Source organism: Aeromonas sp. FDAARGOS 1406, assembly GCF_019048565.1.
Taxonomy (GTDB): Bacteria; Pseudomonadota; Gammaproteobacteria; order Enterobacterales; family Aeromonadaceae; genus Aeromonas; species Aeromonas caviae.
The window spans coordinates 230,686-692,058 of record NZ_CP077378.1 but is presented as its reverse complement, the minus strand read 5'-3'; the positions used below and the strand labels follow the sequence as shown (position 1 = coordinate 692,058).

Below are 461,373 nucleotides of genomic sequence, written 5' to 3'. Positions count from 1 at the left end.
TGCTCCCGTTGCCGCTGCGCCGGTGAAAGCCAAGCGCCGTCCCCAGCCCGGTCTGGCCCCTTTGCCGAGCATCGATCTGTTGGACAGGCCGCCCGCCAAGACCCAGATGATGAGCAAGGACGAGCTGGAGCGCATGGGCCGGCTGGTGGAGGCGAAGCTCGCCGATTACAACGTGCAGGCCAAGGTGGTGGGCGTCTATCCCGGTCCCGTCATTACCCGCTTCGAGCTGGACCTGGCGCCGGGCATGAAGGCGAGCAAGATCACCAATCTTTCCCGGGATCTCGCCCGTTCTCTCTCTGCCAGCAGCGTGCGGGTGGTGGAAGTGATCCCGGGCAAGACGTTCGTCGGGATCGAGCTGCCCAACCGGGTACGCCAGACCGTCTACCTGCGGGAAACCCTCGACTGCGAGGCGTTCGCGGCCAGTCGCAATCCGCTCACCATGGGGCTGGGTCAGGACATCGCGGGGGAACCCGTGGTGGTGAACCTCGCCAAGATGCCCCACCTGCTGGTGGCGGGTACCACGGGCTCGGGCAAGTCGGTGGGGGTGAACACCATGATCATCTCCATGCTCTACAAATCCTCCCCCGAGGATCTGCGCTTCATCATGATCGACCCCAAGATGCTGGAGCTCTCGGTCTATGAAGGCATTCCGCATCTGCTGACCGAGGTGGTCACCGACATGAAGGATGCCGCCAACGCCCTGCGCTGGTGCGTAGGCGAGATGGAGCGTCGTTACAAGCTGATGTCCGCGGTCGGGGTGCGCAACCTCAAGGGGTACAACGACAAGGTGTTGGCCGCCATCGAGGCGGGGGATCCCTTGGTCGACCCCCTGTGGCGTCCGGGTGACTCCATGGATCAGATGCCGCCGGAGCTGGAAAAACTGCCTCACATCGTGGTGGTGGTGGACGAGTTCGCCGACATGATGATGATCGTCGGCAAGAAGGTGGAAGAGCTGATCGCCCGTATCGCCCAGAAGGCACGGGCGGCCGGTATTCACCTTATCCTCGCGACCCAGCGTCCGTCGGTGGATGTCATTACCGGTCTCATCAAGGCCAACATCCCGACCCGTATCTCCTTCCAGGTGTCGAGCAAGATCGATTCGCGCACCATCCTGGACCAGGGGGGCGCCGAATCCCTGCTCGGCATGGGTGACATGCTCTACATGCCTGCCGGCACCTCCAACCCCACCCGTGTCCACGGTGCCTTCGTCGATGACCACGAGGTACACAAGGTGGTGGCGGACTGGAAACTGCGTGGCGAGCCGGATTACATCGACGAGATCCTCTCCGGCGAGTCGGACGGCGAGGGCGGCGGTGGCGACTTCGGCGGGGGCGGCGATGAAGAGCTCGATCCCCTGTTCGACGAGGCGGTGGCCTTCGTGGTGGAATCCCGCCGTGGCTCCACCTCCAGCGTCCAGCGCAAGTTCAAGATCGGTTACAACCGGGCGGCCCGTCTCATCGAGCAGATGGAAAACCAGGGCATCGTCAGCGCCCCGGGTGGCAACGGCCAGCGCGACGTGCTGGCACCGCCGCCGGTTCGTGACTAAGCCTAACTCCTGTATCATTCTGGCCATGCCCTTTGCGGGCGTGGCCTTTTATCGAGAACCTCCCTATGAAGAGCCTGATGAAAAAACAACTGTTGATGGGTTCCATTCTGCTGGTTGCCAGCAGCCAGGTGTGGGCCGATGCGGCCAGCGATCTCAAGGAGAAGCTCTCCTCCGTCAATGTCTTCTCCGCGACGTTTGCCCAGACCGTCTATGACAGCAAGGGCAAGGAGCTGCAAAAGGCGAGCGGTTCCCTGCTGGTACAGCGGCCCAACCGCTTCAACTGGCACACTACCTCCCCGGACGAGAGTTTGATCGTGGCCGATGGCAAGGATGTGTGGGTGTACGATCCCTTCGTTGAGCAGGTCACCGCCCTCAAGATGAAGGATGCGGTGCTCAACACCCCCTTCGTGCTCATCGCGGGCAACGACAACAGCCTCTGGAAGAACTATGACGTGACCCAGGAAGGGGATGTCTACACCGTCACCAGCCGCAACAAGGACGAGTTGATCGCCTCCTTTCGCATCACCTTCGACCGTCAGAACAACATCAGTCGCTTCGATGTGAAAGAAGCCCAGGGCCAGTGGAGCGAGTTCACTCTGAGCAGCTTCAACCGCAAGCCGGTGCTCAAGGGCAACGAATTTGTCTTCAAGATCCCGAAGGGGGTCGAGCTGGACGACCAGCGCTGATGAGCCAGCCGTTACCGGCGTTATCGTCTGACCGGGCGTTGTTTATGACCGGTCAGATGCAAGGTCAATGCAGATGAGCAATTTATCCCTGGATTTCTCCTCGGACTTTCGTCCGCTGGCGGCCCGGATGCGGCCGCAAACCCTCGAGCAGTACATCGGCCAGCAGCATATCCTGGGGCCGGACACGCCCCTGCGAAAAGCGATCCTGGCGGGGCACTGCCACTCCATGATCCTCTGGGGCCCCCCCGGCACCGGCAAGACCACGCTGGCAGAACTGGTTGCCCACTACTGCCAGGCGGAGGTGGAGCGGCTCTCGGCGGTCACCTCCGGCATCAAGGAGATCCGCGCCGCCCTCGACAAGGCGAAGGAGAACGGGTGGCGCGGGGTGCGCACCATCCTGTTCGTGGATGAAGTCCACCGCTTCAACAAGAGCCAGCAGGATGTCTTCCTGCCCCACATCGAAGACGGCACCATCACCTTCATCGGCGCCACCACCGAGAACCCCTCGTTCGAGCTCAACAATGCGCTGCTCTCCCGGGCCCGGGTCTATCTGCTCAAGAGGCTGGAGGAGCAGGACATCCTCGCCATGATCGATCAGGCGATGCAGGACCCGCGCGGCCTCAATGACCCTAGCCTGCGCTTTGCCCCCGGGGCCAAGGAGGCGCTGGCGAAAGCGGTGGACGGGGACGGGCGCAAGTCTCTGAACTATCTGGAGCTCCTGGCCGACATGGCCGAGGCCGACAGCTCAGGGGCGCGGGTGATCGACAGTACCCTGCTCGCCGCCGTGGTGGGGGAGCACGTGGCCCGTTTCGACAAGGGCGGCGATCACTTCTACGACCTCATCTCGGCGGTGCACAAGTCCATTCGCGGCTCGGCACCGGATGCGGCCCTCTACTGGTATGCCCGCATGGTGAGCGCCGGCTGCGATCCCCTTTACATCGCCCGCCGCTTGCTGGCCATTGCCTCGGAAGACGTGGGCAACGCCGATCCCCGTGCCATGCAGGTGGCGCTCTCGGCCTGGGACTGCTTCCATCGCATCGGCCCGGCGGAAGGGGAGCGGGCCATCGCCCAGGCCATCGTCTACCTCGCCTGCGCCCCCAAGAGCAATGCGGTCTACACCGCCTGGAAGGCGGCGCTTCACGACGCCAAGAACCTGCCGGACTTCGAGGTGCCACCGCACCTTCGCAATGCCCCTACCAAGCTCATGAGCGAGCTGGGCTACGGCGCCGAGTATCGCTACGCCCACGACGAGCCGGGGGCCTATGCCGCCGGCGAGCAGTACTTCCCCCCGGAGCTTGCCGGCAAGCAGTACTATCAGCCCACCGAGCGGGGGCTTGAGAAGCAGATAGCCCAGAAGCTCGACTATCTGCATGAGCTGGACAAGCAGAGTCCGCGCAAGCGATAGGAAAGACCTTCAAGCCCCTTGCCCGGAAAGCGCACGGCAGGGTTATCAGGGGAGGGGGGCCCGGAAAAAACGGGCGCAATAGTCCCTGTTCGGGCGGGGGGGCGGTCTGCTACACTGCCCGTCTGACCCCGGTTGTCTTGGCCTTGCACCATCTTCTTGATTTCGAAGGCCCGATTCCGAAGGCAAAGGGGTGCGCCAACCGATGTTAACTTCCGGATCTGTTTCCCAACCCGGTCACGATGACCCGGGCCCAGATCCCATTAAAAAAGTAGGTAAACCATGCTGGATCCCAAATATCTGCGCAGCGACATCACCGAAGCTGCCGCTCGTCTGGCGACACGTGGCTACGTTCTGGACGTAGCGGCGGTCAATGTTCTGGAAGAGAAACGCAAGGATCTGCAGTCCCGCACCCAGGAGCTGCAGGCCGAGCGCAACGCCCGCTCCAAGTCCATCGGTGAGGCTGCCCGTCGTGGTGAAGATGTTGCCCCCCTCAAGGCCGAGGTGACCAAGATCAACGACGAGCTCGAGACCAGCAAGGTCGAGCTGGAGGCCCTGCTGGCCCAGCTCAAGGGGATCGCCGACGCCATCCCCAACCTGCCGAGCGAGACCACCCCGGTGGGCCGTGACGAGAACGACAACGTGGAGGTCCGCCGCTGGGGTACCCCGCGTGAGTTCGATTTCCCGGTGCGCGATCACATCGATCTGGGTGAGGCGGCCAAGGGGGTCGACTTCAAGAACGGCGTCAAGCTCTCCGGCGCCCGTTTCGTGGTGATGAAGGGCCAGATTGCCCGTCTGCACCGCGCCCTGGCCCAGTTCATGCTGGACCTGCACACCCTGCAGCACGGCTACACCGAGTGCTACGTGCCCTATCTGGTCAACCCGGACAGCCTGTACGGCACCGGCCAGCTGCCCAAGTTCTCCCAGGATCTTTTCAATACCGGCATCGAAGGGGAAGGGGAAGACGAAGGCAAGGTGCGCAAGTTCTCCCTCATCCCGACCTCCGAAGTGCCGCTCACCAACATGGCCCGTGACGAGATCTTCGACGAGCAGGAGCTGCCCATCAAGATGACCGCCCACAGCCCCTGCTTCCGCTCCGAAGCGGGCTCCTACGGTCGTGATACCCGTGGCCTCATCCGCATGCACCAGTTCGACAAGGTCGAGATGGTGCAACTGGTGCACCCGGAAAAATCCTGGGATGCCCTGGAAGAGATGGTGGGTCACGCCGAGAAGGTGCTGCAACTGCTGGAGCTGCCGTATCGCGTGATGGCGCTTTCCACCGGTGACATGGGCTTCTGCGCTGCCAAGACCTACGATCTGGAAGTGTGGCTGCCGGCCCAGAACACCTATCGCGAGATCTCCTCCGTCTCCAACTGCACCGACTTCCAGGCGCGCCGCATGCAGGCTCGCGTGCGTATCGACGGCAAGCCGCAGCTCATTCATACCCTGAATGGTTCCGGTCTGGCGGTGGGTCGTACCCTGGTGGCCGTGCTCGAGAACTACCAGCAGGCAGATGGCCGCATCGCCATCCCGGCTGCGCTGCAATCCTACATGGGCGGCCTGACCCACATCGGGTAAGCGCTGGTTGCAGACGACAACGCCATGGCATGCCATGGCGTTGTGCATTCTGGGCCCGGGAAACCCGCCGCAAGGGGAAGGGATAGCTCCCTTCGGGCCTGTAACACAATTTTATCAAGCATTGCGCAATCGTTTTTGTTAGACTGCGCCGCAATTTCGCAGGACATCTTTTTCTATGGTCTGGATTGATTACGCCATCATCGGCATCGTCGGTTTCTCCGCCCTCATCAGCCTGGTGCGCGGCTTTCTCAAGGAGGCCATGTCTCTGGTCACCTGGTTCGTCGCCTTTTTCATTGCCAGCCATTTCTATCCTGATCTCGCCGTCTATTTCACCTCTTTCTCCGATGCCATGGTTCGCAACGGTCTGGCCATCGCCGCCCTGTTCGTGGCGACCCTGATCCTCGGCAGCGTGGTGAACTACGTGGTAGGCCTGCTGGTGGAAAAGACCGGGCTCTCCGGCACCGACAGGGTGCTCGGGGTCTGTTTTGGCGCCATTCGCGGGGTGCTGATCGTCAGCGCCCTGCTGTTTTTCATGGATACCTTCACCAGCCTCTCCCAGAGCGACTGGTGGGTGGCGTCCAGGCTGGTGCCGGAGTTCAAGCCGGTGATCCAGTGGTTTTTCGGGTTCATGATGAACTCGTCCAGTTTTCTTCAACAGGTACAGTGACTTCGAGGTAGCAAAGACATGTGCGGTATTGTCGGTATAGTTGGCACCACCCCCGTCAATCAGGCCCTCTACGACGCCTTGACGGTGTTGCAGCACAGGGGACAGGATGCCGCCGGGATCGTGACCATTGACAGTGGAAACTTCCGGCAACGCAAGGCCAACGGTCTGGTGAAGGATGTGTTTGAAGTGCGCCACATGCAGCGCCTGAAAGGGAATATCGGCATCGGACACGTCCGTTATCCCACCGCAGGCAGCTCCAGTGCGGCAGAGGCGCAGCCGTTTTACGTGAACTCCCCCTACGGCATGGTGCTGGCCCACAACGGCAACCTCACCAACGCCAAGGAGCTCAAGGAGCAGCAGTTCAAGGTGGCCCGCCGCCACATCAATACCACCTCGGACTCCGAAGTGCTGTTGAACGTGCTGGCCCACGAGCTGGACTTGTGCGACAAGATGGCGCTGCGCCCGGAAGATATCTTCTCGGCGGTGTGCAAGGTGCACCAGCAGATCCGCGGCGCCTATGCCGTGGTCTCTCTGGTGATCGGCCACGGCCTCATCGGCTTTCGCGATCCGAACGGCATTCGCCCGCTGATCCTGGGTCGCCGGGTCGACGAGCAGGGGCAGGTGGAGTACATGCTCGCCTCCGAGAGCGTGGCCCTCGACGCCATCGGCTTCGAGACGGTGCGTGACGTCGCCCCGGGCGAGGCCATCTACATCACCGAGCAGGGCCAGCTCTTCTCCGAGCAGTGTGCGGAGAACCCGCAGATGAACCCCTGCATCTTCGAATACGTCTACTTCGCCCGTCCCGACTCCTTCATCGACAAGGTCTCCGTCTATGCCGCCCGCCTCAACATGGGTCGCAAGCTGGGCCAGAAGATCGCACGGGAGTGGGACGATCTCGACGTGGACGTGGTCATCCCCATCCCCGAGACTTCCTGCGACGTGGCGCTGGAAATCGCCCACACCCTGGGCCTGCCGTACCGTCAGGGCTTCGTGAAGAACCGCTACATCGGCCGTACCTTCATCATGCCGGGCCAGACCCAGCGCAAGAAGTCGGTGCGCCGCAAGCTCAACGCCATCAGCTCCGAATTCAAGGGCATGAAGGTGTTGCTGGTGGACGACTCCATCGTGCGGGGCACCACCTCCGAGCAAATCATCCAGATGGCCCGTGAAGCGGGGGCCGCCAAGGTCTACTTCGCCTCGGCCGCACCGGAAATTCGCTTCCCCAACGTCTACGGCATCGACATGCCCACCGCCAACGAGCTCATTGCCCATGGCCGTGAAGTGGAAGAGGTGTGCAAGCTTATCGGTGCCGACGGCCTCATCTTCCAGGATCTGGAAGATCTGGAAGAGGCGGTGCGGGAGATCAACCCCGAGCTGCGCCACTTCGAGACCTCGGTCTTCAACGGCCACTATGTGACCTCCGACGTGGATCAGGGTTATCTGGACCACCTCAATGCCCTGCGCAGCGACGACAACAAGGCCGTGCGCGAGTGGCAGGAAGGGACCAGCAACCTCGAGATCTTCAACGAAGGCAGTTAAACGTTTTCAGATTGCCAGCGTGATGAACAACAGGGGGGCCTCGGCCCCCCTGTTGCATGGATGCGCCTTGCGGCGAAACTGAGGGGGGCCTCAGGCCAGATCCTCCCCGTTGCTCGCGATCACCTTCTTGTACCACCAGAACGACTTCTTGCGCCGGCGGGCCAGGGTGCCATGGCCGGCGTCGTCCCGGTCCACGTGGACGAAGCCATAGCGCTTGCTCATCTCGCCGGTGGAGGCGGAGACGAGATCGATGCAGCCCCAGCTGGTGTACCCCATCAGGGGCACGCCGTCCTCGATGGCGTCCCCCATGGCCTCGATGTGGGCGCGCAGGTAGTCGATGCGGTAGTCGTCCTCTATCTCCCCTTGCTCGTTCACTTCGTCCACTGCACCCAGGCCGTTTTCCACCAGGAAGAGCGGCTTCTGGTAGCGATCGTGCAAGGTGTTGAGGGTGATGCGAAGGTCCAGGGGATCGATGCCCCAGCCCCACTCGCTCACCTCGATGTGGGGATTGCGCAGGGACTTGACCACGTTGGCCTCGCTGGTGTTGCCCGCATTCATGTCGGCGGCGGCGCAGCGGGAGGCGTAGTAGCTGAAGGAGACGAAATCCACGGTGTGCCTGAGGATCTCGTCATCTTCCGGCTCCTTCACCAGAGTGATCCCCTTGTCACGAAACACCCTCTGCGCATAGGCCGGATAGGCGCCCCTGGCCTGCACGTCGATGAAGAGGAGGTTCTCCCGATCTTTCTGGAGGGCGGTCCAGACGTCGGCGGGCTTGCAGGAGTAGGGGTAGAAGTTGCCCCCCGCCAGCATGCAGCCCACCTGGTTGGCCGGGTTCACTTCGTGGGCGATCCGGGTCGCCAGGGCGCTGGCCACCAGCTCGTGGTGGGCGACCTGATACTTCACCTGATCCTGGTGCTCCCCTTGCTCGAACACCAGCCCCGCCCCGGAGAAGGGGCTGTGCAGCAGGATGTTGATCTCGTTGAAGGTGAGCTAGTACTTCACCAGGCCGTCGAACTGCTCGAAGCAGGTGCGGGCGTAGCGGGTGAAAAACTCCACCATCTGGCGGTTGCGCCAGGAGCCGTACTGGGTCACCAGGTGCATGGGCACATCGAAGTGGCACAGGGTCACCAGGGGCTCGATGTTGTACTTTCTGCACTCCTCGAACACCGCACGGTAGAAGGCGATGCCCTCGGCATTGGGCTCGCGCTCGTCCCCCCTGGGGTAGAGACGGGCCCAGGCGATGGAGGTGCGAAACACGGTGAAGCCCATCTCGGCCATCAGGGCGATGTCCTCCCGATAGCGGTGATAGAAGTCGATGGCCCCGTGGCTTGGGTAGAACTCGTCATCTTGCAGGGTGATGCGCTTCTCCTGGCCCAGTTTGACCGCCATGCGGCGCGGGCCGTGGGGGATCATGTCCACCGTGGTCAGCCCCTTGCCCCCCTCGAGATAGCCGCCCTCCGCCTGATTGGCGGCCAGGGCTCCGCCCCAGAGAAAGCCCTCGGGAAATCTTGTTAACGACATTGGTTACCTCTTGTCATGTCTGAATGGGGTGTCACAGCCCGGCCTGCGCCTGGCTGGTGGCGACGGGTTGCACGGGCTCGGCGCGGGGGGCCGGGCTCTCGACCGGGATGTCCTCGAACCCCATAACCAGGGTCAGCACGAAGGAGAGCACCACCGAGAGGGCCATCACGCCGAACACCCAGGCGATGGTCATGGGGTTGGCCGGATCGAAGAACTGCACGCTGGTAAAGAGCCCGGGGGCGGCCATGGAGTGGCTGGCGAGCCCCGCCATGCCGGCGACGGCACCGCAGACAAAGCCGCTGATGAGGCTCGCGATGAGCGGACGCTTGAGGCGCAGGGCCACACCGTAGAGCGCGGGTTCGGAGATCCCCGTCATGATGGCGGAGGCGGCCGCCGCGAGCGCCGTCTGGCGCAGTTCCGGGTTTCGGGTGCGCCAGGCCACCGCCAGGGACGAGCCGCCAAGAGAGAGATTGGCGCCGATTTCGGAGGGCATGACCATGCCTTCCTTGCCGGTCTCGGCGATGGTCTGGATGATGGTCGGGGTGAAGACGCGGTGCATGCCGGTCATCACCAGCAGGGGCCAGAGCGCCCCCATGATGGCCACCGACAGCCAGCCCAGGTAGTCGTGGACCGTGTAGACCAGGCCGGAGATGGCGGTGCCAATCCAGATGCCGACGGGGCCGATGAAGAGGATGGCGAGGGGGGCCGCGATCAGCACGATCAGCATGGGTTTGAGGAAGTTCTTGGTGACCGCCGGGGTGATGCGGTCGACCCAGCCCTCGATGTAGGAGAGGCACCAGGTCATCACCAGCGCCGGAATGACGGTGTAGGTGTATTTGACCGCGGTCACCGGGACTAGGGCGAAGGTCACCTGCTCCCTTTCGGCGGCTCTGGCCATCAGCTCGATGAAGCTGGGGTGCACCAGCACCCCGGCGATGGCGATGGCCAGGGACATGTTGGTCTTGAACTTGACGGCGGCGGAGGCGGCCACCATCAGGGGCAGGAAGAAGAAGGCCCCATCCCCGGCTACCGTGAGGATGGTGAGGGTCGAGGAGCCTTTCTCCAGTACGCCGGTCATCTCCAGCACCATGGCCAGCAGCTTGAGCATGGAGCCGCCGATGATGGCCGGGATGAGGGGGGACATGGTGCCGATCAGGGCGTCGAGGATGGCGGCGCCCATGCGGCGCAGGCTCCAGCCAGCGGAAGCCTCCGGAAGCGGAGTCTGCCCACCGCCCTGGGGCAGCAGGGCCAGCACTTCGCGATAGGCGTGGGAGACGGTGTTGCCGATGATCACCTGACACTGGTTGTCCGCCTGCACCACCCCGAGCACGCCCGTGATGGCCTTGAGGGCAGGGCCATTGACCCGGGCGGGATCGCCGAGCACAAAGCGCAGCCGCGTCATGCAGTGGGTCACGGCGACGACGTTGTCGGCGCCGCCGAGTGCGGTGATGACGGTACCGGCCAGAGCCGCATAGTTTTTTGACATCGAGGTAGATCCTTTTAACCAAGTGGGCCTGCTCGCCCCCGCCGCCGCGAAGGGCGGGAACGCGCATGAAACTGAGTGTGGAACCGGTTCCACATGGAGTGCGCGGCCTGAGCGCGGGAGACAAGCATCTTGTGCAGCGAGCGTCCGGATCCGTGAATGGCATCACTGAACCCGGGCCTGCACGCCATTCGTGCGACGACAAGCCGGGGGCGGTGCAGTACACTGCGCCCCGTTACGAGCAAGGGAGAACACAATGACGACGATGCTGGAGGTGGCAAGGCGGGCAGGGGTGTCGAAGGCGACGGTCTCCCGGGTGTTGTCGGGCAATGGTTACACCAGCCAGGAGACCCGGGACCGGGTGCAGCAGGCCATCGAGGAGTGCGGCTATCGCCCCAACCTGGTGGCGAGGTAGCTGGCGACCAGGCACACCCGGACCCTGGGACTGGTGGTCACCAACACCCTCTACCACGGCGTCTACTTCGGCGAGCTGCTCTCCCAGGTGGCGCGGATGACCGAGGATCGCGGGCGCCAGCTCATACTGGCGGACGGCAAGCACAGAGCCGACGAGGAGCGCCAGGCCATCCAGTATCTGCTCGATTCCCGTTGCGATGGCGTCATCATCTATCCGCGCTTTCTTGGGGTGGAGGAGATGGACGAGATCATCGAGCAGCATGAGCAGCCCATCTTAAATGCGAAAGGGGACTCCCTCCGACGTAGGTGGGAGGGGAATTTCGCCGGGGCGTCAGCCCCGCTGGTTTTGAATGTATTGCTTGATCACCTCCAACGGTGCTCCGCCGCAAGAGCCCGCAAAGTAAGAGCGTGACCAGAGTACGGGTTTGCTGTAAGCACCTCTCAAGTCCAGAAATTCATTACGCAGTCGCCTTGATGTGACCGCCTTTAACGAGTTCACCAGTACCGATAGCTGCACCGTTGGCGCGTACTCTATCAGCATGTGAACATGATCAGCCTCTCCGTCACACTCTTTCAGTTCCGCACCAAAATCTCTGCAAACCTCTGCCGCACACTGACCGAAGGAAGCGTGATGCAGATCCCCCAATATCGGCTTTCGATACTTGGTGATAAACACCAAATGTACGTGCAAAGCGTAGGCCGCATGGCGTGATTTATTAATTTTAGTGAATTGCATTCTGTCACTCAATCGGGCTTAATAGATATGGCGATAATGCTACACACTGAGCGCTAAATGCAAATTCTGAAAGCCTACAAATTCCGACTCGAACCGACCGAACAACAAGCGCAACGCCTGCGCCAGTTGGGCGGTTGTGCTCGTTATGTCTGGAATCACGGGCTGGCAGAAACCAAACGCATTCTGGATGCTGGCGAAAAACTGCCTTCTGCCTTTGAGCTGAACAGGATGCTCACCAGTTGGAAGAAAGACCCAGAAATGGCCTTTCTGGCCGAGGCATATACCGACAACCTCCAGCAGAAGCTCAAGGATTTGCATGGCGCGTGGATGCGCTGCTTTGATAAGAAACTCGCCGCCAAGGCACCCGTATTCAAGAAAAAAAGCGACAACCGCGACGCTATCCGGTTCGTCAACTTCGACAAGTATTGCCGCCTTGAAAAGGGTCGCGTGAAGCTGCCTGCCGGGCTGGCGTGGGTCAAGTTCCGTCAGTCCCAGCCAGTTGAAGGGAAAATTAAAAACGCGACCGTCAGCCAAGCAGCCGGGCACTGGTATATCTCCTTTCAGGTCGAGCAGGAGACGCTTGAGCCAATTCACCCCTCCGGCTCAATGGTCGGGCTAGATGCGGGGATCGCCAAGCTCGCAACCCTGTCAGATGGCACGGTGTTTGAGCCCGTCAACAGCTTCAAAACCAATCAGACCAAGCTGGCAAGGCTCCAACGCCAGTTGAGCAAAAAGGTAAAGTTCAGCAGCAACTGGAAGAAACAAAAAGCCAAGATCCAGCGGCTGCATTCACATATCGCCAATACCCGCCGCGATTACCTTCACAAGGTCACAACGACTATCAGCAAAAACCACGCGATGATCGTCATTGAGGATTTGAAGGTTGCCAGCATGTCAAAATCAGCAGCGGGCACGACCAGCCAGCCGGGGCGCAACGTCCGGGCAAAATCAGGGCTGAATCGTTCGATATTAGATCAGGGCTGGTTTGAGCTGCGCCGCCAGCTCGAATATAAGCAGGCATGGCGAGGCGGTCAGGTGTTGGCGATAAACCCGGCCTACACGAGCCAGCAGTGCGCCTGTTGTGGGCATACTGCGAAGGATAACCGCCAGACGCAAAGCCAGTTTAAATGCGCTGCGTGTGGTTATGAGGCGAACGCCGATGTGAACGGCGCTCGCAATATTTTAGCGGCGGGACACGCCGTTTTAGCCTGTGGAGGCGTGGTGCAATCAGGCCGCCCGATGAAGCAGGAACCCGGTACTGCGCGAGCAGCTATCACCCAGTAATGGGAATCCCCCTCCTGTGACGCGAAGCGCTAAGGTGGGGGAGGATGTCAACATGGTGCTCAACCGGCGTCTGAGCCGCCATCCGGCCCACTGCGTCTATGCGGATCAGCAGGCGGCGGCGGAGGCGGTGGTGGACAAGCTGGTGGCCATGGGGCACAGGGAGATCGCCTTCATCGCAGGCTCTGCGGATTCCCCCACCGGCGCCGAGCGCCTGGCCGGCTACCGGCAGGCGCTGATCCGGCACGGCATCCCGGTGCAGGAGACCTTGATCGCCCCCGGCAAATGGACCCCCGCCTGTGGCGCGGCCGCCGTCTCGACCTTGCTGGCGCGAGGCGCTCGCTTCAGCGCCCTGGTGGCCAGCAACGATGACATGGCGATCGGGGCCATCAAACGGCTGCACGAAGCCGGTGTGATGGTGCCTGACGAGGTCTCGGTGGTGGGGTTTGACGACATCCCCCTGGCCCCTTACGTCATTCCCGCGCTGTCGAGCGTCAAGATGCCGGTGAACGGGATGATCCAGGAGACCATCAACCGCCTGACCACCATGGTGGAGGAGGGGAGCCGGGACGCACTGCCCGCCTTCAGCGGCACCCTGATCCGCCGCGACTCCCTCAGGCGTCTGACGGGCGGAGCCATGATGGCGGTGGGCAGGCCGGGCGGGATCCGTTAGCATAGGCCCCCCGGCGCCAGGCGCCGCGTGTCGTATCAACAGATGAGAGTTCAGATGGATGACCTGTTAGCCCCCGTTCGCCAGTTCCTGCATTGCGAGACCCCGGATGAGTGGGTGGAAATGGCGCGGGATCCCGCCCAGTTGCCGACCCTGCTTATCGATCACGCCAACTGCGAGAACAAGGCGGCACTCACCGCCCACAGCCTGGTGCGCCGCTACTGCCTGCCCAAGGAGAAGCGTCACCTGCTGCCCAAGCTGACCTTCTACCGGGAGCTCGATGCCTTGCCGGAGAAGGCGGAGATCCTCGGCAAGCGCACCATGGGCGAATCAGACAGGAGCGTGTTTGCCGAGCTGGAGCGCAATCCCCTGCTGTTCCCCATGGTGCGCCTCATCCAGGAGGAGTTGCACCACTTCGAGCAGGTGCTGGAGATCATGGCCGCACGGGGCATCCCCTATGGTCCCGTCACCGCCTCCCGCTATGCCCGCAGCCTGCTGACCCATGTGCGCACCTACGAGCCGGCCGCCGTGGTGGACAAGATGATCATCGGTGCCTATATCGAAGCGCGATCCTGCGAGCGTTTTGCCAGGTTGGCCCCTCATCTGGACGAGGAGCTGGGCCGCTTCTATGTCTCCCTGCTGCGCTCGGAGGCGCGTCACTATCAGGACTACCTGGCCCTGGCACAGACGTTCGCAGACGAAGACATCAGCGAGCGAGTGGCCTTCTTCGGTCGCCTGGAGGCCGAGCTCATCTGTTCGCCGGATCCGCAATTCCGGTTCCATAGCGGACTGCCTGTCAGATCTGACAGTTGTTGAGGTGACGGGGGCTGCCTACCATTCCCCTGTTCCTACTACGAGCGACGCAATCACTTTTTGAGCGCAATCCCCCGGCGACTGATGAGACATCAGGCCGGGTTTTTTTATGTCTGGCGCAAGGGGAAACGCGCCGCGGGATCAGCGGCGGTATTCGTTGTTGTAGTTCTGAATGAGGCGGCGGGTGACATCGTGCTGGGGGTCGGCGAAGACCCGCAAGGTCTTGCCGCGCTCCACCACACGGCCTTCGTGCATCACCAGCACCTCGTCGCTGATGTGGCTGACGATCCCCAGATCGTTGGCCACCAGCACATAGCTCAGCCCCATGGTCTCCTGCATCTCCAGCAGCAGGTTGATGATCTGGGAGCGTACCGAAATATCCAGGGTCGAGAGCGCCTCGTCCGCCACCACTATCTTGGGATTGAGGATGAGCGCCCGTGCCAGCCCCACCCGCTGCTGCTGGCCGGCGGAGAGCATCTGGGGATAGAAGAGGGCGTGGTCGGGCAGCATGCCCACCATGCGCAGGGTCTGGATCACCTTCTCCCGGCGCTCCTCCTCGCTCAGGGCTGTGTTGAGGCGAAGGGGGGTCTCCAGGATCTGGCCGACCCGGATTTTCCGGTTAAGGGAGGTGTTGGGGTCCTGGAAGATCATCCGCAGCAGCTTGCAGCGGGTCTGGTAATCGCCGTGGACCATGGGTTGCCCCTCGATGGCGATCTCCCCGCCACTCGGTTCAATCATGCCCGCCAGAATGCGGGCCAGGGTGCTCTTGCCCGAGCCCGCCTCCCCGACGATGGCCAGGGTCTGGCCCACCTCGAGATCGAACGAGAGGGGCTTTATCGCCTCCACCGCGCGGCGCCTGAACAGGCCGGTGCGGTTCTGGTAGGTCTTGCACAGGCCCCTGACCTGCAGCAGGGAAGGTTCGGTCACGACGTGGTCTCCTTGGGTGCGCTCGCCGGATAGAGGGGCTGACGGGGCGGGCAGGTGCCCCGGATCAGGGTCTGGTGCCGGTTCATTTCTTCGGTTCTTCCATGTTGAGCGGGAAGTGGCAACTGAACTGATGCCCCTTGACCTTGATCATCAGCGGTGTCTGCACGCACTGCTTCTGGGCGTAGGGGCAGCGTGGGCCGAGGCGGCAGCCGATGGGCAGATGCTGCAGCGGCGGTATCACCCCAGGCAGGGTCTCGAGCCGGGACTTGTGGCGCACCAGCTTGTCAAAGTCCGGGATGGACTTGAGCAGGGCATCCGTATAGGGGTGGTGAGGGGATTCCAGGATCTGGTCCCGGGTCCCCACTTCCACCATCTGGCCGCAATACATGATGTTGAGGGTGTCGGTCAGGTTCGCGATGGCGGCGATGTCGTTGCTGATGATGAGGATGGTGGTATTGCCCAGCTTGTTCATCTTGTCCAGCAACCGCAGGATCTGGGAGTGGGTGGTGGACTCCATGGCGCTGGTGGGCTCGTCCGCCACCAGCAGGCGCGGCTGGTTGGCGATGGCCATGGCGATCATCACCTTCTGGCACATGCCGTCTGACAGCTCGTGGGGATAGGCCCGCATGACCTTGCGGTGATCCTTGACCCCGACCCGGTGCAGCAGGGCGATGGCCCGCTTCTTGCGCCACTGGAAGCGCTGCCAGAACTTGCCGGTGAAGGCACTGGTGGGGATGGCCTCTTCGAGCTGGGTGCCTATCTCCTCCGAGGGGTCGAGGCAGCTGATGGGATCCTGGAAGATCATCGCTATCTCCCGCCCCATGATGCGGCGCCGTTCCTTGGGCGCCATGGTCAGCAGGTCCATGTCGTTGAAGCGCATCCGGTCGGCGCGCACCGTCCAGTTGTCCTTCTGGATGCCAACGATCACCTTGGCCACCAGGCTCTTGCCCGAGCCGGATTCCCCCACCAGCCCGCGGATCTCCCCCTCGTTCAGGGTCAGGCTGACTCTGTCCACCGCCTTGACCTTGCCCTGGGGGGTGTCGATTTCGATGGTGAGGTTGCGTATATCGAGCAGGGGCATCAGCAATGTCTCCCGTTCAGGGCGCAGCCGGGTCGCTCAGGGCGTCCGGGGGCGGGGATAGATAACAAGGCTGGCAACATCAGTCGTTCCCCTCTTTGAGTGCTTCGCGAATGCCTTCGCCCACCAGGTTGGTCACCAGCACGCTGAACAGGATGGCCATCCCGGGCAGGGTCACCGTCCAGGGGGCCAGATAGATAAGATCGCTCGAATCGGCCAGCATGGCACCCCACTCCGGCTGGGGAGACTGGGCCCCGAGACCGAGGAAGCCTACCGCAGAGATGTCCAGGATGGCGGCGGAGAGGGTGCGGGTGGTCTGGGTCACCAGGGTCTCGACGATGTTCGGCAAGATGGCCAGACGCATGATCCGCTGGGGCGGAGAGCCGTCGAGGCGGCTTGCGATGATGTACTCCTTCTGCATCTCGGCGTGGACCGCGTTGTAGGTCGCCCGGATGAAAGGCGGTATCAACGCGAGCGTGATGGCGATCAGGGTGTTGAACAGACCCGGCCCCAGGATGGCCACGACGATGATGGCCAGCAGCAGGGACGGGATGGAGAGCAGGGTATCGAGCAGGTGATGGAGCACGCTCGACTTCACCCCTTTGCTCATGCCGCCGAGGATGCCGATGGCCGAGCCGATGACCAGCGCGATGAGCACCACCAGCAGGGCGTTGCCGAAGGTGAGCCTGGCCCCGGCCACCAGACGGGAGAGGATGTCGCGCCCCAGATCGTCGGTCCCCAGGAAGTAATCGATGTTGCCGCTGTTGGCCCAGGAGGGGGCGAGCAGCAGGTGGTTGCTGTGCTGATCGTCGATGCCGTAGGGGATCACCAGGGGGCCGATGAGGGTCACCAGCAGCAGCAGCCCGAAGCACCAGAGCCCCGCCATGGCCAGCGGGTTGCGTCGGTAAGAGGCCCAGGTCTGCTCCAGGGGGGAGAGGATCTTGAGCTCCGGATAGATGTTCGATTTATCGTGCATGATGCAGGCTCCCGTGCTGGTCGCAAGGGAATGGGCACGCCTGTGCGCCGGTGGCCCATGGGCCACCGTGGCTCATCCACAGACCGCAATCAATCTTGTCTTGCATAGAGTTCTTTACGCCGTGCCGGATACATGATGGTGGTCAGCAGATCGGTGCTGACGCTGATGAAGATGACGAAGCTCGCCACCACCAGGAAGGCGCCGCGGATGGCGGCATAGTCCTGCAGCGCGATACTGCTCACCAGCCAGCGGCCGATGCCGGGCCAGTCGAACACCACCTCGGTGATCATGGCGGAGGTGAGCACACTGCCAAGTTGCAGCCCCAGCAGCGGCAACACCGGGGGCAGGGCGTTCTTGAGCCCGTGACGCCAGACGATCTGGCGGCGGGAAAGTCCGCGGCTGGCGGCAGCCTTGATGTAGTTCTGTTTCATCACGTCGATGAGGGAGCTGCGCACGTGGCGGATCACCTCGGTGGTGGGCACCACGGCCAGCACCAGGGAAGGCAGTACCAGATGGCGCAGGGCATCGTGCAGGGCCGCCTCCCGCCAGGGCTCCTGGCTCATCAACACATCGACGATGGCGATCCCGGTGATGGAGGGCACGTCGTAGAGCAGGCTGATCTGGCCGGAGGAGGGGAGCCAGCCAAGATCCAGGGAGAAGAACATCACCATCAGCAGCCCCAGCCAGAAGACCGGGATGGCATAGCCGACGAGGCCGGCGGCCATGATGGAGAGGTCCGGGCTGCGCCCCTGATAGAGGGCCGCGAGGGTGCCCAGAGGGATGCCCACCAGCAGCGAGATGGCGAAGGCGGCGAGGCAGAGGGTCAGGGTCGCCGGGAAGTAGTGACGGATCTCGTCGAGGACCGGCTGGCCGGAGACGCTGGAGAGCCCGAAATCCCCGGCGGCGATGCGCTGGAGGAAATCAGGATAGCCGTGCCAGAAATCCAGCACCTGGGTGATGAGGCGAAACTCCAGGAGGTAGGCCCCCAGAGTCAGCACCAGGAGGGTGATCACCAGCAGGGTGATGCGGCGCAGGATATAGAAAAACATGCTTATGCCTCCTGGGAGCGGTGCGCCGATGGCCCGACGATGGAGTGGTTATCTGTCATGGTCACTCCCGATGTGCCTGGTTGAAGGTGGTGCCGCCAAAGGGCATCAGGGTCAGCCCCTGAATGTCGCTGCGACTCACCTGGGTTCTCAGGGCATGGGCCAGGGGAATGAGCGGCAACTGCTCGTTGAGCAGGGACTGGGCATAGTAATAGTTGCGCAGGCGGAAGGCGAGCTGCGGGGTGGTCACCGCATCGTCCAGCAGCTGATCGAAGGCGGGGCTGCACCAGCGGCTGTAGTTGTTGCCCCGCTCGACGGCGGCGCAGCTCAGCAACTGGCGGAAGAAGTTGTCCGGATCCGCGTTGTCGGCGATCCAGCCCGAGAGCAGGCTGTCATATTGTCCATGGGCGAGCCGGGTCTCGATGACCGGCCAGGCCTGCTGCACTATCTTGAGGCTCACCCCAATCTTGGCGAAATCGCTGCGCATCAGTTGCGCCGTCTTGAGGCCGTCCGGGTTGTAGGGACGGGCGCCGGGTTGCACCAGCACCTGCATCTCGAAGCCGTTGGGGTAGCCCGCGTCCTTGAGCAACTGGCGAGCGAGCTTGAGATCCGGCTTGCGCTGGGGCAGGGAGGGATTGTAGCCCCAGGAGAGGGGCGGCAGCAGGCTGGCAGCGCTCTGGCCGGTCTCGAAATAGACCGCCTGCAGCAGATTCTGCACATTGATGGCGCTGGCGAGGGCCTGGCGCACCTGCACCTTGTTGAACGGGGCCTTGCGGGTATTGAGGGCGAGGAAGGCGACGTTCATCCCCGACTGCACCGACAGATCCAGGTGGGAGTCCTTGTCGATCACCGACAGCTGGCTGGCAGAGGGGGTGCTCATCACGTCGCACTCGCCGGTCAGCAGCTTGGCCAGGCGCTTGGAGGACTTGGGGGTGATGTCGTAGATGAGCTGCTCCATTCTGGCCTCGCCGCCCCAGTAGCCGGGGTGGCGCAGGTAGCGCACGAACTCGTTGTGGCGATACTCCTTGAAGCTGAAGGGGCCGGTGCCGATGGGGCGGCTGTCCAGCTGCGCCGGGGTGCCGGCCTTTAGCATCTGCTCCCCGTACTCGGCGGAGAGCACGATGGCGTAGTCGCTGGCCAGGGTGGCGAGGAAGGAGGCATCGGGGCGGTTCAGCTCGAACACCACCTCATAGGGCCCCTTCTTGTAGACCCGCTTGATGAGGTTGCCGAGCCCCAGGCTGTAAAAATAGGGGTACTCGCCGCCGGAGACGGCGTGGAAGGGGTGGTGTTCGTCCAGCAGACGCTGCCAGGTGAACAGGACGTCGTCGGCATTGAAGTGACGGGTCGGGCTGAACCAGGGGGTACGGTGGAAGGTCACTCCCTTGCGCAGGGTCAGGGTATAGGAGAGGCCGTCCTCGCTGCTTTGCCAGCGGGTGGCGAGCCCCCCTTCGATGCCGAGGGTGTTGGCATTGACCTCGAGCAGGCGATCGTAGATGGGACGGGCACTGGCATCCAGGGTCGCATCCGAATTGGCAAGCTGCGGGTTGAAGGTTCGGGGTGCCCCTTCGGCACAATAGATGAGCCCGGTTTTGGAGGCTTCATCGCGTTTCTGACAGCCGCTGACCAGGACCAGGAGACCAAGCAGCAGGGGGGTGAGCATTCTCATGTTGGAACCATGTTTTCAGACAAAGTTGCCCGCCAGGGGGCGGGCGCGTTGCGGGGGGCGACCGGGCAGGCGCTCCCGTCGGGGGTGACGTGCGCCGCGTTATCCGCGCGCACAGACCCGGTGCCAGGCATCAGCCCGCCTCCTGGTTGCCACTGTTGTCATCCCCGTCCAGCAATTGATATTTGCGCAGCATCCCCCGGAACTGGTGATAGCTCAGGGCCAGCAACTGGGCTGCTTTGCGCTGATTATACTGGGATTGCTGCATCGCTTGCTTGAGTAAATTAATCTCGTACTCCGCCACCGCCCCTTTGAGATCCAGCGGCAAGGTCAGGGTCGGGACCGTTTCTGCCGAGGTCGGCGCGTCCGTGGAAGGGGCGGCGTCACCTCGGGCACGGGGGCGCCAGGGGGAGTCAAAGGGATTGAGCACCAGATCCGCCAGCGGCAGCTGGGGGTTGCCCTGGCGATAGAGGCTGCGCTCCACCACGTTCTTGAGCTCCCGCACGTTGCCCGGCCAGGGATAATCTTGCAGCCGCTGGGTCGCCTTGCGCGAGAAGCCGGCAAAGAGCGGATACCCCAGCTCCCGGGTCATGCCGTGGGCGAAGTGCTCCGCCAGCATCAGGATGTCCTCGCGCCGCTCCCGCAGGGGGGGCAGGGTGATGACATCGAAGGCGAGCCGGTCCAGCAGGTCGTGGCGAAACCGTCCTTTCTCTGCCAGTGCAGGCAGATCCTCGTTGGTGGCGCACACCAGCCGCACATCCACCTTGAGGGGCTTGGCACCGCCCACCCGTTCGAACTCCCCGTACTCGATGACCCGCAGCAGTTTTTCCTGGACCCGGGCGCTGGTGGTGGCCAGTTCGTCGAGGAACAGGGTACCGCCGTCGGCCCGCTCGAAGCGCCCCTGATGACGCTTGGCGGCGCCAGTGAAGGAGCCCGCCTCGTGGCCGAACAGCTCGGTTTCCAGCAGGCTCTCGCTCAAGGTGGCGCAGTTGATGGTGACAAAGCTTTGATCCCAGCGATCCGAGAGATAATGTAGGCGGTGGGCGATGAGCTCCTTGCCGGTCCCCCGCTCGCCGATGATGAGTACGGGCTTGCGCAGCGGCGCGAGGCGCGATGCCTGCTCGATGATTTCTAGAAATGCGTTGGATTCACCCAACAGACTTTCCGTGGCCGTGGTCATCCCTGCCCCTGTGAGTTGAAAAATCTGGTTAATCTTACCAAAAGTTGGTTATTTTAATCATCACTTGTTTCCCCGGGACTTGAACTGCATTCTGAGTGCCCATATAAATCAACAAGTTAAATATTGTTCCAGATTGGCACACAAGTTGCCATTGTCAATGGAGACACAACCCGATGCCTATCACAGGAGTACAATCATGAGCATTTTTTCTCGCCTGGCCGACATCATCAATTCCAATCTGACGGCCCTGCTCGACAAGGCGGAAGATCCCCAGAAGATGGTGCGTCTGATCATCCAGGAGATGGAAGATGAACTGGTGAAGGAGCGCTCCAACCTGGCCCGCTTCCTCGCGAATCAAAAAGAGATCGGCCGTCAGGTGAACCGCCATCAGGAGCGGGTCGCCGAGTGGCAGGGCAAGGCCGAGCTGGCCCTGACCAAAGGGCGCGAAGATCTGGCCCGGGCCGCCCTCATCGAGAAGAGCAAGCAGGCGGAGCTTGCCGACGCCCTGTCTCGGGAACAGCAGGCGGTGGACAGCGGCATCGAGAAGCTGGGGGAGGAGATCCGCCAGCTGGAAGCCAAGCTGGAAGACGCCCGTGCCCGCCAGAAGGCGATGGCCATTCGCAGCGAAGCCGCCAGCAGCCGCCTCAACGTGCAAAGCCAGGTGGCCCGTGGCGACAGTCAGGCCGTGGTGAGCAAGTTCGAGCGCATGGAGCGCCGCATCGACGAGATGGAAGCCCGCGCCGATCTGGGGCAGTCCGACAAGGCGCTCGCCCAGCAGTTTGCCGAGCTGGAAGCGGACGACCAGATCAGCCGCGAGCTGGAAGCCATGCGCCAGAAGCTGGGCCAGCACAATCCGGCACCGAAACAGGGAGAGTAACAGATGGAAGATCTGCTGGGTGTATTGATGGTTCCCATGGTGGTCTTCATGGTGGTGGTGGCCCCCATCTGGCTGGTGCTGCACTACCGCGCCAAGGGACGCATTGGCGCCGGCCTTGCCGATGGTGAGCGTGAACAGCTGCAGGGCTTGCTGGTGCGTGCCGAGAAGATGCAGGAACGGGTCGGCGCCCTGGAGTCGATTCTGGATGCCGAGGTTCCTGGTTGGAGAAACAAGGTATGACGGTTTTCAATGAGAGGTGTCATGACCGTGGCAAAAAGCCGGAGCGGACCGGAACCGTATTGGCGTCGATTCTGGATGCGGAAGTCCCCGGTTGGAGGAACAAGGTATGAACAGTGTCAGTCGTGAAGGGCGCAACCTGTACCGGGATCCCCAGCGAGGCAAGATTGCCGGGGTCTGTGCCGGTCTGGCAGAGTACTTCGGGGTGGAGACCTGGATCGTGCGGCTGCTGGCCATCAGTGGTCTCATCTTCGCCGGTTTCATCACCTTCACCGCCTATATTGCTGCCTGGTTCCTGCTCGACAAGAAGCCGGTCACCCTCTACTCCCAGGAGGATGCCGAGTTCGCCGAGGTGCGGATGAAGGCGCGCAGCTGGCAGGCAGGTGTCACACCTCATCAGGCCCTTGCCCGCATCGGCCAGGAGCTGGATGCACTGGAGCCCAGGGTGCAGCGCATCGAGAAGCTGGTGACCTCCAAGGAGTTCACCCTGCAACGGGAGTTCAGCAAGCTCTAATCGTGCCGGGCCGCGAGGATACCGCCTCGCGGCCGTCTCTCTGATGTGATCACAAGGAGAAGAAGACCCGCCTTGATACGCAACAAACTCGAACATTCCTGGTCGGTGCTCCAGCACAAGGCCGTTGACGCGGTGAACCGGGCTCGGGATCGCCACATCCGGCTGGCGGTCACCGGCCTCTCTCGCAGTGGCAAGACCGCGTTTATCACGGCGCTGGTCAATCAACTGGAGCACGCGGCCATCGACGGTCGTCTGCCACTTTGGGACGCCCAGCGCCAGGGACGCATCCTCGGTGCTCGCCGGGTGCCCCAGCAAAACGCCCACATTCCCACCTTTCCCTATGAACGGGGCCTCGATGCCCTGTTTGGCGATCCGCCCGCCTGGCCCGCGCCGACCCGGGGGGTGGCCGAGGTACGCCTCGAGATCCGTTATCGCACCCGCCATCCGCTGCGTCGGCACCTGGGTGAGATCTCCACCCTCTATGTGGATCTGGTGGATTATCCCGGGGAGTGGCTGCTGGATTTGCCGCTGCTGGATCTGAACTACGAGCAGTGGAGCGAGCAGGTGCGGGAGCAACTGCGTCGTCCCGAGCTGCAAGCCCTGGCGGCAGGCTGGTTGACGCCGCACTGGCAGACGGATCAAGCCTTCGAGGAGCGGGCCGCCAGCGAACTGGCCGCCCGCTACACCGATTATCTGCACGCCTGCAAGCAGGCGCTCGGGCTTCACCTCATCCAGCCCGGGCGTTTCGTGTTGCCCGGCGAGTATGCCGGTGCGCCGCTGCTGCAATTCGTGCCCTGGGTATGGGAGATGCCCACACACTCCCCCGAAGACGGCACCCTCTACGCCACCTTCAAGCAGCGCTTCGAGCAGTACAAGCAGCATCTGGTACAGGGCTTCTATGAGCAGCACTTTGCAGGCTTTGATCGCCAGATCGTGCTGGTGGACTGCCTGGCGCCCCTCAATGCCGGTGCCGCGAGCTTTGGTGACATGCAGCAGGCCATCGCCCGCATCATGGAGAGCTTCGCCTATGGCAAGAGCAACTGGTGGCGCCGCCTGTTCGCCCCGCGCATCGACAAGCTGCTGTTTGTGGCGAGCAAGGCCGATCACGTCACGCCGGAGCAGCACGGACCTCTGGTGTCGCTCCTGCAGCACCTGGTGAGCCGTGGCCGGGGTCAGGCCCGCTTCGAGGGGATAGAGACCGAATGCCTGGCGCTCGCCGCCATCAAGGCCACCGAGGTGGGCAAGGGGGTGGCAGACGGACGGGAATTTCCCGCCATTCGTGGCACTACCCTCTCGGGCGAGCCCTTGCTGCTCTTCCCGGGGGAGGTGCCTGCCCAGATCCCGCCTGCGCAGTGGTGGAAAACTCAAGGGTTTGATTTTCAGGCCTTTCGCCCGTTGCCCATGAGCGCCCATCAGGCGCTCCCCCATATCCGGCTCGATGCGGCGCTGGAATTCCTGCTCGGGGATCACCTCGAATAACGGGTGGGTGGCCCGCTGTGCTCGAGGGGCGCCCACAGGAGAGAATGCGATGAACGATCAGACAAGATGGCGCACCGATGACGCCGCTCCCCTGCAAGGCAAGGTGACGCTGGAGCCCGCGCCCTCGATGGCAAGCGAAGCGCAGCCACCGGCCCCGGCCCGGCGGCTGGAAGAGGAGAGCTTCGAGCCTCTGGACGCGCTGGACGAGCTCACCGAGGTGGAGCCCGCGCTTAACGTCAGGCCTCGGCGCCGTCATCGTCTGCTGGCCTGGGGGCTGGGCGGGGTGGGGCTGTTGTCCCTTGGCCAGTTTGGCGCTTTTCTGGTGGATCAGTTTGCCGCCTCCCCCTTCTGGGGTGGGGCCTGGCTGCTCGCCTCCGGCCTGGTGGCGGTGGGCACCGCCGGGGTGGCGGGGCGCGAATGGCTGCGGCTGCGCACCTTGAAGCGGCGCCAGGATGTGCGCTCAAGAGCCGAAGATCTGCTGGCCCACCAGGGGGTGGGTCAGGGGCAGGCCTTCTGCGAGGCCCTGGCCGAGAAGAGCGGTGACAAGGGGCGTGAAGGGTATCGCACCTGGCTATCCCAGCTTGACGAGAGCCACAGCGATCGGGAAGTGCTGACCCTCTACAGCCAGTTGGTGCTCACCGAGCGGGACAAGCTGGCCCAGGCCCGCGTCGCCAAATGGTCGGGGGAGGCCGCCGTGCTGGTGGCCCTGAGCCCGCTCGCCACGGTCGACATGATGCTGATGCTCTGGCGCAACCTGCGGATGATCGAGGACATCGCCGATGTCTATGCCATCGAGCTCGGCTACTGGAGCCGCATCCGCCTCATTCGCCAGGTGTTTCGCAACATGCTCTATGCGGGGGCCACCGAGCTGGTGACCGAGGTAGGGATGGATCTGCTGGGCGCCGAGCTGACCGCCAAGCTCTCCGCCCGCGCTGCCCAAGGGGTCGGGGCCGGGTTGCTCACCGCGCGCCTCGGGATGCGTACCATGGAAGCCTGTCGTCCGCTCCCCTGGTGTGCCGACGAGAAGCCGAAACTGGGCGAGTTGCGCAAGCGGCTGATCGGCCAGTTGGCGGGTTATCTCAACAAGTCGTGAGGTGGCTGGGATTCGATAGGGATGTCACAAATAATTTACAATTGTCAAAAGCAGCCGACCCCGGGGTCGGCTGCTTTTTTGAGGGGCAAACCGTTACAGTGATCCCATGACTCAACGACCAGTGACCGCCCGGATGGCGGCTGGCACCCGAAGGATGGGATCACTCATGGCAAGTCTCTACACGGCCCGCCAACCGGATGGGCAGGGCAGGATCCACTACACGGACGAGGAGCACGGCACCTGGCGGATCCTGATTGCACGCCAGCTTGCGGCGCTCGATGGCAAGGCCTGCGACGAATACCAGGCCGGGTTGGCACGCCTCGACCTGCCTCTGGACCGCATCCCCCAGCTAGGCGAGATCAACGCCGCCCTGATGCCCGCCACCGGCTGGTCGGTGGCGGCGGTGCCGGCCCTCATCTCCTTTGATCACTTCTTCGCGCTGCTCGCTGATCGCCGTTTTCCCGTCGCCACCTTCATTCGCCGCCGGGACGAGCTCGACTACCTGCAAGAGCCCGACATCTTCCACGAGATCTTCGGCCACTGCGCCATGCTGACCAACCCGGCCTTTGCCCACTTCACTCACCTGTATGGTCGGCTCGGACTCCATGCGAGCAAGGAGGAGCGGGTCTATCTGGCGCGGCTCTACTGGTTCACGGTGGAGTTCGGTCTCCTGCAGGGGGAGGAGGGGCTGCGCATCTACGGCGGCGGCATTCTCTCCTCCATCGGCGAGACCGCTTATGCCCTCTCAGGCAAGCCCGAGCTGCAACCCTTCGATCTGCTGGAGATCCTGCGTACCCCCTATCGCATCGACATCATGCAGCCCACCTATTTCGTGCTGCCTCGTCTCGATACCCTCTATGGTCTGGAGGGGCAGGGGATCATGGCGGCCGTGGCCGAGGCCCGTCGTCTTGGCTTGCGTCCACCCCGCTTTGCCCCCGTTGCCGGCAAGCAGGCGAGCTGACCCGTATTCATTCCCACGATGTTTCATGAAAGGAGTCCCGAATGACTGAACTGGCGAGTCAACGATGCGAGGCGTGCCGCGCCGATGCCCCCAGGGTGAGCGATCAGGAGCTGGGGGAGCTGATGCACCTTATCCCCGACTGGCAGCCCCTGGTGGTCAACGGCGAGCTGCAACTGCGTCGTGAATTTGTGTTTCGCAACTTCAAGGAGGGGCTGGCGTTCACCAACCGCCTCGGAGAACTGGCGGAGGCGGAGTTCCATCATCCGGCGATCTTGCTTGAATGGGGCAAGGTGACCGTGAGCTGGTGGACCCACAAGATAGGCGGCTTGCATCGCAACGATTTCATCATGGCAGCCCGCACCGACGGTCTGATGAAGTAACCGCCGTCTGGCGCCAACGTAGACAGGGCCTGCCCGGTGAAAGCGGGGCAGGCCCGCATTTTTGTGGGGGAGCGCTCGCACTGGCGGGATCGAGTCTGTATTATCCCGTTATTCAGAATGTTAGCTAGGAAGTGTGTGCCGAATGCGTCTTGAAGTCAGCTGTGAAGACCGTCTGGGCCTGACCCGGGAATTGCTCGACCGACTGGTGGAGCACAACATCGATCTGCGCGGCATCGAAATCGATACCTCAGGCATCATCTATCTCAATTTTCCCGAGCTGGAGTTCCGTGACTTTCAGCATCTGATGCCGGAAATTCGCCGCATTCCCGGCGTCTATGACGTCAAGACCATCCCCTACATGCCCTCCGAGCGGGAGCACCACGAGATAGAGGCCCTGCTCAAGGCGCTGCCGGACCTGGTCTTCTCCCTCGACAGCAAGGGGCGGGTGACCCAGGCCAACCAGGCCGCCCTCACCACCCTGGCGTTGCCACCGGACGAGGTGCGCGGCGTGGCGATCGCCTCCCTGGTCAAGGGCTTCTCGTTTGGCCGCTGGCTGGAGTCGGGGGAGATCAAGCCCCAGACCTGCAAGCTCAGCCTCGGCGGCGAGGAGTACCTCGGCGATCTGATGCCGCTGTTTGTGGCCGAGGAGAAGGGCAGGCAGGCTCTGGCCGGCGCCGTGGTGGTGCTCAAGTCCGCCCGCCGGGTCGGCATGCACTTCAGCGCCCTGCACGCGGTGGAAGTGGGGGGCTTTGAACACCTGCAGGCCGAGAGCCAGAAGATGAAGGAGGTGCTGGCCCAGGCGGCGAAGCTCGCGATGCAGGATGCGCCGCTGCTCATCGTCGGCGAGACCGGCACCGGCAAGGAGCTGCTGGCCCGCGCCTGCCACGGCGCCAGCCTGCGCTCCAGCCACCCCTTCATGGCCCTCAACTGCGCCGCCATGCCGGACAACGTGGCGGAGAGCGAGTTGTTCGGCTATGCCCCCGGCGCCTTTGGCAACAACACCGAGGGCAAGCGCGGGGTGCTGGAGCTGGCGAGCGGCGGCACCCTGATGCTGGACGAGATCGGCGACATGTCCCCTCATCTGCAGACCAAGTTCCTGCGGGTACTGCAGGACGGGGTCTTTCGCCGGGTCGGTGACGAGCAGGAGGTGAGGGTCAACGTGCGCTTCATCTGCACCACCCAGAAGCAGTTGCTGGATCTGGTGCACGAGGGCAAGTTCCGGGAAGACCTCTACTACCGCCTCAACGTGCTCAGCCTGGCGCTGCCGCCGCTGCGCGAGCGCAAGGCGGACATCATGGCACTGGCCCAGCAGTTCGTCGCCCGCTTCGCCAGCGAGTTGCAACGTCCCAAGCCGCGCTTTACCCGCAACATGGCCGAGTACCTCACCGCCTACCGCTGGCCGGGCAACGTGCGCCAGCTGCGCAACTGCCTCTACCGGGCCATGACCCTGCTGGAAGGGGACGAGCTCGGCCCCGAGCACGTGGATCTGCCGGTGGCGGCCGATGCCATGCCCCTCATCGACGAGTGGTTCGAAGGGGGGCTCGACGAGGCGGTGAAGCGCTTCGAGAGCCGCCTGCTGGAGCGCCTCTATCCGGCCTTCCCCTCCACCCGCCAGCTGGCCAAGCGGCTCGGCGTCTCCCATACCGCCATCGCCAACAAGCTGCGCGAGTACGGGATTGGCAAGAAGTAGCGGCTGAGCTGCCCGTGGCGTGCGCTGACGCGCACCCCGGGCGGCACTGCGACACCTCGTGACGCACCCTGCGTGCGGGCGGATGGGGCAACCCCCTCGGGCTGATAAGCTCGGTACGACTCCCTTCAGGCAATCCCTTCATGGGCGTCGGCCCACCCCATTGTCGACGTAAACATAAGTGCGGACATCATGCAGTTGTTGTCTTTCATCCGGATTTTTGTGTGGCTGTTGCCACTGGGCTGCACGCTGGTGCTGGCCAATGCGGCCGTGGCGGCGACCTCGGCCGAGCTTCGCAGCGAGCTGGTGCGCCAGACCGTGCTCGACATCCTCAGCTACACCCGCTGGCCCAAGGAGCCTGCAAAGCTTCGGCTCTGCATTGCGGCGCCGACGGAATATGCCGGCGCCCTCTTTGCCATCGAGCGGCAGGCCAACGGGCGCCCGGTGGACGTGCATCGCTACGGGCTCGACGACGAGGCACTGATCCAGCGCTGCGATGTGATCTATCTGGGGGTGCTGGCCCCGGAGCGGCGTCTCCCCCTGTTCGAGCGACTGCAGGGGCACGCCATCCTCAGCATCAGCGAACAGAGCAGGGAGTGCATCGCCGACGCTGTCTTCTGCCTTCAGCCGGACACGGATCGGGTCCGCTTTCGGGTCAACCTGGATGCGCTCGCCCGCAGCGGCGTGCGGGGGCACCCGGCCGTGCTGAAGCTCGCCAAGGCTGACGAGGGCGCACGATGACGACTGCACCCGCAAGCCCCAGGCTCACCCTGCGACAGAGCCTGGGCCGCACCCACATGATGATCTCCCTGACCGCCGTCTGCATGGCGGGCCTGTTCCTGACCATCACGGCGCTGCTGGCGCTGCGCCTCTATGCGGATCACAACCTCGAGCTGGTGGCCCGCGCCATCAGCTACACCTCAGAGGCCGCCGTGGTGTTCGATGACGAGGAGGCGGCGAAAGATGCCCTGGAGACCATCACCTCCCGGGAGGATATCGCGAGCGCCAGCATAGTGCTGCCCGATGGCCAGGTGCTGGCAAGCTGGCGCCGTGCCATCACCACCCCCTGGACTACCCTGGAGCAGCACCTGGCCCGCCTGATCCTGCCGGGGCCGGTGGAAGTGGCCATGGTGCGGGAGAGCCGGGAGATAGCCCGGGTGCACCTGGTGGGGCACGGACAATATCTGCTGCACTTCCTGCTGCAGACCCTGCTGGCGACCCTGGTGCGCCTGTTGCTCAGCATCCTCGGGGCTCTCCACGTGGCGCGCCGCATGCAGCGCTCCATCACGGCGCCCCTCAAGGCCCTGGCCGAGGTCGCCTACAGTGTCAGTCGCCAGCGCGCCCTCAAGCAGCGGGTGCCGGCGGCCAACATCGCCGAGCTGCACGCGCTCGGGGAGGACTTCAACACCCTGCTCGACGAGCTGGAGGCCTGGCAGGCCCACCAGAAGCGGGAAAATGCCAGCCTGCTGCACCGGGCCACCCACGACGCCCTCACCGGCCTGCCCAACCGGGCTCTGTTCGAGGCGCGGCTGGGGCAGGCCATCCAGGGGGATCAGGAGCGCTTCGCCCTGCTCTACCTCGACTGTGATCGCTTCAAGCAGATCAACGACACCCTGGGCCACGGGGTAGGCGACGAGGTGTTGATCGCTCTGGCGCGGCGGGTGCAGCACCAGCTCAGACCGCTGGATCTGGTGTGCCGCCTCGGGGGCGACGAGTTTGTCATCCTGCTCGCCCCGATCCGGGACGAGCACGAGGTGCACGAGGTGATGACGCGGATCCAGCAGGGGATGAGCACCCCTGTGGTATTGAGCGACGGCCGCCACCTCGGGGTGGGCATCAGCATCGGCGCCGCCCTCTACCCCGAGCAGGGGGAGACGGCGGAGGCCCTGTTGCAGTTCGCCGACGACGCCATGTATCAAGCCAAACGACAACGTAAGGAGGAAGAAGCACACAGGAGAACCACGTGAAGTTGAACCGGACATAGTGAAAGGACCATAACAATGATCATTTTGAAGGCGCTAAAAATCGGGCTTGTTGCGCTGCTGCTGGGAGTGCTGGCCGGGTGTCAGAGTGCGCCCCAGGGGCTCACGGCGGAGCAGATCGCCACCCTCAGGGAGCAGGGATTTCAGCTGACCGATGAGGGCTGGACCCTGGATATCTCCAACAAGGTGCTGTTTGCCAACAATGTCGGGGCCCTCACTCCCCAGACCCGCCTGGTGGTGGAGCGTCTTGGCAAGACCCTCATCGGCGTCGGTCTGAACCGGGCCAGGGTGGACGGCCACACCGACTCCAACGGGGAGGCGAGCTACAACGAGCAGCTCTCGCTCAAACGGGCCCGCTCCGTGGCCGATGTCCTGATGTCGGTGGGCATGCCACCTGCGAACCTGGACATCCGCGGCCGGGGTGAAGCGGCGCCCATCGCCGACAACGGCACCGCCGCCGGACGAGCGGAGAATCGCCGGGTCGCCATCGTCATCGACAACGGCTGAGCCATTTTGTCCCTGCGTCGGCATGACGAGGCTGTCTCTGATGTCCGACTGCGTGTGTGATACCACTCTCCTGCCGGGGAGTGGCTCTCTTCCTCCTCCAGCATTGTCCTTCCCTTTCTTCTATTCATCCCGCTGTTTCCGCACCCGCTTCGACGGCGTTGAACCTCCTCCGCTCCTGAGAATCCTGGCTGAGCACCCAGGTCCAGAACTTGATCCAGCACAAGGGTGGCTTTGTTGATATTGGTTATCATTTGCATTATTTGCAGATGGTAGCCACAGTGATGACCCCCCTGTTTACCCCGACCATGACGGGTCTTGCGACCCCGGATCCCCTCGCATTCGCCTTCACCGCCAAGACCTCAGCCCACGCCAGCCGCGGCGGTGCCGGGCCCCTGATGCTCGACGAGGCGGGCTGGCAGGCTTGGTGGCAGCAACCGAGCCAGGCCGAGGCGCGGGCGCTCTACATCCACGTCCCGTTTGCCGCAAGCGCTGCAGCTTCTGCAACTTCTTCGAAAATGGCGCCAATCCGGCGCGCATGAGCCGCTATATGGCGGCCCTCTGCGAGCAGCTGACCAGGGCGGCCAAGACCCCCTTGGTGCAGAGCCAGTCCTTCTCCGCCGTCTATGTGGGCGGGGGCACGCCCACCGACATGGCGGCGGGCGATCTGGCTCTGCTGGCCAATGCCATTGGTCGCTTCCCCCTGACTTCGGATGTGGAGCTGACCCTGGAGGGGCGCCTCAACGGTTTCGATGACGCCAAGTGGGAGACCGCGCTGGCGGGGGGCTTCAACCGCTTCTCGTTCGGGGTGCAGAGCTTTGATACTCGCGTGCGCCAGCAGGCGGCCCGCTTCGACGACAGGGAGACCCTGTTGGCCCGGCTAGGGGCGTTGACCCGCCACGACGAGGCCGTCATCGCGGCGGATCTCATCTTCGGTCTGCCCGGCCAGGACGACTTCGTGTGGCGCCAGGACGTTGCGGACGTGATGGCGAGCGGCGTGCACGGGGTGGATCTCTACCAGCTCATCGCCATGGCGGGCACCAACCTGGCCCGCGCCGGGGAGAAGGGGACATTGGGCTGGGCCGCCGATGGCCCGCAGCGGGCTGCCATGTATGCCCAGGGCGCCCAAACGCTGGAGGCGGGAGGCTGGCAGCGCCTCTCCTGCAGCCACTGGCGGCGCACCCCCGCCGAGCGCAGCCGTTACAACCAGATGGCGAAGTGCGGCGCCGAGATCCTTCCCTTCGGGGCGGGGGCGGGGGGCAACATTCACGGCCACGGCCTGATGCAGGGGCGGGATCTGGCCGCCTGGCACGAGGCGCTGGCCGAAGGGCGACGCCCCCCAGGCATGGTGATGGGGCAGACCCCCGATGTGCGCATCGACGGTCTGCTGCGGGGAGGCCTGGACGCGGGCTGGCTGGATCTGACGTGCCTGCCTGCGCCGCTGCGGGCCCATTTGCTGCCGCTGTTCGAGCGCTGGCAGGCGCACGGACTGGCCGAGCTCGGTCAGGAGCGCCTTGAGCTCACCCTGGCGGGACGCTTCTGGAACGTCAATCTGCAGGCCGGGCTGTTTGAATACGTGCAACGCAACCCGCTGGCGGGGGAGCAGGGGGGCGCCGGGTCATCCGGCAACCGGGCGGCGGTACACCCCACCTTGGTGTAGAGGGTGGGAGAGGGAGGTGAAGTGCAGTGCAGCGGGGGCGCCATGAGTGCCCCCGCTGGGTTAGGGGTTGTGCACCTCTTCCACGCGCACCCGCAGCTGGCCCTCGGCCAGGGTGGTGACCAGGGGCTGGCCGACGTTCACCTGAGCGGCGCGGCTGATCACCTCGCCGGTCGGGGTGCGTACGATGGCGTAGCCGCGTCCCAGGGTGGCCAGCGGGCTGACCCCGTCGAGGCGTGCGCTCAGCATGGCGAGGCGGTGTCCGGCCACATCCTGGCGCCGGGCAATCAGGGCATGGAGCCGCTCCTCCGCGAGCTGGTGGCGGCGCTTGCCGGCGGCCAGCAGCTTCTCGGGGCTTTTGGCCTGCAGGCGCAGCTCAAGATTGGCCAGGCGTCGCTCCCCCTGATGCAGGCGGCTTGCCAGCAGTTGCTGCAGGCGGGCGGACAGCTCGTCGAGGCGCTGGGACTGCTGCTCCAGCCGGCGCTTGGGATCCTGGTGGTCGAGCCGCTTTTGCAGCAGGGCGAAGCCGTGGCGGGCGGCGGTCTGGTGGCGGTTCATGGCCTGGGTGAGCCGCTGGCGCAGGTGCACGAGGCGCTGGGCGCGGGCACTCCTGTCCGGCGCCACCAGCTCGGCGGCGGCGGAGGGGGTGGGGGCGCGCAAGTCAGCGGCAAAGTCGCTGATGGTGACGTCAACCTCGTGACCCACGGCGCTCACCACGGGGATGGCGGAGCCGTGGATGGCACGGGCCACCGCCTCCTCGTTGAAGCACCAGAGATCCTCCAGTGACCCGCCGCCGCGCCCGACGATGAGCACATCCACCTCGGCGCGCCGGTTGGCAAGCATGATCGCCGAGACGATCTGGGCGGTGGCGGCGCTGCCCTGCACCAGGGTCGGGTAGATGAAGACGGGCAAGTCCGGGGCGCGGCGGCGCAAGACGGTCAGCATGTCGTGCAGGGCGGCGCCGGTGGCCGAGGTGACCAGACCCACGGCGCGGGGCTCGCGGGGCAGGGGGCGCTTGGCCCCCTCGTCGAACAGCCCCTCGGCCCCGAGGCGGCGCTTGAGCTCCTCGAAGCGCAGGGCCAGCATGCCGTCCCCGGCGGGTTGCATCGACTCGATGATGAGCTGATAGTCGCCCCGGGGCTCATAGAGGGAGACCCGGGCCTGCACCAGCACCTGCATGCCGTCCTGGGGGCGGAACGGCACCCGGCGGTTGTTGCCCTTGAACATGGCGCAGCGCACCTGGGCCGACATGTCCTTCAAGGAGAAGTACCAGTGGCCCGAGCTTGGCATCGCGAGGTTGGAGAGCTCCCCGGTCAGCCACACCAGCCCCAGATCCTGCTCCAGGATCATGCGCACGGCGCTGTTGAGGCGGGTGACGGTAAAGATCTGCTGCTTGTTCTGGCTGGATTGGTTGAGCTGATTCAAGGCTGGCCCTGCTGTGGTGTCCGCCGGGGCGGGAGAAACGATGGGGGCCATCTTACCCCAGTTGTGCCCATCTGCCGAGCCATGGGGCCCGACAGATGAGGCTTTGCCCTACTCCTGCGCCCTGGCCGGCTTGGCGTGGCTGGTCACCAGCCAGACCGCGAGGCAGACCACGGCGCCGCCGAGCACGAAGCCGCCGGTGAGGGTTTCGCCAAGCACCAGATAGCCCCAGAGGATGCCGAACGGCGGGATGAGGAAGGTGACCGTGAGGGAGCGCAGGGGCCCGATGTCGGCGATCAGCCTGAAATAGAGCAGATAGGCGAAGGCGGTGCAGAGGAGCCCGACCGCCAGCACGCTGGCCCAGACCCCAGGCTGGGCCCAGTCGACGGCGGGCCCGCTCGTCAGGCTGTAGCCGAAGAAGGGGAGCAGGAAGAGGACGGCCCCGATCTGGCTGCCGAAGGCCACCAGCTTCGCGTCCAGTCCGCCCCGCTCGGTGATCCAGCGCCTCGTCAGGAAGCCAGCGCAGCCGTAGCAGGCGGTGGCGATGAGGCAGGCCAGCACCCCGATGGCGAGCTGACCGCTCAGGTCGACCTCCCCCGTGGTGGTGATGAGCCCGATGCCCACCAGCCCCAGCATGACCCCGGCCCACTTGCGCAAGGTCAGCTCCTCGTGAAAGAAGGAGAAGCCAATGAGGGCCCCCATCAGCGGCGTGGTGGCGTTGAGGATGGCCGAGTAGCCGGCGGGCAGCCAGAGGGCCGCCACGGCGTACATCAGGAAGGGCACGCCGGAGTTGATGATGCCGAGCACCATGATGGCTTTCAGCTTGCCGTGAAACTGCATGGGGGTGCGCAGCAGCAGGAGCATGGCGGCGAGCCCGACGAGGGCGAAGAAGACCCGCAGGAAGGTGGTGTTGATGGAGCCGAACGCCGGCGCCGCGATGCGCATGAACAGGAAGCTGGCGCCCCAGATGGCGGCCAGCGCCAGCAGCCTCCCATAATCCGATGGTCTCATCGTCTCTCCTTGAATGAGCCGCCCGGTGCCCGGGATGGCAAGGGCGGCCCTGCATCATGGCGGCAAGAGCCCCCAATGGCAACGGCGCCGTGCAGAGCGCTGATCCTACCCCCCGATACGGCCGTCACGGGGAGCGCCTCTCTATCCTGGGAAGTTCGACCCCATGCCCAGAAATGAAAGCGCTATCAATCACATACAGCTTATTTCCTGGTCTATGGCGGTCACATTTCGCACCTTATGGCCACGAATCGACCACGGCGACTTCTAGACTGGTCGGGCTCATCTGAAGGCGGGACGTCGCGGATGGGGGAATGCCGGGGCACACCGGCATCACACACAACACAATGAAAAACAAAGGACTATCAATGGCTAGATGGATACTCGTGGCCGGAATGTTGGGGACCATGATCACGCCGCCCGGGATGGCGGCGGAGTGGTTCTTCCGGGGCACCGCAAATGGATGGGCGGCGACCGCCATGGCGTCGACCGACGGCGTCAATTTTGAAACCTGCCAGCGCTTCGTGAGCGGCGACGCCAGTGGCGGGCCGCGCTTCAAGATAGACAGGTACGGCAACTGGCAGCAGAGCTACCCGGCGGCCGACTACGGGGTCAATGCCAACACGGCGTACCAGATCCGCATCAACGCCACGACCCAGGCGGTGAGCACGACGGCGGTCGCCAGTTGCGAGGCCTCGGGGTTTGCAAGCACTCTGCCGCAGCTCAATGTGCGCGGCACCTTCAACGGCTGGGCCAGCCTCCCCATGACCCTGATAGGGGATCACCTGTGGCAGGCCGAGGCCTACATGGATGGCAAGGCGAGCCAGCGCCTGAAGTTTGATCAGGCCGGCGACTGGGCCATCAACTTCGGGGACAGCAACGGCGACGGCGACATCTTCTGGAACGGCACCGGCACGGTGCGCATCCAGGTCAATGACCAGACCCTGGCCTACAGCATCGTGCCGCTTGGGGATGACAACCAGCCGCCGCTTGCGGTCATCACCCCGGGGGGCACGGTGAACGTGGCCCAGGGTGCGGCGCTCACCCTGAGCGGCAGTGACTCCACGGATCCCGACGGTCAGATAGCGAGCTATCTGTGGAGCAGCGGCGAGACCACGGAGAGCATGGTCGTCAACACGGCACAGACGGGCACCTTCACCTATGGCCTCACGGTCACCGACGATCAGGGGGCCAAGGGCAGCAGCAGCGTGAGCGTGGTGGTGGCCGCCGGACAGAGCGGCGACAGCTGGTACTTCCGCGGTACCCCCAATAACTGGGGTCTCACCCCCATGACAACCGAGGATGGCACCACCTTCTGCACCGAGCAGGCGTTTGGCAGCAGCAACCCCCGCTTCAAGATTGACCACAAGGGGGACTGGACCGAGGCCTATCCTGCCCAGGATTACCTGGTCAGCGCCAACACCCGCTATCGCATCTGCTTTGACAGCCAGCGCAAGGTCGTTGAACTCGAGACCCTGGCGGGGGCAGATGTGCAGGCCCCCACGGTGACCGCTACCCCGGCGCCGGGGAGTTATGTGGACAGCCAGTCCATCACCCTGGGAGTGAGCGACGATCAGGACGCCGCCCCCGCCGTGCATTTCACCACGGACGGCAGCCAGCCCACCACGGCGTCGGCCTGTTATGCAGGCCAGCCCCTGGTGGCGAACGACAAGGGGAGCGGCACGGACCTGGTGATCCGCACCCTCGCGGTGGACGAGAGCGGCAACCAGCGGGAGCAGCGCTTCGAGTACCGTATCGGCGAGCAGGGGGTGGCGAGCGGCGATTTTCGCGCCGAGAGCATCTACTTCCTGCTGACGGCCCGCTTCTATGACGGCGATGCCGGCAACAACTACCATAACCGGGATCGCTACAAGGCGGGGGATCCCCAGTGGCGTGGCGACTTCAAGGGTTTGATCGCCAAGCTCGACTACATCAAGGATCTCGGCTTCACCGCCATCTGGGTGACGCCGCCGGTGGAGAACCGCTCCGGCCTCGACTACCACGGCTACCATCTTAAATGCGAAAGGGGACTCCCTCCGACGTAGGTGGGAGGGGAATTTCGCCGGGGCGTCAGCCCCGCTGGTTTTGAATGTATTGCTTGATCACCTCTAACGGCGCACCGCCGCAAGAGCCCGCAAAGTAAGAGCGTGACCAGAGTACGGGTTTGCTGTAAGCACCCCTCAAGTCCAGAAATTCATTACGCAGTCGCCTTGATGTGACCGCCTTTAACGAGTTCACCAGCACCGATAGCTGCACTGTTGGGCCGTACTCTATCAGCATGTGAACATGATCAGCCTCTCCGTCACACTCTTTCAGTTCCGCACCAAAATCTCTGCAAACCTCTGCCGCACACTGACCGAATGAAGCGTGATGCAGATCCCCCAATATCGGCTTTCGATACTTGGTGATAAACACCAAATGTACGTGAAAAACGTAGTTCGCATGGCGTGATTTATTAATTTTAGTGAATTGCATTCTGTCACTCAATCGGGCTTAATAGATATGGCAATAATGCTACACACTGAGCGCTAAATGCAAATTCTGAAAGCCTACAAGTTCCGACTCGAACCGACCGCCCAACAAGCGCAACGCCTGCGCCAGTTGGGCGGTTGTGCTCGTTATGTCTGGAATCACGGGCTGGCAGAGACAAAGCGCATTCTGGATGCTGGCGAAAAACTACCTTCTGCCTTTGAGCTGAACCGGATGCTCACCAGTTGGAAGAAAGACCCAGAAATGGCCTTTCTGACCGAGGCATATACCGACAACCTCCAGCAGAAACTCAAAGACTTGCACGGCGCGTGGATGCGCTGCTTTGATAAAAAACTCGCCGCCAAGGCTCCCGTTTTCAAGAAGAAAAGCGACAACCGCGACTCGATCCGCTTCGTCAACTTTGACAAGTATTGCCGCCTTGAAAAAGGTCGCGTGAAGCTGCCTGCCGGGCTGGCGTGGGTCAAGTTTCGCCAGTCCCAGCCAGTTGAAGGAAAAATTAAAAACGCGACCGTCAGCCAAGCAGCCGGGGATTGGTATATCTCCTTTCAGGTCGAGCAGGAGACGTCCGAGCCAATTCACCCCTCCGGCTCAATGGTCGGGCTGGATGCGGGGATTGCCAAGCTCGCAACCCTGTCAGATGGCACGGTGTTTGAGCCCGTCAACAGCTTCAAAACCAATCAGACCAAGCTGGCAAGGCTCCAACGCCAGTTGAGCAAAAAGGTAAAGTTCAGCAGCAACTGGAAGAAACAAAAAGCCAAGATCCAGCGGCTGCACTCACATATCGCCAACACCCGCCGCGATTACCTTCACAAGGTCACAACGACTATCAGCAAAAACCACGCGATGATCGTCATTGAGGATTTGAAGGTTGCCAGCATGTCAAAATCAGCAGCGGGCACGACCAGTCAGCCGGGGCGCAACGTCCGGGCAAAATCAGGGCTGAATCGTTCGATATTAGATCAGGGCTGGTTTGAGCTGCGCCGCCAGCTCGAATACAAGCAGGCATGGCGAGGTGGTCAGGTGTTGGCGATAAACCCGGCCTACACCAGCCAGCAGTGCGCCTGTTGTGGGCATACTGCGAAGGATAACCGCCAGACGCAAAGCCAGTTTAAATGCGCTGCGTGTGGTTATGAGGCGAACGCCGATGTGAACGGCGCTCGCAATATTTTAGCGGCGGGACACGCCGTTTTAGCCTGTGGAGGCGCGGTGCAATCAGGCCGCCCGATGAAGCAGGAACCCGGTACTGCGCGAGCAGCTATCACCCAGTAATGGGGATCCCCCTCCTGTGACGCGAAGCGCTAAGGTGGGGGAGGATGTCAAGCCTACGACTTCTACCGGGTCGATCCCCGTCTGGAGTCGCCGGGGGCGGGTTACCGGGAGTTCATCCAGGCGGCCCACGCCAAGGGGCTCAAGGTGATCCAGGACGTGGTGCTCAACCACTCGAGCCAGTACGGCCTGCGCGGCAAGACCTGGATCGATCGCCTGCCCGTCAAATACTACGTACCGGCGGGGTCGAGCCAGGGACTCATCAACAATGGTCCCTATCAGGGCAATCTTGGGGACTACGCCAGTGCCAACCGCTGTGACGACGACAACCCGGCGGCTCCCGACTGGTACAAGGCCCGCTGCCAGTCGGATCCGGCGGGCACCCAGCCCCTGGTAGATCCCAAGACCGGCGCCACCGTGCCGAGCGCAGGCTACAACCCCAACCGCTTCTTCGGCATCGACGCCCAGACCCTGGATCCCGCCTGGTATCACCTGGACGGTTTCATGTCCGGCGGTGACTGGGAGAGCCCGCTTGCCCTGCAGCGCAAGCACATGGCGGGGGACTGCATCGACTTGGCCACCGGCAACCAGAACGTCAAGGACTACCTCAACGGCGCCATTCGTCAGTACCTCGACATGGGGGTCGATGCCATCCGTATCGATACCTTGAAGCACATCGAGCGGGACGAACTGCTGACCTATGTCCACGACTGGCAGGCCCACAAGCCGGGGCTGTTCGTCTTTGGCGAAAACCTGGTCAAGGGCACCGGATGGGGCTCTGAGCTGGCCAACGACAATGCCTCGGCGGTGATCCGCCCCTGGTGGTATACCCGCACCACGGCCAACCCGGCCAATCCCCGTGCAGGGGGCGATTCCGGCCTCTCGGTGCTGGACTTCTCACTGTTCTCCACCTTCCGTGACAACGTCGCCCGGGGGAACTTTGGCGGGGTAGGGGGGATCTTCGCCATGGACTGGGTCTATGGGGATGCCACCAAGCTCATCACCTTCTTCCAGAACCACGACGTGGGGCCGGACAACGACTTCAAGTACCGCTACGGCGGGGAAGAGGGCAATGCGGCCATGACCTACAACCTGCTCTGGACGGCGCGGGGGATCCCGACCCTCTACTACGGGGAGGAGGTGATGTTCCAGGCGGGCAAGCCCCAGGACATCGACGGGGCCACCATGACGGTGGATCAGACCGGTCGTGCCTACTACGGGGAGGTGCTGGACAACCCCGCCACCCCGAGCCACCCGCTCTATCAGCACATCAAGCGCCTGAACCAGATCCGCAAGGCGGTGCCCGCCCTGCAAAAGGCGCCCATGAGCCAGGTGAACGAGTGGGGGAGCGGCATCAGCTTCGTGCGTGATCTGAGCGCCCAAGGGAGCTACGCCGCCGTGGGCCTTGCGGCCAACTCGGCCCAGCAGATAAACCTGAGTGGCCTGAAGAACGGCACCTACACGGACGCGGTAACCGGTGCGAGCCAGAGCGTCAGCAACGGCAGCCTGAGCTTTGCGGTGCCCGCCTATTCGGCGCGGGTCTGGGTACTGAACGGCCCGGGCAAGGTCGGTGCTGACGGCAAATACCTCAAGTAAGGAAGCCCTGTCACAGGGAGCAGCGAGTCGGCCTTCGGGCCGACTTTTTTATTCTGCCTTCTGCCTATGCCTGAATGGATGCCCCATCCTGATGGGACTCTGGCTGGGGGGGCTGGTGGATGGGCAGGCCTGTGGACTCGCGACCAGCACGCTCATGGGAAGGGGGCTAGAGGGAAGGGAAGTAGTGCATCCGCCGCTCGAGTCACTTCATGCTCTGCATATTGCAGTGCTCGTGGCAGTGAGCAAAGCGGTGCCCATGTCGCCTTTGCGCCGCGGTGCAAGGCAAACTGTGCCACTCGGTTGATCTATATTGGTGCAATTGCACTTTATTGGTGCGCTCCATCCACATCCGCCCCTGGAGCCCGCCCCGAAGAAACACGCCGTATGGCCCTCGGGCTTACCCCATGACAGGCATCATCCATGCTGAAAAGCGGCATCGTATCGACATGATCTGCCGAAAAAACGGGCTGTGAAGGGGATACCACGAGGCCTTTCTCGGTGACTCGGGTAAACATGCTGCGCCACTGTGATGGCCGATCACTGAAGTGGTGCATTCGATCTGCACATTGCGCATTTATCAGAATTTAAATCCGATTATTTATGGTATCGCGGACTCTTGTTTTGATTGGCGCTCTTTTTGCTGTGCCTTGTCATCCCCACGATGGCGACATAAGGGGGCGGGGGACGCAAGATTGGGGGGTGGGGACGGCAAGGTGAACGGGCCGCCGCCATCAGCCCCAACGCGGCCTGGTTGTCGGGCAACGGATGCCACCATCACATCGGATCTAAGGAGTCATATGGAAGGTGAAATGACCATGCAGCCAGCGGCTGCGGGCAGGGGGCTGGCCCATACCCTCAAGGACGATGTCTACGGCATGGTGCTCGGGGTCATGTTTATCGCCGTGGGGCTCAATCTGCTCAAGTGTTCCGGCATGATCACCGGTGGCATCGCGGGCATCGCCCTGCTGATCGCCCATGTCAGCACCCTGCCCATCGGCGTGCTCTTCTTCCTGGTGAACCTGCCCTTCATGGTGTTCTGCTACGTCACCATGGGGCGCGCCTTCACCCTCAAGACGCTGATCGTCAACGTCGCCCTCTCGGCGGCCACCCAGGCGGTGCCGCTGCTGCTAACGGTGAGCTATGTCCATCCCCTGTTTGCCGCCCTGGTGGGGGGAACCTTCCTCGGCATGGGGGTCTTGTCTCTGGCGCGCCACAATGCCTCCGTGGGGGGCACCGGCGTGGTGACGCTCTGGCTGCAACGGCGCACCGGCATCAATGCGGGAAAGAGCCAGATGGTGCTGGATGTGCTGGTGTTTGCGCTCTCTCTGCTCACCCTGCCGCTTCCCCTGCTGCTCTGGTCAACCCTGAGTGCGCTGGCCATGAACGCCATGCTGATGAACTGGCACAAGCCGGGCCGCTATCAGGGGAACTGACCGCCGGTCTGGCTGACGGCTGTGAGTGGAAAAAAGGTCGTTCCGGGAGACTGGCGGCAGAAAGGGGCTCAACGGCAAAAAAGATCATCTTGTCGGGAAAAACGGCATGGTTACGGCTGAATTTATTGGTTTTTTGCCCTGTTGGTGGCGTTAAATCGGGCTACGCCATAAAAAATTCAAAAAACTTCTTTACCACTGCCCAATGCATGAGTAAAATTTGTCGGCAATATTTTACACCCCCACTCCTCAACGGTGAGATATTGCCATGCTCAGGATTGCCAAAGAAGCGCTGACCTTCGACGATGTACTGTTGGTTCCAGCCCACTCCACTGTTCTCCCCAATACCGCCGACCTGCGTACCAAGCTCACGTCTGCGATCACGCTGAATATCCCGATGATCTCCGCTGCCATGGACACAGTGACCGAAGCCCGTCTGGCTATCGCACTGGCCCAGGAAGGCGGTATCGGCTTCATTCACAAGAACATGTCCATCGAGCAGCAGGCTGCCGAAGTGCGCAAGGTCAAGAAGTACGAGAGCGGCGTGGTCAGCGACCCCGTTACCGTGCGCCCTGACATGACCATCGCCCAGATCAAGGAGCTGAGTCACAAGAACGGTTTCGCCGGTTACCCCGTGGTGACTGACGGCAACCAGCTGGTGGGCATCATCACCGGCCGTGACGTGCGCTTCGTCATCGATCTCTCCCAGACCGTCGAACAGATCATGACCCAGAAAGATCGTCTGGTGACCGTGCGTGAAGGGGCCCCTCGTGAAGAGGTGGTGGCTCTGATGCAAAAGCATCGCATCGAGAAGGTGCTGGTGGTCAACGGCGACTTCAAGCTCAAGGGCATGATCACCGTGAAGGACTTCCAGAAAGCCGAGCGCAAGCCCAACGCCTGTAAAGACGAGCGTGGCCGTCTGCGGGTCGGTGCCGCCGTCGGTGCCGGTGCCGGCAACGAAGAGCGCGTCGCCGCCCTGGTGGAAGCCGGTGTGGACGTGCTGCTGATTGACTCCTCCCACGGCCACTCCCAGGGCGTGCTGGATCGCATCAAGGCGACCCGTGAAGCCTATCCTGACCTGCAAATCATCGGCGGCAACGTCGCCACCGCCGCTGGCGCCAAGGCGCTGGTGGAAGCGGGTGTCAACGCCGTCAAGGTCGGTATCGGCCCGGGCTCCATCTGTACTACCCGTATCGTGACCGGCGTGGGCGTGCCCCAGATCACCGCCATCTCCGACGCCGTCGACGCCCTGGAAGGCACCGGCGTGCCGGTGATTGCCGATGGCGGCATCCGCTTCTCCGGTGACGTGGCCAAGGCCATCGCCGCGGGCGCAAGCTGCGTCATGGTGGGCTCCATGTTTGCCGGTACCGAAGAAGCGCCGGGCGAGATCGAGCTCTATCAGGGCCGCTCCTTCAAGTCCTACCGCGGCATGGGCTCCCTGGGTGCCATGTCCAAGGGCTCCAGCGACCGTTACTTCCAGACCGACAACGCCGCCGACAAGCTGGTGCCGGAAGGGATCGAAGGGCGCGTGCCGTACAAGGGCCGCCTCAAAGAGATCATCCACCAGCAGATGGGCGGCCTGCGCTCCTCCATGGGTCTGACCGGCAGCGCGACCATCGACGACATGCGCACCAAGGCCGAGTTCGTGCGCATCTCGGGCGCCGGGATGAAAGAGTCCCATGTTCACGACGTGACCATTACCAAAGAAGCCCCCAACTACCGGATGGGCTGATGAAACGGGGCTCTGCGCCCCGTTTTTCCACCTTTTTTTTATCCCGTGCTTTTTGTGACAACATCAGCCTGATGCAGGAATAAAATGACTAAAGACATTCACGCCCACCGTATCCTTATCCTGGATTTCGGTTCCCAGTACACCCAGCTCATCGCCCGTCGCGTCCGTGAGATCGGCGTCTACTGCGAGCTGTGGGCCTGGGACGTAACTGAAGAGCAGATCCGCGAGTTCAACCCGAGCGGCATCATCCTCTCCGGCGGCCCGGAATCCGTGACCGAGGCAGGCAGCCCGCGCGCCCCCGAGTACGTGTTCAACGCCGGTGTGCCGGTGTTCGGCATCTGCTACGGCATGCAGACCATGTCCGAGCAGCTCGGCGGCAAGGTGCAGTCCTCCAACCTGCGTGAATTCGGCTACGCCCAGGTCGAAGTGCTGGGCCAGTCCGGCAAGACCAGCGCCCTCTTGCGCAACATCGAAGACGCCATTGCCGACAACGGCAATGCCCTGCTGGATGTCTGGATGAGCCACGGCGACAAGGTCACCGAGATCCCCGCCGGCTTCACCACCATCGCCCAGACCGCGACCTGCCCCCACGCCGCCATGGCCGACGAAGCCAAGCGCTTCTACGGCGTGCAGTTCCACCCGGAAGTGACCCACACCCGTCAGGGTGCCCGCATGCTGGAGCACTTCGTCAAGGACATCTGCGGCTGCGAGTGCCTCTGGACCCCGGCCACCATCATCGATGACGCCGTCGCCCGCATTCGCGAGCAGGTGGGTGACGACGAGGTGATCCTGGGCCTCTCCGGCGGCGTGGACTCCTCCGTGGTCGCCATGCTGGTGCACCGCGCCATCGGCGATCGCCTCACCTGCGTCTTCGTCGACAACGGCCTGCTGCGCCTGAACGAAGGCCAGCAGGTGATGGACATGTTCGGCGATCACTTCGGCCTGAACATCATCAAGGTCGACGCCGAAGAGCGCTTCCTCTCCGCCCTCGCGGGCATCGACGAGCCGGAAGCCAAGCGCAAGACCATCGGCCGCGTCTTCGTGGACGTGTTCGACGACGAGTCCAAGAAGCTCAAGAACGCCAAGTGGCTGGCCCAGGGCACCATCTACCCGGACGTCATCGAATCCGCTGCCAGCAAGACCGGCAAGGCCCACGTCATCAAGTCCCACCACAACGTCGGCGGCCTGCCGGAAGAGATGAAGATGGGTCTGGTGGAGCCGCTGCGCGAGCTGTTCAAAGACGAAGTGCGCCGTGTCGGCCTCGAACTCGGCCTGCCCTACGACATGCTCTACCGTCACCCCTTCCCGGGTCCGGGTCTGGGCGTGCGCGTGCTTGGCGAAGTGAAGAAAGAGTACTGCGACCTGCTGCGCAAGGCTGACGCCATCTTCATCGAAGAGCTGCGCAAGGCCGACCTCTACAACCAGGTCAGCCAGGCGTTCGCCGTCTTCCTGCCGGTGCGCTCCGTCGGTGTCATGGGCGATGGCCGCAAGTACGACTGGGTCATTGCGCTGCGTGCCGTCGAGACCATCGACTTCATGACAGCCCACTGGGCTCACCTGCCGTACGACTTCCTCGGCCACGTGTCGAACCGCATCATCAACGAGATCAATGGCATCTCCCGCGTGGTGTACGACGTCTCCGGCAAGCCGCCCGCAACCATTGAGTGGGAATAAAAGGCGTGGGAATAAGCGGCTAACGCCTCTCTCCCAGCGGTAACGCAAAACTGTCAAAAAGGCGCCCTTGAGGCGCCTTTTCTTTTTCTAATCGTTTGCGAGAAAATTTGACCTCGGGCGCAGGGGGTGAGGGCCCTGTTGCCAACGTTGTCGTGCTGAGTGCCCGGGTCGATCGGCAGAACCTCATCTATCGCATCCACACACGGCGGCAGGTTGTGGTTTCTCCGGGCAGAGGAAAGGCTTTGCTGCATAGCCTCTGAAGGCCATCCACGAGTGTTATGCCCAGAAAGTTAAGTGCCACTGTGTCCAGCATCAAAAGATGGGAAGGGAGCACTCCTTCAAAATCCCCCCAAGTGATAGCAGGCGTACCAGTTACCGTTTCAAATGCAAAACCATGGTGCCGCTGCCCAACCCGATCCACGGGGAAGCCGTGGTGCAGATCTTCCAATCCCTGGATGGTTCGGCCCATATCACCGCCATCACCCCGATCTGATTTGGCTACGGGGCAAAGCGGGGAGGGGTCATAGCCTCCAACCAGTTGGCTCCAACACCCAACAATAAGAATCTATGGTCACCCCCTTTTTTGCAACCTTGATTTCGGGTGTTGTGGTTGGCTTGCTTAAGGAAAGTGCGAACAAGTATCCCACGAACAAAAAATGAAAATTTTAGTCATTTAATATCAATGGGTTACCATTAAATGCTCTCGTGCCATATGACTTATTCGCACCTTCCCAAAGACACGGACTTGTTCTTGTCACTGCTCCAAACACTAAAGCGGACTTATCGGCGCGCCAAGAGCATCACGCTGATCCTGGATAACTACATCATCCACAAGAGCAAAAAAGCACAGCGATGGCTGGCAAAAAATCCGAAGTTCATCGTGCTTTTTCAGCCGGTGTATTCGCCATGGGTGAACCAGATTGAGCGGCTGTGGCATGCCCTCCATGAAACGATCACCCGGAACCACCAATGCCGCACATTGGGTGAGTTATTACGTCGCGTGTTCTACTTCCTGGATCATGCCGCCCCGTTCCCCGGTAATGGACATGGGCTTATGCAACTGGAGCGAAATTAGGATCAGCTATTTAGTGGGATAACGCTTTTTTAGGGGTTATCAGGCCAGGGCGGGGCTGGATGTGGCGGAGCAGGGCAGGGCGGCCAACTGTGCAAGGTGCTCGCCCAGGGAGACACCGGCGCCGGTGGCGTTGACCGTCTCGAAGTAGTCGTGCCAGCCCGATGCGGCTATTCCCTGGACGAGGGCCTCGATGGCTGCGGCATCCGGCCCGCGCCAGATGGCGAAGAAGGGGTGGGGCGCGCCATGGAGGGTGGCAGCATCGGTCTCGCCCAGGGCGATGGGCTCCACCCCGAGGGCGGCGAGGTTGGCCATGCCTGTGCCAATGGCCTCGAAGAACTGCTGACGGGCCGTCTGGCTCAGTGCCAGCCAGGCGGGAGTGGGGGTGTAGAGCTCTGCCAGATAGTGGGTCATAGGGGTTCCTTCGGGAGTTGGCCCTTGCGCAAGGTGCGCAAGGCGCGTTGACAAATCCGGGTTGTCGCGGGGCTGGGGCTTTCGCGAGACCAGCGCGCGCAGAGGTCAGTGACCCACTGTGGCCTGTCTTTGCTCGCATCGTTCAGCCAGTTGGCAACGGAGTCCTGCACATAGGGGGCGGGATCGGCCTTGAGGGGCTCGAGCAGCATCAGGGCCTGCTCCGGCGCTTGTCGCAGGGACGCAAGATGGGTACACCAGACGCCGCAGGGCCGGGTCGCTTCGCTGGCAAAGCGTCGCAGTCGCTCGGACGGCTCCACCGTCCAGGGCACCAGGGCGGCAATGGCCGCCTCGAGCTGCGCAGCAATAGTCGTTCGCATTGCGAGCCAGGCCCACTCGCGTACCCCAAAGTGAGGGTCATCGGCGAGGGGGCGAATGAGGGCCAGGCGCTCCCTGAGCGACAGCCCCTCGCTCGCGCCCACCATGAAACAGGCCCAGCCCCGCACGGTATCGGAGGGATGACGGCTGAGCGCCGCAAGATCCCTCGTGCCGCTCTCGGTCAGGAGCAGCCTGGCGGCCAGGGCCATGCGCCGGGTAATGCCCTCCCCGGATGCGGCGTGCATCGACGCCAGCGCCTGGGGCCCGAGCGAAGGCCAGGTGCACTGCATCAGGGCGGCAAAATCCACCGCCAGACATTCGGTCAGGTTGCTAGCCTCAGCCTCTCCCCGGTTGAGCTGGGCGAGGCGCGAGGGGGCGATATCCGTGATGAGGCTGCGTGTCATGGGTGCTCCTCTGTGGCGGCCTCAGTGCAGCCTGCCCGGGATGAGAGGACATTGAGCCAGGCCCGCTTGAGCAGGGCGCTCAGGGTCTCTCGCTCTGCCTGATCGAAGCCGGCAAACAGGGAGCCTATCCACTGGCTGTGCTCATCGAGCAGGTGTTGCGCCAGGGCCTGGCCCTGCTCTGTCAGGCGCACCGAGATCTTCCGCCTGTCCTGGCTGTCGCTGTGGCGAGCCAGCAGGCCGTCCCGCTGCAACCCGTCGAGCAGGCCGGTGATGGTGGCCCGTGTGACCCCCGCCTTGTCGGCAAGCTCGTGGGGGGCCAGCCCTTGTGGCAGGTCGCGCAGCAAAAACAGCAGCACGAACTTGCCTTCGGAGAGGCGGTGAGGAGCCAGGCGCGCCGCGCACGCCTGATCGATGGCAGCGGCGAGGGTCAACACCTCAAAGCAGACGCGTATGTTTTGGGTGTCTGCGTGTCCGCGGCGCTCTGCATCCTCGAGCAGGGCGAGGTGTTTCTGTTCCAGCGTGATCATGATGGTGAGTCTCGAATGACTTTGTATGGCGCCATACTATATGGCGCCAATCAAATGATCAACCTCCCAAGCGCGCGACCGGAATGGTTCATGGCAACGGGGAGCGGGAGTGTGGCGATGGGGGGCCTTTGCAAGAGCAGGCGTTGCAAGAAAATCGGCCATCTTTGGCCGTCATTCCCTATAATGCCCCTCCTTTGTGGTCTGGGGGGAGTGCCCCGCAGTGAGCCACCGCAAGCCCGAATGTTGATAGAGACGATCCCATGCATACCCTGGAACAGCTTCGCGCAGGCGAACTCTGTGGCGCCCGCCACCTCAAACTTGCTGAAAACCTCGCGGTGTTCCCTCCCGAGATCCTGAGCCTCAAGGAGACCCTGGAGGTGTTGGATCTCACCGGCAACCAGCTGAATCGGCTCCCGGACGAGCTGGCCGAATGCAAGAAGCTGCGCATCCTCTTCTGCTCCGAGAACAACTTCACCGAACTGCCCGAGGTGCTGGGGCGCTGCCCTGCGCTCACCATGGTGGGCTTCAAGGCCAACCGCATCGCGAGCGTCCCGGCCGCCTCCTTGCCCGCCAGATTGCGCTGGCTGATCCTGACCGACAACGAGATAGAGACACTGCCCGGAGAATTGGGGCGCTGCATTGATCTGCAAAAGCTGATGCTCTCTGGCAACCGGCTACATGAGCTTCCCGAGACGCTTGCCGGTTGCCACCGTTTGGAGCTTTTGCGCATCGCCGCCAATCGCCTGCCAGCGCTGCCGAGTTGGCTGCCCTCGATGCCGCGTCTGTCCTGGCTGGCCTTTGCGGGCAACCCTTTCTGTGATGAACAGGCGTGTCTGAACGGCACATCGGAGTTCACTACCGAGATCCCCTGGCAGGGGCTCTCACTGGGGGATGTGCTCGGGGAGGGGGCATCCGGCGTCATCTATCGCGCCGAGTGGGCGAGTGCCGAAGGGCCCGGGGCGGTGGCGGTCAAGCTCTTCAAGGGGGCCGTCACCAGCGATGGCTTGCCCCTGAGCGAGATGACTGCGTCCCTGGCCGCCGGTCGTCATCCAAACCTGGTCGGTGTGATGGGGAGAGTGAGCGATCATCCCTCCGGCATTCCGGCACTGGTGATGCCCCTGATAGACCCCGCCTTCGCCACCCTGGCGGGGCCCCCGAGCCTGGACTCCTGCACCCGGGATGTCTATGGGGCGGATCTGAACTTCACCCCGGTCCAGGTGATGGCCATGGTGCAAGGGGTGGCTGCGGCCGCCCGGCACCTGCACGAGCGGGGCATCCTCCACGGCGATCTCTACGCCCACAACCTGCTGTACTCCTTGCAGCCCGCGATGCCTCACTCGTCGCAGGAGGCGCCGGGCCGGGTGCTGCTCGGTGACTTTGGTGCCGCCTCCTGTTACGACCGCGCCGATGAGATGCTGGCCGGGCGGCTGGAGCGCCTGGAAGTGCGGGCCTTTGGCTGCCTGCTGGCCGAGCTGCTGGCGCGCTGTGATGGGGGGGACGCCGACCTCGACCCCCTTCATCGACTGGCCAGGGAGTGCGGCTTTGAGGTGCCTTCCCGGCGACCCACCTTCGCGCAGATCCTGACCCGGCTGGCTGCGATGGCGACAAGCCTGCCTGGGGTCGTGGCCTGAGGCCTGCCCATCGTGGGCTTTCTCGTGCACAGGGGCGGGATCATGGGGCTTGCGCCACTTCGGTGAAGTTGTGATAGTGATGCACCATTGCAGATGACGAGAGGAAGATGATGGAAGCGGCATTTTGGCACCAGAAGTGGAAAGAGAACCGGATTGGCTTTCATCAGGCAGATTTCAACCGCTGGCTGCAATCCTGGTGGTCAGCCCAGCAAGGGAGCGACCCCGTGCTGGTGCCCCTTTGCGGCAAGTCCCGGGACATGCTCTGGCTGCGTGAGCAGGGGCATCCGGTGGATGGCTTCGAGCTCTCGGCCCTGGCCATCAGCCAGTTTTTCGACGAGAACAAGCTGACCGCAGAGACAAGCGAGGTCGGCCCCTATCAGTGCCACCGGCACGCCGATCTGCGTATCTACCAGGGGGATTTTTTCGCCGCCCCCGAGCTTGGCCGCCGCTATCGGCTCGCCTATGACAGGGCCGCCCTCATCGCGTTGCCGACGGCCATGCGCCGTCAGTATGCGAACCTGATGAGCCGCCTCATCGAGGCGGGGGGGCAGGTGTTGCTGGTGACCCTCGAATATCAGCCCGAGCAGCAGCAACAGCCGCCGTTCTCGGTAGGGGAGATGGAGGTGCGCACCCTGTTTGAGCGCGACTTTGGTGTCGAGGTGCTGGGGCGTGGCGCCGAGCTGGATCACCCCAGGGTGCTCTCGGGGCAGCTCTCCTATTTCGACGAGGTGGCTTACCGGCTGATCCGCCGGGGCTGAGAGGGCGCGAGGCCGATGCCAAGGATGGAAGTGGCGCTTGTTTTACCTCCTTTGACATAGATCAACGTGGAAAATCAGGGAAATGCCTAAGATGAGGCTGTTTCTCAATCACTGCTGGTGCCGACCGATGAGCTCTGGTTTGAACGCCGGTCGAACATCAACCCAGTGTCTGATTTTCACGCTCATGTTCACTTTTGGCGGCTCTGGTCGCAATTGATTATGGTTTTTCCAGCCGACCCCACGGGGTCGGCTTTTTATTGCCTGCGCGTTGCCAACAGGGGAGGTCAGCCTTCTAAGGTGGCGGCGTTGAGCCGAAACGCCCTGGGATCGTCGACAAACTGGCCGGTGATCCGCTCGTCGTGCTCGTGGCCCAGGCCATAGCTGCAGAGGATGAGGCGATCCGAGGTACGGGATCTCAGCTGGGTGATGAAGCGCACCAGATCGGCACGGCTGAGCCTGCCCACCTCCTCGCGTACCCGTTCGCGCTGATCAAAACCCAGATCCTTGTTGCCGATGCTGACCCAGAGCCGCTGGCCGCGGCTGCGCAGGTTGGCATCCCGCTCGCTGAGCTGGGCCTGCAACCCCGCCTTGCTCTCCTGCCACTGCTGCTCGGTGAACTCCAGCATGGCGAGCGGGAAGAGATCGATGAACTCCTCCACCGCATCCAGCAGGATCTGCGGCCCCGCCACCGGCGACTGGATATAGAAGATGAGACCGGGATGGCGGTTGAGGGGCAGGTTGCCGGCTCCCACCACGTAACCGAGCTGCTGGCGGGTGCGCAGCTCGTGGAAGAAGGTGGATGACATGATGTGGTTCGCCAGGGTAAAGCAGGCGAGATCCCGCGCCCGGGTGGTGCGGGACTGGTAGTAGACCAGCAGCGCCGAGTCCTCGTGATCGCACCCCTGCTCGCGAATGAGGGTGCCTCTGTCCTGGATGGAGATGAGGGGGCGGCGGGTCTCGGCGCTGGGCTGGCTGTTGGCACCGAGGTGGCGCTCCAGCAGGGCCGCGAGTTCGAGGGCCTCGGCGGCCGTCCAGTCTCCGTGTACCAGGGCCTCCAGATGCACCCTGGCAAAGAGCTCGGAGACGAAGCCGGGCATCTCCCCGAGTTCGACGGTGCGCAGGTGGCGCAACAGCTGCTCGAAGGGCGGGTTGTTGGGTTGCAGCAAACTGGTGAGCTGGTTGAACAACTGGGAGATGGGGCGGGTCTTGGACTGGTTCTCCCAGTTGCGGATAAGCTGCTCCTTGATCTCGCTAAAGCGGGCCGGATCCGGATACCCCAGGGTGCGGTTGCCGAGGATCATGTCGAGCAGCAGCGGTTGCTTGTCGGCAAAGCCGCTGAGGTTGATGGTAAAGCCCCCCTGATGGGCATAAATCTGGTAGCCAAGGCCCGCGAGCTCCGCCGGGTAGGTGAGGGCGTTGAGGTGATCCGTGAGCAGTTCCACGGCCAGACGCGCCATGGCGATGTGACGCGGGCTCTTGACCGCATGTTCGCTGTCGACGGAGATATAAAGGCTGCCCTTGGGCACGCTGAACTGATGCTCATGTAGGTGCCAGAGCCGGAAACCGGGCCTGTCGATGAGGCAGGACGGCATGTCGGCGGGCAGCGCCGGCAGACGGGCGTCGAGGCGGGTGCTGATGAAGGGGTTGGGCGCCGGCAGGTGCAGGGCGGGATCCGGTTCACTCTGCTGCCAGCGGATCTTCTCGGCCTCGCTGATGCTCTGGACGCTGTAGGGTGTCTGGTACCAGCGGGCGAGGCGATCCGTGCTCGCTTCCGGGGCCTGGATGGTCACCCGCAGATTGTGGGGGGTCAGCTTGGCGAGGAAGCGCCGGATCAGCGGCTCATCGAACTCGCGCATCATGTAATCGCCGTAGAGCAGATCGTCCGGCCCGTAGCTGAACAGGTTGAGCACGAGGCCGGAGACGGTGTCGAGCGCCCGGCCCCGCTCCTGGAAGCGGAAGGCGGATTCCAGCACGCTGCGCTTCTCCTCATAGCGCCAGGCCTGCACCCCGCCCCGCTCGATGAGCTTCAGATAGCCAAACAGGGCGGCGATGATCTCGTCCACATGCTCAAGTCCAAGGGGGGTGAGGCCAAAGCTCACGCCAAAGTCCTTGAAGTTGGCGCCGCTGATCCCGCCGCCGGCGGCGAGCTGATTGACCCAGCCTCGCCCCTTGAGCAGAGAGAGCAGGCTGCCTTCCCCCTCATAGCCGATGAGGTGGCTCAGGAAGGTGAGGGGTTTTTTGTCGTAATACTCATCCACGCACGGCAGCGGGAAGGTCAGCGCCAGCTTGCGGGTCTCCTTGACCGGGGTCAGCTGGATGCGAATGCCGAGATCATCGAGCCGGTAGAGAGGATGGCTCAGTACCGGAGGGCCGAGGCGGCGATCCGGAATGGCACCAAAGAAGCGATCACACCAGGCCAGCTGGGTCTCGATGGGTGCCGGTGAAAGCATGACCAGCGCCATGCGATCCGCACTGTAGTGGGTTTCGTAGAACGCAATGAGGTCCGAGCGCAGATCCCGGCCGGGGAGATCCGCCAGGGTGTCGAGGTTGCCCACCGAGAATTTGGAGAAGGGGTGGTCCGGATTGACCGTCTCCTTGTGCACCTGGTAGCTGCGGCGCACATCGTCCTGCAGCTTGAGGCGGTACTCGGAGTCCACCGCGTTGCGCTCCTTGTCGACCCACTCCGGTGCAAAGGTGGGGCAGATGAAGAACTGGGAGAACCGGTCGAGCCCCGCCTCGAAGAAGCCGTTGTCGATGTCGAAGAAGAAGTTGGTGAACTCGGTACCGGTCCAGGCGTTGTTGCTGCCCCCGTGACGGCTCATGAATTGCTGGTATTCACCGGGTTTGGGGTAGGTGCGGGTACCGAGAAACAGCATATGCTCGAGGAAATGGGCCATGCCCTGGCGATCGGCAGGATCGTCGAAGTGGCCGGTATTCACCGCCAGTGAGGCGGCGGACTTGTCGGTCTCGGGATCACAGATCAGCAAGACCCTGAGCCGGTTTGCCAGCTCCAGATAGTGATACCGCCGATGGTCATTGGGACTGGCATATGGGCTCATTGGGGAGGGGCTCGCGGTGAATTTATTTGAATTTAAACATGATTATCGACCCCGCTATCTTGCGAGGCAAACCCTTTTCTGAGAGGTGGCGCAATTGTTTCCCCCGGCATGGCGGGGTAAGATCCCCCGGCTATTTAAACAGGCCCCCTGGGCGAGGTTGTAATGAAAATCTACATCATGCGTCATGGCCAGGCTGGCATGAACGCAAAGACTGATGAACAGCGTCCACTGACCGAACAAGGCATCGAAGAGTCCATCCACATGGCATGCTGGCTGGCTCCCCAGCTGACCGGCTCCCTGAGCCTGGTGATCCACAGCAACTACCTGCGTGCCAGACAGACCTGGCAGGCCATCGCCCCCGAGCTGCCCGAGGCCCTCAAGATCGAGGAGAGTGGCGAGATCACCCCCTATGGCGATCCGGCCTTCGTGGCGAGCTACCTCACCGCGCTGGCGGCGGAGCACGACAACATTCTCATGGTCAGCCACCTGCCTCTGGTGGGGTATCTGGTGCAGAGCCTCTGTCCGGCTGCGGGCGCCCCCATGTTCGCCACCTCCGGCCTGGCCTGCATCGAGTGGCAAGATGGCAAAGGAGTCTTGCTCTGGCTGGAAGGACCGCATACAATACGGTAAAAGTTAATAATAAGTTACAATTTGGTTTTTTGGGGAAGAGAGAGTCGATTTTTCCGGTTTTTTATATAAATTTAACGGAATTATTTCGCATAAGCTGCTGTCATACGGATACAACTTCAAGAGGTTGCAAACGATGAGAGTGTTCAAGAAGTACCTGCCACTGATGGTGGCAAAACATGTCAAAACCTTCTTCAAGGGGAGGATTTACATCCACGGCAGGGGGCGCTTCGATTTCCAGTCGGGCTTGCTGATGATGCCATTGCAAGCCGACATTCCCCATCGCCAGACGGTGCTCGAGGTCAATGAACTGATTTCAAGGCTCCAAATGGATGCCGCCTGAGGCGCCTCAGGCTGACCCTGGTCCCCCTCATGCCCGCCCCTGTGCGGGCATGATTGTTGATGGCGCCTGGGCGCGGCGCCAACCGTTCGCGTCATGGCGCTTCTTCCTGCGTTGGCAGGCTTGCTTATCCTGATTGCCTCTCTATACTCGCGCGCAATACCCGCCTTTTTATTCTGGATATCGCAATGCCCCTTGCCTTCCTGTTTCCCTTCTCCTGCATGGCCATCTGGGCCGGCAATGGCATCGTCAGCAAGCTGGCGGTCGGGGTGTTGTCTCCTGCGGCGCTCGCCTGGTCGCGCTGGATGGTGGCGGCCCTGGTGCTGACCCCGTTTCTGGCTCACCGGGCCTGGCGCGAGCGCCGCAAACTGCGGGCCGGTTTCTCGAGGCTGGCGGTGCTGGCCCTGCTCGGGATGGTCTTGAACCAGACCTTTGGCTATTACGCGGCCCAGACCCTGGGGGCTACCGAGATTGGCCTGATGATGGGGCTGACCCCCTTGATGACGGTGCTGCTCAGCATCTGGTTGCTGCGCGAGCGGCCCACCTGGGGGGCGCTGCTGGGAGGCGCCATCTCCATTCTGGGGCTGGCGATTTTGTTGGGGCAGGGGGATCCGGCCCGGCTGCTGACCCAGGGCATCCATATCGGTTCCGTCTACATGCTGCTCTCGGCGGCCACCTATGCGCTCTACAGCGTGCTGCTCAAGCGCTGGGATCTGGGGCTGGACAACTGGTCCATGCTCTACGGTCAGGTGCTGTGCAGCCTCCTGTTCCTCACCCCCTTCTATCTGCTGGTGGACGGGCACTGGCCCGATGGCAGCGCCCTCTGGCTCATCCTCTATGCGGGGATCCCGACCTCGGCCCTCTCGCCCTGGCTCTGGATGCAAGGCATTGCCCTGCTCGGGGCGAGCCGCACCGCCATCTTCATGAACCTGTTGCCGGTGATGACGGCCGCCCTTGCCATCAGCTGGCTCGGGGAGCGGCTCACCAGCTATCACCTCATCGGTGGCGGCATGACCCTGATGGGGGTGCTGCTGGCGCAGTTGCTGGTCAGGCCCGTGACGGTGCGAAGACGCGCCCGGCTCGCGGTGGCGGGCTGTCAGGAAAAGTAGGATAAAAAAAGACCGCCCTCGAGGCGGTCTTTTTGGTTCGGTGCCCAGCGTCACTGCGCCGTCAGATAGAGATCCTTGGCATAGACCAGGTCTTGCGGGTTCTGGTAGGGGTAGCCCTTGACGTTGGGTTTGAGCAGCCGTGATTTCACGTAGAAGTAGACAGGGGCAATGGGGGCCTCCTCGTCGATCAGCACCTCGGCCTGCTGATAGAGGCGGTTGCGCTCGGCCGGATCCTTGGCGTCATGGGCCTTGGCCAGGAGGGCGTCGTACTCCTTGTTGAACCACTTGCCGCTGTTGGCGCTGCTGCTGGAGGTCATGATGTCGAGGAAGGTGGAGGCATCGTTGTAGTCTCCGTTCCAGGAGTAGCGGCTCACCCCGAAGTCACCCTCGTTCAGGGCCGACACCATGGTCTTCCACTCCATGTTGTTGAGCTCCGCCTTGACCCCCAGGTTGTGCTTCCACATGGAGGAGATGGCGAGCGCTATCTTCTTGTGCCCCTCGTTGGTGTTGTAGAGGATGTCCACCGTCAGCGGCTTGTCAGGGCCGTAACCCGCCTCGCCAAGCAGCGCCTTGGCCTGCTTGATGCGCTCTTCCTTGCTCATCAGCTCGCTGGCGGGGCGTTTGAGCTCGAAGCCGTCCACGCTCGGCGGGGTCAGGCTGAAGGCGGAGAGCTGCCCCTGTCCCAGGATCTTCTCCGTGATGGTGTCCCGGTCGATGGCAAGAGAGAGTGCCTTGCGCACCCTGACGTCGTCAAAGGGTTTGCGCTGGGTGTTGAACACGTAGTAGTAGGTGGCGAGCATGGGGGCGCTCACCAGCTCCTCCGGGCTCTGGCGCTTGATCTGCTGATACTGCTCCAGGGGATAGGTGGTGTAGTGCAGCTCGCTCGCACGATAGCGGTTGTAGGCCGCGGTATCGGAGACGATCTCCAGATAGATCACCTTGTTCAGCACGGTGTGCTCGTTGTCCCAGTAGTGGGGGTTGCGCTCGGCGATGAGGCGCTCGTTCGGGGTCCACTCCTTGAGGGCGAAGGCGCCGTTGGAGACGATGTTGGCCGGTTTGACCCACTCATGACCGAACTTCTCGATGGTGGCCTTGGGCGCCGGGAAGGTGGTGTAGTGGGAGAGGGTCTTGAGGAAGAAGGGGACCGGGTTTTTCAGGGTGATCTGCAGGGTGTAGTCATCGAGCGCCTTGATCCCCAGGGCATCCGGGCTCTGCTTGCCCTGCACCACGTCGCTGGCATTGGCGACGCCGGTCAGCTCGATGAACCAGGCGTAGTTGGAGGCGTTCTTGGGGTCCGCCGCCCGCTGCCAGCCATAGACGTAGTCCGCCGCCGTCACCGGCTCGCCGTTGGACCATTTGGCATCGGGTCTGAGCTTGAAGGTGTAGACGGTGCCCGTGGCATCGAGCTCGTAGCCAAGGGCGCCCGCCGCCTGCAGCTTGCCGTTGCCATCCAGGGTATAGAGCCCCTCGAACAGATCGTTGACGACGTCGCTGCCCGCGCTCTCTTCCACCATCTGGGGATCGATGGAGGCAGGCTCGGTGCCGATGTTGCGCACGAACACTTGCTGGGTGGCTGGCAGAAGCTGGGTGCCTTCAGGCACCTGGGCGGCGAGGACGGGGAGGGTGAGCAGAGCGGCAACCGCCCCGGCGATAAGCGACTTTTTCATTGAATATCCTTATGTTTTTTTGCTTCCAAAGCGCAGCCAGTGTGCGGGATTGGGGGGCAGATCTCAAGAGGGGAGCCTCTGGCGCAACATTGCCGGGCGCCAGGGGGAGCAAGGCGGGCCGCCGCGTCGGCCCGGATGCATTCTTGTCACGAATTAACCCCCCAAAAGATGCCGGATGGCACCCTTGTTTCACGGCGAAAGCCCGTGGTGGCGCGGTTTTCTGGCGATTTAAAGAACGGCTTAATTCGCTGCAAAAACAAAAAACAGGCGTTACATTGGGTTACAAAACAACGCTGCCGGGGATCGGCACTTTTTTTGCCGACACTTGCAAACGTTTTCAACGGCCAACGGAAACGATCTTAAAGGAACAAGAATGCGAAACATGATCACCATGGGCGAGTTCATCGTCAAAAAGCAGGCGGACTACCCGACCGCGACCGGCGAGCTGACCTCCTTGCTCAGCTCCATCCGCCTGGCCGCCAAGGTGGTGAACCGGGAGATCAACAAGGCGGGTCTGGCGGACATCATCGGCTCCATCGGCGCCGAAAACGTGCAGGGCGAGGTGCAGCAGAAGCTGGACGTCTATGCCAACGAGCGCTTCAAGGCGGCGCTGGAGGCCCGTGGCGAGGTGTGCGGCATGGCCTCTGAGGAGGAGGAGGACTTCGTCTCCTTCGATTCCGAGCTCTCTCGTCACTCCAAGTACGTGGTGCTGATAGACCCCCTCGACGGCTCCTCCAACATCGACGTCAACGTCTCGGTCGGGACCATCTTCTCCATCTACCGCCGGGTCAGCAAACCGGGCGCCGGGGTCACTCTGGAGGACTTCCTGCAGCCGGGTCACCGTCAGGTCGCGGCGGGCTACGTGGTCTACGGCTCCTCCACCATGCTGGTCTACACCACCGGCTTTGGGGTCAACGGCTTCACCTATGACCCCTCCATCGGCTGCTTCTGCCTCTCCCACGAGAACATCCGCATTCCGGAGGAGGGCAAGATCTACTCCATCAACGAGGGCAACTACATCAAGTTCCCGGACGGGGTGAAGAAGTACCTGAAATACTGCCAGGAGCGTGACGAGGCGACTCACAGGCCCTATACCTCCCGCTACATCGGCTCCCTGGTGTCGGATTTCCACCGCAACCTGCTCAAGGGGGGCATCTACATCTACCCGTCCGGCACCAACTCCCCGAACGGCAAGCTGCGCCTGCTCTATGAGTGCAACCCCATGGCCTTCCTGGTGGAGCAGGCCGGTGGCAAGGCGTCCGATGGCTTTGGCCGCATCATGGACATCCAGCCTACCGCTCTGCACCAGCGCACCCCCTACTTCGTCGGGTCCACCAGGATGGTGGAGCGGGCCGAGGCCTTCATGCGGGAGTTCTCCGCCCACGAGGATCCGGCCAACCAGGGCTAAGCCCGGGCCAGCGTCCCTTCGTCACGGGAGCCGTCAAGGCTCCCGTTTTTATTGGCGTGCAGGCGGATGTAGCCAGGTTGATATGCTGACGGACTGACGGACTGACGGACTGACGGACTGACGGACTGACGGACTGACGGACTGACGGACCGACGCGGCGCCTCGGCGGTCGCGGTGCAATGGCTGGTGGCCCCTGGCCGGGATACCTGGTCTGGATACCTGGGCGGGATAAATACGGCACGGGCCATCTGCGGGGCTATCGAGGCGCGTTGAACCCGTTTTTGCCCACGATCATCCCCACATCCATCTGTTTTTCAGATGGGTTATGACTCAATGCATCGTATCAACAGATGGATTCGGCGGCAAAATGGTGCTGCCAGGAGGGCGAACCGAGGCATCGGGAGGCAAGAAGGCGGGCCGGGGGCGAGATGCCGCCCCTTGCCAGCAACGAAACGGGAGCCCTGGGGCTCCCGTTGTTGTAGGCGGCAGGTCGCGCCCTGCTGACGTCATGCTTTCCCTCAGGGGGTGGCATGGCGGGCGAGATCCGCCAGCAGGCCGTCCACCAGTTTGAGGCGCATGGCCCTGTCCTGGGTCGGTACTTGGAAGCGCAGCCGGGTCGGCCCGTCCATCTTGTAGATGCGCGGCTGCTCCGAGAGCAGCTTGACCAGATAGGCCGGGTTGACCTTGGTTTCCTGGGTAAAGTCCAGATAGCCGCCGCGCTCGCTCATCTCCACCCGGCGAATCCCCAGCGCCGTGGCGCGCTGGCGGAAGGCGGCCAGCTCCATCAGCGTCTTGGTCGGCTCCGGCAAGAGGCCGAAGCGATCGATGAGCTCCACTTTGAGCTCCCGCAGCTCCTGCTCGTCGGCGGCACTGGCGATGCGCTTGTACATGGAGAGGCGCATGTTGACGTCCGGGATGTAGTCGTCCGGGAGCAAGGCGGGCAGGCGCAGCTCCACCTCGGTGTGCTGGCTCATGAGCTGCTCCAGCGACGGCTCCTTGCCATGTTTGAGCGCCTCCACCGCCTGCTCCAGCATCTCCATGTAGAGGGTGAAGCCCACCGATTCGATCTGGCCGCTCTGATCGTCGCCCAGCAGCTCGCCCGCGCCCCGGATCTCCAGATCGTGGGTGGCGAGCGCAAAGCCGGCGCCGAGATCTTCGAGGGACGCGATGGCCTCCAGCCGCTTGGCCGCATCCTTGGTCATCAGCTTGGGATGGGGGGTGAGCAGGTAGGCATAGGCCTGGTGGTGGGAGCGCCCGACCCGGCCCCGCAGCTGGTGCAGCTGGGCCAGGCCAAGGTGATCCGCCCGGTCCATGATGATGGTGTTGGCGCTCGGCACGTCGATGCCGGTCTCGATGATGGTGGTGCACACCAGCAGGTTGAAGCGCTGGTGGTAGAAGTCCGACATCACCCGCTCGAGCTCCCGCTCGCGCATCTGGCCGTGGGCGATGCCGATGCGCGCCTCCGGCACCAGCTCGGCAAGATCGGCGGCGCACTTCTCGATGCTCTCCACGTCGTTGTGCAGGTAGTAGACCTGGCCGCCACGCTTCAACTCCCGCAGTACCGCCTCGCGCACCACCGCCGGCTCGTGCTGGCGCACGAAGGTCTTGATGGCGAGCCGCTTGGCGGGCGGGGTGGCGATGATGGAGAGATCCCGCATGCCGGACATGGCCATGTTGAGGGTGCGGGGAATGGGGGTGGCGGTGAGGGTGAGGATATCCACGTCGGCGCGCAGCGCCTTGATCTTCTCCTTCTGGCGCACCCCGAAGCGGTGCTCCTCGTCGACGATGAGCAGCCCCAGATCCTTGAAGGTGAGCTCGGCGCCGAGCAGCTTGTGGGTGCCGATGATGATGTCCACCTTGCCCTCGGCCATCTCCTTCATCACCGCGCTCTGCTCCTTGGCGGAGCGGAAGCGGCTCAGCACCTCCACCCGCACCGGCCAGTTGGCGAAGCGGTCGCGGAAGTTGTCGTAGTGCTGCTGGGCGAGCAGGGTGGTGGGCACCAGCACCGCCACCTGCTTGCCGCCGTGCACGGCCACAAACGCCGCCCGCATCGCCACTTCGGTCTTGCCAAAGCCCACGTCGCCGCACACCAGCCTGTCCATGCTCTTGGCCTGGCACATGTCGCCGAGCACCGCATTGATGGCGTTGAGCTGATCCTCGGTCTCCTCGAACGGGAAGCTCGCGGCAAACTGGCGGTAGGCCTCCCGGTCGTGTTTGAAGGCAAAACCGTGACGGGCTGCCCGCATGGCATAGACATCCAGCAGCTCGGCCGCCACGTCCCGCACCTTTTCCGCCGCCTTGCGCCGCGCCTTGACCCAGGCCTCGCCGCCGAGCTTGTGGCTGGGCGGGTTGTCGGAGCCGGTGTAGCGGCTGATCAGGTGCAAACTGGTGACCGGCACGAACAGCTTGTCGCCGCCGGCGTATTCCAAGGTCAGAAACTCGGTGGGCAGGCCGCCTGCGTCTATGGTCTCGAGCCCCAGGTAGCGACCGACCCCGTGATCCAGGTGCACCACCGGCTGGCCCTGGGTCAGCTCGCCCAGGTTTCGGATCACCGCATCCGAGCTCAGGTTCTTGTTCTTGTCCCGCTGGCGCTTGCTGCGGATCTTGCCGCCGAGCAGCTCGGCTTCGGTGATGAGGGCAAGGGGCGTCTGGCCGGGCTCTTGCAGCAGGAAGCCCCGCTCCAGGGGGCAGACCAGCAGCCCGTGGCGCTCATCGCTCGAGAGGAAGGCGTCGAGGGAGGCAAACTCCCGGGGTTGCAGGTTGATCCGTGCGAGCAGATCCCCGAGCCCCTCGCGCCGCCCCTCGGACTCCACCGCAAACAGGGTGCGCCCGGCAAAGCCTTGCAGGAAGCCGTCAAGGGCCAGCAGGGGTTGCTCCTTGCTGTGGTCGAGCTGCAGATCCGGCAGGGGGGCGAGGGGCAGATCGTGCTGATCCGCTCCGCCGTCAACGGTCGCCTCCTGCAGACGCACGGCGCCATAGTCCCCGAGGGCGGCGAAGAGCTGCTCCACCGGCAGATAGATCTGCTGGGGCGGCAGCAGGGGACGGGTGTTGTCCCAGCGCCTGTCTTCATAGCGCTGGCCGATGTCGTTCCAGAAGCGCTGGGCCGCGGGGTAGATCTCCCCCACGGTGAGCAGCAGGGTGTTGCCTGGCAGGTAGTCAAACAGGCTGGCGGTCTGGTTGAAGAAGAGCGGCAGGTAGTATTCGATGCCGGCGGGCCAGCGCCCCTTGCTCACCTCCTGATAGACGGAGCCCTCGGCCCGGGAGATCTCGAACTGTTCGCGATACTGGCCACGAAACAGCTCGATGGCCCCCTCGTCGGTGGGAAATTCCCGGGCGGGCAGGAGGCTCACCGACTTCACCGGCTCGCTGGAGCGCTGGGTCTCGGGATCGAACGGGCGGATGGAGTCCACCTCGTCATCGAAAAAATCAATGCGATAGGGGCGGCTGCTCCCCATGGGGAAGAGATCCAGCAGGGAGCCGCGGGCGGCGAATTCGCCGTGCTCCAGCACCTGTTCCACCGCCACGTAGCCCGCCTCCGCCAGACGCCCGCGCAGCTGCTGCAGGTTGAGGCGCTGGCCGCTTGTGACCATCAGGCTGTATTTGTCGAGATAAGCCTGGGGCGCCGTGCGCAGCATCAGGGTGGAGATGGGCACGATGAGCACGCCGTGGCGCATCTGCGGCAACTGGTAGAGGGTCTCGAGGCGCTGGGAGATGATGTCCTGGTGGGGAGAGAAGCTGTCGTAGGGCAGGGTCTCCCAGTCCGGGAACAGCAGCACCGGGCAATCCTGATCCGCCAGCAGGAACCCCAGTTCCTGTTCAAGGCGCAGGGCGCTCGGGGTATCGGCGGTGACCAGCAGGACGGGTCTTCGGGCTTCCCGGGTGAGGCGGGCGGCAACCAGAGCCAGGCTGCTGCCGACCAGCTGGCCGAACGTTGTCTTCTGGCCCGCTTTGGCGGGCAAGGCGGGGAGGGTCATTGGCATCATCGGAGTCTTTTACTGTTGGCGTTCTTTTGACATGGACCTGGGTTAGCGCTGACGTTCCTGGGCACGCAGCTTGAGCTGTTTCGACTGCACATGCAGGCTGGCGCGCACCAGCAGCTCCCGGTCATCCTCGCGGATGCGCACGTAGTCGAGCACCACGTGGGTGCCATGCTCTCCGGCGTCCCGCTGCACGACCTCGCCGTAGCAGTAGACGGCGGAGGCCTCTTCCCGCAGGAAGATCTTGAGCCGCACTATCTGGTGCAGGGCGGGGGCCTCCCCGTGCCCCTGGTGGGGGTGCAGGTAGGTGAGCTGCCCGGCGCCAAAGCGCAGGGTGTGGAAGCGGTGCTCGGGGTGATCCTGGGCCGCCAGCACATAGCCCATGATCATGTCGATCTTGCGGGACTGCTGGTTGATGATCTCCACCAGATCGTGCATGGACTCGTTCTGGCTGCGCAGCAACCGGCTGCTCACCAGATCGATGGAGGTGATGGCGGAGGCGATGCGAAACGGCTCGGGCAACTCGGCCTCCAGGGCCTCCAGCGTCGGCAGACGAAAGTCGGCCGGCATGGGGATCACATTGACCGGCGTGGCATGGGTGACGCTGAAGAACTGTTCCTGCATGGAGGCTATCCCTTGTTGTCATAGACGGTTTCCCTTTATTATCCGGTATCTTATTTCGTTGGCAACGTAGATATCCTTGAAGACCGGACTTTTTCAGCCACTGTCGCTGGCCATCGGCCTGCGTTATGCAGGCTCGCGACGCAGTAACCGCTTCGTCTCCTTTATCTCCCTGTTCTCCACCTTTGGCATCGCCATCGGGGTCGCTGCCCTGATGGTGGTGATCTCGGTGATGAACGGGTTCGAAGGCCAGCTCAAGGGGCGCATCCTCGGTGTGATCCCCCATGTGGTGGTGACCAATCAGGCCGGACGCATCGAGGCCGAGCCCGAAGGTCTGCCCGACCTGGCCCGCTTGCCCCACGTGGTGGCCACGGCCCCCATGCTCGACAGCGAAGGCATGCTGCAAAGCCCGGGTCAGCTCACCGGCGTGAGCGTGCAGGGGATCGATCCCGCCCGCTGGCCCAAGGATGACATCCTGCACGCCCAGATGCTGGGAGGGCGCCTTGACAGCCTGCAGGCCGGTGAATACCACATCGTGCTGGGGCAGGGGGTGGCCAGCCGACTCAAGGTCTCCATCGGCGACCAGGTGCGTCTCATCCTGACCGAAGGTACCCGCTTTACCCCCTTTGGCCGGGTGCCGGCCCAGCGTCTTTTCACCGTCTCCGGCATTTTCGGGGTCGGCGCCGACGTGGACAGCCAGGTGGCCCTGATTGCCCTGGGGGATGCCCAGCGCATGCTGCGCCTGCCCGCAGACAAGGTGGGCGGCATCCGCCTCTGGCTGGACGATCCCTTCGCCGCCGACGAGGTGGTGAAGACCGCGTTGCCGGACGGGCTGGAGTGGCAGGACTGGCGCCGCGAGCGCGGCGAGCTGTTCCAGGCGGTGGCCATGGAAAAACGGATGATGGGGCTGATGCTGGTGCTGATCATCGCGGTCGCCACCTTCAACATCCTCTCCGCCCTGGTGATGGTGGTCACCGACAAGGAAGGGGAGGTGGCCATCCTGCGTACCATGGGCATGAGCGAATCCGGCATCGTCAAGATCTTCATGGTGCTGGGGGCGTCGAGCGGCGTAATCGGCGCCCTGTTCGGGGGGCTGGCGGGGCTGGCGCTCTGCTTTGGCCTCAATCCTCTGCTCAATGCCCTTGGGCTCAACCTCTATATGGCGGCAGGGGGCAGCGGTCTGCCGGTCATCGTCGAGCCGGCCCAGGTCATGACCATTTTGCTGGGCGCCGTGCTGCTCAGCTTCAGTGCCACCCTTTACCCGGCCTCCCGCGCGGCCCGGGTCAAACCGGCGGAGGCGCTGCGTTATGAATAATTCATCTTCTGTTGTTACAGGTGCAAGTGGAGCCCCCGTTATGAATCAATCCGTCTCCTGCGAGCCGCTGCTGCGCTGTCAGGCCCTCAATCATGTCTACAAAGAGGGCAATCTGGAGACCCAGGTACTCAAGGGGATCGAGCTGGACGTCGCCCCCGGGGAGATGCTGGCGGTGGTGGGGAGCTCGGGCTCCGGCAAGACCACCCTGCTGCACCTGATGGGGGCGCTGGACAACCCTTCCAGCGGCGCCGTGCTGTTCAAGGGGCAGGACATCCATGGCTGGGACAGCCGCACCCAGGCGAGGTTTCGCAACCAGGAGCTGGGTTTCGTTTACCAGTTCCACCACCTGCTCTCGGAATTCAGCGCGCTGGAAAATGCGGCCATGCCGCTGCTGATCGCCGGTGAGTCGGTGGCCAGCGCCACCGAGAAGGCGAGCAAGATGCTGGGGCGGGTGGGGCTCTCCCACCGTCTCAACCACAGACCGTCCGAGCTCTCCGGTGGTGAGCGCCAGCGGGTGGCCATCGCCCGTGCCCTGGTCAACGAACCCAGCCTGGTGCTGGCGGACGAGCCCACCGGCAACCTGGATCATGCCAGCGCCACCGCCGTCTATGAGCTCTTGTGCGAGCTCAACCGCGAGCTTGGCACCGCGTTCGTGGTGGTGACCCATGACTTGAGCCTGGCCGCCAAGCTCCACCGCCGGGTCACCCTGGTGAGCGGCATCATGGCGGAGGTCGCCTGATGTTCAAGCCGCTGCCCCTGTTCCTGGGCCTGCGTTACAGCCGCTCCCGCCGCCGCAACGGCTTCATCGCCTTCATTTCGGCCTCCTCCCTCATCGGGATCGCCCTCGGGGTGATGGCCCTCATTCTTGGCCTCTCCGCCATGAACGGGTTCGAGCGGGAGCTCAAGAACCGGGTGCTCTCCGTGGTCCCTCACGGCGAGCTCATCGGCATGGAAGCGCCGCTGCCTGACTGGCCGCGGCTCAGGGACTACCTGCTGGCCCAGCCCGGGGTGGAGGCGGCTGCGCCCGTCATTCGCCTGGACGGCCTGCTGGAGCACGGCTCCGCCCTCAAGGGGGTCCAGCTGCGTGCGGTGCTGCCGGAGCTGGAAGCCAATCTCTCCGATGCGGGCAACTTCATGACGGGTCGGGGCCTTCGCGAGCTGCAGGCGGGTGAACACGGAGTCATCCTCGGCAAGATCATCGCCGACAAGCTGGGGGTCAAGACAGGGGACACCGTCACCCTGCTGCTGCCCCAGGCGGGTGATGCCGCCGGCATCAAGAACCCGAAACGGGAGGCGCTCACCGTGGTAGGGCTGCTCGAGATCGGTGGCCAGCTCGACGGCCTGCTCGGCTTCATGCACCTGGCGGACGCCCAGGCCATCACCGGCATGGGCAGCGCGGTGGAGGGGTTCAGCATCAAGGTGAGCGACGTGCTCAAGGCCCAGTCCATTACGGTGGCGGCGGCCCAGAAATTTCCGCACTACGTCTATATCAGTAGCTGGATGAGCCGTCAGGGTTATCTCTATCAGGACATCCAGATGGTGCGCACCGTGATGTACGTGGTGATGCTGATGGTGGTGGCGGTGGCCTGCTTCAACATCGTCTCCACCCTGGTGATGGCGGTGAATGAGAAGCGCAGCGAGATTGCCATCTTGAAGACCATGGGGGCGAGCCCGGGCCAGATCCGGCTCACTTTCGTCATCCAGGGGATGGTGAACGGGGTGGCGGGAGCCTTGCTAGGCGCCCTGCTGGGCGGCCTGCTCTCCAGCAAGCTGACCCAGATCCTGAGCGCCATCGAAGGAGTGATCGGGCACCGTTTCCTCAATCCGGACATCTACTTCATCGACTTCCTGCCGACCGAGCTGCACATGCAGGACTTGCTCATCGTGACCGGCGCCGCCATCCTGATGAGCCTGGTGGCGACCCTCTATCCCGCCTGGCGGGCGAGCGGCCTGGTGCCGTCCCGGGAGCTGGGGCATTGATACCCATGGATGTGATAACGGGCCCTGCGGGGCCCTTTTTATTGTCACTCTTTTGTGGGGAACCCCCCGAAGTGGCGGTTATCGAGGCAATACGCAGGAGGAGATGATGCCCGGTGCCGTGTTGATGGCATCAATGGGCATTCAACTCATCGAGAGGCAGTGAAAAACTCCCCACGAAGACATCGATGAAGTAGCGCATGGCGGGGTTCATCCTGGCGTCCAGCATCTGCTCGAGGCGCTTTCGCGCGGGCTCGAACTCCCGGTTGCCGACGCTCAGCTCCTCCAGACACTTGGTGTAGGCACAGAGGGTGTCTGCATCCTTCACCAGGCTGGTGAGGGCCTCGTCCTGGGCGCCGGAGTCGAGCAGGGGGCGAAAGTCCTCGACCAGCTCAGGCGGCAACATGCCCAGCAGGCGCTGCTCGGCGGCAAGCTCAATCTTCTTGTATTCACGGGCGATTTCGGGATTGAAGTACTTGACCGGGGTGGGCAGATCCCCGGTCAGCACCTCGCTGCTGTCGTGGTAGAGGGCCATGACGGCGGCCCGGTCTGCATCCACCTGAGCGCCGAACAGGCGATTGCTGATAAGGCCGAGGGCGTGGGCCACCATGGCAACCTGCAAGCTGTGCTCGGCGATGTTTTCGGGCTGGATGTTGCGCATCAGGGGCCAGCGGTAGATGAGGCGCATACGGGCGAGGTTGGCAAAAAAATGGCTGGGCAGCATGAAAGACCTCGAATGGGGCAATGAAAAAGGGCAGACCCTAGTCTGCCCTTTTTTCCACCCGCAAGGATAGTCTGAGATGGGCTGTCAGCGGATGTAGCGGCCCGATTCGGCCTCGTGGTTGGTCACTATCATCTGGCCGATGGGGGCAAGGCTGATGAGGGCCAGCTTGAGGTGCTGGATGCCGAACGGGATGCCGACGATGGTGACGAAACAGGCCAGCGCCGAGGCGATGTGGCCGATGGCCAGCCAGACCCCGATGAGCACAAACCAGAGAATGTTGCCAATCAGCCCCAGGGCACCGGTGCCGATGTCGCTCTGGCCCGTCATGCTCTTGCGGCTCACCGCCTGCTTGCCAAACGGGAAGAAGGTGAAAGTGCCGATGACGAAGCAGGCGCGTCCCCAGGGGATCCCGATGAGGGAGATGAAGCAGAGCAGCCCCGCCAGCCACCAGGCCAGCCCCATGAAGACGCCTCCCAGCACGAACCAGAGCAGATTGAACAAGAAGCGGAAAAAGGACATGTGGGTGACTCCAGCAGCACGTAAATTGGTTGTCACCATAGCGAGCCCTGCCGGGGGACGCAATGGCGCAGGCGAGAAGGTGGACAATTTGGGTCGCAGCACGCCATTTTTGTGCCTGATTGGCGGCGGATGGCGATCAAAATGGCCCGTTCGCCGTGAAAAAGAGTGAGCCAGTGCAAATTATTGCGGATGGAATGCTTGAACTCGGTGCAAGGCTTCCCCATATAGGAGAAAGTCTTGCGCAAATTGTGCTGTCTGTGCCCCGGATGGGGGATGTGCGGCTCGACGCGACCACTGCACGCCGCTATAATGTCGCGTCATATTTTCTCATCACAAAGACAGTCGTTGTCTTTATAAACAGGAAGACTCCGGGCTTGCCCGGGGGCAATAAAGGGTCAGCACGCAGTGCTGAGTTGAACGAGGTAAAAGAATGCAAGTTTCTGTAGAGACAACCCAGGGTCTGGAACGCCGTCTTACCATCACTGTACCGGCCGCTACCGTTGACGCCGCCGTGCGCAAAGAATTGAATGGCCTGGCCAAAACCCGTCGCATCGACGGTTTCCGTCCTGGCAAGGCTCCGGTTGCCATCATCAAGAAGATGTTCGGTGCCATGGCTCACGCCCGCGTTGCCGATGAAATGATGCAGAACAACTTCATCAAGGCCATCATCGAGAACAAACTGAGCCCGGCTGGCGCCCCGACCATGGATCCGAAAGAGATCAAAGAAGGTCAGGATTTCGAGTTCACCGCCACTTTCGAAGTGTATCCGGAGTTCGAAGTTGCCGGTCTGGAGAGCATCAAGGTCGAGAAGCCGGTTGCCACCGTTAAGGACAGCGACCTGGAAAACATGATCGACACCCTGCGCAAGCAGCACGCCACCTGGACTGAAGCCGCTGTGGCTGCCGCCAACGGCATGCGTGTGACCATGGACTTCGTCGGTTCCATCGACGGTGAAGAGTTCGACGGTGGCAAGGCTGAAGGCTTCACCCTGGAACTGGGCGCTGGCCGCATGATCCCGGGCTTCGAAGACGCCATCCAGGGCAAGAAAGCGGGCGACGAGTTCACCATCGAGGTGACTTTCCCGGCTGACTACCACGCCGAAGCCCTGAAGGGCAAGGCTGCCAAGTTTGCCTCCAAGCTGCACAAGGTTGAAGAGCAAGTGCTGCCCGAGCTGACCGAAGAGTTCGTCAAGCGTTTCGGCATCGAGAGCGGCAGCGTTGAAGAGCTGAAGGCTGAAGTGCGCAAGAACATGGAGCGCGAACTGGCCCAGGCCCTGAAAAACAGCGTGAAAGAGCAGGTACTGAACGGCCTGGTTGAAGCCAACCAGATCGATCTGCCGAAGGCTGCTGTTGCCCAGGAAATCGACACCCTGCGTCAGCAGGCTCTGCAGCGCTTCGGTGGCTTCCAGGGCGGCAACGCCCCCGAGCTGCCGGCCGAGCTGTTCCAGGCCCAGGCCGAGCGCCGTGTCCGCGTTGGTCTGCTGCTGGGTGACGTCATCCGCACCAACGAGATCAAGGCTGACGACGCCCGTGTGACCAGCATCATCGAGTCCATGGCCACTGCCTACGAAGATCCGAAAGAAGTGATCGAGTACTATCAGCAGAACGAGCAGATGCTGAACGGCGTGCGCAACCTGGCCATTGAAGATCAAGCCATCGATCTGATCCTGTCCAAGGCGCAAGTCACCGAGAAAGAAGTTGCCTTCGACGAAGTGATCAACAAGTCCGGTGCCGCTGCCTAAGAACATTTGACTTAAGGTCAAAACTGTTAAGTATAATGGCTCGTGTGATCTCCACTCGGGCCATTTTATTTTAGGGACAATGCCTTATGTACAAGAACTATAACGATGTGACTGAATCCCCACGCAATGCGCTCATCCCGATGGTGGTAGAGCAAACCGCGAAAGGGGAGCGTTCCTACGACATCTATTCCCGTCTGCTGAAAGAGCGGGTGATCTTCCTGACCGGTCAGGTCGAGGATCACATGGCGAACCTGGTGGTGGCCCAACTGCTGTTCCTGGAGTCCGAGAACCCGGATCAGGACATCAGCATCTACATCAACTCGCCGGGTGGCGCCGTCACTGCGGGTATGTCCATTTATGACACCATGCAGTTCATCAAGCCGGACGTGAGCACCGTCTGCATGGGGCAGGCCTGCTCCATGGGGGCCTTCCTGCTGGCCGGTGGCGCCAAAGGCAAGCGTTTCTGCCTGCCCAATGCCCGAGTGATGATCCACCAGCCGCTGGGCGGCTTCCAGGGCCAGGCTTCTGACATCCAGATCCATGCCCAGGAGATCCTGAAAATCAAGAATACCCTGAACGATCGTCTGGCGTTCCATACCGGTCAGGACATGGCCACCATCGAGCGCGACACCGACCGTGACAACTTCATGTCCGCCGAACAGGCCGTTGCCTATGGTCTGGTTGACGGCATCCTGAGCCAGCGCGGCTGAGCAGGGTACCCCGTCCTGTTGTAAACTCAACAGGACGATCCATCCTCTATTGATAAAACGAGGTCGCTGAATGACAGAGAAACGCAAGGGTGAGGGCGACAAGCTGCTGTATTGCTCTTTCTGCGGCAAAAGCCAGCATGAAGTGCGCAAGCTGATCGCTGGCCCTTCCGTCTACGTATGTGATGAGTGTGTCGAGCTGTGCAACGACATCATCCGCGAAGAGATCCGCGAGATCTCTCCCAAGCGCGATGGTAGCGAGCTGCCGACCCCTCATGAAATCCGCGCTCATCTGGACGACTACGTGATCGGTCAGGAGTACGCCAAGAAGGTGCTGGCAGTGGCTGTCTACAACCACTACAAGCGTCTTCGCAGCGGCAGCGAGTCCGGTGGCGTGGAGCTGGGCAAATCCAACATCCTGCTGATTGGCCCCACCGGCAGCGGCAAGACTCTGCTGGCCGAGACCCTGGCTCGTCTGCTGGATGTGCCCTTCACCATGGCCGATGCCACCACCCTGACCGAAGCCGGTTACGTGGGCGAGGACGTGGAGAACATCATCCAGAAGTTGCTGCAAAAGTGCGACTACGACGTGGAGAAGGCCCAGCGCGGTATCGTCTACATCGACGAGATCGACAAGATCTCCCGCAAGTCGGACAACCCCTCCATCACCCGCGACGTCTCCGGGGAAGGGGTGCAGCAGGCACTGCTGAAACTGATCGAAGGCACCATCGCCTCCGTGCCGCCCCAGGGCGGTCGCAAGCACCCGCAGCAGGAGTTTTTGCAGGTCGACACCTCCAAGATCCTCTTCATCTGTGGTGGTGCTTTCGCGGGGCTGGACAAGGTGATCGAGCAGCGCTCCGTCAAGGGCACCGGCATCGGTTTTGGCGCCGAGGTGAAATCCAAGAATGCCAAGGCAACCCTGAGCGAGAACTTTGCCAAGGTGGAGCCGGAAGATCTCATCAAGTACGGTCTCATCCCCGAGTTCATCGGCCGTCTGCCGGTGGTCGCGACCCTGACCGAGCTTGACGAGGCTGCCCTCATCCAGATCCTGAAAGAGCCGAAAAACGCGCTGACCAAGCAGTATGCCGCGCTGTTCGCCCTGGAAGAGGTGGAGCTGGAGTTTCGTGACGACGCGCTCAATGCCATTGCCCGCAAGGCCATGGAGCGCAAAACCGGTGCCCGGGGTCTGCGTTCCATTGTCGAGGCCGTACTGCTCGACACCATGTATGACCTGCCCTCCCTGAAAGGGGTCAGCAAGGTGGTGATCGACGAGACGGTGATCAAGGGAGACTCCGCGCCCCTGATGATCTACGACAATCCCGAGACTCAGGCCGCAGCCTCAGAGTAACTGTCTGATTTTTAATCACATAAAGGGGCTTTTTGCCCCTTTCATGCTTTTTACGGCCAAGGCGATTGAATCTCATCTTTGCGCCCCCATATACTCAGCCAAGCCTTTGCCAACGGTATAACAAGCCGAGAGGACATATATGAACCTAGAGCGTTCAGAACGCATCGAGATTCCCGTCCTGCCTCTTCGTGACGTGGTGGTCTATCCCCACATGGTCATTCCACTCTTTGTGGGGCGGGAAAAATCCATTCGCTGTCTGGAAGCGGCCATGGAGCAGGACAAGAAAGTCCTGCTGGTGGCCCAGAAGGATGCGTCGACTGACGAACCGACGGTGGAGGAAATTTTCTCCGTCGGGACAGTGGCCAATATTCTGCAGATGCTCAAGCTGCCGGACGGCACCGTCAAGGTGCTGGTGGAGGGGGGCCAGCGTGCCCGCCTTGAGCGGATGAACGACGATCGCGACTTCTTTGTCGGGGAGGCCCAGTACATCGCGTCCGCCCCCATCGAGGAGAAGGATCAGGACGTGCTGGTGCGCTCTGCCATCGGCCAGTTCGAAGGTTACATCAAGCTCAACAAGAAGATCCCGCCCGAGGTACTCACCTCGATTTCGGCGATTGACGATGCGGCGCGCCTGGCCGATACCATGGCTGCCCACATGCCGCTCAAGCTCGAAGACAAGCAGAAGGTGCTGGAAATCGCCTCCGTGTCCGAGCGCATCGAGTTTCTGATGGCCATGATGGAGTCGGAGATCGACCTGTTGCAGGTCGAGAAACGCATCCGCTCTCGGGTCAAGAAGCAGATGGAGAAGAGCCAGCGGGAGTATTACCTCAACGAGCAGATGAAGGCCATCCAGAAAGAGCTGGGTGAGCTGGAAGACAGCCCGGATGAATTCGAAGCCCTCAATCGCAAGATTGAAGAGGCCGGGATGCCGGAGGATGCCCGCGAGAAGGCCCAGGCCGAGCTCGCCAAGCTCAAGATGATGTCCCCCATGTCGGCGGAAGCCACCGTGGTGCGCAGCTATGTGGACTGGATGGTGCAGGTGCCCTGGAAGACCCGCTCCAAGGTCAAGAAAGACCTGGGCAAGGCCCAGGAGGTGCTGGATGCGGATCACTATGGCCTGGACAAGGTCAAGGATCGCATCCTCGAATACCTGGCAGTGCAGGCGCGGGTCAACAAGCTCAAGGGCCCCATCCTCTGCCTGGTCGGGCCTCCCGGGGTGGGCAAGACCTCCCTGGGCCAGTCCATCGCCAAGGCCACCGGCCGCAAGTATGTGCGCATGGCCCTGGGTGGGGTGCGTGACGAGGCGGAGATCCGTGGTCACCGTCGTACCTACATCGGCTCCATGCCCGGCAAGCTCATCCAGAAGATGGCGAAAGTCGGCGTGAAGAACCCGCTGTTCCTGCTCGACGAAATCGACAAGATGAGCTCGGACATGCGTGGCGATCCCGCTTCCGCCCTGCTGGAGGTGCTGGATCCCGAGCAGAACAGCAGCTTCAACGATCACTATCTGGAAGTGGATTATGACCTGTCGGACGTGATGTTCGTGGCCACCTCCAACTCCATGAACATCCCGGGTCCGCTGCTGGACCGGATGGAAGTGATCCGTCTGTCCGGTTACACCGAGGACGAGAAGCTCAACATTGCCAAGCAGCACCTGGTTGCCAAGCAGATCCAGCGCAACGGCCTGAAGCCTTCCGAGATCACCATCGAGGATTCGGCGCTGATCGGAGTGATTCGCTACTACACCCGCGAGGCGGGTGTGCGCAGCCTGGAGCGTGAAATCTCCAAAATCTGTCGCAAGGCAGTCAAACGCATCCTGCTGGACAAGAGCATCAAACATGTTCAGGTCAACCAGGAGAACCTCAAGGAGTTCCTGGGGGTACAGCGCTTTGACTATGGCAAGGCCACCGACCAGAACCAGATTGGTCAGGTGTGCGGGCTGGCGTGGACCGAAGTGGGGGGCGATCTTCTCACCATCGAGACCACCAACATGCCAGGCAAGGGCAAGCTCACTTACACCGGTTCCCTCGGTGACGTGATGCAGGAGTCCATCCAGGCGGCCATGACGGTGGTGCGTGCCCGCGCCGAGAAGCTACGTATCAACGGCGACTTCTACGAGAAGCGCGACATCCACGTGCACGTGCCGGAAGGGGCGACCCCGAAAGACGGCCCGAGCGCCGGTATCGCCATGTGTACCGCCCTAGTCTCCAGCCTCACCGGCAACCCGGTGCGCGCCGACGTGGCCATGACGGGTGAAATCACCCTGCGTGGCGAGGTGTTGCCCATCGGTGGTCTCAAGGAGAAACTGCTGGCGGCCCACCGTGGTGGCATCAAGCGTGTGCTGATCCCGAAAGAGAACGAACGTGACCTCGAGGAGATCCCGGCCAACGTCAAACAAGATCTTGAAATCTATCCGGTTCGCTGGATTGATGAGGTGCTTGCACTGGCGTTGCAGGACAATCCGCAAGGTTTCGAACGCGTTTCTGTCGTGTAAATGTTGATGCGCCGCAAATTTGGCGCATTCGGGGGGTGGTTAAGGCTTGCATGCACCGGACAACGGAAGTAGCCTTGACCACCGATCGGGTACTCATGATGAGTCGCAATGCGTGATGTGGCGCGGGTTTGCGCCAGATTGTCACTTGCAACTGATCAGGAGGCTTGTTATAAAACCTCCACTTGTTGTGGCCAGGGAAATCAGCGCCGCAGCGATGTTCGATAAAAGGGGAATATAAGAGTGAATAAATCTCAACTGATTGACAAGATTGCAGACGGTGCTGATATCTCCAAAGCTGCCGCTGGTCGTGCGCTGGATGCCTTCATCGATGCCGTGGGCGAAGCCCTGAAAGAGGGTGACCAGGTTGCTCTGGTTGGTTTCGGTACTTTCGCCGTTCGCGAGCGTGCAGCCCGTTCCGGCCGCAACCCGCAAACTGGTGCGACCATCGAAATCGCTGCCGGTAAAGTTCCTGCCTTCAAAGCCGGCAAGGCCCTGAAAGACGCGGTCAACTAAGCCGGTCGCTGATATCTATCGGCACCGTCCTTGGTCTCTGACCAGACAAGTGAGAGGGCTCTCCCTCATACTGCTTGACCAAGGCGCATCGCAATCGGTGCGCCTTTTCATTATTTACGCCCATCGAGTTCGGGAGCATAAGTACAAACATGATGTTGGATAAACTACGCGAAGGGGCGCAGGGCAAGGTAGCCAAGGTTATCTTGGGCCTGATCATCCTCTCCTTTGCCTTGGCCGGCGTAGGCAGCTACCTCAATGGCCCGGCACGTACCGCCCCCGCCACCGTCAACGGCAATGACATCAGTGCCCCCGCACTGGAGAATGCCTACCGCAATGAGCGGGCCCGCATGGAATCCCAAATGGGTGAGGCCTTCAACCAGCTGGCCGCCAATCCCGATTACATGAAACAGTTCCGCCGTGGCGTGCTGGACCGTCTGATCGATCAGGCGCTGATCGATGACAAGGCCCGCTCCCTGGGTCTGCGCGTCAGCGATGAGCAGATCAAGCAGGCCATCGTCGCCATGCCCGAGTTTGCCGAAAACGGCAAGTTCAGCAATGACCGCTACCTGCAGCTCATTCGCCGAGCCGGCATGACCCCCGAGATGTTCCGCGACTCCCTGCGCCAGGACATGGTGCGCCAGCAATTGATGGGCGCCGTGCTGGGATCGGAGTTCGCCCTCAAGGGTGAAGCCGAGCAACTGGATCGTCTCTACAACCAGACCCGTGACCTGCGCCTGATCCGTCTGGCCGCTTCCGCCTATGTGGACGGGATCGAGGTGAGCGATGCCGAGGTGGAGCAGTTCTACAAGACCAACAGCGCTCGCTTCATGAACGACGAGACGGTCAAGGTCGACTATCTGCTGCTCGATGCCGCGAACCTTGGCAAGAACATCAAGGTCACCGAGCAGGATGCCCAGGATTACTACGACCAGCATCAGGATCTGTTCCAGCGTCCCGAGCGCCGTCAGGTGGCTCACATCCTGATCCCGTTTGGCAAGGATGAAAAGGCCGCCGAGCAGAAAGCCGAGGCCGTGCTGGCCAAGGCCAAGGCAGGTGACGATTTCGCCGCGCTGGCCAAGGCCGACTCCTCCGATACCTTCTCTGCGAAGAAGGGCGGGGAGCTCGACTGGTTCGAGAAAGGGGTGATGGATCCTGCCTTCGAGAAAGCCGCGTTCGCGCTGGCCAAGGCCGGCGATCTCTCCGCCGTGGTGAAGAGCCCGTTCGGCTTCCACATCATCAAGCTGCTGGGAGTCGAGCCTGCCAAGACCAAGCCCTTCGTGGACGTGATGAGCGATACCATCGCCCGTCTGCAATCTGAGAAGGCCAAGGAGCAGTTCTTCGCCGAACAGCAGAAGATGGCCGACAGCAGCTTCGAGAACCCGGACTCCCTGGACTTGACCGCCGAAGCCATGGGCCTCCAGGTGCAGTCCACCGGCTATTTCAGCCAGGCCGATGCGCCGGCACCGCTCAATGATCCCAAGGTGCTCTCCGTGGCGTTCTCCGAACAGCTGCGCGATGACAATACCAACTCCGACGTGATCGAGCTGGCCGACGGCAAGGCGCTGGTGCTGCACATCATGGGTCACCAGCCGAAGGCGGCCAAGCCGCTTGCCGAGGTGAAAGAGCAGGTGATCACCGCCATCAAGCACGACAAGGCCAGTGAAGTGGCCCGTGGCAAGGCCCAGGGTCTGCTGGACAAGCTCAAGGCCGGTGAGAACGTTCAGGCCGACCTGACCGCGCTGGGTCTGAAAGTGGATACCCATACCGGCGTATCCCGCTTTGCCCAGGAGATGGATCAGAACCTGGTGACCCAGGCGTTCCGCATGCCCCATCCGACCGATGGCAAGCCGAGCGTCGAGTTGGTGACCGAAGCCAACGGTGATCGTGTGGTGGTGGCGCTGGACAAGGTCAACGTCATCAAGGAGCCGTCCCAGATGGTGAGCCTGCTGCAAGGTCAGCTGGGTCAGGGCAAGGCACAGGCTGACTACAAGTCGCTGATCGACGAGCTGCGCAAGGCGGCCAAGATCGAATACTTCACCGACGTGGAAGCCACTGTCGAGTAAGTCAGCCTCACGGCCGCAAGTGTGAAAACGGCTCCATAATGGAGCCGTTTTTTTGTGCCATCGACAGCCCGGCAGAGCGGGCGGGCGCAGGAGGGAAGGGCCAGGCACGGGCTTGTGCTGCCTATCCTGGCTGGGGATGAGCGGGACAGGTGTATGACAGCGCGCTGTACTCTTGCTTTCCCTATCCCCAATTCTTCTCTTGCTGTGGGGCGTGATTAAGGAGGCATAAAAAAAACCGGCGCACGAGGCGCCGGTTCTGATCGCTTTGCTTGAAAGCGGAGGATTACACCACACCCTGGGTGCGCAGGTAATCCTCGTAGGTCCCGCCGAAGTCGCGGATGCCGTCTTCGGTCAGCTCCAGAATGCGGGTCGCCAGGGAGGAGACGAACTCGCGGTCGTGGGAGACGAAGATCAGGGTGCCCTTGTACATCTCCAGCGCCAGGTTCAAGGATTCGATGGATTCCATGTCCAGGTGGTTGGTCGGTTCATCCATGATCAGGATGTTGGGGCGCTGCATCATCAGCTTGCCGAACAGCATCCGGCCCTGTTCACCACCGGAGAGCACCTTGACCGGCTTCTTGATGTCGTCCTGGGAGAAGAGCAGACGACCCAGCACGGAGCGCACCGCCTGCTCGTCTTCGTTCTCCTGCTTCCACTGGGCCATCCAGTCGAACACATTGAGATCGGTGTCGAAATCTTCGGCGTGATCCTGGGCGTAGTAGCCGATCTGGGCGTTCTCGGACCACTTGATGGTGCCGGTATCCGGTGCCAGGGCACCGACCAGCGTCTTGATCAGGGTGGACTTACCGATCCCGTTGGTACCCAGGATGGCGACCTTCTCGCCCACTTCCAGCATCATGTTGAGCCCCTTGAACAGGGGACCGTCGCCATAACCCTTGGAGACGCCTTCGATTTCCAGGATGTTGCGGTAGAGCTTCTTGTCCTGCTCGAAGCGGATGAAGGGGTTCTGACGGCTGGAGACCTTCACTTCCTCAATCTTGATCTTGTCGATCTGCTTGAGGCGGGAGGTAGCCTGGCTGGACTTGGAGGCGTTGGCGCTGAAGCGGGAGACGAAGGATTGCAGATCGGCGATCTGGGCCTTCTTCTTGGCGTTGTCGGCCAGCAGGCGCTCGCGGGCCTGGGTGGCAGCCAGCATGTACTCGTCGTAGTTGCCCGGGTAGACCCGCAGCTCGCCGTAGTCCAGATCCGCCATGTGGGTGCAGACGGAGTTCAGGAAGTGACGGTCGTGAGAGATGATGATCATGGTGCTTTCACGATCGTTGAGCACCTGCTCCAGCCAGCGAATGGTGTTGATGTCCAGGTTGTTGGTCGGTTCGTCCAGCAACAGGATGTCGGGGTTGGAGAAGAGCGCCTGCGCCAGCAGTACCCGCAGTTTCCAGCCCGGGGCCACTTCGCTCATCGGGCCGTTGTGCTGCTCGATGGGAATACCGGCACCCAGCAGCAGCTCGCCTGCGCGGGATTCGGCGGTGTAGCCATCATATTCGGCGACCAGGCCTTCCAGCTCGGCGGCCTTCATGTAGTCGTCGTCGGTGGCCTCCAGGTTGGCGTAGATGGCATCGCGTTCAGCGATGGCGGCCCACAGCTCGGTGTGGCCCATCATGACCACGTCCAGTACGCGCATCTCTTCGTAGGCGAACTGATCCTGGCGCAGCTTACCGATGCGCTCGTTGACATCCAGGCTCACATTGCCGCCGGTGGGTTCGAGATCGCCACCGAGGATCTTCATGAAGGTGGACTTGCCACAGCCGTTGGCACCGATGAGGCCGTAGCGGTTGCCGCCGCCAAACTTGACGCTGATGTTCTCAAACAGCGGCTTGGCGCCGAACTGCATGGTGATGTTGTTGCTTGAAAGCACTGGAATGTCCCGGTTGGTCTGTCAAATGGCGCGCATTATGGCACAGATCCCCCGAAAGTTTTAGCAGGAACTGTGATCTGGCTCCATTGCGGGGGGGGGGGGAAGGTTTCACGACCAGGCCGGCAACGGGCTCCGGCTTCTCTTGCAGAGGGGAGGCGAGGGGCGGTCATGAAAAAAGCCGGCACTGGGCCGGCTTGGATGCGTGGGATGCCACTTAGTGGGCGGAGGCGCCGGAGGCACCGAGCCCGGTCTGGGATCTGACGAACTGCGGGAAGAACTTCGCATGCTCGTCGGAGGCTGCCTGGGACTTGTCGGTGACCGAGAAGAACCAGATCCCGATGAAAGCCAGCCCCATGGAGAAGAGCGCCGGGTATTCGTAGGGGAAGATGGCCTGGGCATGACCCAGCACCTTCACCCAGACGGTGGGGCCCAGGATCATCAGGGTCACGGCGCTGATGAGACCGAGCCAGCCGCCATAGACGGCGCCACGGGTGGTCAGGCGCGACCAGAACATGGAGAGGAAGAGCACCGGGAAGTTGCAGCTCGCCGCGATGGAGAACGCCAGGCCCACCATGAAGGCGATGTTCTGCTTCTCGAACAGGATGCCAAGGCCGATGGCGACCACACCCAGTACCAGGGTGGTCATCTTGGAGACGCGCAGCTCGTCGGCCTCGTTGGCCTTGCCTTCCTTGATGACGCAGGCATAGAGGTCGTGAGAGACCGCGGAGGCCCCCGCCAGGGTCAGCCCGGCCACGACCGCCAGTATGGTGGCAAACGCCACGGCGGAGATGAAGCCCAGGAACAGGCTGCCGCCCACCGCATCGGCCAGATGGACCGCCGCCATGTTGGTGCCCCCCAGCAGGGCGCCGGTGGCGTCCTTGAAGTCCGGGTTGGTGCTGACCAGCAGGATGGCGCCAAAGCCGATGATGAAGGTGAGGATGTAGAAGTACCCGATGAAGCCGGTGGCATAGAACACCGATTTACGGGCTTCCTTGGCATCGCTCACGGTAAAGAAGCGCATCAGGATGTGGGGCAGACCTGCGGTACCGAACATCAGGGCCAGCCCAAGGGAGATGGCGGAGATGGGGTCGGCGACCAGGCCGCCCGGGCTCATGATGGCCGCACCATTGGCATGCACCTTGACCGCTTCGCTGAACAGGGTACCGACGTCGAAGTTGACGGACTTCATCACCATGATGGCCATGAAGGAGGCACCGGAGAGCAGCATCACCGCCTTGATGATCTGTACCCAGGTGGTGGCCAGCATGCCGCCGAACAGCACGTAGAGCACCATCAGGATGCCGACCAGCACCACGGCCACGTGGTATTGGAGGCCGAACAGCAGCTCGATGAGCTTGCCGGCACCGACCATCTGGGCGATGAGGTAGAGGGCGACCACCACCAGGGAGCCGCTGGCGGAGAGGCTGCGCACCGAGGTCTGCTTGAGGCGGTAGGAGGCCACGTCGGCAAAGGTGTACTTGCCGAGGTTGCGCAGCCGCTCCGCGATCAGGAACAGGATGATGGGCCAGCCCACCAGGAAGCCGATGGAGTAGATGAGACCGTCGTAGCCCGAGGTATAGACCAGGGCGGAGATGCCGAGGAAGGAGGCGGCGGACATGTAGTCACCGGCGATGGCCAGACCGTTCTGGAAGCCGGTGATGCGCCCGCCGGCGGCATAGTAGTCGGAAGCCGAACGGTTGCGCTTGGAGGCCCAGTAGGTGATGAACAGGGTGGCGGCCACGAAGACCACGAACATCACGATGGCCGAGATATTGAGGGGTTGGCGTTGCACCTCGCCGCTGATGGCGTCGGCCGCCAGCAAGGGGGTGGAGATCAGACCTGCCAGCGGCAGCAGAAACTTGCCTTTCATGATTGCGCTCCCTTGAGGATCTTCTGGTTCAGCTCGTCGAACTCGCCGTTGGCACGAAATACGTAGATACCGGTCAGCACGAAGGCCGATACGATGAGACCAATCCCGACCGGGATGCCACGGGTGATGCTGGAGCCTTCGCTCAAGGGGGTGCCAAGCCAGCCCGGTGCAAAGGCGATGAGCAGGATGAACGCCAGGTAGAGCCCCAGCATCAGGATGGAGAGGGTCCAGGCAAAACGCTGGCGTTTGGCGACCAGTGCCTGGAAGTTGGGATCTTGCTGGATCCGAAGATACGGTTGCTGTTCCATTGCAGTTCTCCATGACAGTGAATGTCAGCGGTGGATGAGGGGTTCCCTACCGGACAGCACGGCTGTCCATGTAAGCAAAATGTGAATTAAATGTTATCTCCGAACAATTAGACTTTGGGATAAGCCAGCGGGCCGCCCTGATGCAGGCGTACAAAGACAAGGGCGGCGGTGACGGCATCGCTCAGGGCGTCGTGGGGGGGCAGGGCTGGCAGCGCCAGATGGCGACAGATCGCGGCCAGGTGCAGATCGATGGCGGCATCGGGATAGCGGCGATAGAGGTGATCGTGATAGAGGCGGCTCACCTCGATGCCGCGCTGGGGCAGGGTGAGCCGCCACAGCCGTTGGCAGGCGAGGTTGAGAATGCGCAGGTCATAGGCGATGTGATACCCCACCAGCTCACGGGGGCCGATGAACTCCAGCAGCGCGCGCAGCGCGGGCTCCAGTGCCATTCCCTGTTGCAGATCCTGATGGCGCAGGCCGTGGATCACCACGGACCCGGCGTTCAGGCTGGCGGGAGCCTGGACCCGGATGGCAAGGGCATCGCCCGTCTTTATCCGGTTGCCCCGGATGCGCACCGCCCCGATGGAGACGATCTCCGCCAGCGCCGGATCCAGGCTGGTGGTCTCGAAGTCCAGCGCCACCCACTCGTCGCCAGCAGGGCGGGCAAAGAGCGGGGCAAACTCCCCCTCCCGAAACGTCCTGCCAAGCCAGCGGCGGCGCCAGTGCATCCACATCGCTATTGCCTAAGACGAAAGTGCAAGGTGAGCCATTGCTGGAACTTCTTCACCTGGTGCAGGGCATGGCGCAGCAGATCCCGCTCTGCGGGGCCGAGGTCTGCCACCCGCACCCGTCCGTCTCCCTCCTGCAACTGGCTGCGCAGCCGAAGCCGCATGAACAGCCGGAAGGCCTCCGCCAGATTGGTGCCATAGTCCCGGCTGAGGCGTCCCTGGCCCACCAGGGCCTCGATGCGCCCCGTGGTCGAGGTCTCCAGGATCCCCGCCTCCAGGGAGAGCACCCGGACGCCGTGGACAAGGGGGAAGAGGCCGCCCCGCTTGAGATCCAGCCCCTCCGGGGCTTGCTCCAGCCTGCCAAAGAGGGTGAGGGGGGCGTGAAAGGCGACGGCGGCCCTTGCCATCTCCGCCAGCAGATCCGGCCGGTCGGCGAGGCAGGCCCGCAGGTGGCGGGCGACGGGGGCGAGCCGGGCGCGATCTCCCGTGATGGCCTGGGCATCGGCCAGGGTGGCGAGCCAGAGCAGATCCGCTTCGCTGGCGCGCACACAGGCCTGCTCTATCCCTTGCAGCCAGCCGTCAAGCGGCTTCACCCAGGCCGGGTTGTTGACCATCACCCTGCCCGGGCAAGGGGGATAACCCAGGCGCGCCAGCAGGGCGCTGAAGGCGGCCAGATCCGCCGACTGGGTGGGCCACGGCAGGCCATCCGGCAGGATCAGGGCATTATCCTGATCGGTTTTCTGGATCTGCTCGCCACGCCCCTCCGACCCCAGCATCAGCAGGCACACCTGCTCTTGCTGCGCCGCGGGGATCACCAGGGAAAAGGCCTTGGCGATCAACTGCTCGTTGATGGTGGCGATGAGCTTCATCAGGAACAGGGTGTGGATCCCCTGGGCAAACAGGGAGCGAATGAGCTGCTGCTGCTCCCGGGCGACCGCCTCGAGGGCGGCCGGGGAGTCGGCGCGGGCGATGCGCAGGGTCAACACATGGGAGTGGGTGGAGAAGAGCCCGAGCACCTGGGTCAAATGCAGGATGCCTGCCACCTCCTGCCCCTGCCAGATGACCAGGCGCTTGATGCGGTGGCGGGTCATCAGCAGCAGGGCATCGAACAGATAGCTCCCCAGTGGCAGACCCGTCAGCGGGGTGGGGGTCAGCACCGCCAGCGGCGCACTGAGCGACAATCCCTTGAGGGTGAGGGCGTGGAGCAGGGTCTTGCGGGTGGCCAGGCTCAGGCTGCCGTCTGCTCCGGGATAGAGCAGGCAGTCGGTGCCCCTGGCCACCATGGCCTCGGTGGCGGCCAGGAGCGAGAGGCTGCTTTCCACGATCAGCGGCGCCTGCAGATGGTCGGGAGCGATGCGGGTCAGGATGAACTCTGCCAGGTTCTGCTGTCCGAGCTGGCCGCGGCGCTCCTGCTCCCGCTGGCGCTCCGCCAGGGTGGCGGTGAAGTAGCGGGCGATATGGGGGTGCTCGTCGCACAGGGCCAGAAAGACGGGGCGGGGAATGAGCTGGCAGAGGGTATCTTCCAGGGCGGCGAAACGGTGGCGGCAGTGCCCGTCAAACTGGGCACGGACGTCGAACATGTCCCCCTCGCCATAGTCGCCAAAGGATTGATGGGGGGCAGACTCTTCCACGGCCCCCTTGATGATGAGGTAGAGCCCGGCGGGCTCCTCCCCGGCGTGCTGCACCGTCTGGCCCGCGCGAAAGTAGCAGATGCTGAGGTGCTGACCGAGCCGCTGGCGTGCCTCCTCGTCCAGGCCGTCGAACGGTGGACGGGCAAAATTGAACAGAAGTGACATGAGAGGCTCCACCGTGACCATGGGGCCAGTCTGACAAAGGCTCCACCACCGGGCCAGCCGACTTTAGTCGCAGGCCTGGGGCGGCCTCCCTGTACCTGCCCATAACACTCTGGTAACGTTGTGGTATGACCAGTTGAATCAAAGGACGAAGACGGAGATGGAAAAGCCAAGGGTCAAATGGGTGTTTCAGGAGGGGATCGCCGAGGTGATGCTCTGCCGGGGGGACAAGCTCAACGCACTGGATCGGGCCATGTTCGACGCCATCGACGAGACGCTGAACGCGCTATCCCGGCAAAAAGGGCTGCGGGCCGTGATCCTGCACGGGGAGGGGCGGGCGTTCTGCGCCGGGCTGGATGTGAAATCCATGCTGAGGCAGCCGGTGGCGGCGCTGGAGATCCTCAAGCGCGAGGCGGACGAGGCGACCAACCTGGCCCAGCGGGTGGCCTATGGCTGGCATCAACTGCCGGTGCCCGTGATTGCGGTGACCCAGGGGGTCTGTTTTGGCGGCGGCCTGCAGATAGCGCTCGGCGCCGATTTTCGCTTCAGCACCCCGGATTGCCGCTTCTCGGTGATGGAGATCAAGTGGGGCATCATCCCCGACATGAGCGGCAGCGTCACCCTGCGCAACCTGATGGGGATGGATACCGCCATGGAGCTTGCCATGAGCGGGAGCGAGCTGGAAGCCAGCGAAGCCAAGTCCCTCGGCCTGGTGAGCCGGGTGTGCGCGGATCCTCTGGAAGAGGCGCGGGCCTTTGCCCGGACCCTGATCACCAAGTCGCCGGATGCGCTGGCGGGGATCAAGCAGCTCTACACCCAGGCCTGGGCTCGCAGTGACGAGGCCATGCTCAAGGAAGAGACCCGGTTGCAGAGGCAGATCCTGGGGCGCCCCAACCAGTGGCGGGCGACCCTCAACAGCCTGTTTCGCTGGCGCCTGCCATTCGGACCGCGCCGCAACGCGCTTTGAACCCCTCATCCATCCAACACAAATGAAAATGGCAGCCTAGGCTGCCATTTTGCATTGTGCCGTCTGATTACTTGGCAACGGTATCCGGGTCCGCCTCGAAGGGGTGGCCGGTTTGCTCGCGCATCAGGTTTACTTCGGCGCGGTTTTCAATCCAGTAGTCCGCGTTCTTGATGCCGAGCTTTTCCGGGTGGAACACGGGATCCAGACCCTTGGCCAGCTGTGCCTCGTAGTCCTTGAGACAGGCGAAAGCCGGCTTTTGCAGCATCAGGATGGCACCGATGTTGAGCCAGGCCATCAGGCCGACGCCGATGTCACCCAGGCCCCAGGCCAGATCGGCGGTCTTGACGGTGCCGTAGACGGTGGCAGCCATCAGCGCAATCTTCAGCAGGAAGGTGAGCCAGGGGCGGTTAATCTTGCGGTTGACAAAAGCGATGTTGGTTTCGGCGATGTAGTAGTAGGCCACGATGGTGGTGAAGGCGAAGAAGAACAGGGCGATGGCGACGAAGTAGTTGCCAAAGCCTGGCATCATGCTTTCCATGGCGGTCTGCACATAGCCGGGGCCTGCCGCGATGCCGGCGATGCCGGTGTAGAGGGCGGCACCGTCCGGACCCTGCACGTTGTACAGGCCGGTGATGAGCAGCATGAAGCCGGTGGCGGAGCAGACGAACAGGGTGTCGATGTAGACGGAGAACGCCTGCACCAGGCCCTGCTTGGCCGGGTGGCTCACCGCCGCGGCGGAGGAGGCGTGGGGACCAGTCCCCTGGGCGGCTTCGTTGGAGTAGACGCCGCGCTTGACACCCCACATGATGGCCAGACCCAGAATGGCGCCGAAGCCGGCTTCCATCCCGAAGGCACTCTTCCAGATGAGCAGGATCACGCCCGGCAGTTGGCCGATGTTCAGGGCGATGATGACGCAGGCGACGATGATGTAACCCAGCGCCATGAAGGGCACCACGGTACTGGCGAAATTGGCGATGCGCTTGACGCCGCCGAAGATGATGAAACCGAGCAGCAGCGCCAGACCGGCGGCGGTGACGTTGGGATCGATGTCAAAGGCGGTCTGCAGGCTGGAGCCGATGGAGTTGGCTTGTACGCCCGGCAGCAGCACGCCGCAGGCGAAGATGGTGGCGATGGCGAAGGTCCAGGCATACCACTTCATGCCCAGGCCCTTCTCGATGTAGAAGGCCGGGCCGCCGCGGTATTCACCGTTGATCTTCTCCTTGTAGACCTGACCCAGGGTGGACTCCACGAAGGCGGAGCTGGCGCCGAGGAAGGCGACCATCCACATCCAGAACAGGGCGCCTGGGCCGCCGAAGGTGATGGCAGTGGCCACACCGGCGATGTTGCCGGTACCGACGCGACCGGCCAGGGTCATGGAGAGTGCCTGGAAGGAGGAGACACCGGCATCGTTGCCCTTGCCCTGAAACATCAGGCGTATCATGCCTTTCAAGTGACGCAGTTGCAGGAAACGGCTGCGCAGGGAGAAGTAGAGGCCCACCCCCAGACACAGATAGATGAGCGCAGGGCTCCAAATCACGCCATTGATGGCATTGACGATCTCATTCATGTACAACAACTCCTTTGTTGCGCTGTCTTGGCGAGGTCTGTGCCTCGCTGCCCTAACATTGAAATATATGGTGACCAAGGGGGTCACTCAGGATTGTGCGGGACTTTCGACTGGTTAGTCCGCGGGATTTAACATATCGGTTTGTTCAGGGCCTTCCTAGTGAAAAGTGTTGTGACTTTGTTAATTTGTGAATTGACATTAACAAATGGTGAATGGAACTGGACAAGATTCGGTACATACCCATCATCTGCCGCTTTGCCATGCCCAGAGGGCTGATTGAGGTAATGCAAATAGGAGGCCAGGAGTGGCAACAAGGGAAAACAGATACATCATTCGCCTCGCCGGGGAGGCGGATGGGGCCGGATTGACGGGGTTGTTTGCCCAGCTGGGCTACCCCAACCCTGATGGGGCGGTCAGCGCCAGGCTGGCCCAGCCCGATCCGGCGCGGGAGGTACTGCTGGCCCTGTGCGAGGGGATCCCGGTGGGGGTGCTGGTGTGGCATCGCCTGCAGCCCATGCACCTTGCACCAGCCTGGGGCCTGATCTCGGCGCTGGTTGTCGATGAGAGTGCAAGGGGAGGGGGCATCGGGGCCCTGCTGCTGGTGGCGGCAGAGCAGCGGGCGGCAGCCCTGGGGTGTGGCCAGCTGGAGCTCTCCAGCAGCCTCAAGCGCGAAGGGGCGCACCGATTTTATCTGGCGCAAGGGTATTGCGAGCGTCCGAAACGTTTTGTGAAAGCTGTCTGATTGGCAAGAGGAGTCCGTGTGTTCTGGTCCAGGTTGAAAGAGGTATTGGGTGGTGCATCTCCCCGGGAGCCCCGTCTCCCAGAAGAGCAGGAGTGGCGCGAGGCGCTGGCGGCGGTGCCCATCTTGCAGGGGCTTGAAGAAGAAGAGGCGCAGAAGTTGATGGAGCTGGCGCGCCATTTTCTCTCGCGCAAGACCCTCACCCAGATTGGGGTGGAACTGACGCCCCGCCAGCAGGGGGTGCTGGCCCTGCAGGCAGTGCTGCCCATCCTGCACCTGGGGTTCGATTGGTATCGAGGTTTCCACGAGGTGATCATCATCCCCGAGCCCGTGACCCGTCGTCAGGAGGTGCAGGACGAGTTCGGGCTGGTGAGCGAATTTGAAGAGGAGAACGCCGGTGAATCCTGGCCCCAGGGGCCGCTGGTGCTGGCCTGGAGCGAATTGCAGCAGGACGGGGACTGGGACGGATTCAACCTGGTGATCCATGAGCTTGCCCACAAGCTCGACATGCTGGGAGGGGATGCGGACGGTGCACCGCCCCTGCCGCGGGGCATGGATCCCCAGAAATGGACCCGGGCGCTGCAAGGTGCGTTTGACGAGATGAACGATCAGTTGACCAGAGAGGAGGTGACCGAGATAGACCCCTACGCCGCCTCGCATCCCGCCGAATTCTTCGCGGTGTGCAGCGAGAGCTTCTTCACCGATCCGTTGCGTCTGCGCGCCGTCTACCCCGCGGTCTATGATCAGTTCGCCCGCTTCTACGGCCAGGATCCCGCAGGCCGCTACCCGGCCACCCGGTTGCTGGCGGGAGATCCCGGAGCGCAGGGCTGACCGGCACTGCGTCCGGGCGGCAGAAACACAAAAGGCACCCGAGGGTGCCTTTTTCGTGACAGCGATGTCGCCGGGTGCTTAGGCAGCGGCTTTGAGCTCGACGGGAGCGGCTTTCTTCTGCTCGCCGATGGGCAGCACGGTGCGACCGAACTGCTCGTTGATCACGGTGGCCATGGCCAGGTAGATGGCGCTGGCGCCGCAGATGATGCCTTCGAAACCGGCGATGGTGCCGATCAGGGTGCTGCCGGTGAAGTCACGGGCGGCCAGCAGGAAGAACAGCACGGTCAGGGAGGCGAACACGAACTGCTTCACGCGCGGGTAGTTGACGGTCCCGATCAGCATGAACAGGGTGAACATGCCCCACATCAGCAGGTACCAGCCCATGTAGGCGTGCGGAGTGGCTTCGGCCAGACCCATGGTCGGCATCACCAGCAGGAACACCAGGCTCCACCAGAAGGTGCCGTAGGAGATGAAGGCAGTCACACCGAAGGTGTTGCCGCGCTTGTACTCCATGATACCGGCGATGATCTGGGCCAGACCGCCATAGCACAGGCCCATGGCCAGGATCATGGCGCTGATGGGGAAGAAACCTGCGTTATGGATGTTCAGCAGAATGGTGGTCATACCGAAACCCATCAGACCCAGAGGGGCAGGGTTGGCCAATTTTTCGCTCACGTGGCGTTCTCCAAAAATAGAGGTGGGGGTTGATAAAAGACGCGCGATTTTAGGCAGGCTCTTGGCCCCGGGCAAGAGGCGGAAGGGACGAAACAGTAAAAAAATAACGGAATTTTTTACCCGGCTAACCATTCGTGCGATCCAGGTAGATGGCAGGTAAATGAATGGTGCGGACAAGGTTGATAAATTGTATTGAGCAGAACGTTTCTGAAAGTTTCATACAGCTCGAGGCGATGGGCTGAGCCGCGCTGTCTACCGTATTTTCATCGCCAAACCTGAGCACCCCTGAGGCCAAAAAATACGCCAATATGCCATCAGACAAGAGGTATCAATAACCGGTTCAATGCAAGCAGCCTGACTGCCTGTCCGCGGCTTCGGCATGGTTGAGCAAGGGGCATTGCGCCGGGCTAGCGAGCTGACGAGGTGGATATCTGAAACAAAGGGTCAGGATGGGGGTGATAAAGTGTTGAACGCGAGCTTGGGTTCTGCAGTTGGCCTTATTCAGTGACGCAGATTGTTGCTGGATAGCCGAGAGGGCTGGCCGGATGAAGGGGGAAAGAAGGAACGCGGGCATGTGCTTGGCAACAGCCCTCGAAAGAAGGGCTCAATCCCAAAGAAGAGGGGGAATGGCATCCCCCTCATCCTGCTGATGTCACCGGCTCAATCGTCCAGGGTCAGTACCACCTTGGCCTCCTTGTCGGCCTCCTTGACCTGGCTGTCCAGCACAAACAGCCGCTCCGGCGCGATCCCCTGGCGGTCTACCAGAAACTCCTTGGTGTTCTGGGCACGGCGCATGGCCAGATTGCGCAGGGACTTGGCGGTGATGAGCTGCTGATCCCGCAGCAGGATAACCGCCTGGGCGCGCAGGGCCGGACTCGCTTCATCGAGCTTCAGCCGATCGGCCAGATCCCCGAGATCTTCGTTGAAACGGGCCTCATAGGCCTCTGCCAGTGCCGATTGCATGGCGGGGTCCTGCTCCAGCAGATCGAGATCCACCGGGTTGCCGGTGATCTTGGCCAGCACCCGCTCGAGCTTCTGGCGCTGTAAGATGGGGCGCTCCTCATTGAAGTTGACCTTGCCGCGAATGTTCATGCTGAGCTTGGGTCTGTCCTTGAGGGCCTGTGCCAGCTTGGTCAGCTTCTCCTGCTGAGTGGGAGTGAGATCCGGCTCACCAGGCAGGAAGGGCAGCTCGTCCAGATCCTCGCTGCCGCCCGCTAGGGAGGCGAGCAGCGAGAAGGGGGAGGTGACCGCCTTGCGCAGGGTGTTGCCTAGCACGTCCCAGAAGATGTTGCCGAGGCTGAAGTCAGGCTGATCCAGATTGCCCTTCACCTTCAGGTTCATCTGGATGACGCCGTTGGCATCGCTCAGCAGAGCAACCGCCAGCCCCAGCGGCAGATCCTTGGCCTGCTCGCTCTTGACCTTTTCCCCCAGTTGCAGCTTCTTGATGGTGATGTCGTTGTCCCCCTCCAGACGGTTGCCGTGCAACTGGTAGTTGAGCTTCATGGAGAGCTGGCCCTTGTCGATGGCGTAACCGGCGTAGGTGCTGGAGTAGGGGGTGAAGGTGGTGAGCTCCAGGTTGTTGAAGGTGACGGCCACGTCCAGCACCGGCTGCTCGATCAGCAGGTTGGTGCCGCCGCGAATGGTTACCGGGGCGTAGCGGTCCACCTTGCCGTTGAAGGCCAGCTCGGAGCGTTGGCCCGGGATGTTGCTGATGTGGCGACTCTGGCCACTGAGGGAGGCGATGTCCACCACGAATTCCGGGCTCAGGCTGCGATCGGCAAAGCGCAGGTTGCCCTGCTCGGTGCGTACCTGGGCGATGCTGACGCGGGGGGCCGGCCCGCTGCTGGCGGGCTTGGCCGTGGCCGGTTGCGGCAGCAGCAGTTGCTGCACGTTGGTGACCCTGTCCTCGTTGATCTCGATGCGGGCGAAGGGTTTGCGCAGCAGGATGTCGTCGATCTTCACCTGCTGGCTGATGCCGTCGTAGTGCAGGCCGCTCAGTTGCAGTTGCTCAATTTGCAGCAGGCGCTGGTTGTCGGCCCGATCCAGCACGTTGAGCCGATCGATATCGAGCCCGCCGCTCAGCTCCAGCTTGCTCAATGCCCCCTTGGCATCGGTGGCCAGCGCCAGCTTGGTGCGGCTGGCAAGCTGGCCGTCGCGCACACTGATGCGCAGCAGATCTTGCAGATAGGGCTGGGCCCAGCTGAGCGGCAGACCCTGTTGCTTGATCTCGCCGTTGAGGCTGAAGGGCGCCAGGGCGAGGTCGCCGTCAAAGTCCAGTTTTGCCTGGTTGTTGAGCGCCCCGCTCAAGGTGAGCGGGCTGCTCTGTCCGCTCTGACTGCCCAACGGACCCAGGGCCAGCGTCAGGGCAGAGAGCTCGCGCAGCAGCGGCTTGCCGCTGCTCGATTCGGTCAGCTTGAGCTGGCCCTGTTCGATGCGGGTCTGCTTGAGGCTCCAGCGCCAGGGTTTGGCCGGGGCGGCCGGTTTGGCGGCTTTACTGGTTTTGACCGGCGGCTGCAGGATCAGCAGGGTCGCCAGATCCAGCTGCTGGTTGGCATCGAGCATGGCACTGACGGCCGGGGCCTTGAGCGTCACCCGGTCGATCTGCAGCGCCTGCTTGCTGCCGTCGAGCGTGATGCCGGTCAGCGCCAGCTGCTTGAAGCGGGCAAATTCGCCGCCCTTGCGGCGCTGAAGCTGCCAGTCATTGAGGGTCAGCTTGCCCTTGGAGAGTTGCCAGCCTAGCCCCTGCTTGCCCTCGGCAATCTGGTAGGAGATTTCGGCACTGGCCTCGCCTTTGGCCAGCTTGACGTCGAGATAGGGGGCCCAGAGGGGGGCGAAGGGGGCGATGGCCACCTTGCCAAGGCTGAGGTTGCCCTTGCCGGCACCGCTCATCATGTCGAACTCTCCTTCGGCCTTGAGGGGGCTCTTCTCGTTGACGGTGGCGCTCAGGCGATAGGGGTTGAGCACCCCCTCTGCGCTGGAAAATCCGGGCAGGTGCAGGGTGAGCTTGTCCAGGGTGAGGGGCGGCACCCACCCCGGACTGTTGGGCTTGCGGCTGTCCCGGTAGCTGAGCCGGCCCTGCTCGACGGACAGCTTGCCGATAGTCACCAGCACGGGCTCGGCGCTAGCTGGCGGTGTTTGCTCCGGCGCAGGGGCGAGCAGGGAGGCCAGTGCATCGGTCAGGTTGAAGCGTGCCTCCCCCTTGAGATCCTCGAGGCGCACCAGATCTGCCCTGGGGGCGGTCAGGGTGGCCTCTTCCAGTACCAGGGCGCGCTGCTGCCAGCTCGCTTTCAAGGCGGGAATGAGCTTCAGCTCTTCAAATGACACCAGTGCTTGCTGCTGGTCATCGAGCAGGGCGCTGGGCCCCAGCACGAGGGAGGGGGAGCGGATCCCCACCTCTATCTTGCCAAGGGAGAGGTGCAGACCGTAATGGGTGGCAAGCCAGCCGGGGAGATGGCGCTGGATGAGGGTCGGCGCCTGCCAGAGCAGGATGGTGATGCCGATGAGCAGGAGCGCGAGAAGATAGAGGGCATAGCGCAGCAGACGAGCGGGCAGAGGCTTGAGCATGATGGTCTCCATTTGATGCGCATATGGTAGCAATTAATCGTGCCCGGTTCATGGGAAGGACTCATGAGGTGCGCCGCACTCTGACCGGGCTGGGGAATTATTGTGCGACCAAGGCCGGATTTCCCCCGTTTGCCCCACCTCGCCGCTTGCCCAAACCGCCCAGTCTGTCCGGCATGTCGCGATGGGCGATGTGGGGAACAAGGGGGTTGCCGGGTCAGGGCTTGCCACTGCGAATATCCACTGGAAAATCGGGATACCGGGGGCGAGATACCCCCAGAGTCTGTCAATCCCCGTCGGTTTTCAAGCCGCCGAGGGAGTGGATGCAGCGCTGCTCGGCGGCATCGAGCTCGGCCATCACCATCTGGATGTCCTCTAGCTGCTGGCGCAGGGAGTGGCGTCTGGCTTCGATGAGCTGGATCATGGAGTGAAGCTGCATCCGGCTGGAGCGGTCGGTGTCGTACATGTCGAACAGTTCGCGGATCTCCGCCAGGCTGAACCCGAGGCGCTTGCCGCGCAGGGTCAATTTCAGGCGGATCCTGTCCTTGTGGCTGTAGATGCGGGTCTGCCCCTCCCGGGTCGGGGTGATGAGCCCCTCGTCCTCGTAATAGCGGATGGTGCGGGGGGTGATGTCGAACTCCTGGGCCAGCTCCGAGATGCTGTAGGTCCTCTCCTTGCCACTGGCGTGTCTGGCTCTCATGGTGCGCCCTCCTGATGAGATGGCGGGGTCCTGGCACAGCGGCAAGGGCCGGGTTCATGATGCATGATGGCCTCCCGGGGTGCGCTGCTCGCGCTCTTGTGCGAGGCGCAGTCCCCTCCCGTGCAGGGCCTGGCCGACCCGTGAGCCGTTGGGGCGCCCCAGCAGCTCGCTCACCCACTGGCCGGTGGCGGCCAGCTGGTCGAGGTCGACGCCGGTGCTCATGCCAAGGCCGTGCAGCAGATAGACCACCTCTTCCGACGCCACATTGCCGGAGGCGCCGGGGGCATAGGGGCAGCCGCCGAGCCCGGCCACCGAGCAGTCGATGGTGCGGATCCCGCGCTCCAGCGCCGGCAGCAGGTTGGCCAGCCCCTGGCCATAGGTGTCGTGAAAATGAACCGCAAGCCGGCCCGCCGGGATCTCGTGCAGTACCGCATCCAGCATGGGAGCCACGGTGCCCGGGGTGCCGACGCCGATGGTGTCGCCGAGGGATATCTCGTGGCAGCCCAGATCCAGCAGCCGCTCGGCCAGGGCGGCGACCCGTTTCGGGCGGGTCGGGCCGTCGAACGGGCAGGCGATGACGGTGGAGAGGTAGCCGCGCACCTTGATGCCGAGGCTGCGCGCCTCCTGCACCAGGGGGGCGAAGCGTACCAGGGACTCTTCCACGCTGATGCCGATGTTGGCCCGGGTGAAGCCGTCCGAGCAGGCGGTGAAGAGGCCTATCTCGTCGGCGCGTGCGGCGATGGCGGCCTGCAGACCCTGCAGATTGGGCACCAGGGCACCATAGCGGGTCGGCCCCCTGCGCGGCAGGGCGTTGAAGAGTGCGGCGGAATCCGCCATCTGCGGCACCTTTTTGGGGGAGACGAAGGCCCCCACCTCGATGCGCTGCAACCCGCTCTCGGCTAGGCGGGCGATGAACGCCAGCCGCTGCGCCAGGGAGAGGGTCGCAGCTTCATTTTGCAGGCCGTCCCGCGGCCCCATCTCCACCAGGCTGACCTTGTCGTCCCGGTTCTCGTGCGTGTGGCTCATGAGCGCTCCTCCTGCGCGGTATGGTCCTCGACAAAGCGCACCAGCACGGCGCCCTGGCTCACCTGTTCCCCCTGGCGGCACTGCAGGGCCTCAATCACCCCGTCCCGGTCGGCCTTTAGGACGTGCTCCATCTTCATCGCCTCCAGCACCAGCAGGGGTTGCCCCTTGCTGACCGGCTGGCCGGCCTCGACCTGCAGCGCCACCACGATGCCGTGCATGGGGGCCAGGATGCCCGGGACATGGCTCGTGTCATGATCATGGTGGAGCTGATGATGCTGATCATCGAGCGAGAAGCGGATGCGCCTGCCCGCCAGGTGCAGCAAATAGGCGCCCTCGCCGAGGGGCTGCACCGGATAGCGCTGCCAATGTCCACTCTGGCACAGGCGGATCTGATCTGACCCGAGTTCAAACGGGATCTGCTCGCCCTGCCAGAGCAGGGCGCCCCCTCGCTCGGCGAGGGTGAGAGTGCGGGTCTCCTCGCCGATGCGCACCGTGGCGCAAAAGCGGCGGGTGGGGCCCAGCCGAAAGCCTGCGGCCTGCTGCCAGGGGGAGGCATCGCGCTTGCAAGTGGCGAGCCAGAGGGTGGCGAGGGGCCAGGCGAGCGCCGGAACGGGCAAGGTGTCGGTGGGAATGGGCCACTGGGTGTGGTGGCGCATCGCCAGCACCTCTGGCGCTTCGCACAGGCGCTGCAGGAGCGGGCCGTTGTGCACCAGAGGGCCGAGATCCAGGGCTGCCAGGGCATCGGCCAGGGTGGCAAAGGCTTCGCTGCGGCTCGGTGCGTGGGCGACGAGCTTGGCGATCATGGGGTCGTAATAGGGGCTCACCTCATCGCCAGCGGTGACGCCGGTGTCGATGCGCACCCCCTTGGGCCAGGTGAGCCAGTGGATGGGGCCGCTCGCTGGCAGAAAACCGGCGGCCACGTCCTCGGCGTAGAGGCGCGCCTCCACCGCGTGGCCACGCAGCACCACTTCATCCTGGGTGAGGGGCAGCGGTTTGCCCTCGGCCACCGCCAGCTGCCAGGCCACCAGATCCTGACCTGTGATGGCCTCGGTAACCGGATGCTCCACCTGCAACCGGGTGTTCATCTCCATGAAGAAGAACTCCTCCTTGCAGAGCAGAAACTCGATGGTGCCGGCCCCCCGATAGGCGATGGCCTTGGCCGCCGCCACGGCCGCCTCGCCCATGGCGCGGCGCAGGGCAGGGGAGATGTCGGGGGCGGGGGCCTCTTCGATCACCTTCTGGTGGCGGCGCTGCAAGGAGCAGTCCCTGTCCCCCAGATAGATGGCGTTGCCAAGGGCATCGGCAAAGACCTGCACCTCCACGTGGCGGGCGCGGGGGAGATAGCGCTCCAGCAGCACATGGTCGTCGCCAAAGGCGGCACTCGCCTCCCGCTTGACCGCCGCCAGGGCGTCGTCAAAGTCGGCCAGCTGATCGACCCGGCGCATCCCCTTGCCACCGCCGCCGCTGGCCGCCTTGATAAGGAGCGGGAAGCCCACCTGGCTCGCCTGATCGCGCAAAAAGCCGGGGTGCTGATCCGCGCCGTGATAACCGGGCAGCACGGGGACGCCGGCTGCCTGCATCAGCGCCTTGGCGCCCGACTTGTCCCCCATGGCGAGGATGGCGGCGCCGCTTGGGCCGACAAAGCGCACGCCCCGCTGCTCGCAGGCGGTGGCAAAGTCGCTGTTCTCGGAGAGGAAACCGTAGCCCGGGTGGATGGCGTCGGCATTCGCCTCTTTGGCAATCTTGAGCACCTTGCCGGTGTCGAGGTAGCTCTCCCGGGCGGGGGCCGGCCCCAGATGCCAGGCCTCGTCGGCTTCGCGCACGTGCATGGCGCGGGCGTCGGCGTCGGAGTAGAGGGCGATGGTGTGAATGCCGAGGCGTCGTGCTGTCTTGATGATGCGCACGGCGATTTCACCGCGATTGGCGATCAGCAGGCGCTTGATGGGAGTGTGATGGGTCATGCTTCGTCCTTGAAACGGGGGCGCCAGGTGGGGGGGCGTTTGTCGAAGAAGGCCTGGATCCCCTCCTGTGCCTCGAGACCGACCCGTACCCGGGCGATGGTCTCGACGGTCTGCTCTTCGTGCTGGTGGCCTGGGCGCCCTTCGAGGGCGGCCAGCAGCCGCTTGGTCTCCTTCATCGCCTGGGGGCCGTTGCGACATAACCGCAGGGCCATGGCGCGTCCCTCCGCCAGCAACTGATCAGGCTGGCTGAGCCTGTGCACCACGTTGAGTCGGCAGGCGGTGATGGCATCGAAGGGCTCCGCGCTCAGCATGTAGCGGCGGGCCTGGCGCATCCCCATGGCGCGCACCACGTAGGGGCTGATCACCGCAGGCACCAGTCCCAGGGTCACCTCGGAGAGGCAGAAGCGGGCATTTTCGCTGGCCAGCACGATGTCGCAGGCGCAGACAAGGCCTAAGGCTCCGCCGTAGGCGGCCCCCTGCACCAGGGCCACCGTGGGGAAGGGCAGCTCGTCCAGTGCCTGCATCAGGTGGGCCAGCACCCGGGCGTCCTCGCGATTCTTGTCAAAGGCGCGGGGGTCGAACGCCTCCCCGGCCATCTTGCGCATCCACTCGAGATCGGCGCCCGCGCAAAAATGCGGCCCCTCGGCGCGCAGCAGCAGCACGTGGGGGCGGTCGGCCAGCGGCTGGCCGTGGGCCAACTCGTCGAGACAGTCGAGCAGCCCCTGCATCAGGTCGGCATCGAGGGCGTTGTGACGGGCCGGGCGGGCGAGCACCAGCTCGATCACCGGGCCGTGGCGCTCAAGGCGAAAATGGGCAAGGGGATCGTTGAAGAGCGGGTCTGACATATGAACTCCTTACATCCGGAAGATGCCGTACTGCCCAGGGCCAGGCTCGGCCCCCTGGCAGGCCGCCAGCGCCAGGGCCAGCACGGTGCGGCTCTGGGCCGGGTCGATGACGCCGTCATCCCACAGGCGAGCACTGGCGTAATAGGGGTGACCCTGGCGCTCGTATTGCGCGATCACCGGGGCGCGAATGGCGGCCGCCTCCGACTCGCCCAGAGTCTTGCCCTCGGCGGCCAGCTTGTCCCGGCGCACCTGCACCAGCACCCCGGCCGCCTGCTCGCCCCCCATGACGGAGATGCGGCTGTTGGGCCAGCTGAAGAGAAAATCCGGTTCATAGGCGCGCCCGCACATGCCGTAGTTGCCAGCGCCGAAGCTGCCGCCGACGATCAGGGTGATCTTGGGCACCCGGCTGCAGGCCACGGCGGTCACCAGCTTGGCGCCGTGCTTGGCGATCCCCTCTTTCTCCGCCGTACTTCCTACCATAAAACCGGTGATGTTTTGCAGAAACAGCAGCGGGATCCCCCGCTGGTTGCAAAGCTGGATGAAGTGGGCTCCCTTCTGGGCGCTGTCGCTGTGCAGCACGCCATTGTTGGCGAGGATCCCCACCTGCATGCCCTCAATGCGGGAAAAACCCGTCACCAGGGTAGTGCCGAACAACGCCTTGAATTCGTCAAACACAGAGCCATCCACCAGCCGGGCGATCAGTTCTCGTGCGTCATAGGGGCGCTTGAGACTGGTGCCCACCAGGCCGTAGAGCTCCTCGATGGGGTAGTGCGGCTCATCATAGGAGGGAGCGGATGGGGCCGGTGACGCCGCCGTCTGGCTGTCACCCAGGTTGCTTACCAGGGTGCGGGCGATGGCCAGGGCATGGGCATCGTCCCGGGCCATGTGATCCGCCACCCCGGAGTGGGCGCAGTGTACCTCGGCGCCGCCCAAGGCTTCTGCGCTGATCTCCTCGCCGGTGGCGGCCTTGACCAGGGGTGGGCCCGCCAGAAAGAGGGTGGCCTGCTCCCTGACCATGATGGACTCGTCCGCCATGGCGGGCACATAGGCGCCGCCGGCGGTGCAGAGCCCCATCACCACCGCCAGCTGGGGGATGCTCTGGGCCGACATGCGAGCCTGGTTGTAGAAGATGCGGCCAAAATGCTCCCGGTCGGGGAACACCTCGTCCTGCATCGGCAAAAAGGCGCCGCCGGAATCCACCAGATAGAGGCAGGGGAGGCGCAGCCGCTCGGCAATGGCCTGGGCGCGCAGGTGCTTTTTCACCGTGAGGGGGTAGTAGGTGCCGCCCTTCACGGTGGCGTCATTCACCACCAGCATGCACAGGCGCCCCGAGACCCGGCCGATGCCGGTGAGGATGCCAGCGGCGGGCACCGGTTCGTCATAGACCTGCCAGCCGGCCAGGGCCGAGAGCTCGAGAAAGGGGGAACCCGGGTCCAGCAGCTGGTCGATGCGCTCCCGGGGCAGCAGCTTGCCACGGGCCTGGTGGCGGGCGTTGTTGGCCGCGCCCCCGCCCTGGGCTATCTCCTCCAGGCGGGTATTCAGATCGTCGACCAGTGCCTGCATGGCGGCCCGATTGGCCTCATAGTCGGGGCTCGCGGTGTCGAGACGGGAGTGGATCCTGCTCATGCGCTCTCTCCCATCAGCTCGCGGCCGATGAGCCAGCGGCGGATCTCCGAGGTGCCGGCGCCGATTTCGTAGAGTTTGGCGTCCCGCAGCAGGCGGCCTGTGGGGTATTCGTTGATGTAGCCGTTGCCGCCGAGCAGCTGGATGGCATCGAGGGCCATCTGGGTGGCGTTCTCGGCGGCAAACAGGATGGCGGCGGCGCAATCCTTGCGGCTGGTGCGGCCCTGATCGCAGGCGCTCGCCACCGAATAGACCAGCGCCCGGCTGCTGGCGAGACGGGTATACATGTCGGCGAGCTTGCCCTGCACCAGCTGGAACTCGCCGATGGCCTGACCGAACTGCTTGCGCTCGCGCACATAAGGAAGCACCACGTCCATGCAGGCCTGCATGATGCCAAGGGGGCCTGCTGCCAGCACCACCCGCTCGTAGTCGAGCCCGCTCATCAGTACCTTGACCCCGCCGTGCAGGGGACCCAGCAGGTTCTCCTGTGGCACCCGGCAGTTGTCGAACACCAGCTCGCAGGTACTGGAGCCGCGCATGCCGAGCTTGTCGAGCTTCTGGGCGGTGGAAAAACCGGGAGTCCCCGCCTCGACGATAAAGGCGGAAATCCCTTTGGGCCCGGCGGCGGCATCCGTCTTGGCATAGATGACGAAGGTGTTGGCATCGGGCCCATTGGTGATCCACATCTTGTTGCCGTTCAGCACGAAGTGATCTCCCTCGCGCACCGCAGTGAGGCGCATGCTCACCACGTCGGAGCCGGCACCCGGCTCGCTCATGGCCAGCGCCCCCACGTGTTTGCCGCTGACGAGGGAGGGCAGATATCTCGCCTTCTGATCAGGGGTGCCGTGGCGGTGGATCTGGTTGATGCAGAGATTGGAGTGGGCGCCGTAGGAGAGGCCGACCGAGGCGCTGGCGCTGCTCACCTGCTCCATCACCAGCACATGGGCCAGATAGCCGAGGTTCACCCCGTCATACTCCTCCGCCACCGTGATGCCGTGCAGCCCCAGCTCACCCATGCGGGGCCAGAGATCCCGGGGGAAAGCGTTGCTCTGATCGATCTCGCTGGCGCGCGGTGCGATCACTTTCTGGCAGAAAGCCTCGACCTGTTCGGTCAGGGCCTGGAGGGTTTCATCCATCAGGGCATGCATCCGTGCTCTCCTTGGTGCAGTGGACTGCCGATTTCCCCTGCCATCAGGGTGATGACTGGTCAGTCCATTCGTGATTCAAGTTTACGTTAGCGTAAACGTAAATGAGTTGTTAGTCTAAGGTAAATTCGATGGCAGCCCGCCGCAAGGGGCTACCCGGGCAGAGGAGCGCAAGGAGTGAACAGGATGTGCAACAGCAACATGGATGTGGCCGGCCCAGGGTGGCCTGCCATCGCCTGCCAACGGGCTAGGAGGGGGGCATGAGCCAGCATCGCACCCAGTACGGGGATCTGCCGCTCTACATCGGTGGCGAGGCGTGTCCGTCCGCAAGCGACGAGTGGATAGAGGTGACCGACCCGGCGGACCAGCATCTGCTGGCGCGGGTGCCGAAAGCTACCTCTGCGGAAATTGAGCTGGCGGTGCGCACCGCCCACGACGCCTACCTGCAGTGGCGGGAGGTGCCTCCCTCCGAGCGGGCTCGGGTGATGTTCAACTACCAGCATCTGTTGAAAGTGCATCATGACGAGCTGGCGACCCTGCTGGCCCAGGAAACCGGCAAGAACCTGGCGGATGCCAAGGGGGATGTGTGGCGCGGCATCGAGGTGGTGGAGCAGGCCTGCGCCATCGCGAGCCAGACCCTGGGGGAGACCATGGGCAACGTGGCGCGCCGGGTGGATGGCCACTCCTGGGTGCAGCCCCTCGGGGTCTGCGTCGGCATCACGCCGTTCAACTTCCCGGCCATGATCCCGCTCTGGATGTTCCCGCTGGCGGTGGCCTGCGGCAACGGCTTCGTGCTCAAGCCCTCCGAGCAGGATCCTCTCACCCCCATGCGCCTGGCCGAGCTGTTTACCGAGGCGGGGGCCCCCAAGGGCATTCTGTCGGTGGTGCATGGCGGCGCCGAGCAGGTGGATGCGTTGCTGGCCCATCCCGATGTCAAGGCAGTCAGTTTCGTGGGCTCGGCCCGGGTGGGCGGTCACGTCTATCGCAGCGCCACGTCGCAGCTCAAGCGCGCCAGTGTTTTGTCGGCGCCAAGAATCACATGGTGATCATGCCGGATGCCAACAAGGCGCAGGTGCTCAGCAACTTGGTGGGAGCCGGAGTCGGCGCCGCCGGTCAGCGCTGCATGGCCATCAGCGTGGCGGTGTTCGTGGGGAGCGCCCGGGAGTGGATCCCCGAGCTCGCCGCCGAGTTCGCCAAGGTGAAACCCGGCGTCTGGCACGACCCCGAGGCGGCTTATGGCCCCCTCATCAGCCCGGAGGCGAAAGTCAGGGTGGAGGGGCTTATCGAGGCGGGGATTGCCGAGGGAGCCGAGTGCCTGCTGGACGGCCGTTTTTGCGACGTGCCCGGTTACCCGGTGGGCAACTGGGTGGGACCGACCCTGTTTCGCGGCGTGACCCCCGAGATGCGCATCTACCAGGAGGAGATCTTCGGGCCCGTGCTGGCCTGCCTCGAGGTGGGGAGCCTGGATGAGGCGCTTGCCCTCATCAACGCCAACCCCTATGGCAACGGCACCTCCCTCTTCACCGGCTGTGGCGCCGCCGCTCGCAAGTTCCGCCACGAGGTGGCGGTGGGCCAGGTGGGGATCAACGTGCCCATCCCGGTGCCGCTGCCGTTCTTCTCCTTCACCGGCTGGCGTGGCTCCTTCTACGGGGATCTGCATGCCTACGGCAAGCAGGCGGTGCGTTTTTACACCGAGACCAAGACGGTCACCGAACGCTGGTTCGACGAAGACATTCCCAGCGGCCCCAATATGACCATTCAGCTGCGCTGATGGCAGGTTGCCCACTTTGCCCTGGTGCCCCCATTGACAGCAACGGATCGACGGAACAAATACAAAGGAAGCGAACAAGATGGATTTTACCCTGACCGAATCCCAACGGGCCTGTGTCGAGTCGGCCGGCGCCTTCTCCGATCTGGCGCTCAAACCCCACGCCGCGCGCTGGGACAGGGAGCACGAGTTCCCCATCCCCACCATCAAGCAGGCGGCGGCGCTGGGCCTGTGCGGCCTCTATACCCCGGAGCAGTATGACGGCCTGGGCCTGAGCCGGCTCGATGCCAGCCTCATCTTCGAGCGCCTCGCCATGGGCTGCACCTCCACCACCGCCTATCTCACTATCCACAACATGGTGAGCTGGATGCTGGGTAGCTGGCTGCCTGCCGAGGTGGCCGAGGAGTGGGTACCGAGGCTCGCCAGCGGCGAGCTGCTGGGATCCTACTGCCTCACCGAGCCGGGGGCGGGCTCCGACGCCGCGGCCCTCAAGACCCGTGCCGTGCGCGATGGCGAAGATTACCTCCTCGATGGCAGCAAGGTGTTCATCTCGGGCGCCGGCTGCACCGACGTGCTGGTGGTGATGGCCCGCACCGGTGGCGAGGGGGCCAAGGGGATCTCCGCCTTCATGGTACCGGCCCAGACCCCCGGCGTGAGCTACGGCAAGGCGGAGGAGAAGATGGGCTGGAACAGCCAGCCGACCCGGGAGGTGAACTTCAGCGCCGTGCGCATTCCTGCTCGCTTCCGGCTGGGGGAGGAGGGGGAAGGGTTCAAGTTCGCCATGCGGGCGCTCGATGGGGGGCGAATCAACATCGCCAGCTGTTCGCTGGGCACTGCCCAGCAGGCTCTCAACGATGCCCTGGCTCATGTGCAGCAGCGCCAGCAATTCGGGCGTCCGATCAGCGAATTCCAGAGCGTGCAGTTTCGCCTGGCCGACATGGCCACCGAGCTCGCCGCCGCCCGCCTGCTGGTGCGCCAGGCGGCCGCCAAACTCGATGAGGGCAGCCCGGACAAGAGTGCCTGGTGCGCCATGGCCAAGCGTTTTGCCACCGACGTGGGGCACCGCATCTGCGACGACGCCCTGCAACTCTTTGGCGGCTATGGTTATATCCGCGAGTATCCGCTTGAGCGCTATCTGCGCGATACCCGGGTGCACCGCATTCTGGAAGGGACGAATGAAGTGATGCGGCTCATCATCGCCCGCCGCCTGCTGGCCGACCCCGGCCTGGCGCTGGAGTAGCGGGAGTAGCCTGCCCTGAGGACGCAGTCGGCACGTCCTCAGGCTTTGTGAGCCAGGTGCAGGTTGGCTCCATTCAACCCTGTCATCATGGGGCAGTTTTTTTGACAAGGACAACGCAATGACAAGGATCAGGCTCGAATATCACGGCCACGTGGCCTACATCACCCTCGATCACCCACCCGCCAACACCTGGACGCTCGCCAGCCTGAAAGCCTTCTTGCAGATGATGGTGGAGCTGGATGGTCGCCCCGACGTGGTGGCCCTGGTGATCCGCGGTGCCGGAGAGAAATTCTTCTGCGCCGGCGCCGATCTCAAGATGTTCGCCGACGGCAGCCTGGCGCATGCCCGCGAGGTGGCCGAGGCCTTTGGCCACGCCTTCGAGGCGCTGGCCCGCTTTCACGGGGTCAGCATCGCCGCCATCAACGGTTATGCCATGGGAGGGGGGCTCGAAGTCGCGCTGGCCTGCGACATCCGCATCGCCGAGCAGCAGGCCAAGCTGGGCCTGCCGGAGGCCTCGGTGGGCTTGCTGCCCTGCGCCGGCGGCACCCAGCGCCTCACCGAGCTGGTGGGGCCGGGCTGGGCCAAGCGGATGATCCTCTGCGGCGAGAAGGTGAGCGCCACCCTGGCCTACGAGATGGGGCTGGTGGAGGAGGTGGTGACCGAGGGGCACGCCTGGGAGGCGGCGCAGCAGATGGCCCAGCTGGTGGAGCGCCAGAGCCCGAGCGCCCTGCGCGCCTGCAAACAGCTCATCAATCAGGGGCGAAGCACTCACAGGGACGCGGCGCTGCCGCTCGAGCGCAGCCTCTTTCTCGCCCTGTTTGACGATGCCAACCAGCGCGAAGGGGTGGCGGCCTTCCTGGAGAAGCGGGCCCCGCGCTGGCGATACGACCAATCCAAACCGAAAGAGTGAGGGAGTGAAGGATGAATGAGGTAATGATGGCGGCCCGCCATGTCGCAGGGGCAGATACCCGGTCTGCGGGGGCTGCCCATGAGTGAGCCCGTGCGCATCGAGACCCACCCCACGGCGGATGGCCGCTACATCGGCATGCTGACTCTGGACAGCCCCGCCTCCCTCAACGCCCTGAGCCTTGAGATGATCCAGTTGTTGCAGGGGGCGTTGACCCGCTGGGAGCAGGATCCGGCCATCGTCTGCGTGCTGCTGCAGGGGGCCGGCGAGAAGGCATTCTGCGCCGGTGGCGACATCCGCTCCTTTTATTACCGCAAGCAGGAGGCGAGCCACTCTGAGTTGTTCGGCTATGCCCGCGACTTCTTCCTGCAGGAGTACCGGCTCGATCATCACATCCACTGCTACGGCAAGCCCCTTGTCTGCGTGGCGGACGGCATCTGCATGGGGGGCGGCATCGGCCTCTTTGCCGGGGCCGCTTTTCGGGTGGTGACGGAGAAGAGTCTGTTCGCCATGCCGGAGGTGACCATCGGCCTCTATCCGGACGTGGGGGCCAGCTGGTTTTTGAGCCGGATGCCGGGGCGGCTCGGACTCTGGCTCGGCCTCACCGGTGCCCGCTTCAACGGGGCGGACGCCATCGGCCTGGGGCTCGCGGGTCACGCCATGGGGAGCCGCGAGCGGGCCGAGCTGCCGGCGCGCCTCGCCGCCCTCGACTGGTCCGCAGGCGACCCCTGCGAGCGGATCGAGGTGCTGCTCACCGGTTTGCAGCGATCCCTTGGCCAGACGCTGCCGACCCCCGTGCTCTTGCCCCACCAGGCCCGCATCGATGCGCTGTTGACCGGCCGCTCCCTGCAAGGGGTGCTGGCACGCCTCGAGGGCGCCGAGCTGGACGAACCGGCGCTGGTTCAGGGGCGGGAGACCTGCCTTCGCGGCAGCCCCATTAGCCGCGCCATTCTCTGGCGCCAGTTCTGGCAGGCACGGCGCCAGTCCCTGGCCGAGGTGTTTGCCGACGAGCTGACGCTCTCGGTCAACTGCGTGCTCAGGGGGGACTTCGTGGAAGGGGTGCGGGCGCTGCTCATCGACAAGGACAAATCCCCCCGCTGGCAGGCGCCGCAGGCAGGCGAGGCCTGGCTGGATGCCTTCTACCGCTGGCCCGAGGGGAAAAATCCCCTGAGCCCTGCCTGCTGAGGCGCGGGACCCACGAACGGAACATATCAAGGAGCAGATCATGACAAGGATTGGATTTATCGGGCTTGGCAACATGGGGGGGCCCATGGCCGCCAACCTGGTCCGGGCGGGGCACAGGGTACAGGTGTTCGACCTGGTGCCGGAGAGCCTGAGCCGGGCGATCGCCGCCGGCTGCATCGCGACCGCCGATGCCCGGGAAGCGGTGAGCGACTGCGATCTGGTCATCAGCATGCTGCCCGCAGGGGAGCATGTGCGCAGCCTCTGGCTGGGCGAAGGTAGCGGTGAGCAGGGCGGCCAGGATCTGCTGGCGGCCCTGCCCACGGGCACCCTGGTCATCGACTGCTCCACCATAGACGTGGCCTCGGCCCGCCGGGTGGGGGAGGCGGCGAAGTCGCGCGGCATCCGCTTCATCGATGCCCCTGTCTCGGGGGGCGTGGCCGGCGCTGCGGCAGGGACGCTGACCTTCATCGTTGGCGGCGAGGCGGCGGACTTCGAGGCGGCCAGGCCCGTGCTTGCCTGCATGGGGCAGAACCTGTTCCACGCCGGGGCGCTCGGGGCGGGCCAGATCGCCAAGATGTGCAACAACATGCTGCTCGCCATCCACATGGCGGGCACTGCCGAGGCCCTTGCCCTCGGGGTGAAAGAGGGGCTGGATCCCGCCGTCCTCTCCACCATCATGGGCAAGAGCTCGGGCAACAACTGGAGCCTGGAGCGTTACAACCCCTGGCCCGGGGTGATGGAGAATGCCCCGGCGTCGCGCAACTACCAGGGGGGCTTCATGACCCGGCTGATGGTGAAAGACCTGGGGCTCGCGATGGCGCTTGCCGAACATGCCCACAGCGCCGTACCCATGGGAGCCCTGGCCCGCAACCTGTTCAACCTGCATGCGGCCAAGGGACCGGACACGCGGGATTTCTCCAGCATCGTCGAACTCTATCGAGATGCGGAGCTGGATCAGACCAAGGTGGGTTGAGCCGGCGCGGCCATCCCCTTTATCCACCCATTTATGGCCGGGCAACCGGCAAGGAGCATCCATGGATATCACGCAGAAGGTCATCGCCATCACGGGGGCGGGCAGGGGGCTCGGCCGCGCCATCGCCCTGAGCCTCGCTGAGCAGGGCGCGGTGCTCGCGCTCATCGACGTCAACCGCGCGGATCTGGAGGTGACCGAGGCCGAGGTGCGCAGCCGTGACGGCCGCTGCGCCCTCTTCGTCTGCAACGTGGCGAGCGAGCCCGAGGTGGAGGCGACCTTCGCCGCCATCGACGAGCAGTTCGGCGTCCTGCACGGCCTCATCAACTGCGCCGGCATCCTGCGGGATGGCATGCTCATCAAGGTGAAGGAGGGAGAACTGCTGGAGAAGATGAGCCTGGCCCAGTGGCAGGCCGTCATCGACGTCAACCTCACCGGCACCTTCCTGTGCGGGCGCGAAGGGGCGGCGCTGATGGCCAGGGGGGGTCAGGGGGGCGTGATCATCAACATCTCTTCCATCGCCCGGGCCGGCAACATGGGCCAGAGCAACTATGCCGCCAGCAAGGCGGGGGTAGCCTCCCTGGTAGTCACCTGGGGGCGGGAGCTGGCCCGCCACGGCATCCGGGTGATGGGCATCGCCCCCGGGGTGTTTGCCACCGACATGACGGCGGCCATGAAGCCCGAGGCCATGGCCCGCATGCAGCAGGCCATCCCGGTGGGAAGCCTGGGGGAGGCGGCGCAGCTGGCCCACACGGTACAGTTCATCCTCGCCAACGACTACCTGTCGGGTCGGATGATCGAGATAGACGGGGGGCTGCGGCTCTAGCTCGCCACTCGCTCATGGTGACCACTGCGCCCCGGATCCCGGGGCGTTTTCATGAGCCGTGCCAGCAGCCCGCAGGGATGAATAGCCATGCAGCCTTTTTCCTAAAAACCCCGGGTCACATCATGGAAAAACGTGAAAGATCAACGGGTCTCTCTTAATTTGAACCAGCTCACAGGCGAGGTGAGTGAGTGCTGTAGAATTGCGCGCGGTCAAGACGGTGCGTGATTGGCGCTGCGAAGGATTGCGGTCGGAATAGTCATGCAATATAGTTGCCGCCTTTTTCACGGGGTACGGATCTTTCGCCCCTCCCATGTCGCGCGCTGTATGAATACGGATGCTCAGCCGCCGCCTAAGAAAACAGGTTTGAGATGGACAAGAAACTGGGGCTCGGTGCCCTCATTTCGCTGGTGATCGGCTCCATGGTCGGTGCCGGGGTCTTCAGTCTGCCACAAAACATCGCGGCGCATGCCAGTGCCGGGGCCGTCGCCCTAGGATGGACCATCACGGGGATCGGCATGATCTGCCTCGCCCTGGTGTACCAGAACCTCTCCATGCGCCGTCCGGATCTCGATGGCGGCATCTTCAGCTACGCCAAGGCAGGGTTCGGTGACTTCGTCGGCTTCAACGCAGCCTGGGGCTACTGGCTGTGCCAGCTGCTGGCCAACGTCTCCTACGCCATCGTGGTGTTCAGCGCCCTGAGCTACTTCTTCGATACACCGGACAACGTCATCTTTGGTGACGGCAACACCCCGATCGCCATCACCCTCGCGTCCCTGCTCATCTGGTCGGTGCATGCCCTGGTGCTGCGCGGCATCCAGGTGGCGGCGCTGGTGAATATCGTCACCACCATCGCCAAGATGGTGCCCCTCATCGTCTTCTGCGTCGCCATCCTGCTCGCCTTCAACATGGAGACCTTCACCCTGGATCTCTGGGGGCAGGGGAGTCCCGAGCTCGGCTCCGTGATGGATCAGGTCAAGTCCACCATGAAGGTGACCCTCTGGGTCTTCATCGGCATCGAGGGGGCCGTGGTGGTCTCCGCCCGTGCCCGACACCGCAAGGACGTGGGCCGCGCCACCGTGCTGGCCCTGCTGGGCGCCCTGGCGCTCTATGTCATGGTCACCCTGTTCTCCCTGGGGGTCATGAATCAGCCGCAGCTGGCGGCCCTCAAGAACCCCTCCACCGCCATGATCCTGGAAGCCGTGGTCGGTCCCTGGGGCGCCTGGCTTATCAACATCGGCCTGGTGATCTCGGTCATGGGGGCCCTGCTGAGCTGGACCGTGCTGGCGGCGGAAGTGCCTTACATCGCGGGCAAGACCGGCGTCTTCCCGGCGTGGTTCGCCAAGGAGAACAAGAACGGCTCGCCCCAGGTGTCGCTCTGGTGCTCCACCTGCCTGGTGCAGATCTTCCTCATCATCATCTACTTCCAGAGCAGCACCTACCTGGCGCTGGTCAACATCGCCACCTCGGCGGCCCTGGTGCCCTATGTCTTCTCCGGCGCCTACGGGCTCAAGCTGGCGATCCAGGGCACCACCTACGAGCAGCAGCCCCATCAGCGCAAGCGTGACCTGCTGCTGGCCCTGGTGGCCACCGCCTACGGCTGCTGGCTGGTCTATGCGGCGGGGGTGGAGTACCTGCTGCTGGTGGCGCTGCTCTACAGCCCCGGCATCTTCATCTACTGGAAGGCGCGCCAGCACCACGGCCTGCGCAGCCTCAACCGGCTGGAGCAGGGGATGACGGCGGCCCTGCTCGGCTGCGCCGTGCTGGCCTTCTACAAGGTGATGGACGGTACCATTCCCCTTCATTAATCGGCACAATAAAGAGATGGCCTGGCGCCATCTCTTTTTTTATGGGCATTGGCGGTCGAGTTGACCGCCAATTTATTAGCGAAGGAAATTTTATGCTGTTTGTGGGGTATCTGGTGTTGGGGGCCTTCGCGGGCATGCTGGCCGGGCTGTTCGGGATCGGAGGCGGGCTCATCATAGTGCCCGTGCTGGTGCTGAGCTTCCACGCCCAGGGCGTGGCCCCGGAGATCATCACCCACCTGGCACTCGGCACCTCGCTTCCCACCATGATCTTCACCGGTTTCAGCTCCCTGCGAGCCCATCAGGAGGCGGGGGCCGTCGACTGGGTGATGATACGGCGCCTCGGGGCGGGCATGCTGCTCGGGGCCTGGCTCGGCGGCATGACCGCCAACCTGCTCAGCGCCAGCACCCTCAACATCATCATCGGCTGCTTCGCCTGGGCCATGGCCGTGCAGATGGGGCTCAACCTGAGGCCCAAGGCGGAGCGCCGCATGCCGGGACCGGTCGGCACCGGGATCGCGGGCAGCCTCATCGGCTGGATGTCGGCGCTCTTTGGCATCGGCGGTGGCTCGCTCACCGTGCCTTATCTGAGCTGGAACTCGGTGCCCATGCGCAACGCCGTGGCGGCCTCCGCCGCTTGCAGCATGCCCATCGCCCTGGCGGGCAGCCTGAGCTACCTCTACGCCGGCTGGGGGAACCCGGATCTGCCCGAGTGGAGTGCCGGCTTCATCTATCTGCCGGCCCTGGTGGGCATAGTGCTCACCAGCACCCAGTTCGCCCGGTTTGGCGCCAGGCTGGCACACCGGCTGTCACCCGCACGGCTCAAGCAGGCCTTCGCCCTCCTGATGCTGGTGGTGGGGGCCAAATTCATGCTGTTTAGCTGAACCCTTGGCCAGATTGTTGAAAAATAAGGCGAACGGCTCGCGCTGCGGCAGAAAGCCGTTGCATTGACCGGCCAGTTTGCCTATTCTCCTCGCCGGTGGTCCTATTGGTCCTCTCGCATTGATAACCCGTCGACCTGGTCAGGACCGGAAGGTAGCAGCCAAGGCGGGGGACTCGAGTGCCGGGATGTGGCTGGTAGGGCCACCACTTGTTTCTGCAATTCAATAAGTTACAGCTAATACCCCCCTTCAGACCTCTTGGTAATCCACTTTGTGTGGATGGATCAGGAGTCTTCTAAGTGAATCTCTGGCTCTCTCCGCAAGGTATCTGGTACTACCGCAAGGTGACAGTGCTCCCCTGTGGCCGCCGCAAAGACATCAAGAAATCTCTCCGTACTCGGGACAAGCTGGTCGCTCGTGAACAGGTGGCTAAGATGCTTGCCTGTGCGCGTTCTCGGGTAAAACCAGCGGTTGTCCAGCCAGAACCTCAGCCAAACTCCCTGCCGGAGCCTCGGCGGCTACCGCAACAGACACCCTCAGCGGCCAATCCAGCCCCTCAGTGAATCTCTGGCTCTCTCCGCAAGGTATCTGGTACTACCGCAAGGTGACCATGATCCCGTTTGGACGTCGTCACGAGATCTGACAATCCCTTCGCATCGCCCCAGGCGTGCTGCCGTCTCACAAGCACCGCCTGTTCGCCAGCGCTATGCTCGCGTCACGCCAGTGGCTGCCCAGCGACTATCCCCGCTCTCTTCGCTGTCGGCGATACCTCAGTCGTCACGACCGCCCTCAAGCCGTCGCCGTGATGGCCCGTCTGCGGCCAGAAGCGATCCATCGAGGGATGACCCAGCGCTTTTAGCGCTTTTTGAACTGCGCCGGAGATGGTTTATCGGGGGCAGCAGGCGATTGAGCCGTGCTTGATCCCCAGAGCTGCAGACAGGTGTCTCGCAGGGCGGCCGCCTTGCGGGTGAGCGTCAGTTCCTGTGGCCAGGCCAGCACGATGGGGAGTTGGGGAACATCGTCGACGATATCCAGGCACGCCAGTTTGCCACCGTCGTAACTCATATCCACCTGGGGCTGCAGGTTGAGCAGCGCATAGCCGAAATGGGCCGCCACCAGCCCGCGAACCAGCTCGAAGTTGACCGTGCGGTGCCCGACTCTCGGCTCCAGCCCCAGCTGGCGGAACAGCCCCAGGAAATATTCGCGGCTGTGCGGGCGGTCCAGCAGCACCAGCGGCTCATCGACCAGTTCGGCCAGAGAGACTTGGCCGCGCGCGGCGAGCGGGTGATCGGCGGCCACCAGGACGTAAGGGCGGGCGCCGGACAGCGGCTGCTTGTGCAGCGTCTCCGGCAGTCCCAGATCGTACAGCAGGGCCAGCTCTATCTGTCCGCCCAGCAGCGCCGCCTGCAGTTGCTGGGTGTCGCCCTCCAGCAGGTTCACCTCCAGCTCAGGGTAGGCATCGCGCAGCGCACTGAGCAGGTCGGGCAGGAGGATGGGGGCCATGGTGGTGAAGCAACCCAGAGTGATCGCGCCGCGCAGCGACTGGCTGATCTCCTGGGCCTGCTGCTCGAGATCCTCGGCATGGAGCAGCAGGTTGCGGGCGGCGGCGATGAAGCTCTGTCCGGCCGGGGTCGGCGATACCCCGCGGGCATGGTGGCGCACGAAGAACTGCAGGCCGAACAGCGCCTCCAGCTGGGCGATGGCATTGGAGACGCCGGGCTGCGAGGTATAGAGCGCGTTGGCCGCCGCGGTCACACTGCCGTGATCGGCCACGGCCACCAGATAGGTCAGCTGCCGCAGGGTGTATTGCATAGTTTAAAGTTATCCCTTGAAAAAGATTTATATATTTTATGTATTCAGCGTGAGGCTCTAGATTGCCCTTGTCAACCCGCTCAACAGGAGAGAGCAAGATGGCAATGGAAAAAACGGACACGCTGGTCATCGGCGCGGGTCAGGCCGGTGTGGCCATGAGCGAGCACCTGAGCAAGCTCGACATCCCTCATATCGTGCTGGAACGCAGCCGCATCGCCGAGCGCTGGCGCACCGAGCGTTGGGATTCACTGGTGTGCAATGGTCCTGCCTGGCATGACCGCTTTCCCGGCCTCGCCATGGAAGCCGATCAGGATGCCTTCGTCGCCAAGGACAAGGTGGCGGCGTATTTCGAGGCTTATGCCCGCAAGTTCAAGGCACCGATCCGCACAGGTGTGGAGGTGACCAGGGTCACCCGCAACCAGGGGCGTCCCGGATTTACGGTGGAAACCTCGGCCGGGGTGTTCGAGGCCAATCGCGTGGTGGCGGCCACAGGCCCGTTCCAGAAACCGGTGATCCCGGCGGTGGCGCCGCAGGCGGGCAGCCAGCTGCAGATGCACTCCACCCAGTATCGCAACCCGGATCAACTGCCGGCCGGTGCCGTGCTGGTGGTGGGGGCTGGCTCCTCCGGCGTGCAGATCGCCGACGAGCTGCAGCGTGCCGGTCGCCAGGTGTACCTGTCGGTCGGGGCCCACGACCGCCCGCCGCGTGCCTACCGTGGTCGCGACTTCTGCTGGTGGTTGGGTGTGCTGGGGGAGTGGGACGCCGCGACCGTCAAGCCAGGCACCGAGCACGTCACCATCGCGGTGAGTGGTGCTCGCGGTGGCCACACGGTGGACTTCCGTGCCCTGGCGCAGCAGGGCATCACCCTGGTGGGGATGACGAAGTCGTTCGACGACGGCGTGGTCAGCTTCCAACCGGATCTGGCCGCCAACGTGGCGCGTGGGGATGCGAATTACCTGGCACTGCTGGATGCCGCCGATGCCTACATCGCCCGCAACGGGCTGGATCTGCCGCCTGAGCCCGAGGCGCGGCGCATGCTGCCGGACCCCGCCTGCCTCACCGAGCCCCTGTTGTCGCTGGATCTGGCCGCAGCCGGGGTGGGCACCATCATCTGGGCCACCGGCTTCGTGCAGGATTACGGCTGGCTGCAGGTGAACGCCTTCGATGACAAGGGCAAGCCACAGCACCAGCGCGGCGTGTCCAGCGAGCCCGGGGTCTACTTCCTCGGCCTGCCGTGGCTGTCTCGGCGCGGCTCGGCATTCATCTGGGGGGTCTGGCACGACGCCCGCTTCATTGCCGACCACATCGCCATCCAGCGCACCTACGCCGCCTACCGTGAGGCGGACCAGAGCGTGCACGCCGACACTGCCGTTCCGGCAGAAGTCTGACCCCCAACAAGCGTGGGTCGCCACGGGCGACCCCAATAAACCCTCAAGGTGACCAACATGATTCACAAGCGCATTCGTCCGTTCAATACCAAGCAGACCTACCCGGAACAGAACCTCAACAACGATCTCTGCCAGGCCGTGGTGGCCGGCAACATGGTCTTCCTGCGTGGCCAAATAGGCCAGGATCTGGACACCCGGGAATCGGTGGGCATAGGGGACGTCGCCGCCCAGACGGAAAAGGCGATGGCCAACGTCAAGATGCTGCTGGAAGAGTCCGGCAGCTGCCTGGGGGATATCTGCAAGATAGTGATCTACCTGGTCGACCCCCGCTACCGCGAGACCGTCTATCAGGTGGTGGGCAAGTGGCTCGAGGGGGTGTTTCCCGTGTCCACCGGTCTGGTGGTGTCGGCGCTGGCCCGCCCGGAATGGCTGGTGGAGATCGACGTGACCGCCGTGATCCCCGAGGAGCGCCGCTGATGACCTTCTCCATCGCTGCCCGCTGCCCGCAAAGCGGCATGGTCGGCGTGGCCGTCGCCTCGTCCAGCATCGCCGTGGCCAGCCGCTGCGCCAATGTGTGTGCCGGAGTCGGTGCCGCGCTGAGCCAGAACGTGACCAACCCCATGCTGGGCCGGCTGGCACTGGCCCAGATGGCGGACGGAGAGGATGGCGCCGTGCTGCGTGCCAGCCTGTTGGCCGCCGACCCCCACAGCGACTGGCGGCAGTTGGTGCTGGCGCCGCTGGACGGCACGCCCCAGGTGATCACCGGCAGCCATGCCCTGGGGGTCTATGGCGCCGCCACCGGGCGAGACTGCGCGGCCGGCGGCAACCTGCTGGCCAGCCCCCTGGTGCCCCAGGCCATGGTCGATGCCTTCGAAGCCAGCCGCGGCAGCCTGCCTGAACGGCTGCTGGCCGCCCTGCAGGCGGCGGTGGATGCCGGCGGAGAGGCCGGGCCCATACATGCCGCCGGTCTGCAGGCCACCCTGGATACCCAGTGGCCCAGCATCGACCTGCGCATCGACTGGAGCGAGGGGGCACCGGTGGCCGAGCTGGCCAGGCTGTGGCAGCGCTATGAGCCGCAGATGGCTGCCTATGTCACCCGCGCCGTGTCGCCGCAGGCGGCCCCGAGCTACGGCGTGGCAGGAGATCCGTGATGGAACAACACTCTTCGCTGGGTCTGCTGCAGACCCTGGTGGGTTTCGATACCGTCAGCCAGCACTCCAACCTGGCGCTGATCCACTTCGTGCGCGACTACCTGGCGCAGTACGGCATTGCCAGCCAGCTGGTGGGCAATGAAGAGGGGACCAAGGCCAACCTGTACGCCACCATAGGCCCGACCGATCGGGGTGGGGTCATGCTGGCCGGGCACACCGACGTGGTTCCCGTCGCCGGTCAGCACTGGAGCTGCGATCCGTTTCACCTGACGGTGCGCGATGGTCGCGTTTATGGCCGCGGCGCCGCCGACATGAAGGGCTTCATCGCATCTGTGCTGGCCGCGGTGCCGGCATTGGCGGCGGCCAGGCTGCACACCCCGGTGCACATCGCACTGACCTACGACGAGGAGATCGGCTGCATCGGCGTGCGCCGTCTGCTGGACGTGCTGGGCGGGCTGCCGGTGTTGCCGCAGATGGCCATCGTCGGCGAGCCCACGCTGATGCGGCTGGTGGCGGCGCACAAGGGCAAGGTGGCCTACCGGGTCAGGCTGCGCGGCAAGGAGGGTCACTCCAGCAACCCGGCCGCCGGGGTGAACGCGGTGGAGTATGCCGCCGAGCTCATCACCTTTATCCGTCAGCTGGCCCGAGATCGGGTGGCGAGCGGACCGTTCGACCCCCTGTACGAGGTACCTTACACCACCTTGCACGTGGGCAAGATGCAAGGCGGCACCGCGCTGAACATCATCCCGGCAGAGAGCGCGTTCGAGTTCGAGATCCGCCACCTGCCGGAAGACGATCCCGAGCCGCTGCTCCATGCCATCTTCAGCCACGCCCGGGAGCGACTGCTGCCGGCGATGCGGGCCGTTGACGAGGCGGCCGACATCGAGTTTGTCGAGCTCAGCAGCTACCCAGGCCTGCTGACCGCGCCAGACGCCACCGTGGTGCGCTTCATGCAGTCGCTGCTGGGGGATGAGCGGGCGCCCGCCAAGATCGCCTTCGGCACCGAGGCCGGCCTGTTTTCCCAGCGTGTCGGCATCCCGGCTGTGGTGCTGGGGCCGGGTTCCATCGACCAGGCCCACAAGCCGGACGAATGGCTGGCGCTGGAGCAGCTCACCGCCTGCGATGCCTTGCTCGCCACTCTGGTGAAGCGTCTCGGCGCGTAATTAAAATAGGGGTGACAACGTCGCCCCCGATACCCCTGTATAGGGCCCGCCTCGGCGGGCTTTTTTATTTTCCGGGCTGCATGGGCCCAAGCCCAAGAAGCTGATCGGAGCCAGCAGGGGCGCAGGTTCGGCAGGCGTCAAGGGGGATTATTCCGGCAAACGGGGCATGAATCCAGCTGCGACGAACAGGCCGCAGTCTCTTGTCGCTCGAGAGCGCTCTGCAGAGCCTCTCTTTGGGTCATCGAAAGGCGGTGGGCCGTACCACGAGGCGCTCAGGCCTATGGAGGGGGCAGAACCGTGGGAAGGCCAGATCCGCTGGCGATATACACGGCGCCCTTCACATCAGACGTCTCTGGCCGGCCTTCAGCCACATCACTCGGTCGTCGAGCTCCCGTCATCTTCCCTGGCTATAGTCTCGCCTGAGCCAGGGAAAGTGCGCGCCCTTGCTAGGGGAGTGTGCGTCATATCGGCGCTGTCCGCTGGCTATCGGCCATGCACGGCAAGCCAGTGGGGAACAATGGTGTTATCTGGAAAAAGGGCCGGCTACGGCGGATCCCCTGGTGCCCTAGTGGTTGGTCTGACTGACCTCAGTCTGGCTATTCAGTGACTACCCGATCAGCGTTCACATCGAGCGGAACGATGGGGCAGGAGCCGGGCGCCTGAGAACGTTGCACGGATCGCATCTGGCCTGGCAGACCGGCGCTGCGGTGATGGAGGGGTTGGATCCTGGTCGGCACACGAGGTCTGGCAAAGAGGGAAAACGACAGGGGGATAGCCGCCGGGCGAGAACGCCCGGCGGGCAGGGGTTAGAGTAGGCCGATCTCTTTGGCGGTGCGGTCCACCGCCAGCTTGGTCTTGGCGATCAGCTCGTCGATCTCGGCGTGGCTGATGACCAGCGCCGGGGCCATGATCATGCGGCCCTGGGTGGAGCGGATGATCACGCCCTCTTCGAAGCCGATGGTGCGGCAGCGCCAGGTCAGATCGCTCTCGTTGGCAAAGCGGGTGCGGCTGGCCTTGTCCTGACAGAACTGCAGCGCGGCCACCATGCCGGTCCCCTGGATCTCGCCGATCAGCGGGTGCTTGTCGAACACCTCGCGCAGGCATGTCTGCAGGTATAGGCCTGTGTCGTTCTTCACCCGAGCCACTATGCCTTCCTGCTGCAGGGCATTCAGGTTGGCCAGCGCCACGGCAGCGGCGACCGGGTGGCCGGCATAGGTGAGGCCGTGGGCGAACACCCCGCCACGCTCCACCAGGGCCTCGCCCATGCGGCGGGACAGCACCAGCCCGCCCATGGGGATGTAGCCGGAGGTCAGCCCCTTGGCGATGCTGATGGTGTCCGGCTGGAAGCCGAAGTGTTCGTGTGCGAACCACTCGCCGGTGCGGCCAAAGCCGCCGATCACCTCGTCGGCACACAGCAGCACGTCGTACTGGCGGCAAATGCGCTGGATCTCCGGCCAGTAGCTCTCAGGCGGGAAGATCATGCCGCCGGCCCCCTGGAACGGCTCGGCCACGAAGGCGGCGACGTTGTCAGCCCCCAGGGCCAGGATCTTGGCTTCCAGCTCTTGTGCGCACTTGTGGCCAAATTCCGCCGGGCTCAGCTGACCGCCATGGGCAAACCAGTAGGGCTCACCGATGTGCACCACATTGGGGATCGGCAGGTCGCCCATCTCGTGCATGAAGGCCATGCCGCCCAGGCTGGCGCTGCCCACGGTGGAACCGTGATAGCCATTGTGGCGGCCGATGAAGATCTTCTTGCCGGGCTTGCCCATCACGTCCCAGTAGCGGCGCACGGTACGGATCAGCACCTCGTTCGCTTCCGAGCCGGAGTTGGTGTAGATCACGTGGCTGTAGTCACCGGGCAGCAGGGAGAACAGCTTGTCCGACAGCTCGTTGACCGCCGGGTGGGTGGTGTGGAAGAAGGTGTTGTAGTAGCTCAGCTGTTCCAGCTGGCGGGTGGCGGCGGAAATCAGATCCTGGCGGCCATAACCGATATTGGTGCACCACAGGCCGGACATGCCGTCGAGATACTGGTTGCCGTCGGTGTCCCACAGGTAGACACCTTTCCCCTCGGCCATCACCCGGGGGCCTTCCTGATTCAGGGCTTTCTGGTCGAGGAAAGCGTTGATGTGGTGGGCGGCATCCAGCTGCTGGTACTCGCGGGTGCTGCGGTTGTCATCGTGGGATCTGGTCATTGCGAAAACCTCGTTTGTGTAGGGTGTGACGCCGGGGCCTGCCCCGGCGGTGAATAAGGTTGGAGACTTACTTGCGCGCCAGCACTTCATTCAGGGGTTCTGGGCGGAACAGGGGTTTGCGCATCACCAGCTTGATCCAGAGGACGGCGATGAGCGACACCAGCCCCAGCACGGCGCCGGCATAGCCGAAGATGGACGGAGCCATTTCCGGGGTAGGGGACACGTAGTAGATCGACACCAGCATGCCGGCGATGCCCACCAACTGGGTCAGCGGGTAGAGGGGGGACTTGAACGGCCGCGCCAGCTGCGGGTAGCGGCGGCGCAGGGCAATCACGTCCAGATGGCAGATGATGTAGGCCAGCAGCCAGGCGATGGCGGCAGCCAGCAGCAGGAGACCGATGGTGGCCGGGTCGTCCCCCATCAGCAGCACGGGGGCGCCGGTGATCAGTGCCACGAACAGCACCGCCACCCAGGGGGTGTTGTAGCGCTTGCTCAGCAGCTTGAACTGGGGGAAGACCTGACCGTTGAGCGCCATGCCGTACAGCATGCGCGGCACGGCAGCCAGCGAGCTGTTCAGGGTGCTGCAGGTGGCGGTGATGGCGGCCACGACCAGCAACACTTTACCGCTTTCTCCCAGCAGGGCGGTGGCGTACAGGTAGTGCGGCAAGGCCGAGCCGGCCAGCTGTTCCTGCGGCACATAATAGAGGGCGCCGATGCTGTAGAGCGCCGTGGTCACGAAGATCACCACGATGCCGAGGATCATCGCGAGCGGGATGTTGCGCTGCGGCTTGTCTGATTCCTCGACCAGGGGGCAGGTGAATTCGGCGCCCACAAAGCCCCAGATCGCCAGCGCCACCAGGGTGAGCACGCCGGCCCCCATCGGGTTCCAGTCGTTGTTGACCGCCTGCACCAGCTGCGGATGGCTGTCGCTGCCGGACATGGCGGTCAGCCCGAGCGCCAGCAGCACGACCACCATCACCAGCGCCAGGGCTGACTGCAACTTGGCAAACACGTCGATGCCGAGCAGGTTGAGCAGGGTGAAGGCCAGCAGGACGCCGTATGCGACGCTCATGTGCGGGAAGGCCCCGGGGTAGACCTGGTTGATGATCTGATCGAGCAGCAGCAGTTCGGCCGACAGCGCGAACATGGCTACCACCACGTAGCCGGAGAAGGTGGCGAGAATGGCCGGGAACTGGCCCAGCGCCACCTCGGTGTAGCTGCTGAGGCTGCCGGCACGGGGGATCATCAGCGCCAGCTCGGAAAAGGACATCACATAGGTGAGCGCCAGCACGAAGGCCAGGGTCAGCGGAATGAGAAAGCCCAGTCCGGCGATGCCGGCACCTTGCAGCATCAGCACCATCACGCCCTGCGAAACCACGAGGCCAATGGCCACGGCGAGCAGGGCGCCGAGCCCCAGGCTGGGGCCGGACTTTGCGGCTGGCGTGGTGGTGGCCGCCAGCGGTGAGGTGGAGTAGATAAGGGGATCGTTCATGATGTGTCTCCTACTGTCCTTGTTGGGATGGAACATCTCGGGCGCGGCAGACTAGTCGCGCAGTTGTACCCAGGTGGTCTTGAGCTGGGTGAATTTGTCGATGGCGTGCAGCGACAGATCGCGGCCGAAGCCGGACTGCTTGAAGCCGCCAAACGGAATGCCGGGGTCGAGCGCATCCACGGTATTGACCGAGACGGTGCCGGCGCGCAGCCGGCGCGCCACCCGGTGGGCGCGGGACAGCTGCTCCGTCCATACCGAGGCGGCCAGGCCATAGATGCTGTCGTTGGCTAGGGCGATGGCCTCGGCCTCGGTGTCAAAGGTCATGACCGCGAGCACGGGGCCGAACACCTCTTCGCGCGCCAGCGTCATCTCGGGGGTGACGTCGCTGAAGATGGTGGGGCGGATGTAGCAGTCGCTGCCGTCGATGGCGGTGCGCTCGCCGCCGCACAAGAGGTTCGCGCCCTCGCGGCGGGCAACATCGATGAAGGTCATGATGCGATCGGTCTGGCGGGCATCGACGATGCAGCCAGTGCGGGTGGCGGGATCCAGCGGGTTGCCGGGTTGCAGCGCGTCCACCTGCGCCAGCAGCTTCTGCAGGAAGGCGTCCTTGATCGAACGCTGCAGCAGCAGGCGCGAGTTGGCCGAACAGACCTGACCCTGGTTGAAGAAAATGCCAAAGGCGGCACGCTGCGCCGCGGCATCCAGATCGCAATCCTCGAACACGAGGTTGGGGCTCTTGCCGCCGCACTCCAGCCACACCATCTTCATGTTCGACTCGGCGGCATAGCGCAGGAAGAGCTTGCCCACCTCGGTGGAGCCGGTGAAGCTCAGGCAGTCGACGTCCGGGTGCAGGCCGAGGGGACGGCCCACCTCTTCACCATACCCCGGCAGCACATTCAGCACGCCATCGGGCAGGCCGGCCTCCCTGGCCAGCTCGGCCAGGCGCAGTGCAGACAGCGGCGACTGCTCGGCGGGCTTGAGGATCACGCTGTTGCCGGCGATCAGCGCCGGTGCCAGCTTCCACGCCGCCATGTCCAGGGGGAAGTTCCACGGGATCACCGCCGCCACCACCCCGACCGGCTCGCGGGTGATGAGCGCCAGCGCATCGGCGGCGCTGGGGGCCACCTCGTCGTACAGCTTGTCCGCTGCCTCGGCATACCAGTCGATGACGGCGGCCGTGCCCGGCACGTCGATGGTGCGGGCGTCACTGATGGGCTTGCCCATGTCCAGGCAATCCAGCAGCGCCAGCTCGTCACCATGCTCGCGCACCAGGGCGGCCAGTTTTTGCAGCACCACCTTGCGATCGCGCGGGTGGCAGCGCGACCACACGCCGGATTCGAAGCTGGTGCGCGCGGCCTGCACCGCCAGTGCCACATCGGCCTCGCCGCAACGGGCGACATCCCCCAGGGACTGGCCGGTGATGGGGCTGACGTTGGCAAAGGTGCGGCCATCGGCGGCCGGGACGAACTGGCCGTTGATGAATGCCTGGCCGCGGGGGCGCAGGGCATCGGCGCGTTGCTTCCAGTACGACAGGTCATGCAATGACATGGCTTTCACTCCGTTGAAACGCACGACGCGGATGAGGTGGCCTGCATTGTGCTGGCCGTGTCGTGCCTGGTGAGGTCATACTAGACAGCCCCCGAAGTGACGGACATCACGCAGAAACGTTAGCGTTGGGGGGTAGACATAACGTCAATGGAGTAGGGACAGGGAAAGATGCAGTTGAACGTAGCGGATCTGGCGTTTCACCAGCGGTTGGGCCGGCTGTTGAACGACATGGGCAGTGAGACCTTCTGGCAGCAGCTGGCGGCTTTTTTGCGCGAGCAGGTGGAGTTTGATACCTGGGTGGCCATGCTGTTTCGCCAGGACATGCCGCCCCTGGTGCTGGCAGACAATGCCGTGAACTACGCCAACGACAACCTGTTCGCCGACTACATGCACGGCCTCTATCTGCTGGACCCGTTTTACAGCTTTGCGCTCAAATGCCCGGCCGCCGGGGTATATCGGCTGGACGAGGTGGCACCGGACAGCTTTCGGGACACCGAATACTGCCGACATTACTTCTCGCGCAACGTGGTCACCGACGAGCTGCAATTCCTGCTGCCGCTGCCCCAGGGCACCTTGTCCCTCTCCCTGGGGAGCCAGCGCCGCTTCAAGAGCAGCGAGATCGGCATCTGCAGCCTGGTTTCCCCCTGGCTCTTGCCGATGCTGCGCATCGCCGCGCGACTGGAGGAGCGGCTGCGCCAGCCCCAGGGCAATCCCCTGCAACAGAGTCGCCAGCAACTGGAAGAGGCGCTGCGCCTGCGGGGCACCACCCCGCTTACCAACCGGGAGGTGGAGGTGGCCCTGCTGATCCTCGGCGGCCACTCCACCAAGGGGGTGGCGCGGGAGCTGGCCATTTCGCTGGAGACCGCCAAGGTGCACCGCCGCAACCTCTACGCCAAGCTGGGGGTCTCCAGCCAGGCCGCGCTGTTTCTGCTGTTTGCCGATCTGCAGCAGCTGCTCTCCTGACCGGATAGATCCCGTCCATGTGCGTGGGGAGTCTGTCCCCGGTGTGGGCATAGGGCTGGATGCCCCGTCCCGCCATCCGGTGCGGCAAGGTCTCCACCCAGGTTCATCCCCATCAACCCTGTTCTGGCGCCATGGCCAGGCCGGCTCAGGCCGGATTGGCGTGGGCGCGGCTGCGCTTGAGCTGTTCCCGCACCACGTGCCGGTTGATCTCGCCCAACAGCGTCTCCTTGTTGATGGGCTTGGTGATATAGCCGTTCATCCCGTGGGAGAGGTAGTACTGCTTCGATTCGGGCATGGCATCGGCGGTCAGGGCGATGATGGGAATGTCGGCCCAGGGCTGGTGTGAGGTCCGGATGTGGGTGGTGGCCGCCAGCCCGTCCATGACCGGCATCTGCACGTCCATCAGCACCAGATCGAAGGTGGCTTGCGCCAACTTGGCCAGGGCCTCTTCCCCCTGTATCGCCAGGGTGACCTGGTGTCCGACGGAGGCGAGCATGGCGCCGATCACCTTGCGGTTGGTGGCATTGTCATCCACCAGCAGGATGCGATAGCGCTCCTGCACCACGGGTTTGGCGGGGAGGCAGACGATGGAGGGGGTCGTCACCCGGGCAGGCCAGCCAAAGGTGAAGGTGCTGCCGCATCCCTCCTGGCTCTCGACCGAGATGTCTCCTCCCATCAGGCGGGCGAGGTTGCGGGAGATCTCGAGGCCCAGCCCGGAGCCGCCATATTGCCGCGTGATGGAGACATCGGCCTGGGAGAAGCGCTGGAACAGGTTCTCCATCTGGTGGCGGCTCATGCCGATCCCCGTGTCCTGGATCGCGATGCGGATGGCGTGGCGATCCTTGTCCAAGGGCTGGCTGCCTACCCTGATAGTGACGGCGCCCTGGTGGGTGAACTTGATGGCATTGTTCAGCAGGTTGAACAGGATCTGGCGTACCCGCAGGGGGTCCATCATCAGCCATTCCGGCGTGTCAGGGGCCAGGGTCAGGGAGAGCTGGATCCCTTTCGCACTGCAGTTGTTCTGCATCAAGGCCCGGATGTCTTCCAGCAGCTTGGGCAGATGACAGGGAACCAGCTGCAACTCGATGCGACCCTCCTCCAGTTTTGAAATGTCCAGGATGTCGTTGAGCAGCCCCAGCAAATGGTTGGCCGATTCACGAGCCGTTTCCAGATACTCCCGCTCTCTTGGTGCCATGGTGCGGTCCGCCAGCAAGGAGAGCATGCCGAGGATGCCGTTCATGGGGGTGCGGATCTCGTGCCTCATGTTGGCCAGGAAACTGCTTTTCGCCCGTTTGCCCGCCTCGGCCTCGCGGTTGGCCTTGAGCAGCTTGTCGTTGAGCTGCTGCATCATCTTGTGCTGCAGGAACGACAGGTTCATCTGCCGCCAGATGAGCAGGGCGAGCACGAACAGCAGGGAAAACTGCAGCGCCGCGATCAGGGTGGTGGTGATGATCTGCTGGCGCACGCCGTCGCGGCGGGCCAGGTCGAACAGGGTTGCCTGCTGGTTGACCTCCAGGGTTAGCTGATGGAGCTGGGGCAGCAGTTGCTCCAGCTCCTGACTCACCTGCTGGTGGGCGGCCTGATCCAGCGGCTTGTCAGGCTCAGGACCTAGCCAGAGATCGGCCAGGGCGGTAAAACGGCGCATCGCCTTGCTGGCCTGCTGGTAGATGGGCGTGTGTTGCAGCAGGTTGCGATCCTTGCTCTCCAGCACCAGATCCATCCGGCTGATCAGGATGTCGTATCTGAGCTGGAATTTGGCTGGTGAGTCGTGCCAGAGCGCGTTTTGAAAGCGCAGTGCCTCGTTGTAGAGCTGGAAATAGTTCCACATGACGTTGTCGTCACCCTGGCTGGTGCCGCGTGGCAGTTCCTGGAATTGCCGGTACTGGATGGTACTGATGCCGGCAAAGGCCAGCAGCAGGACACAGAGCACCACCAAGAGGGAACGTTGACTCGCTGCCATGGATTTCATGGGATCTACTCCACCTTGATCCGGCTGATCTGGCAGATGGCGCGGCTGTAATAGAGCTTGTTGCGAAGCTCGGGGTACTGGTCGAACGGATAGATCAGGAACAGCGGCCCCTTGTCACGCACCGACAGCGGTTTGCCATTGATGCTGCGGGCCAGGATCACCTGGTACTGGGTGGCATCGCTGGCGGGCACCTGGATCGAATAGTCGTTGAGGGCGGTGATGGTCAGCTGCTTGCCGTTGGCGCCCACCTTGGCCAGCAGATCGCTCAGACGGGGGCCACGGAAGACCTTCTCCTCGTCATACCAGGGGGTGTGGGTCTTGATCTCGTACTCGGGGAGCGCATCCAGCATGGCGGTGTCCCACAGGGCCGACTGCTGGTAGTTGGGCTGGGTGTTGAGGCCGGCGTTCTTGGCCGCCTTGATGTTGATCCCCACCGCCTCGATGAAGAGGCCGAGGGCGGTGCGTTTGGTCAGCAGCCAGATGAACAGGGCCATCCCCAGGGTGATGATGACCGGGGTGGGCAGATAGAAGAGGGCGCCGCTGCCGATCCAGGCCAGGGCGTCGTTGTTGAAGGTGATGATCTGCCCCTCGGTGATGAGCTGGGCGATGCCCCGGCCCGCCACCATGAGGATCAGGGTGGCGACGATGGGCTGGATCTTGAACACCGCCACCAGCAGGCCGTTCCACAGGCCGCACAGGAGGCCGACCCCGATCACGGACGCGAAGATGACGGGCAGGCTGTGGCCGCCGGTGGCCAGGCTGGCCATGGTGGCCCCGCTGATGGCCATCACGGCCCCCACCGACAGATCGATGCCGCCGGTGGCGATCACCAGCGTCATGCCGAGGGAGAGCAGGGCCACCGGGGCGCAGCGGTTGAGGATGTCGATGAGGCTGCCAAACAGCCGGCCATCCTGGATGTGGATGGCGAAGAAGTTGTCGGCGACCAGGGCATTGATGAGCAGCACGCACACCAGGGCGACACATTGGGCCGAGCCCGTGGGCCAGGGCCTGCGGGGGCGGCTGGCCCCCTTGGAGAGGGGGAGAGTGGATGACGTCATATCAGGCCTCGCATGCAATGGCGTTCATGATGGCAGGGACGCTGAGGGCGTCCGTCGCAAGCTCTGCCACCTGTTTTCGATCGCGCAGGACGATCACCCGGTCGGCGTAGCCCACCAGCTCTTCGAGTTCCGAGGAGATGACCAGCAGGGCCAGCCCGTTGGCGCAGAGGGATTCGATGAGGCGGATGATCTCGGCGTGGGCCCCCACGTCGATGCCCCGGGTGGGTTCGTCCAGGATCAGGAGCTGCGGCTTGGTCAGCAGCCAGCGGGCCAGCAGCACCTTCTGCTGGTTTCCCCCGGAGAGAAACTGGATGGGCTGCTCCGGCCCCGGGGTCTTGATCGCCAGCTGGGCGATGAGGCGGGCGGTGATCTCGTCCTGCTCCTTGCGGGACAAGGGACGCAGCCAGCCCCGTTGGGCCTGCAGGGCCAGTACCATGTTCTCCCGCACCGAGGCCGAGGCGATGATGCCGGCGCTCTTGCGATCCTCCGGGCAGAAGCCGAAGCCGTGGGCGGCGGCCTGGCGCGCACTGCGGATGGTGACCGGCTTGTCCCGCACCCGGCACTCGCCGCTGTCGCTCGGCACTATGCCGAACATCAGCTCGGCGGTCTCGGTACGACCGGACCCGAGCAGGCCGGCCAGGCCCACGATCTCCCCGGGCATGACGTCGAGGCTGAAGGGGGCGATGACCCCGCGCTTGCCATAGTCCCTGAACGACACCATGGGCTGGCTGCTGCGCAGGGTCTTGCCCGCCCGCTTGAGGGCGTTGTCGTCCAGCTCGCGCCCCAGCATCATCTTGACCAGCTCCAGTTGCGGCAGCGCCTGGGTGTCGCGGGTGCCGACCAGCTCGCCGTTGCGCAGCACTGTGATGCGATCGCTTATCTCGTAGACCTGGTCGAGGAAGTGGGTGATGAAGACCAGGCTCACCCCCCGATCCCGCAGGCTCTTCATCAGGGAGAAGAGCATCTGGACCTCGCTGGTGTCGAGGCTGGCGGTGGGTTCGTCCAGGATCAGGATCTTGGCGGACAGGGAGACCGCCCGGGCGATGGCCACGATCTGCTGCATGGCGACCGAGTAGTGATCGAGGGGCAGGGTGACGTCCATCTCGAAGCCGTGGCTGGCCATGATGGCGCTGGCCTGACGGGTCATGGCGGCCCGGTCGATGAAGCCGAAACGGCGGGGTTCGTGGCCGATGAAGAGGTTGTCGGCTACCGACATGTTGGGCAGGAGGTTGACCTCCTGGTAGACGGTGCCGATCCCCAGGCGCTGGGCGTGGGCGGTGTCCGTCGGGGAGATGGGGACGCCATCGAGCTCGATGCGGCCCGCATCACGCTGATAGACGCCGGTGAGGGTCTTGACCAGGGTGGACTTGCCGGCACCGTTCTCGCCGAGCAGTGCCATGATCTCCCCCCGTCGCAGGGAAAAATCCACCTGATGCAGGGCCCGTACCCCGGGAAAGGCCTTGCAGATCCCCCGGGCGTGCAACACGACATCGCGATTGTTTTCTGACATGGAAATGGGCTCTCCGATATAACGCACCATATAAGCACTCGGGCTTATATGGCGCGTTATTTGATTGGCTGACTCAGAGGGCGGTCGGTATTAATAGCCCATGTCTTTTTTCAGCTCGAGCTGGGACTGGGCACTCTCCGGCTCAAACAATTTGGACTCTGTCTTGATCTGTTTGGGGGGCAGGGTGCCATCCTTCTTATATGCCAGCAGGGTGTCGAAGGCGGGGCCCGCCATATTCGGCGTGAGTTCCACCGAGGCGTTGGCTTCACCTGCGATCATCGCCTTGAATATATCCGGCACGCCGTCGATGGAGATGATCTTGATATCCTTGCCCGGTTTGAGGCCGGCTTCCTTGATGGCCTGAATGGCCCCGATGGCCATGTCATCGTTATGGGCATAGACGGCGCAAATATTCTTGCCGCTGTTTTCCGCCTTGATGAAGCTCTCCATCACCTCCTTGCCCTTGCTGCGGGTGAAGTCGCCGGACTGGGTGCGGATGATCTTGATGGTGGGCACGGCCGCGACGGTATCGAGGAAGCCCTTTTTGCGATCCAGGGCCACGCTGGCCCCGACGGTGCCTTGCAATTCAACGACATTGCAGGGCTTGCCATCCTGCTGCTTGATGAGCCAGTTGGCCGCCACCGCCCCTTCGTGAACGCTGTCCGCGGCGACGCCCGTCATGAAGAGAGAGTCATCCTTGACCGTGATATTGCGATCCAGCAGGAACACGGGGATCTCGGCCTCTTTTGCCTCCTGCAATACCGGGTCCCAACCCGTCTGCACTACGGGCGCAATAAAGATGGCGTCCACGCCCTGGGCAATAAAGGAGCGAATGGCCTTGATCTGGTTCTCCTGTTTCTGCTGGGCATCGGCAATCTTCAGGGTAATGCCGCGTTTCTGTGCCTCGCTCTTGGCTACCGATGTTTCTGCCGCCCGCCAGCCGGACTCAGACCCTATTTGGGAGAACCCCACCGTCATGTCCGCAGAATAAGCGGAGGCAGAGAGAATAAGGGAGCTGATAATGCCCGCCAGTTTCACTTTCTTATACATGTGACACTCCTTTGTGATGCATGGTGAAATAAACCGGAACGCGTCAGGTTTTTATTGTTCGGGTCAAGGTTATAGGCTCCCGGATTTAACGACGGGAGGTGGCTCACAGAAAATTTTCAGCAGCACGATGCTTCATACAAACAGCAGAAGAGTTTATACCTCAGGCGGGGGCTGCATTGATTTTTCTGCATATTTATTTTTTTCGGCGACCATTGTGTCCAGAGTCGTGCAGGGCGCGAGGCACGGCGGCGGGTCGTTTCCGCCTGAAGGAACGCCCAGGCTCAAGGACGAGGGATCGGCTCCTTGGCGGTAAAGAAACGGGCGCAGCAGCGCCCCGAACGCGGGAGAAAAAGTATGGCAGAGCGGGCATGGCTCGTGCCCGCCATATCCATAAAGCTTGCGGGCGGCCGCTGGGACCGCCCGCCGGGTTCAGGTGTCGGCCTGGGCGAGAAATGCCCGCATGGCGGGGGTGACGCTGTGCTTGCGGGTGATGAAGGCGATGGTGCCGGCGCTCGCATCGCTCAGGGGATGGCAGGGCAGCTGGAACAGCCGCCTGGCGGTGGCGGCGATGCCGGCGCTGACCACGGCGCGGCCGAGCCCGTGGCTCACCCCGTTGACCAGGTGGAACAGGGAGTCGGTCTCCAGCACCACCCGCAGGCTGATCTGCTGGCGGGCGGCGGCCTCGTCCAGGTAGCGGCGAAACTGCATGGTGGTGCTTGGCAGGATCAGGGGGAGATCTTGCAGGTCCGCCAGGGTCAGCGGCCCGGTCGAGGCGCAGTGGGCAGGCAGGGGGCCCAGCAGGGCCATGGGGTTGGGGTGGCGAAGCTGGACGTCGAGGGCCCGGCGCTGATGCTCGGTGAGCAACTCGTCAAAGCCGAGCCCGATGTCGATGCGATGCAGATCCAGCTGCTCCATCAGGGTGGCATGGGTCATCACGCAGAGGTGCAGGCCGACCTTGGGGTAGGCGTCGTTGAACCCCTTGAGCAGCGGCATGATGTCGATGCTCGACTGGGGCACTACGCCGATGCGCAGCGCGCCCGACAGCCCGCCCCGAAAGAGGCTGAGCTCCTGGCGCATGGCATCCTGCTCCTGCAGCATCCGCTCGGCGTGGTGCAGCACCACTTCCCCCGCCTGGGTCAGGGCCACGAACTGGCTGTTGCGCACCACCAGTTCGGTGCCAAGTGACTTCTCCAGAGCGGTGATGCTGGCCGACAAGGTCGGCTGGGTGATAAAGCAAGCCTTGGCCGCCTTGGCGAAGTGACGGTGCTGGGCCAGCTCGTAGAAATAGTGCAACTGCTTGATATTCATCGTGGTAATGGCAGCAGGCAAAGGCAATGAGCGACAAATTTAATCAATCGACATCCCGATGGCAATAGAAGTTATCTATCGGCGAATAGATTTGTTTCATTGGTTTTGGCGCGGCGGCTTATCTAAACTTGAGGCCCGAATACAGCTTATAAGCGTCTCGCATGATCCCTTTCAATTCACGGTTGCCCAGTCTGGATGAGCTGGTGGAGGAGGTGGCCGTGTCAGTCAACATCAACGGCATCAACCATGCCGTCATGATGGCCACCCCGGACGATCTCGACGATTTCGCCATCGGTTTTCTGTTTGGCGAGGGAATCATCGGGGGCAACCACGATGTACACGATATCCAGAGCACCCCGTCCGAGCACGGCATCGTGCTCGATGTCACCATCGCCAACCGCTGTCTGGCAATGCTTGGCCAGCGCAAGCGCCGCCTGGCCGGTGCCAGCGGCTGTGGCATCTGCGGGGTGGAGGCCATCGAACATGCGTTGCCCGTGCTCACCCCGCTGACCCCGGGTGCCCCCTTCGACACCGCCTCTTTGCAGGATCTGCGGGAGCGCATCGTCCCCTGGCAGAGCAAGGCCCGCCAGAGCGGCGCCCTTCATGCCGCCCTGGCGCTGGATGATCGCGGCGAGATCCTGGCCTGCCGGGAGGACATAGGGCGGCACAACGCCCTGGACAAGCTCATCGGCATGCAGCTGCGCCAGCCGGTGCAGGCCGCCACCCTGGTGATCACCAGCCGCTGCGGCAGCGAACTCATTCACAAGGCGGTGCAATTTGGCGCCGCTCACCTCATCAGCCTTGCTTCACCCAGCCAGCTCGCGGTGCGACTGGCCCTGAAGTACAACCTGACCCTGATCCATGTGCCCCGATCCGATGCCCCGGTCTGCTATGCCAGCCCCCGCGCCCAGGATCACGTTGGAGATTCCCATGTCCAGTCATATTGAGAAACCGGCCAAGGCCGGCGGCTTTTCCTCCCTGCAGTCCACCTTCAAGCAGGTGCTGCGCAGCCAGAAGACCCGCCAGAACATCAAGAACCTGCTGCGGGTCAACCAGACCGACGGCTTTGACTGTCCCGGCTGCGCCTGGGGTGACAACAAGCAGGGGGCCTTCCAGTTTTGCGAGAACGGCGCCAAGGCGGTGGCCTGGGAATCCACCGGCAAGACGGTGGGGGCCGATTTCTTCGCCGAGCATTCGGTGCGTCGCCTCGCCACCCAGAGCGACTACTGGCTCGAATATCAGGGGCGACTGACGGAGCCCCTGCGCTACAACCCGGCCACCGATCACTACGAGCCGGTGAGCTGGGATCAGGCGTTTGCCCTCATCGCCGACAAACTCAAGAGCCTGGCCAGCCCCGACGAGGTGGAGTTCTACACCTCGGGACGCGCCAGCAACGAAGCCTCCTACCTCTATCAGCTGTTTGGCCGTCTCTATGGCACCAACAACTTCCCCGACTGCTCCAACATGTGTCACGAGGCGAGCGGGGTGGGGCTTATCCAGTCCGTCGGGGTGGGCAAGGGCACCGTGGTGCTCGATGATTTCGACGCCGCCAAAGCCATCTTCGTCTTTGGCCAGAACCCGGGCACCAACCACCCGCGCATGATGAACGCCCTGCGCAAGGCGGCACGCCAGGGGTGCCAGATCGTCACCTTCAACAACCTCAAAGAGGTGGCCCTCGAGCGCTTCGCAAGCCCCCAGAGCCCGGCGGAGCTACTGACCCCGGCGGCAACCACCATCAGCCACCAGTACCTCACGCCAAAGCTGGGCGGTGACATGGCGGCCATTCGCGGCATGGCGAAATACATCCTGGAAGAGGAGGGGGGGCGCATCGATCTCGCCTTCATCGAGCAGCACACCGCGCACTTTGACGACTACCTGGCCCAGGTGAAGGCTACGGAGTGGACGCAGATCGAGGCGCAATCCGGCCTCGGTCGGGAGGCGATCACCCGGGCGGCGCAGATCTTCGCAAGCAGCGAGAGCGTGATCAGCTGCTGGGCCATGGGGATCACCCAGCACAAGCATTCGGTCGACACCATTCGCGAAATCGTCAACCTGCACCTGATGTGCGGCCAGATTGGCAAGCCGGGGGCCGGACTCTGTCCGGTGCGCGGTCACAGCAACGTGCAGGGCAACCGCACCATGGGGATCAACGAGAAACCCAATGCCGCCTTCCTCGATCGCCTGGAGCGCCGCTTCCCGGTGGGCTTCAAGCGCACGCCGGGGCACAACGTCTACGAGGCCCTCAAAGCCCTTCATGGCGGCAAGAGCAAGGTGCTCATCTGCCTTGGGGGCAACCTGGCAGCCGCCGCGCCGGATACCGAGTTCACCTATGAAGCGATGCGAAGGAGCGAGCTCAACGTGCAGATCAGCACCAAGCTCAACCGCAGCCACCTCATGGTGTCAAAAGATGCCCTGATCCTCCCCTGCCTGGGCCGTACCGAGCTCGATCAGCAGCGCTCCGGGGTGCAGAAGATCACCGTGGAGGACACCTTCAGCATGGTGCACGCCTCCACCGGGATGAACGAGCCGGTCTCGCCGCTCTGTCTCTCCGAGATAGACATCGTGGCCCGCATGGCCGAGGCAACGCTTGGCAGCGATCGGGTGGACTGGTTGGCGCTGCGGGATGACTACGGGCTGCTGCGGGATCTCATCGAGGAGACCATCGCGGGCTTTGGCGACTTCAACCGCCGCATCGAGGAGCCCTGCGGTTTCCATCTGGAGAACAGCGCCGCCCTGCTGCGCTGGAACACCGCGAGCGGGCGCGCCGAATTCAGGGCGAGCCGTTTGCCGGACTCCATCCTGCCCGAGTGCACCAGCCACGCGGAGCAGATGGTGGACCAACCCGTGCTGCTGCTTCAGAGCCTGCGCTCCCACGATCAGTACAACACCACCATCTATGGCATGGATGACCGCTATCGCGGCATCAAGGGACGACGCAACGTGGTCTTCATGAACGAGGAGGATGCCAGGAGGCTGGGGCTCGCCGAGGAGCAGCGGGTGGACATGAGTGCGGTGTGCAACGACGGGCGCGAGCGGGTGGTGCGGGGCTTTAGCGTCATCTTCTACGAGATCCCGAAAGGCAACATCGCCGCCTACTACCCGGAGACCAACCCCCTGGTGGCCATCGAGAGCATAGGGGAGGGCTCTTTCACCCCCACCTCCAAATCGGTGCCCGTACTGGTGACCCCGAGCGCCGCCTCGGTCGAGAGCCTGGCCGTCACGCTCTGATCTCCTGACATGGATACCGTCCGACCCCTGCCATGGCAGGGGTTTTTTTATGGCCGAACGGTGTCCGGCAAAGCCTGGGCCGATCAGCCCAGGGCCACCACCACGCAGTTTCGGCCCTGGCTCTTGGCATCATAGAGCGCCTTGTCCGCCTCCTTGAGCACGGCGGCGATGCTGGTGGCATCCGCTCCCCAGTGGGCGACGCCGAGGGAGATGGTGATGTGGCCAGCTACCTCCATGTCGTGGCTCGCCACCCGGGTACGCAGGCGCTCGGCGATCTTCTGCGCCTGTGCAAGGGAGACCCCGGGCAGCAGCAGCAGGAACTCCTCGCCGCCGCTTCGACACAAGGCGGCATCGGAACGCAGATCCTGCTGCATCAGGGTGGCGAGGGAGACGATGACGGCATCCCCCACGTCGTGACCAAAGCGGTCGTTGATGGCCTTGAAGTGATCGATGTCCAGGGCAATCACCGTCAGGGGCTGACGCTCGACCTCGTACTCGTCCAGCATTTGCTGCATGGCCCGGCGGTTGAACAGGCCCGTCATGGGATCGGTGTGGCTGTCGGTGTGCAGTTTGTCGATCTTGGTGTTGAGCAGCCCCAGCCCCTTGAGGATGGCCTGCTTCAACTGGGCCGCTTCGAAATACCAGGCGTGGATCCCCGAGATGCTGGTGGCGGCCCCCTGCTGATCCATGAGTCCGGCCCGGTTGGCCAGTTGCCGCAAGGGTCTGGCGATGATGGTGGCCGAGAGCCAGATGACGAAGAGAATGAAGAGGGTGACCGGGATCATCCCCTTGAGGATCTCCAGCATCTGTTCATCCAGGCCGGCCAGGGTGGCGCTGCGGGGGCGCTGGGCCACTATCCCCCAGCCTGCGTCCGCCACCGGGGCAAAGCCTGCCAGCATCTCGCTGCCTCGGGAGTTGAGCACGCTCTGGGCGCCATCCTGCCCTTTGAGCACCGCATCCACCACCCGGTTCTTGCCAATCCTCTGGCCGATGCGCTCCGGGTTCGGGTGGTAGATGAGGGTGCGCTGGCGGTCCACCACATAAAGATAAGAACCATCCTGGTAGTAGTGCTGCCCCAGCAGGCTGGAGAGCACGCTGGCGGACTCCAGATAAATGGTGCCGGCGACATAGCCGAGGTAGCGCTTGTCTGCCGAGAAGATGGGGTGGGAGAGGCTGATGAGGTAGTTGCCAGTGAGGGAGACCAAGGGATCCGCGATGAGGGGCTGCTGGCTGGCCAGGGTCCGGCTCGCATTGGCCGAGGTGAGCTTGACCCCTTTCACATGCAATGCCTCGGGAGAGACGGCGACGATGACGGAATCGGTGTTCACGATGGCCACCGAGTTGAAGGTGTTGGTCTGCTGGCGCAACTGGCCCGCCACCTCCTCGAGTCCATGGAGGTCGTTGCCCTGCAGCAAGGGGGCGAGCCGGGCCGCGCCATAGGCCAGCTGTCCCTGGGCCGAGCGCAGCATGGTCTCGGTGGAGGCGGCGAGCTTGGTGGCATAGACCCGGTTTGCTTCCAGGGTGCTGTCGATGAGCAGTTGCCGTTGTGCCTGATAGATGGCGTAAAAGCTGTTGCCAAAGGTAGCCAGCACGCCGATGACGGCCAGCGCAAGGATGAGGCGATGCAGATCAAACCTCAGCAGCCAGTGAGAGTGCATGAACGAAACGGATCCTTGTCGTGGCGTCGGGGCAGTGCGGCAATTTTAAGGAGGGTGTCCGCCCAATGCCATCGTTAATGTGATTCTCGAATGGTTCCCTTTCATGGGGTGTCCCAGGTGGGAGCCCCGTACCCTGCCGTCATGAGGCCGGTGAGGGCGGGATCCGCCAGCTCCGCCACCGTCTGCCAGAAGGGGGCGACGAGGGGATTGTCGTTGCCCGGCGGGCGAATGAGCCCGATGATCCAGCTCGCGTCGGCCTCCCCGAGGGGCAGGGTCAGCACATCGGGATGCTCAATGGTGGTGGAGGAGGGGACCAGGGTCCAGGCGATGCCGGCTGCCGCGGTGGCGATGCCGGCGGCGAAGTCGTTCACGTACTGGATGTCCTGAAAGCGCAGGCCGCTCTGGGCGAGGTAATGGATGAACTGATCGTAAAAAGAGGGGGCCTTGTCCCGGCGCAGGATGGCGAGCGGCTTCTCCTGCAGATCGGCGAGCCCTGCCACCCCCTGATAGCCTGCGGGCAGCACGGCGACGAAATGGGCGCGTACCACGGGCAGCACCGGCCAGCCCTTGGGGGCGGGCAGGCGGCAGAAGCCGAGATCCAGCCGGCCCTCCGCCAGCGCCAGCAACTGGTGATGGGTGGAGAGATCGTTGAGCTCGATGGCGACCCCGGGGCGGCTGGCCCGAAAGCGGGCGATGGCGGCGGGCACCAGCAGCTTGGTGGCGACCCCGAAGCCGATGCGCAGGGTACCCGCGTGGCCCGCCAGCACGTCGCGGGCGCTGCGGGCGAGCTGCTCGCTCTGGGCCACCAGGGTGCAGGCGTCGGCATAGAGGGCGCGCCCGAGCACCGTCAGCCGGGTGCTGCCGGCGTTGCGCTCGAACAGCTCGCCGCCAAGGTCCGCCTCCAGCCGGCGGATCTGCTTGCTCAGAGCCGACTGGGTGACGTGCTGGCGCGCCGCCGCCTGACCAAAGTGCAATACCTCCCCCAGGGTGACGAAGGCTTTCAGGTCTCTCAACTCCATGGTGCCTCGCTTGATTCCAAATAGGAATGATAGGTGGCCATATTTGTCATTGGACGGAATTCTAGAAGTGTTGGATGCTGGTGCCAACTCATTTCGGACCCCTGTACGGGGCCGACGTATCACAGGATGGCCCCCGCCATCCACGCAGAAGGAGCAACACCAGATGCATCATCACAAGTTCAATGACTTCCCGAACGGTTTCCTCTGGGGCGCCGCCTCCGCCGCCTATCAGGTGGAAGGGGCCTGGAACGAGGAGGGCAAGGGCCCCTCGGTATGGGACAGCTTTACCAAGTTGCCGGGCAAGACCTTTGAAGGGAGCAACGGAGACGTGGCGGTGGATCACTACCACAGGGTGGAAGAGGACGTTGCGCTGATGGCCGAGATGGGGCTCAAGGCCTATCGCTTCTCGGTGAGCTGGCCGCGCATCTACCCGACGGGGCGTGGCGAGGTGAACGAGGCGGGGCTCGCCTTCTACGACAGGCTCATCGATGCCCTGCTGGCCCACGGCATCGAGCCGGTGCTGACCCTCTATCACTGGGATCTCCCCCAGGCCCTGCAGGATGAGTACGGCGGCTGGGAAGACAGGCGCATCATCGACGACTTCGAGCGCTATTGCGTGACCCTCTATCAGCGCTTCGCCGGCAAGGTGAAGTACTGGGTGTCGCTCAACGAGCAGAACTACAACCTGACCAACGCCTACCAGCTGGGCACCCATCCTCCCGCCGTGCAGGACAGGAAGCGTTTCTTCGCCGCCAACCACATCGCGTTTCTCGCCAATGCCCGGGTCATCAAGGCGTTTCGCCAGCACGTGCCAAACGGCATGATCGGGCCGAGCTTTGCGTACTCCCCCGCCTATCCGGCCTCCTGCGCCCCGAGCGACATGCTGGCGTTCGAGAATGCCGAGGAGTTCACCAACCTCTGGTGGCTGGATGCCTACTGCTTCGGCCGTTACCCCCAGGCGGCGCTCGCCTATCTGCGGGAGACCGGCGAGGCGCCGGAGATCCTGCCGGGCGATCTCGAGCTCTTGCGCGAAGGCACCCCTGACTACATCGGGGTCAACTACTACTACACCCTGACCTTCACCGACAACCCCCTCGGCGGCCAGACGATGCAGCGCATCAACACCACGGGCAAGAAGGGCACTACGCCCTCCAGCGGCATTCCCGGCCTCTACAAGACGGCCCCCAATCCGCACCTTGAGACCAGCAACTGGGACTGGGCCATCGATCCCACCGGGATGCGCATCGCCCTGCGTCGGCTCTCCTCCCGCTACGCCCTGCCGCTGATGATCACCGAGAACGGCCTGGGGGAGTTCGACAAGCTGGAAGCCGGGGACAAGGTGAACGACGACTACCGTATCGCCTATCTGCACAGCCACCTCAAGGCGTGCCAGGAGGCGATGCAGGACGGGGTTGAGCTCCTGGGCTACTGCGCCTGGTCCTTCACCGACATCCTGAGCTGGCTCAACGGCTACCAGAAGCGCTACGGCTTTGTCTACGTGGACAGGGACGAGCAGGGAGGGTCTCTTCGTCGCATCAAGAAAGAGAGCTTCCACTGGTACAGCCAGGTCATTGCAAGCGGTGGCAAGGCCCTGTAACGGGCCCGGTGCGCCGCACCTCGTTTGCCCAATGCCGGAAGGCCCCCTCGTCGGAGGGGGCCTTCCTTGTTTGTGCAGCAGGCAACCATGACCGCCTAGATAAACATGCCGCCCGAGGCTTCGATGCGCTGGGCGGTGATCCAGCGGCAGTCATCGGAGAGCAGGGCGGCGATGGCGCCACCGATGTCGTCGGGCTGACCCACCCGGCCAAGGGCGGTCTGGCTCGCGAGAAAGTCGTTGACCCCCTTGTTGTCGCGCACCACGCCGCCGCCAAAATCGGTCTCGATGGCGCCGGGGGCCAGCACGTTGACCGCGATGCCCCTGGGGCCCAGCTCCTTGGCCAGATACTGGGTGAGCACCTCGACGCCCCCCTTCATGGCGGCGTAGGCGGCATAACCCGGCATGGCGAAGCGGGTGAGACCGGTGGAGAGGTTGAGGATGCGACCGCCGTCTGCCAGGAGGGGCAGGAGCGCCTGGGTCAGGAAGAAGGTCCCCTTGAGGTGGATGTTGAGCAGGGTGTCGAACTGCTGCTCCGTGGTCTGCTCAAAGCTGGCATGAATGCCGATCCCGGCGTTGTTGACCAGGAAGTTGAAATGGGTGCGCTGCCACTCTCGGGCGAGCAGTTGCGTCACCTCCTCTGCGAAGGCTGCGAAGGTGGCGCTCTCGCCCACGTCCAGTGCCAGGGCGTGGGCCCGGACGCCGAGGGTGCGGGCCTGGGTCACCACCGCCTCCGCCTCTGCGGCCTGGCTGCGATAGGTGATGATGAGGTCGACGCCTTTGGCGGCGAGGGCCAGGGCCCCGTGCTTGCCAAGGCCGCGGCTGGCCCCGGTGATGAGGGCGATGGGTCTGGTCATGGTATGACTCCTGTCAGGGTGGCGGACACAGGCTCGATACGAGCCGACCGGATCACTGTATTGTTCCTTTTTAACTGGATAAATAGCGTGATAATAGAATCACTGTTCCGTTTATCGAGACAATCAGACCATGGATCAACTGGATGCGATGAGAGCCTTCGTGCGGGTTGCCGAGCTGGAGAGTTTTACCCGCTGCGCCGAGCAGACGGGCATCCCCAAGGCGACCCTCTCTGCCGCCATCCGCCGGCTGGAGGAGCGCATGGGGACCCGGCTCCTGCTGCGTACCACGCGGCGGGTGCAGCTCACCACGGACGGCCAGCTCTGCTATGCCAGATGCCGGGAGCTTTTGGCGGACATGGAGGAGTTTGACGGCCTGTTTCGCCAGGGGGGGCAGATCTCGGGACAACTGCGGGTCGACATGCCAAGCCGGATGGCCCGCCACCTGGTGATCCCGGCCCTGCCGGACTTTCTGGCGCAGCATCCCGCCCTGCAACTGATGCTGAGCAGCACGGACAGGCGGGTGGATCTGGTGCGCGAGGGGTTTGACTGCGTGGTGCGGGTCGGGGCGCTTGAGCCCTCCAGCCTGGTGGCCAGGCCCCTTGGTCACTATCGCCAGATCAACTGTGCCAGCGCAGGCTACCTGGCTCGCCACGGGGTGCCCCGCACCCTTGGGGATCTGGCGGGCCACCGGCTGGTGCATTATGGTCCCGGGTTTGGTGCCGGGCAGGGGCGCAGCGAACCCGGCTTTGAATACCTGGCAGAAGATGGCCGCCGCGCCCTGCTGCCCATGGCGGGGGCCCTCATGGTCAATGACAGCGAGACCTACCTGGCGGCGGCGCTGGCGGGGCTTGGCATCATCCAGATGCCGCGGGTGGGGGTCGAATCCCTGCTCGCGGTGGGCGAGCTGGTGAGCATCCTGCCCCAGTGGCAGCCGCCACCGCTCCCCATCCACGCCCTCTATGCCCATCGCCGCCAACTGGCCCCCAGGGTCCAGCTCTTCATCCACTGGCTGGCGGGGTTGCTCGCCGCCCATCTCGGGGGCGCCTCAGAGGCGGCTGCGCCTTGAGCGAAACTCGCGGGGGGAGAGGGCAAACGCCTCCCGAAAGAAGCGGGTAAAGCTGCTCTGGCGGGCAAAACCCAGGCGCTCCCCCACTGTCTGCAGGGGGAGGGCGGGATCCTGCAACAGGCGGCAGGCCTCCTCCCGGCGCACCCGCTCCAGCAGACCCGAGAAGTGGCACCCTTCCTCCCGCAGATGGCGGTTGAGGGTCCAGCGGGTCAGCTTGAGGTGCTCGCACACCCCATCGAGCAGAGAGGAGGCCTCGGTGCTCTCTTGCCACAGCTGCTGGCGAATGAGTGTCATCACCCTGTCCCGGTAGCGGCTGCTGGGGCGAAGCTGGGCCATCTGCCGGTCGAGCTCCCCGAGCAGCAGGGGTTGCAGGGGCAGGTTGCACTGCTCGTGGGTGAGATCGAGCAAGGCGGCGGGAAAGCGTAGCTCGAAGGCCGCCCCCTGTTGCAACCGCCCTTCCAGCCAGCCTGCCAGCTCACGCCACAGCCTGGGGCGTACCGGGGTGGGCAGCACCAGCAGCCCCTGGCCCGGGTGGTAGAACTGGAGCAGGGCATAGAGATGGCAGAGGTTGGCCAGGCTGCTCAGGGCGATGACGTCCGGATGATCGGACTCCGAATGGTAGCTGATCCTGGCCTGTCCCTCTTCTTCTTGCAGGCGGATCTCGTCGCTCTCGCCGATGAGGGGGCGGTAGGCGAGGAAGAAGTGCAGGGCCTGGCGAAGGGTGGCGGCGTTGCAGCACAGGCTCGCCAGCGACATGAAGTCGGCAAAGAGACCGGGTAGGGCGGGGGGTGTCCAGTCGAGGGCCAGATCCACGTGGGGGGCGGCCCCGGCCAGCAGCCGGAAGTGGCGCACGGTGTCGAGCCGCCCCTGAGGGATCAGCAGCTCTTCGTGGGCGATGCCGCAGGGGTGCAGGAGGGCAGCAGGATCCCGCCCGCGGGCCTGCCAGTGGTTGAGGCAGTGCAGGGCAATCCGGTTGGAGACGGTCTTCACGGCAAAAATCCTTGTCAGCGGTGGCCCACCATCATCGGCCAACGGCGGCGGATTGCCGTGAGCCAGCGCCGCTTTCATGTTTCAGATTTGTAACCAAGGGTAACCCTGCAACCCTTTTCACACTTTTCAATCCTGCTCCCAACCGGCAACTTCCTGCACCCGACGGGCAAGTGAGAGGGGCCGCTTTTGCATAGAGTGGCGACTCCTACACACACAAGGAAGATAACAACAATGAAACACCACTCGCTCTCCCGAACCCGTGTCGCCCTCGCCATCGGGGCCCTGCTGCTGGCAGGGTGCAACGACAACGACTCCACCCCCAAGCCCGAGCAGCCCGTTCTGGGCCACCGCACCGTCACCCTCATCGAGCAGGACGGCCTGCAATTCAAGGATCTCGATGGCAGCGGCACCCTGACCCCCTACGAGGACTGGCGCCTCGGCGCCGCCGAGCGGGCCCGGGATCTGGTGGGCAGGCTCACCCTGGCCCAGAAGGCAGGGCTGATGATGCACGGCACCCTGGTGCTGGACGGGGCGGGGCGGGTGAACCTCGCGGCCATGGACAAGATGCTGCGCGAGGACGGGGTCAACACCTTCATCACCCGCATGGCCGGTGATCCGGCGGCCATCGCCGCGGACAACAACACCCTGCAGGCCCTGCTGGAAGGGGTGGGATTCGGCATCCCCATGACGGTGAGCACGGATCCCCGCAACCACTTCACCCATGATCCCAACGCCACCAGCATCGGTGCCGGGGCCTTCTCCCAGTGGCCCGAAACCCTGGGGCTGGCCGCCATCGGCGATGCTGCCCTGGTGCAGCGCTTTGGCGACATCGCCCGTCAGGAGTACCGGGCCGTCGGCATCCACGAGGCCCTCTCGCCCCAGGCGGATCTTGCGACCGAGCCGCGCTGGGGGCGCATCAACGGCACCTTCGGGGAAGATAACCTGCTCGCCAAGTCCCTGGTCAAGGCCTACATCGAGGGCTTCCAGCAGGGGAGCGAGGGGATAGGCAAGGAGAGCGTGGTCACCGTGGTCAAGCACTTCGCCGGGGCCGGTCCCCAGAAGGACGGGCTGGATGCCCACAACCCCTGGGGCAAGGAGCAGGTTTACCCCGGCGGTCAGTTTGCCTACCACCTGGTGCCCTTCGAGGGCGCCTTCGAGGCCAGGGTGGCCGCCGTGATGCCCTATTACGCCATGCCCCTGGGCCTGACCCAGGATGGGCAGCCCGTCGAGGAGGTGGGGTTTGGCTTCAACCGCCAGATCATCACGGATCTGTTGCGGGGTCACTTCAAGTTTGACGGCGTGGTGCTGAGCGACTGGGGCATCGTCAATGACTGTGACAGCCGCTGCGAGCAGGGGCTGACCCAGGATGAAGTCAATGCCGGGGTGAGCCCCTGGACCGTGCCCTTTGGCATGTCCTGGGGCGTGGAGAAGCTCACCAAGGCCGAGCGTTATGCCAAGGCCATCGACGCCGGGGTGGATCAGTTCGGTGGCGTGGAAGACCCAGCCCCCTTGCTGGCGGCGGTGCAGAGCGGTCTGGTGACCGAGGCGGCCGTCACCACTTCGGCCGAGCGGATCCTGGCCCAGAAGTTTGCCCTCGGGCTCTTCGAGAATCCCTATGTGGATGCCGAGGCCGCGGTGGCCCTGGTGGGCAAGACAGAGTTCCAGCAAGAGGCCCAGGCCGCCCAGGCGGCGTCTCACGTGTTGCTGAAGAACGAGGGAGCCCTGCTGCCGCTGAAGGCGGACGGCAAGCGGGTCTATCTGCACAATGTCAACGCCGAGGTGGCCAGGGCCAACGGCTATACGGTGGTGACGAACCTGGCCGACGCGGAGCTTGCCATCGTGCGGGTCAACGCCCCGGGCGAGCAGGATCCCCGCTTCCCGTTTGGCAGCATCCACTTCGGTCAGCTCGGCTTTGCCAGCAATGATCAGGTGGTGCAGGAGACGGCCCACGAAGGGGTCTACCGCGGCGCGGATGACTTTGCCGCCATCCAGGCCATCGAGCAGGCCGGGGTGCCCCTGGTGCTCTCCGTCTATCTGGACAGGCCCGCCATCCTGACCGAGGTGGCCCCGGCGGCCCGGGTGCTGCTGGCCAACTTCGGCGCCCTGGATCAGGCCCTGTTCGATGTCATGAGCGGCACCCAGAAGGCACGCGGCAAGCTCCCCTTCGAGCTGCCCTCCAGCTGGCAGGCGGTGCTGACCCAGTCCCCGGACGTGGCCAAAGACTCACAAAGCCCGCTCTATCCCTACGGGGCCGGTCTGGCCTATTGACGGACAGGGATGTCCTGTCTCTCATCAAGGCGCCTGCGGGCGCCTTTTCCATTGCCCCCATCGACAATCCCGGTTTGGCGCAAGGGGTTGGCTTGGGCATAATGGCGCCCCGGCAACGGGTGCGGTGGCCAGCGCGGCAGGCACCCGGTCACAGTGCACAGGAGATGAGATGAAATTTATCGGAGCCCACGTCAGTGCGGCGGGCGGAGTGGAAAACACCATCGCCCGGGCCAAAGCCATCGGGGCCAACGCCTTCGCCCTGTTTACCAAGAATCAGCGCCAATGGCAGGCGGCGCCCCTCTCCGAGGCCAGCATTCGCGCCTTCAAGGCCGCCTGCGAGAAGGAGGGCTTTCGCCCCGAGCAGATCCTGCCCCACGACAGCTACCTCATCAACCTGGGTCATCCCGACCCCGATGCCCTCGCCAAGTCCCGGGATGCGTTTCTGGACGAGATGAAGCGCTGCGAGCAACTGGGGCTGTGCTACCTGAACTTCCACCCGGGCAGCCATCTCAAGCAGATCCCCGAGGCGGTGAGCCTCAAGCTCGTGAGCGAGTCCATCAACTGGGCGCTGGAGCGAAGTGAAGGGGTGACGGCGGTGATCGAGAATACCGCAGGTCAGGGCACCAACCTCGGCTGGTCGTTCGAGCACCTGGCCACCCTCATCGACGGAGTAGAGGACAAGAGTCGGGTCGGCGTCTGCTTTGACACCTGCCACGCCTTCGCCGCCGGTTACGATCTGCGTACCCCCGAGGGGTGCGGGGCGGTGTTTGCCGACTTCGACCGCATCGTGGGGTTCCAGTACCTCAAGGGGATGCATATCAACGGCGCCAAGTGTACCTTCGGTAGTCGGGTCGACCGTCACCACAGCCTGCGGGAGGGCAACCTCGGCGAGGCGGTGTTCCACCACATCATGAACGACGACCGTTTTGACGGCATCCCGCTTATCCTCGAGACCATCGACGAGTCCATCTGGGGCGAGGAGATAAGCTGGCTGCGCAGCCTGGCCGGGAGCCCGCGCCCGGCGTGATGCCGGGGTCCACCATTGGGTAGCAAGGAGAGACGATGCACGACGAGACAAGGGCGCCCCTGCGCTTTGGCATTGCCGGGGCGGGGGCCATCGCCCGGCGTTTTTGCCGCGATGTGAACGGGCACGCCAGGGGAGCCGAGGTGGTGGCCATCGCCGCCCGGGACCAGGGACGGGCGGACGAGTTCGCCCGGGATCTGGGGCTGCCCCACGCCTATGGCAGCTATGAGGCCCTGGCCGCCAGCCCCGAGGTGGAGGCCGTCTATGTGGCGGTCATCCACCCGGAGCACGCGGGCCTGGTGAGGCAGATGCTGCTGGCGGGCAAGCACGTACTGGTGGAAAAACCGGCGGTGACCCGGGTGGCGGATTGGGACGCCCTGGTGGCGCTCGCCCACGCACGGGGCCTGCTGCTGCTCGAGGCCATGAAGGTGATGTGCTTCCCCGCCATGCGCGCCCTGTTGCAGCGCCTGCCCCTGCTGCCGCCGCCGCGCGAGCTGCGGGCGGCGTTCGGTTCGGCCCAGCCGAAGGTGGGCAAGCTGTTCGATCCGGCGCTGGATGGCGGCGCCGCCTGGGACGTGGGGGTCTATCCCCTCTGGCTCCATGCCGCCCTCTGTCATCGGCTGGGGCTGGGCTGCCCCGCCCCCGAGGTGACGCTGACGCGGGCTCCGGGGGAGGTGGATCTTACCGCCAGCTTCACGTTCGATGAGCCGTTTCGGGCCGAGCTCGGGGCCTCCATCATCGAGGATCTCGAGCGGGAAGCGTCCTTGTCCGGGGAGGGGTGGAGCCTGGTCATCGAGGGCAAGTGGTGGAATCCCCAGCACATTCGCTGGCAAGGGGGGCCTGCCCCCGTCATCTGGCCGGCGGACATCTACCTGCCGGTGGAGGGGGGCGGCATGCAGCACGAGGCGGATCACTTCGCCGATTGCCTGCGCCACCGGCTGCTGGACTCCCCCTGGGTGCCCCAGGCCGTGACCCGGCAGGTGCTCGGCTGGATTGAAGGGGGACTCGCCGGCTGAGGCCGGGGAAGGGCTGAGGGCCGAGGGGAGCATCGGCTGAACGACAAGGGCGCCAATGGCGCCCTTGTCGTATCCGAAGGGTTTCTCACGCCAGGGTCTGGGCGCGGCAGAAGGCCAGGAAGCGGCGCAGGGCGACGGAGTGGAACTTCTGCTTGTGCCAGACGAGGGAGAGCTGGCGGGGGAAGCGGCGACTCGGGGTGAGGGCCACCAGGCGCCCCTGTGCCAGCCGGTCCGCCACCGCGAGGCGGGAGATGAAGGAGATGCCGAGCCCCTTCTCCACCGCCAGCATCACCGCCTCCAGGGTATTGAGCTCTATCCCCGCCTGCCAGCGGGGCAGGTGGGGCTGGAGCTGCTGCTCGAACTGCTCGCGGCTGCCGGATTGCGCCTCGCGCAGCACCCAGGTTTCCCCGGCAAGCCGGCGCAGGGGCAGCTCGAGCTGATCCGCCAGGGGGTGACCGGGGGCGGCGATGATGAGCATCTCGTCCTCCAGCCAGGGTTCGCTCACCAGGTCCGGGTGGTGGTTCTCCCCCTCGATGAGGGCGAGATCCAGCTCGAAGTGGGCGAGGGCATGGCACAGGAGGTGGGTGTTGGCGATGGTGACCCTGGGGGCGGCCCCCAGCTCCTGGGCCCCCTCCGCCAGCAGGGCGGGCAGCAGGTAGTTGCCGATGGTCTGGCTGGCCCCGAGGTGCAGCTGGCCGCTCGGCTCGGCATCGGGGCTGAAGAGCTGCTCTATCTCCTGCATCCGGGTCAGCAGCTCCTCGGCGGCCGGTTGCAGCAGGCGCCCCTCGCTGTTGAGCTGGAGCCTCGGGTGCACCCGGTCGAACAGGGGCGTGGCGAGCTGGCGCTCCAGCTCCTGCAGCGACTGGGAGACGGCCCCCTTGCTCAGGCAGAGTTCATTGGCGGCGCCCCCCAGGTTGCCGTGGCGGGCGATGGTGGCAAACACCTTGAGTTGTTGCAGGGTGAGCTTCATATCGTTTGATTTTCCTAAACGCCAAGTTCAATTCATTTAGATATCGTAAACGATAGACCCCCTTTATCCTATGCCCATCGTCATCATCAAGAGGGTATCCGCCATGATCGCAAGAACCCGCCGCTCCCTGGCCGCCGCCCCGACCCCCATGGCCGGTCTGGCTCTGGGGATCGCCAGCCTCGGCTGGTGCTGGGAAAATGCCGGTCAGTTCGATGGCCGTCTGCAACTGCTGGGGGCCGCCATCGCCGCCGTGCTGCTCCTCGTCCTGACCTTCAAGTTTCTGATCCACCCGCGCCTGCTGTGGCAGGATCTCGCCCATCCCGTGGTGGGCAGCGTGGTGCCTACCTACGCCATGGGGACCATGGTGGTCTCCAAGGCGGTCGGCCTGCTCGCCCCGACCCTGGGGCAGGGGCTCTGGCTGTTTGCGGTCATTATCCACCTCGTCTTCCTCGCCACCTTCGTCTGGCACAGGGCCAGAGCGTTCGAAATCCATCACATGGTGCCGAGCTGGTTTGTGCCGCCGGTGGGGATCATCGTGGCTGACGTGGCCTACCCGGGCGGTCCCTTCGCATCCCTGGCCACCGGCCTGCTCTGGTTCGGCATGGCCTGTTACGGCCTGATGCTGCCGCTGATGCTCTATCGTCTCATCTTCAGCCACGAGGTGCCGGATGCCGCCAAGCCCACCATCGCCATCCTGGCCGCCCCGGCGAGCCTGTCGCTGGCCGGCTACCTCACCGTGAGCCAGGATCCCTCCCTGCTGCTGGTGGCGGTGCTGCTCGGGATCGCCGTGCTGATGACCGGCATCATCTACCTGGCCTTCATCAAGCTGCTGCGCCTGCCGTTCTCGCCGGGTTACGCCGCTTTCACCTTCCCCCTGGTGATCGGGGCCACCGCCCTGTTCAAGGTGAGTCACCTGCTGTCGCAGTGGCCACAGGCGGCCCGCTATGCCGAGCAGCTCCATCAGCTGGCCTATCTGGAGCTGGGGGTGGCCACCCTGGTGGTGGGTTACGTGGTCCTGCGTTACCTGATGTTCTTCCTGCCGGCCGTGCAGGATGACCTGCCGGGGCAGCCCGCACGCCGCTAGGCACAAGGTTTTCTTACCCCCTCGTCATCGACCTCGCCCGTGCGGGGTCTGCCGTTCGTGATGCAGTGAAACAGAGAGGAATCAAATGAAGCAGATTATTTTTGTCAATCCGTGAAGTGGCTTAAATAGTTGCCCATACAGGCGACATTCAGTTGGCGTTAACTGGTAATACCTGTCACGATGTGCGCCAATTTATCTTCCCACTGTTTTGTCGTGCCCATGTCCTCATCTGATCCCGTGTTTGACGCCCGATTCCAGCCTCGTCTGCTGCACCCCCGTTACTGGTTGAGCTGGCTCGCCCTCGGCGCCATCGGTGTGCTCGCCTTCGTTCCCCCGCGCTGGCGGGATCGCCTGGCCGATGCTCTGACGCCCCTGGTATGCGCCATCTCGAAGAAGCAGATCTACATCGCCAGGACCAACCTCGCCATCTGCTTCAAGGAGAAGAGCGAGGCCGAGCGGGAGGCCATCCTGATGACCTCCATCCGGGTCGGCCTCAAGAGCCTGCTGGGCTTTGGCGAGTTCACCTGGCGCAGCCCCGCCCACGTGATGGGGCGGATCCAGGTCAGCGGCTGGGAACATATCGAGGCGGAGCAGGCCGCTGGCCGACCGGTGATCCTGGTGGTGCCCCACAGCTGGCCCATCGACGCGGCGGGCTACTACTTCGCCCAGCGGGGCCTGCCCATGTGCACCATGATGAAGAGCGCCCGCAACCCGGTGTTCGACTGGCACATCAACGGCGCGCGGGCTCGGCACGGCTGCCGCGTCTATGAGCGCAGCGCCGGCATCAAGCCGGTGATCAAGGCGGTGAAATCCGGCCTGAGCTTCTTCTATCTGCCGGATCAGGATCACGGCCGGGAGGCGAGCCTGTTCGCCCCCTTCTTCAACCACCCCAAGGCGACGTTGCCGGCCCTGCCACGGCTGGTGAAGCTGACCGGTGCCCGGGCCCTGCCGGTGCTGGCCTGCTATGACGAGCAGGCGCACGGCTACCGGCTGGAGGTCGAGGCTCCCTACGCCGACTACCCGAGCGCGGATCTGATGGCGGATACCTGCCGCATGAACGACAGCGTGGAGCGCCAGCTCTGCCGCCACCCGGGCCAGTACATGTGGTTCCTCAAGATCTTCGACACCCGTGAGGATCAGGTGGGGCCGGATGGCCTCTACGAAGAGGGGATCCGGCGCATCCGCCGGGGCCTTGCTCCCCATCCCTGAGCCTTGCGCTCACCCGGTGCAAAAATGTGGCCCCAAGCGGGCCACTTTTTATTTCTAACTTGTCTGATCAGTGACTTGGCGCGGTGGCGCTGTGCAGGGCAGGGTAGAAAAAGTTGTCAGGATCACTAAAATGACGGTCTGTTTTGATGATTCGATGGCGACCATGTCCGCACAAGATCCGGTGTTTGATACCTCTTTTCATCCGCGCCTGCTGCACCCCCGTCTATGGGGCAGCTGGCTGGCCGTCGCCCTGCTCTCCCTGCTGGCCTGGGTGCCGGCAAGGGCACGGGACAAGCTGGCCGACTACCTGGCCCCCCTGCTGCTGCGCGTCTCCAGGAAGCAGGCCTACATCGCTGACACCAACCTCAAGATCTGCTTCCCCCATCTCGACGAGGCGGGCCGTCAGGCCCTGCTGCTGAAATCCATCCGGGTGGGGCTCAAGACCTTCCTGGGCTTTGGCGAGCTGACCTGGCGCAGCCCCGACTTCCTCAAGGGGCGCGTCAAGGTGAGCGGCTGGGAGCACGTGGAGGCGGAGCGGGCAGCCGGTCGCCCCATGATCTTCGTGGTGCCCCACACCTGGGCGGTGGACATGATTGGCCGCTACTTCCCCCTCCAGGGGATCAAGATGTGCACCATGATGAAAAGCCCCAAGGATGCGGTGTTCGACTGGTACATCAACCGCGAGCGCAGCAAGGGCGGGCGTATCTACGAGCGCAGCGTCGGCATCAAGCCCGCCATCAAGGCCCTGCGCAGCGGCGACAGCTTCTTCTATCTGCCGGATCAGGATCACGGCCGGGAGGCGAGCCTCTTCGTACCCTTCTTCAACCACCCCAAGGCGACCCTGCCGGCCCTGCCCAAGCTGGTGAAGCTGACCGGTGCCCGCGCCGTGCCCATTCTGGCCTGCTACGACGAGGACGAGGGGTGTTACCGGCTGGAGATCGAGGCGCCGTTCGACCCTTATCCCACCGCGGATCTGGTGGCGGACGTCAACCAGATGAACCGCATGGTGGAGCAGCAGCTTGGCCGCTTCCCCGAGCAGTACATGTGGTTTCTCAAGATCTTCGAAACCCAGGAGCACGATCAGGGCGAGGACGGTCTCTACGAGGCGGGGGTCCGCCGCATCCGCCAGGGGCTGCCACCGGAACCTTGATCGACACGGCCCCCTTGCGGGCCGTTTCTGACAGGGGTGGCAGGCCACCAGCAAACAGGTGCAAACAAGGTGCAAATAGGGTAAAAGGGCGGTCATGAAAATTCCAAATCGAATCCAACCTCTGGTTGATGACGGCCTGGTGGACGATGTCATCAGCCGGCTGATGAGCGGCAAAGAGGCCGACGTCTATGTGGTGCGCTGCGGCGACGAGATCCGCTGCGCCAAGGTCTACAAAGAGGCGTCAAAGCGCAGCTTCAAGCAGGCCGTGGTCTATCAGGAAGGGCGGCGGGTACGCAGCAGCCGCGATGCCCGCGCCATGGAGAAGGGCTCCAAGTACGGTCGCAAGCAGCACGAAGAGGTGTGGCAGAACACCGAGGTGGATGCCCTGTTCAAGCTGGCGGCGGCCGGGGTGCGGGTGCCCAGGCCCTATGTCTGCCTCGATGGCGTGCTGCTGATGGAGCTCATCACCGACGCCGACGGCAACGTCGCCCCCCGTCTCAACGACGTGGCCCTGACCCGTGAGCAGGCTTTGGTGGATCATGGCAAGGTGATCCGCTACGTGGTGCGCATGCTCTGCGCTGGCCTCATTCACGGGGATCTCTCGGAGTTCAACGTGCTGGTGGACGAAGAGGGGCCCGTCATCATCGACCTGCCCCAGGTGGTGGATGCTGCCGCCAACAACCAGGCCAGGGCCATGCTGGAGCGGGATGTCGACAACATGCGCAACTACTACGGCATGTATGCCCCCGAGCTGCTCAAGACCCGGTATGCCCGGGAGATGTGGTCCTTGTTCGAGGATGGCAAGCTGGGCCCCGAGACCGAGCTCACCGGCCTGTTCGAAGAGAGCCGGGAGGCCATCGATCTGGATGGTGTGCTGCACGAGATAGAGAGTGCCCAGGAGGAGGCCATGGCCCGCCGGGCCAGGTTGCAGGCGGAGCAGGAAGAGGAGTCCTGACGGGCCTTCATCCCAGTCAACAAGAGCGCCATGGGCGCTCTTTTGTTTTGGAACCCTGGCTCAGAGCCCGGTCAGGGGCGGCGCTTTGAGACGGGGCCCCTGGTAACCCGTCACCTCGCCAAAGCGCGGATGACCGCTCTCCCAGTCGGCGGCGGCGGTGCTAATGGCCTCCTTGTCGACGCTCACGAAGTTCCACCAGATCTGCAGCGGTCTGGGCAGGGGCTCGCCGCCGATGAGCAGCAGCCGGGCGCCCGGGCGCAGGGTCAGCGCCACCTCCCGGTTGCCGGGGGGCAGGTAGAGCAGCTGCTCCGGGGCCAGGGCCTCCCCTGCGACGATGGTCTCCCCCGCGAGAGGAAAGAGGCCGTGCTCGAAGGCGGGATCCAGGGGGAGGGTGATCTCGCCTCCCTCGGGGGCGTGCAGATCCAGCCCCAGAATGGGGGAGAAGTGCAGAGTGGGGGCGCGCCGGCCGCCGTGCTCGCCGATGAGCAGGGTGAGGGTGATCTCCCCTTGCTGCCAGCGGGGGAGCGTCGGGTAGTGATCGAAGCGGGGCGGGGTATGCTGATCCGCCTCTGGCAGGGCTATCCAGAGCTGGGCGGCGTGCAGATCGGGCTGGTTCGGGACCGACTCCTCGGTGTGGGCGATGCCCCGTCCTGCGGTCATCAGGTTCACCTGGCCCGGACGGATCACCTGCTTGCTGCCCAGGCTGTCCCGGTGGAGGATCTCCCCCTCCAGCATCCAGGTGAAGGTCTGCAGGGCGATGTGGGGGTGGGGCCCCACATCCATGCCGGGGGCGCCGGGGGCAAAGCGGGTCGGGCCGATATGATCGAGAAAACACCAGGGCCCGATGGTGCGCCGCTCCTTGACCGGGATGGCGCGAGCCACCGGGATGCCGCCCACATCGGTGAGGCGGGAGGCAATGCGTTGCCACTGTTGTGTCATGGGGTGCTCCTTGTCGAGGAAAAGGTTGGCGCGCGCAGGCCGCAGCGTCTGCCGGAAGTTGGACATGCCGTCTCGCCCGGTGCCGGTGAGTGATGCCGAGGTTACTATGCCCCAATCCGGCGCCGGATGGCAAAGACGGGGCACAGCGCCTGCCCTGAGGGCCCAGCCCGGCAATTGCAGCCGGGTACTGTATGAACGTACAATAGTCCCATCCCACTCTTGAGCCCGACCACCTGCATGACCGACATCCAGCCCCTCCCTCCCGTGACCCCGCCGCTCGACGGCTTCATCCTGACCCGCCATGGTCGGGATGTGCAGGGGCGTACCGAGATCGTGATGTGGCTCTGGAGCGCACAGGGACCGGTACGGGTGGTGGTGCCGGGGCAGGAGCCGGTCTTCTTCCTCCCGGAACGCCACCTGGAGGAGGCGGCAGAGCTTTTCAAGGGGGCCGGGGTGAGGGGGCGTTTTCGCCGCCTCCCCATGCACACCTTCGAGGGGAGCCGGGTGGTGGGCTGCTACTTTGCCACCCTGAGCGCCTTCCACCGCGCCATCGAGCTGCTGCTCATCCGCGGATTGGAGCACTTCGAGGCGGATATCCGCCTGCCCGAGCGCTTTCTCATGGAGCGCTTCATCACCGCCGGGATGCGCTTTGACGGCAAGGCGAGGCGAAAGGGGGGCAGGCAGGGTTACTGGGAGGTAAACGAGGCGCGCTGTGCGCCGCAGGCGGTGACGCCGACCCTCTCCTGGGTCTCCCTGGACGTGGAGTGCGCCATGGATGGCACTCTCTTCTCGGTGGGGCTTCATAGCGAAGAGGACGCGCGGGTCATCATGATTGGTGCCCCGGAGCCGGACTCGCAGGACTGGGAGACCCCCGTCGAGTGGGTGGCGGACGAGCCAGCCCTGCTCGGTGCCCTGGAGGGCTGGTTCAGCCTGCACGATCCCGATCTCGTCATCGGCTGGAACGTGGTGAATTTCGACTTTCGCCTGCTGCTGCGCCGCGCCGAACTCCACAAGCGGCGGCTGCGGCTCGGGCGCGGGCGGGAGCTCTGCTTCTGGCGCTCGTCCCGAAACGACCCCCAGAGCGGCAACGTCATCATCCCGGGGCGCATGGTGCTGGACGGCATCGATACCCTCAAGAGCGCCACCTGGCAGTTCCCGAGCTACAGCCTGGATGCGGTGGCGAGCGAGCTGCTCGGGCGGGGCAAGGACATCGAGGACGTGGCCAACCGGGGGGAGAAGATCACCGAGCTGTTCCACTCCGACAAGGAGGCGCTGGCCCGCTACAACCTGGAAGATTGCAGGCTGGTGTGGGAGATCTTCGATTTCTGCCACCTCATCCCCTTCGCCATCGAGCGCGCCTCCCTCACCGGTCTTGAGCTCGACCGGGTGGGCGGGTCGGTGGCGGCGTTCACCAACCTCTATCTGCCACGGCTGCACCGCGGTGGCTATGTGGCGCCCAACCTGCCGGCAGACGGCGGGCTCGCAAGCCCCGGCGGCTATGTGATGGACTCCAAGCCGGGGCTCTATCGCCACGTGCTGGTGCTCGACTTCAAGAGCCTCTATCCCAGCATCATCCGCACCTTCTGCATCGACCCCATGGGGCTGGTGGAGGGGCTCAAACACCCGGATAACGCCATTCCAGGCTTTCGCGGCGCCCTGTTCTCCCGAACCCGCCACTTCCTGCCGGATCTCATCGCCACCCTCTGGGCGGCGCGGGATCGGGCCAAGGCCGCCAGTAACAAGGCCCTCTCCCAGGCCATCAAGATCATCATGAACTCCTTCTACGGGGTGTTGGGGTCGGGGGGTTGCCGCTTCTACGACCCGAGGCTCGCCTCCTCCATCACCTTGCGGGGCCACGGCATCATGCAGCAGACCCGGGAGTGGATAGAGGCAGAAGGGTTCGAGGTGATCTATGGGGATACCGACTCCACCTTCGTGCACCTGGGGAGCCATATCCGTCTCGAACAGGCGGACGAGATTGGCCAGCGACTGGCGAAGATGATCAACGACAACTGGGCCGCGCTGATCAGGCAGGAGTTCGACCTGCCGAGCCATCTGGAGATCCAGTACGAGACCCACTACCGCCGTTTCCTGATGCCCACCATTCGCGGGCTGGAGAAGGGGAGCAAGAAACGCTATGCGGGACTGGTGGGCGAAGGGGAAGGGGAGCACCTGGTGTTCAAGGGGCTGGAGACGGTGCGCACCGACTGGACCCCCCTTGCCAAGGCATTCCAGACCCGGCTCTACGAAATGGTGTTCCACGACCAGGATCCCAGCAGCTATGTGCGCACCATGGTGGACGAGACTCGGGCGGGCCGTCACGACGATCTGCTCATCTACCGCAAGCGGCTGCGCCAGAAACTCGAGGAGTATCAGAAGAACGTGCCGCCCCATGTGCGGGCGGCGCGCCTGGCGGATGAGGAGAATCTGCGCCGCGGCCTGCCCCAGCGCTATCAGCACAGGGGCACCATCGCCTACCTGATGACCCTGAACGGCCCCGAGCCTTTGGAGTACCGGCGCAGCGCCGTCGACTACGAGCACTACATCGACAAGCAGCTCAGGCCCATCGCCGACGCCATCCTTCCCTTTGTGGGGGAGTCGTTCGAGCGGATCTGCGGCCAGCAGCTCGATCTCTTCTGACAACGCGAGGTAAACGCGGCGGCCATGGCACGACAACGGCTGCCCGCGTGCCAGAGGAAACAGAGGGAGGCAGATGACGGGGGAGAGCGGGTGTCAGAGCCGACCAATGCAAAAAGCCCGCTATCAAGCGGGCTTTTCAAATCTGGTGCGTCCTAGTGGATTCGAACCACCGACCCCCACCATGTCAAGGTGATGCTCTAACCAGCTGAGCTAAGGACGCAGGGTGCGCAAGGCGACTTTGTGTGTCATTGCAGGGGAGTGGTGGGTTTAATTGGATTCGAACCAACGACCCCTACCATGTCAAGGTAGTGCTCTAACCAACTGAGCTATAAACCCACATCTGTGTTCAACCGGATTCGAACCAACGGCATTGCCTACGCCATGTCAAAGTACTGTTCTAACCGACTGAGCTATAAACCCACATCAAATTCATATCTGCAATTTATTCAAACTGTTATGGTGCGTCCTAGTGGATTCGAACCACCGACCCCCACCATGTCAAGGTGATGCTCTAACCAGCTGAGCTAAGGACGCATAACAGGGTTTCGTGATGGTGCGTCCTAGTGGATTCGAACCACCGACCCCCACCATGTCAAGGTGGTGCTCTAACCAGCTGAGCTAAGGACGCATCACGAAAAGTGGTGGGTTTAATTGGATTCGAACCAACGACCCCTACCATGTCAAGGTAGTGCTCTAACCAACTGAGCTATAAACCCACTTCATAAACCGGGGTGAAGACCCGTTTTATCCCGCCAGCACTGCTGGCGTGGTCGGCATACTACCCATGGCCCCCAAGGCTGTCAACAAGGGACATGCACAAAGGAGACTGTTTGCCCAGTTCTTGTGCAGCCTGTTGATTTTACAGGCGAGCCGCCCCAAAAGTGCGGCTCCCCGTGCCCCTGGCCGCGTCCTATTGCGCCCGGGAGAGAGCGGTGCAGGCCGCGGGGCTGGCGAAGCGGCCGTAGATGACGCGCAGCCGCGCGCCCAGCATCAGGGCGGCGGAGGTGAGACCGACGATGAAGCCTATCCAGAAGCCCTGCGGGCCCATGCGCGGTACCACCCAGTCGGTCAGCCCCAGGATCATGCCGGTGGGCAGACCCAGCCCCCAATAGGCGACGATGGTGACGTAGAAGATGGCCTGGGTATCCTTGTAACCGCGCAGGGCCGCCGCGGCCACCACCTGTACCGAATCGGAGATCTGGTAGATGGCGGCGAAGAAGAGCAGGGTGGCGGCAAGGCCGATCACCTGCAGGTCGTCGGTGTAGATCCCCGCGATGGGGTCGCGCAGCAGCACGGTGAGGGCGGCGGTCGCGGCGGCGACGCCCATGCCCAGTATCAGGCCGGTGCGGGCGGCGACCCTGGCCTGATCCGGTTGACCTTCCCCTATGTTGTGACCGACCCGGATGGTCACGCCGACACCGATGGAGAGGGGCAGCATGAAGACCAGGCTGGAGAAGTTGAGCGCAATCTGGTGACTCGCCACCGTCTCCGCGCCGAAGGGGGCCAGCATCAGGGCGACCACGGTAAACAGGGTCACCTCGCAGAAGATGGCCATGGCGATTGGGAACCCCAAGCGGAACAGGCGCCAGATCCGGCTGCCGTTGGGGCGTGCCAGCTGGGCGAACAGGTTGATGCGCTTGAAGTGGGCAGAGCACTTCACATAGACGATCATCGCCAGCAGCATGGCCCAGAGCACGATGGCAGTGGCCACGCCGCAGCCGACGCCGCCGAGTTTCGGCATGCCGAAGTGGCCGTGAATGAAGATGTAGTTGGCGGGGATGTTGACCGCGAGCCCCACGAAACCGATCACCATGGTCGGCATGGTGTGGGAGAGCCCCTCACTGAAGTTGCGCAGCACCTGGAACATCACGAAGGCGGGCAGGCCCCACAGGATGGCGTGCAGGTAGCCGGCAGTCTTGGCCGCCATGACGGGATCCACGTCCATGAATTGCAGTGCCAGGGGGCTGAAGTAGAGTGCCACCATGGCGATGGGCGTGACGATGAGGGCGAGCCAGAAGCCCTGGTGCACGGCGGGGCGCACCTCGTCCTGCTTGCGGGCGCCGTTGAGCTGGGAAACGATGGGGGTGAGGGCCATGATGATGCCCTGCACCAGCAAGATGATCGGCAGCCAGAAGCTGGACGCCACCGACACGGCGGCAAGATCCACGGCGCTCACCTGTCCCGCCATCACGGTATCGACGAAGTTCATGGCGATCTGGGCCACCTGGGCGACCAGAATGGGGCTGGCTAGACGAACGAGCTGCTTCGCCTCGGACCAATAACGTTGCACTGACACCTCCGAGTGGATCAGATAAAAGAGAAAGAGCGGGCAAGAGAGATGGGCTTTTGCCTCCTCGTCCTGAGGAGACAAAATGCGGGGGTGTCATTCTAGCCTGAAAAACCGCCAACGGGGAAGGTCGGCGGCAGATTTGTAGCCGGGATCAGGCGTCTTCGTGATCGCTGATCAGCAGGTTGGCCGCGGCATAGGCCGCCTGCTCGCGCAGATCCGCCGGTACCCGCTCGTCGGAGGCCACGGCGTTGAGCGCCCGTATGCTGGCGGCAATGGCCTGGGGCACATAACCCTGCTCACCGGAGCCAATCTGGTTGTAGGCGATGCGAATGGCTTCACAGCATTGATATACCTGCATTTTTGTTTCCTCGTTCAGTCTGGATTGATTGGGGTCACTATAGCGATCGCGCCTCTCCTTGTCAGCCGGCACCCTTGTCTTGCAAGGTGGCCGGGGGTAACCTGCCGACAATTTTCACAGCCTGGAGAGACTCATGTTCACCGGCATCGTACAAGGGACCGCCGAACTGGTGGCCATCGATTCACTGCCCAATTTTCGCACCCACGTGATCCGCATGCCGAGCCCGGCCTGGGGCGAGGGGCTGGCCCTGGGGGCCTCGGTGGCCCACAACGGCTGCTGCCTGACCGTCACCCGGGTGGAGGGGGATCTGGTCAGCTTCGATCTGATGCAGGAGACTCTGCGCCTCACCAACCTTGGGCAACTGGTGGTGGGTGACAAGGTCAACGTGGAGCGGGCCGCCCGCTTTGGGGACGAGATTGGCGGCCATGCCATGTCCGGCCACATCATGGGGACGGCCGAGGTGACCTCGGTCATCGACACCCCCAACAACCGCCAGGTGTGGTATCGCCTCGATCCTGCGCTCATGAAGTACGTGCTGACCAAGGGCTACATCGGCATCGACGGCATCAGCCTCACCGTGGGCGAGGTGCGCGCCAGGGAGTTCTGCGTCAACCTTATCCCCGAGACCCTGGCCCGCACCAACCTGGGCTGGGTCAAGGCCGGCTGGCAGACCAACATCGAGATTGACCCCCAGACCCAGGCCATCGTCGACACGGTGGAGCGGGTGCTGGCGGCGCGCCAGTGACCACCTGAGCGCTGCCCCCAGGGTACGAAGAGGAGGAGGGCGGCATCACGGGAAAGGCGCCCTCCTGTGGAAGAGGCGCCGCTCCAGGGCCTTGGGGACTTCTCTATGTTTGTCGTGACATTGACTTATGTGAAACCGCTGGCGGAGATCGATGCCCTGATCCCGGCCCACATTGCGTGGCTGGAGCGGCAGTATGCCGCAGGCCATTTTCTGGCGTCCGGGCGTCGGGTACCCCGAGTCGGGGGGGTCATACTGGCGCAGGGAGTGAGCCGAGACGCCCTGGAGGCGATGCTGGCAGAGGATCCCTTCAAGCAGGCAGAGGCGGCCGATTATCAGGTGGTGGAGTTTGTTCCGACCATGACGTCGGCGAAGGCGGCGTGCTTGAGGGAGGCGTGATCCAGCCTGACGATGGCACCAGAACAAACGGGACCCACAGGGTCCCGTTTGTTTTTATCTGTGTCTGGACAGGGGAATTCAGAACAGCTGCTCGTCGTCGGCATCCACGAAGAGTTGCAGGCAGTCGCGGGCTTCATCCCGGTGCAGCCGCAGGTGGATGGGGTTGCAGCAGGCCATGCAATCTTCGTAGAACTCCTGATCCCCCTGGCTGGCATCCAGCTCGACCCGGGTGTGGTGGCCGCAGTGGGGGCAGACGATACGCTTGCTGGTGTATTCGATCATGGTGACCTCCTCGGGCCCGTGGGCCGTCTCTGTGCTCCTGCTGATTCTAGTCGCCACAGGGCGGCGCAACCGCGAGCAAGCGCACGTTTATGAGCGGGCTCAAGGGAGGCAGGAGGTCAGTCCGTGTTGCCTACTTGACCCAGCCGGCCAGCATCTCTGCGTTCAGCTCGGCAAGAGAGCGCAGCTCGTGGTTGGCGATGACCAGACGGGGATCGCCGACCAGCGCCGGGTCCGGCACGATCAGCGCCGTCATGGAGGCTGCCTTGGCTGCCAGCAGGCCGGTGAAGCTGTCCTCGATGGCGAGACAGTGCACAGGCTCGACGCCGAGCTTCTCGGCGGCGTGGATATAGACATCCGGGTGGGGTTTGCCAAAGCGCTCCACCTCGGCGGAGTGGACCGCAATGAAACGGTCCTGGATGCCGAGTTTGCCGAGCACCGCCTCGACCATGGCAAACGGTGAGGAGGTGGCGAGCCCGATCTTGAGCCCTTGGGCCTCGATGAGGTCGAGCGCTTCCAGCACCCCGGCCTTGGGCTGTCCCTCTTGCAGGATGAGCGCGATCACCTGATCCAGGATGCGCTGTACTACCTCTTCCTGGCTGGGGCTGCTCCAGGGGCGGATCCGGTACCAGTGGGCCACCAGCTGATCGATGCGCACCCCTATGGTGGAGTTGCAGTCCTCCTCGGTGTGGAAGTGGCCCAGTTCGGCGAAGACGGCCATCTGTGCCCGTTGCCAGAAGGGTTCCGAGTCGATCAGAACACCATCCATATCGAAGATCACGGCAGTTAACATCTTGTACTCCTGACATAGGTGAAGGGGGGATTATAAGCCCGGTGCTTCAATGGGAAAGGGGCAGTCACCTGCCCCTTGCGCCGGATCACGCAGATAAACGTTTGTTTTTGCGTGGTAAAGCGGATTGCCTAGAACAGTACTTCTACCCGGGCTGCCACCGTCTTGGCCTGCTCCACGGCTTCCTGGCAATCCTGCCCACGGGCGAGCGCCACCCCGAGGCGACGACGACCGGCGATCTCCGGCTTGCCAAAGAGACGCAACTGGGCACCCGGCACCAGGGCCAGTGCCTCGCCAATCCCCTGATAGCGGATATCCTGGCTGTGGCCTTCCCGCAGCACCACGGCAGAGGCGCTCGGGCCGTACTGGGTGATGGTGCCGACGGGCAGCCCCAGGATGGCGCGCACGTGCAGGGCGAACTCGGAGAGATCCTGGGAGATCAGGGTCACCATGCCGGTGTCGTGGGGGCGGGGGGAGACTTCGCTGAACCACACCTCGTCACCCCTGATGAAGAGCTCGACCCCGAACAGACCGTAGCCGCCAAGGGCTTCAACCACCTTGGCCGCCACCTCCTTGGAGCGGGCCAGGGCCAGCTCGCTCATGGCCTGGGGCTGCCAGGATTCGCGGTAGTCGCCATCCTCCTGACGATGGCCGATAGGCTCGCAGAAGTGGATGCCATCGACGGCGCGCACCGTGAGCAGGGTGATCTCGTACTCGAAAGGAACGAAGCCTTCGACAATCACCTTGCCACGACCGGCACGGCCCCCCTCCTGGGCATAGGTCCAGCTTTCATCCAGCCTGGCGAGATCGCGCAGCAGGCTCTGCCCCTTGCCGGAGGAGCTCATCACCGGTTTGACCACGCAGGGGAGGCCGATGGCCTCGACGGCGGCCACAAACTCCTCCTTGCTCTGGGCAAAGCGGTAGGCAGAGGTGGGCAGCCCCAGGGTTTCGGCGGCGAGGCGACGGATCCCCTCCCGGTTCATGGTGAGCTGGGTGGCGCGGGCATTGGGCACCACCTTGACCCCTTCCTGCTCGAGGGCGGCCAGGGTGTCGGTGGCGATGGCTTCAATCTCGGGGATGATGAGGTCGGGCTTGACCTCGGCCACCAGGGCGCGCAGGGCGGTGCCATCCAGCATGTCCAGCACGCGGGCCTGGTGGGCCACCTGCATGGCGGGGGCGTTGGCATAGCGGTCGGCGGCGATCACCTCGATACCGAGCCGCTGCAGCTCGATGGCGACCTCCTTGCCGAGTTCGCCTGATCCCAGCAGCAGGGCGCGGGTCGCAGTGGGGCGGGTGGCGGTTCCAAACATCTGATCTCTCCTGAGGTCGGTGGTCAGCAGGGCTGATCCGGGTGAGCAAAAAAAGAGGCACGCATGGCGTACCTCAGGAAGTGGGTGGGTGGGCGCGCTGCTCCAGATGGGTGAGCAGGGTGATGGCGCCGATGATGATGGCCGCCCCCAGCCACAAGCGACCGGGGGGCGCCCAGCCAAATACCAGCCAGCCGGCCAGCACGTTCATGGGCAGCTTGGCAAAATCAAAAGGTTGCACGAAGGAGGCCTCCGCCACGCTGTAGGCGCGGGCGATGGACATCTGGGCCAGTGCCGACAGTACGCCAGAGGCGGCCACCAGCAGCCACTGGGTTTCGCTTGGCCACTGCCATTCAGGGATCGCCAGCATGGCGTTGAACGGGGTGCTGAAGACGAGCAGGTAGACGACGATGGTGTGGGACGACTCGCTGGCCGCCTGATAGCGCACCAGCAAGGAGTAGCCTGCCCAGAAGAGGGCGGCCGCCACCGGCAGCAGGGAGGCCAGGGTGAAGTCGTCGGTCCAGGGAGCCAGGATCAGCATGGCGCCCACAAACCCCGCCAGGGTCGCGAGAATGCGGGCCCGGCTCACCTGCTCTTTGAGAAAGAGGGCTGATCCCAGGGTGGCAAACAGGGGGGAGGTCATCAAGAGCGCGATCCCCTGCCAGATGGGGACGGGGACCGCCAGGGCCCAGAGCCAGAACTGGATGCCGGTCACCGCCAGGGCGACCCGCAGCAGGTGCAGGCGCAGCTGGTTCGTCATCAGGGACTGGCGCAGACCGTGGCGCACCAGCCAGGGCAGCAGGCAGACCAGGGCTATCAGATATTGGTGAAAGGCGACCTGGGTCGAGGGGAGGCCGAGCGTGAAGCTGACATACTGGCTCAGGCTGTTGACGGCGGCGAAGCAGAGGCCTGCCACCATCATCCAGACGGCGCCGGCAAAGGGGGAGTGCCTGCGGGAGGAGGTCATGAGATCCGGATCACGTACAAAAAGTGCGGCGGATCATAACGGCAATCGTTTGTCATGCCAAGGGTGTGGAGTTTGATGAGCCCCTCTCTGCCGAGGAAATGCACAGACATCAAATTTTTTGAATGACTTGAGCATCTATTTTCGCTATCAGGCTTTAATGCCAGTCTTTATAGTGACCTCCATCGACAGCCTGGCTGTTCAATTGACAATCAAATGGAGTTTCACCATGGCCAATATCCTCGTTCTGAAGTCCAGCATCCTGGGCCAGTATTCCCAATCCAACGCCCTGATCGACGGCTACCTGGCCGAGCGCCAGGGTGACACCATCCAGGTACGCGATCTGGCGACCCTGAACCTGCCGGTGCTGGACGGCGAGCTGGCCATGGGCCTGCGTGGTGGCGAGAACCTGAACGAGCGTCAGCAAGCGGTGCTGGCCCAGTCCGACGAGCTGGTCGCCGAGCTCAAGGCGAGCGATCTGGTGATCATCGCGGCCCCCATGTACAACTTCAACATCCCGACCCAGCTGAAAAACTGGATCGATCTGGTGGCCCGTGCCGGCGTGACCTTCCGTTACACCGAGACCGGTCCGGTCGGCCTGGTGGAGAACACCCGCGCCCTGGTGGTCAGCCCCCGTGGCGGCATGCACGTGGGCAATGCCACCGACCTGGTGACCCCCTACATGCGTACCGTGCTGGGCTTCATCGGCATCACCGAAGTGGACTTCATCTATGCCGAAGGCATGGGCATGGGTCCGGAGGCGCAAGCCAAAGGGATTGAGCAGGCCAAGGAGCAGCTGGAAACCCTGGCTTACTGATGCGACTCGGGGCCTCCCCAGTATCCTGAAACAACAACGCAGCCCTCGGGCTGCGTTGTTGTTTTTGGGCAGTCATCGCGCTCTGGCGTCGTTATTCGCGCAGGAAGTGGCGGCAGCCGCTGCCGACCATCAGAAAGACCGCCACGAGGGAGGCCAGCAGCAGGGTGGTGAGCCACTGCTCGGCGCTGTTGGGGACCTGGGGGAGGAAGAGGCTGATCACCAGTAATGTGCAGAGGGTGATCAGGCTGGTTGGTCGAATGAGGCGCATCATGGGTCATCCTTGGCTGCGGGTGGTGAACAAGAGGCTAACCGCGGTCTGTGACAACAAGATGTATCCATACCTCTTGCGAACATCAACGGACCGGGTAGCCACCACCTTAGCAGCTTTTGCCGACGGAGCCAGCGGCATGGGTCGGGTTGTGATCCGGATCCCTATCTGAACTGCTTCTGATCTTCCTGATAGTGGAAATCGCCACTGGCCAGCCTGGCGACCAGGGCCTCCTTGTCGAGATCCTGCGCCCGGCAAAGATCATCGAGATCCTCGTAGTGATCACGCAGCTGCATGTTGACCAGGCTCAGCAGCATGTTGACATCCATGGTGGCAAAGTTGTTCAGCTTCATGAGGGTTGCTCGTTGTCCAGCAGGTGAAGTTGTTCGATGGCATCGCTGACGCTCTGCAGGTGCAGGCGAATGCTCTGACGCGCCTCGGCCGGCAGATAGTCGGTGAGGGTGTGCTGCCAGCTTCCCGCCTCCGTCTTGAGCTGCTGGAACAGGGTGAGCCCCGCCGGGGTGAAGGAGACCAGGCTGATGCGCTTGTCCTGCACGCTGTTCTCGGTGAACAGGATGCCTTTCTCCACCAGACGATGGATCTCGCGGGAGATCCGTACCTTGTCCATGCCGCTCGCCTCCACCAGTTCCTTCTGGCTGATGGGGTAGTGGGGGCCGAGCACCATCATCAGGCGCCACTGGGGCACGGTGAGTTGGTACCGCTGCTGATAAAACTGTTCAAAGGTATCGCGCACCATCTCAGCGGCGTGAACCAGCTGATAAGGAGGGTAGTGCGCGAGCAGCTCAATGATCTTCGACATATGACATCCTGCTGTGGCGGCTGCATCGGGTGCAGTTTCTCTTGATACTTTGGCCTTGATGATACGTAACACAGGGGCATTTGTCTGACCAGTCACCAGAAAAATGTGCGTTTGCGCACGTGTTCTGTCATCGAATCGGCAATTGGGGTCTCAACTGGCCTGCTTGCCCGCACTCTTTCGCAGCCATATCAAGGCGTTGTGGGTCAGCCAGGCCTCGCGACTCTGCAAGGCGTAGAGCGCCGCCTCGTCACGGCTGCCTCCCTGCCAGCGGCGAGGCTCCTGCTTGGGCAAGCGGCGCTGGCCCAGCAAAGTGGCGGGCACATGGGGATTGACCTCCATTGCCGCCGCCAGATGAGGGCGCGCCGCCGCTTCCCCTTCGCAGACAAAGCTCATCAAGGCCTTGTTGTAGAGCAGCCAGCAGGAGGCTTCATCAAAGCGCACCAGCAGTTGTTGCAGGGCATCCCATTCCCCTTGCCAGGCATAGAGGGTGGAGAGGGGGTGGCGGCAAGCGGGCTCGTCGGCGCGACAGAGGGCGAGCAGGGCCAGGTACTCATCCCGTGCCTGCCCAAGCTGCCCAAGTCGCAGCAGGCAATCGGCTCGACCGGCCCTGGCCGCGATCAGAGGGCGTGCCTCGGGGACCTGCCAGCCATGGCCCGCGTGGGCTTGCCAGAATGCCTCATCGAACAGGAGGTTGGCATCGGCAATGATGCGCTCGAACCAGCCAAGGCGAGGGAGGGGATCGCGGCTCTCTGCCGCCAGCTCGAACCACTGCTGCCACTGGCGAGTCTGCTCGTTGTCCAGGGACGGGCTCTCTTCAGGCTCGGCCTCGTAGTGATCCTGGCCGAGCAGGAGGTTGAGGGCCGTCTTCATCTGCTGGCGTTGACGCTTGCAAAAATCGAGGAAGGGGAGCTCGCTGGCCGCAGCCTGGTGCAGCATCATGGCCATGGGCTTGTCGCGAAACAGGCAGAGCTCGGCCACCAGGCTGAAGCGATGGCGGGTCGCCGGATCGTTCAGGTCGGTCGGCGCCGGCCAGCAGGCTACCCCCTGACTGAAGCCATAGCTCCATTGGCCCAGAGGATGGCGCTTGTCAAACACCTGCTCCGGGTTGTCGGTAGAGAGGCGACACTGGCTCGGCAGGGCTAGCTGCGCGTCGTCGGCCTGGGCTTCCAGCTCGGCGATAAGGTGATGCAGCGCCTCGGCACTCTTCTCGTCCAGCGCTGCATCATGAGGCAGCAGGCCGGCCAGCGGATCTTGCCAGTCGGGGGCTACGGGCCCCGTCAGACGGGCGCACAGGAAGCCGTGCAGGGCGGGGTAACTCATCTCCTGCTGGCTGTGGGTCTGGATCCATTGATTGAGATGACGGGTACGAGTGGCTGGGTTCATCGACGCTTCCTCTGGATTTGACGGCCGCGAAGTCTACCTAAAAGTGGGGTTATTTGCAGCAAAGGGGGAACTGAATGCTGCTAATATCGTCAATCTGGCCGCCCGGGAGCGGGAAAAGAGGTCAGACACAGGGGGGAGGGGCTAGGTCCTGCTGCCGCTCTGGGGTAACATGCGCGCCTGCATGACATAAATCGGCCCCGTCCTCTCTCATCCGACGGAGGCGATGCACCTCTATATGACGGGTCTTCCATGAGATGGGCCCATCCGGATATTGAAAGAAGAGATCACCATGTTACAGATTGGCAAGATGAACACCCTGACCGTCGTCGAGATCGAGGAGCGCGGCGCCTGGCTGGCGGCGGGGGAATACGGCGAGCTGCTGCTGCCCAGGCGCCAGTTGCCGGAAGGCGTCGCCGAGGAGAGCGAGGTGTCCGTCTTCCTCTATCTGGATGCGGATTGCGAGCCGGTGATCACCACTGACAAGCCCTTCGCCATGGTGGGGGACATCGTCGGTCTCAAGGTGGTCAACGCCAACAAGATTGGTGCCTTCCTCGACTGGGGCATGAAAAAGGATCTCTTCGTACCAAGCCGCGAGCAGAACAAGCCGATGCAGGTGGGCCATGTCTATCTGGTGCATCTGATGCTGGACAACGAAGGGCGCATGGTCGGCACCAGCCGTCTGGAGCGCTTCCTGCGCATCGACCCTCCTTTCAAGAGCGGTGACGAGGTGACGGTGCTGCCGGGGGAACACACCCCCCTTGGCATCAAGGCCGTGGTCAATGGCCAGTACGCCGGCATGCTGTTCAAGAACGAGGTGTTCGGCCGCGTGATGACGGGCCGACCGCTGACCGCCTGGGTCAAGCAGGTGCGCGAAGATGGCAAGCTGGACCTGACCCTGCAAAAGCCGGGACTGGCCCGGATGGATGACGCCGGTGCGCGCATCCTGCTGCGCCTGCAAAAGCAGGGGGGCAGCCTTGCGGTGGGAGACAAAAGCGATCCTGACGTCATCTACAAGATGTTCAGCATGAGCAAGGGCACCTTCAAGAAAGCGATCGGCGGCCTCTACAAGCAGGGCAAGATCGTCATCGAGGAGCACAGCATCCGCCTCGTGGGCTCCGACACGCCGGCAGGGGACGAATAAGTTGCCGAGTCCCTGCATCGGTGACTGCCGGGCCAAAGAGGGGCTCTGCCTCGGTTGTGGCCGCACCCTGACCGAGATAGGCCAGTGGTCCACCATGGACAGCGAGGCCCAGCTGGCCCGCATGGCCGAGCTCGATGGCTCGAAGAGCACTCATGCCTGCCCGGGCTGCGGCGAGCCGGCGTTCTGCGCCGTGTCGGCGGGGGAACCCATCGAGCGCTGCTGGTGCAACCAGCTTCCCACGTTGCCCATGAGCGATGCCAGCGCCTGCTGGTGTCGCCGCTGTCTGGCCAAGGCCATCGCAGCACGCCCCTGACTCGGGCAGCGCAAAAAACGAAAAGGCGCCTGGGGCGCCTTTTCTTATGCCTGTTGCTGGCGGTGCCAGCGGATATGCACGTCGTGCTCGCTCTGATCCCGGGGGAGCAGGAAGGTGGCGTAGATCACCTCGAACTCGTCCTGGTGATCCAGCAAGCCGACCCAGACCTCGGCCCAACGCGCCATGTCCACCGGCTCGCCGAGCTCGGTCGACCAGTCGGCATTGGGCAGGGTTGCCTCCACCGCGCCACGTTGCTCGAACTCGAGGGTGATGTCGACGATTTGTTCGGGGGCCAGCATGTCGGCGGCCTGCTCCAGAAACTGATCATAGGCCCACTCGACCAGCTGATCCGGGCTACGTTGTTCCATGAAATCACTCCAGATACGTCCAGGTTCGCCACTTTAACAAGTATTGGGATGGGCAGCCAGCCCGGGGGCGGTGACGCCGTGCTGTCAAATGGCGGGATCAGGGGATAAGGTTAACAGAGCCGCCAGCAGGGGCGGCGTGACGGGGCGGCCTGGCAAGATGAAGCGACGACAGTACAGAAGGCAGATCAAGCGGCGGCGCGAAACCTGGTGGTGGCACTATCTGCCCCTTCATCGGGAAACCGTCGGCGGCCATCTGGGGCCCGCCTCTGATCCGCAGGATGGCGCTACTCTGTGCCGTGGACCCGGTTCAGGGTGACTTGCCCGAGTTGACCCATCTGACGACGGATCCAGGCCGAGCGCTGCTGCACATAGGGTGAGGGGGGCTTGACCCGATAACGCCAGGGATTGGGCAGGGCGGCGGCGAGCAGGGAGGCCTCGTAGCGGGTGAGGCGTATCGCCGGTTTGCCGAAGTAGTGCCTGGCGGCCGCCTCGGCGCCATAGATGCCGGGTCCGAACTCCACGATGTTGAGATACACCTCGAGAATGCGGGACTTGTCCCAGCCCAGCTCCATCAGCAGGGTGAACCAGGCCTCTATCCCCTTGCGCAGGAAGCTGCGATCGCTCCACATGAAGAGGTTCTTGGCGGTCTGCTGGCTGAGGGTGCTGGCACCGCGCACCCGCCCGCTTTGCTGGTTGTGCCTGAGGGCCGAGCTGATGGCGTCCATGTCAAAGCCGTGATGTTCGGCAAAGCGCTGATCCTCGGCGGCGATCACCGCCAGTTGCAGCTCCCGGGAAATCTGCTCAAGCGGCACCCAGTCGTGCTTCACCTCGGCCACCTTGGCAGGGGGAAACAGGGCGCGTTCGAGGCGCCAGGTCCACATGGGAGGGTCGATGAAGCGCAGCAGCGCGACCGAGACGATGGTGCTCGCAAAGGCGGCCAGCAGAAGCTTGCTGAGCCAGCCCAGCAGTCGCCGTCTGCGCGAAGGCCTCACGGGCTCGGGCCCGCCGTCCCAGTCATAGTGGCCAGGATCATCGGGATCCGGAATTATTGGGGCAGCCATTCGATGTGGCAGAACTTCTCGTCGACGCGGCGGGAGAGCAGCATGCGGGCAAACAGGTGCTCGTACTCTTCTTGTTCGTTGCAAAGACCGACCCAGATCTCGGCATAGTCGGCGTCGCTCACCTCAAACCCCACGTCGGCCGCCCAGTCGTCGGCGGGATCGGTCTCCGCCAGCAGGCCGCGGTCGTTGAACTCCTGATTGAAGCGGACGATCTCCTGCTCGGGCAGGTTGTCGGAGGCCAGCTCCATGAAGAGTTCGAGGGCGGTGTCGAGCAGTTCCTCGACGCTGTGCATTTCGTCATTCAAAGACATAAAAGCCGTGTTCCAGATAAGGGGGAGGGAAAGCCCGTCGGCAGCGCCTCGGGGTGCGCGGTATTCTAGCTGGCCCTGATGCCCTTGGCGAGATGCCGGGACGCCAGACATTAAAAAACCGGATCCTGGGAAAGGATCCGGTCTTCATTGGGGGAAGGGGTCGCGCATGGTGCGTCAGCTCATCCCTTCTTCTGGTCGTCGGCGAAGGTGATGTTGAGCTCAAGCACCGACAACTCGTCACTCTTCTGATCAAGCTGGACGGTGATCTTGTCCGGGTCGATCTGCACGTATTTGCGGATCACGTCGAGGATGTCCTGCTTGAGCTGGGGCAGGTAATCCGGCCCCCCTCTGGATGAACGCTCGTGAGCCACGATGATCTGCAACCGCTCTTTGGCCAGTTGTGCGGTGTTCTGTTTCTTGTTGGAACGAAAATAATCCAATAATGACATGCTTAACTCCCGAACAGTCGGCTAAAGAAGCCCTTCTTCTCTTCTTCCAGAAAACGGAAATCCTTGGTGTCACCCAGCAGACGGGCGACGGCGTCCTCGTAGGCCTGACCGGCATCGGACTCCTTGTCCAGAATGACCGGCTCGCCGGAGTTGGAGGCGCGCAGCACCGCCTGGGACTCCGGGATCACCCCGAGCAATTTGATGGCCAGGATCTCCTGTACGTCCTGCACGCTCAGCATGTCGCCGCGGTTGACGCGGGTCGGGCAGTAGCGGGTCAGCAGCAGGTGCTCCTTGATGGGGTCCTCACCGCGCTCGGCACGGCGGGACTTGGAGGCCAGGATACCGAGGATGCGATCCGAGTCACGCACGGAAGAGACTTCCGGGTTGGTGGTGACGATGGCCTCGTCGGCGAAATAGAGCGCCATCAGGGCGCCGGATTCGATACCGGCGGGGGAGTCGCAGACGATGTAGTCAAACTGCATCTCCGCCAGCTGATCCAGGATCTTCTCCACCCCTTCACGGGTCAGGGCATCCTTGTCCCGGGTCTGGGAGGCGGGCAGGATGAACAGGTTTTCGCAACGCTTGTCCTTGATGAGGGCCTGGTTGAGGTTGGCTTCCCCGTTGATGACGTTGACGAAGTCATAGACCACGCGCCGCTCGCAACCCATGATGAGGTCCAGGTTTCTCAGACCAATGTCAAAATCGATGACCACGGTCTTGTGGCCACGCTGGGCCAGACCGGTGCTCAGTGCCGCGCTGGTTGTCGTCTTGCCAACGCCACCCTTGCCCGATGTAACGACTATGATTCGCGCCATTCTCGCTTCCTTGTAACTCTATTTGATTCGGTCTATACGAAGTTGTTCATTGTCGAGCCGGATATGGACCGGCTCTTGTATCACGCCTGCAGGCAATGCATCGCTGAGCTGGAAGGTGCCCGCGATGGAGAGCAGCTCGGCCTGCAATTGCTGGCAATATATGCGGGCCTTGGGATTGCCCTTGGCCCCTGCGATGGCTCGGCCACGCAGGGCACCATAAACATGGATGCTGTCATCGGCGATGACTTCGGCGCCAGGGCTCACCGAACCCAGCACCACCAGCGAGGTGCCGGCCGCATAAATCTGCTGACCGGAGCGCACCGGGCCCACGTGGACCTTGCTTGCCTCCACGGGCGCTGGCACCGGAGAAACCGGTGCGGCCTCCACTGGCTTGGGCTCAGGCACTGGCGGCGTCGGTTCAGGCTCTGCCTTGCGGCTCTTGCCTGACACCATGACGGCGAGGCCTGCCGCCTTGGCGGCCGTCTTCATCGCCTCGTCCCGCGCCCCCGTGATCCCGACCAGCACGAAGTCTTCCGACTCGACCAGCTCCCTGAGCTGTTCGAAATCGGGGATCGCCTCGAGGCGTTCCACATTGAGGACGAGGGGGGCACAATTAAAAAACTGGGGGGCCTGCGCGACCTTGGCCTCCAGCAGTTGTCGGATCCGGGCCGGATTGCCATCGCTGAGATGCAACACAGAAATAGTGAAGGTGGTCCCTTTCAATTCGTTATCGCGTTCAACCATGAATCTTCCCCGAACCGAGACGGTAATACGTTATTGTTATTCAATTCCTGATGTTATAGTTTGCCACCACCAGAGGCAATAAACCCGTCGGATTATATCAATTTCCATGTTGTGTGCAGTCTATAAAAGTCGCAAAAAAGCCGAGACCTATCTCTTTATTGAACGAAGAGAGGACTTTTCCCGCGTTCCCGAGGTGCTGATGAGTACCTTCGGGCGTCCCGAACTGGTCCTGATGACCAAACTGGACCCGGCCAAGCCCCTGGGGCTGGCCTCCACGGAGCGGGTGATGGCCGCCCTGAAGAGCCAGGGCTTTTATCTGCAGGTGCCACCGCCACCGGAAAACCTGCTGGAGCAGCACAAGGCGCAATTAAAGGACGCACGATGAGGGCGGGGCGGCTGGCACTGCTGTTGTCAGGCGCCCTGTCGGGATCGCCGGTGCAGGCCGGCCCCGATTTTGACCAGTACGTGGCGAGCCTCAAAGAGCAGGCGCTGGCGGCGGGCATGTTGCCCGAGACGGTGAGTGCGGCCTTTGCGGATGTACATCTTGTTGATGCTGCCATCAGGCACGACAAAAATCAGCCGGAATTCAAACTGACCCTGGACACATATATTCCCCGGGCGGTGCCGGAATGGAAAGTCAAGCAAGCCCAAACCTTATATCGCCAGCATTTGCCGCTGCTCACAAAAATAGGCCGGGAATATGGGGTTCAACCCCGCTTTATTGTTGCCTTGTGGGGAATTGAAACCAATTTCGGCAAAATAACCGGCCATTATCCCCTTATCTCTTCTCTCTCGACCCTGGCCTGGGACGGTCGCCGTGAAGCCTTCTTCAAAGGCGAGTTGTTCGATGCCCTGCGCATTCTGGAGCAGTGACATGTGAACCCCGCCAACTTCAAGGGATCCTGGGCGGGGGCCATGGGACAGGTGCAGTTCATGCCCTCGTCATTCCTGCGATACGCGGTGGATCAGGACGGGGACGGCAAGAAGGATCTCTGGGGCAATCTGGCGGATGTATTTGGATCGGCTGCCAATTATCTGAGTCAGAACGGCTGGCGCGAAGACCAGACCTGGGGACGGCGGGTGAGGGTGCCAGAACGCCTGGACCCCGCCTTGCTGGGGCTTGATACCTGCAAGTCCCTGGCGACCTGGCAGGCCCTCGGGGTTCGCCAGCAGGACGGCTCACCTCTGCCTGCGGTCGACATGCAGGCCTCCCTCATCCGCCCCGACGATATTCACGGGCGAAGCTACCTTGCCTATGACAATTACCGGGTACTGCGTCACTGGAATCGCTCCCCCTATTTCGTGGTGGCCGTCGGCACCCTGGCCGATCGCATCGTGAAATAGCTCTCCCCCGTTATCCTGTCACGGCGAACGGGTGGAGGTGATATGCCCGTCTCTTTTTATCCCTTGTCGGCCTCCCTTTATCCACGAACGCTGCCCTTTAAATCGCGACTAAAAAAAAAGCGGGAATATATCCCGCTTTATTCATGTCATCGCGACTCGGCGTTAGTCGCAGGCAACCTGCATCACCTTGATGGCCAGGCCACCGCGGGAGGTCTCGCGGTACTTGGAGTCCATGTCCTTGCCGGTGATGTACATGGTCTCGATCACCTTGTCCAGCGACACGCGCGGCTTGGAGGTGCGACGCAGGGCCATGCGGGAAGCGTTGACCGCCTTCATGGCGGCGATGGCGTTGCGCTCGATGCAGGGTACCTGTACCTGGCCGGCCACCGGGTCGCAGGTCAGACCCAGGTTGTGTTCCATGCCGATCTCGGCGGCTTCACAGACGTGCTCGGGGCTGCCGCCCATCAGCTCGGTCAGGCCGGCGGCGGCCATGGAGCAGGAGACGCCCACTTCACCCTGGCAGCCCACTTCGGCGCCGGAGATGGATGCGTTCATCTTGTAGAGCATGCCGACGGCGGCAGCGGCCAGATAGAAGCGGGTGTACTCGTCGCGGCCCACCGGCTGGATGAACTTGTCGTAGTAGGCCAGCACGGCGGGGATGATGCCGGCGGCGCCGTTGGTCGGCGCGGTGACGACGCGGCCACCGGCGGCGTTCTCTTCACTCACCGCCAGGGCGAACATGTTGACCCAGTCCACGATGTTCATGGGATCGTTGGAGAGGTTCTCGTTGGTGGTCAGCTGGCGGTAGAGCGGCGCGGCGCGGCGCGGTACGCGCAGCGGGCCGGAGAGGACGCCCTCGGTGCGGCAGCCGCGCTCGATCCCTTCCCGCATGGTGGTCCAGATCTTGCCGAGTTTCTTGTAGATCTCTTCCGGGGTGTTGAAGCACTTCTCGTTTTCCATCATCAGGGCGGAGATGGAGAGACCGCTCTGGCTGCAGTGAGCGATGAGCTCGGCGGCACTCTTGAAGGGATAGCTGACGGACATGTCGCCGCTGTCACCCTTGCCAAAGTTCTCTTCGTCGACGATGAAGCCACCACCGATGGAGTAGTAGGTCTTGCTGTAGACGGCGTCATCTTCGATGAAGGCGGTCAGCCTCATGCCGTTTTCGTGCAGGGGCAGGGCCTCGTCATGGAAGATCATGGCGCCCTTGGGGAAGCTGACGGTATGGCAGTGCAGGCCGATGGGCAGACGACCGGTCTGCTCCACGCGGGAGATGAATTCGGGGATGGCGTCGATGTCGACGTTCTCCGGCAGGTTGCCCGCCAGACCCATGATGATGGCGGTATCCGTGTGGTGGCCTTTGCCGGTCCAGGAGAGGGAGCCATAGACATCGACCTGGATCCGGGTGATGTCACGGATCTTGCCGCCAGCACGCAGTTCATCCACGAACTGTTTGGCTGCCTTCATGGGGCCGACAGTGTGGGAAGAGGAGGGGCCAACACCGATTTTGAAGATATCAAAAACGCTGATCATGTAACAATTACCTCAGGGTAGAAGGGGGCGCCATGCCCACTCGCAGAAAAGGGATCCATGGGACGGGTCTGTCGTCACAAAGGCCAGGGAACCGGATAACCACAGTGTAACGGTTCAATGCCTAAAAAAAGTTGAAACAGATCTATTTTTGTTGAATTCGTGGCGCGAGTATAAAATTTATTTTGATGGTTATCCATTTTGTTAAGCGCCAGACAAACGTTTTGCAAAAAAATACCCGGCGATGCCGGGTATTCGAGTGCCATATGCGGCTTTATCACAGGGGATTAACACTCGGTGATGTTGACGGCAAGGCCGCCTCGTGCGGTCTCCTTGTACTTGGTTTTCATGTCGTTGCCGGTTTCCCACATGGTTCTGATCACCTTGTCCAGCGACACCTTGTGCTCGCCGGTGCCGCGCAGGGCGAGGCGGGCGGCATTGATCGCCTTGACTGCGCCCATGGCGTTGCGCTCGATGCAGGGCACCTGCACCAGACCACCGACGGGATCGCAGGTCAGCCCGAGATTGTGCTCCATGCCGATCTCGGCTGCGTTCTCGACGATGGCGGGGCTGGCGCCCAGCAGCTCGGCCAGGGCACCAGCGGCCATGGAGCAGGCCACACCGACCTCGCCCTGACAGCCGACCTCGGCCCCCGAGAGGGAGGCATTCTTCTTGTAGAGGATGCCGATGGCGGCGGCGGTGAGGAAGTACTGCATCAGCAGCTCGTCATCCACCTTGCGCACGAAACGATCGTAATAGTGCAACACCGCGGGGATGATGCCGGCGGCACCGTTGGTCGGCGCCGTCACCACCCGGCCCCCGGCGGCGTTCTCCTCGTTGACGGCCAGCGCAAAGAGGTCCACCCACTCCATCACCATCAGCGGATCCTTGTTGAAATTGGTCTCGCCACAGAGCTGGCGATAGAGGGCGGGAGCCCGGCGCTTGACCTTCAGGCCGCCTGGCAGCACCCCCTCGCTCTTGCAGCCACGCTCCACACACCCCTGCATCGCCTGCCAGATCTTGCGAAGCCCGGCCTTGATCTCCGCTTCCGAGCGAAACACCTTCTCGTTGGCCAGCATCAACCCCGAGATGGAGAGGCCGCTCTCCTGGCACTGGGCCAGCAGTTCGGCGCCGCTCTCGAAGGGATAGGGGATGGGGTGGGCTGCATCGAAGCGGGCCGCCTCTTCCCGGGCGTTGGCGAAGTGACTCTCCTCGATGATGAAACCGCCCCCGATGGAGTAGTAGGTCTGCTCGAACACAAGGGTGTCACCCTCATAGGCGCGCAGTGTCATGCCGTTGGAGTGGGCGGGAAGGGTCTTGCGCCGGTTGAAGAGGATGGCGCCGATGCGGGGAAATTCGCTGGGTTGCTCGCCGCCAAGGCAGAGGGTCTGGGTCTGCTCTACCTGGGCGAGGAAGGCGGGAATGGCCTCAATGTCCACGGATTCGGGTTCAAATCCGGCCAATCCCAGGATGATGGCCTTGCCGGTGCCGTGCCCCTTGCCGGTCTGGCCCAGTGAGCCGTAGCACTCGACGACGACGCGTCCGGTACGGGAGAGGAGTGCGTTCGCTTTGAGGGTCTGGATGAAGGCGCAGGCGGCCCGCATCGGTCCCACGGTATGGGAGGAGGAGGGGCCTATCCCGATGGAAAACATGTCGAAGACACTGATCATGACGTACTCCAATTATGGATTTCGTCTAAACATTGTAAATTTTTTGTAGTCGTTGAAAAGGGGGGAGATAGCGGGGTGTGATGGCGGTAGGGAAATGGGCGCGGGAGAGACGCGCCATGGGGGAACCGCTCGGCATCCCATGGCGCCCGTGATACATCAGTCGAGGAACTCGCACAGATAGGCGGAGGCGATCTTCACTTCCAGCTTGAAGGAGGAGTGACCGGCCACGTCGAAGGATTCTCCCTGCTGGTAGGTGTGCCACTCATCTTCGTCGGCCAGCTGGATGGTGAGGGCGCCCTTGATCACCGTCATGCGCTCCGGGGCGGCGGTATTGAACAGGTACTCGCCCGCTTCCATCACACCAACGGTAGCTTTCTCGCCTTTTTGCTCGAAACCGATGGATTTAACATTTCCGTCAAAATATTCGTTAACTTTCAGCATCTTTTCTTCCCTGTATGCACGTTTGCAGAGCCAACGTAGCACACTGTTTTGGATGTTGTCATGGTAAAAGGAGCAAAAACAGCCGTGTCTCTTTTGAGGCTTTACTTTCTCATAAAGTTATCAATGCATTTCGTTAACGGATTCTGATGTAAAACGGGGCGCAAATATGAGATAAAGCGCACCGCCAGAGCAATGGAGAGGATTTGACGCTCTGGGTGGTCATTTACGCTGTAAAAGTGTGAGTAATTGCTAAATAAAGGAACATTCTGTGTTAACAAAAGGATTAATCAAAAACATCGGCTTCCAGGTAGTGGTGGCCATGGTGCTGGGCGCGCTGGTCGGGGCACTCATGGGAGAGCAAGCCACAGTGTTTGCGCCGCTCGGCACCCTGTTTATCCAGCTGATCAAGATGCTGGTGATCCCGCTGGTGGCGGTGGCCATCCTGTCCGGGGCCGCCAACCTAGGGGCCAGCCCCGCTGCTGGCAAGATTGGCGTCACCACGCTCGCCTTCTTCCTCGGCACCTCCGCACTGGCGGTGTTCCTGGCGCTGGTGATGGGTCAGGTGTTCAAACCCGGTGTGGGCGTTGACTTTGGCGCCACCGCGGCCATGTTCTCCGGCGACTACGCCGACAAGGGTGCACTGCCCGATGCGGTGGCCACCCTGCTTGGCATGATCCCGACCAACGTGTTCAGCGCCTTGAACGAGGCCAACATCCTGCAGATCCTGGTGTTCTGCATGTTCCTCGGCATCGCCCTGGCCAAGCAGCCCCGCGAGCGCGCCAAGCCGCTGGTGGACGGGCTCAACACCCTGGTGGACGCTTTCGTCTGGATGATCAACAAGGTGATGCTGATCGCCCCCATCGGCGTCTTCGGCCTGATGGCCGACGCCATCGGCACCTACGGCTTCGACGTGCTGACCCTGGTGCTCAAGCTGTTCGTCGTCTATGTCGCCGCCATCCTCATCTTCGGCTTCGTGGTCTATCCGCTGCTGATCGCGTTCTTCTCCAACACGCCGGTACGCAAGTACTTCTCCGCGATGAAGAAACCGCAGATCGTGGCCTTCTCCACCGCCTCTTCCATGGCGACCCTGCCGGTCAACATGGAGACCTGCGAGCGCGATCTGAAGGTGACCAACGCCACCGCTTCCTTCGTGCTGCCGCTGGGCGCCACCATCAATATGAGCGGCAATGCCATCTATTACGGCCTGGTCGCCATCTTCTTCGCCCAGGTCTATAACATCGATCTTTCCATGGGTGCCTGGGCGGCGATCATCGTCACCTCCACCCTGGGTGCCATCGGTCAGGCCGGTGTACCGGGCCCGAGCTTCCTGGTGGTTGCCGTGCTGCTGGCGGCCGGGATTCCCATCGAGGGTCTGCCGCTGCTGTTCGCGCTGGATCGTCTGTTCGACATGATCCGCACCGCGCTCAACATCACCGGCGATGCGGCCTGCGCCATCATTGTCGATCGCTACAGCCCGGATTACGATCCGAACCGCTGGAGCAAGGAGGCCTGATATCGGTCGTCCACCATGCATGACAAGAGGGAGGCTTCAAGCCTCCCTCTTTCATTTGTGTCTATTTGCTGGCGGTGATCCCCGCTTGCCTCGCCCGTCTGCGTGACTCAGGGGGAGAGGTGTGCCAGGGCCTGGCGGCAGCGCTGTTCGGCCGCCTCCAGCTCCAGCAGGACCATCTGGATATCTTCCAACTGCTGCTGCAGGGTCTCCCGCTTGTCGGCCACCAGCCCCAGCATGGTCTGCAACTGGGAGCGGCTGCTCTTGTCCGCATCGTAGAGATCGAACAGCTCCCGGATCTCTGCGAGGCTGAAGCCCAGACGCTTGCCACGCAGGGTCAGCTTGAGCCGCACCCTGTCCTGACGGCTGTAGATCCTGTGCTGTCCCTGGCGGGTCGGGTTGAGCAGGCCCTGATCCTCGTAGAAGCGGATGCTGCGGGTGGTCACATCGAACTCGCGAGCCAGTTCGCTGATGCTGAAGGTGCGGGTGTCGTCCCTGGATTTGGTCATGGGGCTGTCTTGGCTGCCATCTGGTTGTCAATGCAGGCTGGCACCTTACCCAAACGTCAACTTCCCCGCAAGTCTTGTTCCTGTCGCGGTCGCGGCATATGTTATCCCGATGTAACAAGGAGAGTGCTATCGATGGATATCGTGATTGTGGCGGCCAAACGTACCCCCATGGGGGCCTTCCAGGGGGCCCTGAGCGTGCTCGGTGCCCCCGAGCTTGGCGCCTGCGCCATCCGCGCCGCGCTGGCGCAGGCCGGGATGACGGGGGAGCAGGTCAATGAGGTCTATATGGGCAACGTGCTGAGCGCAGGGGTCGGCCAGGCGCCAGCCCGCCAGGCAGCGCTCAAGGGGGGGCTGCCGGACAGCGTGCCCTGCACCACCATCAACAAGGTGTGCGGCTCCGGCATGAAGGCGGTGATGCTGGCGGCGGACAGCCTGCGCCTGGGGGAGGCCGAGGTCGTGGTGGCGGGGGGCATGGAGAGCATGAGCCGCGCCCCCTATCTGCTGGACAAGGCGCGCAGCGGTTTTCGCATGGGGCACCAGAGCGTGCTCGATCACATGTTCCTGGACGGCTTGCAGGATGCCTACGAAGGTCATCTGATGGGTCATTACGCCCAGTTGAGTGCCGATCGCAGCGGACTGACCCGGGCCGACATGGATGCCTTTGCCATCGCCTCCCTGGAGCGGGCGCTGACAGCGCAGCGCAGCGGTGCCTTTGCCGCGGAACTGGCTCCCGTCATGACCTCTGAGGATACCCTGCTGCTGGCCGAGGATGAGCAACCGGGCAAAGCCAGGCCCGACAAGATCCCCGGCCTCAAGCCGGCCTTCAGCAAGCACGGCACCATCACGGCGGCCAATGCCAGCTCCATCTCGGACGGGGCGGCTGCCCTGGTGCTGATGCGGGGCGAGACCGCTGCCCGGCTCGGATTGCCGGTGCTGGCCAGGGTAGTGGGTTACCAGAGTCACGCCGCACTGCCGGCGGAGTTTACCAGTGCCCCCGTCGGCGCCATTGACAAGTTGCTGGCCCGGGTGGGCTGGTCGGTGGAGGAGGTGGACCTGTTCGAGGTGAACGAGGCATTCGCCATGGTGAGCATGCTGGCGATGGCCGGGTGCGGCATTCCCCATCACAAGTTGAACGTGAACGGCGGGGCCTGTGCGCTGGGGCACCCTCTTGGCGCCAGTGGCGCCCGCATCCTGGTGACCCTGATCCATGCCCTGCGTGCTCGCGGGCTCAGGCGAGGGGTGGCGAGCCTGTGCATCGGGGGAGGGGAGGCAACGGCCATCGCGATCGAGGCAGGCTGAATGCGTGGGTGAGAGTGCAGCGGGTTGATGGAATGACAACGTCCCTTCAAGAGGGACGTTGTCATGTCTGGCGGGAGTGGACCGGTTGCTCTTCCATGGCCTGAAGCTGCTGGTTGACCCAGGCGGTGGCGCTCAGATAGAGGTGGCTGACCTTCTCTTCGTTGAGGCCGAGCCGGACGGTGTTGGCGGCAACCCGCTGCCAGTCGGCTTTCTCGAAATCTTCACAGAACGCGAGGTAGAACCCGAGCTTGCCCTTGCGGGTGAGCAGGGCGGCACGAATGTCGTCGGTCAGGGGAATGGAGCCGAGCAGCTGATCCAGCGGTTCGCCCATGAGCACGTCCAGCAGGGAGAAGAGGCCGGTGACAAAGGCTTGCTGTGCCTGCTCTGCGGGCGCATGGGTCTGGGCCAGCAGTTCGCAGAACCGGGCTCTGATGAGGGACATCTGATGGAGCTCGGCGCTCTTTTCACTCCCCGCACTGGTGGCGGCGATCAGGGCGACGAAGCGCTTGAGCTGGGCGTGCCCCAGGGAACTTGCGGCCTGGCGAAACGAGGCGATGGGCTGGGGGAAGCGCTTGAGGTGGTTGATGTAGCGCAGCAGCTTGAGGGAGAGGGTGAGATCCTGGTTGAGCAGTTGCTCAATCTTGTCCAGATCCGGTTCGGTCTGATTGACCACCTCGAGCAGCTGCATCACCACCAGCTGGGCCGGCGGTATGGTGGGCTGTTGCACCATCTGGGGGCGGCTGAAGAAAAATCCCTGGAACAGGGTGACACCGAGCTGCTTCATCCGCTCGAACTCGGCCTGATCCTCGACTTTCTCGGCCAGATAGGTGAGGGGCAGGTGGCGATGATTCGCCATGAAGTGCTCTATGCAGGGTTGCGGCGTGCTGCGCAGGTCGAACTTGATGATATGGATGTAGGGGAGGAACCTGTCCCAGTCTGAGACCATAGTGAAGTCATCCAGCGCCAACCGATAGCCCAGCCCATAGAGCTGGATTACTTTTTCCAGCAGCGCATCGTCGGGCTCGGCATCCTCCAGGATCTCGATCACCACCTTGTCACGGGGGAGGCACTCGGCCAATCCGTCCAGCAACAGGGAGTGGGGGAAATTGATGTAGCAGGGGTGATCTCCGATGAGCTGATCGATGTTCTGCTGCAAGAACTGCTCGGCAACCAGCCTGGAAGTGGCCTGCTGTGCGGAGACGGAGGGAAATACATTGTCCAGGCTGTCGCGAAACAGCAGCTCATAGGCTTGGGTGTTCAACTCCCGATCCAGAATGGGCTGCCTTGCTACATAGGAATACATGCATCTCTCCACCATGGTTACAGGCTTGATTCTATGGTGAAGCGGATCACTATGCCAGTGCCGACCGGTCGGGAAGGTCAACAACTGGCATACTATTTGTCAGGAAACCCGGAGTGTCAGAACAGGTAGTTGAGCTGCAGGCCGGCGAGCCAGGCATCCCCTTCCGAGGTGCCATTGAAGGTGGAGGTGGTCTGGGGGATGCCGGGCCTGAGCTGCATGGTTTCGCTCACGTCCACCTTCTTGCCGTCGATCAGGGTCAGCCCCAGATCCAGCGAGAGGTGGCGGTCAATCTGGTAGCCCACGCCAGCGCTGTACCAGACCCGATCCGAGTCGGGGATGGAGATGGTGCGGCGATCCGCCGGGACCGGGCTGCGGTCGTAGGCGATACCGGAGCGCAGTTGCCACTGGGGGGCCAGCTGGTAGGTCATCCCCAGGGCATAGCGCCAACTGTCTTCCCAGTGCTCCTCTTTAATGTGCATGGTGCCGTGGTGGTCGAGCTCGGATTCGAGCTGCACGAACTTGCTCCAGTTGGTCCAGTTGATGCTCGAATGCAGCGCCAGGGCCGGGGTGAGTTGATGGAACAGAGCTAGCTCGGCGGTGGCGGGCAGGGGCAGATCCAGGCTGCCGGTATCGGTGAAGGGCTGGCCCTTCTGATCGATGCCGATGGCGTCACCGGAGAGGGTCAGGGTCACGTCGTGGCGATAGGAGAGACCGATGCGGGTTGCCTGCGACAACTCAAGCAGGGTGCCCAGGTTCCAGCCCATGGCCCAGCCATCCCCTTTCAGGTGCTTGGCTATCTGGTTGTTGGAGGGGAAAGTACCGCCCACTTCCCCTTCCCCCTGAATGGCGGAAAGACCTGCCCCGACGGACCAGATGTTGTTGATGCGATAGGCCAGGGAGGCCCCCAGATCCATGGTCTTGATGTCGGAGACGTTGCCGAAGTGACCGGCGTTGTAGTTGTCCGGCATCTTGACCCCGAGTCCGTAATAGGAGGTGGCGGCAAGCCCGAGGCGCCATTGCTCGTTGAGGGGCACGATGAGATAGGCGTTGGGTACCCAGGCGTCACCCGCAATGTCGTGGGCTCCGGCATCCAGACTGACCGGCCCCTGGGGGGTAGGCACCCGGGTGGTGCCCTCGATGTTGACGTCGGGGTGCACGTGGATGACGCCGCCGGAGAAGGCCAGGGTATCGAATCGGGTCATGGCGGCGGCATTGCGGGAGAGCACGCTGGCATTGTCGGCGATGGCGGCCTCACCCGCGAAGGCACGCCCCATGCCGGTGGCGGATTGCTCCGCGAGCTGGAAGCCGGCAGCCTGCACCTGGCTCGACAGCAGCAAGAGGGCAATGAGGGAGGGTTTGAACGTCGGATGCATGGTCTTTCCTCGGGATGAACTGGGTGTTCATTCTGTTATTCGGTTGGGGCCGGGATTTTATATGGTATGACCAGCAAGGCAACGGGGAGAGAGGATCGTAGTGCAAAACGGGATTAAATGCTGAAAGGAATACCCATAACAGCTTGATAAAAAAAGAAAAGAGTACAGCTGTTTACTACAGCTGTGCGCTCAGATAACGAAGTTGGATAAAAAAAGAGCGCCCAGAGGCGCTCTCGATGAGGACATGAAAATCAGAATTTCATGTTGAACTGGGCGGAAGCCAGCAGGGCGTTGCCGTGGGAGGTGCCCTTCCAGCGCAGCGCATCGCTGTGGTTTCGCAGGCCTTCGTTCACGTCCACTTCCTTGCCGTCCAGATAGGCCATGCCGAAGTCGAGGCTCATGTCCGGATTGATGTGGTAGGTGGCACCGGCGCTGTACCAGATACGGTCGGAGTCAGGAATGCTCAGGCTGCGGTATTCCGGCTCGATGGGGCTGTTGTCGTAGGCGAAGCCGATACGGGCTTCCCAGGACGGGTTGACGTACCAGGTACCGCCCAGGGCGTAACGGGCAGAGTCCTTGAACTTCTCGTCTTTTTGCAGGCACACGCCGCCGGCGCAGTTGCTGCTGGTGGCCTTGAGCTCCTGGAAGGCGCTCCAGTCGGTCCAGTTCACGGAGTAGTGGACAGCGAATTGCTGGTTCAGGCGGTGGTAGCCTGCGAACTCGGCCTGGGCCGGCAGATCCAGCTTCAGGTTGCCATCGACGACGCGGTTGCCGGAGGTGGCACCCTGGAAGTCGCCGTCAAAGCTCAAGTCCACCTGGGAGCGGTAGGTCAGGGCGAGACGGTTGTTTTCGTTGATCTCGTACAGGGTGCCGACGTTCCAGCCAAAGCCCCAGGTATCGCCCTTCAGGTGAGCCAGACGGGTATCGGAGTTGGCACCTGGAATGGCGGCGGAAAGCGCACCGGCATAACGGTTCAGCTCGGCGGCGGCGTAGACGGCATTGATGCCAGCACCAACGCTGAAGCTGGAGTTGATGCGATAGGCGATGTTGGGGTTGATGTTGAAAGTCAGCAGCTCGGTGTCACCGGCGCCGGCACCGGCCGCGAAGGTCTTGGAATATTCGGTGGAGAGGCCGTAGTTGGAGAAGAGGCCGATCCCCCAGGCCCACTGATCATTCAGGGGCTGGATGAAGTAGGTGGCCGGCACGAAGGCATCGGGGGCGATGTCGCTTTCGCTTGACGGAGCCAGCTTGGTGGGGCCGGCATAGATGTCGCCAGCCACGTCCACGTCGGGCTTGATATAGGTGCCGGATACAGACAGTGCCATCTTGTCGAAGGTGGTCATGGCCGCCGGGTTGCGGGACAGCACGGCCGCGTTGTCGGCGATGGCTGCTTCACCTGCGTAGGCGCGACCCAGACCGGAGGCCGAGTGCTCGTTCAGCTGGAACGCGGCGGCGAAGGTCTGGGTGCTGGCCAGGGTCACGGCCGCAGCGATCAGGCTTTTCTTGAAAAAGGCAGTTGTCATAGTGTTCTCTCTTTGTAAGCAGATTTTCTGTCGACATCGCGGCTCTTTGGCGGCTATTGACGACATGATCTGTTGTTATGTCAGCTTCTTCCCATTCATTGCTGGCGTGATTCTATGGATCTGGTAGGAGGTAAGAAATCAGACCAGTGACAGCAGAATACATAAAAGTTTCCATTGTGTTAATCATTTGTTTTAACTTGCCGTTTTATTAGGCTGATTTATCTATTATTGGATAAATAAAGCACAAATGGTGCCGTTTGCGTCATTTAAAATAAATAGTAAAAATGTGACTTCGCGCGGGCAATGGGCGGGAACATGCGGGGATGTGGGGATGAACAGGCAGACAATGAGGATGTCTGCCTGTGATGTGGCTGAGGCGGAGGACGAGTCAGCCTGGGTCAAGGTCTGTTAAATGGACCAGTGCAGGCGTGACTCAAGCTGGCGGGCAACCGGGGCGAGGGGCTCCTGCATGTCTCCGATGAGCACCATGTTGGCCCCCTTGAGCGGCAGTATCTCCCCCTTGAGGGTCCCGTCTGCAAAATCGGACTGGATCGTCAGTGGCAGGTGCTTGGGGACGAGGAACAGGGTGACCGGTCCCATCTTGCCCTGCAGCACCATGTGCAGGGCCGGTCCCTGATAGAAGGCGCAGTGGTTGACATAGGTTACCTTCATGCCCGGCATCTCGCTCAGGGTGGCGCCATATTTCTCCATTTTCGCGTTGATGGTGTGCAGGCTGACCCGCTCATCCACCGCATGAATGAAGGGCTCTTCCCCATAAACGTGGGACATGGCGACCTGAGCCAGCGACAGGGTGTCCGGTGCCACAGGCCAGCTGATCCAGCGGGTGCTCATGCCGAGCAGGAAGGCGACCGAGGCCGCGATGGCCAGAGCGCGCCATTGCGTGCGTGCAGGAGTGGCGGGTAGCGAGACCACCTGCTCCTCTTCGGCTGCCATCGCCTGCCTGAGCAGGATCCGCTCCGCAAGACCGGCCGGTACGTCCACTTCCAGAGTGCTGCGCACCTGGCGCTCGAGCTGCTGCATCTCGTCCAGATGCTTGCGATTGGCCGGTGACGCCTCGGCGGCTTTCAAGAAGGCGGGATCCCTGTCCGAGGGGTGAGTGATGGCCCGGCGGCGAAATTCAAGCTCATCCATTGGTGTGTCCTCTCTGTTGTTTCGCAGACTCCATGGCCTCTTTTATCTGGTTGCGAGCGCGAAACAGCCTTGTCATGATGGTGTTCTTGTTCAGGCCGAGTTGCTCGGCGATCTCCTCCCCGCTGAATCCCCCCAGTACCTGCAGCAGCAGCGGCTCCTGATACTCGGCAGGCAGGCGGGCGATGTGGCGCCTGAGCCATTCGTGCTCCATCTCCTGCTCGCTTGGCAGGACACCCTGATCCCGCAGGGGGTGCTCGTCGAGGTCGACAAGATCGAACTGCTTTCGCTCAAAGCGGCGGGCATTCTCCCGCCGCAATATGGTGATGAGCCACGCCTTGGCAGCCTTGTCGTCCAGCAGGGTATCTATCGCCTTCCAGGCGCGCAGGAAAGTCTCCTGCACCAGATCCTCGGCGATTTGCGGATCCCGGCACAGCCAGTAGGCGTAGCGGTAGATGTCCCCGTGCAGGGCGTGCACCAGGGCTTCGTACTTGGTTTGTTTGTCTGCCATCTCCCCATAGACCGGAGAAGCGGAGGGATCCTTTCCCGTGTCGGCCCTTTTTCTTCTGAAAAAACCTAACGCCATAAAGGGGTGTCCTGTTTCATGAGGGGCGCATCATGCACGCATCCACGCCAGTATTCGAAGACCATAGGCTATCGCAAAGCTCTCCCAGGTGCACAACTCCCTGGCGAGCGCCTGTCTGGGCAGGTGTTCGCCAGGGGCGAGTACGGGGGCAAAACAGGCCCGATCCAGGTCGTCCAGCAGCGCTCCCATGGCGGGGTCGCGGTGACAGGGCAGTCTGGCCAGATGCAGACAGGGGGCGTCCCAGCGCAGGACGGCCCAGGTCAGCAGGGTTTCCCTGGCCTCGTCAGGAGAGCCCGTGGCGAGGGCCCGTTGCAGGCGATAGAAGGCGCGCCAGCGCGGCCAGCGGCGCATGAATGCCCGCAGCAGGATGGCCAGGAGCACCCAATAGAGATACTGGACCCCTGGTGCGGGGGAGGCGGGAGTGGCGCTCTCCCTTGCCGTGAACACCAGAGAATGTGCGGGCAGGCGCGCCTCCTCGATGCGACCGCTCTGGGTGTTGAACCAGCGCAGGGTCTGGGGGCGCAGCACATAGCGCCCCGCCTCGTCGGTGGTCAGGGCTTGGCGCCACTGGCGCTCGAAGCGAAGCGCCCCCTCGGCCACGAATCGCTCCTGTTGCTGCTCGCCGTCCGGCTTCATGGAGAGGCCGGCGGGCAGGGGCGGGGCCGGCAAGAGGGGCAGGCGGTTGCCATCCCCCCCTTCCATTACCAGGGTGAGGGTGCGGATCACCGGCTCACCCACCCTGGCCTGCGCCGGGCTGAACTGCTGGCGCAGCACCAGGCTGCTCGCCACCGGCTCCAGGGGGGCCTTGTCCACCTTGATGAAGAGGGTCGCCGCCCTGGCGGACAGCAGATCCCCCGCGTTGCCCGGCGCGGTCGCACCGGCCTGGTCCTGGTGCGACAACCGCCCCTGAAAGCGGGGGGATTCGATGGGATGGAGCCCGGGTCCTTTGGCCTGCAGCAGCCATTTTCGCGTGAGACGCCCGGGCAGGCCGGGGCTGGCGGGAGAGTCCCAGCGATCCTCGCCAAGGCGGCGGATGGTAAAGGCCGGGGTGATGGGCTCGCCGAGGTTGGGGGCCTCCAGGTTGGCAGGCAGCCAGAGGGTCAGCTCATAGATGAAGGGCTGGCCGGGGTAGAGATTCCCCTCATGGAGCACCCGGGCCTGCAGCTCGACCGGAGAGAATACCGGATCTTGTGTCGGCATCAGGGTGCCGTCCAGGGAACGTGTCGGCACCGCCAGGGAGGGGGTGAGATCGGCGCCAAGGGGCAGGGAGGGCACCTGGCGCGGGCTGGTATCGAGCAGGTGCAGGGGGATCTGCCAGCGGGTCAGGCTGCGGCTCTGGGCACTGACCCGTTGGATGCTGACCCGCCCGACCGCAAACTGGCGCAGCAGCGGTTGCAGGTTGAGATCCTCATCGCGGTGCAGCCCGTCGGCCTCGATGACGAGCAGCCAGTCGCGCTCGCTCGCCCCCGGCAACAGCTCGGCCTCGACAGGGGCGGCCTGCACCCGCATGGCACACAGGGCGAGCAGCAGCCAGCAGCCGATCCGGGGGGAGAGCAAGCGCAGCACGAGGATCACCAGGGCTCCTCCACCTTGATCAGGGGGCGGCGCAGGGCCTCCTTGCGAAGGCGCTGCTCCAGCAGCAGCACGGGGGGCGCCGGGGGGCGGGGAGCCTCTGAGGCGCGGGCGGGGTCGGGAGTGTCGGCCTGCTCCGGGGCATTTGCCGAGGGCGTTGTCTGCGGCGGGTTGGCCCGCAGCAGGGCCAGGTTGTGCAAGGCATCCCTGTGCCCAGGTTCAAGGCGAAGGGCGCTCAGATAGGCCTGCTCCGCGGCGGCAAGATCCCCGAGCCAGACCAGGGCATTGCCCCTGTTGTAGTGGGCGGTGACGCTGTTTGCCCTGCCATAGGCGGCGACGGCCCTGGCGTAATCCCCGGCTCTATACCAGGCGTTGCCTTGCCAGACCGGATCCTGGAAGGCGTTGGCCGCTTCCCGATAGTGTCCCTGGCGATAAGCCTGCCAGCCTGCTTCATCTTGTCGGGAGGCCGCCTGCAGGGAAGGGGGCGCGACGCCAATGACGAGGATCACCAGCAGCCAGTGGGCGCCGATCCGCGCCAGCAGCGCCAGGGGGAGCAAGGTGATGAGCAGCCAGGGGCCGAGATCCCGGGATTGCCCCTGCGTCAGGGCCTGGCCCATGGGCAGGGGGGCAAAGCGGGGCTGGCCGGAATCAAGCCAGGCCAGCCTGCCTCCGGTACTGGCGGCAAGGGCGGCCATGGCCTCCTCGTCGGGCGCCGGCAAGGTGTGGCCGATCGGGCTGCCGAGCTGCCAGCGCTCGGCAGCCACGCCGGGCAGCCGGGTCTCCTTGCCCCCGCTGGCCAGCAGGATGTCGAGCCGCGGGGCCGAGCCTGCCTTGCAGAACAGGTCGTTGAGGCAGGGCCAGAGGGCGGCGATGTGATCGCGCGCTGTCCCGGAGAGGCCGTCGGTCACGAGCAGCAGACGGGCGGACTGGCCCGGCGGGATCAGGGTGAGGGCCAGGGCCACGGCGCGCTCGGGGGCGCTGCCCTGGACAGGCATGATGGCCGGGCGCAGGTCCGGCAGCAGCAGGGCGATGGCCTGATGATCCCGGGTGGGAGGCATGGCGAGGTAGGCATCCCCGGCAAACAGGATGAGGGCGATGGGATGGGCCGCGTCCTGCCGCGCTATGTCGGCCAGCATCTCCTGCAATCCCAGCCTTACCCGGGTTGCCCGGTCCGGCGCCAGATCCTGTGCCAGCATGGAGTCGGAGAGATCCATCAGCCAGATATCGAGGGCCGGGCTCGGCATGGGGAGACTCTGCTGGCGCAGGGCGGGGCCCGAGAGCGCGAGGATCACCGGCAGACAGGCAAGCCAGCGCCAGGGGATGGCCCGATGGCGGCTCGGCAGCAGATAGGCCTGCATGGCCGGGGAGAGCAAGCCGGGATCGCGGCGGCGGCGCCACCCCTGCCACAGCCAGGGGAGCAGGGCCAGCAACCAGAGGGGGCGCAGCAAGATCAGCTCCATGGTGCCACCATCATGGCCTGCCTACTCATGGGATGGCCTGTGTGACAGGGGGATGTGCCGGCGGGCTGGCCAGCAGAGCAGCAGCCAGGCCAGGGCCAGTGGCCAGGGGTAGAGCTCCTGGTGGGGCCGGGAGAGGGTCTGGGGCCGGGCGAGGGGCTCCAGGGTGTCGATGGCCTGGTTGATGGCGGCGAGATCTCCCCGGTTGCGGGCGCGAAAATAGCGGCCTCCTCCCAGCGTCGCCAACTGCTGCAACAGGGCTTCATCCAGTTCGGCACTGGGATCGGCGTCCCCTGCGGGCCCGGCGAAGGTGTCGGGGTCGGCGCCCACCCCCAGGGTATAGAGACGGATGCCGGCTTTGGCGGCGAGCCGGGCCTCGGTCAGGGGATCCGCATTGCCCGAGGTATTGCGCCCGTCCGTCACCAGCAGCAGGGCGGTGGGGCGGGTGGGGTCGGCGTGCTGGCGTGCCAGCAGGGTGGCTTCCCCCAGGGCCGTGGTGCGCCCCACCAGATCGAAATCGAGCTCCCTGGCCAGGGTGAGCAGGGCCCCGGTCTCCTGGGTGAGGGGGGAGAGCAGATAGGCGTGATCGGCAAAGACGACGAGGGCGATGCGATCCCCCGGGCGGGAGGCGACAAGGTTGCTTATCTGCTGGCGCACCGCGGCAAGCCTGTCCGTTTGCTCTCCGTCATCCAGCATGTCCTGGGTGCGCATGCTGTCGGAGAGATCCACCGCCAGGATGAGGTCCCGGCTGCTCTGGTAGTGAATGATCGGGGGCTCCTGCCACTGGGGGCGGCACAGGGCCAGTACCAGGGCACACCAGCAGATCATCATGCGCCACAAGGGCTGCCCCGCCTGGGGCTGGAGCAGGGGAAAACCTCCATGAACGAGCCGGTTTCTTCCCTTGCGCCCCTTCATGGGAGGCAGGCCGAAGCGCACCAGCAGCGGCAGGGCGAGGGCGAGGGAAAACCAGGGCCAGGCGAGGATCATCGCGTACCCTCCGGGGAAGGGGCCCCTCGCTTGCTTGCCGGGAATCGCGGCGCGCTGACGCAGCGTCGCCCCCAGGCGAGATAGGCGAGACGCAATCTTTTGCGCTGCGCCTCATCGGGCACTCTGCCCCCATAGAGCCAGAGCGGCCACTGGGCGGCAAACCGGGAAAAATCGCTCCCCCCCTTGCTGTCCAGCCAGGCGAGCCAGTCCCCCCCTTGCAGGGGGGCCGCCTCGGGCCAGCGGGCCATGGCCGCTTCTCGCAGGGCATCCTGCAGCCTGGGGACGAGATCGTCTGCCTGCCAGTCTATCCGGAGCGCCCAGTGGCGCTGGCGCCACAGGGTGAGGGCCGTCATGGCGATCAGGCAAGCGGCGATCGCCGCGATCAGCAGCCCACCGAGGGCCATCAGGCGAGGATCCTGTGCAGGCTCGAGAGCGGGGCCTTGGTGGATGTCGCGCAGCTCGGCACGAATGGCTTGCAAGGCCTCGCTGGACGAGGGCTGGCGATATGCATCCGGTGCGGGCACGCCCTGCTCCCCCCTCAAAACAGACGGCATCCGCCCTCCTGCCACTGGCGTTGCAGGGTGGCGCCGTTGTCGAGGCGATAGAGGCGCGTCACCAGGGGCAGTAACTGCTGGCGACAGGCCTCGGCCTGTTCGTCGGCCGCCCTCTGATAGCGGGCGCGAAAGCGGGGATCTTCTCCCGCGAGCCAACCGCTGTGTCTGCCTGCCTGCACTGCCAGCTGCCCCTGCTCGGGCAGCGCGGCTTCCAGGGGATCGCGGATCTGCCAGTAGTGGATGTCGTGGCGCAGGCGAAGGCGTTGCAACTGCTGGCAGAGGGCCTGGTCCGGTGCCTGGTGATGGCTTATCAGGGTCAATCTGGCCCCGTGGGGCAGGGTGAGTCGTGCCAGGGTCTGGGCCAGCGTCCTAGGCTGGGGGGCGCGATCCAGCCCTGCCTCGTAATGGCGGCAGAGCGCTTCCAGCAGAGGCATGAGAGAGCCGCGCTGGTGCTCTGTGTGGGGGACTGCGCCCTGGCAGATCAAGGTATTGGCCTGTTTCTCCCCCTGCCAGAACAGGGCTGCGGCCAGCTCGCAGCCAAGGCGGGCCTTGAGCTGGGCGCGGGAGCCAAAGTACATGGCAGGTGAGAGATCCAGCAGCAACCAGTGGGCCTGATCCTGCTCTTCCCCGTAGAGGCGGGTGTGGGGGCGGCCGAGGCGGGCGGTGACCCGCCAGTCGATGTGACGCACCTCGTCACCGGCCTGATAGAGGCGAAGCTCCCTGAAATGCAGCCCGGGCTGGCGCCCGATACGCCCCTGGGCCGCCTGATGAATGCGGGCACGCTCGCCCTGGCGCGTCCAGAGGCGCACCGCCAGCAGCCGCTCGAGGGTGAGGGCGATGTCGGGGTGATCCCGGGGCTCGGCGACGGGGGTCATGGCGATAGGGCTGCCTGTGGGGGCCGGCTCAGGGGCATGGAATGGCATCCAGCAGCAGGGCGATGAGCGCCTCGCTATCGAGGTTGTCCGCCAGCGCCTGATAACTCGGGATGAGGCGGTGGCGCAGCACGGCTGGCGCCAGTTGCTGGATGTCTTCGGGCAATACGAAGTCGCGCCCGGCGAGCCAGGCCCGGGCCCGTGCGGCTCTTGCGAGGCCGATGCTGGCTCTGGGACTGGCCCCCACCGCGACCAGGGGGTCTAGCTCGGGGCACAGGCCGCTGCCGGGGCGGGTGGCGCACACCAGTTGCACCAGATAGTGCTCGAGGCGCCCCTGCATCTGTACCCCTTGAACGGCGGTGCGGGCTTTCATCAGGTCGGACTGGCTCAGGGTGATTGGCGGCGTCGGCAGGGCGTCGCCACGGGCGTTGAGTTGAAGGATGGCCAGCTCCATGGCGGGGCTGGGGTAATCCACCAGCAGCTTGAGTAAGAAGCGATCGAGCTGGGCCTCCGGCAGGGGATAGGTCCCTTCCTGCTCGATGGGGTTCTGGGTGGCGGCGACCATGAAGAGGGAGGGCAGGCGCCAGCTCTTCTTGCCCACGGTGATCTGGTGCTCGGCCATGGCCTCCAGCAGGGCGGACTGCACCTTGGCCGGCGCCCGGTTGATCTCGTCCGCCAGCACCAGGTGGTTGAACAGGGGGCCGGGTTGAAATACGAAGCTCGCATCCTGGGGATGGAAGACCTCGCTGCCGGTGAGATCGGCAGGGAGCAGATCCGGGGTGAACTGGATACGGGCAAAGCGCCCCTCCACGGCACCGGCCAACGCCTTGACCGCCCGGGTCTTGGCAAGACCGGGGGCCCCCTCGATCAGCACATGTCCTTCACATAACAGGGCGATCAGCAGCCCCTCGATGAGGGGGCCCTGTCCCAGGATCTGGCTGCCCAGATAGTCTCCAAGTGCTCTGAACTCGGCCGCTGCCATGCGATAAACCCGTTGTTTTTATGGAAGTTGATCTTTTTATACCCCAGTTGGCTCACAAGGGCGAGGGAGGGTGGCAAGATGGGGACAATTTAGTTTCAATCAGCCGTATGAAAGTTGTGATTGGATTGTTAAGATGTGGCGCAATGAGGTCAGACCTCTGCCTTTTTAACCCAAGGAGCCAGGATGAAACAGCCATTGAAACTGACGACTCGCCAGGGCGAACGGATAGCCGTCGTGGCGGGTCTGCGCACCCCCTTTGCCAAGCAGGCCACCGCTTTTCACGGCGTGCCTGCGGTGGATCTGGGCAAACTGGTGGTGAGCGAGATGCTCGCCCGCACCGATCTCGACCCCAAGCTCATCGACCAGCTGGTGTTCGGCCAGGTGGTGCAGATGCCGGAAGCGCCAAACATCGCCCGGGAGATCGTGCTTGGCACCGGCATGAGCGTCAGCACCGATGCCTATAGCGTGTCGCGCGCCTGCGCCACCAGTTTCCAGGCGGTGGCCAATGTCACCGAATCCATCATGGCCGGCACGGTGGACATCGCCATCGCCGGCGGTGCCGACTCCTCTTCCGTGCTGCCCATCGGGGTCAGCAAGTCTCTGGCCCGCGCCCTGGTGGATCTCAACAAGGCGCGCAACCTCCAGCAGCGTTTCAATATTCTGCGCCGTCTGCGCCTGAAGGACCTGCTGCCGGTGCCCCCGGCCGTGGCCGAGTACTCCACCGGTCTCTCCATGGGGCAGACCGCCGAGCAGATGGCCAAGACCCACCAGATCAGCCGCGAGGCGCAAGATGCGCTGGCCCACCGCTCCCACACCCTGGCGGCCGAAGCCTGGGCCCAGGGCAAATTGAGTGGCGAGGTGTTCACCGCCCACGTGCCCCCCTACAAGTCGCCGCTGGAGCGGGACAACAACATCCGCGAAAGCTCCGATCTGGCGAGTTACGCCAAGCTCAAACCGGTCTTTGACCGGGCTCACGGCTCGGTGACCGCCGCCAACGCCACCCCGCTCACCGACGGCGCCGCCGCCGTGCTGATGATGCGTGAAGGGCGTGCCCGCGAGCTGGGTCTGGAGCCGCTGGGTTACATCCGCAGCTTCGCGTTTTCCGCCATCGACGTATGGCAGGACATGCTGACGGGCCCCTCCTATGCCACGCCGCTGGCGCTGGACCGTGCCGGCATCACCCTTGGGGATCTCACCCTCATCGACATGCACGAAGCGTTTGCTGCCCAGACGCTCGCCAACCTCAAGATGTTTGCAAGCGCCGAATTTGCCCGTGACAAGCTGGGCCGGGATCAGGCCATCGGCGAGGTGGACATGGAGAAGTTCAACGTGCTCGGCGGCTCTTTGGCCTTTGGTCACCCCTTTGCCGCCACCGGGGCGCGCATGATCACCCAGACCCTGCATGAACTGCGGCGCCGGGGTGGGGGATTGGGGCTCAACACCGCCTGTGCGGCGGGTGGGCTGGGTGTGGCCATGGTGCTGGAGGTGGAATGATGAGTGCCAAGACTTTTTCTCTGGATATTCGCAAAGACGGCATCGGCATCCTCACCATGGATGTGCCCGGTGAGAGCATGAACACCCTGAAGGCCTCCTTTGCGGACGAGATCCGCACTCTGTTGGCCGAGGTAAAGGGGAACGGGGATCTGATCGGCCTGGTGATCGTCTCCGGCAAGAAGGACTCCTTCGTTGCCGGGGCCGACATCGCCATGCTGGCGGCCTGCACCAGCGCCCAGGATGCCGAAGCGCTGTCCCGGGCCGGACAGGAGGTGTTCGCCGAGATCGAAGCCCTGGGGATCCCGGTGATCGCCGCCATTCACGGCCCCTGCCTTGGCGGCGGGCTGGAGCTGGCGCTCGCCTGTCATGGCCGGGTGGTGACCGATCACGGTAAAACCGTGCTGGGCCTGCCGGAAGTGCAGCTCGGCCTGCTGCCGGGCTCCGGCGGTACCCAGCGCCTGCCGCGCCTCATCGGGGTGGCCAAGGCACTGGATCTGATGCTGACCGGCAAGCAGGTGCGGGCCAAACAGGCCAGGAAGCTCGGGCTGGTGGATGACATGGTGCCCCCGTCCATTTTGCTGGAAGCTGCCATCAAGCTTGCCAAGAAGGGCAAGCCGCGCCACCACCTGAAACGGGATCTGCAGGGCAAGGTGCTGGAGACCAACAAATTTGGTCGCAAGGTGCTGTTCGATCAGGCCCGCAAGGGGGTCAAGGCCAAGACCCGGGGCAACTACCCGGCGCCGGAGCGCATCATCGAGGTGGTGCGCATCGGCGTGGAGGAGGGGATGCAGGCCGGCCTGCTGGCCGAGGCCCGCCACTTCGGCGAGCTGGTGATGACGCCGGAATCCGCCGCTCTGCGCTCCCTCTTCTTCGCCACCACTGAGATGAAAAAAGAGGTGAGCTATCAGGGGGCCGAGCCGCGCAAGGTGGGTCATGCCGCCGTGCTGGGGGGCGGCCTGATGGGGGGGGGCATCGCCTTCGTCACCGCCACCAAGGCGGGGGTACCGGTGCGGATCAAGGATGTGGCGAGCGCCGGCATCGGCAATGCCATGCGTTACAGCTACGACCTCCTCGCGAGGAAGCTCAAGCGTCGCCAACTGCTGCGCAGCGAGCTGGAAAAACAGATGAGCCTGCTCACCGGCACCCTGGACTATTCCGGTTTCCACCGGGTGGACATGGTGGTGGAAGCGGTGTTCGAGGACATCAACCTCAAGCACCAGATGGTGCAGGACGTGGAGCGCGAGTGCGGCGAGCACACCGTGTTTGCCTCCAACACCTCCTCCCTGCCCATCCACCAGATCGCCTCTGCGGCGACGCATCCGGAGCGGGTGGTGGGGCTGCACTACTTCAGCCCGGTTGACAAGATGCCGCTCGCCGAGATCATTCCCCACGCGGGTACCAGCGCCGAGACGGTGGCCACCACCCTGGCCTTCGCCCGGGCACAGGGCAAGACCCCCATCGTGGTGAAGGACGAGGCCGGCTTCTACGTCAACCGTATCCTGGCGCCCTACATGAACGAGGCGGCGCGCCTGGTGCTGGAAGGGGAGCCGGTGGAGGTACTGGACGGCGCTCTGCTCGACTTCGGTTTCCCGGTCGGCCCCATCACCCTGCTGGACGAGGTGGGGATCGACGTGGGGGCCAAGATCTCCCCCATCCTCGAAAAAGAGCTGGGTGGCGAGCAGTTCCAGGCGCCCAAGGCCTTTGACAAGCTGCTGGAGGACGATCGCAAGGGGCGCAAGAACGGCAAGGGCTTCTATCTCTATGGCAAGGCGGCCCCGCGCAACAAGCTCACCGGCAAGGAGGGCAAGAAGACGGTGGACGCGAGCGTCTACGACGTGCTTGGCGTCAAGCCCCAGGCCAAGCTGGCCAGGCAGGAGATCGCCGAGCGCTGCGTGCTGCTGATGCTCAACGAAGCGGCCATGGCCCTGGATGGCGGCGTGGTGGCCTCGGCCCGGGACGGCGACATCGGCGCCATCTTCGGTATCGGCTTCCCTCCCTTCCTGGGCGGTCCGTTCCGCTACATGGACAGCCTCGGCATCGACTATCTGGTGGGGCGTCTTGAGCACCATCAGAAGCGCTTTGGCGACCGCTTCGCCCCCTGTGCGCGGCTGAAAGCGATGGCGGCGGAGCAGCAGACCTTCTACTGATGGCTCTCGACGGCATGCATCTAGCGAGGCGACCCCAAGGTCGCCTCGCTTTTTGTTGGGCGTACCTTTCGGTTTGGGGCGAGGGGCGAAGAAAAACGGGGCGGGGAGGGGTAAAACCTTGATCTGGCGCAAACTGGTGCCCCATTTATTACTTTGGTGGCATAGGACTCAGGCGCGGGTTGAGGTCAAATAGTCTTATCAGGAACGGGGGCGACCCCGTCACGAAAGGGACACCCATTTCACTGGATGAAGGACACACTATGAGTCTGCTTGAACACACCATCTGGACTGTATTGGGGTATGGGGCCATGCCCTTTATCTTCCTGAGCGGGTTCGTGGCAGTGGCAGTGACCTGCTGCCTGCTGCTCAATGCCTTCGGGGTCAAGTCCGCCGAGAAGTGAGTCACTCTCGTTCATGCCGCCAAATGCCAGTCTCACGACTGGCATTTGTTTTTTGTGTCTTCTGAAGCACTTGCCCGCCCCTGATGGGGTAAAGGGAGCGCAAGACGGTCGAACCCGGCGGCCATTTTGATTACACTGACGCCCGGCATGTCCGCCCCCTTCTCTTTTATCAGGTTTTCACGACTTCTATGGCGCTCAAGGCAACCATCTTCAAGGCCCAGATCAGCTTGTCTGACATGGATCGCAATCTCTATCAGGACTTCTCCCTCACCCTGGCCCGTCACCCCTCCGAGACCGACGAGCGCATGATGATCCGCCTCGCGGCCTTCGCCTGGCATGCCGCCGAGCGGCTGGAGTTCACCAAGGGGCTCTCTGCCGACGACGAGCCCGAGCTCTGGTGCAAGAACTACTCCGACGAGATTGAACTCTGGATTGAGCTGGGTCAGCCGGACGAGCGCCGCCTCAAGAAGGCATGTAACCGCTCTCGCCAGGTGGTGCTCTACCTCTATGGCGGTCGTGGCACCAGCGTCTGGTGGAAGCAGAACCAGGGCAAGCTCGGTCTGCACGACAACCTGAGCGTCATCGAACTCTCCGACAGCCAGACCCTGCCCCTGGCGGCCATGGTGGAGCGCACCATGCAGCTCACCTGTACCATCTCCGACGGCCAGCTCTGGGTCAGCAACGGCAGCCAGGAGGTGACGCTGGACCCCGTGGTGCTGATGGGACGCCCGGCCCGCGAACTGTAAACGGGATACCCATGTTCAGCGCCCTGCTCAATATCGTCATTCCCGTGTTTGCGGTGGTGGGCCTTGGCGCCCTCTATGGGCGGCTGCGACCGGGCGGGGCCCTGGGTTATGTCAACCGGGCCAATATCGAGCTCTTTACCCCGGCGCTGGTCTTCTCGGCCCTGGTGAAATACCCCCTGGATCTCGCGGCGCACCTGCCCCTTGTGGGGGCCGGTGCCCTGGTCATCCTGCTGCCCGGCTTGCTGCTCTCCCTGCTCAAACTCAAGGAGATAGAGCGGGCCGCACTGATCCTGCCCGCCATGTTTCGCAACACCGGCAACCTCGGCATTCCGCTGATGGTGCTCGCCTTTGGCGAGCAGCAGCTCGGCGCCATCGTCATCCTCTTTGTGCTCTCCAACCTGCTCCACTTCTCGGTGGGCATGTTCATCCTCTCGGCCAGCAGCTCCCGCTGGCTCTGGCTGAGAAGCCCCGTGCTCTGGGCCGCCTTCGCCGGGCTGCTGGTGGCCAACCTGCATATCCCGCTGCCGGAATACCTGGTGACCAGCGCCGCTCTGCTCGGCCAGATAGCGGTGCCCCTGATGCTGTTTGCCTTGGGAGTTAGGCTGATGGAAGGGGAGCTGGATCACCTGGGGCTGGCCATCAAGTGCAACCTGCTCTACCTGCTGGCGGGGGGCCTCTCCCTGGGGCTCGCCGTCTGGCTGCTGCCCCTCGAACCTGACTGGATACCACTCCTGATGCTGTCGGTGGCGCTGCCCCCGGCGGTGCTCAACTACATGCTGTGCGAGCAGTATCAGTGCCAGCCCGACAAGGTGGCCAGCATCGTGCTCGGCGGCAATGCGCTCTCTGTGGTGGTGATCCCCCTTGCGGTGTGGTTGGCACTGCATCTGGGGAGTTAACCCTATTTTGTTTTCAAGGACGCCTGATGGCGTCCTTTTTATCGCCATCGCGAAAGTCCGATTAGGCTTCGCTAATCGAACCTGCGGCCCTTGAAGGCCAACAGATGATTCTCAGAATACAAATAACTCATTGACACATTGCTTTTTATTACTAGAAATCGAAAAATAATACGGTGTGGGATTTGTTATTCTCTAAAAAGAAATTCTTCCTTCTCGTATATGGTTAACCAGCACAAGGAGATTTTAAGGTGAGTTACACTGCTACGACATTCAATGTAATGATTGCTTCGCCTGGCGATGTCGCTTCGGAGAGGGCTATCGTTCGAGATGTCATCTACGAATGGAACGCTATTAACTCTGGAGTGAGAAAAATAGTCCTATTACCAGTTGGGTGGGAAACACACTCATCACCGGAAATGGGATCGCCAGCACAGAAAATTATCAATAAGCAAGTATTGAAAAAGTGTGACCTGCTTGTGGGAGTATTCTGGACACGCATTGGAACTCCCACTGAACACCATTTGAGTGGCACAGTAGAGGAGATTGAAGAACACATAGCGTCTGGCAAACCTGTGATGTTGTACTTCTCCAGTCAACCAGTTGCCATGGATACAGTTGATTTAACTCAAGTTCAACGACTAAAAGAGTTCAAACAGTCCTGCCAGAGTCGTGGTCTTTATGAGAGCTATGACAGTCATTCAGAGTTTAAAGATAAGTTCTATCGGCATCTGCAACTAAAATTGAATGAGCACCAGCTTTTTCAAGTAGAAGAGGCTGAAGAGTTTGAAGATGTTGTCGTCGAGTCCCGTACGAAAATTCCACACATTTCACAAGAAGCAAGAATACTGTTGAAAGAAGCCAGCCAAGACCAAGGGGGAGCGATTCTCCATGTTCGATACCTCGATGGAACAGCTATTCAAACAAACGGCAAAAATTTGCTGCCTTCCATGGACCGACGGGAGATTGCAAAATGGGAAGACGCACTCCAACAACTCAGGATGCATGACCTAGTGGTTGATCGTGGCAGCAAGGGCGAAGTATTCGAGATCACGAACCTTGGCTATCAAGTTGCTGACATGATTGTGTTATGAGCGGACTTAGAGATTCTTCAAATAATCTACTATGGCGAAGACAGCGTTTTGTATATAGGTAATGAAGATGTTAGAGATACCTACATCGATTGCAACAGGTTCGCTCAGAGTTGGGCTCCAAGTTGTTAGCTCTCACAAGAAACCTGTATTAGAAGTCTATTACCAAGTTCGAAACAGATTTGGCCCTGAGCAAGAGCTCGAAATTCCCATTGGTGTAGATGGAATGAGGGAACGGTGCATAAAAATCGGCCTCAGGATATTTTCATCCAATTTACTTTAGTGAATATTGGTGGGGTACGAGCCGAGAACGTAACTTTGCGCATAAACGGCGAGTTGAAACGGCATCATCCACGAGAGGATTTTGGTGGTGTTTTTCGGTCAACAATTTCCCAGTTTGCCCCAGGGCAAAGTCAACATCTGTTTAGCTTTAGGAAGTTTGATCTATATGAATACCCTGAAGGTGGTGGAAGCCCGCTTGGGTTAAAAGCTGAGTCCCTCACAATCACTATGGAGTACGATGCGCCACCTGGGATGCTCAATTGGTTCTTGTCACTTCCTAGAAAAGTATGCGGCAAGAAAAGGTTCGCAAAAGTATTCTCATTTTCTCCGGAGATCGTAGCTGGAGATTTACCTCCAGCAGAGTATGTCTAACAAGTCAGGTAAGTCACTCACCATTAAACCTATACCATTAGCATCTATCTACCCTGTTTCGAGTTCAGTGGATAAGGTGAGGAGCAGGAAGAGTGAGATAAAAACAGGGCGGCCTTGGCCGCCCTGTTTATTGATGGGGAGCAGGTTGAACCTGGCCATCCTTGCGCAGTTGGGTATAGAGACCAAACCCGGCCAGCAGGCCGGCGAGGGCCAGCAGCAGCCAGATGGCGGTGGCGGGGCGACTGCCCGCATCCCCCAGCATAAAGCCGATGAGCAGGTTGCCAAAGAGCGCCATGCAGCCCCCGGCGCTGGCATAGAAGCCGTAGTAGCTGCCGAGCTGCTCAGGGGGGGCGTAGCGGGGCAGCTGGGCGGCGAAGAGCGGGAAGCAGAGGATGGAGCCCAAGGAAAGCAGGGCCACCTGCGTCAACACGCCTGCCGTCGGCCAGGGTGCCAGCAGGGGCAGGGCCAGGTAGCTCAAGCCCATCATGCCTATCCCCAGTCCCATGGCGAGCGGCACCCCCAGGCGGCGCTCCACCAGGCGGGAGGCCGGGAGCTGGAGCACGACACCGATCACCGCCGAGAGGGTGAAGACGCCGCCGAGCAGGTGGGTGGCGTCCGGCAGGCTCTGGATATGGGCGGGGAGGGCGAGATAGAGCTGGTGGAACAGGATCTGGTAGCTGCCTGCCAGCAGGGTGAACCCCATGAAGGGGCGCTGGCGCACTATCTCCCCCCATTGGCGCAAGATGGCGCCACGGGGGCTCTGGTTGCTCACCGGGCGTTTGGGCAGCATCCGGTATTGCAGCACTCCGAGCAGAGCGAAGAGGCTCGCCGCCAGGATCCCCGTCAGGGTATAGCTCTGCTGGGTCAAGGTGAGGCCGACCAGGGGGCCGAGCAGCATGCCCGCCTCGCTGGCCAGATTGTGCAGGGCGAAGGCGCGCTGACGCTGGCTCGGGTTGTGGCATTCGCTGGCAAGGTAGGCCTGGGCGCAGGGGGTGAACAGGGCCCCCGCAAAGCCGGTGAGGGCGGCGGCCAGCAGCAGGATGGGGAGGGACTCGGCCCAGCCCAGCAGCACGAAGCCCAAGGAACGTACTAGGCAGCCCCAGACGATGGCGGGATGGTAGCCGATGCGATCCCCAAGGGTGCCGCCCAGCAGGAAGAGCCCCTGCTGGCTGAAGACCCGCATCCCCATGACGAGGCCGCAGGCCCAGCCGGCCAGGCCGAGCCCGCTGCCCATGTGCTGGGCGAGGAAGGGCATCATCATGTAGAAGCCGAGGTTGAAGGCGAGCCCATTGGTGATGAGCAGGCGGGCGGCCGGGCTCATGCCCTGCCAGTCCCGCCAGTAGGAGGCGCCGTTCATGATCGCCTCCCGCCAGCGCGTGGGGCGGTGGTCGTCGGGGTGGCGCAGCACTGTGTCATGATGTCTTTCGCAGGGTTCTGAGGAAGGGGATGCCGTGCTGATCGTGGCTTATCTCCACCGGCACCTGGTAGAGGCGCTCGATGAGGGCCGCGTCGAGCACCCGGGCGGGGGGGCCGAAGGCCTGCAGATCTCCCCCTGCCAGCACGATCAGCTGATCGGCAAACTGGGCGGCCAGGTTGAGATCGTGCAGCACCACCAGGGTGATCCACTGCTGCTCCCGGGTCTGCTGGCACAGGTGCTCCATCAGTTGCATCTGGTGGTGCAGGTCCAGGGCGCTGACCGGCTCGTCCAGCATCATGATGCGGGGGGCGCGCAGCAGCACCTGGGCGAAGAGCACCATCTGCCGCTGGCCGCCGCTCAGGGAGTAGAGGGGGCGATCCGCCAGATGGGCGATGCCGAGCGCCTGCAGGGCCCGGCCGGCAGCCAGGATGTCCTCGTCCGCGAGGCGCATGGAGAGGCTGTCGAGGCGCCCCAGCACCACCACTTCGATGACGCTGAGATCCAGCTCCAGCTGGATGTTCTGGGGCATGTAGCCAAACTGCTGGCGCCACCTGGCCTGCGTCATCTGGCGGGCACTCTGGTCCCCGAGGCGAATGTCGCCACTGTCCGGGGTCAGTTCACCAAAGAGGGTGCGCATCAAGGAGGTCTTTCCGGTCCCGTTCGGGCCGATGATCACATGGACCTGACCCGGATGCAGAGTGAGGCTGAGATCCCGCAGCAAGGTCTGCTGGCCGAGGGAGAGGGAGAGTCGGGATATTTCAAGCACGTTTACGCCCCCTGCCGAGGATCAACCAGATGAAGAAAGGCACGCCAATGAGCGCGGTGACGATGCCGATGGGGAACAGGGCCCCCGGAATGATGGACTTGGAGAGCACCGAGGCCGCCGAGAGCATGCAGGCGCCGCACAGGGCGGAGAGGGGGATCAAAAAGCGCTGATCTTCCCCCACCAGCATGCGGGCGATATGGGGGGCCACCAGGCCGACGAAGCCGATCACGCCGACGAAGCTGGTGGCGGTGGCGGTGAGCAGGGCGACCAGCACCAGGGTCTTCATGCGCAGTCTGTCGACGTTGACCCCGAGGCTGCGGGCGCGGGCTTCCCCGAGGCGCAGGCTGGTGAGGGCCCAGGCATCCCGGTAGATGAGCAGGGTGCAGATCAGGGTGACGACGGCGGTGATGATCAGGGAGTCCCAGGTGGTGCGCATCAGGCTGCCAAACAGCCAGAACAGGATCTGCTGGTTGAGCTCGGGGGAGGAGAGGAACTGCAGCAGGGAGAGCAGGGACTGGAACAGGAACAGCAGGGCGATGCCCGCCAGGATCAGGGTCTGGCTGCTGACATGGCGCATCATGGCCAGACCAAACAGCAGGCAGGCGGCAAACATGCACACAATGAAGGCACCGGCCGGGATGGCCACCAGGGGAGGAAGTCCGAGGCCGCCGGTGTAGAGGGCCAGCGCCGCGCCAAGGCCCGCCGCCGCCGCGAGCCCGAGGGTATAGGGGCTGGCGAGGGGGTTGTCCAGCAGGGTCTGCATCTGCACGCCACCAAGGCCGAGAGAGGCGCCGACCACCAGGGCCATGAGGGCGATGGGCAGGCGCATGTCGTGGACGATGGTGCGGGTCATGGGATCGGCCTGGGCGGGGGAAACCAGGGCATCGATCACGTCGTGCAGGGCCAGCAGGGAGGGGCCGGTGGCGATGTCGAGCACCAGGGTAATGCACAGGACCAGGGCGAGCAGCAGGAGCCAGTGCCAGCGACGGCGCTCCCGTTGCCGCTGCCGGGCGAGGGTCTGCTGCAGGGCAGCCAAATCATTCATGATGTCAATCCTGAAACGGGCGCCGCAAGAGGCGCCCACACAATCCAAGAGGGTTGCTGAAGAGGGCGTGGCCGAGGTGGGCCACACCCGAATTGCCGGGGTTAGCTTGCGTCATCCTGCTTGATGCCCAGCATGAAGGTGCCCTGGGGACGGATGGGCAGGTAGTGCTGATAGAACGCCTGATAGGTGGCCAGGGGATCGAGATCCTGGAAGAGATCCGGATAGAGGGCCTTGGCCATGAACTCGATGAGGGCGGCATCCATGATGCTGCGGGTGGCGCCGTGATAGACCGCGTAGAGGCGACCCTGCTTCACCGCAGGCAGCTCGCTCCAGCCCGGACGGGCGGCAAAGCCTTGCAGACGCTGGCGCACGGTCTCTGCCGACACATCCTGGCCCACCTGCATGGCGACAGCACTGCTCACGCTCTCGTAGCCCGCCATCAGGATCACCTCGGGCTTGCTCGCCAGCAGTTGTTCCGGGTGGATGGGGCCCCAGCGATCGACGAAGGGGGCGGCCACGTTGTCGCCACCGGCCAGCAGGGCCATGGCGCCCCACATGTCCTTGCCATAGGTGTAGCTGTACTCGGCCGGACCCTTGTCACCCAGCTCGATGTAGACCCGGGGCGGCGTGCGCTTCGCGGCGGCGATGCGGGAGGTGATGGTGTCAATCTTGGCCTTGTACTCGTCGGCCATCTTCCGGGCGCGGGCTTCCTGGCCGGTCAGCTTGCCAAGCAGCAGGGTGCTCGCCATGTGCTGTGCCAGGGTCTGGGCGTTGTAGTCGATGACCACCACCGGGATCCCTGCCTGCTCAAGGCGTGGCAGGTCGGCGGCCAGGGCCTCATATTGCCACTTCGCCAGGATCACCAGGTCGGGCTTGACCGCCAGGGTCTTCTCGATGGAGAAGCTCTGATCCTGCACGTTGCCAAGGTCGGGGACCTTGGCCAGTTGTGGCTGGCTGGCCACATAGAGCGACCAGATGGCGGGACGGGACTTCATGAACCAGCCCAGGGACATGCCCACCAGGCGTTCGGCCCCGCCTTCACCGGCCACCGCCAGGTAATCTTCGGGATAGAAACCGAGCACGATGCGGCTTGCCGGAAGGCTGAGGGAGACCTTGCGGCCCATCACATCTTCCACTTCAACGGGGGGGGCGGCCTGCGCCATCCAGCTCACCAGGACGAGCTGGCCGAGCAGCAGCAACTTTGCCAGGGGGTGACGAAACATCTTGTAGCACCTCGAGAATAGAGACGGTCAAAAAAGAAAGTGAGAACTATTGCCATTCGCGAGCGCAAAAGCAACAAACGTTTGTGTCATCCCCTCTCTTGTTATTTCTGTCATTACTGGAGCCGGTTCCACAAGAGCACCAGGAGAGCGTTCCACCCCCGGTTTTCTGCCTTCTCGGGCCACGCAGGGAGTGGCGCCCGGTATGGCACCCATGGATTTGCCCATGATCCGGAGTCTGTGAGTGGTGCTGTTCACGAAATGGTACCGGGCAGAGGGCCGCCGTTTTGCTCCCCCTGCCTTGCCTCCAGAGTCGATGTCGCTCCCTGACGGAGGCCGCCAGCAGGGGCTGGGGGGGCGACAGTTTCCTGCGCAGCGATGGCAGACACTGCCCATTCGGGTATTGCCCGTCACCTTGGCGCAACATTTTGTTGTCATTGTTAGCCAGCTCGCAGCAGCCCCGGCGCCGACGGGGCAGAGTGGGCGCGCAGTTTCGGCCGGGGGCTGACATGCCTCCCGTTGATGGCTGCATCCAAGGTGCTGCGGCCCGCCTTGTGCGGGGCGCCAATAACATGATCTGCAAATAAAAAAGGAAACTGACCATGTCAGGAAGACACTCTCTGGTGGCGCTGGCCGTCGGGCTGGCGCTCGCTGGACAGGCACAGGCGCAACTGCTTATCACCGAATACCTGGAAGGGTCCGGCAACAACAAGGCGGTGGAGCTGAGCAACCTCGGCAGCGACGCCGTCGATCTCTCCCAATACCGGCTGGCCCTCTACGCCAACGGCAAACCCATCAGCGAATCCCCCACCAACAGCCTGGCGCTGCAAGGCACCCTCGCCCCGGGCGCCACCCTGGTGCTGGCCAACCCCTCAGCAAATGCCGAGATCCTGGCCAAGACGACCCAGACCAGCGGCAACCTGGTGTTCAACGGTGACGACGCCCTGGTGCTCTATCGCGGCAGCGAGATAATCGACAGCGTCGGCCAGGTAGGGGTGGATCCCGGCACGGCCTGGGTGTCGGGGAGCGTCTCGACCCTGGACATGACCCTGCGCCGCAAGGCCACCGTCACCATGGGCCGCACTGATGCGACGTCCCCTTTTGATCCGGCGCAGGAATACGTGGCCGCCCCGAAAGATGACGCTAGTGGCCTGGGGTGCAGTGGCGATGGTCCCTGCGATGGCACCCAGCCGCCCGCCTTCGTCTGCCCGGTGGATCAGTTGGTGCCGGTGCCCGCCATTCAGGGCCCCGGCACCAGCAGCCCCCTGGTGCCAGCCGGCAAGTTCGAATCGGAACAGGCCTACGCCACCCGCGGCGTGGTGACCCAGGTAGTGAGCGGCCTCTACAAGGGCTTCTTCATTCAGGACGAGCAGGGGGACGGGGATGCGGCTACCTCCGACGGCCTCTTCGTCTACACCACCAAGGCCAACGCTGCCTTCGTGCCGGGGGCCGAGGTGTGCGTTTCGGGCAAGGTGAAGGAGTATTTCAATCAGACCCAGATCAACGCCGACGAGCTGGTGGTGACTCGGCCCGCTGGGGCAGTGCCGGCGGCAGTGGATCTGGTGCCGGTGGCGGGCGAGAGCCTGAGCCAGCTGCTGGAGCGTCACGAGGGGATGCAGGTTCGGCTGGTGCCGGGTTCCAGCCTGGTGGTGACCCGCAACTTCAGCTTCGATTACGACGGCAAGCGCAACAACCTGGTGCTGGCCTATGGCGCGCCGCTCATCAAGTCGACCCAGAAATTTGCCGCCATGAGCCAGGAGGCGAGCGACTGGGCCCTTCGCAACCAGCAGAACCAGCTGGTGGTGGAGACCGACGCCAAGGCGCCGGATGGCGTGCTGCCCTGGTATCCCGGCTTCAATGCCGAGGACGGTTACCTGCGCATCGGCGACAGGCTCAACGGGCTGGAGGGGGCCCTCGGTTACTCCTACAACCTGTTCAGACTGGTGGCCAGCAACCGCATCGACGCAAGCCAGATCGATCACAGCGGCTGGGATCGGGTGGAAACCCCCGAGCTCGCCGAGGCAGGGGATCTGCGGGTCGCGAGCTTCAACGTGCTCAACTTTTTCACCACGGTCGTGGGGGGGGATGCCAACCCCACCGGCAGTAACCGGGGCGCCCTCACGGTGGCGGAGTTCGAGCTGCAGCGTACCAAGATCGTCAGCGCCATCACCCGCCTCAATGCCGACGTGGTGGGGCTGATGGAGATAGAGAACAACGGCTACGGCGACAACTCCGCCATCGCCAACCTGGTGGCGGCCCTCAATGCCGCCCAGCCGGATGAGGCGGATCACTACCGCTGGATTGCCTCGCCGGACGGCAAGCCCATCGGCACCGACGCCATCACGGTGGGCCTCATCTACCGACCCGCCAAGGTGACCCCGGAGGGGGTCGCCGGCCTCATCGCGCTGCCGGTGCAGCAGGCCGAGGCGGTGGACGCCAGCGGCAAGCCGGTGACCATCAATCAGGGGATGCGCGAGTCGCTGGTGCAGCGCTTCAGCTCCCCCAAGGGGGATGCGCCCCTGACCCTGGTGGTCAACCACCTCAAGTCCAAGGGCTCCGCCTGCTTCGAGGATTACCCCGACTACGCCAGCGCCGATCCGCTGGATGGCCAGGGCCACTGCAACGCGCTGCGGGTCTCCGCCGCCAAGGTGCTGGGGGAGCACCTCAAGGATCTGGCCGGGGATCTGCTGCTCATCGGTGACATGAACGCCTATGGCATGGAAGATCCCATCCGGGTGCTGACCGACTATGATCCGGCCGCCCAATCGCGCCAGATCATGAGCGCCTCCTTCACCACCCTGGCGGGCCAGCCCTTCGAGGAGAGCGGCAGCGCCCTTGGCAAGGGGTATGGGTTTGTGAACCTCAACACCCGCTTCCACGGCACCGACACCTACTCCTACAGCTACGAAGGGGAGCTCGGCAACCTGGATCACGCCCTGGCAAACCCGAGCCTCGCAGCCAAGGTGATCGGCATCGAGGATTGGCACATCAACTCCGCCGAGAGCAACTTCTTCGAGTACGGCAGCAAGTACAGCGGCCAGCTGGCGAAATCCGAAGGGCCCTTCAGCGCCTCGGATCACGATCCCGTGCTGGTGGCCATCCAGTACCCGCTGCCGCCCGCCGGGGTATTGAGCCTCGAGAGCGCAGCCGCCAGCGTGGAGGAGGGGAATACCTTGTCCCTGAGTGTCAGTCGCAGCGACGGCAGCCATGGTGAGGCCAGCGTGAGTTATCGCATCGTCCATGGCAGCGCGGACGCAAGCGACGTGGCGCCCCTCACCGGCACCCTGCACTGGGCAGCTGGCCAGAGCGAGCCCCAGACCATCAGCATCCCGGTGAAAAGCGACACCCTGCACGAGGGGGACGAGACCTTTACCCTGGAGCTGTTTGACCCGAGTGGCGCGACCCTGGGGGATCAGCACCAGACCCTGGTGACCATCAAGGACAAGCTGGCACCGTCCACCATCTCGCTGGCTCAGGCCAGTATCACGGTGAACGAGGGGCAGTGGCTTGCCGAGATCCCCCTGGTGCGCAGCGGCGATCTCAGCAAGCCGGCCCGGGCCCGGGTGGCCCTTGACGGGGTCACGGCGCGCTGGGGGCTGGATTTCCTGCCCTGGTTCGGGCAGACAGTGAGCTGGGCCGCAGGCGAGGGGGGCAGCAAGTCGGTCAAGGTGCTGATCATCGATGACTGGTTTGTGGAGCCCACCGAGCAGTTCAGGGTGAGCCTCGATCGGGTGGAAGGGGGCCAGCCCGGCGCCTTGCAGCAGACCCGGGTCGACATTCTGGACAACGACAAGTCCTGGTGGCCCTTCGGTCGCCACTGAGGATGATTGAGCAACAAGAAAGGGGCCTGCGGGCCCCTTTCTGTTGAGAACACTTTTGTTGGGAAGACCTGTTGCAGACAAATTGGGTTGCGAAGATGAAAAAGGCCCACCGTCATGGTGGGCCTTCTTCATGGCAGGGCGCTCCTAACGGAGTATCAACCCTGCGCGTTGCTCAGTACCAGCTTGCCATCCTTGACCGGAATGGTGGGGCCGGGTTGCTTCTCCATGCGTACCACCCCTTCCTGGCCGGCGAGACGGTAGGTGACGTCATAGCCGATGGTGCGGGTGCTGCTCTCCTGCACCGTCTTGCAGCGCTGCTCCGTGGTGGTGTAGGTATCACCCGCCTGCATGTTGCCCTGCACCTGATTCCCGGCATAACCCCCTGCCACGGCACCGGCGGCGGTGGCCACCTTCTTGCCGCTGCCACCGCCAAACTGGTGGCCGACCACGCCGCCCAGGGCCGCGCCAACTACGGTACCCAGGATCTTGTGCTCGTCCTGCACCGGCTTGCGGTGGGTCAGGGTGACGTTGCGGCACTCCTGACGCGGCGTCTTGATGGTCTCGGTCACCGGCTTGCTGGCCAGCACCTCGGCAAACTGGGGCTCTGATGAAAACAGGGATCCGCTGGCGACCGCCGACAATGCCAGCGCAGAGGCTACACCGATCCCGACACCTGCCAACATGGATTTGTTCATCACTCTTCTCCTCGTACTCATACCCGTTGAGGGCTTGGGATCATTCTTCGCATTTTGCGCCGCAGGCTCAAGGCAAGGGCCACGGGATCGCGACAGGGGCTGACTGCGCAAAAAGTGACCGCGCAAAAATAGCGTCGGCGATTGGCGACAGGGGGAGCAGGGCCGAGGGCCCCTAAGACGTTTCGCTAATACCTGGGATCTGGCCCCCTTGATACCCTTTCATCCGGTTCCAGCCGGCGTCCTGGCCCCGTATCAGGGCGCAATGCCGGTCGTGGTGAACCGCGAGAGCCACCCCGTTTTGTGTCCCTGTGAGGAAGGATCCGATGACAGAGCAGAACATGTACGACGCCGGCCTTGGCAAGACGCCCGCCAATTTCGAGGCGCTGACCCCCTTGAGCTTTCTGGGGCGGGCCGCCCGGGTCTATCCCGACTATCCGGCGCTGATCCATGGGCCCCTGCGCCAGAGCTGGGCCCAGACCGAACGCCGTTGCCGCCAGCTCGCCTCGGCCCTGCGCCGTCGCGGCATTGGCGAGGGGGACACCGTCTCCATCGTCGCCCCCAATGTGCCGGCCATGTTCGAGGCGCACTTCGGGGTGCCCATGAGCGGCGCTGTGCTCAACACCATCAACACCCGGCTCGATGCGGACGCCATGGGCTTCATCTTCCAGCACGCCCAGAGCAAGATGGTGCTGGTGGACCGGGAGTTCGGCGCCGTGGTGCGAAAGGCGCTCTCTCTCATTGACAGCCAGCCCCTGGTGATCGCCATCGACGATCCCCTCTACCGGGAAGGGGTGCTGGTCGGCGAGCTCGACTACGAGGGGTTCATCGCCCTGGGGGACGGGGACGAACCCGGCTGGCTGCCGGCGGACGAGTGGCAGGCCATTTCCCTCAACTACACCTCCGGCACCACGGGGAATCCCAAGGGGGTGGTCTATCACCATCGCGGCGCCCACCTCAATGCGGTCAACAACGCCCTCTCCTGGGAGCTGCCCAAGCACCCCGTCTACCTCTGGACCCTGCCGATGTTCCACTGCAACGGCTGGTGCTTCCCCTGGACCCTGGCGGCCACCGCCGGGGTGAGCGTCTGTCTGCGCCACGTGCAGGCGGCGGCCATCTACGGGGCGCTGCGCGAGCACAAGGTGAGCCATTTCTGCGCCGCCCCCATCGTGCTCAATATGCTCAACAATGCCGATCCGGCGCTCAAGCAGGGGCTCGACCACCCCGTCAAGGCGATGACGGCGGGGGCAGCGCCGCCCGCCACCGTGATCGCCGGCATGGAGGCCATGGGGATCGCCGTGACCCATGTCTATGGCCTCACCGAAACCTATGGCCCCTGCGTGGTGTGCGAGCCGCAAAGACGCTGGCAGGGGCAGGATGCCACCACGCTCTCCCGTCTCAAGGCGCGCCAGGGGGTGGCCTCCCCCCTGCAAGGGGAGATGCGGGTCATCAACCCCGTCAGCGGCGAGCCGGTCCCCATGGATGGCAAAACCCTGGGAGAGATAGTGCTGCGGGGCAACATCGTCATGAAGGGCTACCTCAAGAACTCGGCGGCGAGCGAAGAGGCGATGGCACAGGGATGGTTTCGAAGCGGGGATCTCGCGGTCTGGCACCCGGACGGTTATGTGGAGATCAAGGACAGATCCAAGGACATCATCATCTCCGGCGGGGAGAACATCTCCAGCCTGGAGGTGGAAGACGTGCTCTATCGCCACCCCGATGTGGAAGAAGCCGCGGTGATCGCCATGCCGGACGAGACCTGGGGGGAGGTGCCCTGCGCCTTCGTCAAGCTCAAGGAGGGGCGCGAGCTCACCCAGGCCGAGCTCATCGGGTTCTGCCGCGAGCAGATGGCCCACTTCAAGGCCCCCAAGCGCATCATCTTCACCCCGCTGCCCAAGACCTCCACCGGCAAGGTGCAAAAATTCATGCTGCGCAAGCAGTTGGCGTGACGACAAAGGCGCCGTGCCATCAACGGGCCTGCGGGTCCGTTTTGTGTTGCGCGATGCAAAGAAGCAGGGCCTCGCCGGTAGCGGTCGCCAGCCAACAAGACGTGCCTTTCGAGCCCGTCCCGGCTTACCATGCCTGCCATGTCCCGCGAGCCTGAGGATGCCTGTGAGAAAATCGGATCGACTGTTTCAACTGACCAACCTGCTGCGGGCGCATCAACCCCTGACCGCCCGGGAGCTGGCGACGCGCCTGTGTGTGTCGGAGCGCACCATCTACCGCTATATCGACGATCTCTCTTTGGCGGGCATTCCGGTTTACGGGGAAGCCGGGCTGGGCTATCGGCTGAGCGAGGGGTTCGAGATGGCCCCGTTGCAACTGAGTGCGGCCGAGGTGGAGGCCCTCATCACCGGGGTGAACCTGGTGGCGGTGCTGACGGGCAAGGGGATGGCCGATCCTGCCCGCGCCCTGCTCGCCAAGATTGAGGCGGCCCTGCCCGCCAAGGAGGCTCGGGCACCTCGCGTCCCCGTGGTGCGGGTGCCGGACTATTCCACGGCGCACCCTGCATACGCTCGCTGGGACAGGTTGCACGATGCCATCACGGCCGGTCACTGGCTGCACATTGGCTACCGGGATGCCAGCGCCAGCAGGACGGAACGCCAGCTCTTTCCCCTCGGGCTCTTCTACTGGGGCGGATGCTGGACGCTCGGCGCCTGGTGTGCGCTGCGCCTGGCCTACCGGGATTTCAGGGTGGATCGCATCGACACCCTGGCGTCGTGCCGACCGGGAGAAGGGGCACCACCTGGTGCGACCCTGGCCGATTACCTTGCCCTGCGCCAGTCGGACGCGTTCCCCCCTGGGCGCAGTGGCGCCGAAAAAGTCATTCAGGACTGACACAAGGCTGTCAGTAGCCCTTCGTTATGCTGGGTTCTCCAGACCATCCACAACGGAGAAAACGAGGTGATCATCAAGGGTGACATGCAAGAGGCAGGGGGCGTCGAATTTGCCACCTTTAGGCTCAGGGAAGGGGTGACGGAGGCGGATTTGCTCGCCCTGTCACGGCGGGTCGAGTCCGAGTTTCTTGTCCAGCAATCCGGGCTCATCATGCACTGCCTGCTGCGCGGCGCCGACGGCCTCTATGCGGACGTGGTGATGGCCCCCAGCCAGTCGCTGGTGGAAGCCTACTGCCAGCAGTGGCTGCACAACGACGTGGCAGGGGAGTACCTGACCCTGCTTGACCATGACTCGGTCAACATGAGCTTCTGGACCCGTATCGGCTGAGGGCGGCGCGGGGCCTGCCATCCCCCGGCGAGGGGACAATCATGAAATGAAACGGGCCCACAGGGCCCGTTTTGTTGAACAGAATTCAATAATTACTTGGTGTGGCGCTCATGCAGGCGCTGCACCACATCCTTCAAACCCAAGCCTTCGTTTTGCAGCAAGACGGTCAGGTGGTAGAGCAGGTCAGCGGATTCGTTGATGAGCTCTTCTCTGTCTTTCGCCATGGCGGCCAGGGCCACTTCCACCCCCTCTTCACCCACCTTCTGGGCGATGCGCTTGGTGCCTTTGCCATAGAGGCTGGCGGTGTAGCTGGTGGCGGGATCTGCCCCTTTGCGTGATGCCAGGATCTGTTCGAGCTCGGCCAGGAAGCCGAGCGGCGGCACGGGGTGGCCGTCGAAGCAGGAGGGGTTGCCCAGATGGCAGGTGGGGCCGACCGGGTCGGCGGCAATGAGCAGGGAGTCCTGATCACAATCGGTGGTGATGGCGACGAGCTTGAGCACATGGCCCGAGCTCTCGCCCTTGGTCCACAGGCGCTGCTTGCTGCGGCTGAAGAAGGTGACCTGGCCGGTGGTCTGGGTCTTTTCCAGCGCCTCGCGGGTCATGAAGCCCTGCATCAGCACTTCGCCGCTGAGGGAATGCTGGACGATGGCGGGGATCATGCCCTCACACTTGGCCCAGTCCAGGCGCTCGGCCAGCGGCAATGCATTGTCTACTGCTTGATTATTCACGGATGGCGACTCCTTCGTTTTTCAGCCAGCGTTTCAATTCGGGAATGGGAATGAGGCCCTTGTGGAACACGGAGGCGGCCAGCGCCCCGTCCACGTCGGCCAGGGTAAAGGCATCGCGAAAGTGCTCCATGGCCCCGGCGCCGCCGGAGGCGATGAGGGGCACCTTGCACACGGCGCGCACCAGCTTGAGCTGCTCAAGGTCGTACCCCTGACGCATGCCGTCCTGGTTCATCACGTTGAGCACTATCTCTCCCGCGCCCCGGCGCTGCACTTCCTGTACCCACTCCAGGGTGGTCCAGGTGGTGGTGCGGGTGCGGCTCTCGTCGCCGGTATACTGTTTGACCTGATATTGACCGAGGGCGGCATCGAAGTAGGAATCGATACCCACCACCACGCACTGCACGCCGAAGCGCTCGGCGAGCCGGGTGATCAGGGTGGGATCGGCCAGGGCGGGGGAGTTGATGGAGACCTTGTCGGCACCGAATTCCAGGATCTGGCGGGCATCCTCCACGCTTTTGATGCCGCCGGCGACGCAGAAGGGGATGTCGATGACTTCCGCCACCCGGCTTACCCAGCTCTTGTCCACTACCCGTTCGTCGCTCGAGGCGGTGATGTCATAGAAGACCAGCTCATCGGCGCCCTCGGCGGCGTAGCGGCGGGCGAGGTCGACAATGCCGCCCATCACCTCGTGGTTGCGAAACTGCACGCCCTTGACCACCACGCCATCTTTGACGTCGAGACAGGGGATAATACGCTTTGACAACATGCTCATTGCTCCATGTAAAGCACGGTTAAAGAAACGTCGTTCTGCCGCCGGCGTTGGCCCGGGCGGCGGACGGGAACAGGGTTGGCATGCCTTGAACGGGGGCCCATGAAGGGAGAAACGACAGGCCCGGCAGGCCGTCTCGTCGCCTCTGGGCACCCCACTATATGCATGACTTCATTCAGTGATTCAACCCTTTGTCGCCCTTCACCTGCCCCGGATGGCAGGCTGGCGCCTCGGGGAGGGGAGCCCGATCGTCCGGGTGGGTCTCGTCCGTTGCCATATGCTGGCGCAGGGTGAGCAGGGCGGCATCAAAATCAAACGCCTTCAGTTGCCTGGTCAGGGTGTCGCTGCGAGACCCCAGCATGAGGCGAAGGGGGCCGGCATACTGCTCGTAGAGGGGGATCACGGCGGTGTCGCTTTGCACCAGCAGGGCTTCCATCTGGCCCAGCAGTTGCTGGCGCCACTGATCTCCCAGGGGCACCAGATCGGTGGTCGGGACGGCGAGATCGTCCCCGAGCAGAGCGCAAAGGGTGGCTATCTCCTCATCGATGGATGACATGAGTCCGGTTGGCTCAGTGTCGCCGCCCGCGATGGCCTGCTCCAGGGCGAGGCAGTGGCGCGACAGCTCATGTGCCCCCAGGGTGCTCGCCACGCCGCGCAGGCTGTGGGCCATGCGAGTTGCATCGCTGTGCTCCCCGGCCTGCAAGTGGCAGTGCAGCCGGGCCATGTCCTGGCCATGCTCATGGATGAAGTAGCGAAGCAGGGCCAGGTATTTCTCCTGATTGCCGTTGAGGGTCGCCAGCCCCTGGTCGAGATCCAGACCCTGGTGTGCCTGCAGGCGGGCAAGGGGGCCTGTCACGGGATGGCGAGTGCTGTCGTCCGGGTCAATCTCGGGGACCTTGCTCTGGGGCAACCAGCGCTGCAGGGCGTCAAACAGCTTGGCGGGGGTGACGGGCTTGGCAATGAAATCGTTCATGCCGGCCGACTCGCTCGCCTTTCTGTCCTCCTCGAAGGCGCTGGCGGTGAGCGCCAGAATGGGCAACCTGTCCATGCCGGGCAGGGCCCGGATGGCGCGGGTGGCGCTGTAGCCATCCATCACCGGCATCTGTATGTCCATCAGGATGAGGTCGAAGGGATGCTGGTTGACGAGGGCCAGGGCCTCCTGGCCGTTGACGGCAGTCTCGATGACGAGGCCGCTGTGGCACAGGAGCTCGAGCACCACTTCCCGGTTGATGGCGTTGTCTTCCACCAGCAGGATCCGGGCGTGGCGAGGGAAGCTGAAGGCCTGTTGGTTCCCCTGCTCGGACGGGGTCCGGGAAGGAGCGTCCTCTTTTGCCTTGAACAGCCTGGCGGTAAACCAGAAGCAGCTTCCCTGGCCTGGCTCGCTGGTGACTCCGACCTCACCCCCCATCAGGGCGGCGATCCGGCTGGTGATTGCAAGGCCAAGGCCAGTGCCGCCATATCTGCGAGTGGTGGAGACATCCGCCTGTTCGAACGCCTGGAACAGCTTCTCGCGCTGTGCAGGGGTGATGCCGATGCCGGTGTCTTCCACCTCGAAGCGCAGCAGGTAGCCGGTGGTGAGGGGGCGGGCCAGCCTGACGCGCAGGGTGACGGTTCCCTGCTCGGTGAACTTGATGGCGTTGGTCGCATAGTTGAGCAGGGCCTGGCGCAGGCGGGTGATGTCGCCGTGCACCCAGGCGGGGGTATCGCCGATGTCCGTCACTATGGTGAGCCCCTTGGCCCTGGCCTGGTCGTTCATCAGGGCGCGGACGTTGTCCAGCATGGCGGAGAGGGAGAAATCGGTCAGCTCCAGCGTCATCTTGCCCGCATCGATCTTGGAGAGATCCAGGATGTCGTTGAGGATGCTGAGCAGGTGCTGGGCGGCAGTGTCTATCTTGGTCAGCCGTTCGAGGTCGGTGGGATCCCGGGTGTCGCGCTTGAGCAGATAGGTGAGCCCCAGGATGGCATTCATGGGGGTGCGGATCTCGTGGCTCATGTTGGCAAGAAAGGCGCTCTTGGCGTGGTTGGCACTTTCGGCCCGCTGGTGGGCCTGGGCCAGCTGCCGGGTGCGCTCGTTGACCATCTCCTCCAGGTGGTAACGATACTGGTCCAGCTCCTCGCCGAGCTGCTTCTTCTCGGTGATGTCGGCCTGGACCGTGACGTAGTGGGTGATTTCGCCGCTCTCCTGGCGGATCGGCGACACCGTGGCCAGCACCTGGTAGTGGGAGCCATCCTTGCGCTGGTTGATGAATTCGCCATGCCAGCGCTGGCCGTGGTTGATGGCATCCCACAGGGCGACATAGCTGGCATCCGGGGTGAGGCCAGAGCGCAGCAGGGACGGGGTCCGGCCTATCACTTCGTGCTGCTGGTAACCGCTGGCGGCGAGGAAGGCGGGGTTGACGTACTCGATGCGCGCCCGGGTGTCGGTGATGAAGACGCCGTCAGGGCTCTGTTCGAGGGCCAGGGACAACTGGCGCAACTGCTGCTCGGCCAGCTTGCTCTGGGTGATGTCCAGATGGATGCCAAGGAGGCGCACGGGCCGCTGCTGGGCGTCCCGATAGACGCTCCCTTTGCTCACCAGCCAGCGGATGCCGCCATCTGGCAGCAGGATCCTGAACTCCAGCTCGACGGGGGCGCCGCTGACCGCCCGCTCCGCTAGCAACTGCTCGATGCGGGGCCTGTCATCCGGATGCAGGCAGGCTTGCCAGGCGGCCAGCTCGCCGAGCGCCTCGGCACTGCGGCCATAGAGGCGGGCGCATTCCGGCGAGAAGAAGAGACGGTTGCTGACCATATCCCATTCCCAGATGCCGACATGGGCCCCTTCCTGGGCCATCAGCAGGCGCTGCTCGCTCTCGCGCAGGGCGCTGCTGACGGTTTCGGCACGCACCCGTGCACTGATGGCGTCGTCCATCAGGTTCAGGGCTGCGAGGCGAGCACGACGCTGGGTATCGAGCGCCATCTGCTGATTGTGTTGCAGGCGCTGCTCTGCGAGCTTGCGCTCCGTGATATCCTGCACGGTGCCGTAGAGCTCGAGTATGGTGCCATCCCTGTCCCTGAGCGCCGCCCCGCGGGCAATGACCCAGGCGGTCTCCCCCTGCTCCGTGATCACTTCGGCATCGCACTCGTAGGGCTGCCCGTCCATCCTGCAGCGCTCGACGGCCTGGGCCACCGTGTGCCACCCCTCCTGAGTGAAGTATTTTCTGACCTCGGGATAGACGGCAGGGGGGAGGGCCGGATCCCGGCCATAGATGCGATAGATCTCCGGTGACCAGAAGTGGCTGTCATCGGCCACGCGCCAGCGCCAGTTCCCTATCTTGGCGAGACGCTGGGACTCGCGCAGTATGGCTTCGTTGCGGCGCAGCGCCTCCTCGGTCTCCTTGTTCTGCCGGTTGTCCTCGATGATGGAGATGAAGTAGTCGGGATTGCCTTCGGCGTCGCGCACCAGGGCCACCGTCAGAGTGGTCCAGATGATCTCGCCCCCCTTGTGCAGGTAGCGCTTCTCCAGGGTGTAGTGGGGGATAGTTCCCGCCAGCACCCGGGCCACATGGGCCTCATCGAGGTAGAGATCGTCCGGGTGGGTCAACTGCTGGAACGTCATCCCGGTGAGCTCGTCGGCCCGGTAGCCCAGGATGTGGCACAGCCGCTGATTGACACGCAGCCAGTGTCCATCGGGGGAGACCAGGGCGATGCCGACCGCTGCCTGTTCGAAGGTGACCTGGAAGCGGTTCTCGCTCTGCTGCAACTGGTTCTGGGTGTTCATCAGCTCCTGCCAGCGCAGGACCTCTCTGGCCCGGGCGCGATGAAAGGCGGCACTGAGAACGCTGATGAGCAGACCGTTGGCGATGAGCAGGCACCATTGCACCAGATCCTGGCCAGCCTCGACACTCAGTGAATAAATGGGGGGGAGCATGAAATAGCTGGTGACCAGGGCGGTGATCAGGGTGCAGAGCAGACCTGGCAACAAGCCCCCCAACAGGGCGCAAACGATGATGGGCAGCATGAAGAGAACCAGCAGCGGTCGCTCACCAAAGGCGATGGGCAGCTGGACACGGATTTGCAACATCAGAACGGGCAGCAGCACGGCCAGCAGGGAGATCCCCCAGCGCTGGGTGGAGGGGCGCACATGCCACAGGGGTGACCAGCTCATCATGGGAGATCCTCCGGTGGCATGGGGGCCTGGGGATAGGGGGGCGGCACTCCGAGCCGACGGGAGAGCCCGTTGATCTGGTGCTTGAGGGCCAGCATGGCGAGCTCCCTGTCTACCATCACCTTGTTGAACCGCTCCAGCTCATGGTTCTGCTGGCGCAGCTCGCTGGCCTGGCGGGTCAGGGCCTGTTCAACCTGCTCCCGTTCGGTGACATCGAGCAGAATGCCGATGATGGCGGGCTGGCCGAGGTAGTCGACGCGCCGCCCGTACAGCTCGATCTCCAGGGATTCCCCGTGCTGATGCAGGGCACTGAAGCGGGTGTGGATATCGCGCGCGTCCTGCTCGCACGCGTGCACCAGCTCGGCAACCCTGGTGCTGTCCTTGGGAGCGGCAAGGGCGTGCAACTGGCCAACGGCGATCAGCGCCCCCGGGGTGTCATAGCCAAACAGTCGGGCAAAACAGGGGTTGATGTAGCAGAGCCGACCCTGCTGGATGATGTAGATCCCGGCAAGGGATTGCTCCACCAGTGCACGGAACAGCCCCTCCCGCTCTCGCAAGTCGGCCTCGGCCCGTTTGAAGTCCGTGATGTCCCGAGAGATGCCGAAGATCCCGATCACCTGCCCCTCGCTGTCTTGCAAGGGGCCTTTGGTTGCGAGAAACACATGCTCGCCATCGGGCAGGGTCAGGTACTCCTCCTCGGTCTGCACCCGGTTGCGCTCTATGACCTGGCGCCCGGATGCCATCAGCATCTGCGCCTGCTGCGGCGGGAAGAGCGTCAGATCATCCTGGCCCAGCACCTCGTCAACCGGCTTGCCGACAAACTGGCTGGCGGCCCGGTTGAAGAGGATGTATCTGCCCTCCTTGTTCTTGGCGAAGATGGCGTCTTCCGAGCTGTCGGCGATGGCGGAGAGCAGTTGCAACGCCTCCAGCCGCTGGGACTGGGAATGCTGAAGCTGCTCGGCCATCTGCAGCCGGGTGTGCTGGCGCAGCAGGATGATGCCGGCGTTGGTGACAAAGAGCACCAGCAGGCCGATGAGACCGATCCAGACGCTCTCCTTGAAGGTGGCCTGGTAGAGTTCCGCCTTGTCGATCTTGGCCAGCAGGTACCAGTCCGTGTTCATGACCGGATAGACAACCCCGAAGACCTCGCTGCCCCGGTAATCCTGGCCATAGAGTACCTGGGGCATGCCGCGTTCGGCGAGCCGCAAATACTGGGCAGCCAGCAGGGTGGGGTGGGTGACGGGATAGTGCAGGGTGAGAGCCGGTTCCGGGCGATAGCGCAGGCTACTCAGATAGTGGACCTGATCCCCCTGCTGGCGAAACAGAATGGCTTCTCCACTGCTGTCTGGGACGGGCCAGGACCCCAGGATCTGATCGAGCCAGCGATTTGCGCTTATCTGCATCACCAGCACGGGGGCAGGTCCTGCAGCAACCTCCAGATTGACCAGAAAGTCCAGCCTGGCGTGACCGCGATCATCGAGATAGGGACCAAGACGCATGACGTTGCCCTGCTCGAGCCGTGGCAGGGCGTCACGCAACGTGGCATTCATGGTGTCGCCACCCGGGGTATGCCACAGGGGCTGTCCGGCAGGATTGAACACGGCCGCACCGTGAAATCCGCGTACCGAGATGAATTCGAGCAGCCTTGCCAGTGGTGGCGTGATCGCTTCGGGTGAGGATGGTGCTTGTCCGGGACGATAGAAATCAGTACTGCCCAGACCCTTTATGAGCTGGTGAATATCCTGCTCGTGGGTTCCGAGCCACTCGGTGACGCGCTGGCTCTTGAGATCCGCGATGGCTTCGAGACGAGCCACCTCCTTGTTGCGTGCCAGTTCGATGTTGCGGGCGATGGCCATGGCGGTCAGGGCCAAAATGAGCCCGTTGAGCAACAGGAAGGGGATCCATTGACGCCGCGTAAAGACAGGTGTGCTGCCGGTGGTGTCAATGCGACGACGCAGCATGGCATAAAGCATGAGGGCCGTGATGAGGATGAAGAGCCAGCCCTTGATGGTGCTTGCCATGGCAAACTGGGCAGGGGTGCTGAACAGCCACTCCACCGCCTTGTCGGAGAGCAGGATCCATAGGCTTGCCACGGCGGCATAGGTGAGCACGACGTTGAGCACATGTGCCCGGGTCAGGGGAGCCTCAGCCATCCACGGCCTCGCTGCCATCCTGGTAGCGTTCGGCAATGGTGACGAACGCGTCGAAATGGCGATCGAAGGCGGTCACGACATCGGGATCGAAATGGTGGCCGCTGCCGGAGAGGATGAGGGCGCGAGCCTCGTCGTAGCTCATGGCCGGCTTGTAGACCCTGGCGCAGATGAGGGCGTCAAACACGTCTGCCAGCGCCATCAGGCGGGCCGAGAGGGGTATGGCGTCCCCTTGCAAGCCATCCGGGTAGCCGCTGCCATCCCACTTCTCGTGGTGCCAGTGGGCGATCTCCTTGGCCAGGGTGAGGAAGGCCAGGGGCTGCTCCATGTCCTGTTCGGCCTCCTCGATGGCATCGCTGCCGAGCTTGGCGTGGGTGCGCATGATCTGCCACTCCTCCGGGGTCAGCTTGCCCGGCTTGAGCAGGATGTGGTCGGGAATGCCCACCTTGCCGATATCATGAAGCGGTGCGGAGCGGCTCAGCAGATCGATGTAACCCGGGCTCAGGGTATCGGCGAAACGGGGGTGATCAGCCAGGGCGCTCGCCAGCAGACGCACATAGCCCTGGGTGCGCAGGATATGGTTGCCGGTTTCGGGGTCGCGGATCTCCGCCAGATGGGCGAGGGCGCGGATGGAGACCTGCTGGATCAGGTCGTTTTCCGCCATTCGCCGCGCGACCTCGGCTTCCAGCGCCGCATTCTGGTTTTGCAGACCGTCACGGGCCTGCTTGGCCTCCAGCTGGGTACGCACCCGGGCCTGAACGACCACCGGTTTGATGGGCTTGGTGATGTAATCAGCGGCGCCGAGGGAGAGGCCGAACTCCTCGCTCTGGGGGTCGGCGAGGGCGGTGAGCAGAACGACGGGAATACGGCTGCTGATCGGGGACTGACGCAATTGCCTGAGCACTTCATAACCATCCATGCCGGGCATCATCACATCCAGCAGGATGAGGTCAGGCTTTGGATCCGCGCTGACGATGCGCAGGCATTTTTCCCCGCTCTGCGCAGCCAGCACGCGGTAATGAGGCGAAAGCAATTCGGTCAGTACCATCAGATTTTCGGGTGAGTCGTCGACGATCAGGATGGTGGCGTTGTGAGGTGTCAACATATGTCTTCCATGACGCTATCCCTGTGAGGTCGAGTATAGAGCCAATTGCTGCCAAATCATAAGGTTCGCCCCCATCGGGGAGAAAGAGGCCTGCCCGGATGGGCAGGCTGTCTGATGCCGGAAAGGGGCGCGTCACGCAGCGCGGCCGTCACCCCAGCAGTGAATGGCTTCTGCCACGTCAAACTTGCCCTCCAGCAGGGCACGGCCGAGGATGATCCCCTTGACGCCGGTTCCCTTGAGCGCCTCGATATCCGCCAGACCGCCGATACCGCCGGACGCCTGGAAGCCGACGCTCGGGTAGCGGGCGCAGAGATCCCGGTAGAGTTCGACGTTGGTGCCCGCCAGGGTACCGTCCCGGCTGATGTCGGTGCAGAGCACATGCCTGAGTCCGGCGGGGAGGAAGCGCTCGATCAGCGCCTCGATGGAGATGCCGCTGTTCTCCTGCCAGCCAGCCACTGCGATGTGGCGGTTGCCCTGTTCATCGATGTTGACATCCAGGGCCAGCACGATGCGCTCGGGACCATATTTCTCCATCCAGCTGGCCACCAGATCCGGGGATTTGACGGCGGTGGAACCGATCACCACCCGGCTGGCGCCGGCCGCCAGCAAGTCGGCCACATCCTGTTCGCTGCGCACGCCGCCGCCGACCTGCACCGGTGCCTCGGTGGCGGACAGCAGCTGGGCGATGAGGGCCAACTGGCGGGCCTTGGCATCCTTGGCGCCGTCCAGATCCACCAGGTGCAGCTGCGCCGCCCCCTGGCTGACATAGTCATCGAAGCGGGCCTGCGGGTTGTCGCTGTAGGCGGTTTTCTGGCCGTAGTCGCCCTGGTAGAGGCGCACGACCTGACCGTTGATAAGGTCGATTGCGGGAATAATCATGCCTGTCATAGCTCCAGAAAGTTTTGCAGTAGGCGGGCACCGGCCGGGCCGGATCGCTCCGGGTGGAATTGGGCGCCAAAGAAGTTGTCCCGCCCGACGATGGCGGTAAAGGGCAGGCCGTAGTCGCAGGTCGCCAGGGTCGCGTCGGTCACCTCCAGCGCATAGGAGTGGACAAAGTAGAAGTAGCTGCCGCTGGGGATGCCTTTGAGTAGCGGGTGGGTCTCGTCGTGTTCAATCTGGTTCCAGCCCATGTGGGGCAGGCGCAGGTTGCCCACCTCCATCAGGCGGATCCTGCCAGGCACGATGCCGAGGCAGTCGATGAGCGCTCCTTCGCTGCCATCGGCGCTCATGTTCTCTTCCGAGGCCTGTGCCAGCATCTGCATGCCGAGGCAAAAACCGAGCAGCGGCTGCTTGGCGGCGCGAATGAGGGGCACCAGTTCCCGCTCATTGAGGTTCTTCATGGCGGCGATGGCAGTGCCGACGCCGGGCAGGATCAGCTTGTCGGCCTGCTCGATGTCGGCGGCCTTGCAGCTCACCCTGGGCTGCACGCCGAGGCGCTCGAACGCCATGCGCACCGAGGCGAGATTGGCGCAGCCGGTGTCGATGATGACCAGGTTCTGTTTCCCCATCACAGCACCCCCTTGCTGGAGGGAAGCTCGCTCCCTTCCACGCGAATGGCCTGGCGCAGGGCGCGGCCAAAGCCTTTGAACAGCGCTTCCACCTGGTGGTGGGTGTTGCCGCTGCCCACCTTCATCTGCAAGGTGATGGCCATGGCGTCAGAGAGGGAGCGGAAGAAGTGGGGCACCATCTCGGTGGCCATCTCTCCCACGCTGTCGCGACCAAAGCCGCTCGGGCAGTCGAACACGAAGTAGGGACGGCCGCTCAGATCCAGCGCCGTGGCCACGTCCAGCTCGGTCAGCGAGGTGTTGTCAGCCTCCTGGCGGGGACGCCCGTCGATCACCGCCTGCACCTCGTCCATCGCCAGCACGAAGCCGAAGCGGCCGATGCCGCGCTTGTTGCCAAGGGCCTGGCGCAGGGCTTGACCCAGCGCCAATCCCACATCTTCCACCGTGTGGTGATCGTCGATGTGCAGATCGCCGCTCACTTTGAGCTTGAGGCGAAAGCCCGCGTGGGTCGCTATCTGATCCAGCATGTGATCGAAGAAGCCGATGCCGGTGGCGATCTGGTTGCCACCGCTCTTGTCGAGATCCACCGCCACCTGGATGCGGGTCTCCTTGGTGTAGCGCTCCACCTCGGCCACGCGCCCCTTGGAGAGCAGCTGATCACGAATGACAGTCCAGCCGTGATCTTGCGGGTGGTAACGTATGCTGCGGATGCCCATGTTCTCGGCAAGCTGGATGTCGGTCTGTCTGTCGCCAATCACGAAGGAGTTGGCAAAGTCGATGCGGCCCGAGGCGAGATACTCCTTCACCAGCCCAAGGTGAGGCTTGCGGCAGCTGCAACCGTCGGTAGGGAAGTGTGGACAGATCAGCACTTGCTCCCAGGTAACACCCTGGGATTCGAAGAGGTGCATCATCAGGTCGTGGGGCGGCTGGAAGTGTTCAAGGGGCAGGCTGGCGGTGCCGAGCCCATCCTGGTTGGTCACCATCACCAGCACGTAGCCGGCGGCCTGGAGCTCACGCAGCACAGGTATCACCATGGGCTCGAAGCGCAGCTTCGCAAGGCTGTCCACCTGCTTGTCGGTGACCGGCTCCTCGATCAGGGTGCCGTCACGGTCGATAAACAAAAACGGGGTTTTCATCGCTACATCCTTGCTTGTCTTACAGAGAGGGTGGGGGCAGGTCACGCAGCACGGCCAGCACGGCGTCCATTTCGCCCTGATAGCCGATGGTGATGCGGATGCTGTTGTCAAGGCCAGGCTTGCTGGAGAAATCACGCAAGATGATGCCGGCGGCCTTCATGGCGGCGAACACGGCGGCGCCATCTTTGAAGCGCACCAGCACGAAGTTGCCCTTGTCCTCGAACACTTCCTTGACGCAGGGCAGACGAAGCAGCTCCGCCTTGATGAGCGCCTTTTGCTTGTTGAGTTCCAGCACCCGCTCCTGCATCAGTTCCAGCCCCATGGGAGAGAGCGCCTGGGCGGCAATCTGGGCGATGGGGTCGGGAATGGGGTAGGGCGCGATCACCTTGGCCAGCATGGCAATCACCTCGGGATCCCCCAAAGTAAAGCCGCAGCGGATCCCTGCCAGGGCAAAGGCCTTGGAGAGGGTACGGGTCACCACCAGGTTCGGGTATTGGGCGAGCAGGTCCACCACAGAGGCCTCCGGGCAGAATTCGATGTAGGCCTCGTCCACGACGATGATGGCGCGGTCCCGGGCCTTCTCCAGCAGGGCGACGAGTCCCTTGCGGCCCACCAGATCCCCGGTGGGATTGTTGGGGGAGCAGAGGAACACCAGCTTCACGTCAGAGAGGCGATCGGCGATGGCGGGCCAGTCCGGCTGACGGCTGGCGGTCAATGGCTGCTCGACAATCCCCACGCCACAGGTCTCGGCGCTGATGGCGTACATGCCGTAGGTGGGGGGGCAGATGAGGATCTGATCTTCCCCCGCCTCGCAGAAGGTGCGGATCAAGAGCTCGATGGCCTCGTCGGCACCGCGGCTTACCAGCACCTGATCCGGATTGACCCCGGCGTAGGCGGCATAGCCATTCACCACCTCGGCCGGCTGGCACTCGGGATAGCGGTTGAGGCGACTCCCCTCGACGGTGAAGGGATAGGCCAGGGGGGCCTCGTTGGCATTGAGCCAGACGTGGCCCTGGCCGCCGATGCGGCGCGCGGACTGGTAGGGAGTGAGAGCCCGTACAACGCGACGGGCCAGATTGACGATGCTCATGACAAATCCTTCTGCTGTGCTGTTTGTTGGGGCTCGGCGGCCAGGGCGTTCAACCTGAGGGTGACGGCATGCTTGTGGGCATCGAGCCCCTCGGCCTGGGCGATGCGCTGGACAATGGGGCCAAGGCCGCGAATGCCGTCTGCAGTGAGCTCTTGAACCGTGTAGCGGCGCTGATAGTCAGCAAGCCCCAGGCTCGAGCAAGTGCGGGCATAGCCGTAGGTGGGCAGAGTGTGGTTGGTGCCGCTGGCGTAATCACCGACCGACTCCGGTGTCCATGCCCCGAGGAAGATGGAGCCCGCGTTCTCGAGCTTGTCCAGCAGATCCCGGGGTGCCCGGGTCTGCACGATGAGGTGTTCCGGTGCATAGGCGTTGGAGATGGCGCAGGCCTCCTCCAGGTTGTCGCAGAGGATCACCAGGCTTGCCTTCAGGGCTTGCTCGGCGATGTCGCGGCGGCTGAGGTCGGCGAGTTGCGCCTGGATCTCGCTGCCGATGGCATCGGCCAGGGAAGCGGAGGTGGTGACCAGCACCACCTGGCTGTCGGGGCCGTGCTCGGCCTGGGAGAGCAGATCCGATGCCACGAAGGCCGGGTTGGCGCTCTCGTCTGCGATCACCAGCACCTCGGAGGGGCCGGCTGGCATGTCGATGGCGGCGCCCCGCCAGTCACGGGAAACCTGGCCCTTGGCTTCGGTCACATAGGCGTTGCCCGGGCCGAAGATCTTGTCCACCTTGGGGATGGTTTGCGTGCCATAGGCCATGGCCGCGATGGCCTGGGCGCCGCCGATGGCGAACACCTGACGGACGCCACAGGCGCGGGCGGCAAACAGGATCTCGTCGCTCGCCGGAGACGGGGTACAGAGCACCACCTCACGGCAACCGGCCAGGCTTGCCGGAATGGCCAGCATCATCACGGTGGAGGGGAGCGGCGCGCTGCCTCCCGGGACATAGAGGCCGACCCGGCTGATGGGTTGGGTGCGCAGCTCGCACAGTACCCCGGGCTGGGTTTCGACTCGGACGACGGGCTGTACCTGGGCGGCGTGGAAGGTACGGATATTGGCGATGGCGGCCTCGATGGCACCCTTGATGTCATCACCGAGTCGAGCGCAGGCGGCATCCACTTCCGCGTCGCTCACCCGAAGCTGTTCGCGGGGCGCGCGTTCGAAACGCTGGCTCAGCTCGCGCAGGGCCTCATCGCCCCGGCTACGTACCGCGGCAATGATGTCTCGCACCACGGTACCGATGTCGGCTTCGTCGCCAAGGGCGGGCCGGGTCAGGACCTCGGCTTGCCGGGCGGGGGAGAGGGTCTTCCAGATCAGGGTCTGCATGATGTGTCTTCCTTATTCCATCATCTCGGCTTATTCCATCATCTTTTCAATGGGCAGCACCAGGATGGAGCTGGCACCCAGGGCCTTGAGCTGTTCCATGGTCTCCCAGAACAGGGTTTCGCTGGAGACGACGTGCAGGGCCACCTGGTTGGTGTCACCGGCGAGCTGCATGATGGTGGGACGCTCCGCCCCCGGCAGCAGATCGGTGATGGCATCGAGCTTGTCTTTGGGGGCGTGCAGCATGATGTATTTGCTTTCGCGCGCCTGCTGCATCCCCTGGATGCGGGGCAGCAGCTTGTCGATGAGTTTCTGCTTGGCATCGTTCAGGGGGTTGGGAGCCTGCACCAGGACGGCCTTGGAGCGGTAGATCACCTCGACCTCTTTCAGGCCGTTGGCTTCCAGGGTCGCGCCGGTGGAGACCAGATCGCAGATGGCATCGGCCAGACCCGCGCGGGGGGCCACTTCCACCGAGCCACCCAGCATCACGCTCTTGAAGCCCAGGCCCTTCTCGTCGAAGAAGCGCTTGAGCAGACCGGGGTAGGAGGTGGCGATGCGCTTGTCGGCCAGGCTCTCGGGTCCTGTGTAGTTGACATCGTCCGGCACCGCCAGAGAGAGGCGGCAGCCGCCGAAGTCGAGCTGCTTGAGGGTCTTCACCGCAAAGGGCTGCCCCTGGGCTGCGCGAATGAGCTGCACCTCTTCGAGAACGTTCTCGCCGATGATGCCAAGATCGACCACCCCTTCCATCACCAGACCCGGGATGTCGTCATCACGCACTCGCAGAATGTCGATGGGCATGTTCTCGACATGGGCGATGAGGCGCTGTTCCCGCAGGTTGATCTTGAGGCCGCAGCTCTTGAAGAGGGCCTGGGAATCCTGGCTCAAACGACCGGATTTTTGCATGGCGATGCGCAGACGTTGTGTTTCCATTGCTCGATTTCCTTCTAGTCAAAAACGAAAAAACCCTCGGAAGTATGTGCTTCCGAGGGTTCATGAATCTTGCGGTCCTTTTGGAAGTCACCAGTTAAGTGTCTTCCAGCAGTCAACCTCCTGAAAGACTATTCGGGATGATGATGGTGATGATGAGTCTTCAGGGTGGTGAACTTCATGATGTAATGAATCCTTTACAAATCAGATGCCGTTGTTGACGCCCGATTTAAACTACCTGCCTTGACAGAAAATGCAACCGAAAAATGTGATCCGGACGATTAAAGTTGAGAAAACGGTTTTCTGGTCGATAACTAGACAATGAGATGCCAAAGGAGGCGACATCATGCCCAGCCAGGACCTGTTATTTCCCATCCTGCCCCGCGCACCCTCGACACCGAGCCCGGATGACATCAAGCGGGAGGTGACCCAGATCAGCCAGAAACATCAGCTGCGCAAGATAGGCACCGACAATGGCGGCGGTGGCCAGCATCACCAGCAGAGAGAGCAGCCGCCAAAGCCTGATCAACCAGCGGTGCAGGATGATGATCACAAACCGGATCCGGACCACCGGATTGATCTCTTCGTCTGAACGCATTATCAGTCCCGCTTTTTCCGCGCTTTTGGCATAATGCCCGCTTTTGCAGCGGGACATGCCTTTGACCATCATCCAGACCCTGTTCAAGCCAGACGGCCCCCTGGCCCGCCATATCGACGGCTTCAAGGCCCGTGCCCCGCAACTGGAGATGGCCGAGGCGGTGTCGCGCGCCATCAAGCAAGGTGGCCGCTTGCTGGTGGAGGCTGGAACGGGCACTGGCAAAACCTATGCCTATCTGGTGCCTGCGCTGGAATCCGGCAAGCGGGTGGTGATCAGTACCGGGTCCAAGAACCTGCAAGAGCAGCTCTTCTATCGGGATCTGCCCACCATCACGGGGGCGCTTCACTACACCCCGCCGGTGGCACTGCTCAAGGGGCGCAGCAATTATCTCTGCATCGAGCGGATGAACCGGCTGTTGAGTGAATCCCATCTGCAAAAGCCCGAGATCCTGAGCGATCTCGTGAAGGTCAAATCCTGGTCGACTGCCACCGACAACGGCGATGTGGGGGATATCCCGGGGCTACAGGAGAACGCCGAGATCCTTGCCCACGTCACCAGCACCAACGACAACTGCCTGGGTCGCGACTGCCCCTATTACGATGATTGTCACCTGGTCATCGCCCGGCGCCGTGCCATGGACGCCCAGGTGGTGGTGATCAACCACCATCTCTTTTTCGCCGACATGGCGGTCAAAGACACCGGCTTTGGCGAGCTGGTGCCCGAGGTGCAGGTCTATGTCTTCGACGAGGCGCACCAGCTGCCCGAGATCGCCAGCCACTACTTCGGCAAGTCCGTGGGCAGTCGCACCATCCAGGATTTGGCGCAGGATATCCAGCTCGCCTACCGGGCAGAGGCTCATGACATGGCCCAGCTTGGCAAGACGGCGGACAGGCTCGCCATTGCCAGTCAGGATTTGCGCCTTGCCTTCGGCGTGGAGGGGGGGCGCGGCAACACCCGGGATCTGCTGAGACAATCCCTCTGGGCCCAGGCGCTGGCCCGCCTCAACGATGCCATCGGGCTCTGTTATGAAGTGCTGAAACTGGCGCTCGGGCGAGGGGAGCAGCTGGATCATTGTTTCGAGCGCATCAGCGAGCTGCGTACCCGCCTTGGGGAGGTGCTGGCGGTCAACCAGACCGGTTTCTCCTACTGGTATGACTGTTCGCGTCTGCACTTTACCCTCAATCTGACGCCGCTGTCGGTCGCCGAGCGCTTCGGTGCCGAGGTGCAGCGCCCCGAGGTGGCCTGGGTCTTCACCTCGGCCACCTTGACGGTGGACAATCGCTTCGCCCACTTCGTCGCCGAGATGGGGCTGGCCGGCAGCGCCGAACTCATTCTCGACAGTCCGTTCGATTACGCCGAGCAGGCGCGCCTGTGCGTACCCCGTTTCCTGCCAGAGCCCAATGCCTTCGGGCGCGGGGAGCAGCTGGCGACCCTGATGATCCCCCTCATCAACAAGACGCCAGGGGGGTGCTTCTTCCTCTGCACCAGCCATCAGGTGATGCGCCAGGTGGCTGAGGTGCTGCGCCGGGAAATCGGCCGCACCGTCCTGCTGCAAGGGGAAGACAACAAGCAGCGGCTGCTCAAGACCTTCGTGGAAAACGGTCGGGCCGTGCTGGTGGCCACCAGCAGTTTCTGGGAGGGGATAGACGTGCGGGGGGCGGCATTGTCCTGTGTTATCATCGACAAACTGCCTTTTGCTAGCCCGGACGATCCCCAGCTCAAGGCACGGGTGGAGGATTGCAAGCTCAAGGGGGGGGATCCCTTTGCCGAGCTGCAGTTGCCCAAGGCGGTGATTGCCCTCAAGCAGGGGGTGGGGCGGCTCATCCGTGATCGCAGTGATCACGGCGTACTGGTTATTTGTGATCCTCGGGTGGTCAACAAGCCCTATGGCGCCACCTTCATCAAGAGCCTGCCTGCCATTCCACGGACCCGGGAGCTGGCGACCCTGGGAGAATTTTTCGGACCACGGGAGTGAGTCCGCCGCGCCGGGGCTGATTGCCCCGGCCATGCATGACGGCAGGCCTTGGCCATGCTGACGATTTAACTGACTGATGTGAAGAGAATAAAAAGAATGGATGAGTTGAAGATCCTGGCCGTGGATACCGCCACCGAAGCCTGCTCCGCAGCCCTCATGGTGGGTGACACCCTCTTTTCCCGCTGGGAAGAGGCGCCCCGTGACCATACCCGCAAGATCCTGCCCATGGTTCAGGCTCTGTTGGATGAAGCCGGTCTATCGTTGGATGAGCTCGACGCCATCGCCTTCGGTCGTGGGCCTGGCTCCTTCACCGGGGTACGGATCGGGATCAGCGTGGCCCAGGGGCTCGCCTTTGGTGCCGGCGTGCCGATGATCGGTGTCTCCACCCTGGCAGCCATGGCCCAGGGGGCCCATAAGCTGGAAGGGGCCGAGCAGGTGCTTGCCGCCATCGATGCGCGCATGGACGAGGTCTATTTCGGCCACTACGCCTTGGTGGACGGGGTGATGACGCTGGTGGGCGAGGAGGTGGTGAGCGAGCCAGCCGCACTGGTGCAGGCCCGTGACAAGCTGACTGGCGCGGTGAGCTGCGTTGGCACCGGTTTTGAAACCTATGGGGAGACCCTGGGCGGCCTGGCAGATGTGCTGATGGCAAGCCAGGTGCGTTTCCCGGCGGCCGCCGACATGCTGCCTCTGGCACGCCAGGCCTGGTTTGCGGGTGAGGCGGTGCCGGTTGAGCAAGCCACCCCTGTCTATCTGCGTGACAAGGTGACCTGGAAGAAACTGCCGGGTCGCGAATAGGCGGCAACGGCTGCCCCGGGCTGCTTTGTCGGACGATGAAGGAGAAACGAATGAGAAAATCCGTGATCATGCTGGGATTGGTGGGGCTGCTGCTGAGCGGTTGCAGCACGGTGCCCAAAGAGCTTGCCTATGAGCCTGCGGATCAGCTGGTGGCCTATCAGCCTACCCTGCAGGGGATGGAAGGCAAGCCGGCCCGCTGGAGCGGTGTCATCTCGGCGGTCCACAACAAGGCGGATCAGAGTGTCATCGAGGTGGTCTATCTGCCCCTCAAGTCCAACGGGGTGCCGGAGCAGACCGAGCAGAGCCCAGGTCGTTTTCTCGCCATCATGCAGGGGTTTGTCGACCCGACCCTCTATGCCAAGGGTCGCAGCCTGACGGTGCTCGGCACCCTCGACAAGCCGGTAGACAGCCAGATTGGCGAGCACAAGTATCGCTTCTCGGTACTCAAGGTGACGGGGAGCAAGCTGTGGCCACCGGTGAAGGAGGTGGAGATCCGATACATGGATCCCTACTTTTACGATCCTTTCTATGATCCCTTCTGGCCCAGACGGCCCCTGAGCCGCTGAGGAGCCCGGATGACGGCGACATTGCAGGAGCGCAGGCTGCGCCTGGCGGACGGGCGGCACATCGCCCTGCTGGACAATGGTCAGGAGGGCAGACCGCTGCTGGTGGCCCTCCATGGCTGGCTCGACAACGGTGCCAGCTTTTTGCCTCTGGCCCCCTGGCTGGGGGCGTTTCATCTGGTCTGCGTCGATCTGCCGGGCCATGGTCACTCCGATCACAAGTCGACTCCCTATGTCTTCGTGGACTGGCTGGATGATCTCTACCAGATCACCCAGGCCGCGGGCTGGCAGCGTTTCATCCTGCTTGGTCACTCTCTGGGGGCGCTGATTGCCTCTGCCTATGCCGGCATCTTTCCCGAGCAAATCGAGCGGCTCATTCTGCTGGAGGGGCTCGGCCCCTTGAGCCAGCCCGACGAGGAGGTACCGGGGCAGCTGCGCCGCGCCATCCTCAACCGCACTCGTACCCGTGAGCGTGCAACCAGTGGATTTGCCACCCTCGAGGAGGCAGTGGCTGCCCGCTGCAAGGTGGCGGACATCCCCCCGAGTGCGGCACGCCTTATCTGCGAGCGACAACTGGAGGCGCGGGAAGGGCGCTGGTATTGGCGCAGTGATCCCCGTCTTCGCGATCTCTCGCCCCTGCGCATGAGCGAGGGGCAGGCCCAGGCCCTGATCCGGGCCATCGTCTGTCCGGTGCTCTTTATCCGGGGAGAGCAGGGCTTCCCCGGGCTCCTGGCACAGTGGCAGTTGCGGGAGGCGGCCTTTGGCCACATTGAACGGGTGACGGTGGCAGGAGGCCATCATTTTCATATGGAAAATTCATCAGAAACCGCCGTTTATATCGAAAACTTCGCTCAAATCCGGTAGGATCGGCGGCTTTGAATCATGTCAGGTTTGCTTTCTCCCTCACATTTCCCGTTGTTAATTCACTGTTAATTGATGTTGCCTTATGTAAATATGTGCGGCATTAGAGCATGAACTTAAAACAACTGATTGAAATGGATGTGACAGGGACGGAGGCAACACAGTGAGCGCACAGGTGCGAGTTATGCAGGAGAAGTTCGTGGAAAGAGTCTGGCTGAAGCGTTATCCAGAAGGGGTGCCCGCCGAGATCAATCCAGACCAATACGGCTCTCTGGTCGAGATGTTTGAAGAGTCGGTGAACCAGTTCGCCGATCAGCCCGCCTTCGTCAACATGGGGCAGACCATTACCTACCGCCGGCTGGAGGAGCAGTCCCGAGCCTTCGCCGCCTACCTGCAAAACGAGCTGAAGCTCGGCAAGGGGGACAGGGTGGCCGTGATGATGCCGAACCTGCTGCAATACCCCATCGCGGTATTCGGCATCCTGCGGGCCGGCATGACGGTGGTGAACGTCAACCCCCTCTATACCCCGCGCGAGCTGGAGCATCAGTTGAAAGACTCCGGCGCCAAGGCCATCGTCATCGTTTCCAACTTCGCCCACACCCTGGAAAAAGTGGTGTATGACACCCCGGTCAAGCACGTGATCCTGACCCGGATGGGTGACAACCTGGGGCTGGCCAAGGGGACCCTGGTCAACTTCGTGGTCAAATACGTCAAGAAGCTGGTGCCCAAGTACAACCTGCCCCATGCCAGCACCATGCGCCAGGCCCTCGCCAAGGGGCGCTACCTGCAGTACATCAAACCCGAGATCAGCAACCAGGACATCGCCTTCCTGCAATACACCGGCGGGACCACCGGCCTCTCCAAGGGGGCCATGCTGACTCATCGCAACATGATCGCCAACGTTGAGCAGTGCCTCGGTGTCTATGGCCCCGTGCTGGAGCGCGGCAAGGAGTTCGTGGTCACGGCGCTGCCGCTCTATCACGTCTTCGCCCTGACGGTAAACTGCCTGCTGTTCATGCGTCTGGGGGGCTACAACCTGCTCATCAGCAACCCCCGCGACATCCCGGGTTTTGTCAAAGAGATCAAGAAGTATCCTTTCACCTGCATCACCGGGGTGAACACCCTGTTCAACGCCCTGGTCAACAACGACGAGTTCAAGGGCATGGATTTTGCCAAGCTCAAGCTCACCATCGGTGGCGGCATGGCGGTGCAACGGGCGGTGGCCGAGCAGTGGAAGGGGCTGACCGGCACCCCGCTGCTGGAGGGCTATGGCCTGACCGAGTGCTCGCCCCTGGTGAGCGTCTGCCCCTATGATCTGGTGGATTACAACGGCTCTATCGGCCTGCCGGTCTGCTCCACCGAGATCCGTCTGGTGGATGACGAGGGGAACCAGGTCACCGAACGGGGTGCCCCCGGCGAGATGCAGGTGCGCGGTCCTCAGGTGATGACCGGCTACTGGCAGCGCCCGGAGGCGACCGCCGAGGTGATGCAGGATGGCTGGCTCTGCACCGGCGACATCGCGGTATGCGACGAGCAGGGCTTCTTCAAGATCGTCGATCGCAAGAAGGACATGATCCTGGTCTCCGGCTTCAACGTCTACCCGAACGAGATAGAAGACGTGGTGGCCCTGCATCCCAAGGTGCTGGAGGTAGCCGCCGTCGGCGTACCCAACCCGGTGTCCGGCGAGCAGGTGAAGATCTTCGTGGTCAAGAAAGATGCAAAGCTGGCGGAAGAGGAGATAATTGCCCACTGCCGCAAACATCTGACTGCCTATAAGGTGCCGAAACTGGTAGAATTTCGCGACGAACTTCCCAAGACCAACGTGGGCAAGATCCTGCGCCGCGTGCTGCGCGACGAGGAGATTGCCAAGCAGTAACCGGCATGCACTGCTTTGCAGTCCAGCGCTGTCGTTATGCAAAACCGTGGGACATCCACGGTTTTTTCTTTCTGGATCCGACCAACGTGCAGGCAACGATGCAATATCAACTCATTTCACAGCAAGCCGAACTGGATCAGTATCTCGCTTCTCTGGCCGACGTTCCCCTGGCCATCGATACCGAATTCGTTCGCACCCGTACCTACTATCCCCAGCTCGGTCTGTTCCAGATCTACGATGGCAAGCAGCTTGCCCTGCTCGATCCCCTGACCCTGGAGCTCTCCGGTTTGTGGCAGCGCCTCGGTCGGGCCGGACAGATTGCCATCCTGCACGCCTCCGGTGAGGATCTGGAACTCATCCAGCATCAAGCGGGTCACCTGCCCAACCAGATGCACGATACCCAGCTGGCGGCAGCCTTCCTGGGTCATGGCGTGTCGGTGGGGTTTGGCGCCTTGGTCAACGAATTCCTCGGGGTCGAGCTTGAGAAGGATCAGGCCCGTACCGACTGGCTGGCGCGCCCCCTTACCCCTCGTCAGCTGGAATATGCCGCGGCGGATGTCTTCTACCTCATGCCCCTCTACGAGAAGGTGATGGCCAGACTGCGCGAGAGCGGCAAGTTCCCCTGGTTCGAACAGGAGTGCCAGAACCACTCCGCCCGCAAGACCCAGGGCAGCGATCCCCGTCAGGCCTACCTCGAGATAGTCAACGCCTGGCAACTGGGTCGCCGTGAGCTGGCCATCCTGCGCGAGCTGGCCGCCTGGCGCCAGCAGGAAGCGGTACGCCGGGATCTCGCCCTCAACTTCGTGGTCAAAGAGCTGCACCTGTTCAAGGTGGCGGAGCGTCGTCCCGCTTCGCTGCGGGATCTCAACGAGCTGGGCCTCTCGCCCATCGAGATCAAGATCCACGGCAAGCGGATGCTGGACATCGTCGCCGCCGCCCAGCAGAGCGACCCTGCTAGCTGGCCCGATCCCATCCGCCGTCTGGTGGACTTCCCCCAGTACAAGGCCGAGCTCAAGCGCATCAAGGCCATGGTGGAGGAGAAGGCCAAGGCCAGCAACATTCCGCCGGAGCTGGTGGCGAGCAAGAAGATCATCCACCAGTACTTCACCTGGAGCTGGCGCATGAGTGCCGAGGAGCGGGCCAGGGCGGACAAGCCCATGCTGCTGCAAGGGTGGCGTCATGAGCTGGTAGGCCACCTGCTGGCCCAGTGACGAGTACGCAGTACGAGAAGGGGAGTCCATGACTCCCCTTTTTCATGCCTGTGCGGCTGCCCCCGGGGTTGCCGGGATCGTCGCGCCAGGGGGTTGGTCATGTTGGGAAGCGAGAAGGGGGGGAGGAGGAAAATGGCGGGCACAAAGGGTGCCCCCATCAGAGTTCGTGAGCGTGGAACCCCTTGCGGTAGCGGGCCTCGCAGCGCGGGCAGCGTTGCAGGGTCGGATCCTGTTCCAGCTGTTCAGGGAGCAGCGGCTCCTCACAATCGGAGCAGAAGCCATAGAGCCCCAGATCCATCTGGCAGAGCGCCGCGTCGAGCCGCTTGAGGCGTGCCACGCTGTGTTCCACTCCGGGCAGATCGAGACGGCTGGTCAGATCAACCAGTTGATCTCGCTCGCAGCGCTCCACCTTCTGTGCCCAGTCATCTTGTCGATAGGCCTTGAGCTGACGGATCAGCTCCTCTCTTGTTTGCGCCCAGTCGGTCAGAAGGCGCTGATGCCATTCGGCCAACCGGGCTTGCGTCACTTCACACACAGCAGCCCCCAAAAACGAGTGATAAAACTCGGCCAGTATAGGGAAACCCGCGGTTTATCAAGATGACATGAATCAAGTTAACCGTGCTTTGACGGGTTTTTCCGGCAGGTGCTGCGGCTTGCCGGTGATGACGTAGAGCACTCCCGCCACCAGACAGACGACACCCACCAGGGTACTCATGGGGGGCATGATCCCCCGCAGCATAAAGGCGTAAAAGAGCCCCGCCAGAGTCTCGAACACGATGAGCGGCCCGACCAGCACGGTCGGCAGGCGCTGGCTCGCTTCGTTCCAGCACAGGGTGCCAAGCCAGGAGCAGAAGAGCCCCACTGCCCCCATCAGCAGCACGAAGCGCAGGGGCGTCGGCCCGAAGGGCAGGGGAAAGTCCGGTGCGCTCAGGGCAAGATGGCCGAGGCTGCCGAGATAGGCAATGAGCGCCACCGGCAGGGTCACCAGCCCCTGGGCGGTGGCCCAGACGGCCGGGCTGCGGCCCGGGTGCTCGCGCAGCCAGCGGGCGTTGCGCAGGGGATACCAGGTCCAGCACAGCACGGCGCCCACCGCCAGGGCGAGCCCAAGCAGTTGTTCGGTGCGCGCCTCGGTGTGCCAGATCAGCTCGGCGCTGTTGACCAGATAGAGGCCGGCCCCCATCAGCACCAGGGACGGGTAGAGCCGGGTGCGGGAGAGGCGACCGTCCCGTGCGCCATAGAGGCGGTTGGCAGCCAGGGCCGTCACCACCGGCAGGGTGCCGATAAACATGGCCGCCAGGGGCGAACCGATGCGCAAGATGGCCCCCGACAGGCAGAAGTAGTAAAGGAGGTTCCCCACCAGAGTGAGGGCGAGGGCCTCTCGCCAGTCGCTGGCCGAGAGGGCCGCCAGGTGTTTGCGGGCCTGCCAGGCGAGCGGCAGTACGATGAGGCCGAAGGCGAGGTAGCGGCCGCTCGCGAGCAGGGAGGGGGGATAGCCGTCCACCAAGAGGGGGGCGACGAAGATGAGCCCCCACATCAGGCCGGCCAGCAGGGCAAACAGGACTCCGATCAACATGTTTCATATCCGGTAAAGAAGAAGGAGGCCAGCCTAGCAGGGGGGAAGGGGGGCGTATTGAACCAGATTGCGCTTTAGCGGCCAGCCTGCACCTGTTTCTGGTAGCGGACCGGGGTGGTGCCATAGCGGCGCAGGAAGGCACGGTTGAGGTGGGACTGATCGGCCAGACCACAGGCGGAGGCCACCTCGGCAGCGGGCAGGCCTGCGGCCAGCCAGCCCTTGGCGCGCTGCAGGCGGATGGCCATCAACATCTGCTGGGGAGTGACGTGAAAGCGGGCCTTGAAGCTGCGCTGGAAGTGGTAGGGGCTGAGGTTCACTGCACCGGCCAGCTCGGCCAGGGTAATGGGGCGAGCGAAACAGGCCTGCATATAGTCGATGGCGCGGCCCAGAGGGTGGGCCGCTTCGCGCGGGGCCGCCAGGGCCCGGGCATGGGGGCGCAAGGTCTCGCACACCCTCAGCAGCAGGCCGTCGGCGGCGAGCTCGCTGTCACAGTGCCAGAGGGCATCCAGGGCCGCCTGCAGGACGGGGGCAGTGCGCGGATCGCTTCGCACGGCATCGGTGAAATACCAGTCGCGCTCGCCGCTGATGGCCTCGAGCCGGTCGGCGGGCAGGTAGAGCATGCGATAGCGCCACCCCTGCTCGCAGGCTGACTCGCCCGTGTGCAGCTCATCGGGGTTCATCAGCACTAGGCTGCCGGGACCGGCCAGGAGCTGGCTGCCGCGATAGCGAAAGCGCTCGGCACCGCACTCGATGACACCGAGGCCAAACCCCTCGTGACTATGGGGATCGAAGATGTGGTGCTGGATGTGGGCGCGATAGAGCTCGGTCGCAGGCTGCCCCGGCAGGGCGCGAAAATCGGCCCTGTCGTGCTGATGGGTAAAGTTGACCGGCACTCCCTGCATCCTGACCTCCTGTCAATGAGCCTTCATCATAGGGCGCCGCGGGGCGGCGGCCAAGTCTAGGCCTGTGAGGCGCACTCGCGCTCAAGGGCGGTGCGGATCTCCTCTGCGGTCTTGATGGTGCGGATGCGACGAAACAGCTCGTCGGCCTGGGGGTATTCCCGCACTATGTAGGAGAACCACTGCTTGATGCGACTGGGGTAGTAGTCGGCCTTGTCGCTCGCCAGATCCTGCTCGGTGTAGGTCACCATCAGTTGCAGTACCTCGGCCCAGCTCATGTGGGCACACCCCGTCTTCATCACGTTGGCTAGGTTGGGCAGGGAGATGGCGCCCCGGCCCACCATGAGGGCATCGCAACCGGACACCCGGGCACAGGTCAGGGCATCGGCATGGTTCCAGATCTCGCCGTTGGCGGTGACGGGGATGGGCAGGGCGCGGCGGATGGCGTCCACGTACTCCCAGTGGGCCGGCGCCTTGTAGCCTTCGCGCTTGGTGCGGGCATGCACCGCCAGCTCGTTGGCCCCCCCCTGATAGACGGCCTGGGCGTTGTCCAGATAGAGATCCTTGTCATCGTATCCCAGGCGGATCTTGGCGCTCACCGGCAGGTGGGCAGGCACGGCCTCCCGCACCGCCTTGACGATGCGATAGACGGTCTCGGGCTCCTTGAGCAGCACGGCGCCCCCCTTGCTCTTGTTGACCGTGGGGGCAGGGCAGCCGAAGTTGAGATCAACCCCGGGAGAGCCGAGCTCGATGGCCCGGATGGCATTTTCTGCCAGCCACTCCGGATGCTGTCCCAGCAGTTGCACCCGTACCGGGGTCCCTGCACGGGTCTTGCCATCCTGTTTCAGCTCTGGGCAGAGGCGATGGAAGACCTTGGCGGGCAGCAGTTGATCGACCACCCGGATGAATTCACTGACGCAGAGGTCGTAATCATTGACGGAGGTGAGGACCTCCCGCATCAGGTGATCCAGCACCCCCTGCATAGGGGCCAAAATAACGCGCATAGCTGCTTCCGAAGACAAGGGGAGAAAAAAGAGCGCAGATTGTAGTGGCAATCGCCGGGATTGTCAGCCGTCTGCCCACTCGATGGCCCCCATCGACGGCCGCAGACTGGGCCAGGCTGTCAGCTTCCGGGCCAACTCTGTTAGGCTAAAGGCAGAGAAACACTAGAGGAGTACCCATGAAACGCTGGTGTCTGATGGCCCTGGGCTGGCTTGCCTTCGCCACCGGGATAGTCGGGATAGTCCTGCCCCTGCTGCCGACAACCCCCTTCATGTTGCTGGCGGCGGCGCTGTTTGCGCGCTCCTCCCCCCGCTTTCATGGCTGGTTGCTGGCGCATCCCTGGTTTGGCCCCCCCATCCTCGACTGGCAGCAGTATCGCGGCATTCGCCGCCACACCAGACGCCGCGCCATCATCTTCATCCTGATCTCGTTCTCGGTATCGCTGCTGGTGGTGCCGTTGCCCTGGGTGAGGTGGCTGCTGGTTGTCATAATGGTGATCCTGCTCACCTGGTTGATGCGTCTGCCGGTGCTGGAGCCGGTTGCAATGAAGAAGTGAAATCCCTAAGCTATCGCGGCAATAATGCTATGGAGTTGGCTCGTCATTTTTGCGTGACGGGCCTTTTTATTGCCCCCAGGCGGAGACCCCGTGCGCCGCCATGGCTGGGCTCAAAAAATAAGCGGTCAAATAATGAATCCGGAAACCCTGAAGTTTATCGAAGCGAGCATCAAGACCATTCCCGACTATCCGAAGCCGGGCATTCTGTTTCGCGACATCACCAGCCTGATCGAGAATGCCGAGGCCTTCAAGGCCACCATCGATCTGCTGGCCGATCATTACCGTGATCAAGGCATCACCAAGATTGTCGGCACCGAGGCCCGTGGCTTCATCTTCGGCGCCCCGGTTGCCTACGCCATGGGGCTGGGGTTCGTGCCGGTGCGCAAGCCGGGCAAGCTGCCCCGCGCCGTCATCGAGGAGTCCTACGCCCTGGAGTACGGCACCGACACCCTGCAACTGCACACCGATGCCATCGTGCCCGGTGACAAGGTGCTGGTGGTGGACGATCTGCTGGCCACCGGCGGCACCGTCGATGCCACCGTCAAGCTCATCCGCCGCGCCGGCGGTGAGGTAGCGGATGCCGCCTTCATCATCTCCCTGCCGTCCCTGGGCGGTGATGCCCGCCTGACCGCCGCCGGCGTCAAGGTTGTCTCTCTGGTGGAACTCGCGGGGGCGTAAATCGCCCCTTCGCGCGGCAGGCCTCGTCACCCTGCTTTCTGCCGCAAACCGGTGCCTGAACGGGCACCGGTTTGAAATTCAAGCGATCCCTCCCAAGGCGGCGCATCCCCCATACAGCCAGCCCTCCATTTGTGTTAGCATCCAGCCTCAATGCCTCGTTTCCCAGCATCGAGATCTATGAGCTATCAGGTTTTGGCGCGCAAATGGCGCCCCCATACGTTTGAACAAGTGGTCGGCCAGCAACATGTGCTGACTGCCCTGACCAATGCCCTGGATCAGGGACGGCTTCACCATGCCTACCTGCTGAGCGGGACCCGCGGCGTGGGCAAGACCACCATCGCCCGCATTCTGGCCAAGAGCCTCAACTGCGAACAGGGGATCAGCAGCCATCCGTGCGGTGTGTGCGATACCTGCCGCGAGATCGATCAGGGCAATTTCGTCGATCTGCTGGAAATCGATGCGGCGTCCCGCACCAAGGTGGAAGACACCCGAGAGCTGCTCGACAACGTGCAGTACCGTCCGGCCCGTGGTCGTTTCAAGGTGTACCTCATCGATGAAGTGCACATGTTGTCGCGCCACAGCTTCAATGCGCTGCTCAAAACCCTGGAAGAGCCGCCCCCCTATGTGAAATTCCTGCTGGCCACCACGGATCCGCAGAAGCTCCCCATCACCATACTGTCGCGCTGCCTGCAGTTTCATCTCAAGAGTCTGGATCAGACCCAGATCGCCAGGCAGCTCGAATGGGTGCTGGACCAGGAGGGTCAACCCTTCGAGCCTCGCGCCCTGCTGGCCCTGGCCAAGGCGGCCGACGGCAGCATGCGCGATGCCCTGAGCCTCACGGATCAGGCGTTGGCCCACGGCAACGGCAGCGTGCGCCTGGAGAGCGTGCTCGCCATGCTGGGGACCCTCGATCATCACCACCTGCACCAGTTGTTGGAGGCAGTGCTGCGCCAGGATGCCCCGGCCACCATGGCCAAGATCACCGAGATTGCTACCCTGGGGCCGGATTTCGACCAGCTTCACGCCGAGCTGGAAGCTTTGCTCCATCGGGTGGCCATGGCGCAACTGCTGCCTGCGAGCGTGCAGGAGCAGGGGGCGGATGCCGATGCCCTGCTGCAGCTTGCCGGAGCCATGAGCCCGGAAGAGGTGCAGCTCTGCTATCAAATCGTGCTGGGGGGGCGCAAGGATCTGCCCTGGGCCCCTGACGGGCGCACCGCACTGGAGATGACCTGTCTGCGGATGCTGGCCTTCTCTCCCCGGCGCGAGGTAGTTCATCCCGCCAATCTGGCAGCCCAGCCTCTCATGACAGGGCACACCGGCGTGATGGCGGCTGCGAGGGAAAACTCGCAGCTCCTGCCGGGAAAGCCCCAGGGGGCTGAGCCGGCCCCGGCTGCCAGCGCAGCACCACAGGCTCCCGCCGCGCCAGCATCTGTCCTTGAGGCCGAGCACGTCGCCCCCGCACCCAAGGCGGAGGAGGGCGCAGTGCTGGATCCGCTCTTTGCCGAGCAGGATGAGCTGCTGCGCGAGGCCGAACGGATGGGTTACGAGGCCGTGGTGCCCGCCAGTCCGCCTGCAGAGCCTGCCTCTGCGCCGTTGGCGACGGATGACGCCGGGCAGACGCAGCAGGTTGAGGCCCAAGGGGAAGACGTCGCCATCTCTTCGACATCCAGCATGCAGAGCCTGCTTGGCAAGCGCAATCTGCTGCGAAGCCGCCTGCGTGGCGAGCAGAGCGCAAACGCCGCGCCTGCCCGGATCACCCCCGTCAAACCGGTGGTCGCGACCAAACCGGCCCCTGCGATGCCTGCCGTCGCGACTTCGCCCCAGGCCGAGGTGCAATCAGCGGCGCGACCCGAGATGCCGGGGCAGGGATCTGCCATGCAAACGGGGTATGACGACCTGCCCCCTCTGGATGCCTATGAAGAGGGAGCCAGTGACTACGAAGAGTATCTGAATCAGGGGTTTGACGAGGGGTTTGCCAGTGCCCCGTTGCCCACGCGGGCAGTGACTTCCGCCCTGGCAGCTCCCGCCACCATGGCTCCTCCTTCGCAGGAGGATCTGCCGCCCTGGGATCTGGGTGCTGACGTCGGCAGCGCGGATGCGGCGGCACCTGCGGTTGTCGCTATGGTGTCTGCCGCGCCTCCAGTGGCCGCCAGCGAGCCTCAGCCCGCCATTGCGTTGATGGAGACCATCGACTGGGATGCCCTGGAGAGCGACACCCAGCCCGAAGAGGAGGGGGAGGTCGCCCGTCTGATCCCCTCGTCCTTGCTGGTCAATTGCGGGGACACCTGGGCCGAGCTTATCGCCCGCACCGGGGTGGGTGGTCGGTTGCGCCAGCTCGCCATCAATGCGGTGATGACCCGGGAAGGCAATCGGGTCTCCCTGCTGCTCAAACCCGAGCAGCGCCATCTGGTGAGCGACAAGGCCCGCGCCGATCTGGCCGAGATCATCGGTCCCGAGCTGGGCGGCCCGGTTCACATCGATGTGACCCTGGGCTCGGATCCCGCGCGGGAGACGCCGCTCGAGATAGAGCACCGTCTCTATCTCGGGGTGCGTGAACAGGTGAGCCGGGATCTGGCGGCGGATCCCAACGTACAATTCTTGCAGCAGCGTTTCGGCGCCGTGCTCCATCCCGAGAGCATCGAACCCCTGAGTCGCTGAATTGCGGTGAAAAAACCGTGCCGGGTTTGTCCCCGGTTGAAAAGACCTTTGGCTGCCCCCACTTAGGGCAGATGAACCCACAGCCCGGCGCTGGATGCCGGATTTCAAGACGAGAGACGATCTATGTTTGGTAAAGGTGGAATGGGTAACCTGATGAAACAGGCCCAACAGATGCAAGAGCGCATGCAGAAGATGCAAGAGCAGCTGGCCCAGATGGAAGTGGTCGGCGAGGCGGGCGCAGGCATGGTCAAGGTGACCATGGCCGGCAGCCACAGCGTGCGTCGTATCGAGATCGATCCCAGCCTGATGGAAGATGACAAGGAGATGCTGGAAGATCTGGTGGCCGCCGCCGTCAATGACGCCGTGCGCCGCGTGGAAGAGCAGAACAAGGCCAAGATGGGCGAGCTGACCGGCGGCATGCAACTGCCCCCGGGCTTCAAAATGCCCTTCTGAGGATACTGCCCGTATCCGTTTCCCCTCCTCTGGGAAGGGGAAAAATAAAAAGGCCAGAGCCAAGCTCTGGCCTTTTGCATGTCGGCACCCCCGGGAACGGCCATGCACAGATCATGGCGGGGGCGGCGCACTTGCCTGCCCCAGGTGGGAGAAGCCCTCGACCAGATGATCGATGAGGGCGCGGATGGCAGGCAGCAGACCGCGGCGTGAGGGGAAGACCGCGTGGATCACCTCCTGGCGCGGTGCCCAGTCGGGGAGCAGACGCACCAGCCGGCCATCGGCCAGGGGCTCATCCATCATCATGGTGGGCAGTTGCACGACCCCGAGCCCGTCGATCGCCCCCTGACGCAATGTCTGCATGTCGGTGGTGGCAAAGCGGGGGCTGTGGCGCTGTTTGACTCTGGACTCATTGGGGCCCAGCAGGGTCCAGTGATGGCCTTCCAGGCTGGCGCCGTGACCGAGGCTCGGCCATGACAGCAGATCTGCGGGGGCCCGGGGTATGCCGAGTGACGTGACAAGGGCCGGGCTTGCCACCAGACACTGGGTCGCATAACCCAGCACCCGCATGGCGAGATCGCTGTCCTCCAGGGGCAGTGGTCGCACCCTGAGCGCCATGTCCAACCCCTCCGCGACCAGATCCACCGCCCGGTTGACCCCGACGAGCTGCACCTTGACGCTGGGATGGGCCAGGGCGAACGAGACCAGCATCCTCCCTACGTGGGCGTGCAGCAGATCGATGGGGCAGGCGATGCGCACCAGACCGCAAGGCTCGCTCTGGGTCGCGGCGATGAGATCCTGCGCCGCATCGGCTTCCACCAGCATGGCCCGGCAACGGGTGTAATAAGCCTGACCGAGTTCGGTGACGGTGAAGCTGCGGGTGGAACGCTGGATAAGACGCACCCCGAGTCGCTCCTCCAGCATGGCGATGCGGCGGCTGAGCCTGGATTTGGGCATGCCGAGGGCCCTGCCGGCCTGGGCAAAGCCCCCGTGATCCACCACCTGGACATAGAAATAGAGGTCGTTGAGATCCTGTTGCATGGGGTTATCGTTCACAAAATAGGACGCTGATAGCCAATTTTACGTCTACCGGACGCAGCGTTCCAGACTCACAATGCGAGCCACGACACATCCCGTGACGATCACCCAGGAGAGCATCATGAAAAGAGTCATCGGTATTTACAGCGCCCCTCGACAACACTGGGTCGGCGACGGATTCCCGGTTCGCTCGCTGTTCTCGTATCAGACCCATGGCCGCGCCTTGAGCCCCTTCCTGCTGCTGGACAGGGCTGGCCCGGCACATTTCGAGCCCGCCGATCATGCCAGGGGAGTGGGGGAGCACCCGCACCGTGGCTTCGAGACGGTCACCATCGTCTATGAAGGGGAGGTCGCCCATCGCGACTCGACCGGCCAGGGGGGGATCATCGGTCCGGGAGACGTGCAGTGGATGACGGCCGCCGCCGGCATCATGCACGACGAGTTCCACTCCCAGGGGTTCACCCGTCGTGGTGGCACCCTCGACATGGTGCAGCTGTGGGTCAACCTGCCCGCCAAACACAAGATGTCGACGCCCGGTTATCAGGGCATCACCAGCGACACCATCCCGCAACTGAGCCTCAAGGAGGGCGATGTGCGGGTGCGCATCATCGCCGGGAACGATGCCGGGTTGCAACAAGGCGAGGTAGAGGGGCCAGCCCGAACCTTCTCGCCCATGAACATCTGGGATCTGCGGCTCAAGGGCGGGGCCAGCGTGGTGCTGCCGGCGGTAGCGGGATGGAACAGCGCCTTGGTGGTGCTCAAGGGCTCTCTCATTATCAACGGTCAGGAGCGCGCGGGCGAAGCACAACTGGTGCTGCTCGATCCCAACGGTGAGGAGTTCATGTTGGAGGCGGAGGGCGAGGCCAGCTTGTTGCTGCTGAGTGGCGAGCCCATCGATGAACCCATCGTGGGTTATGGCCCCTTTGTCATGAACAGCGAGGCAGAGATCCATCAGGCGATAGATGATTTCAACAGCGGCCGGTTCGCCGTCATCGCCCCCTGAGACAATCCCGATAAAAACAAAGCGCCTGATGGCGCTTTGTTTTTTTATGAGCCCTGGTCAACCGAGCCAGCCGAGGGCCAGCGCCAGTCTACCGCACAAGGCGGCCAGCAGGATGCCAAGCAGGGTGCGCAGCAGCCAGATCACCACCAGCTGTCCCACGCTCACCGGGATCCGGGTGGCCAGGATGCAGGGGATGGAGGCAGAGAAGAAGAGCACCGAGCTGACCGAAACCACGGCCGCGACATAGCGCACCAGCAGGTCGGCATCCTTGAGCAGGATGGCGGGCAGGAACATCTCGGCCAGACCGGCAGAGAGGGCCTTGGCGGTGGCGAGCGGCTCGCCGAGATCCAGCAGCCAGGTCAGTGGCCAGAGCAGCCAGCCCAGCAGATCGAACAGGGGGGTGTGCTTTGCCAGCAGCAGGCCCAGCAGACCGACGGACAGTATGGTGGGCACCACGGCAGCGGCCATGTGAAGACCGTCCCTGAGGTTGTCCTTCAATTGCCGCAGCAGAGGATCGGCCTGGTGGGACTGGGTCAGGCCGCAGGTGAGGGCTACCTGCCAGCGGCTCATGCCAGCCGGTAGCGGCTCGTCGGTCTCCCCATGGTGAGCCAGGCGACTGATGGGAGGAACACGCGCCAGGATGGCGGTGATGACGAAAGTGATCACCAGGGTGGACCAGAAGTAGAAGTTCCAGTGTCCCATCAGGTTGAGGGTCTTGGCTACGATGATCATGAAGGCGGCCGAGACGGTGGAGAAGCCGGTGGCGATGATGACGGCTTCTCGCACCGTGTACTTGCCCGCGAGGAAGACCCGGTTGGTGATGAGCAGGCCCACCGAGTAGCTGCCGACGAAAGAGGCGACCGCATCGATGGCGGAGTGACCCGGCGTGCGCCACAGGGGGCGCATCACAGGTTGCATCAGTACCCCGATGAATTCCAGCAGGCCGAAACCGAGCAGGAAGGTCAGGGCCATGGCGCCGATAGGCACGATGAGACCCACAGACATGGCCAGTTTATCGAACAGGAAGGGGAGGCGATCCGGGGTCATCAACCAGGCAGGGCCCCAGTCTGTGACATACAAAATGGCCAGGGCCAGCCCGAGCAGCTTGAACAGGCTCAATACCCTGTCGATGGGACGGGCGCGCCAGCGGCCATCCAGCAAGGGGGTGATGGCGCCATAGGCGATGAGCAAGAGAATGAGGGTCAGGGCAAGGGGGCGCTGGGCAATCAGAAAGCCGGCCAGGTGATCCACCACTATGGTGCTGCGCCCGCCAAGCTCGAAGGGCACGAAAAAGATGGCGATGCCAAGCAGGCTGGCCAGCAGCAGCTTGATGCCGGCCCCTGATCCTGCCGGTGCAGTGAGCGTGTGTTCAGGTTCCATTTTCTCTCCTTGTGATCCGCATGGTTCAATTCCGTTGAGGGGATGATTTGTATATACAATATCGTTCGGCGCTCAAAATGGAAACACCAAAGTCACTAAAATGCAACATGTGAATCGGTGTGGATGCAGATGACCCCAAGACTGAAAAGCGTGATCTCGGGGGGAAAGAGGGGCCGGGATGGCGAGTGGGTGGTGAGGCATCAAGAGGCAAAACAGGAAGGTAAGCGACCAGCGCCAGGAAAAACATGAGCGGCTATTTACCCTTTCTGGTCATATTCATGAGCCTATATTCATGACTATTTATGAATAAATCATAAACCCTTTGTTCATTTGACTACTTTTCGACTATCCCATTGCAGAGTAAGATGCCTCTTCAATAAAAATAAGAATTAGGAGTTCGGGTGTGAAGGCATTAGAGAAAGAAAGGATATCGCCCTATATCAGCCAGTTATACGAGTGCGGTATTAATGATTCTGACATTAAGCTTGTCGTGGACCAATTTCGTGCCGACGTTTCCTGCAGTTCATCCCTGTTTTTATTGCGGGATGATGACAAGAGCGACGGAATAAAGCTTTTTTCCAGCGGTCTGACCGAGGCCCAGCAGCAGTTTTACCTGCAACATCATCGCCAGGATGTGTGGTTCAACCATTATCTGGATAAAGGGTGCAAGGGGATCGTCAGCGCCAACAGCATTTCAAGCTCGGTGGGCCTGCTGGCAAGTTTCGGCGCCCAATTCGCCGCCGGCGGCGTCTGCCAGGTCAAAGGGCGTGGGCTGAGCAGCCTGTGCAGTTACCGTGGTGCAGCGCAAGATGATTTCAGCAGTCGCGACCTCACCTCGCTCTCGGAAATCTATTCCGGACTGGCGGCCTGGAGCCACCATTATTGGAACTTGCTGGCCCTGGAAACCCAGAACTATCAGTTGCAACAGCTGGTGAAAAACCATAATAAGCCCAGCGCCATCATAGACGACAAGGGGCATATTCATTATTCCAATGTGGCCTTCAACCGTATCGCCGATGAAAATGTGGAATTGCGGGCCATCAATGGCATTTTCTCTTTGCAGAATAAGGAGCAGCAACGTCAGCTCAAGGAGATCCTCAATGGCTTTGCCTATTTGCTGCCCGGCGCCAGCGCCTATATGTCCATTCCCCGTCAGCCTAACCTGCGCCCGCTGCTGGTCCAATGCACCCTGATGAGCGGACTCAGCCGCTTTGAACGCTATGTGGAAGTGGTGCTGCGTGACCCCGAGCACGCCTTCAATCCTGACATCGAAGCGCTGGCCAGCCTCTATCCCCTCACCATTGGCGAGAAGGAGCTGCTGGTGCTGATGAGCAAGGGTTACAGCAGCAACGACATCGCGGAGCTGCGCGGTGTCAAGGTGGAAACCGTGCGCTCCACCCTGAAAGGGGTGTTCAAGAAGACCGGCTGCCACAGCCAGAACGAGCTCTTGCTCTTGCTGCAATCCATCTCCTGATCCACGCGGACTATGCTTGGAGTGAGCTGGACATAGTGCCCGGCTCTTGCCTCCCCTCGGGAGGCTCGTTGGGGGAAAGCGTCATGGAATCACTCAAGGCAAAGGACTACATGCAGACCAAGCCCATCATCTTCAGCGCAGAGATGATGGTACAGGCGGCGGTGGAAAAATTTCTCAACAGTCATCAGTTGGGCGGCCCCGTAGTGGACAGCCAGGGACATCTGATTGGCTGGGTCTCCGAGCAGGATTGCATTGCCGTCATGTTGAAAGAGGCCTACCACTGTGAACAGGTGGCCCAGGTCAGGGATGTGATGCGCAAGGAGGTGCTGGCAGTCGGCCCCGACACCAGCATCCTGGATCTGGCGGAGATGATGATGGGTCAAAAGCCCAAGATCTATCCTGTGGTGGAGGAGGGGCGCCTGCTCGGGGTCATCAACCGCCACAATGTGATGCAGGCCATCCACGCCCAGCTTGGCACCTGTTTCGTGCATCAGGCCAGAGTCTGAATGGTGTTGTCTGGTTGTTTTCAAAGAGCAGGCTCCGGCCTGCTCTTTTCATCCGTGACGGTCATGACGCCTCCGGCTTGATGTGCTGGCGCGGCGCTTTAAGGCTTGCACCGCCCAGCCTCGCTCTTTAGGATCTCCCCCAGCTATCGATATGGCCCTTGATGGGCACTCTTTTAAGGAATTCGTACCTTGTCTCTCTCTATCGAGGCGCTGCGCCGCCGTCTTACCGCCTGCATGAATCTCGACGCCCGCCGTCTCTCCAGTCGACTGCACGGGGTCAAGAAGCTGCCGGAAGCCAAGCAGGCTGCCGTGCTCGAAACCATCGCCGCTGACCTGGATGTGGCACAGACGCGCTATCAGTCCCGTCTGGCGGGCGTGCCTAAGGTCACCTATCCGGACAATCTGCCAGTCAGCCAGAAGCAAGGGGAGATCGCCAAAGCCATTGAAGAGCATCAAGTGGTGATCATCGCCGGCGAAACCGGTTCGGGCAAAACCACCCAGATCCCCAAGATCTGTCTGGCGCTCGGGCGTGGGGTCAAGGGCTTCATCGGCCACACCCAGCCGCGCCGTCTGGCGGCCCGTACCGTCGCGGCCCGTATTGCCGAGGAGATGGAGTCCGAGCTTGGCCACTACGTGGGTTACAAGGTGCGCTTTACCGATCAGGTGAGTGAGCAGACCCACATCAAGCTGATGACCGACGGTATCCTGCTGGCCGAGATCCAGAACGACCGGATGCTGACCCAGTACGACACCATCATCATCGATGAGGCCCACGAGCGCAGCCTCAACATCGACTTCATCCTGGGCTATCTCAAACAGCTGCTGCCAAAGCGCCCCGATCTCAAGGTGATCATCACCTCGGCCACCATTGACCCCCAGCGTTTCTCTCGTCATTTCAACAAGGCGCCGGTGATCGAGGTCTCCGGTCGCACCTATCCGGTGGAGGTGCGTTACCGCCCACTGTTTGTTGATAAAAAAAGCAATGACAAGAGCGAAGGGCTGGAGGAGCGCGACGAGCTGCAGGGGATCTTTGATGCGGTGGAAGAGCTGGCCCGCGAGGGGCTCGGGGACATCCTCATCTTCATGAACGGCGAGCGGGAGATCCGCGATACCGCCGATGCCCTGCGCAAGCTCAACCTGCGCGATACCGAGGTGCTGCCGCTCTACGCCCGCCTCTCCAACGCCGAGCAGAACAAGGTGTTCCAGCCACACGCCGGACGGCGCATCGTACTGGCCACCAACGTGGCGGAGACCTCGCTGACGGTGCCGGGCATTCGTTACGTCATCGATCCGGGTACGGCCCGCATCAGTCGCTACTCCTGGCGCACCAAGGTGCAGCGCCTGCCCATCGAGCCGGTCTCCCAGGCCAGCGCCAACCAGCGTAAAGGGCGTTGCGGTCGGGTGGCGGATGGTATCTGTATCCGCCTCTACTCAGAGGAGGATTTCAATAGCCGTCCGGCCTTTACCGACCCCGAGATCCTGCGCACCAACCTGGCCTCCGTCATCCTGCAGATGCTGGCGCTCGGCCTTGGTAATATGGAGGCTTTCCCGTTCGTCGAGCCGCCGGAGTCGCGCCATATCAAGGACGGTCTGACCCTCTTGAAAGAGCTGGAGGCGGTGCGCGAGCTGCCCGCCACGGGCGATCGCGAAGCCAAGCTGCAGCTGACCGAGACCGGTCGCCAGCTCTCGCGTATCCCCCTTGATCCGCGTCTGGCGAAGATGGTGATCAGTGCGGCACAGACCGGTTGCCTGAGCGAGGTGATGGTGATCACCGCCGCCCTCAGCATTCAGGATCCCCGCGAGCGGCCCATGGAGAAAAAGCAGGCCGCCGACGAGCAGCACAGACGTTTTGAAGACAAGGATTCCGACTTCCTCGCTTTTGTTAACCTCTGGAACTATCTTAAAGAGCAGCAGGATGCTCTTGGCAGCAACCCGTTTCGCCGCATGTGCCAGAAGGAGTTTCTCTCCTATCTGCGGGTACGCGAGTGGCAGGACATTCACTTCCAGCTGCGTCAGACGGTCAAGGAGCTGGGCTTCAAGGCCAACCAAGAACCGGCAGACTTCAAGACGGTGCACTGCGCGCTGCTTACCGGTCTTTTGAGCCATATCGGCAACAAGGATCTGGAAAAGCCCGAGTTTCTCGGGGCCCGCAACGGCCGCTTCCACCTCTTCCCGGCCTCCGGTCTGTTCAAAAAGCCGCCCAAGTGGGTGATGGCCGCCGAGCTGGTGGAGACCTCGCGCCTCTACGCCCGCATCAACGCCAAGATTGAACCGGAGTGGGTGGAGCCGCTGGCAGGTCACCTCATCAAGCTGCACCACAGCGACCCTCACTGGTCGAAGAAAAACGGTGCCGTGATGGCCAAGGAGAAGGTGACCCTCTATGGTCTGACTCTGGTCAACGAGCGCACCATCAACTTCAGCCGCATCGATCCGGCGCTGTGCCGCGAGCTGTTTATCCGCCGCGCCCTGGTGGAGGGGGATTTCGAGACCCGCCACCGTTTCTTCAGCGATAACCGCAAGCTCCTGGCCGAGGTAGAGGCGCTGGAGCACAAATCCCGTCGGCGCGATATTCTGGTGGATGATGAGGACTTGTTCCGCTTCTACGATGCCCGTTTGCCGGAAGATGTGATTTCCGCCCGCCACTTCGACAAGTGGTGGAAGGAGGCGCAAAAGCAGGATCCCGAGCTGCTCAACTTCGAGAAAGAGATGTTGATGAAGGGGGATGCGGCCCACATCAGCGATCTCGACTACCCCAACTTCTGGCAGCAGGGGCGCCTCAAGCTCAAGCTGACCTATCAGTTCGAGCCGGGGGAGGCGGCGGATGGCGTGACCCTGCATATCCCGCTGCCGCTCCTGAATCAGGTGGAGGTGAAGGGGTTCGAGTGGCTGATCCCCGGGCTGCGTCACGAGTTGTTGGTGGCCCTCATCAAGTCGATGCCCAAGCCGATGCGCAAGAACTTCGTGCCGGCCCCCAATTATGCCGATGCGTTGCTCGCCAGTATCAACCCCGAGCAGGGGCCGCTGTTGGACGAGATGGAGCGTCAGCTGCGCCGCATGACCGGCGTGACCGTGCCCCGTGAATCCTGGGATTGGGCTGCGGTGCCCGATCACCTGAAACTCACCTTCCGTGTGGTGGACGACAAGCACAAGAAGGTGGCGGAAGGCAAGGATCTGGAGGCATTGAAAGAGTCGCTGCGCGGCAAGGTGCAGGAGACTCTGTCACAAGTGGCGGACGATGATATCGAGCAGTCTGGCCTCACCCTGTGGAGCTTTGGCGAACTGCCGCAAGAGTACAGTCAGAAGCGCGGTGGGTTCGAGGTGAAGGCCTATCCGGCGTTGGTAGACGAGAAAGATTCGGTCGCCATCCAGCTGGTGGAGAGCCCTGTGGTGCAGCAGCAGCTGATGTGGGCAGGCCAACGCCGGCTGGTGCTGCTCAACGTGCCATCTCCCATCAAGTATCTGCAGGAGAAGTTGCCCAACAAGGCCAAGCTCGGGCTCTATTTCAACCCGTTTGGCAAGGTGGCCGAGCTGATTGACGACTGCATCGCCTGCGGCTGCGACAAGCTGATTGAGCAGCACGGCGGCATGGCTTGGGACGAGGCCGGTTTCGAGGCGCTCAAGGAGTATGTCCGCGCCGAGCTCAACGATGCGGTGGTGGAGGTGGCCAAACAGGTGGAAGCCGTGCTGACCCTCTCCCATGAGATCAAGAAACGGCTCAAGGGCAAGATGCAGCTCGACACCGCCTTTGCCATGTCGGACATCCAGCAGCAGTTGGGTAACCTCATTCACAAGGGCTTTGTCACCGAGACCGGCTGGCAGCGGCTGCCTGACTTGCTGCGCTACCTGCGGGCCATCGAGCGGCGGCTCGAGAAGCTCGCCATCGATCCCAACCGGGATCGGGTCTACATGCTCAAGGTGCACAGCGTGGAGTCGGAGTACAAGGCACTGCTCGCCAAGATCCCCAAATCCCAGCTGATCCCGGCCGAGGTGGCCAATATCCGCTGGATGATCGAGGAGCTGCGAGTTTCCTTCTTCGCCCAGCAACTGGGGACGCCATACCCTATCTCGGATAAACGGGTGCAGAGCGCCATTGCCCAGTGCTAAGCTGCTATCTATCTGTTTTCTGAGCCATAGTGTGAAAGCAACGAGACGCCAAAGGGAAGGGAGGCCGTCATATGCTGGGGATCTGGTTGGGGGTGGCACTGGTCAACATCAGCGGGTATCAACCCATTGCGGAACAAACCTGGGTGCAGCTCAACCCGGAGTTCTATCCGGTGCAGCGCCCCGTGCCGCCCATTTTTGCGGCCTGGCGGGGCAATCAGTTTCCCCCACTTGAACAGAGAAAGAAGAATGGCCGCTGGCAGATCCTCTTTCCTGCCCGGCTGGTGCCCCCCTTCGATCTGTTCGAAGGGGAGGCCCAGCTCTCCAAGGCTTACCTGGCCAGGCTGAAGCGCATCGATGAGATGGCCTATGGAATGGCTCCCCACCAATCAGTACTGCAAGCCGCCTCCTCGGCCCCCTCGTTCGAAGTCCCGGGCGCTGTCGCCTTTGTCGCCGAGTTCTCCCTGCCCCGGGAGAGGAAGATGCGGATGCCTCTGGGGGAGCCCTTGCTCGCACGGCTTGGGGGGCTGGTCCCCACACAGGCCTTGGCAAGACAGGGAGATGCACAGCCCATGGCCACCGCAGATTCTGCCCCTGAGCAGGCGACCCTGATTCTTTCCGCCACGGCGGCAGGGGAGGCATCGCGGGTTTGTCATCAGGTGGCGCCGGGAGAAACCCTGTGGCGCATTGCAAGCCAGCTTCAGTCAAAGGAGGCCGGCGGCTCGGATACTTACAGTTATCTGCTGGCGCTGGTGCAGGAAAATCGTGACAGGATGGCCAAAGGGATCCAGGTACAGGCCGGGCAGCGCCTCTATTGCCCGAAAGCGCAGACTCTGGCGCAATTCGATTCCCTGAGCCCGGCCCAGCGACAGCAGCAGTTTGCCCGTCTGGAGCAGGGGCGCTAGGGGATGGCGAGAGGCGTGGTGGAGTGCCTCTTGGCCAAAGAGGAGTGACGCGGGTTCTTTCCTTGTATCCCCTCCGGGCCCGTGCTAGTATTCGCGCTCGTTTTGCGAGGTGCTGACCGGTCGCAGTCAACACCATACATTCATCTTAAAAGAGATAATCACTATGTCTTTCGTATTCCAAGCTGAAGTCCGTTCTGACCTGGGGAAAGGTGCGAGCCGCCGCCTGCGTCATGCTGACCTGGTTCCTGCCATCGTTTACGGTGCAGGCAAAGAAGCCGTGTCCGTTACCCTGGACCACAAGAAGCTGATCCTGGCCCAAGAGAAGCCGGAGTTCTACTCCTCCGAGCTGACCCTGGTCATCAACGGTGAAGAAGTCAAAGTGAACGTGAAGGCTATCCAGCGTCACCCGGTTCGCTACAAGCTGGTTCACCTGGATTTCGTTCGCGTCTAATCGACAACGAACTTTCCTGTGAAGAGGCCACCCAATCGGGTGGCCTCTTTGTTTTTACAGCAATATCCTGCTGTTTTCACCTATTCTGCTGCTTGTCCTGGCAGGTAGCTATCTGCTGGGCAATGCACTGATCGAGCGCGAGCTCTATCGCGTTCGCAGTGATGAGAGCACCTTCCTGGCGCTTGCCAGCGGCCGCCTTGACGGCGAGCTGGCGGTGCCGCTGCGCCATGTGCGCAGCATGTCGGAAGAACCCATCCTGCTCGAAGCGGCGGCTCGCAATGACCGTGACACCCTGGCCGTCCAGTTCACCATCCTGCTGAACCGCAATCCCGACTATGCCCAGGTGCGTTGGCTTGCCCCGGATGGCATGGAGCGGGTGCGCATCGATCGCCAGGGCCAGCATCTGTGGCGTGTGACGGACGACCAGTTGCAGAACAAGGGGGAGCGTTACTACTTTCGCGATGCCATGGCGCTGCCCTGGGAGCGGGTCTACGTCTCGCCGCTCGATCTCAACGTTGAACACGGGGTGATCGATCGCCCCTTCAACCCCATCTTAAATGCGAAAGGGGACTCCCTCCGACGTAGGTGGGAGGGGAATTTCGCCGGGGCGTCAGCCCCGCTGGTTTTGAATGTATTGCTTGATCACCTCCAACGGTGCTCCGCCGCAAGAGCCCGCAAAGTAAGAGCGTGACCAGAGTACGGGTTTGCTGTAAGCACCTCTCAAGTCCAGAAATTCATTACGCAGTCGCCTTGATGTGACCGCCTTTAACGAGTTCACCAGTACCGATAGCTGCACCGTTGGCGCGTACTCTATCAGCATGTGAACATGATCAGCCTCTCCGTCACACTCTTTCAGTTCCGCACCAAAATCTCTGCAAACCTCTGCCGCACACTGACCGAAGGAAGCGTGATGCAGATCCCCCAATATCGGCTTTCGATACTTGGTGATAAACACCAAATGTACGTGCAAAACGTAGGCCGCATGGCGTGATTTATTAATTTTAGTGAATTGCATTCTGTCACTCAATCGGGCTTAATAGATATGGCAATAATGCTACACACTGAGCGCTAAATGCAAATTCTGAAAGCCTACAAATTCCGACTCGAACCGACCGAACAACAAGCGCAACGCCTGCGCCAGTTGGGCGGTTGTGCTCGTTATGTCTGGAATCACGGGCTGGCAGAGACAAAGCGCATTCTGGATGCTGGCGAAAAACTACCTTCTGCCTTTGAGCTGAACCGGATGCTCACCAGTTGGAAGAAAGACCCAGAAATGGCCTTTCTGACCGAGGCATATACCGACAACCTCCAGCAGAAACTCAAAGACTTGCACGGCGCGTGGATGCGCTGCTTTGATAAAAAACTCGCCGCCAAGGCTCCCGTTTTCAAGAAGAAAAGCGACAACCGCGACTCAATCCGCTTCGTCAACTTTGACAAGTATTGCCGCCTTGAAAAAGGTCGCGTGAAGCTTCCTGCCGGGCTGGCGTGGGTCAAGTTTCGCCAGTCCCAGCCAGTTGAAGGAAAAATTAAAAACGCGACCGTCAGCCAAGCAGCCGGGCACTGGTATATCTCCTTTCAGGTCGAGCAGGAGACGCTTGAGCCAATTCACCCCTCCGGCTCAATGGTCGGGCTGGATGCGGGGATCGCCAAGCTCGCAACCCTGTCAGATGGCACGGTGTTTGAGCCCGTCAACAGCTTCAAAACCAATCAGACCAAGCTGGCAAGGCTCCAACGCCAGTTGAGCAAAAAGGTAAAGTTCAGCAGCAACTGGAAGAAACAAAAAGCCAAGATCCAGCGGCTGCACTCACATATCGCCAACACCCGCCGCGATTACCTTCACAAGGTCACAACGACTATCAGCAAAAACCACGCGATGATCGTCATTGAGGATTTGAAGGTTGCCAGCATGTCAAAATCAGCAGCGGGCACGACCAGTCAGCCGGGGCGCAACGTCCGGGCAAAATCAGGGCTGAATCGTTCGATATTAGATCAGGGCTGGTTTGAGCTGCGCCGCCAGCTCGAATACAAGCAGGCATGGCGAGGTGGTCAGGTGTTGGCGATAAACCCGGCCTACACCAGCCAGCAGTGCGCCTGTTGTGGGCATACTGCGAAGGATAACCGCCAGACGCAAAGCCAGTTTAAATGCGCTGCGTGTGGTTATGAGGCGAACGCCGATGTGAATGGCGCTCGCAATATTTTAGCGGCGGGACACGCCGTTTTAGCCTGTGGAGGCGCGGTGCAATCAGGCCGCCCGATGAAGCAGGAACCCGGTACTGCGCGAGCAGCTATCACCCAGTAATGGGGATCCCCCTCCTGTGACGCGAAGCGCTAAGGTGGGGGAGGATGTCAAGATCCGCATTGCCAAGCGTCTGCGCCTTGGGGGACGTGATCTTGGTCTGCTGCTAATCAACGTTCAGGCTGCCCGTATGCTCAAGGAGTTTGCCGACAACCGCGGCAAGGCAGCCGATCACATCATGCTGTTCAACCAGGACGGATACTGGCTGCGCAGCCCGGACCCATCCCGGGAGTGGGGCTTCATGCTCGAGCGCCCGGATCTGACTCTGAAGCAGACTTCTCCCCAGGCCTGGCAGGCGTTCTGGGACGCATCAAACGGCCAGATGGAGTCTGCCGACGGACTCTGGAGCTGGACCACCCTGTACCCGGCACAGAATCATGATCAGCTGATCTGGAAAGCCGCGTCCCTGGTGCCGCACAGCGAGCTGCAGGCCATTCGCACTCATATCTGGGGGATCATCTTGGCCGCCAGCGCCGTGCTGCTGCTGTTGTTTGGTGCCGGTGTGGCTGCACTGGTGCGCAGCAGGCACAAGGAGCAACTGGCCCAGCAGGAAGCGGCCAGGTTGGCACAGGTCAAAGGTGATTTCATCGCCAACATGAGCCACGAGATCCGCACCCCCATGAACGCCATCATGGGGCTGACCTACCTGCTCGAACAGGGAGGGCTCGAGGATGGTCAGCATGCCCTGGTGCGCAAAATCCACCAGGCCGGGCAGGCGCTGCTCGGGATCATCAACGACATCCTCGATTTCTCCAAGATTGAGTCGGGTCGGCTCAAGCTTGAGCGGGTGCCATTCAGTCTCGAAGAGGTGCTCGATCACGTGGCGGCCATCATGTCCACCTGCGTTGGCCAGAAGCACCTCAAACTGGTGGTGAGCAGTGCCCCCGAGCCGGTTTCCCATCTGATTGGGGACGCCCTGCGCCTCGAGCAGGTGCTGCTCAACCTGACCGGCAATGCCATCAAGTTTACCGAACGCGGCGAGGTGGAGGTCAAGGTTGTGCTGGAATCAGAGCAAGACGGCATGGCCACCTTGCTGTTTCGGGTGCGCGACACCGGGATCGGCATTCCCCCCGAGCAGCAGGCCAACATTTTCAATGCATTCTCCCAGGCAGACTCCTCCACCAGTCGCCGCTTCGGGGGCACCGGGCTTGGTCTGACCATCAGTCGCCGCCTGGTGAATCTGATGGGGGGGACATCGGCGTCACCAGCGAGCTTGGCAAGGGGAGCGAATTCTGGTTCCGCGTCCGGCTGGAGCAGGGGGAGCGGCCCGAGGCCTTGAACGAGCGCCTGCAGCACATCTCGCTGCTCATCGCCGACGACAATCAGGTGACCCGCGACGCCCTGTCGATGACGGTGGGTTCCCTCGGATGGCAGTCGCGGGTGGTGGAGTCCGGTGAGCAGGCGCTGCACCATCTGCTGCGCCAGGGGGAGCGTTTTGACGTGATCCTGCTCGACTGGATCATGCCGGGCATGGACGGGCTCGAGACCTGCCTGGCCATTCGCCGCGCCTTCGAGCAGCAGGAGCGTTCACCCATCATCATCATGGCGACCGCCTATTCCCAGGATGAACTGATGCACCGCCCCGGCTCGGATCAGGTGGATCTGGTGCTGCACAAACCGGTCACCGGCTCCAGTCTCTACAACGCGGTGGCACGTCTCATCCACGAGAAGCGCGAGCATGTGGAGCCCCTTGAGAGTGGCCAGCGCCGTCTGCGCCTGCCGGGCGTGCACATACTGCTGGTGGATGACAGCGACATCAACCTGGAGGTGGCGACCCGCTTGTTGCAACGGGAGGGGGCCGAGGTGATCACCGCCATCGATGGGGAGCGAGCCCTGGCCTGCCTGGCAGATCCGGCACGGCGCATCGATCTGGTACTCATGGATGTGCAGATGCCAGTGATGGATGGCTACGAGGCGACCCGTCGCCTGCGTCTGCTGCCGGGGCGGGAGGAGACTCCCGTGCTGGCACTCACCGCAGGGGTATTCAAGGATCAGCGGGAGGCGGCGCTGGCCTCTGGCATGAACGACTTCATCGCCAAGCCGCTCGATGTGGAGCAGCTTATCGCGACCTTGCTGCGTTATCTGCCGGACTGTGTCCTGCCGCTCACAGTGAGCGACGAGCCACTCCCCCATGAGCCGGTGGCCGGCATCGATATCGATACCGGACTGCGCAACTGGGGTGAAGCCTCGGTCTATCTTAAATACCTGCGGCGTTTTCGCGATGACTACATGACGGTTGGTACCGTGTTGCCGGACTATATCGCCCAGCACGAGACCGATGCGGCCGCGAGCCTGACCCACAAGCTCAAGGGGGGGGCGGGGAGCCTGTCACTCACCGATGTGGCGCGTATCAGTGCCGAGTTGAACGAGGCCATCGAGCAGGGTGGCGACACCAGCCAGCTTATCGCACCCTTCCTCGAGGCCCTGGAGCGTGCACAACACTCCATCGATACCTATGCCGGGCGCGGTCAGTTCCCCGCTGGCCCAGGGGGAAGCGCGGGAGGTCTGCCTGCACGCCCTGCATCAGGCCCTGGTGAGCGAGGATCTGGATCTGATTGAGCCGGCGCTGAGCCAGGCAAGGAGTCACCTTCCTTGTGAACTAGTGAGCGAGATAAGCGCAGCCCTGGAGCTGTTCGATATCCCGTTCGCCACCCGCAAGCTGGAGGATTATCTGGAGGATCGGGAGGAACCTGCGCCATGAGTCGACCGCGCGTGCTGATCATCGACGACGAGCCGAGCAACCTCGGGTTGCTGCGGCAAATCCTCAAGGAGGAATACAACCTCTTCTTTGCCAAAGGGGGAGAGGAGGGGTTGGCCGCCGTGGGGCGTCACGAACCGGCACTTATCATGCTGGACGTGCGCATGCCCGACATGGATGGTTACGAAGTGTGCCGCCGGCTCAAGGCCGATCCGGCTCACGCCGGGATCCCGGTGCTCTTTATCACCGCGAGCGACAACGCAGACAGCGAGAGCCAGGGGTTCGAGGCGGGCGGAGTGGATTATATCTACAAGCCGGTCTGTCCGAGCACGGTGCGTGCCCGGGTGCGCAATCATCTCTCCCTGGTGCGCCTCGATCAGCTCGAGTGCAGCTATCGCACCGCCATCGTCATGCTGAGCGAGGCGGGCCACTACAACGACACCGACACCGGGGTGCATATCTGGCGCATGGCCGCTTACGCCCGGGCCCTGGCTGATGCGGCGGGCTGGAGCCCGGAGCAGTCGGATCTGCTGGGGCTGGCAGCCCCCATGCACGACATGGGCAAGATTGGTATCCCTGACCACATCCTCAAGAAGCCCGGTCCCCTCACCGAGGAGGAGTGGATCATCATGCGAAGTCACCCGCGCATCGGTTACGAGATCCTGAGGCGATCCGATGCCCCCCATCTTTCGCATGGCGGCGGAGATTGCCCTGCACCACCACGAGAAATGGGACGGCTCCGGCTATCCCGCCGGCGAGACCGGCGAGGGGATCCCCGAGGCGTCGCGGATCGTGGCCATCGCCGACGTCTTTGACGCCCTGAGCGTACGTCGCCCCTACAAAGAGCCCTGGCCCCTGGACCGGGTGCTGGCCACCATGCGCGATGGCTCCGGCCAGCACTTCGATCCCCGGCTGCTCTCCCGTTTTCTCGAGATCATGCCGGAGATCTTGCGCCTCAAGGCGCAATGGGATGCCCGCGAGGAGCGGGGGGATTACCAGATGGGCTGTGTCAGATAGGGATTGCTGGCCCGTTCGTGACCAAAGGTGGAGCTCGGGCCATGGCCCGGAATAAAGACGATCTCATCCCCGAGCGGCAGCAGGGTCTCGGTGATCGACTTGATCAGCGCCCCGTGATCCCCGCGCGGGAAATCGGTGCGGCCTATGCTGCCGGCAAAGAGCACATCTCCCACCCAGGCGAGGCGTTCTGCCTGGCAGAGCAGCACGATGTGGCCCGGAGTGTGGCCCGGGCAGAAATAGACATCCAGCTCGCACCGGCCCAGCTGCACCTTGTCACCCAGTGCAAGCCAGCGATCGGGGGTGAAGGCTGGTGTGTGGGAGAAGCCGAACATCTGACTCTGCTGGGGCAGCATGTCGAGCCAGAAGGCATCCTCCTTGTGGGGGCCGGTAATGGCGACACCGGTTCTCTCGCGCAGCTCGGCGGCGGCGCCCACATGATCCAGATGGCCGTGGGTCAGCAGGATATGGGTGAGGGTCAGCCCCCGTTTGGCTATGGCGGCCAGCAGCTTGTCCGCCTCGCCGCCGGGATCGACGAGGGCAGCCTGGCGGGTCTCGTCACACCAGATAAGAGAACAATTCTGGGCGAACTGGGTGACCGGGATCACCTCGAACTTCAACATGTGGGACTCTCCTGAGGGGTCTGAAGGGGGGAGCGTTTGGCGAAGAAGGCGAGGCAGGCCTCCTTGGCACCACGAAACAGGATCCGCTCGCGCTTGTTGTCCAGCTGATAGCGGTACATGGGGTCATAGTAGCGAGTCAGCAGCAGTCTGATCCAGACCAGATGGGCGCGGGTGTCCCCGCTCTGGGCCTGTTCCCTGAGGGCGGCCTGCAACAGCCCATCGAGTTCGCGATAATCCTTGTCACCGAGTCGGCGCTTGAGCCTGGCCATGGCGTCGGTGAGGTAGCCGGCAAACAGCGGCCAGCCTGCATCTGGCCCATGGAACTCCAGATAGCGCAGCCAGAGATCCTGCACGTAATCGGTGCGGATCTGCTCGGCCCGTGCCTCCTGCGGCACCTCCACCACCACCAGGGGAGCCCGGCACATGGCCTCATAAAGGTTGAGTGGCAGGGCGCAGCGACCGATGAGACGGCTCTCGTCTTCCAGTACAAACTGTGACTCTCCCCGGTTGCGACGCTGAAGCAGCTCGATGGCAAGCCGATTTTCGAAGTCGATGTTGCCGGGTTGCCCACCCGGCAGTTGGCCAAACGACGACCCCCTGTGACGGGCGTGCCCTTCCAGATCCACCGCCTGGGTGATGTGCGCCAGCATGTGGGTCTTGCCGGAGCCGGTCATGCCGGTCAGCACGGTCCAGTCGCACTCTGCACTGGCCTTCGCCTGGGTGTCGATGAGAAAGTGGCGCAGCGCCTTGTAGCCGCCCGCGACCCGGGGGCGGGTGATGCCGGCCTCGGCCAGCCACTGCTGCACTGTCTGGGAGCGCAGGCCGCCGCGAAAACAGTAGAGCAGGGCGTCGGGTTGCTGGCGCAACCTGGCCAGCCAGCCTTCCATGCGCGCGTCGCGCACCGCGCCTCCCACCAGTTGATGGCCCAGGGCGATGGCTGCGGCCTGACCCTCCTGCTTGTAACAGGTACCGACCCGGGCACGCTCCTCGTCCGTCATCAGCGGCAGGCTGACGGCGGTGGGAAAGGCCCCTTCCTTGAACTCGACGGGGGCGCGCAGATCGATGAGTGGAACCTCATCCAGAAAGATCCGGGCGTAATCCGTGGCCAGTGGCAGGGTACTCATTGGACAACCTCGATGAACTGGTTGCCGGTGCGGGCCTGCAACTGGCCGATGGGAGAGAGGGTCAGCCCTGCCTGTGCGGCAATGGCAAGGAGCTCGGCTTCACTTTCTTTACCGACGGCTACCAGCAGGCCGCCGCTGGTCTGCGGGTCGCACAGGATGCTGCGGGTGCGATCATCCATGGCGCCCAGCTTGTCACCATAGGAGTCGAAGTTGCGCAGGGTACCGCCTGGTACGCAGCCCTCACTCAGGTAGTAATCCACCTCGTCCAGCAGCGGCAGCGCCTTGAAGTCCAGACGGGCACTGACGCCGGAACCTTCGCACATCTCCAGCAGGTGGCCTGCCAGTCCAAAACCGGTCACGTCGGTCATGGCGTGCACGCCGGGTAAGGCGGCGAAGCGCTGGCCAATCTTGTTGAGGGTACACATGGCATCCGGGGCCAGTTGCTCATGCTCGGGCTTGAGCTTGCCCTTCTTCTGGGCGGTGGTGAGGATGCCGATGCCAAGGGGTTTGGTAAGATAGAGCACATCACCCACCTGGGCGGTGTCATTCTGCTTGATGGCGTCGAGTGGCACGATACCGGTCACTGCGAGGCCGAAGATGGGCTCGGGGGCGTCGATGCTGTGACCGCCTGCCAGAGAAATGCCCGCCTCGTGACACACCTGGCGACCCCCGTCGATCACCTGCTGGGCCACTTCAGGTGCGAGTATGTTGACGGGCCAGCCGAGGATGGCTATGGCGACGATGGGTTTGCCGCCCATGGCGTAGATGTCGCTGATGGCGTTGGTGGCGGCGATGCGACCGAAGGTGAAGGGATCGTCGACGATGGGCATGAAGAAGTCGGTGGTAGAGACGATGCCCTGGCCGTTGCCGATGTCGACCACGGCGGCATCATCCTTGCTGCTGTTGCCGACCACCAGGGTGGGGTCGTCAAAGCCCGGGATCTGGCTCTTCAAGATGGTGTCGAGCACCTTGGGGGAGATTTTGCAGCCACAGCCAGCGCCGTGGCTGTATTGGGTCAGACGAATGGAAGACATGCTTTCCCCTTGTGTGGGCAGACTTGTGTGTGCCAATAACTGCTGCGGCGCCGTCAAATGTGCGCGCAAAAATAGGGTGGCCCTGGCGGCCTGTGAACACAGTGATGTCAGGCTGCCAGGCAGGGCGGGAGGAGGGCAAGGATGCGCCGGCGAAGCCCCGCCGAGGACCACAGGACGGGCCATTATGCCACAGACGGCCCTCTTGATTCGAACTGTAATTCACACAAAGCGCAGGGGATTGTCGGGTTCAAAAAGAGCCGTACTCTTCGCCTTGCTCAGGCTAGTCCCACTTTGAGCCGCCCCGACGGCGTGCCGGTCTTGCATCGGGGCAGCATGTGGCGACGGAAACTAGCCAGCTTGCTCCATCACTGGTTGGGGAGCCTTGCCTAGCCGGCGCAGTCGCCGTTGCAGCGGCCGCTCCAGCAGGGTGTAGCTCAGCGCCGAGAGCCCGATCAGCACGGCGAGCATCAACAGGGTGGCCAGCACCCCCAGCAAGGGGTTGGTCTGGGCGTACCACCACGCGGTGAGCCCCGGCGCCAGAGAGTGGACAAGCTCGCAGCCGGTGAGCAACACCAGGGCGTGGAGCAGGTAGATGGAGTAGGAGAGATCCCCCAGCCAGTTGGTGAAGCGGTTGTCCAGGAGGCGCAGCAGCGGGCTCTGGCGATCGCCCTGGCAGGCGGCAATCCAGATCAGCAACACGTAGGCGCTGATCAGCAGCAGGGTCAGCTGCGGCGTCATGGTGAACTGCATCAGCGCGAAGGGGAGCAAAAAGGCGAGCAGCAGCGGCAGATCCCGCTGCATCATGGGCCACTGGCGGGCAGCCTTCACCTTGGGCAGCAGCCAGAGGCCGAGCACGAATTCACTCACCCCGCGCCCGATGGCCAGCGCTCCGCTGGTGACATCCAGGGTACCCCGGCTGTGCACGATAAAGGCCAGCACCGTCAGGGCCAGCAAAGGGGCGAGGTTGCTCCAGCGGCTGCGGGTGACGGCGAGGGAAATGAGCAGTGGAAACAGCAGATAGCTAATCCACTCCACGCTGAGCGACCAGGCGGCGAAGTTCCAGGTCAATCCGTGATCGGTCACCACCTGCAGCAGCAACAGGCTGCTTGGCAGCGCCTCGGCCGGGGTAAAGGGTGAGCCGAACGGAGGCATTCCTTCCCACTCCCACATCTTGAACAGGGGACCGGCGTAGAAGCCAATCCCGTGGTGGGCCTTGTAGAGCTCCCAGCCTACCAGCAGCAGCAGGGTCACTAGGTAGAGGGGATACACCCGGGTGAGCCGCAGCCAGAGGAAGCGACCATAACTCACGGTGTGGGGCGAGCGGGTGAAAGCCTCCCCGTAGACGTGGGCCAGCACCAGCCCGCTCAAAATAAAGAAGAGATCGACCCAGAGGTAGCCGTTCTCGATGAGTTGGGTGTGGCCGGCGATCGACTCCATCCACTGGGGAAAGAGCAGCAAGCGGGCGTGGAACAGCACCACCATCAGGGCAGCGATGTCCCGCAGCGGCGTCAACAGCGGCAATGATTGATTCATGACGGGATCCTTGATGATGTTCAGCTTGGCCTGACATCAATTTTTGTTGTGGTGCCGCTCATCAACCCTGATGAGTCGGCTGCCCCGGCTTGGCGGCCACAGGCGGGATCACCCTACCTAAAAGAGAGTCATACGAGTTTGATTGCCGTCATGAATGGGCGTTTATCATCCTAAAACCAGCATGGGATAGGGACGCATCGAAAATAGAGAGGGGATCTAGACTAGGGAAGTCATCCCTCTGAGCGTCAGGAACATCCCCATGAAACTCTATGCCCACCCCTTTTCTTCCTACAGCCAGAAAGTGCTGATCGCTCTCTACGAGAATACCACCCTGTTCGAGTACCGGAATCTCGAAGAGCCGGAGGCGAGCGCCGAACTTGCCGCCCTCTGGCCACTCAAGCGCTTCCCGATGTTGCTGGATGATGGTCGCTGCATCCTCGAGAGCAGCACCATCGTCGCCCATCTGCAGGCGCACCATCCGGGCCCCGTCAGCCTGATCCCGCCTGGCGATGCGGGTCTGGAGGTGCATATGCTGGATCGCGTCTTCGACAACTATGTGATGACGCCGATGCAAAAAGTGGTGCTGGATGCAATGCGCCCGGCCGCTGATCGCGACCGCTATGGCGTAGTGGAGGCCCGCGAGCTGCTCAATCAGATCTACCCCTGGCTTGATCAGCGACTGGAAGGACGCCACTGGATTGCCGGCGCAGACTTTACGCTGGCCGATTGCGCCGCAGCCCCCTCGCTCTTCTACGCCGACTGGGCCCACGAGATCCCGGCTGGCTATGGCCGTCTGCGTGCCTATCGCGCCCGTCTGCTCAATCATCCCTCCATCGTGCGGGTGGTGGAGGAGGCGAGGCCATTTCGACACTACTTCCCGCTGGGCGCGCCGGCGCGTGATTGAGCGGGATGACTTGTGGTGGGCGAGTATTGTCGTCCCAGGCAATGTGCGAGGCGGACAGGGGCATGGCGTGATCCATTGCAGGGGAAAACAGCAATATTCATTCAAATGAGTGGGTATGCGTTTATGGCTGATATTTCCCCGAGGATTTTTGAATGTTGATGCGTAATATTTCATGCTTTTGCATAAAAAAATGCCGGGCATGTCTCGCTGGTGGGTTGTGTAGTGAAAGAGAGATGAGAATCGGGTTAACGATGCGGCAACCTTTGATTGAAGATGGCAGTCGTCAGTCGAAGAGGAGGGATGGGGGCCGCAATCGCTGTTGGTGGCAAAGTCGGGGGGAGGTTGTCTCTTTGGCGCTGCATAAAAAAAGCCCGCTACGATCGCGGGCTTTTTGATGACTAGCAGAACCCAGTCCTGGCCCGGATCTGGAACCGGGGACAAGGGGGGCAGCGCTGGTCTGCTCGGCTTAGCGGGCGCGCACCACCAGCCCCTTGAGGTAGAAGCCTTCCGGATAGGCGGTACCGATGGGGTGATCAGATGCCTGGGAGAGCAGCTCCAGGATCTGGGCATCGCGACCGGCATCGAGGGCCGCATCGGCCACTATCTTCTGGAACAGGCTCTGCTCCATCAGGCCGGAGCAGGAGTAGGTCAAGAGCACGCCACCCGGCGCCAGCAGTTGGAACGCCAGCATGTTGATGTCCTTGTAGCCGCGGCAGGCGCCCAGCAGCTGGGCCTTGCTCTCGGCAAACTTGGGTGGGTCCAGCACGATGACATCGAACTTCTCGCCCTTCTCGCGATATTCGCGCAAGAGCTTGAAGACGTCGTGACGCACGAACTGGGTGTTGCTGGTATCGAGACCGTTCAGTTCGGCGTTCTGGCGGGCGATGTCCAGCGCATTCTGGGAGAGATCGACGTTGACTACCTCCTTGGCACCGCCCTGGAGGGCATAGACCCCGAAACCGCCGGTGTAGCAGAAGCAGTTGAGCACCCGCTTGCCTTCAGTGTATTTCGCTGCGGCAAGGCGGTTATCCCGCTGATCCAGATAGAAACCCGTCTTGTGACCGTTGCGAATATCGACCAGGATCTTGACGCCGCCGTTCTCCTCGATCACCACGGGGTCGGTCGGGGTCTCGCCATGAATGACGCCGGTGCGCTCCTTCAGCCCTTCCTTCTTGCGCACGGCCACGTCGGAGCGCTCATAGATGCTGCACTCGGGGTAGAGGGTACGCAGGGCTTGCGTTATCAGCTCACGCTGGAACTCGGCACCGGCGGAGAGGATCTGGCACACCAGGAAGTCGGCGTAGCGGTCGATGGTGAGGCCCGGCAGACCGTCGGATTCGGCGGCGCAGAGGCGATAGCCGGTGAGGCCCTGACGCTTGATGAGCCCGTCACGGGACTCCTGGGCGTATTTGAGGCGACGGATGAAGAAGTCGAGATCGACGCTCTCATCCTTGTCGAAGGTCCAGACCCGGGCACGGATCTGGGAGCTGCCGGACCAGGCACCACGGGCGAGCCATTTGCCGTCATGGGTGAAGATCTCGACGGTATCGCCGTCAACGGGGTTGCCCTGCACCCGCTCAATGCCCTTGGAGAAGATCCAGGGGTGGCGACGCAGCAGGGATTTTTCGCGGCCTTTGACGAGATAGATGGAAGCGCTCATGGGTAGTTGCCGATGGTAGAAAAGAAGGGGGCATATAGTAGGGGCTGTGAGGGTAGGCACGCAAGCCGCGTCTACCGGGATCCGTGCATCCACACGCGGTCAGGGTCGGACGGGCTGTTTAGCACGTCCCCAGCGCCTGGCCCAGACATGGCAGGCCATCTGGAGGATGGCCTGCCGGAGGGGGTCAGATCCGCAGGCCGGTGAGCGCCTGACCGAGTTCATTGGCGGTTCCCTTGAGGCCGGTGGTGCCGGCGACCGCCGCGCTGGCGGACTCCTCCACCCGGCTCGCCTCGTGGCGCACCTTGTCGAGGTTGCGAGTGATCTCCTCTGCCACCGAACTCTGCTCTTCGCTGGAGGTGGCGATCTGGGTGCTCATCTCCAGGACCGCATCGCTGTGGTTGCTGAGCCGCTCGATGTCCATGCCCACCTCGGTGATGAGCTGCTGGCTGTCGGCCGCGCGCCCCACCGTCTTCTCCATGATGTCGTTGAGCGCCCCGGTCCCGGCCTGGAGCTCCTCGATCATCTGCTGGATCTCTACCGTGGCCTGTTGGGTGCGGCTGGCGAGGGTGCGCACCTCGTCGGCCACCACCGCAAAGCCGCGTCCCTGTTCACCAGCCCGGGCGGCCTCGATGGCGGCGTTGAGGGCCAGCAGGTTGGTTTGCTGGGAGATGGCGTTGATGACGTTGACCACTTCGTTGATGCGATTGGCGTTGTGAGTCAACCGTTCGACCGCGCCCGAGGCATTGCCAATCTCGTCCGCCAGGGTGCGGATGGCGGTGATGGTGCGTGCCACCCGCTGTGCCCCGTGAGTCGCCTCGTCGCTGGACTGGCGGGTTTGCAGCAGGGTGTCATTGGCGTTGCGGGCCACTTCCCGGATGGCGGCGGACATCTGCTCCATGGCGGCGGCCAGGGAGTCCATGTGCTGTCGCTGGGCGCGGGCAAGCTGCTCGCCGTCGCTGGCATGCTCGCGAAATTCGTCGGCGGCCAGGGTAAGGGCATCGGCGGACTCTTCCACCAGTTGCACTATCTTGTGCTGGCGGTCGGTGAAGGTGTCGATACTGCCCGCCAGAATGGAGAACTCGTCCCGCACCGGAAAGAAGTTGAGCCGGAAGGTGAGATCGCCGTTCGCCACCGTCTGCAATGCCTTGTTGGTGGAGTAGAGGGCCCCCGAGACGAAGGTCATCAGATAGTGGGTGATGAGGGCCAGCAGTGCGGCCAGCACCGCGATGATGGTGAGCGTGGTGCCCTGACCATCCCAGAGGGCGTAGTGACTCGTATCCAGGGTACCGGAGACGACGCCCGCCTGACCTGCGCTGGCGCCATAGCGATAGATGTCTCCCTGCTGGCTAAGGCCGGTGGCGGCGCCAGGCGTGAGTACGAGATCCGCGGGCAGGGTAAGGGTCGGCTGCTGGCTCACCAGCTGGGCCGTGGTCTCGACCCGCCCTTTGAGCTGATCCACTCTGAGCTGCATCGCCTGATCATGGCCGTCGGCCAGCAGATACCAGGTGAGGAAGGCGATGAACACCAGGGGGCACCAGAAGGTGATGAGAAATTTCTCGCTGATCGTGAGGTGAATGAGATAACGGTCAACCCACCGAAACTTTACTTCTTTCATAATGGTATTGCGTCCTGCAAGGGGAAGAGAGTGTCGCGCTCATTATCGCCCCGGGGAAAAATTACTTAAGGGAAAGGTGTGATAAATGGGAGAGCAATCGTTTGTCGTGCGGGTGTGGGGTCAGGTTCAGGGAGTGGGGTTTCGCTACTTCACCCGGGAGCGGGCGCTGCAACTGGGGCTGCGGGGGCATGCCTACAACCTGGAAGATGGCTCGGTGGAAATCCTGATTGCCGGTCCCGAACAGAAGGTACAGATGATGCTGGGCTGGCTTGAGCACGGGCCCCGAACCGCCACCGTCACCCGAATGGAGTGCACCCAGGCGTTGCCACCCACCGGAACCGGTTTTCATACCAACTAGCCGGGAGGGTTCATGGGGGAGAGCTGGATTGCGCAGGCCAACCGGCTCGTTGGGCAATATCGGGGGGCGACCCTGGCACTGCGCGAGCACAAGGGGATGGAAGAGGTGCATGCCTACCGGATAGCGGCCCGCCGCCTGCTGGCGCTGCTCGCCCTGTGGCGACCCCTCATTCATGAGCCCGAGCTGGAGCGGCGATTGACCCGTGCTGTCGGCACGCTCTCCGCCCTGCGCGATGCCCAGGTCTATGCGCAGCATCATGGTGGCTCGCTTCGGCAGAACCGCTTGCCACGGGTCCCCCTGTTGACCGGCCCGTTGGCTGGCCCGACTGGAAGAGGTACCCGTCGGTGTCGATCTCTTGCCGCTGTTTCAGCTGCATCTGGCGCTGTCACTGTCGGATGCACTGGCTAAGACCTCCTCCCTTCCTGTGGGCATCAGGGCGAGACTTCGGTGCTGGCACCGGCTGCGTCTGGTGCTGAAACAGGCGCGCTACGGGATGGAGCTGCTGACGGCTCAGGGGGGAGGGGATCCGGCCTGGTTGTCCATGCTGGTGAGCTGGCAGGAGCGTCTTGGGCAATTGCAGGACAGACGCCAATGGCTCAGACGCCTTCGGGGCGAAACGGGGCGAGGTCAGCAACGGCGAGCCCTGAAAACAGAGATCCGCTGCCAACTACTGCAACTGGATTGCCATCAGGTGGAGCTGGTCGGCCTTCGCATGGCATTGCAGCAGAGCGGGCAGTAAGCACCCCACAAGATAAAAAAAGAGAGGCCATTGGCCTCTCTTTTCATTGGGACTGTCCGGGAAGGGGCGTATTACTTCACGCGCATGCCCGGCTGGGCACCTTCCTGGGGCTCGAGGATCCAGAGATCCTTGCCACCCGGACCTGCCGCCAGCACCATGCCTTCGGACATGCCAAAGCGCATCTTGCGCGGGGCCAGGTTGGCCACCATCACGGTCAGCTTGCCTTCCAGATCTTCCGGGTTGTAGGCGGACTTGATACCGGCAAAGACCTGACGGGTTTCGCCGCCGATATCCAGTTGCAACTTCAGCAGCTTCTCGGCTTCCGGCACCGCTTCGGCTTTCTTGATCAGCGCCACCCGCAGGTCAATCTTGGCAAAGTCGTCGTAGGTGATGGTCTCGCTGATGGGATCGTCCACCAGGGGGCCTGCCGGCTTCTTGCTCTGTTCCTTGGCGAGATCTTCCTTGGACGCTTCCACCATGGCATCCACCTTGGCGGACTCGATGCGGGAGAAGAGTGCCTTGAAGGGGGCGACGCCGTGGTCGACCAGAGGGGCGGTGATGCCATCCCAGGTCAGGGTTTCGCCAAGGAAGGCTTCGGCGCGCTCGGCCAGTTGCGGCATGACGGGCTTCAAGTAGGCCATCAGCACGCGGAACAGGTTGATGCCGACGGAGCAGACGGCTTGCAGCTCGGCATCCGCCCCTTCCTGCTTGGCGATGACCCAGGGAGCCTTGTCGTCCACATAGCGGTTGGCCTTGTCGGCCAGGGCCATGATCTCGCGGATGGCGCGGCTGAATTCGCGCGCTTCATAGGCTTCGGCGATGCTGGCGCTGGCGTTGGCAAACTCGGCGTAGAGTGCGGGTTCGGCGCAGGTGACGGCCAGCTTGCCGTCAAAACGCTTGGCGATAAAGCCGGCGTTGCGAGAGGCCAGGTTGACCAGCTTGTTGACCACATCGGCGTTGACGCGGGAGACGAAGTCTTCGAGGTTCAAGTCCAGATCGTCGATGCGGCTGTTGAGCTTGGCGGCGTAGTAGTAACGCAGGCACTCCGGATCCAGGTGCTGGAGATAGGTGGACGCCTTGATGAAGGTGCCCTTGGACTTGGACATCTTGGCGCCGTTGACGGTCACATAGCCGTGCACGTTGACCTTGGTCGGCTTGCGGAAGTTCGCGCCTTCCAGCATGGCCGGCCAAAACAGGCAGTGGAAGTAGGCGATGTCCTTGCCGATGAAGTGATAGAGCTCGGCGTCGGAGTCCGCTTTCCAGTAGCTGTCGAAGTCGATGTCGCCGCGCTTGTTGCACAGGTTCTTGAACGACGCCATGTAGCCGATGGGGGCGTCCAGCCAGACATAGAAGTATTTGCCGGGGGCACCGGGAATTTCGAAGCCGAAGTAGGGGGCGTCACGGGTGATGTCCCACTGCTGCAGGCCGCTTTCGAACCACTCTTGCATCTTGTTGGCCATCTCTTCCTGGATGGCGCCGGAGCCGCGTACCCAGTCGGCGAGCCAGGCTTCGAACTGGGGCAGGTCGAAGAAGTAGTGCTCTGAGTCCTTCATCACCGGGGTCGCACCGGAGACGGCGGATTTCGGATCAATCAGCTCGGTCGGGCTGTAGGTGGCGCCGCAAGCGTCGCAGTTGTCACCGTACTGATCGGGGGACTTGCACTTGGGGCAGGTGCCCTTGACGAAGCGATCCGGCAGGAACATGGATTTTTCCGGATCGAACAGTTGGGAGATGGTGCGGATCTTGATTTTGCCGGACTCTTTGAGGCGGCCATAGATCACGCCCGCCAGCTCGCGGTTCTCGTCGCTGTGGGTGGAGTGGTAGTTGTCGAAGCTGATGTTGAAACCGGCAAAATCCCCCTGGTGCTCCTGGGATACGGCGGCAATCATCTCTTCCGGCGAGATCCCCATCTGCTGGGCTTTGAGCATGATGGGCGTGCCGTGGGCATCGTCGGCACAGACGAAATGCACCTGATGGCCACGCATTCGCTGATAACGAACCCAGATATCGGCCTGGATGTGTTCCAGCATGTGGCCGAGATGGATGGAGCCGTTGGCATAGGGGAGGGCGCAGGTTACCAGCATTCTACGAGGATCAGTTGCCATAATACGTTCTTTATGTGCCTGTTGGGATGATACAGTGCCGTGCATGTTACCCGAATTGGGGGCGGCCTGCCTAGGGTTGTGGCCCCCGGTGCCCTGACTGGCGGCATCACGATGACGTCGGCAAGCCACTGATTTATGTGCGGTAACCGTTCACCTCAGCATAACGACAACATAATGGGGAGTTAATGGTGATTGATTCAGTAAAACAGATCCTGGCCGAATTTAAGCCGGCAGGATGGGGCAAGGATCTGGTCGCGGCCGGTTTTGTGCGTTCCGTCGAGCGGCACGAACAGACCCTGGCCATCACGCTGGTGCTGCCCTTTGCCGGCCAGTCCCTGTTTGAACAGATCAAAGAGGAGTTCGATGCCCGGCTGCGCAGCGCAACCGGTGCGACCCGCATCGACTGGACGGGGGAGATAGACGTGGCCAGCATGCCCCGCGCGCAGCAACTGGCGGCGGTACAGGGGATCCGCAATATCCTGGTGGTTGCCTCCGGCAAGGGAGGGGTGGGCAAGTCCACTACCGCGGTCAACCTGGCGCTGGCGCTGCAAAAAGAGGGGGCGCGGGTCGCCCTGCTGGATGCGGACATCTATGGCCCCTCCATCCCGACCATGACGGGGACCCTCAAGGAGCGCCCTGTCAGCTTTGATGGCAAGTTGATGGAGCCGGTGATGGCCTGCGGCATCAAGAGCAACAGCATCGGTTATCTGGTGGCTGAGCAGGATGCCACCATCTGGCGCGGTCCCATGGCGAGCAAGGCACTCGGGCAGATCCTACACGAGACCCGCTGGGGCGAGGTGGACTACCTGGTGGTGGACATGCCCCCGGGCACCGGCGATATCCAGCTGACGCTGGCCCAGCAGGTGCCCACCACGGCGGCGGTAATCGTCACGACGCCCCAGGATGTGGCGCTGGCAGATGCCCGCAAGGGGATTGCCATGTTCAACAAGGTCAATGTGCCTGTGCTTGGCATCGTCGAGAACATGAGTTACCACGTCTGCAGCGCCTGCGGGCATCACGAGCCGTTGTTCGGTACCGGCGGTGGCCAGAAGATGGCGGAGCAGTATCACGTGGCGCTGCTTGGTCAGTTGCCGCTGCATATCGACATTCGCCAGCACATGGATGAAGGCTGCCCCACCGTGTTCGGTGCGCCGGATGGCGAGCTGTCACAGACTTACCTGAAACTGGCTCGCCGGGTAGGGGCCGAGCTCTATTTCAGCGCAAAACCGATTGCGACCCCGCTCTACACGGTGGCGCTGGACGAATAATCGGCGTTCGGCCAAGAGGGACGGATTTGGGGTGGGCATGGCCACCCCTTTTTCATATAATGGATCGGTTTAAACAATCCCCAGTGCTCTTCTCTTTAGGTATTTTCAATGTCTGATACTCAACATTCCTGCGTGATCATCGGTATTGCTGGTGCATCCGCGTCCGGCAAGAGTCTTATCGCCCAAACCATCTATGAAGAGCTGGTGGCCGAGCTGGGAGCGGGTCAGATTGGTGTGATCACCGAGGATTGCTACTACCGTGATCAGACCCACCTGACCATGGAAGAGCGGGTCAAGACCAACTATGACCACCCCAATGCCCTGGATCACGATCTGCTGGTGCAGCATCTGACCCAGCTGACGCAAGGGGAGGCGGTCAACATTCCCCAGTACTCCTATACCGAGCACACGCGCATGAGCGAGGTCACCACCTTTGCACCGCGCCGTGTCATCATCCTCGAAGGGATACTGCTGTTGACCGACAGCCGCCTGCGCGAACTGATGGACGCCTCCATCTTCATGGATACCCCGCTCGACATCTGTTTGCTGCGCCGTCTGGTGCGCGATGTGCAGGAGCGCGGTCGTACCATGGACTCCGTGCTCAAGCAGTATCAGAAGACTGTGCGTCCCATGTTCATGCAGTTCATCGACCCGTCCAAGCAGTATGCCGACGTGATCGTGCCCCGTGGCGGCAAGAACCGCATCGCCATCGACATGCTCAAGGCGCGTATCCGCCATATGTTGATTGGTTGAGAGAAAACAAGCCGGGTGATGCCCGGCTTTTTTTAATGAATCTTTTGTCAGGAGAGTCGCAGAATGCGTCTTTGTGATACCGATATCGAACGGCACCTGGATGAAGGCAAGATCGTCATCGAGCCGCGGCCCGGTGTTGAGCGGATCAGCGGCGTCAGCGTCGATGTGCTGCTGGGCAACGAGTTTCGGGTGTTTCGCGATCATACCGCGCCTTATATCGACCTTGGCGGTACCAGTGCCGAGATGGCCGATGCCATCGAGCTGGTGATGAGCGAGGAGATCCACGTGCCGGACGGTGAAGCCTTCTATCTGCACCCGGGTCAGCTGGCGCTGGCGGTGACCTATGAATCGGTTACCTTGCCCGCCGATATCGTCGGCTGGCTGGATGGTCGCTCCTCCCTGGCGCGCCTCGGCCTCATGGTACACGTCACCGCCCACCGCATCGATCCGGGCTGGTCCGGTCGCATCGTGCTGGAGTTTTACAACGGCGGCAAGTTGCCTCTGGCCCTGCGTCCCAAGATGAAGATCGGTGCCCTGAACTTCGAGATGCTGTCAGGTACTGCGGCTCGCCCGTACAACAAACGGGAAAATGCCAAATACAAGAGTCAGCAAGGGGCTGTGGCCAGCCGGATCAACCAGGATTGACCCCCGCACCGTGCGGCTTGTCTATCGAGGAGGGTGCCAGGGCACCCTCTTTTATATCTGACAAAAGGAAACGGACGTGCCGAGCGGGTTGAAAGCGGCCTTTTTCGGGACATCGAGCTATGCTTAGGCTTTGATTGACGCCTATCCACAGCAATGGAATGGACTTAAATTAATCCTCGACAAGCCCCGTTCCTACAGGCCATAAGACATTTTCTGACGGAATGCCCTTTTTTTTTTTTGCTGAAATATTTCAACAACGGGTATGGCGCATCGAGCCTTCTGGCATAATCCGCCGCAACTCATAAACAGGTTCGTTTTTATGTTTGAAATGTTTAGTGGTTTGGGTTTGTGGTGGTCAATCGGTTTGGTATTGGCCGTTTTTTTTGTGCTGGCCTATGAATTCATCAACGGCTTTCACGATACCGCCAACGCGGTAGCAACGGTTATCTATACCAAGGCGATGCCGGCTCATATGGCGGTGGTGGCTTCCGGTCTGTTCAATTTCGCCGGTGTCATGCTGGGTGGATTGGGGGTGGCCTATGCCATCGTTCACCTGCTGCCCATCGATCTGCTGCTTGGCATGGACTCTACCCAGGGTCTGATCATGGTGTTCTCCCTGCTGTTCTCGGCCATCGTCTGGAACCTGGGAACCTGGTACTTCGGTATTCCGGCATCCAGCTCCCACACCCTGATCGGTTCCATCCTGGGGGTAGGCGGCGCCTATGCCCTGATCAGCCATCAACCCCTGAAAGAGGGTATCAACGTCGGCAAAGCCATCGACATCATGCTCTCTCTCATCATCTCTCCCACCGTGGGCTTCATCATTGCCGCCCTGCTGCTGTTCGCAATGAAGCGCGTATGGCTTGGCAGCAAGATCCACAAGACCCCGGAAGAGCGCCTGCTGGTGGACGGCAAGAAGCATCCACCGTTCTGGGCACGTGTCACTCTGATTTGTTCCGCAATGGGGGTGAGCTTCGTGCACGGCTCCAACGATGGTCAGAAAGGCATCGGTCTGGTGATGCTGGTGCTGATCTGCATGGCGCCTGCCTATTTTGCGCTGGACATGAACAGCCGCTCCTATGATCTGGACAGAACCCAGGATGCCAACCAGCGCATTATGGAGATCTACCAGCGTAACCAGGATCAGGTCTCCCATCTGGTGAACTTCAGTGTCCCTGCCAAAGCCCAGGAGGAGCTGATGAGCCACTGTGCGGCAGGGGAGGCCCTGCAGGCCATGGCGACCCTCGACAAGCGTCTGGGCCAAGTGCGCACCTACGAGGAGATGAATCTGGTGGATCGCCGCGAAGTGCGTCGCCTGCTGCTGTGCATCGACGACACTGCCCGCAAGGTCTCCAAATTGCCGCTGCCGGCCAAGGAGTTGACCGATCTTGCCAAATGGCGCAAGGATCTGACCGCCACGGCCGAATATGCGCCGACCTGGGTCATCGTGTCCATCGCGCTGGCGCTCGGTTGCGGCACCATGGTGGGCTGGCGTCGTATCGTCTACACGGTAGGGGAGAAGATTGGTTCCTCCGGCATGACCTACAGCCAGGGCATTGCAGCCCAGATCACGGCCGCCGCGTCCATCGGGATTGCGAGTCTGACCGGGATGCCGGTGTCCACCACCCACATTCTCTCCTCCGCGGTGGCGGGGACCATGGTGGCCAACAAGTCCGGCCTGCAGAGCCAGACCATCAAGACCATTCTGCTGGCCTGGGTGCTGACGTTGCCGCTCACCATGCTGCTCTCCGGCGGTCTCTTCCTGCTGAACAACCATCTCTTTGGCGGATAAGCGCGACAGTCATTGGAAATGAAACAAGGGCCTTCGGGCCCTTTTTTGTTGCCTGGTGAATGTCACGTCATGCGGCAATAGTTCAATGAGTAATAGCTATATGCCATCAGACAAGAAGTTGAATGACATTATCTATCACCTCTTTAGCTTCTCTACATCCCTCAACCACTCGTTGTGCACAGTGAGGGGAACCTGCCTGTGTGACGCCTTGTTACGAGCCGACCCTTGCACGTGAAGCTGAAGGGAGGGCGTTCAACGGGTCTATGATCCTCACCAGAAATGATGAGAGTGAAGAGTGCCACAGGTTGCCCTATGTCTGGCATTCCCGTTCAACCTGGGTTGTCTCAGCCACCACTGAACACACCGACTGTGCTACCAAAGGGGAACGCTGCCAGACTGTTTGCCAATGGCTTCATATGCTGTCAATGCACGGACCCTGTCGACAAAGCAGGGCATGTCGTGATGTTTTGACAGAGATGAATCCTCTGTCTGGTGTGTTATTCACGTCTTGCTTGGACTGAGTGTGTGTGGCCGCTGAACATCGTGAAAGCGGCGGATATCGAACGGGCAGGGAGGGAGAGCAAGGCGATGTCAGCCCCAATAAAGAGACAAAAAAAGAGCCACACGATGTGTGGCTCTTCATTCAGACTAACGAGTCTGCTCAGGGGCGACCGGCCGGGCTGGTTGCAACGTTGCTGGCAGCGGTGCTGCCACCGTGGCGACCGGAGGTCACGACTTCACTGCGTACCAGGGGAGCGTACTCCACGGGTTCACGGGGTGTCGGGGCAGGAGCTGCAGCCGGCGTTGCCATGGGGGCATAAGCCTTGCGGGCACGGGCCAATACACCGGCACCCTTGCTGACCTTCACTTCGGGGCTGGTTGCTGGCTCGGTTTGCACCACGGCAGCCGGCATCTCGACGACCTCCGCCTCGGCGGTGGCCGTCTCCTCAGCGATCACGACAGGTGCCGCTTCAGCAACCGGTGCAACCTCTTCTGGAATGGCCTCAACTTGTTGGGTCTGCTCGACAGCGTCGATCACGGCGACAGGTTCGTCATGAGAGGCGGTGTTGACGATAGGTTCGACCATCTCGGGTTCGACAACTGCCACTTCGGCGACGGGTTCAGCGTCTGCTTGCGCAGCCTGCTCAACTTCGTCAGTGGAGGGCGCATCCACAGCCTGGGCTGCCAGTGCTTGCTCTGCCGCTTCCTCAGCAACGGCTTCAGCCACCACGTGTTCGGTTAGTGCGGCGGAGGCCTGCAGGGCGGCAGCAACCGCTTCTGCGCTCGGAATGGTGATGACAGGCACAACCGGTTCTTCCACCTTCACCTGAGCCGCATCGGCCTGGGCCGCGGTAGTCAGCTGCACTTCACCTTGTGCTTCCTCTTCACGCTGGCCACGAGCCTCTTCGTTGATGCGCTTGCGACGTTGCCCTTCGATGCGCTGATTGCGCGGGGTACGGCGGGAACGACGCTGACCTTCGCCTTGCTCTTCTTGTTGCTCAGCAGCGGCGGCTTGCACGTCGGCGACATCGGTGATTTGCTCGTCAGTCGGCAGGGCAGGGGTGTCGGTCGCGGCGACATCGACACGGATCTGCTTGCGCAGTTGGCGACGTTCGCGGCGCTCGGCCACTTTTTGCTCTTTTTCCTGACGCGGTTCAGCGCTGGCGACCGCAGTATCAACGGTATCAACCGCTTCGACGCTCACCTCGGCACGGGGTTCGCGGGGGGCGCGAGGTTCACGAGCCGGACGCGGGGCACGAGGTTCGCGCTCCTGGCGGGGTTCGCGAGGCTCACGCTCCATGCGCTGTTCGGTGCGCACTTCGCCACGGGGTTCCCGTTCCTGGCGCGGTTCCCGCTCTTGACGAGGCTCACGCTCTTTGCGCGGGCGACGATTGCGATCACTGCTCTCGCGGCTGGCTGCGCCTTCACGCTTCTCGCCGGCCTCGGCATTGCGACTGCCGCGGTTGTCATCGCGACGGCCACGTTGACCACGGCTGCGGGATTCATCGCGCTGGTGACGGTGCCCGTCATCCTTGCGAGCTTCGCGCTGGGCGGCCGGTTTGTCGGCAGGCGCCTTCACCTCGGCCGGAGCAGCATCGGAGGAGGCACCGAACAGGCCGGAGAAGGCCTTGGCCAGCTTGCCAAAGAAGCCGACTTGTTCTGCAACCGGAGCGGGAGTCGCAACAGGAGCCGGGGCGGTGGGCGCAACCGGCTGGGGAGCCGGGGCAAACCCTTGCAGCAGCGGCTGTTCGCGCTCGACTACCTGAGCCTGGCGCGGCTGATAGACCGGCTTGGCAATCTCGGTTTTGAGCTCGTAGCTGGCCGCTTCCGGGATCTCGTTCTGACGGATGCGGGTCACTTCGTAGTGCGGGGTTTCCAGATGCTGGTTCGGAATGATGTAGACACGCACATCATTGCGCTGTTCCAGATTGGCGATGGAGGTACGCTTCTCGTTGAGCAGATAGGCGGCCACATCGACCGGCACCTGGGCATGAACCTGCTCGGTGTTGTCCTTCATGGCCTCTTCTTCGATGAGACGCAGGATGGACAGGGCGAGGGATTCGTTGTCACGGATGACCCCCTGACCCTGGCAACGGGGGCAGATATGGCTGCTGGACTCGTTGAGGGAGGGACGCAGACGCTGGCGAGACATCTCCAGCAGACCGAAACGGGAGATACGGCCCAGCTGGATACGGGCACGATCCTGATGCACCGCTTCACGCAGACGGTTTTCCACTTCGCGCTGATGGCGAACCGGGGTCATGTCGATGAAGTCGATGACAATCAGGCCACCCAGGTCACGCAGGCGCAGCTGGCGGGCAATCTCGTCTGCTGCTTCCAGGTTGGTCTGCAGGGCGGTCTCTTCGATATCGCCGCCCTTGGTGGCGCGGGAGGAGTTGATATCGATGGAGGTCAGTGCTTCGGTCGGGTCGATGACGATGCTGCCGCCGGAGGGCAGGCGCACTTCGCGCTGGAAGGCCGATTCGATCTGGCTCTCGATCTGGAAGTGGTTGAACAGGGCGACATCACCCTTGTACAGCTTCACGCGATTGAGGAAATCGGGGCGGACCAGCTCGATATGTGACTTGGCGCGCTCGAAGATGACCGGGTTGTCGATCAGGATCTCACCCACATCGCGACGCAGATAGTCACGGATGGCGCGCACGATGACGTTGCTCTCCTGGTGAATGAGCACCGGAGCGGAACGTTGTTGTGACGCCTTGTGGATGGAGTCCCAGTGATTGAGCAGAACGTTCAGATCCCACTCCAGCTCTTCCGGGGACTTGCCCACACCGGCGGTGCGCACGATGAGGCCCATGCCGTCCGGCACGGTCAGTCCGCTCAGGGCTTCCTTCAGCTCGGTCCGCTCGTCACCCTCGATGCGACGGGAGATGCCGCCGGCACGGGGGTTGTTCGGCATCAGCACCAAGTAGCTGCCAGCCAGACTGATGAAGGTGGTGAGGGCTGCACCCTTGGTACCACGCTCTTCCTTGTCGATCTGGACAATCACTTCCTGGCCTTCGCGGACCACTTCTTTGATGTTGGGACGACCCTGATAGGAGTAACCGGAGGGGAAGTAATTGCGGGCGATTTCCTTTAACGGCAGGAAACCGTGGCGTTCGGCGCCATAGTCAACAAAAGCAGCTTCGAGACTGGGTTCTACTCGGGTGATTTTGCCCTTGTAAATGTTCGCTTTTTTCTGCTCGTGTCCCGGACTTTCAATATCCAAATCGTAGAGCTGTTGTCCGTCAACCAGCGCTACGCGCAACTCCTCTTCCTGAGTCGCGTTGATTAGCATTCTTTTCATTGAGTTCTCATTATTTTGTCATTTTGATTCCTCCACTGGGTCCTGCCGGCGCCGGCCTCGGGTCTTCAGCATGCTGGGGCAACCTCCCGGTTGGGGTATGCATGAGGCGCAAACTAAGGGCACTCTGGTTCAGCCTTCTCGAGAGGGCGTGAATTAAGGATACCGATGTGGAGACAATTTACGTCGGCTCTGTTTGTGTTCTCCATGCGTTGTACCTCGCACCCGGGAACCGTCATGTTCTTGTATACACGGTGTTTCGGGATTGGGTGGCATACATTTTGGCCACTTAGTACAAGGCTTGAACACAATGACAAAACCTTGTTTATTATCCCATTTAAACCACTTTTATAGCAAGACGCCATTTTTTAACAAAGCATGGAGCCAAGGGCTGTCAGCGGTGTTAAAATCCGCGCCATGACACAGATACATCAACAAGTGCAGCTGCTCACCATCGAAGCTGAGCATGACGGGCAGCGCATCGACAATTTTCTCAAGACTCAGTTAAAGGGCGTCCCCAAGAGCCTGATTTATCGCATCCTTCGAAAAGGGGAGGTGCGGGTCAACAAGAAGCGCATCAAACCGGAATACAAGCTTTGTGCCGGTGACGAGGTGCGTGTGCCCCCCGTGCGTGTGGCAGAGAAGAATGAGTTGCCTTCTGCCAACCTCGGCAGCATCCAGCGTCTGGAGAGTCAGATCCTGTTTGAAGACGACGCCATGATAGTGCTCAACAAGCCGTCCGGCATGGCAGTTCACGGCGGCAGCGGCCTGAGTTTTGGCGTCATCGAAGGGCTGCGTGCCCTGCGCCCCGAAGCCCGTTTCCTCGAACTGGTGCACCGGCTGGATCGCGACACCTCCGGCGTACTGCTGGTTGCCAAGAAGCGCAGTGCCCTGCGCAGCCTGCACGAGCAGCTGCGGGTCAAGACCATGCGCAAGCAGTATCTGGCGCTGGTGCGTGGCCAGTGGCAACCCCACGTCAAGGTGGTCAATGCGCCACTTCGCAAAAATGATCTGCAATCCGGCGAGCGGGTGGTGCGGGTCAGCAGCGATGGCAAGCCCTCCGAGACCCGGTTCCGGATTGCCCGTCAGTTTGCCGAGGCCACCCTGGTCGAGTGCAGCCCCATCACTGGCCGTACTCACCAGATCCGTGTCCACACCCAGCACGCCGGCCATCCCATCGCCTGCGATGACAAATATGGTGAGGCCGGTTTTGATGAAAAGATGCGAGGGCAGGGGCTAAAGCGTCTGTTCCTGCACGCCTGGAAGCTCACCTTTACTCATCCGGTGGACGACCGGGAGATGCAGGTGGAAGCACCATTGTCACCGGAACTTGAGGCGTTTCTTGCCAAGCTGCCACGCTGACAGCCATGAAAAACGGGAGCCTTGGCTCCCGTTTTTCATGGCAGAGTTCTTGTTATGGCAGAGCCAAGCCGTGGCGACCCAGGAGATCAACCAAGCCTATCAGGGGAAGACCGACAAGGGCGTTGGGATCGCGCCCCTCCAGCGCCTTGAACAAGACGATGCCCATTCCCTCGCATTTGAAGCTGCCGGCACAATCCAGAGGACGTTCGGCCTCCACATAGCGACGGATGGCGGCTTCGTCGAGCGAGCGAAAATGCACGGTGAAAGGCTCGACGAGCTGCTCGGCATGGCCATTCGCAGCATTGATCACACAGAGCCCGGTGTAAAAGATGATGTGCTTGCCTTGTGCCTGCAGCAACTGCTCGACCGCCTTCTCCACCGTGCCGGGCTTGCCGAGGATCTGCCCGTCACAGACGCACACCTGATCTGAACCGATGATCAATCCTTGATCACGGTCAGCGGCAACGGCATTCGCCTTGGCAAACGCCAATCTGCTGACCAGGGCTTCTGCGGTCTCCCCGTGTCGCGCCGTCTCATCGACTTGAGGCGCAGCACAGTGGAATGGCTGACCGAGTTTTTCCAGCAAGGTTTTGCGGTAGGACGAAGTGGACGCGAGAATCAAGGAAGGCTGCATGTTTTGATGATATCCATTTATAAATCAATTGGTTGATTCTATCTGTGCAGATGGGGCCACGCAAACAGGAGATGTCTAGAGCGGGACTCGCCTAATTAGCGGGAAGCATGCATGCTGAGGGAACCACAGCGCAAACACAAGAGATCGGAATTGAGCGTGATGACACGATATGCGGCCTTGGTCATGGCACTGATCTCCTTCGCCAGCTGGGCAGGGACATGGCAACTTCGCCAGGGGGATGAGGGGGTGATGCTTTGGACTCAGCCACATCCTCCGACCTCTTTTCAGGCCTTACGTCTGGAGATGCGGGTGAATGCCGATCCTGGCGCGCTGATCACGGTGCTGCGCAACACGGCGCGCCATGAAGAGTGGTTGCCCCAGAGTCGTGAAGTCAGGGTGCTGGCCAGATCGGGTCCCGACGATGATCTGGTCTATACCCGCCTGGCATCTCCCTGGCCGGTGCAAGACAGGGAGCTCATCACCCGCTCCCATCTGAGTCGACGTATTGATTGCGGCCTGACTCTCGAGGTGTGGGCAGAGCCGAATGCCCTGCCATTGCATGCAGGGCTGTTCCGGATCCAGGAAAGCGCCGGACGGTGGGAGGCGCTACCCCAACGGGATGGCAGCACACTCGTTCGGCTCGAAACCTATACCAATCCGGGCAACAACTTGCCGGGCTGGCTGGTCAATCCCATTGCCATCAAGGCTGCCGTGGGCAGTTTCAAAGCCATACGCCGACTGATGGAAGCCGAGCCCAGAGTGGCTGCGACACCAGGCCTGCTGGGGAGCGACCCGCGCTGTTCTGCCACCTGATGAGACACCAAGGAGCACATCCGGTGGACAGACAGGGGTGGGGAACAGGATCCTGTGCCAGATCCTGCACGATATGGCATAATCGGCTACCGATGAGCACAAGTTCCTCTTGCAGGAGCCTGTGAAGGTAAAATCATCGGCGGTAAGGACTTTTTCCTTTGACTATCCCTTGTTGGACCTATAATATTCGCGCCCTATGCAAAAGGTGAAGTTGCCCGTTAAGGTTGATCCAGTCCGTAATGCCTTGAAGCTACTCGATTATGTCGGGATAGTGGAAAAGTCGCAGATGCCCAGGCTGGAGGAATCAACCGAAGGCTTGCGAAGTGATGTGGATGTCACACTGCACTTTGGCAAAGATGTCCAGAAGTTGACCGTTATGAAAGGCACTGCCCATGCCAAGGTCGACCTGGTTTGCCAGCGTTGTGGTGAGACGTTTGAACACCTTTGTGAAGCTAGTTTTATTTACACTCCGCTGTTCGAAAGAACAAACGAGGAAGAACTGCCGGAAGCTTATGAGCCCATTGAGTTGGACGAAAACGGCGAGATAGATCTTCATCAAATCCTGGAGGATGAACTCATCCTCTCGTTGCCTCAGGTAGCCATGCATCCGGTGGATGTGTGCCCCAGAGGAAACATGGAGATGACCTGGGGTGAAATCGAACCTGCTGATGAGCGGCCGAATCCCTTTGCAGTTCTTGAAGCGCTCAAACGTAAGTGAATTTTAGGAGTTAGCCTACCATGGCCGTACAACAGAACCGTAAAACCCGCGCCAAGCGTGGCATGCGTCGTTCCCACGATGCGCTGACCACCGCTGCCCTGACTGTTGATCAGACCAGTGGCGAAATTCATCGTCGTCACCACGTGACTGCCGATGGTTTCTACCGCGGTAAAAAGGTAATCGCTTAAGGATTGCCTTTGTCTACGCAAACTGTCGCGCTAGACATAATGGGGGGAGATATCGGCCCCTCGGAAACAGTGCCTGCCGCCGTGCAGGCACTGTCTCTTCTACCCCAGCTAAAACTTGTTCTGGTCGGTGATCAACACCAGACCGCCCCTCTTCTGCAGCAACATGGCCTGCTCAACCACCCTCGCGTTCGTCTCGTGCATGCCTCCCAGGTCGTGGGCATGGGCGAAAAGCCTATCGTGGCGCTGCGTACCCTGAAAGACTCCTCCATGCGCGTGACCCTGGATCTGGTCAAGAGCGGCGCTGCCGATGCCTGTGTCAGTGCAGGCAACACCGGTGCCTTGATGGCCATGGCCAAGTGCGTGCTCAAATCCTTGCCCGGTGTTGACCGGCCAGCCCTCATCAAGGCGCTGCCCACATTGAGTGGAAAGCGGACCGTGATGCTGGATCTGGGTGCGAACGTGAGCTGCGATGCCGACACCCTGTTGCAATTTGCCGTGATGGGCGCCGTAGTCGCAGAGAAGGTGGAGGGGATACCTTCACCCAGAGTGGCACTGCTCAACGTAGGGGAGGAGGAGATCAAGGGCAACGACCTGGTGCGCCACAGCGCCGAGTTGCTGCGCCAATGCTCCGCCCTGAATTTTGTCGGTTTCATTGAGGGGGACAGGATCTTCAGCGGCGAGTGCGACGTGATCGTCTGCGACGGTTTCGTGGGCAACGTGGCGCTCAAGACCGCGGAGGGGGTGGTGCGGATGATGGCCGAACTGGCCGGATATCCGCGCAAAAAACGCAGTTTTCTTGGTCGACTCGCCGGATTTATGTTCAAACGGCGTTTCTCTTACCTGAACCCCGACCAGTATAATGGCGCGAGTCTGTTAGGATTGCGCGGCATTGTGGTAAAAAGCCATGGGCGGGCCGAGCGCCGCGCTCTGTGTCATGCGATTCTGCTGGCCGCACAAGAAGCCAGACATCAACTTCCATTGCAAATTGCAGATCGCCTTGAATCTGTCTTTTCCGACAGGGATTTATAAAACTCTATGCATAGCAAAATTCTGGGTACTGGCAGTTATCTGCCGAGTTCGGTTCGTACCAACGCCGATCTTGAACAGATGGTTGAAACCAGTGACGAATGGATCGTGGAACGCACCGGGATCCGTGAACGCCGTATCGCCGGAGCCGACGAAACCGTCGCGACCCTTTCTCATCAGGCGGCCTTGCGTGCGCTTGATGCGGCAGGTCTGACTGCCGCCGATCTGGACATGATAGTGCTGGCCACCACCAGCGCAGAGAATGCCTTCCCAGCTGCTGCCTGTGAACTGCAGGGGCTGCTTGACGTACCGGGGATCCCGGCGTTTGACGTAGCCGCCGCCTGTGCCGGCTTTACATATGCTCTCGCCATCGCCGATCAGTTCGTCAAATCCGGCGCTGCTCGCCACGTGCTGGTTGTCGGTGCGGACGTGCTGTCACGTATGTGCGATCCCGAGGATCGCGGCACCATCATCCTGTTCGGGGATGGGGCAGGGGCCGTGGTCATCGGTGCCAGCGACACTCCTGGGATCCTCTCCACCCATCTGCATGCCGATGGCCGTTATGGCGAGCTGCTCAAACTGCCGCAGCCCCGTCGCGGCATGCCGGGTGCTGAGCTCGAAGCCTACATGTACATGAAGGGCAACGATGTCTTCAAGGTGGCGGTGACACGCCTTAGCGAGATCGTGACCGAAACCCTGGCTGCGGCCAACGTCGAGCCGAGCGAGCTGGACTGGCTGGTGCCCCATCAAGCCAACTTCCGCATCATCAATGCCACCGCCAAGAAACTCGGCATGGGGCTCGACAAGGTGATCCTGACCCTGGATCGTCATGGCAATACCTCCGCGGCCTCCGTGCCCATCGCCTTCGATGAAGGGGTGCGCGATGGTCGCATCAAACCCGGCCAGCTGGTCCTGCTGGAAGCCTTCGGCGGCGGTTTTGCCTGGGGCTCTGCGCTGGTTCGCCTCTGATACCGAGCGGTGCCCGGTCCTCGGGCGCCCGCTTACCGAATTCGTCTTACCTTAAAGGAATCAATGATGACCCGATTTGCCATTGCCTTCCCGGGACAAGGCTCCCAGAGCGTCGGCATGCTGGCCGAGCTGGCTGAGCAACACGCCGTGATTAAAGAGACCTTCGCCGAGGCGAGCCAGGTGCTGGGTTATGACCTGTTTGCCCTGGTGATGGCAGGCCCGGCCGAGGATCTCAACAAGACCTGGCGTACCCAGCCAGCGCTGTTGACCGCCTCCGTCGCGCTGTGGCGCCTGTGGCAACAACAAGGCGGGGCAACCCCTGCCGTGATGGCCGGCCACAGCCTGGGGGAATACTCCGCTCTGGTGTGCAGCGGCGCGCTGGCGTTTGCCGATGCCGTCAAACTGGTCGAGCTTCGTGGTCTGGCCATGCAGGAAGCCGTACCGGAAGGGACTGGCGCCATGGCTGCCATCATCGGTCTGGACAACGAGAGCATCGCTGCCAACTGTGAGAAAGCGGCCCAGGGGCAGGTGGTCTCTCCGGTCAACTTCAACTCTCCGGGCCAGGTGGTCATCGCCGGCCACAAAGAGGCGGTCGAACGTGCCAACGTGCTGATGAAAGAGTCAGGCGCCAAGCGTGCCCTGCCGCTGCCGGTCTCCGTGCCCTCCCACTGCGCCCTGATGAAACCGGCCGCAGAAAAGCTGGCCGCCGCCCTGGATGGGATCGAGATCAAGGTTCCCGCCATCGCCGTCATCAATAATGTCGACGTCTCTTGTGAGCAGGATCCTGCCGCCATCAAGCAAGCCCTGGTGCGTCAGCTGTTCAGCCCGGTTCGCTGGACTGAAACGGTAGAGCGCATGGCAAACGACGGTGTTACCCTCGAAATCGAGATGGGCCCGGGCAAGGTGTTGACCGGCCTGGCCAAGCGCATCGATGCGCGAGTGGAAGGTATTCACGCCAACGACGCCGCCTCGTTCGAGCAGGCGCTGGCTCAGATCAAGTAAACAGGAGCAAGTCATGAGTTTTACCGATAAGGTTGTGTTGGTCACTGGCGCCAGCCGTGGCATTGGTCGTGCGATTGCGGAGACGTTTGCTGCTCGTGGCGCCAAAGTCGTGGGGACCGCGACCAGCGAGAGCGGTGCCGAGGCGATCAGTGCTTACCTGGGTGAGCAAGGCTGCGGCATGGCACTGAACGTGACCAGTCAGGAATCCATCGAAACCGTCTTCGCCGCCATCAAGGCGCGTTTTGGCGACATCGACATCCTGATCAACAACGCCGGCATCACCCGCGACAACCTGCTGATGCGGATGAAGGATGACGAGTGGAACGAGATCATCGACACCAATCTCACCTCCCTGTACCGTCTGAGCAAGCCGGTATTGCGTGCCATGATGAAGAAGCGCAACGGTCGCATCATCAGCATCGGTTCCGTGGTCGGCACCATGGGCAACGCCGGTCAGGTCAACTATGCTGCTGCCAAGGCTGGTCTGGTTGGCTTTACCAAGTCGCTGGCCCGTGAAGTGGCATCTCGTGGCATCACGGTGAATGCGGTTGCTCCCGGTTTCATCGAGACCGACATGACCAAGGCGCTCAATGAAGAGCAGCGCGCCGGCATCATGAATCAGGTGCCTGCCGCCCGTTTGGGCGATCCGAAAGAAATTGCTGCCGCTGTGGTATTCTTGGCATCGGATGATGCCGCCTATATTACCGGCGAAACCCTGCATGTTAATGGCGGGATGTACATGGTGTAATCAATTTGTCGTGAGTTCTGTTCAAATTTGCGATAATACGCCGAAGTTTGGCGAATTTCGTGGTTTGACCAGCGGCAAGTCACTTGCAAACTCACGTCAATTGAATACACTACCCCAACCAGACGCAATAGCGTATTTTTAAAGGAAAATTCAGGTCATGAGCAACATCGAAGAACGCGTAAAGAAAATCATCATCGAACAACTGGGTGTTAAAGAAGAAGACGTGAAGAACGCTGCCTCCTTCGTCGACGACCTGGGCGCTGACTCTTTGGATACCGTTGAACTGGTAATGGCGCTGGAAGAAGAATTCGATACCGAAATTCCTGATGAAGAAGCCGAGAAGATCACCACTGTTCAAGCGGCTATCGACTACATCACCGCTAATCAGGAATAAGTTCCTGTTCTGAAAGAAGCGGCCCAAGGGCCGCTTCTTTTATGTTTACCCCTTTCAAAACACCTCTCGGAGACTACCTCAGTGTCAAAACGCAGAGTCGTGGTGACCGGCTTGGGGATGCTTTCCCCGGTAGGCAACACTGCCGAATCCAGCTGGCAAGCCCTGCTCAACGGGCAGAGCGGCATTTCCCTCATCGACCACTTTGATGCAAGCGAGTTCGCAACCCGTTTCGCAGGCCTGGTCAAGGATTTCGACCCCGAAGAGTTCGGCATCAACCGCAAAGAAGCCCGCAAGATGGATCTCTTCATCCAGTATGGCGTGGCGGCGGGTGTTCAGGCCCTGGAAGATTCCGGCCTGATCATCAACGAAGAGAACGCGGAGCGGGTAGGCGTTGCCATCGGCTCTGGTATCGGCGGTCTGGGTCTCATTGAGCAGAACCACAGCAGCCTCATCAATGGCGGCCCCCGCAAGCTGAGCCCTTTCTTCGTTCCGTCCACCATCATCAATATGGTGTCCGGTCATCTTTCCATCATGAAAGGCATGCAGGGCCCGAACATCGCCGTGACAACCGCCTGTACCACGGGTACCCATGCCATAGGCATGGCTGGCCGGATGATCGCCTATGGCGATGCGGACGTGATGGTCGCCGGTGGTGCCGAGAAAGCCTCCACCCCCATGGGCATGGGCGGCTTTGCCGCTGCCAAGGCGCTCTCCACCCGCAATGACGAACCACAGAAGGCGAGCCGCCCCTGGGACAAGGATCGCGACGGTTTCGTGCTGGGCGACGGTGCCGGCGTACTGGTGCTGGAAGAGTATGAACATGCCAAGGCTCGCCGCGCCAAGATCTATGCCGAGCTGGTCGGCTTTGGCATGAGCGGGGATGCCTATCACATGACGGCCCCTCCCTCGGACGGCGATGGTGGCGCACGCGCCATGAAGAACGCCATCAAGGATGCTGGCATCGCACCCGAGCAGATCGGTTACATCAATGCTCACGGTACCTCTACCCCCCTTGGGGATGTGGCAGAGCTGCGCGGCATGAAGAAGGTGTTTGGTGAACATGCCAGCGCCCTGATGGTCAGCTCCACCAAGTCCATGACAGGCCACCTGTTGGGTGCGGCTGGCGCCATCGAGGCGATCATCACCGTGCTCTCTCTGCGTGACCAGATGGTGCCTCCCACCATCAACCTGGACAACCCGGATGATGAGTGCGACCTGGATCTGGTGCCGCACGTTGCCAAGGCCGGCAGCTTCGAATATGCCCTCTCCAATTCCTTCGGTTTTGGCGGCACCAATGGCTCCCTGATCTTCAAACGCGTATAATTCGCTCTGGGCGAATGATAAGGCCCGATACGGCAGTATCGGGCCTTTTTTATCGGAGGGATCCCCTTGCTGATTAATGGAATACCCACAGAAACACTGTCAGCCAGGGATCGTGGGCTGGCATACGGTGATGGTCATTTCACCACCATGCTGGTGAGGGAAGGGAAGGTACTCTGGTGGCAGGACCATCTGGCCCGGCTGCAACATGCCAACGCCCGGCTTGGTTTTGGCGAGCACTCCTGGGACCTGCTTGCCGACGAAGCGGCGCAGCTGGCTTCTGGGCAGACACAGGCTGTCGTCAAGATAATGCTGACCCGGGGCGCCGGTGGGCGGGGATATGACGCCGCAGGCTGTGACACGCCCACTCGCATCGTCTCTCTGGCACCTTATCCTGAGCATTATCATGATTGGCAGCAAACCGGCATCAATGCCCTGGTATGCCAGCAGCAGCTTGGTGACAGTCCCATGCTCGCCGGTCTCAAGACGCTGGGGCGCCTCGAACAAGTGATGCTGAAGCGCGAACTTGCTGCGCGTGGCGGGGTCGAAGGTATAGTCTTGAACAGCCGGGGATTTCTGGTAGAAGGGGTCAGCGCCAATCTGTTTTGGCGTCGTGGCAGGACGGTGTTCACACCGGATCTCACCCGCGCCGGGATCGATGGCATCATGCGCAAGCGCGTGATGACGATGCTTAAACAGATGGGCATTGAACTGCGTGTCGTTGAGGCTCCATTGGAGTCACTCTGGCAGGCGGAAGAAGTCTGGCTGACCAATACCCTGATGGGGATTGTCCCGGTCACCCGCATCGGGGATATGCACTATCCCAGTCCGGTATTGATCCGCCGTTTACAGGAGCGCTTGGTCATTGAAGTTTAATCGGCTTTACACCCTGCTCGCAGGGGCGGCACTCTCTGTCGCCGTTGTCGGAGGGTACGTGTATCACAAGTGGCAACAGGTGGAGACGCTCACCAACAAGGGGCCAACACGCCTCTTTACCGTCGAAAAAGGCGCCCATGCGGCGCGCCTGATTGCCGAACTGGGGGAGGGGGAAACCAGCCCCTGGGCGGTGCGTCTCTGGTTGCGCGGTCATCCCGAACTGGTGGCCATCAAGTCCGGCACCTATGAAATCAAGGAAGGGGCGCCGCTCAAGGAGACTCTCTCTCTCTTTGCTTCCGGCAAGGAGTTTCACTTCAGCCTGACCTTTGTCGAAGGGTCCCGATTTGAGGATTGGCTGAAGCAACTTTCCAGCGCCCCCTATCTGGAGCGCCTGACTCTGGAGCAGAGCGAAACCGAGCTGGCTCAGGAGCTCGGCATCGAAAATGGCAAGCTGGAGGGGTGGTTCCTGCCGGAAACCTACGCCTATACCACTCATGCCAGCGATCTTTCGATCCTGCGCCGCGCCTATCAGGACATGAAAACGTTCCTAGAGGCTTCCTGGGAGAAGCGTCAGGCCAATCTGCCTTACAAGACTCCCTATGAAGCGCTCATCATGGCCTCCATCATCGAAAAAGAGACGGGCCAACCGGATGAACGGGCCCAGATTGCTTCTGTGTTCGTCAACCGTCTACGCCTTGGCATGAAGTTGCAGACCGACCCTACCGTCATCTATGGGGTGAAGGAGAGGTACGATGGCAACATTCGCCGCAGCGATCTGACCGACGTGAACCCCTACAACACCTATGTGATCGACGGTCTGCCTCCGACGCCCATCGCCATGCCGGGCAAGGCCTCCATCGAGGCGGCGCTCAACCCCAAATCGACCGACTATCTCTACTTCGTTGCCAAGGGGGGCGGTGCCCACTACTTCTCCAAGACCCTCGATGAACACAATCGGGCGGTGCGTGAATACATATTGAAGAAACCCTAATGTCTAAATTTATCGTGATTGAAGGATTGGAAGGGGCAGGGAAGAGTTCTGCGGTGCGCTATGTGACCGACTATCTGCAAGCCCACGGAGTTGCGCGGATCGAGTGCACCCGGGAGCCGGGCGGCACGCCGCTGGCGGAACGCATGCGGGCCATCGTCAAGGAAGTGCACGACGAGCGCCTGACCGTCGAGGCCGAGCTGCTGTTGATGTACGCCTCCCGGGTACAACTGGTGGAGACCCGGATCAAGCCTGCCCTGGCAGACGGCATCTGGGTAGTGGGCGATCGCCACGATCTCTCCTCCCAGGCCTATCAGGGGGGTGGCCGCGGCATCGATGCGAACCTCATCGGCGCCATCAAACGGGCGGTCCTCGGGGATTTCAAGCCGGATCTGACGCTCTATCTGGACATCGATCCTGCCATCGGCCTGCAGCGGGCCCGCCATCGCGGCGAGCTGGACAGGATTGAGCTGGAGCAGATCGGCTTCTTTGAACGTACCCGCCAGCGTTACCTCGAGTTGGCGGCCGCCGATGATTCCATCCAGGTCATCGATGCCGGGTTGCCCCCGGCGCAAGTCAAAGCCGCCATCGAGGCAGCCCTTGAGCATTATCTGGCAAGCGAGGGGCTATGTATCCCTGGCTGATCCCGGATTGGCATGCCTTGAGCGAGACGTCCCGGGCCGGACGGCTCGGCCACGCCTGGTTGCTGCTAGGCGATCCCGGCCTTGGCAAGGAGCAGCTTGCAGAGCGACTGGCGCGACTGCACCTGTGTCAGCATCCACAACGAGGTGAGCCCTGCGGTCAGTGCCACTCCTGCCAGCTTTTTGAGAAGGGGCATCACCCGGATCTTGGCACCCTGGGGCCAGAGGGCAAGACCATAGGTGTCGAAGCCATCCGGGAGATTTGCAGCCGCCTCCAGAGCACGTCCCAGCTCGGTCGCGGCAAGGTGGTGATCATTCAGGAGGCGGAGCGCATGACGGAGTCTGCCGCCAATGCTTTGCTGAAGACGCTGGAAGAGCCGGCTGGCGACAGTCTGTTGCTGCTCATCGCATCCCGGGTATCTCGCCTGCTCCCCACCATCTTGAGCCGTTGTCACAAGCATGTCTGCCAGCTCCCCTCTGAGGGGGAGACCCTTGCCTGGCTCGCCGAGCAGGGCCATCAGGCGACCCAGGCCCAGGTGCGGATCTGCCAGGGTGCGCCGCTGCGGGTGCTGAGCTATATCGAAGCACAGCAAGATGATGCCAGACGGGCATTGCTCGACGGATTTGTCTCGCTGGCATCGGCCCCCACCCGTGCGGCGAATGTCTGCGCCCAGTTGGCCGAGGATAATCAGGTCCGGCTGCACTGGTTGCAGCTCTTCTTGTGCGATGCCCTCAAGCTTCAGGCTGGCTGCGGCCATCATCAACTGGCGATGCCGGATCTTGCATCACTCAGCCAGCAACTGGCTGAGAGACACTCCAGCGAACGGCTCCTGGAAGCTGAACAGCAGCTGGTTGTGCTGAAGGAGGCTTGTCAGCCAGGGCAGCTTTCCAATCCCACCATCCATTTGATGAACTGGCTCAATCGCTGGTTATAAACAAGGTTGTCTATGTTACTCGTTGATTCCCATTGCCATCTCGATCGCTTGAGTTATGGCTCCAAGCAGACCGACATGGCCGATGTACTGGCCAAGGCGGCGCAGCAGAGCGTGGGATATTTTCTCTGCGTGAGTGTGACTCAGGCCCAGTTCCCGACCATGATGGAGGCCATCGCCCCCCATCCCCAGGTGTTTGCCTCCTGCGGTGTTCACCCGCTCAATCAGGATCCCGGGGTGGATGCTGCCTTGCTGCTGACTCAGGCGGCCGATGAGAAAGTGGTGGCCATCGGCGAAACCGGGCTCGACTACTTCTATTCACCGGAAAACAAGGATGTACAGCAAGCCTCTTTCCGCGAACATATCCGGGTAGCCCGGGCACTGAACAAACCGCTCATCATCCACACCCGGGATGCCCAGGAAGACACGCTGCGGATCATACGAGAGGAGGGGGCCGAACAGGTGGGCGGAGTGCTGCACTGCTTCACCGAGTCCCTCGAAATGGCCGAGGCCGCGATGGCCATGGGGTTCTATATTTCCATCTCGGGAATAGCCACTTTCAAGAACGCCTCAGCCCTGCAGGCAGTGGTCAAGGCGTTGCCCCTGGAGCGACTGATGGTTGAAACCGACTCTCCCTATCTGGCACCGGTTCCGCACCGGGGGAGGGAGAACGAGCCGGCCTTTGTTCGCGACGTTGCCCAATTTATCGCGGATCTTCGCCAGATTCCGCTCGCCGAATTGGCGGAGGCCACCAGCCACAATTTCTTCGAATTGTTCAAGTTGGCAAAGCGATAACAGACAACGCCCCGCATAGCGGGGTGTTTTACTATGACAATCTGCACTATCACGACCCATCCAAAAACAATAATGTCAAGTTGTTATCTCTCACTTTGTGTGGTTGATGCTGATGAGATCAAATCGCCAGTTCCTGATAAAACGGAGCAGGGATGACAGAGTGCTTGAGGAATAAATGAGGGAGCTGAAATGGGTTAAAGCACTCTTCATAAGTATCGATAATATTCATTATCGATACTTGATAGATCTGAATGATCCTGTAAGATCCACCGAAACTCCGCTTTAAATCATAGAGTTAAGTGAACTACCCAAGCCTTCAAAACCCAGTTCAGCAATCCTTGCAAAGCGTCTTCGATCCTCAGCTGAACAGCCGGGCAAGACGCTTCCTGCGCAGCGCTAAAGCCGACTCCACCCTCAATGCCTATCAGGCAGATACCCGTATCTTTGTCTCCTGGTGCCAACTCCATGGGCTGGATCCCTTGCAGACAACACATCACGACATCATGAATTTTCTGGCGGATCAGGCCGACGGCATCCTGGCCAACTGGGTCTGGCTGGACAAGGAAGAAGGAAAGGGGGAACTTCGCAACGGGGAACCTCGCAAACCGGCCACCCTGGTAAGACGGCTTGCCGGCATTCGTTATGCCTTCAAGCAGAAGGGGATCCACCCCATGCCGACAGAGCATGCGGAGATAAAGGAGATGATGCGGGGCATAGTACGGCTCGGTGATAACCGCAAACGCAAAACGGGGGCGCTGACCCTGAAACCATTGGCCTGCGTATTGGACGAGATAGACACCAGCAACCTGGCTGGGCTTCGAGATTACACCCTGTTGCTCCTGATGTTCAGTGGCGCCTTGCGTCGATCGGAAGCGGCCAGGATCGAGGTGAATGACGTGCAGTTTGTGGGGCAGGGGATACGCCTTTGTCTCAAACCAAGCAAACATCAGCTCCATGAATCGGAGATAGCACTCATTCCAGGAACCCGGTATTGCCCGGTCTCTGCACTGCAACAATGGCTGAAAAAAAGCCGGATTGCTGAGGGCCCCCTGTTTCGTCGAATGAATCGCTGGGGACAGCTGATGACAGATCCCCTGGGGCCGCAAGGTATCAACTTGATGATCAAGCGGCGAACCGGCCAGGCCATCGACGATCTCCACGTCAGTGGCCACAGTTTGCGGCGGGGGTTCATCACCTCGGCGGTGACGGCGGGCAAGCCGATGAACAAGATCATCGAGGTGACCCGACACAAGGACATGCGCACCTTGCAGGAATATTTCGACGATGCCCACAAGTTCTCCGATCACGCCCTGGATGGGTTGTTATAGAGAACCGCGCCTCTCCATTTTTTATGTTAAATGATATCCTGTTGATCTGGTGATATATTCATGTCGTCCTCCACAGACATCATAACGGTGGGAGAGTCGTAATCCGATTTACTTTCGTAGAAGATGCCAATGAAAAATGAGAGATAACATTCACGATGTAGACATGTCGGAAGGTCACGATAGCCAGGAATTGAAGAAAAGCGCTGCGCAAGAGAATGCCGAACGGCAGCGCCAGCACGTGAAGCGCAAGCAGGAAACCCACAGCCGGTTGCAATGCTGGATAAGCAATCGTCATGCAGAGAGGTTGGCCATGCTGGGGCAACAACTGGAAGACAGTCAGGCCTCCATCATCGAGCAGGCAATCGATCTGCTCTATCAGCACGAACTGCAACAAACGACCAACGCGCAGCAGAGCGATATCCCCGAGTCGGCAGACATACTCGAATAGACGATGGTATCGAACCGGCGTGATTGAAAAAGGAAGACAAAAAAAGCCAGGTACGAATTCCTTGTACCTGGCATAGGGGAATTGGCTCCTTGCAGAGCCGTGCGCTAACTGGTATGCAGATAGCCTTAAGCTTAGACAAGGCTCTAGGCATTTCAAGAACCGGATAAAAGTTCAACCAGAGTGGGGGTTTTTCAGACTCGAACAGGCGCTATTTTTGCTCGAGCGACCCCACTCTCACGCATTGAACAGGTTGTTATCCCGTACCAGCTCCCGGGGCAGGGCATTCTTGATGCGACTCCCCACCCATTTCCCCATGCCGAGCGGGTGCCCCTGGTAACGAACGATCACTTCCCCAGTCCCGGCATCCTGCTCTGGCCAGACATCTCGTCCCATCATGAATTCACGGGCATTGGAGGCATCCAGCTCGACGCATCCCTTACTCGCCTCATGGCCGTAAGCCAGAGCCCATTCATGGGTCAATCGATATCCCTTCTTGAAGGTCTCAGCCAGCTTGATGCCGATGCGATCGAAGCGCAGCTTCCCCTGTACCTGCTCGAAGGCGTGAGGGAAGAGCCAGATCTCGTCATTGCGGCCAAACAGTTGGCCATGGGGCACGATGCCAAAATTCCCTTCAATCTCCCGCAGCATGGGGCCAGCCTCTTTCTCTGGCAGCGGCGAGAAGGGGAACTTGCCGAGCTTGCCCGGTTTGAACATGGTGTTGGGCACGGAGTGATGCTTGCGCAACCGGGCGACGAAAAATCCTTCACTGTCGAAGATCTGGGGCCAAACGTGCAAGTATCCCTCCGGTGTACAGGCTTTCTCCGCTCCCGGAAAGAGATCGGCCAACGAGTCAAAGCTGAAGGCATCACCGAACTTCTCCTGCAACGACTGACAGACGGCCTGATTCTCTTGCAGGCTCAGGGTGCAGGTGGAGTAGACCAGTACGCCGCCGGGTTTGAGGGCGTGAAAAGCGCTCTCCAGCAGGCCACGCTGCACCGCGGCAATCTCGTCGATGCTCTCGAGACTCCAGTTGCGCAGCGCGTCTTCATCTTTTCGCACCGTCCCCTCGCCGGAGCAGGGGGCGTCGAGCAGGATGGCGTCGAAGGTTTCAGGCAGCCATTGGCCAAAGACCTTGGCATCGAAATGGGTCATGCCGACGTTGGTCACACCGCAGCGCTGGATATTGGCGCTCAGCACTTTCAGCCTGCTGCTGGAAAACTCGTTGGCGATCAGCATGCCGCGGTTCTCCATCAGCGCCGCGATCTGGGTAGTCTTGGAGCCAGGGGCGGCGGCCGCGTCCAGCAACATGCCATCCCCTCTGGTTTGCTCACTGGCAAAGAGCGCCGTCACCGGCAACATGGAGCTCGCTTCCTGAATATAGAAGAGGCCGCACAGATGCTCGGCCGTGTTGCCAAGGGGGACGCTCTCATCACTGCGGGTGAGCCAGAAGCCGGTTTCACACCAGGGCACGGGATCCAGCTGCCAGCCAAGCGGCGCCATGCGGGCGACAAACTCGGATACCGTGATCTTGAGGGTGTTGACCCGGATGCTGCGCCGCAGCGGCTGCCGGCAACTCGCCACGAATGCCTCCATGGAGAGATGGGATGGCATGAACTCCGCAATGTGACGCAGGAAGTGATCGGGGAGGTAGGTGTTGTCGTGCACGGCGCAATCTCGCTGACCCAAAATGAGGGGCGACATCTTACCACAGTGCGCCGCCCTTCTTGATGGGAGAGTCCATGAGGCCATAAAAAAACCGGCACAAGGCCGGTTTTTGACGAGCAGGGGAATAACTCAGGGCAAGATGCGGGGACTCCACTCCAGCCACTCTTTCTCTGCCTTGGCATGAAGCGGATAACGATGGCCCGCCTTGACGGTCGCGCCCATCTCCCGCTCCGGCGTATTGAAGGCAATCCCGCCCGCCAGCAGGCTTTGCACCGTTTCGACCTCGATGGTGCCACCGGTCAGCCCGATATCGGCCTTGACCCCGGAGACATTCCAGAACCGGCTGTTGGCGCGTATCAGATGGGCGTACTGTCCATCCACATTCACATCGATCAGCACCTCGCTGCCATCCCGGGCCAGGGTCACGCCGGTGACGCTGCCCACCACCATCTTGCGAAACAGCAGGGGGCTGCCCACGCTGATGCCATCGACGGAGGGGCTCTTGAGGGTCAGGGCAAGACCGGCGGGGCCACTCTGGCTCAAGGGGAAGGTCTCCTTGCCAGCCCCTCGGCCCGGTGTCGCCTCCACAAAGGCCCCCTTGATCAGGGTATCGAGGTGGGCAACGCCTCCCAGCCCGACCTTGGCCTGCACCAGTGCATAGCGCGCCCCGGATTGCAGGAAGCGCGCGGCATATTGCTCATTCAGCTCGGCCTTGAAGCTTACCTGGCCCAGGGTCGGATCCAGTTCCACCTGCTCCACCTTGCCGATGTCCACTCCGCGATAGCGGATGGGGCTGCCGACCCCGAGACCCGGGTTGTGATCCGCCGTGAGCGTGAGGGTACGCACCTGGGAGCTTGCCTGCTCCTTGCTGTCAAAGAGCTGATGACTGCTGCGACCTGTCCCCAGCTTGTCGAATTCGATGGCACCACGCAGCAGGGTGGCGAGGTTCCCCATCTTGACCTGCACGCCGTCGAGCCGGATCTTGCCGTCGATGGCGGCCTTCTTCCAGAACTGAGGTTGCTGCTTGAGCAAAGGAGCATAGATGGCATCGATCTCCAGGGTGATGGCCACCCCGCGATCATCGGCATCCAGCGCCTTGACCTTGCCCGCTTCCAGTCCCAGATAGAGGACGGGGGAGCCCACACCGATCCCATCAGCCTGAGCGGCACGAAGCGTCCAGCTGACCGCTTTGGCATGGCGGCTCCCAAGCAGGGCCAGCTCCTGGCTGGGGTAGAGGCGGTCAATCCTGTCACCCTTCGGGGCCTGTACCAGCTTGATGCCCCCCGCCAACCAGGCACTGGCCGGGCTGGTCTCCACCTTGATACCGCTGAGGTCCGCCTCCACCTGCAAGGGGGCGGCGCGATAGAAGCGAGCCCGTTGCAGCAGATGGCGATAACGCTCGTTCACCAGCAACTCGACACTGGCATTGCCGCCGGCATCCAGGGTCAGTGCCCCGAGCTGACCTATCTGCAACCCCTTGAACCAGAGCGGAGCCCCTTCGCTCAAACCGGCGAGATCCTCTGCCTGCAGGGTCAGCTTGATGCCGCCGCGCTGTGCCTGGCTCTCCAGGGTCATGGTGTTGACCCGTTTACCGGGTTCATAGTCCAGACGAATGGCGGGCCCGGCCAGCAGGCGATCCGCATGCTTGATCCCGGCAGGGGAGAGAGAGACCGTCTCCCACACCAGACGACTCTTGCCGGTCACCCGGAACGCCTGCTCGGGGTTGATGAGGGCCGTCACGCTCCGCCCCTGTTCGGTGAGGCGAATGGGGTCGATGCGTCCAATCTCGATGCCCTCATAGAGGATGGGCATCCCTTCCTTGATGGGCAGAGTCCCCGCCTGGATGGTGATGCGCTCACCCCGGGCGGCCTCGGCCAGCCCCTTGTAGAGGATGAAGTTGACCCCCTTTTGCGCCACGGGAGAATCCTTGGGGGAGTCAAACGCAATGCCGCCGCTCAGGATGGAGGTGAGACTGCCCGCCTCCACGCTGACGCCAGCCAGGCTGAAGGAGCCCTTGATGCCGCTGATGTTCCAGAAGCGGGTATCCGCCTTGACGAGGTGCTCGAAGCGCGGCTCGATCACCAGATCCAGGATCACGTTCTGGTTCTCTTCCCCAAGACGGGTGTTGATGACACTGCCCACCTCCAGCCCGCGGAAATAGATCTTGGCACCGATGCCCACCGACCCCAGAGAATCGGCTGTCAGGTGCAGGGTTCGCCCCTGGGCCTGATAACCAGGGGGAGGGCCATCCAGGGCATCGAACTCATCCTCCAGCGGGTTGTTCTCCCGTCCGGGTTGCAGGTTGATGTAGTTGCCGGACACCAGGGTGTCCAGGCCGGAGATCTCGGTCAGTGACGCCTTCGGACTCACCAGCCAGAAGTCGGAGCCCTTGCGTATGAGGGAGCGGGCACGGCTGTCCACCTTGGCCAGCACCGCAATCTTGCGACCATCCTGTGCCAGTTCCAGCTCCTGGACCACGCCGATGGCGACCCCCTGATAGCGCAACTGGGTCTTGCCCGGCAAGATACCGTTGCCCTGGGCAAAGTTGATGCGAATGAGTTGACCACTGCTCGTCCACTGCTGGTAGAGAAAGCCTCCCGCCAGCAAGAGGGCGATGAAGGGCAGCAACCAGACCGGTGATAACCAGCGGTGCTTCTCAATGACGGGCTCAGCCCCGACCATACCGACTCCTTACATTGGCTGTGATGCACAGCGCGTTCGACACAAAAAACATTAACGGGCCGCCTTGTCCCACAACAGGCGGGTATCGAGCATCCTGGCCGACATCATGGTGAGCACCACCACGCCGGCGAACGCCGTCGCCCCGGGGCCGGCACGCACATTGAGCAGCACGCCGCGATCCACCAGGGCCACCATCAGCGAGATGACGAACAGGTCCAGCATGGACCAGCGTCCGATGAAATCGATGATGCGGTACATGACGAGTTGGCGTTTGCGGCGCACCGGCTTGCTGCGCTGCAACTGCCAGCAGATCCAGCCAAGACCCAGGATCTTGCCGATGGGCACGATGATGCTCGCGGTCAGTACTATGGTGGCGATGCCGGACATCTTGCTGCGATAGAGCGCCATGATACCGCTGAAAATGGTATCGGACTGCAATAATCCCTTGTTGTAGAAGTGGGTGATGGGCAGCAGGTTTGCAGGCAACAACATGAAGGTGGCCAGCGCCAGCAGGCCCCATGACCAGGCGAGGGAATGGGGAATGCGCATCTGCAAGGGGGTATGACAACGAGGGCAGCTCATGCCGTGTTGATGGCGCACCAGCAACCCACAGGTATGGCAGCGGCAAAGCCCCAGTTCACGGGCGCTGATCGGGGACATGGTCCGGCTCCCGGGAGGCATGTTGCAGCGGAATCCGCTCCCAGTAAGGGGCAGGATCAAAGAGGATCAGCAACGTCATGTTGAGCAGCATCAGACAACCCAGGCTCAGCAGACCGCCTCCCAGGCGCACGTCGGCGATGTCGATAAGCTTGAACAGGGCGACCAGCAGGCTGACGATGTACACCTCCAGCATGGCCCAGTGGCGAAATACCTCGACCGCTTTGAGGGTCCACGCCAGCAGATGCCAGCGCTTGGCCAGGCCGGAGGCGAGGGCAAAGATCCCGAGCAGCAGCCCTGTCGGCGCCAGCACGGCGCACCAGAGCACCAGTGTTGCCACCCAGAGCTCGCTCTCGGCATACAGCATCATAATTCCCTTGATCAGGTTGGCGTCCGAGTTCACGCCCGCCAGACGAAGATAGATCAAAGGCTCAAAAAACGCGGAAGGCAGCAACAGGAATCCGGTGATGGTCAGCGCCATCAACTGGGAAGGGCGAAAGGCATAGCGCCCATACAGATGCTGATGACAGCGGGGGCAATGGGCGTGACGGCGCAGCGGCAGCAACTTGCGTTCGATCAGCAAGTCACAGGCCGGACAGACAATCACCGAGTGCGGATCCGACATACGATTCAACCTGTTGAAGGAATTGATGAAATTTACCTTAAAACGCCTGCCCTGTCTTGCCGCGCTGCACACCCCCCTTTGAAAAGACGTGTTTTCCGCTGTGAACTGGCCGCCGCCAGCCAAGCAGGGGCTGGCGATGCACGCCGACATGCTGAGGGTATTTGCAATACTGTATATACGTACATATACTTGCGGTCACTATCATCAGGAGGGCGCCGCGATGGCCGTTGAGATCAAGTATGTTGTGGTACGTGGGGGAGTGGAGAAGATGACCTTTGCCAGCAAGAAAGAGGCGGATGCCTATGACAAACTGCTGGACACCGCCGATGAGCTGATGACACTGCTGGCGGGTGCGCCGGTCGCGCTTGCACCGGAGCAGCAGGAGAGTCTGGCCTTTTATCTGGCCGAGCAGCGGGATCAGTTGCAGCAGGTATTGCGCGGTGGAAAAGGGCAGGGGAATTCCCCCAAAGAAGACAAGCTGGATACTGAACTGCCAAAGGGGAAGCCCCTGAAGAGCGTGGCTTGAGACGAAAGGGCGGGGAAGGGGATGTGAGGCAGAATCCACTTTCTCATTCATGAAAAGTGCAACTTAAGTCATTGTCACGCCTCTTTTCCCCGAGAATTTTCCAACCACACCGCATATTTATTGAATATGCCGATTGCTCGTTATCATGGGGTATCACAGCAAGATGCCTCAGGTCGTTGCCCCCAAGGCGCACTGCAACCCCTGATGCCGATAACCCCATTTATCGGCATCAGGGGGGTGCGGCCCCGTTCAAAACATTCAACCGACATCACACACCATCATGACTCATCCAGCACTTCCACCCGCCATGCCACTGTTCGATAGCGTGGACCACCTTGAGGCGGGCAATCCCCAGGTCAACCAGTACCTCGCCACCCTGAGTCTTGGCAAAGTCCCCGACGCGGGGATCGTGTATGAGCTGGCCGTCGACTGGCTGCTGGAGCAGCGCCACAGCGAAAACAACTACAAGACCTATCGCAGTGAGCTGACCACTTTTTTGCACTGGTGTTTTTGCGAGGTGGCCATCAGCCCCAGGGATCTCACCAGGCGCATCATGATGCGCTATCTCGACTATTGCCAGGCGCCACCGTCCAGACTGATTGCCTACCGCAACGTCGCCCAGTTCGTGCTCGACAAGGAGTGGGGGGAACGGTTGCCAAACCCCCTGTGGCGTCCGTTTCTTGGCAAGCGGGAACTGGGCCGGGAGCTACCGTATCGACTGAGTGAGCAGGCGATGAAGACAAAACTCGCCATTTTGTCCGCCTTCTTCCAGTTTCTCATCCAGGAGGAGTACATGGATCGCAATCCGGCTCTCCTGCTGCAGCGGGTTAAACGTGCGGGCCCCCAGGAGGCTGGTGAAGACGCGCAATCCTTCACTGAGCTGCAATGGTCTTATGTGATGCAAGCCGCCGAACAGCTCGCTGCCGAATGCCCGGCACAACATGAGCGCAGCCGCTTTCTCATCTGTCTGATGTATGCCTGTTATCTGCGGATTTCCGAGGTGGCGGCCAGGCCGGGTTTCAGCCCCGTCATGGGCCAGTTTCGACGTGACGCCAAAACGGGCGTCTGGGGTTATGACATTCCCCGCAGCAAAGGCGGTAAACGTCGCACCGTGGCCGTTTCTCAGGCTCTGCTCGAAGCCCTGACTCGCTATCGTACCTTTCTTGGCCTTTCGCCACTGCCGGCCCCCGGCGAGCAGACCCCGCTGTTCGTACGCCACAAGGCGGCGGCCCATGGCCGCGAACAAGGCGAACTCAATGCCAATCTGGGTATCCGCCAGCTTCGAGACCTGGTAATGGCGGTATTTGAACAGGCCGCAAGCCTCGCCGAACAAGACGGTTTTGATCAGGATGCCGCTGAAATGCGAACCCTGACGCCGCACTCCATTCGCCATACCGGTATCACCCATGACATCAATCTGCACGGCCGGCCTTTATCCCACGTACAAGCCGATGCGGGACACGACAGCATCGACACCACCTCCAAGTACCTGCACACCGGCAACCGGGAACGTCACGAGAGTGCCAGCCGCAAGCCGCTGGATCACTTGCTCGACCAGAACCGTACATATGACTGATAACCAATGGTGAACAATAAAACTGCACTCATAACCAAGACACGGGACCTAAAGGCAATCCTTGATTGATTATGCCCTGGGACTCATAAAATACGACACTGCGCATAATGCATATTATGTTAAATGAAATATCTTGGTATTCTGTCACCCTCAACCGAACTGTGTATAATGGTGGCAATTGATCCTATCCCCGACCGGATGTCTTAAGTGGCTGAATTAACATCAGAACAATTAAAACCCGCTTTCTCGATTGAGCAGTTCCCCACACTTGGCGAACTCGACCCCATTCCGTTTGCCGCCCTGCAACCCAGAGCGATTTCGGGTATCAAACGGCTGGCCAGTTTTGATGGTGACTGCCCGGTCATGATCCTCAACGGTTTCCCCGGTGCAGATTACGAGAATGTCTGCCAGACCCTGATCGCCTCTTCGAATGGCAAGGATGGCGACCTGTTCGATCTCTGTTATACCGAGAATCTCAACAACCCTTTCAAGCCCATCTGGCTGCGCCTGCAACCGGGCTCGGGTTTCGAGTTCTGCGAAATGGTCGGTGAGCTGCTCAAGCTGATGAGCCACCATCTCGACGCCGAGCGGCTGGTCACCCGGATCATCCGCAAACAGAACAACGACCCCAAGATCGTGGATTTCCTCTCCGATCTGGCCGCCCATGTCGCCCAGGGCCTCGAGTTCCAGCACCCGGTGCTCATCAACCTGCTGATCCATCATGAGGATCAGCAAGCCCCTGTCGTCTACGGCCGTGACCTGAACTGGGATACCTTGTTCGGCTCTATCAACTATCAGACGGAACAAGGCTCCGTCTACGCCAACCAGCACCTTTTGGAACCTGGTCTGCTGCGGGAAGCCAACGGTGGTTACCTGATACTTCAGCTCGATGAGCTGCTGGATCAGCCTCATCTCTGGTTCAAGCTCAAAAACGCCATGCAAAAAGGCGAGCTGGACTGGAATGCCTATCAGGAAGGCAAGACGCTGACACCGTTCTTCACCCCGGAAGCGACCCCCATCCGGTTCAAGTTGATCCTGGTCGGTGACAGGCTGGACGTGGCGGAATTCCAGATGCTGGACAGGGACATGGCGGAGCGCATCTTCCTGCGTGCCGATCTGGTCTCCGAAGTGAACATCGAGGAAGATCTCCCCGCCTTCCTGCAATATCTCGCCTGGCTGCGAGCGCGCTGGGCGCTGCTGGATTTCACGCCAAGTGCCCTCCTCGCCCTCTGTCGCCATGCCAGCCGCCTGTGTGACCACCAGGAGTGGCTATCCCTCTCCGAGGTACAGCTCGGCGCCATCATGCGCATGGCCGACAGCCTGGCCCGCGAGCTGGAAGCGACCAGCGTCACTGACGAACATATCCTGCTCGCCCTGGAAGAGCAGGATTACCGCCTCAACTATCTGGTGGAGCAATCGGATCAGGGTGTTATCGACGGCCAGATCCTGCTGCAGACCGACGGTGAAGAGGTTGGCCAGATCAACGGCCTTTCCGTCATCCAGGTGGCCGGCCATCCCTATGACTTCGGGGAGCCGGTACGCCTCACCGCGACCGTCCACCTCGGGGATGGCGATGTGGCTGACATCGAGCGCAAGGCGGAGCTCGCCGGGCACATTCACGCCAAAGCCATGATGATCATCCACGGTTACCTCTCCAACAAGTTCGGCGCAGAGAACCCCTCGCCGCTCTCGGCCAACCTGGTGTTCGAGCAGTCATACCACGAGATCGATGGTGACAGCGCCTCCCTGACCGGCCTGTGTGCCCTGCTCTCTGCCCTCGCCCGCCAGCCCATCTACCAGCACTTCGCTGTGACCGGTGCGGTCGACCAGTTCGGCAATGTGCAGGCCGTTGGCGGCGTGAACGAGAAGATTGAGGGCTTCTTCCGGGTGTGCAAGATCCACGGCCTCACCGGCAAGCAAGGCATTCTGCTGCCCGGCACCAACGCCCAGCAGCTCAACCTCTCTGATGAAGTGATCGCGGCAGTAGAGGCCGGCCAGTTCCACATCCACCCGGTGGATCACGTGGAAGAGGCTATCGAGCTGCTCACCGGCTGCGTTGCTGGCGAACCAGACATGCCGGATACCCTGTTTGGCCGCATCCAGGAGAGACTGGACGAACTCAATGGCACGGCAACCAAGAGTGGCGGCCTGCTGCGCAGCCTGCTGGATCGGCTGCTTGGCCGTTAAATGAAGTGATCGGAGTTGTTTAGCGAACATCTGTAAGCTAAATTGGCCCGGCTTTGACCCATATGAAGGATAAACAGCGTGACCCTAGATAACGACACCACTGATCCCCGCCTCTCCCTGTGCGAACAAGGCAAAGAGTCCTTTACCCGTGAAGAGCTGCTTGCCTGCAGCCGTGGCGAATTATTTGGTGAAGGTAACAGCCAGCTGCCCGCCCCCAACATGCTGATGATGGATCGCATCGTCAAGATCAACGACCATGGCGGCGAGCACGGCAAGGGTGAAATCCTGGCTGAACTCGATATCACGCCGGATCTCTGGTTCTTCGACTGCCACTTCCCCGGCGATCCCGTCATGCCCGGCTGCCTGGGCCTGGATGCTATGTGGCAACTGGTCGGCTTCTTCCTGGGCTGGAAAGGGGGTCCTGGCAAAGGACGTGCGCTGGGTGTCGGTGAAGTCAAGTTCACCGGCCAGATCCTGCCGACGGCCAAGAAGGTCACCTACAAGATCACCTTCAAGCGCGTCATCAACCGCAAACTGGTCATGGGCATTGCCGATGGCGTCGTGGAAGTGGATGGTCGCCCCATCTACAGCGCCACCGATCTGAAAGTGGGCCTGTTCAAAGACACCACCGCATTCTGATCCTGCTCCTGGGTGAGCAGAGACAACGTAAAGGGGCCACGATGGCCCCTTTCCTATTGTAATGAGTGATGAAGTATCGGTTACTTCATGAAGAGGCCTGAGCCTCGCCCTTCCATGGCATCGCGCCAACCACCAAGCCAATGGCCCCTGGCATCCAGGCACTGGTACGGACACGCTTCTTTCTGTTTGCCGACTACGCCAGCCTGATAACCACGAGCGCGAGCTCTCTCCAGACGGTCCCGTTTCTGTCTCTTCATCATCTACGACCCTCTTCGTGGAACAAAAAAAGCGACCAGTTTTTCACCGGTCGCCTTCATCTTTACCCCAGGGGGGAGGCAGGGTCAAACAAAAAATTCCATGCTATTCAGGGGTTGTGACACAAGATACTGAACTGCATTAATTTTTGATGACACTTACTTATCGCTGATAGCGACGCAGCCAGGCAAAGGGCAGCGCCAGCAGAGTCAACCAGAACAGGCTGCCACCACCGCCCTCGCCACCATCCTGACCGGTCTGGTTGTTGACCGGCGCATTGCTGACCACATAGCTGGCCGGGGCATTGCCCTGATAATCCGCCACGGCCGGCGTCAGTTTGACGGCGACCACGGTGGCGTTGGCGCGTTTGTTGAGGTCGCTCTCGCTGTCATAGCGATACGCCGTCGCGGCAATGGTGCCGTCGCTGCTGATGCCGCTGGCATAAGCGATGTGATAGTACTTGCCGTTCTGGGCACACTGCTTGTTGCCGGCGTCATCCTTGCCACAGATGAGATCGTTCAGATACCAGCTGTTGGCCGGGGCGGCCGCGTTCAGCAGGAAGGCTTCCTGCATGCGGTTGGTGCCATTGACCACCGGTTGGGTCTGATGGCGGGAGTCGCGCCAGCCAACCACCATGTTGTGCTCGTTGATGGCGGCCGCTTCCGAGCCTGCCCCCGAGACCGGCTTGTCTTGAAGAGGAAGGCTGGCCGCCGTACCCGGCTTGCTCAGGTTGAACAGGAACATCTCCACCGGGCGGTTCTGACCCTTGTTGATGCGATAGCGCTGGTTGCCGATCACGTAGCCGTTGTCGTTGACGGCCACGGCCCAGCTGTGTTGCAGCTTGGCATCGTCCTTGCCAGGCTCGCCATCCGGCAGCGGGATGATCTTGGTGGTGCCCACGGTGCCGGCAGCCGTATCCAGGGTCCAGTAGCTGGCGAGGTTGCGGCCATCCAGATCACCGGTGCCCACCTCGCCGGTAGAGCTGTAGCCCACGCCGTAGAGGGTGCCGTTGTACTTGGCCACGCCCAGTGCAGAAGCGGTTTGCAGCACCTCGTCACGCTGATGGCCATAGGTGCCGGCCTGCATCAGCTTGTTGAACCCGCCCGAGCTGTTGAGCAGCCAGAAACTCGCCTGGGTATCGACCCCGGGGCAGTAGCGGAAGTCACCGTACTGGCTGTCATTGCCCGTCTCGAAACACCACTTGTAGAAATCACCGCCCACCTTGTGGCGATACTTGTCGCTGGCCGCGGTACCGGTCACCAGATACTGACCGTTGTCCAGCTTCTTGATGGAGGTGGGTACGCTCAGGCCGTGGGTGCTGGCCGCATCCTTGAGCTCGACCGGGTTGCCGTCATTGACCACGGCAAAGGCGGTGCGCAGCTTGCCATTCATCTTGTAACCGACCCGATCCTCCGGAACATCCCCGAGGGCCGTCACCAGGCCATCGACCTCGGAGCTGGTCACGTAGCCCAGGTTGCTGCGTTGATCCACCTTGTCCAGGAAGTCGCGACGCCACTGGTAGGCAAAGCCCGAGTTGTCGCTCCAGAAGGAGTTGCAGACCGAGTTGGAGAGCATGCAACCCTGCTCGAAACGGAAACGATCCACCAGGAAGTCGGCAAACCGCACGGTGGAGAAGTATTCCGCCATGTTGTTCTTGGTGTTGAGCCCGATGAGGCCGTTGGCATCGCCGCTGATCCCGCTGGCATAGCCTTTGACTTCGTCATCGACGATGGTGAAAAAGGAGCTTTGTGCCGCCTGCGCGTTGAGGCTGGCGCCGACCAGGATGGCCAGCATGGATAATTGCTTTTTCATCTACTTCCTTAGTCTTGATGTTTCAACGCTTCCAACTCCTCCCAACGGGAGAAGGCGTGTTCCAATGCGGCCTCTGCCGCATTCAATGCATCCAGTTTGGGCTGGGTCTGCTCTGCTGGCAGGGAGAAGAAACCGGGGTGGTTAATCTCGGCCTGCAGGGCATCGAGTTCCATTTCCAACTGTTCCAGCCGGGCTGGCAGATTATCCAGCTCCAGTTGCAACTTGTAAGAGAGTTTTCGTGTTTTTTTCGCAGGCTCCGCTGCCGATGCGACAGGCTCTGCCACCTTGACCGGGGCCGGCTTGGCCGTCTGTTGGGCGGCCTGCAGGGCTCGTGTGGCCATCATGTCGGCGTAGCCCCCGACATAATCGCTGATCCGTCCATCCCCTTCAAACAGCCAGCAGCCGGTCACGGTATTGTCGATGAAACGGCGATCGTGGCTGACCAGCAGCAGGGTGCCCGGATAATCGGTGAGCAGCTCTTCCAGCAATTCCAGCGTTTCGACATCCAGGTCGTTGGTTGGTTCATCCAGAATCAACAAGTTACTGGGTTTGAGGAAGAGTTTGGCCAACAGTAGACGGTTTTTCTCGCCCCCTGACAAGGCCTTGACCGGGGTGCGCGCCCGCTTGGGCTCGAACAGGAAGTCCTGCAGGTAGCCAAGGATGTGGCGGGAGCGGCCGCGAAACATCACCTCCTGCTTGCCCTCCCCCACGTTGTCCACCACCGTCTTCTCGGGATCGAGCTGCTCACGGTATTGATCGAAGTAGGCCACTTCCAGGTTGGTCCCCTGGCGCACCGAGCCACGGCTCGCCTCGAGCTGGCCCATCAGCAGCTTGATCAGGGTCGACTTGCCGCAGCCGTTGGGGCCAACCAGAGCAATCTTGTCCCCGCGCAGCACCTGCAGATCCAGTCCCTGGAACAGGGTGCGATCACCAAAGTCCAGCCCCAGCCCCTCGGTCTCGAACACCAGCTTGCCGGAGCGGCCCGCCTCGTCCAGTTGCAGCTTGGCCTTGCCCTGCAGTTCCCGGCGCTGGGTGCGCTCCATGCGCATCGCCTTGAGGGCCCGCACCCGTCCCTCGTTGCGGGTACGACGCGCCTTGATCCCCTGGCGGACCCACACCTCTTCCTGGGCCAGCTTGCGGTCGAACTCGGCGTTTTTCAGCTCCTCGACCCGCAACCACTCCTCCTTGCCTTGCAGATATTCGTCATAGTTACCGGGCCAGGAGGTGATCACGCCGCGATCGAGATCGATGATCCGGGTCGCCAGCTTGTGGATGAACTCCCGGTCGTGGGAGATGAAGACGATGGCGCCACGAAAGTCCTTGAGGAACTCTTCCAGCCAGTTGATGGCATCGATGTCCAGATGGTTGGTCGGCTCGTCCAGCAGCAACAGGTCCGGGTCACACGCCAGGGCGCGGGCCAGAGCCACCTTGCGCAGCCAGCCGCCAGACAGACTGTCGAGCGTCACATCAGGGTCGAGATCGAGCAGGGTCAGCACCTGATTGATGCGGGTTTCGTACTGCCAGCCGTTCTGATAGTCGAGCTGCTCCTGCAACTGGCTCATGGTGCGAATGTTGGCATCGGAAGGGTCGTGCGCCAGGGCGTGGGAGACATGGTGGTACTGCTTGAGCAGCTCCCCTACCCCGGCCAGCCCTTCTGCGGCGTAATCGAACACGGTGATCTCGCTCGAGGCGGGCGGATCCTGCTCGAGGCGGGTCACTTTCAAATCTTGTTGCAACACCAGACGGCCGTCGTCCAGCGGCAGTTCGCTGGCAATCACCTTCATCAGGGTGGACTTGCCCGCCCCGTTGCGACCCACCAGACAGAGGCGCTCGCCCCGCTCTATGGTGAGCTCGGCATGGTCGAGCAGCGGAAAATCACTGAACGACAGGGACGCGCCGTGCAATGTCAAAAGAGCCATGTTTGTTCCTTGTTGCTTATGAAAAAACGGGCGGCAGCGTGAATCTGCCCCCGTTTTGTCGTCAAATCCTGCTCACCCCTGTGCCAGCCAGCCTTGCAGCTCCCCCAGGGTGAAGGGCCAGCCCAGCTCCCGGCCGGCACTGTCTTGCAGCACCGGGATGCGCACCCGGTAAGCCTCGAGCCAGGCCTCCTCCTCCAGGATGTCGCAGCGGCGGGTCTGCGCGGCCATCCCGGCCTGTTCCACCAGCGTCCACGCCTGTTCGCACAGGTGGCAGCCGTCGGTGTGAAACAGGGTCAGCATCAGCCTTGTGCCTCGGCGTGGGTGATGATCCAGCAGTTGTGGATATGCTGGTTGCGCTCGAAGTCCTTGGGCCGGGTCTTGTTCGTGATGTTCTGCGCCTTGAGACCGATGGCGTCAAGGCCGGCCAAGTCCATCTTGAAGTGGCGTTTGTTGTTGGAGAAGACCAGGGTGCCGTCCGCCGCGAGCAGGCGCTTGAGGTGCTGCATCAACAGCAGGTGATCCCGCTGCACGTCGAAGCTCTCGTCCATCCGCTTGGAGTTGGAGAAGGTGGGCGGATCGATGAAGATGAGGTCGTACTGCTCGTCGGCTTCCGACAACCACTTCAGGCAGTCCGCCTGCACGAACTTGTGCTCGCGGCCCACCAGCGAGTTGAGGCGCATGTTGTCCTGGGCCCAGTTGAGGTAGGTGCGCGACATGTCCACCGTGGTGGTTTCGCGGGCGCCGCCGAGCCCCGCGTGCACGGTGGCACTGCCGGTGTAGGCGAAGAGGTTCAGGAAGCGCTTGCCCTTTGCCATCTGGCCCAGCATGCGGCGGGTCTGGCGGTGGTCGAGGAAGAGGCCGGTGTCCAGATAGTCGTAGAGGTTGACCCAGAGGCGTGCACCGTACTCCTGCACCTCCATCCGGTGCTGCTCTTCGGAGAGCTTCTGGTACTGCTGTTTGCCTTCCTGGCGCTCGCGCACCTTCAGGATCACCTTCTCGCCGTCCATGCCGGTCACCTTGATGGCGGCCTGCACCATGTCCAGCAGACGCTGGCGGGTTTTCTGGGCGGGAATGTCCTTGGGCGCCGCGTACTCCTGTACCACCAGATAATCCTGATAGCGGTCGATGGCGGCGTTGTATTCCGGCAAGTCCGCGTCATAGAGGCGGTAGCAATCGAGGTTCTCCTTGCTCGCCCATTTCTCGAGGGTCTTCAGATTCTTGCGCAGACGGTTGGCAAAGTCCTGGGCCACCTCTTTCTGGGAAGCGACGGCATCGAGGGCGATCTGATAGTTGCGCAGCTGGCACTCGAGGGCGCCGTTGAACAGGCGATACTGCTTGTCGGCACGCAAGCGCAGGCAGCTCAGGAGTTCGGGAGAGGCGGAGAGAATGGTGACCTTCCACCCCTGGAAGCCGCGGCGCAGGGCATCGCCAAGGGCCTGATGCACTTCCAGCAACGCCGGGAATTCACCGAGACGCTCGCCATAGGGCGGGTTGGAGATGAGCATGCCGACCTGACGGCTCTCTCCTTCCACAGCCGGCATCGGCAGCGGATTTTCCAGCTTGGTGACATCGGCCTGCTTGAAGGTAATGAGATGGGCCACGCCGGCGGCCTTGGCGTTGTCACGGGCCTTCATCAGGACCCGGGTATCCGCATCGCAACCGAACAGTTTCACCTCGCAGCGCTGCATGCCGCGCTTGGCACGCACCTGGGCTTCCATCATCAGACTCTGCCACAGTTCACCATCGTGTTGCAGCCAGCGATCGAAACCGAAGCGCTCACGGCGCAGCGCAGGCGCCATGTCGGCAGCGATGAAGGCCGCTTCAATCAGCAGGGTACCGGAGCCGCACATGGGGTCCATCATGGGCTCGCCAGCCCAGCCGCTGCGGGCAATCATGGCCGCAGCCAGGTTCTCTTTGAGGGGCGCCTCGCCGGTGCCCTGGCGATAGAAGCGCTGGTGCAGCGCCGGTCCTGACAAGTCCAGCGTGATATTGGCCTTGCCTTTGCCAAGGTGCGCCATGATGCGAATGTCCGGAGACTTCTTGTCCACATCCGGGCGCACGTGGCCGCGCTTGGTGAAGCGATCGACGATGGCGTCCTTGATCTTCAGGGCGCCGTACTGGGTATTGCGAATGGAGGCGTTGGTACCGGTAAAGTCCACCGCGATGGTGGCGGTACCGGAGAAGTGCTCCTCCCAGGGAATGGTATGAGCCCCGAGGTAGAGGTCCAGATCGTCGTTCATCTGGAACTCGGAGAGCACCAGCACGATACGGGAGGCAAAGCGGCTCCACAGACAGGCCTTGTAGCCGATGGCCAGTTCGCCCTTGAAGTGGACGCCGGCCACGGTCTCACGGACCTGCTCCGCACCCAGATTGGTCAGCTCGACGGCCAGCAGGTTTTCCAGCCCCTTGGGGCAGGTTGCAAAAAATTCTTTCATCACGCTCACGGGGATGCCATAAAAATAGTGCCGCATTATACCTTATCGGCCCGCGCTCGGCACTCGAACCTTGGACAAAGGCGCCATATAAACGGCAAGAGGCGCGGCAGACTCTCCCCTCCCCCCTTGCGGGCGACAGGATCCCGCTCTTGGCTGGCAGCTGTCTACCATCACATTCGTAAAGAATTCGAAAATCTTGCCCGGACCAGGCAGAAAATGGTCGTGACGACCAGACGAAGGAAAAAGACAAATAATGGAACAAGAGAGAGACTGTGCGCTTAAATATCAGACCAATATAGCAGGTCTATAACAGACTTATTCGTCGCCATATAACGGCCCCATCGTCAGCCCACTTCCCGATATTGTGTCTGTGCCCGGACTCTGGCTTGCATCCGGTTATTCATCACCTTGATCACGGCAAAGCGCGGCAGCGTCTTGCTGTTGGTCAGCACCAGTTCGTCGGTCAGGTTCAGGCAAACGCTCGCCTGATCGCCGGCTTCGATGACCATGAATTCCCCCCGACCGTGGGGAGTATCCATCCACACCAGGGATCCCATCTCTGGAATAACATGAGCCTGCTGTTCATGAAAGAACCAGCTTTGCGGCATCAGGGGTTTATAAAAACGGCTGACGGCGATGGCATTGAGGACCAGCTGGACCTGGTGGGGCGTACTCCAGTCGAGTTCAGCAGCCTTGTCCATCAACTGGTAATAGAGGGCGGCATCATCCACACAAAAAGGCTGGGTGGTGAAAGAACAGGGAACAAGTTGTCGACCTTTATATTCGGTGGCAAATATCATGCGATCGGACAAATCCAGCATCAGGCGATCATCCTGAGCGTCATAATGCCACTGCCAATTGTCATTGGGTTGAATACACATGGTGGTGCCCTTATCTAAGCCGTCCCTCGACTTTATTCCATGTCGAGAATTTGAGCAACGTTAAATAAGGGCAACCGGTTATTTTTTAAATATGGGTAACGATCTCTTTGACCAGACTCGGCCCTTTATAAATAAAGCCGCTGTAAATCTGGACAAGACTGGCACCCGCTGCCAGTTTTTCCCGAGCCGCCATGGCGCTGTCGATACCACCCACACCGATAATGGGCAGGGCGCCGTCGAGGGCCTTGGCCAGGTGGCGGATCACCTCGGTGCTCTTGTGCTGGAGCGGACGACCGCTGAGCCCGCCAGCCTCTGCGGCATGGGGCATGTCATATATCATCTCCCGCTCCAGAGTGGTATTGGTGGCGATGACACCGTCAATACGGTTCTTGATCAAAGAGGCGGCTACCTGATCTATTTCATCGAGTGACAGATCCGGGGCAATTTTCACGGCCAGCGGCACATACTTTTTATATTTCTCGGCCAGCTCCTGTTGACGCTGTTTCAATGCGGCCAGCAGTTCATCCAGTGCATCGCCATATTGCAATTGACGCAGACCCGGGGTGTTTGGCGAGGAAATATTGACCGCAATATAACCGGCGTGGTCATACACCTTGTCCATGCAGAGAAGGTAATCATCCTTGCCCTGCTCGATGGGGGTGTCCTTGTTCTTGCCGATATTGATGCCGATCACCCCCTGATATTTGGCCTCTTTCACCTTGGCCACTAGGTGATCGACTCCCTTGTTGTTGAATCCCATGCGATTGATGATCCCCTCGGCCGGGATCACCCGGAAGAGACGAGGCTTGTCATTGCCGCTCTGGGGTCTGGGGGTCACGGTACCGACCTCGATGAAACCGAACCCCATGGCGCCGAAGGCATCAATGCACTCCCCGTCTTTATCCAGACCGGCGGCCAACCCCACCGGATTGGCAAAATTAAGCCCCATGACGGTGACGGGGCGTTTGGGCAGAGAATGGCGGAAGAAACAATCAAGCGGGGTACCGAGAAGGCGGGGCAAATATTTGATGGAGAGATCGTGAGCCTGCTCCGGATTGAGTTTGAACAGGAAATGCCTGGCGAGTGGGTACAGCATGCTTGCTCCTTAAAAAAAGCCCCGGCAACTGGCCGGGGCTTTTGGGGTTATGCCGAGGTTCGGCAATTCAACTGGAGCAGGTTCAACTCTCGCAAGGCCACCGAGAACTTGGCGAACTCGTGCGTGCTCGTGGTCTTGAAGTCGGCCAACATGTGGGTCCAACGGGACAAGAGTTGCTCATGCTCCGAAATCCAGTCGGCCAGTATGGTAGCGCATTCCCCCTGCTCTTTGCACCCTTCCAGTACCACGGAGGTGAGGCTGCGTTGCTGCCAGTCCAGATCTTCGCGGAAGGAGGCCCGCGCCATCGCCTGCCAGTGGTTGCCCACCGGCTGATGGTTGATCTGTTCAAGGAACCAGTGCAGATCCAGCTTGGCACCCAGGCGGTAGTAGACGTTGGCAACCCGCAGGATGTCGGTCTTGTGCTCCGCGGCAATCTGCGCCAGATCCAGGCAGGAGAAGAGGCTGCTCATGTGGGCCACGCGACGGGCGATGGCCTCCGGCACCTGTTTCTCCACCAGGGCGGCGACCGCCTGGCGGTGTTCGGCCACTTCGCTTTCGTCCATTACCTCGTAAAGGTGCTGACTCAGGGTCTCGAAGGCCGGGCGGAAGAAGGCGATGTTCTCGCCGATGCTCCAGCTGCGGTTGCGGGCGCGCAGGAACCAGCGGGTGGCGCGGCGTACGATGCGGCGGCTGTAGAACATCAGCTCGAGCTGGGTCTGGGCATCCACCCCGTTGTCACACCCTTCGATGTCACGCCACAGGGCGCCGAGGCCGAACACTTCCCGGGCCATGGCGAAGCAGCAGGCCACTTCCGCCACCGAGGCACCGGTCTCGTCCTTCATCCGGCTGGCGAAGTTGAGCCCCATGTCGTTGACCAGCATGTTGGCCACCCGGGTCGCGATGATCTCGCCTCGCAGCGGATGCTGGGCCAGGGCCGCGCCAAATTGCTGCTGCAACTGGGTCGGGAAGCTGGTGACCAGCATGTTGGCGAGGAAGGGCTCGTCGGTCACTTCCGGGCAGTTGAGCTGCTCTTTGAGCACCATCTTGCCGTAAGCCACCAGTACCGCCAGCTCGGGTCGGGTCAGCCCCTGCCCTGCCGCCATCCGCTCGGAGAGCTCCTCGTCGGAGGGGAGGAACTCGAGCGCCCGGTCCAGCTTGCCTTCCCGCTCCAGCCCCTGGATGAAGCGCTGCTGCTCTTTCAGCTGCTCAGCACCACGGAAGGCGGTCACCGAGATGGATTGTGACTGGCGATAGGCGTTGGTGATGACCACCTGGGCCACCGCATCCGTCATCTCGTAGAGCATCTGGTTACGCTGCTTGAGAGTCAGATCCCCGGCGGCCACCAATTGGTTCAGCAGGATCTTGATGTTGACCTCGTTGTCGGAGCAATCCACCCCGCCCACGTTGTCGGTGAAGTCGGTGTTGATGCGACCACCCTGACTGGCATACTCCACCCGGCCAAGCTGGGTGAAGCCCAGGTTGCCACCCTCGCCCACGATGCGGGCACGCAGGTCACGACCATTGACCCGCAGCACGTCGTTGCTGCGATCCCCGACGTCGGCGTCGCTCTCGCGGGCACTCTTCACATAGGTGCCGATGCCGCCGTTCCAGAGCAGGTCGACGTTCAGGCAGAGCAGCGCCTTGATCAGCTCGTTCGGGGCCATGCCGCTCTTGTCGGTGCCGAGCAGGGTCTGCATTTCCGGGCTCAGCTTGATGGACTTGGCAGAGCGCAGGAAGATGCCGCCCCCCTTGGAGATGAGCTCACGGTTGTAGTCATCCCAGCTGGAGCCGGGCAGCTCGAACAGGCGCTTGCGCTCGACGAAGCTCCCGGCCGCATCCGGGGTCGGGTCGACGAAGATGTGCATGTGGTTGAAAGCGCCCACCAGCTGGATGTGCTCGGAGAGCAGCATGCCGTTGCCGAACACGTCGCCGGCCATGTCGCCTATCCCCACGCAGGTGAAGTCGGTGGTCTGGCAGTTGATGCCGATCTCACGGAAGTGGCGCTTGACCGATTCCCAGGCACCGCGGGCGGTGATGCCCATCTTCTTGTGGTCATAGCCGACCGAGCCGCCGGAGGCAAACGCATCGCCGAGCCAGTGGCCGTATTCGAGGCTTATCTCGTTGGCGATGTCGGAGAAGGTCGCGGTGCCCTTGTCGGCGGCCACGACCAGGTAATAATCATCCTCGTCGTGACGCACCACGGATTTTGGCGGGATCACCTCGCCGCCAATGATGTTGTCGGTCACGTCGAGCAGGCCGCGGATGAACAGACGGTAGCAGGCCTTGCCTTCCTCCTGGATGACGGCACGGGGGGCGCCTGCCGGCATCTGCTTGCAATAGAAGCCGCCCTTGGCGCCCACCGGCACGATGACGGTGTTCTTCACCTGCTGAGCTTTCACCAGACCCAGCACTTCGGTGCGGAAGTCCTCCTTGCGATCGGACCAGCGCAGGCCGCCACGGGCCACCTTGCCCCAGCGCAGGTGTACCCCTTCCACTCGCGGGGAGTAGACGAAGATCTCGAACTTCGGCAGCGGCAGCGGCATGTCGGTGATGCTGGAGGGGGCCAGCTTGAAGGAGATGTAGGGCTTGATGTTGCCCGCCTTGTCCAGCTGGTAGTAGTTGGTGCGCAGGGTGGCGTCGATCATCTCCACATAACGGCGAATGATGCGATCGTCATCCAGGTTGGCGACCTGATCCAGCTTGGCGGCGAGCTGCTCATGCAGCTTGGCGGATGCCTTGGCATCTTGCGATGGCACCTTGGCATCCTGCTTGATGGCCGGATCCAGGCGCTGTTCGAACAGAGTGAACAGCAGTTGGGCGATGTCCGGATAACGGGTCAGGGTCTCCTCGATATAGGACTGGCTGAAGGAGACGCCGGTCTGGCGCATGTATTTGGCATAGGCCCGCAGCACGGATACCTGACGACCGGTGAGGCCGGCCCCCAGCACCAGACGGTTGAAGCCGTCATCTTCCAGGGTCTTGTTCCAGATGGCGGCGAAGGCCTGCTGGAAGCGCTGCTGGCTCTGCTCCAGATCGAACGGTTGCTCACCGCGCAGCAGCATGGAGAAATCGAGGATCCAGAACACCTCGCCGGTGGGGGTCCGTACCTGATACGGGGTCTCGCCGATGACGCGCAGCCCCATGTTTTCCAGCATGGGCAGGACGTCGGAGAGGTGGATGGGTTCGCTTCGGTGGAACAGCTTGAGGCGTACCCGGCGATCGTTCTCCTCCTCCTGGGCGCGGTAGAACAGCATGCCAAGCGGCTCGGCCTCGCTCAATCCATCCAGGGCCATGATGTCCGCGACGGCAGAGCCCGGCAGCACATCTTCCTTGTAGGCACGGGGGAAGGCGGTGCTGAAACGGCGGCGCAGCTCGTTACCGCGGGCCTCGCCATAGTGGGAAAGCAGCACGGAATCCAGGCGGTCATCCCAGCTGCGGGCCGCTTCAATCAGGTTGTTCTGTACTTCGTTCACATCCACATCCACGTTGTTGTTGTTGACCCGCACTATGTAGTGGGTCCGTGCCAGCACGCCCTCGGTGAAGTAGACGTTGAACTCCACATCGATGCTGCTGCCAAAATATTTCTGCAAAATCTGCTGGGTCTTGACCCGCAGCGCCGTGTTGTAGCGCTCCTTGGTGACATAGACCATGCAGGAGAAGAAGCGGCCATACACGTCCCGGCGCACGAACAGGCGCAGCATGTCCCGCTCCTGCATCTCCAGCACCCCGAGACCGGTGGCCAGCAGCTCCTCTTCACGGGCCTGGATCAGCTCGTCGCGCGGGTAGGTTTCCAGCACGTTCAGCAACGCCTTGTAGGCATGGGAGCCCGACTCAAAGCCGGAGGCGGCCATGATGCGCTCGAGGCGGTGGCTGATGAGGGGGATCTGGGTCGCACTGGTGTTGTAGATGGAGGAGGCATAAAGGCCGATGAAGCGATCCTCTCCCACCACCTTGCCGTGCTCGTCGAAACGCTTGATGCCGATGTAGTCCACATAGGCCGGACGATGCACCCGGGACTTGCTGTTGGACTTGGTGAGGATCAGCAGGTCGGAACTGAGGGCCGCGTGACGGGCGCTGGCGGGCATGGTGCCGAGGCGCTGGCCTTCGTCCTTGATGGAGTTCTTCATCAGGCCCAGGCTGGACTCGGGCTGCGGCAGGATCTCGTGATCCCCCTCCACCGCCTTGACGTCGTAGCGACGATAACCCATCAGGGTGAAGTTGTGGGCTGCCACCCATTTGAGGAAGGCGACGCAGGAGTCCACCTCGGCCTGGCTGACCGGGTTCTTGCGTTTGGGCAGCTCTTCGATGATCTCGTTCAGGCGCGCCAGCATGGGCTGCCAGTCTCCCACCGCCAGGGCCACTTCCCGCGCGACCGAGTTGAGCTCGGCAGTCAGGGCGTCCATCTCCTCTTCACCGGTCAGGTGATCGATTTCGATGAGGAAGGCGGTTTCCACCGAGGTCTGCTCTGCGGTGTTGTCCAGATCCAGGATGGCGCCAATCTTGCCGCCTTCGCCGCGGATCAGGTGCAGCGGCTGGTGCAGCATCATGTGTGCGGTGATATTGAGACGCTTGAGCGCCATGCGGATGGAGTCCACCAGGAAGGGGGAATCCTGCAGGATGATCTCGACGATGGTATGGGGAGACTGCCATCCGTGGCGGGTCAGCTCGGGGTTGTAGACCCGGATATAGGGCTCGATGCCGGTACGGTGGTTGAGGGCATTCCACAGACTGAGGGCGGCACCATAGAGATCGCTGTCATTGCGGTCATGCAGATCAGTGCTGGCCATGTTGCCGTAGAACTTGGCAACGAAACATTCGACCAGGGAGGCACTGTTTTTCGGCAATTTCTGGTGGATCAGACTGAGAACGTTTTCGAGCAGAACGGAGGTAGGGGCGTCTTTCAATGCCATTGCTAGTTTCCTTATCGGACGACATCACAGACACGGCGACATCCACCCAGGATGCCCACCGGTACAGAGTTGCAGCGAAGTGTAATGGCTTGGATCAAGGAAGGCGAGCAAAGGTGATAACGGGATGTTAAAAACAAGGGGCAGATCACGGCTTGGGTTGTGATAAATTTTGCCAAGTTGGCAAAATTCAGAAAATCGCACTGGATGCCGCGCCATTTACCGGATAGATAGTGACTTAAAGCAGATATTTACCCGGATTGATGTTCAAGTTTTGTTAATTTATGCGTTCCAGGGAAATGAAGCGATGATCGTCCTGGGTTTTCAGTCGAAAGTAGCCGTGAACGCCGCTCTCCGACACAAAACGCCGGATTTTCTCCAACCCCAGCTCCAGGGTCAGACCCTGCTCGGTACGTACCACCAGGCGGTTCACCTGCCCCTGGTACATCAACATGATCTCGTCGCGGCCAAGGGAGAGCCGAAAAGTGTATTGCCTCATGTCACCTCCTGGTCATCCATGAAAAACGGGCAGGAGAGCCAGACTCCCCTGCCCGCCGTCGTGACGCTTACTGTGCCAGCGCCTTGCTCACCTTCTCGAACAGATCCCGCGCCAGCCCGTCCAGGTTGGCCAGGCGGGTCAGCTCGGCGCGAACCAGCGCCTTGCGCCCCTCATCGAGCCGCTTGAACTGGATAAGCGGGGTGATGAGGCGGGACGCCACCTGGGGATTGACCTCGTTGAGTTCGATCAAGAGATCGGTCAGGAAGCGATAGCCGCTGCCATCGGCGGCGTGGAACTGCACCTGGTTGCTCATGGCGAAGCTGCCGATGAGCGCCCGTAGCCGGTTCGGGTTGCGGATGCTGAAGGTCGGGTGCGCCATCGCCTGCTTCACGTCATCGAGCACATCCTTGGCCGGCTTAGCCCCCACCAGCCGCAGCCAGTTGTCCAGTACCAGGCCGTCGTGGGCCCACTTGCCTTCGAAGTCGGCCAAGAGCGCGGCGCGGCACGGCAGCAGATGGCTGTTGGCCACCTGGAGCGCCGCCAGGGTGTCGGTCATGTTGTCGGCAGCCCCGTACTGCTCGCGCACCAGGGTATCGGCCTTCGCGGCATCCAGCGCCGCCAGATAACCCAGCACCACACCCTTGAGGGCCCGCTTGGCCATGTCGGCATGGACCACCTGATAAGCCGGCAGACGCAGGCTCTCGTAGCACGCCAGCAGGCGGTCGCCGAAGGCGTGGGCCAATGCGGTCTGGATCCCGTTGCGCACCTGGTGGATGGCGTCGATGTCGGCCACCTCGAACAGCTCGGCCAGGGTCGCCTCTCCCGGCAGGGCCAGGATCTCTGCCTTGAGGGCGGGATCCAGTGCAGCCTCGTCCAGAATGGCGACAAAGGCCGCCAGCAGGGTGCGGGAGAGCTCAACCCCCTGCCCGTGCTGGACCCGGGCCACCCCGTCGATCACCGCCTTGTTGATCAGCATCTGCGCCGCATCCCAGCGGGCAAACTCGTTGCGGGCATGGCGCATCAGGAAGGCCAGGGCCTCGTCGCTATAGTCATAGTGCAGCTTGACCGGGGCGGAGAAGTCCCGCAGCAGGGAGGGTACCGGTCTGACCGGCACCTGGTCGAATTCGAAAGTCTGCTGTGCTTCCAGCACGTCCAGCACATTGCCGATGGCCTTGCCCTGGTATTGCAGCGGGATGACGGCACCCTGTGCATCGTAGAGCTCGATGTCGAGGGGGATATGCAGCGGCAGCTTTTGTGGCTGATCCTGGGTCGGCGGGGTGTGCTGGCTCACGTGCAGACGATAGACACCGCTTTCGGTATCGTACTCGTCGGCCACGGTGAGCTCGGGGGTACCGGACTGGCTGTACCAGCGGCGGAAACGAGCAAGATCCACCCCGGAGGCATCCTCCATCGCCTGCACGAAGTCGTCGCAGGTGGCGGCAGAGCCGTCGTGACGCTCGAAGTAGAGGCGCATGCCCGCCTGGAAGGCGTCCTCCCCCAGCAGGGTGTGCATCATGCGGATCACTTCAGAGCCCTTCTCGTAGACGGTCAGGGTGTAGAAGTTGTTCATCTCGATCACCACATCCGGGCGGATGGGGTGGGCCATGGGGCCGGCATCTTCGGCAAACTGCGGACCGCGCACGGTGCGCACATTGTTGATGCGGTTGACGCCGCGCGACCCCAGATCGGAGGAGAACTCCTGATCCCGGAACACCGTCAGCCCCTCTTTGAGGCTTAACTGGAACCAGTCGCGGCAGGTGACGCGGTTGCCGGTCCAGTTGTGGAAATATTCGTGACCGATCACCCGCTCGATGCCGTGGTAGTCCGCATCGGTGGCAGTGGCCGGGTTGGCCAGCACGAACTTGGAGTTGAAGATGTTCAGCCCCTTGTTCTCCATGGCTCCCATGTTGAAGAAGTCCACCGCCACGATCATGTAGATGTCGAGGTCATACTCGAGGCCGAAACGCTGCTCGTCCCAGCGCATGGAGTTGATGAGGCTCTCCATGGCGAAACCGGCGCGGTCCAGGTTGCCCTTGTCCACGAAGATCTCGAGCGCCACCTGGCGGCCGCTTTTGGTAATGAAGTGGTTGCGTTCCACATCGAAGTCACCGGCCACCAGGGCAAACAGGTAACTCGGTTTGGGGAAGGGGTCCTGCCACTGCACGAAGTGGCGACCGTCGTCCAGATCGCCGCTCGCGACCTTGTTGCCATTGGAGAGCAGATAGGGGTACTTGGCCTTGTCGGCGGTGATGCGGGTACTGTAACGGGCCAGGATGTCCGGCCTGTCCATGTAATAGGTGATACGACGAAAGCCCTCGGCCTCGCACTGGGTGCAATAGGCATCGCCGGATTTGTAGAGCCCCTCCAGCGCCGTGTTGGCGGCGGGATCAATGTCGGTGACCACGGTCAGCACGCACTCGGCCGGCAGGTTGAACAGAGTCAGGCTGCTCTCTCCCTGCTCGTATTGCTGATAGGGCACGCCATCCACACTGACGCTGACAAGGTCAAGCCCCTCGCCGTCCAGCACCAGGGGCTCGTTGTGATCGCCGCTGCGACGCAAACGGGAGATGGCGGTGACCCGGGTCAGGGGCTCTTGCAGCTGAAAATCGAGATCCAGGCTGTCACACCAATAGAGGGGAGCCTGGTAATCCTGGCGATATTTGGCCGTCATGGCCTGAGATTGTTCAGTCATTATTGTGTGCTTCCACGCTTTGTTATTGACGTGTCAGAGGCTGTCACAAGGCTCGGACAGGGTCAAATAGTTTGCATTCAGGCAAAAGAAAGGGCGACCCGAGTCGCCCTTGTCATTTCGTTTCCAGCATCAGCTCTTCTTGCTGAGGGTGGCCAGATCCGCCGTGATGTTGGCCGCTTCCACCTGGTATTCGTCAGGTGCCTCGAAATCGGTCGGCAGTTCATCCAGGCTCTTCACCGTCGGCTTGCCAAGACGGGTCAGCCGCTCGTTGGCTCGCGCCAGCGCCTTCTCGTCCTGTTTGGCCTGTTCAGCCAGCCGCTCGGCTTCGTTCAGGGAGACCGACTTCTTGTCCTTGTCCGCCTGATACTCCTTGATGTCCTGCAGCACATAGGCAAATTCCGGATCCTTGGTGATCCGCGCCTCGTGGGCCGATTTCAGCTTGGGCAGCAGGCTGGAGAAGTCCCCCAGTCGCTCGTAGCTGGCCGAGGCAATCTTGTCCCAGGGCAAGGCGTTGAACTCGCGGCTCTCCCCCGTCTCACCCGGCGCCACTGCGGTCGGGAAGGCGATATCGGGAGCAACCCCCTTGTTCTGGGTGCTGCCGCCATCGATACGGTAGAACTTGGCGATGGTGTACTGCACGTGACCCAGCGGCTGCTCGTAGAAGTCATAGACCTTGGCGAGGCTGCGATGCTGCTGCACCGTCCCCTTGCCGAACGAGTTTTCGCCGAGGATCAGCGCACGACCATAGTCCTGCATGGCGGCGGCGAAGATCTCGGAGGCCGAGGCGCTGTAGCGGTCGATCATCACCGACATGGGGCCACCGTAGTAGACATTGCCGTCGTCGTCGCCATTGACGGTGATGCGACCCATGTGATCACGGATCTGCACCACGGGGCCGCTGGCAAAGAAGAGACCGCTCAGGGCGGAGGCTTCCGTCAGGGCACCGCCGCCGTTGCCGCGCAGATCGACGATGAGGCCGTCGATCTTCTGCTTGTTGAGGCTGGAGATCTCCTTGATCACGTCGTCGTGCAGGTTGACGTAGAAGCTCGGGATCTCGAGCACGCCGATCTTCTTGCCCTCGGCGGTGATCACCTTGGACTTGGCGGCTCTGTCTTCCAGACGCACCTTGTCACGCACCAGCTCCACCAGCTCGGTCTTGGCAGTCGCACCCTTGCCGCGCTGGATCTCCAGCTTCACCTTGCTGCCCTTGGGCCCCTTGATGAGCTCGACCACGTCGTCAAGACGCCAGCCAATGACATCCACAATCTTGCCGTCGTCCTGCCCCACCCCGGTGATCTTGTCATCGGGTTTCAGGTGATTGGACTTGGCCGCCGGGCCGCCGGGCACGAGGGAGCGGATGACGGTGAAGTCATCTTCCGCCTGCAGCACGGCACCAATCCCCTCCAGCGAGAGGTTCATCTCGGTGTTGAACCGATCGGCGCTGCGCGGAGACAGATAGCTGGTGTGCGGTTCGATGGCGCGGGCGAAGGAGTTCATGAAGAGCTGGAACACGTCCTCGCTCTCGGTCTGGGACATCCGCTTGATGGCGTTGTTGTAACGCTTGCCAAGCAGCTCTTTGATCTCGGGCCACTCCTTGCCGCTGAGCTTGAGGCTCAGGGCATCGAACTTGACCCGCTGACGCCACAGCTCGTTGAGCTCGGCTTCATCCTTGGGCCAGGGAGCCCCTTCCCGATCGAAGACGTAATTGTCTTTCTGGGTAAAATCGAAGGGAGTGTCGAGCAGTTTGAGGGCGTATTCGAACCGCTCGTACCGCCGCTGCTGACTCAGGTTGAACATCTCGTAGGCCGGAGCCAGTCGCCCTCGCTCGAGGTCGGTGTCAAAACCGGTACGATATTTCTCAAAACGGCTGATGTCAGAGGCCAGAAACAGGTTGCGGCTGTAGTCCAGATTCTCCAGATACTTGTCAAAGATCACGGAGGAAAAGGCGTCGTCCAGCTTGAACTGTTTGTAGTGGGAGCGGGTAAACAGATTGGCAATTCGCTTGCTGGCCGTAGCATGTTGGCTCTCTTGAGCCAACACAGGCAAATCACTTTCCTTGAGCACCGGCTCGATGGCCTGTGCGAGCCCGGCAAGCGCCAGGCTACAGGCAACGAGTGAAAAACGAATCACGCCATGCTTCAACATTCGTCTCCTTAGAGAACCAGATGCTCGAACTTGACCCGCAACATCATGCCGGTCTGCAATTGAACCTGTACGTCATCCTTGGTCACTTCCTTGATGGTCGCAGGCACAGGGGACTTGCCCAGCACGACGCGCACGCCCTGCTCGACTTTCAGGGTAGCGGCATCCACTTTCACCAGCGGCGCATCGGCGACCGGTGCAGCCTTGGGAGCAGGGGCGGACTTGGGCTTGTCGGAGCGGGGAGCGTCAGCCTTGCGCGGCGCGTTGCGACGCGGCTGCTTGGGCTTGTCTTCCTTCTCCTTGGTGTTGGTGCGGCGGCTGGCAAAGACACGTTCCTTGCTCTCCTTGAGCGCCTGTTTGGCATGCTCGATGTGCTCTTCGGTGAGCAGCTCGCCCGGGTTGCCGTCCAGATCGACACGGGCCTGGCCAGCCTTGAGGCCATGCAGGTAACGCCAGCTGGAGGTGTATTGACGCAGAGCAGAGCGCAGCATGGTCTTGGAGACTCTCTCGTCATCAGCAAGACGCGCGGCCAGATCCTGGAAGATGCCAATCTTGAGTGGCTTGGCCTCTCCTTCAGCGATGAAGCAGGCCGGGAATTTCTCGACCAGGTAGGCGACGATCTCTTTACTGTTCTTCAGCTTTTCAGTGTTTTCCATGTATAACCTTGGCTTTCATATAGACGCACGGGCATGCCCGAACACAACAAAGGCCCCATTATAGAGAGCTTGGGACCTTTTGCGAACCATCTAGCAATGACTTAGAGCATGCTTTCCAAAATTTGCACCGTTTCTTCGAGGCCAATCCGGTCCTGCTCGTCAAAGCGGTTAAAGATTGGACTGTCGATGTCCAGCACCCCGATGATCTCCCCGCCACGGCGCAGCGGGATCACGATTTCCGAGTTGCTGGCACCGTCGCACGCAATGTGCCCCGCGAACTGGTGCACGTCGTCCACCAGCTGGGTCTTGCCCTCGGCAACCGCAGTGCCACAGACGCCGCGCCCGACCGGGATGCGCACACAGGCCGGCTTGCCCTGGAACGGGCCGAGCACCAGGGTCTCGCCCTGCAGCAGGTAGAAACCAACCCAGTTGATGTCAGCCAGTTCCTGATTGAGCAGGGCAGACAGGTTTGCCAGGGTGGCGATCATGTCGGGTTCGCCCTCTAGCAATGCCTGGGCCTGCTGGTTGAGCGTGCGATAAAATGCTTGTTTTTCAATCATGATTAAATGAACTTCACTCTTTGATAATCAATGCAAGGTACCGTCCTGCCTGAAAATTTCAAATCAATTTTCATTTATCCCCCCTCCTGGGGCCCGATGAGAGTCCGTTCAACGTGCCGCGCCCAACGTCAGTTGATGGCGCTGGCCATTGCTCCACTCGATGGTCAAGAGCCAGTCCATCGCCTCTGCCGTACAACTTCCCACCTGGGTCACCCCTCGCCACCCCGCATCGCTGGCTTCAAACAGCACGGGGATGAGCCCCATGAACATCTCCTTGCCCTCGAGCCAGGCCTTGACCGGCGTAATGGCCGGCACACCCCCTTGAAGGCGCAGGACAAAGTCATGTTCAGGGCGGATCGGCAAGCCATCGATGCTGACCGTCATCGGGCGATCCCCGACGATGAGGCGGCAGGGGCTGTGGGACAGATCACAAATCTGAACATTGGAGCCCTCTGCATGGTCGCTTCCTGTGCCTGAAAACCAGGTTCGATAGGCCATCAGGGAGAGCAAAATGACCAGCACCATGGACAGGTGGACGATTTTGCGTGAAGTGAGTCTCTCTTTCATGAAAAAACAGCTCTGTAAGGTACGTAGAAAATGTAATTTTCGTGATCTGGCTCAAGGTAAAAACTGGCGGACATGAGACCCGCTGGAGCCAAATATATCACTGTTTGTACTGTTATTTTACCGGTCATTTCAGTATCATTCTCAATGGATTTTCATTTAACCACCTTTTGCTTTTCCTTTTATTAACAGATGTTAACGAGGGGATTTTGCAAAACCGGGGTGAAAATGGCCCAGGACACCGGGCAACACTAACAACAGCATCGGAAGCGGAATACAACGATGAGCCATACAACAAACCACCCTGAGTACAACTACACCGTTGTGCGCCAGTTCACCGTCATGACGATTGTCTGGGGTATCGTCGGCATGTCGGTGGGTGTATTGATTGCAGCCCAGTTGATCTGGCCTGCCCTCAACTTCGACACCCCCTGGCTGACGTACAGCCGTCTGCGTCCCCTGCATACCAATGCGGTCATCTTCGCATTTGGTTGCAGCGCCCTGATGGCCACCTCCTTCTACGTGGTGCAACGCACCTGTCAGGTCCGGCTGTTTGGTGGTCCCCTCGCCTCCTTCGTGTTCTGGGGCTGGCAGGCGATCATTCTGTCTGCAGCCATCTCGCTGCCGCTGGGGTACACCACCTCCAAAGAGTACGCCGAGCTGGAGTGGCCCATCGACATCGCCATCGCCGTGGTCTGGGTGAGCTATGCCATCGTCTTCTTCGGCACCTTGGTCAAGCGCACCACCTCCCACATCTATGTGGCGAACTGGTTCTTCGGTGCCTTCATCATCACGGTGGCCGTACTGCACATCGTCAACAACATGGAAGTGCCGCTCTCCGGCATGAAGTCCTACTCCATGTACTCCGGTGCCATGGATGCCATGGTGCAGTGGTGGTATGGCCACAACGCAGTGGGCTTCCTGCTGACAGCGGGCTTCCTTGGCATGATGTACTATTTCGTGCCCAAGCAGGCGGGTCGCCCCGTCTACTCCTACCGCCTCTCCATCGTGCACTTCTGGGCGCTGATCTCCCTCTATATCTGGGCCGGTCCGCACCACCTGCACTATACCGCCCTGCCTGACTGGGCCCAGTCGCTGGGCATGGTGATGTCCCTCATCCTGTTCGTGCCCTCCTGGGGCGGCATGATCAACGGCATCATGACCCTCTCGGGTGCCTGGCACAAGCTGCGTTATGACCCCATCCTGCGCTTCCTGATCGTCTCCCTGTCGTTCTACGGCATGTCGACCTTCGAAGGCCCCATGATGGCGATCAAGACCGTCAACGCCCTCTCCCACTACACCGACTGGACTATCGGTCACGTTCACTCCGGTGCCCTGGGCTGGGTTGCCATGGTGTCCATCGGTGCCGTCTACCACCTGATCCCGAACCTGTTCGGGCAGGGGCGCATGTACAGCATCAAGCTCATCAACGTCCACTTCTGGCTGGCCACCGTGGGCACCGTGCTCTATATCGTCGCCATGTGGATTTCCGGTGTGATGCAGGGCCTGATGTGGCGTGCGGTCAACGACGACGGCACCCTGACCTACAGCTTCGTGGAGGCGCTGCAAGCTTCCTATCCCTTCTACTTCGTGCGCTTCCTGGGTGGCTGCTTCTTCGTCACCGGCATGCTGCTGATGGCCTACAACGCCTATCGCACCGTCACTGCGCCCAAGGGTTCTCTGGAACCCGTCGCACAGCCAGCCTGATTTGAAGGGGTTTAAAGCATGAGCAACAACAACCGTCACGAGATTTTTGAAAAAAGCGTCCCCATGCTGGTGATTGGCATCATCTTCGCCATCAGCCTGGGGGGCCTGGTGGAAATCACCCCCCTGTTCTTCCAGAAGCAGACCAACGAGCCGGTGGAGGGCCTCAAGCCCTACACCGCCCTGCAGATGGAAGGACGCGACATCTACATCCGCGAAGGCTGCACCGTCTGCCACAGCCAGATGATCCGCCCGTTCCGCGCCGAGACCGAACGCTACGGCCACTACTCGGTTGCCGGCGAGAGCGTCTGGGAGCACCCCTTCCTGTGGGGCTCCAAGCGTACCGGCCCGGATCTGGCCCGGGTCGGCGGCCGCTACTCCGATGACTGGCATCGCGCCCACCTCATCAACCCGCGTGACGTGGTGCCCGAGTCCAACATGCCGGCCTTCCCCTGGCTCGAGACCAATGTGCTGAGCGGCGAGTTGACTGGCAAGAAGCTGGCTCTGTTCCGGGATCACTTCGGCGTGCCCTATACCGATGCCGACATCGCTGGCGCCGGTGAGGCCGTCAAGGGCAAGACCGAGCTGGATGCGCTGATCGCCTATCTGCAATCACTGGGCCATGCCCTGAAATAAGGAGTCGGGATATGGATTACGGCACATTTCGCGGCCTGTACACCCTGCTGCTGATGGTCATCATGATTGGCATCATCGTCTGGGCCTACAGCAAGCGCCGCAAGGCTTCTTTCGACGAGGCCGCCAACCTGGTTTTTGCCGATGACGAGCAACCCAGTGCTGATAACAAGAACGCAGGAGCGAAGCAATAATGAGCACTCTGTTTAGCATTTTTGTGACCGTCATAAGCCTTGGCACCATTCTCGGCTGCTTCCTGCTGCTGGCCTGGTGCATGAAGGACAAGATGGGAGCCGAAGAGGGCAAACCCATGGGTCACACCTTCGACGGCATCGAGGAGATCAACAATCCCCTGCCGAAGTGGTGGTCCTATATGTTCCTCTTCTTCATCGTCACCGGGCTCATCTACCTGCTCGCCTTCCCGGGCCTTGGCAACTTCAAGGGTCTGCTGGGCTGGCAGAGCTCCAACCAGGATGTGCGTTCCCTGGCCGAGTCCAAGGCGGCGGCCGAGTCTGCCAAGGCCGAAGGACGCGCGGTGGAATACGACCGGGAACTCGCCAAGGCCGACGAGATCTACGGCGCCAAGTTCCGCGAGCTGACCTATCAGGCTGACGGCAAGAGCTACAAGGAGATCACCGAGATCGCCAAGGATCCGGAAGCCCTGAAGGTGGGTCAGCGCCTGTTCCTGCAAAACTGTTCCCAGTGTCATGGCTCCGATGCCCGCGGTGGTCGCGGTTTCCCAAACCTGACCGACAGCGAATGGCAGTGGGGCGGCGCACCCGACCAGATCAAGACCACCATCATGGGCGGTCGTCAGGGGATCATGGCCGCCTGGGGCGAGATCCTGGGTCAGGACGGGGTGAAAGAGGTTGCCTCCTATGTGCTGAGCCTCTCCGGTCGTAAGGTTGATCTGGTGGAAGCCAAGAAAGGGGAAGCACGCTTTGCCATGTGCGCCGCCTGCCACGGTCCGGATGCCAAGGGCGGCATCGCCTTCGGCGCACCGGATCTCACCAACAACATCTGGCTCTATGGCGGCTCCCGTCAGGTGGTCGAACAGACCATCACCCACGGGCGCCACGGCGTGATGCCGGCCTGGAAGGACATTCTGGGGGAAGACAAGGTACACCTGCTCGCTTCCTACGTTTACAGCTTGTCCCACAACGATCGGCAAAATCAGCAGTAACATGTGATAAGCACGTGATTAATCAGCAAAAAGCCTCGACTCTTCGAGGCTTTTTGCTATCTTGTGTTGGCTGAATTACCGCCATTTCGTTAACCATTTGTTTCGGTAGCATCATGACTCAACCCTGGTATCGCCAATTCTGGCCCTGGTTCATCATCGCCCTCCCCTGCGCCGCCGTGGTAGGCAGCATCGCCACCGCCATCATTGCCAGCAAGGATGGGGTCAACCTGGTGGCGGAGGACTACTACAAGCAGGGCAAGGAGATTAACCAGGATCTCAGCAAGTTCGATCGCGCCGAGGCGCTCGGCATCCGTATCGCCCTCAATGTCAGCGACAAGGAGCTGACGTTAAATCCACTGTCCGGGGATTTCCCCCTCGGGCAGGCACTGCACCTCTCCCTGTTTCATCCCACGTTGGCGGGCCTGGACAGCGAACATCTGCTGACGGCCGATGGCAAGGGAGTCTATCGCCTGATGCTCGACAAGCCCCTCACCGGCAAGTGGCACGTGCGGGTCGATGCCTTCAACCATGAATGGCGCCTCCAGGAGACGGCACAACTGCCGACTCAGGCAGCGATTGAGCTCGATCCCAAGGGACGTTGAATCACGAAGGCAGGGTGATCGGCACGCCGGTCAGCCGCCCTTCTCCCCGACCCGGCCTGCAGGGCTGCATCAAAGAGGGATGATCACCATGACCGGCTGTTTTCACTGTGGTGAACCGGTTCCCACTGGCAGTAACTTTACTCTCGAGATCAAAGGCATCGTTCAGCCGATGTGTTGCCCTGGCTGTCAGGCCGTGGCACAGACCATTCTCGAATGCGGCCTCGCCAGTTATTACGAACACCGCACCGCTCCCGGCATCAAGGGGGAACTGGTGCCCGAAGAGCTCGCCGCCCTCACCCACTACGATCTGGCGGAGGTGCAGCAGGAGTTCGTCACCGACACCGGTACGGGTCGCGAAACTACGCGCGAGATCCAACTGACGGTGGAAGGTTTGACCTGCGCCGCCTGTGCCTGGCTCATCGAGCGGCACCTGATGACCCTGCGCGGTCTGCGTTACATCAACGTCAATACCACCACCCATCGCGCCCGCATCAAGTGGGATCCGGCCCAGCTCTCTTTGAGCGACATTCTCAAGGGCTTTGCCAGGGTCGGCTATCGCGCCTATCCCTTCCAGACTCATCAGCAGGAAGCGCTCTACGCCAAAGAGGTGCGCAGCTACATGTTCCGCATGGCGCTGGCCGGCCTTGGCTCCATGCAGGTGATGATGTGCGCCGTGGCACTCTACATGGACCTCTTCATCAGCGTGGAAGAGGAGTTCATGATCTACTTCAAGTGGATAAGCCTTCTGCTCTCCACCCCCATCATGATCTACTCGGCCCAGCCTTTTTACGTGGGGGCATGGCGCAGCCTGAAGCAGGGGCACCTCTCCATGGATGTGTCGGTGTCGCTGGCACTGATCGGCGCCTTCGTCGCCTCCATCTGGGCCACGGTCTTCAACACGGGTGAGGTCTATTACGACTCCATCACCATGTTCGTCTTTTTCCTGCTGTTGGGCCGTCTGCTGGAACTACGAGCGAGGCGCAAGGCGTCGGAGTCGAGCTCCAACCTGGCGCGTCTGGTGCCCATCATGGCGACCCGCATCGATGATGACGGCGAACACGAGGTGGCCGCCAAGACGCTGCGAGTCGGAGACAGGGTGCGGGTACTCGCGGGGGCCACCCTGCCGGCAGACGGCATCGTCACCTTGGGCCAGGCCAGCCTCAACGAATCCATGCTGACTGGCGAACAGTTGCCTCTGCTCAAGCAGGCCGGGGATCCCGTCTATGCAGGCACCATCAATACCGATGCCCCCCTGGAGATCCGGGTCAGCCATCCCATTGAAGAGTCGCGTCTGGCCCAGATCATGCGCCTGCAGGATCATGCTCTGGACGACAAGCCCGCCATCGCCCAACTGGCGGACGTGCTGTCGCGCCACTTTATCCTGGTGCTCCTGATCATTGCGGCCGCGGTCTGGACCTTCTGGCATTTTCATCAGCCCGAGCGGGCCTTCTGGGTCACCCTGGCGGTGCTGGTGGCGACCTGTCCCTGCGCCCTCTCGCTGGCCACCCCGACCGCACTGACCTCGGCCACTGCCAACCTGACCCGCAGCGGCATCCTGCTGCGCCGCGGCCACGTGCTGGACATTCTGACCCGGGCCAACCGCATCGTGATGGACAAGACGGGAACCCTGACCACGGGCAACATCAGCCTGGTGAGCACCCAGCCCCTCGGCGAGCTCGACGCAGCCCGCTGCCTCGCACTCGCCCATGCCCTGGAGACCTACTCCGAGCACCCCATCGCCCGTGCGTTTCGAAGCAAACCACTGGCGGACGGGGTGCCGCTCGCCGCCAGCGACGTCACCCCCGTCATCGGCCACGGCGTGCAGGGAGTAATTGAGGGCAAGCATTACCGCATCGGCAGTGCACGCTGGCTCGAACTGGCGCAAGAAGAGAATGCCGCTCAAGGGCTGACCATCTATCTGGCCGATGAACACGGACTACTGGCCCGTTTCATCCTGGCCGACACGCTGCGCCCCGATGCCGGTGCACTGATCCAGGCCTTCAAGGAGGCAGGCCTGCAAACCACCATTCTCACCGGCGACGGTTCGGACCAGGCGGACATGCTGGCCCGTGAGCTGGGGGTCGATGAGCTGGTAAAAGGGGTCACCCCGGACGGCAAGCTGGCCTATCTCAAGGCCCGGGAAGCGGCCGGGGATATCAGCATCATGGTGGGAGATGGCATCAACGACGCCCCTGTGCTGGCCGGCGCCCACGCGTCCTTTGCCATGGCGGGGGGCACGGATCTGGCCAAGAACAGTGCCGACGCCATCCTGCTGGCCGACGATCTCTCCCGTCTGCTGGCCGCCCGGGCCCTGGCCCTGCGCACTCGCAAGATCATCAAGGAGAACTTTGCCTGGTCCATCGGCTACAACCTGCTTGTGCTGCCGCTGGCTGCAAGTGGCTGGCTCCCCCCTTATCTGGCGGCTGCTGGCATGTCCCTGAGCTCCCTCATCGTGGTCACCAACTCCATGCGGCTCAACCGGTGAGCAGCCATCTGGCATCCTCCCGGGTGGCGGCACCTCTTGCCTCGCCGGGTTATCATCCCCCTTTCACCACAGGGTCCGCGCCATGAACATTATCTTCGTCCTCATCCCCATCGCCATCCTGTTCGTTGTCATTGCCGGCGCCGTCTTCTTCTGGGCCATCCGCTCCGAGCAGTTCGAGGATCTCGACAGGCAGGGCTCCAACATCCTGTTTGACGAGGAGCAGCGCCCCTTGCCCCCCTCTGAACAACAAGCAGAACAGGAAAACAGGCCCCATGACCAGCAGCCTTGACCTCATGGGCGCCCTGCTGGTCGGGCTTGCCGGTGCCGGCCACTGTATCGGCATGTGTGGCGGCGTGTCCGCAGCGCTCTCCATGGCCATACCTGCCGAGAAGCAGCATTTTTGGGGCAGGCTCGGTTATCTGCTCAACTACAACCTGGGGCGCATCCTGAGCTATGTGCTGGCGGGCGCGCTGGTGGGCGGCTTGCTCGCCACCACCACGGAGATAGGCGCTGGCAAACACGCCCTGGCAGGGCTTCGCCTCATCGCCGCCCTGCTGATGATAGCGCTCGGCCTCTACTTGGCTGGCTGGTGGCATGGCGTCTTGCTGCTCGAGCGCATCGGTGCGAAGTTCTGGCCTCTCATCAAGCCGCTGGCAGGCAGGTTTCTCCCGTTTACATCAGCCAGGCAGGCCCTCCCCTTTGGCATGATATGGGGCTGGCTCCCTTGCGGCCTCGTCTACTCCATGCTGACCTGGAGCGCTGCCGCAGGCTCCGCGAGTGGCGGGGCACTCATCATGCTCTTTTTCGGCCTCGGCACCCTGCCGACCCTGTTTGCGCTAGGGGGGCTGGCAGACCGATTGCGCTACTGGCTCACCCTGCGCAGCCTGCGCCTTGGGGGCGCCTTGCTGCTTATTGCCTACGGGATCCACACCCTCTGGATCGGGATGGCGTCCTTTTGAAACCCTATCCAAAACGGATGAGATGGTGGTAAACTTGTTTGATATAAATCAATTATTCATTTGAGCCTATGATCCCGGACAAGAAACCTGGCAGACGTATTCAGAGCGGTGGCTGTGCAATTCATTGCCAGGATTGCAGCATCAGCCAGCTCTGCATCCCCTTCACCCTGAACGATAACGAGCTCGATCAGCTCGACAGCATCATCGAGCGCAAAAAGCCGTTCCAGAAGGGTGAAGAGTTGTTCAAGGCCGGCGATGAGCTCAAGTCGCTCTATGCCATACGTTCCGGGACCATCAAGTCATACACCATCACCGAACAGGGTGACGAACAGATCACCGCCTTCCACCTCGCCGGTGATCTGGTCGGTTTCGACGCCATCCACAAGCAGGCCCACCCCTCCTTCGCCCAGGCGCTGGAAACCGCCATGGTGTGCGAAATACCGTTCGATGTGCTCGACGACCTCTCTGGCAAGATGCCCAAACTGCGCCAGCAGATCATGCGGCTGATGAGCAACGAGATCATGGGCGACCAGGAGATGATACTGCTGCTCTCCAAAAAGAACGCCGAAGAGCGCCTCGCTGCCTTCCTGCACAATCTCTCGGTTCGTTTCTCCGAGCGCGGCTTCTCCGCCAAGGAGTTCCGCCTCTCCATGACCCGTGGAGACATCGGCAACTACCTCGGTCTCACCGTCGAGACCATCAGCCGCCTGCTGGGCCGTTTCCAGAAATCCGGTCTCATCAGCGTCAAAGGCAAATACATTACTGTACTTGACAACGTTGCCTTGGGCGTCATGGCCGGAGCCACTCGTCCTCCCTGCGGTTAATCCCCGTTTATTCCCTTTTTTGCCGGATCGGATCACCCTGAAATTTGATCCGGCACACCTTCCCGTCTCCCCCCTTGGACTAAGCTGTAATAGCTAAAGAGTTGCCATCATTGGCCTTTTTACCAAGGAGGAGAACATGGTCAAGTACCGAAACATTCTGGTGGTGATCAATCCCGAGGAGGAGCGCCAGATCGCGCTCGAGCGCGCGGTCAAGGTCGCCGAGCTGGATGAGGGCGCCCAGCTGACCCTGCTCCTGACGATTTACGACTTCTCTTACGAGATGACCGCCATGCTCTCGGCAGACGAGCGGGAAGAGATGCGCCATGGTGTCATCGCCCAGCGTCGGGAGTGGCTCGACGAGATCCTAACTCCCTATCGGGCCAGAGGGCTGGAATGCGAAGTGAAAGTGCTTTGGCACAACCGTCCCTTCGAGTGCGTCATTCAGGAAGTGCTGGAACAGCGTCACGATCTGGTTGTCAAGGCGACTCACAAACACTCCTTCCTGCAAACCTTCATCTTCACCCCCACCGACTGGCACCTGCTGCGCAAATGCCCCTGTCCGGTTCTGCTGGTAAAAGAAGGGCACTGGCAACGGGGGGGCAACCTGATTGCCGCCATCAACTGCTCGAGCGATGACAAGGAGCAGAAGGTGCTTAACGAGCGGATCACCCGCGAGGGGATCGCCATCGCCGAGCTGCTTGGTGCCAGTCTCTATCTGGTCAACACCTACCCGGGCACCCCGGTCAATGTCGCCATCGAACTGCCAGAGTTCGATCCCAACGCCTACAACGATGCCATTCGCAAACACCATGAAGATCTGCTGCGGGAACATGCCGATCAATTCGGCATCAACCACATGTGGACCAAGGTGGCGGAAGGCTTGCCGGAGGAGGTGCTGCCGGACATGGCGGACGATCTGAATGCCACCCTGATGATCATGGGATGCGTCGGCCGTACCGGCCTCTCTGCCGCCCTGCTTGGCAACACCGCCGAGCACGTGGTGGACAGGCTCAACTGCGACATTCTCATCCTCAAACCCGACGATTACAGCAGCCCTGTGGATGACAGGCGTCATCCTGCATAAGCGTTTCTTGCCCTCCCCCGGGACATGGCTATAATAAGCCGCTTATTTTTGTCCCGGGTTTGAGGCCATGCTAGAAGAGCTTAACGCCAAAGAGAAATACAGTTTCAACAAGCTGCAGAAACGCCTGCGGCGCAACGTGGGCCAGGCCATCGCCGACTTCAACATGATTGAAGAGGGTGACAAGATCATGGTCTGCCTGTCTGGCGGCAAGGACAGCTTTGCCATGCTCGACATCCTGATGAGCCTGAAGGCCAGCGCCCCCATCCATTTCGATCTGGTGGCCGTCAACCTGGATCAGAAGCAACCCGGCTTCCCCGAGCACGTGCTGCCCGAATACCTGAGCACCCTCGGCATCGACTTCAAGATCGTGGAAGAAGATACCTACTCCATCGTCAAGGAGAAGGTACCGGAGGGCAAGACCACCTGCGCGCTCTGCTCCCGCCTGCGCCGCGGCATTCTGTATCGCACCGCCCAGGAGCTGGGTTGCACCAAGATCGCCCTTGGCCATCACCGTGACGACATCCTCGAGACTCTGTTCCTCAACATGTTCTACGGTGGCAAGCTCAAATCCATGCCCCCCAAGCTGGTGAGCGACGATGGCAAGAACGTGGTGATCCGCCCCCTGGCCTACTGCAAGGAGAAAGATCTGGTGCGCTATGCCGAGGTCAAGGCCTTCCCCATCATCCCCTGCAACCTGTGCGGCTCCCAGGAGAACCTGCAGCGCCAGGCCATCAAACAGATGATGCAGGAGTGGGATCGCCGCTTCCCGGGTCGTCTCGAAACCATGTTCACCGCCATTCAGGACGTGATCCCGAGCCACCTGCTCGATCACCAGCTGTTTGACTTCAAGAGCATCAACCGCGACTCCGGCATCATCGACGGTGGCGACAAGGCATTTGATCCGCCCGAGCTGCCCAAGGCGCCGCTGCTGGACATCGACGAGATGGACATGCTGGACGTGATTGAGGTGCGCTAAGCCCCGTCACCCACAAAAAAGGAGCGCCAGGCGCTCCTTTTTTCATTCTGGCAATCTGCGGACTCGGGTCGCTACCCCTTGTGCAGCCAGGGGGTCAGACGCAGGATCTCCCCTTGCAGTTGCAGCTTGCCCTGGGCAAACCCCTTCAGCTGCGCATTGCTGAGCAGCAGTTGCCCCTGCTGCCAGGAGACGGCCTCCTGACGGGCACCCTCCACAAGGTAGGCTGTGCCTGCGGGCGCCACCATGGAGATCCGCACCCCTTCCATCTTGGGCAGGAAATACTGGCCGACCATGCCGGCCATCTTGTCGAGCAATCGCTGCATCTGCTGCTGGCGCGAGACAAGCTCGGCCAGCGGCACCTCGGGTGTGGCGGGGGCGTCGGCCATCACCTGTACCGACAGATCGCAGGCGGCATGGGCCTCGGTGAGCCCCACCACCACGATCGCCTTGTCGAGGTTGAGATCTTCGTCATAGGGCAGACGCAGTTCGCCATCCACCGTGACCTCGGCGGGCACATCCCTGTCCGGGGTCGAGACCCGGGCCGAGGTGAGCCCGCAGCGCCGACCGTTCTGTTGACTGGCCAGATAAAAGCCCAGTCTGGCGTGGCCGAACTCCCCCTTGGCGAAGGTCTTCATCTGGCTGTAGAAGGTGCCGTAGTCGAGTTCAAGGGACGGCTCAGCCTGTCCCAGCATGGGTACCAGCAGGAGCGCCGCCATCCCGTATCGCTTGTTCATATGCCATCCTTTTGCATCACGCTCCGGGCGGGTCGACACCGGCTGACCCCCTGGTATCCCGTTATGCGTTGAAATGATCCGGGCCCTGCCCGCCGTTGCCACTGGCAACCTCGGTCACTTCGACTGCCACCCCACACAGATCCCGGTAGAGAATGCCCTTGCAGTTGAAGTAGAGCGGCGCCACCCAGATAAGTCCCAGCCCCATGGGGATGAGCGCCAGGAAGAAGAGTGCCAGCATGACCCCGTGCAGCAGCACTATGCTGGGCCATCCCCGGGCAAAGAGCTTGAGGGATACCAGAATGGCCTGAGCCGGGGAAAGACCGCGCTCCAGCACCAGAGGTACGGTAAACACCAGCCCCATGCCCACCAGGGCGGAAGGGATGAAGGCCAGCATCACCGGCACGCCCAGCAGCTCGAACAGGGGGCCAAACAGGCTGGTGATGAGGCTGCCGAGCAGACTCAGGCTGCCCAGGCGCAGGAAGTGGCGGAAGAAGTCGAATACCTGGCTCGGCCGGGCGCGCACCCCCACCGACTGCTGCAACCCCAGCATGTCGAGGGAGGAGGTCATGGGTGACATGATCACCGTGACCAGCAGGCTCAGGATCAGGGCCATATCCATACCCCCCCCTTCACGGGCGACATAGGGTGTCAGCAAGGTATTGCTCAGCAGGATCCAGATTGCCATGACCCCGGCGATGGCCAGCGCCAATCCGAAACCGGTACGACGAGTCTGTTGCCACCCCTCTTTCAACACCCCTTGCAGGTCCAGACGATATCCCTGGCTGAGGGACTGTTCGAGGGTTCCACCGATCCGCATTCTATTACTCAATTGACTGTCCAACATTCACTGACGACTGATCCAAGGTGGCACATTATAGCGGTTTGAACCGGCATGCGTAGCCGTTTTTCCTGTTATCTTCCGTTCAGAAAGCCATTGATACCAAAGGCCTTGCAGCCCTTCTTGATGAAGTTCCCCTCACCCTTGGCCCCTCTGTCCAACGGGGGTAGGATAATGGCGCGCGCTGGCGGACGAGATGTCCACTGGCTCTTCTCTCTCACACAAGGAAAACGGTCATGTCCGAACTGACGCTCTATCTTGCCCCTGGTACCTGTGCCATGGCGGTGCGCATCGCTCTGGTGGAGGCCGGTGCCCCTCACCTTGTCAAGCGCCTGGATCTGGCCGCTGGTGAACAGCGCAGCCCCGACTACCTCGCCATCAATCCCAAGGGGCGAGTCCCGGCACTGGTGACGGAGCATGGCGTGCTGACCGAAACACCGGCTCTGCTGCTCTACGTGGCCCAGCGTTTTCCTAACGCCGGGCTGGCCCCATTGGATGACCCCTTCCTCCTGGCCAGGATACAGGAGGTACACAGTTTCCTCGTCTCCACCGTCCATGTCGCCCATGCCCATGGACGCCGTCCCGGCCGCTGGGCCGACGATGAACAGGCCATGGCTGCCATGCAGGCCAAGATGCCCCAGAACATGCGCGATGGCTTTGACCAGATTGAGCGCCACTATCTGGCCGGCCCCTGGGTACTGGGGGAGCGCTTCAGCCTGGCCGACATCTACCTCTTCGTGATTGCAGGCTGGCTCGAGAGCGACGGGGTTGCCATCAGCGAGTTTCCCAAGGTGGCGGATCACTATCAGCGCATGCTGGCCCGCCCCGCAGTGCAGGCGGCGCTCGCCCTCTGATCTCCTCGCGCTGGGTACGCCTTTTTGTACGGGCAACATCCGGCGACGCCTCTCAGACGGGTGCTCTTCTGGCACCCGTTTCTTCTGAAATTGCCCTGTCACTGAGATCGTTTTCACATTTTCGTCATCACTGCCTAGACCCGTTAACGGTTAACACTTATCTTTCGCCCTAATGACGCAACCGGTTGCGTAACCGATTGCCCAACTCAATATCCATATGCGGTCCCAGGCCGCCGAGGTGCTGTATGAAACGAGGCAAGCTGCTCAATGCTCCCTTAAGCGCGCTGGTCGCGCAGATGGGCCACACCGACGAGATCACCGTCTGCGATGCGGGCCTGCCCATTCCGGCAGGCCCCGAGCGCATCGATCTGGCGCTGATGGCGGGCCCCCCCAGCCTTGAAACCGTACTGACCGCCCTACTCACCGACCTGGTGGTGGAGAAGGTGATCATGGCAAGCGAGATCAAGCAGATCAGTCCCGCCGCCCATCAGGCGCTGGTGGATCAGCTGGAGGCCCACGCAGCCGCCCAGGGCAAGCCCATCACCATCGAGTACTGCCTGCACGAAGCGTTCAAGGCTCGCTCCTGCCAGAGCAAGGCTATCGTGCGCAGCGGCGAGGTGACTCCCTACGCCAACCTGATCCTCTGCGCCGGTGTGGCGTTCTGAATTCTTCAAAGAAGGCCTCTTCAAGGAAGCTGCAAATGAGCACAACCTCCCCCCTCTCACCCATTCTGGAGCTGACCGAGATCGTCAAGACCTTCCCCGGTGTGCGCGCCCTCGACGAAGCGGGTCTTCGGGTCTATCCGGGCCAGGTGATGGCCCTGCTCGGCGAAAATGGCGCTGGCAAGTCGACCCTGATGAAGGTGCTGACCGGCATCTACCAGGCCGATTCGGGCAGCATCAGCTATCGCGGCCAGCCGGTTCACTTCAAGGGCCCCCGCGACTCCCAGGATCAGGGGATCAGCATCATCCACCAGGAGCTGAACCTGCTGCCGGAATTGTCGATTGCCGCCAATATCTTCCTCGGCCGCGAACCGCGCACCCGTTTTGGCAGCATCGACCACAAGCAACTGCGCGAACGGGCCAGCACCCTGCTGGCACGACTTGGCGTCAAACACGGCCCGGATACCCGGCTAGGGGATCTCTCCATCGGCGAACAGCAGATGGTGGAGATGGGGGCGTCTCAGAATTCGGAAAATAAAGCACGGTAAGACAACGGGAGGCCCATGCCATGCTTGGTTTTTCCGGGATGGTGTCCAGTTGGAGTAAAGCCCAACTGGGCGTCAAACGAAGTGTCATTTTCAGAAGACGACTGCACCAGTTGATTGGGCGTAATGGCTGTTGTGCAGCCAGCTCCTGACAGTTCAATATCAGAAGTGATCTGCACCAATCTCGACTATGCTCAATACTCGTGTGCACCAAAGCGAGGTGAGCATGGCGACGGAGGCTCTGTTGCAAAGATTGGCGGCAGTCAGAGGTAGGCTGTCGCTCTGCGCCGATCAGGCGGCTGCTGCGAAATGGTGGTTGAGCATGCCCATGGCCTCCGTCAGCGCCGAGGGCCCAATGCCAAAAGCTCTCTCCACAAGGCGCACCTCGCCCCTGATGCCGGGCTGCAGGCACCAGGGGCGAGCCTGTCCTTTGCGCAGGGCTCGCATGACTTCGAATCCCTTGATCGTGGCATAGGCCGTGGGGATCGATTTGAAACCGCGCACCGGCTTGATCAGTATCTTGAGCTTTCCGTGATCGGCCTCGATCACGTTATTGAGGGCTCTGTTGCAAAGATTGGCGGCAGTCAGAGGTAGGCTGTCGCTCTGCGCCGATCAGGCGGCTGCTGCGAAATGGTGGTTGAGCATGCCCATGGCCTCCGTCAGCGCCGAGGGCCCAATGCCAAAAGCTCTCTCCACAAGGCGCACCTCGCCCCTGATGCCGGGCTGCAGGCACCAGGGGCGAGCCTGTCCTTTGCGCAGGGCTCGCATGACTTCGAATCCCTTGATCGTGGCATAGGCCGTGGGGATCGATTTGAAACCGCGCACCGGCTTGATCAGTATCTTGAGCTTTCCGTGATCGGCCTCGATCACGTTATTGAGATACTTCACCTGCCGGTGGGCCGTCTCCCGGTCCAGCTTTCCTTCGCGCTTCAATTCGGTGATCGCTGCACCATAGCTCGGCGCTTTGTCGGTATTGAGCGTGGCAGGCTTTTCCCAGTGCTTCAGGCCTCGCAGGGCCTTGCCCAGGAACCGCTTCGCTGCCTTGGCGCTGCGGGTCGGCGACAGGTAGAAATCGATCGTGTCGCCCCGCTTGTCGACTGCCCGGTACAGGTAGGTCCACTTGCCCCGCACCTTGACGTAGGTTTCATCCAGGCGCCAGCTCGGATCAAAGCCACGCCGCCAGAACCAGCGCAGCCGCTTCTCCATCTCCGGGGCGTAGCACTGGACCCAGCGATAGATCGTCGTATGGTCGACCGAAATGCCGCGTTCCGCCAGCATTTCCTCAAGGTCGCGATAGCTGATCGGATAGCGACAATACCAGCGCACCGCCCACAGGATCACATCACCCTGGAAATGGCGCCACTTGAAATCCGTCATCGTTCCGTCCGTCCAATCTCCGCCAAGCATGCTCAAGCTTCACGATTTTTGCAACAGAGCCCACACGAGTATTGAGCATAGTCGAGATTGGTGCAGATCACTTCTGATATTGAACTGTCAGGAGCTGGCTGCACAACAGCCATTACGCCCAATCAACTGGTGCAGTCGTCTTCTGAAAATGACATTTGGTATCTCTCATAAACGGATGTTTTTGAGAGAACTATCTTCGGCCTTCACACGCACGAAAGGCGGCGAAGCTCCGCCGTTAATCCGTCCGCCGGAGATCTCGCCCAGGCAGGCTGAAGGCCGAGCAAGCCTGACAGGCCCGAAAAGCCCGGCACGGGCGTCGGCGGCGATGACGGCGGCGGCATTATCCAGGGTTGATGATGGAAGTGGAGGATATCGACAACCTCTCGCGCAACCAAGACATCGCGGTCGGACTGCAAGTGATCTTGAAGCCACGGGCCCGTCCCACCCCGACATGGACCTCGATGCCCGAACGGACGTTAGATTTCGAGTTCTAGGCGTTCTGCGATGAAGGTTGGATCCCAGCCGGGATTGAAAGTGTCGACGTGGGTGAATCCGAGCCGCTCGTATAGGCCACGCAGGTTCGGGTGGCAGTCGAGCCGCAGCTTGGCGCACCCCTGCGTTCGCGCGGCATGGCGGCAAGCCTCGATCAGCGCGGAGCTGACACCCCGGCCCGCATGTGTCCGTCGCACCGCGAGCTTGTGCAGATATGCGGCCTCCCCCTTGAGGGCGTCGGGCCAGAACTCGGGATCCTCGGCCGACAAGGTGCAACAGCCGACGATGCCGTCGCTGCAACTCGCGACTAGGAGCTCGGATCTCAGGACGAAGGTCTCCGCGAATGTCCGGTCGATCCGCGCGACGTCCCAGGCGGGCGTTCCCTTGGCGGACATCCACGCCGCAGCGTCGTGCATCAGCCGCACAACCTCGTCGATATCACCCGAGCAGGCGACCCGAACGTTCGGAGGCTCCTCGCTGTCCATTCGCTCCCCTGGCGCGGTATGAACCGCCGCCTCATAGTGCAGTTTGATCCTGACGAGCCCAGCATGTCTGCGCCCACCTTCGCGGAACCTGACCAGGGTCCGCTAGCGGGCGGCCGGAAGGTGAATGCTAGGCATGATCTAACCCTCGGTCTCTGGCGTCGCGACTGCGAAATTTCGCGAGGGTTTCCGAGAAGGTGATTGCGCTTCGCAGATCTCCAGGCGCGTGGGTGCGGACGTAGTCAGCGCCATTGCCGATCGCGTGAAGTTCCGCCGCAAGGCTCGCTGGACCCAGATCCTTTACAGGAAGGCCAACGGTGGCGCCCAAGAAGGATTTCCGCGACACCGAGACCAATAGCGGAAGCCCCAACGCCGACTTCAGCTTTTGAAGGTTCGACAGCACGTGCAGCGATGTTTCCGGTGCGGGGCTCAAGAAAAATCCCATCCCCGGATCGAGGATGAGCCGGTCGGCAGCGACCCCGCTCCGTCGCAAGGCGGAAACCCGCGCCTCGAAGAACCGCACAATCTCGTCGAGCGCGTCTTCGGGTCGAAGGTGACCGGTGCGGGTGGCGATGCCATCCCGCTGCGCTGAGTGCATAACCACCAGCCTGCAGTCCGCCTCAGCAATATCGGGATAGAGCGCAGGGTCAGGAAATCCTTGGATATCGTTCAGGTAGCCCACGCCGCGCTTGAGCGCATAGCGCTGGGTTTCCGGTTGGAAGCTGTCGATTGAAACACGGTGCATCTGATCGGACAGGGCGTCTAAGAGCGGCGCAATACGTCTGATCTCATCGGCCGGCGATACAGGCCTCGCGTCCGGATGGCTGGCGGCCGGTCCGACATCCACGACGTCTGATCCGACTCGCAGCATTTCGATCGCCGCGGTGACAGCGCCGGCGGGGTCTAGCCGCCGGCTCTCATCGAAGAAGGAGTCCTCGGTGAGATTCAGAATGCCGAACACCGTCACCATGGCGTCGGCCTCCGCAGCGACTTCCACGATGGGGATCGGGCGAGCAAAAAGGCAGCAATTATGAGCCCCATACCTACAAAGCCCCACGCATCAAGCTTTTGCCCATGAAGCAACCAGGCAATGGCTGTAATTATGACGACGCCGAGTCCCGACCAGACTGCATAAGCAACACCGACAGGGATGGATTTCAGAACCAGAGAAAGAAAATAAAATGCGATGCCATAACCGATTATGACAACGGCGGAAGGGGCAAGCTTAGTAAAGCCCTCGCTAGATTTTAATGCGGATGTTGCGATTACTTCGCCAACTATTGCGATAACAAGAAAAAGCCAGCCTTTCATGATATATCTCCCAATTTGTGTAGGGCTTATTATGCACGCTTAAAAATAATAAAAGCAGACTTGACCTGATAGTTTGGCTGTGAGCAATTATGTGCTTAGTGCATCTAACGCCTGGCACAGCTGCCGACAAAATTGGCGCTTGTTTTGCCGGCTTTTTGGCAAAACAAGTGACACTTTTGGCGGTCAGTTGCTGCCACTTGTTAACCCTTTTGCCAGATTTGGTAACTATAATTTATGTTAGACACGAAGTCTTGGCTAAAAACTGGCCTAAAACTACTGGGGATTTCTGGAAAATAGACATCACCTTCTGGCTCAATGTCGATTGTTGAAATATGTAAAGTATCAACTTTATCGATCAGGCTTTTGTATATTTCACCACCACCAGACACAATCACATGATCCGTTATCGTCTTCAGATGATTTAGCGCTTCATCGATAGATGGAAATACCAATACATTCTCATCACTGGAAGTGAAGCTTGAACGAGTTACAACGGCATATTTTCGGTTGGGTAAAGCCCCCATTGACTCGAAAGTCTTTCGGCCTACCAAAAGCCACTGATTATAGGTAATCGCTTTGAAGAGTAATTGTTCCCCTTTGGCACTCCATGGAATATCTGGGCCATTTCCGATAACTCCATTCTTCGAAATTGCTGCCATTAGTGATAGTTTCACGATACTTCCTTAGGGGTTAACTTTGTTTTAGGGCGACTGCCCTGCTGCGTAACATCGTTGCTGCTCCATAACATCAAACATCGACCCACGGCGTAACGCGCTTGCTGCTTGGATGCCCGAGGCATAGACTGTACAAAAAAACAGTCATAACAAGCCATGAAAACCGCCACTGCGCCGTTACCACCGCTGCGTTCGGTCAAGGTTCTGGACCAGTTGCGTGAGCGCATACGCTACTTGCATTACAGTTTACGAACCGAACAGGCTTATGTCCACTGGGTTCGTGCCTTCATCCGTTTCCACGGTGTGCGTCACCCGGCAACCTTGGGCAGCAGCGAAGTCGAGGCATTTCTGTCCTGGCTGGCGAACGAGCGCAAGGTTTCGGTCTCCACGCATCGTCAGGCATTGGCGGCCTTGCTGTTCTTCTACGGCAAGGTGCTGTGCACGGATCTGCCCTGGCTTCAGGAGATCGGAAGACCTCGGCCGTCGCGGCGCTTGCCGGTGGTGCTGACCCCGGATGAAGTGGTTCGCATCCTCGGTTTTCTGGAAGGCGAGCATCGTTTGTTCGCCCAGCTTCTGTATGGAACGGGCATGCGGATCAGTGAGGGTTTGCAACTGCGGGTCAAGGATCTGGATTTCGATCACGGCACGATCATCGTGCGGGAGGGCAAGGGCTCCAAGGATCGGGCCTTGATGTTACCCGAGAGCTTGGCACCCAGCCTGCGCGAGCAGCTGTCGCGTGCACGGGCATGGTGGCTGAAGGACCAGGCCGAGGGCCGCAGCGGCGTTGCGCTTCCCGACGCCCTTGAGCGGAAGTATCCGCGCGCCGGGCATTCCTGGCCGTGGTTCTGGGTTTTTGCGCAGCACACGCATTCGACCGATCCACGGAGCGGTGTCGTGCGTCGCCATCACATGTATGACCAGACCTTTCAGCGCGCCTTCAAACGTGCCGTAGAACAAGCAGGCATCACGAAGCCCGCCACACCGCACACCCTCCGCCACTCGTTCGCGACGGCCTTGCTCCGCAGCGGTTACGACATTCGAACCGTGCAGGATCTGCTCGGCCATTCCGACGTCTCTACGACGATGATTTACACGCATGTGCTGAAAGTTGGCGGTGCCGGAGTGCGCTCACCGCTTGATGCGCTGCCGCCCCTCACTAGTGAGAGGTAGGGCAGCGCAAGTCAATCCTGGCGGATTCACTACCCCTGCGCGAAGGCCATCGGTGCCGCATCGAACGGCCGGTTGCGGAAAGTCCTCCCTGCGTCCGCTGATGGCCGGCAGCAGCCCGTCGTTGCCTGATGGATCCAACCCCTCCGCTGCTATAGTGCAGTCGGCTTCTGACGTTCAGTGCAGCCGTCTTCTGAAAACGACACGAAGCGGCGAAAGCGCGTCAGAGTAGGGCCGTATTTGGTATTTCCTGACGCCTTCGGAGCGGCATCTATGGCCTCAACCTGACACCCCAGCCGTTAGCGTGCTTTATTTTCCGAATTCTGAGACGACCCCGAGATCGCCAAGGCGCTGTCGTTCGATGCCAGCGTCATCATCATGGACGAACCCACCGATGCCCTCACCGACACCGAAACCGAGCAGCTTTTCACCGTCATTCGCGAACTGCGCGAGCAGGGCTGCGGCATCGTCTACATCTCCCATCGCTTGAAGGAGATCTTCGAAATCTGCGATCGGGTCACCGTGCTGCGGGACGGCAAGTGGATCGGCGAGCAGGCGGTGAGCGATCTCGACGAAGACAGGATCATCGAGATGATGGTGGGTCGCCGGCTGGAAGAGCAGTACCCGCGCCTGGTGCGCGAACTCGGCCCCGTCAGCCTGCAGGTGAAGGATTTGGCCGGCCCCGGCGTGCGCGGGGTGAGCTTCTCCCTGCGTCAGGGTGAAATTCTGGGCTTTAGCGGCCTGATGGGCTCCGGCCGCACCGAGCTGATGAAGCTCATCTACGGTGCCAGCCCCATCAGCGCTGGCCAGATGACGGTGGATGGCCACGCCCTGGTACCCAGAAGCCCGGCCGATGGTCTGGCCGCTGGCATCGCCTATATCTCCGAGGATCGCAAGGGCGACGGCCTGGTGCTGGAGCTGTCGGTGCGCGAAAACATGAGCCTGTGCGCCCTCGGCGAGTTCATTCGTGGCGGCAAGATTGACGGCAAGGCCGAGCGCCAGGCGGTAGGAGACTATGTTCGTCTGTTCAACATCAAGACCCCGAGTCAGGATCAGCTGATCAAGCTCCTCTCCGGCGGCAACCAGCAGAAGGTGGCCATCGCCAAGGGGCTGCTGACCCGGCCCAAGGTGCTGATCCTGGATGAGCCGACCCGCGGCGTCGATGTCGGCGCCAAGAAGGAGATCTATCAGCTCATCAACCAGTTCAAGAAGGAGGGGATGAGCATCATCCTGGTCTCCTCCGAAATGCCGGAAGTGCTCGGCATGAGTGATCGCATTATGGTGATGCACGAAGGGCGCATCAGCGCAGAATTCAACACCCGCGATGCCAATCAGGAGAAGCTGATGGCAGCGGCAGTCGGTAAACAGTGGCAAGCAGAGCAAGAGGCAGCACAATGACAACCCAAACCCTTTCCCGCCGCGGCGTCATGAGCATGGCCTGGTGGATCGAGAACAAGTCCCTGGTCGCGCTGCTGGTGCTGATCGGCGTGGTCTCTTTCCTGAGCCCCAACTTCTTCACCGCCGACAACCTGCTCAACATCCTGCGCCAGACATCGGTCAACGCCATCATGGCGGTCGGCATGACGCTGGTCATCCTCACCGCCGGCATCGATCTGTCGGTCGGCTCGGTACTGGCCCTGTGCGGCGCCCTGGCCGCCACCATGGTGGCCATGGAACTGCCCATCGGCCTGGTGATCCCCCTCACCCTGGGGGCCGGCGCCCTGCTTGGCAGCATCAGCGGCCTCATCATCGCCAAGGGCAAGGTACAGGCGTTCATCGCCACCCTGGTCACCATGACCGCCCTGCGCGGCGTCACCATGGTCTACACCGAGGGGCGCCCCATCTCCACCGGCTTCAGTGACGGCGCCGATCACTTCGCCTGGCTCGGGACCGGCTACCTGCTGGGTCTGCCGGTGCCCATCTGGCTGATGGCAATCGTCTTCCTGCTGGCCTGGTACCTGCTCAACCACACTCGCCTGGGCCGCCACATCTATGCCCTCGGCGGCAACGAATCGGCCACCCGCCTCTCTGGTATCAATGTGGATCGGGTCAAGCTCGCGGTGTATGGTCTGTGCGGCATGCTGTCGGCACTGGCCGGGCTCATCGTCACATCCCGCCTCTCCTCCGCCCAGCCCACAGCCGGCATGGGGTACGAGCTGGATGCCATCGCCGCCGTTGTGCTGGGGGGCACCAGCCTGATGGGGGGCAAGGGCCGTATCATGGGTACCCTGATCGGTGCCCTCATCATCGGCTTCCTCAACAATGCCCTCAACCTGCTCGACGTCAGCTCCTATTACCAGATGATCGCCAAGGCCAGCGTGATTTTGCTTGCTGTGATGATCGATAACAAAAGCAACCGTTAACAAGCCACGCCACACACAAGGAATGAAATGATGAAAAAGCTCAATACCCTGCTCGCTGCCGCCATCATGTCCGTGCTGGGCACCGCCCAGGCCGCGGATCACACCCTGGCGATGGTGGTCTCCACCCTCAACAACCCCTTCTTCGTCACCATGAAGGAGGGGGCCGAAGCCAAGGCCAAGGAGCTTGGCTACGAGCTGGTGGTGCTGGACTCCCAGAACGACCCGGCCAAGGAGCTCTCCAACGTGGAAGATCTCACCGTGCGCAAGGTCAACGCCATCCTGATCAACCCGACCGACTCCGAAGCCGTGGGCAACGCCATTCGCCTGGCCAACAAGGCGAACATCCCGGTGCTGACCCTGGACCGCGGCGCAGCCCAGGGTGACGTCAAGGCCCACATCGCCTCCGACAACGTGGCCGGTGGCAAGCTGGCTGGCGACTTCATCGCCGAGAAGCTGGGCAGCGGTGCCAAGGTGATCCAGCTGGAAGGGATCGCAGGTACCTCCGCCGCCCGTGATCGCGGCGAAGGCTTCGCCCTGGCGGTCACCGCCAACAAACTGCAGGTGCTGGCCTCCCAACCCGCCGACTTTGACCGCACCAAGGGTCTGAACGTCATGGAGAACCTGCTGGCCGCCCATCCGACCGTGCAGGCAGTGTTCGCCCAGAACGACGAGATGGCGCTGGGTGCCATCCGCGCCGTGCAGGCCGCTGGCAAAGAGGTGATGATCGTGGGCTTTGACGGCACCGACGATGGCAAAGCCGCCGTGGCCAAGGGTAAACTGGCCGCCACCGTGGCCCAGCAGCCTGCCCTCATCGGCGCCATCGGCGTGGAAACCGCCGACAAGGTGCTCAAGGGTCAACCGGTGGAAAAATCCATCCCGGTACCGCTGCAAATCGTCAACAAGTAAGTTGACGGGGGGAGGTTCGCCTCCCCTCTCTTTTTCCGCCAGTGCCGCCTGGTCTGGGTCCACCCAGACCAGGATGTACTCAACCAAGGGTGATAGGAATGAATCGTCTCGTAGTCCTCGGCAGCGTGAATGCGGATCATGTGCTGCGCGTCCCCCACTTTCCCCGCCCCGGTGAAACCCTGACCGGCCACAGCTATCAGGTCGTTCCCGGCGGCAAGGGCGCCAATCAGGCGGTGGCCGCCGCCCGCCTCGGCGCCCCTGTCTCCTTCATCGCCCGCATCGGTGATGATGCCATCGGCCACCAGATGAAAACCGGGTTTGCCAACGACGGCATCGATGTCAGCGCCGTCGAACTCGACCCCAGGCTCCCCACCGGCATCGCCATCATCTATGTGAGCGACGAGGGGGAGAACAGCATCGGCATCTCCGCCGAAGCCAATGGCGCCCTCACCCCGGCCGTAGTGCAAGGTCACGAGGCGATGATCGCCGCCGCCCACACCCTGCTGCTGCAACTGGAAGTGCCGCTGGAGAGCGTGCAGGAAGCGGCCCGTCTGGCTCGTGCCCACGGCACCCGGGTGGTGCTCAACCCCGCCCCCGCGCGCCCGCTCTCAAGGGATCTGCTGGCGCTGGTGGACCTCATCACCCCCAACCAGACCGAGGCCGAGCTGCTGACCGGCGTCAAGGTGACGGACGAAGCGAGCGCCCGGGAGGCTGCCACCCGCTTCCACCAGATGGGCATCGGTGAGGTGATGATCACCCTGGGGTCTCAAGGGGTCTATTGCAGCAAGGGGCAGAAACAGGCGCTCATGCCGGGTTTTCGGGTCAAGGCGGTGGATACCACGGCGGCCGGGGATACCTTCAACGGCGCCTTCCTGGCGGCCGAGCTCGCCGGCGCCGACTTTGACGCAGCCGTACGCTTTGCCCACGGGGCGGCGGCACTCTCCGTCACCCGGTTTGGTGCCCAGAGCTCCATCCCGAGCAAGCAGGAGGTCGATGCTTTCCTCCTTGAACAGACTGCGCAGGGGCACTGATGGCCAATATCAAGGAGGTGGCTGCGCTGGCGGGGGTGTCGACCACCACCGTTTCCCACGTCATCAACGAGACCCGTTTCGTCGCCGAAGAGACCCGGGAGCGGGTCTTCGCCGCCATGCGCGATCTCAACTATGCCCCAAGCCTGGTGGCCCGCAGCCTCAAGGTAAAGGAGACCAACAGCATCGGCATGCTGGTCACCACCTCCAGCAACCCCTTCTTCGCCGAGGTGGTGCGCGGGGTGGAGCGCTACTGCTTCGAGCAGGGTTACAACCTGATGCTGGGCAACACCGAAGGACAGGCCGAGACGGCGCTCTCCTACCTCAAGATGATGCTCAGGAAACGGGTCGACGGCCTGCTCATCATGTGCAGCGAGGGGCAGCAGGAGGTGTTCAACCAGCTCGACTGGCTCAAGAGCCTGCCGGTCGTGGTGATGGACTGGGGCATGGAGAACGGCGAGGTGGATCTCATCGCCGACAACTCCCATCGCGGCGGCTACCTGGCAACCCGCCATCTGCTGGGGCTGGGTCACACTGCCATCGGTTGCATCACGGGACCCCACAGCCGCGCCCCGGCCAACCAGCGCCAGGCGGGTTTCGAGCAAGCGATGCAGGAGGCCGGGCTCACCGTCAATCCGGGCTGGATCCAGGAGGGAGACTTTGACTGCGCCAGCGGCGCCGCCGCCATGACCCGCCTGCTGGCGCTGCCAGAGCGTCCCACCGCGCTGTTTGTCTGCAACGACATGATGGCCATGGGGGTCATCAGTGCCGCCCATCAGGCAGGGCTGGTGATCCCCCGCGATCTCTCCATCGTCGGCTATGACAACGTGGCGCTGGCCCAGTTCATGTCCCCCCCGCTCACCACGGTCAATCAACCGAAAGAGGAGCTGGGCCGTCTCGCCGTCACCCGGCTCTTGGCACGCATCAACGGCGAGCCCATCGCAAACCGCATGATCACCGTGGATCCGGACCTGGTGATCAGACACTCCTGCGCTCCCTTTTCCTCACCGGACAGCAAACCAGTTTAAGTGTCAGCAAGCAGCAGAAGGGCGGCCATGAGCCGCCCTTCTGTGTATTGTCTCCTTGACATCGGCCCCGAGACTGCACAAGCCACCACTCAACTCAGCTTGAGATCATCCTCTTGCTGCGCCTCTCCCCGGGGAGCCAGGCGCAGCAGCCCCAGCGCCGTTGCCAACGGCTGGAGCAGCGCCTCGTACCCGGAGGGTGCTGGCAGCCAGTAGCGAATTGGCCAGCCCGCTTGCAGCAGTTCGGGGGCGCTGCTGCCAAGCTCGCTCAGCGCCAGCATGCAGCCACACTCGCGCATCTTCTCAAGCAGGGTGGCATCCGGTATCAGCACAGGCAATGCCAGGATCAGCCCCCCTGTGGCAAGGGGGGCAGGCTCGCCAGCAGAGGGGCCAGCTGGGCAGGCTGATGAAGCCTTACCAGCAAGGTGCCACTGCATGGCTCTTCTGTCAGCCATCGTGCCATCACGGGCCCAAGGACACCACGCTCTTGCATCCAGCCCACGTCACAGGGCTGCTGACTCACCTGCCAGCGCAGGCTGACCGCCGTCACCGGCACGCCCTGCTCGTCTCTCATCGCCTCGCAGAGGGTCTCCAGGGGGGAAGGGGCGGCCCCCGCCAGCCATTCCCGCAGTTGGTGCAGCTGCCGCTGGGCCATGTGGAGGTCAGCCTTCATCGCACTCTGATACCACACCAGTATGGTCCCCTCACGCTTGGCCTCGTTCAATGCCAATATGGCCTGCTCCAATAGCTCATCGGCATCCTCGCCACCCTCGCGCCTGGCCACTCCGAAGCGACACGCCAGATCAAAGCTGCTTTCCCGGGTCACGAACTCAAACTGCAACAGGCTCACCATAGCCGCCATGCGGGCATCGAGATCTCCCTCTTCGTCGTCCAGCACCACGGCGAACTCATCCCCCCCAACCGGTACGCACGGCCGGGGCATGCCTGGCGCAACCGGGCCGCGACCGCCTGCAACAGACGATCACCAACCTGGTATCCGAGCAGATCATTGACCTGCTTGAACCGCTTCAGATCCAGCACCGCCAGCGCCTGGACCCGAACTTGCAGCAGGGATTGCCTGAGCTGCCCCTGCAAGGCCCGACGGTTGCCAAGCCGGGTCATGGGATCGAGCAGGGAGAGGCGACGATTCTGCAGATTGGTTCGAATGAGGGCAAAGACCAGCACACAGCCCATCACCAGCAGGATCAACTGCCAGATCTGGATCCAGAACAGGCTCTGGCGCAACTGGTTGAGGGAGGCTTCCCGCTCCTGGCCGGAGAGGATCTGATCCCCAATCTGCTCCACCTGATGGGTCAAGCCGGTCAGCCGGACGAGGGCAAGATCGAGGGCTTACCCCTCTTCAGCTCCCCGGACTGCATCTGGGGATCCAGCCCCTTGAGTTCGTCAAAGAGCCGTTCAAGCACCTCCCCCAACCCATGCCTCGCCCGCGCATCGGCGGTCTCGGTACTGATCAGGAACACATCCAGCCGGTTCCACAGCAGGTCGTAATCCAGGCTCAGGGCCGCCATGTCGAGCGCCCCGGCACGGTAGAGGCGCACATCATAGAGAAATCGCTGGGACTCCTGCATTACCTGGCTGATGTTCCAGTGGGTGTTGCGGTAGAACATGTCAACGAGCTGCTCGTGCCGACTCTGCAGCAGCAGCCCCCAGAGGGACGAGAAGAGAAACAGCAGGGAAATGGCTGCAAGCAGCAGGTTATCTCGCTGTCGTCGCGTCACGGGACAACCTCGATGCGGATCACCTGCCAGACCATGTTGTTGTGGATGGCGGACACATCCATGTCGGGATGGGCCGAGAGGGGGACCAGCAGCCAGAGCGGCCCTTTATTGCGACGGGTGAGCGGTTTGTCATCCTGGTAACGCACCAGGGTCAGCGGCACCTTGGCAAACAGGGAGAGATCGACCCGCTGCTGGTAGCCATTGAGTGCGGCGACATCGATGGCGCTGGCACTATCCACCTGCTGCGCCGCCAGCACGCTCTTCAGGGTCGGTCCACGATAGCGGTGAGTGCCGAGGGTCCAGGGCGTCGCCGTCTCGAACTCCACTTGTGGCAAGGCTGCCAACGCCGCCTCATCCAGGGTGATTTCCCGCTTGTCCGGCAGGATCAGTTGCAATAGCGAAGAGGAGGAAGCCTGGGTACCGAACGAGAAAAGCACCAGCAGGAGCGAGGCCATCCCGCGCGTTGGAAAGTTCATGACATGTTGTGCCAACTGCATCTTGAAGTTAGGAGCCAGTGTGGCGATTTCAGTGGGTCAATGCAACTGTGTGAAAAATCAATAATTAGGGGCCCCGCATCTCCATCCAGTTATGGCCCTCGACGGAGAGAGGCTGATGCACTCCGCAACTTTGCAGGAGTTCATCCACAAAAGCGGGCACCAGCAAGGAAGCCGGACCATAACGTTTTTCATCAAACTGGCTGCCCACTTCGCTCGGCTCCAGATTGAGCTCCACCGTATGGGCACCGTTCAGGCCGGCCTCATGGACGAATCCGGCGGCAGGGTAGACCGCCCCGGAGGTCCCGATGGAGATGAAGAGATCGCACTGAGCCAGGGCCGAGTAGATGCGGTCAAGTCCGAGGGGCATCTCCCCGAACCAGACCACATGGGGGCGCAGCGGGTGGGGAAACTGGCAGCAGGAACACAGCTCTTCCTGATGGAGATCCCCGCGCCACTCGATCACCTGACCCGAGCCCGGGCAGCGGGCCTTGAGCAACTCGCCGTGCATGTGGATGAGGTTCTTGCTGCCGGCACTCTCGTGCAGGTTGTCGATGTTCTGGGTGACCAAGGTGACGCGCCCCGGCAGCAGGCGCTCCAGACGGGCCAATGCATAGTGGGCCGGATTGGGGTGGATCTCGGCGCGCTGCAACTGATGGCGCCGTGCATTGTAGAAACGTTGTACCAGTTCGGGATCCCGCGCATAGCCTTCAGGGGTGGCCACGTCCTCCACCCTGTGCTCTTCCCACAGGCCATCACAGGCCCGGAAGGTCTTGATACCGGATTCGGCCGAGATGCCGGCACCGGTGAGGATCACGATATGTTTGGCTGACTGCACCATGGTTGTTCTCCTCCAACGGGTAACAGGCTGACCTTAGCACAGGAGCAAGAGGCGGCCCATTCGCCCTTGGTCTTAGGCCGATGGGAGCACAAAGCTCGCCATGGGCGCGAGATCCAGCCTGGCAAAGACCATCTCCCGTCCTGTCACCAGGGTAAGCGGCAACCCGAGCCCCTTGAGCAGAGCCAGCATGGGGCGATTCTGGCCGAGCACTTCCGCCGTCCACTCCCGGATCCCCTCCCCGTATGCCAGCCGCGCAAGCGCCAGCAGGATGCGACGCCCGGCGCCGCGATGCTGAAAATGATCCGCGACGATGCAGGAGAACTCGGCCCTGTCCGGGTGCAGGCGCCGGCGAACGGACTGGGCCATGGCAAGCGGCGTCCCCTGCTCGTCGGTCAGCAGCAATCCTATCTGGGGTTCTCTGGGGTAGTCGAGAAAGAAGGCGAGCTGCTCGGCCGTCGCAGGCTGCTTGGCCCGCATGAAGCGCAAATAGACGCTCTGCTCGCTCAGGGCGTCATAGGCCGCGCTTATTCGCTTCGGGTCGCAGCCCGCCAGCTCCTGCAAGCGGCAAGTCAGCCCCCCCACCACCATCGTCATCGGCAAGGCGGCCCGTGAGGCGGGAGCCGTCCAACCCGACATTCCCTGCCACAAGCGCGGCTCATCGAGCGGCCAGCAAAGATAGCGAGCCATTTACCAGCGCCCTGCCACGCCGCGATCCTGCCACTGGGCGGCATCCTGCAGGTTGAAGGGGTCGTCGAGGTAGAGCGCGATGCCAAGCTCCCGGGAGCGCTGGATGAAGCGGGCCAGCAAGGAGTCGGCAGCCATCGCCTCCAGTTCGGGCAGCAGGTGTTGCCCGAGCAGCAAGGATTGCAACGGCAGACGCTCGATGAGATCAAACGGCAGGTGCTGGGCATGATCGAGCAGCAGCGCGAGTCTGGCCCCCGCGAGGCTCGCCTGCAGCACCAGGGCGAAACGGTCCGCCTGGCTCAGCAGGTGATCCCGTCGGTGGATGACCAGGGTGAGTTCGCTTGCTTCTCGTCCATGCTGCTCGAGCCAGAGCTTGAGCGGCTCCCAGTGAGGGGAAAGACCGCTCAGGCTCAGCCAGATCGGCAGCGTGCAGGAAGCCGCATCTGCCAGCAGCCCAAGCTGTCCTCTCGCCTCTCCCTGCCAGCTACGCACGGTGCGCTTGAGCCCGCCCAGCCTGCGCTGACGCTGGGGGCCAAGATAGAGCATCTTGAGCAGACGCAGCAGATCGTCGCTTTGCAGCGGCTTGGCCAGGGCGGCCAGCACGTTGAAACCCGCATCGTGCAGGAGACGCCGGGCGCCGTCTATCAGGGTCTGATCATGAGCGGAGAGCAGGATGATGGGCAGACCGCTGTGGTGATACTGGGGATGGCTCATCAGCAGGCTGATGGCATCCTGCTCCGCTAGGCTGAGATCACAGATAAGCAATCTCACGCCCCCCTCTTCCAGCGCCTTGAGGCACCCTTCGCCATCCTGAACCCAGTGGCAGGGCAACCCCAGTCCCTGGATCTCCTGCTGAATGCAGGCTCCCTGGAAGGGGTGATCTTCGAGCAGCAGGATCTGGCACTGGGCGAGCCAGGCACGCCACCCCTGCTCCCGTGCCTGCAACCCCTCGAGCCAGGGATCGCTGAGGCGATAGATCCCTGCCCCGGGAGCCAACAGATGAGGCAGATAGTCGGCCCCCTGATGAGAGGCAGGATCAAACAGGGCGATGGCCCCGGCGGCAAACAGTCCTTCCCATTGCCAGCCGGCATCGGGTCGGGTGCGGTGCAGATTGGCATAGGCCGGCAGGCCCGCTCCCTTGACCGCCAGATGGGAGACGGCGTCCAGGGCATAGACGCTGACCGGGTAAAACGTTGGCTCCTGGCTGTCATCAGACTCCAGCAAGGCCATCAACTCTTCATCTGTGATGATCATGTCATGCTCTCTCGCCCAGTTGTCGGCAGACCTCTTCCACGCACTGCCTCAAGGCGGCTGCAAGGGGATGTCCGGGGGCCTCCTGCCAACGGTCGATCACCTCTACCAGGGGGGTAGCCCCCACCATTTTGGCGGCCCCCTTCATCTTGTGTAAAGCCGTATTGAGGGCCTTCTCGTCCCCTTGTGTGACACACCGCTCAATGTCGGCCAGATCATGGTGAACCGATGCCAGATAGATGTCTACGAGGGCCGGGCTGAGGGACACGGGCAGGGAAAGGGCTGCCGTTGGCTGCGGTGCCTTCCCCCCGTCATGGGGGCCAAAGACGGTACGAAGCAATACGGCCAGATCCCTGAGCAAAACGGGTTTGTCCAGATGGCCCTGACAGCCGCATTCCGCCAGTCGCTGCGCCGCCTGCTCGCTGAGATCCGCGGTGATCACGTAGACGGGTAGATGCTGCCAGCGTTCATCGGCGTGCAATTGCCTGCAGAGCTCGGCGCCGTCCATCACCGGCATCTGCAGATCCGTCAGCACCAGATCCACCGACTCCGATTGCAGGATCTCCAGTGCCAGACGGCCATTGGCCGCGCTCAATACCCGGGCCCCCAGCTGACCCAGCTGCATGCTGATCAGCATTCTGTTCACCTCGTGATCTTCCACCAGCAGCACCCGCCTGCCTGCCCCCGGCAGGTCCGTGATCTCCTCGGCGCCACGGACGAGTCTGGGCTGCAGCAGGCTGACCACGGAGCCCGGGATCCAGGGTTCCCCCTGCCAGTACCAGGCGCGCAAGCCCCCATCGTCCTGCATGGCCCCAAGGCAAGGTGCCGCCGGATCCTCGGCCACGCCAAACGCTGCGAGCCAGGCCCGCATATATTCAAGTTCCCCGGGCAACAGTTGCAGGGAGACCGTCTTGACGCGCGGTTGCCAGAGCGCCTTCTCCTGCGCATGTCTTAGGGGCAAGGAACAGAGGAAACGGCTGCCCCCGCGAGCCAGAGGTTCGACCCGGATCTCGCCCCCTATCTGTTCCATCAGCTGGCGGCAGATGGCCAGCCCAAGCCCGGTCCCCTGGGCTCTGGGCTGGCCAGGCTCCTCCCCTTGTTCGAAGGGCTGGAACAACCGGGGCAACAGCTCGGCACTGATCCCGGGCCCCTCGTCATCCACCCCGCACAAAATCCACTCCCCTTGCCGCCGGGCCCAGAGTACCACCTCTCCCCGCTCGCTGAACTTGATGGCGTTGGAGAGCAGGTTGTGCAGCACCTGTTGCACCCGGTGGGGATCGAGTTCCATCAAGGCGGGCAGCGCCGGGTCGAGCGCCAAGCGCAGCTGCAGATGGCGGGATCGCGCCTTGGACCAGTGCACCGCCGCCACATGCTCGCACAGCTCCACCAGATCCGTGGGCTGCACGGAGAGGCGCAACTGGCGCGTCTCGTTGCGGCTGAAGTCGAGTACGTCGTTGAGCAATCCGAGCAGTTCATTGCCCGCCTGTCTCACATGGGCCAGAACCGAGGCCTGCTCTGCATTGAGCTCGGTCTGCTCGAGCCACTCCAGCAGGCCGAGCATGGCGTTCATGGGGGTGCGGATCTCGTGGCTCACGGCGGCCAGGAAGCGCCCCTTGGCAAGCACGGCCTGCTGGGCCTGCTCGTGGGAAAGTTGCAGGGAGTGCTCCTGCTCCACCCTGGCCGTCACATCCTGCACCACCCCGTAGATCCGCCACCCCTCTCCCTGACGGCGCCCCCTGCCGGAAAATTGCAGCCAGCGGGTTCCCTTGGCGGGGTGCTGATAGCGCAGCAGATGGGAGAAAGGTCGTCCGGCTTGCAGCATGGCCAGCATGGGGGCTCGCATCTCGCGCCTGTCCTGATGGGAGATGCGGGTCAGGGTCTCGTTGGGATTGACCCGGATCTGCTGGCTCGCCAGCCCCAGCAGCTCGTGACTGCCCCGGCTCACAAACTCCACCCGGGTGATGGCTCCCCCCAGCAGGGTGAATTGCAGCACCACACCGGGCACCGTATTGGTGAGGGCGCGCAGGCGCCGCTCCGCCTGACGCAGCAGGCGGGTACGCTCGCGCAGAGCGCTGATGTCGGAGAGGGCGATAAGATCCCCTGCCGGTGCCTGGGGCCCCAGTCGCAAGGGGATCTGGGCATAGGAGTAGACCTGCTCGTGCAGCGCCAGCTCCCCTTCGGCGCCCTGCAACTGAGGCGCGGGCAGCACCAGATCGGCGGCGTAGCGCGCCTCCATGCGCTTGGCCCGCTTGTTGCGCTTGATCACCTCCCCCTTGTCATTGCGCAAGAACACGGGAACGGGGAGCGCCTGGAAGAGAGACTCCCTGAACTTGCTTTCCAGCGCCAGCGCCTGCTCTACCTTGTGACGCTCGCGGGCCTCCTGGGCCAGTTGCTGGCGGGATCGCCAGACTGACCAGATCACCGCCATGCTGATCAGCAGTGCCAGCAACACGGAGCCAAGCCAGAAACCGTAGCTGACCCCCTCCTGCTGGTTGACCACCAGGTGGCGCCAGCGTTGCACCAGCTCGTCCACCTGCCGATCATTGAGGGTCATCAGGCTCTGATCCAGCACCCCTGCCAGGCTGGTCTGTTCCGGCCGGATGGCAAAGCCGAGGCCGAAACGCTCCGGCAATTCGGTGATGGTCAGCTCGCTCAACTGGTTGTTTCGAATGGGATATTGGAGCTGGTACAACTCCGCCAGCATGGCCTGGGCATCCCCATGCCGCACCGCCGCCAATCCCTGCAGCAGGTTGTCGGTGACCTCCCACTCATGCTGGCCGAACCGGGCAAGCAGGCCGGGATCATAGAGCATTCTCGGGACCACCACCTTGCCACTCACGTCCGCGAGGGAGACTGGCCCCCTCTTGCTGCGACTGACCAGGGCATAGCGGCTGGTCGCCACCATCCTGGTGAAGTCGAACTCCTTGTTCAGGGCGGCGGACTCCATCAGTCCGACCATCATGACGGCATCGCCACTGCGCAGCAATGCCAACGCCTCCTCCCGGCTGGCGGCGGGCACCAGCTCGAAGCGCAGCCCCGTCTGCCGACTCACTTCCCGCAAGACATCCGCACTCCAGCCAATGAGCGCTCCCTGCCGGTTGACGCCGCTGTACGGCATGAAGCCGGGATCCGCCACCATCTTGATGGTGTGGGCCTTGCCGACCAGCCAGGCCTGCTCCTTGTCGGTAAAATGCAGGGGATTCACATCCTGCTCACCCTGAGGCAGATACTTGCCCAGATCCCGGTAGAGACTGCCCGGCGGCAAATAGCGGATGGCCGTATCCACCAGCTCGAGCAACTCGGGCTGGTTGCGCATCATCAGCCGGTAGCTGATGACCAGATCGTCGCTGCGAAGACGACGAAGGCGCAGCCCTTCATCCGGGAATTCCCGCATCAGGTAGCGCAGTTGCAGATAATCACCGAGATAGGCGCTGCCCTTGCCGGCCACCAGGGCACCATACCAGTTCTCGGCATCGGTCAGCAGTTGCTGGGATGAACCAGGATAGAGACGCTTCAGGGTCTCCTGGGCCTGCCAGATGGGTGACACCAGAAACTGCGCCTGATCGAGCTCACCCCGATAGAGGATGGCGGACTCCGCTTCCATCATGGCCCGGCTCAAGACGGTATCGCTCGAGTTCGACCGGGCAGGCCCGACGTGAGGAATGAGATCGCAGCGCCCGTGCAGCAGATCCTGCGTCACGGCTGCCCAGCTCGGCCGCTTCTCGACATGCACCGGTACCGGCAACAGCTCTGCCAGCCGCGTCATGCGATCGATAAGCAGGCCCCCCTCCGCCTCCAGATAGGGAGGACGTTGCAGGGCCGGGTAACAGAAGGTCAGTCCGGTGAGCGAATCGGCATAAGCCTGGGCATCCGGTGACAGCGGGAGTATGGCGGCACGCAGTGGCAAGGCCAGCAGCGCGCCGGACAACAGAAGGATTTTTATCATCGGAACGGAAAAGCCAGGCGATTGCCTGGCTTTTTGTCACTCGTTGGGTTCAACATTTTCTACCCTGGCCTTGAGCTTCTGGCCGGGCCGGAAGGTCACCACACGACGGGCGCTGATGGGAATATCCTCCCCCGTCTTGGGGTTGCGTCCGGGACGCTGGTTCTTCTCGCGAAGATCGAAGTTACCGAAGCCGGAAATCTTGACCTGTTCGCCACGCTCGAGCGCCTGTCTGATCTCCTCAAAGAAGGCTTCCACCATATCTTTGGCTTCACGCTTGCTCATCCCGAGCTGGGTGAACAGGTGCTCTGCAATGTCGGCTTTGGTAAGCGCCATAGATCAATCCCTCAAGGATGCATTCAACTCTTCACCGAGGGCCCGCACGACATTGTCCACGGTCTCGGCGATCTCTTTCTCCTCCAGGGTGCGCTGGGTGTCTTGCAACACCAGGCTGATGGCCAGGCTCTTCTTGTCCTCTGCCATACCAGCGCCCTGGTATACGTCGAACAAGTTTATTCCAACTAACTGATTTCCGCCAACTTTTTTAATTACTGCCAGAACGTCGCCTGCCAGGATCTGTCTGTCAACCACCACGGCGATGTCGCGACGGTTGGCCGGGAACTTGGATACTTCGGCAGCAACCGGCACCTTGGCCGGCGTCAGTTTGTCCAGCTCCAGCTCGAACATGACAGCGCGGCTCTTGAGCCCCAGCTTCTTCTCGAGGCTCGGATGGATCACGCCGATGTGGCCGATCACGACGCCATTGCGCAGAATGGCTGCGCTCTGGCCCGGATGCAGGGCACTGTGCTCGGTGCGCTCGAAGGTGAAGGTAGCCCCTTCTGCAGTCAGATCCAGCACCGCTTCCAGGTCACCCTTCAGATCGAAGAAGTCGACGGGACGGGCCTTGACATCCCAGTGCTCGTCCCCCTGGTTACCGGTGATGATGCCGGCCAGCATAGGCTCCTGACGGATGCCGTTCTCGGCATTCTCGTCCTTGATGAAACGCAGGCCCTGCTCGAACAGGCGCACGCGCGGCTGCTGACGGTTCTGGTTGTAGACCACCGCCTGCACCAGACCCGGGAACAGAGAGACGCGCATGGCGGACATCTCGACGGAGATCGGGTTCGGCAACACGATGGCATCGCTCTGCGGGAACAGGGTCTGCTGAGCCTTGGGATCGACAAAGCTGTAGGTGATCGCTTCCTGGAAACCGCGGTCAACCAGCAGGTCGCGCACCCGCTTCAGGGTCACCTGCCCTTCAGCCTGCTCCACCATCGCGAGGGAGGCGGCGGGTTTGAGGTTCGGGATGTTGTTGTAGCCGTAGATGCGGGCAACTTCCTCGATGAGGTCTTCCTCGATGGCAATGTCGAAACGCCAGGAGGGAGCCAGCGCGGTCCAGCCGTCAGTATCCACGGTTACCTGCATGCCCAGACGAGTCAGAATTTCGACCACCTGCGCATCCGCCACGCTGATGCCGATCACCTTGTCGAGCTTGGTGCGACGCAGCTTGATGGGGGCAGCCTTGGGCAGATGGGTATCGGATTTGACTTCGATGACCGGACCCGCTTCACCACCGCAGATGTCCAGCAGCAGACGGGTGGCACGATCCATCACCTTGGCCTGCAGCTCGGGATCCACCCCGCGCTCGAAGCGGTGGGAAGAATCGGTATGCAGACCGTAGGCACGGGCACGGCCGGTGATGGAGAGCGGCGCGAAGAAGGCGCACTCCAGCAGGATGTCGGTGGTGGTCTCGGAGACACCGGTGCGATCGCCGCCGAAGATGCCGGCCATGCAGGCAGGGCCTTTGGCGTCGGCAATCACGAGCGTGGTCTCTTTGAGCTTCACCTCGTTGCCATCGAGCAGAGTCATGGGCTCGTCGGCACGGGCGCGGCGCACCACCAGTTCCCCTTCAAGCGTCGCCAGGTCGAAGGCGTGCATCGGCTGGCCGTATTCCAGCAGCAGGTAGTTGGTGATGTCGACGATGGCGTCGATGGAGCGGATGCCGCCACGGCGCAGCTTCTCCTGCATCCAGAGCGGGCTCTGGGCGTGCAGGTTCAGCCCCTTGATGACACGACCGAGATAACGGGGGCAATCCGCCGGCGCTTCAACCCGGATCGGGAAGGTGGCATCACAGGTGGCAGCAGCCGGCGCCCAGGTCGGCTCGACCACGTCCACGCTGTTGAGCACGCCGATTTCACGGGCCAGACCCGCGATGCCGAGGCAATCGGCACGGTTCGGGGTCAGATCCACATCGATGCTGACGTCGTTGAGCGCGAGGTATTCACGGATATCGGTCCCGATGGGGGCATCCAGCGGCAGCTCGATGATGCCATCGGCTTCGACGTCGATGCCCAGCTCGCTGAAGGAGCAGAGCATGCCGTGGGACGGCTGGCCGCGCAGCTTGGCTTTCTTGATGGTGAAATCACCCGGCAGGGTCGCCCCGACCTTGGCCACGCACACTTTGAGGCCGGCGCGGCAGTTCGGCGCACCGCAGACGATGTCCAGCAGCTCAGCCTCGCCCACATTGACCTTGGTCACCCGCAGCTTGTCCGCGTCCGGGTGCTGGGCGCACTCGACCACTTCACCCACGACCACATTGTTGAACTGGCCGGCCACCGCTTCCACGGCGTCCACTTCCAGACCGGCCATGGTGATCTGCTCGGCCAGTGCATTGTCACTCAACTCGGTGCGGACCCACTCCATCACCCAGGATTTACTGAATTTCATGTTCTCTCGCCCTTACTTGAACTGCTTGAGGAAGCGCAGGTCGTTTTCGAAGAAGGCACGCAGGTCGTTGACCCCGTAACGCAGCATGGTCAGGCGCTCAACGCCCATGCCGAAGGCAAAGCCGGAGTATTTTTCCGGATCGATGCCGACCGAACGCAGCACGTTCGGGTGCACCATGCCGCAGCCCAGCACTTCCAGCCACTTGCCGTTCTTGCCCATCACGTCCACTTCGGCGCTCGGCTCGGTGAACGGGAAATAGGAAGGACGGAAGCGAATGGTCAAGTCTTCCTCGAAGTAGTTGCGCAGGAAGTCGTGCAGGATGCCTTTCAGCTCGGTGAAGCTGGCATGCTCGTCGACCAGCAGGCCTTCGACCTGGTGGAACATCGGGGTGTGGGTCATGTCGTAGTCGTTACGATAGACGCGGCCCGGCGCGATGATGCGGATCGGCGGCTGCTGATGTTCCATGGTGCGGATCTGCACACCGGAAGTGTGGGTACGCAGCATCAGATCAGGATTGAAGTAGAAGGTGTCGTGATCGGTACGCGCCGGGTGGTGAGCCGGGATATTCAGCGCATCGAAGTTGTGGAAGCCATCTTCAATCTCGGGACCACGGGCAACCTTGAAGCCCATATCGCCAAACAGGCGCTCGATGCGCTCGATGGTACGGGTCACCGGGTGCAGACCGCCATTCTCGATGCGGCGGCCCGGCAGGCTAACGTCGATGGTCTCGGCGGCCAGCTTCTGGTTCAGCACGGCGACTTCGAGGGCTTCACGACGCGCGTTCAGGGCATCCTGAACCTGCTGTTTGGCCTGGTTGATCACGGCGCCCGCGGCGGGACGCTCTTCAGCGGACAGGGCGCCCAGGCCCTTCATCTGCTCGGTAAAAAAGCCCTTTTTACCCAGATATTTGACCCGGATTTCGTCGAGGGCGGCGATGTCGCTTACGCCCTCAATTTCGGCCTTGGCCTGGCCTACTACTTCTTCAAGCTGTTGCATGTCTTCCTCGTCACCACTCCCGGAACAGGAGCCTTTAGGCTAAATAAGGTCAAGAGGGGAATAATACAAAAAAAGCCCCTTGGCTGACCATAGTTATGACGGGCTTTTCTCCCTGCAAATCATTTTGTTATATGGAGAAAGCCACAAGCCAGGTGCAACAGGATTGAAACAAGCATCGTTTGCTCTAGTTTGTTGGCATATGGAAGGATAAAGCATTCATGAACGTGGCATGCTACCTACCAACGCTCAAAAATGAGCAACAAAAAAGGAGGCCTAAGCCTCCTTTATTTTTATAACAGAGCTGGATTAGACCAGAGCTGCTTTAGCTTTTTCAACCAGGGCGGTGAAAGCCAGCTTGTCGTGAACGGCGATATCGGACAGGATCTTGCGATCGATCTCGATGGAAGCCTTCTTCAGACCGTCGATCAGACGGCTGTAGGACAGGCCGTTCTGACGGGCTGCAGCGTTGATACGCGCAATCCACAGTTGACGGAACTGACGCTTCTTCTGGCGACGGTCACGGTAGGCATACTGACCAGCTTTGGTTACCGCCTGTACCGCTACGCGGTAGACACGGGAACGGGCGCCGTAGTAACCCTTGGCGGCTTTCATTACTTTCTTGTGACGAGCGCGAGCGGTCACACCACGTTTAACTCTTGGCATTTTTCACATCCCCCCTTATGCGTACGGCAGACAAGCGACAACACGTTTGTGGTCGGCAGCGGAAACAAAGAACTTCGGTCCCAGCTGACGCTTACGCTTGCTGCTCTTCTTGGTCAGGATGTGACGCAGGTGGTTGTGCTTGCACTTGAAGCGACCTGAGCCAGTCTTCTTGAAGCGCTTTGCCGCGCCCCGGTTGGTTTTCATCTTCGGCATTTCATACTCCGCATTGTGAGTGACAACAAAATCGCAAGGCGAACCGACTCATGGGGCCAGCCTCATGAGTCAATTTCTTGTGGGCCTTAAGATTTCTTCTTGGGTGCGAGGACCATCACAGCTTGACGGCCTTCGACTTTCGGGAACGATTCGACTACGGCCAGCTCTTCCAGATCGTTCTTGACGCGCTCGAGAACCTTGATACCAAGATCCTGGTGGGCCATTTCACGACCACGGAAGCGCAGGGTGACCTTTGCCTTGTCCCCGTCTTCCAGAAAGCGAACCAGGTTGCGTAGTTTTACCTGATAGTCGCCTTCGTCGGTGCCAGGACGGAATTTGATTTCCTTAACCTGGACGACTTTCTGCTTTTTCTTCTGTTCTTTGGTGGTCTTGCTCTTTTCGTAGAGGAATTTGCCGTAATCCATGATCCGGCAAACGGGCGGCTCAGCGTTCGGACTGATCTCGACCAGATCCACTCCTGCCTCAAGGGCCAAGTTCAGCGCATCCTGAATGGAGGTGATGCCAATGGCTTCACCATCCAGACCAGTCAGACGAACTTCTTTCAGACGGATCTCTTCATTGATCCGGTGAGCGCGGGCTTGCGGTTGCTTGCCCAGTTTTTTTCCGCCTTTTATAGCTTATTCCTCCACTTTCTTTTGTCCGCGGGTCTGAACTTCCTGGGTCAACAGAGCAATCAGCTCTTCAACAGGATAAGAGCCCAGGTCAGCCCCTTTACGAGTACGCACTGCAATCTTGCCGGCTTCTACTTCTTTGTCGCCGCAGACCAGCATGAAAGGTACCCGTTTCAAAGTATGCTCGCGGATTTTAAAGCCAATTTTCTCATTTCTCAAGTCCGCTTTTGCGCGAAGGCCCGCATCATTCAATGCCTTGGCAACTTTCACCGCATAATCGGCCTGGTTATCCGTGATATTCATGACCACGGCCTGGGTCGGAGCCAGCCAGGTCGGGAACAGACCGGCGTACTCTTCCGTCAGGATCCCGATGAAGCGCTCCAGCGAGCCCAGAATGGCGCGGTGGATCATCACGGGGATGTGACGCTCGTTGTCTTCGCCCACATAGGTGGCGCCAAGACGGCCCGGCAGGGCAAAGTCGAGCTGCACGGTACCACACTGCCAGGCACGATCAAGGCAATCGTGCAGGGTAAACTCGATCTTGGGACCGTAGAAAGCCCCCTCGCCCGGTTGCAGGTCGTACTTCAGGCCGTTGAGTTCCAGCGCCTCGGCCAGCGCAGCCTCGGCACGATCCCAGGCTTCATCAGAGCCGATACGCTGCTCCGGACGGGTCGAGAGCTTCACCACGATGTTTTCGAAACCGAAGGTGCCGTAGACGTCATAGACCATGCGGATGCACGCAGACACCTCTTCCATGATCTGCTCTTCGGTACAGAAGATGTGGGCGTCATCCTGGGTGAAACCCCGTACCCGCATCAGGCCGTGCAGGGAGCCTGACGGCTCGTTGCGGTGGCAGGAGCCGAACTCGGCCATGCGCAGCGGCAGATCGCGGTAGGATTTCAGACCCTGGTTGAAAATCTGCACGTGACCCGGGCAGTTCATCGGCTTGATGGCGTACTCGCGGTTTTCGGACTGGGTGGTGAACATGGCCTGGGCGTATTTTTCCCAGTGACCTGAACGCTCCCACAGCACGCGATCCATCATGAAGGGGCCTTTCACTTCCTGATAGTCGTACTCTTTGAGCTTGCCACGGATGAAGGTTTCCAGCTCGCGGAAAATGGTCCAGCCATCGTTGTGCCAGAACACCATGCCCGGCGCTTCTTCCTGCATGTGGTACAGGTCGAGCTGCTTGCCGATCTTGCGGTGGTCGCGCTTGGCGGCCTCTTCCAGACGCTGCAAATAGGCCTTGAGCTGCTTCTTGTCGGCCCAGGCGGTGCCGTAGATGCGCTGCAGCATCTTGTTGTTGGAGTCGCCGCGCCAGTATGCGCCGGACATCTTCTGCAACTTGAAGTGGTGGCAATGACGCATGTTGGGCACGTGCGGGCCGCGACACATGTCGATGTACTCTTCGTGATGATACAGACCGGGCTGGTCATCACGGGCAATGTTCTGATCCAGGATCTCGACCTTGTAGGTCTCGCCACGGGCTTCGAACACGTCGCGCGCTTCCTGCCAGGAGACCTTCTTCTTGATGACGTCGTAATCCTTGGCGGCCAGCGCCAGCATGCGCTCTTCCAGGGCAGCCAGATCTTCGTCGGTCAGGGTGCGGTCGAGATCGATGTCGTAGTAGAAACCGTTGTCGATGACGGGACCGATGGCCATCTTGGTCTGGGGCCAGAGTTGCTTGATGGCATGACCCAGCAGGTGAGCACAGGAGTGGCGCAGAATGTCCAGACCTTCTTCGTCTTTGGCGGTGATGATGGCCAGGGAGGCATCGGCTTCGATCAGCTCGCAGGCATCCACCAGTTCACCGTTTACCCGACCGGCAATGCACGCCTTGGCGAGACCGGGACCGATGTCCGCGGCCACATCCATGACGGAAACGGCGTGGGCAAATTGACGTTGGCTGCCGTCAGGCAGAGTAATGATTGGCATTAGGTGTTTCCTTATACAGTGGTGACCCCTACCAAAGGCCACATGCAGGTTGGAGAAACCCTTTCATGTCCAGCTGTTCACTCCCGAGTTTCACCGTTCACAATACGGTTGGTACACGGCAGTGGCACACCATATGGCGTGTGCAAGGCCATCCATTGAGAGGTACAGCGGGGGATTGTATCAGACGCGACAACCCAGACAAGCTGTCTTGGGCGTTGTTGCCCAAATCGATGCAGCTTGAATGGAACTAACTGAGGACTTGGTGATCTGATCACCACCATCTCCTTCAAGTCTGCATCATGAGCACGTCGCTTCACCCCATCACCAACTGGCCTACATACAACAAATCTTTGATTAACCGTGGTTCACTCACCTTCTGGGTTGATGCCGAGGCCATGAACAACTGCTTTCACCACGGCCATCATGGGCGGCGGGGCCGCAGCCAACTATACACTGACCAGACCATCTGCACCTTCCTGATGCTCAAGGGGATTTTCAACCTCACTCTGCGGGCACCCAGGGACTACTCGACTCCCTGTTCGAGTTGATGAACGTACCGCTTTGTGCCCCCGATTACAGCTGTGTCAGCAAGCGAGCACGCACGGTGGCGGTGGCTTATCGACAGCCCTCTAAGGGGCGCATCACTGACTTGGTTATCGATTCGACGGGCCTGAAGGTATTTGGTGAAGGCGAGTGGAAGGTCAGAAAACACGGCGCCGAGAAGCGGCGAGTGTGGCGCAAGTTGCATCTGGCGGTAGACCCGGTGACCCACGATATCGTGGCGGCGGAAGTCTCGCTGGAAAATGTCCATGATGCCGAGGTGTTGCCGACCTTGCTCAACCCACTGCGGCGCAAGCTGGGACGTGTTTATGCGGATGGCGCCTATGACAGCAAAGCCAGCCATCAGCTAATCTCGCGCAAAGGGGCGACAGCCTGTATCCCGCCTCGCAAGAACGCTGGGCTATGGGAAAAAGGACATCCAAGAAATGAGGCTGTGCTGGTGATGCGCAAGGAAGGGCTGGCGCACTGGAAGAAGATATCGGGGTATCACCGTCGCTCGCTGGCGGAAACGGCGATGTATCGGTTCAAGCAGTTGCTGGCGGGGAGAATCAGTCTGCGTAACTACAATGGCCAAGTGGGAGAAGTCATGGCGTATGTCAGTGCCATAAACAAACTGAATACCCTTGGTCTGCCTGTCAGAAAGCCCCGAGTGTAACGGTCACTTGGGGCTGGGGCAGTTGTGGCTTGATGGTTGATTTGGGAAACAGCGCCGCTGTCTTGGCGATTTTGCATACCGTCTAAGCGCGGGTGTTAACCTGTCCTACTTGCGAGGGCGCCCTTCTGCTGCCATACCCTGTACCAGATTGAGGCGTCAGCCAAAGCAAGGAGAGCATGATGTACACCTACGACATTTCATTTCCGGAGCATGCAGAAAAGCTGGTTCATCCGGATCACCTTCTCACGACTCACTGTCCCGTCCATATCGGTGAGCTGGTGATCCTGGGCGATGGCAGCAAGCGGGAGGTATGCAGCATCGTCCACAGTGCCGAGCGCAGTACCCTCTATGTCACGGACGTGACGCCCGGCAAAGTCACCGCCAGCCGTTGATCCCTAGCCGGCGTTCAGAAAAGAGTGGCCATTGAAATCGAAGGCGCTGCGCCCCTCCTCGGCCAGCGCCATCTCCTGCAACACCTGGAGTGCCATCTTGTTGCCCTTTTGCGAGGCCTGATAGAGCCACTGCTTCGCCTCGGCCAGTTCAACCCGCCCGTTGACCCCCATCAGTTGCAGGATGCCCACCTTCAGCATGGCGGGCACATCACCGTTCCTGGCTGCCAGCTCCATCCAGCGAAACGCCTCGTGCAGATCCCGCTTCACCCCGGCCCCGCGCAGATAGACCTCTCCCAGCCGATACTGGCCGAGAGCGTCCCCCGCCTGCGCAGCCTGACGATAGAGTCGGATGGCGCGATCCATATCCTGCTCGCTCCCCTGCCCCACTTCATGGCTCCAACCCATCAGCGCCTGTGCCCGTGGCTGGCCCTGCTCCGCCAGCGGCGTCCAGATCCGGGTCGCCTCATCAAAGTGCCCTGTCCGCCAGGCGCGGTTGGCCGCCGCCAGCTCCTGCTCAGTGGAGAGCGGGATCAGACGCCAGATGACCAGCGCAATGAGGGCGATGAAGAGCCAGCGGGCGATAGTAGGTTGCATGACATTTTCCGTGATCTGGTTCGCATTTCGTCTATGTAAACGAAATGTAGCAACAGATCAAGCAGGAGATCACCTGGGTTCACCCTCTTTCATGGGGTCGCTCTTTGCGAACTTGCAGTTTGAGGGGCTACACAACAAAATAACTGTATATATAAACAGTGCATTGGTGATGTGATGGCAGGACGAGGCGCGAACCACAATGTCGAGCACCGCTTCAGCGGCCCGCAAATCGAACCAGTTGACGACGGCTGGAGTCAGAGCGACTGGGACGCGGCATTTGCCGCCAGCGCTCCCCGCACCGAGGTGACGGAGATCAGCGCCCGCAGCATCATCAGCTACAACGATTCGCCGGATCTTCCCTTCGGTCGCTCCATCAATCCCTATCAGGGGTGCGAGCATGGCTGCCTGTGTCATGCTATAAGACACTAAGACATTAGGGAAAGTGCGAACAAGTATCCCACGAACAAAAAATGAAAATTTTAGTCATTTAATATCAATGGGTTACCAGTAAATGCTCTCGTGCCATATGACTTATTCGCACCTTCCCAAGGTCTTCCAGCGTGGTGTCTACAACGAGACTATGGCGTTCAAGGAAGCTCTCAATGTCGCTCTGACGAGCGTAGGACGTGCCAAATTCTTGCTTCTTGGTCGAGAAACGGATGTATGGATAGCATTTGCGCTGCATGGTCAGCCCCGGAATCGGTGTAGTGTCTTTTAGAGTAACACGGCTGCATCTACTGCTATGCCAGACCCAGCCACGCCTACCTTGAGCTCTCACCCGGGCTGGATTTCGAGAGCAAGCTGTTTGCCAAAATCAATGCTGCCGAGCTGCTGCGACGGGAGTTTGCCAAACCAGCCTATCAGCCACAAACCATCGTGCTGGGGGCCAATACCGATCCCTATCAACCCATCGAGCACCACTATCGCCTGACTCGTGAACTCCTGACGGTGATGCTGGCTCATCGCCATCCGGTAGGGCTCATCACCAAGAGCGCCATGATCCTGCGCGACCTCGATCTGCTGACCGAGCTGGCCCGAGAAGGGTTATGCCAGGTGTTGACATCCTCCCCACCTTAGCGCTTCGCGTCACAGGAGGGGGATCCCCATTACTGGGTGATAGCTGCTCGCGCAGTACCGGGTTCCTGCTTCATCGGGCGGCCTGATTGCACCACGCCTCCACAGGCTAAAACGGCGTGTCCCGCCGCTAAAATATTGCGAGCGCCGTTCACATCGGCGTTCGCCTCATAACCACACGCAGCGCATTTAAACTGGCTTTGCGTCTGGCGGTTATCCTTCGCAGTATGCCCACAACAGGCGCACTGCTGGCTCGTGTAGGCCGGGTTTATCGCCAACACCTGACCGCCTCGCCATGCCTGCTTATATTCGAGCTGGCGGCGCAGCTCAAACCAGCCCTGATCTAATATCGAACGATTCAGCCCTGATTTTGCCCGGACGTTGCGCCCCGGCTGGCTGGTCGTGCCCGCTGCTGATTTTGACATGCTGGCAACCTTCAAATCCTCAATGACGATCATCGCGTGGTTTTTGCTGATAGTCGTTGTGACCTTGTGAAGGTAATCGCGGCGGGTATTGGCGATATGTGAGTGCAGCCGCTGCATCTTGGCTTTTTGTTTCTTCCAGTTGCTGCTGAACTTTACCTTTTTGCTCAACTGGCGTTGGAGCCTTGCCAGCTTGGTCTGATTGGTTTTGAAGCTGTTGACGGGCTCAAACACCGTGCCGTCTGACAGGGTTGCGAGCTTGGCGATCCCCGCATCTAGCCCGACCATTGAGCCGGAGGGGTGAATTGGCTCAAGCGTCTCCTGCTCGACCTGAAAGGAGATATACCAGTGCCCGGCTGCTTGGCTGACGGTCGCGTTTTTAATTTTCCCTTCAACTGGCTGGGACTGACGGAACTTGACCCACGCCAGCCCGGCAGGCAGCTTCACGCGACCCTTTTCAAGGCGGCAATACTTGTCGAAGTTGACGAACCGGATAGCGTCGCGGTTGTCGCTTTTTTTCTTGAATACGGGTGCCTTGGCGGCGAGTTTCTTATCAAAGCAGCGCATCCACGCGCCATGCAAATCCTTGAGCTTCTGCTGGAGGTTGTCGGTATATGCCTCGGCCAGAAAGGCCATTTCTGGGTCTTTCTTCCAACTGGTGAGCATCCGGTTCAGCTCGAAGGCAGAAGGCAGTTTTTCGCCAGCATCCAGAATGCGTTTGGTTTCTGCCAGCCCGTGATTCCAGACATAACGAGCACAACCGCCCAACTGGTGCAGGCGTTGCGCTTGTTGGGCTGTCGGTTCGAGTCGGAATTTGTAGGCTTTCAGAATTTGCATTTGGCGCTCAGTGTGTAGCATTATTGCCATATCTATTAAGCCCGATTGAGTGACAGAATGCAATTCACTAAAATTAATAAATCACGCCATGCTGCCTACGTTTTGCACGTACATTTGGTGTTTATCACCAAGTATCGAAAGCCGATATTGGGGGATCTGCATCACGCTTCCTTCGGTCAGTGTGCGGCAGAGGTTTGCAGAGATTTTGGTGCGGAACTGAAAGAGTGTGACGGAGAGGCTGATCATGTTCACATGCTGATAGAGTACGCGCCAACGGTGCAGCTATCGGTACTGGTGAACTCGTTAAAGGCGGTCACATCAAGGCGACTGCGTAATGAATTTCTGGACTTGAGAGGTGCTTACAGCAAACCCGTACTCTGGTCACGCTCTTACTTTGCGGGCTCTTGCGGCGGAGCACCGTTGGAGGTGATCAAGCAATACATTCAAAACCAGCGGGGCTGACGCCCCGGCGAAATTCCCCTCCCACCTACGTCGGAGGGAGTCCCCTTTCGCATTTAAGATGGTGTCGGTCACCACCCTCAATGAGACGCTGAGGCGACAGCTGGAGCCCAGGGCCAGCACGGGGGTTGGGCGGATCAAGGTGATCGAACGACTGGCCAAGGCCGGTGTGCCGGTCGGCGTGCTCGCCGCCCCAATGATCCCCAGGCTCAACGAGCCTGAACTGGAACAGATCATCAAGGCCGCCGTCGACGCCGGGGCGGGCTGTGCGGATTACATCTTGCTGCGATTGCCCCACGAGCTCACCACCCTCTTTTGCGACTGGCTCGATACGCATTATCCCGGCCAGAAAGAGGCGATCCTCAACCAGCTGCGGGCGAGCCGGGGTGGCGCACTCAACAGCGCCACCTTTGGCAGCCGCATGCGAGGTGAAGGACAGTTTGCCGACCTGCTCGCCCAGCGCTTTCGCCTGATCAGCAGGCGGCTGCAACTGGGCAAGCGCCATATTGCACTCAATACAGCCGCCTTCATCCGCCCGGGCGAGCAGTTGCGTCTGTTCTGAGCGCCATCAGCCCCGTGGTCTCGGCGGGTAGCTCCCCGCTGGGTGGCGCTGTGCAATCAGCTCCGCAGGCAGGCGGGATGGCTCGTGCGCCACCTCCTCCTCATCCACTCTAAGGCGCGCCTTCTCCTGCCCTCCCCACATCCGGCTCCACCAGATCTCCCACATTACCCAGCTCGTCATAACAGTGCTCCTGGCAAGCGATGCCTGCCTCTGTGGTGGCCTCATTCAACGCAGGCAGCATGGCTGGCCGTCATGACAGGGCCATGACAGTCGAGTGAAGGAATCGTGTTGATGCGATGGGACCAACCCTGCATATCAGGAAGATGACGCCGTGGCAGGCAGGGCTGCATGCACGGCAGACAGAGCCTGGCAGCAGAAAAGAGGGCGCCAGGGCAAGCACAGGGACGGGGAGAGCCTGCGGTGAGGCGGACAAAAAAAGAGCGACCATCAAGGTCGCTCTTTTGCACCGGACAAAGGGGGACGATTACTCGTCGCCCGCCTCCCCGGTATCGACGGCGCCAGCGTCCGCTGCGGTGTCGGTGCCTTCAGACACCTCCCCTTCAACAGCCAGGGCCTCGGTTTCCTCTTCGTCGCTCTCGGCAACGCGCTGCAGGCCGACTACGGTCTCGTCTTCACCGGTACGGATCAGACGCACACCGCCGGTGTTGCGGCCGATGACGCTCACCTCGGACACCCGGGTACGAACCAGGGTACCGCCGTTGGTGATCAGCATGATCTGGTCGGTATCTTCGACCTGGATCGCATCGATTACCTTGCCGTTGCGCTCATCCACCTTGATGGAGATGACGCCCTGGGTACCACGGCTCTTGGTCGGGTACTCGTCCAGCGCGGTGCGCTTGCCGTAACCGTTCTCGGTAGCGGTGAGGATGGCACCATCACCACGGGGCACGATGAGGGAGACCACCTTGTCACCGGCGCCCAGCTTGATGCCGCGCACGCCAGCAGCGGTACGACCCATGGGACGTACGCCCTTGAAGGTGCCCTTGCTTTCGGTGCCTTCGCCGTTGTCACTGCCGTCATCGTCGTTGCCGGCGTCGTCATCGGTGTCGACCTCGTCAGTGGCATCGGCATCGGCGCGACCGCTGCCTTCCGCGAAGCGAACCACCTTGCCCGCATCGGAGAAGAGCATGATCTCGTTGCTGCCATCGGTGATGTCCACCCCGATCAGCTCATCACCCTCTTTGAGGTTGATGGCACGGATACCGGAGGAGAGCGGACGGCTGAAGTCGGACAGGCTGGTCTTCTTCACGGTGCCGTTGGCGGTGGCGAAGAAGACATACTTGTCGGCGTCATATTCTTTCACCGGCAGAATGGCGGTGATGCGCTCACCCTCATCCAGCGGTAGCAGGTTGATGATCGGACGACCGCGGGCGCCACGGGACGCCTCCGGCAATTGATACACCTTGAGCCAGTAGACCTTGCCACGGGTGGAGAAGCACAGAATGGTGTCGTGGGTGTTGGCCACCAGCAGACGCTCCACAAAGTCCTCTTCCTTGATCCGGGTGGCCGACTTGCCACGACCACCGCGGCGTTGGGCCTCGTAGTCCGAGAGCGGCTGATACTTCACATAGCCCTGGTGAGACAAGGTAACGACCACGTCTTCCGGGGTGATCAGATCTTCGATGTTGATCTCGGCACTGGACATGCTGATCTCGGTGCGACGCTCGTCGCCGTACTGCTCGCGCACGGCCAGCAGCTCGTCACGGATCACTTCCATCAGGCGTTCCGGGCTTGCCAGGATGTGCAGCAGCTCGGCGATGAGATCCAGCAGAGATTGGTACTCTTCCAGGATCTTCTCGTGCTCGAGGCCGGTCAGCTTGTGCAGACGTAGGTCAAGGATGGCCTGGGCCTGGATCTCGGTCAGGAAGTACTGCCCTTCACGGATGCCGAACTCGGGCTCCAGCCACTCGGGGCGAGCCGCGTCGTCGCCCGCTTTTTCCAGCATGGCGGCCACGTTGCCGAGCTCCCAGCCCTTGGCTACCAGGGCGGCTTTCGCATCCGCCGGGGTCGCACTGTGGCGAATGAGCTCGATGATGGGGTCGATGTTGGCCAATGCCACCGCCAACCCTTCCAGGATGTGCGCCCGATCCCGCGCCTTGCGCAGCTCGAACACGGTCCGGCGAGTCACCACTTCACGGCGGTGCAGCAGGAAGGCATCCAGGATCTCTTTGAGGTTCATCACCTTGGGCTGGTTGTTGTCCAGCGCCACCATGTTGATGCCGAACGTGGTCTGCATCTGGGTGTGCTTGTAGAGATTGTTCAGCACAATCTCGCCGGACTCGCCGCGCTTGATCTCGATGACGATGCGCATGCCGTCCTTGTCGGACTCATCGCGCAGGGCGCTGATGCCCTCGATTTTCTTCTCTTTGACCAGCTCGGCGATCTTCTCGATCAGGCGAGCCTTGTTCACCTGATAGGGGATCTCGTGGACGATGATGGTCTCGCGACTGGTCTTCTCGTCCACTTCCACCTCGGCCTTGGCCCGCACATAGACGGAGCCGCGACCGGTACGGTAAGCCTGCACGATGCCGGAACGGCCGTTGATGATGCCGCCGGTGGGGAAATCCGGGCCGGTGACATGGATCATCAGCTCGTCAATGGTGAGGTCGCCGTTTTCGATCAGCGCCAGGCAACCGTTGACAATCTCAGTGAGGTTGTGAGGCGGGATGTTGGTCGCCATGCCCACCGCGATACCGGAGGAGCCGTTGACCAGCAAGGTGGGGACCTTGGTGGGCATGACAGCCGGGATCATCTCGGTACCGTCGTAGTTCGGCACCCAGTCCACGGTCTCTTTGTCCAGATCGGCCAGCAGCTCGTGGGAGATGCGCGCCATCCGCACTTCGGTGTAACGCATGGCCGCGGCGTTGTCGCCGTCCACCGAACCGAAGTTGCCCTGACCGTCGACCAGCATGTAGCGCATGGAGAAATCCTGCGCCATCCGGACGATGGTGTCATACACGGCGATGTCGCCATGCGGGTGATATTTACCGATTACGTCACCGACCACACGGGCCGATTTCTTGTAGGGCTTGTTCCAGTCGTTCCCCAGCTCGTTCATTGCATACAGAACGCGGCGGTGAACCGGTTTCAAGCCATCACGCACATCCGGCAGAGCTCGTCCTACGATCACGCTCATGGCGTAATCCAGATAGGAACTCTTGAGCTCTTCTTCGATGTTGACCGGCGTGATCTCTCTGGCCAGATCGCTCATAGAAAGCCTTAATCCCTAATTAGTTGTTCTTTGGCTTAAACAGCGCGACATGGTAACACACTGAGCCAAATACATTAAGCCACAAATCCGATGAGCACATCGGGCTGGTGCGACGAGGTCGGTCCGTTATAATGCGCGCCAGGACAATAGATTGCGCGCGCCCAGCCCGCTGCGTGCCTTGCCACAGGATCATCAAAACATGAATAGTGATGCCAATGTCGATCTGACAGAAATCGCCAAATTTGAAGCCATCGCCTCCCGCTGGTGGGACATGGAGGGCGAATTCAAGCCGCTGCATCAAATCAACCCGGTGCGCCTTGACTGGATCACCGACAAGAGCGGCGGCCTGTTTGGCAAGCGCGTGCTCGACATCGGCTGCGGTGGCGGCATCCTCTCCGAGAGCATGGCCCGCCGGGGGGCCCGGGTCACCGGCATCGATATGGGCAAGGAGCCCCTCGGCGTCGCCCGCCTCCACGCGCTGGAACAAGGTGTGGAGCTCGAGTACCGCCAGATCACCGCCGAAGCCCACGCCGATGAAGTGCCGGGCCAGTATGACGTAGTCACCTGCATGGAGATGCTGGAGCACGTGCCGGCCCCGGCCTCGGTGCTGCGCGCCATCGCCACCCTGGTACGGCCGGGGGGCAAGGTGTTCGTCTCCACCATCAACCGCAACCCGAAAGCCTATCTGATGATGATCCTCGGGGCCGAGTACCTGATGAAGATGGTCCCCAAGGGCACTCACGATCACAAGAAGTTCATCACCCCCGCCGAACTCTGTCGCATGGGGGAAGCGGCGGGCCTCCTGGTGCGGGACATGAGCGGCGTTCACTACGCCCCGCTCTCCAACAGCTTCAAGCTCGGCAAGAATGTCGACGTCAACTACATGGTGGCGTTCGAGCGCCCGGAGCAAGGCTGATGAGCACACCTCACCCGATGCCCCTTGGCTGCGTGCTGTTTGATCTGGACGGCACCCTGCTCGACACCGCCCCAGACCTTGGCGCCGCCGTCAACCACGTGCTGATAAGCGAAGGCTTTGCCCCGCTCTCTGACGACATCATCCGCCAGACCACCTCCCACGGGGCCCTCGGGCTGCTCAGGGCCGGTCTTGGTGACGAGCTGCTCGAGGAGCTGGGGGCCACCCGCCTTCGCACCGCCCTGCTCGACTACTACGCCGCCAACCTCTGCGTCGGCACCCGCCCCTATGAAGGCATGGTGGATCTCATCGAGTGGCTCGACGAGAAAAAGCTGCCCTGGGGCATTGTCACCAACAAGCCGGGTTTTCTCACCGAACCGCTCCTGGCAGCCCTGCCTGAACTCGCCAGTTGCGGCGTGACGGTGAGCGCCGACACCCTGCCGGTACGCAAGCCCGACCCAGCCCCCATGTTCTTTGCCTGCGAGCGGCTCGGCATCGCGGCGAGCCAGTGTCTCTATGTAGGGGATCACGTGCGCGACATCGAGGCTGGCCGCAATGCCGGCATGCGTACCGCGGTGGCTGGCTGGGGTTATCTCAATGATGACGAGGATCCCGCCCTCTGGGGCGCCGATCTTCACTTTGATACCGTGCAGGCCCTGCACCACTGGCTGCGTTACGAGCTGAGCTGACACGTTCATTGCCCATGACCGACAAGGCATCCGGATAGAGGTGGATCTGCGGGGCAACTTTGATGATGTCCCGATGGCCATGCGGGCATCGGCCCCGGCGCGCAGCTCTCCCCGCAGCACACCAGAGGGATCCCGGACGATCCCTCTTTTTACAGGCTTGGCAACCCCCCGAACGGCGTAACAGGACACCTTTTGACCCTGACTGCACAAGGGATGAGCAGACCGGATTTGCTAGTAAAAACACCCTGCTTTCGCAAGCAAAAAAAGTTATTTTAATTTTCCATCTTCGATCGCCGGACTTGCATTTGACGGATCGGACGGATGAAAACCCGTTCGCTGTGAGCGTCCACTAACTCCCGTCCCGACACCCACAATTTATCCACAGCTAATGCGTTATCCACAGATTGCATTACCGCATCGACCTCACTATCTTGTAGTTCGCATTAAAAATAACACTACATCTTGTGATTCATCGCGCAATGCCTGCCCAGTTTCCCTCGACAGACGGAGCCGGGTTGCGCCATTGTGCGATGGCTTTTCGGGAATCAACCGATACCGGCAGGTATCAATGAAAGGGGTCATCAGCCAATGAACTTGTTTGTGACGAAGCGTAACGGACACAAAGAACCCATCGATCTGGATAAAATTCACCGTGTGCTCGACTGGGCTGCCGAGAAGCTCGACAACGTGTCGGTCTCCCAGGTGGAGCTCAAGTCCCACATCCAGTTCTATGACGGTATCCGTACCGCCGACATCCACGAGACCATCATCAAGGCTGCAGCTGACCTCATCTCCGAGCAAAGCCCGGACTACCAGTACATGGCTGCCCGTCTGGCCATCTTCCACCTGCGCAAGAAGGCCTACGGCCAGTTCGAGCCGCCCCACCTGTATCAGCACGTCGCCAGACTGGTGGACATGGGCAAGTACGACAAGCACCTGCTGGAAGACTACACCCAGGCGGAATTTGAGGAGCTGAACGGCTACCTCGATCACTGGCGCGACATGGACTTCTCCTACGCGGCGGTCAAGCAGCTCGAAGGCAAGTACCTGGTACAGAACCGCGTCACCGGCGAGATCTACGAGAGCCCGCAGTTCCTCTACATCCTGGTAGCGGCCTGCCTCTTCTCCAAGTATCCGAAAGATACCCGTCTGGACTACATCAAGCGCTTCTATGATGCGGTCTCGACCTTCAAGATCTCGCTGCCGACCCCGATCATGAGCGGCGTGCGCACCCCGACCCGCCAGTTCAGCTCCTGCGTGCTGATCGAGTGCGACGACAGCCTGGATTCCATCAATGCCACCGCCAGCGCCATCGTGCGCTACGTGTCCCAGCGCGCCGGCATCGGCATCAACGCCGGCCGCATCCGTGGTCTGGGCAGCCCCATCCGTGGCGGCGAAGCCTTCCACACCGGCTGCATCCCCTTCTACAAATACTTCCAGACTGCGGTGAAGTGCTGCTCCCAGGGCGGCGTGCGCGGCGGTGCGGCCACCCTGTTCTACCCGCTGTGGCACACCGAGGTGGAGAGCCTGCTGGTACTGAAGAACAACCGCGGCGTGGAAGAGAACCGGGTCCGTCACATGGACTACGGCGTGCAGATCAACAAGCTGATGTACCAGCGCCTCATCAAGGGCGGCGACATCACCCTGTTCTCCCCGTCCGATGCACCGGGCCTGTACGATGCCTTCTTCGCGGATCAAGACAAGTTCGAAGCGCTCTACGTCAAGTACGAGCAGGATCCGGCCATTCGCAAGAAGACCCTGAAGGCAGTGGATCTCTTCTCCCTGATGATGCAGGAGCGTGCAGGTACCGGCCGCATCTACATCCAGAACGTGGATCACTGCAACACCCACAGCCCGTTCGATCCGAGCGTGGCGCCGGTGCGCCAGTCCAACCTCTGCCTCGAGATTGCGCTGCCCACCAAGCCGCTCAACAACGTGGATGACGAGGACGGCGAGATTGCCCTGTGCACCCTCTCCGCCTTCAACCTGGGCGCCATCGAGAAGCTGGAAGATCTGGAAGAGATGGCCGAGCTGGCCGTGCGCGCTCTGGACGCCCTCCTCGACTATCAGGACTACCCGCTCAAGGCCGCCAAGAAGGGCAGCATGAACCGCCGCACCCTGGGGATCGGCGTCATCAACTACGCCTACTATCTGGCGAAAAACGGTGCCCGCTACTCCGACGGTTCCGGTCTGGCCCTGACCCACCGCACCTTCGAGGCGATCCAGTACTACCTGCTGAAGGCCTCCGTGCAACTGGCCCGCGAGTTCGGCCCCTGCCCGGCCTTCAACGAGACCACCTATGCCCAGGGTATCCTGCCCATCGATACCTATAAAAAGGATCTGGACACCCTGTGCAATGAACCCCTGCACCTGGACTGGGAAACCTTGCGCGAAGAGATCAAGACCGTGGGTCTGCGCAACTCCACCCTGACCGCCCTGATGCCGAGCGAGACCTCCAGCCAGATCTCCAACGCCACCAACGGCATCGAGCCGCCCCGCGGCCTGGTGTCGGTGAAAGCCTCCAAGGACGGCATCCTCAAGCAGGTGGTGCCGGAGTACCACCGCCTGAAGGATCAGTACGAACTGCTGTGGAAACAGCCGAGCGTCGACGGTTACCTGCAGCTGGTCGGCATCATGCAGAAGTTCGTGGATCAGGCGATCTCCGCCAACACCAACTACGACCCGGCCCGCTTCGAAGGCAACAAGGTGCCGATGAAGCAGTTGCTCAAAGACTTGCTGACCGCCTACAAATACGGTCTCAAGACCCTCTACTATCACAACACCCGTGATGGTGCCGACGACACCCAGACCGATCTGCAAGATGACGGCTGCGCTGGCGGGGCTTGCAAGATCTAACCGCGAAACGCACTGATAAACCGGGCGGGAGCATCAAGCTCCCGCCCTCCTGTTTTCCCTATTTCACGGCATTCGAACCATGGCTTACTCTACTTTTTGCCAGACCCAAAACGATCAGCTCAAGGAGCCGATGTTCTTCGGCCAGTCGGTCAACGTGGCCCGTTATGATCAGCAAAAGCACGACATCTTCGAGCGGCTGATCGAGAAGCAGCTCTCCTTCTTCTGGCGCCCGGAAGAGGTGGATGTCTCCCACGACCGCATCGACTTCCAGGCTCTGCCGCCCCACGAGCAGCACATCTTCATCTCCAACCTGAAGTACCAGACCCTGCTGGATTCCATTCAGGGCCGCAGCCCCAACGTTGCCCTGCTGCCCCTGGTCTCCATCCCGGAGCTGGAGACCTGGATCGAGACCTGGGCCTTCTCCGAGACCATCCACTCTCGCTCCTACACCCACATCATCCGCAACATCGTCAACAACCCGGGCCAGGTGTTCGACGACATCGTGACCAACGAGCAGATCTTGAAGCGCGCCGGCTCCATCAGCCACTTCTATGACGATCTCATCGAGGCCACCTCCGTCTATCACCTGCACGGTGAGGGGACTCACCGGATCGGGGATCGCGAAGTCACCATCAGCCTGCGGGAGCTCAAGAAGAAGCTCTACCTGTGCCTGATGAGCGTCAACGCCCTCGAAGCCATCCGCTTCTACGTGAGCTTCGCCTGCTCCTTTGCCTTCGCCGAGCGCGAGCTGATGGAGGGCAACGCCAAGATCATCAAGATGATCGCCCGTGACGAAGCGCTGCACCTGACCGGCACCCAGCACATGCTGAACCTGATGCGCAGCGGCAACGACGACCCCGACATGGCGGAGATCGCCGTCGAGTGCGAGCAGGCCTGCTTCGAGCTGTTCAAGGAAGCGGCCCTGCAGGAGAAGGAGTGGGCCGAGTACCTGTTCCAGGACGGCTCCATGATCGGCCTGAACAAGGACATCCTCTGCCAGTACGTGGAATACATCACCAACCTGCGCATGGCGGCCGTCGGCCTGCAACCGGCCTTTGCCGGCACCAAGCAGAACCCCATCCCCTGGATCAACACCTGGCTCTCCTCCGACAACGTGCAGGTGGCGCCCCAGGAAGTGGAAGTAAGCTCCTATCTGGTGGGTCAGATCGACAGTGAAGTGCACGCCGACGATCTCGGTGACTTCGAGCTGTGATGCAAGGCGACCTCTGCTGGCAGCCCATGATGCGGGAGAGCGACGTCCGTGAGTGACGCCACCGCCACCCTGAACGCGCCCCAGCATACCGCCACCACGGCGCCGGAAGGGCAAGCCCCCCAGGTACAGACCCTGGACGGTGTACTGCACCCCCATCCCGGCGAAAGCGTGCTGGAGACCCTGGAGCGCCACGGCCATCACGTGGAGTTCCAGTGCCGCAGCGGCTATTGCGGCGCCTGCCGCACCCCGCTGCTGGCGGGCAAGGTGCACTACGCCGCCGTCCCGCTCGCCTTTGTCTCCCAGGGGGAGTGCCTCCCCTGCTGCTGTCAGCCGGTGGGCGCCATCAAGCTCGATATCCGAAAGGGCTGACGGCCCTTATCGCCAGATCTGCCCCGCAAACAAAAAGCCGCCGGATTGCTCCGGCGGCTTTTTTCATGGGAATGTCCCGTCTCTTGAGGGAAATGAGGGGCCATGGCCCCTCTTACATTACAACCCGGGGGGGTTACAACCAGGGGGCGGCAGTCGGCCCGTGGTGCAGACCCAGCTTCCAGACCCGGCCAAAATGCTTGTAGTGACCGGCCGCGACACCGGCTTTCTCCCCCATACCGTGGTAGAGATCGAGGTGCCCCTTCTTCACCGCGCCCCCCACATCCAGCGCAATCAGCAGGCGCAGCTGGTGCTTGCCGGTCCAGTTGCCCTCTTTGTCCAGCAGCGGCACTTCCGCGAGGATGGGGGTGCCCATGGGCAGCAGAGTCTTGTCGGCAGCCACCGCCGCCATGGGCAAGAGCGGAATGCCGGCAGCCCCCACCACGTCATTGGTGGGACGGCGCTCGAAGAAGACATAGGAGGGGTTCTGCTCCACCAGCTCCTTCACGCTCTCTTCCGGCTGACGGTTGGCCCACTCCTTGATGGCCTTCATGGACATCTGCTCCTTGGGCACTTCGCCACGGTCGATGAGCACCCGGCCAATGCTGACATAGCCGTGGCCGTTCTTGCCGCTGTAGCCGAGGTACTGCAGCCGGTCGTCATCGCCGTAGTGAACGAAGCCGGAACCCTGCACGTCCATCAGGAAGTTGTCGATGAGGGACTTGCTGTAGCCCAGCTCCAACCCCCGGTTGGCCAACGCCCCCCGGTGGATCTCGGCCCGGCTCGGGCAGCGACCGCCGCAGTTGGGCATGGCATAGATGGGATACTTGTACTGGGCGTCCGGGCGATGGCGCACCTCCAGCACCGGCGAGTAGTAGCCGGTGAAGAGCACGTTGCCCATGCGGTCGGCACCGCCAAGCTGCGCCAGGCTGATGCCGTACTGGGTGATATGGGCGGGATTGCCCCCATTGGCGACCCAGCGTGAGAGCTGACGGTAGAGCTCCCCATAGCGGCTCGCCATGCGGCCGGAGCGTTCCATCACCATCCGGCTCTGGGGACCGAACTTGCTGTAATCGGCGCGGGCGCGGCTGTTGACCCGCTCTACCCGCACCAGATCCCCCGGCAGGGCACCATCCAGATACTGCTTGCCCAGATTCACAGGGATCTCGCAGTTCAGAAAACATCCGGATTCCGCCTTCTTCTGGGGCACCTTGACCGGTTCAGGGTTGCCCGCACAACCGGCCAGCCCCACCACGGCGGCGGCCAACCAGTACGCATGTCTATTCATATGTCCTCATATAACACCGAGTGTCTTGCACGGCGGGGAAGATGCCAAAATTGCCCGGGGAAAGCAAACGCCTTCACGCCCCTGACGACGGATTTCTCCTGCCGTGATCTTCTGGGTTATAACAAGGTGACAAGGTGTGAGAGGTCATGGATGGAACAGCTCGAAATCTTCCCGCTCCAGAGCCCCTGTGTCGGGGTCTGCGAACTGAACAACAAGGGGTATTGCAAGGGATGCCTGCGAAGCCGCGAGGAGCGTTTCAACTGGCTTGCCATGACCCCTGCCCAGCAGCAGGAGGTGATGCGCCTGTGCCGCAACCGCAAGGCCAGGGTCGAGGCCGCTCGCCGCAAGGCGCAGGCCGAAGAGGCGGCCGATCCGCCGCCCCCGCCAGGCTGGGATTTTTAAATCCCACGTTGCCCCTCCCCCCAACAAGAAAGGCGGCCCCAGGGCCGCCTTGTCATGAAGAGTGTGTCACGCCGTGACGCCCTCAGGCGGTCGCCAGCTTGGCCTGCTCCTCGCCACGCTTGAGCATGGCGTAAGCCACCCCGGTCACCAGAGAACCGGCCGCGATCGCCAGGATGTACATCATCACATGGCTGATGGCGTTCGGGATGAAGAGCACGAACAGACCACCGTGGGGTGCCACCAGCTCGCAGCCGAACAGCATGGAGAGCGCACCGGTCAGGGCACCGCCCGCCATGCAGGCCGGGATGACGCGCATGGGGTCCTTGGCGGCAAACGGGATGGCCCCCTCGGAGATGAAGCACAGACCCAGCACGAAGGAGGCCTTGCCCGCCTCCTGCTCCGCCTTGATGAACTTTCTGCTGGCCAGGAAGGTCGCGATCCCCATCCCCAGTGCAGGCACCATGCCGGCGGCCATGACCGCTGCCATGGGGGCATAGGTCTTGGAGGCGAGCAGGCCGACACCGAAGGCATAAGCCGCCTTGTTGACCGGGCCACCCATGTCGAAGCACATCATGGCGCCGATGATGACACCCAGCAGCACGGCGTTGGCAGAGCCCATGTTGTTGAGGAACTCGGTCATGGCATTCATGATGCCCGCCACCGGGCCACCCACCACGTAGATCATCACCAGACCGGTGAACAGGCTGGCAAAGAGCGGAATGATGAGGATGGGCTTGAGGGCTTCCAGGGTGACCGGCAGGCGCACCTTGTCGCTCAGGAACTTGGCGCTGTAACCGGCGAGGAAGCCGCCGACGATGCCGCCAAGGAAACCGGCGCCGAGCGAGCTTGCCAGCATACCGGCGATCATGCCGGGCGCCAGACCCGGACGGTCGGCGATGGAGTAGGCGATGTAGCCTGCCAGCACCGGGATCATCAGGGCGAAGGCGGAGCCGCCACCGATCTTCATCAGGGCCGCGGCCAGCGTCCCCTCTTCCTTGAACGCTTCAATGCCGAAGATGAAGGAGAGCGCGATGATAAGGCCCCCCGCTACCACCATGGGCAGCATGAAGGAGACACCGGTCAGCAGGTGCTTGTAGGGGCCCGCCTTTTCCTCTTTCTTGACCGCAGCCGCGCCGCTGTGGCGATAGACCTTCGCCTCGGTCCAGGCCTTGTCGAGCTCGGCCCGGGTTTTCTTCAGGGCAGCCCCCGTGCTGGTGCGATAGACCGGCTTGCCGTCAAAGCGCGCCATGTCCACCTCGATGTCAGTGGCGAGGAACACCAGATCGGCGGCGGCAATCTCGTCCGCCGTCAAGGCATTCTGGGCACCGACCGATCCCTGGGTCTCGACGCGGATCTGGTGACCCAGCTGCTTGGCCATGGTCTCCAGGGCCTCGGCCGACATGAAGGTGTGGGCCACCCCGGTCGGGCAGGCCGTCACCGCCACGATGCGCTTGGCACCGCTGGCCGGTTTGGCAACCACAGGCGTCGCCTCATGGCGATAGACGCTGGCACCGCTTCGCGCGGCGTCCAGCAGGGCAGCGGGATCCTGGAGCGCCAGATCCATGTCGCCCCGATAGAGCGACTTGCCATCATAGGCGGCCAGATCCACCGGTGCGCTGGCAACGACCAGCACCAGGTCGGCGGCGGCAATCAGCTCTTTCGAGGGAACCTGACGGGGCTGCACGCTGGAGTCGACGTCGAGGGTGAGCTCCCAGCCAGCCAGTTTGGCCTGCTGTTCTATCCGTTTTGCAGCGAGAAAGCTGGTGGCAATGCCCGCCGGGCAAGCCGTAACCAGAATTGCTTTCATTGGGCATCTCCTGAGTTAGCCATCAAATGGGGTTGGGGTTGAGTCGGTGCCAGATCATCCAGACGCTGTACGCGCACCTGCTCGAGTAACGGTTTGAGCACATTGATATCGTTGAAGCCGACCGCGACCTGGCTCACCGCCAGTGCCGAGACGGCGGTGGCCAGCCGCAGGGTCTGCTCCGGCGTCCAGTCCAGGCTCATGCCATGGACCAGGCCCGCCACCAGGGAGTCGCCGGCACCCACGGTGCTGACCACCTCCATGCGCGGCGGAATCGCCTGCCAGGTGGCATCCGGTGCAAACCAGATGAGGCCGTCGGCACCATTGGAGATCACCACGTTGGGGATCCCGCTGGCCTGCAGCGCGCGGGCGCACTCGGCCTGCTCGCTCAGGGTCTTCACGGGGCGACCCGCCCACTGGCTCAGCTCTTCCAGGTTGGGTTTGACCAGGGTCGGCGCCGCCTTGATCCCTTCGCTCAACGCCGCGCCGCTGCAATCGAAGATCACCTGCTTGCCCTTGGCCTTGAGCAGACGGATCAGATGGCCGCAGTAATCGGGGGCCACCCCTTTGGGCAGGCTGCCCGCCAGCACGAACCAGTCAGTGTGGGGTGCCAGTCGCTCCAGCGCCGCTTCCAGGGCGCTGACATCGCCTTCCTGCACCGCGAGTCCCGGCAGATTGAGATCGGTCACCCGGCCGGATTGTTCGGAGATCTTGACGTTGATCCGGGTGTCGCCCGCCACGCGCACGAAGTGATCGGCAAGGGCACGCTCCTCGAACAGGGAGACGAAGCTCTGCTGGTTACCCTCGCCGAGCCAGCCGGTCAGGCCTACGTCACGGCCGAGATCTTTCAAGACCATGGCGACGTTGATCCCCTTGCCCGCGGCGCGCAAGTTGGCCTCGCTCACCAGATTGACCTCGCCAGGGTGCATGGCCTCCAGACGGGTGGTGAGATCGAGCGCGGGATTAAGGGTGATGGTGACGATGTCCATCAGTGCGCCCCCTCGCCCAAGCCGGCGGCAATGGCTTCGCCAATGCCCTTGAGGGCTGCTTCGGCATCCGCTCCTTCGGCGCGAAACGCCAGACGATGACCGCACTTGACCCCAAGCCCGATCACCTTCATCAGGCTCTTGGCAGAGACGGCTTCACCGCTGCCATCGAGGTTGGCGACGCGGATGTCGGATTCATACTCCTTGGCCACCTTGACCAGCATGGCGCCCGGACGGGCATGCAGACCGTGGGGGTTGATGATGGTGAAGGTCTCGGACAGCCCGCTCGCCGGACCCGCCTGCAACATGGCCAGACCGTCGCTGCCAGAAAGGGTGGCCAACTGGCCGGCTGCGGCCAGCTTGGCCAGATTCTCGAGTTGCGGCAGATGGCCGCTATCTGCGGCACACAGCAGTAGCAGGGCGCTGACCGGCAATTCACCGACGTTCAGCGGGGTGCTCGGGGTGGCCAGCACCCAACCGGTCTGGGCCGCTTGCGCACGGGCCAGCCAGATGCCCTCCCCCAGGTGAACAGGCTGGCTGGCCAGGAGGGCGCTCACCATGGCGGCGTCTCCCCAGCCTGCGGATTTGGCGCGGGCCGCAGCCCCCAGCAGCAACTGGTCCTGGTCGTCGGCCGGGAAGTCCGCCAGGGTCAGGTATTGCACCTCTTTGGCGGCAGTCGCGCCAGTCAGGATATTGATGATGGTCTCTTCGTCGGTCGCCCCCTTGAGCTGGGCTGCGGCCTGCTCGTCACCCAGCACGTGGGTGAGCTGGCGCAAGATCCCCAGGTGCTCGTCGGACTTGGCGGCGATGCCGATGGCGACGTAGGCAATCTGCCCCTCGTCCCACTCGATGCCGTGGGGGAACTGGGCCACCATGACACCGGTGCTCTTCACCAGATGACGGGTGTCCGTGGTGCCGTGGGGAATGGCGATACCGCTGCCAAGATAGGTGGCGTGCTGCGCTTCCCGCGCCAGCATGCCGTCCACGTAACCTGCTTCAACCAGACCGGCGTCGGTCAGTTTGCTTGCCAGCAGGGCGATGGCGTCCGCCTTGGTCGTCACCGATTGTCCCAACAGGATTTGCTGTCGCGCCAACTTCAACATAGAGATTCTCCATCAGGTCCGGCTTCGCCTCGCGGCGTACCGGCGCAACTCAACTCGATTTTCGGGTAACTTGCCTGCTGACAATAGACGGTGATCTCTCGCTTTGGTGAGCCGGAACCCATTTCCAAGTGCAGATAATCATCCGTTACTGACAAGCTGAATCGTTTCACTTACACTCAGACTGAATCGTTTCAGCGCATTGTTCAAGATCCCGCAGAAAGTACGTTTCAATGATATGATCCCGCGCACACTTTTCGGCGCCCCAACCAGGAACCGGCGCGGGCCTTGCAACTCAAACAGAGCCAACATGATGAAACTGGATGAAATCGCCGCGCTGGCCGGTGTCTCTCGCACCACCGCCAGCTATGTGATCAATGGCAAGGCCGATCAATACCGCATCAGCCAGGCAACCCGCGACAAGGTGATGGCCGTGGTCCATGCCCACAACTATCAGCCGGACAGCCGCGCCGCCTCCCTGCGCGGCGGCCAGACCCGCACCCTCGGCTTCATCCTGCCCGACCTCGAAAACGCCAGTTACGCCAAGCTCGCCAAGCGCCTGGAGCAAGGGGCCCGCACCCAGGGATATCAGTTGCTCATCGTCTGCTCGGAGGACGATCCGGACACCGAAAAGGAGCTGGCCCGGATGCTGGTGAGCCGCCATGTGGACGCGCTCCTGGTGGCAAGCTGCCTCCCCCCGGCGGATCCCTTCTACCTGGAGCAGCAGTCCCGGGGCGTGCAGATCCTCGCCATCGACCGTGCCATGGCCACCGAGCACTTCGTCACCGTGGCGAGTGAAAACCAGAAGGCGAGCCTGGACCTCACCGCCTCCCTGCTCACCCCGGCCATCGGTCATATCGCCTTGATCACTGCACTGCCGGAACTGACGATCAGCCAGGAGCGAAAAGCGGGCTTCGAACAGGCGATTGCCAGTCACAGTGCGACCCGCCACCTGTGTGAAGGGGCCCACTTCTCGCGCACCGAAGGGTATCGCCTGATCAAGACGCTCCATCAGCAGCTCGGCCAACTGCCCGAGGCGCTGATCACCACCTCCTACATCCTGATGGAGGGGGTGCTCGACTACCTGCTGGAGCAGGAGGCCGACATGAGCCAGCTCGCCATGGCTACCTTCGGGGATGACCGCCTGCTCGATTTCCTCCCCTTTGGCATCAACTCCCTGCCCCAGCAGCACGACGCCCTGGCAAGCCAGGCCCTGACGCTGGCCCTCAAGGCGGTCAATGGCGACTACCAGAGCGGCCTGCACTATGTGAGCCGTACCCTCAAACGCCGCCGCTGACGCGAAACGGACGTGCCGAAGGCGACCACGGTCGCCTTTGCGTGTTTTTACGCCATCCACTCCAGACAACTGTCATCATTTATTTCCACACAAGCGCCTTTCACAGTAGAACCTTCGCTCACTCCCGCTTGTTTTCGATATTTTAATCGGCTAACGTGGCAACCCTGTTTTACAACCTGCGGCTGTTCGTAACGATGTCTCCACTCCGATATTGCTAGCCTCCGGCTTTTCCCCGGAGGCGTCTCCCGACACAGCCAACTGGCTCTCTCTTGTTTGCAACAGCGCCCCTCACTTTCGGATGGATGACATGAATACCAAGACCCTGGGTTGTACCCTGTTGATTGCCGGCACCACCATAGGCGCCGGCATGCTGGCCCTGCCGCTGGCCTCCTCGTCCCTGGGCGGCCCCGCCACCCTGATGCTGATGATCGGCCTCTGGGCCCTGATGGCCTTCACCGCCATGCTGCAGGTGGAAGCCAGCCTCAGCACCGGCAAGTGGTACCTGCACCAGTTGGCGGATCACCTGCTCGGCCCCTGGGGCAAGGGCATCGCCTCCTTCTGCATCCTGATGCTGTTCTACGCCCTGGCCTCCGCCTACATCAGCGGCGGCAGCAGTCTGCTGACCCAGGCACTGGCCGATGCCGGCCTGCCCCTCGGCCAGGAGCAGGCGGCCTGGGTCTTTACCCTGCTGTTTGGCGGCATGGTGTGCGTCGGCACCAGGCAGGTGGATTACCTCAACCGCCTGATGTTCACCGTGAAGCTGGTGATCATGGTGGCGGTGCTGGCGCTGCTGCTGCCCCGCGCTCAGGGGCAGCACCTGCTCTCCATGCCCCTCGGGGAAGGCCTGCTGCTGGCGGGCCTGCCGGTCATCTTCACCTCCTTCGGCTTCCACGGCTCCATCCCGAGCGTCATGCTCTACCTCGGGGACAACCCCAGGCAGTTGCGCCGGGTCTTCGTGTGGGGCTCCGCCTTGCCGCTCGTGCTCTACGTGCTGTGGCAGGTCGCCATCCTGGGGCTGCTGGGCCAGCAATCCCTGATCCAGACCGGCGGCGCCCTGGACAGCCTGCTGGCCAACGTCGGCGGCCTGGTGAGCTGGCCCGCCTTCAACCAGGCGATGCATCTGTTTGCGGATCTCGCGCTCGCCACCTCCTTCCTCGGGGTGACCCTGGGACTGTTCGACTTCATGGCCAAGGTGACCCGTCGCAAGGACAACTGGCAGGGCCGCACCCAGACCGGCCTCATCACCTTCGTGCCGCCCCTGCTGTTCGCCCTCTACTTCCCGCAAGGCTTCATCATGGCGCTCGGTTACGCCGCCATTGCGCTGGCGGTGCTGGCGGTGCTGCTGCCAGTGGCCTTGGTGTGGCAGAGCCGCAAGCAGGCCGAGGCAAACCACTACCGCGTCCCGGGCGGCGTACTGGCCCTGGGTCTGGCCGGTGCCATGGGGGTACTGATCGTCGGGGTGCAGGTCAGCGTCAGCATGGGGCTGCTGCCCGCCCTCTGATCTCCCCGACCCGACAAGCAGAAACGCCGCAAAGAGACACGCCCCGCCAACCCAGTTGGCGGGGCGTTTCATTGGCACGGGCTCACTTGGCCGACCCGCGCCCCTCCTCGCGAAGCTCATCCAACAATGAACATTTGAGTACAACCATGTATAGATATGTACATGACTGCGCCCCTGCCCTACACTGCTTAGCAGACAACCCACGATCCCGTGCCCGTCTGGCACGCCAACCCGGGAGGCAACATGGCCGCCACCGCATCTCTTCCCCGGCAACAGCCCGCCGTCGATCCCAGCAAGGCCCTGCCCGTGGTGTTTCGCATCCTGGACAAATGGCAGTGCAGCACGGATGAACAGCTCAGGCTGCTTGGCATTACCTCCCGCTCCACCCTGAACAAGTACAAGGAGGCTAGCGGCGGTATTCGGCTGAGCGCCGATCTCCAGGAGCGGATGAGCTATCTGCTCAACATCCACAAGAGCCTGCGGCTGCTGTTCAGCCTGGATGAGAGCATCTATGGCTGGGTGCGCAAACCCAACAGCCACCCCTTCTTCGCCGGGCGCAGCGCCATGGAGGTCATGCAGGGTGGGCGGGTGGCCGATCTCTACGAAGTGGCCACCCGGCTGCACGCCTGGCGCGGGGAGATGGCCTGATGTCCTCCCCGCCCTTGCGCACCTTCCACAATGCCTGCGCCTATCGCATCATCCCGAGCCGCTTTCCCCCCATCTGCCTCTATGAAGACGTCGCTACCGCCGACGAGCTGGAGGCGGTCTGGGCCGTCGAGGCCCTGACCAACGACAGGCTGAGGGAAGAGGCGGGCGAGCTGATGCGGGTGCCCAGGGAAGACTGGCTGGTGGGGCTGCCCGGCGGCAGCTATGTGATGGCCGCCTTCACCCACCTCAATCCCGAGGGTGGCCGTTTCACCACGGGGTACTTTGGCGGCTACTATTGTGCCCCCTCCCTCGACACCGGCATCAAGGAGACGGTCTACCACAGGGAGCGGATCTTCGGGTACACCCGGGAGCCGGCCCAGAAGGTGCAGATGCGAGTGATCCAGGCGCAGTTCAGCGCCAGCCTCATCGACATCACGGGCCCGGCGTTTCTGCCAGGCCCCCTCTATCACGCCACCGATTACGGCCCCGCCCAGGCCTTCGCCCGGGAGCAGAAGGTTGCCGGGGCGGACGGCATCCACTACCGCTCGGTGCGCCACCCCGGTCACGGCTGCCACGTGCTCTATCGCCCCCGTCTGGTCAGCCGGGTGGACCACGCCCGTCATCTGGAGTACCACTGGAGCGGCGAGGCCATCACCCATGTGCTGGAGATCCGCCTCTACGGTGAATAGCGTCTACCAGGACAAAAAAGCCCCGCCAGATTGGCGGGGCTTTTTGTATCAACCGAACAGTGGGGGAGCCTGGCTCCCTGACCGCTTACTGGTTGTGGCTGGCGCGGCGCGGACGACGGGCCTGGGCCGGTTTGGCGGCGCCGCCTTCCGGACGCTGACCGCCCTGGGGCTTGGGCTTGCCACCGTTGCCGGAGCGGTTACCGCCGCCATTGCCACCGTTGGCAGAACGACCGGCACCCTGACGCTGGCCCTGACCTTGCGGACGCGGCGCACGGCGCTGCTCGCTCGGATCCCGCGGCTCTTTGCGAAGCGGCGCGCCGATGCCACGGGCGATGTTGTCGAGGGTCTCGCGGGAGGCTTCAAAACCGGCCACCTGCTCGCACGGAATGTTCTGCTTGGTCAGCCGCTCGATGGCCTTGATGAGCTTGCCCTCATCGGCGGCCACCAGGGAGATGGCGTGACCAGCGGCGCCAGCACGGCCGGTACGGCCGATACGGTGCACGTAATCTTCCGCCACGTTCGGCAGCTCGAAGTTGACCACCTGGGGCAGTTTGTCGATGTCCAGGCCACGGGCGGCGATGTCGGTCGCCACCAGCACCTTGACGCTGCCATCCTTGAAACCGGCAAGGGCGCGGGTACGGGCACCCTGGCTCTTGTTGCCGTGGATGGCGGCGGCGCTGACGCCGTTCTTGTCGAGGGTCTCGGCAACGCGGTTGGCCATGTGCTTGGTACGGGTGAACACCAGCACCTGCTGCCAGTCGTTGCTGGTGACCAGGTGACTCAGCAGGGCAATCTTGTTGGCCTTGTCGCAGGGGTGTACCAGCTGCTCGATGCGCTCGGCGGTGCTGTTGCGCGGGGTCACTTCGATCACCGCCGGGTTGTCCAGCAGACCGGTGGCCAGCTCGCGAATTTCGTCGGCGAAGGTGGCGGAGAAGAGCAGGTTCTGGCGCTTCTTCGGCAGCAGGGCCAGGATGCGGCGGATGTCGCGGATAAAGCCCATGTCGAGCATGCGATCCGCTTCGTCCAGTACCAGGATCTCCACTTCATCGAACTTGACGGCGTTCTGGTTGTAGAGATCCATCAGGCGGCCCGGGCAGGCCACCAGCACGTCCAGACCACGGCGGGTCGCCATCATCTGGGGGTTGATGCTCACGCCGCCAAATACCACGTGGCTGCGGATCGGCAGGTGTTTGCCGTAGTTGCGCACGCTCTCGCCCACCTGGGCGGCCAGCTCGCGGGTCGGGGTCAGCACCAGGGCACGGATGCGATTCGGGGAGACCTTGCGCTTGCTTTCAGTCAGACGCTGCAGCATCGGCAGGGTGAAACCTGCGGTCTTGCCGGTCCCGGTCTGGGCGGCGGCCATCAGATCACGGCCAGCCAGTACCGCCGGGATCGCTTGTTGCTGGATGGGAGACGGGGTGTCGTAGCCTTGCTCGGCAACGGCACGCAACAAGGGTTCGGCCAGACCGAGGGAAGTAAAACTCATAGTTACCTGCTAGGGATAGGGGCGCCAAAGATCGTGGTGGGGCTCCTCTGCTGAGCCGATGCCATCTCACAGGATCCGGGCCTATAGAGAAAACAACGATTTCCCCGGGGAGCAGAGCAAAGGGGAAAGAATAGAGGCGCAGTCTAACGGAGTTGGCGCACTTAGACGAGGAAAATGTGATGCGCCTCCCAGCACGGCTGGAAATAGGGACGAAGGCAGGACAAAATGGCCCGAATCGCCGTATGTATCAATGCCCCTGCGCAGCCTGCCGGGGACGGCGCGATACACGGAACAGGAGGTTTTGATTGAAACGGAAGTTCACCCCCACCGCCCGGCGCATGCTGGGCCTCGTCCTGCCCCTGCTCTTCGCCCAGCCCCTCGCCGCCAGGGAGACCCTGTCGGTGGCCTGGAGCCACTGGCCCCCTTTCAGCCAAATCGCTGCCGACGGTACCCTCGGTGGACTGGACGTGACCCTGACCCGCCAGATCCTGGGCAAGGCAGGCGTGGAGCCCGCCTTTCGCAACCTCCCCTGGGCCCGGGCCCTCTACCTCATGGAGCGCCAGCAGCTGGACGTGGCCATGGGCGCCCTGAAAACCCCCGAGCGGGAGCGGTTCGCCCGCTTCTCCGCCCCCTATCGGCGCGCCAGCTTCGTGCTGCTGAGCCAGCGCCCGCAGGCCGGGGAGCCCGAGGGCTGGCGAGAGATCACGGAGCTGGCAACCCTGTGCCAGGCCAAGGGGCTGCGCCTTGGCAAGCTGCGAGGCACCCGCCCCCTGCCGATGAGCGAGGAGTGCCCCGCCCTCGGGCAGGCGAGCGAATACAACAGCGATGACAGGCTGCTCACCCTCTTGCTGGCGCGCCGCCTCGACGGCGTCATCATGGAGTGGCAGTACGCCCGCTACCGGCTCGGCCAGCTCGGGGCGAGCGATGCCATCCAGTGTCAGGTGCTCTTGCACCAGCAGCCGGTGCGCCTGATGTTTGCCAAAGAGGCCGTGAACGAGGACGCGCTCGCCCGCATCGATTCCGCCATCGCCGCCCTGCCCTCACCGGATCCCGCCTTTGCGCCGCCCCGCTGCCGCCTGGACGCAACCCGGCTGTCATCGCTCTCGACGCCATCGGCCCCCTGACGCCGACGCCGGCAAAAAACCATGAAAAAGGCGACCCTGGGGTCGCCTTGTGGTTTTTGGTGATCACTCACCCTGCCTGCAGCATGATCAGCGCAGTTGCGGGGTCTGGGTGTGCACGCCCTGGTTCTGGGCGCGGTGGCGCAGCAGGTGATCCATCAGCACCAGGGCCAGCATGGCCTCGGCGATGGGCACGGCACGGATGCCGACGCAGGGGTCGTGACGACCCTTGGTGATCATCTCGGTGGCCTCACCGCTGGTGGTGATGGTCTTGCCCGGCACCGTGATGCTGGAGGTAGGCTTGAGGGCCATGCTCACCACGATCTCCTGACCCGACGAAATGCCCCCCAGGATGCCCCCCGCATGATTGCTGGCAAAGCCGGCCGGAGTCATCTCGTCCCGATGCTCGGAGCCTTTTTGCTCCACCACCGCGAAGCCGTCACCGATCTCCACCCCCTTCACCGCGTTGATGCCCATCATGGCGTGGGCGATGTCGGCGTCGAGGCGGTCGAACACCGGCTCCCCCAGGCCCACCGGCACATTGCGTGCCACGACACACACCTTGGCCCCCACGCTGTTGCCCTCTTTCTTGAGGGCACGCATGTATTCATCCAGCGCCTCCAGCTTGCCCGCATCGGGGAAGAAGAAGGGGTTCTGCTCGATCTGGCTCTCGTCGAACCCTTCCGCCTTGATGGGGCCGAGCTGGGAGAGAAAACCCACGATCTCGATGCCGTGCACCTGTTTCAGGTACTTCTTGGCGATGGCCCCCGCCGCGACCCGCATGGCGGTCTCGCGGGCCGAGGAGCGGCCGCCGCCACGGTAGTCACGCTGGCCGTACTTCTGGTGATAGGTGTAGTCGGCGTGACCCGGACGGAACAGATCCTTGATCTCGGAGTAGTCCTTGGAGCGCTGATCGGTGTTCTCGATGAGCAGCCCGATGGAGGTGCCCGTGGTCTTGCCCTCGAACACCCCGGAGAGGATCTTCACCTCGTCCGCCTCGCGGCGCTGAGTGGTGTAGCGGGAGGTGCCGGGCTTGCGCCTGTCCAGATCCCCCTGCAAATCGTCTTCGCTTATCTCCAGCCCCGGCGGGCAGCCGTCGACCACGGCGCCCAGCGCCAGACCGTGGCTCTCGCCGAAAGTGGTGACCCGAAAGAGTTGGCCGAAACTGTTCCCTGCCATGAATGCTCCTTGCTGCTTAGTTCTTGTAAATGGCGAAATGGGCCTGGTGCTGCTCGAGCTCTGCGCGGGTCATCACAAAGACGCCGTGGCCGCCGTTTTCGAACTCGACCCAGGTGAAGGGCACCTCGGGGAACTGGGCTTCCAGGTGGATCATGCTGTTGCCCACTTCGACCACCAGCACGCCATCCTCTTTCAGGAAGTCGGCGGCATTGGCCAGCAGACGTTTGGTGAGCTTGAGGCCGTCGGAGCCCGACGCCAGGGCCAGCTCCGGCTCGTGGCGAAACTCCTCCGGCAGATCCGACATGTCCTCGGAGTCAACATAGGGCGGGTTGGAGACGATGAGATCGTACTTGTCACCGGCCGGCAGATCCCGGAACAGATCGGAGCGAATGGGGATAACCTGCTGCTCCAGCCCGTGATCGTTGATGTTGCGCTCGGCCACGTTGAGGGCATCGACGCTGATGTCGATGGCATCCACTTCCGCATGGGGGAACTCGTGGGCCATGATGATGGCGATGCAGCCGGAGCCGGTACACAGGTCCATGATCCGGGTCGGTTCGTCTTTCAGGAAGGGGGCGAAGCGGTTGGCCACCATCTCGGCGATGGGGGAGCGCGGAATGAGCACCCGTTCGTCCACGTAGAATTCCCAGCCCGCATACCAGGCCTTGTTGGTCAGGTAAGGCGCCGGAATGCGCTCCTGCACGCGGCGGATGATGAGCTCGGCGATGCGGTGGCGCTCGCTGGTGGTCAGGCGGGAGTGGCGCATGCCCGGATCCACGTCCGGCGGCAGATGTAACGCGGGCAGCACCAGTTGCACGGCCTCATCCCAGGCGTTGTCGGTACCATGTCCGTAGAAGATCCCGGCGTCGTTGAAACGACTCATGGCCCAGCGCAACATGTCCTGGATGGTGTGCATTTCGGCAACCACCTCATCGATAAATATCTTGTCCAAATCCACCTCCAAGTCGAGTAATATCCGGCCCGAGAATTTTATACAGCGAGCAAGACGAGTACCTGATGAAAAATACGCCCTCACTCACAGACGAGGAAAGCCTGTTGTTTCGTGATGCTGTCAAAGGTACCCGGAAAATTAAGCAAGATACCATAAGGGCCTCCTCAAGCCCGGTCAAGCAGAAACGCGAAGTGCGCGAGAGCCGCGAAAAGCTTGGGGTTGACCACTTTTTCAGCGACGAGTACCAGCCCCATCTCGAGGCGGACGGGCCGACCCGTTACGTGCGCGACGACGTGTCAAAATTCGAGCTGAAAAAGCTCAAGCGCGGCAGCTACCCGCCGGAGATTTATCTGGATCTGCACGGCATGAACCAGCACCAGGCCAAGCAGGAGCTGGCGGCCCTGCTCACCCTGTGCCGAAAAGAGAACATCCACGTCGCTTCGGTGATGCACGGCATCGGCAAGCACATCCTCAAGCAGCGCATCCCGAGCTGGCTGGCCCAGCACCCCGCTGTGCGCGCCTTTCACCAGGCGCCGCGGGAGTGGGGGGGCGAGAGCGCCATCCTGGTGCTGCTGGACATCGAGGAGTGACCCCCTTCCCCGCCCCGCCTTGCCCCGGGCGAACGCCATAAAAAAACCACCGCCAGCTTGCGGTGGTTTTTTTATGGCGCCCCACAGGGGTCAGCTGGCGGCTTCCATATGTCGCTTGAAGTTATCCAGGATGCTCTGCCACCCCGCCCGCTGCTGTTCGCCGCTGTGCAGGGACTCGGCATCGAACCGCTCCTCCACCTGGGTGCCCCCCTGCTCTGCCACGAACCGCACGCTCACCTCGCGGCCATCGTCCATGACGTAGCCGAGCCCCGTCGGCGCTGTGACCTCGGTGAAGGTCCCCTCGAAATCAAACCCCGTGCTGCCATCCCGCGCCGCCATGTGGTGGCAAAAACGCCCACCCACCCACCCGCAGGTCCACCCGGCTTTGGGGGCAGTGCCACTGCGGGGAGGCGGCGTTCCATGCCATGATGCTGGCGGGGGTGTTCCAGCCCTGCCACACATCGGCAATCGGCCTGGCAACCCAGACGCTGACGCTTATCTTCATCTCTCTGATCCTCTGGCTTTCCTGCACGTTTTGCACTGTGGCACTGTCATGCCACGCCGGGCGCATCGGGCTGCGCCAAAAAGTGGGCCACCAGGGCATTGGCATGGCCGTGGCCCATGGCGTGTTCGTCCTTGAGCCAGGCCACCAGGGCCATGTGTTTGCGCTCCTCCCGCCCTGCCAGCAGGGTCAGCCAGTGGGCGATGGGCTGGCCGTATTTCTGCTCGATGGCAGGAAAGTAGGAGGCAGGCCCCTTCACCTTCGGTTGTTCATCCATGATGGCTTCTCCTCGAGGTGAGTACAGGCTCAGGGTTTGGGGGTGAACTGCTCGAACACCTGCTGTCCGGTCAGGGTCGGGGTGTCGTTCTTGAGGGCATAGAAGTCGGGCTTCTCGTCGATGAAGATCTGCCCGGTGAGCTCGAACCCCTGATCCTGAAACAGGCCGGCGGAGAGGATGTACTCGTCCGTCGGCAACAGATGGTAGAAAAGATGGGTGCCGCAGGTGGGGCAGAATCCGCGCTCCGCCCACTCCGACGAGCGGTAGGCCACCGGGGCCATCCCGGTGAACCGCACGCCCTTGCCCCCGTGCACCGCGAACATGGGCCCCCCTGACCAGCGCCGGCACATGGCGCAGTGACACAGGTTGACCTCCTTGTGATCGCCGCTCGACACGGTGATCCCGCCACACAGACAATGTCCTTCCATGATGCCTCCTGAGAGTTGGGGCGACAGACCGGGCGAACGGGTGCTCGCCTTCTTGCCGCACCAGATGAAGTAGCACGGGATCCGGGGGGCGACAACTGACCATACCGGGGCCTTACCGCGAGGCTGAGGCTCCCGGAGCGGGAAAATCCCCCTCTTTATTCATCGTATGAATGACTCAACACACCCCATGCACCGGATAAATAATGGTCAGGTTCCCTCCTGCAAGGCGATGCGATTCCCCTCGCAATCCCGACACTCCGCCACCCGGAGGCTCTCCCCGACCCGGGTGACTGGATAGAGACAGGCCCCGCCCGATGCCAGTGCCCGGGCCATGGCCCCCTCGATGTCAGCCACCCGCAGATAGATCCGGGTGCCATCCAGGCTCGGCACATAGCTCTCCCCCTTCGCCAGGGCGCCGGAGCAGCCCGCCGTGCCACTTTCCAGGGGAAAGAGCGCCATCTCGTTGCCATCGATCTGCACCCGCTCCAGCACCGTCTCGAAGACCCCCTCATAGAAGCGAATGGCTCTCTCCAGATCCTGTACCGGAATTTCAAAATGAATGGCGATGTTCATGGTCATCCTCCCTCGGTGTGAATCCGCACTCTATCAGTGCCAAAAGAGGCGCAACAAGCCAGCGCGGCGATCAACAAGGGAGGCGCGCGGCCTCCCCGGGGTGCTTGCGCTTGTACTGACTCTCAGGTCACCGGTGCCCAGGGGTCGCCCTTGCCCGGCTCGTTGCCCTGGGTCCACCACTTGGCCTGATAGATGATCCCCTTGTGGCTCACCTTGTTGCCCGCGGTGTAGACCTTGCCTGCCTCCCAGGCCGGTACCCCGTCCACCAGTGGCGTGCCGGGGTCGACCGGGGCCGGATCCAGCGTGGCCACCACCCGTACCTTGGGCCAGCTGGCGTGGGAGCCGTAGAAGTTGGTCACGCACTTCTCGTAATCCCCCGGCACCAGGGCCGAATAGGCGGTCTGGTACCCCACCAGATCACACTCGAAGGAGTAGCCGCCGGGTCTGTCCGGGTAGTATTTCCAGTTGCCGTCCCAGTTGGTGTAGAGCACGTCGGTGGCGCCGTTGAGGTTGAGGCTGCCATAGGGGATCTGCTGCCAGCAGGTGTTCTTCTCGTCCGCCAGCAGCGGGATCCCGTAGTGGGCCGCAAGCCCCTCCCAGTAGCGGATGCAGTTGACCGGCTGGCCCTTGTCTTGTTCTGCTCGCCGCACCTCGATGCCACCGTTGATGATGTTGATGGTGGTGCCAAAGCCGTAGCCGATGCCCGCCGCCAGCTCACGCTGGGAGGGCACCCAGGTCCGGTCGATGACGTGCAGCATGGCGGGTTTGGGAGCCTGGGGCGTCAGGAAGAACCAGATGGCGGAGGCGAGGTTGAGCCAGGAGTCCGCCACCAGCCCGGGGTTGTTGAGGAGCACGGTGGCGTCGCCGTCGAACATGGCCTCGGAGAAGGCGCCGTAGTTGAAGTGGTAGGAGAGCTGCTTGGCGCCGCGACCGAAATAGCCCTGACCGGTGCTGCAGGGCCAGCGCCGGTTCTGCCAGTCACTCTGGCCACACCCCGTGGTGTAGCCGGTCTGCCCCTCAGACCAACCCATCTCCCGCACGTGCACCAGGGCCTATTGCCACTCCTCCAGCCCAAGGGGGTTGTCGGAGACATTCTCCTTGGCAATGTGGCCGCCGGTCTCCTGGGCAAAGTGGGCGAAGGCGGTGATGATGGACTTCTTGCAGATGGCGTCCGCATTGCGCCCGTCCGTGTAGTCGCCGCAGAAGGCGGGGAACTTGCCCACCGCCCGCAGGAAGCGCTCGTAGGTGTACTCCGGGGCGGCCATCTGGGTCAGGAACTCCCAGTCCGATTCGGTGAAGACCCGCTCGACCCGCTTGACGTTGTCCGGGTTGCCGGGGGCGCGTGCCACGATGGCCTCCACCACCGAATTGGGCCGGGTGGCCAGGGCGTGGGACCAGATCCCGTACATGAGGTTGGCGGTCTTGGCCTGGGCCGCACTGGCAAGATCCGCCGCCGCCATCACATAGCCGCCGCTGTTCTGGGGATCGGGCTGGATTGTCATGGCGCTCTGGCCGGGCAGTGCCCAGACGAGGGCAACCAGGCAGGCGGTACGCGTGAGCATGAACATGGGTAACCATCCTTGTCTTGAAAATGTCAGGGCGAGCATAGGCATCCTGACAACTAAATTCACGACAAGAATTAAGAATTTGGCGAAATTGTGAGCCATGCCTCCCTGCACTCAGATGGCGCTCGTTTGCAGGGGGATCCAGCCCCTGGTCTTGCGGCCGCAGCCATCCGACCTGTCCGGACTCTTGCTCAGATCCCCCCTGCGCGCACCGCCCGGATCAGCAGATTGCGCGGGGTCATGGGTTTGGGACAGAAGGTGCCCACCTCCACCCGGTAGCCCTGCTCCTCGAGGAAAAGGGCGCGATCGAGCAGCAGCCAGATTTCCAGGGGACGGCGAAACAGGTGGCGCACCAGCTCCATGCGGGCGACATCGCCAAAGCGCCGCTCCCCCTGTGCCAGCAAGGCGGCGTAGTCGAGCCCCGCGGGCAAGCCCATCCCCTTGCGTTCGGCGGCCCAGTGGCAGAAATCCTCGAAGCCCCCGGTCAGCAGGCTCTTTTGCAGGTTGGGCACCGGCAGGTACTCATCCACCCCGCGCACCTGGCGCTGCAGGCAGTCGAAGGCGAGGCGCCACACCACCTCCCGCTCCCGCAGCCGGGCGATGCGGGCACCGCCGGTCACCGTCTCCTGCAGCGGCAGCTTCAAATCGCTCTTGCCAAGGCGCAGGGCACTGGCCCTGGCGGCCCGAGAGAGGGGCGCGTAGTGCTCTCCTCTGATGAGGTGGTAGCAACACGGGGAGAGGGTCACCCCCTGGGCACGCCCCTCGGCCACCCGCGTCAACAGATGGGTGTGCAGATCGCCGCAGGCATGGAGCGCCATGGCGTGATGGTGCGGGGCGATGAGGGCCCCGGACTCGGCGGCAAAGGCATCCGCCTCCACGAACCGCATGTTGGCGCCGTCGCGCGCGGCGAGCCGCCGCCCCTCCTCGCAGAGCGCCCCCTGCCACTCCAGGCTAAGGATCTCCGCGCCACGGTGCAGCGACACCAGGCGCCCCAGATGCCCCTTGCCGGCGCACCACTCCAGATAGGGACCTTGGTGGGGGGGCAGGCAGCCGGTGAAGGCCTCTATCTGCCCCTGCTTGCGTCCCGGCATGTACATCGCCATGGTCCTGGCGCACTGGACGGGCTCTGGGGCGAAAGGGGCAAGCTCGCCGAGGGCCTGCAACTCGGCCCCCGCCGGGATCCAGGGGGCAAGCAGGGTGCAGAGCGCATCCATGTCCCCGTCGAGGTGCGCTATCTCGTCAAGGGTCAGGGCTGCCAGGCACTTCGCAAGGGCTGGCGCCTCGCGGGCAAAGGCGATCCCCAAATGGTGATAGGGCTGGTATTGCCACCAGCGTCGCTCGGCGGTGAGCAAGCAGTCCAGTTGTCGAAAACGGTGGGCCAGCACGGTGAACCTGTCCTTTGGCGCAAAAAGGGAGGCTCATTCTAGCGATCTGCCGTCAAAAAGCACTCGCCTGTGCGCCGCTGGTAGCCTGACAAAAAGCAGGGATTTGTGCTATATTCCGGCCCCTCATTCGCGCAGCCCGCCACGGCGAGCAGCTTTACCCCTATAAACGGAACCCAATCATGACCATCAATGCCATCCTGCAAGCCCGTGCAAATGCCAAATGCGAGCTGTGTGGCGCAGAACATGCGCTGACTGCCTTCCCGGTGCCGCACTCCCCCGCCAGCGACGACGACCACAGCGTGGCCCTCTGCGCCACCTGCCGCGGCCAGCTGGAGCAGCCGGACACCACGGAGGTGAACCACTGGCGCTGCCTGGGTGACAGCATGTGGAGCCAGGTGCCGGCGGTGCAGGTGATGGCCTGGCGCCAGTTGAAGGCCCTCGTCGCCCGGGGCGAGCTCTGGGCCCAGGACATGCTGGACATGATGTACATGGAAGACGAGGTCAAGGCCTGGGCAGACGCCGGCGTGACCAGCGACGCTGACGACAGCGTGCCGACCGTCGACTCCAATGGCGCCGTGCTGGTGGAAGGGGACTCCGTCACCCTGATCAAGGATCTGGACGTCAAGGGCGCGGGCTTCACCGCCAAGCGCGGCACCCTGGTCAAGGGCATTCGCCTGACCAACAACCCGCTGCACATCGAGGGCAAGGTCAACGGCATGCAGATCGTGCTGGTGGCCGCCTACCTGAAGAAGGCCTGATACCGCCCCTTCAAGCCAGAAGCGCCCCCAGGGGCGCTTTTTTGTTGCCTCTGTTTCCTGCCGTTCGGGTGGCACTCGCGGGAAACTGGACTATCCTGCAAACCAGTTCCGCGGTATGCCCCTCCCCTGACTGTCAGTGCGCCAACGGAGAGGGCCTTCCCGGCACGCATGGAAAGACCCCGGGCACCCTGATCCCCATGGCGCCCACGAGACAAGGAGCCGCCCCATGGCCAGCAAGAAAGAGATCAAGAAGAAGATCGCCGCCCGCCAGGCGAAAATCGCCAAGCACGAAAGCAAGATCAAAAAGCTGAAAAAAGCCCTGAAATAGGGGCTGACAACCATTAAAACCGCCTGATGGCGGTTTTTTCATTACTGCGTTGGCCGCAAGGCGCGTCGAGTGGCCATGACTGCCAACCTCCGGCTAGCACCAATACTTCCTGTTCCAACCACAATCCCCTTTCGATCAGATATATAAGGACCTCTTCCAGTTGCTTGCCATGCTCACTCACCACGGGGACCTCCTCCCATGGGATCTTGCCTCTGCTGATCGGTTGCCCCTCCAGACGGCGGATCAGAGTGCGGGCATAGTGATGAACATAGGCCATCAAGGTGTCGGGTAGCCAAAGAGCCAACGGACGACGAAGGGCATGGGCCAGCTCGTTAGCGATATCCAATCCGCGCTGATCCAGATCGCCAAAATGGGCCCAGGGTACGGCAGCCGGCAACAGCGGGAATACCTGACGTGCCAACTTGGTATTGCGGCCAGGCACATAGAGCAACAACTCCCCCACTTGCAGCGGGTAATCCACGAAAGCTCCCTTGTTCTCCACCGTGACCAGTTGCCGCCCCTGCCACTCAATGCCATGTAACTTACTCAAGCAGCGCTCCGGTAAGACCAGCTCTCCCAATAGTGCCAGTTGCGCCCTCATGTCGTGGCGCAGTCCGTCCTGGTCGATGAGTGACAGCGGGCTCAGCGTGCGAAGTCGAATCACTTCATCCTGTGTCAGCGTGATGTCGATAGCATCATTATCTGGATCTATCCCGCTCTTGCTGTCCCCATGCCAGAGGGCATGAAAACTGGCCTGGTTTAGATGTGCGGGCAGGTCCACCCCGAGAGCCCGTATCGTGTCACGCCTGTCCGGCATCACTGGTGCAACCTGTGCCAGCTGTGCTGCGAGATAATTCCTTCCAGCATCGGTCAACACATGACGAGCCCCTCGTCCCACTGGCTTGACTCCACCCACAGCCTGCAGGAGATCTCTCAACTCGCGGCCATGCTTGCTATCGAGTGAATATCCCTGGTTATTAGTGTCTGCCAGCAAGCGGGCACAGAGATCCTGCACACGACGCTCATCAAAAAGTGACATCCTCCCCCCCTCTTTCATTGCGGTTCCATATGGCCAAGTAGAGGGGATCTTTCTGTCCACAACCGTGACCTGTCTCGCACCAAAGGAAGATCGCTCTTTCAAACCGTCACCCGTCCACAAGCTCGTGGCAGGATGGTCAGCGGTTACGATTGGCAATCCATCGACATCGGTGAAATCAGTATGCTGCGACGCCATCTTAAATGCGAAAGGGGACTCCCTCCGACGTAGGTGGGAGGGGAATTTCGCCGGGGCGTCAGCCCCGCTGGTTTTGAATGTATTGCTTGATCACCTCCAACGGTGCTCCGCCGCAAGAGCCCGCAAAGTAAGAGCGTGACCAGAGTACGGGTTTGCTGTAAGCACCTCTCAAGTCCAGAAATTCATTACGCAGTCGCCTTGATGTGACCGCCTTTAACGAGTTCACCAGTACCGATAGCTGCACCGTTGGCGCGTACTCTATCAGCATGTGAACATGATCAGCCTCTCCGTCACACTCTTTCAGTTCCGCACCAAAATCTCTGCAAACCTCTGCCGCACACTGACCGAAGGAAGCGTGATGCAGATCCCCCAATATCGGCTTTCGATACTTGGTGATAAACACCAAATGTACGTGCAAAATGTAGGCCGCATGGCGTGATTTATTAATTTTAGTGAATTGCATTCTGTCACTCAATCGGGCTTAATAGATATGGCAATAATGCTACACACTGAGCGCTAAATGCAAATTCTGAAAGCCTACAAATTCCGACTCGAACCGACAGCCCAACAAGCGCAACGCCTGCGCCAGTTGGGCGGTTGTGCTCGTTATGTCTGGAATCACGGGCTGGCAGAAACCAAACGCATTCTGGATGCTGGCGAAAAACTGCCTTCTGCCTTTGAGCTGAACAGGATGCTCACCAGTTGGAAGAAAGACCCAGAAATGGCCTTTCTGGCCGAGGCATATACCGACAACCTCCAGCAGAAGCTCAAGGATTTGCATGGCGCGTGGATGCGCTGCTTTGATAAAAAACTCGCCGCCAAGGCTCCCGTTTTCAAGAAGAAAAGCGACAACCGCGACGCTATCCGCTTCGTCAACTTTGACAAGTATTGCCGCCTTGAAAAAGGTCGCGTGAAGCTTCCTGCCGGGCTGGCGTGGGTCAAGTTTCGCCAGTCCCAGCCAGTTGAAGGAAAAATTAAAAACGCGACCGTCAGCCAAGCAGCCGGGCACTGGTATATCTCCTTTCAGGTCGAGCAGGAGACGCTTGAGCCAATTCACCCCTCCGGCTCAATGGTCGGGCTGGATGCGGGGATCGCCAAGCTCGCAACCCTGTCAGACGGCACGGTGTTTGAGCCCGTCAACAGCTTCAAAACCAATCAGACCAAGCTGGCAAGGCTCCAACGCCAGTTGAGCAAAAAGGTAAAGTTCAGCAGCAACTGGAAGAAACAAAAAGCCAAGATCCAGCGGCTGCACTCACATATCGCCAATACCCGCCGCGATTACCTTCACAAGGTCACAACGACTATCAGCAAAAACCACGCGATGATCGTCATTGAGGATTTGAAGGTTGCCAGCATGTCAAAATCAGCAGCGGGCACGACCAGCCAGCCGGGGCGCAACGTCCGGGCAAAATCAGGGCTGAATCGTTCGATATTAGATCAGGGCTGGTTTGAGCTGCGCCGCCAGCTCGAATATAAGCAGGCATGGCGAGGCGGTCAGGTGTTGGCGATAAACCCGGCCTACACGAGCCAGCAGTGCGCCTGTTGTGGGCATACTGCGAAGGATAACCGCCAGACGCAAAGCCAGTTTAAATGCGCTGCGTGTGGTTATGAGGCGAACGCCGATGTGAACGGCGCTCGCAATATTTTAGCGGCGGGACACGCCGTTTTAGCCTGTGGAGGCGTGGTGCAATCAGGCCGCCCGATGAAGCAGGAACCCGGTACTGCGCGAGCAGCTATCACCCAGTAATGGGGATCCCCCTCCTGTGACGCGAAGCGCTAAGGTGGGGGAGGATGTCAACAACCACAAATACGCCGAACAGCTGGAACGCTCCGGCTGCACCCAGGTGACCGAAGCCCAGGGCTGCGATATTCACAAGAGCAAGGCGGAAAACGCCAAGGCAGGATTTGGCACCGCCGCCCCGGCCGCCGACGGCGGATTGAACATGAGCTATGAGCAGAAGCTGGAGCGCTCAGGCTGTACCCAGGTGAGCGAGCTCAGCGGCTGTGACATCAACAAGAGCAAGGCCGAGAACGCCGCCGCCGGATTTGGCGCCGCCCCCGCAGCGGCCAGCGCCAGCCCCTACGCCGGCAACGGGGTCGCCACCTTCCCCGAGACGGGCGCCACGGTCGCGAACATCCGCATCGATGACAAGGATCAGGTGTGGGTCAACGACAAGCAGGTCAGTACCAGGAAATCCGACGGCGCCCTGGTGTTCAAGGAGGGCATGGTCATCTACACCATCCAGGGGGATCGCCGCCTCAAGGGAGAAGATGGCTGGGTCGACAACGATGCGGGCACCAAGGGGCCCATCGCGGCCAAATGACCCCGTCACCATCACGACAAGGGGAGCCGCGGCTCCCCTTGTCGTTTCTGCATGCCTGCAACCGACGCCCCCCTACCTCTTCTTCGGGAAGTCCAGCACGGCCACCACCGGCGAGCAGGACGGGAGCGCCGACCAGGAGGGGGCGTCGAAGATGAAGCGGGCGACGGCACAGGTCGGCATGCGAGTGATACCGGAGGAAAAGCCATGAGCCAGGTCGGTGAAGGCAGGATCATGACCCACCAGCAGTACGCAGGCGAGATCATCTGAAAGCGCCCCCACCACCCCGAGAAGGGTCCCGGCATCGCTCTCGTAGAGGCCCTCGTCGATGACGATGCGGTCCGGGGAATAACCCAGCTCCCCGGCAAGCAGCCGGGCGGTCGTCAGGGCCCGGCAGGCGGGGCTCGAGAGGATGAGATCGGGCTTCACCCCAAGGTGCGCCAGACGAGCCCCCATCAGGGGCGCATCGCGCAGCCCGCGCGCAGCCAGCGGACGAGCGCGGTCAGACAAAGACGCGTCTTCCCAGCTCGACTTGCCATGGCGTACCAGGATCAGGGTTCTTCTCATGACGCACTCCCTGGTTGATCAGGGCCACAGGCGGCCCCTCAGACAGCCCCCCGTTTGCCAGCATGAAGGGGCAGGAGCACCATGGTCAGCAGCACACCTTCTACCCCCCAGCCTACCTGTTCCCAGTGTACTGTCTCCCCGGTCAGCATGCCGGTGAGCAGCACAGTGGCGCAGATGAGGGTCCAGCCGGTCAGGTGGAGGAAGGACTCCCCCGGTAGCAGCGCTTGATCAGGATGGGGTTCAGGGCCATGGCCACACAGCCGAGCAGGTAGATGCGATTGCCGGGAGCGAGGCTGAAGGCAAAAAGCCCGATGAGGGGACCATCGGGCTCTGCGGCAAGGATCAGGGGCTCACTTCTTCCATGAAGACAAGCCGAAGGGGTTCGGCCAGCAGTTCGTCCGCCTGGCGAGCGAAAGCCTGGAAATACGCGGTCTCACAGTGGGCATCCAGGGCGGCCTGACTCACGAAGGCTTCCCGCATGTAGAAGGTGCCGGGTTCATCCTTCAACTCGAACAGCACGTAATCGAGGTTGCCCGGCTCCTGGCGAGTGGGGTCAATCAAGGTAAGCAGGGCATCGCGAAGGCGCTCTCCCATGCCGTCACGGGCCTTGAGCACTGCGATCGATACCAGTTTGTCTGTCTCTTTTTTCATCCAGTTTTCTCCGTTGTACATCGTCAACACGCCAGAGAGTGCAACCTGGACAGCGATTTATACTGCCGGATGCTCCCCCATCAGACGTTGCCCAGTGTAGGCAGGACGGTGGGGGCCATATAGGGGGGCAGAATGAACACTGTGTTCAACGGGGTGGATAACCACGCCGTGCACGGAGGAACAAACGAGCGGGAGGGATCATGGCGCAAAGGGTGGCAACGGGACCCGCCAGGAGGCGGCACGGCTTGCGGCCCCCTGGTCCAGGCTAAGGGCCTGCAGACCAGCGCTCAACGTCAAGGCAATAGGTGGTGAAAGGGTGTTCGCCCAGGCGCGTTTTCCTCACCCAGATGGCCCGTCTGGCGAGGGACAGATAAGGCGGGCGGGTATCCAGCAAGTGAAAGAGTATCGTCCGATGGCCAAGCTCCCTCGCCCACCCCATCATCTCGTTGAAAATCGCCACGCCGCTTCCCCAGCCGGCCTTGGCGAGCACGATGGCAAGCTCCACCCCCTCGTCATCGGGCTGGATACCGCACCACCCCGCCAGGGTGCCGTCGAGGAAGATGGCGCGCACGCGGCAACCTGGCCGGGCGTCGACTCCCAGCTTGTACGCCATCCAGTCGCGCACCCCGGCCACATCGAAAAGCGGGTGAGGGATCAGGTGCTTTCGCAGCGTCTCGTCGTTGAGCAGCGGCAGAAAATCCTCTGCCCTGACAGCAGAAAAGGGGCTGAACACCATGGAGGTCTCTCTCATTGCCCGAAGAGGCACCCTAGTAGGGGGTGCCATCCTTGTGTCTGGCTGACCAGGCGCCATCGGCACCCTGTACCAGGGCCAGATCGTCGTCGGGATAGTCGACGGTGTCCCCTGGCAGCCTGTCCCCCACCTCGAGATAGACGGCGTCCACCTCACCGTGGTTGAGCAACTGGTGGGCCAGGCCGCTGCCCCCCTTGAAGCCGATGCACTCCCCCGGCGACATCCGGTACTCCTCCTCCCCGTGGCGCAGGGTGGGATTGCCCGAGAGCACATAGACGAACTCGTCCTGCAGGCCGTGATGGTGCTTGAGCGCCGAGATGGCCCCCGGTGCCAGGGTCGTCAGGTTGACCCCGAAATTGGCAAGGCCGAAATGATCCCCCAGCCTGCGCCGGGTGCGGTGCTTGACCAGGGAGGCAAAGGGCTCCGGATAGAGGGACTTTGCCTTGTGCTCGGGGATGGCCGTTGCCTGAATGGCACGCTTGTCAGCCATGTTCTGATCCTCCCAGTGAATGACGTCTCTCTTTATAGCCTGCGCCTTAGCGGCGAAACATGGGCAGGGGGTTGAAAGGGTGTCTCACACACCATGCCATGCCCGGTTGCCGCCAGATGGCAAAGACACCCTGTTTTTCGTTTGGCTATCTTAATGGCACACCGGAAAATGGGAAGTCGCGTTGGCGACCTCACCAATGGAATGAAGAAGATGGCCCGCGATCACCGGGAAATGCCCTCTTCCAGCGGCCCGGGTATGGAGGGGCACCGGCACATGCAGACCCGGTGACTAGAGCACCTCAATCCTGACCTTGATAAGCCCGGATCGGGGATTGCCGATGGCGCTGAACGCCGCCCTGGAGAGATCGATGATGCGCCCGCGGGGGAAATTGCCCCTGTCGTTGACCCGCACCACCACGCTCTTGTCGTTGGCGAGGTTGGTGACCCTCACCAGGGCGCCAAAGGGCAGTGTCATGTGGGCGGCGGTGTTGGCGTGGCGCTGGTAAGGCTCCCCGCTGGCGGTGCGCTTGTTGTGGTAGCGATCGGCGTAATAGGAGGCAAGCCCCGTCTGGGTATAGCCTCGCCAGTTGCCCGCACTGCCTGCATCAGGGTGGCTGCTGCAGGCGGCCAGCAGCAGGCACAGAGAGGCCAGCAGCCCTTTTTGTCGCGTCGTCATGCGTTGCTTCCTCGATGGGACAGAGCGACCAGCATCGCCAGTCAGGCTTCCGTTAACAGGGGCCTACTCTCTCACATTTCCCATGGAAAACGGGAGGCCCAAGCCTCCCGTTTTGCGTATCGCTCCGTCAGCCCCTGTCAGGGGAAGATGTCAGGCGATGAGCTTGTCGTCGGCGAAGCCAAAGCCGCGCAGCCCCACTACATGCACATGCTCGTGCTTGCCCTGCACCTTGCGGATGAGCTTGTAGGTGGTGCCCTTCTCGGGGCTGATGTTCTCCGGCGCCGCGATGAGGAGCTGCATGTCCTGCCGCTCGCACAGCTCGAACAGGGTGGCGATGGATTTGCCATCAAGCCGTGCCGCTTCGTCCAGGAACAACAGGCGGCAGGGAGCGATGTCCTTGCCGCGCAGACGGCGGGACTCCTCCTCCCAGCTGATGAGCACCATCAAGAGGATGGCCTGACCGGTGCCGATCGCCTCGCCGGTGGAGAGGGCGCCGCTCTCGGCCCGCAGCCAGCCGTCAGCACCGCGCTGCACCTCGATCTCCAGCTCCAGGTAGTTGCGATAGTCGAGCAGCACGTCCCCCATCACCTGATAGTTGCGCTCCCCCTGCTCCACCTGCGGGTTGAGACGCTGGAAGAGCTTGGCCATGGCCTCGGAGAAGCTGAGCTCCTTGTCGGCGAAAAGATCGTTGTGCATGGCGCTCTGATCGGCGAGTGCGGTCAGGAGGCGAGTGTGGGCCTCGCGGATATTGACGTTGAGACGCACCCCGCGCACCAGACCGAAGGCGATGTTCTGCAGGCCCTGGTTCAATACCCGGATGCGGTTCTGCTCCCGGCGGATGATGTTGGTGATCTTGGCCGCCACCTCGTGGGAGGAGAGGGACAGATGGGTTTCCCGCTGCTTGAGCTCGTCGGCGAGGCGCGCCAGCTCGATCTCCATCTCCTCGATGGCTTCCACCGGATCGTCCGAGCGGATGATGTCGTTGCGGATGCGATCTTTCAGGTAACGGTAGACCTGCACATAGAAGGCGACCTTCTGCTCGGTGCTGCGGTTGCCTTCCGACAGACGCAGCGCATCGCGCAGGGCCTCGTCGTGGGCCACCGCCACCCGCAGGGCGCCGAGGGCCTTGTCCGACATGGAGCGCAGCTCGTCGCTGTCGAGGTACGCCAGCTCGCGCTTGTTCAGACGCTTCTCGACGTCGGTCTCCCGTGCCAGACGCACCACCCGCGACCAGCTCGCCTTGTGACCCACCAGGGATTTGCGGGCGCTGTAGTAATCCTTGCCTTCGAGCTTGAGACGACCGCCAAGGGACTCGATTTCGCGCTTGCACACCTGCAACTGGGCCTCGGCGCTGGTGCGGCGGGTCCGGGTGCGGATAAGCAGCTCTTCAATCTCTTTCTTGTGGGCACGGGCCTTCTCTTCCATGTCATCCGACAGGGTCAGCCCCATGGCCGCCAGCTCCTGCTCGAACTCCGCCAGGGTCTGCCCCTTGGCCGAGGCGCTGGAATCGAGCGCCGTGCGCAGTTGCAGCGCCTCGGTGTGGCGCTGGGTGATCTGCTTGTGCTGCTCACCGGCGGTGCGGGCGGCAAGCTCTGCCGCCTTGAGCTTCTCTTTGAGTCGCTCGCTCATCTCGGAGGCCTTGCCCAGCAGATCTTGCGCATCCTGATAGGCAAAGTGCGGCAAACGGGCCACCAGCTGATCGAGGGCGTAGCAACGGCGCTTCTGCTCGGCCAGCAGGTCGCTCACCTCGTCAAAGGCCGCCTGCAGGGCCGCCAGATCCTGGGGATCCTGGCGCAGCACCTGCACCATGGTTTCCAGTTTTTCCAGCGCCTTGCCGTGCCTGGCGATAAAGGCTTCGGCTGTTTTAAGGGCCTCCACATCGGCGTGAGCCGCCTCGAGGCGGGCCGCCAGGTCTGCCTCGGCAAACAGGTGGGCAAAGGGCAGCATCCCCTGCACCAGCTGGATATGGCGGGTCAGCTGGGCGGCGGCGGCTTTGGCATCACTCAGCTGCTTGTCGCACTCGGCGATGGTTTCTTGCAGCTTGCGCTGCTCGTGCTGCTTGGCCTGCACCTCGGCTTCGGGGTCCGGGCGGAAGGCGATATCCAGATGCTGGCCGATAAAGTCGCGGAAGTGGCCGTAGAGACGGTGGTACTTCTGCTGCTCGAAGGCGGCCTTGGCGTAGCCCTCGATGAGGTTTTCCCGCTCAAGATCGAGCTGCTCGATCCGTTTTTCCCGGGCGGCGCGGCCAAACAGCGGCAGCTCGGGGTAGCGGGAGAAGCGCACCTGACGTTTGCTGGTGCGCACCAGCACGGCGTCCCCCAGCTCATCAGCTTCCACCAGATCCTCGTCAAAGGAGTCGGGGTTGCCCTGGATGAGGTAGATATCTTCCGGGCAATCTTCCAGCTTTTTCAGCCGCTCGATGGCGCCTTCGAGGTCGAGCACCACCAGGGCGCTGCGAGCCGGGCCGTAGAGCGCGGAGTAGTAAGGGGCATCATCGATGGAGATGTCGTCATAGACGTCCGAGAGCAGCACGCCCCCCACCTGCTCGGCGATGCGGGCAAGACGCGGATCCGCCTCGCCGGCACCCAGCTGCAGGTTGCGAATTTGCATCTCCAGCGCCTGTTTCTGGCCCTGAATGCGGTTGCTCTCCTGCTCGAACTCCCGCTCCTTGTCGAGCACGCTCTGCATGCCGGAAGAGAGTTCTTCGGCGGTGGCCAAGGCCAAGCCACTCTGCTCGCGCAGTTGCTCGAGTTTTTCAAAGGATTTGAGCCAGCGCGGGGCCAGCTTGGTCAGCTCCGCGATATCGCGACCCAGCTGAGTACCCTGATGCTCGAGGCTGGCGCGGCGCTGATTGGCCTCTGCCTGCTGCTCGGAGAGCTCCTCCTGGCGGGTGCGCTGGGCTTCGAGGAAGATCTCCAGCTCGTCCTGGCTAGCAATGTGCTGACCAGACGCCTGGGCCAGCTCGTCTCGCAGCCGCAAGAGCGTCTTCTGGCTTTCGCTCTCTTTCTCGAGGCGAGCCAGCGCGGCGCGCAGACCCTGCCCCTGGGCAATGCGGGCCTTGTCTTCGATGTGGCGCTTGAGCAGCGCCTGCGCGGTGGGCCAGGCAGCCTCGCGCACTGTCTCGGGTGCGATGCTGAGCAGCAGCGTCAGCGCCGCTTCGTGTTCGGCCACCGCCGCCTTGGCCAGCGCCAGCTGCTGCTCGGCCCCCAGCACCCGGCTGGTGAGGCTCTGCTCGGCTGCGCGGAACTGGTGCAGGGTGTCGCTCGCCTGCGCAGGCTCGAGCCCCGGCAGTTCGCACTGCTCGCGGGCGTTTTCCAGGGCCTGCACCGCCTGACGGTACTGGATGGCGCGGGTCTGCTGGATATCGAGCGCCTGCTGGTAGTCGGCCAGCTGGGTCTTGAGGCTGTCCACCTCTGCCTGGGCCAGCTCCTTGCGCTCCTCCACTTCCAGCAACTGGCCGTGGATCTCTTCCACCACCGCCTGCTGCTGCTCGAGCTTGTCGTTGAGCTCCGCCAGATCGGCGCGATAGAGGGCAATCTTCTTTTGCAGGGCCACGGCCGCCATCACCTTGGCCAGGTGCTCGGCGGCGGACTCCAGCTCGTCGGTCAGGAGCTTCTCGCGGTTGGTGAGCTGATCCACCTCGTCCGCCAGATAGATGGCGCGCTGCTTCTCCTCGGCCAGCAGACGGCGTTTGCCGGCGAGCTCAGAGCGTGCCTTGAGGGCCAGCTCGGAGAGACGGCTCTTCTCGGCGGCGCCCCGCACATACTCCGCGGCCACATAGTGGGTGGTCTCGGTGATCAGGTTCTTGAAGAGATCCCGCTGACCTTGGGTCTCCTTGATGGCTTCCAGGGTGCGGCGGTTCTCGTAGATGGCCGCCTCCATGTCCTGGAACGCCTTGCGTACCCCGGAGTTCTCCGGCAGCAGGTATTCACGCAAGGAGCGGCTGATGGAAGACGAGATACCGCCGTAGAGGGAAGCTTCGATCAGGCGATAGAACTTGCCGCGATCCTTTTGATCCCGCAGTTTCTTCGGGGTGATGCCGAACTCGAACATGAAGTTGTGATAATCGGTCACCGTATTGAACTTGGCGACCTTGATGGCGCCGAGCTCCGCTGCCGCCCCCTTCAGATCAGCGAAGGCACGTACCCGACCCTTGCCGTCGTCGAGCTTCTCCAGCAGCAGATCCGTGGGCGCCAGGTGTTCGGGCACATCCACCAGGGCGAACGGAGTGATGTTGACCTTGTTGTCACGGTTGGCCACCTGTTCGAGGTGCACACCGACCCAGATCCGCTGCTCGCGGCTGTTCATCACTTCCAGCAGCGAATAGCAGTGGCCACGCTGCAGCTTGCCGTAGAGCCCCTTGTCGCGGGACGCGCTGGAGGAGCCCGCCTCCGTGGTGTTACGGAAATGGAGCAGTGACTGGTCGGGAATGAGGGCCGCGATAAAGGCCGCCATGGTGGTGGACTTGCCCGCGCCGTTACCGCCGGACAGGGTCGTGACCAGCTGGTCGAGATCGAAGGTGCGGGCAAAGAAGCCGTTCCAGTTGACCATGGTCAGGGATTTGAATTTGCCTCTCACGCCACACTCTCCATCAAACCGGCAGACACCATCAGTGCCGGCACATTAACGTTGCAGATCATCTTCCACCTCCAGCTCCAGCTGCTCTTCGTCCAGATCCTCTTCGATATCCTCGAACAGGGAATCGCTGCTCGGCATCTCGTCGTCGTGGAAAATGGCCTCCCCTTCCTGGATCATCCGCAGTTGCACCGCGCGGGGATCCTCGTCGGAGCGCACATCGGCGGCGAAGCGGAACACGGACTCGTTGACCCGGAATTTGTCGCTGTTGCCAAGGGGGGTGATCATCCCGAGGCGCTTGAGGCGACGCATGGAGGTGCGGATTTTCTCGAGGAGCTTCTTCTTGTCCAGATCCGTGCCGCCGGAGCGGCTGTTGACCATGCGCAGCAGTTGCTTCTCGTCCGCCAGACTCAGCACCTCTTCTTGCAGCTCTCCCATGGCGAACACCCCTTCAGAGGCGAGCCTGTCCGGGCTCAGGAACAGGTAGCAGAGCACCTTGCCCACCAGCATATCGAGCTCAGATAACACTGTTGTACCGATGTCGGCGCTCGGGCGCGGACGCAGGTAGAAGAAGCCTTCCGGCGCCTTGATGAGTTCCACCTGATAGCGGCCGTAGAAGATCTCCAGCTCCTGGTGGTACTCCACCAGGGCAGAGTGCTGCTCGAATTCGTCGGCACTGATGTGGCGACCGGAGCGCAGGGCGGTGTCGATGCGCGGAAACAAGGGGTTGGCGATGGCCTCTGCGAGGCGCAGGGGCAAGGGGAATTCAGTATTGATCGATGACATAGGCCTGAACCTTGGATCCAGCTTGGTTGATGGGTTTCCATGCGGGTTGGCGGTGGTGCTCGCGCTCACCGCTGGCATGGCCGAGACGCACGGCCTGATCGATCAGGAGGCGCGCCACGTCGAAGTGGGCATGGGCCGGGTAGTCCAGCAGGTATTCCCGCAGCACGTCGGCAAGATCCAGCCGATCTCCCTGCTCCGGATAGCGGGCCAGGTAGCGCTCGATGCGCTCCGCCAGCTCCTGGTTGATGTCCACCATCTCTACGTACTCCATCTCGAGGGGCACCTCGCCGGTCACCTCCTCGTCGTGGATGGCGATGGTTTCATCCCGCAGCTCCAGCAAACGGGGCTCTTCGGCCACCCGCAACAACCAGCTGTGCTGCTCGAAGTTGCGGATGGATTCCCGCAGCCGCTGGCTGAAGGCGCGGTTCTTGTCCATGTCGATGGCGTTGCGGATGAACTTGTGGACGTGCCTGTCATAACGGGACCAGAGCTCGATGCACTGCTGGCCCCAGGCGGTGATGACATCCAGACGCCCCTGCAGGGCGTGGGTCAGCTCCTCGACGTGGAACAGATCATCGCGCCCCTGGGCCGCTTCCTGAATGTTGAGCAGCCCCGCCTGCAGGCGGTGGCCGGCGGCGTCCAGGGTGTCCTGCAACTCGCGCAGGGTCTGGCCGGTCTCGTGCAGGAGCTTCTCGCAGCTGTGGATGGCATCGACCCAGTTCTGGGTCAGCAGGGCCGCGATCTCGCTCTTGACCTGGTTTTGCTGCTCGTCCATGGCGCGCTGGGTGAGATCGATGCGCCCGAGCGTCTCTTCCAGGGAGAAGGAGAGACGCGGCAGCACCTCGGCGTCCCACTGCTCCCGGGTGTTGGTCTCGAGCGCCGCCTTGCGGGCGGTGTCGAGCTCGGCCGCCAGGTGCTCGAGCAGGATGGAGAGCTTGATGGAGTCCACCTGGCGCTGATCCATGAAGAAATCGACGATGCTCATGCCAAGGCGCGACAGGCGGTAGAGGCTCTCCCCCGCCACCATGTCGGTGGTGAAACGCGACAGCAGTTGCTGACGAATGAGATCGTTGATGGCGTTGTTGGCGCGACCGGTGAGGGTCTCGTCCATCTGGCCGAAGGCACTGCTGACATAGCCAAAGGCATCGTGCAGCGCGGCCTCCGAGAGATCAGACTCGTCCTCGGAGAGCGTCTTGATCGCTATCAGAAAGGCCAGCCTGTCGGTGGGGAGGTTCAGCGCCAACCCCTCCTGTCTGACCCATCCCACCGTCTCTGGCAGGGTACGGGATGTACTCATCATGACGTTATCATCTCGTTGTTATAGTCGGCAGGTCTTTGCCTGCCGTGGTGATATAGGCCGGGGTCGGTGGCGCCCCGGCGGCTGGATCCCGCATCGTATTCACGCCGGTGGGGCTCAACCGGCCGGTTTCTGGGCCATCACATGGATGTAGCGCCCCAGGGAAACAAAGGGCTCCTGGCGGCAATATTGCTGCTCCATGGCCAGCAGGTCCTCGAACTTCTCGACCTGATCCTGCTTGTGGCGCATGTAGTCGTGGATGACACGCACCCCGGTCTTGCCGATGATCCGCAATCCCCCCCGGCCTATCCAGTCATAGACCTGCTCCGGCAACTGGGGATTGGTGGGTGTCAGGGCGGTCTGGCGTTTCTTGCGAAGGCCCAGGCGCACATAGTCAAAATTGCCCACCACCAGGCTCTGGAACAGGAGGCCGTGACGATTGTAAAAAAGCAGCGACAGTATGCCCCCTGCCTTGACGAAAGGGAACAGACCCAGCAAGGTCTGGCGCGGCTCGGCGAGCCACTCCAGTACCGCGTGACAGAGCACCAGATCGAAGGTGCCGGTCACCTGGTGCTTGAGATCCTGAATGGGGCAATGGATGAGACGAATTCTGTCTTCCAAGCCCTTCTGGGCGATCTGCTCCCGGGCCAGATCCAGCATTTCTGCCGACAAATCGCACAGCTCCACCTGATGGCCCATGGCCGCCAGTTTCTGGGCGAAGTAGCCAAAGCCGCCGCCGGCATCCAGGATGCGCAGCGGCCGGTTGCCCAGGCGCGCCAGGCAGGCTTCGATGTCACTCCAGACAATGGTGGTGCGAATGCGCCCCTTGGTGGAGTCGTAAATGTTGCGAGCGAACTTGTCCGCGCGCCCGTCAAAACTCTGATCTTGCTTCAAGACACACTCATCTTCGACCGCCCCGCCATGAGGGCCGCAGGAGGAACCACACAGGATTGGGCCACAGGAAAAAAGAGGGGTATTCTGTCACATCCCGAATTTGCTGAAAACTCAAGGACGTGTCTGTCGTGTTCGAGCTCAACTTCTTTGTCATCAAGAAATGGCTGGGCCATCTGTTGATGCCGCTCCCCTTCTCTCTCTCCTTGTTGGTGCTGGCGCTCGTGCTGCTCTGGTTCACCCGCTTTCAAAAAAGCGGCAGGCTGCTGGCGACCCTCTCCTTGGTGATCATCGCCCTGATGGGGACGCGGCCGGTGAGCTACGAGCTGGCCCGCAGCCTGGAGCAGACCTATCCCCCCTTCGAGGTGAGCCAGCATCCTGACATCCAGGCCATCGTCGTGCTGGGCAACGGTCATGTGAGCGATCCGGCCATCCCAGAGCGCGCCTGGCAAAACAACATCTCCCTGGCGCGCACCCTGGAAGGGGTTCGCCTGGCTCTGGCCTATCCAGAGGCCGAGCTGGTTTTCTCCGGCGCAGTGGCCGGGGATCCCCTGTCGAACGCCGAGGTCAACGCCCGCATGGCGGCCAGCCTTGGCATCCCGCGTGCGCGCATGACGTTGTTTGAAAACAACAAAGACACCCATGACGAGGTGGTCAGCATCGCCGCCCACCTCAACGGCAAGCGGGTGGCGCTGGTGAGTTCGGCCACCCACCTGCCCCGGGCCATGGCTCTCTATCGCAGTCAGGGACTCGATGCGGTGCCGGCTCCCACCGATTACACCGCCAAGCAGAGTCAGGAGCTGCAACCCCTCTACAGCTACCTCCCCAAGGGGCGTTATCTGATGTATTCCGAGGCTGCCATTCACGAGTGGATTGGGGTATGGTGGGCCCGTTTGCGTGGGCAGGTCACCGAGTGAGCAATCGCGCCTTGCATTCCTGATTTGGATCAGGAAAGCGAAAAAAAATTACGTCATTTGCCGCCGGGTCAGCTATCTTGGGCTCGGTTCAATTCATATAATGTTGCGCAATCAAATGCCTAGGAGATATAGAAGATGAGACAGCACCTGGTAATGGGTAACTGGAAACTGAACGGCACCAAGGCTTCTGTAGAAGCCCTGATCAAAGGACTGACCCCGGCCGCTGCCGCTCATCCTTCCGTGCAAGTGGCCGTCTGCCCGCCGGTTATCTTTTTGGGTCTGGTTGAACAGCTGACCGCCGGCAGCAAGATCGCCTACGGTGCCCAGAACGCCGACGTTCACGAGTCCGGCGCCTTCACCGGCGAAAACGCCCCCTCCATGCTCAAAGCCTTCGGCTGCACCTACTCCCTGGTCGGTCACAGCGAGCGTCGTACCCTGCACGCAGAGACCGACGATGTGGTGGCTGCCAAGTACGAAGCCATCCAAAAGGGCGGCCTGATCCCCGTGCTGTGCATCGGTGAAACCCTGGCCCAGTTCGAAGCCGGTACCACCAACCAAGTGGTCGAGACCCAGCTCAAGGCCGTGATCGATCGCTGCGGCATCGCCTCCTTCGAGAACGCCGTCATCGCTTACGAGCCGGTATGGGCCATCGGCACTGGCAAGACCGCCACCCCGGAGATCGCACAATCCGTGCATGCTCACATCCGTCAATACCTGGCCGGTTTTGATGCAGCCGTGGCTGCCAAGGTACAGATCCTGTACGGCGGCTCCGTGACTGGCGCCACCGCTGCCGACCTGTTCGGCCAGCCGGACATCGACGGTGGCCTGGTGGGTGGCGCGTCCCTGAAAGTGGACGACTTCTCCCAGATCATCGCTGGCGCCGCCAAGTAAGCGCCAAGCAAAGAGGGGCCCCGCCCCTCTTTGCATATCGCTTTCCTATGGACCCTCTCGCCATAGGAAAGCCGATATAGTAAAAGCGGCCAGCCGTATTATTCAGAATCTTGATTTTCGACAACTCAGATCCAGAGGCACTCATGACCAAACAAATCAAACGTATTGGTGTTTTGACCAGTGGTGGTGACGCACCGGGTATGAACGCAGCCATCCGCGCCGTGGTGCGCGCCGGTCTGCATCATGGCCTGGAAGTTTACGGCATCTATGATGGCTACCTCGGTCTGCACCAGGACCGTATCGTCAAGCTCGAGCGTCACAGCGTCTCAGACGTCGTGAACCGTGGCGGTACATTCCTCGGCTCCGCCCGTTTCCCCGCCTTCAAGGATCCGAAAGTCCGTGCCGAAGCGGTCGAAAACCTGAAGAAACACGGCATCGACGCCCTGGTGGTCATCGGCGGTGACGGCTCCTACATGGGTGCCAAGAAGCTGACCGAAGAGGGCTTCCCCTGCATCGGCCTGCCGGGCACCATCGACAACGACATCGCCGGTACCGACTTCACCATCGGCTTTGACACCGCCCTGAACGTGGTCGTGGACGCCATCGACCGCCTGCGCGACACCTGCAGCTCCCACCACCGCATCTCCGTGGTCGAGATCATGGGCCGCCACTGCGGCGATCTGGCCATGTCTGCCGCCGTTGCCGGTGGTGCCGAATACGTGATCGTGCCGGAAGTGGCCTTCGACAAGGAGAAGCTGCTGCAACAGATCAAGGAAGGGGAAGCCAAGGGCAAGAAGCACGCCATCATCACCATCTGCGAGCACGTCACCGACGTCAACGCCCTGGCGAAAGACATCGAGGCCATGACCGGCCGCGAAACCCGCGCCACCATCCTGGGTCACATCCAGCGTGGCGGTTCTCCTACTGCCCGTGACCGTATCATGTCCAGCCGCATGGGTGCCTTCGCCGTCGAGCAACTGCTGGCAGGCCAGGGTGGCCGCTGCGTCGGCATTCAGGGCAACGAGATGGTGCACCACGACATCATCGACTGCATCGAGAACCTGAAGCGCCCGTTCAACCAGGAGCTGTACGATCTCTCCACCACCCTGTTCTAAGGGCTGTGGTCTGACAAAAAACCCTCCTCTGGAGGGTTTTTTTATGCGGGCTCCTCACCCCCTACTCCCCCTGCGGGGGCCCGACTATCCACTGGCCACTATCGCCATGTCTTACCCCTAGCCCGGCGGCCCTGAGCCTCTGACCCCACGACCTTCTCCTTTACTTCTTTCCCCCGCTTTTCTGCTTGCTCACCTTGTTCGCGACGGGTCTGGATAAAGGCCTCGGTGCCGCAGTGCCACGGCCCTGCGCCAGGCCTCCCCCGTCCTTCATCCCATCACACTGGCACCATATAGCAACCCGGGTGGCCGACGATATCGCCCGCTTCCCCTGCGCGCGGGCCCAGTGGCTCGTCCCCCCAAGAAAACAGCGAAAAACGGGGCTTCCGGCCACCCAAGGCCCCATGAAGATCGAACCCCTATTTTCCCGCCTTCCCCCTTTCCTTCCATGCTCCTTTGACGGCCGTTTTGTCGTTTTTCCGTACTCTTTTTGCTCCCATCCTGTTTGGGATGAGCAGAAAATTGAGCCTTCATCGGATAACCCTGGCTGGCAACAGCCTTGCAGACTGGGATTGGGACACGCGTCGTGAGAAAACATGACATGGGATGACAAAACCTGGCTATCGGCCACCAACTTCCCTATGACGACATCAATTGGCACATCCCGCAGGCCATTTTGATGCCGAAAAATGGAGATCACCACAAAGACCCCAATCGGAACCACAAAGAAAAGAGTCACAAGAACAACGTAACTCAATGTATTTAAAGACTTTACATGCATCCACTTTCACTGGCATCACCATAAAACCCTTCTCAGGACAAAAAACGCCCTTAAACTTGGGAAAATGCGGCCATATTTCACCACTAAACCATTTTTGCCCCATAATTACATTTTTCGTTGTTTTATCGTTCTGTTGTGGTATCTTGGTTGCATCATGAGCCAACCAAGGGAGATAAAATCATGAAAGAGTTCGTAGTTACCGCCGTTTTCACCGTGTTTTTCACTCTGGTTGCCGTCTCCATGCCGTCGCTGGCACAGCTCTAAGTCGGTCAATCAGCCATCTGCCACCTCTGCACCAGAGGGGTGGTTCAAAAAACAGACTGCAATATGGGTTTTTGACGTGCTCTGGCAAAGGATGATGCCAAGCCATCATTGAGTGCGATCTGCGCATACAAAACGACCTCGTCGACATCCATGCCATCTTTCAAGGGGAGCCCGGGTTCCCCTTGTCGCATCTCCCCCTGCGGGATTTACTCTTGCCCCCCTGCCCGTCACAATAGCCGCTGGATTTGCCACGCAGGAACCACCATGACTCAGGATGCCTTGCGCCACTGGCGCCGCGACCTTCATCGTCACCCCGAAGCCGCCTGGTGTGAATTTCGCACCACCACCCTCATCGCCCAACACCTCAGTGAACTCGGTTTCTCCATCATGCTGGGGGATCAACTGCTCGCCAGCACCCTCATCATGGGACGGGAAATAGACGTCGAGGCCCAGAAGGCCCGCGCCCTGCACCAGGGGGCGCATCCGGAGTGGCTGACGCGGATCGACGCACTCACCGGCGTGATGGGACTCTGGGAGAGCGGGCGCCCCGGCCCCACCCTGGCGTTTCGCTTCGATATCGATGCGGTGGAGGTCGAAGAGAGCCAGGAGGCGTCACACCTGCCCGGCCAGGGAGGCTGGCACTCCGCCAACCCGGGCTGGATGCACGCCTGTGCCCACGACGGTCACACCGCCATCGGGCTGGTGCTGGCCGAGCGGATCGCGGCCCTCGCCGATCGCCTCACTGGCCGCATCAAGCTCTTCTTCCAGCCGGCTGAAGAGGGCTGCCGAGGCGGCAAGGCGCTCGCGGCAGGGGGGCAGCTCGACGACGTGGACGCTCTGCTGGCACTGCACATCGGCATTCACGCGAGCAGCGGTGAGCTGGTGGTCAACCCCACCGAGTTTCTCTGTTCAACCAAATTCGACGTGGAGTTCATGGGGCAAGCCGCCCATGCGGGGCTCGAGCCCAACGCGGGCCACAATGCCCTGGCAGCGGCCTGCATGGCCACCACCGCCATGCTCGGCATTCCCCGCCATCGGGACGGCATGACCCGCATCAACGTGGGGCAGCTCAACGGCGGCAGTGGACGCAACGTCATCCCGGGCCATGCCCGCCTGATGGGGGAGACCCGTGGCGCGACGCCGGCCCTCAACGACTACATGTTCAATCAGGTGCAGCAGATTGTGGAGGGGGCGGCCCTGATGCAGGGCGCGACCTACCACATTCGCAAACAGGGGGAAGCGATCGGCATCGAGAACAGCCCAGCCCTCATCGAGGAAATCGTGCCTCTCGCACAGGGGAATTCCCTTGATACCATCCACACCCGCCGCTTCGGGGCCAGCGAGGATGCCGGTTTCCTCATCGAGCGGGTACAGCAGCACGGCGGCGAGGCCGCCTATCTCATCCTGGGAGCCAACCTCGCGGCCCCCCACCATCATCCGGAGTTCGACTTCGACGAAGCCGTGCTGGCCCCCGGAGTGGCCTTGCTGGAGGCCTGGCTGCTCGCCCGCCTCGGCCGCTAGCAGACGCCGGATGCAAACAAGGCAGCCCATGGGCTGCCTTGTTTTTTTACACCCTTGCGGGCATAGGGGACCTACTCTCCCAGCACGATCGCGCAGAGATGGGCGAAGTGGTGGATTTCGTGGGTCGCCTCGCACGGACCTGTCTCCCGTCCCGGGTTGTACCAGCAGGTGGCAAGCCCCTGGGCGGCGGCACCGGCGATGTCGGTCTTGGGATTGTCCCCCACCATCAACACCCGCGCCGGGCTCGGCTGACCCATCTGCGCCAGGGCATGCTGGAAGATGGCCGCCGCCGGCTTGGTCACCTGCACCTCGTCAGAGATAACGAGAGGCTCAAACCAGCTGTTCCAGCCCAGTTTGTCGAGGCGCCCGCGCTGGGGCAGGCTGAAGCCGTTGGTGATGATCCCCATTCTGACCTTGCTCTTCAGGGCCTGCAGGGTCTCCTCCACCCCCTCCAGCGGCACGCTCAGGGCGATGATCTGCTGCAGGAAGGTCTCGTTCATCGCCATGGGCGCCACGTTGACCTGCTCGGCAAAGAGCGAAAAACGGGTCTGCTGCAGGTGGGTGGCGTCAATCTCCCCTGAGTTGTACTGCTGCCAGAGCCGCTGGTTGAGGGCATGGTACTCCGCCATCTTGGGGGGAGTCGGCGCCACGCCGTAGATCTGCAGGGTCCGCTCCAGCGCCCTGGCGACCGGAAAATCGAGCAGGGTTTCGTCCAGATCGAACAGCACCCAGTCATAACTTGCTTGTTTCACGCTTGTCCTTATTGATTGTGCTTGGCCACGTTGTCATGCGTCGGGCGCACCCATCCCCAGAGGGCTGTCGAGCAGGGTCAGGGTCAGCCTGACACCAAAGCCGGTTACCTCGCTGCCCACCACGCCATTGCCCCCCTTGTTGCGAAAACCACTCAGGTCGAGGTGCAACCAGGGAAGCTCGGCGGGCACGAAGCGCGTGAGAAAACGGGCGGCATCGATGTGATCCGGGGAGGCGCCCGGCGCGCACTGTAACAGATCGGCCCACTCGCTATCGAGGTTGTCATCGTAATCCTCGTCCAGGGGGAAGGGCCAGACTCGCTCCCCGCTCTGCTGTCCCAGCGCTATCAGCGTGGTGAGCCACTCGGGGCGGTTGGTGAAGGCGCCGCTGTAACGGCTGCCGAGCGCCCGTTTGCAGGCGCCGGTCAGGGTGGCGTAGTCGATCAGCAAGTCGGGTTTGTCCCCGGCCGCCAGGGTCAGGGCATCCGCCAGCACCATGCGACCCTCGGCATCGGTGTCCACCACTTCGATGGTGGTGCCGTTCAGCGCAGTCACCACCTCACCGGGCCGGAAGGCCTGCGGGCCGATGTGGTTCTCAGCGATGGCGAGCCAGCAGTGCACCTCAATGGGGAGTTTCGCCCGGCTGATGGCCAGCAGTGTGCCAAGGGCCACCGCGCTGCCCCCCATGTCCAGGTGCATGCCATACATGCTGCCACCGACTTTCAGGTTGTAGCCACCGGAGTCGTGGCAGATCCCCTTGCCCACCAGCGCGACGCGGCGCACCGGGTTGGCCGGACAGTAACTGAGCCTGACGATGGCGGCCTGACCGTCCGCCGAACCACGGGCCACCGCCAGGAAGGCGCCAGCCCCCTTCTGTGCCAGGGTCGTCTCATCAAACTCCTGCCACTGCCACCCCTCCTGCTGCGCCAGCTCCCGGGCATAGGCCCGGTAATGACGGGCATTGAGCTCGGACGCTGGCAGCACCGCCAGGTGGCGAGCCAGACCATTGCCTTCGGTTTCTGCGCTCAGGCGGGCCATGTCCAGCTCGCAAGGGGGGGAAAGTTGCAACTGCTGATAACCCGGTCTTGTCGCCTCACTTCGTTTCTGGGTCGGCAGGGTCACATCGGCGGCGAGCAGGCAGGCGAGGACCACCCTTGCCAGTTGCGCGCGATGCTCATCGTCAAAGCCCTCCAGATGGAGCGCCAGGTGCGTCGCCTTGAGGCCCGCCAGCGAGCCCACCCAGCTGCGCACCTGCTTGTAGAGCCGATGATCCAGGACCGGGCGAGCATCCATGAAGATCACCCGTTGCAGCCCCTGACTGTCGTCAAGGGAATAGGGGGCCTTCTGACCCAGGGCTATCTGGGTTGCCACGGCGGCAAAGGGAGGCGTCGCCAGCAGGGTATCGCGCGCTGAGTCGGCAATGAGCAGGAGTTTGACGGCAGCCGACCCTGCCATTACTTCGGCGAGGGAGGTGTTCTGCATCGTGATTTGGGGAGAAGAATAGCTAAAAGGGGTCATCACAGGGTGCGGCCTCATCCATGAACAGAAAGCAGGATGATACCGAACAAATGGCGAGAGGGATCGGAAAAACACACATTATTGTGTGCAAGCAACAGATGCTGGAGGTAATCAGAGAGGTAATGCAGAAGAAAATCAGTCAGAAGTTGGTTGCGGGGGCCGGATTTGAACCGACGACCTTCGGGTTATGAGCCCGACGAGCTACCGAGCTGCTCCACCCCGCGTCCGAATTGTATTGCCACCACAAAAAGCAGAGCAGTTGCTTCTTGCTGTCTTCGTCTCCACCGCAGCGCCATACGCTTGCCATGGACACAAATAGTTGGTTGCGGGGGCCGGATTTGAACCGACGACCTTCGGGTTATGAGCCCGACGAGCTACCGAGCTGCTCCACCCCGCGTCCGAATTGTATTGCCACCACAAAAAGCAGAGCAGTTGCTTCTTGCTGTCTTCGTCTCCACCGCTGCGCTATGCGCTTGCCATGGATACAAATGGTTGGTTGCGGGGGCCGGATTTGAACCGACGACCTTCGGGTTATGAGCCCGACGAGCTACCGAGCTGCTCCACCCCGCGTCCGAATTGTATTGCCACCACAAAAAGCAGAGCAGTTGCTTCTTGCTGTCTTCGTCTCCACCGCTGCGCTATGCGCTTGCCATGGACACAAATGGTTGGTTGCGGGGGCCGGATTTGAACCGACGACCTTCGGGTTATGAGCCCGACGAGCTACCGAGCTGCTCCACCCCGCGTCCGAATTGTATTGCCACCACAAAAAGCAGAGCAGTTGCTTCTTGCTGTCTTCGTCTCCACCGCAGGCGCTAGCGCTTGCCATGAACACAAATGGTTGGTTGCGGGGGCCGGATTTGAACCGACGACCTTCGGGTTATGAGCCCGACGAGCTACCGAGCTGCTCCACCCCGCGTCCGAATTGTATTGCCACCACAAAAAGCAGAGCAGTTGCTTCTTGCTGTCTTCGACTCCACCGCAGCGCTATGCGCTTGCCATGGATACAAATAGTTGGTTGCGGGGGCCGGATTTGAACCGACGACCTTCGGGTTATGAGCCCGACGAGCTACCGAGCTGCTCCACCCCGCGTCCGAGGTCGCCCATAATAGGCGCCAACGCTGAGATTGCAAGTAAATATCCTAAAAAAAGTTTATTCGGGGATTAAACCGTCACATACTGCGCTCTTTTGCAACAAATCGCAGTTTTTTCAGGCAGCTAGCGATCTCTCGCCCCTCAGGCCCCTCCCCGCGCTCCCCCCGACTTGCCCCTCTTTGCCATAAAAAAAGCCCGCACAACAAGGTGCGGGCGGGAGGATGCGCCGGGATCAGGCCAGCTGGTGCAACACGCTGGTCGCCGCAATCTGGGCGATGATGAGGCCGCACAGGGTCACGGAGACCACCACGGGGGCCGTCTCCTGCTGACGGTAGATGGGGCTGAACCAGAGCAGCAGGGCTGCGACCAGCAGGCCGGCCTGGGTCACTACCCCGGGGATCAGCGGGTCGAGCCCTGCGCTGCTCCCCTGCCAACCCACCAGCACCGCCAGCCAGATAAGACTCAGGATGGCGGAGACCAGCCCCGCCAGGGGCAGCAGCAGATTGAAGGCTTGCAGGCGGTGGCGGGCACGTAGCAGCATCAGGTGGGCAAAGGCCGACCCCAGCAGCACCATCTGCAGCAGGCCGCCGAGCCAGCCCTGGATCTGCATCAGACCCAGCCCGTAGAGGGCGAGCGGCATGGCGGGCAACCATAGCAGGGTGGCGGGGATGGCGCGCTTGCCCTCCAGGCGAGACTGGACCAGGGAGAGCACGATACCGAGCACCAGGGCGGCCCCCCCGCTCCAGATGAGCCAGCCCGCAACCTTGGCCTCCACCGCCAGCATCAGGGAGAGCCCGGTGATCACCCAGACCGAGAAGAGCTGGGTAGTGATCCGCGAGCGCTGGCCCGGGCAGAGATCCCCGCGCCACAGGACGAGCCCCACAGCGATCAGGGCCCCCAGGGCCATCAGACCGGTCAGGGGAAAGAGCCAAAAAGGAAGTTGGACGAACATAGGGTCTCCGGCAGCAGTCCGGGTGCGGGTGCACCCATCACAGGGTAAGGAAGGACAAGAGGCAGGGAGTATATCCAAACTCCCTCCGTCTTCCCAACGTCGCCGGTCAGCTTTGTCCCCGGGCAAGGGCAACCACCCGGGCAAACATCTGCTTGAGCACAGGGGGAATGTGCTCGCTGCCGAGGCGCTCCGCCTCCTCCACCACCGCCAGGGCCATGCCTGGCTTGCTGCGATGGTGGATCGCCTTGGCGATGATGCGCCCGGCGTTGAGGGTGGAGCGCCCCCCGACCCCCGCCTCACGCCGGAACACCCCCTCGAACCCGTTCTGGTAGAGGTAGTGCTCTATGTCTGCCGCCGGCAACTGGGTCAGCCGATCCCGCTCGCGCTCCCCCTTGAGCAGGGAGCGGGCGGAGCTTGCATACTTGGCGCCCGCCTCGTCACCGTCGGTGAGCAGGTGCCACTCTATGCCAAAGTCCCGGGCCACCTTGATGAGGGGGGCCTGGCCGCACTGGGCGAACTCGATGATGCGCACCCCCTCCGCCCGCAGGCTGTAGCCGCAGATCTGGGCCAGCTCCGAGAGCAGCCAGATCTCGGTCTCCCCTTCCACCAGCAGCCAGCAGCGGGCAAACATCGACATGGGCCTGTTGATGCGCACATGGAAGGCAATCTTGCGCAGATCGTCGCTGCTGTAGCGCTCCCCTCCCAACTGATGGCAGAGGATGTCCTGCTGGCGGCGCACCAGACGGCGCACCTGATTGAGGGGCAAGGAGGAGAGCAGGTCCCCCGAGTTGGTGGTGAGCAGCTTCTGGCCGGGCAACTGCTCCAGCAGACCCCAGGCCAGGGCCAGCATGGTGGGATGCAGGCGACTCTCGGGGTCTTCCAGCATCAGTATGGGTCTGGCCCCCTCCTCCAGCTCCCGGTTGCCCCGGGCGTGGAGCAGCATGGCCGCCATGCCCGCCATGGCCAGTTGCAGCGCCCGGTTGTCCGCATTGCGCAGCAGCACCTGCAGGTTGCCGGGATTGCGCAGGGTCATGGGGCGATTGACGATATCCCGCTGGCTGCGAGGCTTGTGCTTGATGGGCGCCAGGGCGCTGAAGTAGTGCTCCATCAACTGCTGCACCGCCTGCAGCGCCTCCTTGAGTTCTGGCTCGCCGATGCGCTGGGGCTCATCGGTGAGCTTGCCGGCCAGCTCGTCCAGCCGCTGCTCGCACAGATCCCCCCAGGGCAGCCGCTCGATACCATCCCTGGCGGTACGGGCATCCCGCAGCCTGAACACCGGATTCATGGTGATGAGCAGACGCACCAGCGCCTCGTTGTTGTCGATGGTCAGGCTCTTGCCGATGCCGTCGAGAAAGTCGTGGGTGGTGAGCACGCTGCCATCGTCCTGCAACTCGGCACTGGCACGATAATGCACCCGGTGGAACTTGTCCTTGTGGGGGATCCAGGCCGCCCCGAGGCGGGCCAGACGGCGGGAGTGCTGGCACATCTGGGGACGATACTCGCTGAAGGTGAGCACCAGTTGCAGCGTGCGCGAGGGTTCGAGCTCGGGATCTTCGGGCCGGTGAAAATCATCCTGACCAAATTGATAGGGCTCGGCATCCCCCAGCAGGCACCAGAGGGCCCGCAGCAGGCTGGATTTGCCCCAGGCGTTTTCGCCGATGAGCACAGTGGTGTTGTCCAGCCCGAGGGAGAGGCGATTTATTCCGCGAAAACCTTTGACTTCAATGCGTTCCAGAAACATGCGGCCATATCCAGTCCATCCTGATGGCGCAATAGTGGCAAAGTTGCCGGAAAAATCCTATCGGGTTACGGCGTTTTCAGCGGGAACTGTGAGGAACGAGCGGTTCGGGCGGCGTCGGCTGGGTGGCGCGATAGAGGGGGGCATTCCAGTGGTTGAACCAGAGATGGCGAGTACGAGTCTGACGTTTGCGATGATTCAATGGGCATTCCTTTCAATGGACAAGAGACAGAGGGTACACCTCTTTTGCCCAGAGTCTCAGGGTTATCTGTGACAGGAGAATGACAACTGGGCTCGCCACTGGCCCGGGCTCAGGCCGAACGCCTCCCGAAAACGGTTACCAAAATGGGCCTGGGAGGAGAAGCCGCACTGGGCGGCGATGCTGGCCAGAGGCTCGCTTCCCGCCAGCAACTGCTTGGCCCGCTTGAGCCGCAGCCCGAGCAGGTAGCGGTGGGGCGGACAGCCCAGGCTCTGCCCGAACATACGGGCGAAGTGGTATTCGCTCAGACCCGCCTCCCGGGCGAGCTCTCCCAGGGTGACCGGCTCGGCCAGGTGAGCCTGCAGATACTCCTGCACCCGGCGCACCACGGCCGGGGCCAGGCCGCCGCGCACTTCCGGCAGCGCCGGGGCCTCGCGGGTGTGATGGCGATAGGCGTGCAGCATCAGCATCCAGGCACCATGGGAGAGCGCCATGCGATCGATGCCGTGCTGCCAGTCCAGCTTCATCAATTGCCCCTGCACCAGGGCCGCCGCCTGGGGATCGTCGATGAAGGTCTTGTCTTCCAGTTGCAGATGACGCCCCTCCTTGTCACACGCCTGCTCGGCGATACGGGTGAAGTGGGCGGGGGTGAAGTAGAGGTGGAAGAAGCGAAACTCCTCGCGCACCAGCCACTCGGACCTGTGGTGATCCGGCATGATGCACACCTTGCCGGCACCGCCATGGCCACCGGGGCCGTCCAGCCGCTCGGTCTGCTCGCCCCCCTGCAGGTAGACGCTGATGGTGTGGTTGCCCGGCTTGTGGTAGCGGGTCTGATCGTAGCGGTTGCACCAGCTCGCCACCCCGAGTCCGGGCTCCAGCCAGCAGGAGTCCTCCAGCCTGGCACCGGTGCTCACCAGGGCATCAAAGACCCCTGCCTGTCTTGTCTGCTGCATGGCATGCTGCACGCTTGCGTCCCTCTCTGGCACTTGCCGCCCCTTTCCTGTCGCCATCTTATCGCGCCTCATGGTCAAAGGCTGCGCCTCCGTTGAAAAAACCGCAAGATGGTGCAAGCCGGCACCCCGCCTCACGGTTCATGCTGATCACATCATCTTCTCTTGATGGGATCACACCATGAATCTGATGCTCTATGTTTCCACCGTCCTCATCTGGGGCAGCACCTGGATTGCCATCGCCTGGCAGCTCGGCCCCATCCCCATCGAGGTCTCGGTGCTCTATCGTTTCGCCCTGGCGGCCCTGGCCCTGTTCGCCCTGCTCACGGTGAGCGGCAAGTTTCCGCGCCTGCCCTGGGCGGGCCAGCGTTATGCTGCCCTGCTCGGCGCGTTGCTCTTTTCCACCAACTTCCTCTGTTTCTACCACGCCACCCTCTATATCCCGAGCGGCCTGTCGGCGGTGATTTTCGCCAGCGCCAGCATCTTCAACGGCCTCAATCTCTGGCTGTTCGAGGGTAAACGACCGGGCCTGCGCTGGCTGCAAGGATCGTTGCTGGGGCTGCTTGGCACCCTGCTGCTCTTCTGGCCGGTGCTGGCGGATGCACAACTGGGTGCAAACGGCTGGAAGGGCTTGCTCTTTGCCTGCGCCGGCACCCTCTGCTTCTCCCTGGGCAACCTGGTCTCCGCCCGGGGACAGCGCCAGGGCTATCACGTATTGCAGATGGTACCCTGGGGCATGGTCTACGGCGTGGCGCTGCTGCTGGGCTGGGTCACGGTACTCGGTCAGTCACTCACCCTGCCCACCGACCCGCGCTACCTCGCCGCCATGGTCTATCTGGCCATCTTCGGCTCCGTCATCGCCTTCACCGCCTACCTCACCCTGGTGGGACGCATCGGTGCCAGCAAGGCGGCCTACGCCACCGTGCTCTTCCCCCTGGTGGCCCTCACCCTCTCCACCTTCTATGAAGGCTTTGTCTGGCAGACGGTCTCCATCGTCGGCGTGGTGGTGAGCCTCATTGGCAACCTGGTGATCTTCGCGCCCCCCGTCAAGGCGTGGCGCTGGCCGCTATCAAGGGCCGCAAACGGTACTTGCCCCTGATGCCACCAGCCCCTAAGGTAACCGCGTCCAACACACGAGGAGGGAGGACGCATGTTACTGGAAGGGCTGGAGACACTCTGCCTGCTGGCAAGCGAGGGCACCATGGCCAAGGTTGCAAGCCGCCTCTATATCAGTCAGTCGGCGGTCAGCAAGCGCATCGCCCAGCTGGAGCAGCGCCTTGGCAAGAAGCTCATCGAGCCGGATGGCCGTCATATCCGCCTCACTCCCCAGGCCCGTGAACTGCTCGCCCGGGTAGCCCCGAGCCTCGCCGAAATGAAGGGGGTGCTGGCGGACAGCCAGATCCTCACGGATCAGACCCCTCTGTCCATCGCCTGCTCCGAAACCCTGCTGGCGGGCTACCTCGCCCGCTTCATGCACGCCTACCTTGAACGGGATCCCCACATTGCCCTCTCTACCCACCACACCCCGGTCATTCTGGCCCGGGTGCGCGGCGGGGATGCCCTGCTCGGGATCTGCGCCGGTCGCCTGCCGCCGGGCCATGGGCTGTGTGCCGAACGGCTGCTGGAGGAGCCCTTCTATCTGGTGGGGGACGCTCTGGATGAGGCGGCGCAGCCGGATCACCAGAGCGCCTTGCAAGAAACTGTGACCAGCAAGCAACTGACTGAAGGCGACGTGAGTAAGGGGATGCAGGGCAAGGTGCGCAATATCCTGACCATGGATCTGGAGAACCCCTCCAACCGCTATCTGCGCGAGCCCCTGGCCGCCCTCGGGCTTATCCCCGCCATGGAGCTCGATTCCTACCTGGCGCTGATCGAGCTGGCCAAGGCAGGCATTGGCCCCGTGCTCCTGCCCGCTGGCCTGCTGGCGCTGGTGGGTGAGCAGGGGACACAGGCACGCCCCCTGCCGGGACTGGGCCGCCCGCTCCACCTGGTCTATCGGCCAAACAGCCTCAAGCGCGATCGCATTGCCCGCCTGGTGCAGGCGCTGCAAGCCCATTTCCGGCAACTGACGGCACAGGGCTGAAACGCAAGAGGGCCCGATCTGCGATCGGGCCCTCGTCATGGGGGGTACCGGCTCAGCCCAGCCAGGCAAAAAGCTCGGGGTACTGGCTCCACACCAGCTTGGCGGACATCACCAGGGAGACGGTCACCAGCAGCGGCTTGATGAGCTTCACCCCTTTCTTGAGTACCAGCTTGGAGCCCATGCGCGCCCCGATGAACTGCCCCAGCGCCATGCACAGCCCCACGCTCCACACCACCTTGCCCCCCAGGGTGAAGAAGAGCAGGGAAGCGATGTTGGAAGTGAAGTTGAGCAGCTTGGTGTGGGCGGTGGCCCGCGCCATGCCAAAGCCCGCCAGGGCCACGAAACCGATGGCAAAAAACGACCCCGTGCCCGGCCCGAAGAAGCCGTCATAAAAGCCCACGCCCCCGCCCACCAGCAGGGCGAACGCCATGGGAGTGAGGCGACGCTGGCTCTCCGCATCGCTCACCCTGGGGGAGAAGTAGAAGTAGCAGGCAAACGCCATCAGCAGGAAGGGGAGCAGCCGCTCCAGGATGGCGGCATCGATGGTCTGCACCGCCAGAGTGCCGATGGCCGCCCCGATGAAGGTGCAGATGACCGCCGGCCAGATGATGGCCCACTCAAGGAGCCCCTTGCGGGCATAAAACCAGGTGGCGGAGAAGGAACCGAAACTGCTCTGCAACTTGTTGGTGCCAAGCACCAGGGCCGGCGGCATGCCGGTGGCCAGCAGGGCCGGCACCGTCAAGAGTCCCCCGCCCCCGGCGATGGCATCGATAAAGCCGGCGATGAGGGCCACCCCGAACAGGGCGACCAGGGTGAGCAGTTCCAGTTCCATCCATAGACCTCGTGTGATTGGCGGCGCCCGGCATGGCCTGGAGCCTGAAGGAGTCAACAGGTCGCTATCCTAGCGAGGGCGGGCTCATGAAGCCAACGAAACAATGGCAGCCAACTAATTCCTTATTTTCATCAATCAGCCCGCGAGAGGGCCTGCGCCTTGATAACCGCCAGCCTCTGTAGCAGGGGCGCTTCATCCGCACCGGGCGCACGGCTTACCCGGCCAGCCATGTAGCGGCTGCTGATGAGGATTAATCCAGAGCGCGGCTCTGGCCCTTGATGGCCTCCAGCCCCTCCAGCAGGGGCCCTTCATCAGCACCGGGTGCACGGCTAACCCGGCCAGCCATGTAGCGGCTGCTGATGAGGATTAATCCAGAGCGCGGCTCTGGCCCTTGATGGTCTCCAGTCCCTCCAGCAGGGGCGCTTCATCCGCACCGGGCGCACGGCTCACCCGGCCAGCCATGTAGCGGCGGCTAAAGAGATTGAACCAGAGCTGCAGCGCCTGCCCCGCCCGTAGCTCCCCGGCCACTTCCAGCACGCAGGCGGCCACCTCGGCGGTGCACAGGTGCTCGTCGCTGTGGGCGACGCGCATGCCGTAGGTAGAGAGTGCATCCGGCTTGATGGCGAGTACCGGGAAGCTGTCCAGATAGGGACTCTTGTTGAACATCTTGCGCGCCTCGGGCCAGGTGCCGTCCAGCAGGATGAACAGCGGCTTCTTGCCCGGGGCCAGTACCACCTCGCCGGTCAGGCGGTCGGGCGCTTTCTCGCAGGCGGGAAAGACCACGTAGGGCTGCCAGGCGGGATCCGCCAGCAGGGCCAGCAGCTCGGGATGGGGTTCGGTACGCGACCAGAGAAAGGCCCAGGTGGAGTCCGGCAGCACGTCGGCGATGAGGCGCCCGGTGTTGGAGGGCTTCATGGGCTCGCTGTCATACATCATGAGGCAGAAACCGGCCTCGGCCTTGAGCGCCGGGCGCCAGTCGCAGGCACACCAGTCGTGGCGCAGCTGGCAGGCATCGCAGCGTGGCACGCTGCCGCCACGGGCAAGAAAGGGTCGGGTCGAGACGCTCTTGCGCCAGATGCGCAGGCGGTTGACGGCGTGATCGGGGATGGGCTTCATGGAACGCGGCTCTGACGGTGCCTGTGGCGGGACAAAAGGGGGCTGATTGTAACGGCGCGCCCTCCTGGCGGCAAGGCTTGCCGGGCGGCGCCCTGCCCCCTTCCCTCCCCGCGTTCTGCCCGCCTCGCCCCCATGAAAAAAGGGCCCTGAGGCCCCTACTCACCATCCGTTGCAACCGGGTCTGGCGATGTCAGACCGCCTTTCGCAGGATCTGCTCCAGATAGTGCGCGAAGCTGTGGCCGTGGTGCTCCAGCAGTTTCGGGAACATGGAGATGGAGGTCATGCCCGGGAAGGTGTTGATCTCGTTGAGCAAAATCTCCCCTTCTTCGGTCAGGAAGAAGTCGATGCGCGACAGATGGGTCAGCTTGAGCTGACGGAACGCCTTGAGCGCGTACTCGTGGATGGCGTCGGCCTGGGCCTGAGTCAGCCCCTCGGCCTTGAGCGCGGTCTCGGTGTGACTGGCGCTGCTGTACTTCTCTTCATAGGTGTAGAACTTGTCCTGGGGTACGCAGATCTCCCCCGGATAGGTGGCCACCAGCTCGTCACCATACTGGTAGACCGCCACTTCCAGCTCGCGGGGCTTGACCGCTTTTTCGATCAATACCTGCTCGGAGTAACCGAAGGCATCGGCAATGCCCTTCACCAGGTCTGCCTCGTTGCTGGCGGAGTAGCAACCCACGGAAGAGCCCTGGGAGGCCGCCTTGATGAAGACCTTGCCCCACTTGGCCAGCGCCGCTTTTGCCTCGATCAGGCTCGCCTCACCTTGCTCGGTCAGGAACAGGTAGGGGGTATTGGGGATGCCGATGGCGGTGAGCCACAGCTTGGTGGTGATCTTGTTGAAGCACACCTTGCTCGCCTCGGCGTCACAACCCAGATAAGGCAGGCCGGCCAGCTCGAGGAAGGATTGCAGATCGCCGGTCTCACCGGGATAGCCGTGGATGCAGGGCACCACGTAGTCCACCGGACGGGCCACGCTGTCGAACGAGAGCAGCTTGTCCAGCCCCAGCTTGCACTCGCGACCGTCGGCGGAGAGCCAGCGGTCGGCAAACATCTCGACCCGGGTCACTTCGATACCGGGCAGGAGCCCAAGCTGTTTTTCGAGGAAATTGGCGCTGCGCAGCGAGACTTCGTGCTCGGAGCCGCCACCGCCGCACAGCAGCAAGACATGCATGTTCTTCATTAGATGTGATCCCTTGGGAGAAGCGGCTTCGTCATCATCATGTCAAACCCAACCGCATGAAAACCGGACGAAGCCAGAAACGAACATAAGTGCGGGCAGTGTAGCAAGGGAGGGGAAGCCTTGTCAGCCGATGGGGCGCACCTCCCCCTGCCCGGGCAGATAAAAGTCTCTTCCTGTGTCAGAAACAGGATGAAATGCGCTCAGCGGGGGGGATCGACCCGCCCGGCGCCATTGCCGTTGACCCGAAACCAGCCGGCAATGCTGTAACGCTCCCGGCTTGCGGGCAACACCTCGTGGGGAAACTCTTCAGACAGGAAGAGCACCAGCCGCCCGCCCCGGGGGGAGACATCCATCAGAAACTGCTCGCTGTCGTCATAGACTCGCAATATTCCCCCCGCCTCTGGCTGCCAGTCGTTGTTCAGGTAGAACACCGAGGTGAGCCGGCGGTTGGATCGCCCGGCGAAGGCGTCGCGATGGGTGGCGTAGAAGTCCCCCTGACGGTAGCGGGCAAAGTGGGCCTCGTAGTCGAACAGGCCCAGCATCAGGCTGCGATTGGCGGCCAGACGCAGGGACTCCATCCGGGCCAGATAGTCGGCCACCGGCGCGCCGAGGGAGGCGTCGAGCCAGTGGATCTGATCCCGACGGATATCGCGGTTGTCCTGATGCAGGGTCTCGCGCCCGATCCCCGCCGGTCGCCACTCGTCCGGCAGGCAAGCCTTGAGGGCATCCACCTCGGCGGCGGTTAAAAAATCATCCACTATCACCCAACCCCGGGTGTAGATGGCATCCATGACGGCTTGATAGTCCAAGATAGGCTCGCAGCGAGGGGAGAGAGTGCGCTTTGTAGCGACTTCGGACCATCGGCACAAACCGGATTGCTTCTCTTGAGAAGTCCCGCCATCAATAGGAGTCTGGGGGGCACAGACGCCCTCCCCCTTGCTCCCCGGTCCTCGGCCCGTTAACGTGCAAAGATTGTCCCCCGGGCGCCTTGTCGCCCCTCTTGCATCAGGAGAAACCATGCCCCTGCCCCTCATCCCCCTGCAACGACTCGATGGCACGGCCTGGTCCACCGCCGATCTGCAGGGCCGTGTCGTGCTGGTGGTCAACGTGGCAAGCCGCTGCGGTTTTACCCCCCAATACACCGGGCTTGAGGCCCTCTATCGCCAGTTCGGCCCCCAAGGCTTCGAGATCCTGGGCTTTCCCTGCGATCAGTTTGGCCATCAGGAGCCGGGCGATGCCAAGGAGATCGCCCGCTTCTGCTCTCTCGACTACCCGGTCAGCTTCCCCCTGATGGCCAAATGCGAGGTCAACGGCGCCGGGGCCCACCCCCTCTATCGCTGGCTCAAGGAACAAAAGCCCGGACTCCTTGGCAGCGAGGCCATCAAGTGGAACTTCACCAAGTTCCTGATTGACCGTGAAGGCCGGGTGGTGGACCGCTTCGCCCCCCAGACCAGACCGGAGGATCTGGTGCAGGCCATCGAGGGACTGCTCTGACGGGCGTGCGCCGAGGCCAGGGGGGCCCCTCTTAGCGCCCCCTGGCCTTTCCCTGCCGGGATGGCCGTGGCAACCCTGCTCGCGACACGGCTGCTGCGCGTGCGCCTCGCATCTGCTATATTACGCGCCCACTGTCTCTTGTGCGGTCGCTTTGCCGGGCTCAGGCCCAGCCTCGATGGCGGCCCACCCTATTTTCCATGTCGTGACGGACCAAGGCTGCCGTCACCCGTTGAGCCCAAGGCTCGGAGTGTCCCTCGAACATGTCATTCAATGAACTGGGTCTGTCACCGCACATCCTGCGGGCCGTCAAGGAGCTGGGTTACGAACAACCCACCCCCATCCAGCAGCAAGCCATTCCCGCCATCCTGGCCGGGCAGGACGTGCTGGGCGGCGCCCAGACAGGCACGGGCAAGACGGCCGGTTTCACCCTGCCCATGCTTCATCGACTGCTGGCCAACCACGGCCGTGGCGGTCGTCGCCAGGTGCGAGCCCTGGTGCTGACCCCGACCCGGGAGCTGGCCGCCCAGGTGGGCGAGAGCATCATCAAATATGCCCACCACCTGCCGTTTCGTACCCTGATCGCCTATGGCGGCGTCAGCATCAAGCCGAACCTGGACGCCATCAAGCTCGGGGTCGACATTCTGGTCGCCACCCCGGGCCGCCTGCTGGATCTGCTGACCCAGGGCGCCCTGACCCTGAGCGCCCTCGAGGTACTGGTGCTGGATGAAGCGGACAGAATGCTCGATATGGGGTTCATCACCGACATTCGCCGCATCATGAAGGCCCTGCCGGAGGAGCGTCAGACCCTGCTCTTCTCCGCCACCTTCTCCAATGACATCAAGGCGTTGGCGGACGATCTGCTCAAGGATCCCACCCTCATCGAGGTGGATCCCAGCAACACCGCCGCCGATCAGGTGACCCAGCGCATCATCCAGGTCGATCGGGAGCGCCGCCGGGAGATGCTCTCCCACATGATTGGCCGTGGCAACTGGCAGCGGGTGCTGGTGTTCGTGCGCACCAAGCAGATTGCCGACAGGCTCGCCCAGCAAATGCAGAAAGATGGCCTGGATACGGTCGCCATCCACGGTGACAAGAGCCAGGGGGCCCGCAACCGGGCGCTGGCGGATTTTCGTGAAGGCAAGGTGCGGGTGCTGGTTGCCACCGACATCGCCGCTCGCGGCCTGGACATCGATCAGCTACCCCACGTGATCAACTTCGAGCTGCCCCAGATGGCGGAGGATTACATCCACCGCATTGGCCGCACCGGCCGCGCTGGGCGTGGCGGCGAGGCCATCTCTCTGGTGAGCCAGGACGAGCTGGGTCAGCTCAAGGAGATCGAGGCGCTGATCGGCCAATCCCTGACCGTGGAGATCCTGGAAGGATACGAGCCGAGCGGCAAGCCGAGCCGCCAGACACTGCCGGGCAGCAAGCCGGTGCAAAACCCGCCCCGCGCCCGTGGCGCCGCCAATACCAAGGGTGGCAACGGCAAAACAACCACAGGCAAGAGCAAGGCGAAGAGCGATGGCGGCAAGAAGCCAGCCCCAGCCCGCAAGCGGGAAGTGGTGGGCGAGGACATCGGTTTCGCCCCCATGCGCCGTCTACCCAAGGCCCAGCGGGGCGACTATCAGGACAACTCCAACGAGGAGTGAGGCCCGTTGCCGCCCATCCGGACAATAAAAAACCGCCGACAGGCGGTTTTTTATCTATAAAAGATCAACAGTTAATCAAACAAACCATCATCGAGATTTTCTAGGGAAAGTGCGAACAAGTATCCCACGAACAAAAAATGAAATTTTAGTCATTTAATATCAATGGGTTACCAGTAAATGCTCTCGTGCTATATGACTTATTCGCACCTTCCCTAAAAAACTACATTTATTAAATGTCTTTAACGGGTCTTGACCGCCTGGAGCAGGACAGAGACATCGGCGCCAACGCGGCGGGTCGCGATGGCTTCGCGAATGTCGCTCTCGCTGTAGCGACTGGCGGGGTAGACCACCACGCAGGCGGTGTCACCGGGAGCGAGGAAGTGGGTCTCGCCAAAGGGGGTGTAGCGGGTGGCGCCAATGCTGATGAGCGCATGGGCCGGGCGCCCCGCCTGGGCCAGCAGCCCCTGGATATGCTCGGCCGGGCCTTCGTCCTGCTGATGGTTGAACTTGTCGATGGCCCACGCCAGCAACTGACCGTGGAAGTAGCTGTAGTCCACCGCCGCGCTGTCGATCCCGTAGGGGTGCAGCTCCCCGTCCCGCTCCAGATAGCAGGCGATGCGGTAGTCATCGAGCTCGCATCCTGCGGCAAAGTGGGTCAGGGGCAGCAGGTTCGCGGCCAGCCCCTTGCTCTCTTCACCCCAGTTCTTCTTCTCGCTGATCTTTTTGGCATTGGGGCGACGGATGGAGCAGTCGTTGTAGGCGCCAAACGCCTTGGGATGGATGGCCACCACCTGCTCCCCCGCGTACTCCAGCTCGCACCACAGTGCCACCTCGGGTTCAATCTGCACCTTCTCGTCCCCGCTCACCGCCGCCTCCGGCAGGAAGATGGCATCGCCGCTCAGGGGAAAGACCCCGAGCTGGCCGGGATGGTTCGGCACATAGAAGGGGAACAGCGCCTTGGGGGCGACCTTGTCGTCAACCTTGACGGCGACGAAGTCCGCCGCCTCCCCTGCCTGCTCCAGGTGACCGGCGAAGTTGCCCGCCACGCCCAGTCCGATAAAGGGGGTCTGTGAGGTGATCTGCATCTGTGGCTCCACTGGCGCGGCCGGGGCCGCCGCCTCGTTGTCGTTGTTCAGGGCGGAAATACCGCCAAAGAGGGAGCTTATTAGAGCACAGCCCCCGTACGGCGCCCAGCCACCGGGCCACAAGCTGTGCACCAGGGCGGATTTTCCCCTCACCATCTGGTCATAAAGTCGGCAGTCGATGTGAAGCTGTGATCCCGATGCTTGGGAGAGCCCGGCACTTTTGCTAGGCTGCCCTATTCATTTGCCGTTCGGGAGCCGTCGCAAGGCCATGACCACCCACTTTCAGGGGCGCTTCGAGGTGGAGTTCAAATACCGCCTGACAGACAGCGCCGCCTTTGTGCATACCCTCACGGCCCTCGGCCCCGAGGTGATGGTGGCGGACAATCATGAGCAGGACTGCTACTTCGACACGGCAGATGGCGCCCTGGCCCGGACAGAGAAGAGCCTGATCATCCGCACCATGGCCCCCAGCGGCATCCGGCTCTGGATAGTCAAAGGGCCCGGACCCGATCGCTGCGAGGCGGTCAACATCACCGATGCGGACAAGGCGGCCAGCATGGTGCGCACCCTGGGCTACCGGCCGGTGCTGACCATCGACAAGCGGCGCAGCATCTATTTTCTGGGGGCTTTCCACGTCACGGTGGATCACCTGGCAGGCGTTGGTGATTTTGCCGAGCTCGCCATCATGACTGACGACGAGGCCGCCCTGCCCGCCTACCGCGCGCAGTTGCTGGCGCTGGCTAGCCGGCTGGGACTGGCGCCCGAGATGCGGGAAACCCGCTCCTATCGCACCCTGTGCGAGCAGCGAGCCCCCCTTTGACAAGCGGCAACAAGAGGAATCTGCCCATGATCGACAAACTCGCCTGGCTGACCTTCAAGGAGGGACAACTGCTGTGCGCCCGCTCCCACGGCAAGGACATCTACTACATTCCGGGGGGCAAGCGCGAGCCGGGCGAGAGCGACGAGGCGGCCCTCGTTCGTGAAATCGAGGAAGAGCTCGCGGTCATCCTGAAACCCGACACCCTGGCGTTCGCCTGCGAGTTCAGCGCCCAGGCGGACGGCAAGCCGCAAGGGGTGAATGTCAATCTGCGTTGCTACACGGGGGACGCCGACGGCACGCCCGTCGCCTCGGCGGAGATCGCCGAGCTGCGCTGGCTGGACAGCCGCCACCTGGCCGAAGTCTCCCCCGTATCCCGCCTGCTGTTCCAGTGGCTGGCAGCACAGGGACTGATCCATTAAGAGACGGCGCACCTGACCGGATGACGATGGCACCGGCAGGAGAGTCCGCGCCCGAGACGTTAATCCCCCACGTGGGCCAAGAGAGAAGATGAGGACATTCAATGGAGATCCTTGAGGTCGAGAGCACCAGAGGCATCAAACCGGCGCTGATCGCCCTGCTGCAAGATTGCGTGGCCAGCGGTGCCTCGGTGGGCTTTCTGCCTCCCCTGCAGGAAGATCAGGGGCTGGCGTACTGGCAAGGCATCGAGGGGGAGCTGGCGGATGGAGTGCGCAAGCTCTGGGTGGCGTTCGATCAGCACCATCTGGTGGGCGCCCTGCAGCTCTCCCTGTGCACCAAGGCCAACGGGGGCCACAGGGCCGAAGTGGAAAAGCTGATGGTCCACAGCCAGGCCCGTGGCAAGGGGGTGGGCCGAGCCCTGATGAACGCCATGGAGCAAGGGGCCCGGGACGCCAGGCGTACCTTGCTGGTGCTGGATACCCGGGTCGGCGACGTGGCCTCCAGCCTCTATCGCCAGCTCGGCTATCAGGAGGCCGGCCAGATCCCGGACTTCGCCCGCAATGGGGACGGCACCCTCGCCGCCACCCAGTTCTTCTACAAGCAGCTCTGAGGCAGACGGCCTGGCAAGACCGGACAGCGTACCGGTCTTGCCCCCTCCAAGGCTCGGCACACATAGGTTTTTGGTTCAATCAGACTCATCGGCAAGGAGCCATCATGATATTGGAAGTCGCCCATCTGCAGATCATTCCCGGCAAGGCCACTGACTTCGAGCAGGCCTTCGCCCGGGCCCAGCACATCATCAGCGCCATGCCCGGCTACCTGGGCCACCAGTTGCAGCGTGCCCTGGACGATCCCCATCACTACCTGCTGCTGGTGCAGTGGGAACGGTTGGAAGATCACACCCGGGGGTTCAGGGGCTCCCCCCGGTACCAGGAGTGGAAGGCCCTGCTGCACCACTTCTACGACCCCTTCCCCAGGGTCGAACATTTTCAGGATGCAACACCGATCAGTGCCGCAAGCTGAACCTTGATCAGCTCGTCCCGTCACGGGCTGATCAATGGCGTCAGGCCAGGCGCTCGGCCCTGTGGGCAATCTGCGGCTCGGCAAAGGCGCTCTGGGCCGCGATGAGCTGCAGCTCGTAGGCATTCGCCTCCCAGGTCTGTCTCAGCACCGCATCCACCGCGGCGTTGGTGCGCTCGAAGGCGCTCACCCCATCATATCCCGCCTGCAGGTTGGCCAGCATCAGGGCGCTGATGAGATCCCCCACGCCCACCGGTTGGCGCGCGAAATCGTAAAGGGGACGGGCGATCAGATAGTCTCCCTCGGGGGTGGCAAGCAGCATCTCGAAGCGGCCGGGGACGCTGGCGGCGCGACCCAGGTGCTTGACCAGCACCATCTTCACCCCCTTCTCCAGCAACTGGCGTGCGGCGACCCGGGTCTGGGCCAGGGTTGTCAGATGGACATCGCACAGGGTCTCCAGCTCCAGCAGATTGGGGGCCATGATGTCCGCCACCGGCAGGGCCTGCTCGGTGAGAAAGCGGGTGACGCCCGGGGCGACGATGCACCCCTTCTCCGGATGCCCCATCACGGGATCGCAGAAATAGAGGGCCGCCGGATTGGCTCGTTTCACCGCCGCCACCACCGCCAGGATCTCGTCCCCCTGCTCCGCCGAGCCCAGATAGCCACTTAGCACCGCATCGCAGCGCGCCAGCACCTCGATATTGCAAAGCCCCTGGCACAAGGCGGCAATGTGGCCCGCCGGCATTGCCATTCCCTGCCAACCCGCCTCGTACTGGGTGTGGTTGGAGAACTGCACCGTATTGATGGGCAACACCTCCATGCCGAGACGGCGCATGGGGAACACGGCGGCGCTGTTGCCGGCACAGCCAAACACCACGTGGGACTGGATAGAGAGAATGCGTTTCATCGACACCACCGGACAAGAAGCCTGAGGAAAAGAGGCAATATATCGGATGAAGAGACGGCTCTTCCAGCAATTAACGCCCTGACTCCCTATTTATGCTTCTGCAGGCTTAACCTGCCGCATATTTGACCCCCGCTACCCTGTTTCTGTACAACCCTGGAGCCATCTCCCCGCTGCTGCGGGGTGATAAATGTACTTGTACGTCTCTTGTATGATGGCATACAAGGTGATTTTTAAACCAGCCATGAGCAGTCGGGATCAAGGATGAGGTCCGATGAAAAGGCGCCAGTCGGCAGTCGGCAGTCGGCAGTCGGCAGTCGGCAGTCGGCAGTCGGCAGTCGGCAGTCGCAAAGTAAGGCAACAAGGGCAAGGGTCAAGGATACGTCGGAAGATCACAGGACAAAGGCGGCCTCCCCTTGCCTGACACCGTGGCAACGGCAAGCCATACGCAGTGGCGACAGCAAGTCACGTCACCAGTGCCGTGACTGCAGCGAGTCGCCAGCAGTCGTCAGAGGGAGCGCGGTGCTTGGGCGTCTCAATCCCGGGCGAAGTGGTAGACCCAGCCTTCGTCCGGTGCCATCTCCTCCGGCAGGTCCACCAGAGCAGGCAGCGAGGTGACGGCCCCTTCGGCCGCATATTGCAGGGCCATCAGGGCGCAGAGCGCGGCATCATAGGGATCCGTTCCAGGGATGAGGATTGCTGGCAGGTGGGGTTGCAGCTCGGGCCGCACAGCAGAGGCTTTGCCCCCCATTTTGGCCAGGGCGGGATAGACCTCCAGCACCGCGCGCCCGGCAGCCCTCGCCCGTTTTGGCACCAGTTGCAGATCCCCGAGGCGCGGCAGCATGGAGAGGGCCAGGGTGGCGTTGTTGCCGAGCCTGTCGAAGGTGGCGGAGAGGGGCTTCTTGCCATAGTGCTGATAGAGCCAGCGCTCGCAATCCCGGTAGGCGTAAGGGTTGTCAATCTCCCGCTGGGGCACGGGAAAGCCGCTCCCCCACCCCGCCAGCAGATCGGCGAGGGCGCGGGGAAAGGCCAGGGGCGCATCGATGCCGAGAGCAAGGCGCGGGCAGGCCAGCACCTGCATCAGCGCCACCTCGTCTTGCAGGGCCGGGCGCAGCAGGGCATCCAGATCCGGCGCGACCCGGGAGCTCAGGCGAAACAGGGGGGAGATCCCGAGCCAGTGCAGACGCGACTCCCGGGCCTGCCAACCCACCACCGCCACCGCCTGGGCATTGCCCTGCCAGCCCCTCACGTCCCAGCCGATGCCGATGGCGTCCATGTGTTCCGTTGTCATGCCCCTGTTACCTCTGTGCAGCCTTGATGGAGCACAGGGTAATGGCTGCCCCTCCTAAAGCAAGGGCAAGTTGGTCCCTAGAAGGATTTCTTGAAGTTGATCAGGGGCAGAATGGGGAAGATGCCGTTCTCGGCGTAGTTGGCCAGGCCAATCTGCAAGCCGTCCAGGTGCTTGGTGGCATTGACGAATCCCAGCTGGAACGTGGTGCGTTCGGCATAGTTGACGAAGCCGACGTTGGCCAGGGCATTGCCCTGGGCGATGTTGACCGCCCCCCAGTTGAGCCCCTTCACATTGTTGGTCAGGTTGACGAAGCCCAGATTGAGGCCGGTATCCTGCCCTTCGTGCCAGTTGACGGCGTTGATGGCGACCCCGCCAAACTGATGGCGCACCCGGCTCGCGCCAAAGAACACACCAAGCTGCAGGCCGGTGAACTGATCCACGTCGGAGAGGGCGAACACCGGCAGATCGATCCCCTTCACCTGGCCGGTGCGGCCGTAGAGGAAGGAAGCCCTTGCCCCTTCCACCTGATTGGACGAGGGCAGGTTGACACCGGGCAGGGAGATCTGGACCGGCGTGCTGGCCTGGGCGACACCGGCGAGGGTCAGGGCACCACAGCCGAGCAGCAGGGCGAACGGTTTCATCGGGGATTCCTTGTGAAGAGGGTGTGGCTCAAGGGTACCAGCGCAGGCCCCGGGGAACGAGACCCCGCCCCCTGCCCTGCGTCACCTCTCGTCTGAACCCGGGGATGGCTCTCTCGGCGGATTGGAAAATTCAAACAGAAACTAACATTTATACCAAAGGTGGATTGGTTGCAGAATGCTCAAACGTGTGTTTGAACAGAGCAAACAACACGTAACACAGGGATGACGTGCTGTACCCGCAAGAAGGGTCGATTGACCCGCAAAAACAGTGTTCTGCCGAACCGGAGACCCATGATGAATATGGACGTGATCAAGAGCTTTACCGAGCAGATGCAAGGCTTTGCCGCTCCCCTCACCCGCTACAACCAGCTGCTGGCCAGCAACATCGAACAGCTGACCCGGTTGCAACTGGCGTCCGCCAATGCCTACGCCGAACTGGGGCTCAACCAGTTGCAGGCCGTCGGCAAGGTGCAGGATGCCCAGAGCCTGGCGGCCCTCGGCACCGTGCAGCTGGGGAGCGCCAGCCAGCTCTCCCGCCAGATGCTGGATGACATCCAGAAGCTCAGCACCCTCGGCCAGCAGTTCAAGGAAGAACTGGATGCCCTGACCGCAGATGGCATCAAGAAGAGCACGGGCAAGGCCTGATAACCCCTGGCTGCCCGTCTTGCGGGCAGCCACATCTCCCCACGACTCGACAGAACGGGCAAGTGCCCGCCCCGGGCGTGGGTGAAGGAGAACACATGAGCCAATCATCTTACGGCCCGCTGTTCGAGGCCCTGGCCCACTACAACGACAAGCTGCTGGCCAGGCCAGAGCCCAGACCGAGCGCACCGCCCAGGCCCTGCTGCAGACCAGTCTGGACGATCTGGGCCAGGTGCTGGAGCAGGGCAGCCAGCAGCCCTGGCAGCTGATCCAGTCCCAGATGAACTGGTGGCAGGATCAGCTCAAGCTGATGCAGCACACCCTGCTCAAGAGTGCAGGCCAGCCGAGCGAGCCGGTGATCACCCCGGATCGCAGCGATCGCCGCTTCAAGGCCGACGCCTGGAGCGAGCAACCCCTCTATGACTACCTCAAGCAATCCTATCTGCTGACCGCAAGACACCTGCTGGCGGCGGTGGATGCCCTGGAGGGCGTGCCCGAGAAGAGCCGGGAGCGACTGCGCTTTTTCACCCGCCAGTACGTCAACGCCATGGCTCCCAGCAACTTCCTGGCCACCAACCCGGAGCTGCTCAAGCTCACCCTGGAGTCCGACGGCCAGAATCTGGTGCGCGGCCTTGCGCTCCTGGCCGAAGATCTGGAGCGCAGCGCCGATCACCTCAACATCCGCCTGACCGACGAGTCCGCCTTCGAGCTCGGCCGGGATCTGGCGACCACCCCGGGCCGGGTAGTGCTGCGCACCGAGCTCTTTGAGCTCATCCAGTACAGCCCGACCACAGCGACGGTGGGCAAGACCCCGGTGCTGGTCGTGCCCCCGTACTACATCATGGACATGCGCCCCCAGAACTCCCTGGTGGCCTGGCTGGTCGCCCAGGGGCAGACGGTCTTCATGATCTCCTGGCGCAACCCGGGGGTGGCACAGGGGCAGGTCGATCTCGACGACTACGTGGTGGACGGGGTCATCGCCGCCCTGGACGCCGTGGAGGCGGCCACCGGCGAGCGGGAGGTGCACGGCATCGGCTACTGCATCGGTGGCACTGCGTTGTCACTCGCCATGGGCTGGCTGGCGGCGCGGCGCCAGAAGCAGCGGGTGCGTAGCGCCACCCTGTTCACCACCCTGCTGGACTTCTCCCAGCCCGGGGAGCTTGGCATCTTCATCCACGAGCCCATCATCGCGGCGCTGGAGGCGCAGAACGAGGCCAGGGGCATCATGGACGGGCGCCAGCTGGCGGTCTCCTTCAGTCTGCTGCGGGAGAACAGCCTCTACTGGAACTACTACATCGACAGCTACCTCAAGGGCCAGAGCCCGGTGGCATTCGATCTGCTGCACTGGAACAGCGACAGCACCAACGTGGCGGGCAAGATCCACAACAGCCTGCTGCGCCGACTCTACCTGGAAAACCAGCTGGTGAAGGGGGAGCTCAAGATCCGCCACACCCGCATCGCTCTCGCCAAGGTGAAGACCCCGGTGCTGCTGGTGTCCGCCGTGGACGATCACATCGCCCTCTGGCAGGGAACCTGGCAGGGCATGGCGCTGTTCGGGGGCGAACGGCGCTTCATTCTGGCCGAATCCGGGCACATCGCCGGCATCATCAATCCACCGGATGCCAACAAATACGGCTTCTGGCAGAGCGAGGTCGAGGCGGACAGCCCGGCGCAGTGGCTGGCGGGGACGACCCACCAGAGCGGCTCCTGGTGGCCCGAGATGATGCGCTTTATCAAAGACCGTGACGAAGCAGAGCCCGTCCCCGCCCGGCAGCCTGTCGAGGGGCTGGAGGCGGCCCCCGGCAGCTACGTCAAGGTACGGCTCAATCCGGTGTTTGCCGGCGTCAGGATGCAAGAAGAGGAACCCGCATGAGTACACAACCCCTTGCCGTGGGCCAGAAGGCTCGCCTGACCAAGCGCTTCGGCCCGGCCGAGGTGGCGGCCTTCGCCGGCCTCTCGGAGGATTTCAATCCCCTGCACCTGGACCCGGACTTTGCCGCCACGACGGTGTTCGAGCGCCCCATCGTCCACGGAATGCTGCTGGCGAGCCTCTTCTCCGGGCTCCTCGGGCAGCAACTGCCCGGGAAAGGGAGCATCTATCTGGGCCAGAGCCTCTCCTTCACGCTCCCGGTGTTCGTGGGGGACGAGGTGACGGCGGAGGTGGAGGTGATTGCCCTTCGAAGCGACAAGCCCATCGCCACCCTGGCCACCCGCATCTTCACCCAGGGCGGCGCCCTCGCCGTGACGGGGGAAGCGGTGGTGAAACTCCCTTGAGCGCCAGTGGCCCCCAGAGACACAACCAGCCCGGTCGGGCTGGTTTTATTGCCTGTGCTCGCCCCTTTTTCGGGGCAATTCGGCCCGGACCCTTTCCCTGCCCCGCCTAACTGCCTAGAATGAGCCCCCGCTGTTTCAGCCATTCATCCAGCTAGAGGATTTCCCATGGAGACGTTTCTGCTCGAAGGTCACCCCTTCGTTGCCTTGTGTGACCTGATCAAGCATCAGGGTTGGGCCGATTGTGGCGGTGCCGCCAAGGCGCTGGTCGCCGAGGGCCTGGTGGAAGTGGACGGTCAGGTCGAGACCCGCAAACGCTGCAAGATAGTCGCCGAGCAGGTGGTCAACTTCAACGGCATGAAGGTAGTCGTGAAAGAAGGCGTCAGCCCCGAGATCCTCTGATCCTGACGCCCTGCCACGCAAGCGCTACCCAGCACAGTGGCCGAGCGGGCGGTCAACTTCAACGGCATGAAGCATGAAGGCCGTGGTGAAGGAAGGGAGCAGTCCCGAGATCCTTTGATACCGGCTTGAACAAGGGCGCCAAGCGCCCTCTGGCCTTCAGCTTGCCTTGATGGAGAGGGTCAGCACGAAGCGGGCCATGGCCTCGTCGCCGTTGCGCGACGGGCAGGTGGCCACCACCTGGATGGGGCGGTTGATGCGCTGACCGCTCGCCAGGGACTCGTCGATCATGGCGTCGATAAGCTCCCCCGCCGCGCAATCAAACTGCACGTCCCCCTCCGGGCGCTTCAAAAACTCCCCTTGCACATCCTTGAAGGCAAAATGCACCTTCTTGCGCCGCGCCCGCCCCTTCTCCATGACCAGGAGCCCCCCCACCAGGTCGGCACCGGTGGCGAGCGCCCCGAAATACATGCTGCCCAGGTGGTTGCGGGTGCGCCAGCCCAGCGGAATGCGGATGCGCAGCGCCCTGGCGTCCATCTGCTCGATGACGGGGGCACAGAAACCAATGACGGGAATGTAGCGCCAGGCGAACAGACGCAGGGCGAGGTTGGCTTTGAGGCGTTGCAGGTCCATTGCAAACTGATCCGATGAGTAAATGTGATACAAATGTTGCCAGTCTGCTTCCCGATAGACAAGCCTCCCGTGCCATCCCTGTGAGCGGCCCCCCAAAGGGTATTTGCAAAATTCATGCAATGGCCAGGTTCTATTTGCCTGGCAAATGATAAAACCGGCCTTTCCTGACCCCGGGTCGCCCCTCTCTTTTCCCTTTTTCCGATTTTTTTCAAGGTCCCGCCCCGGATGACGGGACCATGACGGCCATATCCGAATGAAATACAACGAGAAATACTCCCCGTCTGGGGGCTAGCCCAGGATCCCGCCCCCGCCACTGGGATTATTCGCAGTAACCAAACCCCCTCTCCCTCGCTAGGCTGTGTTCTCAAAATGCTGGTTTTCTGTCCACCAATAGCTCTCGTAAGTAACGAAGGCAGAAAGCCAGCTTGATAAAAGCAGCAAAACTTCCCGCCAGCTTTTCATATCTCGTTGAGAATCGGCGAAACTTCTTCAGCCATCCGAAGCACCGCTCGACCACATTTCGCCTGCGATAACGAGCTTTGTCTAATACCAGAGGTCGTCCCTTATGGTGCCGCTGCTGGTCGCTGCGCTGCGGGATGACTGCTTTTATCCCTCTGCGCCGGAGTTCGGCCCGCAAAGCCCTGCTGCTATAGGCCTTATCTGCGGCAAGATGCGTTGGTCACGTGCGATAACGGCCTGATGAAGTCGGGATCCTTGCCATGGCCAACGCACTTGTCGCATATCTGATTTCCGCTGATTGCCCCGGCGAAAGGCAGAACCCCAGCGGTAAACCATTACCATCAGTGACCAAGTGAATTTTGCTGCCAAAACCACCACGAGAGCGACCAAGTGCTTGATTCACCGGAGTGTTTTTTTACGCGCTCCGGCAGCATCTTTGGATGCCCTGACATTGGAGCCGTCCAGGCACCACAGGTCGAAATCGATGAGCCCTTCTTCATTGAGCTTGAGTTGCAGCGCTTCCAGAATGGCATCAATCCGGCCTGCATCCTGCCAACGCCGGAAGGTGTTGTAGACCGAATTCCATGGTCCGAAACGTTCTGGAAGGTCTCGCCAAGGAGCTCCGGTGTGGAGTATCCAGAGAATGCCATCGAGCACTTGGCGCGGTTCATGGGTAGGGCGCCCGATCAGGCTTCGAGAAGGAAACTGGGGCTCGATAAGCCCCCATTGTGCATCAGTCAGCTGATAACGGTGGGACACGGAATGGATCTTAAGCTGTTGAGAAGATGTGAGATTATATCTTCATCACTTTAAGAACACAGCCTAGGCTGTTGCTGGCCAGGAAGTAGCCACTCGGCACCGGGTCAACCCGTCTACCAATCTCACCATAAGGATAGAGAGATGAGTCACGTGCAACAGTTGTTCAACGGGGGCGAGAGCGCCGGTACTTTCCAGCTCAACTTCAAAACAACCGTGCCTACGAGCTGTTTGGCCGGGAGTACCTCAAGTGCTATGCCAACCTCAGCGCCAAGGGGAAGATGAGCAAGCCCCTGCCCACCGGGCCGCTGAGCTACACCGTCGACTTCGCCATGGATTGCGGCTGCAGTTCGGTGCTGTTTGACTTCAACCTCGCCTACAAGAAGACCTTCGGCAACCAGTTGCAGGCCCCCCTGTGGCGCGAGTCGGACTACGAGGCCGAGCTGGTGCTCTGCCAGCTGGTGCGCGAGGCACCGGCCAACCGCCTGAGCAACCATGATCAGTTCGCCGAGGCCGAGGCCTTCTTCAACGACGTCAATCTGCCCGATACCGTCCGGGCGGTGGGCAATGATCCCTATGCCGACAAGGACGGCCTGGTGGAGTTCATCGTGGCCAACGAGCTGCTGGACGATCCCGCCGTCATGGCCAAGCTGGCGGAGCAGAAGGCCTACCTCATCGCCATCACCTCCGTGGTCACCGCCTACATCAACCGTTACGCCGAAGCCTATGGCGAGCAGTACAAGACGGACGCGGATCTCTGGGCCAGGGCCCTCTCCAAGATCCCCCTGATGGGGCCGAGCAAGATCGATCAGCAGAGCTACAGCCGCCACATCAAGGGGCTCAGCATCGCCACCGACTTCATCAACTTCATCATGGACGTGGTGGTGAGCCAGGGCACCACGGCGCTGGCCAGCTTCAACAAGTTCCTGCAAAAGCAGGGGGATGCCATCCGCTTCGGGGTGGAGAACAACAAGGACTTCTACAAGACCATCACGGTGGGGGTCACGGTGGAAGTGTTCAAGGTGGGCAACGAGCTGGTCTATGTGCCGAAGATCAAGCAGTACCGCGTCAACTTCGACCGCCAGAACAGCAAGTTCACCTCCGCCTGTGCCAGCGCCGAGTTCGTCGACATCTACTTCAACTACCTCTATGCCGCCAACGTGTTCGACTACGAGGCCCTCAAGGACCCCGAGATCAAGCGCGACTTCGACAGCTTCATCCAGAAGCAGCGCAAGGCACAAATTGAAGAAGCGGATACCTTCTTCAACGATGACTTCCCGCCCCTGGAGCCCAAGCTGGTCAGCCGCAGCAAGGTCACGGTGTAACCCCGCCAGTCAAAAAAACAGCCGGCAGATGCCGGCTGTTTTTTTAGGTGGGCCTCAGGCCCGTTTCTCTTCAAGCCAGGCCCCCTGGCTCTGCATCTCGAACAGCTGGGCATAATGCCCCCCCAGCGCCATCAGCTCGCCGTGGGTGCCGCGCTCGCTCACCCACCCGCGGGAGAGCAGCAGGATTTCATCGGCATCCACAATGGTGGAGAGACGGTGGGCGATGGCGATGGTGGTGCGGCCACGGCGCGCCGCCGAGAGCGCCTGGGAGAGGGCGAGCTCGGTCTGGGAGTCCACGCTCGCGGTCGCCTCGTCCAGGATGAGGATGCGCGGATCCCCCACCAGGGCGCGGGCAAAGGAGAGCAGCTGGCGCTGGCCGGCGGAGAGGTTCTTGCCCCCCTCCTCCATCAGTGTGGCCAGGCCATCGGGCAGGCGGCGCACGAAATCGGCCAGCTGCACCTCCTCCAGGGCCTGCCAGAGCCGGCCATCCTCGATGCCGTCACGCCCAAGGCGCAGGTTCTCGGCCAGGGTGCCGACGAAGATGAAAGGATCCTGCTGCACCAGGCCGATGCTGCGGCGCACCGCCGAGAGGGCCAGGCCGTTCATGGGGTGATCATCGAAGTGGATGCTCCCCCGATCCAGGGGGTAGAAGCCCATCAGCAGGCTGATGATGGTGGACTTGCCGCTGCCGGTGTGGCCCACCAGCGCCAGCATCTGGCCCGGCCGGGTGGCAAAGCTCACATCTTGCAGTACCTGCTGCTCCCCGTCGTAGGAGAAGCCCACCCCGTCGAAGCGTACCCGTCCCTCCAGGGGGCGCACCTCCCCGTCGGTGCTCTCGCGGGTTTCATCGAGCAGGGCGAATACCCGCTCCCCCGCCACCATGGCCTGCTGCAACTGGTTGAGCTGGTTGGTCATCTCGATGAGGGGCTCGATCATCCGCCCCAGATAGCTGATGAAGGCGTAAAGCACCCCCACCTGGATGGCCCCCGCCGTGCTCAGCCCCTCGTGGGCAAACAGGGCCAGCAGACCGATGAGCACCATCATGTAGAAGAGATCGATGAGGGGGCGCAGCAGGATGCCGTTGATCTTGAGGCTCTTGATCCGCGCCTGCCAGTGCTGCTGGTTCACCCCGGCAAAGGCATTGGCGAAGTGGCGCTCCTGCACCATGGCCTGGATCACCGGCATCCCCTGCAACGACTCGTTGAGACGGCTGTTGATGTCGGAGAGCAAGGATCGGGTCGCCCGCACCACGGGCACGCTCAGTTTCTGGTAGAGCCACATCACGGCCCCCACCGCCGGCAGCAGGGTGGCGCACACCAGCATCAGGCGCAAGTCCAGCAGCGCCATGGAGAGCAGGATGCCGCACAGGAGCACCACTTTTTGCACCAGGAGCCCTATCACCTGGACATAGAGGTTCATGATCGCCTCGGTGTCGTTGGTGATGCGGGAGATGAGGGAGCCCGAGCGGTGCTTGTCGAAATAGCGGGCAGGCAGGCGGATGGCGGTGGCGAACACCTGCTCACGCAGGCGCTGCACCACCGCCTGGGCGATGCGGTTGAAGCGCAGGGATTGCAGATAGAAGCCGGCCGCCGACAACACCTGCAACCCCAGATAACCGGCGGCAAGGGCGGCGATGATGCCCCACTCCAGCCGGCGCGGCGCCAGGTAGTCATCGATGAAGAGCTTGATGAGCAAGGGGCCCGCCACCTCGGCGCCGGTGGCGAGCAGCAGGCAGATGCCCGCCTGCACCAGCCAGCGGGGGTAGCTGGCGCAGTAGGCGAGCAGCCGTTTGATGGTTGGATTCACAGACTTGCCTCCAGCGCAAGGTTCCACGGGAATTGACTCTCTTTGCTCCCCTCTCCGATCGCGGGAGCCGGGCGGGGGGTGAAGGAAACCAGGGGTCTTGTCATCCTGTTCACAGGCTCTCCTCCACGTCCTGCTCCAGGCGCTGGTAGCGGACCATGTCCGCGTACCAGCCGTTCCTGGCCATCAGGGCCTCGTGACGGCCCCGCTCGCTGATCGCTCCCTGCTCCAGCACCAGGATCTCGTCCGCCTGCTCCACCGCCGTCATGCGGTGGCTCACCAGCACCAGGGTGCGTTTGTGGACCTTGAGGGCCAGCAGGATCTGCTGCTCGGTGTGGGCATCCACCGCCGAGAGGGCGTCATCCAGCACCAGGATAGGGGCATCCAGCAGCAGGGCGCGGGCGATGGCCAGACGCTGCTTCTGACCGCCGGAGAGGGTCACCCCCTTCTCCCCCACCTCGGTTTCATACCCTTTGGGGAAGCGACTGATGTCGTCGTGCACGCAGGCGATGCGCGCCACCCGCTCAATCTCCTCCCGACTCGCCTCGGGGCGGCCCAGGGCGATGTTGGCCGCGATGGTGGTGGAGAACAGAAACGGCTCCTGGGGCACATAGGCAAACTGGCTGCGCAGCTCACCCAGCGACAGTTGCGAGATGGGCACCTCCCCCATGCGGATCTCCCCGGCCGTGGGGTTGGCCAGGCGCATCAGCAGCTTGAGCAGGGAGCTCTTGCCTGCCCCGGTGCGTCCCACTATCCCCAGCATGGCGCCAGCCTGCAGGGTGACATCCACCCCCTGCAACAGGGTGCGCTGCTCCAGCCGGTAGCCCAGTCCCTGCACCCGCAAGGGAAAGGCCGAGGCCAGCGCCACGGGATGGACCGGCTCCTCGATGTCGCTGCGCTCCCCCAGCAGGCTTTCGATGCGCGAGTAGGCGGCGCTGCCCCGCTCGATGATGTTGAACAGCCAGGCGATGGCGAACATGGGCCAAATGAGCTGGCCGAGGTACATGGTGAAGCTGGTGAGCTCCCCCAGAGTCAGCTTGTCTTGCAGCACCAGGGCGCTGCCCCCTGCGACCGCCAGAAAATAGGAGCAGCCGATGCACAGGTAAATCACGGGGTCGAACTTGGCGTCGATGCGGGCCACCGCCATGTTGCGCTCCCCCGCCTGACGAGTCAGCTCGGCAAAGCCCTCGTCCTCCAGGGATTCGACCGTGTAGGATTTGAGCACCCGTACCCCGGATAGGGCCTCCTGGGTCTTGTTGTTGAGGCGGGAGAAGGCCCCCTGAGCCGCCTTGAACTCCTTGTAGATCTGGGTCCCGAAGCGGTTCATGAAGAAGGCCATCACCGGCAGGGGCAGCAGGGAGAGCAGGGTCAGCTGCCAGGAGTACTGGCTGCACATGATGGAGAGCACCAGGATGCCGACGATGAAGGAGTCCACCAGGGTCAGCACCCCTTCCCCTGCGGTCATCTCCACCGCCTGGATGTCGTTGGTGGCGTGGGCCATCAGATCACCGGTACGGTGGCGCTGGTAGAAATCCGGGCTCATGCGGGTGAAGTGGCTGAACAGCCGGTTGCGCAGCACGTAGGCAAGCCGGTAGGAGGCACCGAACAGCATGACCCGCCACACGTAGCGCAGCAGGTAGATAAGCAGTCCCAGGCCAAAAAGCCCCGCCAGATAGCCGGTCAGGGTGCCGCTGTCCAAGTCACCCTTGGCGATGCCATCCACCACCCAGCCCACCACCTTGGGGGGGATCACGGTCAACAGGGCCACCAGCATCAGCAGGGAGATGGCCACCAGATAACGCCGCCACTGATCCTTGAAAAACCAGCCAAGCCGCAAAAATACGCTCACAGAGAAGTCCTTGGTCGCGGCGCGCTGCCGCGTGATCGTGAAGAGAAGCTCAATACAATCGCCCCCTGGCGGGGGCGAACGAGTGGGTCATCATAGCCTGAAGCGGGTGACTTGAGAACGATTGCTATCTTGCCCTCCCTCAGAGCCGCTTGTCGGGGGGCGAAAACGGGAAGGCGACCGACTCCTGCTGCTCCCCGGTGAGCAGGAAGTGGGAGACCTCCTCCCGGGTCTGGGTAAAGACCTGCTGCAACTGGTTGAGCTCCCCCTCGCTCAGCTCCTCCTGCAGCCGCAGCCGCCACTCCAGTTCCCCGGCCAGCAGTTGCAGGCGGGAAGCGGAGATGTTGGCCGACACCCCCTTCAGGGTATGCAGCAAGCGGCACGCCACTTCGGGCTGCTGGCGACGCAGGGCGGTGCGGATGTCCCACAGATCGTCCTTGTGCTCGGAGAGGAACAGCTTGAAGAGGATCTGCAGCGCCTCCCTGTCATGCTCCAGCCGGCGCAGGGCATCCTCCAGATCCAGCACGCCCATGAGGGCCGGCGGCTTGACCTCGATGGGCACCTTGGGCTCCCCGCCGCTGCTCTTCACCCATTGCAGCAGGTTGTTGTAGAGATCGAGCTTGCTCACCGGCTTGGTGACATAGCCGTTCATGCCGACGCCAAGGCAGCGCTCCCTGTCCCCCGGCATGGCGCTGGCGGTGAGGGCGATGATGGGCACATCGTGCTTGTCCACCATCTTGCGGATCTGGCGGGTGGCATCCAGCCCGTCCAGCACCGGCATCTGCAGATCCATCAGGATGACGTCGAACGGCTGCTCCGCCACCTGCTCCACCGCCTCGCGGCCGTTGTCCACCACGGTGACCTTGGCCTCCACCCGGCGCAGGTACTCCAGAATGAGCTGCTGGTTGACCCGGTTGTCCTCGGCCAGCAGCACCCGGGTACCGCGCAGCAGCTCCCGGAACTGCTGCTGATCCCCCTGGGCCTCCGCCTGGCGGACCTTGCTGTCATGGGAGCTGCCGTTGAGCAGTTCGTCCACCTTGGCCAGCAAGGCGTTTTCGGTCATGGGCTTGGCCAGGAAATGGGTCAGTCCCATGCTCTCCATCCGCCCGTGCAGCCCCTCCCTGGACCAGGCGCTGGTCATCAGGACAGGCAGGCGCCGCCACTGGCTGTGCTGGTACATCTCGAGAGCCAAGTCCAGGCCATCCTCCTGACCCATGCGCCAGTCGAGGATGGCGAGGCGGATGTGATGCCCCTCTTCCCGCAGCACCTGACGGGCGCGGGAGAGGCTGTTGACCGTGATGACGGACGCCCCCGCCCGTCCCAGGATGTCCTTGGCCAGCTCCAGCACCAGCTCGTTGTCATCCATCATCAGGATCAGAGGCTGGTGATCGAAGAAGACCCGGCGCCCCGAGACACCGTACACCGCCTGGGAGATGGGGATCTCGAACAGGAAGGTGGATCCCACCCCGGGCTTGCTCTGCACGGTGATCTCCCCGCCCATCAGCCCCACCAGCCGCTGGGAGATGTTGAGGCCAAGCCCGGAGCCGCCATATTTGCGGGTATTGCCCGCCTCCAGCTGGGTAAAGGGCTGGAACAGCTGGGCCTGTTTCTCCGGGGCGATGCCGATGCCGGTATCCCGCACGCTGAAACAGACCCGCATGGGATGCTGGCTGGTGAGCGTAATGGCCACCTCCACCTCGCCCCGCTCGGTGAACTTGATGGCATTGTTCACCAGGTTGACCAGCACCTGACCGAGGCGCAGCGGATCCCCGCGCAGGAAGTCGGGCACGGCGGGAGACTTGTTGATGATGACCTCGATGTGCTTGCGCTCCGCCAGATCCGCGAACATGGCGGCGAGGGAGTCGAGCTGCTCGCTGAGATCGAAGTCGATCTCCTCCAGAGTCAGCTTGCCGGACTCCACCTTGGTGAGATCCAGGATGTCGTTGATGAGCAGCAGCAAGGTATCCGACGAGGATTTGATCTTGTTGAGATAGTCCCGCTGCTGGGGATCCAGACTGGTTTGCAGTGCCAGGGCGCTGAAGCCGATGATGGCATTCATGGGGGTGCGGATCTCGTGGCTCATGTTGGCCAGGAAGTCGCTCTTGGCCTGGGCCAGCAGCGCGGCATGGCGAGAGAGCTCGCTCAGCTTCTGGTTGCGACGCCACAGGGTCGCGGCCACCAGCGAGAAGCAGAGCAGCGCTCCCCCCAGCACCATCAGGTAGAAGCGGCTCTTGAGAGAGGAGGCCCGCTCCAGCTTGCTCTGCTTCCAGGCGGGCAGCGAGCTCAGCCCCTTCATCTCCACCACCTGATTGCGCAGGCGATGGTACTCCATCACCTGCTGATTGAACTCCTGGCCCAGCCGAACGAGGGCCGCGACCCTCGGCTGCTCGCCATAGCGGTCGAGCAGGTGCTGCTGGAGTTGCAGCAGTTGCCGCTGCTCGTTCTGATCCCAGCTGCGTCTGAGGTAGTGGTGCAGGCGCATGAGTTCGGTCAGGTCGCGGTACTGCGCCTCACCGACCGGCAGGGTGCCTTGCAACGCCTTGAGCTGGCCCTGGAAGCGGGGAGCCAGATACTCGATGGTCATCTCCATGGTGTAGAGCCTGGCGAGATCCAGCAGATAACCGTCGATGTCCCGCTGCAACGCCTGGGAGCCGGGGTCGTCCACCGACTCCGGATCCTCGTGCACCAGCCTGACGAACCTGTCCAGGTGACTGGAGAGCAGGCTCAGGCGTTGCTGTACGCTGCCATCGCTGGCCTTCTCGCGCCCCAGCAGATAGACGGTATCGGTATTGACCCGATTGAGCACCATCTCAGCCGCCACGCTCAAATCGAAGGCACGCTGCTGCTGGCTGAGCAACTGCCAGCAATAGGCAGAAAAGCCCACCAGCGATACGATGATAAGGCCAAAGACAACACGATTGGCCCGTGCAACACTCTTCATCCCGTCTCGATTCTCATGTCATGGTCGGCCATCCGGTGACATCAGGTCACGGCCGGAGGCCAACTGTGAAAAACCACTGAGTGCTATGTTACCGTTAGTCGGCGCTTTGATTGCAATAAAGATGTTGCCGGACCATGAAATAAGGAAGCAATTATGTCACTTGTCACCACCTATTGTAGCCAATGCTTTACCCGCAACCGCCTGCCTGTCGAAAAAGCAGACTCAAACGCGAAGTGCGGCCGCTGCCGTCACCCCCTCTTCGAACAAACCCCGGTGGCGGGGCGTCAGGCCAGCTTCGATGCCCTGATCCAGTCCGACATCCCGGTGGTGGTGGACTTTTGGGCAAGCTGGTGTGGCCCCTGCCTCCAGTTTGCCCCCGTCTTTCAGGAGGTCGCCCGGGAGCTTGAGCCCCGCCTTCGCTTCGTGAAACTCGATACCGAGCAGGAGGCCGCCATCGCAGGTCGCTATGGCATCCGCAGCATTCCTACCCTGATGGTCTTCCAGCGGGGGGAGATCCTGGCACAGCGCAGCGGCGCCCTGCCCAAGAGCCTGTTCAAGGAGTGGCTGCTCTCCTTCACCTCCCCCGTCAAATGAAAACAAAATGTTTCATTTCTGTTTGATTGAAGATCCATTTTCACTTGACTCTGTGAGTCGCCACATGATTTGACCATATCCCCCTGTTTCAAACAGGGGGATAAATGTAACCTCGGCATCACAACAACAACCATAAATTAACCGAGAGAACGTTATGCACACATCGGCTGTACCTACGACTCCCCCCTCACGCTGGCTGGACATCAAGTCCGGGATCGTCATCCTGGATCTGCTCCTGCTCTGCGCCATGCTGGCATGGCTCCCGTTTGACCCCATGGTCAACAAGGGGCTGGCCATCCTGATCTTCATCGCCATCCTCTGGCTGACCGAGGCCGTGAACATCACCATCACCGCCATCTCCATCCCGGTGCTCGCCACCCTGCTCGGGGTGTTCGACATGAGCAAGTCGCTGACCGACTTTGCCAACCCCGTCCTGTTCCTCTTTTTTGGCGGCTTTGCCCTCGCGGCAGCCCTCTCCAAGCAGGGACTCGACACCCAGATCGCCGGCAAGGTGATGCAGCTCGCCAAGGGACACCTGGGCTGGGCTTCCATCGTGCTCTTCACCATCACGGCCGCCCTCTCCATGTGGATCAGCAACACCGCCACCGCGGCCATGATGATGCCGCTGGCCCTCGGCATGCTGAAGGGGCTGGACGTTCACAAGGAGCGCCGCACCCTGGTCTTCGTGCTGCTTGGCGTCGCCTATAGCGCCAGCATCGGTGGCATCGGCACCCTAGTGGGCAGCCCCCCCAATGCCATCGCCGCCGCCCAGATGGGCTTGGGCTTCACCGACTGGCTGGAGTTCGGCATCCCCGTGGTGATCATCTTCATGCCGGTAGGTATCGGCCTGCTCTACTGGGTGACCCGTCCCAATCTCTCCCACCAGGTGAGCACCGAGCAGGTCACCATTGAATGGACAGGTCAGCGCAAAGTGACCCTGGCCATCTTCCTGACCACGGTGCTGCTGTGGATTGGATCCCAGCCTCTTGCCAAGGCGCTGGGCGGCATTCCCCAGTTCGATACCCTGATCGCCATGGGCGCTATCCTGGCCATCGCCGTCAGCCGGGTCGCCAGCTGGGATGACATCAACCAGAACACCGACTGGGGCGTGCTGCTGCTGTTCGGGGGTGGTCTCACCTTGAGCGCCATCCTCAAGCAGACCGGGGCCAACGCCTTCCTGGCGGAGCACCTCTCCAGCGGCCTCTCCTCCATGCCCATCTTCGTGATCCTGCTCTGCCTGGCCGCCTTCGTGGTGTTCCTGACCGAGCTGGTCTCCAACACCGCCACCGCCGCGCTGCTGGTGCCGCTGTTCGCCGGGGTGGCCGAGGCTCTGGGGGTCTCCCCCATCGTGGTCTCCGTGCTGATCGCCGTCGGCGCCTCCTGTGCCTTCATGCTGCCGGTGGCCACGCCCCCCAACGCCATCGTCTTCGCCAGCGGCCATATCCAGCAACGGGAGATGATGCGGGCCGGCCTGGTACTGAACCTGGTGTTCACCGTCATCCTGACCATGCTGGCCTATTTCATGGGGGATATCCTCCACTGAGGTTCGCCCCCTAATGCCCCTCCAAGCCCCGCATCGCCGGGGCTTTTTCTCGCCCCGACACCACCGCACTCCCTACCCGTGACATCACGGCGACATTAACTCGCACTTAAGAAATCACCTCCATGATGCTGACAACGGCCATCACGCAGCCATGGCTGACGATGGCGATGATCATGGACATCACGACAAGGGGATCACCTCATGGGAAAGACGATGCAGAACAACCGTGAAATCAAGGTATGGGATCCGGTGGTCAGGGGATTTCACTGGGCCACTGTGCTGTTGTGCGTGCTGAATCTCTTCATCCTTGAAGAGGGAGCGCGCAACCACCGCTATGCGGGATATGCGCTGGCAGGACTGCTGGTACTGCGCATCGTATGGGGTTTCATCGGCTCCTATCATGCCCGCTTCGCCCAGTGGCTGCCGACACCGGCCGGCGTCATCACCTATCTCAAGGAGACGATCAAGGGGCGCCACCCCTACTACGCCGGTCACAATCCTTTGGGGTCCTTGATGATACTGCTGCTGTTGACCTGCCTTGTCGGCACCGCCGCCAGCGGGATCATGACCGAATACGGGCCGCTCTCCGGCACCCATCGCATGGAAGAGATCCACGAGTTCTTTGCCAAGGGGTTGCAGGTGGCCATCTTCGTCCATGTGCTGGCCGTCATCGCCCTGGATCGCCTGGTACGGGGCGATCTCGTCAGGGCGATGATCACCGGCAAGAAACGGGTGCCGGCGGACACCCGGGTGGTCGACAGGCCCTGAGCCTCCCTCAGCCCGACAGATGAAAAAAAACCCCGCATCGCGGGGTTTTTCACAGGAGCAGACATCAACCGACGCTGCAGCTCGTCAGTTTCCAGATCCGGTCTACGTAATCCTGGATGGAGCGGTCGGAGTTGAACTTGCCCATGGTGGCCGAGTTGATGATGGCTTTCTTCGCCCACAGGGCCGGATCCCGGTACCAGGCGTCGATCAGCTTGTGCGTCTCGGAGTAGGACTCGAAATCGGCCAGGGTCAGGTAAGGGTCTCCCCCTTCCAGCAGGGAACGCTTGATGGAGGAGAGTTCCCCCGGGCGACCCGGCGTGAAGTAGTCGGTATCAAACCAGTCCAGCACGGCTTTCAGTTCGGAGTTGGCGTAGTAGAAGTCATACGGGTTGTAGCCGCGCGCCTTCAGGGACTTCACCTCGTCCACATTCAGACCGAAGATGGCGCAGTTTTCGGCACCCGCCTCTTCGGCGATCTCGATGTTGGCTCCATCCAGCGTCCCGATGGTGATGGCACCGTTCAGCGCCATCTTCATGTTGCCGGTACCGGATGCTTCGTAACCTGCGGTGGAGATCTGCTCGGAGACATCCGCCGCCGGGATCAGCTTCTCGGCAAGGCTCACGCGGTAGTTCGGCATGAACACCACTTTCAGCTTGCCCTGGATACGGGCGTCGTTGTTGACCCGCTCCGCCAGCTTGTTGATGGCGTAGATGATGTCCTTGGCCAGCTTGTAGCCGGGCGCCGCCTTGGAGCCGAAGATGAACACCCGCGGATGCATGTCATAGTCCGGGTTCGCCAGCAGGCGACGGTAGAGCGCCATGATGTGGATGAGGTTCAGCTGCTGGCGCTTGTACTCGTGCAGACGCTTGATCTGGACGTCGAAGATCGCCTCCGCGCTCACGTCGATGCCGGTTTCCGCCTTGATGACCTTGACCAGCTTCTCCTTGTTGTGGCGCTTGATGGTCATGAACTGCTGCTGGAACGCCTTGTCGTCGGCAAACTTCACCACGCTGCGCAGCTTGTCCAGTTGCAGCGGCCACTCCTTGCCCACTACCTCGTTGTAGAGTTCGGCCAGTTCCGGGTTGCAGGCCAGCAGCCAGCGACGGGGAGTCACGCCGTTGGTGACGTTGCACATCTTCTCGGGCCACAGCTCGGCATACTCGGGGAAGAGATCTTCCTTCACCAGCTTGGAGTGGATCTCGGCCACACCGTTCACCTTGGAGGAGCCGATGACGCACAGGTTGCCCATACGCACCTTGCGCACGTCACCCTCTTCGATGATGGAGAGCTTGGCCTTGATGGCATCGTTGCCCGGCCACTTGGGCTCCACCAGCTCGTTCAGGAAGCGGGCGTTGATTTCATAAATGATCTCGAGGTGACGGGGCAGTACCTTCTCGAACAGGCTGACGGACCACTTCTCCAGCGCTTCCGGCAGCAGGGTGTGGTTGGTGTAGGAGAAGACCTGATAGCAGATGCCCCAGGCGGTATCCCAGTTCAGCCCCTCTTCGTCCACCAGCACGCGCATCAGCTCGGGGATGGCCACGGTGGGGTGGGTATCGTTGAGCTGGATGGCGATTTGCGCGGCAAAGTTGCTGAAGTCACTGCCATGCACCCGCTTGTAGCGACGCATGATGTCCTTGATGGAGCAGGCGCAGAAGAAGTACTGCTGGATCAGGCGCAGCTCCTTGCCGGCGTCGGTCTCATCGTTCGGGTAGAGCACCTTGGAGATGGTCTCGGCCTGGGCCTTCTCGGCCTGGGAGTCGATATAACCACCGGCGTTGAACACGTCCCAGTCGAAGAACTCGGAGGCGCGGGATTCCCACAGACGCAGGATGTTGACGGTGTGACCACCGAAGCCGACCACCGGAATGTCCCAGGGCACCCCTTTGATCTTGCGACCGGCGTGCCACACCTTCTTCAGGCCACCCTTGTCACCAAAGACGGTCTCCACGTAGCCGTAGAGCGGGATCTCCTGCACCGATTCCGGGCGGCAGATCTCCCAGGGGTTGCCATATTCGCGCCAGGAGTCCGGACGCTCGATCTGACGGCCATCCTGAATTTCCTGACGGAACAGGCCGTGCTCGTAGTGGATGCCATAGCCCACCGCCGGGTAGTTCAGAGTGGCCAGGGAATCGATGAAGCAGGCAGCCAGACGACCCAGGCCGCCGTTGCCAAGGGCCATGTCAGGCTCTTGTTCACACAGATCGGTCAGTTCCAGACCAAGTTCACCCAGCGCCTCTTCACAGACTTTGTAGAGGGAGAGGTTGTGCAGGTTGTTGGAGGTCAAACGCCCCATCAAAAATTCAGCAGAGAGATAGTGAATCGCACGAGTATCTTTCTTGAAGTGAGCCTGCTGAGTACGGGTCAGGCGCTCGTACACCTGTTCATTGACGGCGGCAGCGGTCGCTTTCCACCAGGCATCCGGAGAGGCTTTCTGTTCGCTTGTACCCAAGGTAGAACGCAGGTGACGCACGATACTCGCCTTGAGCTGATCTTTATCCAGTTGGAGATCCTGGTCTGTCTTCTTCTTGGTAGCCATAAACCATTTTCCTTCGTTACAAATAAAAAATGTCATCCCATCGGGTGGACCGGCGCTGTTGTTATCTCAGAATATGCTCCGGCGGGGGCATACTAGCTAAAGCCAAGGGTTTAAAAGTTAACGTGAGTCACACTTTAACGCATAAAAATGACAGTTTCACCATGAAAACCCTTTCCTTGAGCCAGCCTGAATGAAATATAAATTTCGTTTTAAATCATAGTGATATAAGAAAACAAAAAAGATAGTTTCATGAATAGGTTTTCAATGATTGCCTGTGACTGAAAATACGTGAAAATAACCGCCGACTAGGGAGAAATTGAAAGCGCTTTCAATTCACACCCCCTCGTCAGGTAATAAAAAGGATGCCCCAATCGGAGCACCCTTTGATTTCAATTAACCATGTGCCTTGAACTGATTGCTCATAGGGTCGTAGTGATACCCGATCTGTTGCAGACGGGTAGCCAGCTGATCTTCTGTCATATCGTAGTAAGCCAGCAGCTCTTCCAGACCATCACACTCCAGCCGCAGCTTCTCGTTGATGATCCCGAGCAGAATGTTCGCATCCAGTCGTTGCAAGGTACTAACGTCCATCTCGCTCCCTCCTCTCCCTATACAGGACTGTATAACCATGAGCGCCGACCCGAAGTTTGTCTACAGGTTAAAAAACACCCTGTATAAGGAAGATATAAATATCCTTTTTAATCATGTAGTTAAAGTCATCTCCTGTTAATCGGCTCACACTTTTAGCCACAAATGACTTGTCACTCCTTGCGAACAGAACTACTGTATGTGCATACAGCATGGTTATTCATACAGGAACGACATATGAGCCAGCCCCTGAATCTTTGCCCCCCCTCCTCCTCTGCCGGTCTGATCACCACCTGGCCCACTCGCCATCAGAGCAAGATGGGACAAGAGCAGCGGCGCGGCCCTCTCCATCAGGAAGCGCCGCTGCTGGATGCCCTGGGGCAACTGAGTCAGTCTGACAGTGGCTGGATCCTGCTCGTCGCCCCGCCCGGTCTGCCCGCCGCCGCGCAATTGCAGGCCAGAGGGATCAATCCTGCCAGGGTGCTTGTCGTGCACGCCCCCAAGATCAAGAATTGGCAGCGCCTGCTGGAGCAGAGCCTGATCAATGGTCACTGCGCCGCCGTGCTGACCTGGCTGCCCGAACAGGTCGCCCTGGACCGGAGCACATTGAGCACCCTGGGCCAACGTGCCGGTGTCCTGACCCGCTTCTTCGAGCCCTCAACCCCTCTGGGTGGGGCACTGAGCTACGGCGGCCAGGATATCTACCTGAACCACTGATCGCCCCTTCGGCGTAACAGCCAATGCGCCGGCATTGCCCACCGGGTTATCCAGGCTTCCGACCCGGGATGCCATGACGACAAAGACAAAGCAGCACAGCAGCACAGCAGCACAGCAGCACAGCAGCACAGCAGCACAGCAGCACAGCAGCACAGCAGCACAGCAGCACAGCAGCACAGCAGCACAGCAGCACAGCAGCACAGCAGCACAGCAGCACAGCAGCACAGCAGCACAGCAGCACAGCAGCAGTAAATTTGCTCAGGCCCAGACCGTCAAATGGGGCCCGTAAAAAAGGCGACCCGAGGGTCGCCTTTCAACATGCTGCTGTACGGGGGCTAATCGCTCTCCGTTTGCATCGAAGTCCGATTGATCAAGCCAGCTTGGTCTCCAGCTCGGCAATCTTGGCGGACCAGTAGGCCGGGCCGGTCTCGTGGATGTTGTTGCCCTGGGAGTCGACCGCCACGGTGACCGGCATGTCTTCCACCTCGAACTCGTAGATGGCCTCCATCCCCAGATCGGCAAAGGCCACCACGCGCGCCTTCTTGATGGCTTTCGCCACCAGATAGGCGGCGCCGCCCACCGCCATCAGGTAGACAGCCTGGTGCTGCTTGATGCTCTCGACCGTCTTGGGGCCGCGCTCGGACTTGCCGATCATGCCGATGAGGCCGGTTTCTCCCAGCATCATGTCGGTGAATTTGTCCATCCGGGTGGACGTGGTGGGGCCAGCCGGGCCGACCACCTCGTCACGCACCGCATCGACCGGGCCCACGTAATAGATGAAGCGGTTGGTGAAATCGACCCCTTCCGGCAGTCCTTCACCTTTTTTCAGCATGTCGGCGATGCGCTTGTGGGCGGCGTCGCGGCCGGTCAGGATCTTGCCGGAGAGCAGCACGGTATCACCGCTCTTCCAGCTGGCAAGCTCTGCCTTGGTGATGCCATCCACGTTGACCCGGCGCACATTGCCACCGGACTCACGGGTGATCTCCGGCCAGTCTTCCAGCCTGGGGGGTGTCAGCTCCGCCGGGCCGGAGCCATCGAGTTCGAAATGCACGTGACGGGTGGCGGCGCAGTTGGGGATCATCACCACGGGCTTGGAGGCGGCGTGGGTCGGTGCGGATTTCACCTTCACATCCAGCACCGTGGTCAGGCCGCCCAGCCCCTGGGCACCGATCCCGAGCTTATTGACCTTGTCATAGAGCTCGACCCTCAGCTTCTCTTCGGTGGTCTCGGGACCACGGGCAATCAGCTCCTGGATGTCTATGTGCTCCATCAGAGCTTCCTTGGCGAGCACCGCCGCCTTCTCGGCGGTGCCGCCGATGCCGATGCCGAGCATGCCGGGCGGGCACCAGCCAGCCCCCATGGTCGGCACCGTCTTGAGTACCCACTCCACGATGTCGTCGGAGGGATTGAGCATCACCATCTTCGATTTGTTTTCGGAGCCGCCGCCCTTGGCCGCGATACTCACTTCCACCTTGTTGCCCGGGATCATGTCGATGTGCACGACAGCGGGGGCATTGTCTTTGGTGTTCTTGCGGCTGCCGGCCGGATCCGCCAGCACGGAGGCGCGCAGCGGGTTGTCCGGATTGGTATAGGCGCGGCGGGTGCCCTCATCCACCATCTCCTGGACCGTCATGTCGCTGTCCCACTGTACCTGCATGCCGATCTTGACGAAGCAGGTGACGATACCGGTGTCCTGACAGAGCGGGCGATGACCTTCGGCAGACATGCGGGAGTTGATCAGAATCTGGGCCAGGGCATCTTTGGCGGCCGGGTTGATCTCGCGGTCATAGGCGGCCTTGGCGGCCTGCACGAAATCGAGGGGGTGGTAGAAGGAGATGTACTGCAGGGCGTCAGCAATGGAATCGATAAAGTCCTGTTTTCTAATGATGCTCATATCATCCTCACTGGTCCTTGTTATCGCTTGCGCGAGCAAGGGCTTCCATATGAGCCGGGCCTTCGGCAGGTGGCAAATGCACCTGGAGCCGGCAGACTGCGGCGTGTTTTTATAACGGTGTTTTTCTTAAAAATGCCGGCGGCCATGATACGCTTGACCACCCGAACCGGCTAGGGAGCCGGGCGCAAACTGTTGCCTATGTAACAAAAAATGAAACCAAGACTGCATATCCACCATTTCGACCCGCAGGCCTCGCTCCACACCTGGTTTGCCTGCCTGCAACACCAACCCTGGGCCATCCTGCTGGAATCCGCCGGCCCCCTGGGGGCTGACAACGGTTTTGACATCATCAGCGCCGATCCGCTTGCCACCCTGGAAACCCGGGGTACCAGCACCTGCCTCACCCAGGATAACCACCAGCACCATCATGACGGCGATCCCCTCGCCCTGCTCGCCAAGACCCAGCAAGCCCTGCTTGGGGAGCGCGTTGAGGATGACTCGGGATTGCCGTTTATCGGGGGAGCCCTGGGACTCTTTGGCTACGATCTGGGCCGACGATTCGAGCGTCTGCCCGCAGTGGCGCAACAGGACATCCAGGTGCCCGACATGGCGGTCGGGATCTACGACTGGGCGCTGCTGCGAAATGTCGCGACGGGACACTGGCAACTGGCCCACTGGGGTGATGAAGCCGGCCTCGCCCGCAGGCTCGACTGGCTGATGGCGCAGCGCGAACGAACCACCCTCCCCCTTCGCCTGACCGGCCCCTGGCAGAGCAACATGACGCGGGCCGAATACGGAGACAAGTTTGCCCGTATCCAGGCCTATCTGGCGGCGGGGGATTGTTACCAGATCAACCTGACCCAGCGCTTCAGCGCCCCTTATCAGGGGGATGAATGGTCCGCCTATCTCGCCCTGAGCGCCGCCAACAAGGCGCCGTTCTCCGCCTTTGTCCGCTTGCCGCACAGCGCCATTCTGAGCCTCTCCCCGGAGCGTTTCCTGCTGCTCGACAAGCGCCATATCGAGACCAAGCCCATCAAGGGCACCCGTCCTCGCCACCCTGATCCCGCCCAGGATGCCAGGGTGGCCGAGTCGCTCGCCAGCGCCGACAAGGACAGATCGGAGAACCTGATGATCGTCGATCTGCTGCGCAACGACATCGGCCGGGTGAGCCGGCCGGGGTCGGTCACGGTCCCGCACCTCTTTGCCGTGGAATCCTTCCCGGCGGTGCATCATCTGGTTTCCACCATTCACGGAGAACTGGATGCGCGCTGGCAAGAAGTGGATCTGCTGCGGGCCTGCTTCCCCGGCGGCTCCATCACAGGGGCTCCCAAGATCCGGGCGATGGAGATCATCGAGGAGCTGGAACC

General features: G+C 62.3%; 399 protein-coding genes, 11 tRNA genes, 1 other RNA gene, 18 pseudogenes and 1 other annotated feature (2 of these 430 cut by a window edge). Of the genes and pseudogenes, 211 read left to right on the top strand and 218 right to left on the bottom strand.

Going from position 1 to position 461,373, the window contains the following annotated elements; genetic code table 11:
• The 6 genes from I6L36_RS03170 to purF form a co-directional block, all read left to right on the top strand.
• Positions 1-1,546, top strand: the 3' portion of a protein-coding gene (locus tag I6L36_RS03170) for a DNA translocase FtsK (RefSeq protein ID WP_109112967.1). It extends 959 nt beyond the left edge of the window; 1,546 of the gene's 2,505 nt are visible here — the last part of the coding sequence; its start codon lies off the left edge, out of view; it ends in the stop codon at positions 1,544-1,546.
• 77 nt (positions 1,547-1,623) lie between these two features.
• On the top strand, positions 1,624-2,232 hold the full coding sequence (gene lolA / locus I6L36_RS03165) for an outer membrane lipoprotein chaperone LolA (RefSeq protein ID WP_039039163.1): 609 nt from the start codon (positions 1,624-1,626) through the stop codon (positions 2,230-2,232).
• Between the two features lie 67 nt (positions 2,233-2,299).
• Complete coding sequence (locus I6L36_RS03160; RefSeq protein ID WP_109112966.1) at positions 2,300-3,637, top strand: replication-associated recombination protein A; 1,338 nt, start codon at positions 2,300-2,302, stop codon at positions 3,635-3,637.
• Between the two features lie 279 nt (positions 3,638-3,916).
• Positions 3,917-5,212, top strand: a complete 1,296-nt coding sequence (serS, locus tag I6L36_RS03155; RefSeq protein WP_039039009.1) for a serine--tRNA ligase — start codon at positions 3,917-3,919, stop codon at positions 5,210-5,212.
• A gap of 175 nt (positions 5,213-5,387) precedes the next feature.
• Entirely contained in the window at positions 5,388-5,879 is a 492-nt protein-coding gene (locus tag I6L36_RS03150; RefSeq protein ID WP_010674522.1) for a CvpA family protein, read from the top strand.
• An 18-nt stretch (positions 5,880-5,897) separates the two neighbouring features.
• On the top strand, positions 5,898-7,418 hold the full coding sequence (purF, locus tag I6L36_RS03145; protein ID WP_109113069.1) for an amidophosphoribosyltransferase: 1,521 nt from the start codon (positions 5,898-5,900) through the stop codon (positions 7,416-7,418).
• A gap of 90 nt (positions 7,419-7,508) precedes the next feature.
• On the opposite strand, the pseudogene I6L36_RS03140 reads toward purF, so the two are convergent.
• Together I6L36_RS03140 and ascF are read right to left on the bottom strand one after the other, a co-directional pair.
• A pseudogene (locus I6L36_RS03140) lies at positions 7,509-8,939 on the bottom strand (6-phospho-beta-glucosidase).
• A gap of 31 nt (positions 8,940-8,970) precedes the next feature.
• Complete coding sequence (ascF, locus tag I6L36_RS03135; RefSeq protein ID WP_052815252.1) at positions 8,971-10,425, bottom strand: PTS cellobiose/arbutin/salicin transporter subunit IIBC; 1,455 nt, start codon at positions 10,423-10,425, stop codon at positions 8,971-8,973.
• A gap of 253 nt (positions 10,426-10,678) precedes the next feature.
• Between ascF and I6L36_RS22130 the strand changes: the two genes are divergently transcribed.
• The gene (locus I6L36_RS22130; RefSeq protein WP_216822670.1) at positions 10,679-10,837 is read left to right on the top strand and encodes a LacI family DNA-binding transcriptional regulator; all 159 of its coding nucleotides are present in this window, start codon (positions 10,679-10,681) and stop codon (positions 10,835-10,837) included.
• A gap of 33 nt (positions 10,838-10,870) precedes the next feature.
• Positions 10,871-11,248 (top strand): hypothetical protein, encoded by a 378-nt coding sequence (locus I6L36_RS22125; protein WP_279962636.1) that lies wholly within the window; start codon positions 10,871-10,873, stop codon positions 11,246-11,248.
• On the opposite strand, the gene tnpA (I6L36_RS03125) is transcribed toward I6L36_RS22125, so the two are convergent.
• Complete coding sequence (gene tnpA, locus I6L36_RS03125; RefSeq protein WP_021141233.1) at positions 11,168-11,572, bottom strand: IS200/IS605-like element ISAs26 family transposase; 405 nt, start codon at positions 11,570-11,572, stop codon at positions 11,168-11,170. The genes I6L36_RS22125 and tnpA (I6L36_RS03125) overlap by 81 nt on opposite strands.
• A 57-nt stretch (positions 11,573-11,629) precedes the next feature.
• Between tnpA (I6L36_RS03125) and I6L36_RS03120 the strand changes: the two genes are divergently transcribed.
• Genes I6L36_RS03120 through miaE form a run of 3 tightly spaced genes read left to right on the top strand, consistent with a single transcriptional unit; the run spans position 11,630 to position 14,339 of the window.
• On the top strand, positions 11,630-12,856 hold the full coding sequence (locus tag I6L36_RS03120; protein ID WP_021141234.1) for an RNA-guided endonuclease TnpB family protein: 1,227 nt from the start codon (positions 11,630-11,632) through the stop codon (positions 12,854-12,856).
• 16 nt (positions 12,857-12,872) lie between these two features.
• On the top strand, positions 12,873-13,526 hold the full coding sequence (locus I6L36_RS03115) for a substrate-binding domain-containing protein (RefSeq protein ID WP_270834015.1): 654 nt from the start codon (positions 12,873-12,875) through the stop codon (positions 13,524-13,526).
• 54 nt (positions 13,527-13,580) lie between these two features.
• A complete protein-coding gene (gene miaE / locus I6L36_RS03110; protein WP_042016277.1) occupies positions 13,581-14,339 on the top strand; it encodes a tRNA-(ms[2]io[6]A)-hydroxylase in 759 nt (252 codons plus the stop codon).
• A gap of 138 nt (positions 14,340-14,477) precedes the next feature.
• Here miaE and I6L36_RS03105 read toward each other — a convergent pair whose 3' ends face one another.
• The 6 genes from I6L36_RS03105 to pspF all read right to left on the bottom strand — a co-directional run bounded on the left by I6L36_RS03105 (position 14,478) and on the right by pspF (position 21,206).
• Positions 14,478-15,263 carry an ABC transporter ATP-binding protein gene (locus I6L36_RS03105; RefSeq protein ID WP_039039015.1) on the bottom strand — a complete coding sequence of 262 codons (786 nt, stop codon included), beginning with the start codon at positions 15,261-15,263 and terminating at the stop codon, positions 14,478-14,480.
• A gap of 82 nt (positions 15,264-15,345) precedes the next feature.
• Complete coding sequence (locus I6L36_RS03100; RefSeq protein WP_216986960.1) at positions 15,346-16,344, bottom strand: oligopeptide/dipeptide ABC transporter ATP-binding protein; 999 nt, start codon at positions 16,342-16,344, stop codon at positions 15,346-15,348.
• 79 nt (positions 16,345-16,423) lie between these two features.
• Entirely contained in the window at positions 16,424-17,317 is an 894-nt protein-coding gene (locus I6L36_RS03095; RefSeq protein WP_010674530.1) for an ABC transporter permease subunit, read from the bottom strand.
• An 89-nt stretch (positions 17,318-17,406) separates the two neighbouring features.
• A complete protein-coding gene (locus I6L36_RS03090) occupies positions 17,407-18,366 on the bottom strand; it encodes an ABC transporter permease subunit (protein WP_010674531.1) in 960 nt (319 codons plus the stop codon).
• Between the two features lie 61 nt (positions 18,367-18,427).
• Positions 18,428-20,023 (bottom strand): ABC transporter substrate-binding protein SapA, encoded by a 1,596-nt coding sequence (sapA, locus tag I6L36_RS03085; RefSeq protein ID WP_109112924.1) that lies wholly within the window; start codon positions 20,021-20,023, stop codon positions 18,428-18,430.
• A 136-nt stretch (positions 20,024-20,159) separates the two neighbouring features.
• Positions 20,160-21,206, bottom strand: a complete 1,047-nt coding sequence (gene pspF / locus I6L36_RS03080; RefSeq protein WP_069784998.1) for a phage shock protein operon transcriptional activator — start codon at positions 21,204-21,206, stop codon at positions 20,160-20,162.
• 196 nt (positions 21,207-21,402) lie between these two features.
• Between pspF and pspA the strand changes: the two genes are divergently transcribed.
• The 12 genes and pseudogenes from pspA (at position 21,403) to hutW (ending at position 32,580) form a co-directional block, all read left to right on the top strand.
• On the top strand, positions 21,403-22,083 hold the full coding sequence (gene pspA, locus I6L36_RS03075; RefSeq protein WP_069784999.1) for a phage shock protein PspA: 681 nt from the start codon (positions 21,403-21,405) through the stop codon (positions 22,081-22,083).
• 3 nt (positions 22,084-22,086) lie between these two features.
• On the top strand, positions 22,087-22,323 hold the full coding sequence (gene pspB, locus I6L36_RS03070; protein WP_005300084.1) for an envelope stress response membrane protein PspB: 237 nt from the start codon (positions 22,087-22,089) through the stop codon (positions 22,321-22,323).
• A 106-nt stretch (positions 22,324-22,429) separates the two neighbouring features.
• Positions 22,430-22,834 carry an envelope stress response membrane protein PspC gene (gene pspC / locus I6L36_RS03065; RefSeq protein WP_010674535.1) on the top strand — a complete coding sequence of 135 codons (405 nt, stop codon included), beginning with the start codon at positions 22,430-22,432 and terminating at the stop codon, positions 22,832-22,834.
• A 72-nt stretch (positions 22,835-22,906) separates the two neighbouring features.
• The gene (locus tag I6L36_RS03060) at positions 22,907-24,313 is read left to right on the top strand and encodes a YcjX family protein (RefSeq protein ID WP_069785000.1); all 1,407 of its coding nucleotides are present in this window, start codon (positions 22,907-22,909) and stop codon (positions 24,311-24,313) included.
• A gap of 49 nt (positions 24,314-24,362) precedes the next feature.
• On the top strand, positions 24,363-25,406 hold the full coding sequence (locus tag I6L36_RS03055) for a YcjF family protein (RefSeq protein ID WP_039039020.1): 1,044 nt from the start codon (positions 24,363-24,365) through the stop codon (positions 25,404-25,406).
• A gap of 166 nt (positions 25,407-25,572) precedes the next feature.
• Positions 25,573-26,367, top strand: coding sequence for a phenylalanine 4-monooxygenase (phhA, locus tag I6L36_RS03050; RefSeq protein ID WP_041215282.1), 795 nt, complete (start codon positions 25,573-25,575; stop codon positions 26,365-26,367).
• Between the two features lie 41 nt (positions 26,368-26,408).
• Complete coding sequence (locus I6L36_RS03045; RefSeq protein ID WP_010674539.1) at positions 26,409-26,747, top strand: 4a-hydroxytetrahydrobiopterin dehydratase; 339 nt, start codon at positions 26,409-26,411, stop codon at positions 26,745-26,747.
• A gap of 142 nt (positions 26,748-26,889) precedes the next feature.
• Entirely contained in the window at positions 26,890-28,437 is a 1,548-nt protein-coding gene (tyrR, locus tag I6L36_RS03040; RefSeq protein WP_052815259.1) for a transcriptional regulator TyrR, read from the top strand.
• A 189-nt stretch (positions 28,438-28,626) separates the two neighbouring features.
• The gene (locus I6L36_RS03035; RefSeq protein WP_109113006.1) at positions 28,627-29,175 is read left to right on the top strand and encodes a YfiR family protein; all 549 of its coding nucleotides are present in this window, start codon (positions 28,627-28,629) and stop codon (positions 29,173-29,175) included.
• Positions 29,172-30,401 (top strand): diguanylate cyclase, encoded by a 1,230-nt coding sequence (locus tag I6L36_RS03030; protein WP_103858957.1) that lies wholly within the window; start codon positions 29,172-29,174, stop codon positions 30,399-30,401. Before I6L36_RS03035 ends, I6L36_RS03030 begins: the two co-directional genes overlap by 4 nt.
• A 33-nt stretch (positions 30,402-30,434) precedes the next feature.
• The gene (locus I6L36_RS03025) at positions 30,435-30,923 is read left to right on the top strand and encodes an OmpA family protein (RefSeq protein WP_043760992.1); all 489 of its coding nucleotides are present in this window, start codon (positions 30,435-30,437) and stop codon (positions 30,921-30,923) included.
• 281 nt (positions 30,924-31,204) lie between these two features.
• Positions 31,205-32,580: pseudogene (gene hutW, locus I6L36_RS03020) on the top strand (heme anaerobic degradation radical SAM methyltransferase ChuW/HutW).
• Positions 32,581-32,640: 60 nt separating this feature from the next.
• Here hutW and xseA read toward each other — a convergent pair.
• Together xseA and I6L36_RS03010 are read right to left on the bottom strand one after the other, a co-directional pair.
• On the bottom strand, positions 32,641-34,002 hold the full coding sequence (xseA, locus tag I6L36_RS03015) for an exodeoxyribonuclease VII large subunit (protein ID WP_052815262.1): 1,362 nt from the start codon (positions 34,000-34,002) through the stop codon (positions 32,641-32,643).
• 108 nt (positions 34,003-34,110) lie between these two features.
• On the bottom strand, positions 34,111-35,010 hold the full coding sequence (locus tag I6L36_RS03010) for a DMT family transporter (RefSeq protein WP_052815263.1): 900 nt from the start codon (positions 35,008-35,010) through the stop codon (positions 34,111-34,113).
• A gap of 365 nt (positions 35,011-35,375) precedes the next feature.
• Between I6L36_RS03010 and I6L36_RS03005 the strand changes: the two genes are divergently transcribed.
• On the top strand, positions 35,376-37,052 hold the full coding sequence (locus I6L36_RS03005) for an alpha-amylase family glycosyl hydrolase (protein WP_227263636.1): 1,677 nt from the start codon (positions 35,376-35,378) through the stop codon (positions 37,050-37,052).
• A gap of 25 nt (positions 37,053-37,077) precedes the next feature.
• Here the strand turns inward: I6L36_RS03005 and tnpA (I6L36_RS03000) are convergent, their stop codons facing one another.
• The gene (gene tnpA / locus I6L36_RS03000; protein ID WP_216986959.1) at positions 37,078-37,482 is read right to left on the bottom strand and encodes an IS200/IS605 family transposase; all 405 of its coding nucleotides are present in this window, start codon (positions 37,480-37,482) and stop codon (positions 37,078-37,080) included.
• A gap of 57 nt (positions 37,483-37,539) precedes the next feature.
• On the opposite strand from tnpA (I6L36_RS03000), the gene I6L36_RS02995 reads away from it, so the two are divergent.
• The 6 genes and pseudogenes from I6L36_RS02995 to I6L36_RS02970 form a co-directional block, all read left to right on the top strand.
• Positions 37,540-38,766, top strand: a complete 1,227-nt coding sequence (locus I6L36_RS02995; protein ID WP_104452886.1) for an RNA-guided endonuclease TnpB family protein — start codon at positions 37,540-37,542, stop codon at positions 38,764-38,766.
• A gap of 144 nt (positions 38,767-38,910) precedes the next feature.
• Positions 38,911-40,359, top strand: a complete 1,449-nt coding sequence (locus I6L36_RS02990; protein WP_232048251.1) for an alpha-amylase family glycosyl hydrolase — start codon at positions 38,911-38,913, stop codon at positions 40,357-40,359.
• 797 nt (positions 40,360-41,156) lie between these two features.
• Positions 41,157-41,792, top strand: coding sequence for a YitT family protein (locus I6L36_RS02985; protein ID WP_010674548.1), 636 nt, complete (start codon positions 41,157-41,159; stop codon positions 41,790-41,792).
• 265 nt (positions 41,793-42,057) lie between these two features.
• The gene (gene guaB, locus I6L36_RS02980; RefSeq protein WP_010674549.1) at positions 42,058-43,521 is read left to right on the top strand and encodes an IMP dehydrogenase; all 1,464 of its coding nucleotides are present in this window, start codon (positions 42,058-42,060) and stop codon (positions 43,519-43,521) included.
• Positions 43,522-43,605: 84 nt separating this feature from the next.
• Entirely contained in the window at positions 43,606-45,195 is a 1,590-nt protein-coding gene (guaA, locus tag I6L36_RS02975; protein WP_042863789.1) for a glutamine-hydrolyzing GMP synthase, read from the top strand.
• 733 nt (positions 45,196-45,928) lie between these two features.
• Positions 45,929-46,270: pseudogene (locus tag I6L36_RS02970) on the top strand (transposase); the annotation flags it as partial.
• Between the two features lie 39 nt (positions 46,271-46,309).
• Here I6L36_RS02970 and I6L36_RS02965 read toward each other — a convergent pair.
• From I6L36_RS02965 to I6L36_RS02955, 3 genes are read right to left on the bottom strand one after another with little or no spacing between them, the layout of a single operon-like run.
• Complete coding sequence (locus I6L36_RS02965; protein WP_109112222.1) at positions 46,310-46,681, bottom strand: DUF6616 family protein; 372 nt, start codon at positions 46,679-46,681, stop codon at positions 46,310-46,312.
• Positions 46,678-47,460: a HEAT repeat domain-containing protein gene (locus tag I6L36_RS02960; RefSeq protein ID WP_109112221.1), complete on the bottom strand. Its 783-nt coding sequence runs from the start codon at positions 47,458-47,460 to the stop codon at positions 46,678-46,680. The genes I6L36_RS02965 and I6L36_RS02960 overlap by 4 nt, the downstream gene beginning before the upstream one ends.
• Positions 47,457-47,987, bottom strand: coding sequence for a MarR family winged helix-turn-helix transcriptional regulator (locus tag I6L36_RS02955; RefSeq protein ID WP_039039035.1), 531 nt, complete (start codon positions 47,985-47,987; stop codon positions 47,457-47,459). The genes I6L36_RS02960 and I6L36_RS02955 overlap by 4 nt, the downstream gene beginning before the upstream one ends.
• 260 nt (positions 47,988-48,247) lie before the next feature.
• Here I6L36_RS02955 and I6L36_RS02950 point away from each other — a divergent pair, with 260 nt between their 5' ends.
• Entirely contained in the window at positions 48,248-49,618 is a 1,371-nt protein-coding gene (locus tag I6L36_RS02950) for a leucine-rich repeat-containing protein kinase family protein (protein WP_109112220.1), read from the top strand.
• A 110-nt stretch (positions 49,619-49,728) separates the two neighbouring features.
• Positions 49,729-50,376 (top strand): thiopurine S-methyltransferase, encoded by a 648-nt coding sequence (locus I6L36_RS02945; protein ID WP_109112219.1) that lies wholly within the window; start codon positions 49,729-49,731, stop codon positions 50,374-50,376.
• A 284-nt stretch (positions 50,377-50,660) separates the two neighbouring features.
• Here the strand turns inward: I6L36_RS02945 and I6L36_RS02940 are convergent, their stop codons facing one another.
• Complete coding sequence (locus I6L36_RS02940) at positions 50,661-53,435, bottom strand: insulinase family protein (RefSeq protein ID WP_111897028.1); 2,775 nt, start codon at positions 53,433-53,435, stop codon at positions 50,661-50,663.
• A gap of 162 nt (positions 53,436-53,597) precedes the next feature.
• Between I6L36_RS02940 and sixA the strand changes: the two genes are divergently transcribed.
• From sixA to I6L36_RS02925, 3 genes are all read left to right on the top strand, one after another.
• Positions 53,598-54,065 carry a phosphohistidine phosphatase SixA gene (gene sixA / locus I6L36_RS02935; RefSeq protein WP_109112217.1) on the top strand — a complete coding sequence of 156 codons (468 nt, stop codon included), beginning with the start codon at positions 53,598-53,600 and terminating at the stop codon, positions 54,063-54,065.
• A 133-nt stretch (positions 54,066-54,198) separates the two neighbouring features.
• Positions 54,199-54,405, top strand: coding sequence for a DUF1107 domain-containing protein (locus I6L36_RS02930; RefSeq protein ID WP_145988363.1), 207 nt, complete (start codon positions 54,199-54,201; stop codon positions 54,403-54,405).
• 185 nt (positions 54,406-54,590) lie between these two features.
• Complete coding sequence (locus I6L36_RS02925; protein WP_109112215.1) at positions 54,591-55,511, top strand: DMT family transporter; 921 nt, start codon at positions 54,591-54,593, stop codon at positions 55,509-55,511.
• A 50-nt stretch (positions 55,512-55,561) separates the two neighbouring features.
• Here I6L36_RS02925 and I6L36_RS02920 read toward each other — a convergent pair whose 3' ends face one another.
• Positions 55,562-57,178 carry a peptide ABC transporter substrate-binding protein gene (locus I6L36_RS02920; RefSeq protein WP_045524768.1) on the bottom strand — a complete coding sequence of 539 codons (1,617 nt, stop codon included), beginning with the start codon at positions 57,176-57,178 and terminating at the stop codon, positions 55,562-55,564.
• A gap of 143 nt (positions 57,179-57,321) precedes the next feature.
• On the opposite strand from I6L36_RS02920, the gene I6L36_RS02915 reads away from it, so the two are divergent.
• Together I6L36_RS02915 and fbp are read left to right on the top strand one after the other, a co-directional pair.
• On the top strand, positions 57,322-57,564 hold the full coding sequence (locus I6L36_RS02915) for a hypothetical protein (RefSeq protein ID WP_125117245.1): 243 nt from the start codon (positions 57,322-57,324) through the stop codon (positions 57,562-57,564).
• Entirely contained in the window at positions 57,552-58,586 is a 1,035-nt protein-coding gene (gene fbp, locus I6L36_RS02910) for a class 1 fructose-bisphosphatase (RefSeq protein WP_029314452.1), read from the top strand. The genes I6L36_RS02915 and fbp overlap by 13 nt, the downstream gene beginning before the upstream one ends.
• A 518-nt stretch (positions 58,587-59,104) precedes the next feature.
• Here fbp and mfd read toward each other — a convergent pair.
• Both mfd and I6L36_RS02900 read right to left on the bottom strand, forming a co-directional pair.
• Entirely contained in the window at positions 59,105-62,569 is a 3,465-nt protein-coding gene (gene mfd, locus I6L36_RS02905) for a transcription-repair coupling factor (RefSeq protein WP_109112214.1), read from the bottom strand.
• 42 nt (positions 62,570-62,611) lie between these two features.
• A complete protein-coding gene (locus I6L36_RS02900) occupies positions 62,612-63,187 on the bottom strand; it encodes a PilZ domain-containing protein (RefSeq protein ID WP_042863798.1) in 576 nt (191 codons plus the stop codon).
• Positions 63,188-63,263: 76 nt separating this feature from the next.
• Here I6L36_RS02900 and I6L36_RS02895 point away from each other — a divergent pair, with 76 nt between their 5' ends.
• The 3 genes from I6L36_RS02895 to lolE are packed head-to-tail and all read left to right on the top strand — an operon-like array spanning position 63,264 to position 66,479.
• Complete coding sequence (locus I6L36_RS02895) at positions 63,264-64,499, top strand: lipoprotein-releasing ABC transporter permease subunit (protein ID WP_010674566.1); 1,236 nt, start codon at positions 63,264-63,266, stop codon at positions 64,497-64,499.
• A gap of 40 nt (positions 64,500-64,539) precedes the next feature.
• Positions 64,540-65,238, top strand: coding sequence for a lipoprotein-releasing ABC transporter ATP-binding protein LolD (gene lolD, locus I6L36_RS02890; protein ID WP_010674567.1), 699 nt, complete (start codon positions 64,540-64,542; stop codon positions 65,236-65,238).
• Positions 65,238-66,479: a lipoprotein-releasing ABC transporter permease subunit LolE gene (lolE, locus tag I6L36_RS02885; RefSeq protein ID WP_109112213.1), complete on the top strand. Its 1,242-nt coding sequence runs from the start codon at positions 65,238-65,240 to the stop codon at positions 66,477-66,479. Before lolD ends, lolE begins: the two co-directional genes overlap by 1 nt.
• Positions 66,480-66,609: 130 nt before the next feature.
• On the opposite strand, the gene yfbR is transcribed toward lolE, so the two are convergent.
• Positions 66,610-67,200 (bottom strand): 5'-deoxynucleotidase, encoded by a 591-nt coding sequence (yfbR, locus tag I6L36_RS02880; RefSeq protein WP_010674569.1) that lies wholly within the window; start codon positions 67,198-67,200, stop codon positions 66,610-66,612.
• A gap of 84 nt (positions 67,201-67,284) precedes the next feature.
• Positions 67,285-67,719, bottom strand: a complete 435-nt coding sequence (locus tag I6L36_RS02875; protein ID WP_042016081.1) for a YccF domain-containing protein — start codon at positions 67,717-67,719, stop codon at positions 67,285-67,287.
• A 430-nt stretch (positions 67,720-68,149) separates the two neighbouring features.
• Between I6L36_RS02875 and tig the strand changes: the two genes are divergently transcribed.
• The 6 genes from tig (at position 68,150) to ppiD (ending at position 76,585) form a co-directional block, all read left to right on the top strand.
• Positions 68,150-69,460 (top strand): trigger factor, encoded by a 1,311-nt coding sequence (gene tig / locus I6L36_RS02870; RefSeq protein WP_109112113.1) that lies wholly within the window; start codon positions 68,150-68,152, stop codon positions 69,458-69,460.
• Positions 69,461-69,546: 86 nt separating this feature from the next.
• On the top strand, positions 69,547-70,170 hold the full coding sequence (gene clpP / locus I6L36_RS02865) for an ATP-dependent Clp endopeptidase proteolytic subunit ClpP (RefSeq protein ID WP_005324106.1): 624 nt from the start codon (positions 69,547-69,549) through the stop codon (positions 70,168-70,170).
• A 70-nt stretch (positions 70,171-70,240) separates the two neighbouring features.
• Entirely contained in the window at positions 70,241-71,515 is a 1,275-nt protein-coding gene (clpX, locus tag I6L36_RS02860) for an ATP-dependent protease ATP-binding subunit ClpX (RefSeq protein WP_010674573.1), read from the top strand.
• 139 nt (positions 71,516-71,654) lie between these two features.
• Positions 71,655-74,009, top strand: coding sequence for an endopeptidase La (gene lon, locus I6L36_RS02855; RefSeq protein WP_109112112.1), 2,355 nt, complete (start codon positions 71,655-71,657; stop codon positions 74,007-74,009).
• A gap of 240 nt (positions 74,010-74,249) precedes the next feature.
• Positions 74,250-74,522, top strand: a complete 273-nt coding sequence (hupB, locus tag I6L36_RS02850; RefSeq protein WP_005315375.1) for a nucleoid-associated protein HU-beta — start codon at positions 74,250-74,252, stop codon at positions 74,520-74,522.
• Positions 74,523-74,671: 149 nt separating this feature from the next.
• Positions 74,672-76,585 (top strand): peptidylprolyl isomerase, encoded by a 1,914-nt coding sequence (gene ppiD, locus I6L36_RS02845; RefSeq protein WP_162540532.1) that lies wholly within the window; start codon positions 74,672-74,674, stop codon positions 76,583-76,585.
• A 283-nt stretch (positions 76,586-76,868) separates the two neighbouring features.
• Here ppiD and I6L36_RS02840 read toward each other — a convergent pair whose 3' ends face one another.
• The 5 genes from I6L36_RS02840 to I6L36_RS02820 all read right to left on the bottom strand — a co-directional run bounded on the left by I6L36_RS02840 (position 76,869) and on the right by I6L36_RS02820 (position 83,163).
• Positions 76,869-78,461 carry an ABC-F family ATPase gene (locus I6L36_RS02840; RefSeq protein ID WP_010674576.1) on the bottom strand — a complete coding sequence of 531 codons (1,593 nt, stop codon included), beginning with the start codon at positions 78,459-78,461 and terminating at the stop codon, positions 76,869-76,871.
• Between the two features lie 214 nt (positions 78,462-78,675).
• Positions 78,676-80,331 (bottom strand): cation acetate symporter, encoded by a 1,656-nt coding sequence (locus I6L36_RS02835; RefSeq protein WP_039039048.1) that lies wholly within the window; start codon positions 80,329-80,331, stop codon positions 78,676-78,678.
• Positions 80,328-80,639, bottom strand: coding sequence for a DUF485 domain-containing protein (locus I6L36_RS02830; RefSeq protein WP_039039049.1), 312 nt, complete (start codon positions 80,637-80,639; stop codon positions 80,328-80,330). The genes I6L36_RS02835 and I6L36_RS02830 overlap by 4 nt, the downstream gene beginning before the upstream one ends.
• A gap of 107 nt (positions 80,640-80,746) precedes the next feature.
• Positions 80,747-81,373 (bottom strand): 3'-5' exonuclease, encoded by a 627-nt coding sequence (locus I6L36_RS02825; protein ID WP_109112111.1) that lies wholly within the window; start codon positions 81,371-81,373, stop codon positions 80,747-80,749.
• Between the two features lie 2 nt (positions 81,374-81,375).
• Complete coding sequence (locus tag I6L36_RS02820) at positions 81,376-83,163, bottom strand: putative nucleotidyltransferase substrate binding domain-containing protein (RefSeq protein ID WP_109112110.1); 1,788 nt, start codon at positions 83,161-83,163, stop codon at positions 81,376-81,378.
• A 157-nt stretch (positions 83,164-83,320) separates the two neighbouring features.
• On the opposite strand from I6L36_RS02820, the gene I6L36_RS02815 reads away from it, so the two are divergent.
• Positions 83,321-84,127: a crotonase/enoyl-CoA hydratase family protein gene (locus tag I6L36_RS02815; RefSeq protein ID WP_109112109.1), complete on the top strand. Its 807-nt coding sequence runs from the start codon at positions 83,321-83,323 to the stop codon at positions 84,125-84,127.
• Positions 84,128-84,194: 67 nt separating this feature from the next.
• Here the strand turns inward: I6L36_RS02815 and I6L36_RS02810 are convergent, their stop codons facing one another.
• A complete protein-coding gene (locus I6L36_RS02810; RefSeq protein ID WP_043156472.1) occupies positions 84,195-85,694 on the bottom strand; it encodes a sodium:alanine symporter family protein in 1,500 nt (499 codons plus the stop codon).
• Between the two features lie 373 nt (positions 85,695-86,067).
• On the opposite strand from I6L36_RS02810, the gene I6L36_RS02805 reads away from it, so the two are divergent.
• Positions 86,068-86,436 (top strand): GNAT family N-acetyltransferase, encoded by a 369-nt coding sequence (locus I6L36_RS02805; RefSeq protein ID WP_232048260.1) that lies wholly within the window; start codon positions 86,068-86,070, stop codon positions 86,434-86,436.
• Positions 86,437-86,454: 18 nt separating this feature from the next.
• Positions 86,455-87,264 carry a zinc-dependent peptidase gene (locus tag I6L36_RS02800; RefSeq protein ID WP_109112108.1) on the top strand — a complete coding sequence of 270 codons (810 nt, stop codon included), beginning with the start codon at positions 86,455-86,457 and terminating at the stop codon, positions 87,262-87,264.
• Between the two features lie 78 nt (positions 87,265-87,342).
• Here the strand turns inward: I6L36_RS02800 and I6L36_RS02795 are convergent, their stop codons facing one another.
• The 8 genes from I6L36_RS02795 to I6L36_RS02760 form a co-directional block, all read right to left on the bottom strand.
• Positions 87,343-87,939, bottom strand: coding sequence for a GPR1/FUN34/YaaH family transporter (locus tag I6L36_RS02795; protein ID WP_109112107.1), 597 nt, complete (start codon positions 87,937-87,939; stop codon positions 87,343-87,345).
• 660 nt (positions 87,940-88,599) lie between these two features.
• Entirely contained in the window at positions 88,600-91,503 is a 2,904-nt protein-coding gene (locus I6L36_RS02790; protein WP_109112114.1) for a DUF748 domain-containing protein, read from the bottom strand.
• A gap of 283 nt (positions 91,504-91,786) precedes the next feature.
• On the bottom strand, positions 91,787-92,200 hold the full coding sequence (locus I6L36_RS02785; RefSeq protein ID WP_010674587.1) for a MerR family DNA-binding transcriptional regulator: 414 nt from the start codon (positions 92,198-92,200) through the stop codon (positions 91,787-91,789).
• 54 nt (positions 92,201-92,254) lie between these two features.
• On the bottom strand, positions 92,255-93,226 hold the full coding sequence (locus I6L36_RS02780) for a hydroxymethylglutaryl-CoA lyase (protein ID WP_109112106.1): 972 nt from the start codon (positions 93,224-93,226) through the stop codon (positions 92,255-92,257).
• Positions 93,223-95,187, bottom strand: coding sequence for a biotin carboxylase N-terminal domain-containing protein (locus I6L36_RS02775; protein WP_111896675.1), 1,965 nt, complete (start codon positions 95,185-95,187; stop codon positions 93,223-93,225). Before I6L36_RS02775 ends, I6L36_RS02780 begins: the two co-directional genes overlap by 4 nt.
• Positions 95,184-96,032, bottom strand: a complete 849-nt coding sequence (locus I6L36_RS02770; RefSeq protein WP_042878770.1) for an enoyl-CoA hydratase-related protein — start codon at positions 96,030-96,032, stop codon at positions 95,184-95,186. The genes I6L36_RS02775 and I6L36_RS02770 overlap by 4 nt, the downstream gene beginning before the upstream one ends.
• Positions 96,033-96,041: 9 nt before the next feature.
• Positions 96,042-97,658, bottom strand: coding sequence for a carboxyl transferase domain-containing protein (locus tag I6L36_RS02765; protein ID WP_111896674.1), 1,617 nt, complete (start codon positions 97,656-97,658; stop codon positions 96,042-96,044).
• Positions 97,655-98,803, bottom strand: coding sequence for an isovaleryl-CoA dehydrogenase (locus I6L36_RS02760; protein ID WP_109112914.1), 1,149 nt, complete (start codon positions 98,801-98,803; stop codon positions 97,655-97,657). The genes I6L36_RS02765 and I6L36_RS02760 overlap by 4 nt, the downstream gene beginning before the upstream one ends.
• A 257-nt stretch (positions 98,804-99,060) precedes the next feature.
• On the opposite strand from I6L36_RS02760, the pseudogene I6L36_RS02755 reads away from it, so the two are divergent.
• The 9 genes and pseudogenes from I6L36_RS02755 to ffs all read left to right on the top strand — a co-directional run bounded on the left by I6L36_RS02755 (position 99,061) and on the right by ffs (position 108,581).
• Positions 99,061-100,571, top strand: a pseudogene (locus I6L36_RS02755) (CoA-acylating methylmalonate-semialdehyde dehydrogenase).
• Between the two features lie 79 nt (positions 100,572-100,650).
• Positions 100,651-101,808 (top strand): acyl-CoA dehydrogenase family protein, encoded by a 1,158-nt coding sequence (locus tag I6L36_RS02750; RefSeq protein ID WP_109112912.1) that lies wholly within the window; start codon positions 100,651-100,653, stop codon positions 101,806-101,808.
• 118 nt (positions 101,809-101,926) lie between these two features.
• Entirely contained in the window at positions 101,927-102,718 is a 792-nt protein-coding gene (locus tag I6L36_RS02745; RefSeq protein WP_010674596.1) for an enoyl-CoA hydratase, read from the top strand.
• A 78-nt stretch (positions 102,719-102,796) separates the two neighbouring features.
• Positions 102,797-103,900, top strand: coding sequence for an enoyl-CoA hydratase/isomerase family protein (locus I6L36_RS02740; protein WP_109112916.1), 1,104 nt, complete (start codon positions 102,797-102,799; stop codon positions 103,898-103,900).
• Between the two features lie 40 nt (positions 103,901-103,940).
• Positions 103,941-104,873 (top strand): 3-hydroxyisobutyrate dehydrogenase, encoded by a 933-nt coding sequence (gene mmsB / locus I6L36_RS02735; protein WP_109112911.1) that lies wholly within the window; start codon positions 103,941-103,943, stop codon positions 104,871-104,873.
• A gap of 61 nt (positions 104,874-104,934) precedes the next feature.
• Positions 104,935-105,696 carry an SDR family oxidoreductase gene (locus I6L36_RS02730; protein WP_111896673.1) on the top strand — a complete coding sequence of 254 codons (762 nt, stop codon included), beginning with the start codon at positions 104,935-104,937 and terminating at the stop codon, positions 105,694-105,696.
• A 368-nt stretch (positions 105,697-106,064) separates the two neighbouring features.
• Positions 106,065-107,501, top strand: a complete 1,437-nt coding sequence (gene arcD / locus I6L36_RS02725) for an arginine-ornithine antiporter (RefSeq protein WP_043760933.1) — start codon at positions 106,065-106,067, stop codon at positions 107,499-107,501.
• Between the two features lie 92 nt (positions 107,502-107,593).
• Complete coding sequence (locus I6L36_RS02720; protein WP_109112675.1) at positions 107,594-108,382, top strand: sulfite exporter TauE/SafE family protein; 789 nt, start codon at positions 107,594-107,596, stop codon at positions 108,380-108,382.
• A gap of 102 nt (positions 108,383-108,484) precedes the next feature.
• Positions 108,485-108,581: signal recognition particle sRNA small type (gene ffs, locus I6L36_RS02715), an RNA gene on the top strand.
• A 653-nt stretch (positions 108,582-109,234) separates the two neighbouring features.
• On the opposite strand, the gene I6L36_RS02710 is transcribed toward ffs, so the two are convergent.
• The gene (locus I6L36_RS02710; RefSeq protein WP_109112674.1) at positions 109,235-110,191 is read right to left on the bottom strand and encodes a LysR family transcriptional regulator; all 957 of its coding nucleotides are present in this window, start codon (positions 110,189-110,191) and stop codon (positions 109,235-109,237) included.
• Between the two features lie 98 nt (positions 110,192-110,289).
• On the opposite strand from I6L36_RS02710, the gene I6L36_RS02705 reads away from it, so the two are divergent.
• Genes I6L36_RS02705 through argE form a run of 4 tightly spaced genes read left to right on the top strand, consistent with a single transcriptional unit; the run spans position 110,290 to position 113,893 of the window.
• On the top strand, positions 110,290-111,579 hold the full coding sequence (locus I6L36_RS02705; RefSeq protein ID WP_109112673.1) for an NAD(P)/FAD-dependent oxidoreductase: 1,290 nt from the start codon (positions 110,290-110,292) through the stop codon (positions 111,577-111,579).
• A gap of 57 nt (positions 111,580-111,636) precedes the next feature.
• Positions 111,637-112,056: a RidA family protein gene (locus tag I6L36_RS02700; RefSeq protein WP_109112672.1), complete on the top strand. Its 420-nt coding sequence runs from the start codon at positions 111,637-111,639 to the stop codon at positions 112,054-112,056.
• A complete protein-coding gene (locus tag I6L36_RS02695; protein ID WP_109112671.1) occupies positions 112,056-112,730 on the top strand; it encodes a DUF1028 domain-containing protein in 675 nt (224 codons plus the stop codon). Before I6L36_RS02700 ends, I6L36_RS02695 begins: the two co-directional genes overlap by 1 nt.
• Positions 112,730-113,893: an acetylornithine deacetylase gene (argE, locus tag I6L36_RS02690; RefSeq protein ID WP_109112670.1), complete on the top strand. Its 1,164-nt coding sequence runs from the start codon at positions 112,730-112,732 to the stop codon at positions 113,891-113,893. Before I6L36_RS02695 ends, argE begins: the two co-directional genes overlap by 1 nt.
• Before the next feature lie 806 nt (positions 113,894-114,699).
• Here the strand turns inward: argE and I6L36_RS02685 are convergent.
• The 3 genes from I6L36_RS02685 to I6L36_RS02675 form a co-directional block, all read right to left on the bottom strand.
• Complete coding sequence (locus I6L36_RS02685) at positions 114,700-116,085, bottom strand: aspartate aminotransferase family protein (protein WP_109112669.1); 1,386 nt, start codon at positions 116,083-116,085, stop codon at positions 114,700-114,702.
• A gap of 67 nt (positions 116,086-116,152) precedes the next feature.
• Entirely contained in the window at positions 116,153-117,577 is a 1,425-nt protein-coding gene (locus I6L36_RS02680) for an APC family permease (protein WP_109112668.1), read from the bottom strand.
• A gap of 51 nt (positions 117,578-117,628) precedes the next feature.
• Positions 117,629-119,125, bottom strand: coding sequence for an aldehyde dehydrogenase (locus I6L36_RS02675; protein WP_109112667.1), 1,497 nt, complete (start codon positions 119,123-119,125; stop codon positions 117,629-117,631).
• Between the two features lie 168 nt (positions 119,126-119,293).
• Here I6L36_RS02675 and I6L36_RS02670 point away from each other — a divergent pair, with 168 nt between their 5' ends.
• Positions 119,294-120,088, top strand: a complete 795-nt coding sequence (locus I6L36_RS02670) for a helix-turn-helix transcriptional regulator (protein ID WP_124813260.1) — start codon at positions 119,294-119,296, stop codon at positions 120,086-120,088.
• Between the two features lie 145 nt (positions 120,089-120,233).
• Here I6L36_RS02670 and I6L36_RS02665 read toward each other — a convergent pair whose 3' ends face one another.
• From I6L36_RS02665 to I6L36_RS02640, 5 genes are all read right to left on the bottom strand, one after another.
• Complete coding sequence (locus I6L36_RS02665; protein ID WP_109113149.1) at positions 120,234-122,057, bottom strand: ATP-binding protein; 1,824 nt, start codon at positions 122,055-122,057, stop codon at positions 120,234-120,236.
• 5 nt (positions 122,058-122,062) lie between these two features.
• Positions 122,063-123,115 carry a molybdopterin-dependent oxidoreductase gene (locus I6L36_RS21865; protein WP_125117248.1) on the bottom strand — a complete coding sequence of 351 codons (1,053 nt, stop codon included), beginning with the start codon at positions 123,113-123,115 and terminating at the stop codon, positions 122,063-122,065.
• Between the two features lies 1 nt (position 123,116).
• Positions 123,117-124,625: a galactofuranose ABC transporter, ATP-binding protein YtfR gene (gene ytfR / locus I6L36_RS02650; RefSeq protein WP_216986958.1), complete on the bottom strand. Its 1,509-nt coding sequence runs from the start codon at positions 124,623-124,625 to the stop codon at positions 123,117-123,119.
• A gap of 90 nt (positions 124,626-124,715) precedes the next feature.
• Entirely contained in the window at positions 124,716-125,675 is a 960-nt protein-coding gene (ytfQ, locus tag I6L36_RS02645; RefSeq protein ID WP_216986957.1) for a galactofuranose ABC transporter, galactofuranose-binding protein YtfQ, read from the bottom strand.
• A 429-nt stretch (positions 125,676-126,104) separates the two neighbouring features.
• The gene (locus I6L36_RS02640) at positions 126,105-126,983 is read right to left on the bottom strand and encodes a LysR family transcriptional regulator (RefSeq protein WP_109112801.1); all 879 of its coding nucleotides are present in this window, start codon (positions 126,981-126,983) and stop codon (positions 126,105-126,107) included.
• Between the two features lie 161 nt (positions 126,984-127,144).
• On the opposite strand from I6L36_RS02640, the gene fdhD reads away from it, so the two are divergent.
• Positions 127,145-127,930, top strand: coding sequence for a formate dehydrogenase accessory sulfurtransferase FdhD (gene fdhD, locus I6L36_RS02635; RefSeq protein WP_029314473.1), 786 nt, complete (start codon positions 127,145-127,147; stop codon positions 127,928-127,930).
• The gene (locus I6L36_RS02630; RefSeq protein ID WP_010674611.1) at positions 127,914-130,211 is read left to right on the top strand and encodes an FdhF/YdeP family oxidoreductase; all 2,298 of its coding nucleotides are present in this window, start codon (positions 127,914-127,916) and stop codon (positions 130,209-130,211) included. Before fdhD ends, I6L36_RS02630 begins: the two co-directional genes overlap by 17 nt.
• 83 nt (positions 130,212-130,294) lie before the next feature.
• Here the strand turns inward: I6L36_RS02630 and I6L36_RS02625 are convergent, their stop codons facing one another.
• Together I6L36_RS02625 and I6L36_RS02620 are read right to left on the bottom strand one after the other, a co-directional pair.
• Entirely contained in the window at positions 130,295-131,869 is a 1,575-nt protein-coding gene (locus I6L36_RS02625; protein ID WP_109112797.1) for a diguanylate cyclase, read from the bottom strand.
• Positions 131,870-131,970: 101 nt separating this feature from the next.
• A complete protein-coding gene (locus tag I6L36_RS02620) occupies positions 131,971-132,888 on the bottom strand; it encodes a LysR family transcriptional regulator (protein WP_109112798.1) in 918 nt (305 codons plus the stop codon).
• Between the two features lie 163 nt (positions 132,889-133,051).
• Between I6L36_RS02620 and I6L36_RS02615 the strand changes: the two genes are divergently transcribed.
• Entirely contained in the window at positions 133,052-134,485 is a 1,434-nt protein-coding gene (locus I6L36_RS02615; protein ID WP_109112799.1) for a glycoside hydrolase family 1 protein, read from the top strand.
• A 95-nt stretch (positions 134,486-134,580) separates the two neighbouring features.
• On the opposite strand, the gene I6L36_RS02610 is transcribed toward I6L36_RS02615, so the two are convergent.
• Positions 134,581-135,339 carry an SDR family NAD(P)-dependent oxidoreductase gene (locus tag I6L36_RS02610; RefSeq protein WP_103260056.1) on the bottom strand — a complete coding sequence of 253 codons (759 nt, stop codon included), beginning with the start codon at positions 135,337-135,339 and terminating at the stop codon, positions 134,581-134,583.
• A gap of 130 nt (positions 135,340-135,469) precedes the next feature.
• On the opposite strand from I6L36_RS02610, the gene I6L36_RS02605 reads away from it, so the two are divergent.
• A complete protein-coding gene (locus I6L36_RS02605) occupies positions 135,470-136,405 on the top strand; it encodes a LysR family transcriptional regulator (protein ID WP_109112800.1) in 936 nt (311 codons plus the stop codon).
• On the opposite strand, the gene I6L36_RS02600 is transcribed toward I6L36_RS02605, so the two are convergent.
• On the bottom strand, positions 136,385-137,395 hold the full coding sequence (locus tag I6L36_RS02600; RefSeq protein WP_216986956.1) for an AraC family transcriptional regulator: 1,011 nt from the start codon (positions 137,393-137,395) through the stop codon (positions 136,385-136,387). The two genes, I6L36_RS02605 and I6L36_RS02600, sit on opposite strands and share 21 nt — an antisense overlap.
• A 231-nt stretch (positions 137,396-137,626) precedes the next feature.
• On the opposite strand from I6L36_RS02600, the gene I6L36_RS02595 reads away from it, so the two are divergent.
• The 3 genes from I6L36_RS02595 (at position 137,627) to I6L36_RS02585 (ending at position 141,703) form a co-directional block, all read left to right on the top strand.
• Positions 137,627-139,663, top strand: a complete 2,037-nt coding sequence (locus I6L36_RS02595) for a glycoside hydrolase family 3 protein (protein WP_109113204.1) — start codon at positions 137,627-137,629, stop codon at positions 139,661-139,663.
• A 169-nt stretch (positions 139,664-139,832) separates the two neighbouring features.
• Positions 139,833-140,690 (top strand): deoxyribonuclease IV, encoded by an 858-nt coding sequence (nfo, locus tag I6L36_RS02590; protein WP_109113205.1) that lies wholly within the window; start codon positions 139,833-139,835, stop codon positions 140,688-140,690.
• 35 nt (positions 140,691-140,725) lie between these two features.
• Complete coding sequence (locus tag I6L36_RS02585; RefSeq protein ID WP_111896941.1) at positions 140,726-141,703, top strand: Gfo/Idh/MocA family protein; 978 nt, start codon at positions 140,726-140,728, stop codon at positions 141,701-141,703.
• 85 nt (positions 141,704-141,788) lie between these two features.
• Here I6L36_RS02585 and I6L36_RS02580 read toward each other — a convergent pair whose 3' ends face one another.
• On the bottom strand, positions 141,789-142,673 hold the full coding sequence (locus I6L36_RS02580) for a LysR substrate-binding domain-containing protein (protein ID WP_010674621.1): 885 nt from the start codon (positions 142,671-142,673) through the stop codon (positions 141,789-141,791).
• A gap of 103 nt (positions 142,674-142,776) precedes the next feature.
• On the opposite strand from I6L36_RS02580, the gene I6L36_RS02575 reads away from it, so the two are divergent.
• The 4 genes from I6L36_RS02575 to I6L36_RS02560 all read left to right on the top strand — a co-directional run bounded on the left by I6L36_RS02575 (position 142,777) and on the right by I6L36_RS02560 (position 147,071).
• Complete coding sequence (locus I6L36_RS02575; RefSeq protein WP_109113064.1) at positions 142,777-143,757, top strand: TDT family transporter; 981 nt, start codon at positions 142,777-142,779, stop codon at positions 143,755-143,757.
• Positions 143,758-143,976: 219 nt separating this feature from the next.
• On the top strand, positions 143,977-144,966 hold the full coding sequence (locus I6L36_RS02570; RefSeq protein ID WP_045524804.1) for a lipid A biosynthesis (KDO)2-(lauroyl)-lipid IVA acyltransferase: 990 nt from the start codon (positions 143,977-143,979) through the stop codon (positions 144,964-144,966).
• Between the two features lie 154 nt (positions 144,967-145,120).
• The gene (locus I6L36_RS02565; protein WP_109113063.1) at positions 145,121-146,116 is read left to right on the top strand and encodes a lauroyl-Kdo(2)-lipid IV(A) myristoyltransferase; all 996 of its coding nucleotides are present in this window, start codon (positions 145,121-145,123) and stop codon (positions 146,114-146,116) included.
• Positions 146,117-146,210: 94 nt separating this feature from the next.
• On the top strand, positions 146,211-147,071 hold the full coding sequence (locus I6L36_RS02560) for a PA4780 family RIO1-like protein kinase (protein WP_029314478.1): 861 nt from the start codon (positions 146,211-146,213) through the stop codon (positions 147,069-147,071).
• A gap of 60 nt (positions 147,072-147,131) precedes the next feature.
• Here I6L36_RS02560 and I6L36_RS02555 read toward each other — a convergent pair whose 3' ends face one another.
• Positions 147,132-148,010: a pirin family protein gene (locus I6L36_RS02555; protein ID WP_111897000.1), complete on the bottom strand. Its 879-nt coding sequence runs from the start codon at positions 148,008-148,010 to the stop codon at positions 147,132-147,134.
• 237 nt (positions 148,011-148,247) lie between these two features.
• On the opposite strand from I6L36_RS02555, the gene I6L36_RS02550 reads away from it, so the two are divergent.
• Complete coding sequence (locus I6L36_RS02550; RefSeq protein WP_111897001.1) at positions 148,248-150,650, top strand: DNA polymerase II; 2,403 nt, start codon at positions 148,248-148,250, stop codon at positions 150,648-150,650.
• Positions 150,651-150,793: 143 nt separating this feature from the next.
• Here the strand turns inward: I6L36_RS02550 and I6L36_RS02545 are convergent.
• From I6L36_RS02545 to I6L36_RS02515, 7 genes are all read right to left on the bottom strand, one after another.
• A tRNA-Val gene (locus I6L36_RS02545) sits at positions 150,794-150,870 on the bottom strand.
• A gap of 39 nt (positions 150,871-150,909) precedes the next feature.
• Positions 150,910-150,986: transfer RNA gene (locus tag I6L36_RS02540), tRNA-Val, on the bottom strand.
• Positions 150,987-151,107: 121 nt separating this feature from the next.
• A tRNA-Val gene (locus I6L36_RS02535) sits at positions 151,108-151,184 on the bottom strand.
• A 17-nt stretch (positions 151,185-151,201) separates the two neighbouring features.
• Positions 151,202-151,278, bottom strand: a tRNA-Val gene (locus I6L36_RS02530).
• 11 nt (positions 151,279-151,289) lie between these two features.
• Positions 151,290-151,366, bottom strand: a tRNA-Val gene (locus tag I6L36_RS02525).
• Positions 151,367-151,560: 194 nt separating this feature from the next.
• The gene (locus I6L36_RS02520; protein ID WP_109112952.1) at positions 151,561-152,940 is read right to left on the bottom strand and encodes an MATE family efflux transporter; all 1,380 of its coding nucleotides are present in this window, start codon (positions 152,938-152,940) and stop codon (positions 151,561-151,563) included.
• Positions 152,941-153,091: 151 nt separating this feature from the next.
• A complete protein-coding gene (locus tag I6L36_RS02515) occupies positions 153,092-153,298 on the bottom strand; it encodes a YaeP family protein (protein ID WP_010674629.1) in 207 nt (68 codons plus the stop codon).
• 133 nt (positions 153,299-153,431) lie between these two features.
• On the opposite strand from I6L36_RS02515, the gene I6L36_RS02510 reads away from it, so the two are divergent.
• Entirely contained in the window at positions 153,432-154,043 is a 612-nt protein-coding gene (locus tag I6L36_RS02510; RefSeq protein ID WP_010674630.1) for a riboflavin synthase, read from the top strand.
• A gap of 105 nt (positions 154,044-154,148) precedes the next feature.
• Positions 154,149-154,439: a YciI family protein gene (locus I6L36_RS02505; protein WP_029314482.1), complete on the top strand. Its 291-nt coding sequence runs from the start codon at positions 154,149-154,151 to the stop codon at positions 154,437-154,439.
• 78 nt (positions 154,440-154,517) lie between these two features.
• Here I6L36_RS02505 and I6L36_RS02500 read toward each other — a convergent pair whose 3' ends face one another.
• The 4 genes from I6L36_RS02500 to I6L36_RS02485 all read right to left on the bottom strand — a co-directional run bounded on the left by I6L36_RS02500 (position 154,518) and on the right by I6L36_RS02485 (position 157,782).
• Positions 154,518-154,721 (bottom strand): CPXCG motif-containing cysteine-rich protein, encoded by a 204-nt coding sequence (locus I6L36_RS02500; protein WP_005336871.1) that lies wholly within the window; start codon positions 154,719-154,721, stop codon positions 154,518-154,520.
• A gap of 130 nt (positions 154,722-154,851) precedes the next feature.
• Positions 154,852-155,511: a hexitol phosphatase HxpB gene (gene hxpB / locus I6L36_RS02495; RefSeq protein WP_109112951.1), complete on the bottom strand. Its 660-nt coding sequence runs from the start codon at positions 155,509-155,511 to the stop codon at positions 154,852-154,854.
• A 128-nt stretch (positions 155,512-155,639) separates the two neighbouring features.
• Positions 155,640-156,818 (bottom strand): formate-dependent phosphoribosylglycinamide formyltransferase, encoded by a 1,179-nt coding sequence (gene purT / locus I6L36_RS02490; protein WP_109112950.1) that lies wholly within the window; start codon positions 156,816-156,818, stop codon positions 155,640-155,642.
• Between the two features lie 73 nt (positions 156,819-156,891).
• Positions 156,892-157,782 carry a DMT family transporter gene (locus I6L36_RS02485; RefSeq protein WP_041211382.1) on the bottom strand — a complete coding sequence of 297 codons (891 nt, stop codon included), beginning with the start codon at positions 157,780-157,782 and terminating at the stop codon, positions 156,892-156,894.
• A 226-nt stretch (positions 157,783-158,008) separates the two neighbouring features.
• Between I6L36_RS02485 and I6L36_RS02480 the strand changes: the two genes are divergently transcribed.
• Positions 158,009-158,596 (top strand): FMN-dependent NADH-azoreductase, encoded by a 588-nt coding sequence (locus I6L36_RS02480; RefSeq protein ID WP_010674635.1) that lies wholly within the window; start codon positions 158,009-158,011, stop codon positions 158,594-158,596.
• Positions 158,597-158,687: 91 nt separating this feature from the next.
• Here the strand turns inward: I6L36_RS02480 and I6L36_RS02475 are convergent, their stop codons facing one another.
• From I6L36_RS02475 to I6L36_RS02460, 4 genes are all read right to left on the bottom strand, one after another.
• On the bottom strand, positions 158,688-158,867 hold the full coding sequence (locus I6L36_RS02475; RefSeq protein WP_010674636.1) for a hypothetical protein: 180 nt from the start codon (positions 158,865-158,867) through the stop codon (positions 158,688-158,690).
• 161 nt (positions 158,868-159,028) lie between these two features.
• The gene (locus I6L36_RS02470) at positions 159,029-159,217 is read right to left on the bottom strand and encodes a DUF4250 domain-containing protein (protein WP_043155974.1); all 189 of its coding nucleotides are present in this window, start codon (positions 159,215-159,217) and stop codon (positions 159,029-159,031) included.
• On the bottom strand, positions 159,214-159,684 hold the full coding sequence (locus tag I6L36_RS02465; protein WP_010674639.1) for a MarR family winged helix-turn-helix transcriptional regulator: 471 nt from the start codon (positions 159,682-159,684) through the stop codon (positions 159,214-159,216). Before I6L36_RS02465 ends, I6L36_RS02470 begins: the two co-directional genes overlap by 4 nt.
• Before the next feature lie 150 nt (positions 159,685-159,834).
• Positions 159,835-161,067, bottom strand: a complete 1,233-nt coding sequence (locus tag I6L36_RS02460; protein WP_109112976.1) for a UPF0149 family protein — start codon at positions 161,065-161,067, stop codon at positions 159,835-159,837.
• 271 nt (positions 161,068-161,338) lie between these two features.
• Here I6L36_RS02460 and I6L36_RS02455 point away from each other — a divergent pair, with 271 nt between their 5' ends.
• The gene (locus tag I6L36_RS02455; protein ID WP_042014378.1) at positions 161,339-162,208 is read left to right on the top strand and encodes a S1 RNA-binding domain-containing protein; all 870 of its coding nucleotides are present in this window, start codon (positions 161,339-161,341) and stop codon (positions 162,206-162,208) included.
• 1 nt (position 162,209) lies between these two features.
• Positions 162,210-162,521 carry a DUF1289 domain-containing protein gene (locus I6L36_RS02450; protein ID WP_109112975.1) on the top strand — a complete coding sequence of 104 codons (312 nt, stop codon included), beginning with the start codon at positions 162,210-162,212 and terminating at the stop codon, positions 162,519-162,521.
• Between the two features lie 44 nt (positions 162,522-162,565).
• Here I6L36_RS02450 and I6L36_RS02445 read toward each other — a convergent pair whose 3' ends face one another.
• The 6 genes from I6L36_RS02445 to minC form a co-directional block, all read right to left on the bottom strand.
• Positions 162,566-162,889, bottom strand: a complete 324-nt coding sequence (locus tag I6L36_RS02445; protein WP_010674643.1) for an HI1450 family dsDNA-mimic protein — start codon at positions 162,887-162,889, stop codon at positions 162,566-162,568.
• A gap of 284 nt (positions 162,890-163,173) precedes the next feature.
• Entirely contained in the window at positions 163,174-163,881 is a 708-nt protein-coding gene (gene mtgA / locus I6L36_RS02440) for a monofunctional biosynthetic peptidoglycan transglycosylase (RefSeq protein WP_109112978.1), read from the bottom strand.
• 53 nt (positions 163,882-163,934) lie between these two features.
• On the bottom strand, positions 163,935-164,261 hold the full coding sequence (locus tag I6L36_RS02435; RefSeq protein ID WP_162540643.1) for an HI1450 family dsDNA-mimic protein: 327 nt from the start codon (positions 164,259-164,261) through the stop codon (positions 163,935-163,937).
• 179 nt (positions 164,262-164,440) lie between these two features.
• Entirely contained in the window at positions 164,441-164,710 is a 270-nt protein-coding gene (minE, locus tag I6L36_RS02430) for a cell division topological specificity factor MinE (RefSeq protein WP_010674646.1), read from the bottom strand.
• Positions 164,711-164,712: 2 nt separating this feature from the next.
• On the bottom strand, positions 164,713-165,525 hold the full coding sequence (gene minD, locus I6L36_RS02425; RefSeq protein WP_010674647.1) for a septum site-determining protein MinD: 813 nt from the start codon (positions 165,523-165,525) through the stop codon (positions 164,713-164,715).
• A gap of 18 nt (positions 165,526-165,543) precedes the next feature.
• A complete protein-coding gene (gene minC, locus I6L36_RS02420; protein ID WP_104452903.1) occupies positions 165,544-166,269 on the bottom strand; it encodes a septum site-determining protein MinC in 726 nt (241 codons plus the stop codon).
• A 106-nt stretch (positions 166,270-166,375) separates the two neighbouring features.
• On the opposite strand from minC, the gene I6L36_RS02415 reads away from it, so the two are divergent.
• Together I6L36_RS02415 and I6L36_RS02410 are read left to right on the top strand one after the other, a co-directional pair.
• The gene (locus I6L36_RS02415) at positions 166,376-166,654 is read left to right on the top strand and encodes a YcgL domain-containing protein (RefSeq protein WP_039039102.1); all 279 of its coding nucleotides are present in this window, start codon (positions 166,376-166,378) and stop codon (positions 166,652-166,654) included.
• Positions 166,651-167,613, top strand: a pseudogene (locus I6L36_RS02410) (lytic transglycosylase domain-containing protein). Before I6L36_RS02415 ends, I6L36_RS02410 begins: the two are co-directional and overlap by 4 nt.
• Before the next feature lie 162 nt (positions 167,614-167,775).
• Here I6L36_RS02410 and I6L36_RS02405 read toward each other — a convergent pair.
• From I6L36_RS02405 to I6L36_RS02395, 3 genes are all read right to left on the bottom strand, one after another.
• Entirely contained in the window at positions 167,776-169,146 is a 1,371-nt protein-coding gene (locus I6L36_RS02405) for an L-serine ammonia-lyase (protein ID WP_039039104.1), read from the bottom strand.
• A 284-nt stretch (positions 169,147-169,430) separates the two neighbouring features.
• Positions 169,431-170,813 carry an L-serine ammonia-lyase gene (locus tag I6L36_RS02400; protein WP_010674652.1) on the bottom strand — a complete coding sequence of 461 codons (1,383 nt, stop codon included), beginning with the start codon at positions 170,811-170,813 and terminating at the stop codon, positions 169,431-169,433.
• Positions 170,814-170,969: 156 nt separating this feature from the next.
• Positions 170,970-171,254, bottom strand: a complete 285-nt coding sequence (locus I6L36_RS02395; protein WP_010674653.1) for a pyrimidine/purine nucleoside phosphorylase — start codon at positions 171,252-171,254, stop codon at positions 170,970-170,972.
• 268 nt (positions 171,255-171,522) lie between these two features.
• Between I6L36_RS02395 and I6L36_RS02390 the strand changes: the two genes are divergently transcribed.
• Positions 171,523-172,767 (top strand): dicarboxylate/amino acid:cation symporter, encoded by a 1,245-nt coding sequence (locus tag I6L36_RS02390; protein WP_041215213.1) that lies wholly within the window; start codon positions 171,523-171,525, stop codon positions 172,765-172,767.
• Between the two features lie 107 nt (positions 172,768-172,874).
• On the opposite strand, the gene I6L36_RS02385 is transcribed toward I6L36_RS02390, so the two are convergent.
• Positions 172,875-173,273, bottom strand: a complete 399-nt coding sequence (locus tag I6L36_RS02385) for a MerR family DNA-binding transcriptional regulator (RefSeq protein ID WP_010674655.1) — start codon at positions 173,271-173,273, stop codon at positions 172,875-172,877.
• Positions 173,274-173,405: 132 nt separating this feature from the next.
• Here I6L36_RS02385 and I6L36_RS02380 point away from each other — a divergent pair, with 132 nt between their 5' ends.
• On the top strand, positions 173,406-174,572 hold the full coding sequence (locus I6L36_RS02380) for a thiolase family protein (RefSeq protein WP_109112698.1): 1,167 nt from the start codon (positions 173,406-173,408) through the stop codon (positions 174,570-174,572).
• Between the two features lie 61 nt (positions 174,573-174,633).
• On the opposite strand, the gene I6L36_RS02375 is transcribed toward I6L36_RS02380, so the two are convergent.
• From I6L36_RS02375 to I6L36_RS02325, 11 genes are all read right to left on the bottom strand, one after another.
• The gene (locus I6L36_RS02375; RefSeq protein WP_042878931.1) at positions 174,634-175,875 is read right to left on the bottom strand and encodes an EAL and HDOD domain-containing protein; all 1,242 of its coding nucleotides are present in this window, start codon (positions 175,873-175,875) and stop codon (positions 174,634-174,636) included.
• Between the two features lie 116 nt (positions 175,876-175,991).
• Complete coding sequence (locus I6L36_RS02370; protein WP_109112699.1) at positions 175,992-177,248, bottom strand: outer membrane protein transport protein; 1,257 nt, start codon at positions 177,246-177,248, stop codon at positions 175,992-175,994.
• Between the two features lie 251 nt (positions 177,249-177,499).
• The gene (locus I6L36_RS02365) at positions 177,500-178,771 is read right to left on the bottom strand and encodes an outer membrane protein transport protein (protein WP_039039109.1); all 1,272 of its coding nucleotides are present in this window, start codon (positions 178,769-178,771) and stop codon (positions 177,500-177,502) included.
• Between the two features lie 408 nt (positions 178,772-179,179).
• Positions 179,180-179,923, bottom strand: a complete 744-nt coding sequence (locus I6L36_RS02360; RefSeq protein WP_042878935.1) for a DUF3379 domain-containing protein — start codon at positions 179,921-179,923, stop codon at positions 179,180-179,182.
• Complete coding sequence (locus I6L36_RS02355) at positions 179,916-180,506, bottom strand: sigma-70 family RNA polymerase sigma factor (protein ID WP_216986955.1); 591 nt, start codon at positions 180,504-180,506, stop codon at positions 179,916-179,918. Before I6L36_RS02355 ends, I6L36_RS02360 begins: the two co-directional genes overlap by 8 nt.
• A gap of 30 nt (positions 180,507-180,536) precedes the next feature.
• On the bottom strand, positions 180,537-182,015 hold the full coding sequence (locus I6L36_RS02350; RefSeq protein WP_180321354.1) for a BatD family protein: 1,479 nt from the start codon (positions 182,013-182,015) through the stop codon (positions 180,537-180,539).
• A gap of 62 nt (positions 182,016-182,077) precedes the next feature.
• A complete protein-coding gene (locus tag I6L36_RS02345; protein ID WP_119197671.1) occupies positions 182,078-183,538 on the bottom strand; it encodes a tetratricopeptide repeat protein in 1,461 nt (486 codons plus the stop codon).
• 21 nt (positions 183,539-183,559) lie between these two features.
• Positions 183,560-184,522: a VWA domain-containing protein gene (locus I6L36_RS02340; RefSeq protein ID WP_119197670.1), complete on the bottom strand. Its 963-nt coding sequence runs from the start codon at positions 184,520-184,522 to the stop codon at positions 183,560-183,562.
• On the bottom strand, positions 184,519-185,076 hold the full coding sequence (locus I6L36_RS02335) for a DUF4381 family protein (protein WP_254052460.1): 558 nt from the start codon (positions 185,074-185,076) through the stop codon (positions 184,519-184,521). Before I6L36_RS02335 ends, I6L36_RS02340 begins: the two co-directional genes overlap by 4 nt.
• Positions 185,061-185,951, bottom strand: coding sequence for a DUF58 domain-containing protein (locus I6L36_RS02330; RefSeq protein ID WP_109113253.1), 891 nt, complete (start codon positions 185,949-185,951; stop codon positions 185,061-185,063). The genes I6L36_RS02335 and I6L36_RS02330 overlap by 16 nt, the downstream gene beginning before the upstream one ends.
• A gap of 28 nt (positions 185,952-185,979) precedes the next feature.
• Positions 185,980-186,930 carry a MoxR family ATPase gene (locus I6L36_RS02325; protein WP_119197669.1) on the bottom strand — a complete coding sequence of 317 codons (951 nt, stop codon included), beginning with the start codon at positions 186,928-186,930 and terminating at the stop codon, positions 185,980-185,982.
• Between the two features lie 183 nt (positions 186,931-187,113).
• Between I6L36_RS02325 and fadI the strand changes: the two genes are divergently transcribed.
• From fadI to I6L36_RS02290, 7 genes are all read left to right on the top strand, one after another.
• On the top strand, positions 187,114-188,424 hold the full coding sequence (fadI, locus tag I6L36_RS02320; RefSeq protein ID WP_216986954.1) for an acetyl-CoA C-acyltransferase FadI: 1,311 nt from the start codon (positions 187,114-187,116) through the stop codon (positions 188,422-188,424).
• Entirely contained in the window at positions 188,424-190,571 is a 2,148-nt protein-coding gene (fadJ, locus tag I6L36_RS02315) for a fatty acid oxidation complex subunit alpha FadJ (protein WP_103244636.1), read from the top strand. Before fadI ends, fadJ begins: the two co-directional genes overlap by 1 nt.
• Before the next feature lie 260 nt (positions 190,572-190,831).
• Positions 190,832-190,972, top strand: coding sequence for a TIGR02808 family protein (locus tag I6L36_RS02310; RefSeq protein ID WP_010674670.1), 141 nt, complete (start codon positions 190,832-190,834; stop codon positions 190,970-190,972).
• Between the two features lie 188 nt (positions 190,973-191,160).
• Positions 191,161-191,718, top strand: a complete 558-nt coding sequence (locus I6L36_RS02305) for a YaeQ family protein (protein ID WP_010674671.1) — start codon at positions 191,161-191,163, stop codon at positions 191,716-191,718.
• 11 nt (positions 191,719-191,729) lie between these two features.
• Positions 191,730-192,614: an AEC family transporter gene (locus I6L36_RS02300; protein WP_109113036.1), complete on the top strand. Its 885-nt coding sequence runs from the start codon at positions 191,730-191,732 to the stop codon at positions 192,612-192,614.
• A 248-nt stretch (positions 192,615-192,862) separates the two neighbouring features.
• Positions 192,863-193,705 carry a DUF4062 domain-containing protein gene (locus I6L36_RS02295; RefSeq protein WP_109113035.1) on the top strand — a complete coding sequence of 281 codons (843 nt, stop codon included), beginning with the start codon at positions 192,863-192,865 and terminating at the stop codon, positions 193,703-193,705.
• A 234-nt stretch (positions 193,706-193,939) separates the two neighbouring features.
• Complete coding sequence (locus I6L36_RS02290) at positions 193,940-194,356, top strand: hypothetical protein (RefSeq protein WP_141116496.1); 417 nt, start codon at positions 193,940-193,942, stop codon at positions 194,354-194,356.
• 127 nt (positions 194,357-194,483) lie between these two features.
• On the opposite strand, the gene I6L36_RS02285 is transcribed toward I6L36_RS02290, so the two are convergent.
• The 4 genes from I6L36_RS02285 to I6L36_RS02270 all read right to left on the bottom strand — a co-directional run bounded on the left by I6L36_RS02285 (position 194,484) and on the right by I6L36_RS02270 (position 198,807).
• On the bottom strand, positions 194,484-195,713 hold the full coding sequence (locus I6L36_RS02285) for an MFS transporter (RefSeq protein WP_109113034.1): 1,230 nt from the start codon (positions 195,711-195,713) through the stop codon (positions 194,484-194,486).
• Positions 195,714-195,768: 55 nt separating this feature from the next.
• A complete protein-coding gene (locus I6L36_RS02280; RefSeq protein ID WP_109113033.1) occupies positions 195,769-196,539 on the bottom strand; it encodes an ABC transporter ATP-binding protein in 771 nt (256 codons plus the stop codon).
• Positions 196,532-197,584 (bottom strand): iron ABC transporter permease, encoded by a 1,053-nt coding sequence (locus I6L36_RS02275; protein ID WP_010674675.1) that lies wholly within the window; start codon positions 197,582-197,584, stop codon positions 196,532-196,534. Before I6L36_RS02275 ends, I6L36_RS02280 begins: the two co-directional genes overlap by 8 nt.
• A 101-nt stretch (positions 197,585-197,685) precedes the next feature.
• A complete protein-coding gene (locus I6L36_RS02270; RefSeq protein WP_109112853.1) occupies positions 197,686-198,807 on the bottom strand; it encodes an ABC transporter substrate-binding protein in 1,122 nt (373 codons plus the stop codon).
• A 599-nt stretch (positions 198,808-199,406) separates the two neighbouring features.
• Between I6L36_RS02270 and I6L36_RS02265 the strand changes: the two genes are divergently transcribed.
• Positions 199,407-202,625 carry an ExeM/NucH family extracellular endonuclease gene (locus tag I6L36_RS02265; protein ID WP_254203460.1) on the top strand — a complete coding sequence of 1,073 codons (3,219 nt, stop codon included), beginning with the start codon at positions 199,407-199,409 and terminating at the stop codon, positions 202,623-202,625.
• A gap of 155 nt (positions 202,626-202,780) precedes the next feature.
• On the opposite strand, the gene I6L36_RS02260 is transcribed toward I6L36_RS02265, so the two are convergent.
• Entirely contained in the window at positions 202,781-203,320 is a 540-nt protein-coding gene (locus tag I6L36_RS02260; protein ID WP_010674678.1) for a glycine zipper 2TM domain-containing protein, read from the bottom strand.
• A gap of 323 nt (positions 203,321-203,643) precedes the next feature.
• Between I6L36_RS02260 and I6L36_RS02255 the strand changes: the two genes are divergently transcribed.
• The 3 genes from I6L36_RS02255 (at position 203,644) to I6L36_RS02245 (ending at position 206,542) form a co-directional block, all read left to right on the top strand.
• Positions 203,644-205,266, top strand: a complete 1,623-nt coding sequence (locus tag I6L36_RS02255; RefSeq protein ID WP_109112855.1) for an acyl-CoA synthetase — start codon at positions 203,644-203,646, stop codon at positions 205,264-205,266.
• 190 nt (positions 205,267-205,456) lie between these two features.
• On the top strand, positions 205,457-206,155 hold the full coding sequence (locus I6L36_RS02250) for a YafY family protein (RefSeq protein WP_174213900.1): 699 nt from the start codon (positions 205,457-205,459) through the stop codon (positions 206,153-206,155).
• A gap of 66 nt (positions 206,156-206,221) precedes the next feature.
• Entirely contained in the window at positions 206,222-206,542 is a 321-nt protein-coding gene (locus I6L36_RS02245) for a hypothetical protein (RefSeq protein WP_042863838.1), read from the top strand.
• Positions 206,543-206,634: 92 nt separating this feature from the next.
• Here the strand turns inward: I6L36_RS02245 and hisIE are convergent, their stop codons facing one another.
• The 11 genes from hisIE to hisG all read right to left on the bottom strand — a co-directional run bounded on the left by hisIE (position 206,635) and on the right by hisG (position 221,418).
• Entirely contained in the window at positions 206,635-207,270 is a 636-nt protein-coding gene (gene hisIE / locus I6L36_RS02240; RefSeq protein WP_029314506.1) for a bifunctional phosphoribosyl-AMP cyclohydrolase/phosphoribosyl-ATP diphosphatase HisIE, read from the bottom strand.
• Positions 207,263-208,036, bottom strand: coding sequence for an imidazole glycerol phosphate synthase subunit HisF (gene hisF, locus I6L36_RS02235; RefSeq protein ID WP_052815017.1), 774 nt, complete (start codon positions 208,034-208,036; stop codon positions 207,263-207,265). Before hisF ends, hisIE begins: the two co-directional genes overlap by 8 nt.
• Before the next feature lie 178 nt (positions 208,037-208,214).
• Entirely contained in the window at positions 208,215-212,186 is a 3,972-nt protein-coding gene (locus tag I6L36_RS02230; protein WP_216986953.1) for a PAS domain S-box protein, read from the bottom strand.
• Positions 212,183-214,336 carry a PAS domain S-box protein gene (locus I6L36_RS02225; protein ID WP_109112964.1) on the bottom strand — a complete coding sequence of 718 codons (2,154 nt, stop codon included), beginning with the start codon at positions 214,334-214,336 and terminating at the stop codon, positions 212,183-212,185. Before I6L36_RS02225 ends, I6L36_RS02230 begins: the two co-directional genes overlap by 4 nt.
• Positions 214,329-215,438 carry a two-component system response regulator gene (locus tag I6L36_RS02220; RefSeq protein WP_109112963.1) on the bottom strand — a complete coding sequence of 370 codons (1,110 nt, stop codon included), beginning with the start codon at positions 215,436-215,438 and terminating at the stop codon, positions 214,329-214,331. The genes I6L36_RS02225 and I6L36_RS02220 overlap by 8 nt, the downstream gene beginning before the upstream one ends.
• A gap of 132 nt (positions 215,439-215,570) precedes the next feature.
• Complete coding sequence (hisA, locus tag I6L36_RS02215; protein ID WP_045524835.1) at positions 215,571-216,317, bottom strand: 1-(5-phosphoribosyl)-5-[(5-phosphoribosylamino)methylideneamino]imidazole-4-carboxamide isomerase; 747 nt, start codon at positions 216,315-216,317, stop codon at positions 215,571-215,573.
• 5 nt (positions 216,318-216,322) lie between these two features.
• The gene (hisH, locus tag I6L36_RS02210) at positions 216,323-216,946 is read right to left on the bottom strand and encodes an imidazole glycerol phosphate synthase subunit HisH (RefSeq protein WP_039039129.1); all 624 of its coding nucleotides are present in this window, start codon (positions 216,944-216,946) and stop codon (positions 216,323-216,325) included.
• Positions 216,946-218,079 (bottom strand): bifunctional histidinol-phosphatase/imidazoleglycerol-phosphate dehydratase HisB, encoded by a 1,134-nt coding sequence (gene hisB, locus I6L36_RS02205; protein ID WP_052815012.1) that lies wholly within the window; start codon positions 218,077-218,079, stop codon positions 216,946-216,948. The genes hisH and hisB overlap by 1 nt, the downstream gene beginning before the upstream one ends.
• 19 nt (positions 218,080-218,098) lie before the next feature.
• Entirely contained in the window at positions 218,099-219,169 is a 1,071-nt protein-coding gene (hisC, locus tag I6L36_RS02200; protein WP_052815011.1) for a histidinol-phosphate transaminase, read from the bottom strand.
• Complete coding sequence (gene hisD, locus I6L36_RS02195) at positions 219,166-220,491, bottom strand: histidinol dehydrogenase (protein WP_041211399.1); 1,326 nt, start codon at positions 220,489-220,491, stop codon at positions 219,166-219,168. The genes hisC and hisD overlap by 4 nt, the downstream gene beginning before the upstream one ends.
• A gap of 30 nt (positions 220,492-220,521) precedes the next feature.
• Positions 220,522-221,418 (bottom strand): ATP phosphoribosyltransferase, encoded by an 897-nt coding sequence (gene hisG, locus I6L36_RS02190; RefSeq protein WP_041211400.1) that lies wholly within the window; start codon positions 221,416-221,418, stop codon positions 220,522-220,524.
• A gap of 28 nt (positions 221,419-221,446) precedes the next feature.
• Positions 221,447-221,571 (bottom strand) — a sequence feature (His leader region).
• A gap of 190 nt (positions 221,572-221,761) precedes the next feature.
• Here hisG and I6L36_RS02185 point away from each other — a divergent pair.
• The 7 genes from I6L36_RS02185 (at position 221,762) to rnd (ending at position 229,297) form a co-directional block, all read left to right on the top strand.
• Positions 221,762-222,007 carry a hypothetical protein gene (locus I6L36_RS02185; protein ID WP_010674695.1) on the top strand — a complete coding sequence of 82 codons (246 nt, stop codon included), beginning with the start codon at positions 221,762-221,764 and terminating at the stop codon, positions 222,005-222,007.
• 61 nt (positions 222,008-222,068) lie between these two features.
• The gene (locus tag I6L36_RS02180) at positions 222,069-223,988 is read left to right on the top strand and encodes an ATP-dependent DNA helicase (protein WP_109112467.1); all 1,920 of its coding nucleotides are present in this window, start codon (positions 222,069-222,071) and stop codon (positions 223,986-223,988) included.
• Positions 223,989-224,084: 96 nt separating this feature from the next.
• Complete coding sequence (gene tsaB / locus I6L36_RS02175; RefSeq protein ID WP_053288209.1) at positions 224,085-224,786, top strand: tRNA (adenosine(37)-N6)-threonylcarbamoyltransferase complex dimerization subunit type 1 TsaB; 702 nt, start codon at positions 224,085-224,087, stop codon at positions 224,784-224,786.
• 50 nt (positions 224,787-224,836) lie between these two features.
• Positions 224,837-225,352 (top strand): Slp family lipoprotein, encoded by a 516-nt coding sequence (locus tag I6L36_RS02170; protein ID WP_053288208.1) that lies wholly within the window; start codon positions 224,837-224,839, stop codon positions 225,350-225,352.
• A gap of 9 nt (positions 225,353-225,361) precedes the next feature.
• Positions 225,362-226,213: an alpha/beta fold hydrolase gene (locus tag I6L36_RS02165; RefSeq protein ID WP_109112466.1), complete on the top strand. Its 852-nt coding sequence runs from the start codon at positions 225,362-225,364 to the stop codon at positions 226,211-226,213.
• Between the two features lie 196 nt (positions 226,214-226,409).
• Positions 226,410-228,086: a long-chain-fatty-acid--CoA ligase FadD gene (gene fadD, locus I6L36_RS02160; RefSeq protein WP_010674700.1), complete on the top strand. Its 1,677-nt coding sequence runs from the start codon at positions 226,410-226,412 to the stop codon at positions 228,084-228,086.
• Between the two features lie 98 nt (positions 228,087-228,184).
• Positions 228,185-229,297 (top strand): ribonuclease D, encoded by a 1,113-nt coding sequence (gene rnd / locus I6L36_RS02155; protein WP_042865294.1) that lies wholly within the window; start codon positions 228,185-228,187, stop codon positions 229,295-229,297.
• Positions 229,298-229,454: 157 nt separating this feature from the next.
• On the opposite strand, the gene I6L36_RS02150 is transcribed toward rnd, so the two are convergent.
• From I6L36_RS02150 to dusC, 4 genes are all read right to left on the bottom strand, one after another.
• Positions 229,455-229,823: a TraR/DksA C4-type zinc finger protein gene (locus I6L36_RS02150; protein WP_109112465.1), complete on the bottom strand. Its 369-nt coding sequence runs from the start codon at positions 229,821-229,823 to the stop codon at positions 229,455-229,457.
• An 81-nt stretch (positions 229,824-229,904) separates the two neighbouring features.
• Positions 229,905-230,870: a DMT family transporter gene (locus tag I6L36_RS02145; protein ID WP_053288206.1), complete on the bottom strand. Its 966-nt coding sequence runs from the start codon at positions 230,868-230,870 to the stop codon at positions 229,905-229,907.
• Positions 230,871-230,944: 74 nt separating this feature from the next.
• Positions 230,945-231,772, bottom strand: a complete 828-nt coding sequence (locus tag I6L36_RS02140) for an AraC family transcriptional regulator (RefSeq protein WP_109112464.1) — start codon at positions 231,770-231,772, stop codon at positions 230,945-230,947.
• A gap of 56 nt (positions 231,773-231,828) precedes the next feature.
• Positions 231,829-232,773 (bottom strand): tRNA dihydrouridine(16) synthase DusC, encoded by a 945-nt coding sequence (dusC, locus tag I6L36_RS02135; protein ID WP_103243143.1) that lies wholly within the window; start codon positions 232,771-232,773, stop codon positions 231,829-231,831.
• 176 nt (positions 232,774-232,949) lie between these two features.
• Between dusC and I6L36_RS02130 the strand changes: the two genes are divergently transcribed.
• The 4 genes from I6L36_RS02130 (at position 232,950) to I6L36_RS02115 (ending at position 237,116) form a co-directional block, all read left to right on the top strand.
• The gene (locus tag I6L36_RS02130; protein ID WP_109112463.1) at positions 232,950-233,327 is read left to right on the top strand and encodes a YbaN family protein; all 378 of its coding nucleotides are present in this window, start codon (positions 232,950-232,952) and stop codon (positions 233,325-233,327) included.
• Positions 233,328-233,459: 132 nt separating this feature from the next.
• Positions 233,460-234,005: an adenine phosphoribosyltransferase gene (apt, locus tag I6L36_RS02125; RefSeq protein WP_010674707.1), complete on the top strand. Its 546-nt coding sequence runs from the start codon at positions 233,460-233,462 to the stop codon at positions 234,003-234,005.
• Positions 234,006-234,182: 177 nt separating this feature from the next.
• Positions 234,183-236,663: a DNA polymerase III subunit gamma/tau gene (gene dnaX, locus I6L36_RS02120; protein WP_109112462.1), complete on the top strand. Its 2,481-nt coding sequence runs from the start codon at positions 234,183-234,185 to the stop codon at positions 236,661-236,663.
• A gap of 123 nt (positions 236,664-236,786) precedes the next feature.
• Positions 236,787-237,116 (top strand): YbaB/EbfC family nucleoid-associated protein, encoded by a 330-nt coding sequence (locus I6L36_RS02115; RefSeq protein WP_005301028.1) that lies wholly within the window; start codon positions 236,787-236,789, stop codon positions 237,114-237,116.
• A gap of 111 nt (positions 237,117-237,227) precedes the next feature.
• Here the strand turns inward: I6L36_RS02115 and I6L36_RS02110 are convergent, their stop codons facing one another.
• Entirely contained in the window at positions 237,228-238,154 is a 927-nt protein-coding gene (locus I6L36_RS02110) for a LysR family transcriptional regulator (protein ID WP_109112461.1), read from the bottom strand.
• Between the two features lie 118 nt (positions 238,155-238,272).
• Here I6L36_RS02110 and I6L36_RS02105 point away from each other — a divergent pair, with 118 nt between their 5' ends.
• Positions 238,273-239,154, top strand: coding sequence for a pirin family protein (locus tag I6L36_RS02105; protein WP_043152681.1), 882 nt, complete (start codon positions 238,273-238,275; stop codon positions 239,152-239,154).
• 57 nt (positions 239,155-239,211) lie between these two features.
• On the opposite strand, the gene I6L36_RS02100 is transcribed toward I6L36_RS02105, so the two are convergent.
• Entirely contained in the window at positions 239,212-240,534 is a 1,323-nt protein-coding gene (locus tag I6L36_RS02100; RefSeq protein ID WP_052815104.1) for a YjiH family protein, read from the bottom strand.
• Between the two features lie 403 nt (positions 240,535-240,937).
• On the opposite strand from I6L36_RS02100, the gene I6L36_RS02095 reads away from it, so the two are divergent.
• From I6L36_RS02095 to I6L36_RS22230, 6 genes and pseudogenes are all read left to right on the top strand, one after another.
• Complete coding sequence (locus I6L36_RS02095; protein WP_043152694.1) at positions 240,938-242,008, top strand: transcriptional regulator; 1,071 nt, start codon at positions 240,938-240,940, stop codon at positions 242,006-242,008.
• Positions 242,009-242,091: 83 nt separating this feature from the next.
• Positions 242,092-242,514: a CBS domain-containing protein gene (locus I6L36_RS02090; protein ID WP_043152696.1), complete on the top strand. Its 423-nt coding sequence runs from the start codon at positions 242,092-242,094 to the stop codon at positions 242,512-242,514.
• A 189-nt stretch (positions 242,515-242,703) separates the two neighbouring features.
• The gene (gene hrpA, locus I6L36_RS02085) at positions 242,704-246,618 is read left to right on the top strand and encodes an ATP-dependent RNA helicase HrpA (RefSeq protein WP_049636836.1); all 3,915 of its coding nucleotides are present in this window, start codon (positions 242,704-242,706) and stop codon (positions 246,616-246,618) included.
• Between the two features lie 71 nt (positions 246,619-246,689).
• Positions 246,690-247,520, top strand: a complete 831-nt coding sequence (locus tag I6L36_RS02080; protein ID WP_052815105.1) for a LysM peptidoglycan-binding domain-containing protein — start codon at positions 246,690-246,692, stop codon at positions 247,518-247,520.
• Between the two features lie 163 nt (positions 247,521-247,683).
• Complete coding sequence (gene rplY, locus I6L36_RS02075; protein ID WP_010674717.1) at positions 247,684-247,971, top strand: 50S ribosomal protein L25; 288 nt, start codon at positions 247,684-247,686, stop codon at positions 247,969-247,971.
• Between the two features lie 64 nt (positions 247,972-248,035).
• A pseudogene (locus tag I6L36_RS22230) lies at positions 248,036-248,527 on the top strand (sensor histidine kinase); the annotation flags it as partial.
• 54 nt (positions 248,528-248,581) lie between these two features.
• On the opposite strand, the gene tnpA (I6L36_RS02065) reads toward I6L36_RS22230, so the two are convergent.
• Positions 248,582-248,986 carry an IS200/IS605-like element ISAs26 family transposase gene (gene tnpA, locus I6L36_RS02065; protein WP_010674034.1) on the bottom strand — a complete coding sequence of 135 codons (405 nt, stop codon included), beginning with the start codon at positions 248,984-248,986 and terminating at the stop codon, positions 248,582-248,584.
• Positions 248,987-249,043: 57 nt separating this feature from the next.
• On the opposite strand from tnpA (I6L36_RS02065), the gene I6L36_RS02060 reads away from it, so the two are divergent.
• The 4 genes and pseudogenes from I6L36_RS02060 (at position 249,044) to I6L36_RS21845 (ending at position 253,982) form a co-directional block, all read left to right on the top strand.
• On the top strand, positions 249,044-250,270 hold the full coding sequence (locus I6L36_RS02060; RefSeq protein WP_161507927.1) for an RNA-guided endonuclease TnpB family protein: 1,227 nt from the start codon (positions 249,044-249,046) through the stop codon (positions 250,268-250,270).
• Between the two features lie 52 nt (positions 250,271-250,322).
• A pseudogene (locus tag I6L36_RS22225) lies at positions 250,323-252,968 on the top strand (response regulator); the annotation flags it as partial.
• Positions 252,965-253,780: a two-component system response regulator gene (locus tag I6L36_RS02050; RefSeq protein WP_254052380.1), complete on the top strand. Its 816-nt coding sequence runs from the start codon at positions 252,965-252,967 to the stop codon at positions 253,778-253,780. The pseudogene I6L36_RS22225 and the gene I6L36_RS02050, both read left to right, overlap by 4 nt.
• A complete protein-coding gene (locus tag I6L36_RS21845) occupies positions 253,671-253,982 on the top strand; it encodes an HD-GYP domain-containing protein (protein WP_254052382.1) in 312 nt (103 codons plus the stop codon). Before I6L36_RS02050 ends, I6L36_RS21845 begins: the two co-directional genes overlap by 110 nt.
• Here the strand turns inward: I6L36_RS21845 and I6L36_RS02045 are convergent.
• The 4 genes from I6L36_RS02045 to I6L36_RS02030 form a co-directional block, all read right to left on the bottom strand.
• The gene (locus I6L36_RS02045) at positions 253,958-254,602 is read right to left on the bottom strand and encodes an MBL fold metallo-hydrolase (RefSeq protein ID WP_052815082.1); all 645 of its coding nucleotides are present in this window, start codon (positions 254,600-254,602) and stop codon (positions 253,958-253,960) included. The genes I6L36_RS21845 and I6L36_RS02045 overlap by 25 nt on opposite strands.
• A complete protein-coding gene (gene mnmH, locus I6L36_RS02040) occupies positions 254,596-255,726 on the bottom strand; it encodes a tRNA 2-selenouridine(34) synthase MnmH (RefSeq protein ID WP_052815083.1) in 1,131 nt (376 codons plus the stop codon). Before mnmH ends, I6L36_RS02045 begins: the two co-directional genes overlap by 7 nt.
• Positions 255,723-256,760 (bottom strand): selenide, water dikinase SelD, encoded by a 1,038-nt coding sequence (gene selD / locus I6L36_RS02035; protein WP_052815084.1) that lies wholly within the window; start codon positions 256,758-256,760, stop codon positions 255,723-255,725. The genes mnmH and selD overlap by 4 nt, the downstream gene beginning before the upstream one ends.
• Positions 256,761-257,108: 348 nt before the next feature.
• Positions 257,109-258,293, bottom strand: a complete 1,185-nt coding sequence (locus tag I6L36_RS02030) for an acyltransferase (RefSeq protein ID WP_109112460.1) — start codon at positions 258,291-258,293, stop codon at positions 257,109-257,111.
• Positions 258,294-258,552: 259 nt separating this feature from the next.
• On the opposite strand from I6L36_RS02030, the gene I6L36_RS02025 reads away from it, so the two are divergent.
• Positions 258,553-259,197, top strand: a complete 645-nt coding sequence (locus I6L36_RS02025; RefSeq protein ID WP_052815086.1) for a glutathione S-transferase family protein — start codon at positions 258,553-258,555, stop codon at positions 259,195-259,197.
• 466 nt (positions 259,198-259,663) lie between these two features.
• On the opposite strand, the gene I6L36_RS02020 is transcribed toward I6L36_RS02025, so the two are convergent.
• On the bottom strand, positions 259,664-260,857 hold the full coding sequence (locus tag I6L36_RS02020; protein WP_039039155.1) for a class I SAM-dependent methyltransferase: 1,194 nt from the start codon (positions 260,855-260,857) through the stop codon (positions 259,664-259,666).
• A 184-nt stretch (positions 260,858-261,041) separates the two neighbouring features.
• On the bottom strand, positions 261,042-262,472 hold the full coding sequence (locus I6L36_RS02015) for a methyl-accepting chemotaxis protein (protein ID WP_103243130.1): 1,431 nt from the start codon (positions 262,470-262,472) through the stop codon (positions 261,042-261,044).
• 85 nt (positions 262,473-262,557) lie between these two features.
• Between I6L36_RS02015 and I6L36_RS02010 the strand changes: the two genes are divergently transcribed.
• The 3 genes from I6L36_RS02010 to I6L36_RS21835 all read left to right on the top strand — a co-directional run bounded on the left by I6L36_RS02010 (position 262,558) and on the right by I6L36_RS21835 (position 263,569).
• Positions 262,558-262,830: an acylphosphatase gene (locus tag I6L36_RS02010; protein ID WP_010674727.1), complete on the top strand. Its 273-nt coding sequence runs from the start codon at positions 262,558-262,560 to the stop codon at positions 262,828-262,830.
• Between the two features lie 12 nt (positions 262,831-262,842).
• A complete protein-coding gene (locus I6L36_RS21840) occupies positions 262,843-263,238 on the top strand; it encodes a CHAD domain-containing protein (protein WP_053288198.1) in 396 nt (131 codons plus the stop codon).
• A gap of 61 nt (positions 263,239-263,299) precedes the next feature.
• The gene (locus I6L36_RS21835; protein ID WP_234716512.1) at positions 263,300-263,569 is read left to right on the top strand and encodes a hypothetical protein; all 270 of its coding nucleotides are present in this window, start codon (positions 263,300-263,302) and stop codon (positions 263,567-263,569) included.
• 71 nt (positions 263,570-263,640) lie between these two features.
• On the opposite strand, the gene metG is transcribed toward I6L36_RS21835, so the two are convergent.
• Positions 263,641-265,674: a methionine--tRNA ligase gene (gene metG, locus I6L36_RS02000; protein WP_109112459.1), complete on the bottom strand. Its 2,034-nt coding sequence runs from the start codon at positions 265,672-265,674 to the stop codon at positions 263,641-263,643.
• A gap of 185 nt (positions 265,675-265,859) precedes the next feature.
• Here metG and apbC point away from each other — a divergent pair, with 185 nt between their 5' ends.
• The 4 genes from apbC (at position 265,860) to I6L36_RS01980 (ending at position 270,132) form a co-directional block, all read left to right on the top strand.
• Entirely contained in the window at positions 265,860-266,942 is a 1,083-nt protein-coding gene (apbC, locus tag I6L36_RS01995) for an iron-sulfur cluster carrier protein ApbC (RefSeq protein WP_109112458.1), read from the top strand.
• 108 nt (positions 266,943-267,050) lie between these two features.
• Positions 267,051-267,695 carry a uridine kinase gene (gene udk / locus I6L36_RS01990; protein WP_042017635.1) on the top strand — a complete coding sequence of 215 codons (645 nt, stop codon included), beginning with the start codon at positions 267,051-267,053 and terminating at the stop codon, positions 267,693-267,695.
• A gap of 63 nt (positions 267,696-267,758) precedes the next feature.
• Positions 267,759-268,340, top strand: coding sequence for a dCTP deaminase (gene dcd / locus I6L36_RS01985; protein WP_216986952.1), 582 nt, complete (start codon positions 267,759-267,761; stop codon positions 268,338-268,340).
• A 319-nt stretch (positions 268,341-268,659) separates the two neighbouring features.
• Positions 268,660-270,132 carry an inorganic phosphate transporter gene (locus I6L36_RS01980; RefSeq protein WP_029314527.1) on the top strand — a complete coding sequence of 491 codons (1,473 nt, stop codon included), beginning with the start codon at positions 268,660-268,662 and terminating at the stop codon, positions 270,130-270,132.
• Between the two features lie 661 nt (positions 270,133-270,793).
• Here the strand turns inward: I6L36_RS01980 and rne are convergent.
• Positions 270,794-273,940: a ribonuclease E gene (gene rne / locus I6L36_RS01975; RefSeq protein WP_119197658.1), complete on the bottom strand. Its 3,147-nt coding sequence runs from the start codon at positions 273,938-273,940 to the stop codon at positions 270,794-270,796.
• A gap of 414 nt (positions 273,941-274,354) precedes the next feature.
• Here rne and rluC point away from each other — a divergent pair, with 414 nt between their 5' ends.
• A complete protein-coding gene (gene rluC, locus I6L36_RS01970; RefSeq protein WP_201893979.1) occupies positions 274,355-275,299 on the top strand; it encodes a 23S rRNA pseudouridine(955/2504/2580) synthase RluC in 945 nt (314 codons plus the stop codon).
• A 52-nt stretch (positions 275,300-275,351) separates the two neighbouring features.
• On the opposite strand, the gene I6L36_RS01965 is transcribed toward rluC, so the two are convergent.
• Positions 275,352-275,933 carry a nucleoside triphosphate pyrophosphatase gene (locus I6L36_RS01965; RefSeq protein ID WP_109112865.1) on the bottom strand — a complete coding sequence of 194 codons (582 nt, stop codon included), beginning with the start codon at positions 275,931-275,933 and terminating at the stop codon, positions 275,352-275,354.
• A gap of 303 nt (positions 275,934-276,236) precedes the next feature.
• Between I6L36_RS01965 and I6L36_RS01960 the strand changes: the two genes are divergently transcribed.
• From I6L36_RS01960 to I6L36_RS01885, 16 genes are all read left to right on the top strand, one after another.
• Positions 276,237-276,746 carry a hypothetical protein gene (locus I6L36_RS01960; RefSeq protein ID WP_202605883.1) on the top strand — a complete coding sequence of 170 codons (510 nt, stop codon included), beginning with the start codon at positions 276,237-276,239 and terminating at the stop codon, positions 276,744-276,746.
• Between the two features lie 196 nt (positions 276,747-276,942).
• A complete protein-coding gene (gene yceD, locus I6L36_RS01955; protein WP_029314532.1) occupies positions 276,943-277,464 on the top strand; it encodes a 23S rRNA accumulation protein YceD in 522 nt (173 codons plus the stop codon).
• A 20-nt stretch (positions 277,465-277,484) separates the two neighbouring features.
• A complete protein-coding gene (gene rpmF, locus I6L36_RS01950; protein WP_005300935.1) occupies positions 277,485-277,652 on the top strand; it encodes a 50S ribosomal protein L32 in 168 nt (55 codons plus the stop codon).
• Between the two features lie 9 nt (positions 277,653-277,661).
• Positions 277,662-278,681, top strand: a complete 1,020-nt coding sequence (plsX, locus tag I6L36_RS01945) for a phosphate acyltransferase PlsX (RefSeq protein WP_045524864.1) — start codon at positions 277,662-277,664, stop codon at positions 278,679-278,681.
• A gap of 6 nt (positions 278,682-278,687) precedes the next feature.
• On the top strand, positions 278,688-279,647 hold the full coding sequence (locus I6L36_RS01940) for a beta-ketoacyl-ACP synthase III (RefSeq protein ID WP_010674740.1): 960 nt from the start codon (positions 278,688-278,690) through the stop codon (positions 279,645-279,647).
• Positions 279,648-279,713: 66 nt separating this feature from the next.
• The gene (fabD, locus tag I6L36_RS01935) at positions 279,714-280,649 is read left to right on the top strand and encodes an ACP S-malonyltransferase (protein ID WP_042017641.1); all 936 of its coding nucleotides are present in this window, start codon (positions 279,714-279,716) and stop codon (positions 280,647-280,649) included.
• Between the two features lie 13 nt (positions 280,650-280,662).
• The gene (gene fabG / locus I6L36_RS01930) at positions 280,663-281,397 is read left to right on the top strand and encodes a 3-oxoacyl-ACP reductase FabG (protein ID WP_039041169.1); all 735 of its coding nucleotides are present in this window, start codon (positions 280,663-280,665) and stop codon (positions 281,395-281,397) included.
• A 157-nt stretch (positions 281,398-281,554) separates the two neighbouring features.
• A complete protein-coding gene (gene acpP, locus I6L36_RS01925) occupies positions 281,555-281,791 on the top strand; it encodes an acyl carrier protein (RefSeq protein ID WP_005300909.1) in 237 nt (78 codons plus the stop codon).
• A gap of 81 nt (positions 281,792-281,872) precedes the next feature.
• Positions 281,873-283,114, top strand: a complete 1,242-nt coding sequence (gene fabF, locus I6L36_RS01920) for a beta-ketoacyl-ACP synthase II (protein WP_109112824.1) — start codon at positions 281,873-281,875, stop codon at positions 283,112-283,114.
• A gap of 66 nt (positions 283,115-283,180) precedes the next feature.
• Positions 283,181-283,987 (top strand): aminodeoxychorismate lyase, encoded by an 807-nt coding sequence (pabC, locus tag I6L36_RS01915; protein ID WP_043152704.1) that lies wholly within the window; start codon positions 283,181-283,183, stop codon positions 283,985-283,987.
• Complete coding sequence (gene mltG, locus I6L36_RS01910) at positions 283,977-284,978, top strand: endolytic transglycosylase MltG (protein WP_109112825.1); 1,002 nt, start codon at positions 283,977-283,979, stop codon at positions 284,976-284,978. Before pabC ends, mltG begins: the two co-directional genes overlap by 11 nt.
• Positions 284,978-285,619, top strand: a complete 642-nt coding sequence (tmk, locus tag I6L36_RS01905) for a dTMP kinase (protein ID WP_042017643.1) — start codon at positions 284,978-284,980, stop codon at positions 285,617-285,619. The genes mltG and tmk overlap by 1 nt, the downstream gene beginning before the upstream one ends.
• Complete coding sequence (gene holB, locus I6L36_RS01900; protein WP_043152706.1) at positions 285,604-286,551, top strand: DNA polymerase III subunit delta'; 948 nt, start codon at positions 285,604-285,606, stop codon at positions 286,549-286,551. Before tmk ends, holB begins: the two co-directional genes overlap by 16 nt.
• A 12-nt stretch (positions 286,552-286,563) precedes the next feature.
• Positions 286,564-287,343, top strand: coding sequence for a TatD family hydrolase (locus I6L36_RS01895; protein WP_043152708.1), 780 nt, complete (start codon positions 286,564-286,566; stop codon positions 287,341-287,343).
• A 299-nt stretch (positions 287,344-287,642) separates the two neighbouring features.
• Positions 287,643-288,671 carry a tyrosine-type recombinase/integrase gene (locus tag I6L36_RS01890; protein ID WP_143237541.1) on the top strand — a complete coding sequence of 343 codons (1,029 nt, stop codon included), beginning with the start codon at positions 287,643-287,645 and terminating at the stop codon, positions 288,669-288,671.
• Between the two features lie 163 nt (positions 288,672-288,834).
• Entirely contained in the window at positions 288,835-289,119 is a 285-nt protein-coding gene (locus tag I6L36_RS01885) for a RepB family protein (protein WP_041201618.1), read from the top strand.
• Between the two features lie 234 nt (positions 289,120-289,353).
• Here I6L36_RS01885 and rsmF read toward each other — a convergent pair whose 3' ends face one another.
• From rsmF to I6L36_RS01865, 4 genes are all read right to left on the bottom strand, one after another.
• Positions 289,354-290,784, bottom strand: a complete 1,431-nt coding sequence (gene rsmF, locus I6L36_RS01880; protein ID WP_029314541.1) for a 16S rRNA (cytosine(1407)-C(5))-methyltransferase RsmF — start codon at positions 290,782-290,784, stop codon at positions 289,354-289,356.
• Positions 290,785-290,913: 129 nt separating this feature from the next.
• A complete protein-coding gene (locus tag I6L36_RS01875; protein ID WP_010674752.1) occupies positions 290,914-293,466 on the bottom strand; it encodes an MlaD family protein in 2,553 nt (850 codons plus the stop codon).
• 51 nt (positions 293,467-293,517) lie between these two features.
• Complete coding sequence (locus tag I6L36_RS01870) at positions 293,518-294,126, bottom strand: paraquat-inducible protein A (protein WP_010674753.1); 609 nt, start codon at positions 294,124-294,126, stop codon at positions 293,518-293,520.
• Positions 294,104-294,748, bottom strand: a complete 645-nt coding sequence (locus I6L36_RS01865; protein ID WP_010674754.1) for a paraquat-inducible protein A — start codon at positions 294,746-294,748, stop codon at positions 294,104-294,106. Before I6L36_RS01865 ends, I6L36_RS01870 begins: the two co-directional genes overlap by 23 nt.
• A gap of 220 nt (positions 294,749-294,968) precedes the next feature.
• On the opposite strand from I6L36_RS01865, the gene I6L36_RS01860 reads away from it, so the two are divergent.
• The 4 genes from I6L36_RS01860 (at position 294,969) to fabA (ending at position 299,676) form a co-directional block, all read left to right on the top strand.
• Positions 294,969-295,274, top strand: a complete 306-nt coding sequence (locus tag I6L36_RS01860) for a YebG family protein (protein WP_010674755.1) — start codon at positions 294,969-294,971, stop codon at positions 295,272-295,274.
• 280 nt (positions 295,275-295,554) lie between these two features.
• A complete protein-coding gene (locus I6L36_RS01855) occupies positions 295,555-296,850 on the top strand; it encodes a site-specific integrase (protein WP_041201615.1) in 1,296 nt (431 codons plus the stop codon).
• A 207-nt stretch (positions 296,851-297,057) separates the two neighbouring features.
• Positions 297,058-299,037 carry a Lon protease family protein gene (locus I6L36_RS01850; RefSeq protein WP_041211430.1) on the top strand — a complete coding sequence of 660 codons (1,980 nt, stop codon included), beginning with the start codon at positions 297,058-297,060 and terminating at the stop codon, positions 299,035-299,037.
• A gap of 78 nt (positions 299,038-299,115) precedes the next feature.
• Positions 299,116-299,676 (top strand): 3-hydroxyacyl-[acyl-carrier-protein] dehydratase FabA, encoded by a 561-nt coding sequence (gene fabA / locus I6L36_RS01845; RefSeq protein WP_010674758.1) that lies wholly within the window; start codon positions 299,116-299,118, stop codon positions 299,674-299,676.
• A gap of 80 nt (positions 299,677-299,756) precedes the next feature.
• On the opposite strand, the gene rmf is transcribed toward fabA, so the two are convergent.
• The 14 genes from rmf to I6L36_RS01775 form a co-directional block, all read right to left on the bottom strand.
• Positions 299,757-299,933, bottom strand: coding sequence for a ribosome modulation factor (gene rmf / locus I6L36_RS01840; protein ID WP_010674759.1), 177 nt, complete (start codon positions 299,931-299,933; stop codon positions 299,757-299,759).
• Positions 299,934-300,093: 160 nt separating this feature from the next.
• A complete protein-coding gene (locus I6L36_RS01835; protein WP_010674760.1) occupies positions 300,094-301,743 on the bottom strand; it encodes a DUF3466 family protein in 1,650 nt (549 codons plus the stop codon).
• A gap of 8 nt (positions 301,744-301,751) precedes the next feature.
• Positions 301,752-303,662 (bottom strand): ABC transporter ATP-binding protein, encoded by a 1,911-nt coding sequence (locus I6L36_RS01830; RefSeq protein WP_216986951.1) that lies wholly within the window; start codon positions 303,660-303,662, stop codon positions 301,752-301,754.
• Positions 303,663-303,734: 72 nt separating this feature from the next.
• Positions 303,735-303,962 carry a glutaredoxin family protein gene (locus I6L36_RS01825; RefSeq protein ID WP_010674762.1) on the bottom strand — a complete coding sequence of 76 codons (228 nt, stop codon included), beginning with the start codon at positions 303,960-303,962 and terminating at the stop codon, positions 303,735-303,737.
• On the bottom strand, positions 303,962-306,133 hold the full coding sequence (rlmKL, locus tag I6L36_RS01820; protein WP_039040793.1) for a bifunctional 23S rRNA (guanine(2069)-N(7))-methyltransferase RlmK/23S rRNA (guanine(2445)-N(2))-methyltransferase RlmL: 2,172 nt from the start codon (positions 306,131-306,133) through the stop codon (positions 303,962-303,964). Before rlmKL ends, I6L36_RS01825 begins: the two co-directional genes overlap by 1 nt.
• Positions 306,134-306,441: 308 nt before the next feature.
• Positions 306,442-306,978 (bottom strand): cell division protein ZapC, encoded by a 537-nt coding sequence (locus I6L36_RS01815; protein ID WP_041211431.1) that lies wholly within the window; start codon positions 306,976-306,978, stop codon positions 306,442-306,444.
• 85 nt (positions 306,979-307,063) lie between these two features.
• Positions 307,064-308,074: a quinone-dependent dihydroorotate dehydrogenase gene (pyrD, locus tag I6L36_RS01810; protein ID WP_039040791.1), complete on the bottom strand. Its 1,011-nt coding sequence runs from the start codon at positions 308,072-308,074 to the stop codon at positions 307,064-307,066.
• Between the two features lie 47 nt (positions 308,075-308,121).
• The gene (locus I6L36_RS01805; protein ID WP_216986950.1) at positions 308,122-312,984 is read right to left on the bottom strand and encodes an NAD-glutamate dehydrogenase; all 4,863 of its coding nucleotides are present in this window, start codon (positions 312,982-312,984) and stop codon (positions 308,122-308,124) included.
• 274 nt (positions 312,985-313,258) lie between these two features.
• On the bottom strand, positions 313,259-313,480 hold the full coding sequence (locus tag I6L36_RS01800) for a DUF2835 family protein (RefSeq protein WP_010674767.1): 222 nt from the start codon (positions 313,478-313,480) through the stop codon (positions 313,259-313,261).
• A gap of 67 nt (positions 313,481-313,547) precedes the next feature.
• Complete coding sequence (pepN, locus tag I6L36_RS01795) at positions 313,548-316,172, bottom strand: aminopeptidase N (protein ID WP_216986949.1); 2,625 nt, start codon at positions 316,170-316,172, stop codon at positions 313,548-313,550.
• Positions 316,173-316,301: 129 nt separating this feature from the next.
• Complete coding sequence (gene prc / locus I6L36_RS01790; RefSeq protein ID WP_045524882.1) at positions 316,302-318,317, bottom strand: carboxy terminal-processing peptidase; 2,016 nt, start codon at positions 318,315-318,317, stop codon at positions 316,302-316,304.
• A gap of 8 nt (positions 318,318-318,325) precedes the next feature.
• On the bottom strand, positions 318,326-318,970 hold the full coding sequence (gene proQ / locus I6L36_RS01785) for an RNA chaperone ProQ (RefSeq protein ID WP_010674770.1): 645 nt from the start codon (positions 318,968-318,970) through the stop codon (positions 318,326-318,328).
• 101 nt (positions 318,971-319,071) lie between these two features.
• Positions 319,072-319,530, bottom strand: coding sequence for a GAF domain-containing protein (locus I6L36_RS01780; protein ID WP_010674771.1), 459 nt, complete (start codon positions 319,528-319,530; stop codon positions 319,072-319,074).
• A 108-nt stretch (positions 319,531-319,638) separates the two neighbouring features.
• The gene (locus tag I6L36_RS01775; protein WP_216986948.1) at positions 319,639-320,097 is read right to left on the bottom strand and encodes a hypothetical protein; all 459 of its coding nucleotides are present in this window, start codon (positions 320,095-320,097) and stop codon (positions 319,639-319,641) included.
• 41 nt (positions 320,098-320,138) lie between these two features.
• Here I6L36_RS01775 and I6L36_RS01770 point away from each other — a divergent pair, with 41 nt between their 5' ends.
• The 12 genes from I6L36_RS01770 to ttcA all read left to right on the top strand — a co-directional run bounded on the left by I6L36_RS01770 (position 320,139) and on the right by ttcA (position 330,544).
• Positions 320,139-320,402 carry a hypothetical protein gene (locus I6L36_RS01770; protein ID WP_125117269.1) on the top strand — a complete coding sequence of 88 codons (264 nt, stop codon included), beginning with the start codon at positions 320,139-320,141 and terminating at the stop codon, positions 320,400-320,402.
• Positions 320,377-321,801, top strand: coding sequence for a cytochrome-c oxidase, cbb3-type subunit I (gene ccoN / locus I6L36_RS01765; RefSeq protein WP_010674773.1), 1,425 nt, complete (start codon positions 320,377-320,379; stop codon positions 321,799-321,801). Before I6L36_RS01770 ends, ccoN begins: the two co-directional genes overlap by 26 nt.
• 18 nt (positions 321,802-321,819) lie before the next feature.
• Entirely contained in the window at positions 321,820-322,434 is a 615-nt protein-coding gene (gene ccoO, locus I6L36_RS01760; RefSeq protein ID WP_010674774.1) for a cytochrome-c oxidase, cbb3-type subunit II, read from the top strand.
• An 11-nt stretch (positions 322,435-322,445) separates the two neighbouring features.
• Positions 322,446-322,625: a CcoQ/FixQ family Cbb3-type cytochrome c oxidase assembly chaperone gene (locus tag I6L36_RS01755; protein ID WP_010674775.1), complete on the top strand. Its 180-nt coding sequence runs from the start codon at positions 322,446-322,448 to the stop codon at positions 322,623-322,625.
• Positions 322,625-323,614 carry a cytochrome-c oxidase, cbb3-type subunit III gene (gene ccoP / locus I6L36_RS01750; RefSeq protein WP_039040785.1) on the top strand — a complete coding sequence of 330 codons (990 nt, stop codon included), beginning with the start codon at positions 322,625-322,627 and terminating at the stop codon, positions 323,612-323,614. The genes I6L36_RS01755 and ccoP overlap by 1 nt, the downstream gene beginning before the upstream one ends.
• Positions 323,615-323,727: 113 nt before the next feature.
• The gene (locus I6L36_RS01745) at positions 323,728-324,216 is read left to right on the top strand and encodes a FixH family protein (protein WP_010674777.1); all 489 of its coding nucleotides are present in this window, start codon (positions 323,728-323,730) and stop codon (positions 324,214-324,216) included.
• A gap of 88 nt (positions 324,217-324,304) precedes the next feature.
• Complete coding sequence (locus tag I6L36_RS01740) at positions 324,305-326,701, top strand: heavy metal translocating P-type ATPase (protein WP_216986947.1); 2,397 nt, start codon at positions 324,305-324,307, stop codon at positions 326,699-326,701.
• 82 nt (positions 326,702-326,783) lie between these two features.
• Complete coding sequence (gene ccoS / locus I6L36_RS01735) at positions 326,784-326,990, top strand: cbb3-type cytochrome oxidase assembly protein CcoS (RefSeq protein WP_041211434.1); 207 nt, start codon at positions 326,784-326,786, stop codon at positions 326,988-326,990.
• On the top strand, positions 326,974-327,660 hold the full coding sequence (locus I6L36_RS01730; protein WP_010674780.1) for a sulfite exporter TauE/SafE family protein: 687 nt from the start codon (positions 326,974-326,976) through the stop codon (positions 327,658-327,660). The genes ccoS and I6L36_RS01730 overlap by 17 nt, the downstream gene beginning before the upstream one ends.
• A 68-nt stretch (positions 327,661-327,728) precedes the next feature.
• Positions 327,729-328,484, top strand: coding sequence for an FNR family transcription factor (locus tag I6L36_RS01725; protein WP_010674781.1), 756 nt, complete (start codon positions 327,729-327,731; stop codon positions 328,482-328,484).
• Positions 328,485-328,620: 136 nt separating this feature from the next.
• Positions 328,621-329,568: a universal stress protein UspE gene (gene uspE, locus I6L36_RS01720; protein ID WP_010674782.1), complete on the top strand. Its 948-nt coding sequence runs from the start codon at positions 328,621-328,623 to the stop codon at positions 329,566-329,568.
• 67 nt (positions 329,569-329,635) lie between these two features.
• Positions 329,636-330,544: a tRNA 2-thiocytidine(32) synthetase TtcA gene (gene ttcA / locus I6L36_RS01715; protein WP_010674783.1), complete on the top strand. Its 909-nt coding sequence runs from the start codon at positions 329,636-329,638 to the stop codon at positions 330,542-330,544.
• A gap of 71 nt (positions 330,545-330,615) precedes the next feature.
• Here the strand turns inward: ttcA and I6L36_RS01710 are convergent, their stop codons facing one another.
• Both I6L36_RS01710 and I6L36_RS01705 read right to left on the bottom strand, forming a co-directional pair.
• Positions 330,616-331,278, bottom strand: a complete 663-nt coding sequence (locus tag I6L36_RS01710) for a DUF2987 domain-containing protein (RefSeq protein WP_010674784.1) — start codon at positions 331,276-331,278, stop codon at positions 330,616-330,618.
• Positions 331,279-331,339: 61 nt separating this feature from the next.
• On the bottom strand, positions 331,340-332,095 hold the full coding sequence (locus I6L36_RS01705) for a hypothetical protein (RefSeq protein WP_010674785.1): 756 nt from the start codon (positions 332,093-332,095) through the stop codon (positions 331,340-331,342).
• A 257-nt stretch (positions 332,096-332,352) separates the two neighbouring features.
• Here I6L36_RS01705 and I6L36_RS01700 point away from each other — a divergent pair, with 257 nt between their 5' ends.
• The 3 genes and pseudogenes from I6L36_RS01700 to I6L36_RS01690 all read left to right on the top strand — a co-directional run.
• Entirely contained in the window at positions 332,353-332,970 is a 618-nt protein-coding gene (locus I6L36_RS01700; RefSeq protein ID WP_010674786.1) for a glutathione S-transferase family protein, read from the top strand.
• A gap of 245 nt (positions 332,971-333,215) precedes the next feature.
• Entirely contained in the window at positions 333,216-333,635 is a 420-nt protein-coding gene (gene rbsD, locus I6L36_RS01695; RefSeq protein ID WP_216986946.1) for a D-ribose pyranase, read from the top strand.
• A 35-nt stretch (positions 333,636-333,670) separates the two neighbouring features.
• A pseudogene (locus I6L36_RS01690) lies at positions 333,671-334,144 on the top strand (ATP-binding cassette domain-containing protein); the annotation flags it as partial.
• Positions 334,145-334,468: 324 nt separating this feature from the next.
• Here the strand turns inward: I6L36_RS01690 and I6L36_RS01685 are convergent.
• From I6L36_RS01685 to dfrA15, 6 genes and pseudogenes are all read right to left on the bottom strand, one after another.
• Positions 334,469-334,735: pseudogene (locus I6L36_RS01685) on the bottom strand (DDE-type integrase/transposase/recombinase); the annotation flags it as partial.
• A gap of 54 nt (positions 334,736-334,789) precedes the next feature.
• Positions 334,790-335,554, bottom strand: a complete 765-nt coding sequence (locus I6L36_RS01680; RefSeq protein ID WP_001389365.1) for an IS6-like element IS6100 family transposase — start codon at positions 335,552-335,554, stop codon at positions 334,790-334,792.
• Between the two features lie 506 nt (positions 335,555-336,060).
• Positions 336,061-336,561 (bottom strand): GNAT family N-acetyltransferase, encoded by a 501-nt coding sequence (locus I6L36_RS01675; RefSeq protein ID WP_000376623.1) that lies wholly within the window; start codon positions 336,559-336,561, stop codon positions 336,061-336,063.
• A gap of 127 nt (positions 336,562-336,688) precedes the next feature.
• Complete coding sequence (gene sul1, locus I6L36_RS01670; protein WP_000259031.1) at positions 336,689-337,528, bottom strand: sulfonamide-resistant dihydropteroate synthase Sul1; 840 nt, start codon at positions 337,526-337,528, stop codon at positions 336,689-336,691.
• Positions 337,522-337,869, bottom strand: coding sequence for a quaternary ammonium compound efflux SMR transporter QacE delta 1 (locus I6L36_RS01665; RefSeq protein ID WP_000679427.1), 348 nt, complete (start codon positions 337,867-337,869; stop codon positions 337,522-337,524). Before I6L36_RS01665 ends, sul1 begins: the two co-directional genes overlap by 7 nt.
• Positions 337,870-338,069: 200 nt before the next feature.
• On the bottom strand, positions 338,070-338,543 hold the full coding sequence (gene dfrA15, locus I6L36_RS01660; RefSeq protein WP_001355915.1) for a trimethoprim-resistant dihydrofolate reductase DfrA15: 474 nt from the start codon (positions 338,541-338,543) through the stop codon (positions 338,070-338,072).
• Between the two features lie 156 nt (positions 338,544-338,699).
• Between dfrA15 and intI1 the strand changes: the two genes are divergently transcribed.
• From intI1 to I6L36_RS01630, 6 genes and pseudogenes are all read left to right on the top strand, one after another.
• Complete coding sequence (gene intI1, locus I6L36_RS01655) at positions 338,700-339,713, top strand: class 1 integron integrase IntI1 (RefSeq protein WP_000845048.1); 1,014 nt, start codon at positions 338,700-338,702, stop codon at positions 339,711-339,713.
• 333 nt (positions 339,714-340,046) lie between these two features.
• Positions 340,047-341,108, top strand: a pseudogene (locus I6L36_RS01650) (ATP-binding cassette domain-containing protein); the annotation flags it as partial.
• Complete coding sequence (gene rbsC / locus I6L36_RS01645; RefSeq protein ID WP_010674789.1) at positions 341,105-342,073, top strand: ribose ABC transporter permease; 969 nt, start codon at positions 341,105-341,107, stop codon at positions 342,071-342,073. The pseudogene I6L36_RS01650 and the gene rbsC, both read left to right, overlap by 4 nt.
• A 30-nt stretch (positions 342,074-342,103) precedes the next feature.
• Complete coding sequence (gene rbsB, locus I6L36_RS01640) at positions 342,104-342,979, top strand: ribose ABC transporter substrate-binding protein RbsB (protein WP_010674790.1); 876 nt, start codon at positions 342,104-342,106, stop codon at positions 342,977-342,979.
• Between the two features lie 98 nt (positions 342,980-343,077).
• The gene (rbsK, locus tag I6L36_RS01635) at positions 343,078-344,010 is read left to right on the top strand and encodes a ribokinase (protein WP_010674791.1); all 933 of its coding nucleotides are present in this window, start codon (positions 343,078-343,080) and stop codon (positions 344,008-344,010) included.
• On the top strand, positions 344,010-345,035 hold the full coding sequence (locus tag I6L36_RS01630; protein WP_041211440.1) for a substrate-binding domain-containing protein: 1,026 nt from the start codon (positions 344,010-344,012) through the stop codon (positions 345,033-345,035). Before rbsK ends, I6L36_RS01630 begins: the two co-directional genes overlap by 1 nt.
• A gap of 89 nt (positions 345,036-345,124) precedes the next feature.
• Here I6L36_RS01630 and I6L36_RS21820 read toward each other — a convergent pair whose 3' ends face one another.
• The 16 genes from I6L36_RS21820 to thrS all read right to left on the bottom strand — a co-directional run bounded on the left by I6L36_RS21820 (position 345,125) and on the right by thrS (position 361,150).
• A complete protein-coding gene (locus I6L36_RS21820; protein WP_029314550.1) occupies positions 345,125-345,364 on the bottom strand; it encodes a hypothetical protein in 240 nt (79 codons plus the stop codon).
• A 14-nt stretch (positions 345,365-345,378) separates the two neighbouring features.
• Complete coding sequence (locus tag I6L36_RS21815; protein WP_252592984.1) at positions 345,379-345,933, bottom strand: hypothetical protein; 555 nt, start codon at positions 345,931-345,933, stop codon at positions 345,379-345,381.
• A complete protein-coding gene (locus I6L36_RS21810) occupies positions 345,879-346,349 on the bottom strand; it encodes a GGDEF domain-containing protein (RefSeq protein ID WP_029314552.1) in 471 nt (156 codons plus the stop codon). The genes I6L36_RS21815 and I6L36_RS21810 overlap by 55 nt, the downstream gene beginning before the upstream one ends.
• Before the next feature lie 5 nt (positions 346,350-346,354).
• Positions 346,355-346,771 (bottom strand): hypothetical protein, encoded by a 417-nt coding sequence (locus tag I6L36_RS21805; RefSeq protein ID WP_029314553.1) that lies wholly within the window; start codon positions 346,769-346,771, stop codon positions 346,355-346,357.
• Positions 346,768-347,226, bottom strand: a complete 459-nt coding sequence (locus tag I6L36_RS01620; RefSeq protein WP_010674793.1) for a hypothetical protein — start codon at positions 347,224-347,226, stop codon at positions 346,768-346,770. Before I6L36_RS01620 ends, I6L36_RS21805 begins: the two co-directional genes overlap by 4 nt.
• Positions 347,227-347,332: 106 nt before the next feature.
• Positions 347,333-348,106, bottom strand: coding sequence for a Sir2 family NAD+-dependent deacetylase (gene cobB, locus I6L36_RS01615; protein ID WP_010674794.1), 774 nt, complete (start codon positions 348,104-348,106; stop codon positions 347,333-347,335).
• Between the two features lie 72 nt (positions 348,107-348,178).
• Positions 348,179-348,793, bottom strand: a complete 615-nt coding sequence (locus I6L36_RS01610; RefSeq protein ID WP_010674795.1) for a GNAT family N-acetyltransferase — start codon at positions 348,791-348,793, stop codon at positions 348,179-348,181.
• Positions 348,794-350,044, bottom strand: a complete 1,251-nt coding sequence (locus I6L36_RS01605; RefSeq protein ID WP_010674796.1) for a response regulator — start codon at positions 350,042-350,044, stop codon at positions 348,794-348,796.
• Between the two features lies 1 nt (position 350,045).
• Entirely contained in the window at positions 350,046-353,987 is a 3,942-nt protein-coding gene (locus I6L36_RS01600) for a transporter substrate-binding domain-containing protein (RefSeq protein WP_102948508.1), read from the bottom strand.
• A gap of 36 nt (positions 353,988-354,023) precedes the next feature.
• Positions 354,024-354,320 carry an integration host factor subunit alpha gene (gene ihfA, locus I6L36_RS01595; RefSeq protein WP_005300715.1) on the bottom strand — a complete coding sequence of 99 codons (297 nt, stop codon included), beginning with the start codon at positions 354,318-354,320 and terminating at the stop codon, positions 354,024-354,026.
• A gap of 3 nt (positions 354,321-354,323) precedes the next feature.
• Positions 354,324-356,711, bottom strand: a complete 2,388-nt coding sequence (gene pheT / locus I6L36_RS01590) for a phenylalanine--tRNA ligase subunit beta (protein ID WP_010674798.1) — start codon at positions 356,709-356,711, stop codon at positions 354,324-354,326.
• 12 nt (positions 356,712-356,723) lie between these two features.
• Positions 356,724-357,707 carry a phenylalanine--tRNA ligase subunit alpha gene (pheS, locus tag I6L36_RS01585; protein WP_010674799.1) on the bottom strand — a complete coding sequence of 328 codons (984 nt, stop codon included), beginning with the start codon at positions 357,705-357,707 and terminating at the stop codon, positions 356,724-356,726.
• Positions 357,708-358,013: 306 nt separating this feature from the next.
• The gene (gene rplT / locus I6L36_RS01580; RefSeq protein ID WP_010674800.1) at positions 358,014-358,370 is read right to left on the bottom strand and encodes a 50S ribosomal protein L20; all 357 of its coding nucleotides are present in this window, start codon (positions 358,368-358,370) and stop codon (positions 358,014-358,016) included.
• A gap of 15 nt (positions 358,371-358,385) precedes the next feature.
• Positions 358,386-358,583, bottom strand: coding sequence for a 50S ribosomal protein L35 (rpmI, locus tag I6L36_RS01575; RefSeq protein WP_005300673.1), 198 nt, complete (start codon positions 358,581-358,583; stop codon positions 358,386-358,388).
• Between the two features lie 86 nt (positions 358,584-358,669).
• Positions 358,670-359,200 carry a translation initiation factor IF-3 gene (gene infC / locus I6L36_RS01570; RefSeq protein ID WP_185219337.1) on the bottom strand — a complete coding sequence of 177 codons (531 nt, stop codon included), beginning with the start codon at positions 359,198-359,200 and terminating at the stop codon, positions 358,670-358,672.
• 21 nt (positions 359,201-359,221) lie between these two features.
• Positions 359,222-361,150, bottom strand: a complete 1,929-nt coding sequence (gene thrS, locus I6L36_RS01565; RefSeq protein WP_010674801.1) for a threonine--tRNA ligase — start codon at positions 361,148-361,150, stop codon at positions 359,222-359,224.
• Between the two features lie 299 nt (positions 361,151-361,449).
• Here thrS and I6L36_RS01560 point away from each other — a divergent pair.
• Together I6L36_RS01560 and I6L36_RS01555 are read left to right on the top strand one after the other, a co-directional pair.
• Positions 361,450-362,366: pseudogene (locus I6L36_RS01560) on the top strand (IS5-like element ISAs13 family transposase).
• 176 nt (positions 362,367-362,542) lie between these two features.
• Positions 362,543-362,758 carry a hypothetical protein gene (locus I6L36_RS01555; RefSeq protein WP_124245003.1) on the top strand — a complete coding sequence of 72 codons (216 nt, stop codon included), beginning with the start codon at positions 362,543-362,545 and terminating at the stop codon, positions 362,756-362,758.
• A gap of 3 nt (positions 362,759-362,761) precedes the next feature.
• Here the strand turns inward: I6L36_RS01555 and I6L36_RS01550 are convergent, their stop codons facing one another.
• Positions 362,762-363,352: a tetratricopeptide repeat protein gene (locus I6L36_RS01550; protein ID WP_010674803.1), complete on the bottom strand. Its 591-nt coding sequence runs from the start codon at positions 363,350-363,352 to the stop codon at positions 362,762-362,764.
• A gap of 174 nt (positions 363,353-363,526) precedes the next feature.
• On the opposite strand from I6L36_RS01550, the pseudogene I6L36_RS01545 reads away from it, so the two are divergent.
• Both I6L36_RS01545 and I6L36_RS01540 read left to right on the top strand, forming a co-directional pair.
• Positions 363,527-363,769, top strand: a pseudogene (locus I6L36_RS01545) (radical SAM protein); the annotation flags it as partial.
• Between the two features lie 306 nt (positions 363,770-364,075).
• A pseudogene (locus tag I6L36_RS01540) lies at positions 364,076-364,411 on the top strand (radical SAM protein); the annotation flags it as partial.
• Positions 364,412-364,458: 47 nt separating this feature from the next.
• Here the strand turns inward: I6L36_RS01540 and I6L36_RS01535 are convergent.
• Complete coding sequence (locus I6L36_RS01535; RefSeq protein ID WP_216986945.1) at positions 364,459-365,748, bottom strand: RNA-guided endonuclease TnpB family protein; 1,290 nt, start codon at positions 365,746-365,748, stop codon at positions 364,459-364,461.
• Here I6L36_RS01535 and tnpA (I6L36_RS01530) point away from each other — a divergent pair.
• Together tnpA (I6L36_RS01530) and I6L36_RS01525 are read left to right on the top strand one after the other, a co-directional pair.
• Entirely contained in the window at positions 365,743-366,147 is a 405-nt protein-coding gene (tnpA, locus tag I6L36_RS01530; protein ID WP_010674034.1) for an IS200/IS605-like element ISAs26 family transposase, read from the top strand. The two genes, I6L36_RS01535 and tnpA (I6L36_RS01530), sit on opposite strands and share 6 nt — an antisense overlap.
• A 58-nt stretch (positions 366,148-366,205) precedes the next feature.
• Positions 366,206-366,706 (top strand): annotated as a pseudogene (locus I6L36_RS01525) (radical SAM protein); the annotation flags it as partial.
• A 6-nt stretch (positions 366,707-366,712) separates the two neighbouring features.
• Here I6L36_RS01525 and I6L36_RS01520 read toward each other — a convergent pair.
• On the bottom strand, positions 366,713-366,886 hold the full coding sequence (locus I6L36_RS01520) for a hypothetical protein (RefSeq protein ID WP_010674811.1): 174 nt from the start codon (positions 366,884-366,886) through the stop codon (positions 366,713-366,715).
• A gap of 304 nt (positions 366,887-367,190) precedes the next feature.
• Positions 367,191-369,938 (bottom strand): DNA topoisomerase (ATP-hydrolyzing) subunit A, encoded by a 2,748-nt coding sequence (gyrA, locus tag I6L36_RS01515; RefSeq protein WP_102948509.1) that lies wholly within the window; start codon positions 369,936-369,938, stop codon positions 367,191-367,193.
• A gap of 199 nt (positions 369,939-370,137) precedes the next feature.
• On the opposite strand from gyrA, the gene ubiG reads away from it, so the two are divergent.
• The 5 genes from ubiG (at position 370,138) to yfaE (ending at position 375,978) form a co-directional block, all read left to right on the top strand.
• Entirely contained in the window at positions 370,138-370,854 is a 717-nt protein-coding gene (ubiG, locus tag I6L36_RS01510) for a bifunctional 2-polyprenyl-6-hydroxyphenol methylase/3-demethylubiquinol 3-O-methyltransferase UbiG (RefSeq protein ID WP_216986944.1), read from the top strand.
• Entirely contained in the window at positions 370,854-371,540 is a 687-nt protein-coding gene (locus I6L36_RS01505; protein ID WP_029314563.1) for an HAD family hydrolase, read from the top strand. Before ubiG ends, I6L36_RS01505 begins: the two co-directional genes overlap by 1 nt.
• A 588-nt stretch (positions 371,541-372,128) precedes the next feature.
• Positions 372,129-374,396 carry a class 1a ribonucleoside-diphosphate reductase subunit alpha gene (gene nrdA / locus I6L36_RS01500; RefSeq protein ID WP_010674815.1) on the top strand — a complete coding sequence of 756 codons (2,268 nt, stop codon included), beginning with the start codon at positions 372,129-372,131 and terminating at the stop codon, positions 374,394-374,396.
• Between the two features lie 79 nt (positions 374,397-374,475).
• The gene (gene nrdB, locus I6L36_RS01495) at positions 374,476-375,609 is read left to right on the top strand and encodes a class Ia ribonucleoside-diphosphate reductase subunit beta (RefSeq protein ID WP_010674816.1); all 1,134 of its coding nucleotides are present in this window, start codon (positions 374,476-374,478) and stop codon (positions 375,607-375,609) included.
• Between the two features lie 69 nt (positions 375,610-375,678).
• Positions 375,679-375,978, top strand: coding sequence for a class I ribonucleotide reductase maintenance protein YfaE (gene yfaE, locus I6L36_RS01490; protein ID WP_080560507.1), 300 nt, complete (start codon positions 375,679-375,681; stop codon positions 375,976-375,978).
• Between the two features lie 133 nt (positions 375,979-376,111).
• On the opposite strand, the gene mltA is transcribed toward yfaE, so the two are convergent.
• Positions 376,112-377,263 carry a murein transglycosylase A gene (gene mltA / locus I6L36_RS01485; RefSeq protein ID WP_029314565.1) on the bottom strand — a complete coding sequence of 384 codons (1,152 nt, stop codon included), beginning with the start codon at positions 377,261-377,263 and terminating at the stop codon, positions 376,112-376,114.
• Between the two features lie 150 nt (positions 377,264-377,413).
• Between mltA and I6L36_RS01480 the strand changes: the two genes are divergently transcribed.
• Positions 377,414-377,665, top strand: coding sequence for a DUF1289 domain-containing protein (locus I6L36_RS01480; protein ID WP_010674819.1), 252 nt, complete (start codon positions 377,414-377,416; stop codon positions 377,663-377,665).
• 82 nt (positions 377,666-377,747) lie between these two features.
• Here the strand turns inward: I6L36_RS01480 and fruA are convergent, their stop codons facing one another.
• The 3 genes from fruA to fruB are packed head-to-tail and all read right to left on the bottom strand — an operon-like array spanning position 377,748 to position 381,558.
• Positions 377,748-379,472, bottom strand: a complete 1,725-nt coding sequence (fruA, locus tag I6L36_RS01475) for a PTS fructose transporter subunit IIBC (protein WP_010674820.1) — start codon at positions 379,470-379,472, stop codon at positions 377,748-377,750.
• Entirely contained in the window at positions 379,469-380,458 is a 990-nt protein-coding gene (gene pfkB, locus I6L36_RS01470; protein WP_010674821.1) for a 1-phosphofructokinase, read from the bottom strand. Before pfkB ends, fruA begins: the two co-directional genes overlap by 4 nt.
• Entirely contained in the window at positions 380,458-381,558 is a 1,101-nt protein-coding gene (gene fruB / locus I6L36_RS01465; RefSeq protein WP_010674822.1) for a fused PTS fructose transporter subunit IIA/HPr protein, read from the bottom strand. Before fruB ends, pfkB begins: the two co-directional genes overlap by 1 nt.
• A gap of 307 nt (positions 381,559-381,865) precedes the next feature.
• Between fruB and cra the strand changes: the two genes are divergently transcribed.
• The 4 genes from cra (at position 381,866) to I6L36_RS01445 (ending at position 385,690) form a co-directional block, all read left to right on the top strand.
• Positions 381,866-382,852, top strand: a complete 987-nt coding sequence (gene cra, locus I6L36_RS01460) for a catabolite repressor/activator (protein ID WP_010674823.1) — start codon at positions 381,866-381,868, stop codon at positions 382,850-382,852.
• A 307-nt stretch (positions 382,853-383,159) separates the two neighbouring features.
• A complete protein-coding gene (locus I6L36_RS01455) occupies positions 383,160-384,353 on the top strand; it encodes an aromatic amino acid transport family protein (protein ID WP_202041147.1) in 1,194 nt (397 codons plus the stop codon).
• 243 nt (positions 384,354-384,596) lie between these two features.
• Positions 384,597-385,001, top strand: a complete 405-nt coding sequence (locus I6L36_RS01450; protein WP_039040750.1) for an antitoxin Xre-like helix-turn-helix domain-containing protein — start codon at positions 384,597-384,599, stop codon at positions 384,999-385,001.
• Complete coding sequence (locus I6L36_RS01445) at positions 385,001-385,690, top strand: RES family NAD+ phosphorylase (protein ID WP_216986943.1); 690 nt, start codon at positions 385,001-385,003, stop codon at positions 385,688-385,690. The genes I6L36_RS01450 and I6L36_RS01445 overlap by 1 nt, the downstream gene beginning before the upstream one ends.
• 85 nt (positions 385,691-385,775) lie before the next feature.
• Here the strand turns inward: I6L36_RS01445 and I6L36_RS01440 are convergent, their stop codons facing one another.
• Complete coding sequence (locus tag I6L36_RS01440; RefSeq protein WP_010674827.1) at positions 385,776-387,176, bottom strand: DEAD/DEAH box helicase; 1,401 nt, start codon at positions 387,174-387,176, stop codon at positions 385,776-385,778.
• Positions 387,177-387,514: 338 nt separating this feature from the next.
• Between I6L36_RS01440 and I6L36_RS01435 the strand changes: the two genes are divergently transcribed.
• Positions 387,515-388,300, top strand: coding sequence for an ABC transporter substrate-binding protein (locus I6L36_RS01435; protein WP_085943959.1), 786 nt, complete (start codon positions 387,515-387,517; stop codon positions 388,298-388,300).
• 87 nt (positions 388,301-388,387) lie between these two features.
• Here I6L36_RS01435 and aroC read toward each other — a convergent pair whose 3' ends face one another.
• Together aroC and prmB are read right to left on the bottom strand one after the other, a co-directional pair.
• Positions 388,388-389,476, bottom strand: coding sequence for a chorismate synthase (gene aroC / locus I6L36_RS01430; RefSeq protein WP_010674829.1), 1,089 nt, complete (start codon positions 389,474-389,476; stop codon positions 388,388-388,390).
• 16 nt (positions 389,477-389,492) lie between these two features.
• A complete protein-coding gene (gene prmB, locus I6L36_RS01425) occupies positions 389,493-390,428 on the bottom strand; it encodes a 50S ribosomal protein L3 N(5)-glutamine methyltransferase (RefSeq protein WP_010674830.1) in 936 nt (311 codons plus the stop codon).
• A gap of 65 nt (positions 390,429-390,493) precedes the next feature.
• On the opposite strand from prmB, the gene smrB reads away from it, so the two are divergent.
• Positions 390,494-391,018 carry an endonuclease SmrB gene (gene smrB / locus I6L36_RS01420; RefSeq protein ID WP_049636766.1) on the top strand — a complete coding sequence of 175 codons (525 nt, stop codon included), beginning with the start codon at positions 390,494-390,496 and terminating at the stop codon, positions 391,016-391,018.
• Between the two features lie 90 nt (positions 391,019-391,108).
• Here the strand turns inward: smrB and I6L36_RS01415 are convergent, their stop codons facing one another.
• The 7 genes and pseudogenes from I6L36_RS01415 to I6L36_RS01390 all read right to left on the bottom strand — a co-directional run bounded on the left by I6L36_RS01415 (position 391,109) and on the right by I6L36_RS01390 (position 395,748).
• A complete protein-coding gene (locus I6L36_RS01415; protein WP_235696168.1) occupies positions 391,109-391,381 on the bottom strand; it encodes an SRPBCC domain-containing protein in 273 nt (90 codons plus the stop codon).
• A complete protein-coding gene (locus I6L36_RS21800) occupies positions 391,326-391,523 on the bottom strand; it encodes an SRPBCC domain-containing protein (protein ID WP_254052076.1) in 198 nt (65 codons plus the stop codon). Before I6L36_RS21800 ends, I6L36_RS01415 begins: the two co-directional genes overlap by 56 nt.
• A 46-nt stretch (positions 391,524-391,569) precedes the next feature.
• Positions 391,570-391,797 carry a DUF4287 domain-containing protein gene (locus I6L36_RS01410; protein ID WP_049636768.1) on the bottom strand — a complete coding sequence of 76 codons (228 nt, stop codon included), beginning with the start codon at positions 391,795-391,797 and terminating at the stop codon, positions 391,570-391,572.
• A gap of 29 nt (positions 391,798-391,826) precedes the next feature.
• Positions 391,827-392,225, bottom strand: coding sequence for a GFA family protein (locus I6L36_RS01405; RefSeq protein ID WP_113977995.1), 399 nt, complete (start codon positions 392,223-392,225; stop codon positions 391,827-391,829).
• A 207-nt stretch (positions 392,226-392,432) separates the two neighbouring features.
• On the bottom strand, positions 392,433-392,798 hold the full coding sequence (locus tag I6L36_RS01400; protein WP_049636770.1) for a VOC family protein: 366 nt from the start codon (positions 392,796-392,798) through the stop codon (positions 392,433-392,435).
• A gap of 122 nt (positions 392,799-392,920) precedes the next feature.
• A pseudogene (locus tag I6L36_RS22120) lies at positions 392,921-394,366 on the bottom strand (chitinase).
• 188 nt (positions 394,367-394,554) lie between these two features.
• Entirely contained in the window at positions 394,555-395,748 is a 1,194-nt protein-coding gene (locus I6L36_RS01390; protein WP_049636771.1) for a methyltransferase, read from the bottom strand.
• A 179-nt stretch (positions 395,749-395,927) separates the two neighbouring features.
• Here I6L36_RS01390 and I6L36_RS01385 point away from each other — a divergent pair, with 179 nt between their 5' ends.
• On the top strand, positions 395,928-396,506 hold the full coding sequence (locus I6L36_RS01385) for an alkylphosphonate utilization protein (protein ID WP_049636772.1): 579 nt from the start codon (positions 395,928-395,930) through the stop codon (positions 396,504-396,506).
• A gap of 341 nt (positions 396,507-396,847) precedes the next feature.
• Here I6L36_RS01385 and I6L36_RS01380 read toward each other — a convergent pair whose 3' ends face one another.
• A complete protein-coding gene (locus I6L36_RS01380) occupies positions 396,848-397,873 on the bottom strand; it encodes a Wadjet anti-phage system protein JetD domain-containing protein (protein ID WP_049636773.1) in 1,026 nt (341 codons plus the stop codon).
• A gap of 253 nt (positions 397,874-398,126) precedes the next feature.
• The gene (gene tnpA / locus I6L36_RS01375) at positions 398,127-398,531 is read right to left on the bottom strand and encodes an IS200/IS605-like element ISAs26 family transposase (RefSeq protein ID WP_125117317.1); all 405 of its coding nucleotides are present in this window, start codon (positions 398,529-398,531) and stop codon (positions 398,127-398,129) included.
• A 57-nt stretch (positions 398,532-398,588) separates the two neighbouring features.
• Between tnpA (I6L36_RS01375) and I6L36_RS01370 the strand changes: the two genes are divergently transcribed.
• Both I6L36_RS01370 and I6L36_RS01365 read left to right on the top strand, forming a co-directional pair.
• On the top strand, positions 398,589-399,815 hold the full coding sequence (locus I6L36_RS01370; RefSeq protein ID WP_102948426.1) for an RNA-guided endonuclease TnpB family protein: 1,227 nt from the start codon (positions 398,589-398,591) through the stop codon (positions 399,813-399,815).
• A 16-nt stretch (positions 399,816-399,831) separates the two neighbouring features.
• Positions 399,832-400,392 (top strand): hypothetical protein, encoded by a 561-nt coding sequence (locus I6L36_RS01365; RefSeq protein WP_080988556.1) that lies wholly within the window; start codon positions 399,832-399,834, stop codon positions 400,390-400,392.
• Between the two features lie 72 nt (positions 400,393-400,464).
• Here I6L36_RS01365 and I6L36_RS01360 read toward each other — a convergent pair whose 3' ends face one another.
• The 9 genes from I6L36_RS01360 to cmoM form a co-directional block, all read right to left on the bottom strand.
• Positions 400,465-400,956, bottom strand: coding sequence for a histidine phosphatase family protein (locus I6L36_RS01360; protein WP_052816250.1), 492 nt, complete (start codon positions 400,954-400,956; stop codon positions 400,465-400,467).
• 342 nt (positions 400,957-401,298) lie between these two features.
• Positions 401,299-401,607: a putative quinol monooxygenase gene (locus I6L36_RS01355; protein WP_042879252.1), complete on the bottom strand. Its 309-nt coding sequence runs from the start codon at positions 401,605-401,607 to the stop codon at positions 401,299-401,301.
• A 265-nt stretch (positions 401,608-401,872) separates the two neighbouring features.
• Positions 401,873-402,358 (bottom strand): GNAT family N-acetyltransferase, encoded by a 486-nt coding sequence (locus tag I6L36_RS01350; protein ID WP_049636016.1) that lies wholly within the window; start codon positions 402,356-402,358, stop codon positions 401,873-401,875.
• 16 nt (positions 402,359-402,374) lie between these two features.
• Positions 402,375-402,848, bottom strand: coding sequence for a cupin domain-containing protein (locus tag I6L36_RS01345; RefSeq protein WP_052816254.1), 474 nt, complete (start codon positions 402,846-402,848; stop codon positions 402,375-402,377).
• A 288-nt stretch (positions 402,849-403,136) separates the two neighbouring features.
• Positions 403,137-403,523, bottom strand: a complete 387-nt coding sequence (locus I6L36_RS01340; protein WP_052816256.1) for a septal ring lytic transglycosylase RlpA family protein — start codon at positions 403,521-403,523, stop codon at positions 403,137-403,139.
• Between the two features lie 150 nt (positions 403,524-403,673).
• Positions 403,674-408,101 (bottom strand): chromosome partition protein MukB, encoded by a 4,428-nt coding sequence (gene mukB, locus I6L36_RS01335; protein ID WP_104452958.1) that lies wholly within the window; start codon positions 408,099-408,101, stop codon positions 403,674-403,676.
• A 45-nt stretch (positions 408,102-408,146) separates the two neighbouring features.
• The gene (gene mukE, locus I6L36_RS01330; protein ID WP_029314572.1) at positions 408,147-408,884 is read right to left on the bottom strand and encodes a chromosome partition protein MukE; all 738 of its coding nucleotides are present in this window, start codon (positions 408,882-408,884) and stop codon (positions 408,147-408,149) included.
• Positions 408,865-410,184: a chromosome partition protein MukF gene (gene mukF, locus I6L36_RS01325; RefSeq protein ID WP_039040724.1), complete on the bottom strand. Its 1,320-nt coding sequence runs from the start codon at positions 410,182-410,184 to the stop codon at positions 408,865-408,867. Before mukF ends, mukE begins: the two co-directional genes overlap by 20 nt.
• Positions 410,185-410,298: 114 nt before the next feature.
• Positions 410,299-411,075, bottom strand: a complete 777-nt coding sequence (gene cmoM / locus I6L36_RS01320; protein ID WP_039040723.1) for a tRNA uridine 5-oxyacetic acid(34) methyltransferase CmoM — start codon at positions 411,073-411,075, stop codon at positions 410,299-410,301.
• 179 nt (positions 411,076-411,254) lie between these two features.
• On the opposite strand from cmoM, the gene I6L36_RS01315 reads away from it, so the two are divergent.
• The 4 genes from I6L36_RS01315 (at position 411,255) to I6L36_RS01300 (ending at position 416,558) form a co-directional block, all read left to right on the top strand.
• Positions 411,255-411,989: an ElyC/SanA/YdcF family protein gene (locus I6L36_RS01315; RefSeq protein WP_234888580.1), complete on the top strand. Its 735-nt coding sequence runs from the start codon at positions 411,255-411,257 to the stop codon at positions 411,987-411,989.
• A gap of 135 nt (positions 411,990-412,124) precedes the next feature.
• Entirely contained in the window at positions 412,125-412,880 is a 756-nt protein-coding gene (tpiA, locus tag I6L36_RS01310; protein ID WP_029314576.1) for a triose-phosphate isomerase, read from the top strand.
• A gap of 143 nt (positions 412,881-413,023) precedes the next feature.
• Complete coding sequence (pfkA, locus tag I6L36_RS01305) at positions 413,024-413,995, top strand: 6-phosphofructokinase (RefSeq protein ID WP_010674852.1); 972 nt, start codon at positions 413,024-413,026, stop codon at positions 413,993-413,995.
• Between the two features lie 1,306 nt (positions 413,996-415,301).
• Complete coding sequence (locus I6L36_RS01300; protein ID WP_114523022.1) at positions 415,302-416,558, top strand: amidohydrolase; 1,257 nt, start codon at positions 415,302-415,304, stop codon at positions 416,556-416,558.
• A gap of 71 nt (positions 416,559-416,629) precedes the next feature.
• Here I6L36_RS01300 and yjjG read toward each other — a convergent pair whose 3' ends face one another.
• The 12 genes from yjjG to I6L36_RS01245 form a co-directional block, all read right to left on the bottom strand.
• Positions 416,630-417,310 carry a pyrimidine 5'-nucleotidase gene (gene yjjG / locus I6L36_RS01295; RefSeq protein ID WP_010674855.1) on the bottom strand — a complete coding sequence of 227 codons (681 nt, stop codon included), beginning with the start codon at positions 417,308-417,310 and terminating at the stop codon, positions 416,630-416,632.
• A gap of 33 nt (positions 417,311-417,343) precedes the next feature.
• Positions 417,344-418,828, bottom strand: coding sequence for a leucyl aminopeptidase family protein (locus I6L36_RS01290; RefSeq protein WP_160837398.1), 1,485 nt, complete (start codon positions 418,826-418,828; stop codon positions 417,344-417,346).
• Between the two features lie 144 nt (positions 418,829-418,972).
• Positions 418,973-419,049, bottom strand: a tRNA-Met gene (locus tag I6L36_RS01285).
• A gap of 96 nt (positions 419,050-419,145) precedes the next feature.
• Positions 419,146-419,222, bottom strand: a tRNA-Met gene (locus I6L36_RS01280).
• Between the two features lie 96 nt (positions 419,223-419,318).
• Positions 419,319-419,395 (bottom strand) — tRNA-Met (locus tag I6L36_RS01275).
• A gap of 96 nt (positions 419,396-419,491) precedes the next feature.
• Positions 419,492-419,568: transfer RNA gene (locus I6L36_RS01270), tRNA-Met, on the bottom strand.
• Between the two features lie 96 nt (positions 419,569-419,664).
• A tRNA-Met gene (locus I6L36_RS01265) sits at positions 419,665-419,741 on the bottom strand.
• Positions 419,742-419,837: 96 nt separating this feature from the next.
• Positions 419,838-419,914: transfer RNA gene (locus I6L36_RS01260), tRNA-Met, on the bottom strand.
• A 235-nt stretch (positions 419,915-420,149) separates the two neighbouring features.
• Complete coding sequence (locus I6L36_RS01255) at positions 420,150-420,869, bottom strand: hypothetical protein (protein ID WP_010674858.1); 720 nt, start codon at positions 420,867-420,869, stop codon at positions 420,150-420,152.
• 106 nt (positions 420,870-420,975) lie between these two features.
• On the bottom strand, positions 420,976-422,610 hold the full coding sequence (locus I6L36_RS01250; RefSeq protein ID WP_010674859.1) for an ATP-dependent endonuclease: 1,635 nt from the start codon (positions 422,608-422,610) through the stop codon (positions 420,976-420,978).
• Positions 422,611-422,686: 76 nt separating this feature from the next.
• Entirely contained in the window at positions 422,687-422,809 is a 123-nt protein-coding gene (locus I6L36_RS22115) for a hypothetical protein (RefSeq protein WP_256094327.1), read from the bottom strand.
• Between the two features lie 62 nt (positions 422,810-422,871).
• The gene (locus tag I6L36_RS01245) at positions 422,872-423,759 is read right to left on the bottom strand and encodes a helix-turn-helix domain-containing protein (protein WP_042016580.1); all 888 of its coding nucleotides are present in this window, start codon (positions 423,757-423,759) and stop codon (positions 422,872-422,874) included.
• Between the two features lie 178 nt (positions 423,760-423,937).
• Here I6L36_RS01245 and I6L36_RS01240 point away from each other — a divergent pair, with 178 nt between their 5' ends.
• Entirely contained in the window at positions 423,938-424,855 is a 918-nt protein-coding gene (locus tag I6L36_RS01240) for a DMT family transporter (RefSeq protein WP_041215090.1), read from the top strand.
• 51 nt (positions 424,856-424,906) lie between these two features.
• Complete coding sequence (locus I6L36_RS01235) at positions 424,907-425,839, top strand: LysR family transcriptional regulator (protein ID WP_201972400.1); 933 nt, start codon at positions 424,907-424,909, stop codon at positions 425,837-425,839.
• Positions 425,840-425,891: 52 nt separating this feature from the next.
• Here the strand turns inward: I6L36_RS01235 and I6L36_RS01230 are convergent, their stop codons facing one another.
• From I6L36_RS01230 to I6L36_RS01210, 5 genes and pseudogenes are all read right to left on the bottom strand, one after another.
• The gene (locus tag I6L36_RS01230; protein WP_010674863.1) at positions 425,892-426,671 is read right to left on the bottom strand and encodes a TSUP family transporter; all 780 of its coding nucleotides are present in this window, start codon (positions 426,669-426,671) and stop codon (positions 425,892-425,894) included.
• Between the two features lie 131 nt (positions 426,672-426,802).
• A pseudogene (locus I6L36_RS21780) lies at positions 426,803-426,919 on the bottom strand (DTW domain-containing protein); the annotation flags it as partial.
• A gap of 118 nt (positions 426,920-427,037) precedes the next feature.
• Positions 427,038-427,787: a tRNA-uridine aminocarboxypropyltransferase gene (locus tag I6L36_RS01220; protein ID WP_114523016.1), complete on the bottom strand. Its 750-nt coding sequence runs from the start codon at positions 427,785-427,787 to the stop codon at positions 427,038-427,040.
• Positions 427,788-427,977: 190 nt separating this feature from the next.
• The gene (locus I6L36_RS01215) at positions 427,978-428,967 is read right to left on the bottom strand and encodes a D-alanine--D-alanine ligase (RefSeq protein WP_010674866.1); all 990 of its coding nucleotides are present in this window, start codon (positions 428,965-428,967) and stop codon (positions 427,978-427,980) included.
• 200 nt (positions 428,968-429,167) lie between these two features.
• Positions 429,168-429,776: a 2OG-Fe(II) oxygenase gene (locus I6L36_RS01210; protein ID WP_041211488.1), complete on the bottom strand. Its 609-nt coding sequence runs from the start codon at positions 429,774-429,776 to the stop codon at positions 429,168-429,170.
• 208 nt (positions 429,777-429,984) lie between these two features.
• Here I6L36_RS01210 and I6L36_RS01205 point away from each other — a divergent pair, with 208 nt between their 5' ends.
• Positions 429,985-430,461, top strand: a complete 477-nt coding sequence (locus tag I6L36_RS01205; protein WP_201972401.1) for a glutathione peroxidase — start codon at positions 429,985-429,987, stop codon at positions 430,459-430,461.
• A 260-nt stretch (positions 430,462-430,721) separates the two neighbouring features.
• Positions 430,722-432,110: a DEAD/DEAH box helicase gene (locus tag I6L36_RS01200; protein ID WP_201972402.1), complete on the top strand. Its 1,389-nt coding sequence runs from the start codon at positions 430,722-430,724 to the stop codon at positions 432,108-432,110.
• Between the two features lie 239 nt (positions 432,111-432,349).
• Here I6L36_RS01200 and I6L36_RS01195 read toward each other — a convergent pair whose 3' ends face one another.
• Positions 432,350-433,195, bottom strand: coding sequence for a DUF5718 family protein (locus I6L36_RS01195; protein ID WP_069784645.1), 846 nt, complete (start codon positions 433,193-433,195; stop codon positions 432,350-432,352).
• 268 nt (positions 433,196-433,463) lie between these two features.
• Here I6L36_RS01195 and cyaB point away from each other — a divergent pair, with 268 nt between their 5' ends.
• From cyaB to I6L36_RS01175, 4 genes are all read left to right on the top strand, one after another.
• Complete coding sequence (gene cyaB / locus I6L36_RS01190) at positions 433,464-434,015, top strand: class IV adenylate cyclase (RefSeq protein ID WP_201972403.1); 552 nt, start codon at positions 433,464-433,466, stop codon at positions 434,013-434,015.
• Positions 434,016-434,041: 26 nt separating this feature from the next.
• Complete coding sequence (locus I6L36_RS01185; protein WP_010674874.1) at positions 434,042-434,434, top strand: NUDIX domain-containing protein; 393 nt, start codon at positions 434,042-434,044, stop codon at positions 434,432-434,434.
• Positions 434,435-434,535: 101 nt separating this feature from the next.
• Positions 434,536-435,042: a GNAT family N-acetyltransferase gene (locus I6L36_RS01180; protein ID WP_161469937.1), complete on the top strand. Its 507-nt coding sequence runs from the start codon at positions 434,536-434,538 to the stop codon at positions 435,040-435,042.
• Positions 435,043-435,146: 104 nt separating this feature from the next.
• Positions 435,147-435,455 carry an antibiotic biosynthesis monooxygenase gene (locus tag I6L36_RS01175; RefSeq protein ID WP_069651329.1) on the top strand — a complete coding sequence of 103 codons (309 nt, stop codon included), beginning with the start codon at positions 435,147-435,149 and terminating at the stop codon, positions 435,453-435,455.
• Positions 435,456-435,495: 40 nt separating this feature from the next.
• Here the strand turns inward: I6L36_RS01175 and pdxY are convergent, their stop codons facing one another.
• The 3 genes from pdxY to I6L36_RS01160 form a co-directional block, all read right to left on the bottom strand.
• Complete coding sequence (pdxY, locus tag I6L36_RS01170) at positions 435,496-436,359, bottom strand: pyridoxal kinase PdxY (RefSeq protein ID WP_201972404.1); 864 nt, start codon at positions 436,357-436,359, stop codon at positions 435,496-435,498.
• 532 nt (positions 436,360-436,891) lie between these two features.
• Entirely contained in the window at positions 436,892-437,647 is a 756-nt protein-coding gene (locus tag I6L36_RS01165) for a DUF429 domain-containing protein (RefSeq protein WP_029314586.1), read from the bottom strand.
• Positions 437,648-437,724: 77 nt separating this feature from the next.
• The gene (locus I6L36_RS01160; RefSeq protein WP_010674879.1) at positions 437,725-438,288 is read right to left on the bottom strand and encodes a hypothetical protein; all 564 of its coding nucleotides are present in this window, start codon (positions 438,286-438,288) and stop codon (positions 437,725-437,727) included.
• A 294-nt stretch (positions 438,289-438,582) separates the two neighbouring features.
• On the opposite strand from I6L36_RS01160, the gene I6L36_RS01155 reads away from it, so the two are divergent.
• The 4 genes and pseudogenes from I6L36_RS01155 (at position 438,583) to ybcJ (ending at position 441,603) form a co-directional block, all read left to right on the top strand.
• Complete coding sequence (locus I6L36_RS01155) at positions 438,583-438,933, top strand: phasin family protein (RefSeq protein WP_201972410.1); 351 nt, start codon at positions 438,583-438,585, stop codon at positions 438,931-438,933.
• Between the two features lie 95 nt (positions 438,934-439,028).
• A pseudogene (locus tag I6L36_RS01150) lies at positions 439,029-440,803 on the top strand (class I poly(R)-hydroxyalkanoic acid synthase).
• Positions 440,800-441,204 carry a MaoC family dehydratase gene (locus I6L36_RS01145; protein ID WP_010674881.1) on the top strand — a complete coding sequence of 135 codons (405 nt, stop codon included), beginning with the start codon at positions 440,800-440,802 and terminating at the stop codon, positions 441,202-441,204. The pseudogene I6L36_RS01150 and the gene I6L36_RS01145 overlap by 4 nt, the downstream one beginning before the upstream one ends.
• Before the next feature lie 165 nt (positions 441,205-441,369).
• Complete coding sequence (ybcJ, locus tag I6L36_RS01140; RefSeq protein WP_010674882.1) at positions 441,370-441,603, top strand: ribosome-associated protein YbcJ; 234 nt, start codon at positions 441,370-441,372, stop codon at positions 441,601-441,603.
• Positions 441,604-441,759: 156 nt separating this feature from the next.
• Here the strand turns inward: ybcJ and I6L36_RS01135 are convergent, their stop codons facing one another.
• Together I6L36_RS01135 and I6L36_RS01130 are read right to left on the bottom strand one after the other, a co-directional pair.
• Entirely contained in the window at positions 441,760-442,233 is a 474-nt protein-coding gene (locus I6L36_RS01135; RefSeq protein WP_010674883.1) for a DUF4442 domain-containing protein, read from the bottom strand.
• A 364-nt stretch (positions 442,234-442,597) separates the two neighbouring features.
• Positions 442,598-443,451, bottom strand: a pseudogene (locus tag I6L36_RS01130) (IS5 family transposase).
• A gap of 278 nt (positions 443,452-443,729) precedes the next feature.
• Here I6L36_RS01130 and I6L36_RS01125 point away from each other — a divergent pair.
• On the top strand, positions 443,730-444,773 hold the full coding sequence (locus I6L36_RS01125; RefSeq protein WP_254203458.1) for a hypothetical protein: 1,044 nt from the start codon (positions 443,730-443,732) through the stop codon (positions 444,771-444,773).
• A 54-nt stretch (positions 444,774-444,827) separates the two neighbouring features.
• Here I6L36_RS01125 and I6L36_RS01120 read toward each other — a convergent pair whose 3' ends face one another.
• The 3 genes from I6L36_RS01120 to I6L36_RS01110 form a co-directional block, all read right to left on the bottom strand.
• Complete coding sequence (locus tag I6L36_RS01120) at positions 444,828-446,579, bottom strand: ABC transporter transmembrane domain-containing protein (protein WP_043155177.1); 1,752 nt, start codon at positions 446,577-446,579, stop codon at positions 444,828-444,830.
• Positions 446,580-446,688: 109 nt separating this feature from the next.
• Complete coding sequence (locus I6L36_RS01115) at positions 446,689-448,425, bottom strand: ABC transporter transmembrane domain-containing protein (RefSeq protein WP_104452977.1); 1,737 nt, start codon at positions 448,423-448,425, stop codon at positions 446,689-446,691.
• A gap of 139 nt (positions 448,426-448,564) precedes the next feature.
• Complete coding sequence (locus tag I6L36_RS01110; protein WP_041211503.1) at positions 448,565-451,363, bottom strand: response regulator; 2,799 nt, start codon at positions 451,361-451,363, stop codon at positions 448,565-448,567.
• Between the two features lie 153 nt (positions 451,364-451,516).
• Here I6L36_RS01110 and trxC point away from each other — a divergent pair, with 153 nt between their 5' ends.
• From trxC to I6L36_RS01095, 3 genes are all read left to right on the top strand, one after another.
• The gene (gene trxC, locus I6L36_RS01105) at positions 451,517-451,957 is read left to right on the top strand and encodes a thioredoxin TrxC (RefSeq protein WP_041211504.1); all 441 of its coding nucleotides are present in this window, start codon (positions 451,517-451,519) and stop codon (positions 451,955-451,957) included.
• A 154-nt stretch (positions 451,958-452,111) separates the two neighbouring features.
• On the top strand, positions 452,112-453,500 hold the full coding sequence (locus tag I6L36_RS01100; RefSeq protein WP_041215077.1) for a DASS family sodium-coupled anion symporter: 1,389 nt from the start codon (positions 452,112-452,114) through the stop codon (positions 453,498-453,500).
• Between the two features lie 201 nt (positions 453,501-453,701).
• Positions 453,702-454,268, top strand: a complete 567-nt coding sequence (locus tag I6L36_RS01095) for a cytochrome b/b6 domain-containing protein (protein WP_080770075.1) — start codon at positions 453,702-453,704, stop codon at positions 454,266-454,268.
• Between the two features lie 64 nt (positions 454,269-454,332).
• On the opposite strand, the gene I6L36_RS01090 is transcribed toward I6L36_RS01095, so the two are convergent.
• Positions 454,333-456,807: a glycogen/starch/alpha-glucan phosphorylase gene (locus I6L36_RS01090; RefSeq protein ID WP_104452978.1), complete on the bottom strand. Its 2,475-nt coding sequence runs from the start codon at positions 456,805-456,807 to the stop codon at positions 454,333-454,335.
• A 393-nt stretch (positions 456,808-457,200) separates the two neighbouring features.
• A complete protein-coding gene (locus I6L36_RS01085; RefSeq protein ID WP_005323525.1) occupies positions 457,201-457,398 on the bottom strand; it encodes a DUF4250 domain-containing protein in 198 nt (65 codons plus the stop codon).
• A 234-nt stretch (positions 457,399-457,632) separates the two neighbouring features.
• Between I6L36_RS01085 and I6L36_RS01080 the strand changes: the two genes are divergently transcribed.
• Together I6L36_RS01080 and I6L36_RS01075 are read left to right on the top strand one after the other, a co-directional pair.
• Positions 457,633-458,112 (top strand): cell division inhibitor, encoded by a 480-nt coding sequence (locus I6L36_RS01080; RefSeq protein ID WP_104452979.1) that lies wholly within the window; start codon positions 457,633-457,635, stop codon positions 458,110-458,112.
• 73 nt (positions 458,113-458,185) lie between these two features.
• Entirely contained in the window at positions 458,186-458,401 is a 216-nt protein-coding gene (locus I6L36_RS01075) for a hypothetical protein (RefSeq protein ID WP_147273920.1), read from the top strand.
• A gap of 81 nt (positions 458,402-458,482) precedes the next feature.
• Here I6L36_RS01075 and I6L36_RS01070 read toward each other — a convergent pair whose 3' ends face one another.
• Complete coding sequence (locus tag I6L36_RS01070) at positions 458,483-460,006, bottom strand: fumarate hydratase (RefSeq protein ID WP_010674897.1); 1,524 nt, start codon at positions 460,004-460,006, stop codon at positions 458,483-458,485.
• A gap of 210 nt (positions 460,007-460,216) precedes the next feature.
• Between I6L36_RS01070 and pabB the strand changes: the two genes are divergently transcribed.
• A protein-coding gene (gene pabB / locus I6L36_RS01065) for an aminodeoxychorismate synthase component I (protein ID WP_050498229.1) crosses the window boundary here: on the top strand, positions 460,217-461,373 show its 5' portion. It continues 214 nt past the right edge of the window; 1,157 of the gene's 1,371 nt are visible here — the first part of the coding sequence; it begins with the start codon at positions 460,217-460,219; its stop codon lies off the right edge, out of view.

Coding starts and splice junctions, on each gene's coding strand:
- I6L36_RS01885 (WP_041201618.1), top strand. CDS start 288,835: ATGTCGGAAGGTCACGATAGCCAGGAATTGAAGAAAAGCGCTGCGCAA.
- I6L36_RS02665 (WP_109113149.1), bottom strand. CDS start 122,057: ATGAAATCCATGGCAGCGAGTCAACGTTCCCTCTTGGTGGTGCTCTGT.
- serS (WP_039039009.1), top strand. CDS start 3,917: ATGCTGGATCCCAAATATCTGCGCAGCGACATCACCGAAGCTGCCGCT.
- yfbR (WP_010674569.1), bottom strand. CDS start 67,200: ATGCTGCCCAGCCATTTTTTTGCCAACCTCGCCCGTATGCGCCTCATC.
- I6L36_RS02550 (WP_111897001.1), top strand. CDS start 148,248: ATGACCGACATCCAGCCCCTCCCTCCCGTGACCCCGCCGCTCGACGGC.
- I6L36_RS01600 (WP_102948508.1), bottom strand. CDS start 353,987: ATGATAAAAATCCTTCTGTTGTCCGGCGCGCTGCTGGCCTTGCCACTG.
- I6L36_RS21800 (WP_254052076.1), bottom strand. CDS start 391,523: ATGAAGATAAGCGTCAGCGTCTGGGTTGCCAGGCCGATTGCCGATGTG.
- I6L36_RS02370 (WP_109112699.1), bottom strand. CDS start 177,248: ATGCATCCGACGTTCAAACCCTCCCTCATTGCCCTCTTGCTGCTGTCG.
- I6L36_RS03160 (WP_109112966.1), top strand. CDS start 2,300: ATGCAGATGAGCAATTTATCCCTGGATTTCTCCTCGGACTTTCGTCCG.
- aroC (WP_010674829.1), bottom strand. CDS start 389,476: ATGGCAGGGAACAGTTTCGGCCAACTCTTTCGGGTCACCACTTTCGGC.
- I6L36_RS01940 (WP_010674740.1), top strand. CDS start 278,688: ATGCATAGCAAAATTCTGGGTACTGGCAGTTATCTGCCGAGTTCGGTT.
- tyrR (WP_052815259.1), top strand. CDS start 26,890: ATGCGTCTTGAAGTCAGCTGTGAAGACCGTCTGGGCCTGACCCGGGAA.
- I6L36_RS02335 (WP_254052460.1), bottom strand. CDS start 185,076: ATGCCGTCTGTTTTGAGGGGGGAGCAGGGCGTGCCCGCACCGGATGCA.
- purT (WP_109112950.1), bottom strand. CDS start 156,818: ATGTTTGGAACCGCCACCCGCCCCACTGCGACCCGCGCCCTGCTGCTG.
- cra (WP_010674823.1), top strand. CDS start 381,866: ATGATGAAACTGGATGAAATCGCCGCGCTGGCCGGTGTCTCTCGCACC.
- I6L36_RS03025 (WP_043760992.1), top strand. CDS start 30,435: ATGATCATTTTGAAGGCGCTAAAAATCGGGCTTGTTGCGCTGCTGCTG.
- I6L36_RS01830 (WP_216986951.1), bottom strand. CDS start 303,662: ATGGCTCTTTTGACATTGCACGGCGCGTCCCTGTCGTTCAGTGATTTT.
- mltA (WP_029314565.1), bottom strand. CDS start 377,263: ATGAATAGACATGCGTACTGGTTGGCCGCCGCCGTGGTGGGGCTGGCC.
- I6L36_RS01095 (WP_080770075.1), top strand. CDS start 453,702: ATGGGAAAGACGATGCAGAACAACCGTGAAATCAAGGTATGGGATCCG.
- pheS (WP_010674799.1), bottom strand. CDS start 357,707: ATGCAACAGCTTGAAGAAGTAGTAGGCCAGGCCAAGGCCGAAATTGAG.
- I6L36_RS01705 (WP_010674785.1), bottom strand. CDS start 332,095: ATGCGGATCGGTGGAACCCTCGAACAGTCCCTCAGCCAGGGATATCGT.
- I6L36_RS01145 (WP_010674881.1), top strand. CDS start 440,800: ATGAGTACACAACCCCTTGCCGTGGGCCAGAAGGCTCGCCTGACCAAG.
- I6L36_RS02770 (WP_042878770.1), bottom strand. CDS start 96,032: ATGTCAGACCCGCTCTTCAACGATCCCCTTGCCCATTTTCGCCTTGAG.
- ccoO (WP_010674774.1), top strand. CDS start 321,820: ATGAGCAACAACAACCGTCACGAGATTTTTGAAAAAAGCGTCCCCATG.
- fabD (WP_042017641.1), top strand. CDS start 279,714: ATGACCCGATTTGCCATTGCCTTCCCGGGACAAGGCTCCCAGAGCGTC.
- I6L36_RS01165 (WP_029314586.1), bottom strand. CDS start 437,647: ATGACAACGGAACACATGGACGCCATCGGCATCGGCTGGGACGTGAGG.
- I6L36_RS02050 (WP_254052380.1), top strand. CDS start 252,965: ATGAGTCGACCGCGCGTGCTGATCATCGACGACGAGCCGAGCAACCTC.
- I6L36_RS01370 (WP_102948426.1), top strand. CDS start 398,589: ATGCAAATTCTGAAAGCCTACAAATTCCGACTCGAACCGACAGCCCAA.
- nfo (WP_109113205.1), top strand. CDS start 139,833: ATGAAATTTATCGGAGCCCACGTCAGTGCGGCGGGCGGAGTGGAAAAC.
- I6L36_RS01980 (WP_029314527.1), top strand. CDS start 268,660: ATGTTTGAAATGTTTAGTGGTTTGGGTTTGTGGTGGTCAATCGGTTTG.
- I6L36_RS02445 (WP_010674643.1), bottom strand. CDS start 162,889: ATGGAACAACGTAGCCCGGATCAGCTGGTCGAGTGGGCCTATGATCAG.
- I6L36_RS21865 (WP_125117248.1), bottom strand. CDS start 123,115: ATGACGTCATCCACTCTCCCCCTCTCCAAGGGGGCCAGCCGCCCCCGC.
- nrdA (WP_010674815.1), top strand. CDS start 372,129: ATGAACTTGTTTGTGACGAAGCGTAACGGACACAAAGAACCCATCGAT.
- thrS (WP_010674801.1), bottom strand. CDS start 361,150: ATGCCAATCATTACTCTGCCTGACGGCAGCCAACGTCAATTTGCCCAC.
- trxC (WP_041211504.1), top strand. CDS start 451,517: ATGTCACTTGTCACCACCTATTGTAGCCAATGCTTTACCCGCAACCGC.
- I6L36_RS01160 (WP_010674879.1), bottom strand. CDS start 438,288: ATGAAACCGTTCGCCCTGCTGCTCGGCTGTGGTGCCCTGACCCTCGCC.
- I6L36_RS01895 (WP_043152708.1), top strand. CDS start 286,564: ATGTTACTCGTTGATTCCCATTGCCATCTCGATCGCTTGAGTTATGGC.
- I6L36_RS02460 (WP_109112976.1), bottom strand. CDS start 161,067: ATGAACCCAGCCACTCGTACCCGTCATCTCAATCAATGGATCCAGACC.
- I6L36_RS02340 (WP_119197670.1), bottom strand. CDS start 184,522: ATGATCCTCGCCTGGCCCTGGTTTTCCCTCGCCCTCGCCCTGCCGCTG.
- I6L36_RS02825 (WP_109112111.1), bottom strand. CDS start 81,373: ATGTGGATGCACTGGCGCCGCCGCTGGCTTGGCAGGACGTTTCGGGAG.
- intI1 (WP_000845048.1), top strand. CDS start 338,700: ATGAAAACCGCCACTGCGCCGTTACCACCGCTGCGTTCGGTCAAGGTT.
- guaB (WP_010674549.1), top strand. CDS start 42,058: ATGCTCAGGATTGCCAAAGAAGCGCTGACCTTCGACGATGTACTGTTG.
- I6L36_RS02675 (WP_109112667.1), bottom strand. CDS start 119,125: ATGTCATTGCATGACCTGTCGTACTGGAAGCAACGCGCCGATGCCCTG.
- I6L36_RS02090 (WP_043152696.1), top strand. CDS start 242,092: ATGGAATCACTCAAGGCAAAGGACTACATGCAGACCAAGCCCATCATC.
- I6L36_RS02745 (WP_010674596.1), top strand. CDS start 101,927: ATGACAAGGATCAGGCTCGAATATCACGGCCACGTGGCCTACATCACC.
- I6L36_RS01400 (WP_049636770.1), bottom strand. CDS start 392,798: ATGAACATCGCCATTCATTTTGAAATTCCGGTACAGGATCTGGAGAGA.
- I6L36_RS02220 (WP_109112963.1), bottom strand. CDS start 215,438: ATGTTGACACCTCACAACGCCACCATCCTGATCGTCGACGACTCACCC.
- mfd (WP_109112214.1), bottom strand. CDS start 62,569: ATGATGCCAATGACCCTCCCCGCCTTGCCCGCCAAAGCGGGCCAGAAG.
- I6L36_RS01250 (WP_010674859.1), bottom strand. CDS start 422,610: ATGTTTCTGGAACGCATTGAAGTCAAAGGTTTTCGCGGAATAAATCGC.
- I6L36_RS01255 (WP_010674858.1), bottom strand. CDS start 420,869: ATGTTCGTCCAACTTCCTTTTTGGCTCTTTCCCCTGACCGGTCTGATG.
- I6L36_RS03055 (WP_039039020.1), top strand. CDS start 24,363: ATGAACGATCAGACAAGATGGCGCACCGATGACGCCGCTCCCCTGCAA.
- I6L36_RS02730 (WP_111896673.1), top strand. CDS start 104,935: ATGGATATCACGCAGAAGGTCATCGCCATCACGGGGGCGGGCAGGGGG.
- I6L36_RS01665 (WP_000679427.1), bottom strand. CDS start 337,869: ATGAAAGGCTGGCTTTTTCTTGTTATCGCAATAGTTGGCGAAGTAATC.
- ppiD (WP_162540532.1), top strand. CDS start 74,672: ATGATGTTGGATAAACTACGCGAAGGGGCGCAGGGCAAGGTAGCCAAG.
- I6L36_RS02560 (WP_029314478.1), top strand. CDS start 146,211: ATGAAAATTCCAAATCGAATCCAACCTCTGGTTGATGACGGCCTGGTG.
- I6L36_RS02275 (WP_010674675.1), bottom strand. CDS start 197,584: ATGAATGATTTGGCTGCCCTGCAGCAGACCCTCGCCCGGCAGCGGCAA.
- I6L36_RS01180 (WP_161469937.1), top strand. CDS start 434,536: ATGGAGATCCTTGAGGTCGAGAGCACCAGAGGCATCAAACCGGCGCTG.
- I6L36_RS01220 (WP_114523016.1), bottom strand. CDS start 427,787: ATGAAGCCCATCCCCGATCACGCCGTCAACCGCCTGCGCATCTGGCGC.
- I6L36_RS02385 (WP_010674655.1), bottom strand. CDS start 173,273: ATGACCAAATCCAGGGACGACACCCGCACCTTCAGCATCAGCGAACTG.
- I6L36_RS02740 (WP_109112916.1), top strand. CDS start 102,797: ATGAGTGAGCCCGTGCGCATCGAGACCCACCCCACGGCGGATGGCCGC.
- rmf (WP_010674759.1), bottom strand. CDS start 299,933: ATGAAGAGACAGAAACGGGACCGTCTGGAGAGAGCTCGCGCTCGTGGT.
- I6L36_RS02670 (WP_124813260.1), top strand. CDS start 119,294: ATGCAGTTGAACGTAGCGGATCTGGCGTTTCACCAGCGGTTGGGCCGG.
- I6L36_RS01350 (WP_049636016.1), bottom strand. CDS start 402,358: ATGAGAGAGACCTCCATGGTGTTCAGCCCCTTTTCTGCTGTCAGGGCA.
- I6L36_RS02165 (WP_109112466.1), top strand. CDS start 225,362: ATGACGGCGACATTGCAGGAGCGCAGGCTGCGCCTGGCGGACGGGCGG.
- sixA (WP_109112217.1), top strand. CDS start 53,598: ATGAAAATCTACATCATGCGTCATGGCCAGGCTGGCATGAACGCAAAG.
- ascF (WP_052815252.1), bottom strand. CDS start 10,425: ATGTCAAAAAACTATGCGGCTCTGGCCGGTACCGTCATCACCGCACTC.
- apbC (WP_109112458.1), top strand. CDS start 265,860: ATGGTGATTGATTCAGTAAAACAGATCCTGGCCGAATTTAAGCCGGCA.
- pyrD (WP_039040791.1), bottom strand. CDS start 308,074: ATGCTGTACCCACTCGCCAGGCATTTCCTGTTCAAACTCAATCCGGAG.
- ytfQ (WP_216986957.1), bottom strand. CDS start 125,675: ATGTATAAGAAAGTGAAACTGGCGGGCATTATCAGCTCCCTTATTCTC.
- I6L36_RS02225 (WP_109112964.1), bottom strand. CDS start 214,336: ATGGCTGAGGCTCCCCTGACCCGGGCACATGTGCTCAACGTCGTGCTC.
- I6L36_RS02955 (WP_039039035.1), bottom strand. CDS start 47,987: ATGATCACGCTGGAACAGAAACACCTCGCCCTGCTCGAGGATGCAGAG.
- mukF (WP_039040724.1), bottom strand. CDS start 410,184: ATGATGAGTACATCCCGTACCCTGCCAGAGACGGTGGGATGGGTCAGA.
- rlmKL (WP_039040793.1), bottom strand. CDS start 306,133: ATGCGGCACTATTTTTATGGCATCCCCGTGAGCGTGATGAAAGAATTT.
- I6L36_RS01155 (WP_201972410.1), top strand. CDS start 438,583: ATGAATATGGACGTGATCAAGAGCTTTACCGAGCAGATGCAAGGCTTT.
- I6L36_RS01070 (WP_010674897.1), bottom strand. CDS start 460,006: ATGAGCATCATTAGAAAACAGGACTTTATCGATTCCATTGCTGACGCC.
- I6L36_RS02625 (WP_109112797.1), bottom strand. CDS start 131,869: ATGCACTCTCACTGGCTGCTGAGGTTTGATCTGCATCGCCTCATCCTT.
- I6L36_RS02815 (WP_109112109.1), top strand. CDS start 83,321: ATGGAAAAGCCAAGGGTCAAATGGGTGTTTCAGGAGGGGATCGCCGAG.
- I6L36_RS01100 (WP_041215077.1), top strand. CDS start 452,112: ATGCACACATCGGCTGTACCTACGACTCCCCCCTCACGCTGGCTGGAC.
- I6L36_RS02480 (WP_010674635.1), top strand. CDS start 158,009: ATGGCCAATATCCTCGTTCTGAAGTCCAGCATCCTGGGCCAGTATTCC.
- I6L36_RS01235 (WP_201972400.1), top strand. CDS start 424,907: ATGTTACTGGAAGGGCTGGAGACACTCTGCCTGCTGGCAAGCGAGGGC.
- rbsD (WP_216986946.1), top strand. CDS start 333,216: ATGAAACGAGGCAAGCTGCTCAATGCTCCCTTAAGCGCGCTGGTCGCG.
- I6L36_RS03150 (WP_010674522.1), top strand. CDS start 5,388: ATGGTCTGGATTGATTACGCCATCATCGGCATCGTCGGTTTCTCCGCC.
- I6L36_RS02995 (WP_104452886.1), top strand. CDS start 37,540: ATGCAAATTCTGAAAGCCTACAAGTTCCGACTCGAACCGACCGCCCAA.
- I6L36_RS02760 (WP_109112914.1), bottom strand. CDS start 98,803: ATGCATGCCCTGATGGATGAAACCCTCCAGGCCCTGACCGAACAGGTC.
- ihfA (WP_005300715.1), bottom strand. CDS start 354,320: ATGGCGCTTACCAAAGCCGACATTGCAGAGCACCTGTTCACCCAGCTC.
- I6L36_RS02395 (WP_010674653.1), bottom strand. CDS start 171,254: ATGCTGAAAGTTAACGAATATTTTGACGGAAATGTTAAATCCATCGGT.
- uspE (WP_010674782.1), top strand. CDS start 328,621: ATGGTCAAGTACCGAAACATTCTGGTGGTGATCAATCCCGAGGAGGAG.
- ccoN (WP_010674773.1), top strand. CDS start 320,377: ATGAGCCATACAACAAACCACCCTGAGTACAACTACACCGTTGTGCGC.
- I6L36_RS01240 (WP_041215090.1), top strand. CDS start 423,938: ATGAATCTGATGCTCTATGTTTCCACCGTCCTCATCTGGGGCAGCACC.
- rpmF (WP_005300935.1), top strand. CDS start 277,485: ATGGCCGTACAACAGAACCGTAAAACCCGCGCCAAGCGTGGCATGCGT.
- I6L36_RS02920 (WP_045524768.1), bottom strand. CDS start 57,178: ATGAAAAAGTCGCTTATCGCCGGGGCGGTTGCCGCTCTGCTCACCCTC.
- I6L36_RS02400 (WP_010674652.1), bottom strand. CDS start 170,813: ATGATCAGTGTCTTCGACATGTTTTCCATCGGGATAGGCCCCTCCTCC.
- cobB (WP_010674794.1), bottom strand. CDS start 348,106: ATGGTGCAGTCAGCCAAACATATCGTGATCCTCACCGGTGCCGGCATC.
- I6L36_RS01090 (WP_104452978.1), bottom strand. CDS start 456,807: ATGGCTACCAAGAAGAAGACAGACCAGGATCTCCAACTGGATAAAGAT.
- guaA (WP_042863789.1), top strand. CDS start 43,606: ATGACTAAAGACATTCACGCCCACCGTATCCTTATCCTGGATTTCGGT.
- sapA (WP_109112924.1), bottom strand. CDS start 20,023: ATGCTCACCCCCCTGCTGCTTGGTCTCCTGGTCCTGGTCAGCGGCTGT.
- hisF (WP_052815017.1), bottom strand. CDS start 208,036: ATGTTGTCAAAGCGTATTATCCCCTGTCTCGACGTCAAAGATGGCGTG.
- pspC (WP_010674535.1), top strand. CDS start 22,430: ATGAACAGTGTCAGTCGTGAAGGGCGCAACCTGTACCGGGATCCCCAG.
- mnmH (WP_052815083.1), bottom strand. CDS start 255,726: ATGAGTACCCTGCCACTGGCCACGGATTACGCCCGGATCTTTCTGGAT.
- I6L36_RS02045 (WP_052815082.1), bottom strand. CDS start 254,602: ATGTTGAAGTTCGAGGTGATCCCGGTCACCCAGTTCGCCCAGAATTGT.
- ccoS (WP_041211434.1), top strand. CDS start 326,784: ATGAACATTATCTTCGTCCTCATCCCCATCGCCATCCTGTTCGTTGTC.
- clpX (WP_010674573.1), top strand. CDS start 70,241: ATGACAGAGAAACGCAAGGGTGAGGGCGACAAGCTGCTGTATTGCTCT.
- I6L36_RS02305 (WP_010674671.1), top strand. CDS start 191,161: ATGGCGCTCAAGGCAACCATCTTCAAGGCCCAGATCAGCTTGTCTGAC.
- I6L36_RS02575 (WP_109113064.1), top strand. CDS start 142,777: ATGATCGCAAGAACCCGCCGCTCCCTGGCCGCCGCCCCGACCCCCATG.
- I6L36_RS02130 (WP_109112463.1), top strand. CDS start 232,950: ATGAAACGCTGGTGTCTGATGGCCCTGGGCTGGCTTGCCTTCGCCACC.
- I6L36_RS01675 (WP_000376623.1), bottom strand. CDS start 336,561: ATGGACAGCGAGGAGCCTCCGAACGTTCGGGTCGCCTGCTCGGGTGAT.
- rne (WP_119197658.1), bottom strand. CDS start 273,940: ATGAAAAGAATGCTAATCAACGCGACTCAGGAAGAGGAGTTGCGCGTA.
- clpP (WP_005324106.1), top strand. CDS start 69,547: ATGTACAAGAACTATAACGATGTGACTGAATCCCCACGCAATGCGCTC.
- rplY (WP_010674717.1), top strand. CDS start 247,684: ATGTCTTTCGTATTCCAAGCTGAAGTCCGTTCTGACCTGGGGAAAGGT.
- yceD (WP_029314532.1), top strand. CDS start 276,943: ATGCAAAAGGTGAAGTTGCCCGTTAAGGTTGATCCAGTCCGTAATGCC.
- minD (WP_010674647.1), bottom strand. CDS start 165,525: ATGGCGCGAATCATAGTCGTTACATCGGGCAAGGGTGGCGTTGGCAAG.
- I6L36_RS02750 (WP_109112912.1), top strand. CDS start 100,651: ATGGATTTTACCCTGACCGAATCCCAACGGGCCTGTGTCGAGTCGGCC.
- I6L36_RS02695 (WP_109112671.1), top strand. CDS start 112,056: ATGACCTTCTCCATCGCTGCCCGCTGCCCGCAAAGCGGCATGGTCGGC.
- I6L36_RS02270 (WP_109112853.1), bottom strand. CDS start 198,807: ATGTTTCGTCACCCCCTGGCAAAGTTGCTGCTGCTCGGCCAGCTCGTC.
- ybcJ (WP_010674882.1), top strand. CDS start 441,370: ATGGAGACGTTTCTGCTCGAAGGTCACCCCTTCGTTGCCTTGTGTGAC.
- udk (WP_042017635.1), top strand. CDS start 267,051: ATGTCTGATACTCAACATTCCTGCGTGATCATCGGTATTGCTGGTGCA.
- I6L36_RS02185 (WP_010674695.1), top strand. CDS start 221,762: ATGCCCAGCCAGGACCTGTTATTTCCCATCCTGCCCCGCGCACCCTCG.
- rbsB (WP_010674790.1), top strand. CDS start 342,104: ATGAAAAAGCTCAATACCCTGCTCGCTGCCGCCATCATGTCCGTGCTG.
- I6L36_RS02260 (WP_010674678.1), bottom strand. CDS start 203,320: ATGAACAAATCCATGTTGGCAGGTGTCGGGATCGGTGTAGCCTCTGCG.
- I6L36_RS02925 (WP_109112215.1), top strand. CDS start 54,591: ATGCCCCTTGCCTTCCTGTTTCCCTTCTCCTGCATGGCCATCTGGGCC.
- I6L36_RS02325 (WP_119197669.1), bottom strand. CDS start 186,930: ATGGCAGCGGCCGAGTTCAGAGCACTTGGAGACTATCTGGGCAGCCAG.
- I6L36_RS02700 (WP_109112672.1), top strand. CDS start 111,637: ATGATTCACAAGCGCATTCGTCCGTTCAATACCAAGCAGACCTACCCG.
- I6L36_RS02985 (WP_010674548.1), top strand. CDS start 41,157: ATGGAAGGTGAAATGACCATGCAGCCAGCGGCTGCGGGCAGGGGGCTG.
- I6L36_RS01755 (WP_010674775.1), top strand. CDS start 322,446: ATGGATTACGGCACATTTCGCGGCCTGTACACCCTGCTGCTGATGGTC.
- arcD (WP_043760933.1), top strand. CDS start 106,065: ATGGACAAGAAACTGGGGCTCGGTGCCCTCATTTCGCTGGTGATCGGC.
- I6L36_RS01345 (WP_052816254.1), bottom strand. CDS start 402,848: ATGGCTGACAAGCGTGCCATTCAGGCAACGGCCATCCCCGAGCACAAG.
- fdhD (WP_029314473.1), top strand. CDS start 127,145: ATGATCCCTTTCAATTCACGGTTGCCCAGTCTGGATGAGCTGGTGGAG.
- tnpA (WP_125117317.1), bottom strand. CDS start 398,531: ATGCAATTCACTAAAATTAATAAATCACGCCATGCGGCCTACATTTTG.
- nrdB (WP_010674816.1), top strand. CDS start 374,476: ATGGCTTACTCTACTTTTTGCCAGACCCAAAACGATCAGCTCAAGGAG.
- I6L36_RS02435 (WP_162540643.1), bottom strand. CDS start 164,261: ATGTCTTTGAATGACGAAATGCACAGCGTCGAGGAACTGCTCGACACC.
- ytfR (WP_216986958.1), bottom strand. CDS start 124,625: ATGTCAGAAAACAATCGCGATGTCGTGTTGCACGCCCGGGGGATCTGC.
- I6L36_RS02765 (WP_111896674.1), bottom strand. CDS start 97,658: ATGAGCAGGATCCACTCCCGTCTCGACACCGCGAGCCCCGACTATGAG.
- gyrA (WP_102948509.1), bottom strand. CDS start 369,938: ATGAGCGATCTGGCCAGAGAGATCACGCCGGTCAACATCGAAGAAGAG.
- I6L36_RS02595 (WP_109113204.1), top strand. CDS start 137,627: ATGAAACACCACTCGCTCTCCCGAACCCGTGTCGCCCTCGCCATCGGG.
- I6L36_RS02615 (WP_109112799.1), top strand. CDS start 133,052: ATGCATCATCACAAGTTCAATGACTTCCCGAACGGTTTCCTCTGGGGC.
- lolE (WP_109112213.1), top strand. CDS start 65,238: ATGTTCAAGCCGCTGCCCCTGTTCCTGGGCCTGCGTTACAGCCGCTCC.
- I6L36_RS02115 (WP_005301028.1), top strand. CDS start 236,787: ATGTTTGGTAAAGGTGGAATGGGTAACCTGATGAAACAGGCCCAACAG.
- proQ (WP_010674770.1), bottom strand. CDS start 318,970: ATGGAAAACACTGAAAAGCTGAAGAACAGTAAAGAGATCGTCGCCTAC.
- dcd (WP_216986952.1), top strand. CDS start 267,759: ATGCGTCTTTGTGATACCGATATCGAACGGCACCTGGATGAAGGCAAG.
- I6L36_RS01835 (WP_010674760.1), bottom strand. CDS start 301,743: ATGAAAAAGCAATTATCCATGCTGGCCATCCTGGTCGGCGCCAGCCTC.
- fruB (WP_010674822.1), bottom strand. CDS start 381,558: ATGTTGAAGTTGGCGCGACAGCAAATCCTGTTGGGACAATCGGTGACG.
- I6L36_RS01555 (WP_124245003.1), top strand. CDS start 362,543: ATGATGTACACCTACGACATTTCATTTCCGGAGCATGCAGAAAAGCTG.
- I6L36_RS02080 (WP_052815105.1), top strand. CDS start 246,690: ATGCTGGGGATCTGGTTGGGGGTGGCACTGGTCAACATCAGCGGGTAT.
- I6L36_RS02685 (WP_109112669.1), bottom strand. CDS start 116,085: ATGACCAGATCCCACGATGACAACCGCAGCACCCGCGAGTACCAGCAG.
- fbp (WP_029314452.1), top strand. CDS start 57,552: ATGCGAAACATGATCACCATGGGCGAGTTCATCGTCAAAAAGCAGGCG.
- sul1 (WP_000259031.1), bottom strand. CDS start 337,528: ATGGTGACGGTGTTCGGCATTCTGAATCTCACCGAGGACTCCTTCTTC.
- rplT (WP_010674800.1), bottom strand. CDS start 358,370: ATGCCAAGAGTTAAACGTGGTGTGACCGCTCGCGCTCGTCACAAGAAA.
- I6L36_RS02355 (WP_216986955.1), bottom strand. CDS start 180,506: ATGGCGTTAGGTTTTTTCAGAAGAAAAAGGGCCGACACGGGAAAGGAT.
- lon (WP_109112112.1), top strand. CDS start 71,655: ATGAACCTAGAGCGTTCAGAACGCATCGAGATTCCCGTCCTGCCTCTT.
- smrB (WP_049636766.1), top strand. CDS start 390,494: ATGAAAAATACGCCCTCACTCACAGACGAGGAAAGCCTGTTGTTTCGT.
- I6L36_RS02285 (WP_109113034.1), bottom strand. CDS start 195,713: ATGAACGGCGCCTCCTACTGGCGGGACTGGCAGGGCATGAGCCCGGCC.
- holB (WP_043152706.1), top strand. CDS start 285,604: ATGTATCCCTGGCTGATCCCGGATTGGCATGCCTTGAGCGAGACGTCC.
- fruA (WP_010674820.1), bottom strand. CDS start 379,472: ATGAAAGCAATTCTGGTTACGGCTTGCCCGGCGGGCATTGCCACCAGC.
- I6L36_RS02230 (WP_216986953.1), bottom strand. CDS start 212,186: ATGATGAGCTGGTCACCCCTGTGGCATGTGCGCCCCTCCACCCAGCGC.
- I6L36_RS02265 (WP_254203460.1), top strand. CDS start 199,407: ATGTCAGGAAGACACTCTCTGGTGGCGCTGGCCGTCGGGCTGGCGCTC.
- I6L36_RS01085 (WP_005323525.1), bottom strand. CDS start 457,398: ATGGACGTTAGTACCTTGCAACGACTGGATGCGAACATTCTGCTCGGG.
- I6L36_RS01965 (WP_109112865.1), bottom strand. CDS start 275,933: ATGCAGCCTTCCTTGATTCTCGCGTCCACTTCGTCCTACCGCAAAACC.
- mmsB (WP_109112911.1), top strand. CDS start 103,941: ATGACAAGGATTGGATTTATCGGGCTTGGCAACATGGGGGGGCCCATG.
- I6L36_RS02145 (WP_053288206.1), bottom strand. CDS start 230,870: ATGTTGATCGGAGTCCTGTTTGCCCTGCTGGCCGGCCTGATGTGGGGG.
- I6L36_RS01405 (WP_113977995.1), bottom strand. CDS start 392,225: ATGGAAGGACATTGTCTGTGTGGCGGGATCACCGTGTCGAGCGGCGAT.
- I6L36_RS01340 (WP_052816256.1), bottom strand. CDS start 403,523: ATGACGACGCGACAAAAAGGGCTGCTGGCCTCTCTGTGCCTGCTGCTG.
- ccoP (WP_039040785.1), top strand. CDS start 322,625: ATGAGCACTCTGTTTAGCATTTTTGTGACCGTCATAAGCCTTGGCACC.
- phhA (WP_041215282.1), top strand. CDS start 25,573: ATGGCAAGTCTCTACACGGCCCGCCAACCGGATGGGCAGGGCAGGATC.
- argE (WP_109112670.1), top strand. CDS start 112,730: ATGGAACAACACTCTTCGCTGGGTCTGCTGCAGACCCTGGTGGGTTTC.
- I6L36_RS02565 (WP_109113063.1), top strand. CDS start 145,121: ATGGCGACCATGTCCGCACAAGATCCGGTGTTTGATACCTCTTTTCAT.
- I6L36_RS01860 (WP_010674755.1), top strand. CDS start 294,969: ATGGCCGTTGAGATCAAGTATGTTGTGGTACGTGGGGGAGTGGAGAAG.
- I6L36_RS01605 (WP_010674796.1), bottom strand. CDS start 350,044: ATGATCATCACAGATGAAGAGTTGATGGCCTTGCTGGAGTCTGATGAC.
- I6L36_RS02940 (WP_111897028.1), bottom strand. CDS start 53,435: ATGAGCCCATATGCCAGTCCCAATGACCATCGGCGGTATCACTATCTG.
- prc (WP_045524882.1), bottom strand. CDS start 318,317: ATGTTGAAGCATGGCGTGATTCGTTTTTCACTCGTTGCCTGTAGCCTG.
- I6L36_RS02330 (WP_109113253.1), bottom strand. CDS start 185,951: ATGACCCCCGTCGCCGAGCCCCGGGATCACCCCGACATCGCCCTCACC.
- I6L36_RS01730 (WP_010674780.1), top strand. CDS start 326,974: ATGACCAGCAGCCTTGACCTCATGGGCGCCCTGCTGGTCGGGCTTGCC.
- I6L36_RS02510 (WP_010674630.1), top strand. CDS start 153,432: ATGTTCACCGGCATCGTACAAGGGACCGCCGAACTGGTGGCCATCGAT.
- I6L36_RS02900 (WP_042863798.1), bottom strand. CDS start 63,187: ATGCAGGAACAGTTCTTCAGCGTCACCCATGCCACGCCGGTCAATGTG.
- I6L36_RS02785 (WP_010674587.1), bottom strand. CDS start 92,200: ATGAGAGCCAGACACGCCAGTGGCAAGGAGAGGACCTACAGCATCTCG.
- hisA (WP_045524835.1), bottom strand. CDS start 216,317: ATGATTATTCCCGCAATCGACCTTATCAACGGTCAGGTCGTGCGCCTC.
- I6L36_RS01550 (WP_010674803.1), bottom strand. CDS start 363,352: ATGCAACCTACTATCGCCCGCTGGCTCTTCATCGCCCTCATTGCGCTG.
- I6L36_RS02300 (WP_109113036.1), top strand. CDS start 191,730: ATGTTCAGCGCCCTGCTCAATATCGTCATTCCCGTGTTTGCGGTGGTG.
- tmk (WP_042017643.1), top strand. CDS start 284,978: ATGTCTAAATTTATCGTGATTGAAGGATTGGAAGGGGCAGGGAAGAGT.
- I6L36_RS02945 (WP_109112219.1), top strand. CDS start 49,729: ATGGAAGCGGCATTTTGGCACCAGAAGTGGAAAGAGAACCGGATTGGC.
- I6L36_RS02020 (WP_039039155.1), bottom strand. CDS start 260,857: ATGAGCGCTTCCATCTATCTCGTCAAAGGCCGCGAAAAATCCCTGCTG.
- I6L36_RS01380 (WP_049636773.1), bottom strand. CDS start 397,873: ATGTCACTTTTTGATGAGCGTCGTGTGCAGGATCTCTGTGCCCGCTTG.
- I6L36_RS01195 (WP_069784645.1), bottom strand. CDS start 433,195: ATGCAGATCACCTCACAGACCCCCTTTATCGGACTGGGCGTGGCGGGC.
- I6L36_RS02365 (WP_039039109.1), bottom strand. CDS start 178,771: ATGACAACTGCCTTTTTCAAGAAAAGCCTGATCGCTGCGGCCGTGACC.
- I6L36_RS02465 (WP_010674639.1), bottom strand. CDS start 159,684: ATGTCGAAGATCATTGAGCTGCTCGCGCACTACCCTCCTTATCAGCTG.
- I6L36_RS02350 (WP_180321354.1), bottom strand. CDS start 182,015: ATGCGGGTGCAGGCCGCCCCTGTCGAGGCCGAGCTGTTGCCGGGGGCG.
- I6L36_RS02025 (WP_052815086.1), top strand. CDS start 258,553: ATGAAACTCTATGCCCACCCCTTTTCTTCCTACAGCCAGAAAGTGCTG.
- I6L36_RS01230 (WP_010674863.1), bottom strand. CDS start 426,671: ATGGAACTGGAACTGCTCACCCTGGTCGCCCTGTTCGGGGTGGCCCTC.
- I6L36_RS03095 (WP_010674530.1), bottom strand. CDS start 17,317: ATGCACGATAAATCGAACATCTATCCGGAGCTCAAGATCCTCTCCCCC.
- I6L36_RS01125 (WP_254203458.1), top strand. CDS start 443,730: ATGAGCAAGCCCCTGCCCACCGGGCCGCTGAGCTACACCGTCGACTTC.
- I6L36_RS02640 (WP_109112801.1), bottom strand. CDS start 126,983: ATGAATATCAAGCAGTTGCACTATTTCTACGAGCTGGCCCAGCACCGT.
- I6L36_RS01245 (WP_042016580.1), bottom strand. CDS start 423,759: ATGCAGCAGACAAGACAGGCAGGGGTCTTTGATGCCCTGGTGAGCACC.
- I6L36_RS01815 (WP_041211431.1), bottom strand. CDS start 306,978: ATGTGTATTCAACCCAATGACAATTGGCAGTGGCATTATGACGCTCAG.
- lolD (WP_010674567.1), top strand. CDS start 64,540: ATGAATCAATCCGTCTCCTGCGAGCCGCTGCTGCGCTGTCAGGCCCTC.
- pheT (WP_010674798.1), bottom strand. CDS start 356,711: ATGAAATTCAGTAAATCCTGGGTGATGGAGTGGGTCCGCACCGAGTTG.
- I6L36_RS03030 (WP_103858957.1), top strand. CDS start 29,172: ATGACGACTGCACCCGCAAGCCCCAGGCTCACCCTGCGACAGAGCCTG.
- I6L36_RS02485 (WP_041211382.1), bottom strand. CDS start 157,782: ATGACCTCCTCCCGCAGGCACTCCCCCTTTGCCGGCGCCGTCTGGATG.
- apt (WP_010674707.1), top strand. CDS start 233,460: ATGAATCCGGAAACCCTGAAGTTTATCGAAGCGAGCATCAAGACCATT.
- I6L36_RS03090 (WP_010674531.1), bottom strand. CDS start 18,366: ATGTTTTTCTATATCCTGCGCCGCATCACCCTGCTGGTGATCACCCTC.
- minE (WP_010674646.1), bottom strand. CDS start 164,710: ATGTCATTATTGGATTATTTTCGTTCCAACAAGAAACAGAACACCGCA.
- I6L36_RS01520 (WP_010674811.1), bottom strand. CDS start 366,886: ATGACGAGCTGGGTAATGTGGGAGATCTGGTGGAGCCGGATGTGGGGA.
- I6L36_RS03010 (WP_052815263.1), bottom strand. CDS start 35,010: ATGAGACCATCGGATTATGGGAGGCTGCTGGCGCTGGCCGCCATCTGG.
- I6L36_RS02605 (WP_109112800.1), top strand. CDS start 135,470: ATGGATCAACTGGATGCGATGAGAGCCTTCGTGCGGGTTGCCGAGCTG.
- I6L36_RS02345 (WP_119197671.1), bottom strand. CDS start 183,538: ATGGAGCTGATCTTGCTGCGCCCCCTCTGGTTGCTGGCCCTGCTCCCC.
- I6L36_RS02360 (WP_042878935.1), bottom strand. CDS start 179,923: ATGGATGAGCTTGAATTTCGCCGCCGGGCCATCACTCACCCCTCGGAC.
- pspA (WP_069784999.1), top strand. CDS start 21,403: ATGAGCATTTTTTCTCGCCTGGCCGACATCATCAATTCCAATCTGACG.
- I6L36_RS01410 (WP_049636768.1), bottom strand. CDS start 391,797: ATGGATGAACAACCGAAGGTGAAGGGGCCTGCCTCCTACTTTCCTGCC.
- I6L36_RS02100 (WP_052815104.1), bottom strand. CDS start 240,534: ATGGAACCTGAACACACGCTCACTGCACCGGCAGGATCAGGGGCCGGC.
- I6L36_RS02255 (WP_109112855.1), top strand. CDS start 203,644: ATGACAGAGCAGAACATGTACGACGCCGGCCTTGGCAAGACGCCCGCC.
- I6L36_RS03120 (WP_021141234.1), top strand. CDS start 11,630: ATGCAAATTCTGAAAGCCTACAAATTCCGACTCGAACCGACCGAACAA.
- I6L36_RS02790 (WP_109112114.1), bottom strand. CDS start 91,503: ATGCTCAAGCCTCTGCCCGCTCGTCTGCTGCGCTATGCCCTCTATCTT.
- I6L36_RS02475 (WP_010674636.1), bottom strand. CDS start 158,867: ATGATGCGCCTCATTCGACCAACCAGCCTGATCACCCTCTGCACATTA.
- I6L36_RS03005 (WP_227263636.1), top strand. CDS start 35,376: ATGGCTAGATGGATACTCGTGGCCGGAATGTTGGGGACCATGATCACG.
- dnaX (WP_109112462.1), top strand. CDS start 234,183: ATGAGCTATCAGGTTTTGGCGCGCAAATGGCGCCCCCATACGTTTGAA.
- I6L36_RS02710 (WP_109112674.1), bottom strand. CDS start 110,191: ATGCAATACACCCTGCGGCAGCTGACCTATCTGGTGGCCGTGGCCGAT.
- ubiG (WP_216986944.1), top strand. CDS start 370,138: ATGAATAGTGATGCCAATGTCGATCTGACAGAAATCGCCAAATTTGAA.
- rnd (WP_042865294.1), top strand. CDS start 228,185: ATGCAATATCAACTCATTTCACAGCAAGCCGAACTGGATCAGTATCTC.
- I6L36_RS22130 (WP_216822670.1), top strand. CDS start 10,679: ATGACGACGATGCTGGAGGTGGCAAGGCGGGCAGGGGTGTCGAAGGCG.
- I6L36_RS01825 (WP_010674762.1), bottom strand. CDS start 303,962: ATGCTGACCCTGTTTCACACCGACGGCTGCCACCTGTGCGAACAGGCG.
- dusC (WP_103243143.1), bottom strand. CDS start 232,773: ATGCGCGTTATTTTGGCCCCTATGCAGGGGGTGCTGGATCACCTGATG.
- I6L36_RS01800 (WP_010674767.1), bottom strand. CDS start 313,480: ATGAGGCAATACACTTTTCGGCTCTCCCTTGGCCGCGACGAGATCATG.
- fadJ (WP_103244636.1), top strand. CDS start 188,424: ATGAGTGCCAAGACTTTTTCTCTGGATATTCGCAAAGACGGCATCGGC.
- pspB (WP_005300084.1), top strand. CDS start 22,087: ATGGAAGATCTGCTGGGTGTATTGATGGTTCCCATGGTGGTCTTCATG.
- lolA (WP_039039163.1), top strand. CDS start 1,624: ATGAAAAAACAACTGTTGATGGGTTCCATTCTGCTGGTTGCCAGCAGC.
- I6L36_RS02570 (WP_045524804.1), top strand. CDS start 143,977: ATGTCCTCATCTGATCCCGTGTTTGACGCCCGATTCCAGCCTCGTCTG.
- I6L36_RS01110 (WP_041211503.1), bottom strand. CDS start 451,363: ATGAAGAGTGTTGCACGGGCCAATCGTGTTGTCTTTGGCCTTATCATC.
- hisD (WP_041211399.1), bottom strand. CDS start 220,491: ATGCAGACCCTGATCTGGAAGACCCTCTCCCCCGCCCGGCAAGCCGAG.
- I6L36_RS01775 (WP_216986948.1), bottom strand. CDS start 320,097: ATGAAAGAGAGACTCACTTCACGCAAAATCGTCCACCTGTCCATGGTG.
- I6L36_RS01875 (WP_010674752.1), bottom strand. CDS start 293,466: ATGGTCGGGGCTGAGCCCGTCATTGAGAAGCACCGCTGGTTATCACCG.
- pfkB (WP_010674821.1), bottom strand. CDS start 380,458: ATGGACATCGTCACCATCACCCTTAATCCCGCGCTCGATCTCACCACC.
- I6L36_RS01745 (WP_010674777.1), top strand. CDS start 323,728: ATGACTCAACCCTGGTATCGCCAATTCTGGCCCTGGTTCATCATCGCC.
- I6L36_RS02930 (WP_145988363.1), top strand. CDS start 54,199: ATGAGAGTGTTCAAGAAGTACCTGCCACTGATGGTGGCAAAACATGTC.
- I6L36_RS02505 (WP_029314482.1), top strand. CDS start 154,149: ATGTTTGTCGTGACATTGACTTATGTGAAACCGCTGGCGGAGATCGAT.
- I6L36_RS02405 (WP_039039104.1), bottom strand. CDS start 169,146: ATGATCAGCGTTTTTGATATCTTCAAAATCGGTGTTGGCCCCTCCTCT.
- I6L36_RS02180 (WP_109112467.1), top strand. CDS start 222,069: ATGCCTTTGACCATCATCCAGACCCTGTTCAAGCCAGACGGCCCCCTG.
- I6L36_RS02610 (WP_103260056.1), bottom strand. CDS start 135,339: ATGACCAGACCCATCGCCCTCATCACCGGGGCCAGCCGCGGCCTTGGC.
- I6L36_RS01700 (WP_010674786.1), top strand. CDS start 332,353: ATGTCCGAACTGACGCTCTATCTTGCCCCTGGTACCTGTGCCATGGCG.
- I6L36_RS01450 (WP_039040750.1), top strand. CDS start 384,597: ATGGCCGCCACCGCATCTCTTCCCCGGCAACAGCCCGCCGTCGATCCC.
- ttcA (WP_010674783.1), top strand. CDS start 329,636: ATGCTAGAAGAGCTTAACGCCAAAGAGAAATACAGTTTCAACAAGCTG.
- tpiA (WP_029314576.1), top strand. CDS start 412,125: ATGAGACAGCACCTGGTAATGGGTAACTGGAAACTGAACGGCACCAAG.
- I6L36_RS02310 (WP_010674670.1), top strand. CDS start 190,832: ATGAGTCTGCTTGAACACACCATCTGGACTGTATTGGGGTATGGGGCC.
- I6L36_RS02965 (WP_109112222.1), bottom strand. CDS start 46,681: ATGACCCACTATCTGGCAGAGCTCTACACCCCCACTCCCGCCTGGCTG.
- I6L36_RS01865 (WP_010674754.1), bottom strand. CDS start 294,748: ATGTCGGATCCGCACTCGGTGATTGTCTGTCCGGCCTGTGACTTGCTG.
- I6L36_RS01215 (WP_010674866.1), bottom strand. CDS start 428,967: ATGAAGAACATGCATGTCTTGCTGCTGTGCGGCGGTGGCGGCTCCGAG.
- tnpA (WP_010674034.1), bottom strand. CDS start 248,986: ATGCAATTCACTAAAATTAATAAATCACGCCATGCGGCCTACGTTTTG.
- I6L36_RS01610 (WP_010674795.1), bottom strand. CDS start 348,793: ATGGCTCGCTATCTTTGCTGGCCGCTCGATGAGCCGCGCTTGTGGCAG.
- miaE (WP_042016277.1), top strand. CDS start 13,581: ATGGATGACCTGTTAGCCCCCGTTCGCCAGTTCCTGCATTGCGAGACC.
- I6L36_RS01710 (WP_010674784.1), bottom strand. CDS start 331,278: ATGAACAAGCGATACGGGATGGCGGCGCTCCTGCTGGTACCCATGCTG.
- pdxY (WP_201972404.1), bottom strand. CDS start 436,359: ATGAAACGCATTCTCTCTATCCAGTCCCACGTGGTGTTTGGCTGTGCC.
- I6L36_RS02875 (WP_042016081.1), bottom strand. CDS start 67,719: ATGTCCTTTTTCCGCTTCTTGTTCAATCTGCTCTGGTTCGTGCTGGGA.
- I6L36_RS01680 (WP_001389365.1), bottom strand. CDS start 335,554: ATGACGGATTTCAAGTGGCGCCATTTCCAGGGTGATGTGATCCTGTGG.
- rbsK (WP_010674791.1), top strand. CDS start 343,078: ATGAATCGTCTCGTAGTCCTCGGCAGCGTGAATGCGGATCATGTGCTG.
- I6L36_RS01075 (WP_147273920.1), top strand. CDS start 458,186: ATGACGACAAAGACAAAGCAGCACAGCAGCACAGCAGCACAGCAGCAC.
- I6L36_RS01480 (WP_010674819.1), top strand. CDS start 377,414: ATGGAACAGCTCGAAATCTTCCCGCTCCAGAGCCCCTGTGTCGGGGTC.
- tnpA (WP_216986959.1), bottom strand. CDS start 37,482: ATGCAATTCACTAAAATTAATAAATCACGCCATGCGAACTACGTTTTT.
- I6L36_RS02720 (WP_109112675.1), top strand. CDS start 107,594: ATGCTGTTTGTGGGGTATCTGGTGTTGGGGGCCTTCGCGGGCATGCTG.
- tig (WP_109112113.1), top strand. CDS start 68,150: ATGCAAGTTTCTGTAGAGACAACCCAGGGTCTGGAACGCCGTCTTACC.
- pspF (WP_069784998.1), bottom strand. CDS start 21,206: ATGACCACGGCCACGGAAAGTCTGTTGGGTGAATCCAACGCATTTCTA.
- hisH (WP_039039129.1), bottom strand. CDS start 216,946: ATGGGGAAACAGAACCTGGTCATCATCGACACCGGCTGCGCCAATCTC.
- I6L36_RS02950 (WP_109112220.1), top strand. CDS start 48,248: ATGCATACCCTGGAACAGCTTCGCGCAGGCGAACTCTGTGGCGCCCGC.
- I6L36_RS02620 (WP_109112798.1), bottom strand. CDS start 132,888: ATGGAGTTGAGAGACCTGAAAGCCTTCGTCACCCTGGGGGAGGTATTG.
- I6L36_RS01135 (WP_010674883.1), bottom strand. CDS start 442,233: ATGGACCTGCAACGCCTCAAAGCCAACCTCGCCCTGCGTCTGTTCGCC.
- I6L36_RS02820 (WP_109112110.1), bottom strand. CDS start 83,163: ATGTCACTTCTGTTCAATTTTGCCCGTCCACCGTTCGACGGCCTGGAC.
- I6L36_RS01315 (WP_234888580.1), top strand. CDS start 411,255: ATGCCGCTCCCCTTCTCTCTCTCCTTGTTGGTGCTGGCGCTCGTGCTG.
- I6L36_RS03035 (WP_109113006.1), top strand. CDS start 28,627: ATGCAGTTGTTGTCTTTCATCCGGATTTTTGTGTGGCTGTTGCCACTG.
- I6L36_RS01440 (WP_010674827.1), bottom strand. CDS start 387,176: ATGAGTTTTACTTCCCTCGGTCTGGCCGAACCCTTGTTGCGTGCCGTT.
- I6L36_RS02705 (WP_109112673.1), top strand. CDS start 110,290: ATGGCAATGGAAAAAACGGACACGCTGGTCATCGGCGCGGGTCAGGCC.
- I6L36_RS21840 (WP_053288198.1), top strand. CDS start 262,843: ATGGGGGAGAGCTGGATTGCGCAGGCCAACCGGCTCGTTGGGCAATAT.
- I6L36_RS01740 (WP_216986947.1), top strand. CDS start 324,305: ATGACCGGCTGTTTTCACTGTGGTGAACCGGTTCCCACTGGCAGTAAC.
- I6L36_RS02630 (WP_010674611.1), top strand. CDS start 127,914: ATGTCCAGTCATATTGAGAAACCGGCCAAGGCCGGCGGCTTTTCCTCC.
- mukE (WP_029314572.1), bottom strand. CDS start 408,884: ATGTCATCGATCAATACTGAATTCCCCTTGCCCCTGCGCCTCGCAGAG.
- I6L36_RS01355 (WP_042879252.1), bottom strand. CDS start 401,607: ATGAAAAAAGAGACAGACAAACTGGTATCGATCGCAGTGCTCAAGGCC.
- I6L36_RS02780 (WP_109112106.1), bottom strand. CDS start 93,226: ATGAGCCACACGCACGAGAACCGGGACGACAAGGTCAGCCTGGTGGAG.
- I6L36_RS01455 (WP_202041147.1), top strand. CDS start 383,160: ATGAATACCAAGACCCTGGGTTGTACCCTGTTGATTGCCGGCACCACC.
- fadI (WP_216986954.1), top strand. CDS start 187,114: ATGAAACAGCCATTGAAACTGACGACTCGCCAGGGCGAACGGATAGCC.
- cyaB (WP_201972403.1), top strand. CDS start 433,464: ATGACCACCCACTTTCAGGGGCGCTTCGAGGTGGAGTTCAAATACCGC.
- rpmI (WP_005300673.1), bottom strand. CDS start 358,583: ATGCCGAAGATGAAAACCAACCGGGGCGCGGCAAAGCGCTTCAAGAAG.
- tnpA (WP_021141233.1), bottom strand. CDS start 11,572: ATGCAATTCACTAAAATTAATAAATCACGCCATGCGGCCTACGCTTTG.
- tsaB (WP_053288209.1), top strand. CDS start 224,085: ATGGATGAGTTGAAGATCCTGGCCGTGGATACCGCCACCGAAGCCTGC.
- I6L36_RS01435 (WP_085943959.1), top strand. CDS start 387,515: ATGCTGGGCCTCGTCCTGCCCCTGCTCTTCGCCCAGCCCCTCGCCGCC.
- fabG (WP_039041169.1), top strand. CDS start 280,663: ATGAGTTTTACCGATAAGGTTGTGTTGGTCACTGGCGCCAGCCGTGGC.
- selD (WP_052815084.1), bottom strand. CDS start 256,760: ATGTCTTCCATTCGTCTGACCCAATACAGCCACGGCGCTGGCTGTGGC.
- pepN (WP_216986949.1), bottom strand. CDS start 316,172: ATGACTGAACAATCTCAGGCCATGACGGCCAAATATCGCCAGGATTAC.
- hisB (WP_052815012.1), bottom strand. CDS start 218,079: ATGAAAACCCCGTTTTTGTTTATCGACCGTGACGGCACCCTGATCGAG.
- acpP (WP_005300909.1), top strand. CDS start 281,555: ATGAGCAACATCGAAGAACGCGTAAAGAAAATCATCATCGAACAACTG.
- I6L36_RS01445 (WP_216986943.1), top strand. CDS start 385,001: ATGTCCTCCCCGCCCTTGCGCACCTTCCACAATGCCTGCGCCTATCGC.
- I6L36_RS01080 (WP_104452979.1), top strand. CDS start 457,633: ATGAGCCAGCCCCTGAATCTTTGCCCCCCCTCCTCCTCTGCCGGTCTG.
- rbsC (WP_010674789.1), top strand. CDS start 341,105: ATGACAACCCAAACCCTTTCCCGCCGCGGCGTCATGAGCATGGCCTGG.
- I6L36_RS01805 (WP_216986950.1), bottom strand. CDS start 312,984: ATGGCATTGAAAGACGCCCCTACCTCCGTTCTGCTCGAAAACGTTCTC.
- I6L36_RS02810 (WP_043156472.1), bottom strand. CDS start 85,694: ATGAATGAGATCGTCAATGCCATCAATGGCGTGATTTGGAGCCCTGCG.
- I6L36_RS02375 (WP_042878931.1), bottom strand. CDS start 175,875: ATGTATTCCTATGTAGCAAGGCAGCCCATTCTGGATCGGGAGTTGAAC.
- I6L36_RS01855 (WP_041201615.1), top strand. CDS start 295,555: ATGACTCATCCAGCACTTCCACCCGCCATGCCACTGTTCGATAGCGTG.
- I6L36_RS01205 (WP_201972401.1), top strand. CDS start 429,985: ATGCCCCTGCCCCTCATCCCCCTGCAACGACTCGATGGCACGGCCTGG.
- I6L36_RS01620 (WP_010674793.1), bottom strand. CDS start 347,226: ATGGCCTCGCTCCTGCTGGTGCTTTTCTCGTTCGGTACCCAGGCTTCC.
- I6L36_RS03100 (WP_216986960.1), bottom strand. CDS start 16,344: ATGCCCCTGCTCGATATACGCAACCTCACCATCGAAATCGACACCCCC.
- I6L36_RS01630 (WP_041211440.1), top strand. CDS start 344,010: ATGGCCAATATCAAGGAGGTGGCTGCGCTGGCGGGGGTGTCGACCACC.
- I6L36_RS02680 (WP_109112668.1), bottom strand. CDS start 117,577: ATGAACGATCCCCTTATCTACTCCACCTCACCGCTGGCGGCCACCACC.
- I6L36_RS01960 (WP_202605883.1), top strand. CDS start 276,237: ATGCGGGTGAATGCCGATCCTGGCGCGCTGATCACGGTGCTGCGCAAC.
- metG (WP_109112459.1), bottom strand. CDS start 265,674: ATGGCAACTGATCCTCGTAGAATGCTGGTAACCTGCGCCCTCCCCTAT.
- I6L36_RS01360 (WP_052816250.1), bottom strand. CDS start 400,956: ATGAGAAGAACCCTGATCCTGGTACGCCATGGCAAGTCGAGCTGGGAA.
- I6L36_RS02775 (WP_111896675.1), bottom strand. CDS start 95,187: ATGACCCATCACACTCCCATCAAGCGCCTGCTGATCGCCAATCGCGGT.
- I6L36_RS01725 (WP_010674781.1), top strand. CDS start 327,729: ATGATCCCGGACAAGAAACCTGGCAGACGTATTCAGAGCGGTGGCTGT.
- I6L36_RS02515 (WP_010674629.1), bottom strand. CDS start 153,298: ATGCAGGTATATCAATGCTGTGAAGCCATTCGCATCGCCTACAACCAG.
- I6L36_RS01185 (WP_010674874.1), top strand. CDS start 434,042: ATGATCGACAAACTCGCCTGGCTGACCTTCAAGGAGGGACAACTGCTG.
- I6L36_RS02170 (WP_053288208.1), top strand. CDS start 224,837: ATGAGAAAATCCGTGATCATGCTGGGATTGGTGGGGCTGCTGCTGAGC.
- I6L36_RS02585 (WP_111896941.1), top strand. CDS start 140,726: ATGCACGACGAGACAAGGGCGCCCCTGCGCTTTGGCATTGCCGGGGCG.
- I6L36_RS02030 (WP_109112460.1), bottom strand. CDS start 258,293: ATGAATCAATCATTGCCGCTGTTGACGCCGCTGCGGGACATCGCTGCC.
- hisC (WP_052815011.1), bottom strand. CDS start 219,169: ATGAGCATCGTCAATCTGGCCCGTCGCGTTGTACGGGCTCTCACTCCC.
- I6L36_RS02110 (WP_109112461.1), bottom strand. CDS start 238,154: ATGCAACAGGATCTCAACGACCTCTATTTCTATGTCCAGGTGGTGGAT.
- purF (WP_109113069.1), top strand. CDS start 5,898: ATGTGCGGTATTGTCGGTATAGTTGGCACCACCCCCGTCAATCAGGCC.
- I6L36_RS02835 (WP_039039048.1), bottom strand. CDS start 80,331: ATGAAAGGCAAGTTTCTGCTGCCGCTGGCAGGTCTGATCTCCACCCCC.
- I6L36_RS02500 (WP_005336871.1), bottom strand. CDS start 154,721: ATGATCGAATACACCAGCAAGCGTATCGTCTGCCCCCACTGCGGCCAC.
- hxpB (WP_109112951.1), bottom strand. CDS start 155,511: ATGTTAACTGCCGTGATCTTCGATATGGATGGTGTTCTGATCGACTCG.
- hisG (WP_041211400.1), bottom strand. CDS start 221,418: ATGGAAACACAACGTCTGCGCATCGCCATGCAAAAATCCGGTCGTTTG.
- I6L36_RS02415 (WP_039039102.1), top strand. CDS start 166,376: ATGTTGTGTGCAGTCTATAAAAGTCGCAAAAAAGCCGAGACCTATCTC.
- I6L36_RS02380 (WP_109112698.1), top strand. CDS start 173,406: ATGGATATCGTGATTGTGGCGGCCAAACGTACCCCCATGGGGGCCTTC.
- tnpA (WP_010674034.1), top strand. CDS start 365,743: ATGCAATTCACTAAAATTAATAAATCACGCCATGCTGCCTACGTTTTG.
- I6L36_RS02140 (WP_109112464.1), bottom strand. CDS start 231,772: ATGCAGGGAGTGCCGGTCAACTTTACCCATCAGCACGACAGGGCCGAT.
- I6L36_RS02060 (WP_161507927.1), top strand. CDS start 249,044: ATGCAAATTCTGAAAGCCTACAAATTCCGACTCGAACCGACCGAACAA.
- I6L36_RS01505 (WP_029314563.1), top strand. CDS start 370,854: ATGAGCACACCTCACCCGATGCCCCTTGGCTGCGTGCTGTTTGATCTG.
- I6L36_RS01780 (WP_010674771.1), bottom strand. CDS start 319,530: ATGATTGAAAAACAAGCATTTTATCGCACGCTCAACCAGCAGGCCCAG.
- I6L36_RS02105 (WP_043152681.1), top strand. CDS start 238,273: ATGAAAAGAGTCATCGGTATTTACAGCGCCCCTCGACAACACTGGGTC.
- I6L36_RS01200 (WP_201972402.1), top strand. CDS start 430,722: ATGTCATTCAATGAACTGGGTCTGTCACCGCACATCCTGCGGGCCGTC.
- I6L36_RS03045 (WP_010674539.1), top strand. CDS start 26,409: ATGACTGAACTGGCGAGTCAACGATGCGAGGCGTGCCGCGCCGATGCC.
- I6L36_RS01300 (WP_114523022.1), top strand. CDS start 415,302: ATGACTCAGGATGCCTTGCGCCACTGGCGCCGCGACCTTCATCGTCAC.
- I6L36_RS01870 (WP_010674753.1), bottom strand. CDS start 294,126: ATGTCCCCGATCAGCGCCCGTGAACTGGGGCTTTGCCGCTGCCATACC.
- minC (WP_104452903.1), bottom strand. CDS start 166,269: ATGGTTGAACGCGATAACGAATTGAAAGGGACCACCTTCACTATTTCT.
- I6L36_RS01385 (WP_049636772.1), top strand. CDS start 395,928: ATGACCATCAATGCCATCCTGCAAGCCCGTGCAAATGCCAAATGCGAG.
- I6L36_RS02010 (WP_010674727.1), top strand. CDS start 262,558: ATGGGAGAGCAATCGTTTGTCGTGCGGGTGTGGGGTCAGGTTCAGGGA.
- I6L36_RS02830 (WP_039039049.1), bottom strand. CDS start 80,639: ATGGAACAGCAACCGTATCTTCGGATCCAGCAAGATCCCAACTTCCAG.
- I6L36_RS02555 (WP_111897000.1), bottom strand. CDS start 148,010: ATGACACAACAGTGGCAACGCATTGCCTCCCGCCTCACCGATGTGGGC.
- pfkA (WP_010674852.1), top strand. CDS start 413,024: ATGACCAAACAAATCAAACGTATTGGTGTTTTGACCAGTGGTGGTGAC.
- I6L36_RS02580 (WP_010674621.1), bottom strand. CDS start 142,673: ATGAAGCTCACCCTGCAACAACTCAAGGTGTTTGCCACCATCGCCCGC.
- rluC (WP_201893979.1), top strand. CDS start 274,355: ATGACACAGATACATCAACAAGTGCAGCTGCTCACCATCGAAGCTGAG.
- I6L36_RS01175 (WP_069651329.1), top strand. CDS start 435,147: ATGATATTGGAAGTCGCCCATCTGCAGATCATTCCCGGCAAGGCCACT.
- I6L36_RS02015 (WP_103243130.1), bottom strand. CDS start 262,472: ATGAAAGAAGTAAAGTTTCGGTGGGTTGACCGTTATCTCATTCACCTC.
- I6L36_RS02960 (WP_109112221.1), bottom strand. CDS start 47,460: ATGACACGCAGCCTCATCACGGATATCGCCCCCTCGCGCCTCGCCCAG.
- I6L36_RS02470 (WP_043155974.1), bottom strand. CDS start 159,217: ATGAAGCTGAACAACTTTGCCACCATGGATGTCAACATGCTGCTGAGC.